This window comes from Pontixanthobacter luteolus (genome assembly GCF_947494915.1).
Taxonomy (GTDB): Bacteria; Pseudomonadota; Alphaproteobacteria; order Sphingomonadales; family Sphingomonadaceae; genus Pontixanthobacter; species Pontixanthobacter luteolus.
Genome location: NZ_CANLWR010000002.1, coordinates 170,704 through 621,998 on the forward strand (window position 1 = coordinate 170,704; position 451,295 = coordinate 621,998).

Annotated in this window: 447 protein-coding genes and 5 tRNA genes (2 of these 452 only partly in view); 216 read left to right on the forward strand and 236 right to left on the reverse strand. The window is 59.7% G+C overall.

The genetic code is table 11. From position 1 onward, the window contains the following. From PO778_RS09680 to PO778_RS09710, 7 genes are all read right to left on the reverse strand, one after another. Positions 1–1,765: the 5' portion of a type I restriction endonuclease subunit R gene (locus PO778_RS09680; RefSeq protein WP_271439483.1), read on the reverse strand. It extends 1,394 nt beyond the left edge of the window; only the first 1,765 of its 3,159 coding nucleotides appear in the window; it begins with the start codon at positions 1,763–1,765; its stop codon lies beyond the left edge, outside the window. Next, positions 1,765–2,367, reverse strand: coding sequence for a hypothetical protein (locus PO778_RS09685; RefSeq protein WP_271439484.1), 603 nt, complete (start codon positions 2,365–2,367; stop codon positions 1,765–1,767). Before PO778_RS09685 ends, PO778_RS09680 begins: the two co-directional genes overlap by 1 nt. Continuing rightward, a complete protein-coding gene (locus tag PO778_RS09690) occupies positions 2,367–3,626 on the reverse strand; it encodes a restriction endonuclease subunit S (protein ID WP_271439485.1) in 1,260 nt (419 codons plus the stop codon). The genes PO778_RS09685 and PO778_RS09690 overlap by 1 nt, the downstream gene beginning before the upstream one ends. Continuing rightward, a complete protein-coding gene (locus PO778_RS09695; protein ID WP_271439486.1) occupies positions 3,623–5,182 on the reverse strand; it encodes a type I restriction-modification system subunit M in 1,560 nt (519 codons plus the stop codon). The genes PO778_RS09690 and PO778_RS09695 overlap by 4 nt, the downstream gene beginning before the upstream one ends. A gap of 397 nt (positions 5,183–5,579) precedes the next feature. Further along, positions 5,580–6,269, reverse strand: a complete 690-nt coding sequence (locus tag PO778_RS09700; RefSeq protein ID WP_271439487.1) for a tyrosine-type recombinase/integrase — start codon at positions 6,267–6,269, stop codon at positions 5,580–5,582. Further along, positions 6,262–7,008: a DUF6538 domain-containing protein gene (locus PO778_RS09705; protein ID WP_271439488.1), complete on the reverse strand. Its 747-nt coding sequence runs from the start codon at positions 7,006–7,008 to the stop codon at positions 6,262–6,264. The genes PO778_RS09700 and PO778_RS09705 overlap by 8 nt, the downstream gene beginning before the upstream one ends. 91 nt (positions 7,009–7,099) lie before the next feature. Then, positions 7,100–7,186 (reverse strand) — tRNA-Leu (locus tag PO778_RS09710). Positions 7,187–7,354: 168 nt separating this feature from the next. Between PO778_RS09710 and PO778_RS09715 the strand changes: the two genes are divergently transcribed. Then, a complete protein-coding gene (locus PO778_RS09715) occupies positions 7,355–8,344 on the forward strand; it encodes a complex I NDUFA9 subunit family protein (RefSeq protein ID WP_271439489.1) in 990 nt (329 codons plus the stop codon). 1 nt (position 8,345) lies between these two features. Here PO778_RS09715 and PO778_RS09720 read toward each other — a convergent pair whose 3' ends face one another. Together PO778_RS09720 and PO778_RS09725 are read right to left on the reverse strand one after the other, a co-directional pair. Continuing rightward, the gene (locus tag PO778_RS09720; RefSeq protein WP_271439490.1) at positions 8,346–8,837 is read right to left on the reverse strand and encodes an NfeD family protein; all 492 of its coding nucleotides are present in this window, start codon (positions 8,835–8,837) and stop codon (positions 8,346–8,348) included. Then, positions 8,837–9,841, reverse strand: coding sequence for an SPFH domain-containing protein (locus PO778_RS09725; protein ID WP_271439491.1), 1,005 nt, complete (start codon positions 9,839–9,841; stop codon positions 8,837–8,839). Before PO778_RS09725 ends, PO778_RS09720 begins: the two co-directional genes overlap by 1 nt. Positions 9,842–9,961: 120 nt before the next feature. On the opposite strand from PO778_RS09725, the gene PO778_RS09730 reads away from it, so the two are divergent. Further along, a complete protein-coding gene (locus tag PO778_RS09730; RefSeq protein ID WP_271439492.1) occupies positions 9,962–11,794 on the forward strand; it encodes a sensor domain-containing diguanylate cyclase in 1,833 nt (610 codons plus the stop codon). A gap of 51 nt (positions 11,795–11,845) precedes the next feature. On the opposite strand, the gene PO778_RS09735 is transcribed toward PO778_RS09730, so the two are convergent. Then, entirely contained in the window at positions 11,846–12,775 is a 930-nt protein-coding gene (locus PO778_RS09735) for a dienelactone hydrolase family protein (RefSeq protein WP_271439493.1), read from the reverse strand. Between the two features lie 139 nt (positions 12,776–12,914). On the opposite strand from PO778_RS09735, the gene PO778_RS09740 reads away from it, so the two are divergent. From PO778_RS09740 to PO778_RS09750, 3 genes are all read left to right on the forward strand, one after another. Further along, entirely contained in the window at positions 12,915–15,056 is a 2,142-nt protein-coding gene (locus PO778_RS09740; protein ID WP_438944393.1) for a PQQ-dependent dehydrogenase, methanol/ethanol family, read from the forward strand. A gap of 106 nt (positions 15,057–15,162) precedes the next feature. Beyond that, positions 15,163–16,587: an aldehyde dehydrogenase family protein gene (locus PO778_RS09745; protein ID WP_160731403.1), complete on the forward strand. Its 1,425-nt coding sequence runs from the start codon at positions 15,163–15,165 to the stop codon at positions 16,585–16,587. Beyond that, positions 16,574–16,855, forward strand: a complete 282-nt coding sequence (locus PO778_RS09750) for a hypothetical protein (RefSeq protein WP_160731402.1) — start codon at positions 16,574–16,576, stop codon at positions 16,853–16,855. Before PO778_RS09745 ends, PO778_RS09750 begins: the two co-directional genes overlap by 14 nt. 10 nt (positions 16,856–16,865) lie before the next feature. Here PO778_RS09750 and PO778_RS09755 read toward each other — a convergent pair whose 3' ends face one another. The 3 genes from PO778_RS09755 to PO778_RS09765 are packed head-to-tail and all read right to left on the reverse strand — an operon-like array spanning position 16,866 to position 19,526. After that, positions 16,866–17,654: an SDR family NAD(P)-dependent oxidoreductase gene (locus PO778_RS09755; RefSeq protein ID WP_160731401.1), complete on the reverse strand. Its 789-nt coding sequence runs from the start codon at positions 17,652–17,654 to the stop codon at positions 16,866–16,868. Positions 17,655–17,659: 5 nt separating this feature from the next. Next, a complete protein-coding gene (gene purU, locus PO778_RS09760) occupies positions 17,660–18,514 on the reverse strand; it encodes a formyltetrahydrofolate deformylase (protein WP_271439494.1) in 855 nt (284 codons plus the stop codon). 1 nt (position 18,515) lies between these two features. Continuing rightward, a complete protein-coding gene (locus tag PO778_RS09765; RefSeq protein ID WP_271439495.1) occupies positions 18,516–19,526 on the reverse strand; it encodes an NAD(P)H-dependent flavin oxidoreductase in 1,011 nt (336 codons plus the stop codon). A gap of 255 nt (positions 19,527–19,781) precedes the next feature. Between PO778_RS09765 and katG the strand changes: the two genes are divergently transcribed. Next, complete coding sequence (katG, locus tag PO778_RS09770) at positions 19,782–21,971, forward strand: catalase/peroxidase HPI (protein WP_160731398.1); 2,190 nt, start codon at positions 19,782–19,784, stop codon at positions 21,969–21,971. A gap of 87 nt (positions 21,972–22,058) precedes the next feature. Here katG and PO778_RS09775 read toward each other — a convergent pair whose 3' ends face one another. Further along, entirely contained in the window at positions 22,059–22,847 is a 789-nt protein-coding gene (locus PO778_RS09775) for a LytTR family DNA-binding domain-containing protein (RefSeq protein WP_271439496.1), read from the reverse strand. A gap of 191 nt (positions 22,848–23,038) precedes the next feature. Here PO778_RS09775 and PO778_RS09780 point away from each other — a divergent pair, with 191 nt between their 5' ends. Continuing rightward, on the forward strand, positions 23,039–23,572 hold the full coding sequence (locus PO778_RS09780) for a DUF2306 domain-containing protein (protein WP_271439497.1): 534 nt from the start codon (positions 23,039–23,041) through the stop codon (positions 23,570–23,572). A gap of 17 nt (positions 23,573–23,589) precedes the next feature. Here PO778_RS09780 and purT read toward each other — a convergent pair whose 3' ends face one another. From purT to PO778_RS09800, 4 genes are all read right to left on the reverse strand, one after another. Next, positions 23,590–24,762 carry a formate-dependent phosphoribosylglycinamide formyltransferase gene (gene purT, locus PO778_RS09785; protein WP_271439498.1) on the reverse strand — a complete coding sequence of 391 codons (1,173 nt, stop codon included), beginning with the start codon at positions 24,760–24,762 and terminating at the stop codon, positions 23,590–23,592. A gap of 54 nt (positions 24,763–24,816) precedes the next feature. Next, the gene (locus tag PO778_RS09790) at positions 24,817–25,707 is read right to left on the reverse strand and encodes a sensor domain-containing diguanylate cyclase (RefSeq protein WP_271439499.1); all 891 of its coding nucleotides are present in this window, start codon (positions 25,705–25,707) and stop codon (positions 24,817–24,819) included. A 195-nt stretch (positions 25,708–25,902) separates the two neighbouring features. Beyond that, the gene (locus PO778_RS09795) at positions 25,903–26,574 is read right to left on the reverse strand and encodes a helix-turn-helix domain-containing protein (RefSeq protein ID WP_271439500.1); all 672 of its coding nucleotides are present in this window, start codon (positions 26,572–26,574) and stop codon (positions 25,903–25,905) included. A gap of 111 nt (positions 26,575–26,685) precedes the next feature. Then, positions 26,686–27,966 (reverse strand): aspartate kinase, encoded by a 1,281-nt coding sequence (locus PO778_RS09800; RefSeq protein ID WP_160731393.1) that lies wholly within the window; start codon positions 27,964–27,966, stop codon positions 26,686–26,688. Positions 27,967–28,021: 55 nt separating this feature from the next. Between PO778_RS09800 and ubiG the strand changes: the two genes are divergently transcribed. After that, a complete protein-coding gene (gene ubiG / locus PO778_RS09805) occupies positions 28,022–28,810 on the forward strand; it encodes a bifunctional 2-polyprenyl-6-hydroxyphenol methylase/3-demethylubiquinol 3-O-methyltransferase UbiG (protein WP_271439501.1) in 789 nt (262 codons plus the stop codon). On the opposite strand, the gene PO778_RS09810 is transcribed toward ubiG, so the two are convergent. Next, complete coding sequence (locus tag PO778_RS09810; protein ID WP_271439502.1) at positions 28,807–29,226, reverse strand: thiol-disulfide oxidoreductase DCC family protein; 420 nt, start codon at positions 29,224–29,226, stop codon at positions 28,807–28,809. The two genes, ubiG and PO778_RS09810, sit on opposite strands and share 4 nt — an antisense overlap. 66 nt (positions 29,227–29,292) lie before the next feature. Next, entirely contained in the window at positions 29,293–29,655 is a 363-nt protein-coding gene (locus PO778_RS09815; protein WP_271439503.1) for an ArsC family reductase, read from the reverse strand. Positions 29,656–29,880: 225 nt separating this feature from the next. On the opposite strand from PO778_RS09815, the gene PO778_RS09820 reads away from it, so the two are divergent. Further along, the gene (locus PO778_RS09820; protein ID WP_271439504.1) at positions 29,881–30,279 is read left to right on the forward strand and encodes a VOC family protein; all 399 of its coding nucleotides are present in this window, start codon (positions 29,881–29,883) and stop codon (positions 30,277–30,279) included. 350 nt (positions 30,280–30,629) lie between these two features. Here PO778_RS09820 and ruvC read toward each other — a convergent pair whose 3' ends face one another. After that, positions 30,630–31,100 carry a crossover junction endodeoxyribonuclease RuvC gene (ruvC, locus tag PO778_RS09825; RefSeq protein ID WP_271439505.1) on the reverse strand — a complete coding sequence of 157 codons (471 nt, stop codon included), beginning with the start codon at positions 31,098–31,100 and terminating at the stop codon, positions 30,630–30,632. A 17-nt stretch (positions 31,101–31,117) separates the two neighbouring features. After that, positions 31,118–31,867, reverse strand: a complete 750-nt coding sequence (locus PO778_RS09830) for a YebC/PmpR family DNA-binding transcriptional regulator (protein ID WP_271439506.1) — start codon at positions 31,865–31,867, stop codon at positions 31,118–31,120. 47 nt (positions 31,868–31,914) lie between these two features. Between PO778_RS09830 and PO778_RS09835 the strand changes: the two genes are divergently transcribed. Beyond that, the gene (locus PO778_RS09835; protein WP_271439507.1) at positions 31,915–32,652 is read left to right on the forward strand and encodes a CPBP family glutamic-type intramembrane protease; all 738 of its coding nucleotides are present in this window, start codon (positions 31,915–31,917) and stop codon (positions 32,650–32,652) included. 23 nt (positions 32,653–32,675) lie between these two features. Here the strand turns inward: PO778_RS09835 and PO778_RS09840 are convergent, their stop codons facing one another. From PO778_RS09840 to PO778_RS09850, 3 genes are all read right to left on the reverse strand, one after another. Continuing rightward, complete coding sequence (locus PO778_RS09840; protein ID WP_271439508.1) at positions 32,676–33,023, reverse strand: heavy metal-binding domain-containing protein; 348 nt, start codon at positions 33,021–33,023, stop codon at positions 32,676–32,678. Positions 33,024–33,077: 54 nt separating this feature from the next. After that, the gene (locus PO778_RS09845) at positions 33,078–33,314 is read right to left on the reverse strand and encodes a DUF2312 domain-containing protein (protein WP_160731386.1); all 237 of its coding nucleotides are present in this window, start codon (positions 33,312–33,314) and stop codon (positions 33,078–33,080) included. A gap of 99 nt (positions 33,315–33,413) precedes the next feature. After that, positions 33,414–33,737: a DUF1244 domain-containing protein gene (locus tag PO778_RS09850; RefSeq protein ID WP_271439509.1), complete on the reverse strand. Its 324-nt coding sequence runs from the start codon at positions 33,735–33,737 to the stop codon at positions 33,414–33,416. A 60-nt stretch (positions 33,738–33,797) separates the two neighbouring features. On the opposite strand from PO778_RS09850, the gene pyk reads away from it, so the two are divergent. Both pyk and PO778_RS09860 read left to right on the forward strand, forming a co-directional pair. After that, complete coding sequence (gene pyk, locus PO778_RS09855; protein WP_271439510.1) at positions 33,798–35,267, forward strand: pyruvate kinase; 1,470 nt, start codon at positions 33,798–33,800, stop codon at positions 35,265–35,267. A 173-nt stretch (positions 35,268–35,440) separates the two neighbouring features. Further along, on the forward strand, positions 35,441–36,730 hold the full coding sequence (locus tag PO778_RS09860) for an APC family permease (RefSeq protein ID WP_500048871.1): 1,290 nt from the start codon (positions 35,441–35,443) through the stop codon (positions 36,728–36,730). Here the strand turns inward: PO778_RS09860 and PO778_RS09865 are convergent. Together PO778_RS09865 and gltX are read right to left on the reverse strand one after the other, a co-directional pair. Continuing rightward, positions 36,717–37,097, reverse strand: a complete 381-nt coding sequence (locus tag PO778_RS09865; protein WP_271439511.1) for a nuclear transport factor 2 family protein — start codon at positions 37,095–37,097, stop codon at positions 36,717–36,719. The two genes, PO778_RS09860 and PO778_RS09865, sit on opposite strands and share 14 nt — an antisense overlap. Beyond that, complete coding sequence (gltX, locus tag PO778_RS09870; RefSeq protein ID WP_271439512.1) at positions 37,094–38,461, reverse strand: glutamate--tRNA ligase; 1,368 nt, start codon at positions 38,459–38,461, stop codon at positions 37,094–37,096. The genes PO778_RS09865 and gltX overlap by 4 nt, the downstream gene beginning before the upstream one ends. An 83-nt stretch (positions 38,462–38,544) precedes the next feature. Between gltX and PO778_RS09875 the strand changes: the two genes are divergently transcribed. Then, positions 38,545–39,681 carry a serine hydrolase domain-containing protein gene (locus tag PO778_RS09875; RefSeq protein WP_271439513.1) on the forward strand — a complete coding sequence of 379 codons (1,137 nt, stop codon included), beginning with the start codon at positions 38,545–38,547 and terminating at the stop codon, positions 39,679–39,681. A gap of 34 nt (positions 39,682–39,715) precedes the next feature. On the opposite strand, the gene PO778_RS09880 is transcribed toward PO778_RS09875, so the two are convergent. The 3 genes from PO778_RS09880 to rpoB form a co-directional block, all read right to left on the reverse strand. Next, positions 39,716–40,201 (reverse strand): DUF2165 family protein, encoded by a 486-nt coding sequence (locus PO778_RS09880; protein ID WP_271439514.1) that lies wholly within the window; start codon positions 40,199–40,201, stop codon positions 39,716–39,718. 171 nt (positions 40,202–40,372) lie between these two features. Further along, entirely contained in the window at positions 40,373–44,698 is a 4,326-nt protein-coding gene (gene rpoC, locus PO778_RS09885; protein WP_160731378.1) for a DNA-directed RNA polymerase subunit beta', read from the reverse strand. Positions 44,699–44,751: 53 nt separating this feature from the next. After that, on the reverse strand, positions 44,752–48,972 hold the full coding sequence (gene rpoB / locus PO778_RS09890; RefSeq protein WP_160731377.1) for a DNA-directed RNA polymerase subunit beta: 4,221 nt from the start codon (positions 48,970–48,972) through the stop codon (positions 44,752–44,754). Between the two features lie 423 nt (positions 48,973–49,395). Here rpoB and PO778_RS09895 point away from each other — a divergent pair, with 423 nt between their 5' ends. The 12 genes from PO778_RS09895 to groL all read left to right on the forward strand — a co-directional run bounded on the left by PO778_RS09895 (position 49,396) and on the right by groL (position 59,896). Continuing rightward, positions 49,396–50,451: a 50S ribosomal protein L11 methyltransferase gene (locus PO778_RS09895; RefSeq protein ID WP_271439515.1), complete on the forward strand. Its 1,056-nt coding sequence runs from the start codon at positions 49,396–49,398 to the stop codon at positions 50,449–50,451. A gap of 116 nt (positions 50,452–50,567) precedes the next feature. Then, positions 50,568–50,696: a hypothetical protein gene (locus PO778_RS09900; protein ID WP_271439516.1), complete on the forward strand. Its 129-nt coding sequence runs from the start codon at positions 50,568–50,570 to the stop codon at positions 50,694–50,696. A 22-nt stretch (positions 50,697–50,718) separates the two neighbouring features. After that, entirely contained in the window at positions 50,719–51,249 is a 531-nt protein-coding gene (locus PO778_RS09905) for a DUF2975 domain-containing protein (protein WP_160731375.1), read from the forward strand. Beyond that, positions 51,249–51,503, forward strand: a complete 255-nt coding sequence (locus PO778_RS09910) for a helix-turn-helix domain-containing protein (protein WP_271439517.1) — start codon at positions 51,249–51,251, stop codon at positions 51,501–51,503. Before PO778_RS09905 ends, PO778_RS09910 begins: the two co-directional genes overlap by 1 nt. Positions 51,504–51,775: 272 nt before the next feature. Further along, complete coding sequence (locus PO778_RS09915) at positions 51,776–52,021, forward strand: hypothetical protein (protein WP_160731373.1); 246 nt, start codon at positions 51,776–51,778, stop codon at positions 52,019–52,021. Positions 52,022–52,171: 150 nt separating this feature from the next. After that, positions 52,172–52,414: a hypothetical protein gene (locus tag PO778_RS09920; protein ID WP_160731372.1), complete on the forward strand. Its 243-nt coding sequence runs from the start codon at positions 52,172–52,174 to the stop codon at positions 52,412–52,414. A 411-nt stretch (positions 52,415–52,825) separates the two neighbouring features. After that, complete coding sequence (gene rplJ / locus PO778_RS09925) at positions 52,826–53,341, forward strand: 50S ribosomal protein L10 (RefSeq protein WP_160731371.1); 516 nt, start codon at positions 52,826–52,828, stop codon at positions 53,339–53,341. 71 nt (positions 53,342–53,412) lie between these two features. Continuing rightward, the gene (gene rplL / locus PO778_RS09930; protein ID WP_160731370.1) at positions 53,413–53,787 is read left to right on the forward strand and encodes a 50S ribosomal protein L7/L12; all 375 of its coding nucleotides are present in this window, start codon (positions 53,413–53,415) and stop codon (positions 53,785–53,787) included. Positions 53,788–53,952: 165 nt separating this feature from the next. Beyond that, complete coding sequence (locus tag PO778_RS09935; RefSeq protein WP_271439518.1) at positions 53,953–56,190, forward strand: DUF305 domain-containing protein; 2,238 nt, start codon at positions 53,953–53,955, stop codon at positions 56,188–56,190. A 111-nt stretch (positions 56,191–56,301) separates the two neighbouring features. Then, positions 56,302–57,708, forward strand: coding sequence for an MATE family efflux transporter (locus PO778_RS09940; RefSeq protein ID WP_160731368.1), 1,407 nt, complete (start codon positions 56,302–56,304; stop codon positions 57,706–57,708). Between the two features lie 194 nt (positions 57,709–57,902). Then, positions 57,903–58,190 carry a co-chaperone GroES gene (groES, locus tag PO778_RS09945; RefSeq protein ID WP_160731734.1) on the forward strand — a complete coding sequence of 96 codons (288 nt, stop codon included), beginning with the start codon at positions 57,903–57,905 and terminating at the stop codon, positions 58,188–58,190. Positions 58,191–58,243: 53 nt separating this feature from the next. Beyond that, complete coding sequence (gene groL, locus PO778_RS09950) at positions 58,244–59,896, forward strand: chaperonin GroEL (RefSeq protein ID WP_160731367.1); 1,653 nt, start codon at positions 58,244–58,246, stop codon at positions 59,894–59,896. Positions 59,897–59,979: 83 nt separating this feature from the next. On the opposite strand, the gene PO778_RS09955 is transcribed toward groL, so the two are convergent. Continuing rightward, positions 59,980–60,261 (reverse strand): metal-sensitive transcriptional regulator, encoded by a 282-nt coding sequence (locus PO778_RS09955; protein ID WP_271439519.1) that lies wholly within the window; start codon positions 60,259–60,261, stop codon positions 59,980–59,982. Between the two features lie 48 nt (positions 60,262–60,309). On the opposite strand from PO778_RS09955, the gene PO778_RS09960 reads away from it, so the two are divergent. The 6 genes from PO778_RS09960 to PO778_RS09985 all read left to right on the forward strand — a co-directional run bounded on the left by PO778_RS09960 (position 60,310) and on the right by PO778_RS09985 (position 69,136). After that, the gene (locus PO778_RS09960; RefSeq protein WP_271439520.1) at positions 60,310–62,040 is read left to right on the forward strand and encodes a copper resistance system multicopper oxidase; all 1,731 of its coding nucleotides are present in this window, start codon (positions 60,310–60,312) and stop codon (positions 62,038–62,040) included. Continuing rightward, a complete protein-coding gene (locus PO778_RS09965) occupies positions 62,037–63,149 on the forward strand; it encodes a copper resistance protein B (RefSeq protein WP_271439521.1) in 1,113 nt (370 codons plus the stop codon). The genes PO778_RS09960 and PO778_RS09965 overlap by 4 nt, the downstream gene beginning before the upstream one ends. A gap of 97 nt (positions 63,150–63,246) precedes the next feature. Continuing rightward, positions 63,247–65,085: a DUF885 domain-containing protein gene (locus PO778_RS09970; protein ID WP_271439522.1), complete on the forward strand. Its 1,839-nt coding sequence runs from the start codon at positions 63,247–63,249 to the stop codon at positions 65,083–65,085. Between the two features lie 92 nt (positions 65,086–65,177). Continuing rightward, a complete protein-coding gene (locus PO778_RS09975) occupies positions 65,178–65,771 on the forward strand; it encodes a biliverdin-producing heme oxygenase (RefSeq protein ID WP_271439523.1) in 594 nt (197 codons plus the stop codon). After that, on the forward strand, positions 65,768–68,308 hold the full coding sequence (locus PO778_RS09980; RefSeq protein WP_271439524.1) for an HWE histidine kinase domain-containing protein: 2,541 nt from the start codon (positions 65,768–65,770) through the stop codon (positions 68,306–68,308). The genes PO778_RS09975 and PO778_RS09980 overlap by 4 nt, the downstream gene beginning before the upstream one ends. Before the next feature lie 63 nt (positions 68,309–68,371). Continuing rightward, positions 68,372–69,136: an aspartyl/asparaginyl beta-hydroxylase domain-containing protein gene (locus PO778_RS09985; RefSeq protein ID WP_271439525.1), complete on the forward strand. Its 765-nt coding sequence runs from the start codon at positions 68,372–68,374 to the stop codon at positions 69,134–69,136. 3 nt (positions 69,137–69,139) lie between these two features. On the opposite strand, the gene PO778_RS09990 is transcribed toward PO778_RS09985, so the two are convergent. Continuing rightward, the gene (locus PO778_RS09990) at positions 69,140–69,928 is read right to left on the reverse strand and encodes a sterol desaturase family protein (RefSeq protein WP_271439526.1); all 789 of its coding nucleotides are present in this window, start codon (positions 69,926–69,928) and stop codon (positions 69,140–69,142) included. Between the two features lie 53 nt (positions 69,929–69,981). Here PO778_RS09990 and PO778_RS09995 point away from each other — a divergent pair, with 53 nt between their 5' ends. Next, a complete protein-coding gene (locus tag PO778_RS09995; protein WP_160731358.1) occupies positions 69,982–70,572 on the forward strand; it encodes a TIGR04282 family arsenosugar biosynthesis glycosyltransferase in 591 nt (196 codons plus the stop codon). After that, on the forward strand, positions 70,569–71,306 hold the full coding sequence (locus PO778_RS10000) for a glycosyltransferase (RefSeq protein ID WP_271439527.1): 738 nt from the start codon (positions 70,569–70,571) through the stop codon (positions 71,304–71,306). Before PO778_RS09995 ends, PO778_RS10000 begins: the two co-directional genes overlap by 4 nt. Positions 71,307–71,309: 3 nt before the next feature. Here PO778_RS10000 and PO778_RS10005 read toward each other — a convergent pair whose 3' ends face one another. Both PO778_RS10005 and PO778_RS10010 read right to left on the reverse strand, forming a co-directional pair. After that, positions 71,310–72,341, reverse strand: coding sequence for an SDR family oxidoreductase (locus tag PO778_RS10005; protein WP_271439528.1), 1,032 nt, complete (start codon positions 72,339–72,341; stop codon positions 71,310–71,312). Further along, the gene (locus PO778_RS10010; RefSeq protein WP_271439529.1) at positions 72,338–73,393 is read right to left on the reverse strand and encodes a methyltransferase domain-containing protein; all 1,056 of its coding nucleotides are present in this window, start codon (positions 73,391–73,393) and stop codon (positions 72,338–72,340) included. Before PO778_RS10010 ends, PO778_RS10005 begins: the two co-directional genes overlap by 4 nt. A gap of 103 nt (positions 73,394–73,496) precedes the next feature. On the opposite strand from PO778_RS10010, the gene PO778_RS10015 reads away from it, so the two are divergent. Next, positions 73,497–74,915 carry a dihydrolipoyl dehydrogenase family protein gene (locus PO778_RS10015; RefSeq protein WP_271439530.1) on the forward strand — a complete coding sequence of 473 codons (1,419 nt, stop codon included), beginning with the start codon at positions 73,497–73,499 and terminating at the stop codon, positions 74,913–74,915. Then, complete coding sequence (locus PO778_RS10020) at positions 74,912–75,925, forward strand: radical SAM protein (protein WP_271439531.1); 1,014 nt, start codon at positions 74,912–74,914, stop codon at positions 75,923–75,925. Before PO778_RS10015 ends, PO778_RS10020 begins: the two co-directional genes overlap by 4 nt. Before the next feature lie 33 nt (positions 75,926–75,958). Here PO778_RS10020 and PO778_RS10025 read toward each other — a convergent pair whose 3' ends face one another. The 5 genes from PO778_RS10025 to PO778_RS10045 all read right to left on the reverse strand — a co-directional run bounded on the left by PO778_RS10025 (position 75,959) and on the right by PO778_RS10045 (position 80,604). Further along, positions 75,959–76,228 (reverse strand): hypothetical protein, encoded by a 270-nt coding sequence (locus PO778_RS10025; RefSeq protein ID WP_160731354.1) that lies wholly within the window; start codon positions 76,226–76,228, stop codon positions 75,959–75,961. Between the two features lie 67 nt (positions 76,229–76,295). Then, positions 76,296–77,159 (reverse strand): S-methyl-5'-thioadenosine phosphorylase, encoded by an 864-nt coding sequence (gene mtnP, locus PO778_RS10030; RefSeq protein WP_271439532.1) that lies wholly within the window; start codon positions 77,157–77,159, stop codon positions 76,296–76,298. 279 nt (positions 77,160–77,438) lie between these two features. After that, positions 77,439–77,873 (reverse strand): hypothetical protein, encoded by a 435-nt coding sequence (locus tag PO778_RS10035; RefSeq protein ID WP_271439533.1) that lies wholly within the window; start codon positions 77,871–77,873, stop codon positions 77,439–77,441. Between the two features lie 83 nt (positions 77,874–77,956). Beyond that, complete coding sequence (locus PO778_RS10040) at positions 77,957–79,243, reverse strand: acyl-CoA dehydrogenase family protein (protein WP_271439534.1); 1,287 nt, start codon at positions 79,241–79,243, stop codon at positions 77,957–77,959. Between the two features lie 2 nt (positions 79,244–79,245). Next, a complete protein-coding gene (locus PO778_RS10045; RefSeq protein ID WP_271439535.1) occupies positions 79,246–80,604 on the reverse strand; it encodes a phosphotransferase family protein in 1,359 nt (452 codons plus the stop codon). A gap of 92 nt (positions 80,605–80,696) precedes the next feature. Between PO778_RS10045 and PO778_RS10050 the strand changes: the two genes are divergently transcribed. Together PO778_RS10050 and PO778_RS10055 are read left to right on the forward strand one after the other, a co-directional pair. Next, positions 80,697–81,104: a baeRF12 domain-containing protein gene (locus PO778_RS10050; protein WP_271439536.1), complete on the forward strand. Its 408-nt coding sequence runs from the start codon at positions 80,697–80,699 to the stop codon at positions 81,102–81,104. 129 nt (positions 81,105–81,233) lie between these two features. Continuing rightward, the gene (locus PO778_RS10055; protein WP_271439537.1) at positions 81,234–82,292 is read left to right on the forward strand and encodes a serine hydrolase; all 1,059 of its coding nucleotides are present in this window, start codon (positions 81,234–81,236) and stop codon (positions 82,290–82,292) included. Positions 82,293–82,438: 146 nt separating this feature from the next. Here the strand turns inward: PO778_RS10055 and PO778_RS10060 are convergent, their stop codons facing one another. Beyond that, the gene (locus PO778_RS10060; RefSeq protein WP_160731348.1) at positions 82,439–82,690 is read right to left on the reverse strand and encodes a hypothetical protein; all 252 of its coding nucleotides are present in this window, start codon (positions 82,688–82,690) and stop codon (positions 82,439–82,441) included. Positions 82,691–82,953: 263 nt separating this feature from the next. On the opposite strand from PO778_RS10060, the gene polA reads away from it, so the two are divergent. Both polA and PO778_RS10070 read left to right on the forward strand, forming a co-directional pair. Next, on the forward strand, positions 82,954–85,794 hold the full coding sequence (polA, locus tag PO778_RS10065; protein WP_271439538.1) for a DNA polymerase I: 2,841 nt from the start codon (positions 82,954–82,956) through the stop codon (positions 85,792–85,794). 60 nt (positions 85,795–85,854) lie between these two features. After that, on the forward strand, positions 85,855–86,934 hold the full coding sequence (locus tag PO778_RS10070) for a mechanosensitive ion channel family protein (protein ID WP_271439539.1): 1,080 nt from the start codon (positions 85,855–85,857) through the stop codon (positions 86,932–86,934). A gap of 25 nt (positions 86,935–86,959) precedes the next feature. Here PO778_RS10070 and PO778_RS10075 read toward each other — a convergent pair whose 3' ends face one another. Both PO778_RS10075 and PO778_RS10080 read right to left on the reverse strand, forming a co-directional pair. Continuing rightward, positions 86,960–89,281, reverse strand: a complete 2,322-nt coding sequence (locus PO778_RS10075; RefSeq protein WP_160731345.1) for a CDC48 family AAA ATPase — start codon at positions 89,279–89,281, stop codon at positions 86,960–86,962. Positions 89,282–89,564: 283 nt separating this feature from the next. Continuing rightward, on the reverse strand, positions 89,565–90,314 hold the full coding sequence (locus tag PO778_RS10080; protein WP_271439540.1) for a class I SAM-dependent methyltransferase: 750 nt from the start codon (positions 90,312–90,314) through the stop codon (positions 89,565–89,567). A 210-nt stretch (positions 90,315–90,524) separates the two neighbouring features. On the opposite strand from PO778_RS10080, the gene PO778_RS10085 reads away from it, so the two are divergent. From PO778_RS10085 to PO778_RS10100, 4 genes are read left to right on the forward strand one after another with little or no spacing between them, the layout of a single operon-like run. Next, positions 90,525–91,232 carry a CoA transferase subunit A gene (locus PO778_RS10085; protein ID WP_271439541.1) on the forward strand — a complete coding sequence of 236 codons (708 nt, stop codon included), beginning with the start codon at positions 90,525–90,527 and terminating at the stop codon, positions 91,230–91,232. Between the two features lie 16 nt (positions 91,233–91,248). Beyond that, entirely contained in the window at positions 91,249–92,334 is a 1,086-nt protein-coding gene (locus tag PO778_RS10090; protein WP_271439542.1) for an HAD family hydrolase, read from the forward strand. A gap of 4 nt (positions 92,335–92,338) precedes the next feature. Then, on the forward strand, positions 92,339–92,974 hold the full coding sequence (locus tag PO778_RS10095) for a CoA transferase subunit B (RefSeq protein ID WP_271439543.1): 636 nt from the start codon (positions 92,339–92,341) through the stop codon (positions 92,972–92,974). 7 nt (positions 92,975–92,981) lie between these two features. Further along, positions 92,982–94,127 carry a CaiB/BaiF CoA transferase family protein gene (locus PO778_RS10100; protein ID WP_271439544.1) on the forward strand — a complete coding sequence of 382 codons (1,146 nt, stop codon included), beginning with the start codon at positions 92,982–92,984 and terminating at the stop codon, positions 94,125–94,127. A gap of 51 nt (positions 94,128–94,178) precedes the next feature. Here the strand turns inward: PO778_RS10100 and metK are convergent, their stop codons facing one another. From metK to hisS, 6 genes are all read right to left on the reverse strand, one after another. Next, positions 94,179–95,396 carry a methionine adenosyltransferase gene (metK, locus tag PO778_RS10105; protein ID WP_271439545.1) on the reverse strand — a complete coding sequence of 406 codons (1,218 nt, stop codon included), beginning with the start codon at positions 95,394–95,396 and terminating at the stop codon, positions 94,179–94,181. Between the two features lie 40 nt (positions 95,397–95,436). Then, entirely contained in the window at positions 95,437–97,011 is a 1,575-nt protein-coding gene (gene lnt / locus PO778_RS10110) for an apolipoprotein N-acyltransferase (RefSeq protein ID WP_271439546.1), read from the reverse strand. Between the two features lie 46 nt (positions 97,012–97,057). Continuing rightward, a complete protein-coding gene (locus PO778_RS10115) occupies positions 97,058–97,765 on the reverse strand; it encodes a DUF4167 domain-containing protein (RefSeq protein ID WP_160731337.1) in 708 nt (235 codons plus the stop codon). Between the two features lie 248 nt (positions 97,766–98,013). Continuing rightward, the gene (gene prmC, locus PO778_RS10120) at positions 98,014–98,838 is read right to left on the reverse strand and encodes a peptide chain release factor N(5)-glutamine methyltransferase (protein ID WP_271439547.1); all 825 of its coding nucleotides are present in this window, start codon (positions 98,836–98,838) and stop codon (positions 98,014–98,016) included. 10 nt (positions 98,839–98,848) lie between these two features. Next, positions 98,849–99,916: a peptide chain release factor 1 gene (prfA, locus tag PO778_RS10125; RefSeq protein WP_160731335.1), complete on the reverse strand. Its 1,068-nt coding sequence runs from the start codon at positions 99,914–99,916 to the stop codon at positions 98,849–98,851. Continuing rightward, positions 99,913–101,154, reverse strand: a complete 1,242-nt coding sequence (gene hisS, locus PO778_RS10130; RefSeq protein WP_271439548.1) for a histidine--tRNA ligase — start codon at positions 101,152–101,154, stop codon at positions 99,913–99,915. Before hisS ends, prfA begins: the two co-directional genes overlap by 4 nt. 145 nt (positions 101,155–101,299) lie before the next feature. Between hisS and ppa the strand changes: the two genes are divergently transcribed. Next, positions 101,300–101,827, forward strand: coding sequence for an inorganic diphosphatase (gene ppa, locus PO778_RS10135; RefSeq protein ID WP_160731333.1), 528 nt, complete (start codon positions 101,300–101,302; stop codon positions 101,825–101,827). Between the two features lie 2 nt (positions 101,828–101,829). On the opposite strand, the gene PO778_RS10140 is transcribed toward ppa, so the two are convergent. The 3 genes from PO778_RS10140 to PO778_RS10150 are packed head-to-tail and all read right to left on the reverse strand — an operon-like array spanning position 101,830 to position 104,987. Then, positions 101,830–103,209, reverse strand: a complete 1,380-nt coding sequence (locus tag PO778_RS10140; RefSeq protein ID WP_271440023.1) for a mechanosensitive ion channel family protein — start codon at positions 103,207–103,209, stop codon at positions 101,830–101,832. A gap of 5 nt (positions 103,210–103,214) precedes the next feature. Further along, a complete protein-coding gene (locus PO778_RS10145) occupies positions 103,215–104,561 on the reverse strand; it encodes a TldD/PmbA family protein (protein WP_271439549.1) in 1,347 nt (448 codons plus the stop codon). A gap of 48 nt (positions 104,562–104,609) precedes the next feature. Then, entirely contained in the window at positions 104,610–104,987 is a 378-nt protein-coding gene (locus PO778_RS10150; RefSeq protein WP_271439550.1) for a hypothetical protein, read from the reverse strand. 184 nt (positions 104,988–105,171) lie between these two features. On the opposite strand from PO778_RS10150, the gene lptB reads away from it, so the two are divergent. From lptB to ctrA, 3 genes are all read left to right on the forward strand, one after another. Continuing rightward, complete coding sequence (gene lptB, locus PO778_RS10155) at positions 105,172–105,954, forward strand: LPS export ABC transporter ATP-binding protein (protein WP_160731729.1); 783 nt, start codon at positions 105,172–105,174, stop codon at positions 105,952–105,954. A 27-nt stretch (positions 105,955–105,981) separates the two neighbouring features. After that, the gene (rpoN, locus tag PO778_RS10160; RefSeq protein ID WP_271439551.1) at positions 105,982–107,457 is read left to right on the forward strand and encodes an RNA polymerase factor sigma-54; all 1,476 of its coding nucleotides are present in this window, start codon (positions 105,982–105,984) and stop codon (positions 107,455–107,457) included. Positions 107,458–107,667: 210 nt separating this feature from the next. Continuing rightward, a complete protein-coding gene (ctrA, locus tag PO778_RS10165; RefSeq protein ID WP_160731329.1) occupies positions 107,668–108,363 on the forward strand; it encodes a response regulator transcription factor CtrA in 696 nt (231 codons plus the stop codon). 75 nt (positions 108,364–108,438) lie between these two features. On the opposite strand, the gene PO778_RS10170 is transcribed toward ctrA, so the two are convergent. Beyond that, positions 108,439–108,768, reverse strand: a complete 330-nt coding sequence (locus PO778_RS10170; protein ID WP_271439552.1) for a hypothetical protein — start codon at positions 108,766–108,768, stop codon at positions 108,439–108,441. Between the two features lie 38 nt (positions 108,769–108,806). Between PO778_RS10170 and trmB the strand changes: the two genes are divergently transcribed. Beyond that, positions 108,807–109,511, forward strand: a complete 705-nt coding sequence (trmB, locus tag PO778_RS10175; protein WP_271439553.1) for a tRNA (guanine(46)-N(7))-methyltransferase TrmB — start codon at positions 108,807–108,809, stop codon at positions 109,509–109,511. A gap of 99 nt (positions 109,512–109,610) precedes the next feature. Continuing rightward, positions 109,611–110,402 carry a sulfite exporter TauE/SafE family protein gene (locus PO778_RS10180; protein ID WP_271439554.1) on the forward strand — a complete coding sequence of 264 codons (792 nt, stop codon included), beginning with the start codon at positions 109,611–109,613 and terminating at the stop codon, positions 110,400–110,402. Here the strand turns inward: PO778_RS10180 and PO778_RS10185 are convergent. Continuing rightward, positions 110,399–112,660, reverse strand: a complete 2,262-nt coding sequence (locus PO778_RS10185; protein WP_160731325.1) for an NADP-dependent malic enzyme — start codon at positions 112,658–112,660, stop codon at positions 110,399–110,401. The two genes, PO778_RS10180 and PO778_RS10185, sit on opposite strands and share 4 nt — an antisense overlap. Before the next feature lie 159 nt (positions 112,661–112,819). Here PO778_RS10185 and mutS point away from each other — a divergent pair, with 159 nt between their 5' ends. Genes mutS through PO778_RS10200 form a run of 3 tightly spaced genes read left to right on the forward strand, consistent with a single transcriptional unit; the run spans position 112,820 to position 116,269 of the window. Continuing rightward, entirely contained in the window at positions 112,820–115,438 is a 2,619-nt protein-coding gene (mutS, locus tag PO778_RS10190) for a DNA mismatch repair protein MutS (RefSeq protein WP_271439555.1), read from the forward strand. Positions 115,439–115,470: 32 nt separating this feature from the next. Further along, positions 115,471–115,905: a hypothetical protein gene (locus PO778_RS10195; protein WP_271439556.1), complete on the forward strand. Its 435-nt coding sequence runs from the start codon at positions 115,471–115,473 to the stop codon at positions 115,903–115,905. After that, the gene (locus PO778_RS10200) at positions 115,880–116,269 is read left to right on the forward strand and encodes a YidH family protein (protein ID WP_271439557.1); all 390 of its coding nucleotides are present in this window, start codon (positions 115,880–115,882) and stop codon (positions 116,267–116,269) included. Before PO778_RS10195 ends, PO778_RS10200 begins: the two co-directional genes overlap by 26 nt. 36 nt (positions 116,270–116,305) lie before the next feature. Here the strand turns inward: PO778_RS10200 and PO778_RS10205 are convergent, their stop codons facing one another. The 5 genes from PO778_RS10205 to gluQRS all read right to left on the reverse strand — a co-directional run bounded on the left by PO778_RS10205 (position 116,306) and on the right by gluQRS (position 119,350). Beyond that, entirely contained in the window at positions 116,306–116,650 is a 345-nt protein-coding gene (locus tag PO778_RS10205; protein ID WP_160731321.1) for a hypothetical protein, read from the reverse strand. Between the two features lie 88 nt (positions 116,651–116,738). Next, entirely contained in the window at positions 116,739–117,608 is an 870-nt protein-coding gene (locus PO778_RS10210) for a 3-hydroxyacyl-CoA dehydrogenase NAD-binding domain-containing protein (protein ID WP_271439558.1), read from the reverse strand. A gap of 58 nt (positions 117,609–117,666) precedes the next feature. After that, positions 117,667–118,263, reverse strand: coding sequence for a cob(I)yrinic acid a,c-diamide adenosyltransferase (locus PO778_RS10215; protein ID WP_160731319.1), 597 nt, complete (start codon positions 118,261–118,263; stop codon positions 117,667–117,669). Next, a complete protein-coding gene (locus PO778_RS10220) occupies positions 118,264–118,500 on the reverse strand; it encodes an HIG1 domain-containing protein (protein WP_160731318.1) in 237 nt (78 codons plus the stop codon). Positions 118,501–118,513: 13 nt separating this feature from the next. Beyond that, entirely contained in the window at positions 118,514–119,350 is an 837-nt protein-coding gene (gluQRS, locus tag PO778_RS10225; protein ID WP_271439559.1) for a tRNA glutamyl-Q(34) synthetase GluQRS, read from the reverse strand. Between the two features lie 142 nt (positions 119,351–119,492). On the opposite strand from gluQRS, the gene PO778_RS10230 reads away from it, so the two are divergent. Continuing rightward, complete coding sequence (locus PO778_RS10230) at positions 119,493–120,083, forward strand: HNH endonuclease (protein ID WP_235903797.1); 591 nt, start codon at positions 119,493–119,495, stop codon at positions 120,081–120,083. Positions 120,084–120,179: 96 nt separating this feature from the next. On the opposite strand, the gene kynU is transcribed toward PO778_RS10230, so the two are convergent. The 7 genes from kynU to dksA all read right to left on the reverse strand — a co-directional run bounded on the left by kynU (position 120,180) and on the right by dksA (position 125,816). Then, positions 120,180–121,391 (reverse strand): kynureninase, encoded by a 1,212-nt coding sequence (gene kynU / locus PO778_RS10235; RefSeq protein WP_438944394.1) that lies wholly within the window; start codon positions 121,389–121,391, stop codon positions 120,180–120,182. Then, on the reverse strand, positions 121,388–122,014 hold the full coding sequence (kynB, locus tag PO778_RS10240; protein WP_271439560.1) for an arylformamidase: 627 nt from the start codon (positions 122,012–122,014) through the stop codon (positions 121,388–121,390). The genes kynU and kynB overlap by 4 nt, the downstream gene beginning before the upstream one ends. Further along, positions 122,011–122,802 carry a tryptophan 2,3-dioxygenase gene (locus PO778_RS10245; protein ID WP_271439561.1) on the reverse strand — a complete coding sequence of 264 codons (792 nt, stop codon included), beginning with the start codon at positions 122,800–122,802 and terminating at the stop codon, positions 122,011–122,013. Before PO778_RS10245 ends, kynB begins: the two co-directional genes overlap by 4 nt. A gap of 61 nt (positions 122,803–122,863) precedes the next feature. After that, complete coding sequence (locus PO778_RS10250; protein ID WP_160731727.1) at positions 122,864–123,253, reverse strand: DUF4112 domain-containing protein; 390 nt, start codon at positions 123,251–123,253, stop codon at positions 122,864–122,866. A gap of 89 nt (positions 123,254–123,342) precedes the next feature. Then, the gene (locus tag PO778_RS10255; RefSeq protein WP_271439562.1) at positions 123,343–124,800 is read right to left on the reverse strand and encodes an ABC transporter substrate-binding protein; all 1,458 of its coding nucleotides are present in this window, start codon (positions 124,798–124,800) and stop codon (positions 123,343–123,345) included. Between the two features lie 63 nt (positions 124,801–124,863). Continuing rightward, entirely contained in the window at positions 124,864–125,241 is a 378-nt protein-coding gene (locus tag PO778_RS10260; RefSeq protein WP_160731311.1) for a PilZ domain-containing protein, read from the reverse strand. A 116-nt stretch (positions 125,242–125,357) separates the two neighbouring features. Then, positions 125,358–125,816 (reverse strand): RNA polymerase-binding protein DksA, encoded by a 459-nt coding sequence (gene dksA / locus PO778_RS10265; protein WP_160731726.1) that lies wholly within the window; start codon positions 125,814–125,816, stop codon positions 125,358–125,360. 289 nt (positions 125,817–126,105) lie between these two features. Here dksA and PO778_RS10270 point away from each other — a divergent pair, with 289 nt between their 5' ends. Beyond that, positions 126,106–126,435: an SEL1-like repeat protein gene (locus PO778_RS10270; RefSeq protein WP_271439563.1), complete on the forward strand. Its 330-nt coding sequence runs from the start codon at positions 126,106–126,108 to the stop codon at positions 126,433–126,435. A gap of 10 nt (positions 126,436–126,445) precedes the next feature. On the opposite strand, the gene PO778_RS10275 is transcribed toward PO778_RS10270, so the two are convergent. Genes PO778_RS10275 through PO778_RS10295 form a run of 5 tightly spaced genes read right to left on the reverse strand, consistent with a single transcriptional unit; the run spans position 126,446 to position 129,732 of the window. Then, positions 126,446–127,582, reverse strand: coding sequence for a GNAT family N-acetyltransferase (locus PO778_RS10275; RefSeq protein WP_271439564.1), 1,137 nt, complete (start codon positions 127,580–127,582; stop codon positions 126,446–126,448). Beyond that, positions 127,579–128,352, reverse strand: coding sequence for a glycerophosphodiester phosphodiesterase family protein (locus tag PO778_RS10280; protein ID WP_271439565.1), 774 nt, complete (start codon positions 128,350–128,352; stop codon positions 127,579–127,581). The genes PO778_RS10275 and PO778_RS10280 overlap by 4 nt, the downstream gene beginning before the upstream one ends. Continuing rightward, on the reverse strand, positions 128,324–128,785 hold the full coding sequence (locus tag PO778_RS10285) for a RidA family protein (protein ID WP_271439566.1): 462 nt from the start codon (positions 128,783–128,785) through the stop codon (positions 128,324–128,326). The genes PO778_RS10280 and PO778_RS10285 overlap by 29 nt, the downstream gene beginning before the upstream one ends. Before the next feature lie 30 nt (positions 128,786–128,815). Then, a complete protein-coding gene (locus tag PO778_RS10290) occupies positions 128,816–129,445 on the reverse strand; it encodes an HAD family hydrolase (protein WP_271439567.1) in 630 nt (209 codons plus the stop codon). Beyond that, a complete protein-coding gene (locus tag PO778_RS10295; RefSeq protein ID WP_333908201.1) occupies positions 129,442–129,732 on the reverse strand; it encodes a DUF3572 domain-containing protein in 291 nt (96 codons plus the stop codon). Before PO778_RS10295 ends, PO778_RS10290 begins: the two co-directional genes overlap by 4 nt. A gap of 76 nt (positions 129,733–129,808) precedes the next feature. On the opposite strand from PO778_RS10295, the gene PO778_RS10300 reads away from it, so the two are divergent. Continuing rightward, positions 129,809–130,177, forward strand: a complete 369-nt coding sequence (locus tag PO778_RS10300) for a response regulator (RefSeq protein WP_160731305.1) — start codon at positions 129,809–129,811, stop codon at positions 130,175–130,177. Here PO778_RS10300 and PO778_RS10305 read toward each other — a convergent pair. After that, positions 130,174–130,842, reverse strand: a complete 669-nt coding sequence (locus PO778_RS10305) for a Pycsar system effector family protein (protein WP_271439568.1) — start codon at positions 130,840–130,842, stop codon at positions 130,174–130,176. The two genes, PO778_RS10300 and PO778_RS10305, sit on opposite strands and share 4 nt — an antisense overlap. 62 nt (positions 130,843–130,904) lie before the next feature. On the opposite strand from PO778_RS10305, the gene PO778_RS10310 reads away from it, so the two are divergent. Continuing rightward, the gene (locus tag PO778_RS10310) at positions 130,905–131,144 is read left to right on the forward strand and encodes an acyl carrier protein (RefSeq protein ID WP_160731304.1); all 240 of its coding nucleotides are present in this window, start codon (positions 130,905–130,907) and stop codon (positions 131,142–131,144) included. A gap of 2 nt (positions 131,145–131,146) precedes the next feature. Beyond that, complete coding sequence (gene spt, locus PO778_RS10315) at positions 131,147–132,427, forward strand: serine palmitoyltransferase (protein WP_271439569.1); 1,281 nt, start codon at positions 131,147–131,149, stop codon at positions 132,425–132,427. A gap of 177 nt (positions 132,428–132,604) precedes the next feature. Here spt and PO778_RS10320 read toward each other — a convergent pair whose 3' ends face one another. Then, the gene (locus PO778_RS10320) at positions 132,605–133,450 is read right to left on the reverse strand and encodes a sterol desaturase family protein (RefSeq protein WP_271439570.1); all 846 of its coding nucleotides are present in this window, start codon (positions 133,448–133,450) and stop codon (positions 132,605–132,607) included. 53 nt (positions 133,451–133,503) lie between these two features. Between PO778_RS10320 and PO778_RS10325 the strand changes: the two genes are divergently transcribed. Then, positions 133,504–134,196 carry a Crp/Fnr family transcriptional regulator gene (locus PO778_RS10325; RefSeq protein ID WP_271439571.1) on the forward strand — a complete coding sequence of 231 codons (693 nt, stop codon included), beginning with the start codon at positions 133,504–133,506 and terminating at the stop codon, positions 134,194–134,196. Between the two features lie 3 nt (positions 134,197–134,199). On the opposite strand, the gene PO778_RS10330 is transcribed toward PO778_RS10325, so the two are convergent. Then, a complete protein-coding gene (locus tag PO778_RS10330) occupies positions 134,200–134,847 on the reverse strand; it encodes a YqaA family protein (protein ID WP_438944395.1) in 648 nt (215 codons plus the stop codon). Between the two features lie 219 nt (positions 134,848–135,066). Here PO778_RS10330 and PO778_RS10335 point away from each other — a divergent pair, with 219 nt between their 5' ends. The 18 genes from PO778_RS10335 (at position 135,067) to PO778_RS10420 (ending at position 150,710) form a co-directional block, all read left to right on the forward strand. After that, complete coding sequence (locus PO778_RS10335; RefSeq protein ID WP_160731300.1) at positions 135,067–135,534, forward strand: hypothetical protein; 468 nt, start codon at positions 135,067–135,069, stop codon at positions 135,532–135,534. Positions 135,535–135,617: 83 nt separating this feature from the next. Further along, positions 135,618–136,880, forward strand: coding sequence for a DNA-packaging protein (locus PO778_RS10340; protein WP_271440027.1), 1,263 nt, complete (start codon positions 135,618–135,620; stop codon positions 136,878–136,880). Positions 136,881–136,894: 14 nt separating this feature from the next. Beyond that, positions 136,895–138,052, forward strand: a complete 1,158-nt coding sequence (locus PO778_RS10345) for a phage portal protein (RefSeq protein ID WP_271439572.1) — start codon at positions 136,895–136,897, stop codon at positions 138,050–138,052. Next, a complete protein-coding gene (locus PO778_RS10350) occupies positions 138,049–138,357 on the forward strand; it encodes a DUF6127 family protein (RefSeq protein WP_160731298.1) in 309 nt (102 codons plus the stop codon). Before PO778_RS10345 ends, PO778_RS10350 begins: the two co-directional genes overlap by 4 nt. Continuing rightward, the gene (locus tag PO778_RS10355) at positions 138,354–138,743 is read left to right on the forward strand and encodes an HK97 family phage prohead protease (RefSeq protein WP_271439573.1); all 390 of its coding nucleotides are present in this window, start codon (positions 138,354–138,356) and stop codon (positions 138,741–138,743) included. Before PO778_RS10350 ends, PO778_RS10355 begins: the two co-directional genes overlap by 4 nt. Positions 138,744–138,882: 139 nt before the next feature. Continuing rightward, entirely contained in the window at positions 138,883–140,025 is a 1,143-nt protein-coding gene (locus PO778_RS10360; RefSeq protein WP_271439574.1) for a phage major capsid protein, read from the forward strand. A 129-nt stretch (positions 140,026–140,154) separates the two neighbouring features. Next, positions 140,155–140,970 (forward strand): head-tail connector protein, encoded by an 816-nt coding sequence (locus PO778_RS10365; RefSeq protein ID WP_271439575.1) that lies wholly within the window; start codon positions 140,155–140,157, stop codon positions 140,968–140,970. Positions 140,971–140,976: 6 nt separating this feature from the next. Continuing rightward, positions 140,977–141,384 (forward strand): phage major tail protein, TP901-1 family, encoded by a 408-nt coding sequence (locus tag PO778_RS10370; RefSeq protein WP_160731292.1) that lies wholly within the window; start codon positions 140,977–140,979, stop codon positions 141,382–141,384. Continuing rightward, positions 141,381–141,695 (forward strand): gene transfer agent family protein, encoded by a 315-nt coding sequence (locus tag PO778_RS10375; protein WP_271439576.1) that lies wholly within the window; start codon positions 141,381–141,383, stop codon positions 141,693–141,695. The genes PO778_RS10370 and PO778_RS10375 overlap by 4 nt, the downstream gene beginning before the upstream one ends. After that, a complete protein-coding gene (locus PO778_RS10380; RefSeq protein WP_333908190.1) occupies positions 141,692–141,943 on the forward strand; it encodes a phage tail assembly chaperone in 252 nt (83 codons plus the stop codon). Before PO778_RS10375 ends, PO778_RS10380 begins: the two co-directional genes overlap by 4 nt. Next, positions 141,936–142,523, forward strand: a complete 588-nt coding sequence (locus tag PO778_RS10385; RefSeq protein WP_271439577.1) for a tail tape measure protein — start codon at positions 141,936–141,938, stop codon at positions 142,521–142,523. The genes PO778_RS10380 and PO778_RS10385 overlap by 8 nt, the downstream gene beginning before the upstream one ends. Positions 142,524–142,533: 10 nt before the next feature. Beyond that, positions 142,534–144,855, forward strand: coding sequence for a DUF2460 domain-containing protein (locus tag PO778_RS10390; protein ID WP_271439578.1), 2,322 nt, complete (start codon positions 142,534–142,536; stop codon positions 144,853–144,855). Then, entirely contained in the window at positions 144,852–145,667 is an 816-nt protein-coding gene (locus PO778_RS10395) for a phage/gene transfer agent baseplate hub protein (RefSeq protein WP_271439579.1), read from the forward strand. Before PO778_RS10390 ends, PO778_RS10395 begins: the two co-directional genes overlap by 4 nt. After that, positions 145,664–146,077, forward strand: a complete 414-nt coding sequence (locus tag PO778_RS10400; RefSeq protein WP_271439580.1) for an NlpC/P60 family protein — start codon at positions 145,664–145,666, stop codon at positions 146,075–146,077. The genes PO778_RS10395 and PO778_RS10400 overlap by 4 nt, the downstream gene beginning before the upstream one ends. 3 nt (positions 146,078–146,080) lie before the next feature. Then, positions 146,081–148,240, forward strand: a complete 2,160-nt coding sequence (locus PO778_RS10405) for a GTA baseplate fiber-binding domain-containing protein (RefSeq protein WP_271439581.1) — start codon at positions 146,081–146,083, stop codon at positions 148,238–148,240. Between the two features lie 44 nt (positions 148,241–148,284). Then, positions 148,285–148,743 (forward strand): DUF2793 domain-containing protein, encoded by a 459-nt coding sequence (locus tag PO778_RS10410; RefSeq protein WP_271439582.1) that lies wholly within the window; start codon positions 148,285–148,287, stop codon positions 148,741–148,743. Positions 148,744–148,936: 193 nt separating this feature from the next. After that, positions 148,937–150,061 (forward strand): OmpA family protein, encoded by a 1,125-nt coding sequence (locus PO778_RS10415; RefSeq protein ID WP_271439583.1) that lies wholly within the window; start codon positions 148,937–148,939, stop codon positions 150,059–150,061. 91 nt (positions 150,062–150,152) lie between these two features. Then, complete coding sequence (locus PO778_RS10420; RefSeq protein ID WP_271439584.1) at positions 150,153–150,710, forward strand: superoxide dismutase family protein; 558 nt, start codon at positions 150,153–150,155, stop codon at positions 150,708–150,710. Between the two features lie 21 nt (positions 150,711–150,731). Here the strand turns inward: PO778_RS10420 and PO778_RS10425 are convergent, their stop codons facing one another. From PO778_RS10425 to PO778_RS10450, 6 genes are read right to left on the reverse strand one after another with little or no spacing between them, the layout of a single operon-like run. Further along, on the reverse strand, positions 150,732–152,318 hold the full coding sequence (locus PO778_RS10425) for a spinster family MFS transporter (RefSeq protein ID WP_271439585.1): 1,587 nt from the start codon (positions 152,316–152,318) through the stop codon (positions 150,732–150,734). Further along, a complete protein-coding gene (gene queC, locus PO778_RS10430) occupies positions 152,311–153,003 on the reverse strand; it encodes a 7-cyano-7-deazaguanine synthase QueC (protein WP_160731281.1) in 693 nt (230 codons plus the stop codon). Before queC ends, PO778_RS10425 begins: the two co-directional genes overlap by 8 nt. 59 nt (positions 153,004–153,062) lie before the next feature. Further along, positions 153,063–153,503 carry a DUF3617 domain-containing protein gene (locus tag PO778_RS10435; RefSeq protein ID WP_235903741.1) on the reverse strand — a complete coding sequence of 147 codons (441 nt, stop codon included), beginning with the start codon at positions 153,501–153,503 and terminating at the stop codon, positions 153,063–153,065. Positions 153,504–153,561: 58 nt separating this feature from the next. Beyond that, the gene (hslO, locus tag PO778_RS10440; protein ID WP_160731280.1) at positions 153,562–154,455 is read right to left on the reverse strand and encodes an Hsp33 family molecular chaperone HslO; all 894 of its coding nucleotides are present in this window, start codon (positions 154,453–154,455) and stop codon (positions 153,562–153,564) included. A gap of 46 nt (positions 154,456–154,501) precedes the next feature. Beyond that, entirely contained in the window at positions 154,502–155,434 is a 933-nt protein-coding gene (gene argF / locus PO778_RS10445; RefSeq protein WP_160731279.1) for an ornithine carbamoyltransferase, read from the reverse strand. Between the two features lie 8 nt (positions 155,435–155,442). Then, positions 155,443–156,633 carry an aspartate aminotransferase family protein gene (locus tag PO778_RS10450; RefSeq protein WP_271439586.1) on the reverse strand — a complete coding sequence of 397 codons (1,191 nt, stop codon included), beginning with the start codon at positions 156,631–156,633 and terminating at the stop codon, positions 155,443–155,445. Here PO778_RS10450 and PO778_RS10455 point away from each other — a divergent pair. After that, complete coding sequence (locus tag PO778_RS10455; protein ID WP_160731277.1) at positions 156,626–156,784, forward strand: hypothetical protein; 159 nt, start codon at positions 156,626–156,628, stop codon at positions 156,782–156,784. The genes PO778_RS10450 and PO778_RS10455 overlap by 8 nt on opposite strands. A gap of 10 nt (positions 156,785–156,794) precedes the next feature. On the opposite strand, the gene PO778_RS10460 is transcribed toward PO778_RS10455, so the two are convergent. Further along, positions 156,795–157,598, reverse strand: coding sequence for a cold-shock protein (locus tag PO778_RS10460; RefSeq protein WP_160731276.1), 804 nt, complete (start codon positions 157,596–157,598; stop codon positions 156,795–156,797). Between the two features lie 260 nt (positions 157,599–157,858). Between PO778_RS10460 and PO778_RS10465 the strand changes: the two genes are divergently transcribed. After that, positions 157,859–158,299: a protein tyrosine phosphatase family protein gene (locus PO778_RS10465; RefSeq protein WP_271439587.1), complete on the forward strand. Its 441-nt coding sequence runs from the start codon at positions 157,859–157,861 to the stop codon at positions 158,297–158,299. Positions 158,300–158,307: 8 nt separating this feature from the next. On the opposite strand, the gene PO778_RS10470 is transcribed toward PO778_RS10465, so the two are convergent. After that, positions 158,308–159,741: an amidohydrolase gene (locus tag PO778_RS10470; RefSeq protein WP_271439588.1), complete on the reverse strand. Its 1,434-nt coding sequence runs from the start codon at positions 159,739–159,741 to the stop codon at positions 158,308–158,310. An 86-nt stretch (positions 159,742–159,827) separates the two neighbouring features. Here PO778_RS10470 and PO778_RS10475 point away from each other — a divergent pair, with 86 nt between their 5' ends. From PO778_RS10475 to PO778_RS10485, 3 genes are read left to right on the forward strand one after another with little or no spacing between them, the layout of a single operon-like run. Then, a complete protein-coding gene (locus PO778_RS10475) occupies positions 159,828–160,229 on the forward strand; it encodes a hypothetical protein (protein ID WP_271439589.1) in 402 nt (133 codons plus the stop codon). Between the two features lies 1 nt (position 160,230). Further along, positions 160,231–161,196 (forward strand): sterol desaturase family protein, encoded by a 966-nt coding sequence (locus tag PO778_RS10480; RefSeq protein WP_160731272.1) that lies wholly within the window; start codon positions 160,231–160,233, stop codon positions 161,194–161,196. Positions 161,197–161,217: 21 nt separating this feature from the next. Further along, positions 161,218–162,801, forward strand: coding sequence for a GMC family oxidoreductase (locus tag PO778_RS10485; protein ID WP_160731271.1), 1,584 nt, complete (start codon positions 161,218–161,220; stop codon positions 162,799–162,801). 182 nt (positions 162,802–162,983) lie between these two features. On the opposite strand, the gene PO778_RS10490 is transcribed toward PO778_RS10485, so the two are convergent. The 12 genes from PO778_RS10490 to PO778_RS10545 form a co-directional block, all read right to left on the reverse strand. Beyond that, a complete protein-coding gene (locus tag PO778_RS10490; protein ID WP_271440029.1) occupies positions 162,984–164,321 on the reverse strand; it encodes an ammonium transporter in 1,338 nt (445 codons plus the stop codon). Positions 164,322–164,350: 29 nt separating this feature from the next. After that, a complete protein-coding gene (locus PO778_RS10495) occupies positions 164,351–164,689 on the reverse strand; it encodes a P-II family nitrogen regulator (RefSeq protein WP_160731718.1) in 339 nt (112 codons plus the stop codon). A gap of 150 nt (positions 164,690–164,839) precedes the next feature. After that, positions 164,840–165,541, reverse strand: a complete 702-nt coding sequence (locus PO778_RS10500) for an endonuclease/exonuclease/phosphatase family protein (RefSeq protein ID WP_160731270.1) — start codon at positions 165,539–165,541, stop codon at positions 164,840–164,842. A 9-nt stretch (positions 165,542–165,550) separates the two neighbouring features. Continuing rightward, positions 165,551–166,117: a pyridoxamine 5'-phosphate oxidase family protein gene (locus PO778_RS10505; protein WP_271439590.1), complete on the reverse strand. Its 567-nt coding sequence runs from the start codon at positions 166,115–166,117 to the stop codon at positions 165,551–165,553. A gap of 31 nt (positions 166,118–166,148) precedes the next feature. Beyond that, positions 166,149–167,672 (reverse strand): peptide chain release factor 3, encoded by a 1,524-nt coding sequence (locus tag PO778_RS10510; RefSeq protein ID WP_160731268.1) that lies wholly within the window; start codon positions 167,670–167,672, stop codon positions 166,149–166,151. A 2-nt stretch (positions 167,673–167,674) separates the two neighbouring features. Then, complete coding sequence (pheT, locus tag PO778_RS10515; protein ID WP_271439591.1) at positions 167,675–170,074, reverse strand: phenylalanine--tRNA ligase subunit beta; 2,400 nt, start codon at positions 170,072–170,074, stop codon at positions 167,675–167,677. Further along, a complete protein-coding gene (gene pheS / locus PO778_RS10520) occupies positions 170,071–171,171 on the reverse strand; it encodes a phenylalanine--tRNA ligase subunit alpha (protein WP_271439592.1) in 1,101 nt (366 codons plus the stop codon). The genes pheT and pheS overlap by 4 nt, the downstream gene beginning before the upstream one ends. Positions 171,172–171,238: 67 nt before the next feature. Next, complete coding sequence (locus tag PO778_RS10525) at positions 171,239–172,123, reverse strand: AraC family transcriptional regulator (RefSeq protein WP_271439593.1); 885 nt, start codon at positions 172,121–172,123, stop codon at positions 171,239–171,241. Positions 172,124–172,333: 210 nt separating this feature from the next. Next, a complete protein-coding gene (gene rplT / locus PO778_RS10530) occupies positions 172,334–172,693 on the reverse strand; it encodes a 50S ribosomal protein L20 (RefSeq protein WP_160604960.1) in 360 nt (119 codons plus the stop codon). 30 nt (positions 172,694–172,723) lie between these two features. After that, entirely contained in the window at positions 172,724–172,927 is a 204-nt protein-coding gene (gene rpmI / locus PO778_RS10535; protein ID WP_160731264.1) for a 50S ribosomal protein L35, read from the reverse strand. A gap of 159 nt (positions 172,928–173,086) precedes the next feature. After that, entirely contained in the window at positions 173,087–173,860 is a 774-nt protein-coding gene (locus PO778_RS10540; RefSeq protein WP_271439594.1) for an SDR family NAD(P)-dependent oxidoreductase, read from the reverse strand. 47 nt (positions 173,861–173,907) lie between these two features. Next, positions 173,908–174,693, reverse strand: coding sequence for an inositol monophosphatase family protein (locus tag PO778_RS10545; RefSeq protein WP_160731262.1), 786 nt, complete (start codon positions 174,691–174,693; stop codon positions 173,908–173,910). A gap of 187 nt (positions 174,694–174,880) precedes the next feature. On the opposite strand from PO778_RS10545, the gene PO778_RS10550 reads away from it, so the two are divergent. Next, a complete protein-coding gene (locus PO778_RS10550) occupies positions 174,881–175,888 on the forward strand; it encodes a helix-turn-helix domain-containing protein (protein ID WP_271439595.1) in 1,008 nt (335 codons plus the stop codon). On the opposite strand, the gene PO778_RS10555 is transcribed toward PO778_RS10550, so the two are convergent. After that, positions 175,869–176,804, reverse strand: a complete 936-nt coding sequence (locus tag PO778_RS10555) for a ribose-phosphate pyrophosphokinase (RefSeq protein WP_160731261.1) — start codon at positions 176,802–176,804, stop codon at positions 175,869–175,871. The two genes, PO778_RS10550 and PO778_RS10555, sit on opposite strands and share 20 nt — an antisense overlap. Before the next feature lie 147 nt (positions 176,805–176,951). Further along, the gene (gene glpX, locus PO778_RS10560) at positions 176,952–177,935 is read right to left on the reverse strand and encodes a class II fructose-bisphosphatase (RefSeq protein WP_160731260.1); all 984 of its coding nucleotides are present in this window, start codon (positions 177,933–177,935) and stop codon (positions 176,952–176,954) included. 124 nt (positions 177,936–178,059) lie between these two features. On the opposite strand from glpX, the gene PO778_RS10565 reads away from it, so the two are divergent. After that, the gene (locus tag PO778_RS10565) at positions 178,060–178,620 is read left to right on the forward strand and encodes a hypothetical protein (RefSeq protein ID WP_271439596.1); all 561 of its coding nucleotides are present in this window, start codon (positions 178,060–178,062) and stop codon (positions 178,618–178,620) included. A gap of 38 nt (positions 178,621–178,658) precedes the next feature. On the opposite strand, the gene PO778_RS10570 is transcribed toward PO778_RS10565, so the two are convergent. Genes PO778_RS10570 through PO778_RS10580 form a run of 3 tightly spaced genes read right to left on the reverse strand, consistent with a single transcriptional unit; the run spans position 178,659 to position 181,322 of the window. Further along, positions 178,659–179,984, reverse strand: a complete 1,326-nt coding sequence (locus PO778_RS10570; protein WP_271439597.1) for a homoserine dehydrogenase — start codon at positions 179,982–179,984, stop codon at positions 178,659–178,661. 2 nt (positions 179,985–179,986) lie between these two features. Then, positions 179,987–180,451, reverse strand: a complete 465-nt coding sequence (locus PO778_RS10575) for an acyl-CoA thioesterase (protein WP_271439598.1) — start codon at positions 180,449–180,451, stop codon at positions 179,987–179,989. 37 nt (positions 180,452–180,488) lie between these two features. Next, a complete protein-coding gene (locus PO778_RS10580; RefSeq protein WP_271439599.1) occupies positions 180,489–181,322 on the reverse strand; it encodes a hypothetical protein in 834 nt (277 codons plus the stop codon). Positions 181,323–181,669: 347 nt separating this feature from the next. Between PO778_RS10580 and PO778_RS10585 the strand changes: the two genes are divergently transcribed. The 5 genes from PO778_RS10585 (at position 181,670) to PO778_RS10605 (ending at position 184,971) form a co-directional block, all read left to right on the forward strand. Continuing rightward, positions 181,670–182,335, forward strand: coding sequence for an energy transducer TonB (locus PO778_RS10585; protein ID WP_160731255.1), 666 nt, complete (start codon positions 181,670–181,672; stop codon positions 182,333–182,335). A 79-nt stretch (positions 182,336–182,414) separates the two neighbouring features. After that, the gene (locus PO778_RS10590; protein ID WP_160731254.1) at positions 182,415–183,200 is read left to right on the forward strand and encodes a MotA/TolQ/ExbB proton channel family protein; all 786 of its coding nucleotides are present in this window, start codon (positions 182,415–182,417) and stop codon (positions 183,198–183,200) included. Between the two features lie 78 nt (positions 183,201–183,278). Continuing rightward, a complete protein-coding gene (locus PO778_RS10595) occupies positions 183,279–183,812 on the forward strand; it encodes an ExbD/TolR family protein (protein WP_202391708.1) in 534 nt (177 codons plus the stop codon). Positions 183,813–183,850: 38 nt separating this feature from the next. Further along, the gene (locus PO778_RS10600) at positions 183,851–184,294 is read left to right on the forward strand and encodes an ExbD/TolR family protein (protein ID WP_160731253.1); all 444 of its coding nucleotides are present in this window, start codon (positions 183,851–183,853) and stop codon (positions 184,292–184,294) included. Between the two features lie 248 nt (positions 184,295–184,542). Further along, on the forward strand, positions 184,543–184,971 hold the full coding sequence (locus PO778_RS10605; protein WP_271439600.1) for an ExbD/TolR family protein: 429 nt from the start codon (positions 184,543–184,545) through the stop codon (positions 184,969–184,971). A gap of 3 nt (positions 184,972–184,974) precedes the next feature. On the opposite strand, the gene PO778_RS10610 is transcribed toward PO778_RS10605, so the two are convergent. The 5 genes from PO778_RS10610 to PO778_RS10630 all read right to left on the reverse strand — a co-directional run bounded on the left by PO778_RS10610 (position 184,975) and on the right by PO778_RS10630 (position 190,908). Beyond that, positions 184,975–187,425: a ligase-associated DNA damage response DEXH box helicase gene (locus PO778_RS10610; protein ID WP_438944404.1), complete on the reverse strand. Its 2,451-nt coding sequence runs from the start codon at positions 187,423–187,425 to the stop codon at positions 184,975–184,977. Between the two features lie 111 nt (positions 187,426–187,536). Then, a complete protein-coding gene (locus PO778_RS10615) occupies positions 187,537–188,361 on the reverse strand; it encodes a DUF2059 domain-containing protein (protein ID WP_271439601.1) in 825 nt (274 codons plus the stop codon). Positions 188,362–188,392: 31 nt separating this feature from the next. Then, positions 188,393–189,796: a phosphoglucomutase/phosphomannomutase PgmG gene (gene pgmG / locus PO778_RS10620; RefSeq protein ID WP_271439602.1), complete on the reverse strand. Its 1,404-nt coding sequence runs from the start codon at positions 189,794–189,796 to the stop codon at positions 188,393–188,395. Next, the gene (locus PO778_RS10625) at positions 189,796–190,026 is read right to left on the reverse strand and encodes a J domain-containing protein (protein ID WP_333908192.1); all 231 of its coding nucleotides are present in this window, start codon (positions 190,024–190,026) and stop codon (positions 189,796–189,798) included. Before PO778_RS10625 ends, pgmG begins: the two co-directional genes overlap by 1 nt. 81 nt (positions 190,027–190,107) lie before the next feature. After that, complete coding sequence (locus PO778_RS10630) at positions 190,108–190,908, reverse strand: division plane positioning ATPase MipZ (RefSeq protein ID WP_271439604.1); 801 nt, start codon at positions 190,906–190,908, stop codon at positions 190,108–190,110. Between the two features lie 85 nt (positions 190,909–190,993). On the opposite strand from PO778_RS10630, the gene panC reads away from it, so the two are divergent. Then, positions 190,994–191,854, forward strand: a complete 861-nt coding sequence (gene panC, locus PO778_RS10635; RefSeq protein WP_271439605.1) for a pantoate--beta-alanine ligase — start codon at positions 190,994–190,996, stop codon at positions 191,852–191,854. Between the two features lie 3 nt (positions 191,855–191,857). Here the strand turns inward: panC and PO778_RS10640 are convergent, their stop codons facing one another. From PO778_RS10640 to PO778_RS10660, 5 genes are all read right to left on the reverse strand, one after another. After that, positions 191,858–193,723 (reverse strand): DEAD/DEAH box helicase, encoded by a 1,866-nt coding sequence (locus PO778_RS10640; protein ID WP_271439606.1) that lies wholly within the window; start codon positions 193,721–193,723, stop codon positions 191,858–191,860. A gap of 207 nt (positions 193,724–193,930) precedes the next feature. Then, the gene (locus PO778_RS10645; protein WP_271439607.1) at positions 193,931–195,316 is read right to left on the reverse strand and encodes a nicotinate phosphoribosyltransferase; all 1,386 of its coding nucleotides are present in this window, start codon (positions 195,314–195,316) and stop codon (positions 193,931–193,933) included. 53 nt (positions 195,317–195,369) lie between these two features. After that, the gene (locus PO778_RS10650; RefSeq protein WP_271439608.1) at positions 195,370–196,434 is read right to left on the reverse strand and encodes a bifunctional nicotinamide-nucleotide adenylyltransferase/Nudix hydroxylase; all 1,065 of its coding nucleotides are present in this window, start codon (positions 196,432–196,434) and stop codon (positions 195,370–195,372) included. A 161-nt stretch (positions 196,435–196,595) separates the two neighbouring features. Continuing rightward, a complete protein-coding gene (locus PO778_RS10655) occupies positions 196,596–197,972 on the reverse strand; it encodes an NAD-dependent succinate-semialdehyde dehydrogenase (RefSeq protein WP_271439609.1) in 1,377 nt (458 codons plus the stop codon). Between the two features lie 101 nt (positions 197,973–198,073). After that, positions 198,074–198,147, reverse strand: a tRNA-Gly gene (locus PO778_RS10660). Positions 198,148–198,342: 195 nt separating this feature from the next. Between PO778_RS10660 and cysD the strand changes: the two genes are divergently transcribed. Genes cysD through PO778_RS10675 form a run of 3 tightly spaced genes read left to right on the forward strand, consistent with a single transcriptional unit; the run spans position 198,343 to position 201,952 of the window. Then, complete coding sequence (cysD, locus tag PO778_RS10665; RefSeq protein WP_271439610.1) at positions 198,343–199,254, forward strand: sulfate adenylyltransferase subunit CysD; 912 nt, start codon at positions 198,343–198,345, stop codon at positions 199,252–199,254. Then, positions 199,254–201,179, forward strand: coding sequence for a sulfate adenylyltransferase subunit CysN (gene cysN, locus PO778_RS10670; protein WP_271439611.1), 1,926 nt, complete (start codon positions 199,254–199,256; stop codon positions 201,177–201,179). The genes cysD and cysN overlap by 1 nt, the downstream gene beginning before the upstream one ends. Continuing rightward, positions 201,176–201,952, forward strand: a complete 777-nt coding sequence (locus PO778_RS10675) for a 3'(2'),5'-bisphosphate nucleotidase CysQ (protein WP_271439612.1) — start codon at positions 201,176–201,178, stop codon at positions 201,950–201,952. Before cysN ends, PO778_RS10675 begins: the two co-directional genes overlap by 4 nt. Here PO778_RS10675 and PO778_RS10680 read toward each other — a convergent pair. The 8 genes from PO778_RS10680 to pepN all read right to left on the reverse strand — a co-directional run bounded on the left by PO778_RS10680 (position 201,949) and on the right by pepN (position 211,670). Next, complete coding sequence (locus PO778_RS10680) at positions 201,949–202,563, reverse strand: OmpA family protein (RefSeq protein WP_271439613.1); 615 nt, start codon at positions 202,561–202,563, stop codon at positions 201,949–201,951. The two genes, PO778_RS10675 and PO778_RS10680, sit on opposite strands and share 4 nt — an antisense overlap. Further along, on the reverse strand, positions 202,560–204,434 hold the full coding sequence (locus PO778_RS10685) for a cation:proton antiporter (protein ID WP_160731239.1): 1,875 nt from the start codon (positions 204,432–204,434) through the stop codon (positions 202,560–202,562). The genes PO778_RS10680 and PO778_RS10685 overlap by 4 nt, the downstream gene beginning before the upstream one ends. Positions 204,435–204,544: 110 nt before the next feature. After that, positions 204,545–205,081, reverse strand: a complete 537-nt coding sequence (locus PO778_RS10690; RefSeq protein WP_271439614.1) for an adenine phosphoribosyltransferase — start codon at positions 205,079–205,081, stop codon at positions 204,545–204,547. Positions 205,082–205,225: 144 nt separating this feature from the next. Beyond that, positions 205,226–206,074, reverse strand: a complete 849-nt coding sequence (locus PO778_RS10695) for a cytochrome c1 (protein WP_271439615.1) — start codon at positions 206,072–206,074, stop codon at positions 205,226–205,228. Between the two features lie 21 nt (positions 206,075–206,095). Next, positions 206,096–207,388: a cytochrome b gene (locus tag PO778_RS10700; protein ID WP_160731236.1), complete on the reverse strand. Its 1,293-nt coding sequence runs from the start codon at positions 207,386–207,388 to the stop codon at positions 206,096–206,098. A 17-nt stretch (positions 207,389–207,405) separates the two neighbouring features. Beyond that, a complete protein-coding gene (gene petA / locus PO778_RS10705; protein WP_160731235.1) occupies positions 207,406–207,981 on the reverse strand; it encodes a ubiquinol-cytochrome c reductase iron-sulfur subunit in 576 nt (191 codons plus the stop codon). Between the two features lie 285 nt (positions 207,982–208,266). Then, a complete protein-coding gene (pgeF, locus tag PO778_RS10710; RefSeq protein WP_271439616.1) occupies positions 208,267–209,031 on the reverse strand; it encodes a peptidoglycan editing factor PgeF in 765 nt (254 codons plus the stop codon). Positions 209,032–209,036: 5 nt separating this feature from the next. After that, entirely contained in the window at positions 209,037–211,670 is a 2,634-nt protein-coding gene (gene pepN / locus PO778_RS10715; RefSeq protein ID WP_271439617.1) for an aminopeptidase N, read from the reverse strand. Positions 211,671–211,723: 53 nt separating this feature from the next. On the opposite strand from pepN, the gene PO778_RS10720 reads away from it, so the two are divergent. Next, a complete protein-coding gene (locus tag PO778_RS10720) occupies positions 211,724–212,503 on the forward strand; it encodes a Rossmann-fold NAD(P)-binding domain-containing protein (protein ID WP_271439618.1) in 780 nt (259 codons plus the stop codon). Positions 212,504–212,507: 4 nt separating this feature from the next. On the opposite strand, the gene PO778_RS10725 is transcribed toward PO778_RS10720, so the two are convergent. Further along, positions 212,508–213,449, reverse strand: a complete 942-nt coding sequence (locus PO778_RS10725; RefSeq protein ID WP_271439619.1) for a DMT family transporter — start codon at positions 213,447–213,449, stop codon at positions 212,508–212,510. Next, entirely contained in the window at positions 213,446–214,453 is a 1,008-nt protein-coding gene (locus PO778_RS10730) for a threonine aldolase family protein (protein WP_271439620.1), read from the reverse strand. The genes PO778_RS10725 and PO778_RS10730 overlap by 4 nt, the downstream gene beginning before the upstream one ends. 50 nt (positions 214,454–214,503) lie before the next feature. On the opposite strand from PO778_RS10730, the gene PO778_RS10735 reads away from it, so the two are divergent. Continuing rightward, the gene (locus PO778_RS10735; RefSeq protein WP_271439621.1) at positions 214,504–214,809 is read left to right on the forward strand and encodes a GNAT family N-acetyltransferase; all 306 of its coding nucleotides are present in this window, start codon (positions 214,504–214,506) and stop codon (positions 214,807–214,809) included. On the opposite strand, the gene PO778_RS10740 is transcribed toward PO778_RS10735, so the two are convergent. The 3 genes from PO778_RS10740 to PO778_RS10750 all read right to left on the reverse strand — a co-directional run bounded on the left by PO778_RS10740 (position 214,806) and on the right by PO778_RS10750 (position 218,076). Next, the gene (locus PO778_RS10740) at positions 214,806–216,368 is read right to left on the reverse strand and encodes a PH domain-containing protein (RefSeq protein WP_271439622.1); all 1,563 of its coding nucleotides are present in this window, start codon (positions 216,366–216,368) and stop codon (positions 214,806–214,808) included. The two genes, PO778_RS10735 and PO778_RS10740, sit on opposite strands and share 4 nt — an antisense overlap. A gap of 2 nt (positions 216,369–216,370) precedes the next feature. After that, positions 216,371–216,841: a PH domain-containing protein gene (locus tag PO778_RS10745; protein ID WP_160731228.1), complete on the reverse strand. Its 471-nt coding sequence runs from the start codon at positions 216,839–216,841 to the stop codon at positions 216,371–216,373. A 62-nt stretch (positions 216,842–216,903) separates the two neighbouring features. Then, positions 216,904–218,076 (reverse strand): acyl-CoA dehydrogenase family protein, encoded by a 1,173-nt coding sequence (locus PO778_RS10750; protein WP_271439623.1) that lies wholly within the window; start codon positions 218,074–218,076, stop codon positions 216,904–216,906. Between PO778_RS10750 and PO778_RS10755 the strand changes: the two genes are divergently transcribed. Next, positions 218,075–219,886 carry a solute:sodium symporter family transporter gene (locus tag PO778_RS10755; RefSeq protein ID WP_271439624.1) on the forward strand — a complete coding sequence of 604 codons (1,812 nt, stop codon included), beginning with the start codon at positions 218,075–218,077 and terminating at the stop codon, positions 219,884–219,886. The genes PO778_RS10750 and PO778_RS10755 overlap by 2 nt on opposite strands. A gap of 240 nt (positions 219,887–220,126) precedes the next feature. Next, entirely contained in the window at positions 220,127–221,863 is a 1,737-nt protein-coding gene (locus PO778_RS10760; protein ID WP_271439625.1) for an amidohydrolase, read from the forward strand. 97 nt (positions 221,864–221,960) lie between these two features. Here PO778_RS10760 and PO778_RS10765 read toward each other — a convergent pair whose 3' ends face one another. The 3 genes from PO778_RS10765 to PO778_RS10775 all read right to left on the reverse strand — a co-directional run bounded on the left by PO778_RS10765 (position 221,961) and on the right by PO778_RS10775 (position 225,717). Next, complete coding sequence (locus PO778_RS10765; protein WP_271439626.1) at positions 221,961–223,253, reverse strand: SulP family inorganic anion transporter; 1,293 nt, start codon at positions 223,251–223,253, stop codon at positions 221,961–221,963. Positions 223,254–223,439: 186 nt separating this feature from the next. Next, positions 223,440–224,012, reverse strand: coding sequence for a hypothetical protein (locus tag PO778_RS10770; RefSeq protein ID WP_271439627.1), 573 nt, complete (start codon positions 224,010–224,012; stop codon positions 223,440–223,442). A gap of 193 nt (positions 224,013–224,205) precedes the next feature. Next, positions 224,206–225,717, reverse strand: a complete 1,512-nt coding sequence (locus tag PO778_RS10775; protein ID WP_271439628.1) for a hypothetical protein — start codon at positions 225,715–225,717, stop codon at positions 224,206–224,208. 718 nt (positions 225,718–226,435) lie between these two features. Between PO778_RS10775 and PO778_RS10780 the strand changes: the two genes are divergently transcribed. Together PO778_RS10780 and PO778_RS10785 are read left to right on the forward strand one after the other, a co-directional pair. Next, positions 226,436–228,205 (forward strand): DUF262 domain-containing protein, encoded by a 1,770-nt coding sequence (locus PO778_RS10780; RefSeq protein WP_271439629.1) that lies wholly within the window; start codon positions 226,436–226,438, stop codon positions 228,203–228,205. Between the two features lie 61 nt (positions 228,206–228,266). Then, entirely contained in the window at positions 228,267–228,773 is a 507-nt protein-coding gene (locus PO778_RS10785) for a hypothetical protein (RefSeq protein ID WP_271439630.1), read from the forward strand. 281 nt (positions 228,774–229,054) lie between these two features. Here the strand turns inward: PO778_RS10785 and PO778_RS10790 are convergent, their stop codons facing one another. From PO778_RS10790 to PO778_RS10800, 3 genes are all read right to left on the reverse strand, one after another. Continuing rightward, entirely contained in the window at positions 229,055–229,405 is a 351-nt protein-coding gene (locus tag PO778_RS10790; protein WP_271439631.1) for a hypothetical protein, read from the reverse strand. 56 nt (positions 229,406–229,461) lie between these two features. Beyond that, a complete protein-coding gene (locus PO778_RS10795; RefSeq protein WP_271439632.1) occupies positions 229,462–232,092 on the reverse strand; it encodes a zinc dependent phospholipase C family protein in 2,631 nt (876 codons plus the stop codon). 499 nt (positions 232,093–232,591) lie between these two features. Then, positions 232,592–232,666: transfer RNA gene (locus tag PO778_RS10800), tRNA-Thr, on the reverse strand. A 104-nt stretch (positions 232,667–232,770) separates the two neighbouring features. Here PO778_RS10800 and PO778_RS10805 point away from each other — a divergent pair. The 11 genes from PO778_RS10805 to PO778_RS10855 are packed head-to-tail and all read left to right on the forward strand — an operon-like array spanning position 232,771 to position 242,795. Beyond that, positions 232,771–232,926 carry a hypothetical protein gene (locus tag PO778_RS10805; protein ID WP_202391707.1) on the forward strand — a complete coding sequence of 52 codons (156 nt, stop codon included), beginning with the start codon at positions 232,771–232,773 and terminating at the stop codon, positions 232,924–232,926. A gap of 37 nt (positions 232,927–232,963) precedes the next feature. Further along, complete coding sequence (gpmA, locus tag PO778_RS10810) at positions 232,964–233,650, forward strand: 2,3-diphosphoglycerate-dependent phosphoglycerate mutase (protein WP_160731221.1); 687 nt, start codon at positions 232,964–232,966, stop codon at positions 233,648–233,650. 5 nt (positions 233,651–233,655) lie between these two features. Then, positions 233,656–234,156 (forward strand): 5-(carboxyamino)imidazole ribonucleotide mutase, encoded by a 501-nt coding sequence (purE, locus tag PO778_RS10815; protein WP_271439633.1) that lies wholly within the window; start codon positions 233,656–233,658, stop codon positions 234,154–234,156. Continuing rightward, positions 234,156–235,211, forward strand: a complete 1,056-nt coding sequence (locus tag PO778_RS10820; RefSeq protein WP_271439634.1) for a 5-(carboxyamino)imidazole ribonucleotide synthase — start codon at positions 234,156–234,158, stop codon at positions 235,209–235,211. Before purE ends, PO778_RS10820 begins: the two co-directional genes overlap by 1 nt. Beyond that, positions 235,211–235,717, forward strand: coding sequence for a dihydrofolate reductase (locus tag PO778_RS10825; protein WP_160731218.1), 507 nt, complete (start codon positions 235,211–235,213; stop codon positions 235,715–235,717). Before PO778_RS10820 ends, PO778_RS10825 begins: the two co-directional genes overlap by 1 nt. Continuing rightward, the gene (locus tag PO778_RS10830; protein ID WP_271439635.1) at positions 235,714–236,895 is read left to right on the forward strand and encodes a dipeptidase; all 1,182 of its coding nucleotides are present in this window, start codon (positions 235,714–235,716) and stop codon (positions 236,893–236,895) included. The genes PO778_RS10825 and PO778_RS10830 overlap by 4 nt, the downstream gene beginning before the upstream one ends. After that, on the forward strand, positions 236,892–237,818 hold the full coding sequence (locus PO778_RS10835) for a bifunctional riboflavin kinase/FAD synthetase (RefSeq protein ID WP_271439636.1): 927 nt from the start codon (positions 236,892–236,894) through the stop codon (positions 237,816–237,818). The genes PO778_RS10830 and PO778_RS10835 overlap by 4 nt, the downstream gene beginning before the upstream one ends. Then, positions 237,815–238,870 carry a glycerophosphodiester phosphodiesterase family protein gene (locus PO778_RS10840; RefSeq protein WP_271439637.1) on the forward strand — a complete coding sequence of 352 codons (1,056 nt, stop codon included), beginning with the start codon at positions 237,815–237,817 and terminating at the stop codon, positions 238,868–238,870. Before PO778_RS10835 ends, PO778_RS10840 begins: the two co-directional genes overlap by 4 nt. Positions 238,871–238,924: 54 nt before the next feature. Beyond that, complete coding sequence (gene ileS / locus PO778_RS10845; RefSeq protein WP_271439638.1) at positions 238,925–241,846, forward strand: isoleucine--tRNA ligase; 2,922 nt, start codon at positions 238,925–238,927, stop codon at positions 241,844–241,846. Beyond that, entirely contained in the window at positions 241,843–242,376 is a 534-nt protein-coding gene (gene lspA, locus PO778_RS10850; RefSeq protein ID WP_271439639.1) for a signal peptidase II, read from the forward strand. Before ileS ends, lspA begins: the two co-directional genes overlap by 4 nt. 5 nt (positions 242,377–242,381) lie before the next feature. Further along, positions 242,382–242,795: a DUF3035 domain-containing protein gene (locus tag PO778_RS10855; protein WP_160731213.1), complete on the forward strand. Its 414-nt coding sequence runs from the start codon at positions 242,382–242,384 to the stop codon at positions 242,793–242,795. A 31-nt stretch (positions 242,796–242,826) separates the two neighbouring features. On the opposite strand, the gene PO778_RS10860 is transcribed toward PO778_RS10855, so the two are convergent. Then, the gene (locus PO778_RS10860) at positions 242,827–244,152 is read right to left on the reverse strand and encodes a hemolysin family protein (RefSeq protein ID WP_160731212.1); all 1,326 of its coding nucleotides are present in this window, start codon (positions 244,150–244,152) and stop codon (positions 242,827–242,829) included. Between the two features lie 190 nt (positions 244,153–244,342). On the opposite strand from PO778_RS10860, the gene PO778_RS10865 reads away from it, so the two are divergent. Continuing rightward, positions 244,343–245,041 (forward strand): YiaD family glycine zipper/OmpA-like lipoprotein, encoded by a 699-nt coding sequence (locus tag PO778_RS10865; RefSeq protein WP_160731211.1) that lies wholly within the window; start codon positions 244,343–244,345, stop codon positions 245,039–245,041. An 87-nt stretch (positions 245,042–245,128) separates the two neighbouring features. On the opposite strand, the gene PO778_RS10870 is transcribed toward PO778_RS10865, so the two are convergent. Continuing rightward, a complete protein-coding gene (locus PO778_RS10870) occupies positions 245,129–245,911 on the reverse strand; it encodes a 3'(2'),5'-bisphosphate nucleotidase CysQ (RefSeq protein ID WP_271439640.1) in 783 nt (260 codons plus the stop codon). A 101-nt stretch (positions 245,912–246,012) separates the two neighbouring features. Here PO778_RS10870 and sucC point away from each other — a divergent pair, with 101 nt between their 5' ends. Then, on the forward strand, positions 246,013–247,212 hold the full coding sequence (gene sucC, locus PO778_RS10875; RefSeq protein ID WP_271439641.1) for an ADP-forming succinate--CoA ligase subunit beta: 1,200 nt from the start codon (positions 246,013–246,015) through the stop codon (positions 247,210–247,212). A 78-nt stretch (positions 247,213–247,290) separates the two neighbouring features. On the opposite strand, the gene PO778_RS10880 is transcribed toward sucC, so the two are convergent. After that, positions 247,291–248,205: a DUF6265 family protein gene (locus PO778_RS10880; RefSeq protein ID WP_271439642.1), complete on the reverse strand. Its 915-nt coding sequence runs from the start codon at positions 248,203–248,205 to the stop codon at positions 247,291–247,293. A gap of 247 nt (positions 248,206–248,452) precedes the next feature. Here PO778_RS10880 and PO778_RS10885 point away from each other — a divergent pair, with 247 nt between their 5' ends. The 3 genes from PO778_RS10885 to PO778_RS10895 all read left to right on the forward strand — a co-directional run bounded on the left by PO778_RS10885 (position 248,453) and on the right by PO778_RS10895 (position 251,119). Then, entirely contained in the window at positions 248,453–249,199 is a 747-nt protein-coding gene (locus PO778_RS10885; RefSeq protein ID WP_271439643.1) for an electron transfer flavoprotein subunit beta/FixA family protein, read from the forward strand. After that, on the forward strand, positions 249,199–250,128 hold the full coding sequence (locus PO778_RS10890) for an electron transfer flavoprotein subunit alpha/FixB family protein (RefSeq protein ID WP_160731206.1): 930 nt from the start codon (positions 249,199–249,201) through the stop codon (positions 250,126–250,128). Before PO778_RS10885 ends, PO778_RS10890 begins: the two co-directional genes overlap by 1 nt. Positions 250,129–250,237: 109 nt before the next feature. Next, positions 250,238–251,119 carry an energy transducer TonB gene (locus PO778_RS10895; RefSeq protein ID WP_271439644.1) on the forward strand — a complete coding sequence of 294 codons (882 nt, stop codon included), beginning with the start codon at positions 250,238–250,240 and terminating at the stop codon, positions 251,117–251,119. A gap of 30 nt (positions 251,120–251,149) precedes the next feature. Here PO778_RS10895 and PO778_RS10900 read toward each other — a convergent pair whose 3' ends face one another. The 6 genes from PO778_RS10900 to PO778_RS10925 form a co-directional block, all read right to left on the reverse strand. Further along, on the reverse strand, positions 251,150–252,358 hold the full coding sequence (locus tag PO778_RS10900) for a DUF445 domain-containing protein (protein ID WP_271440031.1): 1,209 nt from the start codon (positions 252,356–252,358) through the stop codon (positions 251,150–251,152). A 65-nt stretch (positions 252,359–252,423) separates the two neighbouring features. Then, complete coding sequence (locus PO778_RS10905; protein WP_271439645.1) at positions 252,424–255,900, reverse strand: efflux RND transporter permease subunit; 3,477 nt, start codon at positions 255,898–255,900, stop codon at positions 252,424–252,426. 5 nt (positions 255,901–255,905) lie between these two features. Continuing rightward, positions 255,906–257,096 carry an efflux RND transporter periplasmic adaptor subunit gene (locus PO778_RS10910; protein ID WP_160731203.1) on the reverse strand — a complete coding sequence of 397 codons (1,191 nt, stop codon included), beginning with the start codon at positions 257,094–257,096 and terminating at the stop codon, positions 255,906–255,908. Positions 257,097–257,342: 246 nt separating this feature from the next. Further along, entirely contained in the window at positions 257,343–257,603 is a 261-nt protein-coding gene (locus PO778_RS10915; RefSeq protein ID WP_160731202.1) for a GlsB/YeaQ/YmgE family stress response membrane protein, read from the reverse strand. A gap of 153 nt (positions 257,604–257,756) precedes the next feature. Further along, the gene (sciP, locus tag PO778_RS10920; protein WP_160731201.1) at positions 257,757–258,056 is read right to left on the reverse strand and encodes a CtrA inhibitor SciP; all 300 of its coding nucleotides are present in this window, start codon (positions 258,054–258,056) and stop codon (positions 257,757–257,759) included. Further along, entirely contained in the window at positions 258,056–258,358 is a 303-nt protein-coding gene (locus PO778_RS10925) for a hypothetical protein (RefSeq protein WP_160731200.1), read from the reverse strand. The genes sciP and PO778_RS10925 overlap by 1 nt, the downstream gene beginning before the upstream one ends. A 127-nt stretch (positions 258,359–258,485) precedes the next feature. Between PO778_RS10925 and mnmA the strand changes: the two genes are divergently transcribed. Beyond that, positions 258,486–259,634, forward strand: a complete 1,149-nt coding sequence (gene mnmA, locus PO778_RS10930; RefSeq protein ID WP_271439646.1) for a tRNA 2-thiouridine(34) synthase MnmA — start codon at positions 258,486–258,488, stop codon at positions 259,632–259,634. Positions 259,635–259,650: 16 nt separating this feature from the next. Here mnmA and PO778_RS10935 read toward each other — a convergent pair whose 3' ends face one another. Beyond that, entirely contained in the window at positions 259,651–260,025 is a 375-nt protein-coding gene (locus PO778_RS10935) for a hypothetical protein (protein WP_271440032.1), read from the reverse strand. 35 nt (positions 260,026–260,060) lie between these two features. On the opposite strand from PO778_RS10935, the gene PO778_RS10940 reads away from it, so the two are divergent. Beyond that, complete coding sequence (locus PO778_RS10940) at positions 260,061–261,185, forward strand: serine hydrolase domain-containing protein (protein WP_271439647.1); 1,125 nt, start codon at positions 260,061–260,063, stop codon at positions 261,183–261,185. Between the two features lie 11 nt (positions 261,186–261,196). On the opposite strand, the gene PO778_RS10945 is transcribed toward PO778_RS10940, so the two are convergent. Genes PO778_RS10945 through pdxH form a run of 3 tightly spaced genes read right to left on the reverse strand, consistent with a single transcriptional unit; the run spans position 261,197 to position 263,600 of the window. Further along, positions 261,197–262,045, reverse strand: coding sequence for a PhzF family phenazine biosynthesis protein (locus PO778_RS10945; RefSeq protein ID WP_271439648.1), 849 nt, complete (start codon positions 262,043–262,045; stop codon positions 261,197–261,199). Next, positions 262,042–262,986, reverse strand: coding sequence for a cation diffusion facilitator family transporter (locus PO778_RS10950; protein WP_271439649.1), 945 nt, complete (start codon positions 262,984–262,986; stop codon positions 262,042–262,044). The genes PO778_RS10945 and PO778_RS10950 overlap by 4 nt, the downstream gene beginning before the upstream one ends. Continuing rightward, on the reverse strand, positions 262,983–263,600 hold the full coding sequence (gene pdxH, locus PO778_RS10955; protein WP_271439650.1) for a pyridoxamine 5'-phosphate oxidase: 618 nt from the start codon (positions 263,598–263,600) through the stop codon (positions 262,983–262,985). Before pdxH ends, PO778_RS10950 begins: the two co-directional genes overlap by 4 nt. Positions 263,601–263,815: 215 nt before the next feature. On the opposite strand from pdxH, the gene PO778_RS10960 reads away from it, so the two are divergent. From PO778_RS10960 to fabI, 3 genes are read left to right on the forward strand one after another with little or no spacing between them, the layout of a single operon-like run. Beyond that, on the forward strand, positions 263,816–264,793 hold the full coding sequence (locus tag PO778_RS10960) for a DnaJ C-terminal domain-containing protein (protein WP_271439651.1): 978 nt from the start codon (positions 263,816–263,818) through the stop codon (positions 264,791–264,793). 12 nt (positions 264,794–264,805) lie between these two features. Beyond that, a complete protein-coding gene (locus PO778_RS10965) occupies positions 264,806–265,816 on the forward strand; it encodes a YihY/virulence factor BrkB family protein (RefSeq protein WP_202391705.1) in 1,011 nt (336 codons plus the stop codon). Positions 265,817–265,821: 5 nt separating this feature from the next. Next, positions 265,822–266,625, forward strand: coding sequence for an enoyl-ACP reductase FabI (gene fabI, locus PO778_RS10970; protein ID WP_160731194.1), 804 nt, complete (start codon positions 265,822–265,824; stop codon positions 266,623–266,625). 46 nt (positions 266,626–266,671) lie between these two features. Here fabI and PO778_RS10975 read toward each other — a convergent pair whose 3' ends face one another. The 4 genes from PO778_RS10975 to PO778_RS10990 all read right to left on the reverse strand — a co-directional run bounded on the left by PO778_RS10975 (position 266,672) and on the right by PO778_RS10990 (position 272,230). Next, the gene (locus PO778_RS10975) at positions 266,672–267,832 is read right to left on the reverse strand and encodes a hypothetical protein (protein WP_271439652.1); all 1,161 of its coding nucleotides are present in this window, start codon (positions 267,830–267,832) and stop codon (positions 266,672–266,674) included. 13 nt (positions 267,833–267,845) lie between these two features. After that, positions 267,846–270,011: a GumC family protein gene (locus PO778_RS10980; RefSeq protein WP_271439653.1), complete on the reverse strand. Its 2,166-nt coding sequence runs from the start codon at positions 270,009–270,011 to the stop codon at positions 267,846–267,848. Between the two features lie 12 nt (positions 270,012–270,023). Beyond that, positions 270,024–270,734 (reverse strand): polysaccharide biosynthesis/export family protein, encoded by a 711-nt coding sequence (locus PO778_RS10985; RefSeq protein WP_160731191.1) that lies wholly within the window; start codon positions 270,732–270,734, stop codon positions 270,024–270,026. Between the two features lie 95 nt (positions 270,735–270,829). Further along, positions 270,830–272,230 carry an O-antigen ligase family protein gene (locus PO778_RS10990; protein WP_271439654.1) on the reverse strand — a complete coding sequence of 467 codons (1,401 nt, stop codon included), beginning with the start codon at positions 272,228–272,230 and terminating at the stop codon, positions 270,830–270,832. 183 nt (positions 272,231–272,413) lie between these two features. Here PO778_RS10990 and PO778_RS10995 point away from each other — a divergent pair, with 183 nt between their 5' ends. From PO778_RS10995 to PO778_RS11005, 3 genes are read left to right on the forward strand one after another with little or no spacing between them, the layout of a single operon-like run. Next, entirely contained in the window at positions 272,414–273,691 is a 1,278-nt protein-coding gene (locus tag PO778_RS10995) for a nucleotide sugar dehydrogenase (RefSeq protein WP_271439655.1), read from the forward strand. 23 nt (positions 273,692–273,714) lie between these two features. Continuing rightward, positions 273,715–274,731, forward strand: a complete 1,017-nt coding sequence (locus tag PO778_RS11000; RefSeq protein WP_271439656.1) for a polysaccharide pyruvyl transferase family protein — start codon at positions 273,715–273,717, stop codon at positions 274,729–274,731. Positions 274,732–274,779: 48 nt separating this feature from the next. After that, entirely contained in the window at positions 274,780–276,177 is a 1,398-nt protein-coding gene (locus PO778_RS11005) for a hypothetical protein (protein ID WP_271439657.1), read from the forward strand. Here PO778_RS11005 and PO778_RS11010 read toward each other — a convergent pair. After that, on the reverse strand, positions 276,174–277,256 hold the full coding sequence (locus PO778_RS11010; protein ID WP_271439658.1) for an acyltransferase family protein: 1,083 nt from the start codon (positions 277,254–277,256) through the stop codon (positions 276,174–276,176). The two genes, PO778_RS11005 and PO778_RS11010, sit on opposite strands and share 4 nt — an antisense overlap. Before the next feature lie 84 nt (positions 277,257–277,340). Then, entirely contained in the window at positions 277,341–278,345 is a 1,005-nt protein-coding gene (locus PO778_RS11015) for an EpsG family protein (RefSeq protein ID WP_271439659.1), read from the reverse strand. Positions 278,346–278,574: 229 nt separating this feature from the next. Between PO778_RS11015 and PO778_RS11020 the strand changes: the two genes are divergently transcribed. The 12 genes from PO778_RS11020 to PO778_RS11075 all read left to right on the forward strand — a co-directional run bounded on the left by PO778_RS11020 (position 278,575) and on the right by PO778_RS11075 (position 292,086). Next, a complete protein-coding gene (locus PO778_RS11020) occupies positions 278,575–279,303 on the forward strand; it encodes an acyltransferase (protein WP_271439660.1) in 729 nt (242 codons plus the stop codon). Between the two features lie 6 nt (positions 279,304–279,309). Continuing rightward, the gene (locus PO778_RS11025; RefSeq protein WP_271439661.1) at positions 279,310–280,440 is read left to right on the forward strand and encodes a glycosyltransferase; all 1,131 of its coding nucleotides are present in this window, start codon (positions 279,310–279,312) and stop codon (positions 280,438–280,440) included. 124 nt (positions 280,441–280,564) lie between these two features. Beyond that, entirely contained in the window at positions 280,565–282,547 is a 1,983-nt protein-coding gene (asnB, locus tag PO778_RS11030; protein ID WP_271439662.1) for an asparagine synthase (glutamine-hydrolyzing), read from the forward strand. Next, the gene (locus tag PO778_RS11035; protein ID WP_271439663.1) at positions 282,547–283,869 is read left to right on the forward strand and encodes an oligosaccharide flippase family protein; all 1,323 of its coding nucleotides are present in this window, start codon (positions 282,547–282,549) and stop codon (positions 283,867–283,869) included. Before asnB ends, PO778_RS11035 begins: the two co-directional genes overlap by 1 nt. Next, positions 283,862–284,611 carry a hypothetical protein gene (locus PO778_RS11040; RefSeq protein ID WP_271439664.1) on the forward strand — a complete coding sequence of 250 codons (750 nt, stop codon included), beginning with the start codon at positions 283,862–283,864 and terminating at the stop codon, positions 284,609–284,611. Before PO778_RS11035 ends, PO778_RS11040 begins: the two co-directional genes overlap by 8 nt. 124 nt (positions 284,612–284,735) lie before the next feature. Beyond that, the gene (locus PO778_RS11045) at positions 284,736–285,641 is read left to right on the forward strand and encodes an FkbM family methyltransferase (RefSeq protein ID WP_271439665.1); all 906 of its coding nucleotides are present in this window, start codon (positions 284,736–284,738) and stop codon (positions 285,639–285,641) included. Between the two features lie 45 nt (positions 285,642–285,686). Next, complete coding sequence (locus tag PO778_RS11050) at positions 285,687–286,661, forward strand: KpsF/GutQ family sugar-phosphate isomerase (protein ID WP_271439666.1); 975 nt, start codon at positions 285,687–285,689, stop codon at positions 286,659–286,661. 18 nt (positions 286,662–286,679) lie between these two features. Beyond that, on the forward strand, positions 286,680–287,795 hold the full coding sequence (locus tag PO778_RS11055) for a glycosyltransferase family 4 protein (RefSeq protein WP_271439667.1): 1,116 nt from the start codon (positions 286,680–286,682) through the stop codon (positions 287,793–287,795). A gap of 47 nt (positions 287,796–287,842) precedes the next feature. Next, positions 287,843–288,649, forward strand: coding sequence for a 3-deoxy-manno-octulosonate cytidylyltransferase (locus PO778_RS11060; RefSeq protein WP_271439668.1), 807 nt, complete (start codon positions 287,843–287,845; stop codon positions 288,647–288,649). A 159-nt stretch (positions 288,650–288,808) separates the two neighbouring features. Next, positions 288,809–289,672, forward strand: a complete 864-nt coding sequence (kdsA, locus tag PO778_RS11065) for a 3-deoxy-8-phosphooctulonate synthase (RefSeq protein ID WP_271439669.1) — start codon at positions 288,809–288,811, stop codon at positions 289,670–289,672. Positions 289,673–289,745: 73 nt separating this feature from the next. Beyond that, positions 289,746–291,047 (forward strand): sugar transferase, encoded by a 1,302-nt coding sequence (locus PO778_RS11070; protein WP_271439670.1) that lies wholly within the window; start codon positions 289,746–289,748, stop codon positions 291,045–291,047. After that, a complete protein-coding gene (locus PO778_RS11075; RefSeq protein WP_333908193.1) occupies positions 291,037–292,086 on the forward strand; it encodes a GDP-mannose 4,6-dehydratase in 1,050 nt (349 codons plus the stop codon). Before PO778_RS11070 ends, PO778_RS11075 begins: the two co-directional genes overlap by 11 nt. Before the next feature lie 33 nt (positions 292,087–292,119). On the opposite strand, the gene wecC is transcribed toward PO778_RS11075, so the two are convergent. The 10 genes from wecC to PO778_RS11125 all read right to left on the reverse strand — a co-directional run bounded on the left by wecC (position 292,120) and on the right by PO778_RS11125 (position 300,784). Continuing rightward, positions 292,120–293,424, reverse strand: a complete 1,305-nt coding sequence (gene wecC / locus PO778_RS11080; RefSeq protein ID WP_271439671.1) for a UDP-N-acetyl-D-mannosamine dehydrogenase — start codon at positions 293,422–293,424, stop codon at positions 292,120–292,122. A gap of 80 nt (positions 293,425–293,504) precedes the next feature. After that, positions 293,505–294,629 (reverse strand): non-hydrolyzing UDP-N-acetylglucosamine 2-epimerase, encoded by a 1,125-nt coding sequence (wecB, locus tag PO778_RS11085; protein ID WP_160731171.1) that lies wholly within the window; start codon positions 294,627–294,629, stop codon positions 293,505–293,507. A 61-nt stretch (positions 294,630–294,690) separates the two neighbouring features. Beyond that, the gene (locus PO778_RS11090; RefSeq protein WP_271439672.1) at positions 294,691–295,257 is read right to left on the reverse strand and encodes a hypothetical protein; all 567 of its coding nucleotides are present in this window, start codon (positions 295,255–295,257) and stop codon (positions 294,691–294,693) included. Positions 295,258–295,368: 111 nt separating this feature from the next. Further along, on the reverse strand, positions 295,369–295,920 hold the full coding sequence (locus tag PO778_RS11095; RefSeq protein ID WP_160731169.1) for a demethoxyubiquinone hydroxylase family protein: 552 nt from the start codon (positions 295,918–295,920) through the stop codon (positions 295,369–295,371). 31 nt (positions 295,921–295,951) lie between these two features. Beyond that, the gene (locus PO778_RS11100) at positions 295,952–296,422 is read right to left on the reverse strand and encodes a disulfide bond formation protein B (protein WP_160731168.1); all 471 of its coding nucleotides are present in this window, start codon (positions 296,420–296,422) and stop codon (positions 295,952–295,954) included. Positions 296,423–296,467: 45 nt separating this feature from the next. Then, positions 296,468–297,805 carry a S41 family peptidase gene (locus PO778_RS11105; protein ID WP_160731167.1) on the reverse strand — a complete coding sequence of 446 codons (1,338 nt, stop codon included), beginning with the start codon at positions 297,803–297,805 and terminating at the stop codon, positions 296,468–296,470. 91 nt (positions 297,806–297,896) lie between these two features. Then, complete coding sequence (locus PO778_RS11110; RefSeq protein ID WP_271439673.1) at positions 297,897–299,114, reverse strand: murein hydrolase activator EnvC family protein; 1,218 nt, start codon at positions 299,112–299,114, stop codon at positions 297,897–297,899. Between the two features lie 5 nt (positions 299,115–299,119). After that, positions 299,120–299,542, reverse strand: a complete 423-nt coding sequence (locus PO778_RS11115; RefSeq protein WP_271439674.1) for a 23S rRNA (pseudouridine(1915)-N(3))-methyltransferase RlmH — start codon at positions 299,540–299,542, stop codon at positions 299,120–299,122. Between the two features lie 72 nt (positions 299,543–299,614). After that, on the reverse strand, positions 299,615–299,983 hold the full coding sequence (gene rsfS, locus PO778_RS11120) for a ribosome silencing factor (RefSeq protein WP_235903735.1): 369 nt from the start codon (positions 299,981–299,983) through the stop codon (positions 299,615–299,617). A 120-nt stretch (positions 299,984–300,103) separates the two neighbouring features. Beyond that, positions 300,104–300,784: a nicotinate-nucleotide adenylyltransferase gene (locus PO778_RS11125; protein WP_271439675.1), complete on the reverse strand. Its 681-nt coding sequence runs from the start codon at positions 300,782–300,784 to the stop codon at positions 300,104–300,106. 321 nt (positions 300,785–301,105) lie between these two features. Here PO778_RS11125 and PO778_RS11130 point away from each other — a divergent pair, with 321 nt between their 5' ends. Both PO778_RS11130 and PO778_RS11135 read left to right on the forward strand, forming a co-directional pair. Then, complete coding sequence (locus PO778_RS11130; protein ID WP_271439676.1) at positions 301,106–302,242, forward strand: M23 family metallopeptidase; 1,137 nt, start codon at positions 301,106–301,108, stop codon at positions 302,240–302,242. Positions 302,243–302,246: 4 nt separating this feature from the next. Beyond that, positions 302,247–302,663, forward strand: a complete 417-nt coding sequence (locus tag PO778_RS11135; RefSeq protein WP_202391703.1) for a bactofilin family protein — start codon at positions 302,247–302,249, stop codon at positions 302,661–302,663. 83 nt (positions 302,664–302,746) lie between these two features. Here the strand turns inward: PO778_RS11135 and PO778_RS11140 are convergent, their stop codons facing one another. The 4 genes from PO778_RS11140 to PO778_RS11155 form a co-directional block, all read right to left on the reverse strand. Beyond that, entirely contained in the window at positions 302,747–304,468 is a 1,722-nt protein-coding gene (locus PO778_RS11140) for a long-chain-fatty-acid--CoA ligase (protein ID WP_271439677.1), read from the reverse strand. A gap of 147 nt (positions 304,469–304,615) precedes the next feature. Beyond that, complete coding sequence (locus tag PO778_RS11145) at positions 304,616–305,353, reverse strand: DUF1013 domain-containing protein (protein WP_160731160.1); 738 nt, start codon at positions 305,351–305,353, stop codon at positions 304,616–304,618. A gap of 548 nt (positions 305,354–305,901) precedes the next feature. Continuing rightward, positions 305,902–306,519 carry a glutathione S-transferase family protein gene (locus tag PO778_RS11150; protein WP_271439678.1) on the reverse strand — a complete coding sequence of 206 codons (618 nt, stop codon included), beginning with the start codon at positions 306,517–306,519 and terminating at the stop codon, positions 305,902–305,904. After that, complete coding sequence (locus PO778_RS11155; RefSeq protein ID WP_438944405.1) at positions 306,512–307,489, reverse strand: NAD(P)H-quinone oxidoreductase; 978 nt, start codon at positions 307,487–307,489, stop codon at positions 306,512–306,514. Before PO778_RS11155 ends, PO778_RS11150 begins: the two co-directional genes overlap by 8 nt. Before the next feature lie 163 nt (positions 307,490–307,652). On the opposite strand from PO778_RS11155, the gene PO778_RS11160 reads away from it, so the two are divergent. The 5 genes from PO778_RS11160 to PO778_RS11180 all read left to right on the forward strand — a co-directional run bounded on the left by PO778_RS11160 (position 307,653) and on the right by PO778_RS11180 (position 313,610). Next, positions 307,653–307,856, forward strand: a complete 204-nt coding sequence (locus PO778_RS11160; RefSeq protein ID WP_160731157.1) for a DUF1192 domain-containing protein — start codon at positions 307,653–307,655, stop codon at positions 307,854–307,856. A gap of 110 nt (positions 307,857–307,966) precedes the next feature. Next, positions 307,967–310,366 (forward strand): ATP-dependent Clp protease ATP-binding subunit ClpA, encoded by a 2,400-nt coding sequence (gene clpA, locus PO778_RS11165; protein ID WP_271439680.1) that lies wholly within the window; start codon positions 307,967–307,969, stop codon positions 310,364–310,366. Positions 310,367–310,440: 74 nt separating this feature from the next. Next, complete coding sequence (locus PO778_RS11170) at positions 310,441–311,445, forward strand: ligase-associated DNA damage response exonuclease (RefSeq protein ID WP_271439681.1); 1,005 nt, start codon at positions 310,441–310,443, stop codon at positions 311,443–311,445. 1 nt (position 311,446) lies between these two features. Then, entirely contained in the window at positions 311,447–313,042 is a 1,596-nt protein-coding gene (locus tag PO778_RS11175; protein ID WP_271439682.1) for a cisplatin damage response ATP-dependent DNA ligase, read from the forward strand. 52 nt (positions 313,043–313,094) lie between these two features. Then, a complete protein-coding gene (locus PO778_RS11180; RefSeq protein WP_271439683.1) occupies positions 313,095–313,610 on the forward strand; it encodes a DUF1993 domain-containing protein in 516 nt (171 codons plus the stop codon). Between the two features lie 9 nt (positions 313,611–313,619). Here the strand turns inward: PO778_RS11180 and PO778_RS11185 are convergent, their stop codons facing one another. From PO778_RS11185 to PO778_RS11210, 6 genes are all read right to left on the reverse strand, one after another. Continuing rightward, positions 313,620–313,904, reverse strand: coding sequence for a DUF167 domain-containing protein (locus PO778_RS11185; protein WP_271439684.1), 285 nt, complete (start codon positions 313,902–313,904; stop codon positions 313,620–313,622). Then, positions 313,891–314,481: a gamma carbonic anhydrase family protein gene (locus PO778_RS11190; RefSeq protein WP_160731151.1), complete on the reverse strand. Its 591-nt coding sequence runs from the start codon at positions 314,479–314,481 to the stop codon at positions 313,891–313,893. Before PO778_RS11190 ends, PO778_RS11185 begins: the two co-directional genes overlap by 14 nt. Then, on the reverse strand, positions 314,478–315,038 hold the full coding sequence (locus PO778_RS11195; RefSeq protein ID WP_271439685.1) for a GNAT family N-acetyltransferase: 561 nt from the start codon (positions 315,036–315,038) through the stop codon (positions 314,478–314,480). The genes PO778_RS11190 and PO778_RS11195 overlap by 4 nt, the downstream gene beginning before the upstream one ends. Continuing rightward, complete coding sequence (locus PO778_RS11200) at positions 315,031–315,588, reverse strand: GNAT family N-acetyltransferase (protein WP_271439686.1); 558 nt, start codon at positions 315,586–315,588, stop codon at positions 315,031–315,033. Before PO778_RS11200 ends, PO778_RS11195 begins: the two co-directional genes overlap by 8 nt. After that, positions 315,581–316,576, reverse strand: coding sequence for a porphobilinogen synthase (hemB, locus tag PO778_RS11205; RefSeq protein ID WP_271439687.1), 996 nt, complete (start codon positions 316,574–316,576; stop codon positions 315,581–315,583). The genes PO778_RS11200 and hemB overlap by 8 nt, the downstream gene beginning before the upstream one ends. A 97-nt stretch (positions 316,577–316,673) precedes the next feature. After that, positions 316,674–318,311, reverse strand: a complete 1,638-nt coding sequence (locus PO778_RS11210) for a M23 family metallopeptidase (RefSeq protein WP_271439688.1) — start codon at positions 318,309–318,311, stop codon at positions 316,674–316,676. Between the two features lie 277 nt (positions 318,312–318,588). On the opposite strand from PO778_RS11210, the gene PO778_RS11215 reads away from it, so the two are divergent. The 6 genes from PO778_RS11215 to PO778_RS11240 all read left to right on the forward strand — a co-directional run bounded on the left by PO778_RS11215 (position 318,589) and on the right by PO778_RS11240 (position 323,783). Beyond that, a complete protein-coding gene (locus PO778_RS11215) occupies positions 318,589–321,033 on the forward strand; it encodes a helicase-related protein (RefSeq protein WP_271440033.1) in 2,445 nt (814 codons plus the stop codon). A gap of 45 nt (positions 321,034–321,078) precedes the next feature. After that, on the forward strand, positions 321,079–321,300 hold the full coding sequence (locus PO778_RS11220) for a S4 domain-containing protein (protein WP_420850002.1): 222 nt from the start codon (positions 321,079–321,081) through the stop codon (positions 321,298–321,300). Positions 321,301–321,349: 49 nt separating this feature from the next. Continuing rightward, the gene (fdxA, locus tag PO778_RS11225; RefSeq protein WP_160731146.1) at positions 321,350–321,688 is read left to right on the forward strand and encodes a ferredoxin FdxA; all 339 of its coding nucleotides are present in this window, start codon (positions 321,350–321,352) and stop codon (positions 321,686–321,688) included. Between the two features lie 268 nt (positions 321,689–321,956). Further along, positions 321,957–322,493 carry a CarD family transcriptional regulator gene (locus PO778_RS11230; RefSeq protein ID WP_160731145.1) on the forward strand — a complete coding sequence of 179 codons (537 nt, stop codon included), beginning with the start codon at positions 321,957–321,959 and terminating at the stop codon, positions 322,491–322,493. 120 nt (positions 322,494–322,613) lie between these two features. Further along, positions 322,614–323,369: a head GIN domain-containing protein gene (locus PO778_RS11235; protein ID WP_235903732.1), complete on the forward strand. Its 756-nt coding sequence runs from the start codon at positions 322,614–322,616 to the stop codon at positions 323,367–323,369. Between the two features lie 66 nt (positions 323,370–323,435). Continuing rightward, positions 323,436–323,783 (forward strand): hypothetical protein, encoded by a 348-nt coding sequence (locus PO778_RS11240; RefSeq protein ID WP_438944397.1) that lies wholly within the window; start codon positions 323,436–323,438, stop codon positions 323,781–323,783. 22 nt (positions 323,784–323,805) lie between these two features. Here PO778_RS11240 and PO778_RS11245 read toward each other — a convergent pair whose 3' ends face one another. Beyond that, positions 323,806–324,762, reverse strand: coding sequence for an L-threonylcarbamoyladenylate synthase (locus tag PO778_RS11245; protein ID WP_271439689.1), 957 nt, complete (start codon positions 324,760–324,762; stop codon positions 323,806–323,808). A gap of 75 nt (positions 324,763–324,837) precedes the next feature. On the opposite strand from PO778_RS11245, the gene PO778_RS11250 reads away from it, so the two are divergent. Together PO778_RS11250 and PO778_RS11255 are read left to right on the forward strand one after the other, a co-directional pair. After that, the gene (locus tag PO778_RS11250; RefSeq protein WP_271439690.1) at positions 324,838–326,580 is read left to right on the forward strand and encodes an acyl-CoA dehydrogenase family protein; all 1,743 of its coding nucleotides are present in this window, start codon (positions 324,838–324,840) and stop codon (positions 326,578–326,580) included. A gap of 5 nt (positions 326,581–326,585) precedes the next feature. Further along, complete coding sequence (locus tag PO778_RS11255; RefSeq protein WP_271439691.1) at positions 326,586–327,422, forward strand: ATP-binding protein; 837 nt, start codon at positions 326,586–326,588, stop codon at positions 327,420–327,422. A gap of 12 nt (positions 327,423–327,434) precedes the next feature. On the opposite strand, the gene PO778_RS11260 is transcribed toward PO778_RS11255, so the two are convergent. After that, entirely contained in the window at positions 327,435–328,898 is a 1,464-nt protein-coding gene (locus PO778_RS11260) for a PQQ-dependent sugar dehydrogenase (protein ID WP_160731142.1), read from the reverse strand. A gap of 62 nt (positions 328,899–328,960) precedes the next feature. On the opposite strand from PO778_RS11260, the gene PO778_RS11265 reads away from it, so the two are divergent. Then, positions 328,961–329,455, forward strand: coding sequence for a free L-methionine (R)-S-oxide reductase MsrC (locus tag PO778_RS11265; protein WP_271439692.1), 495 nt, complete (start codon positions 328,961–328,963; stop codon positions 329,453–329,455). 145 nt (positions 329,456–329,600) lie between these two features. After that, complete coding sequence (locus PO778_RS11270) at positions 329,601–330,521, forward strand: glycine zipper 2TM domain-containing protein (RefSeq protein ID WP_271439693.1); 921 nt, start codon at positions 329,601–329,603, stop codon at positions 330,519–330,521. 192 nt (positions 330,522–330,713) lie between these two features. Here the strand turns inward: PO778_RS11270 and PO778_RS11275 are convergent, their stop codons facing one another. The 6 genes from PO778_RS11275 to PO778_RS11300 form a co-directional block, all read right to left on the reverse strand. Next, positions 330,714–331,706 carry a ParB/RepB/Spo0J family partition protein gene (locus PO778_RS11275; RefSeq protein WP_271439694.1) on the reverse strand — a complete coding sequence of 331 codons (993 nt, stop codon included), beginning with the start codon at positions 331,704–331,706 and terminating at the stop codon, positions 330,714–330,716. Continuing rightward, positions 331,703–332,479, reverse strand: a complete 777-nt coding sequence (locus PO778_RS11280) for a ParA family protein (RefSeq protein WP_160731139.1) — start codon at positions 332,477–332,479, stop codon at positions 331,703–331,705. Before PO778_RS11280 ends, PO778_RS11275 begins: the two co-directional genes overlap by 4 nt. Continuing rightward, a complete protein-coding gene (rsmG, locus tag PO778_RS11285) occupies positions 332,476–333,111 on the reverse strand; it encodes a 16S rRNA (guanine(527)-N(7))-methyltransferase RsmG (protein WP_271439695.1) in 636 nt (211 codons plus the stop codon). Before rsmG ends, PO778_RS11280 begins: the two co-directional genes overlap by 4 nt. Further along, positions 333,108–334,964, reverse strand: coding sequence for a tRNA uridine-5-carboxymethylaminomethyl(34) synthesis enzyme MnmG (gene mnmG / locus PO778_RS11290; RefSeq protein WP_271439696.1), 1,857 nt, complete (start codon positions 334,962–334,964; stop codon positions 333,108–333,110). Before mnmG ends, rsmG begins: the two co-directional genes overlap by 4 nt. A 118-nt stretch (positions 334,965–335,082) precedes the next feature. Beyond that, a complete protein-coding gene (gene mnmE, locus PO778_RS11295; RefSeq protein ID WP_271439697.1) occupies positions 335,083–336,357 on the reverse strand; it encodes a tRNA uridine-5-carboxymethylaminomethyl(34) synthesis GTPase MnmE in 1,275 nt (424 codons plus the stop codon). 22 nt (positions 336,358–336,379) lie between these two features. Continuing rightward, positions 336,380–336,640, reverse strand: coding sequence for a DUF6489 family protein (locus tag PO778_RS11300; RefSeq protein ID WP_160731135.1), 261 nt, complete (start codon positions 336,638–336,640; stop codon positions 336,380–336,382). Positions 336,641–336,753: 113 nt separating this feature from the next. Here PO778_RS11300 and PO778_RS11305 point away from each other — a divergent pair, with 113 nt between their 5' ends. Genes PO778_RS11305 through PO778_RS11315 form a run of 3 tightly spaced genes read left to right on the forward strand, consistent with a single transcriptional unit; the run spans position 336,754 to position 339,446 of the window. After that, positions 336,754–337,452, forward strand: coding sequence for a dienelactone hydrolase family protein (locus PO778_RS11305; protein WP_271439698.1), 699 nt, complete (start codon positions 336,754–336,756; stop codon positions 337,450–337,452). A 9-nt stretch (positions 337,453–337,461) separates the two neighbouring features. Next, positions 337,462–339,051, forward strand: coding sequence for an FMN-binding glutamate synthase family protein (locus tag PO778_RS11310; protein ID WP_160731133.1), 1,590 nt, complete (start codon positions 337,462–337,464; stop codon positions 339,049–339,051). Then, positions 339,048–339,446: a nuclear transport factor 2 family protein gene (locus tag PO778_RS11315; RefSeq protein ID WP_271439699.1), complete on the forward strand. Its 399-nt coding sequence runs from the start codon at positions 339,048–339,050 to the stop codon at positions 339,444–339,446. Before PO778_RS11310 ends, PO778_RS11315 begins: the two co-directional genes overlap by 4 nt. Here the strand turns inward: PO778_RS11315 and PO778_RS11320 are convergent. From PO778_RS11320 to hemE, 4 genes are all read right to left on the reverse strand, one after another. Continuing rightward, complete coding sequence (locus tag PO778_RS11320) at positions 339,443–339,832, reverse strand: BLUF domain-containing protein (protein ID WP_160731131.1); 390 nt, start codon at positions 339,830–339,832, stop codon at positions 339,443–339,445. The genes PO778_RS11315 and PO778_RS11320 overlap by 4 nt on opposite strands. Positions 339,833–339,984: 152 nt before the next feature. Next, positions 339,985–341,250 (reverse strand): transcription termination factor Rho, encoded by a 1,266-nt coding sequence (gene rho / locus PO778_RS11325; protein WP_160731698.1) that lies wholly within the window; start codon positions 341,248–341,250, stop codon positions 339,985–339,987. 184 nt (positions 341,251–341,434) lie between these two features. Beyond that, on the reverse strand, positions 341,435–341,878 hold the full coding sequence (locus PO778_RS11330; protein WP_160731130.1) for a CopD family protein: 444 nt from the start codon (positions 341,876–341,878) through the stop codon (positions 341,435–341,437). A gap of 31 nt (positions 341,879–341,909) precedes the next feature. After that, positions 341,910–342,935, reverse strand: coding sequence for a uroporphyrinogen decarboxylase (gene hemE, locus PO778_RS11335; RefSeq protein WP_271439700.1), 1,026 nt, complete (start codon positions 342,933–342,935; stop codon positions 341,910–341,912). Positions 342,936–343,260: 325 nt separating this feature from the next. Between hemE and PO778_RS11340 the strand changes: the two genes are divergently transcribed. The 10 genes from PO778_RS11340 (at position 343,261) to PO778_RS11385 (ending at position 349,758) form a co-directional block, all read left to right on the forward strand. Further along, positions 343,261–344,106, forward strand: coding sequence for a pyruvate, water dikinase regulatory protein (locus PO778_RS11340; RefSeq protein ID WP_160731128.1), 846 nt, complete (start codon positions 343,261–343,263; stop codon positions 344,104–344,106). Next, on the forward strand, positions 344,103–344,687 hold the full coding sequence (locus PO778_RS11345) for a Maf family protein (protein ID WP_271439701.1): 585 nt from the start codon (positions 344,103–344,105) through the stop codon (positions 344,685–344,687). Before PO778_RS11340 ends, PO778_RS11345 begins: the two co-directional genes overlap by 4 nt. Continuing rightward, on the forward strand, positions 344,684–345,547 hold the full coding sequence (locus tag PO778_RS11350; protein ID WP_271439702.1) for a shikimate dehydrogenase family protein: 864 nt from the start codon (positions 344,684–344,686) through the stop codon (positions 345,545–345,547). Before PO778_RS11345 ends, PO778_RS11350 begins: the two co-directional genes overlap by 4 nt. Beyond that, entirely contained in the window at positions 345,544–346,143 is a 600-nt protein-coding gene (gene coaE, locus PO778_RS11355) for a dephospho-CoA kinase (RefSeq protein WP_271439703.1), read from the forward strand. Before PO778_RS11350 ends, coaE begins: the two co-directional genes overlap by 4 nt. Positions 346,144–346,198: 55 nt before the next feature. Then, positions 346,199–346,885, forward strand: a complete 687-nt coding sequence (dnaQ, locus tag PO778_RS11360; RefSeq protein ID WP_438944398.1) for a DNA polymerase III subunit epsilon — start codon at positions 346,199–346,201, stop codon at positions 346,883–346,885. A 49-nt stretch (positions 346,886–346,934) separates the two neighbouring features. Continuing rightward, positions 346,935–347,510, forward strand: a complete 576-nt coding sequence (hpf, locus tag PO778_RS11365; protein WP_160731123.1) for a ribosome hibernation-promoting factor, HPF/YfiA family — start codon at positions 346,935–346,937, stop codon at positions 347,508–347,510. A 129-nt stretch (positions 347,511–347,639) separates the two neighbouring features. Next, the gene (locus PO778_RS11370; RefSeq protein WP_160731122.1) at positions 347,640–348,101 is read left to right on the forward strand and encodes a PTS sugar transporter subunit IIA; all 462 of its coding nucleotides are present in this window, start codon (positions 347,640–347,642) and stop codon (positions 348,099–348,101) included. Next, positions 348,091–348,555: a PaaI family thioesterase gene (locus PO778_RS11375; RefSeq protein WP_160731121.1), complete on the forward strand. Its 465-nt coding sequence runs from the start codon at positions 348,091–348,093 to the stop codon at positions 348,553–348,555. Before PO778_RS11370 ends, PO778_RS11375 begins: the two co-directional genes overlap by 11 nt. Positions 348,556–348,563: 8 nt before the next feature. Then, positions 348,564–348,899: a DUF1491 family protein gene (locus tag PO778_RS11380; protein ID WP_160731120.1), complete on the forward strand. Its 336-nt coding sequence runs from the start codon at positions 348,564–348,566 to the stop codon at positions 348,897–348,899. A 199-nt stretch (positions 348,900–349,098) separates the two neighbouring features. After that, positions 349,099–349,758, forward strand: coding sequence for a cell wall hydrolase (locus PO778_RS11385; protein WP_271439705.1), 660 nt, complete (start codon positions 349,099–349,101; stop codon positions 349,756–349,758). Between the two features lie 91 nt (positions 349,759–349,849). On the opposite strand, the gene xth is transcribed toward PO778_RS11385, so the two are convergent. From xth to PO778_RS11400, 3 genes are read right to left on the reverse strand one after another with little or no spacing between them, the layout of a single operon-like run. Continuing rightward, complete coding sequence (xth, locus tag PO778_RS11390; RefSeq protein ID WP_271439706.1) at positions 349,850–350,626, reverse strand: exodeoxyribonuclease III; 777 nt, start codon at positions 350,624–350,626, stop codon at positions 349,850–349,852. Between the two features lie 10 nt (positions 350,627–350,636). Then, entirely contained in the window at positions 350,637–350,966 is a 330-nt protein-coding gene (gene erpA / locus PO778_RS11395; protein WP_271439707.1) for an iron-sulfur cluster insertion protein ErpA, read from the reverse strand. Positions 350,967–351,010: 44 nt separating this feature from the next. Then, positions 351,011–351,442, reverse strand: a complete 432-nt coding sequence (locus PO778_RS11400) for a CBS domain-containing protein (RefSeq protein ID WP_271439708.1) — start codon at positions 351,440–351,442, stop codon at positions 351,011–351,013. Between the two features lie 110 nt (positions 351,443–351,552). On the opposite strand from PO778_RS11400, the gene PO778_RS11405 reads away from it, so the two are divergent. Beyond that, entirely contained in the window at positions 351,553–351,855 is a 303-nt protein-coding gene (locus PO778_RS11405; protein ID WP_160731115.1) for a hypothetical protein, read from the forward strand. Between the two features lie 3 nt (positions 351,856–351,858). On the opposite strand, the gene PO778_RS11410 is transcribed toward PO778_RS11405, so the two are convergent. Genes PO778_RS11410 through PO778_RS11430 form a run of 5 tightly spaced genes read right to left on the reverse strand, consistent with a single transcriptional unit; the run spans position 351,859 to position 357,148 of the window. Beyond that, a complete protein-coding gene (locus tag PO778_RS11410) occupies positions 351,859–352,257 on the reverse strand; it encodes a (2Fe-2S) ferredoxin domain-containing protein (RefSeq protein WP_271439709.1) in 399 nt (132 codons plus the stop codon). After that, entirely contained in the window at positions 352,257–354,467 is a 2,211-nt protein-coding gene (locus tag PO778_RS11415) for a dipeptidyl-peptidase 5 (RefSeq protein ID WP_271439710.1), read from the reverse strand. Before PO778_RS11415 ends, PO778_RS11410 begins: the two co-directional genes overlap by 1 nt. Positions 354,468–354,521: 54 nt before the next feature. After that, positions 354,522–355,031: a DUF2497 domain-containing protein gene (locus PO778_RS11420; RefSeq protein ID WP_271439711.1), complete on the reverse strand. Its 510-nt coding sequence runs from the start codon at positions 355,029–355,031 to the stop codon at positions 354,522–354,524. A gap of 27 nt (positions 355,032–355,058) precedes the next feature. Next, entirely contained in the window at positions 355,059–356,537 is a 1,479-nt protein-coding gene (locus PO778_RS11425; RefSeq protein ID WP_235903729.1) for a TolC family outer membrane protein, read from the reverse strand. A gap of 2 nt (positions 356,538–356,539) precedes the next feature. Beyond that, the gene (locus PO778_RS11430; protein WP_271439712.1) at positions 356,540–357,148 is read right to left on the reverse strand and encodes a protein-L-isoaspartate O-methyltransferase family protein; all 609 of its coding nucleotides are present in this window, start codon (positions 357,146–357,148) and stop codon (positions 356,540–356,542) included. 186 nt (positions 357,149–357,334) lie between these two features. Here PO778_RS11430 and PO778_RS11435 point away from each other — a divergent pair, with 186 nt between their 5' ends. The 3 genes from PO778_RS11435 to PO778_RS11445 all read left to right on the forward strand — a co-directional run bounded on the left by PO778_RS11435 (position 357,335) and on the right by PO778_RS11445 (position 360,926). After that, positions 357,335–358,855: a fumarate hydratase gene (locus tag PO778_RS11435; RefSeq protein ID WP_271439713.1), complete on the forward strand. Its 1,521-nt coding sequence runs from the start codon at positions 357,335–357,337 to the stop codon at positions 358,853–358,855. A 113-nt stretch (positions 358,856–358,968) separates the two neighbouring features. Further along, complete coding sequence (locus tag PO778_RS11440) at positions 358,969–360,189, forward strand: sensor histidine kinase (RefSeq protein WP_271439714.1); 1,221 nt, start codon at positions 358,969–358,971, stop codon at positions 360,187–360,189. Then, entirely contained in the window at positions 360,186–360,926 is a 741-nt protein-coding gene (locus PO778_RS11445; protein ID WP_271439715.1) for a LytR/AlgR family response regulator transcription factor, read from the forward strand. Before PO778_RS11440 ends, PO778_RS11445 begins: the two co-directional genes overlap by 4 nt. A 206-nt stretch (positions 360,927–361,132) precedes the next feature. Here PO778_RS11445 and PO778_RS11450 read toward each other — a convergent pair whose 3' ends face one another. Further along, positions 361,133–361,426 (reverse strand): UrcA family protein, encoded by a 294-nt coding sequence (locus PO778_RS11450; RefSeq protein WP_160731109.1) that lies wholly within the window; start codon positions 361,424–361,426, stop codon positions 361,133–361,135. Between the two features lie 207 nt (positions 361,427–361,633). Here PO778_RS11450 and PO778_RS11455 point away from each other — a divergent pair, with 207 nt between their 5' ends. Then, positions 361,634–361,900 (forward strand): hypothetical protein, encoded by a 267-nt coding sequence (locus PO778_RS11455; protein ID WP_160731108.1) that lies wholly within the window; start codon positions 361,634–361,636, stop codon positions 361,898–361,900. A gap of 53 nt (positions 361,901–361,953) precedes the next feature. Continuing rightward, positions 361,954–362,703 (forward strand): metallophosphoesterase family protein, encoded by a 750-nt coding sequence (locus PO778_RS11460; protein ID WP_271439716.1) that lies wholly within the window; start codon positions 361,954–361,956, stop codon positions 362,701–362,703. 129 nt (positions 362,704–362,832) lie between these two features. On the opposite strand, the gene rpsI is transcribed toward PO778_RS11460, so the two are convergent. From rpsI to PO778_RS11480, 4 genes are all read right to left on the reverse strand, one after another. Then, positions 362,833–363,357, reverse strand: coding sequence for a 30S ribosomal protein S9 (rpsI, locus tag PO778_RS11465; protein WP_160731106.1), 525 nt, complete (start codon positions 363,355–363,357; stop codon positions 362,833–362,835). Continuing rightward, entirely contained in the window at positions 363,357–363,836 is a 480-nt protein-coding gene (rplM, locus tag PO778_RS11470) for a 50S ribosomal protein L13 (protein WP_160731105.1), read from the reverse strand. Before rplM ends, rpsI begins: the two co-directional genes overlap by 1 nt. 204 nt (positions 363,837–364,040) lie before the next feature. Then, positions 364,041–364,358 carry a divalent cation tolerance protein CutA gene (cutA, locus tag PO778_RS11475; protein ID WP_271439717.1) on the reverse strand — a complete coding sequence of 106 codons (318 nt, stop codon included), beginning with the start codon at positions 364,356–364,358 and terminating at the stop codon, positions 364,041–364,043. A gap of 9 nt (positions 364,359–364,367) precedes the next feature. Then, positions 364,368–365,429 (reverse strand): COX15/CtaA family protein, encoded by a 1,062-nt coding sequence (locus PO778_RS11480; RefSeq protein ID WP_271439718.1) that lies wholly within the window; start codon positions 365,427–365,429, stop codon positions 364,368–364,370. A gap of 116 nt (positions 365,430–365,545) precedes the next feature. Here PO778_RS11480 and PO778_RS11485 point away from each other — a divergent pair, with 116 nt between their 5' ends. The 4 genes from PO778_RS11485 to PO778_RS11500 all read left to right on the forward strand — a co-directional run bounded on the left by PO778_RS11485 (position 365,546) and on the right by PO778_RS11500 (position 368,037). Beyond that, on the forward strand, positions 365,546–365,917 hold the full coding sequence (locus tag PO778_RS11485; protein WP_271439719.1) for a MerC domain-containing protein: 372 nt from the start codon (positions 365,546–365,548) through the stop codon (positions 365,915–365,917). Between the two features lie 16 nt (positions 365,918–365,933). Beyond that, positions 365,934–366,926 (forward strand): sulfur carrier protein ThiS, encoded by a 993-nt coding sequence (thiS, locus tag PO778_RS11490; protein ID WP_271439720.1) that lies wholly within the window; start codon positions 365,934–365,936, stop codon positions 366,924–366,926. A gap of 96 nt (positions 366,927–367,022) precedes the next feature. Next, a complete protein-coding gene (locus PO778_RS11495) occupies positions 367,023–367,550 on the forward strand; it encodes a hypothetical protein (protein WP_271439721.1) in 528 nt (175 codons plus the stop codon). 10 nt (positions 367,551–367,560) lie between these two features. Continuing rightward, positions 367,561–368,037, forward strand: a complete 477-nt coding sequence (locus PO778_RS11500; protein WP_160731099.1) for a hypothetical protein — start codon at positions 367,561–367,563, stop codon at positions 368,035–368,037. Here the strand turns inward: PO778_RS11500 and PO778_RS11505 are convergent. From PO778_RS11505 to PO778_RS11515, 3 genes are all read right to left on the reverse strand, one after another. After that, positions 368,034–369,839 (reverse strand): AMP-dependent synthetase/ligase, encoded by a 1,806-nt coding sequence (locus PO778_RS11505; protein ID WP_271439722.1) that lies wholly within the window; start codon positions 369,837–369,839, stop codon positions 368,034–368,036. The genes PO778_RS11500 and PO778_RS11505 overlap by 4 nt on opposite strands. Before the next feature lie 99 nt (positions 369,840–369,938). Beyond that, positions 369,939–371,690 (reverse strand): gamma-glutamyltransferase, encoded by a 1,752-nt coding sequence (ggt, locus tag PO778_RS11510; protein WP_271439723.1) that lies wholly within the window; start codon positions 371,688–371,690, stop codon positions 369,939–369,941. Positions 371,691–371,700: 10 nt separating this feature from the next. Then, positions 371,701–372,744, reverse strand: coding sequence for a quinone-dependent dihydroorotate dehydrogenase (locus tag PO778_RS11515; RefSeq protein ID WP_271439724.1), 1,044 nt, complete (start codon positions 372,742–372,744; stop codon positions 371,701–371,703). 345 nt (positions 372,745–373,089) lie between these two features. On the opposite strand from PO778_RS11515, the gene PO778_RS11520 reads away from it, so the two are divergent. The 12 genes from PO778_RS11520 to PO778_RS11575 all read left to right on the forward strand — a co-directional run bounded on the left by PO778_RS11520 (position 373,090) and on the right by PO778_RS11575 (position 383,457). Further along, the gene (locus PO778_RS11520; RefSeq protein ID WP_271439725.1) at positions 373,090–374,904 is read left to right on the forward strand and encodes a DUF885 domain-containing protein; all 1,815 of its coding nucleotides are present in this window, start codon (positions 373,090–373,092) and stop codon (positions 374,902–374,904) included. Further along, positions 374,901–375,833 (forward strand): helix-turn-helix domain-containing protein, encoded by a 933-nt coding sequence (locus PO778_RS11525; RefSeq protein ID WP_271439726.1) that lies wholly within the window; start codon positions 374,901–374,903, stop codon positions 375,831–375,833. The genes PO778_RS11520 and PO778_RS11525 overlap by 4 nt, the downstream gene beginning before the upstream one ends. Positions 375,834–376,062: 229 nt before the next feature. Then, positions 376,063–376,932: an AraC family transcriptional regulator gene (locus tag PO778_RS11530; RefSeq protein ID WP_271439727.1), complete on the forward strand. Its 870-nt coding sequence runs from the start codon at positions 376,063–376,065 to the stop codon at positions 376,930–376,932. A 108-nt stretch (positions 376,933–377,040) separates the two neighbouring features. Continuing rightward, entirely contained in the window at positions 377,041–377,466 is a 426-nt protein-coding gene (locus PO778_RS11535; protein ID WP_160731093.1) for an SUF system Fe-S cluster assembly regulator, read from the forward strand. Beyond that, a complete protein-coding gene (sufB, locus tag PO778_RS11540) occupies positions 377,463–379,004 on the forward strand; it encodes a Fe-S cluster assembly protein SufB (protein WP_271439728.1) in 1,542 nt (513 codons plus the stop codon). Before PO778_RS11535 ends, sufB begins: the two co-directional genes overlap by 4 nt. Beyond that, the gene (locus PO778_RS11545) at positions 379,004–379,354 is read left to right on the forward strand and encodes a hypothetical protein (protein ID WP_271439729.1); all 351 of its coding nucleotides are present in this window, start codon (positions 379,004–379,006) and stop codon (positions 379,352–379,354) included. The genes sufB and PO778_RS11545 overlap by 1 nt, the downstream gene beginning before the upstream one ends. Before the next feature lie 3 nt (positions 379,355–379,357). Next, the gene (locus PO778_RS11550) at positions 379,358–379,843 is read left to right on the forward strand and encodes an endonuclease domain-containing protein (RefSeq protein ID WP_271439730.1); all 486 of its coding nucleotides are present in this window, start codon (positions 379,358–379,360) and stop codon (positions 379,841–379,843) included. Positions 379,844–379,879: 36 nt separating this feature from the next. Beyond that, positions 379,880–380,623 (forward strand): Fe-S cluster assembly ATPase SufC, encoded by a 744-nt coding sequence (sufC, locus tag PO778_RS11555; RefSeq protein WP_271439731.1) that lies wholly within the window; start codon positions 379,880–379,882, stop codon positions 380,621–380,623. Continuing rightward, on the forward strand, positions 380,623–381,390 hold the full coding sequence (locus PO778_RS11560; protein WP_160731088.1) for a SufD family Fe-S cluster assembly protein: 768 nt from the start codon (positions 380,623–380,625) through the stop codon (positions 381,388–381,390). The genes sufC and PO778_RS11560 overlap by 1 nt, the downstream gene beginning before the upstream one ends. 41 nt (positions 381,391–381,431) lie before the next feature. Beyond that, a complete protein-coding gene (locus PO778_RS11565) occupies positions 381,432–382,604 on the forward strand; it encodes a cysteine desulfurase (protein WP_271440035.1) in 1,173 nt (390 codons plus the stop codon). Further along, entirely contained in the window at positions 382,604–383,101 is a 498-nt protein-coding gene (locus tag PO778_RS11570) for an SUF system Fe-S cluster assembly protein (RefSeq protein ID WP_271439732.1), read from the forward strand. The genes PO778_RS11565 and PO778_RS11570 overlap by 1 nt, the downstream gene beginning before the upstream one ends. After that, entirely contained in the window at positions 383,098–383,457 is a 360-nt protein-coding gene (locus tag PO778_RS11575) for a HesB/IscA family protein (RefSeq protein WP_271439733.1), read from the forward strand. Before PO778_RS11570 ends, PO778_RS11575 begins: the two co-directional genes overlap by 4 nt. A 27-nt stretch (positions 383,458–383,484) precedes the next feature. Here the strand turns inward: PO778_RS11575 and PO778_RS11580 are convergent, their stop codons facing one another. The 3 genes from PO778_RS11580 to PO778_RS11590 all read right to left on the reverse strand — a co-directional run bounded on the left by PO778_RS11580 (position 383,485) and on the right by PO778_RS11590 (position 385,644). After that, positions 383,485–384,426, reverse strand: a complete 942-nt coding sequence (locus tag PO778_RS11580) for a hypothetical protein (RefSeq protein WP_271439734.1) — start codon at positions 384,424–384,426, stop codon at positions 383,485–383,487. Between the two features lie 74 nt (positions 384,427–384,500). Beyond that, positions 384,501–384,947 carry a hypothetical protein gene (locus tag PO778_RS11585; RefSeq protein ID WP_271439735.1) on the reverse strand — a complete coding sequence of 149 codons (447 nt, stop codon included), beginning with the start codon at positions 384,945–384,947 and terminating at the stop codon, positions 384,501–384,503. After that, a complete protein-coding gene (locus PO778_RS11590) occupies positions 384,937–385,644 on the reverse strand; it encodes an EI24 domain-containing protein (RefSeq protein WP_271439736.1) in 708 nt (235 codons plus the stop codon). The genes PO778_RS11585 and PO778_RS11590 overlap by 11 nt, the downstream gene beginning before the upstream one ends. A gap of 129 nt (positions 385,645–385,773) precedes the next feature. Between PO778_RS11590 and PO778_RS11595 the strand changes: the two genes are divergently transcribed. Continuing rightward, entirely contained in the window at positions 385,774–386,781 is a 1,008-nt protein-coding gene (locus PO778_RS11595) for an adenosine kinase (protein WP_160731081.1), read from the forward strand. Here the strand turns inward: PO778_RS11595 and PO778_RS11600 are convergent, their stop codons facing one another. Together PO778_RS11600 and purD are read right to left on the reverse strand one after the other, a co-directional pair. Further along, positions 386,782–387,093 carry a PilZ domain-containing protein gene (locus PO778_RS11600; RefSeq protein ID WP_160731080.1) on the reverse strand — a complete coding sequence of 104 codons (312 nt, stop codon included), beginning with the start codon at positions 387,091–387,093 and terminating at the stop codon, positions 386,782–386,784. An 81-nt stretch (positions 387,094–387,174) separates the two neighbouring features. Then, positions 387,175–388,461, reverse strand: coding sequence for a phosphoribosylamine--glycine ligase (gene purD / locus PO778_RS11605; RefSeq protein WP_271439737.1), 1,287 nt, complete (start codon positions 388,459–388,461; stop codon positions 387,175–387,177). Here purD and xseA point away from each other — a divergent pair. The 4 genes from xseA to PO778_RS11625 are packed head-to-tail and all read left to right on the forward strand — an operon-like array spanning position 388,460 to position 392,132. After that, a complete protein-coding gene (xseA, locus tag PO778_RS11610) occupies positions 388,460–389,920 on the forward strand; it encodes an exodeoxyribonuclease VII large subunit (protein ID WP_271439738.1) in 1,461 nt (486 codons plus the stop codon). The two genes, purD and xseA, sit on opposite strands and share 2 nt — an antisense overlap. 23 nt (positions 389,921–389,943) lie before the next feature. Further along, positions 389,944–390,147, forward strand: coding sequence for a DUF2093 domain-containing protein (locus PO778_RS11615; protein WP_160731077.1), 204 nt, complete (start codon positions 389,944–389,946; stop codon positions 390,145–390,147). Further along, positions 390,144–391,100, forward strand: a complete 957-nt coding sequence (locus tag PO778_RS11620; protein WP_438944399.1) for a M23 family metallopeptidase — start codon at positions 390,144–390,146, stop codon at positions 391,098–391,100. Before PO778_RS11615 ends, PO778_RS11620 begins: the two co-directional genes overlap by 4 nt. Before the next feature lie 21 nt (positions 391,101–391,121). Then, positions 391,122–392,132, forward strand: coding sequence for an esterase-like activity of phytase family protein (locus tag PO778_RS11625; RefSeq protein WP_271439739.1), 1,011 nt, complete (start codon positions 391,122–391,124; stop codon positions 392,130–392,132). Between the two features lie 103 nt (positions 392,133–392,235). Here PO778_RS11625 and rpmB read toward each other — a convergent pair whose 3' ends face one another. Then, positions 392,236–392,532: a 50S ribosomal protein L28 gene (rpmB, locus tag PO778_RS11630; RefSeq protein WP_160731075.1), complete on the reverse strand. Its 297-nt coding sequence runs from the start codon at positions 392,530–392,532 to the stop codon at positions 392,236–392,238. Positions 392,533–392,694: 162 nt separating this feature from the next. On the opposite strand from rpmB, the gene PO778_RS11635 reads away from it, so the two are divergent. Further along, positions 392,695–393,150 carry a nucleoside deaminase gene (locus PO778_RS11635; protein WP_271439740.1) on the forward strand — a complete coding sequence of 152 codons (456 nt, stop codon included), beginning with the start codon at positions 392,695–392,697 and terminating at the stop codon, positions 393,148–393,150. On the opposite strand, the gene PO778_RS11640 is transcribed toward PO778_RS11635, so the two are convergent. From PO778_RS11640 to PO778_RS11660, 5 genes are all read right to left on the reverse strand, one after another. Then, positions 393,147–393,860: a ribonuclease T2 family protein gene (locus tag PO778_RS11640; RefSeq protein WP_271439741.1), complete on the reverse strand. Its 714-nt coding sequence runs from the start codon at positions 393,858–393,860 to the stop codon at positions 393,147–393,149. The two genes, PO778_RS11635 and PO778_RS11640, sit on opposite strands and share 4 nt — an antisense overlap. Next, positions 393,841–394,197 (reverse strand): hypothetical protein, encoded by a 357-nt coding sequence (locus PO778_RS11645; RefSeq protein ID WP_271439742.1) that lies wholly within the window; start codon positions 394,195–394,197, stop codon positions 393,841–393,843. The genes PO778_RS11640 and PO778_RS11645 overlap by 20 nt, the downstream gene beginning before the upstream one ends. 83 nt (positions 394,198–394,280) lie before the next feature. Next, positions 394,281–395,144: a carboxylating nicotinate-nucleotide diphosphorylase gene (nadC, locus tag PO778_RS11650; protein ID WP_271439743.1), complete on the reverse strand. Its 864-nt coding sequence runs from the start codon at positions 395,142–395,144 to the stop codon at positions 394,281–394,283. A 12-nt stretch (positions 395,145–395,156) separates the two neighbouring features. Continuing rightward, positions 395,157–395,954, reverse strand: a complete 798-nt coding sequence (locus tag PO778_RS11655; protein ID WP_160731070.1) for a LytR/AlgR family response regulator transcription factor — start codon at positions 395,952–395,954, stop codon at positions 395,157–395,159. Next, positions 395,951–397,180 carry a sensor histidine kinase gene (locus PO778_RS11660; RefSeq protein ID WP_271439744.1) on the reverse strand — a complete coding sequence of 410 codons (1,230 nt, stop codon included), beginning with the start codon at positions 397,178–397,180 and terminating at the stop codon, positions 395,951–395,953. The genes PO778_RS11655 and PO778_RS11660 overlap by 4 nt, the downstream gene beginning before the upstream one ends. Positions 397,181–397,329: 149 nt before the next feature. Here PO778_RS11660 and PO778_RS11665 point away from each other — a divergent pair, with 149 nt between their 5' ends. After that, positions 397,330–397,932 carry an HD domain-containing protein gene (locus PO778_RS11665; RefSeq protein WP_235903727.1) on the forward strand — a complete coding sequence of 201 codons (603 nt, stop codon included), beginning with the start codon at positions 397,330–397,332 and terminating at the stop codon, positions 397,930–397,932. Here PO778_RS11665 and PO778_RS11670 read toward each other — a convergent pair. The 11 genes from PO778_RS11670 to PO778_RS11720 all read right to left on the reverse strand — a co-directional run bounded on the left by PO778_RS11670 (position 397,929) and on the right by PO778_RS11720 (position 408,407). Beyond that, positions 397,929–398,885, reverse strand: a complete 957-nt coding sequence (locus PO778_RS11670) for a hypothetical protein (protein ID WP_271439745.1) — start codon at positions 398,883–398,885, stop codon at positions 397,929–397,931. The two genes, PO778_RS11665 and PO778_RS11670, sit on opposite strands and share 4 nt — an antisense overlap. A 2-nt stretch (positions 398,886–398,887) precedes the next feature. Beyond that, positions 398,888–399,595, reverse strand: coding sequence for a DsbA family protein (locus PO778_RS11675; protein ID WP_271439746.1), 708 nt, complete (start codon positions 399,593–399,595; stop codon positions 398,888–398,890). A 10-nt stretch (positions 399,596–399,605) separates the two neighbouring features. Next, entirely contained in the window at positions 399,606–400,961 is a 1,356-nt protein-coding gene (locus tag PO778_RS11680; RefSeq protein WP_271439747.1) for a M48 family metalloprotease, read from the reverse strand. Between the two features lie 10 nt (positions 400,962–400,971). Next, on the reverse strand, positions 400,972–401,946 hold the full coding sequence (locus PO778_RS11685; RefSeq protein ID WP_271439748.1) for an alpha/beta hydrolase: 975 nt from the start codon (positions 401,944–401,946) through the stop codon (positions 400,972–400,974). Further along, positions 401,947–403,026 carry an App1 family protein phosphatidate phosphatase gene (locus PO778_RS11690; protein WP_271439749.1) on the reverse strand — a complete coding sequence of 360 codons (1,080 nt, stop codon included), beginning with the start codon at positions 403,024–403,026 and terminating at the stop codon, positions 401,947–401,949. Between the two features lie 50 nt (positions 403,027–403,076). Next, the gene (locus PO778_RS13690) at positions 403,077–405,029 is read right to left on the reverse strand and encodes a PAS domain-containing protein (protein ID WP_438944400.1); all 1,953 of its coding nucleotides are present in this window, start codon (positions 405,027–405,029) and stop codon (positions 403,077–403,079) included. Positions 405,030–405,156: 127 nt separating this feature from the next. Then, entirely contained in the window at positions 405,157–405,594 is a 438-nt protein-coding gene (locus PO778_RS11700; RefSeq protein WP_271439750.1) for a DUF2141 domain-containing protein, read from the reverse strand. Then, on the reverse strand, positions 405,594–406,316 hold the full coding sequence (locus tag PO778_RS11705) for a sterol desaturase family protein (RefSeq protein WP_271440037.1): 723 nt from the start codon (positions 406,314–406,316) through the stop codon (positions 405,594–405,596). Before PO778_RS11705 ends, PO778_RS11700 begins: the two co-directional genes overlap by 1 nt. A 65-nt stretch (positions 406,317–406,381) precedes the next feature. After that, positions 406,382–406,933 (reverse strand): MmcB family DNA repair protein, encoded by a 552-nt coding sequence (locus PO778_RS11710; RefSeq protein ID WP_271439751.1) that lies wholly within the window; start codon positions 406,931–406,933, stop codon positions 406,382–406,384. 63 nt (positions 406,934–406,996) lie between these two features. Further along, positions 406,997–407,398, reverse strand: coding sequence for a hypothetical protein (locus PO778_RS11715; protein ID WP_271439752.1), 402 nt, complete (start codon positions 407,396–407,398; stop codon positions 406,997–406,999). Between the two features lie 37 nt (positions 407,399–407,435). Further along, a complete protein-coding gene (locus PO778_RS11720) occupies positions 407,436–408,407 on the reverse strand; it encodes a hypothetical protein (RefSeq protein WP_271439753.1) in 972 nt (323 codons plus the stop codon). Positions 408,408–408,504: 97 nt separating this feature from the next. On the opposite strand from PO778_RS11720, the gene PO778_RS11725 reads away from it, so the two are divergent. Both PO778_RS11725 and PO778_RS11730 read left to right on the forward strand, forming a co-directional pair. Continuing rightward, positions 408,505–408,581 (forward strand) — tRNA-Arg (locus tag PO778_RS11725). 153 nt (positions 408,582–408,734) lie between these two features. Further along, the gene (locus PO778_RS11730; protein WP_271439754.1) at positions 408,735–409,673 is read left to right on the forward strand and encodes a GAF domain-containing protein; all 939 of its coding nucleotides are present in this window, start codon (positions 408,735–408,737) and stop codon (positions 409,671–409,673) included. A 368-nt stretch (positions 409,674–410,041) separates the two neighbouring features. Here the strand turns inward: PO778_RS11730 and PO778_RS11735 are convergent, their stop codons facing one another. The 8 genes from PO778_RS11735 to PO778_RS11770 form a co-directional block, all read right to left on the reverse strand. After that, positions 410,042–410,854 carry a rolling circle replication-associated protein gene (locus PO778_RS11735; RefSeq protein WP_271439755.1) on the reverse strand — a complete coding sequence of 271 codons (813 nt, stop codon included), beginning with the start codon at positions 410,852–410,854 and terminating at the stop codon, positions 410,042–410,044. After that, positions 410,851–411,174: a hypothetical protein gene (locus tag PO778_RS11740; protein WP_271439756.1), complete on the reverse strand. Its 324-nt coding sequence runs from the start codon at positions 411,172–411,174 to the stop codon at positions 410,851–410,853. The genes PO778_RS11735 and PO778_RS11740 overlap by 4 nt, the downstream gene beginning before the upstream one ends. Beyond that, the gene (locus PO778_RS11745; RefSeq protein ID WP_271439757.1) at positions 411,171–411,374 is read right to left on the reverse strand and encodes a hypothetical protein; all 204 of its coding nucleotides are present in this window, start codon (positions 411,372–411,374) and stop codon (positions 411,171–411,173) included. The genes PO778_RS11740 and PO778_RS11745 overlap by 4 nt, the downstream gene beginning before the upstream one ends. A gap of 186 nt (positions 411,375–411,560) precedes the next feature. Then, entirely contained in the window at positions 411,561–411,755 is a 195-nt protein-coding gene (locus PO778_RS11750; RefSeq protein WP_271439758.1) for a helix-turn-helix domain-containing protein, read from the reverse strand. A gap of 105 nt (positions 411,756–411,860) precedes the next feature. Next, the gene (locus PO778_RS11755) at positions 411,861–412,694 is read right to left on the reverse strand and encodes a hypothetical protein (protein WP_271439759.1); all 834 of its coding nucleotides are present in this window, start codon (positions 412,692–412,694) and stop codon (positions 411,861–411,863) included. Between the two features lie 2 nt (positions 412,695–412,696). Beyond that, on the reverse strand, positions 412,697–413,857 hold the full coding sequence (locus PO778_RS11760; RefSeq protein WP_271439760.1) for a tyrosine-type recombinase/integrase: 1,161 nt from the start codon (positions 413,855–413,857) through the stop codon (positions 412,697–412,699). A gap of 315 nt (positions 413,858–414,172) precedes the next feature. Then, positions 414,173–415,537, reverse strand: a complete 1,365-nt coding sequence (locus tag PO778_RS11765; RefSeq protein ID WP_271439761.1) for a sensor histidine kinase — start codon at positions 415,535–415,537, stop codon at positions 414,173–414,175. Continuing rightward, positions 415,534–416,190 carry a response regulator gene (locus PO778_RS11770; RefSeq protein ID WP_271439762.1) on the reverse strand — a complete coding sequence of 219 codons (657 nt, stop codon included), beginning with the start codon at positions 416,188–416,190 and terminating at the stop codon, positions 415,534–415,536. Before PO778_RS11770 ends, PO778_RS11765 begins: the two co-directional genes overlap by 4 nt. Before the next feature lie 105 nt (positions 416,191–416,295). Here PO778_RS11770 and PO778_RS11775 point away from each other — a divergent pair, with 105 nt between their 5' ends. The 3 genes from PO778_RS11775 to PO778_RS11785 are packed head-to-tail and all read left to right on the forward strand — an operon-like array spanning position 416,296 to position 421,726. Then, positions 416,296–417,378: an efflux RND transporter periplasmic adaptor subunit gene (locus PO778_RS11775; protein WP_271439763.1), complete on the forward strand. Its 1,083-nt coding sequence runs from the start codon at positions 416,296–416,298 to the stop codon at positions 417,376–417,378. 6 nt (positions 417,379–417,384) lie between these two features. After that, on the forward strand, positions 417,385–420,501 hold the full coding sequence (locus tag PO778_RS11780) for an efflux RND transporter permease subunit (protein ID WP_271439764.1): 3,117 nt from the start codon (positions 417,385–417,387) through the stop codon (positions 420,499–420,501). A 1-nt stretch (position 420,502) separates the two neighbouring features. Next, positions 420,503–421,726 (forward strand): TolC family protein, encoded by a 1,224-nt coding sequence (locus tag PO778_RS11785; protein WP_271439765.1) that lies wholly within the window; start codon positions 420,503–420,505, stop codon positions 421,724–421,726. A 78-nt stretch (positions 421,727–421,804) separates the two neighbouring features. On the opposite strand, the gene PO778_RS11790 is transcribed toward PO778_RS11785, so the two are convergent. Both PO778_RS11790 and PO778_RS11795 read right to left on the reverse strand, forming a co-directional pair. Further along, positions 421,805–423,361 carry a long-chain-fatty-acid--CoA ligase gene (locus tag PO778_RS11790; RefSeq protein WP_271439766.1) on the reverse strand — a complete coding sequence of 519 codons (1,557 nt, stop codon included), beginning with the start codon at positions 423,359–423,361 and terminating at the stop codon, positions 421,805–421,807. Between the two features lie 88 nt (positions 423,362–423,449). Then, entirely contained in the window at positions 423,450–424,670 is a 1,221-nt protein-coding gene (locus PO778_RS11795) for a M20 metallopeptidase family protein (RefSeq protein ID WP_271439767.1), read from the reverse strand. A 148-nt stretch (positions 424,671–424,818) separates the two neighbouring features. Here PO778_RS11795 and PO778_RS11800 point away from each other — a divergent pair, with 148 nt between their 5' ends. Continuing rightward, positions 424,819–425,829, forward strand: coding sequence for a diacylglycerol kinase family protein (locus PO778_RS11800; protein ID WP_271439768.1), 1,011 nt, complete (start codon positions 424,819–424,821; stop codon positions 425,827–425,829). Further along, positions 425,829–426,722, forward strand: coding sequence for a hypothetical protein (locus tag PO778_RS11805; RefSeq protein ID WP_271439769.1), 894 nt, complete (start codon positions 425,829–425,831; stop codon positions 426,720–426,722). The genes PO778_RS11800 and PO778_RS11805 overlap by 1 nt, the downstream gene beginning before the upstream one ends. 15 nt (positions 426,723–426,737) lie before the next feature. On the opposite strand, the gene PO778_RS11810 is transcribed toward PO778_RS11805, so the two are convergent. The 3 genes from PO778_RS11810 to PO778_RS11820 all read right to left on the reverse strand — a co-directional run bounded on the left by PO778_RS11810 (position 426,738) and on the right by PO778_RS11820 (position 429,794). Further along, positions 426,738–427,235 (reverse strand): DUF2141 domain-containing protein, encoded by a 498-nt coding sequence (locus PO778_RS11810; protein WP_271439770.1) that lies wholly within the window; start codon positions 427,233–427,235, stop codon positions 426,738–426,740. Between the two features lie 181 nt (positions 427,236–427,416). After that, positions 427,417–429,054, reverse strand: coding sequence for an asparagine synthetase B family protein (locus tag PO778_RS11815; protein ID WP_271439771.1), 1,638 nt, complete (start codon positions 429,052–429,054; stop codon positions 427,417–427,419). Positions 429,055–429,533: 479 nt separating this feature from the next. Next, entirely contained in the window at positions 429,534–429,794 is a 261-nt protein-coding gene (locus tag PO778_RS11820) for a PqqD family protein (protein ID WP_271439772.1), read from the reverse strand. 137 nt (positions 429,795–429,931) lie between these two features. Here PO778_RS11820 and rpe point away from each other — a divergent pair, with 137 nt between their 5' ends. The 9 genes from rpe (at position 429,932) to PO778_RS11865 (ending at position 438,692) form a co-directional block, all read left to right on the forward strand. Next, a complete protein-coding gene (rpe, locus tag PO778_RS11825; RefSeq protein ID WP_271439773.1) occupies positions 429,932–430,594 on the forward strand; it encodes a ribulose-phosphate 3-epimerase in 663 nt (220 codons plus the stop codon). Beyond that, entirely contained in the window at positions 430,594–432,501 is a 1,908-nt protein-coding gene (locus PO778_RS11830) for a heparinase II/III family protein (RefSeq protein ID WP_271439774.1), read from the forward strand. Before rpe ends, PO778_RS11830 begins: the two co-directional genes overlap by 1 nt. Positions 432,502–432,510: 9 nt before the next feature. Continuing rightward, positions 432,511–434,100: a bifunctional phosphoribosylaminoimidazolecarboxamide formyltransferase/IMP cyclohydrolase gene (gene purH, locus PO778_RS11835; protein ID WP_160731046.1), complete on the forward strand. Its 1,590-nt coding sequence runs from the start codon at positions 432,511–432,513 to the stop codon at positions 434,098–434,100. A gap of 217 nt (positions 434,101–434,317) precedes the next feature. Further along, positions 434,318–434,455 (forward strand): hypothetical protein, encoded by a 138-nt coding sequence (locus PO778_RS11840; protein ID WP_271439775.1) that lies wholly within the window; start codon positions 434,318–434,320, stop codon positions 434,453–434,455. Next, entirely contained in the window at positions 434,452–435,138 is a 687-nt protein-coding gene (gene msrA, locus PO778_RS11845; RefSeq protein ID WP_271439776.1) for a peptide-methionine (S)-S-oxide reductase MsrA, read from the forward strand. Before PO778_RS11840 ends, msrA begins: the two co-directional genes overlap by 4 nt. A gap of 57 nt (positions 435,139–435,195) precedes the next feature. Beyond that, the gene (locus PO778_RS11850; RefSeq protein ID WP_271439777.1) at positions 435,196–435,660 is read left to right on the forward strand and encodes a Fur family transcriptional regulator; all 465 of its coding nucleotides are present in this window, start codon (positions 435,196–435,198) and stop codon (positions 435,658–435,660) included. 76 nt (positions 435,661–435,736) lie between these two features. Further along, on the forward strand, positions 435,737–437,659 hold the full coding sequence (gene dxs / locus PO778_RS11855; protein WP_271439778.1) for a 1-deoxy-D-xylulose-5-phosphate synthase: 1,923 nt from the start codon (positions 435,737–435,739) through the stop codon (positions 437,657–437,659). Further along, positions 437,565–437,885 carry an HTH-like domain-containing protein gene (locus PO778_RS13695; protein ID WP_438944401.1) on the forward strand — a complete coding sequence of 107 codons (321 nt, stop codon included), beginning with the start codon at positions 437,565–437,567 and terminating at the stop codon, positions 437,883–437,885. Before dxs ends, PO778_RS13695 begins: the two co-directional genes overlap by 95 nt. 9 nt (positions 437,886–437,894) lie before the next feature. Further along, positions 437,895–438,692, forward strand: coding sequence for a crotonase/enoyl-CoA hydratase family protein (locus PO778_RS11865; protein WP_271439780.1), 798 nt, complete (start codon positions 437,895–437,897; stop codon positions 438,690–438,692). A 196-nt stretch (positions 438,693–438,888) separates the two neighbouring features. Here PO778_RS11865 and PO778_RS11870 read toward each other — a convergent pair whose 3' ends face one another. The 5 genes from PO778_RS11870 to PO778_RS11890 form a co-directional block, all read right to left on the reverse strand. Further along, positions 438,889–439,572 carry an NnrU family protein gene (locus PO778_RS11870; RefSeq protein ID WP_271439781.1) on the reverse strand — a complete coding sequence of 228 codons (684 nt, stop codon included), beginning with the start codon at positions 439,570–439,572 and terminating at the stop codon, positions 438,889–438,891. A gap of 73 nt (positions 439,573–439,645) precedes the next feature. After that, positions 439,646–440,143, reverse strand: coding sequence for an FKBP-type peptidyl-prolyl cis-trans isomerase (locus tag PO778_RS11875; RefSeq protein WP_271439782.1), 498 nt, complete (start codon positions 440,141–440,143; stop codon positions 439,646–439,648). A 9-nt stretch (positions 440,144–440,152) separates the two neighbouring features. Further along, the gene (locus tag PO778_RS11880) at positions 440,153–441,460 is read right to left on the reverse strand and encodes an amidohydrolase family protein (protein ID WP_271439783.1); all 1,308 of its coding nucleotides are present in this window, start codon (positions 441,458–441,460) and stop codon (positions 440,153–440,155) included. Further along, entirely contained in the window at positions 441,457–442,833 is a 1,377-nt protein-coding gene (locus PO778_RS11885) for an amidohydrolase (protein ID WP_271439784.1), read from the reverse strand. The genes PO778_RS11880 and PO778_RS11885 overlap by 4 nt, the downstream gene beginning before the upstream one ends. Positions 442,834–442,861: 28 nt before the next feature. Continuing rightward, positions 442,862–444,517 carry a peptide MFS transporter gene (locus tag PO778_RS11890; protein ID WP_271439785.1) on the reverse strand — a complete coding sequence of 552 codons (1,656 nt, stop codon included), beginning with the start codon at positions 444,515–444,517 and terminating at the stop codon, positions 442,862–442,864. A gap of 202 nt (positions 444,518–444,719) precedes the next feature. Here PO778_RS11890 and PO778_RS11895 point away from each other — a divergent pair, with 202 nt between their 5' ends. The 7 genes from PO778_RS11895 (at position 444,720) to PO778_RS11925 (ending at position 450,494) form a co-directional block, all read left to right on the forward strand. Next, a complete protein-coding gene (locus tag PO778_RS11895; RefSeq protein WP_160731034.1) occupies positions 444,720–445,061 on the forward strand; it encodes a GntR family transcriptional regulator in 342 nt (113 codons plus the stop codon). A 180-nt stretch (positions 445,062–445,241) separates the two neighbouring features. Continuing rightward, positions 445,242–445,523, forward strand: coding sequence for an integration host factor subunit beta (locus PO778_RS11900; protein ID WP_160731033.1), 282 nt, complete (start codon positions 445,242–445,244; stop codon positions 445,521–445,523). Between the two features lie 119 nt (positions 445,524–445,642). Continuing rightward, positions 445,643–445,727 (forward strand) — tRNA-Leu (locus PO778_RS11905). 169 nt (positions 445,728–445,896) lie between these two features. Next, a complete protein-coding gene (locus PO778_RS11910) occupies positions 445,897–446,589 on the forward strand; it encodes a PilZ domain-containing protein (RefSeq protein WP_271439786.1) in 693 nt (230 codons plus the stop codon). Between the two features lie 56 nt (positions 446,590–446,645). Next, complete coding sequence (locus tag PO778_RS11915; protein ID WP_271439787.1) at positions 446,646–448,244, forward strand: NAD(P)/FAD-dependent oxidoreductase; 1,599 nt, start codon at positions 446,646–446,648, stop codon at positions 448,242–448,244. Positions 448,245–448,254: 10 nt separating this feature from the next. Continuing rightward, positions 448,255–448,704, forward strand: a complete 450-nt coding sequence (locus tag PO778_RS11920) for a GtrA family protein (RefSeq protein ID WP_271439788.1) — start codon at positions 448,255–448,257, stop codon at positions 448,702–448,704. Positions 448,705–448,709: 5 nt separating this feature from the next. Then, positions 448,710–450,494 carry a hypothetical protein gene (locus tag PO778_RS11925; RefSeq protein WP_271439789.1) on the forward strand — a complete coding sequence of 595 codons (1,785 nt, stop codon included), beginning with the start codon at positions 448,710–448,712 and terminating at the stop codon, positions 450,492–450,494. Positions 450,495–450,511: 17 nt separating this feature from the next. Here the strand turns inward: PO778_RS11925 and msrB are convergent, their stop codons facing one another. Beyond that, entirely contained in the window at positions 450,512–451,009 is a 498-nt protein-coding gene (msrB, locus tag PO778_RS11930; RefSeq protein WP_271439790.1) for a peptide-methionine (R)-S-oxide reductase MsrB, read from the reverse strand. 102 nt (positions 451,010–451,111) lie between these two features. Beyond that, positions 451,112–451,295, reverse strand: the final stretch of a protein-coding gene (locus PO778_RS11935; protein WP_271439791.1) for a cytochrome P450. It continues 1,133 nt past the right edge of the window; the window shows 184 of its 1,317 coding nt (coding positions 1,134–1,317); its start codon lies beyond the right edge, outside the window; its stop codon occupies positions 451,112–451,114.

Consider the following 451,295-nt stretch of genomic DNA (forward strand, 5'->3'; position numbering starts at 1 on the left):
CAGCAATAGCCGCTCCTTCTGCTTCGTGCGCACTCTTCAACCTGAGTTCGTCTTGCTCAATCAAGCGCGCAACCGCAGCCTTGACCCTATCGTACATTGCGACCGCCGTGGCCTTGTCGATGGCCACGAACATTGCCTTGCCGCGATAGCCTCGCTGGGCAAAGTGGAGGGCCAAGTCCTCGGCCACCTTGTCGAGGCGGTCGGGGTTGGTGATGAGAGTGTACTGCCGCCCAAACTGCTGGCTGAGCTTCTTCTCCTGTTCCTCGTCCAAGGCGGCCTCGTCGAGAAGCCCATCGAGTTCCTCCTGAAGCTCATGGGAATTGAGCTGCAGCTCCGGCTTGCGGCCTTCGTAGTACAGCGGGACCGTCGCCCCATCCTTCACCGATTGGGCGAAGTCGTAGACCGAGACGTAATCGCCGAAGACTTCCTTGGTCCGGCTCTCCTCGCCTTGGATCAACGGGGTGCCGGTGAAGCCGATGAAGGCTGCATTGGGCAGTGCCTTGCGCATGTTGGCCGCAAGTTGAGCGTACTGGCTCCGATGGGCCTCATCGGTCATCACGATGATGTCCGAACGCTCTGACAGAACCGGCATTGGCTCCTGGTCATCGGTCGAGAACTTCTGGATCAGCGTGAAGACGTAGCGTTCGTTACCGGCGAGCAAGTCCCGTAGATGCACCCTGCTTCCCGCCTGGGCTTGATGGGTATCCTTAGTGAGCGCCCCAGCCGTTGCAAACTGGCCTGCAATCTGGTCGTCCAGCTCGGTCCGGTCGGTCACGATCACGAAGGTATAGTTGCCCCCCATGCGCCGCAGGACCTTCTCTGCGAACATCACCATCGACAAGCTCTTGCCTGAGCCTTGGGTGTGCCAGAACACGCCGAGGCGTCCCTCGTTCTCCTCTACGTGCCGCACCGCCTCGATAGCGCGATTGACCCCTAGCACCTGGTGGTAGCGTCCGATGATCTTCGCGAGGCCGCCCTTGCCCTCGTCGAACAAGACGAAACTCTCGATCATGTCGAGGAGGCGGCTAGGCTCGCAGGTCGCCCTCAGCATAGTCTCCAGGCTCGGGTCCTCGGGTCCTCCCTCCTCCAGCTTCTTCCATGGCGAAAAGAACTGGTAGGGGGCATGGCTCCCGCCCATGCGGGTCTCCAGCCCGTTGGACAGGATCACGAAGCCATTGGCATGGAAGAGCTGAGGTATCGCGTCTTTGTAGTCGCGAAGGTTCTTCTCGTAGGCCTCAGAGAACGGAGTGGTCGGCGCTTTCCACTCGGCAAAGAGCAGCGGCAATCCGTTGACGTAACCGATGGTATCGGGTCGCCTTGTATGCAGCACGCCCTCGATCCAAACTTGATTGGCTGCGAGGAAGTCGTTGTTGGCCGGGTTCTTCCAGTCGATCACCCGAACTAGCACGTCTTCGAACTTGCCCTGGTCGTTTTTCACCTCGACCCTGACGCCTTCGCGCAGGAGCCTGAGAATCTCGCGATTGGCCGCAACGGGTAAAACTGCCTTGCGGTCCCGTGTCAGCTCTTCCTCAGCCAGCTTCAGGGCTTCCTGGGGAAGGCCTGGGTTGAGTTTGGCGAGAGCCATGCGCAGCCTAGCGGGTAGGTGCGGTTCCTTCAGGCTTGTGCGGCCATAGATGTTCTCAGGTCCGACCTTGTCATCATAAAGGTTCACACACTCCCAGCCTAGCTCCTCCAGCAGCGCGAGTGCAGGCCGTTCGATAATGCCATCTTCGGAGGCGACGAGACCGGAGAGGGAGGGAGCCACTAAGCGGCGTCCTCGATCATGGCGGCAGCGCGAGCTTCAAGTTCGCCACTCTGATCCGCAGCCTTGATTGCAGCGCAATACCGGGAAGCGAGAGAGCACCCAATCCGCTGCATGTCTGCTCGCAGAAGAACAATCCGCCCCTGCCAGTCGACTTTCCGCTTCTTTAGTTCCGAGCAATTGAACGTGAAGCCCACCAAGATTTCCCCATGGTTGAAGGGCTGCACCTTTCGAGCATCACCATGAGCCATCGCGTCACGCAGATTCCGAAGCAGGCGAGCTGCACTATGATTTTCGAACCCTTCAGGTGGCGGGACGGTCAAGCCGCGTCCTTCGACAGGCCCTGCTGGTTCCGAACAAACGCACCAAGGCTCAATGTTGACCTGCTCATTCTCAAGTTCCGCCATTAGCGCACTAGCAGCTCCATCGCCGTCGGTGAGCTGGTAGTCCGCGTGGATGCGCATGTGCTGCATTGCCCAGCACAGGATGCTGGAGAACAGGGCGTAGGATTGAGAAGCGAGATATGCTCCCTCAGGGGCTTCGAGCATCTGACGTAACCGATCAACGACTGCCCACTCCGCTTGCTCTGGCGCGATTTGCCCCATCAGGCGGCGTCCTCCAGTTGGCGTTCGGCAGTCTGGACGGAGAGTTGGCCGGAGATGAGGCGAGGGAGCAGGAGGTCTCTTTGCCGTTGAAGTACCTCGGTGCTTCGATGCCCTGTCACGATGCTATCAAGGATTGGATTGACCACCTTCTCGAAGTGTTCGGCCACCGAAGCTGGTGGAATGGGCAGCGTGAGACCAACGGTCTGCACTGGGCTGAGATTTTGCTGAGCAGCCCCATTCGCAATATTCTGGAGCCGCTTGAGGGTATTCGAAGATCGGAACCAGCAATAGGCGAAGGATCGATACCGCTCGGCTGCAGGATCAACTTTGGCCACGCGCTGGTTGAGCAAAAGCTCTTCTCCCCATGCCAAACACGTCCGTCCCACGTTCCCCGTAAGAGACACCAAGATGTCTCCTTGCTTGATTTTGCAGTGGGCAGGCATCTTGGGCGGCAGCTCGTTGATCTTACTCAAAAATGGGGGCTTCAGAAGTCCATCATGGACATGCTTGATGGTAACGATGGAATACTGACCTTCATCAACGAAAGTCGTACTTTTGAAGGCAAAGCCAGACCCTAGCGCCAAGACGTCCCTTAGATGCCCATAAGCCCACCCCTCAGGCAGCGGGCCATCGGGGGTGTCGACGATGGGTAGATCCTCGTGGCCAGGGAAGCGGAAGCGGACGAACCACTCCTCGAACAGCCCCCGCGCCATCTCCTCCAGCACCGCCACCCGCCGCCGGTTGACCTCGATCAGGTCATCATAGGCCCCAAGGATCGCCGCGATGCGCTGCTGGGTCTCTAATGAAGCCGGGACATCGACTTGATGTTTTCTGAGAGAGCCAAGCGAGATAAACTGCTGGGCCGAACCTGACTTTGCAGCAAGTATCTCCCCTTTAACTTTGTCCGACCGAACAAGATAGAACAGATAGAGCGGGTCAATCTGTGACGGATCAGGCTTCAGAAGCGCAACGTTCTTAATGCTGAACTCAACATCGGTGTTGACGTACGCCGCATCTCCAACTGACCCTATATTGGAAAAAAGTGTGTCGCCGCGTTCTGGTTTCGATCTTGCAATGACTTCGAGGTGATCTTCGTAGGAAATAAAATCGCAAGTATCGAAGTCAATTCGTCCGCTGGAAATGTGTTTGCCCTTGATGAATGGTACGCCATCTTCTCGAAGCTTCGGACTATCGTGCGTACCATCTGTAACCAGAGCACATAAATCTTGCAGTGCTGCTCGGCGTATTTCAAAGGTCATCCTTGAAGCACCTCTGCCACGTTCTGCGCGATGGTCTCCTGCAGGCGCGCAGCCTCAGCGTTCAGCACCTCCAGCTCTTCCTGCAGTCCCTCCAGCCGCTCCTTGAAGTCGACATCGTCGATCTGCTCACCTGCCGCAACACCGACGTAACGCCCTGGGTTGAGGCTCCAGTCCTGCGCCTCGATGTCCGACCGGCTGGCGACCTTGCAGAGGCCTGCGATGTCCTTGAAGCCATCCTCACCGAAGGTCTCTGCCATCATCTCGGCACTGCCCTGGACGGTCTCCATGTCCTCACCGCGCCACATCCTCACGATGTTGCCGACGAACTCGATCTGCTCTGGCATGTACTCGCGGTGCGCCCGGGTCACCTGTTTGAAGATGTGCCGTGCGTCGATGAACAGCACCTCGTCTGCCCGCTCGCCTTTCGCCTTGGCCTTGTCGAGGAACCACAGGGTCACCGGCAGGGTCACCGTGAAGAACATGTTGGGCGAGGTGGAGATGATGACGTCGACCGATCCCGACTGCACCAGCTTCTTGCGCAGCTCGCGCTCCGATCCTCCGGCATCAGAGGCCGAGTTGGCCATGACGAAGCCTGCACGGCCCGTATCGTTCAGCGCCGCATGGAAAAGGCCGACCCACAGGTAGTTCGCGTTGTTGACGGTGGGGATGCCCAGCGAGAACCGAGCGTCCACATGGCCCGCCTCGTTGACCAGCCTTTCGGTATCCACCTGGGACTGGTTGAACGGAGGGTTCGCCATAACGAAGTCGAACTTGCCGACCATCTGGTGCGGGTCTTCATAGTAGCTGTTGGCCACCACGATGTCCCCCGACATCCCATGGACCGCGAGGTTCAGGCGGCACAGCTTCTGCGTGTCCTCCATCTTCTCGATCCCGTAGACGCTCAGTTCGCGGCTGGGGGTCTTGTGATGGCGCATGACGAAGTCGGCAGAGTGGACGAACATCCCGCCCGATCCGCAGGCAGGGTCGAAGATTTTCCCGTGGTAGGGCTCGATCACCTCGACGATCAGCTTCACGATGGACGAAGGCGTGAAATACTCCCCGCCCTTTTGCATGTAGGCCGAGGCGAACTCGCCCATGAAGTATTCGAAGATCGCACCATACGCGTCGCCATCCACGTTGAGGGGCTGGAGTATGCGTAGGAGCTCCCTGAGGACCTTGTCAGGCAGCGAACCGTATCCTTGGGGCATGACACCTGCCAAGTCTGGATTGTGCTCTGTGATGCCCTTCATGGCCTCGTTCAGCGCTTCTGCCAGGTTCTCGGTCTCTGGCAGCGTCAGCAGGTAGGACAAGCGGGCCGTATCGGGCAGGTAAACCGCGCCGTGCCCATGGTAATCCTGAGGGGTAGGCGTGAGCCGCCCGGTGAAGGTCTTGGAAAGCTCAGCGTGCACCTGGTCAAACTTCGCCTCCATCTGCCGCAATGCAATCAGCGCAAGGACAGGCTGGGCATATTGATCAGGCCGCAGCGCCGTATTGGTCCAGAGCTGGTTCGCAGCTTGGAACAGGCGCTTGGAAAGGTCTTGAAGATCAACAGCCACAGATTTCCCCTAGGGTATATCCCAGATATTTCTGGGGTTTCTCCTTTGATGCCAAAATGATGCGTAAAGGGGAAGCACTCAATCGGTCTTGGACAAATACGCAGTCATAGCAACCAGAATTGAATTGATACCGTCTCGAACAATGGTTTCGTGACTTGTCCAAGTGACAACTAAGGAAAACCTATGGTTACCCATAGAGTTAACCCTGGATACCCCCCGTGGGGCCCGCCGGTATGATATTTAAGATTGATGCATGGATTGATGAGATAGAAGATAGACAACCCTTTGCGTCCTTATCCGGCTGGACCATCTGTCACGTTTTAAGCTCCTCTAAGGACCCGAAGTGACCCGAAGCGCTGGCATTGCCGACTGCGCCCCAAAGGACCGTTGCGGGCCATCAAAGCGCAACCTCAAAACGGGGCAGCTTGCCGATTTCCTCAGCTTTTCGAGATAACGGCACCGAACCATAGCTTTGGTTCACCTGGCCGGATGAATGACCCATAATTGCCATTGTGATCCGATGGTCAAGTCTGTGCTGGCCCGACAAGGTATTAAACAGGTGCCGCCACGCATGATTAGGCATTACCCCCTCAATACCTAGCGATCTTACCCACTCGGCGAGCTTAGTGCCTAGTCGATTGGCTTGCCTATTTATCGCATTGTCACTCCGGCGGCGCGAAGGGTCGAAGAATAGGGGACCATCTCCCCTACCCCTAACAAAAGCTAAGAAGCCCTGCTCCACGAGGTGAGGGTGTATCGGCACCGTGCGCGCTTCCTTAGCCTTGATTGAGCCCGCTTCGGGAGTAAGGATTATGGCAAAGACACCGTCCTCTTCGACAATGTCTTTTTTGCGTAGTTGGGTAATCTCATTTACCCGCGCACCAGTGTAAGCCATCAGCCATGGACACCAACGTTTGGCATCGCGCCACTCCTGCCTAGCAGCCCCTTCGACAGGAAGCATTGAGGCCGATAAGATCGTGCGAGCTTCTATTGATCTGAACTCCTTGCCCCTGAGCCTTAGCACCTTTGGAGCTTTGACCTTCTGTACGCCAATCATCGGGTTGCTCTCAATCAAACCGTCATCCATCGCCCAAGCAAGTACTGTGCTTAGCGCGCCGAGATAACTCCCATTGATCGTTTTTGGAGCCAGCCGCTTTCCCCGGATAGGTAACTTTATCTCGAAGGTGCTTGCGCCAATCAGTTAGTTGATTGCTGGTGATGTTGTGTGCGTTGTCGTCACCCAGAAAATCAGTGAGCTTCTTAAAGTACGGTCGCCACTGGGCGATGGTCTTGGGGCTTCGGCCAGGGATTGCAGCGTAGCCCTCAAAGAGGTCAATAAGAGAAACATGTCGCTCAGCCTTGGCCAGTGCCAAAAGCTCCCTGTCTTCTCTCTTCTCCTGCAATCGACGAAGCTCCAAACCCTGCTCTGCTCGGATTTCTAACTCCCGCGTAATGGCAGGATCATTTGCGGCCCGCACTTCTTCGATGGAAAACTCGCGCTCAAAGAACTCTGCAGCCTCGCAGCTTTGGCGCTGCATCTCGTCTGCGACGTTCTGCGAGGCAATATTCTGCGCCGCTGTTGGTCTAGCCGGTTTTTCGTCCTTTGCTTCAGCAAGGGCAGCACGAGCACGAGTTATCAAGCCATCGGTCTTTATCACGCAGGCAGGGATCAGTAGCTTTGCCTGCGCTCGATCCTTTAGCCGTAAAGACCAACGCCAAACTGTGCGCGGCTTGCCCGAAGCCGTTAGGAAAAGATGTTGAATATCTTTCGGCACACCGCGTCGAAAATAATAGCCACCTTGGTGAGGCTGTAGATAGGTACACATAGTGGTACTCCTGTTACGTTTGTAACAGTCACCCGTAATAAAGCCATTAGATTTCAAGGTTTTCTTTTACTTTCAATTGCTTGAAAGAGACTGGTGCCCAGAAGAGGACTCGAACCTCCACATCCTTGCGAATACTAGCACCTGAAGCTAGCGCGTCTACCAATTCCGCCATCTGGGCCCACTTGCGAGTCGGTCATCGGATGCCGTCTCGCCGTAGGAGCGGGCCGATAGCGGGCGTGCCTGCGGTCTGTCAACGAAAATGGATCATCTGCAGGAGATTAGCTGTGAATGGATGTTCGCAGCGTCATCCGCACAGGAACAGTTGCGGCCAGGGGCGCGTTGAGGCATGGCGCGGTGCAATTCGAACGACACACTTCTAAGGGCCTTCTCCATGGCGAAATCCGATCCACTCAATGGCAAGCTAGTCGTCCTGATGGGCGGAACCGGCTTCCTCGGCAATTACGTTGCTCAGGCCTTGCTGGAGCGGGGCGCGCGTTTGCGGGTTGCCGGGCGTCACCCCGAAAAGGCAATGAACCTGAAGCCGCTCGCAAACCTTGGTCAGATCCAGTTTGTCCGCTGCGATGTTCTGAAAGAGGCCAGTGTCGCTGCGGTCGTCGAAGGCGCCGATGCAGTCGTAAACCTGGTCGGTTCGTTCGATGGCAATTTGATGGAATTGATGGGCGAGGCGTCAGGCCGCATTGCCCGGCTGGCCAAAGAAACCGGGGCGCAGGCATTCGTTCAGATCAGCGCCATCGGTGCGGACGGCGGCAGTGAAACCGAATACGCGCAGGCCAAGGCCCTCGGCGAACAGCTGGTGAAAGACCATTTCCCGAAAGCGACAATCCTGCGGCCCTCAATCGTGTTCGGCAAGGATGACAATTTCATCAACATGTTTGCCGGGCTCATTCAGGCACTGCCGATATTGCCGGTGTTTGCGCCGGAATCGAAACTGCAGCTTGTTTACGTGGATGATGTTGCGGAAGCGGCCGTCGTCGCACTGTCCGATCCGGCAAAACACGGCGGAAAGACATATGAGCTGGGCGGACCCGAACAGCTGACCATGATGGAAATCAATGAGCGGATTGCTGCCGCGCAGCAGCGTTCACGCACTTTCCTGCCCATGCCGGACGCAATATCGGGCATTTTTGCAGCGCTACCGCTGACCCCGATGGACAGCGATCAATGGACGCTGCTGAAAAAGGGCAGCGTCGTATCGAAAGGCGCGGCAGGGTTTTCCAAGCTGGGGATCGAGCCAAAACCCCTGAGCCTGTATCTCGACCGGTGGATGACACCCTATCGTAAGCATGGGCGGTTCACCATTCCGTCGAAAGGCTGATTTACGTTTCGGTCAGCGTTCCGGAAGACGCATCTGAATTCGCGCCTGCCGCGATCGGTTCGACCGCAAGGATCGGTCCCTTGGCGGCAGTAATTCGCACTCGGGTGCCAGCGCCACAGTCGGGACCGCGCGCGATCCATTCGCTGTCGCCGAACTTCACGCGCCCCTCCCCGCCATCGATCGGCGCCACGACAACTGCTGTTTCGCCGACCATCCTGCCCCCGCGATTGTTCAGCAACGGGTCGGAGCTTTCGATTGGACGGTCGCGAAGCCAACGCTTCGCCGAATAGACCATGATCAAGGCCAGAAAGACGAAATTGATCACCTGGAACAAAACGCCGAGGTCCAAGACAAAGGCGAGTGCGCCGGTGATGATGGCGGCGCCTGCGAGCCAGATCAGGTAGACCCCGGGGACCACCATTTCGAGCGCGGCAAGCGCAAGGCCGGCTGCCAGCCAGATCCAAACCGGGTCGAAATTCTCGAACAAATCCATCAGCTTTTGCCCGAACTGCGCGGAACACTTGTGCGCACCGGTCGCTTGCCTGTGTTTTGTGGAACGGTGTCGCGGGTGATCGGAGCGCCGCTGCCCTCACCCCCAACGACATCTTTCATCAATTCGCCGATACCGCCGAGCGACCCGATCAACTGCGTGGCTTCGATCGGGAACAGGATGGTCTTGGCATTCGGGCTATCCGCGAACTTGCCGACCGCCTTGGTGTATTCCTGCGCCACAAAATAATTGATCGCCTGGCTGCCGGAGCTGGCGATGGCATCCGACACCATCTGGGTTGCCCTCGCCTCTGCTTCTGCCGCACGTTCGCGCGCCTCTGCGTCGCGGAAGGCGGCCTCGCGCTGGCCTTCGGCTTTCAGTATGGCGGATTGCTTGCTTCCTTCAGCACGCAGGATCGCGCTGCTCTTGTCGCCTTCGGCTTCGAGGATTTCAGCACGTTTGAGGCGCTCTGCCTTCATTTGCCGGGCCATCGCCTCCGAAATGTCGATCGGAGGGCGGATGTCCTTGATCTCGACCCGGGTAATCTTGATTCCCCATGGAGACGTTGCATGATCGACTACGCTCAGCAGGCGGGCGTTGATCTCGTCACGCTTGGAAAGTGTTTCGTCCAGATCCATGCTGCCCATCACAGTCCGCAGATTTGTGGTGGTGAGCGCCATGATCGCGCCATAAAGATTGCTGACTTCGTAAGCCGCCTTGCCCGCCTCGAGGACCTGGAAGAAGACCACCGCATCAACGCCGACCATGGCGTTATCCTTGGTGATGATTTCCTGGCCGGGGATGTCCAGCACCTGTTCCATCATGTTTATCTTGTGACCAATGCGGTCGACGAACGGGATAAGGATATGCAGCCCCGGATCAGCAGGTTTGGTGAATTTACCCAGCCTTTCAATCGTATAGACAAATCCCTGTTTCACGACACGAACGGTTGAGAACAAAACAGCGACGATCAGCAACAACAGCAATATCAGGATAAGAATATCCATGGGCTTCCTCCCAAGTAACGTGGTCAGACACTAGACCAACCGGACGCGGGTGGAAAGCAGGCAGCAAAACAGGCAACACGGTTATCAAGTCCTTTACCAGCCCCGGTCATAAGGCTGCGGATGGATGCGCTTCGCACATTCTACGCGCGACTTCCGATCGCAGCGATTACCGCCGGCCTTGCGTATTACGCACTGGCGGCCCTTTCGCTGTACCTGACAGAAGGCGTAAGCGGCCTGGCGACAATCTGGCCCTCAAGCGGAGTGTTCGTGGCCGCTTTGCTGCTATCTTCAAAACCGCAGCGCCCGGCCATTGTGATCTGCATCGCACTCGCCAGCTTTGTTGCCAATGGCCAGGCGAACGCCACATGGTCCGATGCAGCCCTGTTCACGATCGCCAACGTTTGCGAGGCGCTGATGATCACATGGCTTTGCCTCTACGGCCGGGCCAGCGGGCAGGTCGGCAATTTTTCCAACCTCAGCAGCGTTGGCCGGTTTTGCGGCAGCGCCATTATCGGCACGCTCTCTGCTGCATTGATTGCCGGCTTCCTGAGCGGGAAGCTGTCAGTACCATTCGTCGAATCCTGGGCCACGACCACTTTGCTGGGGACGCTGATCGTCACCCCGCTGATCGTCACCGTTGTCCGGATAATTACCTCTGACAAGGTTCGTGTAACGACGGAAAATCTGGTTGAATCGTTCGGAATTGCAGTCATTCTCATCGCGCTGAGTGCCGGCGTATTCGGCCAGACTGCGTATCCGCTGCTGTTCCTGCCGCTGATCGGGGTTCTAATTGCGACCTACCGCCTGGGCGGCGTGGGTACGGCGGTAGGCGTGTTCAGTGTTGCGATGGCAGGTACCCTCACGCTTGCCGGCGGCGCAGGCGCAGTCCCGCTGATCGAGGGCGGCCGGAATGCAGGCACGCTCTTTTTCCAATTCTATCTTCTTAGCCTGTTGATCGCGGCCTGGCCGCTTTCCGCCCTGTTGGAGCAAAAGCGGCGCCTGATCGCAAACTATGCAGAATCGAACTACTTTCTTGAGCTTGCCGAAAGCTCTGCCAAACTTGGCCATTGGCATGTGGGTAGCGACGGCGCAGAGCTTGGCTGGTCGAACGAAGTCTATCAGATTCACGGGCTGGATGCGGATCATTTCAGGCCGGAAAAAACCGGCGCGATCAAGCAGGGCACCTCGCTGGACCTTTACCATGAAGACGACCGCGAGAATGTGCGCACGACCTTGCTTCAGGCGCTCCAACAGCAAGATGGATTTACCTACAACGCCCGGGTCGTTCGGCCAGATGGCGAGGTTCGGTTCATCACCAGCATCGGTGAAGCGCGATTTGACGACCGCGGCAATTTCGCCGGCTTGTTCGGAACCCTGCAGGACATAACCGCGCAGACCGAAATACTCGAAGAACTGCGTCAGGCCCGCGAAAGCGCTTTGCGCGAAGCCGAAAATTCAATGCGCTTGGCGGAAACCGACCAGCTTACCGGTATCGCCAATCGCCGGAAGGCGATGATGGTGCTCGCCGATGCGATCAAGGTGGCAGAGGCTGAAGGTTTGCAACTGGCCGTCGGAATTCTGGATGTCGACCACTTCAAATCGATCAATGACCGGTTTGGGCACGCAGTCGGCGACCATGTTCTGCAACAGGTTGCCTCACTGTGCTCCAGCGCCCTGCGCGAGGAAGATTTCGTTGGCCGCCTTGGCGGGGAAGAATTCCTGATTGTCATGCCCGGCGCCGCACCTGAAATTGCAAAGCTGATCTGCGAACGTGTCCGTATCGCAATCCAGTTGGCCGACTGGACGGGCGAGGAACTGGATCTTGTCACTGTCAGTATCGGCATCGCGTCCCACCGCGACGGTGCAGACGACACGTGGCTTATGCAGGCCGCCGATGCGGCGCTTTACCAAGCCAAGAGCGATGGCCGGAACCTGCTACGCCTGGCGAGCTGACGGACCAGTTAGACAGCACCTCCCGCGCGGCCCGCGCCCGGAACCCAGTGGCTATAAACCCGCGAACAGCGCCAGCATCCGCGCCTTGGCCCGCTCTGCCTCCAACTCGTCATAAACCGGCGAATCGATGGTGCACCAACCGTGGTCGGCGTTGTAGACCTCGATCTCTGCGGGGCGACCCGAGCTTTCCGATGCCGCCCTCAACGCTGTCTTGTCACCGGGCGCTTTTGCATCGTCGTTCTGGGCAATGGCGAACAGGTAGCTCGCCTGTGTTTTCTGCATCAACTTGTGAGGGCTTTCAGCATCGTCACGCACCAATCCGCCGCCATGGAAACTGGCAGCAGCCTTGACCCGCCCCGGGACCGCCGCGGTGCTGTAAACGGTGAACGGCCCGCCCATGCAATAGCCGCATGATCCGATACCGCGCGACGTATCGACTGCGTCCTGCGCGTCAAGAAACTCGACAGCAGCCTGCGCATCTCGGCGAATTGCAAAACTGTCGAGATTATCAATCATCGGACGCAGCTTCGCGCGGCCCGCGTCAGTCCGCCATTCCATGAAGCTCCCCAACACGGGCGCTTTGGCATTGCGGTAGTACTGGTTCATCGCAAGCACTGCGTAACCCTGCTCTGCAAGCCGAGTGGCCATGATCTGATAGGCTTCGCGCAGGCCAGCGATGTCGGGCCACATGATGACTGCGGGGCTTTTCTTGCGCGTTGTGCCCGGGTGCGGGTGGACGAAATACGCGTCCATGGTGCCGTCCGGGGTCGCGAAAGAGACTTCGCTCGCCTTGGTCAGCAGCAGGGGTTCGCGCGAAGAGGATGTACCTGGACCCGGGTCCGATCCTGAAACCGCATCAACTTCGTTCGGCGCGCAGGCAGCGATCGCCGCAATACCGGAGAGCGCGGCAAACTGGCGGCGGCTCAGCTTCATCCGCCGGATTGCTTCGTCTTCCTGCTCTTTGGTGAAATCGTCACACATCCTGCATCTCCGTTTTCATTCTGCTGCCCGACCCTTGCCGATCATGCAGGCAATGGACTCGCGCTGCAAGATACGGCAGAACAGTTGCAAAGGACGACTGAATACAGGGTCTGCAAAATCCTTGGGAGAGGGAAACCAAATGAGGAAGATCGCGTTCGCTGCGTTTGCAGCGCTTGCCGTTACAGGGGCACTTGCCGGTTGCGGCGAGAAAATGAGCGAGGCCGGCATCAGTGCAGAACGCCTGCTGGGCGCACAGGCAGATGATGCCAACTGGATCACCTACGGCCGCAATTACGAAGAGCAGCGGTTCTCTCCTCTCGATAAGATCAACACCGAGAATGTCGGCGAACTTGGCCTCGCATGGTCGGCCGATATGGACACCGCGCGCGGTCAGGAATCGACACCGCTGGTGATCGACGGCGTGATGTATTTCACCACCGCATGGAGCAAGGTGAAAGCCTACAACGCTGCAACGGGTGAAGAGATCTGGACCTACGATCCCGAAGTACCCGGCGAAACCGGGGTCAAGGCATGCTGCGATGTCGTGAACCGCGGGCTTGCAGCATGGGGCGATGCGCTGTTTCTCGGCACGCTCGACGGCAGGCTGGTCAAGCTGGACCGTGAAACCGGCAAGGTCGAATGGGAAAAGGTAACCGTCGACCAGACTAAGAGCTACACAATCACCGGCGCGCCCAGGGTTATCGATGGCAAGGTGCTAATCGGCAGCGGGGGCGCTGAATTCGGCGTGCGCGGCTATTTCGGCGCGTATGACGCAGATAGCGGAGAGGAATTATGGCGGTTCTACACCGTCCCGGGCGGCGATGAAGATGAGAATTCGCCCGAATATCTGCGCAAGGCGGCGGAAACCTGGTCGGGCGATGTGTTGGGCAGCGATAGCGGCATCGGCGGCGGCGGCACGGTGTGGGATGCAATGGCCTACGATCCGGAGCTGGACCTGCTCTATGTCGGGGTTGGCAATGGCAGCCCGTGGAACCGCGCTTATCGTTCGCCCGGTGAAGACGGCACTGGCGAAGGCGACAACCTCTATCTTTCCAGCATCGTCGCAGTTCGGCCTGAGACAGGCGAATATGTCTGGCACTACCAGACGACACCGGGCGAGACATGGGATTACACGGCCACGCAGCACATCATGCTGGCCGATCTCGAGATTGAGGGTGAGCAGCGAAAGGTGCTGATGCAGGCGCCGAAAAACGGTTTCTTCTACGTGCTCGACCGCGAAACAGGCGAATTCATTTCCGGCGATCCCTACGTCACTCTCAACTGGGCCACCGGCATCGACGAAAACGGCAGACCGATAGAGAACCCGGAAACCCGTATCGACAAGACCGGCAAGCCTGCGATGGTGACACCCGGCGCACTGGGCGGCCATAACTGGCACCCAATGGCGTTTCACCCGGGCGAAGGTCTGGTCTACATTCCAGCTTTCGAAGCGGCGATGTTGTATGCGCCTGAAGCGGATTGGAAACCCGATGTAAACCGCGGCTTCAATGTCGGCTTTGATCTGGCCGCAGGAGACCTTCCGCCTGATGAGGGTTTCCGCCGCGAAGTCGCAGGGACGCTGCGCGGAATGCTGGTCGCCTGGGACCCTGTAAAGGGTGAGCCGCGCTGGACCGTCGAACATCCGGGCCCGTGGAACGGCGGCCTGCTGGCGACTGCTGGCGGCCTTGTGTTTCAGGGTACGGCTGGCAGCGAATTCAACGCCTACAATGCCGCAACCGGCGACAAGCTGTGGAGCTTCCCTGCGCAAACCGGCGTGGTCGCACCGCCCATCACCTACACCGTTGACGGCGAGCAATATGTTGCTGTGCTAGCTGGCTGGGGCGGTGCCTACGCATTGTCAGTCGACGGTGAATTGATGAAACGCAAGGCACCTGTGCGCAACGTCAGCCGAATGCTGGTTTTCAAACTGGGCGGCACATCTGCGCTACCGGAAGCGCAGGATATGGCCACCGCACCGCTTGATCCGCCCCCCAGCCGCGCCTCGGCAGACATTATCGCAGCTGGCGGCAAGAGTTATGCCCGCTACTGCGCGGTATGCCATGCGCCAGGCGCAGTCGGTTCGACCGTGCTGCCCGATCTTCGGCGCAGCGGCACGCTGGAAAACAAGGCAGCCTGGCTCAGCATCGTACATGACGGCGCACTGCAGGATAACGGAATGGCCAGCTTCAAAGGCTCGCTGTCGAAGGAGCAGATCGACGCGATCCGCGAGTGGATCATATTCCGCGCCAATCAAGATAAGGTGATGTCCACCGAACAATAGGTTCGCGCCAATTCACTTAGGTTTCAGCCTGCCGCGTGTTAGGTTTGCGGCATAGCGAATCAACGCCGCGTAGCCGCGCGGCCAGACGGATTATTGGGAGATTACGATGACCAAGACTTACCAGAACCTGATCGGCGGCGAGCTCGTCAGCACAGCAGACACGATGGAAGTTCTTAATCCAGCGAATGAAGAGGTTATTGGCCTGGTCCCGTCCTGCGGGAAGGACGAACTTGACCGTGCTGTCGCCGCCGCGCGCACCGCGTTCAAGACTTGGTCAAAGACCCCGATCGACGATCGCCGCGCAGTGATCCAGGCCATGGCCGGCGCAATCAAGGAAAACGCCGACGAGCTTTTCCGCCTTCTGACGAGTGAGCAGGGGAAGCCTCACGATCAAGCCAAGGGCGAAATTTACGGCGCTGCTGGCATGATGTCTGCGCAGTCCACGCTCAGCCTCGATGACGAAATCAACGAAGACAGCGACCAGCGCCTCAGCCGTACTCGCCGCGTACCGGTTGGTGTTGTCGGCGGAATCGTGCCGTGGAACTTCCCGGTTATGATGGCGATGCAGAAAATCGCCCCCGCCCTGCTGTCGGGCTGCACCATCGTGCTGAAACCTTCGCCGTTCACCCCGCTGGCTACGCTGCGGATTGCCGAACTGATCAAGGACATCGCGCCAGCAGGTGTCGTCAACATCATCACTGGCGAAGATACGCTTGGCCCGCTGATCACCGAGCATCCGGATATCGACAAGATCACCTTCACCGGCTCCACCGCGACCGGCAAGAAGATCATGGAAGGCGCATCGAAGGACCTTAAGCGTATCACGCTGGAACTGGGCGGAAACGACGCGTCGATCGTTCTTCCCGATGCCGATGTGCAGAAGGTTGCCGAACAGCTGTTCTGGTCCAGCTTCAGCAATGCAGGGCAGATCTGCGTCGCTGCAAAACGCATTTACATCCACGAAGACATCTATGACGAGCTGAGCGCTGCAATTGCTGAAGTCGCCAAGAATGTTGTTGTCGGCGATGGCGCGCAGCAGGGAACTGGTGTCGGTCCGATCCAGAACAAGAAGCAGTTCGACCGCGTTTGCGAACTGATTCAGGATGCCAAAGACAATGGCTACAAATTCCTGACAGGCGGCAATGTCGACCCGTCTGGTACAGGCTATTACGTGCCGATCACGATCATGGACAATCCGCCGGAAGATGCGCGGATCGTGGCAGAAGAACAATTCGGGCCGGTAATGCCGCTGATGAAATTCTCGACCACCGACGAAGTGATCGAGCGTGCCAACAATTCCGAATACGGGCTTGCCGGTGCTGTCTGGACCAAGGACACCGACAAGGGTGTCGAAATTGCGGAACAGCTTGAGACCGGCACAGTCTGGATCAACGAATTCCTCCACCTCTCGCCCTTCGCGCCATTTGGCGGACACAAGCAGTCCGGCTTCGGCGCTGAGTACGGCAAGGAAGGGCTGAGCGAATTTACCTATCCGCAGGTGATCACGATCAAGAAAGATGCCGCGGTCTGAAGATCCGATAACGACCCCATCCGACCGGCCGACCGAACAGATCGGCGTCTTGGTCGGATGGGATTCGTCTGAGATCGAGGGACGAATACATCTGAAGCTCGAATATTTCCCGCCCGGCAAGACGCCGCGCGGGCGCCCGCAAATCATGCGGCTGCTGCTCGACCGGAACGAGGCGAGCGTTCTTGGCAACTATCTTTACCAGATTACCGGGGAAGCAGGCCCTGCACGCAAACCGCGCAGATGGCCGTGGAGCAAATCGGCGGGTTAGCGCCCGTAGCTCAACCCATCCGCATCCGCGCGCTTTGCCCGTCATCAACCTTGATCACTGCGCCGGTCACGCATTCGCTGGCCGCGCTGCACAGATACAGCAGGGTAGAGTCCAGCTGGGCGGGCACAGGCACGCGCTTGCGGGCGACCCATTCGCGCGGGTCGCCAATTCTTTCGAACATGCCGTCGGTCATTTCGCTGACGAACATTCCCGGCGCGATCGCGTTGACGTTGATATTTGCATAGGCCCATTCGGTGCTGAGCGTTTCCGTCATCCGTGCAACAGCGGTCTTGCTGACCGAATAGAGCGCTGCCCCGCCGCCATCGTAACGGTAATGCGCGGTCGAGCTGATGTTGACGATGTTGCCGGGCTTCTTTGCCTCTATCAGGCGCCGTGCGACCTCGGTTGAAAGCAGCCACGGCGCGCGAACATTGATGCCCAGCACGCGGTCCACCAGATCGACCGACATCTTGTGAGCGCGCTGCGCGTCGGGGATGCCGGCATTGTTGATGAGAATGTCGACCGTGCCGAAAGCCGCCTCGGCCGCGTCCACCGCAGCGACTAGCGCATCGGCATCCATAGCGTCCATCTGGACCGCCACAGCCTTGCCGCCCGCTTCCGTAATCTCCCCTGCTAGCGATTCCAGCCGGTCTATACGGCGTGCACAAAGTGCGACTGATGCACCTTGCGAGGCCAGAACCCGGGCGAACCGTTCCCCGAGGCCGGATGATGCGCCGGTGACCAGCGCGACCCGTCCGGTCAGATCGTTAGAAACATTCGGCAATGGAAATTCGGACATTTAAACTACCCCTTGAACACCACAGTGCGCTGACCATTCAGCAGCACCCTCTCCTCGAGATGCAATCGCACCGCTTCTGCCAGCACGCGGTTTTCGATATCACGGCCCTTGCGTACCAGATCATCGGGACTGTCCGCATGGCTGATGCTTTCGGCATCCTGATGGATGATCGGCCCTTCGTCGAGGTCGGTGGTTACGTAATGCGCCGTCGCCCCGATCATCTTCACGCCGCGTGCGTGCGCCTGATGATACGGTTTCGCGCCTTTGAAGCCCGGCAGAAAGCTGTGATGGATGTTTATGCAGCGCCCCGAAAAATACGCAGCCTGCCGGTCCGACAAAATCTGCATATACCGCGCCAAAACGATCAGCTCCGCGTCTGTTTCATCTGCGATGGCGCGAACCTGCGCTTCCTGTTCATCCTTCGTATCTCGCGTGATTGGCAGATGATGGAACGGGACGTCGCCGATATCGGTATGGCTGATGGCTTCGCGGGGGTGATTGGAAACGATTGCCACAGGATCCATCGCCAGCTCCCCGATCCGCCAGCGGTAGAGCAGACTTGCAAGGCAATGGTCGAACTTGCTCACCATCAACATGACCCGGCGCGGGCGCGAACGGCTCGCGATTTTCCAGTCCATCTCTTGCCGCAAAGCGAAAGCGGCAAACCCCGCGCGCAAGGCATCTGCCGACGCACCTGCGGGATTGAAAGCGATACGCATGAAGAACGCGTCGCTTTCACGGTCGTTGAATTGCTGCGCCTCCAGAATGTTGCAGCCATGTTCGAACAAGAAGCCGGTGACATTGGCGGTAATGCCCGGCCGGTCCGGGCATGACAGGGTGAGGATCAGCGCATCGGACATTTTACCGCCGCGTCAGCGCCTCTTCACTTTGCGTCATCAGCTTTTGCATGATGTCGGCGACAGGCTCTTCAGCCTTGAGCATCCCGACGGACTGTCCGGCCATGATGGACCCGTTTTCGACATCGCCGTCGATCACCGCACGGCGCAGGGCGCCTGCCCAGTAATGTTCGATCTGCAGCTGCGCCTCGGCCATTTCGACCGTGCCTTCATCCAGCAATTTCGCGACTTCGATCTGTTTGGCGGTGAACTCTTCGGTTCCCTTGTTCTTCAGCGCACGCACCGGGATTACCGGCAGTCGCGGATCGACCTGCACACTGGTGATCGCGTCGCGGGCGTTTGCCCGGAAAAAGGCCTTCTTGAAGTTTTCATGCGCGATGCTTTCTGCCGCACAGGCGAACCGGGTGCCCAGCTGCACACCGACCGCGCCCATTTCGAGATAGCCCGCAATCGCCTGCCCTCGCCCGATACCTCCGGCGACAAATACGAGGTGGTCTTCCGACAGTTCGGGCAGAAATTCCTGCGCGAGCACGCTGGTTGAAACCGGCCCGATGTGGCCGCCAGCCTCCATCCCTTCGATAACCAACGCATCGCCGCCGCTACGAAGCAGCTTTTTCGCCAAAGCCAGGGTCGGCGCAAACACGATAACTTTCGCGCCGAACGCCTTGATCGCTTCGACGCTGCCTTTCGGAGGAATGCCGCCAGCCAGAACAACATGGCCAACACCGTGCTTGCCGCAAACTTCGATCAAATCGAATAGCTGGGGGTGCATGGTGATCAGGTTCACGCCGAAGGGCTTGCCGGTCAGCTTTTTCGTTTCGGCTATTTCAGTGTCGAGCAGGTCCGGCGTCATTGCGCCGCAGGCAATCACGCCAAACCCCCCTGCATTGCTGATCGCCGAAACGAGATTGCGCTCACTCACCCAGCTCATCGCGCCGCACATGATTGCGTATTCGCTGCCAAGGAAATCTGTGCCGCGCTTCATCAGGCGCATTGTCTTTGGAAAATCGCTCATCCGCCGCGCTTAGATGCCGCTGCGGCACCCGGCAAGAGGGGGATGCGCCGCAGTCGGCGCACGGACCGGCTTGTGTCGGCGGAACCTTGTCTCTCGCCCGCCATTGAGAAACCATAGAACAAAATAAAAGGCTGGGGTCGAAGCATGATCGCATGATCGCTTTTTACGATCATGGTGACAGGACTTAACAGCTTCCCTCGATTGAACAGGAAGCGTAGTCTGAAAGCATAAATGCCAGATAACGGAGGATGTACGATGGATATCAAGACTGGACAAATGAGCGGCGGCTGTCCCTTTACAGGCGACAACAGCGTTCGGAGCCTGCTTGGCCGCACCAACAAGGATTGGTGGCCAGATGCACTGCAGCTGGAGATTCTGGCGCAGGGCGGCAAATCTGCCGATCCGATGGGCGATGATTTCAATTACGCCGAAGCTTTCAACGCACTCGACTACAATGCGCTGAAAGCCGACCTGACTGCATTGATGACAGACAGCCAGGATTGGTGGCCGGCGGATTACGGCCACTACGGCCCTTTCTTTATCCGCATGGCGTGGCACGCAGCCGGCACATATCGCACAGGCGACGGCCGCGGTGGCTCCTCCAGCGGGCAGCAGCGTTTTGCCCCGCTGAACAGCTGGCCGGATAACGGGAACCTCGACAAGGCGCGCCGCCTGCTGTGGCCGGTCAAACAGAAATACGGCAAGCACATCAGCTGGGCCGACCTGTTCATTCTGACCGGCAACGTCGCGATTGAAAGCATGGGCGGACCGGTATTCGGTTTCGGCGGAGGCCGCGAAGACGTGTTCGAGCCGGAAACGGTCTACTGGGGCACCGAAGAACTGTGGGTCGATCAGGGCGCTGAAACACGCATCCTGCCCGATGAAGGCAAGGCGCTGGATAACCCGCTTGCCGCGATCCAGATGGGTCTGATCTACGTCAATCCAGAAGGTCCGGGCGGAAATCCGCACGATGCTGAGGGTATGGCGCGCGACATGCGCGAAACATTCTCTCGCATGGCGATGAATGATGAGGAAACCGTCGCGCTGACAGCGGGCGGCCACGCCTTCGGCAAATGCCACGGTGCTGTTCCGCCTGATCAGCTTTCCGGCAGCCCCGAAGGCGGCGCGCTGGAAATGCAGGGCTTCGGCTGGGCAACAGACAAGGCGCAGATCGCCGAAGGGCACATCACCACTTCGGGTATCGAAGGTGCATGGACACCCAACCCAACACAGTGGGGCGGCGATTATTTCCGCCTGCTGTTCAAGTATGATTACGAGCTGACCAAGAGCCCGGCGGGTGCCCATCAGTGGACCCCGATCAACCCAGAAGAAGCAGACATGGCACCTGATGCCCGCGACCCGAACAAAAAGGTCCCGACCATCATGACCACCGCCGATATGGCGCTGAAGCGCGATCCGGAATATCGCAAGATTTCCGAACGTTTCCTCAACGACCAGGCTGCTCTCGACGATGCGTTTGCCCGCGCATGGTTCAAGCTGTGTCACCGCGATATGGGGCCGAAAACCCGCTATCTCGGACCGGAAGTACCGGAGGAAACGCTGATCTGGCAGGACCCTGTACCGGCCGGTAGCAAGCCTGCGGACGCCGCAGTCTCAGACTTCCAGTCCGCCATACTGAACAGCGGCCTTTCGGTTAGCGAGCTCGTCAAAGCAGCATGGGCATCGGCATCGACATACCGCAATTCCGACCACCGCGGTGGATCGAATGGTGCGCGCGTCCGTCTGGCACCGCAAAACGGTTGGGCTGCAAACGATCCGGAAGAACTTTCCAAAGTTCTCTCGAAAATCGACGAGCTTCGCGGCGACCTTTCCATGGCTGACGCAATCGTCGCTGCAGGTAACGCAGCGGTCGAAAAAGCTGCCAAGGATGCCGGGTTCAACGTGAGCGTGCCGTTCACCGGCGGCCGTGGCGATGCGGGTGACGAGCACACCGATGCGGAAAGCTTCGAGCCGCTTGAACCGTTCGCCGATGGTTTCCGCAACTATCTGCGAACCAAAGCGACAGTGAAGACTGAGGATATGCTGGTAGACAAAGCAAATCTGCTGGGTCTGAGCATGCCGGAAATGACGGTTCTGCTTGGCGGTATGCGTGCTCTGGGTGCCAATAGCGGCAACACCAAGCACGGCGTTCTTACAGAGCGTGCCGGCCAGCTGACCAATGACTTCTTTGTCAATCTGCTCGACATGGCCACCGAATGGAAAGTGGTCGACACGAGCGGAGACGAAGAGTTCATCGGCAGCGATCGCAAATCGGGCGAAGAGAAATGGCGTGCAACCCGCACCGACCTGGTCTTCGGATCGAATTCGCAGTTGCGCGCCGTGGCTGAAGTCTACGCAGAAAACGGCAACGAGCAGAAGTTCGTCAACGACTTTGTCTCTGCATGGACGAAGATCATGAACAACGGGCTGTTCGGCATCGCCTGATCACGGCCCCCTCTGACCCCAGAGGGTCGCAAGGAGCCTCCCCTCACGATGTGCGGGGAGGCTTTTTTGTGCACTTGCGTGATAAAATCAAAACCAGCCGCCATCCTTGAGCGGAGCGACGTTCGCGCGGGACACCGGGGCTTCCAGTCCCCCGCGAAGAATCAGACGGACATTGCGCCCGTCCCGCTGCACATTTTCCACCGCACCGCGCGCCACCCACCAGCTTCTGTGGACCTGCTCGCCCTCCAGGCCATCCAGTTCGGAAACCGCGTCCCGCATCCGCATCAGAATCAGATCAGACCCCAGCGCAGTATGCGCGCGGACATAATGATCTTCCATTTCCAGAGCGATCAACTGAGTCCCCAGTTCTGGCGGCAACCGGTCCAGAAAGCGCGGGGCAGTGCCTTGCTCCAATGTATCGAAGCCATGTGCCGGAGAACCTGATTGCTGCGCAGAACCACGGGGCAATGTTTTTGCCGAATTGCGATTGCCGCGCTCGATCAGCTGAAACAGCACGGTAATTGCAGCACCGATGATCAGAACATTGAAATAGGCAGACAGCGCCTGTTCGCCGGTCGGGAAAGGCACGGGGTCGGGCCAGAAACCGATGCACCAGATAATCGCGGCCAGCGGGATCGTGGCGATCAGCGTTCCGGCGATCCACAATCCGGTCCGAGGCAATTGCAGCTTTCGCTCGAACACGTTCACGAACCATCCGATGGGCGCGTATGCGGCATAGCCGACATAGGCGAACAGCAACCAGCTGCCGAGACGAACCGCCAATGGTGCGCTGGCGCTGCCAAAGGGCCCGATCAGGGCCAGCACCACGCCGATCACGGTCATGATCGACAGGTCGATCAGCAATCTCCGCGTCATCCGCGCGCTCAAGCCAGGGTTCACTTGCGTCATCAATTGCAATTCCTAGCGTCCATTCGCGCTTCGTAAAGTGGCAAGCGCCGCTGCAAACGCACTGTTCACGAACAAACCGGCCCGGCCGCGCAGCATCGATTGCGGCCACCATGCATGCAGTCACAATGGCCTCCGAACTCATGAATACGGAGGATTAAATGACTACCGCAGCCGTTCCGCTATCCAAGCGCCCGCCCGCATCGGGTTTCGATATTGGGCCTGCTCTTCGCGCGTTTGTCCTGCTAGCCGGCGGGACGCTGAGCCTGCTTGCCATTATCGCTTTGGCCCGCAGCTTTTCCGGGGTCGCTCCGGACCATTCGCATATGCGGGATTTGGCGATCCTGATCCATGTGGGGAGCGTTGTGCCGGCGATACCTCTGGGCGCCTACCTGCTGCTCGCCCGCAAAGGCGGTGCGCGTCACAAACGGCTTGGCAAGATCTGGCTTGCACTGATGGTTACCACTGCATGCGCCGCGATATTCATCAAGACCAGCGGTAGCTTCAGCCCCATTCACATCTTCATTCCGATGACCCTGTTCGCGTCCTACAAGGTGATTTCCAGTGCCCGCAAAGGAGACTTCAGGTCACACCGAATCCACATTCTCTCGCTTTATCTCGGCGCGCTGACGATCCCCGGAATTGTGGCATTCGCGGTACCGGGCCGGATGATGAACGTGCTTCTGCTGTGGTGAGCGCTGCAAAACAGCAGTCAGTCACCGTAGTGGATCTGGACCTTGCTCGCTGCATCGCGTGCAATGCGGCGGGCATCGTCAGCCGACCCCGCGCACGCAAGCGCGACGCCCATCCTTCGGTAGGGGCGCGAAGTAGGCTTGCCGAACAATCGGATATCGCCGCCGCCCGCCATCGCTGCATCCAGCCCGCTATAGCTAATGCGGTCACTCTCTCGGTCCGCCAGAATAACCGCCGATGCCGATGGGCGCGCGCGGATCGTTTCCGGCACCGGCAGGCCCATGATTGCCCGTGCGTGCAGGTCGAATTCGGTCAGGTTCTGGCTAAGCAGTGTCACCATGCCGGTGTCGTGCGGGCGCGGTGACAGTTCGGAAAAGATGACCTCTTCCCCTTTGACGAAGAATTCGACGCCGAACAGGCCCCATCCCCTGCCCCCGCCAGCAAGATCCCCAACAACCTTGGAGGCCATTTCCTGCGCAGCGGCAATCGCAGCGTCAGACATTTCGGCAGGCTGCCAACTTTCCTGATAGTCGCCGCGTTCCTGACGGTGGCCAATCGGCGGGCAGAACGAAATGCCACCCTTGTGGCGCACGGTCAGCAAGGTGATTTCGTAGTCGAAATCGATGAATTGCTCCACGATAACGCGCTGACGATCGCCGCGCATATTGGCCACGGCATAGTCCCAGGCATCTGCCAGACCGGCTTCGCCATCGACTTTGCTCTGTCCTTTGCCTGATGACGACATCACCGGCTTGATTACGCATGGGAAACCCGTGATCGCAGCGGCCGCCTCCACCTCTTCGAAATTCTTGGCGTATCGATAGGTGCTGGTTTTGAGGCCCAGTTCCTGTGCTGCGACATCGCGGATTGCATCGCGGTTCATCGTCAGCTGGGTGGCCCGGGCAGAGGGCACGATATTGACCCCGTCCTCTTCCAGCCGGGCGAGCACTTCGGTGCGGATTGCCTCGATTTCCGGCACCACATAATCGGGCTGGTGTCTTTCGACAGCCTCGCCCAGCTTTTCACCGTCGAGCATGGAGAAGACCTCCCTTGCATCGGAAACCTGCATCGCCGGCGCGTTGTCATACGCGTCGCAGGCAATGACATAGGCGCCCAGCCGTTTTGCAGAGATTGCGAATTCGCGGCCGAGCTCGCCTGAGCCGAGAAGCATGATTTTGGCAGTGAAGGTCATGCAGATTGTCTAACCAAGATATTGCGCGACCGCGAGTCCCTTGAAGGCTCGGCTTTACCCCAATGCAAGCCCGAGCTGTACAGGATGCGGCGCCCGCGCCTTGGCCAGAAACAGCGCCAGTTCCGCTTCGCGTATGGTCGTATCGACGCATCCCCCGATACCGACAACGCCGGACCGCGCCGAAACGGGGAAACCGTGCCAATCTATTTCTTTCGACAGCCGCCCCAGCTGGTACTCGACATCCTCCGCTATCCGCTTTGCCCGTTCCTCCATGTCGTGCGGCATCAGAACCACGAAGGTGCCGCCGCCGCTTCGCGCCAGAATATGGTCTTGCCGCAAAACCTTCCGCAGGAATTTCGCGACGGCGGACAGCACGACATCTCCCGCTCGCTGGCCGTGGGTGATGTTGATCGACTTGAAGTGATCGATTGCCAGCATCGCCATCGAGCCACCCGATTGGCGTTGAACCAGATGTTGCAACATCGAAACGAATGCGCCGCGGTTCGCCAGGCCGGTCAACGGATCTGTCATCGATTTGACGAACAGGCGGTCCTCAAGCTCGCGCCGATCAGTGATGCAGCGAAGCACGCCAAGAGCGCCGTAGACCCATCCCGTCCGGTCGAAAGCGGGTGTCAGCTTGAGCGAGAACCACTGCCGCTCACCGAAATTATCGCGCAGGCGGAATTCAACCGGTTTGTCGGGCGTGATCCCGCCCAATGCGAGAGCGAGGCTGCGGCGAACCTCCTTCTCGTGGCGCGGCTCCACCAGATCGGTCAGATGCGGTCCGATGAGCATCGCCCCCGGATCAACCCCAACCCGCATCATCCCCGGCGAACAGTGAAGTATGAAACCATCGCCGTCTGTCTTGAAGAAAATATCCTGTGTTGAATGAGAAAGTAGATCATATAGCTGCGACCCCTCTTTGAGGGTGAAGTTACTTGCCATCGCCCGATTGCCCCCGAACAATAATTACGATGAAAGCTTTGATATGTCGTGTGCTTGATATCCGAAAATAAACAAACTCGCGACGATTTCGCAATTAGGAAAGTAAACTTTGTAAACTTACTAACTTTACTTACGAATCGCTTTCCAATTTGTTTACCATAATTTCAGGAATTGGGACTCGGAATCTCGAACCGGTCAAAGCTCGACCATTATCCGGACTTTGTCGGCACTGGTTCCGAAGGCTTCCGCAATCTCTTCGCGGCTTCGGGCCAAGATGTCCGGCAATCCAGAGCGATCCTTCTCGGCGCTCAATTTTTCAAGCGGCGCGTCGAACAGTTCAGCAAGCTGACCTATGCGCCGCCCCCGGGGACGCGCACGGCCATGCTCCCACGACCATATCGTGGCCTTGGTAACCTCAAGCTCTTTCGCGACCTGCTCCATGGTCAAACGGTTTTCCAGGCGCAGGCGCTTCAGACGCGCCCCGAAGGATTCGCCAACACTTTCGGGGGCTTCGTCTTCTGCGCGATCCGGTTCGCTACGGAGCTGCGCAGCGCTTAGCGCCGCTTCCGAAATGGGTTCCTTGAAGCGGCAGCCGTAGAACTGGTCACTTTCCCAGACGATTTCGGCCTGAACGGGCACGCCCTCCGGCAAGGCGACCGCGATTACTTCGCCGATTTCGAGCGCCGTTTCGCTCTCGATCAACAGCCCGGTGCGCGATGCATTGTGGATCGTAACGCTCGCATCCGCCCCATCCGATCGTTCACCGCCGGCCTGCAGGCGCAAGGTACGGCGCGGCTCGCCTCGTCTGCTCGCAACGCCGCGCTGGCCGCCGCGCTGTTCGTCGAAATGGGCAGCAATCGCCATCATGGTCCTTTCAGTTGAAAGAACCCGATCGTCCGTTGACGGTTAAGTTTCAGTTAGCGCGCAGGCCGCGCTTCGACGGGCCGTGCTGGTTTGCCGTCAGAAAGGGGCAGACCGTCAGGCGGCCTCGTCTTCTGCATCAAGGCCATAGGCCGTGTGCAGGACGCGAACCGCCAGCTCGGTTTCATCTTCATCGATCAGGACGCTGACCTTGATCTCCGATGTGGTGATCGCCTGGATATTGATGCCGCGGTCAGCCAGCGCCTTGAACATCGTGCTGGCGACGCCCGCGTGGCTTTTCATCCCTACGCCGACAACGCTGATCTTGGCGATGTGGTCGTCGGTGATGATGCGGTTGAAACCGATGTCGCTGCGCTTGTCCTCCAGCAGTGCCTGCGCCCTCGGGAGATCGGCTTGCGGCACGGTGAAGGTCACGTCGGTCTCTCCCTTGTCGCGGCCGACGTTCTGAATGATCATGTCGACATTGATCGATGCCTGCGCCAGCGGCTGGAAAATGTGCGCCACCGCACCGGGCTTGTCGGGCACGCGCGTCAGGATGATCTTCGCTTCATTCTTGTCATGTGCGATGCCGGTTACATGCTGGCGTTCCATATCGCTGTCCTTCAAGATTTCTTCCATCTCCTCGTCGGAGACTATCAATGTGCCGGGCAATTCGTCTGCCGGTGTCGCATCGTCATCGATAAAGCTGGAGAGCACCTGAACGCGCACGCCTTCTTTCATCGCCAGACCGACCGAGCGGGTCTGCAACACTTTCGCACCAACCGATGCGAGTTCTAGCATTTCCTCGTAGGTTACCGCCTTCTGCTTGCGTGCCTTGGCAACGATGCGCGGGTCGGTCGTGTAAACTCCGTCGACATCGGTGTAGATATCGCAGCGATCGGCCTTCAGCGCAGCGGCAACTGCTACTGCCGATGTATCGGACCCGCCTCTGCCGAGGGTGGTGATACGGCCATCTTCGGAAATACCCTGAAACCCGGGGATCACGGCGATTTCCCCGCGCTGCATGGACGCGACCACCTCTGGCGCATCAATGCAGTCGATTCGCGCCTTCGCATGCGCTTCGATCGTCTGGATCGGCATCTGCCAGCCAAGCCAGCTTCGCGCCTTGCAGCCAAGTGATTGCAGTGTCAGCGCCAGCAGACCCGACGTGACCTGTTCACCGCTGGCGACGACTACGTCATATTCCGCCGGATCATATAGCGGGTTGGCTTCGCGGCAGAAATTGACCAGCCGGTCAGTCTCGCCCGCCATCGCCGAAACCACCACCGCGACCTCGTGCCCGGCGGCCTGCTGGCGGCGCACGATATTGGCCACGCGGCGAATGCGTTCGGTGCCGGCCATCGAAGTGCCGCCGAATTTCATCACGATGCGTGCCAAGCGATTGGTCTCCCTGCTTCTGGCGCTAGCCTTTGCGCGCTGTTACGAAGGCTGCATGAGTGATGCAACAGCAACCGACCAAACGAAATCTTCAGCCGCCTCAAATTCGGGCGTAACCATCCGGCCGGAAGAAGCGGAACATTTCGGCAAGCTGGCGGAGGATTGGTGGAATCCGCATGGTTCGTCCGCGATGCTGCACAAGCTCAATCCCGTGCGGCTCAAATTCATTCGCGAGGCGATCGATGTGCATTGGGGCGGCGATATCGAAAGCGTGAAGCCGCTGGCTGGCAAGACCGCACTCGATGTCGGCTGCGGGGCTGGCCTTCTGTGCGAACCGCTGGCCCGCCTCGGCGCGCAAGTGACCGGCGTGGATGCCGCGCCGGAAAACGCGCTGGCAGCGGCTGCCCATGCCGACGGGGCGGGCCTCGACATCCGCTATATCGCCGGTGAAATCGGTGATCAGAATATCGGCCAGTTCGATCTGGTAACCTGCCTGGAAGTGATCGAACATGTCGCCGACAAGGCCGGCTTCCTTGCCCAGCTGAAATCCCGGCTGAAACCGGGCGGACTTATGATCCTGTCGACACCCAACCGCACGGCGGCATCGCGGATTCTCCTGGTGCAAGGGGCCGAAGCAATTGGCGCGGTCCCGCGCGGAACGCATCACTGGGGCGATTTCATCACACCGGAAGAACTTGGCAGCCTGCTTGAAGCGATCGGTCTGACGATGGGCGAACCGACCGGGATCGCCTTCAGCCCCGCGCACGGGCTCCACCTGTCGGGCGAGCTTGGCCTCAATTACATCGCCGCCGTTAATCATCGCCAGGTCGCTCACAGCGATTAGATGACGCGCTCTGCCTGATCGGCATCGGGTACCCAGCAAGCATCGCGTTTGCCGAACATGCGATACCGATTGCGTGCGACCATCCCGTACAGCCAGTCGCGGGCCATGCGCGGTATCAGCTTGCCGGTCATCGCGATCTTCCACGGCCATCCCAGCCGGCTCCAGATATGGATTACCGCATCGCTGTTCATCAGCATCCTCCCGCGATCGAACACTACGAAGCTGTCCGGGTCGGCCGGATCAAGGCCGGCACGCCGCATCAATGCAGCACCGGTTTCGCCCTGCATGGCTGCAAGGCGGAACACACCCTTCCGGTCATGCCTCAGCATGAACTGCGCATTGGCAGAGCACAGCACGCACACCCCGTCGAAAACGATCACCGGATGCCGCGCCAGCAATGCGTCGATATCGCTCATCGCTTCACCGCCGGGATTCCATCGCCGGCGGTTTCAGAAATGCCGTTTCAGCGCCAATCCGCGCGCTCAGGAAAAGACTGCTGACCATTCGTCTTCCTTGAAACCGACCAGCAGCCCGGCCCCGCCATTGGTGTCCGCATCATATTCGGCCACGGGGCGTTTGATCATGCTGGGATGCTCAGCCATCAGTTCGACAGCCTTGGTCAGGTCAATATCCTGTTTGTCTGCATCATCCAGCTTGCGAAAGGTGGTGCCGCGCTTGTTCAATAGCACTTCCCATCCGGCCTGATCGGCCCAGCGTGCCAGCCTGTCCGGATCGGCGCCCTCTTTCTTGTAGTCGTGAAACGCATAGTCGACATTATTCGCCTCCAGCCATTTGCGCGCTTTCTTGACGGTGTCGCAATTGGGGATGCCATAGATTTTTATCATAACTTTCTGGATTTCCTGGTTATTGCTATTTCGAGACGATTCATCGCGCAAGTCCGTATGCCGTAGAACTACGGCGGTTGTGCAAGCTAATTGAAAAAAAGACGGACGGACAGCTAACGACCCGATAGCGAACATCCGAGGGCCGGGGGTGACTGCGGGTTACGTGCCTGTTAGGTGAGACCGCTAATGACGATCGGAAGTCGATCGGCCTTCAGGAGAGTATGCATGCTTTTTCACACCATGGTCGGATCGAACGACATTGAGCGATCCAAGCGCTTCTACGACACGGTGCTCGGCACCTTGGGTGCAGGGGAAGGGACGCGGAACATCGCCGACAGCGGCCATACCCGCCTGATCTATAATAACGGCAACGGAACCAACTTCATCGTCAGCCAGCCGATCAACGACGAACCGGCAAGCATCGCCAACGGCAGCACAGTCGCCTTTTCCTGCGACTCGCCCGAGCAGGTGAAGCAGCTTCACGTTAGCGCCGTTGCCGCTGGCGGAACCTCGATCGAAGCTCCGCCCGGACCGCGCGAAACTGCCTCCATGGGCACCATCGAACTGGCCTATTTTCGTGATCCCGACGGCAACAAACTGTGCGGAATTCATTTTCCTGCCTGATCCGTCCGGCACGGGTCTGCTTCTAAAACCAGCGGACTTCGATCATGCGATCCCGCGAATGCCCGCTTTCCACCCGATAATCGGACATTCGCGGGTTCATAAAAGTTCGCCAAAAGCGGCTGTTTAGCGCGCTTCTCAGTCTATAGCCCCTGCTACTTGCTCGCAATTGGGGATGCCGTGGGGCTGGATGGTCACAGGAAAACTCCTACAGGATGGAACACATGGAACACGGTCCATGAGGGCTAAATAACGCCGCCTTTGAATAGCTTGATTGCGGCGCGCTTACAAAAATGCCGCGTCCGCCAGACCTCCTGCCAGACGCCTAGCCCGAACAGCAAATGTAGGACAGCCTATCGCGGCGCGAGATGTGCATCTGCAATCGCCACCGCGAGGGCATCGGCGGCATCGGCGCCTGCAATCTGCGCGCCGGGCAGCAGCACCCTGAGCATCGCCTGCACCTGCGACTTGTCTGCCGAGCCGGTGCCGACAACTGCCTTCTTCACCTTGCGCGCAGCGTGTTCGTTTACGCCCAGTCCGGCCGTGCCGCAGGATGCCAGTATCGCGCCGCGCGCCTGGGCCAGCTTGAGGGTCGATTGCGGGTTCTTGTTGACGAACACTTCTTCGGCGGCAGCGCGGTCGGGCGCGTATTCGGCAATCACCGCCGCGAGGCCGGAGTGCAAATCCGCCAGACGCTGCGCCATCGGCGTGTTGACGCCGGTCTTGATCTGGCCGTTTGCGATATGGCTGATGCGCGATCCCTCGGTCCGGATCACGCCCCAGCCGGTACAGCTGAGCGAGGGATCGAGACCGAGGATGATCATGCGCGGCAGACCCGGGATCAAGCCTGGTCGAGCTTCTCCATCACCTCGTCGGAGATTTCGTAATTGCCCCACACCGTCTGGACATCGTCATCATCATCCAGAGTGTCGATCAGCTTGAGCAGAGTGCTGGCACCTTGTTCGTCCATGTCGACGGTCAGGTTGGGTTTCCATGCCAGCTTCACTTCCTTCGCTTCGCCAAGCGACTTTTCAAGGCTCGCGGCTACTTCGTGGAGGTCTTCGGCGGCGGTCCAGATTTCATGCCCGTCTTCGGAGGACTGAATATCGTCTGCACCCGCTTCGAGCGCGGCTTCGAGCACCTTTTCCTCATCGCCGGCATCAGCCGCATATTCGATGTAACCAAGCCGTTCGAAACCATGCGCAACCGAACCTTCGGTGCCCAGATTTCCGCCATTCTTGGAAAATGCCGTGCGCACTGCGGTTGCGGTGCGGTTGCGATTGTCGGTCAGCGCCTCGACGATGATCGCGCTGCCGCCCGGGCCATAGCCTTCGTAGCGGACTTCTTCGTAATTATCGCCATCGCCGGCGGTCGCCTTGTCGATTGCGCGCTGGATATTGTCCTTCGGCATCGACTGCGCTTTGGCAGTGTTCACCGCCAGCCGCAGGCGCGGGTTCATGTCCGGATCGGGCGTGCCCATCTTGGCCGCAACCGTGATTTCACGGCTCAGCTTTGAAAACAGGTTGGACCGTTTCTTGTCCTGCGCACCTTTGCGGTGCATGATATTCTTGAATTTGGAATGGCCTGCCATGGGTACGCCTAAAAATTAATGGAATCTATGGCACGGGCATTAGCCGTATGAACAGCGAAACCACAAGCCTTGTTGAGGCAAAATCCGCGCGTGAGGAATGGACCGCCTACCTCGCATTCCTGAAGCGCCCGGCCCTTCCCGCCCGCGCTGCCGGATTTGGCCAATCTTCGCTGGCCGCGACCCTGCGGCTGCTTGCGCTCGACCTGTCGGTAATGGGCACGCTGATCCTGCTGGCGATCATGGCGATCAGCGGCGGATTTGTCCCTCCGTCAAATGCGCTGGCGGAACTCGACTGGAACATGCTGACCATCATCGGGGTGGTGGTGCTGGCGCCTGTGCTGGAGGAATTGGGGTTTCGCAGCTGGCTTTCCGGCAGGCCGGGCGCGCTTGTCAGCCTGCCGCTGGCAATTGCAGGGATCGCCGCCTTCCAGGCCTTGAACGGGCAATCGTCATTGCTGGCCGCCGGGCTTTTGATCGCGGCTGTGCTGGGCGCGGTGATAGCCGCCGTGCTGCTTCGCAAGAAACACGCTTATCGCTGGTTCGGCGCTCTGTTTCCGGCACTCTTCTGGCTGAGCACGGCAGCCTTCGCGCTGGTGCACCTGCTGAATTATACGGAAGGTTCGCTGGCCATGCTGCTGCCGCTGGTCATCCCGCAATTCATCAGCGGTTCGATATTCGGTTTTGCCCGCGTTCAATACGGCCTGTGGTCCAGCATCCTGCTGCATATGTTGCATAATGGCGCGCTGGTTCTGGTGGTGGTCACCGCAGGCAAGCTGGGTGGCTGACGGCAGACATCAGGCGGCAGGCGTCAGACCTTTACCGCAGTGCCGCTGGCACTGACCATCAGCATCGATCCGGTGTCGCCGATCACTTCGTAATCGAGGTCCACCCCGACCACGGCATTGCCGCCCAATGCGCCGCATTCGGCCTGCAATTCCTCGATCGCCTGCCTGCGCGCATCGCTGAGGATGCGTTCATAGCTGCCCGAACGGCCGCCCACGATATCGCGGATATTGGCAAACAGATCGCGAAACAGGTTCGCGCCGACGATAACCTCGCCGGTCACGATCCCGAGATATTGCTGGATCGGCTGCCCCTCCAGCGTCGGTGTGGTTGACACGGTTATTCCGCGCGCATCTTTCCAGGGGCCTGCCATTGCTGTTTCCTCTTTGCCTTTTCAGTGTGTTATATGCATAACACGCCAGAGGAATTATTCAAGGCCAAGCGCAGCCTTGTAGGTATCGAGGACCATTTCCATTTCGCTGCGATCATTGGGTTCCATTTTACGCAGGCGAACCACCTGGCGCATGATTTTCGGATCGTAACCGACAGCCTTCGCCTCGGCATAAACATCACGGATGTCGTCGGCGATGCCCTTCTTTTCTTCTTCGAGGCGCTCGATACGCTCAATCAGCAGGCGCAGGCGGTCGTCGGTGGCATCAGCCATAATCAAAACTCCAGTATGAAATGAGAATCAGTTGGCCATGCTGATAGCGGCGCGGCGCGCGGGGGTGAAGGCCGGGCGGGATCAATTCACGGCTTAATTTCAGATGCGGTTCTTCGCCACGCTCGCTTGCATGGCGGCGATCTGCTCATCGGTTGCAGGTGTCTGGTGCGCAGCCTTCCATTCGTCCATCGGCATACCGTGGATCAGCTCGCGCGCGGCAGACTTGTCCCCCTCGAAACCGGCATCCATGATCCAGTCGGCCAGGCAGTTGCGGCAAAATCCGGACAGGCCCATCAGGTCGATATTCTGCGCGTCGTGGCGGTGCTGCAGATGCTGCACCAGCCGCCGGAACGCCTGGGCCGCAACCGCGTCAGGCAATTGATCCAGTTTTGCAGATGCATCGGCGGGCGAATTCGTATCCATTGCGTGGTCCCTCACGTTTCGACCTTGAGTTGCAACACGGCTCTGGCATAGCCGTATGCCATGAACAAGATCGACCCGAAATGGCTCAACCCGCGAGGCCGCAAGGTCAAGATCCTGGCAACCGTCGGCCCCGCCAGCCGCGATCCGGAAATGCTGGAACGTCTGGTGCGCGCAGGGGTCGATGCCTTCCGCGTCAATATGAGCCACGGCGAACATGCCGACCACGGCGAGACAATCGACGAAATCCGCAAGCTTGAAAAACAGCTGGGCCGCCCGATTGCGATTTTCTGCGACCTGCAGGGGCCCAAGCTGCGCGTCGGCAAATTCAAGGACGGCAGGGCCGTGATCCGCCATTCGGGCCACTTCACGCTCGACCGGAACCCCGAGCCGGGCGATGAAACCCGCGTCCAGCTACCGCATCCCGAATTGTTCGGCCTGCTGGAAAAAGGCCAGCGGCTGCTGATCAATGACGGCAAGATCCGCCTGAGAGTCATCCGTGCCGACGAGGACGCGATCCTGTGTTCGGCAGAGGTCGGCGGGGTCATTTCCGATCGCAAGGGCGTGAATGTGCCCGATGCAGAAATTCCCATTCCCGCGCTGACCGAGAAAGACCGCAAGGATCTCGCCTTCGCAGTTCAGAAGGGGGCCGACTGGATCGGCCTGTCCTTCGTGCAGCGCCCGGAAGATCTGGCCGAAGCGCGCAAGCTGATGGGCGGATACGGCGCGCTGTGCGCCAAGATCGAAAAACCGATGGCCGTGCGCCGGCTCGATGAAATTATCGAAATGTCGGACGGGGTGATGGTCGCGCGCGGCGATCTGGGGGTCGAACTCAACCCCGAGGAAGTTCCCCCGCTGCAAAAGCAGATCGTCAACAAGACCCGCATCGCAGGCAAGCCGGTGATCGTGGCAACGCAGATGCTGGAAAGCATGATCGAAAGCCCCGCACCGACCCGCGCCGAAGTGTCCGACGTCGCCAATGCGGTTTACGACGGCGCCGATGCAGTCATGCTGAGCGCGGAAACCGCCGCCGGCGATTGGCCTGAAGAAGCGGTTGCGATCATGGATCGGATTTCCGCTCAGGTCGAACGCGATGAAGCCTATCTCGACCGGGTGCGCTTCCTCGACACGCCGCCCGATCGAACCACGGCTGACGCGCTCAGCCATGCCTGCATGACCATCGCAGACACAGTCAACATCGCCGCGATCACCGTGTTCACCGGCAGCGGCAGCACCGCACGCCGCGTTGCGCGCGAACGCCCCAGCGTGCCCATGCTGGTGCTGACCCCGTCGCAGCGCACCGCCCGCCGCCTCGCCCTGCTATGGGGCGCGCACGCGGTCGCGACGAAGGATATCGGCAGCTTTGAAGAAATGATCGCCAAGGGCAAACGGATGGCGCTGCGCCATGGTTTCGGCGAAGCGGGAAGCAAGCTGATCGCGCTCGCCGGGGTTCCCTTCGGCACACCGGGCAGCACCAATTTGCTGCACATCGTAACGCTGGCGGGTGACGAGCTGGACAAGCACCAAGGCTAGCAGAAAAGCGCCTCGGCAAGCGTCCACCGCGGGCCGCCCGTTACCCGCGGCCGCAACGGCCGATTGACTTAGCCCCAGGAAAGTCCACCATTGCGATCGGGGGCGCTATTGGGGGGCGGCCCATCGCATATGACAGGAAACCGCCGCGTGTAGTCGGCCTCGCCGGTGCACTTATCGTCAGCGTCAACGGCGTGATCGGATCGGGCATATTTGCGCTGCCTGCGCTCTTGTTTGCCAGCGCAGGTGCATTTTCACCTTTCGCAATCCTGATTTTCGCATGCCTTTACGGCAGCGTTCTGGCCGTGATCGCCAAGCTTTCGACCGTATTCCGGCAATCTGGCGGGCCGCAATTATACGCTGAACATGCCTTTGGTCAGATGATCGGCTTCCAGATCGGCTGGTTCAGCCTGGCGGCCAACATGGCCGGCGCAGCTGCGAACTTTCATGTGCTGGTATCCTATCTGGCAGCCATTTTTCCATTTTTTGAAGACCCTTCCGTGCGGCTGGCCACGATCGCAATGTTGGTCGGCTTCTTCACTGCCCTCAGCATCAGCGGAACTGCCCGATCGATTGGGGCGATCGCAGTCGGCACATTCCTCAAACTTGCTCCGATCATTCTTTTGACGGTTATCGGCTTTATCCAAAGCGGAGTTCCAACCGACGTAACCCTTCCGAGATTTTCCGAATTTGAATCCATTGCACTGCTGCTCGCATTTGCGTTCTCCGGTGCGGATGTCGCGGTCGCGGCGGCTGGAGAGGCCAAGGAACCGCGCAAAATGCTGATGCGCGCGCTGTTCATCAATCTGGCCGGCGTGGCGATATTCTATGCCCTGATCCAGATGGCATACAGCGCTGTCGCACCCGACCCCAATGCCATTGACAGCCCGCTTGCCGCGATGGGCGACAAATTGCTCGGCCCCTCGGGCAGTCTGATGATCAGCCTCGCGGCAATCTTTTCCGTCGCGACATACCAGTTGAACGTTTTCGTGGTTATCCCGCGCATCGCTTACGGCATGGCACGGCGCGGATTGCTGCCCCATGTCTTTGCCTATGTCTCGCCAAGGTTTCAGACTCCGGCTGCCGCGATTGGCGCATACGGAGCGATCATTGCGGTACTGGCACTGTCCGGAAGCTTCACCTTGCTCGCCGTGCTCGTGGTGAGTGTGGAGCAGCTCATCAATATCGCTGTTATCGGCGCTCTATTCGTGATGTGGAAACGCAATGATGCAGGCCTGAGAGAGGCCATGGACCTGCGATGGGCGATCATTGTCGCCGTCGCAATTGGATATATCGCCTGGCTGCTGTCGCTGTTGTCGCTGGAATCCGCGCTTCACATGATGGGCATGTTGGCGATTGGGCTTGGCCTCTATGCCCTGTCCCGGCGCGCCGGGGTGCGTCAGGACGGGATTGATCTGCCGGAAGGGCGTGCCTCGCGGCCAATGCGAGCCCTCAGCCCGGGTTGAGAGCGGCCCCCAACGCGGCAGCGGCGGCTGCGTCGAAATATTCGCGCAGCGCGGTAATCTTGCCGTCTTCAACATCGGCGACCACGCAGACCATCAGGTCAAGCTGTGCCCCGCCGCCGAATGTTGCCAAGACGCGGTGTTCTTCGACAAAGCCGGTTTCGGTTGCAGAGCGAACCGCATCTTCATAGCGGAAATCTGGCGCAGCATTTTTCACTGCCAGCGCGAAATGCAGGATCGCTTCCAAATCCATTTCCGGCCCACCATTCTGGCTGCCGGTCATATCTCCGGCGCAAAGCTGCCGTGCGGCCTCAGCATCACCTGCGGCGAAGGCTTCAAACAGGGCCTTTGCGATATCCGCGTTGTTCATCCCGCCGCCCGCTCCAGCCGGCGCCGGGCTACATCTTCGCCCAGAACCGGCAACAGCTCACCCATGTCAGGGCCGGAATTCTGCCCGGTCAGTGCCTGGCGCAAAGGCAGGAACAGTGCCTTGCCCTTGCGCCCGGTCTTTTCCTTCAGTGCGCCGGTCAGCGCGTGCCATGGATCATCGCCGGAAAAGTCGAGCACTTGCGCAGCCTGCGCCAGATATTCGCGATCTTCGTCTGAAAACTCTGGCAGATCAATCGGTCCGGTCACGATTTTCCAGTAATCCTGCGCCCCGCCGACAGTTTCCAGATTGGGGCGGATCGCATGCCATGCATCTTCGCCCATCCCTTCGGGAAGCCGGTCCTTCACTTCCGAATAATCCATCTGGTGAACCATTGCGGTGTTGATCCGATCCAGTTCGGCATCGTCGAATTTGGCCGGCGCGCGGCCAAAGGTTTCCAGGTCGAAGCTGTTGAGCAGTTCCTGCTGGTCGCGGATCGGTTCCACGGGCAGTGAGGTGCCGAGGCGGGCGAGCAGCGCGATGATCGCATCGGGTTCGATCCCGCGTTCGCGAAACGCATCGCATCCCAGCGAGCCGAGCCGTTTGGACAGCTTGCCTTCACGGCCCACCAGCAGCGCCTCGTGCGCGAAATGGGGGCACGCATCGTGAACCGGGCAGGTATCGTGATCCAGACCGACTGCGTGCAGGGCATCGAACATCTGCTTCTGAACCGCAGTGTTGGATACGTGATCTTCCCCGCGCAGAACATCTGTGATGCCCATTTCGATGTCATCCACCGCGCTGGGCAGCATATAAAGCCAGCTTCCGTCGGCGCGCCGGATCACCGGATCGGACAGCTGCGCCGCATCGAATTTCTGCGGCCCGCGAACGCCGTCTTCCCAATCGATGATCTCTTCATGGTCGAGTTTGAAGCGCCAATGGGGGCTGATCCCCTCTGCTTCCTTCGCAGCGCGGTCTTCATCCGTAAGCTTCAGCGCGGCTCGGTCGTAAATCGGCGGCTTGCCGCGCCCCAGCTGGATCTTGCGCTTCAGCTCGAGTTCTTGCGCTGTTTCATATGCCGGATAGACATGGCCGGCTGCTTTCAGTTTCTCGAACGCCGCCTCGTACCGGTCCAGCCGCAGCGACTGGCGCTCTTCGCCGTCCGGCTCGATACCCAGCCATGCCAGATCGGCGCGGATCGCATCGACATATTCTTCTTTCGATCGCTCCGCATCGGTATCATCGATCCGCAGCAGGAACTTGCCGAAATTCTTCCTCGCCAGCATCCAGTTATGCAGCGCGGTGCGGATGTTTCCGACGTGAAGGCGGCCCGTAGGCGAAGGGGCAAAGCGGGTGATCGTGGTCATGTAGGCGCGGTTAGCCTGTGCAGGTCATGGCGACAAGCATGACGCGCTTCCCAAGAACAGGATGCGCCGCTAGCTTCCCCGGCATGACAAACGAAGCACAGCTTACGCAAGCCATCGAAAACGCCGACCTGCCCGGCGCTACAGCCATGATCGTTGACCGAGAGGGTGTGCGGTTCAGCGGCGCATGGGGACATGCTGACGCAAAGGCCGGCACGCCGATGAAGCTGGACACGATCTGCCAGATTGCATCGATGACGAAGGCTCTGGTGTCGGTTGCCGCGATGCAATTGGTCGAACAGGGCAAGCTTAGCCTGGATGGCCCGATCGGCGATGTGCTGCCTGAACTGGCAGACCCGCAAGTGCTGGAAGGGTTCGATGATGATGGCGCGCCAATCCTGCGCCCGGCGGTTCGCCAGATCACCTTGCGCCATTTGCTGTCGCACACGTCGGGCCTCGGATACTTCTTCGTCCACCCGCAAATCCTGAAATATTTCTCGGCCACGGGCGCACCTGTGCCCGGTACAAAAGCGGCCATCACCATGCCGCTGATGTTCGATCCGGGCGACAAGTGGGAATACAGCGTTGCGACCGATTGGGTCGGACTGGCGGTAGAAGCCGTGACCGGCGGCGATCTGCAAAGCTATCTGACCGAGTATATCCTGAAGCCGCTGGGCATGACCCACACGGCATTCCGGCCTGAACCGGTAGAGGGCTCTGCCAAAGTGCATGTCCGCGGACCGGGCGGCGACTGGGCCTATTCCCCGATGTATCTTGGCGGCGGCGAGTTCCAGAGCGGCGGCGGCGGATTGTCTTCCACAGCGCCGGACTATGCCCGGTTCCTGCAAATGGTGCTGCGCGGCGGTGAGCTGGACGGCAAACGCATCCTCAGCGAAGAAAGCATCGCGGAAATGTCGCGCAACCAGATCGGCGATCTGCGCGCAGGCTATATGGGATCGGCCATGCCCGATCTGGCGCCGCCGTTTGACAATTTCCCCGACCAGCACACCGGCTGGGGTTTAGGCTTCCTGATCAACCCGGAACCTGTCGAGGGCGGCCGCAGCGCCAACAGCCTGGCATGGGCAGGCATTTTCAATTCCTATTACTGGATTGATCCGGCGGCGGGAATTGCTGGCGTGTTTATCAGCCAGCTTTCACCCTTCGGCGATCCCGGCGCCATGTCCGGGTTCCAGGCGCTGGAGCGGCTGGCGTACAGTTCCTGACGCGGATTTGGCCCGGCAGGCCAGGCCAATTCTGTCAGTCGTCCGTCAGACACACAAACAGCATCGTGACGGCTGATGCCATGGCATACATGAACGCGCCTTCCATCGATCCTGCGCCGACCTGCGTTTGCCACATCTGGAAAAATGCAGCACCAAAGCTCATGAAAAAGCCGAACCAGACCAGCAGTGCCACGCCTGCAGCGACAATGCCGTTGCGCTTTGCGGCATGGAATTCCTCTGTCGGCCCGCTTCGTGCCCTGAACAAATCCCATCCGCCCCGGATGCCGAAATAGGCCACGGCAAATTCACCGGCCAGGACCACCAGTAATGCAGCCCAGGCAAGCGCCGGATTGCTTGACTGCGGAAATGCGCTGGCAGCGTAAACCTCATGATCTGCGCCGCCCAAAACATACAGCAGCGCGCCATGTGCCGCCTCCAGATTCGCAATATTCTGCACCGCGTAAAATAGCGCGTGCAAGCCAATAATCGTCACCAATGCTGATTTGAGAAGTCTAACCATAATGTCACCCCCTGAAGCGGGTATAACTCAATCTGCGAAACTCAGCCAATTTGCCGAAAACTGTCAAACGCGCATCGGCCAGCGCAAGATTGCAGTGTCGGATCATCGCTCACAAAAAACCCCGCCGAAGCCGTAGCTCCAGCGGGGTCTTTTTATCCGGTTACCGGAAGCTTATTCGGCTTCTGGAGTTTCCGGTGTTTCGTCCGCGGCAGGCGCTGCACCGCCCATGGCAGCGGCCATTGCGGCCTCGTCCATAGGTGCATCGGCTGGCACTTCGGTTTCAGGCTCTTCGACGACCTGACCGGCAGCTTCTGCTGCGGCCAGCGCGTCTTGCTGCTTCTTCCACGAAGCGCGCAGAGCGGCGTCGCGGCTGGAAGCGGTGACGCGCATGCGGTTCATACCAGCGCCGGTACCGGCGGGGATGAGACGGCCCACGATCACGTTTTCCTTCAGACCGATCAGCGTGTCCTTCTTTCCTTCGACCGCCGCCTGCGTCAGCACGCGGGTGGTTTCCTGGAACGAAGCAGCCGAAATGAACGAACGGGTCTGCAGCGAAGCCTTGGTGATTCCGAGAAGGATGGGCGTGCCCTCTGCCTTCTTCTTCTTCTTGTCCAGCTTGGCATTGATCTCGTTCATTTCTTCGAGATCGACCTGCTCGCCCGGCAGCAGCGTGGTGTCGCCGCCATCGGTGATTTCGACTTTCTGCAGCATCTGGCGAACAATCGTTTCGATGTGCTTGTCGTTGATCTTCACGCCCTGCAACCGGTAAACCTCCTGAATCTCGTTGACGAGATATTCGGCCAGCGGCTCGATCCCCAGAACATCGAGGATGTCGTGCGGGTTCGGGCTACCGGAAATCAGGGTGTCGCCCTTCTTCACGAAGTCGCCTTCCTGAACGTCGAGGACTTTCGTCTTCGCGATCAGATACTCGACGCGATCACCCTCTTCCGGAACGATCGCGATCTTGCGCTTGGCCTTGTATTCACGAACGAATTCGATCTTGCCGGAAATCTTGGCGATGATCGCATTGTCTTTCGGGATACGGGCTTCGAACAGTTCGGCAACACGCGGCAGACCGCCGGTGATGTCGCGGGTCTTGGCAGCTTCACGCGAAGCACGGGCAAGAATGTCACCTGCCTGTACTTCCTGGCCGTCGTCGACCGACAGCGATGTACCCGGTGCCAGCATGTAGCGTGCGGCATCGGCTTCTTCGCCCTTGGCTGCTTCCGCATCGTTGAAGAGAGTCAGGCGCGGGCGCAGATCTTCCTTCTTCTTGCGGCCGGTAGCCCGGTTTTCGGTGACAACACGCTGAGCGATACCTGTGGCATCGTCGACGCGCTCTTCCATGGTGGTGCCGTCGATGAGGTCCTGGAACTTCACGACGCCCGAAGTCTCGGTGATGATCGGCAGGGTGAACGGATCCCATTCAGCCAGACGGTCGCCTTCCTTGATCTTCGCGCCATCCTTGTTGAGCAGCACGGTACCGTAAGGAACCTTGTGCATTTCGCGCTCACGGCCTTCCGCATCGATGACCACGATTTCACCGCTACGCGCCAGGGAGAGCGTGCGGCCCTTCTTGTCGGTAATGGTCGGCATGTCGCGGTAAACGACCTTGCCATCCGAAATCGCTTCGAGATGCGAGGTTTCGTTAACCTGCGCAGCACCGCCGATGTGGAAGGTACGCATGGTCAGCTGGGTGCCCGGCTCACCGATCGACTGCGCGGCGATAACGCCAACAGCTTCACCGATGTTAACCGGAGTACCGCGAGCAAGGTCACGGCCGTAGCACTTGCCGCAAACACCCTGCTGGGCTTCGCAAACTAGCGGGCTGCGGATCTTGGCGGACTGAACTTCAGCCGCTTCGATTTCCTTGACCATGGCTTCGTCGAGCAGCGTGCCCGACTTCACGATGACTTCTTCGGTCTTCGCGTTGACGAGGTCTTCTGCAGTCGTACGGCCCAGGATACGCTCACCGAGCGAGGCGATAACGCTACCGCCCTGAACGATAGCACGCATTTCCAGCGCGTTCGACGTCTTGCAGTCTTCCTCGACGATCACGCAGTCCTGCGAAACGTCGACCAGACGGCGGGTCAGATAACCCGAGTTTGCCGTCTTGAGCGCCGTATCCGCGAGGCCCTTACGAGCGCCGTGGGTGGAGTTGAAGTATTCAAGAACGGTCAGACCTTCCTTGAAGTTCGAGATGATCGGCGTCTCGATGATCTCGCCCGAAGGCTTGGCCATCAGACCGCGCATACCCGCCAGCTGCTTCATCTGCGCTGGCGAACCACGCGCACCGGAGTGTGCCATCATGTAGATCGAGTTGATCTGGGCCTGCTTGCCATCGTCGCCGATTGGCTGCGCCTTAATCTCGTCCATCATCGCGTCAGCAACAGTGTCACCGCAACGTGACCATGCGTCGATCACCTTGTTGTACTTTTCCTGCTGCGTGATCAGGCCGTCCTGATACTGCTGCTCGTAATCGGCAACCAGCGCCTTGGTCTGTTCGATCTGTGCATCCTTGGAATCAGGGATGATCATATCGTCCTTACCGAAGGAGATACCGGCCTTGAACGCGTGGCGGAAGCCAAGGCCCATGATCGCGTCAGCGAACAGAACCGTGTCCTTCTGGCCGGTGTGACGGTAAACCTGATCGATCACGTCGCCGATTTCCTTCTTGGTGAGAAGGCGGTTGATGATGTCGAAAGGAACCTTGTGGTTCTTCGGCAGGCATTCACCGATCAGCAGACGGCCCGGCGTGGTCGTGAAGCGCTTGAGAACAATGTTCCCGTCTTCATCGGCCTGCGGAACGCGGGTGATGACCTTAGAGTGATAGGTTACGGCGCCCACTTCGAGAGCCTGATGCACTTCGGCCATGTCGGCAAAGCGCGGCAGTTTCTCGATCTTCTCACCATTTTCCTCGACGTATTCAGGGGTCTTTTCCTGACGGTCCATCGACAGGTAATAGATCCCGAGAACCATGTCCTGCGAAGGAACGATGATCGGCTTGCCGTTTGCTGGCGAGAGGATGTTGTTGGTCGACATCATCAGCACGCGCGCTTCGAGCTGGGCTTCCAGCGAAAGCGGTACGTGGACCGCCATCTGGTCACCATCAAAGTCGGCGTTGAAGGCGGAACATACCAGCGGGTGAAGCTGGATTGCCTTGCCTTCGATCAGCACGGGCTCGAACGCCTGGATGCCAAGACGGTGAAGCGTCGGCGCACGGTTCAGCAGAACCGGGTGTTCGCGGATCACTTCGTCGAGGATGTCCCAGACTTCCTTGCGTTCTTTTTCGACCCACTTCTTCGCTTGCTTCAGGGTCATGGAGAGACCCTTTGCATCGAGGCGGGCGTAAATGAACGGCTTGAACAGTTCGAGCGCCATCTTCTTCGGCAGACCGCACTGGTGCAGTTTCAGTTCCGGACCGGTCACGATGACCGAACGGCCGGAATAGTCGACGCGCTTACCCAGAAGGTTCTGACGGAAGCGGCCCTGCTTGCCCTTGAGCATGTCGCTCAAAGATTTCAGCGGACGCTTGTTGGCACCGGTGATCACGCGGCCGCGGCGGCCGTTGTCGAACAGTGCGTCGACAGCTTCCTGCAGCATGCGCTTTTCGTTGCGGACGATGATGTCCGGCGCGCGCAGTTCGATCAGGCGCTTCAGGCGGTTGTTACGGTTGATGACGCGGCGGTACAGATCGTTGAGATCCGAAGTCGCGAAACGGCCGCCATCCAGCGGCACAAGCGGACGCAGTTCCGGCGGAATGACCGGAACGACTTCGAGGATCATCCATTCGGGGCGGTTGCCCGAATCGATGAAGCTTTCGACGACTTTCAGGCGCTTGATGATCTTGGCGGGCTTCAGCTTCGACTTGGTCGTCGCCAGCTCTTCCAGAAGATCGTCGCGTTCCTGCTCCAGATCGAGATCCATCAGCATGAACTTGACGGCTTCAGCGCCGATCCCGGCGGAAAACGCGTCTTCGCCGTATTCATCCTGCGCTTCGAGAAGCTCGTCTTCAGTCAGCAGCTGGAATTTCTCCATCGGAGTAAGGCCAGGCTCGGTGACGATGTAGCTTTCGAAATACAGCACGCGCTCAAGCTGCTTGAGCTGCATGTCCAGCAGCAAGCCGATGCGCGAAGGCAGCGACTTGAGGAACCAGATGTGTGCAACCGGCGCAGCAAGCTCGATGTGGCCCATCCGCTCGCGGCGGACCTTGGTCACGGTTACTTCAACGCCGCACTTCTCGCAGACGACGCCCTTGTACTTCATGCGCTTGTACTTGCCGCACAGGCATTCGTAGTCCTTTACCGGACCAAAGATGCGGGCACAGAACAGGCCGTCACGCTCAGGCTTGAACGTACGATAGTTGATGGTTTCCGGCTTCTTGATTTCGCCGAAGGACCAGCTGCGGATTCGCTCGGGCGATGCCAGACCGATCTGAATCTGGTCGAAGGTTTCCGGCTTGGCCAGCTGGTTGGTGAATTTTGTAAGGTCGTTCATAACTTCGCTCCATATCCCCCGCTAGAGGGGGTCAGGGTCAATTTCCTATCGGCTTATTCTGCGGCGATCTTCATGCCGTCGTCATCCTCGTCACCTTCGGTGAGCGAAGACAATTCGACATTGAGACCCAGGCTGCGCATTTCCTTGACGAGAACGTTGAAGCTCTCCGGAATACCCGCTTCGAAGGTGTCGTCACCCTTGACGATCGCTTCGTAAACCTTGGTCCGTCCGATCACGTCATCCGACTTGACGGTGAGCATTTCCTGCAGCGTGTAAGCCGCGCCGTAGGCCTGGAGTGCCCAGACCTCCATCTCACCGAAGCGCTGACCACCGAACTGCGCCTTACCGCCCAGCGGCTGCTGGGTAACAAGCGAGTACGGGCCGATCGAACGTGCGTGGATCTTGTCGTCAACAAGGTGGTGCAGTTTGAGCATGTAGATGTAGCCCACAGTCACCTTACGGTCGAACGCGTCACCGGTGCGGCCATCGAACAGCGTGACCTGACCCGAACCGGGCAGACCCGCTTTCTCAAGCATTGCGGTGACATCGGCTTCGCGCGCACCATCGAACACCGGCGTACCCATCGGAACGCCATTGGTCAGATTACCGGCGAGTTCGACGATTTCCGCGGTTGAGCGGGCTTCGATCTCGTCAGCGTAGTCTTCGCCGTAAGCTTCCTTCAGCCGCTCGACCACTGCGTCAGGCGGGGTCGCCTTGGCGTAGTCTTCTGCAGCGTTCGGGTTGGCCATCTTCCAATCTTCCAGAGCCCGCGTAACCTGCTGGCCAAGACCGCGTGCGGCCATGCCCAGGTGGGTTTCGAAGATCTGGCCGACGTTCATACGCGACGGCACGCCGAGCGGGTTGAGCACGAGGTCGACAGGGGTACCGTCTTCGAGGAACGGCATGTCTTCCTGCGGAAGGATCCGCGAAATAACACCCTTGTTCCCGTGGCGGCCTGCCATCTTGTCGCCCGGCTGAAGCTTGCGCTTCACGGCAACGAAGACCTTGACCATCTTGAGCACGCCCGGAGCGAGTTCGTCACCGCGCTCAAGCTTTTCCTTACGGTCATCGAACTTCTCTTCGATGCGCTTGATCGCTTCGTCGTATTGCGACTTGATTGCTTCGAGCTGCTGCTGACGGGTATCATCGGCCACCGCGAACTTGAACCATTCGTGGCGCTCGATCCCGTCGAGCATTTCGCCGGTGATCTCGCTGCCCTTCTTGACGCCTTTCGGCGCTGCGGACGCGGTGCCGCCAACCAGCATGTCGTGCAGACGGTTGTAGGTTGCCCGGTTGAGGATCGCGCGTTCGTCTTCGCTATCCTTGCGCAGACGCTCGATTTCCTCGTTCTGGATCGCACGCGTACGGTCATCGATTTCGATACCGTGGCGGTTGAACACGCGGACTTCGACAACAGTACCGGCAACACCAGGCGGCAGACGCAGCGAGGTATCGCGAACGTCAGAAGCCTTTTCACCGAAGATGGCGCGGAGGAGTTTTTCTTCCGGCGTCATCGGGCTTTCGCCCTTCGGCGTGATCTTGCCTGCAAGAATGTCACCCGGGTGCACTTCTGCACCGATGTAAACGATACCGGCTTCGTCGAGGTTGCGCAGGGCTTCCTCGCCGACATTCGGAATATCGCGGGTGATGTCTTCAGGGCCAAGCTTCGTATCACGGGCCATGACTTCGAATTCCTCGATATGGATCGAGGTGAACACGTCATCCTTCACGATACGTTCGCTGATCAGGATACTATCTTCGTAGTTGTAACCGTTCCACGGCATGAACGCGACGAGGCTGTTCTTGCCCAGCGCCAGCTCACCAATGTCGGTCGATGGACCGTCAGCGATAATGTCGCCGGCTTCGATCACTTCACCAACCTTAACCAGCGGACGCTGGTTGATGCAGGTGTTCTGGTTCGAGCGCTGGAATTTCTGCAGCGTGTAGATGTCGACGCCCGACTGGCCGGGTTCGACATCGCCGATTGCACGGATCACGATACGGGTCGCATCGACCTGGTCGACGATACCGCCGCGCGTTGCGGAAATCGCAGCGCCGGAATCGCGGGCCACGGTTTCTTCCATGCCGGTGCCGACGAAAGGCGCTTCGGCCTTCACCAGCGGCACAGCCTGACGCTGCATGTTCGATCCCATCAATGCGCGGTTGGCGTCATCGTTTTCCAGGAACGGGATGAGCGAGGCGGCAACCGAAACAAGCTGCTTGGGCGAAACGTCCATCAGCGTGATCTGGTCGTTCGGCAGCATCACGAATTCGCCAGCCTGACGGGCCGAAACGAGTTCTTCGACAAATGTACCGTCTTCGTTCAGTTCTGCCGAAGCCTGCGCAACCGCGTGCTTCTGCTCTTCCATGGCCGACAGGTAGTTTACTTCACCAGTAACCTTGCCGTCCTTGACCGCACGGTAAGGCGTTTCGATGAAGCCGTATTTGTTGACGCGGCTGAACGAGGCGAGGCTGTTGATCAGACCGATGTTCGGGCCTTCCGGCGTTTCAATCGGGCAGATACGGCCATAGTGCGTCGGGTGAACGTCGCGGACTTCGAAGCCTGCGCGCTCACGGGTAAGACCGCCCGGCCCAAGCGCCGACACACGGCGTTTGTGGGTGACTTCCGACAGCGGGTTGGTCTGGTCCATGAACTGCGACAGCTGCGAGGAGCCGAAGAATTCGCGTACCGCTGCAACAGCCGGCTTCGCGTTGATCAGGTCGTTCGGCATGACAGTCGACACATCGACGCTGCTCATGCGTTCCTTCACTGCGCGTTCCATGCGCAGCAGGCCGACGCGGTACTGGTTTTCCAGCAGCTCGCCAACCGAACGGACACGGCGGTTGCCGAGGTTATCGATATCATCGACCTCGCCCTTGCCGTCTTTCAGGTTCACCATCTCCTTGACCACGGCGAGGATGTCTTCCTTGCGCAGGGTGGTCACGGTGTCTTCCGCGTCCAGTTCAAGACGCATGTTGAGCTTTACGCGGCCAACGGCGGAAAGGTCGTAGCGTTCGCTGTCGAAGAACAGGCCTTCGAACAGGGCTTCTGCGGTTTCCTTGGTTGGCGGTTCGCCCGGACGCATGACCTTGTAGATCGCTTCCAGACCTTCGTCGCGGTTCTCGGCCTTGTCGACGGCGAGAGTGTTGCGGATCCACGGACCAGTATTGATCTCGTCGATGTCGAGCAGTTCGAGGCGGTCGATGCCAGCAGCGTCGAGCACTTCGAGGTTTTCTGCAGAAAATTCGTCGCCAGCCTCGATATAGATACGGCCGGTTTTCTCGTCGATCAGGTCACGTGCGGAATAGCGCGCGAAGACTTCTTCAGTCGGGATCAACAGTTCGGTCAGACCGTCCTTGGCAGCTTTGTTGGCTGCGCGCGGGCTGATCTTCTGGTTGGCTGCGAACACTTCTTCGCCGGTCTTTGCGTCGACCAGGGCGAAGGCAGGCTTCGCATTGCGCCACTGTTCCGGAACGAACGGCATTTTCCAGCCATCGCCCTTCTTGCCCGAGACGCGTTCCCAGGTGACGGTGTCGTAGAAGTGATCGAGGATACCTTCGCTGTCGAGGCCGAGTGCATAAAGCAGCGACGTGACAGGCAGCTTGCGCTTGCGGTCGATACGAACGTTGACGATGTCCTTGGCGTCGAATTCGAAATCGAGCCACGAACCGCGATATGGAATGACGCGGGCAGCAAACAGCAACTTGCCCGAAGAATGGGTCTTGCCGCGGTCATGGTCGAACAGAACACCCGGCGAACGGTGCATCTGCGACACGATAACGCGTTCGGTGCCATTGATGATGAACGTGCCGTTCCCGGTCATGAGCGGCATGTCGCCCATATACACGTCCTGCTCCTTGATATCGAGCACGGAGCGGGTTTCGGTTTCCTGGTCGACTTCGAATACGATCAGGCGCAGCGTGACCTTCATCGGGGCCGCATAAGTGATACCGCGCTGGCGGCATTCGGTTGTGTCGTATTTCGGCGGCTCAAGTTCGTAATGCACGAAATCAAGCTCGGCAGTGCCGGCAAAGTCACGGATCGGAAATACGCTGCGCAGGGTCTTCTCAAGACCCGAAACGTAATCGATCGAAGGATCGGAGCGGAGGAACTGTTCGTAGCTCTCACGCTGCACTTCGATCAGGTTCGGCATCTTCACGACTTCGTGAATGTCGCCGAAAATCTTGCGGATGCGCCGCTTTGCAGTGCCGGTGTTGGCACCTGTTTTCCTGAGCCGTTTTTTCGCTCCGGTGCTGCTTGCCTTGGTCGCCATGGAGGGTGCTTGCCTCTTATAAAATGATCCCGCCTACGCGTTGGCGGGTGATCTGTTTGTGTCTGCGCGGATGGACACTTCCAATCAGGACGCGGAAAAGCCGCAGCGAATCGTACCGTTCCCGGTACAGCTGCAGCTCAATAAAAGCGTCGCGAATATGGAATCGCCGCTTCCGTTCTTGGACTGGCCTCCGCGCAAAGGCCCGTCGCGCTCGAAGCGTGCGGTTGCCAGCCATATAGGAATGGCTCGCCGCACTGTCAAACCGAGTCTGGCCGACCGATTCCGGAAGACCGGGGCTGGCAAGCCGAATGGATCAGGCCGGGACCAGTTTATGGTGCGCACAGTCTGGCTGGTTTGCGGCAAAAACCATTAAAAACACCAGGACGGCTTGCAATCGCAGCCGGTTTTACCGGAAAAGGGGCAATGGACGGCAAGAAATCCGCACACCCGCTGCATGACCCGGCTGGCTATGTTGCGCTCGGTCAGAAACTGGCTTCGAGCGAACGGGGGGAACTGGCACTCTCCCTGATCGCAAGGGCCATGAACGCCGATCCGGGCGATTCGCGTGTTCGCGCGCTCTCCAGAATCATTAGCAGCCACAAAGTTGATGGCTTTCATCGCGGGATGCTGGCGGACGAACCGCGAAATGCAGCCTATCGTGCGGCTATCGAACGGCTCGCGCCCGGCAAGAATGTATTCGATGTCGGCACAGGGTCTGGATTGCTCGCAATGATGGCCGCCCGTGCGGGCGCGAAATCGGTGGTCGCCTGCGAAATGAACCCGATGCTGGCCGCAACCGCGCGCGAAATTGTCGCTGCGAACGGCTTATCCGATCAAATCACGATTATCGGTCGCAATTCGGCGGAACTCGACAAGGACGCTGATCTGGCAGGAGGCGCGGATCTGGTGATCTCGGAGATAGTGTCAGACGATCTGATCGGAGAAGGCATGCTTCCCGCACTGGAGGATGTCCGGACGCGGCTGTGCCGGCCCGGCGCGGTGTTCTTGCCGGAGGGCGCCGACATCAGGGTGTCTCTGTGCGAATTGACCGGCAAGCGCACACCGATAGGCGAAGTGGAGGGATTCGACCTGTCGCTGTTCAACCGGCATGTCGCACCAACACGCCCGGTGCATAACGCCCACCCGAAACTGAAACAGATTGGCGAGACGGCGAACCTGTTCACATTCGAATTTCACGCAGATGCCGAAATTCCCCAGACCGGCGAGGCGGCGCTTGCGCTAGCCAGCGGTGGCGAACAGGCAAACGGTATCGCGCAATGGATACACCTCAGGCTGACGGACGGGATATCGTACGAGAACGCGCCCGGCCCCGCCCGTGCGCTTCACTGGCCGGTGCGCTTCAGCCCGCTTGCCGGAACAGAGGATGGGCCGGAAATGGACAGGTCTGAGATAGAGGCAAAAATCGAAGTCGGGGGCTGGTTTGGCGGGCACCAATTGACGGTTTGGCACCGGAACTAGCGCCAGTCGCATATTGCAAAGCGGAACGGGGCATATTGTTTTTCGATATTATTGATTGACAATAAATCTCATCGCCCTTATTGATTTTCGATATCGAGCATATTGGAGATCGACAAATGACGCAATTCACTCAACATGCCACCGCCGCAATCGCTGCGCTGGTGATCGTCGCAATCACCTGGATACCGGTTATTTCCGTTCCCAGTGCACAGGCCGCCGCGCTGATGGCACCTGTACTCGCCTGACGTTCGAAGAAAGGAACCGCCCATGGCCGCCCGCCCGAATGACCCGCTGCTCGCAGCTGGCAAGATTGTCACCACCCTCGTCAGCGCGCTGCTGCTGCTTGTTGCGGTGGTGCTGGTACTTACGATTCCTGCATTCCTCTTCAGCTACAAACACGTGGCAGAAGCGCTGGATGGGAACGCCGCCAACCTGCCACTTGTCCTGGCCACCATCACCGGCCTTCTGACGCTCGGCGCAGCAGTAATGGCTGCCGCCTTCATGTTCTTCCGCTATCTCGGCAAGATCATCGACACGGTCGGCCAAGGCGACCCGTTCGTGGACGAAAACGCTGACCGGCTTGAGAAAATGGGCTGGATCGCCGCTGTATTCCAGGTGGCCGCAATTCCCATGATGATGGCCGTCGCCTATCTGCAGACACAGTTCCCGGAGCAAGAAATCCAGCTGGATATCGAACTGTCGGCAACCGGCGTCTTGCTGGCAATCGTCCTGTTCATCCTTGCACGGGTATTCCGTCAGGGCTCGGCCATGCGCGAAGAACTGGAAGGAACCGTCTGATGCCCCCCGCAAACAACCCAGCCGGCGAAGGCGGCATGATCTTGGTCAAACTGGATGACCTGCTCCACGAACGCCGCATGACGCTGACCGAACTGGCGGAGCGAGTCGGCCTGACCCTCGCAAACCTGTCGATCCTGAAAACCGGCAAGGCAAAAGCCATCCGTTTTTCCACGCTTGAGGCGATCTGCCGCGAATTGGGCTGCCAGCCGGGCGATCTGCTGGCTTATCAAGCCGGGGTTGAGCCAGCCGCCTGAGGTACTGGCCCGAGGTCTTGGCTCCACCGCCCCCTTAATTCAGGCACTAGCGAGCCATCTTGCCACATTTTCGCCAATCTTCTGGAACCGATGCGCTGGCGGGTGGTTGGTAGCCTGATCCGAAAGGAAAATGGACGGCGAATACTCAAGTCGTGCGGCCGTTTACCAATTGGCGCTTTGGATATTTTTCACTGGCCATTGACTCTCGGCCCGTTAACGGGATGTTGCGCCGACCGGTGAGTCAAATGACTGGGTTTTGAAGGGGAATTATTATGAAGAAACTTGCACTTGTCGCTATGCCATTGGCTTTCGCACTGACCGCTTGTGGCGGTACCGCTGAAGAAGAAGCAGAAGACGTAGCGGAAGCAAAAGTTGAAGCCGCTGGCGACGTAATCGACGAACAGGCTGAAGCTCTCGAAGCTCAGGCTGACGAGATGGAAGACGCTGGCGACGAAGCTGGTGCCGAAGCTGTTGAAGCTGAAGCTGAAGCTCTGGAAGACCAGGCTGACGAAATGTAATTGCATTGCCGGACTGGTTTGACCGGTCCGGCACAAAACTGCAGGCCTGCCGGGAAACCTGGCGGGCCTGTATGTTTCCAGATCACAAGGTTTTGGGCACTGTGGTTTCGATAGCCCGTGTCCCGAGTATTTCTATCGAGGGGAATAAACATGAAAAAGATTCTACTGGTTGCAGCTCCGCTTGCATTCGCCCTGACCGCTTGTGACGGCCCGGCTGAAGAAGTTGGCGAAGAAATGGACGATGTCGTTGAAGCTCAGGCTGAAGTCATCGACGAAAAAGCCGAAGCTCTCGAAGCTCAGGCTGAAGTGGCTGAAGACGCTGGCAACGCCGGCGAAGCTGCTGCTCTCGAAGCAGAAGCAGAAGCTCTCGAGGACAAAGCCGACGACATGTAATTGCGTCTGCATATCTTCTGAAAAGGCCTGCCGTGCGAACGGCGGGCCTTTTCTTTATGGGCCGGACTCTTTCTCGATAGGCCAGCCTCTTTCTACGCGCAATTCGGTTGACTCCTGATGCAACTGCGCTAGATGCCGGCCCGTTCGCTGGGCTGACGGGTCCAGTGAACATCCGTCCGAGACAGTTGGTGAAGGCAATCTGGCCTTCTTAATTTCCAGCCTAGACGGGGACAGAGAATTTTTATGTGGCCATGCGCCGCATTCGCGCCTCACTCCGATATTTGGATATTGGCGCACCCTCCTTCCCCATCAACGGACCTTTAACCCATGTCGGTTTGCGGCATGGGCAAATGTGAGCCGGTCGCTCGCGCGCTTTCGGGTGTACGTGCGGCCATAGTGAAGGAGTAAGGCATGGATCGTTCGCAGAAATCCGACGCGGTCGCCGAGCTGAATGCAGTTTTCAACGAGGTTGGCGTGGTTGTTGTAACCCGCAATCTCGGCCTGTCGGTGGCACAGTCCACTGATCTGCGCGGAAAAATGCGTGATGCAGGGGCGTCCTACAAGGTTGCGAAGAACCGTCTTGCCGCGCTTGCCCTGAAAGACACCCAGTACGAAGGCCTGGAGGAATTGCTCTCCGGTCCGACCGCTCTCGGATATTCCGAAGATCCGGTCGCGGCGGCCAAGGCTGCGGTGGAATTCGCCAAGTCGAACGACAAACTTGAAATTGTCGGCGGCTCGATGGGCGGACAAATGCTCGACGAAGCTGGAATCAAGGCGCTCGCCTCGATGCCAAGCCTCGACGAACTGCGTGGTACGATTATTGGTCTGGTTAACGCACCGGCGACGAAAATCGCTCAGGTTGTTAACGCACCGGCCAACAAGCTTGCTCGCGTCTTCGGTGCCTACGGCGCCAAAGAAGCAGCGTAAGCGGTTATTCAAGCGAAACAATTTTGGGGCGCTTTTTGCCCCGCCAAGTCATCTAATTGGAGTAAAGCATCATGGCCGATATCGCCAAGCTTGTTGAAGAACTTTCGAAACTGACTGTCCTCGAGGCAGCTGACCTCGCCAAGGCACTGGAAGAAGAGTGGGGCGTTAGCGCCGCTGCTGCAGTTGCTGTTGCTGGCCCGGCTGCTGGCGGCGACGCACCTGCTGCTGAAGAGAAAGACGAATTCGACGTCATTCTCACCGGCGACGGTGGCAAGAAAATCCAGGTCATCAAAGAAGTCCGCGCCATCACTGGCCTGGGCCTGACCGAAGCAAAGGGCCTCGTCGAAGGCGCGCCTAAGCCACTCAAGGAAGGCGTGAACAAGGCAGAAGCCGAAGAAATCAAGGGCAAGATCGAAGCAGCCGGCGGTACCGTCGAACTCAAGTAAGCCAACGCTTACGCTTCGATCCGCTCAGGATCACCGAGGAAGGGCGGTGCCGTACTGGCGCCGCCCTTTTTCTATGAGCAGCCTTCCTGTTGCTGCAAACTGCACTTGGCATGCCTGCTAATCTGGGCCAGCACTGCGAACAGTCAAATCAGGGGACTATCGCACATGCTCGCCAAATGCCGTTTCTACACTGCCGTCGCTGCCGCCGCCATGATTGCCGGGACCGCTGCCACCGCGCAGGATGCACCGATCGTGAAGCCGGGCGCGCCCGGCCAGCCGACCCAGCGCCTGACCGCGGAGCAGGCGACCGCCCTTGCCTCCACCGCATACGCCCCTGCCGACGTGATGTTCATGCAAGGCATGATCGTGCACCACCAGCAAGCCGTTGAAATGGCGGCGCTGATCGCAGAGCGCACCAGCAAGGAAAAAATTGTCGCACTGGGCGGGCGCATTGATGCCAGCCAGAAAGACGAAATGAAATTCATGACCGACTGGCTCGCTGAAAAGGGCGAACCGCTGCGTATGGAGGGCATGGGCCACGCCGCGCATATGGGCATGATGGGCATGGCGACGCCTGAACAGATGAAGCAACTGGCTGCATCCACCGGCACCAATTTCGATCGCCTGTTCCTCGAGCTGATGATTGCCCACCACAAGGGTGCGGTTGAAATGGTGGATGACCTGATCGAACAGCCGGGCACCGCGTCGGATCCGGTGTTCCTGGAATTCACCGATGATGTGAAGAACGACCAGAACACCGAGATCGAGCGGATGAACGCAATTCTCGCCAGCCTGTCCGATGATCCGCGTGCGACGCTGGCTGCAGGACTGACCGATGCTGGTGAGGCAATTCTGAACCTGCGGAAAGTGGCGACCCTGCCCAAACCCGTCGGCTTCTTCGACCCGGCCAATCCGGGCGAACTGCGTCCGGAAATCAAGAAGGACGAAACTGAGGGAGACGCAGACACCGAAGTTGCAGAGAGCGACGCAGAAGCGGCCTCTGCCGATCCGCGCGACAGTGAGGATGACAAACCGCAATTTGCGAAACGCGGGCCTCTGCTCGATTTTGCCAACACCGACATGGCGTTTAGCGGGGATCTGCTGGTTGCCGGCAGCTATCACGGGTTCAACATCTACAAGCTTGGCGAAGATGGAACGCCCGGCCTCGTCAGCTCGGTCGTCTGCCCGGGCGGGCAGGGTGACGTCTCCATTGTCGGCGATCTGTTGCTGATGAGTGTGCAGGACACCCGCGCCCGCGTTGATTGCGGGCTTCAGGGAGTTACCGAAAAGGTCAGCGAAGAACGCTTTCGCGGCCTGCGCGTGTTCGACATTTCTGACCTGACCAATCCGGTTCAGGTGGGCCAGGTCCAGACCTGCCGCGGATCGCACACCCATTCGGTCGTGTCGAAAACCGATGATGCGCTGATCGTCTACAATTCCGGCACCTCGCGTATTCGCGATGAGAAGGAACTGGCCGGCTGCATCGGCGATGTGCCCGGCGATGACCGGACCGCATTGTTCCGTATCGATGTGATCGAAATCCCGCTGGCCGATCCTTCTCGGTCACGCATCGTCGATAGTCCCGCCGTGTTCGCCGATCCGGAAACCGGCCGCCTCGCCGGACTGTGGCAGGGCGGCGATCACGGCGAAGACACGCAGGAAACCAATTCAACCAACCATTGCCACGACATCACCGTTTTCCCTTCGCTCAACCTCGCGGCGGGCGCGTGTTCGGGCAACGGCATCATTTTCGACATCACCGATCCGCGCGCGCCGAAGCGGATCGACGAAGTGACCGACAAGGGCTTTGCCTATTGGCATTCGGCCACGTTCAACAATGACGGGACAAAGGTGCTGTTCACCGATGAATGGGGCGGCGGCGGACGCCCGCGGTGCCAGGCAACCGACCCGCGCAACTGGGGCGCGAACGCGATTTACGAGATAGTCGACGGTCAGCTTGAATTCCGCAGCCTTTACAAGCTGCCGGCACCACAAGGGGACAAGGAAAACTGCGTCGCGCACAACGGTTCCATCATCCCGGTGCCGGGCCGCGATATCTTCGTACAGGCCTGGTATCAGGGCGGCATCAGCGTGATCGATTTCACCGATGCGCAAAATCCGTTTGAAATCGCCTATTTCGACCGCGGGCCGATCGACGAAGATCAGCTTGTGACCGGCGGATACTGGTCAGCCTATTGGTACAAGGGCCGCATTTACGGCACCGAGATCACCCGCGGGCTCGACGTCTTTGCGCTGGAGCCGAGCGAATTTCTCAGCGCAGAGGAAATCGCCGCCGCAGAAGCCGCCGATCAGGGTGAAACCTTCAACCCGCAAACACAGCTGCCGGTGACATGGCCGGATGATATCGTCCGAAGGATCGAAGACAGCCGCAAGGGCGGCTGACTGCCCGCCAATACTGCTGTTGCGTGATAGCCGCGCCGCTTGCTGAAAGCGGCGCGGCTTTTCGTATCAGCCTTTCAACTGCCACTCCCCGGGCCTATCCGGACCGGCTTTATGACGCAGGCCTACGTCCATTCCGCAGGGGCAACCCCTTGGCGTACAGAGCTGGCAGCCACCCTTCGGCTTAGCTGGCCGCTCGCGCTCGCCAATCTGCTTCAGATGCTAACCTACGCAATCGATGTGATCTTCATTGCCCGGCTCGGAGAAGCACCTTTGGCAGCTTCGGCGCTGGCGATTGCGCTGTTCGGTCTGGTCCTATGGGCACTATCCGGCCTGACGGGTGCGGTCGCCCCGGTCATCGCCGCCGATCTGGGCGAACGCGCCCCGGCCCTGCGCCCGGTGCGGCGTGCGACCCGCATGGCGCTGTGGCTGTCGGTGATAAGCGGCGCGGCGGGTATGATCATTTGCCTCGGCATTGGTCCGCTCTCCCGCATTACCGGCCAGCAGAGCGAGATTATCGCGATGTCGAGCGCCTATATGACCGTCATCATCTGGTCGATGATCCCGATGGTGCTGAACAATGTGCTGCGCAATTTTGTATCCGCGCTTGGCCGTCCGATCTTTGCGACGCTCATCACCGCTGGCGGCATCGGGGTGAACGCGCTGGCAAACTATGCCTTTATCTTCGGCAATTTCGGCGCGCCGGAAATGGGGCTGACGGGCGCTGCGGTGGCAACGATCATCACGTCGCTGGTGACGCTTGCCGCCTATGTCATCGCGATCCGCCTGGACCCGCTGATGCACCGGTATCATATCTTTGGCCGCTGGTGGGTGCCCGACTGGGAACGGTTCCGGGCGATTGTGAAAATCGGCACGCCGATTGCGCTGACGATCACGGCCGAGGCGGGAATCTTCGGAGCAGCGGCGTTTCTGATGGGCAATATCGGCACTGCGCAATTGGCAGCGCATACGGTCGCCTTGCAGATTGCGGCACTGGCGTTCCAGGTGCCGTTCGGTGTCGGGCAGGCGGCGACCATTCGGGTCGGCTATTTCTATGGCGCACGCGACCGCGAAGGCATGGGCCGCGCCGGATGGTCCGCGATTTTCGTCGGAACCGGTTTCATGGCGTTTTCGTGTTCTGCGATGATCTTCATGCCGCGCACGCTGCTGCATATCTATATCGATCCCGAAGCGGCCAAGAACGCGGTGCTGGTCGGGTTTGCGCTGCGATACCTGGTCATCGCCGCTGCTTTTCAGCTGGTGGACGGCCTGCAGGCGGTCGCCGCCGGGGCGTTGCGCGGATTGCAGGATACCCGCATCCCGATGTGGATCGCGATTTTTTCATACTGGGTGCCGGGGATCGGCGTGTCGCTATATCTCGGCTTCCTCACCCCGCTTGGCGGAACAGGGGTCTGGATCGGGCTTGCCACCGGCCTTGCAGTTGCTGCGCTGTTTCTGATCTGGCGCTGGCTGCTGCGCGACCGCATCGGTCTGACCACGCGCCCAGCAAAAGCCGAGTAAGCCAAGCAATCAGAACCGGGCGTGCTGCTACAGGCTGGCTGACACAGGCCACACCGCAGCGAAAAACGCGAAACTTTTTCATCGCCGGGCCTGTTGACTCTCCATAGGCGCATCCCCATTTGCACCTCGCTGGCACTCTCATGGTGAGAGTGCCAACCCAACTTTTCAACCACTCTAACGAAGAGGTCATCACTATGGCATTTCGTCCGCTACACGACCGCGTACTCGTACGCCGGATCGAAGCCGATCAGAAGACTGCAGGCGGGATCATCATCCCCGACAGCGCACAGGAAAAGCCCAGCGAAGGCGAAATCGTTGCCGTTGGCGACGGCGCGCGTGACGACGATGGCGATCGCATCGCACTCGACGTCAAGGCTGGCGACCGCGTGTTGTTCGGCAAATGGTCGGGCACCGAAGTCAAGGTCGACGGCGAAGATCTGATCATCATGAAAGAAAGCGACATCATGGGGATCATTTCCTGATCCGCCACTGCGCACGCTTGTTTTCAATTCACACCTAATCTGGAGAAACACCAATGGCAGCCAAGGACGTAAAGTTCGGCCGCGATGCCCGCGAAGGCATCCTCAAGGGCGTAGATACGCTCGCAAACGCCGTTAAAGTAACGCTCGGCCCGAAAGGCCGTAACGTTGTAATCGACAAGAGCTTCGGCGCACCCCGCATCACCAAGGACGGCGTCACCGTCGCCAAGGAAATCGAACTGAAAGACAAGTTCGAGAACATGGGCGCGCAGATGCTGAAGGAAGTTGCGTCGAAGACCAACGACCTCGCCGGTGACGGCACCACCACTGCAACAGTTCTGGGCCAGGCGATTATCCGCGAAGGCATGACCGCAGTTGCTGCGGGCATGAACCCGATGGATCTGAAGCGCGGCATCGACACCGCGGTAGCCCGCGTAACCGAAAGCCTTCAGAGCCGTTCGAAAGACGTTTCGGGCAGCGAAGAGATCGCTCAGGTTGGCGTCATTTCTGCCAACGGCGACCGTGAAGTCGGCGAGAAAATCGCTGAAGCCATGGAAAAGGTCGGCAAGGAAGGCGTAATCACCGTCGAAGAAGCCAAGGGCCTCGAGTTCGAACTCGACGTTGTCGAAGGCATGCAGTTCGACCGCGGTTACCTGTCGCCTTACTTCATCACCAACCCTGACAAGATGTCGGTTGAGCTCGAAAACCCTTACATTCTCATCCACGAGAAGAAGCTTTCGAGCCTCAAGGACATGCTGCCGGTTCTCGAAGCTGCAATGCAGTCGGGCCGTCCTCTGCTGATCATTGCAGAAGACATCGAAGGCGAAGCGCTGGCGACCCTCGTGGTCAACAAGCTGCGCGGCGGCCTGAAAGTTGCTGCGGTCAAGGCACCTGGTTTCGGCGATCGCCGGAAAGCCATGCTGCAGGACATCGCGATCCTGTCGAAGGGCGAAATGATCAGCGAAGATCTCGGCATCAAGCTCGAGAACGTCACGCTGGGCATGCTCGGTGAAGCCAAGCGCGTCACCATCGACAAGGATAACACCACCATCGTCGACGGCGCTGGTTCGGCTGAAGAGATTCAGGCCCGTGTCGGTGAAATCAAGGCGCAGATGGAAGCCACCACTTCCGACTACGACAAGGAAAAGCTGCAGGAACGTCTGGCGAAACTCGCTGGCGGTGTTGCCGTGATCAAGGTCGGCGGCGCTTCCGAAGTCGAAGTGAAGGAACGCAAGGATCGTGTCGATGACGCGCTCCACGCTACCCGCGCTGCTGTTGAAGAAGGCATCGTCCCGGGCGGCGGTACTGCACTGCTTTACGCGACCAAGGCGCTGGACGGCCTGAAAGGCGAAAACGACGACCAGACCCGCGGTATCGACATCATCCGCAAGGCGATCCTCGCACCGATCCGCCAGATCGCATCGAACGCGGGCCATGACGGCGCGGTTGTTTCGGGCAATCTGCTGCGCGAAAACGACGAGACGCAGGGCTTCAACGCTGCAACCGACACCTATGAAGACCTGGTGAAAGCCGGTGTTATCGACCCGACCAAGGTTGTCCGCACTGCGCTGCAGGATGCAGCTTCGGTTGCCGGCCTGCTGATCACCACCGAAGCGGCGATCACCGACGCTCCGGAAGACAAGGACGCCGGACCTGGCATGCCCGATATGGGCGGCATGGGCGGCATGGGCGGAATGGGCGGCTTCTAAGCCACCCAGGCCATCCGGTCTTAATCAAAAGAAAGGCCCGGCGGAGCGATCCGCCGGGCCTTTTCTGTTGCGGCAGCACCGGATCAGCGGCGCTTTTCGATCAGATCCACCAGCTCGGAAAATTTCTGGCGCTGCTCTTGCTCGTCACCGCTCGCGATTGCTTCAGCCACGCAGCAGGCAGCGTGCTGTTTCAGCACCCCGCTTTCGACCTTACCCAGCGCCGCCTTGACCGCTGCGATCTGGGTAAGCACGTCGATACAGTACCGATCATCTTCGATCATCCGGCCGATGCCCTTAACCTGGCCGGCAATGCGGTTTAGCCGGTTGACGTTCGATTTCGCGTCTGCGGACTGAGAATCTGGCATTGGATTTTGACCCTTTCAAATACCCTATAGGGGTATATATAGGCCCGCATGTCGCAAGTCTTCAAGCCTGCCAGCCCCCTGCTTTCGAGAAGAGGGCTGATCACCAGCACCGCCGCATTGGCCGCGGCTTCCGCGCTGCCCAGCCCGGTATGGGCAAAGGGCGGCTCCATACGCGAAGCCAGGAAAGGGTTCGGCACCTATTCGGGCGAGGATATCAACCTCTCGATCGGCAACGCGCATTTCGCCACCGGGGGTCGCAGCGGCCATGCGGTTGCCGTGGACGGGATGATCCCGGGCCCGCTGATCCGCCTTCGCGAAGGGCAGGATTTGCGCCTGCACGTGACCAACAATCTGGATGAAGACAGCTCGATCCACTGGCACGGCCTGCTGCTGCCGTTCCAGTTCGACGGCGTGCCCGGCGTCAGTTTCCCCGGGATCAAACCGGGCGAGACATTCACCTATGAATTCCCGATCCGTCAGGCCGGGACATACTGGTGGCACAGCCATTCCGGCCTGCAGGAACAGATGGGACATTACGGCCCGATCGTGATCGAGGCAAAGGACGGTTCCGACAGCGAATACGACCGCGACTATGTCGTCCTGCTCAGCGAATTCACCCCGATGCATCCGCATGAAATCATGCGCAAGCTGAAGGTCGGCGAACATTACTTCAACCGGTCGATGATGACCGCATCGGAAGGCGGCCTGTCTGGCGAGCAGCGCCGGATGTGGGGCAAGATGCGGATGAACCCGCGCGACATCGCGGACGTATCGGCATCGACCTACACCTATCTGATCAACGGCCACGGCCCGGCCGACAATCTGGAATATCTGTTCAAGCCGGGCGAAAAAGTCCGCCTGCGCATCATCAATGGCAGCGCGATGACGTTCTTCAATATGCGCATCCCCGGCGTCCCGATGACGGTCATTCAGGCCGATGGGCAGGACGTGGCCGATGTGATGGTCGATGAATTGCAGATCGGCGTTGCGGAAACTTACGATGTCGTGGTCACTCCGCCCGCCGGCAGCCATGCCATCGTGGCAGAATCGATGGACCGCAGCGGAATGGGCGTTGCCAGCCTGACTTCACATCCCGGCCACCGCGCCAGCCCCCCGCCGCTGCGCGAAGTGCCCACGCTGACCATGGCCGATATGGGCATGGGAATGGATATGGGCTCGATGGATCATTCGGGCATGGATCATGGCAGCATGAACCATTCGATGCGCGACAAGAGCCTAGTTCCAGAAGATGTAAAGGTCGGCCCGGGTGTCGACATGATCAGCCCGATGCCGGTGGACCGGATGGATTACCCCGGCCTCGGCCTCGACAATGTGCCGCACCGGGTGCTGCGCTACACCGATCTGAAGTCGAAGAAGATGAACCCGCACCGGATGCCGGAGCGTGAGATGGAAATCCATCTTACCGGCAATATGGAACGCTATATGTGGTCCTTCGACGGGAAGAAATTCACCTCGGTCACAGAGGACCCGATCCGTTTCGGTTATGACGAACGGGTGCGGGTGAAGCTGGTCAACGATACGATGATGGCGCATCCGATCCATCTCCACGGGCATTTCTTTGAACTGGTGAATGGCGGCGAGCACAACATGCACCAGCCGCGCAAACACACGGTGATCGTTCAGCCCGGCAGCAGCGCGACATTCGATCTGACCGCGGATGAGCCGGGCGACTGGGCGTTCCACTGCCACCTTTTATACCACATGCACGCGGGCATGATGCAGGTTGTCACCGTTCGCCCGTTCCCGGGGGACGCATGATGCGGATCGCCGCTGCCGCCATCCTGCTGAGCGGGGCCGCCCCGCTGACTGCGCAGGATCATCAAAGTCACGGCGCACATCAGAGCCATGGCGCTGCGCAACCATCGACCACGGACGAAGAAAACACGCCGGATCACGGTTCAATGGATCACGGCGCGATGGACCACAGTGCGATGGACCATGGTGCGATGGGCCCCAGTGCGATGGACCACGGGCAGATGGATCATGAACCCGCCGCGGATCAGAAACCCGTAGAAACCCACGGTGATATGCAACACGGCCATCCGGATGGTGCCGTGATGGATCAGAGCGGCGATCACAGCGGCATGAACCACGGGCAGATGAACCACGATGCCGCCCCCACACCGTCCGCGACGCCGCCTGCCCGCGCGCTCGACGGGCCGCGTCATGCGGCCGATGCGATCTGGGGCGATCAGGCGATGGCGTCTTCGCGCACGCAGCTGGCACGCGAAAATGGCGGGATGACCACCGGTGTGCTGATGGTCGAACGGCTGGAAGCCCGCATCGCCAGCGGCGAAGATGCAATGCTGTGGGATATCCAGGGCTGGTACGGCGGCGATCTGAACCGCGTTTTCATCAAGTCGGAAGGCGAAGGCGAGCTTGGCGGATCTGTCGAAGATGCCGAAATCCAGCTGCTTTACAGCCGGGCGATCGGCCCTTTCTTCGACCTTCAGACAGGCGCGAGGCTTGATCTGGAACCTGAAACCCGCAGCCATCTGGTGCTCGGCGTTCAGGGCCTTGCCCCTTATATGTGGCACGTCGATGCGGCGCTGTTCCTGTCCGACCGCGGCGATCTGACGGCGCGGATCGAAGGGGAATACGACCACAAAATAATCCAGCAGCTGATCCTGCAGCCGCGCGCCGAACTGGAACTGGCCGCGCAGGATATTGCCGAGCGCGATCTGGGCGCGGGACTGACGAAATTCGAAACCGGGCTGCGCCTGCGCTATGAAATCACGCGGGAATTCGCGCCCTATATCGGGGTGGGTTATGAAACGTCGCTGGGCGAAACCGCCGACATTGCCCGCGCTCAGGGCCGCGGCACGCACGGGCTGGCTTTCCTTGCCGGCATCCGCGCCTGGTTCTGATTTCGCGAAGCAGTCTGGCCGCCGCCTCTGTTCTTTTTAGCCCGGCTGCCCCATGCTGCTGCGGAGAGCGAATCCAATTCCCGAGAGGACCAAGCCGATGACCCGTATTCTAGCCGTATTGCTGGCATCCACCGCCGTTGTGAGCTGCGGGCAGCTGAACGCTGCGCCCGCGCCATTCGAATGTTCAGCCGCGAGCGAAACGGAATGCATCAACCTATGGTTCGACACTAAATTCGAGGAAGAACTTGCCTTCAGCCCGCTGCGCCAGACATCGCTTGGGCTGAAAACCGACTATGACAAGATCGACGATCTGAGCGTCGAGGCGGAACAGCGGCAGCTCGATTGGTGGCAAGACACCACCGCCGAAATGGAAGCGAATTTCGATTACGACGAACTGTCCGATGACGCGAAGCTTTCGTGGGATATGTGGCAATTCCGCAAGGATCAGGTCGAGCAGGCGGCAGATTTCCGCAATCAGGCCTACATTCTCCACCAGATGAACGGCGCGCATTCCGCCCTGCCCAGCTTCCTGATCAGCCAGCACCGGGTCGATAGCGAAGCCGACATGACCGCGTTCATTTCCCGGATTTCCGGTATCGGCACAGCGATCGACCAATTGCTGGTCAGGGCGCAAAGCAATGCCGCAGCAGGCACGCGCCCACCGCAATTCTCCTACGACGCGGTGATTGCCGAATCCCGCAAGATCACCAGCGGCGCGCCGTTTGGCGATGGCGAGGCATCCGCGCTCTGGACTGCCAGCGAAGGCCACCTCGCCAAGCTGGTCGAGGACGGTACCATCACCGAAACCCGCGCGGACGAACTGCGTGAACAGGCCCGCACTGCACTGACGCAGGACTTGCAGCCTGCCTATCAGCGGGTGATCGACTGGTTCACCGAAGACAAAGAGAACGCCGATGCAGAAGCGAAAGGCGTAAGCGAACTGGCAGACGGCGCGGAATTCTACAATTTCCGCCTGAACCAGATGACCACGACATCGCTGACTGCAGACGAGATTCACGAGATCGGCCTGTCGGAAGTAGCCCGCATTCGCGGCGAAATGGAAACGATCAAGAACGCGGTCGGCTTCGATGGGGACTTGCAGGCATTCTTCACATTCATGCGGGAAGACGACCAGTTCTATTTCTCCGACGATGACAAAGGCGCGCAGGATTACATCGACGCTGCTGAGGAACACCTTGCCTTCATCAAGACGCGGCTGCCCGATTATTTCGGCATTCTGCCTAAGGCACCGCTTGAGGTCCGGCGTGTGGAGCCGTTCCGCGAACAGGATGGTGCCGCCCAGCATTACCGCCCGGGCACACCAGATGGCTCGCGCCCCGGCATTTATTACGCGCACCTTTCAGATATGCGCGCCATGTCGATCCCCAGCCTCGAAGTGATCGCCTATCACGAAGGCAATCCCGGACATCACATGCAGCTTTCAATCGCACAGGAACTGACTGGCGTGCCGAAATTCCGTGCGCAGGGCGGGTATATTCCGGCCTTCGGAGAGGGCTGGGGTCTCTATTCGGAGAAACTGGCCAAGGAGATGGGCGCCTATAAGGACCCGTATTCTGACTTTGGCCGCCTGACGACGGAAATGTGGCGCGCGATCAGGCTGGTGGTGGACACCGGCATCCACTCCAAAGGTTGGAGCGAACAGCAGTCGGTCGATTATTTCCTGGCCAATTCGCCCATCCCGGAAGCGGCGGTGAAATCCGAAGTGCGCCGCTATATCGTCATGCCCGGACAGGCGACCGCCTATAAGATCGGCATGATCAAGATCCAGGAACTTCGCGCAGAGGCGGAACAGGCGCTGGGCGACAAATTCGACATTCGCGGTTTCCACGATACGGTTTTGGGCGGCGGCCCGGTGCCGCTGGACCTGCTGGAAAAGCGGGTCGACCAATGGGTTGCGAAAATGCAGGCGGGCTAAACCTGAATCCATCAGCCCGCGTCCATTAAACAGCAATATTTCAGGCACTAATACTGATCTGGAGCGTAGTGTTCTGACAGGGTCGAGGATTTGTGCGTATCGGGTTGCTAGCTGAGGTTGATGGTGGACCAAAGGTTGACGGAGAGAAATCTCTGTCGGCCCGCTTTGCCTTGCGCGAAGCAACTTCGGCCGAACATGAACTGACCGAACTGGCATTTGAGAAGTTCGATCTGGCCAACCCCGCCGATTACACAGCCTTCCTGACGGTCCACCGCGCCGCCCTGGCCGAGCTTGAACCAGGGCTTCAACATGCCGGATGGAGCGAGTGGAAGCCGCGCCTGCCGATGGCCGCAGACGATTTGCTCACCTTGTCAGGCGAAACCCATGTCTCGCCTTGCAGCGCTGATAGACAGTATGATGATGCCGCCGCATGGGGGGTCCAATATGTGCTGGAAGGGTCACGCTTGGGCGGCCAGATACTTTGTCAGCGCATACCCACAGGCTCGCCGCGTTCCTATCTTGCGTCAACTCCGGAAACAGGCAGAAACTGGCGCGCTTTCTGCGATGCGCTGGACGAACAGGCACAGCAGCATCCAACCGCATGGCTGGACCGGGCGCTGACGGGCGCCAAGTCTGCTTTCCGGACATTTCAAACTCTTGCTCACAAGTCGGAATCTTCTGAATGAATAATCTTTTACCCGCCGACGAGAAGATCGGACTTACAAATTGCGATCGTGAACCGATCCACACCCCGGGCGGCATTCAGCCAATCGGATTCCTGATCGCCACCAGCGCAGACTGGATTGTCCAGCGCGCAGCCAATACGCTGGATCATCTTGGGGTCGCAGCCGCTGACCTGCCAGGAAAACCGCTGAGCGGTCTCCTCCAGAAATCGGCAATCGACAAAATTCGTTCGCGCATTGCTCTGCTCCGTTCAAAAGACGCGGTTGAACGGATGTTCGACGTGCCGCTGGTGGACGGGGGCAACCCCTACGACATCGCCGTGCATTTTTCCGACAACGCAGTGATCGTCGAGTGCGAACCGGCGCAGGGTGATCAGGTCGAAGTGTCATCTCTGGTGCGCAGTTCGCTCACCCGGCTCGGCAGTTGCAAGGATGTTTCGGCACTGCTGAAAGAGGGCGCGCGCCAATTTCGTTCGCTGATGAGTTACGACCGCGTAATGATGTACCGCTTCGCAGAAGACGGCAGCGGCGAAGTGGTCTCGCAATCGCTTGCACCGGACATCGATAGTTATATCGGGCTCAATTTTCCCGCCACCGACATTCCGCAGCAGGCACGCGCTCTCTATCTGCGAAACACCTTCCGGATCATCGCCGATGTGCAGGGCGAAGCTGTGCCTATCGAACCCACGGGCGAAGGAAAACCGCTCGACCTGTCGCTCGCTTTGTTCAGGGCAGTGTCGCCGATCCACCTTGAATATTTGCGCAACATGGGGGTTGGTGCGTCGCTGTCTGTCTCAATCGTGGTCGATGGCAAATTATGGGGCATGATCGTGTGCCACCATGACAGCCCGAGGCTTCCCAGCTTTGCCGAACGCAGCGCGGCAGAACTGTTCGGGCAGATTTTCTCGCTTCAGATCGAAAGCAAGCTTCGCGAGCAGATCTCGGAAAGTGAACGCAGGGCGCGCCATGTGTCGAACCGGCTAATGAGTGCAGCAGCGCAGGACAAGGATCGGCTCGCAGATGCCGACTGGCTGAGCGAACTGTTGCCCCGGGCTATCGAATGCGATGGCGTAGGCGTCCATGTTGAAGGCACGACCGCGCTTAGCGGGCTGGCCCCGACCAAGGCGCAGTTCATGAAACTGGTCGATGCACTGAACCGCCGCGATGCCCAGACGATCCAGCACACCAGCCGGATTGCTGAATTCTCGCCCGAGCTCGCCAGTTCCAACTCGCCACTCGGCGGGATGCTGTCGATCCCCATTTCACGACGCCCACGCGATTATCTGATCCTGTTCCGCGAGGAAAAACTGCGTTCCGTGCGCTGGGCCGGCGATCAGGCCAAATCTGTCGAACAAGGCGAGGACGGCCCTCGCCTGACCCCGCGCAAGAGCTTCGAGGAATGGTCCGAACTGGTCCGCGGAACTTCGGAACCGTTCTCTCCATCTGACGTCCGCACAGCTGAATCGCTGCGTACAACGCTGCTCGAAGTGGTTCTGCATCTTAGTGAAGAAGCGAACGAAGACCGCAAGCGTGCGGCCGAGCAACAGCAATTGCTGATCGCGGAACTCAATCACCGGGTCCGCAATATCCTTGCGCTCATCCGGGCGCTTATGGCGCAAACGAAGCGCGAAGGCGGGACCATCGACGAAGTGGTCGATACACTGGAAAGCAGGGTCAAGGCTTTGGCCAACGCGCACGACCTGCTGACTGCAGAAAACTGGGTCCCCGCAAGCTTCAAAGAGATTCTGAAAGTCGAATTTTCGGCCTATCTATCCAAGGGTAGCGACCGCGTTCGGCTGTCGGGTCCGGCAGTTTCGATCAAGCCACAGGCCGTGCCTATCGTTGCGCTGGTTATCCATGAAATGGCTACCAATGCGGCCAAGTACGGCGCACTGAGCGACAGCGGATCGGTCAATATCGATTGGTCGGTGGACGCTGACGGGCATTTGCACTTCACATGGAAGGAAGCCGGCGGCCCGATGGTCGAACCTCCATCGCGCAAGGGGTTCGGAACTACCGTGATATCAAGCTCCATCCCGCACGAGCTGGGCGGAGAGGCCGATGTCAATTACAAGCCCTCCGGCTTGCAGGCACAATTCTGCATTCCCGAAAGGCATATTGTCGCGCAGGAACCGGTTGCCAGCGCTGCAATGCCGCAATCTCCCGCATCAGGCTCGGCAGATGTGCTCAAGGGCAAGACTGTCCTGCTGGTCGAAGATAGCATGATCATCGCACTCGATGCGGAAGACAAATTGCGCGAGCTGGGGGCAGACAATGTACTGCTGGCCGCGAGCATTGACCGGGCCGCCGAAATGATGCGATCCGAGAAAATCGATGTGGCCATGCTTGACTTCAACCTTGGGCAGGAAACCAGCCTGCCCATTGCCGAACAGCTCACGAAAACGAATGTGCCATTCTTTTTCGCTTCGGGTTATGGCGGCGACGATGTCGTACCGCCGGAATTTTCGGCGATACCGCTGGTAGTCAAACCCTACACACTCGAACAAATCGCAGTCGCAGCTGCCAACGCGCTCGCTTAGGCAATCGCTGGCGGCGTCGCGTTTTTCCAAGGCTGGCGCCTGCAAGCCTGATAGCATTGCGGCATGTACCAGCCGCCTCGCCAGAGGGGGGTCGCGCCCGATCCGCAACATGCGGAGCATTACGTTCGCCCTAGGCAAAAGCCGCTGGTCAGGATCGGAAAACGGCTTCGCGATCCGGTGAACCGGTTTCTGGCGGGACAATCCTTGATTGGCGACACCCCGGTGATCGACGCCCGGCTGATCCCCGGATTAAACGAAGTTGCCAGGGAATGGAGCGCGATGCGGGATGAGATCATCCCGCTGATGCGTGAAAGAGAGATAATCCCCCCGCTCGGCAAGATTTCGCCAGACCATAGGCGCATTGCGTCCTCGCCAGCATGGAAGAGCTTCTTTTTCCAGGGATACGGGTATCACGCTGCAGGCAATCAGGCGCGCTGCCCGCTGATTGCCGACGCGATCAGCCGGGTCCCCGGCGTCGTTGTCGCATTCCTATCGATCATGGAACCGGGGACGCATGTTCCCCGGCACCGTGGATTGACCAAATCATGGCTCAATTGCCACTTGCCCCTGATGTTGCCGAAAGATGGGAAACGCTGCGAAATCGCTGTCGATGGCACAACGCATCAATGGCGCGAAGGCGAATGGTTTGTGTTCGATGAAACCTATCCGCATGAGGTTTGGAACATGTCGGATGAACCCCGCGTCATGTTGCTGTTGCAGGTCCAGCGGGACATGAAGCTGCCCGGCAGAATTGCAACCCGGATGCTATACCACGCGATAAGGCGCTCCAGCTTTGTCGGCGATGTGAAGAATGCAGTTGGCGCTTAGAGATCAGCGCTGGCGCGGTACCTCGCGAAACGGTGCCCCAAGCGACTGATCAATCGGGACATCGTTACCTGAAAACTGTTCGTACACACCGATATCGATCTCGTCCTGCGGCGGCGAGCTGCGATAGGTCCCGTGCAGCCTGTCCCAGAAACTGAGCCCGCTGGTGTAATTGCTGTCCCGCTCTGCCTTGATGCTGGAATGGTGGATGCCGTGCATTTCCGGTGTGGTCAGCACCTTTGCCAGCGTCTCGTCCGTACGGCCGGGCAGTTTCATGTTCGAATGATGGAACAGAATCGAAAAGTTGAAGAAATTGCGCCACCAGCGCAGTGATTTGGGGGTTGCGCCCGATAGCCGCACCTGAACCAGCCGCCACGGAAGCGAAACCAGCATATCAAGCGGGTGAAAGCGGACCGCCGTGCTCGCGTCCATGTCCGGATCGATATGATGCACCCTGTGAAAGCGCCACAGGAACGGAACCTTGTGGGTGGCGACGTGCCACCAGTAAAATCCGTAATCCATCGCTGCGATCCCGCCGATAAGGCGCAAGGGGCGCGGCAGCTTCTGCGCGAAACCGCGCTTCCCGGCCAGATTGCCGCGCGCGATGGCTTGGGTCAGCGGTTCCTCAACTGCAGCCACGATCACCGCGCACCCGGCACCCAGCGCTGCGTTGCGCAGGTTCCGCGGAATGGCCGGCTTGTCCTGATGCCGTAGCGGACGCTTGCGCTCTGCCAGCAAAATTCCGCCAACTACTGCGCCTGCAGCAACCATAATCGCTAGCTTACCAGATTTCATGGTCCCACATTGCCTTATGGCGCGCCCGCAGTCGAGCAGTTAGAGAATGGGTCATGCTTAACCCCGAAGCGATGCCGCTAATCCGAATTTTCTGCCGCTGGCCTGAACCGGGCAAGGCCAAAACCCGCCTGATCCCCGGGTTCGGAGCGGCTGGTGCTGCGGCAATCTATACCAAACTGCTGGCGCATACAGTGGAAGTCGCAAGGGCGAGCGGCGTTCCGTTCGAACTGCGCGTCACCGGCGCTCCGATCGATCAGTTCAAGCGCGGCCTGGGCGAAGATTTGCGCGTGGTCGATCAAGGGGGCGGTGACCTGACCGACAAATTGGCCCGCGTGCCCGCGCCTGCGATCCTGATTGGCAGCGACTGCCCCGGCCTCACCCCCGCCGTGTTGCAGGCCGCCCGCGACACCTTGCAAAGCGAAGACATGGTAATCGGCCCGGCCAGCGACGGCGGATATTACCTGCTCGGCTACAATGAACCTGCAGAGTTCGCCTTCACCGACATGGCTTGGAGCACGCAAAGTGTCTTTGCCGATACGGTCAGCCGCTTTGTAAAGCAGGGGATCAGGCCCGCCGTTCTGCCCGAGCTGAGCGACATCGATACTGCAGCCGATCTTGAAAACTGGCCGGATTTCCTGCCGTGACAGCAGCAGACCAGCAAGTTGGCATCGTGCTTCCAGTGCTGAACGAGCAGCAGGCCCTCCCGGACATGTTCGATGTTCTGCGCGGCCTGAACCCCGCGCCTGCGGAAGTTCTGTTTGTCGATGGCGGCAGCACCGATGCCAGCTGCGACCTGATCCGCGAGGCGGGTTTTCGTGTGCTGGAAACCGCGACCGGGCGGGCGGTCCAGATAAATGCAGGGGTTGCCGCGGTGCAGGCAGAACTTGTCTGCATCCTGCACGCCGACACCGCCCCACCTGGCGACATGGTGCAGGTGATCCGCGACACCATGGCCGATCGCAGGATCGCTCTCGCCAGCTTTACCCCGCTAATCAAGGGGCCTGACAAGACCCGCTGGGTCACCACGTTCCACAACTGGATCAAGACATGGTACGCGCCGCTGATCACCCGGCCGCACCTGTTTATCCGCGGTGTCCGGCTGCTGTTCGGGGATCACGCGATGTTTTTTCGCCGCCGCCAGTTTCTGGAAATCGGTGGCTGCACCCCCAGCGATGCAGTGATGGAAGAGGCGGATTTGTGCGTGAAATTCGCCCGCCTCGGGAAGATCAGGATGGTGCGACGCTGGGTCCAGACATCTGACCGGCGGATCGCGGCATGGGGCCCGCTGAAAGCCAACTGGATTTATTTCAAGGTCGGCATCCTGTGGGCCGTTGGTGCACGCTCGCGCATGGCGAAAGATTACCCCGATATCCGCTAGGTGTTATTCGGCAGCGATTTCTGCCCCGGCAAGAAACCCCACATCCACGCAATATTGAATCAGCTGATGCAGATATTCCGGCCCGGTCGCAGGACAAACCAGACCGGTCATTTCCTGCGCGGCGCGGTCATCGAATTGCGGATTGCGCTGAAAATAGCTGGCGTAGAGACCCGCCACCCGCTTGTAGAGGCGCCGTTCGAGCGGCGGCAGAACTGACGGGTCGAAATTGTCCGGTTCGACCAATTGGGGCCGGTGAAACTGAGGGAAAGCCGCGATCCCGTCGGTAAAAGCCTGCACCGGGATCGGCGTGCCAGACACCAGGTGATAGGCCCCGCCCTGCGCCCGGCGCATATTGCCGGCCAGTGCGGTTATGCCCGCCGCGACATGATCGAGCGGCACGAAATCGAGCGTTGCGCCGCTGCGTGCAGGCATGTGACGCACGCGCCCTTCCGCGATCAGTTTGAAGGCCGCATAGGTGGTGTCGAATTGCCGAATGCGTCCTGTGCCGCTTTCACCCACTACGATGCTGGGCCGGGCAATCGCGAACGGCACACCGCTGGCGCGGACCAGTTTCTCGGCAGAGGCCTTGCTTGCCTCGTATCCATTGGCGAACCCGCGATCGGGCACACGGTCTTCTTCCAGAATGCGGCCATCGCGCGTGCCGCAGACATAGGCTGTGCTGACGTGCAGGATCGGCATTTCGCCCGATCGGGCAAATTCCAGCGCATTGGCAGCGCCGCCGGTGTTCACGGCACGGTATGTTTCTTCATCCAGATCGAACCTGACCGTGGCCGCGCAGTGGATCAGCAGATCGTGGCCGCCCGTCAGCCGGTCCCACTCGCTCTTGTCCCAGCCGAACAGAGGCTTTGACACATCGCCTGTGACGACCTCATCAGGCTGAACTTCACTGCCGTCATTGGCGCGAATGTCGCGGTTGCTGTGCACCATTGCGGTCACGCTGTGACCTTGGGCCAACAGGCGCGCAGCAACTTCGCCGCCGATCAGGCCGGCGGCTCCGGTCAGGAAAATTTTCAACAGCAGGCTGCCGGGGCTGCAGAACCGGCATCACCAGCGTCGGTGAACGGCATGGCGACTCCGCAATCGGGGAATACCCCGTAATGCTTGCTGAAATCGCCGATGAAGGTGAAGTGGTCTGCAAAACGCGTATCGGCGAGCATTTTCCAGCTGTTGCCGCAGATCGGGAAAATCCGCCCGGCTTCGATATGGTGATGATCGTCCAGCTCGAAAATGCGTTCCTGCCCCTTGACCGTGCCTTTGTAGATTACCGCCTGGCCGTAATCCTCGCACTGCATTTCAAGTTCGGGCAGTTTGAACAGCCGGAAGGTCGCGGAATGGAATTCGATACCGTTCAGTTTCGCCGCAACTTCGGCATCCCCGATGGCCAGCGGCCTGCTGAACACCAGCCGCGGATCGAGGAAACCGGCTTTCTTGGCGTGGTCGATGAAATCGCCCCAATACAGCGCGCCGGACAGGCATTCGCCGTGCAGCACGGGATCGTTCTGCAGGTCAGGCGGCACCCGGCGATCCGAATACACGTCTGAAAAATACAGCTCACCGCCCGGTTTCAGCAGGCGGTAGGCGGCAGAGAATACAGCCTGTTTGTCAGCCACCAGATTGATCACGCAGTTCGACACGATCACGTCATAATGGTTTTCCGGCAGGCCCAGTTCGTCGAGCTTCTCGATATCGCCTTCCACGAACATCACGTTGGATTTCTGGTACCCGAACCGGGCCCGGTGCCATTCGAGATGTTCGTTGGCCACGGCCAGTTGCTCTGGCGTGGTGTCGACGCCGGTTACCGTACCCTGTTCGCCGACAATCTGCGCGAGGATGTAGGCATCCTGTCCGCTGCCCGAGCCAAGGTCGAGGATATGCGCCCCGCCGATGGCCTGCGGGCTGACCAAGCCGCACCCGTAATACCGCGCGCGCACTTCATCATGCACATTGCGCATCGCGTCCATGACGGCTGGCGGCGGTGCTTCGGTGGTGCAGCAGGCATCGGTTTTGAGATCGTCCGACCCGCCAAGCACCTTGCCGTAATAATCACGGCTGTTTTCGATATTCATGTAACCAAGTTTCTCCGGACCACGAAGTGCAGGCCACTACCAATGCGGCCGCCGACACAAAAGGTTTCGTTTGCAGGCCATAGTTGGTTACGGAGAGGGCACAATGAAATTTACCCATGATGTGATCGTAATCGGCGGCGGTGCCGCCGGCCTTACCGCGGCTGGCGGATGTGCGCTGTTCGGACTGAAGGTCGCCTTGATCGAAGGCAACAAGATGGGCGGCGAATGCCTCAACAATGGCTGCGTGCCCAGCAAGGCGCTGATCACCGCAGCGAAGCGCGCGCAGGAAGCGCGGGAGGAAAAACGTTACGGCGTGCAGCTGGCCGCCCCGACCGTCCACTGGGCCGGGGTGCACAAGCACATCCATGATGCGATCGCGCATATCGAACCGCACGATTCAAAAGAAACGTTCGAGGAAATGGGCTGCGAGGTAATCCTGGGCCGGGCGATGATCACCGGCAGGCAATCTGTCGAGGTTGGCGGGCGCACGCTAACCGCCCCGCGCATTGTTATCGCCACCGGGTCCGAACCGTTCGTACCGCCGATAGAGGGGCTGGATAGCACACCCTATCTGACCAATGAAAACCTGTTCGACCTGACCGAGCAGCCGGGCCACCTGGTCATAATCGGCGGCGGAGTGATCGGCATGGAAATGGCGCAAAGTTTCCGCAGGCTGGGCAGCGAAGTTACCGTGATCGAACCGGGCGCGCCAATGGGCCGCGACGACAGGGAATCGGTCCAGGTGGTAATTGATACCATGACGGATGAAGGCGTCCTTTTCGTGAAGGGCAAGGCGCAGAGGGTCAGCGGCACTGCGGGGAACATCACCGTCAGCACCGACAGCGACGAGACAATTACGGGCACGCATCTGCTGATCGCGGTTGGCCGCAAGGCGCGCGTTTCAGGCTACGGACTGGAAGCGCTGGGCATGGAACTGGCGAAAAACGGGATCAAGGTCGATGACCGCCGCCGCACTTCGGTCAAAGGCATTTATGCCATTGGCGATTGCCGCGACGGGCCGCGCCTTACCCATGTTTCGGGCTATGAAGGGTCGAACGTGGCGCTGGAAATCGTCACCGGCCTGCCGACCAAGGTCGACTGGAAGGCACTGCCGTGGTGCACCTATACCGAGCCGGAGGTCGCCCAAATCGGCATGACCGAAAGCGACGCCCGCAAACAGTTCGGCGACAAGATCACCGTGGTGAAGGAAGCCTTTGCCGACAACGAACGCGCCATCGCCGAAGACGCGACGAAAGGGCATCTGAAAGTCGTGCTGAAAGGCAAGAAAGTGCTCGGCGCCAGCATCGTCGGCAAGAATGCCGGTGAATTGCTGCTGCCCTTCACGCAGACGATCACCGGCAAAAGCAGCACGTTTGCACTGGGCAGCGCGATCATCAGCTATCCCACCCGCAGCGAGATTTCCAAGGCCGCAGCCTTCGCCGCATGGGAACCGACCGTGTTCGGCAGCCTGCCCAAGAAATACGCGGCCTTCGTCGCGAAAATGCGCCGGATGTTCAATTGACCGAGACACGCACGCAAACGCGCGCCCAATCGCGCACGCAGTCTCGCAACGCGCCGCAAGGCCCGTCTCCATTCCGGGTTGAAGCAGAGGCGCTGCCGAGCGAGAAATTCTCCGACCCGCAATGGACCGCCAAGGGGGAGCGGCGCGCGTCGGTGCCGCTGAAAACGCTCGAAACGCTGTGGTTCAACACCGGCACGCTGTGCAATCTGGCCTGCGCGACCTGCTATATCGAAAGCAGCCCGACCAATGACGCGCTGATTTATATCGGCGCGGAAGATGTTTCGCGCTTCCTCGATGAAGCGCAGGATATGGGCACGCGCGAAATCGGTTTCACCGGCGGCGAGCCGTTCATGAACCCGCAGTTCCTGCCCATGCTGGAAGACACGCTGGCACGGGGTTTCGAGGCACTGGTGCTGAGCAATGCGATGAAACCGATGCGCCGGCATGAAGCGGCTCTGCTGGATCTTCGCGAACGTTACGGCGACAGGCTGACGATCCGCGTAAGCCTGGATCATCACACGCAATCCGGACACGAGGGCGAACGCGGCCCGCGCAGCTGGGAACCGGGCCTCGCGGGCCTGAAATGGCTGTCGGAAAATGGTTTCAGCATCGCAGTTGCGGGCCGGCTGCTGCCCGGCGAGGGCATGGGCGATGCCCGCGAAGGCTATGCCCGCCTGTTCGCCGCCGAGAACATCCGCGTGGACGCACACGACCCCATGCGTCTGGTGCTGTTCCCCGAGATGGACGAGACGAAGGACATCGCCGAAATCACCACCGACTGCTGGGGCATCCTCGGCAAATCACCGGCGGATATCATGTGCGCCACCAGCCGCATGGTCGTCCACCGCAAGGGCGAGCCCGCCCCCCGCGTGGCCGCCTGCACCCTGATCCCCTACGACAAGGGTTTCGACATGGGCGAGACGCTGGCCGAGGCAAGCAGCGAGGTCGCGCTCAACCACCCGCATTGCGCACGATTCTGCGTGCTGGGCGGGGCGAGCTGTTCGGCTTGAGAATTCTGCTTTTGGTTTGCAAGGCAAACGCTCTCACAAACGACTGAATGCGATGGTTTCGCTTTCAGCAAACGGCGGCTGGGAGACCGCCGCAAACCAGTCAGCCTGGAAGCTAGGCAGTCCTTGAAGATAGTCGATCAGCAAATCCCAGCCCTTAAGTTCCTCATGAAACGTCCAGACCCGATCGCCAACCACGACTTCGCAGCAAATTAGGTCAGTCGTAACTTCGTCGCGCTTATAGAATGTGACTTTGACCACATTCGCGAGCGGAAATTGAGAAAGAATATCTGCATCGATACCCATGTAAGCGGGTTTGCCATTCTTCCCATATGACCGCAATCGCATCGCCAGCAGACCTTCCCCGCCAGCCCTAAAGCACCCGCCCCGCCACCGCATCCAGCTTTGCCAGCATCGCGGGATCGCGTGCATCGGGAGCGGTGATCATCGCATGGTCGAGCACCGTGTCGAGCGGCGAGGCTTCGCGCGTTTCGGGCAGTGCGGCGATGAATTGTTCAACCGTTTTGCGCGCCAGATCGCCGTTCTTGTTCATCTGCGCGATCACTTCGCTGACCTCCACGAAAGCGGCGTTTTCGCGCCAGCAATCATAGTCGGTGACCATGCCGACCAGTGCATAGGGCATCTCCGCCTCGCGGCACAGTTTCGCCTCGGGCATGGCGGTCATACCGATTACGTCGGCGCCCCACTGGCGGTAGAGGTGGCTTTCGGCGCGGGTCGAGAATTGCGGGCCTTCCATCGCCAGATAGGTGCCGCCATGCGCGACAGCCCCGCCCGCACGGTCCACCGCCGCTGCGGCGAAGGCGCTGATCCGTTCGCACACAGGTTCCGCCATGCTGACATGTGCGACCATGCCGGTGCCGAAGAAACTGCCGGGGCGGCCTTTAGTCCGGTCGATGAACTGGTCGACGACCACGAATTGCCCCGGGTCCAGTTCTTCCTGCAGCGAACCGACCGACGAGATTGCCAGTATATCGGTGCAGCCGGCGCGTTTCAGCGCGTCGATATTGGCGCGGGCGTTAACCTCGCTGGGCGGGATCACGTGGCCGCGGCCATGGCGCGGCAGGAACCGGACCTGCACATCACCGATCCGGCCGCACAGGATCTCGTCAGACGCTTCGCCAAAAGGCGAATTGACTCTGATCCACTGCGCGTCTTCCAGCGCGTCGATCTGGTAGAGGCCGCTGCCTCCGATGATGCCGATAGTCCATTTGCTCATCTTGTCATGTCTAGCGGCTCAATCGCTAATCGAAAGCAAAAAACCCCCTGTCGCCTCGGCCTTTGCCTGGATGTCGATCGACTGATTGTCCGGCGCACAAAACGTTTTCCTACACAATCTGCAGTCCATCGGCTTCGTCCTGCTCTTTCCCATCGCGGGCCTGCTGAACATCACTAAAATTCAGATCGCGCGAAAGTGTGTCACTCTGATGGGCTTGCAAAAGGCCGGAAAACACAGGGTCTCGCGAAACGAAACCGGGTGACATCTGCCGCCTTGCTCCTACACATCGCCGTCAGGATCAGGGGTGCAGTCGTCCCGGAGAAACCAATGAACGCCGCGCGAATGCGAGATAATCGTGTCGAGCTGCCAGTACCGGTTCTCGAAGCGGGCTTCGACTTGCCGCGCACCTCTCTCCTCCCCCGGCAGTGCGAGGCCGAAGCTGCAATTCGCTTCGTTCTCCTCCGCACTGGTGAAACGGCATTGCAGGTCACTCACCAGGTACTCGGGCAGCGGTGGCGCACTGCGGATATAGCCGAGTTCGTCATAGGTTGGGTTGTAGGATGGATCGCGAACCTGGTCATGAATAGCACAGGCTTGCGCGATCGTTTCTGCCGTCGGGAGAGCGCAGGCCGGCGGGCGCTCACGGTCTATCGATTGATTGCGCAGACCTTCATGGACTGCAGACAGATCACACACTTTGGGAAGCTCAAACATGAAGTTCGATGGCAACTGCGAGTGCTCCGGCTGCGAATGGCAGCCTCCCAACAGCACGAAGGCTGCAGCAGTCGCCGTAGACCTCAATTATATTTGCCCTTTTTCGGGCCGAGATAGCCGAACAGATACGCACCGATCTTGCGCATCTGGATTTCTTCCGCGCCCTCTGTGATGCGGTAACGCCGGTGGTGGCGATAGATGTGTTCGAACGGCTTGTGTCGCGAGTAACCGATACCGCCATGCACCTGCATCGCACGGTCAGCGGCCTCGCATACCAGGCGGTTCGCCCAGTAATTGCACATGCTGACCTTGTCGGAGATCGTCCGCTCGATCTCCTTGTGCGGCATATTGTCCATTTCCCATGCGGTCTTGTAGATCAGCATCCGCAGCATTTCGCACTGCGTGGCCAGTTCGACCAGGGGGAACTGGATCGCCTGATTGCGCGCCAGTTCCTGTCCGAAAGGCTTGCGTTCGCGGGCATAGCGCACGCTTTCCTCGACACAGAAACTCGCCGCGCCGAGCGATGAAGCAGCTTGGCGAATGCGGTTCTGGTGAACGAAGCTCTGCGCCAGGGCGAGGCCCTTGCCCTCCTCGCCCAGCATCACGCTGTCGGGCACCCAGATGTCGGTCAGGCTGAGGCGCGGATGGTCGGTCGGCATGTTGAAGGTCCACATCCATTCCTCGATCTTCAGCCCCTCTGTCGGGTTCGGCACGAGGAAACAGGTGATGCCGCGCGCATCGCCATTGTCGCCGCTGGTGCGGGCGAACACCGCGCAATGCGTGGCGACATGCATCCCGGTGATCCACATCTTCTCGCCATTGATCAGCCAGCCATCGACGCCGTCACGCGTTTCGCGCACCGCACGGGTTTCCATGTGCGTCGCATCGCTGCCGTGATTGGCCTCCGTCAGGCCAAAGGCGACCCGCCGCGTCCCTTCGAACCCGCCGAGGATGAATTCCTGCTTCTGTTCCTCCGTCCCGAAATGCTCGAACATGGCGACGAACGGGAAATTGCCGACGAGGCTGTGTTCGTTCTGCAAATCATTGTGCAGCCCCAGCCCGCGCGCAGCGAACCGGTCGCGGATCACCGCCATCCACAGGTTCGAACCATCCTTGCCGCCATATTCCTTCGGTGCGGAAAAGCGCCAGTGCCCTGCCTTGTCGGCGGCCTTGCGCGCAGCGCGGAGCAGTTCCTCCCATTCATGGTTGGGCAGACCTTCGCGTTCCCAATCGGTCCGTGCATTCTCACGGCGATGGTCGAAGAAACGGATATTGTCGTCTGCGGCCACCAGCGGTTCGATCTCCGCATCGATGAATTTCTCCAGCTCGGCGTAATAATCTTCCAGTTCCTGCGGGATGGTAAAATCCATTGCTATTCCTCTCCGGTCCATTTCTTCCGCGCAGCAGCGAGCGCGGGGTATTTCGGTACATCGACGCTGAGCTTTTCCAGCGCACTGTGGCGCAGCCAGCCAAGCATCCCCGGTGTCTGCAAGCTGCGCTCACCGCTTGTGATTTCGCGGGCAACGGATTTCGATTCGAAGTGGCCGGGCAGCTCTGCCTCCTCACGGATCGCCATGCCCAGTGCATTGCGGGCGACGGCGAGCTGGAACTTGTCGTGCCCCTCGACCTTGCCCTTCATCGACCCCAGCCATTCGTTGATCGCTTGCAGCAACTCGGAAAGTGTCGCCTCGCCCTTGCCGTGATGAAATTCGCTTGGCTCGAAGCGCACCGGCTTGGCGCGCTCTTCCTCCGGCGCATCTTCTTCCAGCAGCATGAGCAGGTCGAGTTCCTGCTCGCTGGTCCGGCGCGAGATCACCACGCGTTCTAGCATCCGGTCTTCGCCCCGGCGCCAGAAGTCGGCCATACGGATACAGCCGAGCGCCCACCAAACCGTGCGATATACCGACCAGAAGCGGAAGCGCGCCGGGTCGACCTTGCGGCCGCTTTCCACCTCATAGGCCGCGAAATAATCCTCCAGGCTCCCCAGCCCCAGCGCGGGCCGGTCGTACCGGGCGAAGCGCCACACCGGCATGCAGCCGAACGCAAGGTCTTCATGCGGGTCACCGAAATGCGCCAGTTCCCAGTCCAGCACGCCGGTCAGGTGGCTGTCTTCGCACAGGATATTTCCCAGCCGGTAATCGCCGTGGTTGAGCACCGGCTCTATCGCTGCGGGCACATTGTCCGCCAGCCAGCGCAGCCCCAGTGCGATGATCGGACGGTCTCCGCCCGCTTCCTCGAATTGCAGGCGCAGACTCTCTACGCCCTCCGCATAATCCATGACAGGCACGTCCGCTGGCAGATCCGCCCGGCCGATCGAGTGGATCCGCGCCAGATCGCGGGCGACTTCGCCCAGAATGCGGTCGGGCTGCTCCATCGCAAGAATTGCGCGCGGGTCGGGTGTCCCGGGCAGCGCGCGCATGATGAAGCCGCTGCCTATGCCGTCCGCAGCCTCCAGCACTGTCAGCACTTCGGGTGCAGTTACACCGGCGGCGTGAGCGCTGCGGATGATCGCCGCTTCGCATTCATGGCCGAACGGCCGCCCATCCATGAAAGCCAGGCTTGGCGCGCGGCGCAGGACAAATGCCTCACCCTCGGCCTCGAACCGCCAACTCTCCATGGTGGCGCCGCCCGTCAGGCGCTTCAGATTGTCCGATTGACCGCGCCCGGTCCGGGCCAATGCCCGCTCGATCCCGGCTTTGAGCTCTTCTTGCGAGATTGTTTTATCGTTCACTTGGCTAACCTTGCAGGACTGATGCGATCAGACAACCGCAACGATTCCCGAAGTCAGACGTTGAGACAATAACAAACCAATCAGGAGAGCTTATGAAACTGGCCCACAAAGCACACGTCGCCGTCGTCGATGGAGAGAACTTCGTCATCATGCAGAACGAAGGACAAATCTTCGAACCGAAGCTCAAGACAGTGGCGCAGCCAGACCTGACCGCTTCCAATTTCAGCGCGGGCGTGAAGCATCAGGATGACGCCGGGCAGCGCACCGGAAGCACCCAGCTTGACGAACTTGCCCATGCGGCTGCTGCATCAGAATGGCTCAACAAGCAGGCTATCAGCGGCGAGATTGACGATCTGGTCGTCATTGCGGACCCCAAAACACTGGGCGAAATGCGCCGCCATTATCATTCCGAACTGGAAAAGCGCCTGAGCGGTGAAATCGCGAAAACCATGACGGGCGAAACAGGCGAGAAGATCGCAGCCGCCATTTCCAGCTCCTGATTTCGAAAGATAACCCGATTGCGTTAGTTTTGGTCGCTACAGCGACACTTTTCATCGCTATCTTGCTTGCCTAGCGGAATCTTCAGCCGTTAAGGATATGAAAAGCATACTAAGGGTAGCTAGATATACATGCGATCAGGACTCGGCATTTTTGGACGGTTTGGTTTTGCAGCAGCCCTCGGGCTGACAGCACTGGCATCAGCGCAGGCTCAAACGGCCAATTTCGAGTCTGCTTTCGACCGAACCTTCGGAACCGAACTGCGAGCGCCGCAGACTTTTGACGCTGTGTACGAATCCAGCTTTGAACGGCAGCTCGCAAAAGTTGCCGATGGCGATCAGGGCCGGATCGGGGTTTCCGCAATCGATCTTACTACCGGCTATCAGGTATCGGTCCTGGGGGATCAGCGCTTCCCGATGGCCAGCACCAGCAAGGTTGCGATTGCAGCAACGTTTCTTGCCGGTGTTGATCAGGGCCGCTGGAGCCTGACGAGCGAATTTCCGCTTCTGATCCCGGTCAAGTCGGGCAAATATTCCTCACCCCGCGCCCCGGTACGCGAAGGCACCTATTTGCCAGCCGAACAACTGCTGAACCTGATGATCAGCAAGAGCAGCAATGCATCAACCGATGCGCTGCTGCGCGTGGTCGGCGGGCCGCAGGCGGTCAACGCCTGGATGCGCCGTGCCGGCATTGATGATTTTGAACTGTCCCGGGATATTGCGACGCTGGTCAGGGATGATGGCGAGGTCGACCCCGCAACGCGGATCGATAACCGCGACAGCGCAACCCCCAATGCCATGGCAAAGCTGCTGGCAGGTTTGTATCAGGGCAAATGGCTCAGCCGCTCCAGCCGTGACGTTCTGATCGGCGCGATGGAGAACACGACGACGGGCAAGCGCCGGATACGTTCAGCACTGCCCATGAGCGCCAATGTCGCGCACAAAACCGGCACCTTGAACCGGATGGCAAGCGACATCGGGATATTTGAAACGCCCGATGGCCGTGCAATCGCAATCGCGATCTATGTGACCGGTCAAAGCCTGTCGAGCGATCACGAAGCGATGAACAAGCGCGAAGCCCGCCGCAAACGTGACGAGCGGATCGCGAATATTGCCCGCGCTCTGTATAACGGGTTTTCATCGCAGAGCGCCCGCAACTGGGTAAGCGCTGAATACAAGACCGGCGGCTGACGCCGCTCAGACAGCTTTGACGCCCACCCCCGCATCGATAGACATCGCCCCGGGCCAGTGACGGTCCCCGGTGATGTCAGCCAGACATAAGAAAAGGGCGGCACCTTCCGGTACCGCCCTTTCTTTTATCAGCTGAAAGCCGAAGATTAGTCAGCCTGAGCTTCTTCTTCGGTTTCGTTCTGCATAGCAGCTTCAGCGTCTGCAGCAGCTTCGTCAGCAGCAGCTTCAACTTCTGCGCCAGCTTCAGCAACAGCGTCGGTAGCAGCTTCAGCGTTAGCTTCAGCGTCTGCAGCCATCGAATCAGCGGTTTCCGAAGCAGCGTCTTCGGTTGCTTCCGAACAAGCAGCGAGGGTCAGGGCGGCGCCGGCAGCTGCGGCAGCAAGAACGATCTTACGCATGTATAAATTCCTTAAAACAGCGAGTGAATATCGCACGGCCCGATGGGGCCACACGCGAAATCTCCCCCCAAGGACAGACTTCGTGAGTGCTAAATAAAGGCCGAAATGTGGCAGCGCAAGCGGATTCACACGTTTCCTGCCTTTTTTTGGCCTTATTTGCCTCAAAATGGCCGAAATGCGCGGTTTTGCAGCCGAGAAAAATTACCGGCGATTGTTCGCCAAAGTAAGCTGACCGGGCCCGAATGCACTGCTAGATGCAAAACATGGCCGATAAGCAGCACCTCTATCTCGTCGATGGCTCCGCCTATATCTTCCGCGCCTATCACAGGCTACCCCCGCTGACCGATCCCGAAGGGACACCGGTCGGCGCGGTTTACGGTTACACCACCATGTTGTGGAAACTGGCAGAGGACCTCGACAAGGCGGAAGGCCCGACACATCTGGCTGTCATCCTCGACAAGTCGAGCCATTCATTCCGCAACGATATTTATCCCGAATACAAGGCGAACCGTCCGCCCCCGCCCGAAGACCTGGTGCCCCAATTTCCGCTGATCCGCGACGCCACGCGCGCGTTCAGCCTCGAATGCATCGAGGAAGAGGGGCTGGAAGCAGACGACCTGATCGCATCCTATGCGCGCGCCGCAGCGGCCAAGGGGTGGGATGTCACAATTGTATCGTCGGACAAGGATCTCATGCAGCTGATCGACAGCGGCAGCGATTCGAGCGGCCGCATCGACATGCTCGATACGATGAAGAACCAGCGCATCTCGATCCCCGAGGTCGAGGAAAAATTTGGCGTAACGCCCGACCTGGTCGGCGACGTGTTGGCGCTGATGGGCGATTCGGTCGATAACATCCCCGGCATCTTCGGCGTTGGTCCGAAGACCGCGACCAAGCTGATCCAGGAACATGGCAATCTGACCGCGGCGCTCGATGCAGCTGCCGACATGAAGAAATCGAAGCTGAAAGAGCGTCTGCTGGAACACCGCGAAGATGCGGAGATGAGCCGGATTCTGGTGACGCTGAAGGAAGATTGCGATCTGCCCGTTCCACTGGAAGACTTTGCGCTCGACGGTGTGCCGAGCGAACCGCTCGCCGATTTCCTTCACAAGCACGGCTTCACCAGCCTGCTGCGGCGATTGGATGCAGGAACCGGAAGTCCGGACCGGGCCAATGATCTGAACCCGGCCAAGGCTGAAACCGCCGGCGCCGCCGCATCTGCAAAGGGCAACAGCCAGCCCCTGCCTGATATGCCTGCCGTGGACCGCACCAGCTATGAATGTGTCCAGACACGCGATGCGCTGGACCGGTGGATCGAGAAATGCCTCGCCGCGCGCGTTATCGCCGTCGACACGGAAACCAGCGCGCTCGACGCTATGCAGGCTGATCTTGTCGGCATCAGTCTGGCAACCGGCCCTAACGAGGCCTGCTATATCCCGTTGCAGCATGGCGGCAGCGACATGTTCGACGAGAAGCCAGAGCAGATCGCTCTCGACGAAGCACTGGCAGCGCTGCGCCCGCTACTGGCGAGCGACGCGGTTCTTAAGATCGGACAGAACATAAAATACGATCTGAATGTGCTGGCCCGTTATGACGTCGAAGTCGCGCCGATTGACGACACCATGATCATCAGCTTTGCGCTGGATGCCGGGCGCGGCGAAAGCGGCATTGGCGGCGGTCACGGCATGGACGAACTCAGTTCCCGCCATCTCGGGCACCAGCCGCTATCGTTCAAGGAAGTGTGCGGGACCGGCAAGAAACAGATCCCGTTCGGCGAGGTCCCACTGGATCGGGCGACCGAATATGCGGCTGAAGATGCGGATGTCACCTGGCGCCTTCACAAGCACCTTAAACCCCGCCTCTCGATCGAAGGCGGGACCACAATTTATGAGCGCGTCGACCGGCCGCTGGTACCCGTGGTGGCAATGATGGAGCGGAACGGGATCAAGGTTGACCGCACGCAGCTGGCCCGTTTGTCCGAAGAATTCGCGACCGAAATGGGCAAGCTGGAAAAGCAGATCCACGAAGACGCAGGGCAGGAGTTCACCATTGGCAGCCCCAAGCAGCTGGGCGACATCCTGTTCGACAAGCTAGGATACAAGGGCGGACGCAAAGGCAAGAGCGGGCAGTATTCGACCGATCAGGCAATGCTGGAAAAACTGGCAGGCGAAGGCGCCGAAATTGCCAACAAGGTGCTGGAATGGCGCCAGCTGTCGAAACTGAAATCGACCTATACCGATGCGTTGCAGGCGGCGATCAATCCCAAGACCGGACGTGTCCACACCAGCTACAGCCTGGTCGGGGCGCAGACCGGGCGGCTTTCGTCGACCGATCCGAACTTGCAGAATATCCCGATCCGCACGGCTATCGGCCGTCAGATTCGTGAGGCATTCGTGGCTGAGCCCGGCAATGTTCTGCTGGCTGCCGACTATTCGCAGATCGAGCTGCGGCTTGCAGCACACATGGCCGACGTCCCCTCGCTGAAGGAAGCGTTCGAGCAGGGCGAGGATATTCACAACCGTACGGCCCGCGAAATGTACGGCGAAGTGAACCGCGATACGCGCGCGCAGGCCAAGACCATAAACTTTGCAATCCTGTACGGCATTTCGCGCTGGGGTCTGGCTGGCAGACTTGGGGTGGAAGCAGACGAAGCGCAGGCGATGATCGACCGCTACTTCGAACGTTTCCCGGGCATCCAGCGGTACATCGCAGAAACACTCGAGACCGTGCGCGAGCGTGGATATTCGGAAACGCTGTTCGGCCGCAAGACATGGTTCCCGCGGATCAATTCCAAGAACCAGGCAGAGAGGCAGGGCAGCGAACGCGCAGCCATCAACGCTCCGATCCAGGGTACGAGCGCAGATATCATCAAGCGCGCAATGGCGAGGATGATGCCAGCGCTGCACGATGCCGGGCTGGAAAAGGTCAGGATGCTGTTGCAGGTCCACGATGAACTCGTGTTCGAACTGCCCGAAGGCGACGTGGACAAGGCAAAACCGGTAATCGAAAAGATCATGGCCGAGGCTGCCCGTCCTGCGGTGCAGCTCGATGTTCCGCTTGGCATCGAGATCGGAACGGGAACCAGTTGGGACGAGGCGCACTGATAGGATGCGGATTGCCCCGTCGGGGTTGTAAGTGTTCCGCCTCATCCATAGGTGGCGCCCATGTTAGAACAGCTTAATCCGCAGAACTGGACCATTGCCTGGGGCGAGATTCTCCCCGCTGCACTGGGACTCCTTGCCGCGATTGTGGCCGCATATTTTGCCTACAGGGTCGTTTTCGCGATCTTGCGGCGGGTCACCGCAGCTTCTGAAAACACTTCCGATGACCTGATCATCGAAAGCATTCGGCGCCCCATCAAATGGTCGATGATCGCCATTGCCGTCACTCTGGTGGCGCAGGCCGATTCCACGCTGGCCTTTGTGTGGGAACCGGTGGCGCAATTCGTACGCCCTGCCCTGCTTGGCTGGATCGCATACACTCTGGTCAAAGCATTCACCGCGGCGATGGAAATCCGGCTGGAGGCATCGAAAGATCCCGTCGCCGTTCGCAGCCGCCGTACGCGGCTGTCCATTCTCTCGCGCACGGCAACCTTCGCGATCGTGTTCATAACTGTTGGCCTGATGCTGTTTGCCATTCCCAGCGTGCAGTCGATCGGGACGACATTGCTGGCATCCGCTGGTCTGGCCGCTCTGGCGGTCGGTGCTGCAGCACAGCCAGCGCTGAAATCGCTGATTGGCGGCATCCAGATGGCGCTAACCGAACCGCTTCGTATCGGCGACCTGGTCGTGATCGACGGCCATACGGGGCGTGTAGAGGAAATCCGCATGAGCTTCGTCACGGTACGGACGTGGGACGAACGGGCGATCGTCGTTCCGACTACCAGCATCCTCGACCACAGTTTCGAAAACTGGTCTCGCAAGAGTGAAAAACTGACCGGGCCGGTATACCTGCACCTTGACCCCGCAGCCGAAGTCGACCCCATCCGGGCTGAATTCGAACGCTTCGTCGAGCAGCACGAATTGTGGGACAAGCGCACAGTAGGCCTGCTGATGACCGAGGCGCATCCGGAGAGCATCGAATTGCGCCTGTCGATGAGCGCCAACACCATTGCCGACCTGTTCGCTCTGCGCTGCGCAGTGCGCGAACACATGATAGCCTGGCTGCGGCGCGAGATGCCCGACGCGCTGATCCGCCACCGTCTCGAAGTCGAGGCGGCGAACGAGCGCGTCAAAGGCAAATAAGCGGAAAACCGCGACCGGCTGGCAATCAGCCGGTCTCGTCTCCATGCTTCTTGTCCCGTACCGATTCGACCATCCCCTCGCTGAGGAAGCCGATTGACGGTTTCACTTCGGCTGCGCGCTTCTTCAGCTCGCCGCGCATCTTCTTGTATTCGTCTTCCATTTTGGATGTGACGGTCGCGCGCGAATCCTTCAGTGCTTCTGCAAAATCAGCGGCATTCACTTCCTTGACGTCGGCCCCTGCACGCCGCAGCGCATTGAGACCTGCGCGGCGGACGACATCCTCCAGATCGGCGCCGGTGAAGCGTTCCGTCTTTTTGGCGATCGACGCCATATCGACATCTTTCGCCAGCGGCATTGCCGCCGCGTGGATGCCCAATATCTGCTCGCGGCCCTTTTCATCGGGTGTGCCGACATAGACCAGTTCGTCGAACCGGCCCGGACGCAGCAAAGCGGGGTCGACCAGCGTTGGCCGGTTGGTCGCGCCAATCACGATTACGGATTGAAGTTCCTCGAGACCGTCCATCTCGGCGAGGATGGTGTTGACGACCCTGCCGGTGACCTGCGGTTCGCCCTGACCGCTTCCGCGAGCAGGCACTAGGCTGTCGATCTCGTCGATGAACACGACGCATGGCGCGACTGCGCGGGCGCGCTGGAACATACGGGCGATCTGCTGTTCGCTTTCGCCGTACCATTTGCTGAGCAGGTCGGAGCTCTTCATCGAAATGAAGTTTGCCTCGGCCTCCTTCGCGACCGCTTTTGCCAGCAACGTCTTGCCCGTTCCCGGGGGGCCATAGAGCAGGAAGCCCTTGGCAGCGCGAATGCCGAGACGGGCAAACGCCTCTTCATTTTTTAGCGGCAGTTCGATCCCTTCACGCAGGCTTTCGATGGCGTCATCGACCCCGCCGATGTCATCCCAGCCCACGTTAGGCATCTGGACCATCACTTCACGCATGGCGGATGGCTGGACGCGTTTGAGTGCCGAGAGGAAATCCTCTCGCGTTACACACAGTTCATCGAGGACGTCCTGCGGTACGGTCCGTTCATCCAGATCGAGCTTGGGCATGATCCGGCGCACCGCATCGATTGCAGCTTCGCGTGCAAGCGCAGCCAGATCGGCACCGACAAAACCATGCGTAGTCTTGGCGAGTTCAGTCAGGTTGACCTTTTCACCCAACGGCATCCCGCGTGTATGGATCGCCAGAATTTCGCGGCGCCCCTTCTCGTCAGGGACACCGATCACGATTTCGCGGTCGAAACGGCCCGGCCGGCGCAGCGCCTCGTCCAGAGCATCGGGCCGGTTTGTTGCGGCGATGACCACCAGATTGGAGCGCGCCTCAAGCCCGTCCATCAGGGTGAGCAATTGTGCGACCAGCCGTTTTTCGGTTTCGCCGTGAACCTGCGTCCGCTTGGGTGCAATGGAGTCGATCTCGTCGATAAAGATGATCGACGGGGAAACCCGCGAGGCTTCTTCAAACACTTCGCGCAGCTTCTTCTCGCTTTCGCCATACCCCGAGCCCATGATTTCCGGGCCGTTGATGGTGAAAAATTCAGCGTCGCTTTCGTTTGCGACTGCTTGCGCCAAACGGGTCTTGCCGGTTCCGGGAGGGCCATGGAGAAGCACTCCCTTGGGCGGATCGACGCCCAGGCGGGTAAACAATTCGGGATAGCGCAGCGGCAATTCGACCATCTCGCGCAATTGCTGGATGGTATCGCCAATACCGCCGACATCGTCGTAATTCACACCGGCACGGGGATCGCGCGGCTCTTCGAACTCGGCGCGAAGCTCAACTTCAGTATCCTCGTCGATATGGACGATGCCTTTTGGTGTCGTCGACACGACACTCAGACGGATCTGGGTAAGAGCATATGCCGGCGCATTGAACATCCGCTGCACCTGCGGCGGCATGTTCTGGACGGGTTGCTGGCCCGCGGTTGCGACCAGATCCCCTGCGACGATTGGCTTGCGAAAGAAATTGCGCTTCAGCGCCTGTGTCGGACCCTGCAGCCGCATTTCGCGCTGCGCCGGCGCAAACACCACTCGAGTCGCGGGCTGCGATTCGGCGCTCTTGATAACGACATGTTCGCCTGAACCGGCCTCGGCATTGCCCCGCTGCAGGCCGTCCAGCCGCACAACTTCCAAAGACTGGTCTTCATCATAGGCCGCCATAGCGATCGCAACGGTGGTGCGTTTGCCGCTGATTTCGACAACGTCGCCCTCGGTGATGCCGAGAGCCTGAAAGGCGGAGCGCGGCATTCGGGCAATGCCCTGTCCGCTTTCTTCCTGCCTGGCAGCCGCAACCTGCAACCGTACTGTTTGTTCTTTTACTGCCGTGTCGGTTTCGGCCATCTGGCACCTGCTTCCTGAAGTTTGTCCGCAATCTCTCTTGCCTAGCTAGGAAGAGGACCCTCAGGATGCAAATGAACGAAACCCAATTCGGTGCCGATCAGGAAAGTAACGCAGTTTCAAAGCCGCAAAGAAAAAAGGCCCAGTCGTTGCCGACCGGGCCTATGAAAGTTTGGGAGAGGATGCCTAAAAGGCCCCTCTCAAATGGGCCAGAGTGCTTTTTTGTGCAAGTGCGAAAAGGACATAGGGGGTTGAATTTTTTGCAACACTCGGCGCAAGCACCTGATTAACGGCGGAATTTCATCACGAAACGGTCGGTCTTACCGCGAATTTCGGGATCGAAAACGTTTTTTGCCCCATCGTCTTCGCTGCGCTGCAGCATATCGCTGCGTTTTTCGAGCGTGAAACCTGCCCGACTCATCGCAGCGATCACTGTCTCCGGGTCGATACGGTGCAGGCTCTGCGTTATTTCTCGCGGATCGCCTGCCGGCCCGACATGATCGACCACGATCACGCTCCCGCCAGGTTTGACCGCCGCAAACCAGTTCGCAAGGACAAAATCGACATCAAGCCGGGGGAACTTATACTGCTCTGATTCCCAGTACAGATCATGAAACACCAGATGCGTGAATATCGTGTCGACGCTGCCCGGCGCGATCAGCATGGCCTGCGGGGCGACCGGCATGACCCGGATGTTGGCATTGTCTCGCAGCACCGGCTCCCAGACCTTCGGGTCGTGAAATCCTGCCGGGTTCACCGCGTACACTCGGCCGTCCGGCCCGACCTGCCGGGCCAGCAGCGCCGTGTAATATCCGCCGCCAGCCATGAAATCGGCAACGACCGCGCCCTCTTCAATGCCTGAAAACGCGATGACCTCTGCCGGCATCCGGCTTTCATCCAGCGCCCTTTCAGCCTCGCTTCGCTCAGGGTTCGCCAAAGCCTCCTGGACGTCTGCGGTCCCTGCCTGCAACGGCGCAGCAAGCAATGCCCCGACGATTGCTGCTGCCGTGATGCCTGCTCTTGGGTATCCTATCATCTATCCCTCCCTTGATTTTCTCAGGGTTGAAGATGCGCCTTGCACCGCCCGGCGATCGAGCCTTGTTCGACAAAGCCGCGCGCAATCTCGACCAACCGCCCCATGCGGGCGCAGCTCAGATAGCTTGCCGGGCAATTCGACTGGCATGATGACAGCCGCGCCAGCAATCGCTATTCGCCCAAACTCAGCCGGCCCAGACCAAGGTACAATATGCAGAAACTCTTTCCCGATGCCGCTTCCGCTCTCGATGGAATCCTGACCGACAACATGCTGATCGCCTCTGGCGGGTTCGGCCTGTGCGGCATTCCTGAAAGGCTGCTCGACGCCATTCGCGACAGCGGTGTGACGGGGCTGACCTTCGCGAGCAACAATGCCGGTATCGATAACGAAGGTATTGGCAAGCTTCTGCGCACGAAGCAGGTCGCAAAGATGATCTCTTCCTATGTGGGGGAGAACAAAGAGTTTGAACGGCAATTCCTGTCCGGCGAACTGGAAGTCGAATTTTGCCCGCAGGGAACCCTCGCGGAACGGATGCGCGCTGGCGGAGCAGGCATTCCCGGCTTTTATACGAAGACGGGTGTCGGCACGCAGGTTGCCGAAGGCAAGGAAGTGAAATCCTTCGATGGAGAGGATTACATTCTCGAGCGCGGCATTTTCGCAGATCTTGCGATCGTGAAAGCGTGGAAAGCCGATGAAACCGGGAATCTCGTGTTCCGCAAAACGGCGCGCAATTTCAACATGCCTGCGGCAACCTGCGGCAAGGTTTGCGTGGTCGAGGTTGAAGAAATCGTGCCCAAGGGCTCGCTCGATCCTGACTGCATCCACCTGCCTGGCGTGTATGTGCAGCGGATGATCGTGGGCGCGCCGTACGACAAGAAGATCGAGTTCCGCACCGTGCGCGAGCGCGAAAGCGCCTGATCAGGAACACTCCGCTGTGACTCGTCCTCTTCGGTCCATTCTGCTTTTGGCCTCTGCGCTGCCGCTGCTGGGCGGCTGCGTGGCAGCTGCGATCCCGGTTGTCGCGGGCGGAGTGATGCTGGGAAAAGGCGACAAGGATAAAGAGGCACCGGCCCGCGAAGAAGTCGCGGTTTCCGAACCGCAGCCGATGCCTGATCCGATGCCCGAACCAGAACCGGACATGCTCGCTCCAGCCGACCCTGTGGTGACTGTCGGGCCGGTGGATGAACTGGAAGATGAAGAACCTGAGCCAGCCGATGAAACGGCGTCCGTCAGTTCGTGGACCGACGATTTCATGGAACAGCCTCCCGAACAGAGCAGCTCCGACAACGTAGCAGCCGAACTGCCAGCCAAATCGCCGGATATCGGCGATGAAAGTGACGCCGGCGAACCTGTAGTTGATCAGCCAGCTCCCGAGACAGAGCCAAATGGCGAAGTCCGGCCTGCAATGGAACGGCCTGCGATGGAACGGCCTGTGACGGCGCAACCTGACGCAATCGACTTCCGCGCCTATGATGTCTTTTACAGCTATGTCGAGCAGCAGGCACGGCGCGATCCGGTCGACGACGAACGGCAATCCGCGCTGCTCGCCTCGCCCGGCAATCTCAGCCCGCGCCGGACAGATTGCAGCATCCGTCCGCCTGCTGTGCTGCTGGATCTCGACCCGTCAGGCGGAACCTTCAGCCTGTCCGAGGCGCAGCGTCCCAACGATGCGCTGGCGCAGATCCTGCTCTCGCTCAGGATGCAGCAGATCGATGTTTTCTGGATTTCACAGCGTTCCGCCATCAATGCCGCCGCCATCCGCAAGGCTTTGAGCGAAAGCGGGCTGGACCCGCAGGGCCGCGATAGCTTGCTGCTGATGCGCCGCAAGGACGACCGCAAGCAGACCCGCCGCAGGGAAGTGGGCGAAACGCACTGCCTGCTCGCAATTGCTGGCGATGACCGCTCCGATTTTGACGAGCTGTATTCATATCTGAAAGACAAGTCAGCTGCGCAGCCACTTGAACAATTGATCGGGGTCGGATGGTTCCTTGCCCCTCTACCGCTTACCGAAGGACGATAGAACAATGCCCTGGACCCGTGACGAAATGGCCGCCCGCGCTGCTCAGGAATTGCAGGACGGTTACTATGTGAACCTCGGCATCGGGATACCGACGCTGGTCGCGAACCATATCCCCGATGGGATGCAGGTCACCTTGCAGTCTGAGAACGGGATGCTGGGTATCGGGCCTTTCCCCTATGAAGACGAAGTCGATGCCGACCTGATCAATGCTGGCAAGCAGACGATCAGCGAGCTGGAACATTCCGCCTATTTCGACAGCGCCGCCAGTTTCGCGATGATCCGCGGCGGACATATCGATCTGACAGTGCTTGGCGCGATGGAAGTCGCCGAAAACGGAGACATTGCCAACTGGATGATCCCCGGCAAAATGATCAAGGGCATGGGCGGCGCGATGGATCTGGTCGCCGGGGTCAAGAAAATCATCGTGGTGATGGAACATTGCAGCAAATCGGGCAGCCCGAAATTCATCCCCGAATGCACCCTGCCGCTGACCGGCCAGAATGTCGTGGACATGATCATCACCGACCTCGCTGTGTTTCGCCGCGATACACACGATACCCCCTTCAGGTTGATCGAGATGGCAGACGGGGTGACGGCCGAAGAAATCGCCGAGAAGACCACCGCTCATTACATCGCCTGATCGGCGGATGACGGATAAGGACACTCCGCTGGCCGGACTGCGCGTGGTTGAACTCGCGCGGGTTCTGGCCGGACCGTGGGTTGGGCAATTGCTGGCCGATCTCGGGGCCGACGTGATCAAGGTGGAAAGCCCCGAAGGCGACGGAACGCGGCAGTGGGGTCCGCCGTGGATAGAGCGTGCGGACGGCACCAGGGAAGCGGCCTATTACCACGCCTGCAATCGCGGGAAGCGTTCGATTGTCGCAGACTTTACCGACCGAGATGATCTCGTGCAGGTGGCCGATTTGTGCAGCCGCGCCGATGTGGTGATCGAGAACTTCAAGCCCGGAACGCTGGACCGCTTTGGGCTCGACTATGAAACCATCTCGCTCGGGAATGCGGGCGTCGTCTATTGCTCTGTCACCGGGTTTGGACAGGATGGTCCGCGCCGCAATGAACCGGGCTATGACTTCGTGATCCAGGCGATGAGCGGGATGATGTCAATCACCGGTGAACCGGAAGGCGAGCCGATGAAAATGGGCATCTCCATCTCCGATCTTACCTGTGGTCTTTATTCCACCATCGCCGTGCAATCCGCGCTGCTGATGCGGGAGCGGACCGGCCGCGGACAGCATATCGACATGGCCTTGCTCGATTGTTCCGTATCGCTGCTGGCCAATCAGGCGCTGAGCTTTTTTGCGACCAGTGAAAACCCCGCCCGCAAGGGCAATTCGCACGCGCAGGTCGTCCCATACGGCGTATTCGAAGTGGCTGATGGAGAGATTGTTTTGGCACCCGCCAACGACCGCCTGTTCCGGGCCCTGATGCGCGTGTTGCGCCGCGATGATCTGGCAGATGATCCGCGGCTCCAGGACAATGCCGGGCGCATCGCCAACCGCGACTGGATGGAGCGCGAGCTGGCCGATGAAGTGCGTAAATGGAAGCGCGTTACATTGCTGGCGCATTGCCGCGACGCGGGTGTCCCTGCCGGGCCGATCAATGCGATCGACCAGGTGTTCGAAGACCCGCAGGTGAAGGCCCGCGGAATGCGAATGGAATTGGACGGCGTGCCATCGCTGCGCAGCCCGTTCCGCTTTTCAGACGCCAATCTTGTGTTTGACAAGCCATCGCCCCGGCACGGCGAGCATGACGGGGAAATCGATTTCCTCGATTGAGCAGCGCTGATTCAACCAACCGGGCCGAACTGCTCCGTCCTGCCCATCAGTTCAGGCGAGTGCAGCCTTCAGCTTGTCCACCAGATCGGTCCGCTCCCACGGGAAGTATTCAGCTTCCGATGGACGGCCGAAGTGGCCGTAAGCGGCAGTCTTGCGGTAAATCGGCTTGTTCAGACCCAGATGCGTACGAATGCCCTGCGGCGTCAGACGGACCAGGGTCGGCAGAACGGCTTCGATCCGCCCTTCATCCACCGTGCCGGTCCCGTGCAGGTCGACATAGATCGACAGCGGCTCGGCCACCCCAATAGCATAGCTGAGCTGGATCGTGCAGCGGCGCGCAAGCCCCGCGGCGACGATATTCTTGGCGAGATAACGTGTGACATAGGCGGCCGAACGGTCGACTTTCGTCGGATCCTTGCCGCTGAATGCGCCGCCGCCATGCGGTGCAGCCCCGCCATAGGTGTCGACGATAATCTTGCGACCTGTGAGGCCCGCATCACCGTCGGGCCCGCCGATTTCGAACTTGCCGGTCGGATTGATGTGGTAAACCGTGTTTTCGGTCAGCAGTTCGGCGGGCAGCACGTCGGCCACCACGCCCTTCACATAATCGCGCAGTTCGGCGTATTTCGCTTCGTTGCCTTCGCCCTTGTGAAAATAATATCCCGGCGCGTGCTGGGTGGACACGACGATTGCCGTCGCTTCGACCGGCCGTTCATTGGCGTAACGCAGGGTAACCTGGCTCTTCGCATCAGGCTCAAGGAAAGGAGCCTTGCCCGATTTACGGTCGAGCGCCATCTGCTCAAGGATCTTGTGGCTGTAATCGAGAGTGGCAGGCATCAGATCAGGCGTTTCATCCGAGGCATAGCCGAACATGATGCCCTGATCGCCCGCGCCTTCGTCCTTGTCATCCGCCGCATCCACGCCTTGCGCGATGTCGACCGACTGGCCGTGAAGGTTGTTTTCGAAAGCCAGCGTCTCCCAGTGGAAACCGTCCTGCTCATATCCGATTTCGCGGACAGTCCGGCGCACGGTTTCTTCCACTTTTTCAGGAATGCCTTCAGCCCATTCGCCGTTTTCGTAAATTCCGCGACCGCGAATCTCGCCGGCAAGAATGACCAGCTGGGTCGTCGTCATGGTTTCGCAGGCGATGCGTGCTTCGGGATCAATCCCAAGGAAAAGGTCGACGATCGCATCGGAAATCTGGTCGGACACCTTGTCCGGATGGCCTTCGGAAACGCTTTCGGATGTGAAGATGTAGGAGTTACGCATGATGCCTCATATAAAGAAAGCTTTATGTCTTGTTTGAGTGTTAGCTTTCTCGCCAGCGCGTGGCAACCAGCGAAACAAGAATTGCCAAGATTGCCCAAGCCATTGCCAGCCAGTTACCCAGCGTTGAAAACAGTGTCGGCGCTTTTGCCGGGGGCACATGGCCATCGACCCGGGCTGCGCGCAGCATCCCGATCCGCTGTCTGACAACGCCATCCGCATCTATTACTGCGCTGATACCGGTTGTGGTCGATCGCAGAACCGGCAGCCCTTCCTCGATCGCGCGCATCCGCGCCTGCGCCAGATGCTGCGGCGGCCCCCATGCCCCGAACCAGCCATCGTTGGATGGATTGAAGATATAGTCGGGCCGGTTTTCCGGATCAGTCACCTGCCCCGAAAAGACGATCTCGTAACAAATCTGAATGCCAGCCTGCCCCCATTCGCCAAGGTCCAGCGTGCGCGGCCCGGGACCGGGAAGAAAGTCGATTGATCCGGCAACAAGCCGTGTCGCGCCGAGCGGTTCGAGCAACCAACGCAGCGCGAGGTACTCGCCATAAGGTACCAGGTGCGCCTTGTCGTAACCGGCAATAATCTCGCCATCGCTGTTAATCGCGGTCACCGCATTGCGCGCGCCGTATGCGCGGCCATCCTCGATCTCCAGATCAACCGCGCCGGTGAGCAGCAGGCTGCCCTCGCCAATCGCGCGGCCGATCCTGAACCGGGCAAAGGCGGGATCGCCGCCTGCGGTCATCTGGTTGTAGTAGCGCTGCGGATACCCATCCCGAAGATAATCTGGCACGCCCGATTCCGGCCACAGCACCAGGCGATTGTCCGCGCCTTGCAAATTGCGCGACAGCATCGCCGTGCGCATGAATTGCTCTTCAAAATTGCCAGGATCATCGAGTACGTCCTGCCTGACGTCAGGCTGGACCAGAGTGAAGGGTAAACTGCCTTCCGCGCGCTCTCCGGCAGGCCAATACATGCCGGCAGTGATAGCAATCAAAAGCGGCACCGCGATCACGGCGCGCCGCGCAGCTATCAGGCTGAAAAAACCAACCCCGATCAGCACGGCCAGACCTGACAGCGCATATGTGCCCAACCACGGCAGGACCACGGCGAGGCCGGGCCTGTCGGATGGACCAAGCAGGATCAGGCCAAGCGGGTCCCATGCGAAACCGGTGAACACCCAGCTCCTTAGCCATTCGGAAATGGTCCAGCAGCCAGCAAAAAGAAGCGCGAATTTTCCAATCGTGCTGCCCTCGCCGAGAACCCGCGCGAGAATCGCAGCAAGCGCCGGATACACAGCAAGATACACCGACAGCAGCGGAACTGCTGCCCAGCCAAGCGAGGCAGGCATTTCCGCCTGATAGGTGAACGCAGTGGCAATCCAGTTGTTGGCAAGGGTGAAGTGCGCCAGCCCGAACAACCAGCCGCGAATCCCCGCTTCACGCCAGCCCGGTGCGGTAAACACAAGCCAGCCGAGAATTCCGACGGCGACAAGCGCCGCCGGCCACAACGCTAGCGGCGGAAAGCCGGTTGCCGCCACAGCGCCGCAAACAAGCGCGAGCCAGCGCGGATGCGCACCAACCGTGCGAATAAATGTTCCTAAAGCTTCCATGACCCGCCCCTCACTTCACGGAAGTTACCGGATCAATACGCTTGCCTCAGCCTGCCGCGCTAGCGGCTTCGCCGTCATCGGCCACCTTGCGGCGGCGCGGTGCGCGCTTGGGTTTCTCCGGCTGCTCGGAAGCATCGCCAATTGCTGGCGGAAGCACGGCCATGTCGATCTCGCCGTTGTCCTTAGCGACTTTCGGAGCGCGCGGTTTGCGCGGACGTTTGGCTTCGCGGGAAAACGGATTGTCGCCCTGCTCGACTTCGGCGCCTTCGCTGCCCTCTTCGAACTGATCGTCATCACGCTTCGCGCGTTTCTTGCCGCGGCCGTTTTGGCTGCTTTTGCTGTCTTCGCGGTTATCGTCGCGAGTGTCGCGGTGGTCGCTGCGTCCATCGCTATCGTCCTGGTCGCTGCGGCGGCCACGCGAACGGCGGTTGCCGCGGCGATCATCGCCGTCATCTTCGTCTTCGTCGCTGCTATCGCCGCGCTCGTCCTGACGCTTGGCGCGCGCTTCGTCCTGACGCGCTTTGTTGTCGGCGATCACACGGAAATAGTGGTCGGCAAACTGAAGATAGTATTCAGCCTGCACGCGGTCACCATTGTGCTGCGCGTCCTGGGCAAGCTTCTTGTACTTGTCGAGCAATTGCGGCGCGTTTCCGCGCGCACGGCTATCGATGCGATTGGCCTGATTGCCTCCGCCCTGGCTGCGGTTCGGACTGCGGCCGCGACCACGACGATTATTGTTTCGATTGTTATTCAAGGAATTCTCTTCCTGTAGCGACCGGTGGCGGCATTCAAATGTACACGCCTGGCCAAATGACCCCTCGCCGCGATCGTCTCTTCACGATACGCGGTGCCCCATTTGCAGTTCGCCTGTTTGCTCTATGCACTAGCGCAAGCACGCAAGTGTTCTGCAAATGTTGGAGCTAGACCGGGATTTGAGCGTAAACGCCGTAAACCGCTGGTCTTGAGTTAGAGGTAATGTGTGTTTTGCCCTTTGCCAAGCCTTTATCGCAACAATAGTGCGCGAGGCCTGTGGGCAAGATCACGAAATAATTCTGCCGAGTACCCTGAAAGCCCGGCAATCTGAGACACTTGATCCGCCTGAGCGTATCCGATCTCCAGCAATATTATACCGATTGGCGTAAGCATATTGCTCAGCTGCGGAATCAATGAACGGTAATCATCAAGGCCATCGGCCCCCGCAAACAGAGCGCTCGCGGGTTCGAACTGGCGCACCGATGGGGCAAGCTCAGCCCCGGTTTCGACATATGGCGGATTGGCGATGATCAAATCGAACCGGCCGAGATTTTCCGACCAGCCTTCCGCATTCCAGTCTGCGTGCAGGATGTGCGCCCGGTCGGCAACGCCCAACCTAGCGGCATTGGCTGCTGCGACCGAAACCGCGCCGAGCGATGCGTCGATACCGGTGCCCGATGCCTTGGGCAATTCGGCAAGCAGGGTCAGCAGCAAAGCGCCCGATCCCGTGCCGAGATCCAGTATCCGGGCAGCGGGCGGACTGTTGCGCAGCGCTGCATCGACCAGCGTTTCGCTGTCCCCGCGCGGGATCAGAACTTGCGGATTGACCAGAAATTCACGCCCGTAAAATTCCTGCCGGCCGAGAATATAGGCGACCGGTTCGTGCTGCTTGCGGCGGTCCAGGAGCCGGGCAAATTCCGGCGGCACTCCCCTGTCGCGACCGGTCAGGAGCATCTCTGAACGCGACATTCCCAGCGCCTCTGCCATCAGCAATTCGGCATCGAGCCGGGCGGTATCGGATGCCCCTTCAAGCGCAGAGGCGGCCTCGCGCAGAGCAGCGGAGACCGTGGTCATCGGCGCAGCCTCATGAATCGAGCGCGGCGAGCCTTTTCGCCTCGTCTTCCGCGATCAAAGCGTCGATCATTTCTGTCAAACCGGTTCCCTCGAGAATCTCGGGCAATTTGTGCAACGTCAGGCCGATCCGGTGATCGGTGACGCGGCCCTGCGGGAAATTGTAGGTGCGGATACGCTCGCTGCGATCACCGCTGCCAACCATCGCTTTGCGCGCCTCCGCCTCGGCGCCGTGCGCTTCGGCCCGCTTCAGATCATACAGCCGGGTGCGTAGCACCTGCATCGCCTTGTCGCGGTTCTTGTGCTGGCTGCGCTGGTCCTGCTGGATCACGACAAGCCCGGTGGGCAAGTGGGTCAGGCGGACCGCGGAATCGGTTGTATTGACGTGCTGGCCGCCCGCACCCGATGCGCGGTAGATATCGATCTTAAGATCGCTGGGATCGATATGGACATCGACTTCGTCCGGTTCGGGCAGGACCGCGACGGTCGCGGCAGATGTATGGATGCGCCCGCCACTTTCCGTCACCGGTACACGCTGCACGCGGTGAACGCCGCTTTCGAACTTCATCTTGGCAAAAACGCCGGTTCCTTTGACGTTGGCGACGATCTCCTTGAAGCCGCCGACATCGGCCGCGTTCATGCTGACTGGTTCGACTTTCCAGCCTTGCTCGGCAGCGAATTTTTCATACATGCGGTACAGATCGCCTGCGAACAGCGCGGCTTCGTCACCACCGGTTCCGGCACGAATTTCGAGCATGGCGGGCCGGCTGTCGGCACTGTCGCGGGGCAGCATGGCAAGCGCCAACGCGCGCTCTTTCTCAGGCAGGCTGGCGCGCAGTTCGGCCAGCTCTTCCTCCGCCATTGCCTTCATTTCGGGGTCGGAGAGCATGGCTTCCAGCCCGGCGATTTCTTCCCGTATCGAGGAAACTTCGGCCACGATTTTCGCGACCGGCTCCAGCTCAGCGTAATCGCGGCTGGCCTGGACGAATTCCTCGCCCTCGAGCGTGCCGGACGCCATCCGCGCTTCCAGCTCGGCGAAGCGATGGGTAATCTGCTGGAGGCGTTCTGCGGGGATTTTCATCGCAGGAACGGCAGGGCTTCGAAGATTGCCGGATCGATATCTTCATCGCCGCTGATGCCGTGCCCGGTTTCGTGGAATGTGATGATCGAGGCGGCACCTTTCTTGACCGCCTTGTCACGGCGCTTGCGCGGGGACCCCGTCGCGATCATTTCAGCAGGCAGGTTGTGATTGCGCAGCGCCGTGAGCGCCTCCATGCCCTGGCGAAGTGCGGCCTGCGAATTATCTTCAACCACGATGATTGCGGCAGCGGCCGGTTCAGCCCGTTCGCCCACCAACATCGCCAGTCGTTCGATGCCCGCAGCCCAGCCGACCGCTGGCGTTGCCGGCCCGCCGAGGTTCTCGATCAGTCCGTCATAACGGCCGCCGCCCAATACGGTGCTCTGGCTGCCCAGCGCATCGGCAGACGCACTGCCTTCATCGGGAATGAATTCGAACGCGGTATGGCGGTAATAATCGAGCCCGCGAACCAGTGCATCCGCCCGTTTCCATTTCACGCCCGCTGCATCGAGGCCGCTGGTTACGGCAGCGAAAAATTCGCGTGCTTCGTCCGACAGGAAATCGTCGATCTTGGGTGCATCCGGAAGGAAAGGCTGGTCGCGGCGATCCTTGCTGTCGAGGATTCGCAGCGGGTTTTTTTCAAGTCGTTCCTGCGAATCTTCCGAAAGCTGGTCTTTTACAGCGCGAAAATACTCGACCAGCGCCGCGCGCCATGCCTCGCGGCTTTCCCCGTCGCCCAGCGTGTTGAGGTGCAGGGTCACATCGCGGATGCCCAGCTCTTTCAGCAGGTGATCGGCCATCGCCAGCAGTTCGACATCGGCTTGCGGCTCGGCAGCGCCGATGATTTCCGCGTCAATCTGGTGGAACTGGCGGTAGCGGCCCTTTTGCGGCCGTTCATAGCGAAACAGCGGGCCGTGCGTCGCCAGCTTCAGCGGCGCGTGCTGCTGCCAGCCATTGGTCAGGAAAGCGCGTGCGATACCGGCGGTGAATTCAGGCCGCAGCGTCAGCGATTCCCCTCCGCGATCGTCGAACGAATACATTTCCTTCGACACGACGTCGGTTGTCTCGCCGAGCGAGCGCGCGAACACTTCGGTCTTTTCGAATACCGGCATCTCTGCACGGCGAAAGCGATACAGTTTACGCACGCGTTCGAAGGTTTCGACCACGAAAGCGAAAGCTTCCGCCTCTGCGCCGAAAATATCCTGTGTGCCGCGAATGGCCTGTGGTGTCTTTTTACCCATGCGGCGCGCTTAGGCGAGAGCGGCCATGCGGGCAATATGGACCCGCCGAATCCGGCAGCTGTATTTCCGAATAAATCGCGCACCTTGCCGCATTGCAGCATTTTCTTGCTTGGCGTGACGCGTTGCCGGCCCTATTGGCCCGCGCATGGATATCAGCAAAATCAGCATCGGCGATAATCCGCCGGAAAGCCTCAACGTTATCATCGAAGTGCCCACAGGCGGCGAACCGGTGAAGTATGAATTCGACAAGGCCTCTGGCGCGTTGTTCGTCGACCGCATCCTGCATACCCCGATGCGCTATCCGGCGAATTACGGCTTTGTGCCGCACACGCTTTCGCCCGACGGCGATCCGCTGGATGCGCTGGTCATCGCTCGCAGCCCGTTCATTGCCGGCTGCGTTGTCCGCGCCCGCCCGATCGGCGTTCTGAATCTGGAAGACGAGCACGGCGGTGACGAGAAGCTGATCTGCGTCCCGGTCGACACGACATTCCCGTATTATTCCGACGTGGGCGAGACGAAGGACCTTCCCTCGATCATTTTCCAGCAGATCGAACACTTCTTCACCCACTACAAGGATCTGGAAGATGAAAAGTGGGTCCGGATCGGCAATTGGGGCGACGCCGCCGAAGCACGCCAGATCGTGCTGGAATCAATCGAGCGCGCGGGCAAGTAAGCCTATTCGGTAGGCCGGTCGGGATCGAGCAGATCGTTTTCGACCGGCTCCGCCGCCCGTTCGGCTTCTACCATTTTCGTGATCTCGTGTTCTGGTGAGACATCGTGGGCTTCGGCTGCCGGTTCGACTGCGGCAGGTGCCTTCTTCGGCTTGGCAAGCTGCGCCTTGCCCTCGATATTCTCGAACGGAAGCGGCATAGTCCGCTCGTCGAAACGCAAACGATAGATTGGTTCGGGAAGCCCGAATCCGGCTTTCTCGAGAGCGCTCTTCACCGCGGCGATTGATCGGCTTCTGGCCTTGTACCAATCCGCCTCTGTCTGATCGATCCAGCCAAGAAACCGGATGACGATGTTCGAATCGCCGACATTCGTCACCCGCGCTTCCGGTGCCGGATCGCTGAGCACATAGCCGAGCGATTTGAGCGTCTCGCGCCCCAGATGCCGTGCGGCATTGGGATCGTCATCCGCATCAATACCAAGCTCAAAATCGAACCGCCGGTGCGGGTTGGTCGTGTAATTGAGGATCACTGCCTTAAACACGGTCGAATTGGGAATTCGCAGGTGATTTCCATCCAGCGTCATCATGATGGTGGCGCGGCTGGTCAGGCGAATGATGCGGCCTTCCAGATCTCCGATCAGAACCAGGTCGTTCGCACGAAACGGCTGCCGCAGGCTGAGCATCAGCGATGCAACGTAATTCTCGATCGTGTCGCGCATCGCAAAACCCAGCGCGATGCCGATCACGCCTGCACCGCCCAGAACCGCGCCCAGCAGCGCCCCGGCCCCCAGCATGTCGAGCGCGATAACCAGACCGACCACGACGAACACGAACCGGATGGCGCTAGCCACCAGTTCGGCCAGGAACGGATTGGGGGTCACCTTTCGCCAGAACTTGCCGAAGCCGGCGATCAGGTAACCGATCGCGCCAATCGCCAGCGCGACCAGCAAAGCGACCCCGATCAGGGGCAACATCTTGGCAAAGCCAGCAAATCTTTCGCCCAGCGTTTCGATCGCGCCCACCGATGACCCTACCGACACATCCCGCTCGATGGTGTTTTCGACGGTTGCGATATCGAACCGGGCAGCAATGTTTTCCGCACGGGTAATCGCCGCCTCATCCGGGGCTGTGCCCGACAGTGTAACGACACTTTCCGCGACGTTTACCTCGACCGCAGAAAGAGAGGGGATTTCCGCGAAGATTTCTCGCAAGCGAGTGGCGATCCGGTCATCCGCGCCTGCATCACGTTCAGCTTCGAGCGGCTGCGCCGGTTCAGCGGTTGCCGGGGCGGTTTCCGGCGGGGCTGACGGCAGGATTGCCATGGCAGGGCTGGCGCTGGCCAATGCGAGCGCAAATATGCCCAATATTCTGCCAAGCGCCTGCATCCGTTTCACTCCCCTGCTATCGTCATTCCATCGACGCGTAGTGTGGGCACATTGATCGCCCGGTACATTTCCAAATCATCTGCTGGTATCAAAGCGGCGAACATATCGATCAGGTTCCCGGCAATCGTAAATTCGGATACCGGTTCGGCCAGTTTTCCGCCGCGTATCCTGAAGCCTGATGCACCCCGGCTGTAGTCGCCTGTGATACCGTTCACGCCCTGTCCGATCAGTTCGGTGACCAGCACGCCATCCTGTATATCGCCGATCAAATCGTCCCGGCTGCAGGTGCCGGCGCACATATGCACATTGCTGGCGGAAATTCCGGGCGACCCGCTGCCGGAACGGGCGGCATGGCCGGTGGGTGCAAGACCAAGATGGCGGGCCGACGCGCTGTTCAGCAGCCACCCGGTTACGCGCCCTACGGCAACGATATCGCGGGCGGACGTGGGAAGCCCCTCTGCGTCAAAAGGTTTGGAGCGCAAACCGCGCTGCCGGTGCGGTTCGTCGCAGATACGGATATTCTCGCCAAAGATGGCGTCTTCCAGCCGGCCAATCATGAAACTGGATTTCCGCGCCACCGCCGCGCCGCTGATCGCGCCCAGCAGATGACCGATCAACGATCCGCCGACACGCGGATCGAACACCACCGGCATCGTGCCGCTCGGCAAACCTGCCGGATTGAGCCGCGCAACGGCCCGTTCGCCCGCCGTCTGGCCGATGGTGCCCACCTGCGGCAAGTCCGCGGCATGCCGCGCTGTGCGGAAATCATAGTCGCGCTGCATCGTCTCGCCTTCACCCGCGATCAGGCTGGCGCTGAGCGAGCTATGGGTTGCTTCATAGCCGCCGGAAAAGCCGTGACTTGTGGCGAGCGCCACAACCGATCGGCCGAAGCTCGCACTGCCCCCGCCGCTATTGGTAACCCCGCTTACAGCGCGGCCTGCATCTTCCGTCACCAGCGCGAGATCCTTCAATTGGGACGGCGTTGGTTCGGATGCATCGGAAAGGTCGAGATCCGGCGCGGCGCCGGTAAGCAGGCGGTCCTGCGGCGCAAGTCCGGAATATTCGTCTTCAGGGGCGAGCCGTGCCATCGCGATCGCCCGTTCGGCCATTTCCTGAAGCGAGGCTTTGGAAAAATCGCTCGTGCTGACACTCGCAGATCGCTGGCCAACGAACAGGCGAAGGCCGATTTCCTCGCCTTCGGAACGCTCAACCTCTTCCAGCTTGCCCAGCCGGACAGAGACGTTTTCGGATGAGCTCGCAGACGCAACTGCATCAGCCGCATCGGCGCCAGCTTGTATGGCGAGGTCGATAATCTGGGCGCAGCGATCCTGCGCCTCTGAAGAAGTGATCATTGTGAGGGCGTAGTGCCCAGCCGTGCCGCGATCAATGCCGCAGCGCGATTATGCCATTGCGGCGATGCCTTTGAACAGCGCTGTCAGCGCGAATGGCAAGCCGATCGCGAGGATCCACAGGGCAATCTGGTCACGCCGGTATGCATCGGCGAATCGGGGAGATGCGGCCTCTTCGTCGGTCAGGTCGCGCCAGCGGCGTTCGAACCTGCGGCATGCGGGAATGATACCGGCGACGAGGACGACAAGCGCCAGCAGCGCCAGCGACTTCATGCCGGTTTCCTTCATCGCGCCGACCGTGGCAAAGATATGGAGGGCAGTATAGACAATCAGGGCCCAGGCCACATTGTCGCTCATGCCTTTGCGCCAGTCGCGGGTGCTTGCGCCCCGTTCCTTCGCAGCTGTCTTCTCGTGCAGCGCCTTGTTCACACTTGCTCTCCCATGTCCTCTTCCGACTCGGAGTATCTCAAAGAGAGGCAAGACAATCAAGCGCGGTAACCAAAGCGTCGTTTTCGCTGCATTTCGTCGGACGGTATGCACCCCATGCAGGAATCTTGCCAATCAGCGGCCAGCGGGGGTTTTCATGACGTTTGCGAGTGCTACAAGTCGCCATATGAGCACTCAGGACCTTATGGAAACGGCGCCCACTGTCGACGCCAACGCACCGCTCCCCGATGGCGGGCTGGAAGTCATTTCGATCGCGAAAAGTTATGACAAGCGGGCCGTCCTGACCGATATTTCACTCACCGTCGGCAAAGGGGAAGTGCTCGGCCTCCTGGGCCCCAACGGCGCTGGCAAGACAACCTGTTTCTATTCGATCATGGGCCTCGTTCGCCCGGACGCTGGCCGCATCCTGATGGACGGGGAAGATGTAACCAAGCTGCCCATGTACCGGCGTGCGATCCTGGGCCTCGGCTATTTACCGCAGGAAACCAGCATTTTTCGCGGCATGACGGTTGAGCAGAACATCAACTGTGTTCTCGAAATGGTCGAACCGGACGCGGAGACCCGCGAAGCGGAGCTGGAGCGGTTGCTGGAAGAGTTCGGCCTTAAGCGCCTGCGTGCTTCACCTGCCATGGCGCTGTCGGGCGGTGAACGCCGCCGCTGCGAGATTGCCCGCGCGCTGGCCGCGAAGCCCTCGATCATGCTGCTCGACGAACCCTTTGCCGGGATCGATCCGCTGTCGATCAGCGACATTCGCGATCTGGTGAAAGACCTGAAAACCCGGGGAATCGGCGTCTTGATCACCGATCACAATGTCCGCGAGACCTTGGAAATCGTCGACCGCGCCTGCATCATTTACGGCGGGCAAGTGCTGTTCGCTGGCACACCGCAAGCTTTGGTTGCCGACGAGAACGTGAAGCGGCTCTATTTGGGCGAAGGTTTCACCTTGTGATGAGACACTCGGCGGGACACTGAAACCATGGCCCTGGGCCCTCGCCTCGACTTAAGACAGTCTCAATCGCTGGTAATGACGCCGCAATTGCAGCAGGCGATCAAACTGCTGGCGCTGTCCAATCTCGAAATCGAGACTTTTATCGGCGACGCTCTGGAGGCCAACCCGCTGCTGGAAGCGGGCGAATTGCGCAGCGAGACCCCAGAAACCGAAAGCATCGAAGCCGTACCCGAACCGGCCGCCGATGCGCCCGCATCAGGTGACGGGGCGTTGGACATCGACAAGTCAGCGATCGACGTCGACCGCGACACTGGCGACGGCGAACGGGGCGACGGTGAATGGGGCGCCGCCGGTTCGGGTTCCGGTCAGGGTGCCGATGACTTGCCCGGCATAGAAGAGCGCAGTTCCGCAACCCTTTCGCTGGCGGATCACCTGGGCGAACAGGTAGGCGCGGCCGCAGGCGATGCCAGAGAAGAATTCACCGCACGCTACATAATAGGTCTGCTCGACGAGGCAGGTTATCTGCCCGAAGACATTCGCCGGATCGCCCTGGATCTCGACATCGGTACTGCAGAGGCAGAGCGCGCATTGTTCGTGGTTCAATCGCTGGAACCTACAGGTGTGGGCGCACGAAGCCTGAGTGAATGTCTGACCCTGCAAGCGAAAGAGGCGGACCGTTACGACCCCTGTATGGCGCGGTTGATCGACAATCTCGACCTGGTCGCCAAGGGAGATTTCGCCCGCCTGAAACGGATGTGCGATGTCGATGATGAAGATTTCGCCGACATGTTGGGGGAACTGCGCGAATACGATCCCAAGCCGGGCCTTGCCTATGGCAGCGAAGCCGAAATGGCAGTCGTTCCGGATATCCTGATCACCCCGGGCAGCGCGGATGGCTGGAACATCAAGCTGAACGAGGAAACTCTTCCCAAGCTGATCGTGAACCGGAGTTACTTCGTCGAACTGCGCGAAAGCTGCTCCGACAAGGAATCGCAGGGCTGGCTCAATGAAAAGCTCGCCGATGCGAACTGGCTGATCAAGGCGCTGGACCAGCGACAGAAGACGATTCTGAAAACGGCTGCGGAAATCGTGAAGAAGCAGGCAGGCTTCTTCCGCAAGGGCGTGTCGGAACTAAGGCCCCTGACGCTGCGCGAGGTCGCGGACGAAATTGACATGCATGAAAGCACGGTAAGCCGGGTGACGTCGAACAAGTACCTGCACTGCGACCGCGGGACGTTCGAACTCAAATACTTTTTCACCAGCGGAGTCGGCGGCGGTGCCGATGGTGAGGGTGGCGCGTCTTCGGAAGCGGTCAAATCGCGGATAAAGGCGCTGACCGATGCCGAGGACCCGAAGAAAATCCTGTCAGACGACAAACTTGTCGACCTGCTCAAAGCGGAGGGCTTCGATCTCGCCCGGCGGACAGTCGCAAAATATCGCGAGGCAATGGGAATCGGCAGCAGCGTACAGAGAAGACGAGCCAAAAAACTGGCGGGCATTTGATATGATCGCAGCCGGCCAAAGCAGACTGTAAGGATGAAAATCCCTGACCCGGCGGCAAATTAACTGTGACTCAAATACCGCGCGACTCGCGGAGTCAGCTGGGTTTACCGGTTATTAACCTTTTTTGTTCAGAAGTTTTGTGGTTAATCCGCGGCAACACCTCTTAGCGGAGTGTTACCAGATGAATTTGGGGCAAAGGGGGACCAACCCATGCGTGTACTGCTGATCGAAGACGAGCCGACAACAGCCAAGGCAATCGAGCTCATGCTCACGACCGAGGGCTTCAATGTCTACTCGACCGATTTGGGCGAGGAAGGGCTCGATCTGGGCAAGCTGTATGATTACGATATCATCCTGCTCGATCTCAACCTTCCTGACATGCACGGCTATGACGTGCTCAAGAAACTGCGTGTCGCCAAGGTGCAAACTCCTGTGCTCATCCTTTCGGGTATTGCCGAAATGGACAGCAAGATTCGCAGCTTTGGCTTCGGCGCTGACGATTACGTCACCAAGCCGTTCCACCGCGAAGAGCTGGTTGCCCGTATCCACGCAGTTGTGCGCCGTTCGAAAGGCCACAGCCAGTCGATCATCCGCACTGGCAAGCTGGCAGTAAACCTCGACGCCAAGACAGTGGAAGTCGATGGCGCACGTGTTCACCTGACCGGTAAAGAATACGCCATGCTGGAGCTGCTTTCGCTCCGCAAAGGCACTACGCTGACCAAGGAAATGTTCCTCAACCACCTGTATGGCGGGATGGACGAACCGGAACTCAAGATCATCGACGTGTTCATCTGCAAGCTGCGCAAGAAACTCAGCCATGCGTGCGGCGGTGAAAACTACATCGAGACAGTCTGGGGCCGCGGTTACGTGCTGCGCGATCCGGAAAGTGCCGCTGAAGCGGCCTGATCTTTCAGTCTTCAAGATAGCGAGTGGCACCCGGGATGGCAGCATCCCGGGTGTTCACGTTTGTCCGGTACGAATTCATCTCGCAAACCGGTGATGGAAAAGCCGGGTCACGGATTTCGCCGCTTCCGATTTCTCGGCGCTCGTCCCCTTCAATCCGATCGGTTTTGCAGCCCAGATGGTGGACGGGGCGATGGACATGGGGCTCACGCTGACTACCAATACATTGCTGGTCGGTCTGTTGGTCGTGCCCCCTGCTGCCGCGTCCCAGCGGATGCACGTGGTGTAATGCTTCACGACGGCCGCCTGGCGGATCAGCCACCTGATAAGCGGAAATATCGACAAGCCGCTGTTCTTCCGCCCGCTGATACCCGGCGCAATCGGCGGCGCAGCAAGCGCATATGGCATCTGGACCGCTTGGGGTTGATGCCGCTAATGCGCCCGGCATGACTGCACACAAAGAAGGCGATCCGACCACCCTCAACCGGCTATATGGCCGATCGATTGGCAAGCCCCTGCGCGCCTACCAGCAAGGCCTGGTGGACGATTTCCTGCCGCAAATCTCCGTGCCAACAGAAGGCCCGGTCACAGCCGAGCGCCTGTTTGGCAGCGAACGGCCACTACATTTCGAGATCGGATTCGGTTCCGGAGAACATCTGGCCGACCGCGCCAATATGCTGCCTGACCACGGCCTTATCGGTGCAGAGCCGTTCCTGAATGGTGTCGCAGGCGCGCTGGCTCACGCCAAGGAGCAGCGATTGGCAAACATCCGGCTGCATCATGGTGATGCGCTGGAGGTGCTATCCCGAATTCCCGACGCAAGCCTGAGCTTCATCTATCTCCTCCATCCCGACCCGTGGCCGAAAGCGCGCCATGCGAAGCGGCGCATGATGAATGACGGGCCGGTGCAGATGTTTGCCGACAAGTTGAAACCCGGCGGAGAGTTCCGCTTCGGTACGGATCACGACATCTATCTGCGTCACGCCTTGATGGTGATGCAGCGGCATACCGACAGTTTCGACTGGCTCGCAGAAGGGCCTGCCGATTGGCAAGACCGCCCTAGCGGCTGGTGCGAGACGCGGTACGAAAAGAAGGCCCGCGAGGTGTTTGGCCACGAGGTCTGGTATTTCCGCTATCGCCGCAAAGACTAACCGGCCAAGCGCCGCGCGGCTCAAATGGCCGCAGCGACTGCCGGTGCCAGCGTATAATTCCTGATACCAAGCTGTTTTTACGCGCCATACCGCAGGGCGATGGATGTTGCCGCTGCATTTGATCAGACGATATTTGGAATTCGCCTCGCCGATCTATGGCAATTCATCGCCATCGGCTTCGCGGCTCAGGTGGTCGATGGCGCATTGGGCATGGCATTCGGCGCAATCGCCAACACCTTGCTGATCGGCGTCGTGGGGATGCCGCCTGCCCAGGCTTCATACCGCGTGCATATCATCAAATGCTTCACTGCAGCTGCATCCGGGATCAGCCATTTTCTCAGCGGCAATGTCGACAAACGGATGTTCCTGCGACTGCTGCTGCCGGGCGTGATCGGCGGGGCGATCGGTGCCTATGGGCTTAGCAATGTCGACGCGGCTGTGATCAAACCACTCGCGCTCGGCTATCTTGCTCTGCTCGGCGTTATCCTTCTGCTGCGCGGTATGCGCGACACTTACGAGAAAGGCACCGCCCGCCATGTCGGACCGCTTGGCTTTCTTGGTGGCTTGCTGGACGCGATTGGAGGGGGCGGCTGGGGCCCGGTGGTCAGTTCCAGCCTCATGCTTCAGGGGACCGAGCCGAGAAAAGTAGTCGGCACCGTCAACAGCGCGGAGTTTTTCATTGCGGTCGTTATCGCCGGAACTTTTCTCGACCAGTTGGGGGGTGAGGCATTGCTCGCCCCGACCATTGGCCTGCTGGTGGGCGGTGTGGCTGCGGCCCCGTTCGGAGCCATGGCCGCAAAATACCTGCCCACCAATTTCATGCTCGTGCTGGTCGGCAGCGTGCTCAGCGCCTCCAGCACGATCGGCCTGTATATGCTGCTGGAAACTTAGCCGACGACCCCGGCTGCGGCCAGCACGGCCAGTGTCAGGACGTCGGGCGCGATGGCAGTCATCGGCGCGATCTGGACCGGTTTTTCCATCCCGATCAGCATCGGGCCGATTGTGTCATCGCCGCCCAGTTCGCGCAGGATCTTTGCCGAAAGGTTGGCCGATTGCAGCCCCGGCATGATCAGAACGTTGGCCGGGCCGGACAGCCGGCTGAACGGGTACTGCGCCATGACCTTGGGGTTGAGCGCGGCATCGGGCGCCATTTCGCCTTCATATTCAAAGCCGGGATCTTCCTGATCGAGGATCGAAACAGCCTCGCGGATATTTTCCAGCCATTTCCCGCTCGGATTGCCGAATGTGGAATAGGACAGGAATGCAACGCGCGGTTCATGGCCCATGCGGCGGGCGACGGCGGCAGTTTCACGGGCGATATGCGCCAATTCTTTCGAACTCGGGCGTTCGTTGATCGTGGTATCGGCAAGGAAAGTCGTGTGGTTCTTGCCGATCATCATGTGTATGCCGAAGGGCAGCGCGCCCTCTTTCGCATCCAGTACCAAATTCACTTCGCGGGCGGTCTGGGCAAACGTGCGGGTCAGACCCGAAATCATCGCGTCGCCGTGGCCGAGAGCAACCAGCAGCGCGGCGAACACATTGCGTTCCTGGTTCACCATCCGCTGCACGTCGCGCTGGGTGTAACCGCGGCGCTGCAGGCGCTTGTAGAGGAAATCCACCATCGCCGGCACGTATTCGCAATCAGCCGAGTTCTGGATTTCGAAATCACCCGGATTGTCGACCCCCAGCATATGCATCTTGTCGGCCACGGCTTTCGTCCGGCCAACCAGGACCGGCGTGCCATAACCGAAATCGCGGAACTGGATCGCGGCGCGCAGCACAACGTCTTCTTCCGCCTCTGCGAAGACCACACGCTTCGGATTGGCTTTCGCAATCTCATAAGTGTTTGTGAGGACCGAAGTCGTCGGGTTCAGGCGCGCTTTCAGCGACAGGGCATAGGCTTCAAAATCGGCGATCGGAGCCTTGGCCACGCCCGAATCCATTGCCGCCTTCGCCACTGCGGACGAAACGACTTCCATCAGGCGCGGGTCGAACGGGGCGGGAATGATGTAATCAGTGCCGAATTTGTGATTTCTGCCGTAAGCGGCAGCGACTTCTTCCGGCACCCGTTGGCGAGCGAGATCGGCGATTGCGTGAGCCGCCGCGACCTTCATTTCTTCATTGATTGCGGTTGCCTGAACATCCAGCGCACCGCGGAAGATGAACGGGAAGCCGAGCACATTGTTGACCTGGTTGGGGAAGTCCGACCGGCCGGTGGCGATTACGGCATCCGGGCGCACCTTCTTCGCTTCGTCAGGCATGATTTCAGGCGTCGGATTTGCCATCGCGAAAATGATCGGCTGGTCAGCCATCTTTTTCACCCATTCAGGCTTGAGCGCCCCTGCAGCGGACAGGCCAAGGAAGATATCCGCGCCTTCCAGCGCCTCTTCAAGGCTGCGCGCTTCTGTCGGTACAGCGTGCGCGCTTTTCCATTGATCGACATTTTCGCGGCCCGGATAAATCGGCCCGGTGCGGTCGCACACGATCACGTTTTCGTGCGGCACGCCGATCGCCTTGATCAGCGCGGTACAGGCCAGCGCAGAGGCACCGGCGCCGTTCACAACCATCTTCACATCGGCAAAATCACGTCCGGTCAGGTGACAGGCATTGATCAGACCGGCAGCGGCGATGATCGCGGTGCCGTGCTGGTCATCATGCATGACCGGGATATTCATCCGCTCGCGCAGTGCCTGCTCGATGATGAAACATTCAGGCGCGGCGATGTCTTCCAGATTGATCCCGCCGAAAGTCGGTTCCATCAGGGCCACGGCCTCGATGAACTTTTCCGGGTCTTCGGTGTCGAGTTCGATATCGATGGAATCAACATCGGCGAAACGTTTGAAGAGAACGGCCTTGCCTTCCATCACCGGTTTTGAAGCGAGCGCGCCCAGATTGCCGAGGCCCAGAATTGCAGTGCCGTTTGAAATCACCGCGACCAGATTGGAACGCGCAGTATATTTGGCGGCGTTTGCGGGATCTTTCGCAATCTCTTCAACCGGCACAGCCACGCCGGGGGAATAAGCGAGCGAGAGGTCGCGCTGCGTTGCCATCGGCTTGGAGGCGATGATCTCGATTTTCCCGGGACGGATCGTTTCATGGTAGAAAAGTGCCTCACGAGCGGTGAAACTGTTGGTCTTGTCTTCTGCCACGTTCGGATACCTCTGTTGCTTGCCCCTGGGTCTTGCCGCTGCCGCTTAGCCCACGGCAAAGCGATGCGATAGGGGAAAGACGACAGCCCTCAAGTGTATGGTGGATAGGGCCAGAGCATGCCCTTCCCGAATCGCAGGCGGCCCGAGTAGTCCGTGGCGATGTCGGGCAAAACCACCCCTATGATGGAACAGTACCATGCGCTGAAGCAGCAGGCCGAAGGATGCCTGTTGTTCTACCGCATGGGGGATTTCTTCGAATTGTTCTTCGACGATGCAAAACAGGCGGCATCGATCCTCGACATCGCGCTGACCGCACGAGGCAAGGATAGCGGGGATCCGGTCCCGATGTGCGGGGTGCCGGTCCACGCCGCCGAAGGCTATCTGGCCCGCCTGATCAAGGCCGGATGCCGGGTCGCCATCGCTGATCAGGTGGAAACACCGGAACAGGCGAAACAGCGCGCAAAACGGGAAGGCACTCCCTCATCGAAGGCGCTGGTGAAGCGCGACATCGTCCGCTTCGTCACGGCTGGCACCCTGACCGAGGAAGCCCTGCTGGAACCGCGCCGCGCAAATATGCTTGCGGCTGTGTGCGAGGTGCGCGGGTCCATCGGAATTGCCAGTTGCGATATCTCCACCGGGCGGATGGTGCTGGAAAGCTGCGATCCCGGCAATCTGCACGCTGCCCTCGCCCGCGTCGGTGCCAGCGAAATCATCACCCCCGATGACTGGGCCGGAAGGCTAGAAGATACGATCAGCCGGCCAAAATCAGATTTCGGCAGTGACGACGGCGAAAGGCGGCTGAAGACCCTGCACGAGGTCAAGACGCTGGATGGCTTCGGCGATTTCGACCGGGCAATGCTGGCTGCCGCAGGCGGACTGATCAGCTATCTTGAACATGTCGGCCGCGGCGATCTGCCACTGCTGCTGCCGCCCCGTGTGCGTGCAGGCGAAAGCCAGCTCTCCATGGACGAGGCGACACGGGCGAGCCTTGAGATACTGACTTCGCAGCAAGGGGGCCGCCAGGGCAGCCTGATCGCCGCCATCGACCGCTGCGTTACCGGAGCCGGCGCCCGCCAACTGGCTGACGACCTGTCCGCGCCCCTGTGCGACATGGCCGCAATTTCGGGCCGGCTCGCACTGGTTCACTACTTGCACCAGGACCCGCTGCTCCGCGCTGATTTGCGCGATGTCCTCCGCTCGCTGCCAGATATCGGCCGCGCGCTTGGACGTGTGGTGGCGGGCCGCGGCAGTCCGCGGGACCTGGGCCAAATTCGTGACGGGCTGGCAGAAGCCCGCAGGGTTCGTGATTTCCTGTCGCACAAGCCAGACCGCCCGGTGCTGCTCGAAAGCTTGCTGCCGCTGATGGGCGGGCATGGCGCGCTGGTCGACCTGATGCAGCGCGCACTGGTCGCAGCCCCGCCTACCGAACGGCAAAACGGCGGATTTATCGCCGAAGGTTATGACGCATCGCTGGACGAATTGCGCCAGGTTTCGGGCAATGCGCGCCGGGCAATCGCGGCTCTTGAAGCGCGCTATCGCGACGATACCGGCATCGCTTCGCTGAAGATCAAGCACAATGGTGTGCTCGGCTATTTCATAGAAGTCCCGGCGCGCCATGCCGACACGTTGATGGCACCTGACAGCGGCTTTACCCACCGGCAGACGATGAAAGGTGCAGTGCGATTCAACTCGCTGTCGCTGCATGAAGAAGCTGGCCGGATCAGCGAAGCGGGCGGGCACGCGCTGGCCGCTGAAGAGGAACACTTCGAAATGCTTGCCGCGCAGGTTGTGGCCGCGCGCCAAGAGATTGCAGCGACAGCAGATGCCTTGTCGCGGATCGATGTGAGCGCCGGGCAGGCTGAGCGCGCAGCCGAAGGCGATTGGTGCCGCCCGCAAATCAGCGAAGACACCGTTCTGGCCATCGTCGGCGGCAGGCATCCGGTGGTCGAAGCTGCTTTGGCGCAAGCGGGGGACCGGTTTGTCGCCAATGATTGCACATTGGTGCCGGAAGACCGGCTGTGGTTGATCGGCGGGCCAAACATGGGCGGTAAATCGACATTCCTGCGCCAGAATGCCCTGATCGTGTTGTTGGCGCAGGCTGGCGGCTATGTCCCTGCAGAGAGCGCACAGATCGGGCTGGTGGATCGGTTGTTCAGCCGGGTCGGCGCATCGGACAATCTTGCCCGCGGCCGCTCGACATTTATGGTCGAGATGGTCGAAACCGCCGCGATCCTTTCCCAAGCGACAGATCGCAGCTTCGTAATCCTCGATGAGGTAGGGCGCGGCACCTCGACATATGACGGGCTGGCACTGGCGTGGGCGGTGGTCGAAGCGGTGCACGAAAACAATCGATGCCGGTGCCTGTTCGCGACACATTACCACGAGCTGTCCCGCCTTGCAGACAGATGCGATGCACTGTCCTTGCATCACGTGCGCGCCCGCGAATGGAAGGGCGATCTGGTATTGCTGCACGAACTGGCAAACGGCCCCGCTGACCGCAGTTATGGACTGGCCGTCGCAAGGTTGGCGGGAATTTCGAAGCAAGTCGTAGCGCGCGCCAAGTCGGTGCTCGACAAGCTGGAGAGAGGCCGCGCAAAAACTGGTGGACTGGCGGCCGGACTGGGCGATTTGCCACTATTTGCTGCCGTTCAGGCCGACGATGATGAACCCGGCGACCCCGTGCGCGAAAAATTGTCGGAACTCGACATAGATGCTCTCTCTCCGCGCGAAGCCCTCGAAATCCTGTATGAAATCAAGCGCGCTGCGGAATCTACCTGACATTAAGAATTTGCCCTTATGTCAGGGACACTATGTCGCAAAATCTATCTCGATTTAAGTTCGGCACACTCGCCTTCGTAGGCGCGGTAGCCTTTGTCGCAGCCAATCTGGTCGGTACAGAAGACCAGGAAGGTGTCGTCGCTCAATTCGTCGACGAAGATGATAGCAGCAACAGAACGCGCGCTGCCGCCCCGCCCCCTCCCGTCGCCATGCAATCTGAAATTGCACCGCCGCGCGAGGAGTACCAACCGTCTGAATTCTATGCTGACGACGAACTGGTTGAAATGGCAGAGGGATTCGATCCTACGCCGGACGGCCTCGATGAAAATAATTTTCAAGAAGATAACGCTGCGACTCCGCGCGTTCAGGCACAGGTTCCGCGGCGCGCGGCAAACGACAGCACGGTTGCCGAACCCGAGGAAGGTGATATCGTCATGATCGATGGCAGAGCCGGACCCTTCTTCTAACGATCTCGCTGAACAGCGCACCGACTGGGCGGAGGACCGCACGGTCCAAGCGACCGAGCGGACATATGCCGGTTGGCTGCGGACGGCATTTGCAGCAATCGGCATCGGCCTAGCGTTTCGTGCCCTGTTTGGGGAATTGCAGCCGCCCTATCTGGCGAAATCGATTGCGACGATTTTCATCTTGATCGGCGGACTTGTTTCATGGTCGGCTCAGCGCAATGCATGTCGGACCCTGTCACGGCTGAATTCCCATGATATCGACGCCCCGCGCGCGTTACATATGCGCTGGCTCAGCTACATTGTTAGCGCGGGGGCGGTGATATTGGCCGTAGCCCTGTGGATGCTTAACGCAGACGATATGTAGTCAGTCCTGCATCCTGAAGGCGCGGCTAACCTGAAATCAGGTGCCGTCGCCGCGCAATCCGTCCAATTTCTTGTCCTTGCCGTATTTGTCGACATTGTCGTCGTGGTTCGGCTCGTTTGCGTAGGCATCCATGTCGATGCGGCCCGAACTTTCCATGTCGCGCATGTGATCGATCGTATCCTGTTCCGACGAACCGAGCGGCGTCTGCCCGCGCGCATCCTTCACGCTTTCGGTCGGACTCTCGGTTTCTTCGGTCAGGGCCTGCGCTTGCTGCGCCACTTCCTGAGCCTGGTTGCGATGATCGTCTTGCTCGTCATTGTGGGTTTCCGGCGCGAGGCCGGACTGGCGTTCTTCCTGCGAAAGTGTCTTGCGGTCAGTCATTGAGAAATCTCCTTTGCCTGACCAACGGTTGAGCACCGCGCTGTGTTCCGCCCATTGAACGGGGAAAGGCGGCGCATGCGGCGAACCGTCAGCGGGTTGGCACCGGTGCCTCGCCTGAATAATCGTAGAAACCACGGCCTGTCTTGCGGCCAAGCCAGCCTGCTTCGACATATTTTACCAGCAGCGGCGCCGGGCGGTATTTGCTGTCGCCGGTGGTATCGTAGAGGACTTTGATAATCTCGAAACAGGTATCCAGCCCGACAAAATCGGCAAGCTGAAGCGGACCCATCGGGTGGTTGAGTCCCAGGCGGCAGCCCTTGTCGATGTCTTCGATATTGGCCGTGCTCTGACCGAGTACGAAAATCGCTTCATTAATCATCGGAAGCAGGATGCGGTTCACGACGAAGCCGGGTTCGTCTTGCGACAGGACGACTTCCTTGCCCAGGCTTTCGGCAAATGCGGTGATCCGGTCGGTGGTGTTCTGGGCCGTGGCCAGGCCCGGGATGACTTCGATCAGGCCCATCACCGGCACCGGATTGAAGAAATGCAGCCCGATGAAGCGTTCGGGATCGGGCGCGTAATTGGCCATCCGCGTAATCGGGATCGAACTGGTGTTGCTGGCCATGATCGCATCAGCCGACAGAACCTTGCCGGCGGCTTCGAAGATCTTACGTTTGATCGCTTCCTGCTCGGTCGCCGCTTCGATGATCAAATCCGCATCGGCCATGGCTGCATTATCGGCGATCGGTGTAATCCGGGACAGAGCCGCTTCGGCATCTGTGACCTCGATCTTGCCGCGGCCAACCAGCTTGCCAAGCGCCTTCTCAATGCCGCCCTTGGCCGTTTCAGCCACTGCCAGCTCAATGTCGGAGAGCATCACATTGATGCCATTCTGGGCGACTGTCTGGGCAATGCCCGAGCCCATTTGACCAGCACCGATGATTGCGACTTTACGCATCTGAAATCCCTTCGCACATGCAGCAAAAGGGCCTGTTAGCGATTGATGGCTGGTCTGACTAGCGCTTAGCGCCTCTGCTCGCACCGGGCACCCATTTCACGTCGCGTGTGCCGTTATCGTTGAGCACACGGGCCAGAACAAACAGATAGTCCGACAGTCGGTTGATATAGGCAAGCGCCTGCGGATTTGTGGGTTCTTCCGCCGCCATGGCGGTCAGCGCGCGTTCTGCCCGGCGAACCGATGCACGGGCAATGTGGGTTCGCGCAGCAGCTTCTGATCCGCCTGGAAGAATGAAACTGGTCAACGGCTGCAAATCGGCATTCAGCGCATCGATTGCAGTCTCCAGCCAATCGACCTGCGGCGCGACGATCCGCAGCACCATTTCCGAGGGTTCAAAATCCGACCCGCCGAATTCGCCCAGCGGGGTGGCAATATCCGCGCCCAGATCAAACAGGTCGTTCTGTATTCGCTCGACATCGGGGGCATGGGCACCGCCTTGCAGCGACACGGCGGCAAGGCCCAGCGCACTGTTGGCCTCGTCTACAGCCCCGATGGCATCCATCCGCGCGGCATGCTTCGCAACGCGCGAACCATCTACGAGCCCCGTTGAACCATCGTCACCCGTGCGGGTGTATATCTTGTTGAGTTTGACCAATTAACCCGCGCGGCTGATGCCGAGGATGATCACCACGACAAGAATGGCCAGCCCCTGATACTTGATCCGGGCGAACATGGCCTTGTTTTGCCTCAGCTGCATTTCGGTTGCGTCTTGGCTTTCGCCAGTTTCAAGATCGATTTTCGTGCTTTGCAGGAAAGCCACGATGCCACGAACCAGCGACACGACCACCAGAATGCAGAGAATTGCGAGAACGATAATCAGAAATGTTGTCATGACACCTACCTAGTTACCGACCAAGCGAAATACCAGCGGGAAGGTTCCCGCTGCGCAGCGCTTTGGCCAGCGCGAGTCCGTCCTCGCCGGCCAACCGTCGATCCTTAAGCGATGCGGAATCGCGCCGCTTGGCCAATTTCTGCCCGCTCTCGTCCATCAGCAAATCGTGGTGATGCGATACCGGCACCGGCAGCCTGAGCAGTTCCTGAAGCAGCCGGTGGATATGGGTCGCCGCGAACAGGTCCGCCCCGCGCGTCACCAGCGTTATTCCGTCGCTCGCATCGTCGAGCGTGACCGCCAGATGATAACTTGCAGGAGCATCCTTGCGGATAAGCACGACATCGCCGAACAGATCGGGCCGTGCGGCTTGTTCCCCTACAAGGGCATCGCGCCAGATCAGCGGCCCCGCGATTTCCATCGCTTTTGCCATGTCGATGCGGAATGCGGCATCGGGCCGGTTCGGATCGATGCTGCGGCCTTTGCAGGTTCCTGGGTAAATCGGGCCGTCCGGGCCTGTCTGTGTCGCCGATGCGGCAATTTCCGCACGGGTGCAGGTGCAGGGATAAAGCACGCCGTGCTGGCCGATCAGTACGTCGCGCGCCGCTTGCTCGTACCGTACAAGGCGGGTGGACTGGGCCGGCACTTCCTCCCATTCAAGCCCCAGCCATTGCAGATCGCGGCGGAATGCTTCCGCCAGTTCGGGCTTGCTGCGCGGGCCGTCGATATCCTCGATCCGCAGCAGAAAACGGCCCCCACCCTCCCGCGCAAGATCATGCGCGACTATCGCGGAATAGGCGTGGCCCAGATGCAGCATCCCGTTGGGGCTTGGAGCAAAGCGGGTAACGATCATTCAGGCTTCCTGCTTTGACGAACACCGCACGGCCGGGCGAACAAGCTTGTGGATTGACACCTTGTAACAGGCTTGACGCTTTCTGGCGCAAATGATCTTCTTGTGTCCATCAGGAGGGAGCATTTGCGTGTTCAAAGCTGAACTGATCGAAACTGCGGCGCAATTCAGGCGCGCTGAAGAGGATGGAGGCCGCAATCTTTCGGCGTGCCCCGCGCTCGTCCTCAATGCGGACTACACGCCGCTGTCCTATTATCCACTGAGCTTGTGGCCGTGGCAAACCGCGATCAAGGCGGTGTTCCTTGACCGGGTCGACATTATCGAGAGTTATGACCGCGAGGTTCATTCGCCCAATCTCGACATGAAGATCCCCTCCGTCATCGCGCTGCGCCAATATGTTAAGCAGAGCGAATTTCCCGCCTTCACCCGTTTCAACCTGTTCCTGCGCGACAAGTTTACCTGCCAATATTGCGGCAGCGGCCAGGATCTGACGTTCGACCACGTGATTCCGCGCCGACTGGGCGGCAAGACCACGTGGGAAAACATCGCCAGCGCCTGCGCCCCCTGCAACATGAAAAAGGGCGGCCGCACACCCGAACAGGCGCATATGAAACCAGTCAATCCGATCCGGCCGACCAGCTGGCAATTGCAGCACATCGGCAAGGGGTTCCCGCCGAACCACCTGCACGAGACATGGCGGGACTGGCTGTACTGGGATATCGAGCTGGAAGGGTGATCGATTCCCAAGCAATATGGGATGACTTTTAGGATCGAGAAACCAGCCGCCTAATCCTGCGCTGAATTTTTCGCAGCCGATCGCCTGACCCGAGTGTTACGTGACAGCCGCGCGCTTTTTGAACTGCGGCGCGTCCCACTCGTCATTTTCCAGAATTTCCGCGAGCGCGTTGACCGCCTTCGCTGCATCCTCGTAGCTGACATAGGCCGGTGCGAAACCGAACCTCAGAATATCGGGATCGCGGAAGTCACCGATCACACCGCGCGCGATCAGCGCCTGGCACAGTGCATAGGCGTCCTTATGGCGGTAGGATAGCTGACTGCCGCGCATCGTTGCGTCCGCAGGGCTGACGCATTCCAGCTGCGGGCAATGTTCAGCCATCGCAGCACGGAAGAATTCGGAAAGCGCGCGTGATTTGGCAACCAGCGGTTCGATGCCGATTTCTGCCATCAGGTCGACCCCGCACTCCAATGCCGCCATCGCCAGCACCGGCGGCGTGCCGGCGAGCAGGCGGGAAACGCCGGCGGCTGGCTCGTATTCATCTGAAAAAGCGAAGGGCGCAGCGTGGCCCATCCAGCCGCTGATCGGATTATGCAGCGCATCGTGATGCCGCTCGGGCACAAAGGCATAGGCAGGCGCGCCGGGTCCGCCGTTCAGATATTTGTAGCCGCAGCCAACCGCCAAGTCGGCATTGCACGCATTTAGGTCCACCGGCACCGCGCCGCCGCTATGCGACAGATCCCATAGCACCAGCGCGCCCGCATCATGCGCCGCCTTGGTCAGCGCGGCCATATCGAACATCTCGCCGGTCTTGTAATGCACATGCGTCAGCATCAGCAGCGCAACATCATCATCCAGCGCATCGACAATTTTATCCCGCGCAGCCAGACGCTGAGCCGCCGGGCTGCCTTGCACCATGTAAAGATCAGTCGGGAAATTGCCGGGTTCGCTGAGCACCACATTTCGCCCGGGGCGCATTTGCAACGCGGCACCGATCAACTTGGACAGGTTCACCGAAACACTGTCGCAAGCGATCACTTCATGTGGCTGAGCGCCGATGAGCGGGGCGATCTTGGCGCCGATACGCTGCGGCATCCCGATCCAGTCTGCGCTGTTCCAGCTGCGGATCAGGTCGCGGCCCCATTCTGCATCGACAACCTGCGACACACGCTCTCGCGTGGCCCTGGGCAGCGCGCCGAGCGAGTTGCCGTCGAGATAGACCACGCCTTCGGGCAAGTCGAACCGGCCGCGAAATTCCGCCAGCGGATCACCGGCATCCAATGCCCGGGCTGTGTCTATCAGGCTCATGTCAGTTCCCTCAGGATCGCGCGGATCGGCGATGCGTCAGCGCCCGCCAAAGGCAGCGGCAGCGCAATCAGTTCATACCGCCCCTCCGGCACATCATCGAGGACGAGCCCCTCCAATATGCGCATATCTGCGGCGAGCACGGCCTTGTGCGCATCCATCGTCTTTGAGTCCTGCGGGTCTATCGACGGCGTATCGATACCCACCAACCTGACCCCCTGCAGCGCGAGCCATTTGATCGTTTCTGCGGCAATAGCGGTAAAGCCGGTTTCCCACGCTTCATGCGGGAAGGTTTCGTAAGTGCGAAACAGGATACGGTCTGCGGAATGCAAGTGCGGCAAATCGCCTACCTCGATCGCCGCACCGACGCCGCGCGCATCCACCACGAGGCATTCGCCGATATAGGGCTCTAGCGTGGAAGACGCGCTGTCGAGACCTGCCTCGTCATAGTGCAGCGGCGCATCGGCATGGGTCCCTGTATGGGTAGACATTGACAGGCGCGAGACATTGACCGGCGATCCATCCGCCATCTTCCAGGTCCGTTCATGGGCGAATTCGGTATCGCCCGGCCAGACCGGCAATCCGGGCCGCAGACGCTGCGAAATATCCCATATCCGTGCGCTCATATCGCGGTCCGCACCGACAGCAATTCAGGGAAGAATGTCTGCTTGAGCACCGCTTCCAGATAGGGGACCCCGGCGGTCCCGCCAGTGCCTTTCTTGAAGCCGATAATCCGTTCGACAGTCTTGAGATGTCCAAAACGCCAGCGCTGGAAATGATATTCGAGATCGACCAGTTTTTCGGCCAGTTCGTACAGGTCCCAGTGTTTGTTCGGGTGGCGGTAGATCTCCGCCCACGCTGCTTCGACAGCATCCGACGCAGACCATGGTGCCTGCGGGTCACGTTCCAGTACATCCTGCGGAATTTCGAACCCGCGCCGCGCAAGCAACCGGACAACTTCATCATACAGGCTCGCGCGGCGCAGTTCGTCTTTCAGCAGAAGCGCGATGTCGGGCGTTGCCTCGTGCATGGTGACCATATCGGGATTGCGGCCGCCCAGCAGGAATTCCATCAGACGGTACTGCGCCGACTGAAATCCTGAGCTCGTACCCAGATGCGGCCTGACCAGCGAATAGTCATGCGGGGTCATGGTCGACAGAACGTCCCAGCTGGAAATCAGCTGCCCCTGCGCGCGGGCGACGCGGGCAAGCATCTTGAATGCAGGGCGCAGAGTGTCGGCGGCAATGTGCTCTCGCGCCTCGGTCAGTTCATGCAGGCAAAGTTTGAGCCACAGCTCACTCGCCTGGTGAACGATGATGAACAGCATCTCGTCATGCGCATCGGATGCAGGGTGCTGGGCGGACAAAATCCGGTCCAGATCGAGATAGCTTGAATAGGTAACGCCCTTGGTCATGCAGGCGCTATAGAGGCAAACCGGTATAGTTTGAAACTATCTTCGCAGCGGCTTCGCCTGCTCAGCTATCGATCACACGGGATGACGGGTGATGCTTGTCGAGGTGCTTCTTCACGATCCGCAGATTGCGCGTGTTCGACCGGAACAGGAAATCGGCCGCGTCGCCAACCAGCGGGACAACACCCAGCACAGCGTCAAAACCGACATTGCCCATCATGCGCCATATCTTCCACCGCGGCAGGCCCAGATTGCGGGCCTCCCAAACGATATAAGCGCCCATGGCGGTGGTCACTATATCGCCCAGCACCGGAACCAGGCCGATCAGTGAATCCAGTCCGATAGGATAATTCACACCCGGAATTTTGAAGCTGCGTTCCAGCAGCATCTCCATGGCTTCGATACGTTTGCGGATCGAAACGGGATCTGTGCCGGTCGGCAATTCGAACCCCATGGGCCTCGCTCGGCCGCTTTCGCCAGGTTCCGAGGTATAAGGTTCCGGTTTGTAAGGTTCCAGCTGGACCATGAATACTCCTTTGGCTCCTAGATGGGGCGTCTGGCCATCGGGAACAAGGGATGGAGGCCCCACCGGTTTTCGGAGAAGCCGTCTACATTGCCGCGGATCAGCGACCAGCGGATGGGCGCGCCCAGCGGAATATAAACATTGGAATCCAGCAGGGCCTGTTCTGCGCTGCGCATCAATGCCGCGCGCTGGGCCGTGTCGGTTTCGGCGATTGCCCGGCCCACAAACGCATCGGCCTCTTTTGAACACAGGCCGCGCTTCAGGTCGCAATTGAACTGGTTGAGGAACCAGCGATCATCGGAGTACCGGGCCAACCGGTCCACCAGGCGCAGGTCAGGTCTCTGGTTTGGCTGAACCCGGACAAGCGTGATCCCTACTTCCGCAAGATTTGCAGCCAGGCTGGCAAACAGCGTGTCGGAACCCGGGCCTTCAGGAAGGGCCATGGTCAATTCAAGCGAGTCCCCTGACGCGAGCCTTGCTCTAGCAGCTGAACGCCGTTCCTCGATGGACATCTGCGTCCACCTTTCCTGCGGCTCGAAACTTCTGCCGGGAAGATTTGCAGGGGCAATCCGCGTCGAAGGAGTCCAGCCGCCGATATTGAAGGGTTGCAGCAACGCCGACCGGTCGATCGCCATTGCAATCGCTTCGCGGCGCGAAGGCTCCGCCAGCAAACCATTCGCGTTGGTGATTTGCAGCCCGAACAGTCCGAAAACCGCATCAAGGCGGACTGTCCCGCTCGACAACGGCCCGGTATCGGCCATCGGCAGGCTCGCTAACCGACCATTGAAGACCGCATCGGCATTTCCCTGTTCGAATGCTTCGGTCGCCTGCCGGGCGCTCATGCTTGAAACATCCACCACGCGGAACTGCTCGCGCCACTCGTCAATATCGGTGTCTTCTGGAAGATCAGGTGGCATAACCGTCAACCGGACGCCTTCATCGGTCGCCTCGGAAACCATGGGACCCGCGCCCGCTCCGCCGCGCCTCAGCCCGAGTTCCGGCTGTGCCATCAATTGCAGGAATTGCGGCATCTGGCTTTTCAGCCTGATTTCCACCACCCTGCCCGTCATCGCGCGGATTTCATCGATAATTGTCAGATCGATGCCCAGCGAGGTCCCCTTCAGATCGCGAATGTTCTGTCGCAGTGCAGCCTGCACGCTTTCGCCGGTCATCGCCGTGCCATCAGGCCAGTCAGTGTTCTGAAGCCGAAAAATATAGCTGAGGCCGTCTTCTGTAACGATCCAGCGTTCCGCCAGGGCAGGCACAACGTCGCCTTCGTCGTTGAGGGAAACGAGGCCTGCAGACGTCGCTGCCCGCAGGTGCTGTCCCGCCGGCGAGAGGCGCAACCCGTTTGCCTGCAAATCCGATGGTGAACCTATAAAGACGATCTTGGTGGTATCGTCGCCAGCACCAAGACCGCAACTGGCGAGGCCCAGCAGGCCAAGAATTGCCAGAATCGTTTGAGGTGCCCGCGCCATTGTAGGCGAGATAGCAGGAAGCCGGGCGATCGTCAGGTCGGAATTGCTCCGGCCCAAAATATCCTAGAGCTTGCGCAGCTTGCTCTTGTCCAGAATTGCTTCCGGCGGAAGCAATGAAGACGGGCGCGTAAAGCGAGGGGATTCGTAGTTCAGGCTTTCGACCGGCGCGCGGGCCAGCTTGGGGTCGATCTCTTCCGAGAAAGCTATCCCGAAGCGCGCATCCTGAACCCAGGCAACGATCCCGTCGATCCAGCCGATATTCCTGAGATTGATCGCCAGTTTCGCCCCTCGCGAAACAAGTGCGCCACCTTCGGCCATCATGCCACCGGGCGAAAGATTACGGACCTTGACACGCGAAACGGTATCGTCCCCTTCGGGACGAATTTCAGCCATAAGAAACAGGCTGTCACGGTGAATATCGCGAGTATCGACGCTGGACATTTTGCGCGCTGGCCCCTTTCGTTTACGTCGTTGGACTGCCTTGTTCAGGCCCCAGCGATATAGGGGTTCAGTGGCTAATGAAGCTTTAAATCCGGTGCAGAAAAAACTGTGTGAATTCAGTCGTCACGTGAAATTTTTTCACGTCTTTCATGCGCCTGTTGCGCTTCGACCGTCATCGTGGCGACGGGCCGGGCGATCAACCGTTTGAGACCGATCGGATCACCAGTGACTTCACAATATCCGTATTCACCCTCGTCGATGCGGCGCAGTGCGGAGTCGATTTTGGAGATGAGCTTGCGCTGCCGGTCACGGGTGCGCAGTTCGATGCTCCAATCAGTTTCGCTGGATGCGCGGTCGTTCAAATCCGCTTCTCGGATCGGGCCGTCCTGCAACGATTGCAGCGTCGCAGAAGAAGCATCATGGATGGATTTTTTCCACTCCAGCAACAGCATTCTGAAATAGTCCAGCTGCTTGCCACTCATGTAGGATTCGTCATCGCTCGGAACATAATCCGGCTCAAGCGAATGCTTCACCTTTTCAAGGATCTTGGTGTCGTCGGCAGACGCGCTAGGCATAAAGTCCTCGGCTCCCAAATCTGTCCTGTTGCCGCTCCAGAACCTTTCGGCCTCTCTCCCGGTCGGCAACTTCGAGTGATCGAATGGCCGCGCCTATAGGCGGGCGCATCTGAGCGCACAAGACGCAATCCACGAAGCGGCATCATCTGGCCCAAAATAAACCTCCGCAATGCTGTGCTTGGTGACTCTCCATTAATTTTATCGGCACCGCGTTAACCATTTGTTGACCATGTTCGGGCGAACCAGTGTTCACCGGCAGGGGGAATTGCCGGAAACAGGGGACTAAAAAATGAAACTGACCTCAATTGACGGCGGCAACGCTCAGAAACTGGACACCAAAGCCGCAGACCAACTGGTCGCAGAATGCCTCGCATCTGCAGCGCAGGGCGATGGGACCGCATATTTCGATCTGGGCGTGGCTTTTTCTACCGGCAGTCACAGCGCACCGTGCGATCTGGTGGAAGCGCACAAATGGTTCAACCTTGCTGCCGTCGAAGGCCACGAGGAAGCGGCCTGGTGCCGGGCTGATGTTTCAGATGAAATGACAGCGCGCGAAATTGCCGAGGCACAGCGCCGCGCCCGGGAATGGCTCCGCGCAAGTGACCGCAAAGTCGCCTGAACCCGGACGCTTACCCTTTCTTGAAGGGCGTTCGTTCGCCCAGATACATCTGATCAATCTGAATACCTTCGCGTTCCCCTTCGAGGAACTCGGCGACTGCAGCACGAAATCCGGGATCGGCGATCCAGTGGGCTGACCATGTCGTGACCGGTTCATACCCGCGGGCCAGTTTGTGGCCGCCTTGCGCGCCCGCCTCAACCCGGTTCAATCCGCGTTCGATGGCGGCATCGATTGCCTGATAGTAGCACAGCTCGAAATGGAGGAAGCGGCGGTCTTCGCTGCACCCCCAATAGCGGCCGTAAATCGCGTCGCCGCCAATGAAATTCAGTGCTCCGGCGATCGGCACGCCATTTTTCAGGGCAAGGATCATCAGGATTGCATCGCCCATGCGTTCACCCAGCAGCGTGAACGCCTCGCGCGTAAGATACGGCGTGCCCCATTTCCGCGCGCCGGTGTCCTGATAGAAATTCCAGAACGCGTCCCATTGGCTTTCGCCGATTTCTGCGCCGGTCAGGTGCAGGATTTCCAGCCCCTCTACAGCTGCCGCACGCTCTTTCCGCACGGCCTTGCGCTTGCGCGAAGCAAGCTGGTCCAGAAAATCGTCGAAGGTCGCATAGTCGCGGTTTTCCCAGTGGAACTGGATGTCGCTGCGCAGCATCCATCCGGCCTGTTCGAAGATCGGCAGTTGGCCCGGTTCGATGAAGGTTGCATGCGCCGACGAAAATCCGTTTCCCTGACAAAGCTGCTCCGCTGCCCGCAAAAGCGGCACCGCATATTCAGGGTTTTTGAACAGCAACCGCGGGCCCGTTGCGGGCGTGAAAGGCGCCGCAATCTGCAATTTTGGGTAATATTCGCCGCCGGCCCGCTGATACGCGTCCGCCCAGCCATGATCGAATACATATTCGCCCTGGCTATGCCCCTTCAGGAATGCAGACATCGCGGCCAGCAACTCTCCGCCTTCCCCTTCGATCACAATGGGCGCGCTTTGCCAGCCGGTGCCCGGCCCGATGCTGCCGGAATCTTCCAGCGCGGTCAGGAAATCATGGCGGACAAACGGGTTATCGCCGCCTGCCAATGCATCCCACTCAGACTTGGCAATCGCGCCGACAGAACCGGCGACTTTCGCGACCAGGGCATTGTCGCTCAAACCAGCCCCTCGCCTTCGGATATCAGCGCATCGACATTCTCCAAGGCCACCGTGCGCAGCTCTGCGGTTTTCACTGTCCAGCTGGCAACCGGAACGCCGCGCCCGCGCTGCGCAGCGATGAAGGCGCTTGGCAGATCGCGGACGTCGCAAGCGAGGAAATCTGGCCTGGCATGCCACATCGCCAGCCGCCGCTTGGCCGGGCCGAGAGGACCGCGAAAATCACGATCCTTCAGCACCAGCCCGCGAACCGTGCGCGGTGCATGGGCGGAGAACCACCGGGAAACGCGCGGATCGAAACTCATCACACCATATTTGCCCTGATATCCCTCAAGAGCGCGGTGGACCTCCATGCAGAGCGAGTTGATCCGCCGGTCATACGCCGATTTCAATTCGATCAGCACCGGCACCTGCCCGCCCACCTGATCGAGGAAACGCGGCAGGGACTGGATTGCATCATTGCTGCCCGACAGCCGGACTTCTTCCAGCTGCGCGGCATCCAGTTTTGCAACCGGGCCGGACAAGTCGGTCAGGCGGTCAAGGTCCCAGTCGTGAAACACCATCGCGCGGCCATCACGCGACCGCTGGATGTCGCATTCGATGCCCATCCCGCGGCGGATCGCATCGGCAAATGCACCGGATGAATTCTCCGGCACGCCCGGCGCATGCAGTCCGCGATGGGCGAATTCCCATTCTTTGATCCAGGCAATCTTACCTGCATCCGGCGCGGGTGCGCGCCAATTATCAAGCAGACGAAACAGCAATGATCGCATCCACCTCTACCGCCGCATTCAGCGGCAACACTGGCACCCCGACCGCACTGCGCGCGTGACGGCCAATGTCACCGAAAACTTCCGCCATCAGATCCGATGTGCCGTTGGCGACCTTCGGCTGATCGGTAAAATTGGGGACGGAGTTGACGAATGCACCAAGCTTCACGATCCGCTGCACCCGGTCGAGCGAGATTTGCGCTTCGACCAATTGCGCCAGGATCATCAGCCCGCAGGCCCGCGCTGCCGCGATGCCGCGATCGAGATTGACGTCTTCGCCCAACCGACCGGTCACCAGATTTCCGTCAACAAACGGCAATTGTCCAGACACGTAGGCTAGATCGCCGTACACCACGACCGGCATATAGCTTGCGACCGGCGCCGCCGCTTTCGGAAGTGTAATGCCCAGTTCGTTCAGTCTCGCATTGATGCTCATCGCGTGTCCCCTGCTCCTGCCTGTTCCTGCCTACTCACTGTCGCCATGCAGCTGGTCCAGCAACCATGGCAGCGCGTCATTCCAGTTGTCTATCCGGGCGTGCGCGTGTCCGGCCTCGAATGCACAGTCGATTTTCGACGCTAGCATCGGTTCACCGCAAAGATGCAGGCGCTTCACATGCGGAACATCGACAGACACCGATTCGTGATGCTGCGGCAGGTCATCAATGAAGATTGCCCTGCTCGGCTGGTATTCTTCCATGATCCTCGACAGGGCCGGCCCCTTCGGCCCCTGATTGGTGAACACTTTCGCGTGCAGATCGAACTTGGCCAGTTGCTCTGTCCGTTTTTGCTGCCGTTCGTCGTTGAGATTGGTCAGGATCACCACCTCGGCATTTTCAGCAATCGCGTTGATACCTTCGATGGCGCCTTCGATCGGGGTTTGCCGGTGCATCTCCGTGTCGAAAAATCCGCCAAGCAGCCGCCAGATATCCTTCTCGCCGACCAGCTCGCCGCTTTCCTTCCAGCGCATGGCGTTGGCGAAATTGTTTTCTTCCATACGAAATTCCACCCCTTCGCTTTCGGCCAGCCAGTCGCGAAACGGGGCGACCATATACAGCAGCACTTCGTCACAGTCGGATATCAATAGAGGGCGGTTCATCGGGTCAGGCTTTCATGCGCGGCGACGATATCCTGCGGTTTGACCTGCAGCGTATCGGCAGCCTCGATAAGATCGGGTTCGTGATTGATCAGGAATTCTAGCACTGCGGCCAGAACGCCCCGATCGGATAATCGGTCCCGCAGGATATCGGGCGTCAGCCCGGTAAGTGCAAGCAATCGCGCGGCGCGGTCATCATCGCTGAGCACCCAGCCCAGCGCTGCCAGGGCCAGGCTTTCGGCGCCAATCGCGCTCTGGTCGGGGGATTTGCTGCCGTGCAGAATTGTCAGACTCCCGCTTGAGTCATAAGGAATGGTTGAAGGTCCAGAAGGGCCATCGATCCAACGACCCCGGGTGAACCACGCAATGACAAAGAGAATCCTCGTTGTCGAGGATAACGACCTCAACAGGAAACTGTTCTGCGATGTACTGAAAGCCAATGGCTTTGAAGTGGAGCCTGTGGCCGACGGGGAACTTGCGCTGAATGCCGCACGCGCATTCGCACCGGACCTCGTGATCATGGACATCCAGCTGCCCAACATCTCCGGGCTCGACCTGATCGAGGCGTTCAGCAAAGACGCCACCATCAGCGATGTGCCGATCCTGGCCGTGACAGCCTATGCCGGGAAAGGTGATGAAGACCGTATTCGCGATGCAGGCGCCAAGGGGTATCTGTCAAAGCCGGTATCGATCGGCCCGTTCATGAATGCGGTTAAGGGCTTGCTACCAGCCTAAAGTGCGAATGATTCCACTGCGAACGCGATCAGCGTCAGGAACAGGCCGGAGATAAATATCCGGTATGCAAGGCCGAGAAAGCGGTATTTGCGCCGCGCCAGCACCTGCCCGTTCTGGTAGACATCATGCATCATCGCCCGGAACACCGTTTCGTCCGCCTGCATTTCCTGCAGGATCGAAGCAGTCCACTCCTCTTCGTCCAGCTCGGCAAAATGGCCGAAGAACAATTTGTTCGGCCGCGCCCCTGTTTCATTCGGCTTCCTCACCGATGGTAACACCGCCATCACCGCGCACAGTGAACTGAGAAACGAAAACAACGCCAGCAGCATCAGCGACACGGGGTTGTCACCGGCAAGGGTGCGGCTGATCGACAGTGAAAACACCAGGAACGTCGCCCCCATCAGGATCGACGCTTTCTGATCTGCCATTTGCGAAAGCGTGAGCGTGTTTATCTGCGCCGTTCGCATCATGTGGATGGCGTGCGCCGAATAGGCCGGCGTGGGCGGAGTGGTGTTGATCCTCGTCGCTTCGCTCGACACTGGCGTTTCGTGTTCCGTCTCAGCCATGTCGTTCCCCGCCCGGCGAATATGAATCCCTTGGCGACAAGGCTTGCCATTGGCGCTAGCGCTTGACAAGCAGACGTTCTGGCCGCTTTTCGGCCCCATTCACATGGCAAGCGCGCCAAGCAGCGCGAAAATGCGACCTTTTCTAGATAGGAATTACCCAAATGGACCGTGCCGAAGTCGACAGCAAGATCCGCACACTGATCGAACCCTTCAACAAAAAAGGGGTGGAGCTGAAAGACGAAACGACATTCGCGGGCGATCTTGAATTCGACAGCCTGACGGTGATGGATTTCGTCGCTGAGATCGAAGACGAATTCGACATCATCATCACGATGAACCAGCAGGCCGATATCGAGAATTACGGCCAGCTCGTCGATGCCGTAAACAAGCTGCAGGACTGAACATGACCGAAGGCATTTCGCAGCCGGACCAGCCGGAAACTCTCGAAGGCGGATCGAAAGATCTGTTCAGCAAATTCGACGACATCATCCAGATGCGCGAAGGATTGCTGGCCAGCGGAGTAGAAGACCCGTTCAACCTTGTGATGGAGAAAGTGCTCTCCCCCACCCGCGCAATTTGCAACGGACGCGACACGATCCTGCTCGGCACCTACAACTATATGGGCATGACGTTCGATCCCGATGTGATCGATGCGGGCAAGCAGGCATTGGCCGATTTCGGCACGGGTACGACCGGCAGCCGGGTTCTCAACGGGACCTATCAGGGCCACCGCGAATGCGAGGAAGCGCTGAAGGAATTTTACGCCATGGATCATGCCATGGTGTTTTCGACCGGCTATCTCGCCAATCTCGGGATCATCTCCACCATCGCCGGAAAGGGCGATTACATCATCCTCGACATCGATAGCCATGCCAGCATCTGGGATGGCTGCGCGATGGGCAATGCCGAAGTCGTTCCGTTCAAGCATAATGACGTGGAAGCGATGGAGAAACGCCTGCGCCGCCTGCCCGAGGATGCCGGCAAGCTGGTGATCCTCGAGGGCGTCTATTCGATGCTCGGCGATGTCGCTCCGCTCAAGGAAATGGTCGCGGTCGCCAAGAAATACGGCGCAATGGTCCTGGTCGACGAAGCGCACTCAATGGGCTTCATCGGTGAAAATGGCCGCGGCGTGGTGGAAGACGCGGGTGTAATCGACGAAGTTGACTTCATCATCGGCACGTTTTCCAAGAGCGTCGGGACCGTCGGCGGTTTCTGCGTTTCCAACCACCCGAAATTCGAGATCATGCGGCTGGTTTGCCGGCCCTATGTCTTCACCGCATCGCTGCCCCCCAGCGTGGTTGCCACCGCTGAAACAAGCATTCGCAAGCTGATGCACGGCCACAACAAGCGCGCGCATTTGTGGGAAAATTCGAAGCGCCTCCACAAGGGGCTTACCCAAATGGGCTTCGAATTGGGCACGAAAGAACCGCAAAGCGCAATCGTGGCCGTCATCATGCCCGACCTCGAAAAAGGTGCGATGATGTGGGAAGCGCTGCTGAAAGAAGGACTTTACGTCAATCTCGCCCGGCCGCCTGCAACACCAGCGAACATGACACTGCTCCGCTGTTCGCTGTGTGCAGAACACAGCGATGAAGAAGTTGGCACTATTCTGGGGATGTTCGAACGGGCGGGCAAATCAACCGGCATCCTGGGCCAAACCTCCGATCAGTCAGAAGGTTCGTAAGGCGAGAATCCCCGGTGCAGGGCCTTACCGCTCGTTAGACGCAGGCTGCTTGAAGTCCGCCGGGAAACCGAGCAGCCGCAGTCTTGCTGACAGCTGCCATCGCCTGAGCTTGTCTGGGCAAATACATGTTTGTTAGGCGGCCGGGAGCTTGCGCCCCCGGCCGCCACCCCGAAGGGTTCACGCAACCTTGTTGGCTGCGCCCTCTCCAACCGATGTTTCGATTTCGGTGCCTTCCCTGAACAGCGGCCAGGCCAATTGCTGGCCAAGCGTCGCCTTGGGCAGGTTTTCAACGCCGTAGCTTTCGGGATAGCTGCGGGTGATCTTTGCGGTGCCGAACAGCACATCCCAAAAGAACAGCAGGTTTCCGTAATTACCCTTGTAATGGGTGGCCTGATCGTCCGCATGGCGCCCGTGGTGTGCATGGTGCGTCGCCGGGGTCGAGATCGTGCGTTCAACCACCCACATCAGCGGGCTGAGCCATTTGATTGCATAAAGTGGCCTGTCCCATGCAACGTCGCTGTGGGCACCGGTGATAACCAGCAGTTTCACCACGATGTATCCGGCATAGACCCAGCCGAGCCCCATGTAGATCAATACGCCGCTCATCCAGATGCCCGGCATCATCGCGTAGTAAAACAGGTTGTTCCGGTACACGAGGCGGATGCTCATATACCGCGCATTATGATGCGCACGGTGCAGGTTATACAGCCAGCTGAAACTGTGGCTGGCGCGGTGCCACCAATACTGCGTCATATCGTCGAGAATGAGAAAGAGCGCGATCGCGGCAAACACGTTGATGCCTGCGAGCGCGCCCTCCCATTGCGGTGCGATGACCCCCATCAATGCACCAGCGGTAAACAGGACAGCCGGCTGGGTCAGACCCAGCAGGGTAAAGGTGGAGACTATTTCTACGATGCCATCATCGCGCGTCTGCTCTTCCTTGCGGAGCAGGTTGGAACGCCAGAGTTCCAGTATCGCATAGCCGAAATAGATAGCGAGAATGGCAATGGTCGATGATGGCATGACAGGCTCCTCCACTTGCGAGGCAGCCGGATAGAGCATAATGCCGCTGATGAATGTCAAATATTATACATTTTACCGAAGAACCGGCCATGCGGTCACTGGTTGCACCGACACTGTTCGGGGTGCTGGATACCAATCTGCGCACCGGCCTGCTGGCGAATGCGCCGGTGCTGAGGTTTTCGGACACTCAGATCATCCAGAACAAGGGTGACGAGCCGGACGGTTTCTGGGTTATCAAATCTGGAGCCGTCAAAGTCGGGCAGTTCAGGCCGGACGGTGAGTTCAGAGTGATCGCCATCCTGTCGGCCGGCGATTCCTACGGCGAACTCGCGATGTTCGCGGATTCGAGCCGGGCAGTCGATTCCGTCGCGGAAGGCGAAGTCACTTTGAACTGGATAGAACGTGCCGCGTTCGAACAGGCCATCATGAATGATAGCGCTGCGATGCGCAGCCTGATCGGCGCTCTCGCTGCGCAGCTGCAGGAAATGATCAACCTTGTCGCAGGGCTTGGAAACGGAACCAGCAGTGCGCGGGTCTCGGCAGTGCTCGCGAACCTCTCAGGCGGGGCGCAGGGCCAATCCACGATCCGTTTGGGGCAGCAGGATCTCGCGGAACTAACCGGGCTGACCCGTGCAACGGTCAACAAATGCCTGAGCAGCCTGGAGAGCCGCGGCGTTTTAACCCGCCATTACGGCAGGATCGTCATTCACAATCAGAAGGCACTGAGAAATCTGGCCTTCGGCTGACGCTCAGCGGCCCTGAATTTCGGTCGCCGCCTCACACTTGTCCTTCACCTCTTCATTGCCGCCGCTGAGATAGCTGATGGCGAAGAACCCGCCGACAACCAGCAACACGAATGCCGCCGTCACGGTGCCAAGATACTGGTCGATCACCCGCTTGATCGGGGCACCGAACAGACGGAAAAGAATGCCGACCGTCATGAAAATCATCGCCCGTGCGGCCAGACTGGCGAGAATGAACGGCACCAGCGCCATTTCGATGAAACCCGCTGTGATCGTCAGCAGTTTGAACGGCACCGGGGTCGCGCCTGCGATCAGGATCGCCTCGACATCGTATTCGCGCAGGTAACACGCCGCGACGGGGAAGCTCTTGCTCAGCCCCAGCAGGTCGATCAGTTGTTTCCCGACGGTATCGTACAACCCCCAACCGATCGCATATCCCAGTAGCGCACCGGCGACCGAGGCAAGCGTGGCAACCACCGCGAAACGGATCGCCTTCGACGGTTCGGCCAGGCACATCAGGCCGAGCAGCGGGTGCGGCGGGATCGGGAAAAAGCTGGCTTCCACGAAACAGAAGAACGCCAGCCAACCCACCGCATGGGGATGCGCCGCCTTTTCCATCGTCCAGTCGTAAAGACCGCGCAGCAATTTCATCATGTCGGAGTGCTATCCTGTAAGTTTGTCACCGTCTAAGCGAGGCGGCGAAGCAGAGCAACGAATAACAATTAACCTATATGGCACTTTCTTATTGACATCGTCACGCTCTTTGGTTAGGTGAGAAGAACATCGCGATAGACCGATTCGAAAACGGGCGGCCCACCACACCACGGCGGGACCGCCCGTTTTCGTGTCCGCACTGCGCAAGAGGACAGGTGCATGCCGAAACCCAAGAACACCAAGATCAAGCCGGAACTGAAAACCGGCGAGAAGGAGAAGCTCAACCGGCACTGGCGCGGTTTGTTTCTCGATTGTCTGGCGGAAACGTCCAATGTCACCAGGGCTGCGGAGATTGCCGGCATCAATCCCAGCCGGGCTTACAAGGTGCGGCGCGAGGAACAGGAATTTGCCCGCGCGTGGCACGCCGCGCTGGTCGAGGGATATGAACATCTGGAGCTGGAATTGCTTGCCCGGCTGCGCTCCGGCGAAGCGAAAGATGGCCCCCGGCATGACAATGGTGCCGCGCTGCGCCTGCTATCCCTGCACCGCGACACGATGGCGCAAGAACACGCTCGCCGCCGCAATATGGATGCGGCGCGGGCCCGCCAGATCATCGATGCGAAGCTGGAAGAATTGCGGCAGAAAATCATCACCCGGCGCGAAGCCGAAGGGCAGACGATACAGTGACCGGCAAGCAGTGCCCCGATCCTGAAGGATATGACTTCCTTGCCGAGGCCGACGCGGCCAAGCGTGCCGATGTTCTGTCTGTAATGAACGAACGCGATGCGCTGAATGCAGCCACCTATTTCGACCACTACTTCGCCCCCCATGCCCATCCCGGTCAGACACCGCCACCTGGCGACTGGCAGGTTTGGATGGTCATGGGCGGGCGCGGTTTCGGCAAGACGCGGGCCGGCGCGGAATATATCCGCAGCATCGCGGAAAGCGACGCCTATGCCCGGATTGCGCTGGTCGGCACATCGCTGGGTGAGGCGCGCAGCGTGATGGTGGAAGGTGAAAGCGGGCTGATCGCATGTTCCCCACCTTCGGACCGCCCGACTTTCGAACCCTCGCTCCACCGGCTGCGGTGGCCCAACGGCGCGCAGGCGTTTCTGTATTCGGCGGCAGAGCCGGAAAGCCTGCGCGGACCGCAGCACAGCCACGCCTGGTGTGATGAAATCGGCAAATGGCCGCAAGCCCATGACCGGGCTTCGCGTTGCTGGGAAAACCTGTTGCTCGGCTTGAGGCTGGGCAGGGATCAGCGGATCGTGGCCACGACCACGCCGCGCAACACCGCGTTGGTGCGGCGATTGTCCGCCAGCGAAGGCACAGTGGTAACCGGCGGCGCCACCAGCGCCAACGCTGCAAACCTGCCGCGAACCTTCATGATCGCGATGGAGCGGGAATTCGGGCAAACGCTGCTCGGCAGGCAGGAACTTGGCGGGGAATTGATCGACGACATTGAAGGCGCGCTGTGGAGCCGTGCGCTGATTGAAAAATGCCGTGCACGCAGCGATCCTGCCGAACATCTTCGGGTGGTCGTGGCAGTCGATCCGCCAGCTTCCGCCAATGGCGATGCCTGCGGGATCATTGCCGCCGCTGTGGCGCAGGACGGGAGTGCGCACGTGCTCGCCGATTGCTCGGTGGAAAATGCCAGCCCGGAACGCTGGGCACGCGCAGTTGCAGAAGCCGCCAGCATCTGGTCGGCTGACCGCGTTGTAGCCGAAGCCAATCAGGGCGGCGCGATGGTCGCCAGCGTGCTGCGCGCCGCCGATGTCTCGCTGCCGCTGAAACTGGTTCACGCCAGCCGCGGCAAGACCGCCCGGGCAGAACCCGTCGCTGCACTCTACGAGGCGGGGCGCGTGCGGCATTGCGGCCATTTCGCAGCGCTGGAAGACCAGATGTGCGGATTGATGGCCGGCGGCACTTACGAAGGTCCGGGCCGCAGCCCCGACCGCGCCGACGCGCTCGTCTGGGCGCTGACCGAATTGCTACTGGGGCGTCAAATGCGCCCGCGAATAACCAACATCTGAAACAGGAAAACTCTATGTCATTCTTTTCAAGTCTCGCCTCTGCCTTCAAGGGCGAGGGCGGTTCCCGCGTGCCTCTGGCCCGCGGCTTTGCATCCCCATGGGCCGCCACATTCGATGGCGGCAGCGCCCGGGCTCCGTTCGATTATGGCCGCGCGGTCAAAAACAGCTTCGTCGAAAATCCTGTCGCCCAGCGCGCCGTGCGGATCGTATCCGAAGGGGTCGGCAGCGCGCCACTGGCAGACACTGACAGTGCACTTGCCAGCCTTGTCGGAACCTCCAGCGCAGGTCAGTCGCTGATCGAAACGCTGGCGATGCACCTGCTGCTGCACGGCAACGGATTTGTTCAGATCATGAAAGATGGCGCTGGCCGCCCCGTCGAACTGTTTGCCCTGCGGCCCGAACGCATATCGGTTGTTCCGGGCGAAGACGGCTGGCCCGCTGCTTACCGTTACCGCCTGGCCGACCAGACCCTGACGATACCGCTGGATGACGATGCGGGATGGCCCAACATCATCCACCTGCGCAGCGTCCATCCCGGCGATGACCATTACGGCGCCGGCAGTCTGGCTGCGGCGGAACAGGCGGTCGCGATCCACAACGCAGCGAGCGAATGGAACCGTTCGCTGCTGGAAAATGCCGCCAGACCGTCTGGCGCGCTGGTGTTCGAAAGTGGCGATGCCGGCGGCCTGACGACTGAGCAGTTCGACCGATTGAAATCCGAACTGACCGCCGCCTATGCCGGGCAGGCGAATGCCGGGCGGCCGATGCTGCTAGAAGGCGGGCTGGACTGGAAATCGATGTCGATGAGCCCGGCGGATATGGATTTCGCGACCCTGAAAGCCGCCGCCGCCCGCGACATCGCGCTGGCATTCGGCGTCCCGCCCATGCTGCTTGGCCTGCCCGGCGACAATACCTATTCGAACTACCGCGAGGCCAACCGCGCGCTGTGGCGGCTGACCCTGTTGCCGCTGGCCAGCAAGATATTGGGCGGGTTGCAGCAGGGCCTTTCCGCATGGTTTGAAGATGCAGCGCTCGCCATCGATCTCGATCGCGTGCCCGCCCTTTCGGAGGATCGCGAACGCCTGTGGTCGCAGGTGTCCGCCGCAGACTTTCTGACCAATGCCGAAAAACGCTCCCTGCTCGGCCTTGCATCCGCAGGAGACGTATCGTGAACCGCCAGGATATGCTGGCTGGTCTGCTCGCACAGGCCGCCAGCGAAGGCGGCGAGCTGGTTACCCTGCGCGCCATTATCGAGGAAGCGAGCGAAATGGGCGCTGACCGGGCAATGCACCGGCTCGGCCTCAGCGATGACAACGCCCAGGACGATATCGACGAACTGCGTGAGCTTCTCCAGGCATGGCGGGACGCCAAGGCTAGCGCATCGAAAGCCGCCATCGCGTGGATTGTGCGCGGAATACTGGCCATGTTGCTGATCGGCATTGCAGTGCGGATCGGCGTTCCGGACATGCTGCGATGAAATTCGCCGGATATGCTGCGCTGTTCGATACAGCCGATGCGGCAGGCGACATCATCAGACGCGGCGCTTTCGCAGCGACGCTGAGCCGCCGAAACGGTCCGGTTCCGCTGTTCTGGCAGCACCGGACAGACCAGCGGATCGGCTGGGTCCGCGAAGCAAGAGAGGATCGCCGCGGCCTGCAGGTGATCGCACAGATCGACAATCCGCGGGGCCGTGCTGCCGCCATGCTTGCCGCGCGCACGGTAGACGGATTGAGCTTCGGCTACCGCGCGCGCCGCCATCACCGCAAGGGCAAGAACCGGCTGCTCGATGAAGTCGAACTGCTGGAAGTGAGCCTTGTTACGCACCCGCTTCAACATGGCGCGCGCGTGCACATGATCGCGTGACCGGAATAACCGGATAACGGCCCGATCCAGACGTGCGTTGGCTGCCTTCGGGCGGCTTTTTTTATGCCTCCGCACCAGCCTGAAACCGAAACACACCACCAACCACCCACCCCCCAGCAATGACAAGGTGAATACCCCTATGGAAAATTCCGCCCCTCAAACCACTCCGGATCAACTCGAAGCCAGTTTCGACATCGTCGCCCGCCAAGACAAGACGGAAGCCGATGTGTCGGCGCTGCGCAGCGATGTCGACGAGGTCAAGCAGCGCCTGGACAAGGTCGCCAAGGCAGCTGGCCGCCCCGCCCTTTCCGCCGCATCGGGCGGAGCCGAGGTCAAAGGCTTCGTTGATGGATATCTGCGCCGCGGCAGCGAGACTGAACTCAAATCGATCAGCAGTCAGGTGCCTGCCGATGGCGGTTTTGCGGTGCCGCGCGAAATCGATGCGGCAATCGCCCGCGAACTGACCGAAATCAGCCCGATCCGCGCCCTCGCCCAGGTCGTCCAGACCGGTAGCGCAGGCTACCGCAAGCTGGTGTCGACCGGCGGCACCGCCAGTGGCTGGGTCAGCGAAACCGCAGGCCGGCCCGCGACAGACACACCGCAATTTGCGGAAATCGCACCGCCGACCGGTGAGCTATACGCCAACCCTGCTGCCAGCCAGACGATGCTGGACGACGCCGGTTTCGACCTCGAAAGCTGGCTTGCCAGCGAGATCGCGATGGAGTTCGCCCGCGCAGAAGGAGCAGCTTTCGTCAGCGGTAACGGAATTGATCAGCCCGAAGGGTTCCTGTCTGCGCCGGTTTCCACCGCAGAAGACGGCGTCCGCGCTTTCGGCTCGCTGCAATATGTCGGCACCGGCGATGCTGCCGGTTTCGGCACCTCGCCGGAAGCACGCCTGATCGATCTGGTGCACACGATGAAGTCAGGCCACCGGCAGGGCGCAAGTTTCGTGATGAATTCCGCAACCCTGGCAGAAGTCCGCAAACTCAAGACAGCCGATGGCGCGTTCCTGTGGCAGCCGGGCCTGGTCGAGGGCCAGCCTGATCGCCTGCTCGGCTATCCGGTGGTCGAGGCGGAAGATATGCCCGATGTCGCAACCGGCACCTTCCCGATTGCATTCGGCAATTTCCGCCACGGCTATCTGATCGCCGAACGATCGGCCACGCAGATCCTGCGTGATCCGTTCACCAACAAGCCGTTCGTGCATTTCTACGCGACCAAGCGGGTTGGCGGGCAGGTGCTCGACAGCGCGGCGATCAAGCTCCTCAAAATCGAGGAATAACCCCCTCCCGGCGGGGTGAGTTTCCCCCTTTCTCACCCGCCGGTTTCCGCACCCGCGCCGCCGCACGCCCTCTCCCCCTGGTGCTGGCTGGCGCGGGTGCACCTTTTTTGAATTTGACCGGAGACCGCCATGAAACGGGCCATAATCGCCCCTGCCGAGTTTGGCGGGGCCGCATTGGACGAGCTGAAGCATTGGCTCGCAATCACCACAACGCAGGATGACGCCGCCCTCACCGCTCTGTTGTCTGCCAGCGCCGATATGTGCGAGGCATTTTGCGGCCTGATGCCGCTGGCCGCGACGTGCGAGGAAATCTGGCCTGCGCGCGGCGAACGGCAGCAACTGACCGTGCGCCCGGTTCATGCGATTACCGCGGTGGAAGGAATACCTGCGGAAGGGCCGCGTTTCATCATGCCCGCCGACGCGTTCGAGCTTGATCTGGGCGAAGGGCAAACCGGCAGCTTCCGCATCCTTCGCAAAGGTGCAGCCGGCAGGGTCGCTGTCCGCTTTGCCGCCGGATTTGCGCCGGGCTGGGGCTCTCTGCCCGAGGGTCTTCGCCAAGGGATCATCCGCTATGCCGGGCACCTTTACCGCGAACGTGACGCTGCACCCGGCGGTTCGCCGCCAGCGGCAGTAACTGCCCTGTGGCGCCCGTGGCGAGAGATGCGGATCGCGGCTAGCGCCTCGACCGACTGGAGCACCAAGGAACGTGCGGGGCGCGAAATCCGCGTCGCTCTGGAATTGCAGACACGCGGCGATGATCCGAGGGCCGATGCCGCACTGATCACTGCAATTGAACGCAGGGTTTCGGCCCTGCCTGCCGCGCATACCGGGTTCCAGCTTGCCAGCGTACAGTTCCTTCGGGCGCGCGCCGAACGGCGTGATCGCGGCCTGCGATCCTTCCTCCTCGAATACCGCTTTCGCATTCTCGAAAATCAATCGGAGTAAATCATCATGACAGCCCAGAAAGGCTCTGCCTTCCTTCTAAAGATCGGGGACGGCGCGCAGCCTCCTGCCTATCAGACCGTCGCCGGCCTCAGGACCACGCAGCTATCAATTAACGGCGACACAGTGGTCGTCACGCACAAGCAATCGGGCGGCTGGCGCGATCTGCTTTCAGGCGCCGGAGTGCGTTCGGTGTCCGTCAGCGCCAGCGGGATTTTCCTGGGCAGCAGCGCCGAGGCAGCCATCCGGGCTCACGCGCTGGCCGGCACCGTCGATGATTACGAGCTGTCGTTCGAAGACGGCGAAAAACTGCGCGGGCGGTTTCTGGTCCAGCGGCTCGACTATTCGGGCGATTTCAACGGAGAGCGCAACTACACGCTCCAGCTTGAAAGTTCAGGCGCGGTGCTGCCCGCATGACCGGACCAGCCAACCCCCTGCGCGGTGAAGCGGCAATTGTGATCGGCGGTGCGCCGCACGTCCTGCGGCCAAGCTTTGCTGCGCTTGTTGCTGCCGAAGAAGAACTGGGGCCGCTATTCGCCTTGGTCGAACGCGCGGGCGATGGACAACTGCGCCTGTCCGAATTGACGGCATTGTTCTGGCATTGCCTGCGCTGCCGCGAATCCGTTAGCCGAGAGGATGTGGAGCGCGCAGTGGTCGAAGCCGGACTGGCAGGATGCGCAAAGCCGCTACGCGCGCTGCTGGGCCAGATCCTGCAAGGCACCGGATGAACGGATCAGAGCCTGCACCTGTGCCTGCGCCTATGCCCGTGTCGGTGCCTGCGCAAACCGGCCTGTTTGGCCAAAGCGCGTCTGCGCTGGCGGGAATTGCGGCGCGGGCTCTGGGCTGGCGGCCGGATGAATTCTGGAACGCCACCCCGGCGGACCTCGTCCTCGCACTCAGCGACCCGCAATCCTCAAGCGAAACCATCACCCGCACCGAATTGAACCATTTGCTGGAGCAAGAACGCAATGGATGATCCAATAGACGAGATGCTGATCGAAGTGCGCGCCAGCACACAAGGTTTCTCCAATGATATTGCCGCGATGCGCGGCAGCGTGGACGGCGTGCTTGCGACCGGCTTCAGCAAGGCCGGAGATATCCTCGAAAAAGGGCTGCTGAGCGCGATCCGCAAAGGCAGCATCGGTTTCGAAGATCTCAAGCGAATGGCAATCCAGACGCTCGACCAGATCGCCGCGCAAGCGCTGCAGCTTGGCCTCGACAAGATACTTGGCGGTCTGGGCAGCAGTTCCGGCGGCGGCGGTATCGGGGGGATTTTGGGTGGCGGCATCGGCGCGATCCTCGGCCTGCCCGGGCGCGCGACAGGCGGTCCGGTTTCGCCGGGGCGCGGCTATCTGGTCGGTGAACGCGGCCCGGAACTTTTCGTGCCGACCAGCTCCGGCAGAGTGGAAGCCGGCGGGCAGGCGGGCGCAGCCTCTCGCGATGTGAGGGTCTCCATCCAGCTTAACCAGCCGCGCGGAGCAAGCGCGCCGGCCACGCTCCAGCGTTCGTCCCGCCAGATCGCCAGCGCCGTGCGCCGCGCGCTCGCTGCAAACTGAGGAATTCGGCATGGCATTTTGGCTCGCCCGTCAGCGGCACGGACAGGAAAGCGATTACATCCAGCGCTTCGATCCGAGCTTCTGGACCGTGAATTTTCCGCGCCCGATGATGGCCGCTGCCGTCGCTGAACAGGCTGGCACATTGCGGGTTGATTGCGAATTCCATCATCGCGGCGAATTGTGCGGACTGATCTGGGAAAGCGAGGACCGGCACGACCATCCCTTGCTCGCCTACAGCTGTGACTGCGACTATTCGCGAACTACCTTGCGATTTTCCTGGCGGTCGAGCGGGTTGATGCCGCTCGATCAACCGCACGGCCCGACCCTGATAATCGAGGGGCGGGATGAAAACGGCGATAATCGCGTATGGTATGTCCGCCTGTGGAATTACGCCCAGGGCACACCGGAAAATGCGGAGATCGTCTTGCCGTTCTCGCAGCTGGAAAGCGGCTATGGCTTACCCGGCGAACCGGTCCATCCCGCCGATGTCGATCGCATGTTCATTTCGCTGGTGCCTCCAGCTTACGAACCTGAAAGCGACGAACGCTTCAGCGGACCGGTCAATGGGTCCGTTACACTGTCCGACATTGCCTGCGAGGGTGATCGGCCCATGCTCGAAATCGGCGATGTCATGCTGCCTCCCCATGGTGAGCAGATGGCTACCGCCTACGATGATTCCTACAATTTGACACCCGAACGCATCCTGCGCAGCATTCGCGGCCTCGGCTATCGTGGACGGATCCTGCACTATGTCGGCATGAGCCATTTCTTCCGATTGGAGGATGATGGAGGCCGGCTCGTGGCGGCGGCGGACGGCATCCTCAACTTACCCGCGTTCCGCTGGCACCGGGCTTTTTTTCGGGCCTGTTCGGCCATGGATTATGCGCCGATCTGCTCGCTTTCCTACGAATTGCTAGCGGACCATTGCCCGGATGATTGGCAGCAAAGAACGTATAGCGGCGAAGCCGGGCGCACCGGGTGGGAACCGCCGTCGGCGCTGCTTTCGCCGGCGAACGAAACTGCGATGGGCTGGTTGCGATCGACCGCAGGGTATCTGGTGGGGCTGATGCGCGGAGCCGGCCTGCCGATCCTGTTCCAGATCGGCGAGCCGTGGTGGTGGGTGACAAGCAACGGGAAGCCCTGCCTGTACGATGCTGCCGCAGTCGCCGCGTTTGGCGGGAACCCGCCCATCATCACATCCATGCACGGCAATTTGCCGCCCGATCAGACCGCGCTGCTGGACGCAGCCGGGGCGCTGCTGGCCCAATCGACCCACGATTTGGCCGCCGCTGTCAGAACGGCTGCAAAAGGTCCGGCGGAAATATTGCTGCTCGCATTCACGCCCACGATCCTCGACCCGGAAATGCCTGAATTGAAACGGGCCAATGTGCCCTTGGGATGGGCCTATCCCGCATTCGACCGGCTTCAGCTGGAAGATTACGACTGGCTGACCGAAGGCGCGGATGCGCGCCGCCGGATGGCATATGCCGAATTCGATCGACGCCTGAACTATCCGGCAGAGCGCCAGGATTATCTTTCCGGTTTCGTTCTGGATGCCGCCGATGCGGAAGAATTCTGGACCCGGATCGATGCCGGGCTCGACGAAGCAGCAGCGCGCGGCATTCCCGAGCGGTTCGTCTGGGCATTCCCGCAGATCAACCGCGATGGCTACACCCGCCTCGCCCCAAATCAGGATAATCCCGTGCAGGCATTCGACGATATCATGTACCCGCTCCTCTTAGGCCGCGACACTCGGGTCAGCCCCGAATTCTCCACCACAGTGGCAGTCACCGCGTCCGGACATGAACGGCGCAATTCGCTGTGGTCTGATGCGCGGCTACGGTTCGATGTGGGGCCGGGCATACGTTCAGAGGCGGAGCTTGGCACGCTTATCTCGTTCTCTCGGGCGCGCCGCGGTGCCGCCCGCGGGTTCCGCCTGCAAGACCCGTTCGACTTCAGTTCAAACGGGATGACCGGCAATCTCCGCTCTGATGACCAGTTGCTGGGGATCGGCGACGGGGTCACATCCGGGTTCAAAATGGCCAAATTCTATGGCGACGGGGAAGAACCGCAGCGGCGGCGGATTACCCGGCCCCGCGCTGAAACGATCATGGTTAACGTTGGGAGCGCCCCGGCGCAGAACTGGTCGCTCCAGCCAGGCGGGATTTTGTCGTTTGATGAGGCGCCTCCGGAAGGTGCAGAGGTCCGTGCGGGCTTTCTATTCGATGTCCCAGTGCGCTTTGCAGAGGATCAGGTCGATATAAGCAGCGCCAGTTTTGCGGCAGGTGAGGCACCCTCCGTACCGATGGTCGAAATTCGCGAGGCCGTATGACACACGTTTTCTTCCGCGAGGAACTGGAAGGCGTGGCAACATTCTGGCGAATCTATCGTAAGGATGGCCGCGCGCTTGGTTTCACCAGTCACGACCGCAATCTGGTGTTTGGCGGGCTTACCCATCTGGCCGCGCCTGGCATGATCCCGAGTTCGATCCGCCGCACCTCCGACCTGTCTCCGGACAGCGCCGAGGTGCAGGGCGTATTGTCACACGACTCCATATCTGCGCCGGACCTTTCCAGCGGCCGCTTCGACGGTGCCGCAATCCAGGTGGGGGCGGTGGATTGGGAAACGCTGGATCACACCGTGCTCTATCACGGTTCGATCGGCGCGATCGCCGAACAGGGCGGCGAATTCACAGCGGAGCTTCGATCTGCCAAATTCCTGCTCGACGAAGATCCGGTGCCGCGCACCAGCCCGACCTGCCGCGCGGAATTCTGCGGTCCGGGCTGCAATCTCGCTGCACCGGCGTTCACTGTCGAAGCGGCGGTGGAGGAAGTGGATTTCGAAGCAAATTCGGCCATCTTCACCGGCATTGACCCGACACCCTACCTGTTCGGCTGGGCCCGCTGGATCGACGGAGCAGACTCAGGGATCCGGTCTTCAATCATCGCTTCTGACGGACCTGCTTTGGTGTTCGGCAGGGCATTGCCCGGCGGTTTGCAAGCAGGTGACCGGGCGCTTCTGCGCGAGGGATGCGATCATACCTTCGCCGCCTGCAACAGCCGGTTTTCCAACTCCGCAAACTTTCGCGGCGAGCCCTTTCTGCCCGGAAACGATCTGCTTGCCCGATATCCGCTGCCCGAATGACGGCAGATCAAGAACGGCTTGCCGCCGCCGCCGAAGGGCTGGTCGGCGTCCCGTTCCAGCTTCATGGCCGCGATATTCTCTACGGAGTGGACTGCGTTGGCCTTGTCCTGCTCGCGCTTTCGGCGGTCGGTCGAAAGGGTCCGTCCCTATCCGGCTACGGTCTGCGCAATGCTGACTACTCATTTGTTCCGGATATTGCTTCGTCGGCCGGCCTCGGCCCGGCTGCCGGGGTTATCGAGCGCGGCGATATCGTCGTTGTCCGCCCCGGTCCTGGCCAGCGGCATCTGCTGATCGCAGCTGGCCCGCTTCGATTCATCCATGCCCATGCCGGTCTGGGCCGCGTGGTTTCCGCAGCCGGCCCCTTGCAATGGCCGGTCATTAACAAATTCCGCCTCAATGAAAGACGCTAGATCATGGCAACACTGGTTCTCGGCGCCCTAGGCACTGTTTTCGGCGGCCCTATCGGCGGGGCCATCGGTGCGCTCGCTGGAAGGCAAATCGATGCAAAGATAATGGGCAGCGGCACACGCGAAGGACCGCGCCTGAAAGAGCTGGATGTCACGACCTCCAGTTATGGCAGCCCTTTGTCGCGCCACTTCGGGACGATGCGCGTTTCCGGTACGATAATCTGGGCCACCGATCTGGTGGAAAGCAAGGAAAAATCGGGCGGCGGGAAAGGCAGGCCAAAGACCACCAGCTACAGTTATTCAAGTTCCTTCGCAGTGGCTCTTTCCAGCCGCCCGATCAAGCGCATCGGCAGAATTTGGGCCGATGGAAACTTGCTCCGCGGAACGGCAGGCGATCTAAAAGCTGGCGGAACGCTTCGCATCTATACTGGTGCTGGAGATCAGCCATCCGATCCGCTCATGGCCGCGGCGGCTGGCGGTAACTGCCCCGCCTATCGTGGCTGCGCATATGTTGTCTTCGAAGACCTGCAATTGGCAGATTTCGGCAACCGCATTCCTGCCCTGACTTTCGAAGTGATCGCCGATGATGATGAAGTATCGAGCGAAGAATTCTTCCGCAGCGAAGAGAAAACTCTTGCCGCGCCGATGCGCTTTTCGGGCCTCACGGGTATCAGTCACGAGGGGGGATCCTATGCCGGCATACTGAGCACGCTAGATCTCCTCTACCCCATGCAGACCTCAATCGCCGACGGCAGTTTGATGGTCGAGGCGGAGAGCGAGGCCACCGGGCAAGCGCCTTTGCTGCCTGCCGCGTCAGCCTGGGAGGATGGCGAGTTCGGGAAGCGCACCGGTGTCGCACGCGAGAGGGCGAATGCTGAAAGCGCACTCCTCACCGGGCTCAGATATTATGACGTCTCCCGGGATAACCAGCGCGCTATCGGCCGTTCCAGACCCGCGCAGGATTCGGTTCTACAATTCCCCGGCGCATTGGAGCCAGCGAATGCCCGTAGCCTTATCAACCAAGCGGCGCAAAGGGCCGAGGATTCGCGTGAAATCATGCAATGGCGGCTCATCGAGCTCGATGAGAGATTTCGTCCCGGGACGACCGTCCGCGTGCCCGGCTCACCCGGTTTGTGGACCATCACCGGATGGGAATGGCGGGAAAAAGGCGTCGAGCTGGAGCTGAAACGTGCCGCGCGCCAGCAACGCCACAGTGTTCCCGCAGACGGCGGTACGGCACCCCCAGCTGCGGACTGGGTTCCATCTGAAACCTATCTCAGAGCGTTCGAACTGCCCGGCCAATTGGTCAGTTCAGGCGACCAACCGAAAATCTATGCTGCGGTCGGCTCATCCGATGCAAGCTGGCGCGGCGCGGCGCTCTACGCAAATGCTGGTGGAATCCTCGACCCTCTTGGTCCTTCGGGCCGCGGCCAGGCAACAATGGCAAAGCTTGTCGAACCCCTTCCTCCTTCACCATCGCTGCGATTCGAAGCCTTGAGCAGGATGGATGTGGAAACGGTTTCAGAGGACCATCTCTTCAGCGACTGCTCGACCGATGCCCTCGCCTCTGGTCGAAACAGATTGATCCTGAACGATGAGATCATTCAATTCACAACCGCAGATCGCCTTTCATCAACACGTTGGCAATTGAGCGGTCTACTCAGAGGGCGCGGGGGCACCGAGCATTTGGCGCAGACTGCGCATGCACCGGGCAGCGCGGTCACGGTGATCGATACGAATTTGATCGAGCTTGCACTGACGCGGTTTGGAGGAGGCAGTGTTTCGAGCATCGCTGCAATCGGTGCAGGCGATGATGACCCTGTGCTCAGCGAAATCTCGAACTTGGGCCGTGGGTCGTTGCCGCTCACACCGGTTCACCCACGCGTAACGCACCTGCCCAATGGCGATCTCCGATTGCAATGGACCCGCAGGGCGAGGGGAAGCTGGATTTGGAATTTCAGCACCGAAGTTCCTCTCGTCGAAGAAGCCGAGCTTTATCGCGTTGGCATCGGCAGCCCCGAGAACCAGGCAATGTGGGAAGTCGGGGAAACCCATGTGTACATCCCAGCCAGTGTCGCAAGCTCGTTCGCCGGACAGAGTGCTTGGGTACGGCAGGTCGGTCGATTCGGAGAATCGGAAGCACTTGAGCTGATTCTTCTGCAATAATTCCAACCAGAATTTCCGAAAAACACCTTCAAACGAGGTAAAATATGTCTGACCCCATTCAATTCACCGAAGCTTCGCCACGGTTCGCCCTTCCATTCCTGTTTGCAGCACAATCGCAAAAAGAATTCTTCGTGAACGAGGCTCTGGCCAGAACAGACATCCTCCTACACCCAGCAATCCAAGCAGAGATTCCCGTTCCGCCTGCCAATCCTGCCGATGGCCATTGCTGGCTGGTGGCCGACGGCGGCACCGGCGAATGGACAGGCCGCGACGGACTTATTGCCGGCTATTCGAGCGGGTCCTGGATCTTCGCGATACCGACTACGGGCATGAGGATTTACGACTTGTCGAAGGGCCAATACAGATTGTTCAGGGATGGCTGGATCAGCCCCGACGCTCCCGCTCAGCCAACCGGGGGCACAGCTCCCGACACAGAGCTCAGGGCGGCATTCGCCGACTTAATCGAAGCCCTTACAAACGCAGGAATATTTCCGGTAACATAATTGGAACACTTCCGGTCCAATGACGTTTCACTCCCACAGGGATAGGTAAACCGGTCATATTTCGGCTCTTGAGAGCCAAAGAGAGACATTCTTGCAACAGTTTGCTTCGATTGACCGCTTGCCTCTCCCATGAGGAAAAGTTAGAAAACCACAACTCGGTGGCTCAATTTCGCTAATAAAGGGGAAATACATAATGCGGAAACTCGTCATAGGAATGGCGATGGCCTCTACGGCCCTTGCATCGCCTGCCCTCGCCCGCGACGGACAATGGTACGTCGAGGTCGGAGGTGGTCCGATGATCGTTGAAGACGTCAATCTTGACCTGAACAATGGTACGGACAACATCAAAGTCGATACCGACACTGGTTACGACTTTGGCGGTATTGTCGGTTACGACTTCGGTGGTTTCCGTCTGGAGACTGAAGTAAGCTATCGCGAAGCTGACATTACCAACCTTTCGGTCGGTAGCGCCGGACTCCCGCGTATCAACGCTCCAAACGTAACACCTGGTGGCACCTATCCTGCCGGTGGCGACATCAACTCCCTCAGCTTCATGCTGAACGGTCTTTTCGACTTCGGTGATGATGACGGCATCCAAGGCTTCGCTGGTGCCGGTATCGGCGTCGCACGCACTGAACTGCAGGCAGCTACAAACCCACGTGCTGCGGACGTCTTTGACGATTCCGACAGCGGGCTCGCATGGCAGCTTCTCGCAGGCGTTCGTGCACCGCTAACAGATAACTGGGACGTTGGTCTGCGTTATCGCATGTTCAACGCAGAGAACGTTGGCATCGTCGATCGTTACGGCCGCAATCTCGAAGGCGACGTTCGTTCGCACTCGATTCTCGGCACGCTGACTTACAACTTCGGTGGTGAACCGGACGCTCCGCCTCCGCCACCACCGCCACCACCGCCACCGCCTCCTCCGCCGCCGCCACCGCCGCCGCCACCACCGGCACCGACGGTTTGCAACAAGGGCCCGTACATCGTATTCTTCGAATGGGATCAGTCGGACATCACGCCTGAAGCTGCAACCATCTTGGACAACGCGGTATCGCAGTACGCAAACTGCGGCATGGCATCGGTGATGCTTGCTGGACACGCGGATACTTCGGGTTCGAAGGTTTACAACGTCGGTCTTTCCGAGCGTCGTAACTCATCGGTCATGGATTATCTCACCGGTCGCGGAATTCCGGCTGGTCGGATCGCTAGCGAAGCATTTGGTGAAACCCAGCTTCGTGTACCGACGGCTGACGGAGTTCGCGAACTTCAGAACCGCCGCGTTGAAGTTACATACGGCCCGAACGCCGGCATGTAATTTCGCGCAAGCGAATAAAAATCGGGAAGGGGTCGGAGCAATCCGGCCCCTTTTTCGTTATAGTCTCTGACACACGTTAACGGAGGCTAGAATGCATTTTCTGAAACTGCCCGCTGCACTGACCGCAACGCTTGCTATTATGGGTTGCTCGGGCCCAGCCGATAGCGCATCTCATTCCGATACCGCGGCGAACGAGCCGCAATTGATTGGCACTGGTATCCTGCAGCTTGCTGACGGCGCATCAGCCGGCACCATTGAGCTCATTAGATCAGGAAACGCCATCACAGCACAAATCACCGCCAACGGCCTCAGTGAAGGCACGCACGGCTTCCATCTCCACACGACAGGGGCCTGCGACGCACCTGATTTCAAGTCCGCCGGCGGGCATTTGAATCCGGGCGGTGCCACACACGGAAAGTTTTCAGAAGGCGGCAGCCATCTTGGCGACCTCCCCAATCTGGAAGTCGCAGCAGATGGCACGGCTACTGCTAGAATCGCACTTGAAGGTGAGGCGGGCCAGATTATGCCATCGATCTTTGACGCCGATGGCACGGCAACCGTCATCCACGCAGGCCCGGACGACTACAAATCCGATCCTGCGGGGGACGCCGGCGCACGAGTTGCATGCGCCGTCATAAGCGCGTCCTGACCCTAGCCTAAACTAAAGCGGTCAGGCGGCGAAAACTTCGCCTGCATCCTTTGCGCGTTCGATTACCGTCTCCTCAGCTCGCGGAACGAGGCGATAGGCAGCGACCAAGAGGATCATGCCGATAGGTGCGGCAATCAGCAGCGAAAGCACGCCGGTCGAAAGACTTCCGGTGGCGGTCGAAACCTGGCCCGCCAGATAGGGGCCGAGCGCAAGGCCAACCAGCGTGGTCGCAAGGAAGAATGTTGCCGTAGCCGTGCCGCGCATCCTAGGCAGGACGAGGTCCTGCGATGTCGCTGCAGCGGCACCAAGCGCCGAGCTTGCGAACAGGCTGATCAGGAAATTCAGGAAGTAGAACAACAACGAGCTGGACGTCGTGAAGGCAACGATCAGCGGAATGACAGGAGCCACGACTCCGAACATGACCACCAGCAATCGTCCAGAGGGATGGCGCTCACGCAGGTAATCCGCGACACGGCCACCGGCGATGACGCCGAGAAATCCGCCAACTGCCCCCGGTCCGCCAATCCACCAGCCAACGATACTTGGCGATTCGCCCAAAACACGAATTGCATAGGGTGAAGCCCAGAAGGTCACAGCGTATGACGCAAAAGCGACCATGCCATAGCCAAGAATGGTGCAGAGAAACGCTGGCGATCCCCAAATCAGCGCGAAGGTCGGCGGATCACGGCGGCGCAGAGACGTTGCCCATGAAAACACCGCGTAATATCCCACGCCAAGCGCAATCCATTGCGGGATGTTGCCGGTGATCAAGATCAGGCCATAGGCGGTCCCTGCGATCACGGCTGCACCGACTACGTTCACCAGGAATGCCTTTGCGCCATGCTGGGCGGCCTGAATGAACGTAAATGGCGGGATCACGGCGAAAAGCTCGTTCAGGAACCCGCGGAATGGATCTCTAACGGGTTCTGAAATGATCCCATCAGCTTGGCCGCGCACCGGCTCCTTCAGGGTGATTACAAGCATCGCCAGAAGCAATCCGGGGAAACCAACCGCGAGAAACGCAGCCTGCCAGCCAGCCAGCCCCATCGGTCCGCCGCCGGGATAAATGCTGTTCCAGCGTTCGACGATAAGCCCGCCGATAAACAGCGATATACCGCCGCCGAGGTATAGACCCGAGGAATATATCGCCAACGCAGTCGCGCGCATCCGTTTGGGGAACCAGTCGGAAATTAGCGAATAAGCGGCCGGGCTGGCCGTCGCCTCACCGACACCAACACCGATCCGCGCGAAGCTGAGCGCAGTGAAACTTTTCGCGAAGCCGGACAGCGCAGTCATGGCAGACCATAGCGCCAGACCGATCGTCATAAGGCGGATGCGGTGCCAACTGTCGGCCAGCTTACCCAGCGGAATACCGAACAGAGCGTAAAATACACCGAAAGCGGTGCCGTAGAGGAAGCCGAGATCATCGTCCCCGATCCCGAGATCGGCTTTGATATCCTCCGCCAGGATCGACATTATGTTTCGGTCGACGAAGTTCAGGATGTAGATCACTACGAGAACGCCGAGAGCATACCAGCTGTATGCGGGCACCTTTTGCGTGTCGGTATCCGCCGGAGCTACGCCGGTATCCTGGTTTTCATTATTCATAGATGATCCCGTCCTGAAGGCCTGCTTCGGCAAAGCCCTTTTGCCGCAAACGACAGCTATCGCAAACCCCGCACGCCAATCCGTCATCAGTTGGATCGTAGCATGACCAGCTAAGGCCTGTATCGAGACCCAAACGGCTTGCTTCGCGTGCGATGTCTGCCTTGCTCATGTGTTGCAGCGGTGTGTGGATTTTGAATGGGTGCCCCTCTACCCCCGCCTTCGTTCCCAGCCGCGCCGTTTCGGTGAAACTGGCAATAAATTCAGGGCGACAATCGGGATAGCCCGAATAGTCGAGCGCATTCACTCCAATGAAGATATCACTCGCGCCAACCGCCTCTGCCCAAGCTGATGTGAGCGATAGAAAGACGAGATTGCGGGCTGGCACGTAGGTCACCGGGATATCGTCCCCGACCCCGTCTTTCGGCACATCGATATCGTCGGTCAAAGCGGATCCGCCGAACGCCCGCAGGTCGAGCGGCAAGATCACATGCCTGACGCAGCCTAGCTCTTTTGCGATCGACCGAGCCGATTCGATCTCGATCCTGTGACGCTGGCCATAATCGATGGTAAGAGCATTCAGCGCAAAACCGCTTTCGCGTGCAATCGCACCCGAGACCATGGAGTCGAGCCCGCCCGACAACAGAACCACAGCCTGTCTGCCTGAATTATCTTTCTGAGAAGTCATCCATTCGGGGCTAGTCCGAAATGGATAGTTCGGCAATCCCGCGATTCAATCGCCGGATATTACCTGCAGGCACCCGTGCGTCGTGCTTCTGCGGTGAATTCAAACGGCAGGCTTCCGTCGATGCCCTGCCCCTGAATTTGTACCAGAGACGCTGTTTCGCGCCTGATATTGGTCCGTCCGTACCCGTCACCCTTGCAAGTGTATTGAACCGTCACTTCGTTGGCGGAATCTTCCACTACAAAGCGGCTGCAATTGGGTTTTGCATGGCGGAGCTGGATCAATTCCCTACCGGTTCTGACGCAAATTTTGCGGCTGGCACTGCCATCACGAAAACGGATTTCCCACTGACCCTTGGTAAGACCATCAAGCATGGCGAGGGCTGGCGCCTGTGCAGCGGTAGGTGCGGCGGCCACGCCGAGCGCAAATGCGCCAAGTGCCAGACGCAGCGCGCCAGCGCGCAACACGGGCCCTTTGCCGATCTGATATTTTGCGATCTTCATATTCACCTCTTACCACAAGTGGCCGTTGGACCAAATCGTTCCAAAGTATGGAAAGTTCCTAAACCGAAATCGGAAATACCTTCGAACAGAAGGCGCAATCGACGAGGATCAAGCCATCGTCATTGCGCATTTCTGCCCTCTCGGCTTCCGGAAAGCGGCCCAGCACGTCTTGATAATGAGCCACCGTGCAGCGGCAGCCGCGCGTCAGGTGTGATCCTGTTTCGACCCGGATTTCGTCCTCTTCATGGAACAAGCGCCAGACGATACCTTCCATCGACAGCGAACGATCGAGCAATTCGTCGTGCTTGATGCTGCCAGCCAGAATCGAAACATGCTCCCATTCTGGATGATCGAGGCGGACATGAAGCCGTTCGCGCCCCTCTTCCCCATCGGGAAGGTGCTGTATCAACAGGCCAGATGCGAGTGCGCCTGACTGTTCGCCCTTGATCGCGACCCGTATCAGCGTCGGTATCTGTTCCGATTGCACGAAGTAGGTTTCACAGGCCTGCGCAAGCGAATCGCCCTCCAGGGGGACAATCCCCTGATAGCGACCTTCCTTGCCTGCACCGTCGATCGTGATTGCTAGATAACCCTTGCCGAACAGAGCGAACAGCGACGGGTTCGCCCCGAGGTCGGACAGCCGATCTGCATCGAAATCGACATACCCGCGCAGTTCCCCGCCGCGAAAATCACACACAAGCAGGTTTACAACGCCTTGCTCGGTCTGGGCCTGCATGGTCATCTGCCCGCCTGCATCTTTCTGCAGGCCGCCGATCAGCGCGGTCAACGTCAGCGCCTCTGCCAGCAAATGCGTGATTGCAGGAGGGTATTCATGCGCGGAAAGAACTTCATCCAGAACACCGTCAAGCCGCACGCTCCGCCCGCGGGCATTTTGCCCGGGCAGCGTGAATGACAGCAGCTGGTCGCTGAATGTTTCGATTTGTTTGGTCATTGCGTGAATATGGGTAGCAAGACCAGGAAAGCTAGGAGCGCCGGCGTCAGAGCTTGTTATGTGCCCACAGCAGGACCGATTTCTGGGCGTGGATGCGGTTCTCAGCCTCGTCAAAGACCACCGATTGCGGGCCCTCGAACACGCTTTCGTTCACCTCATCACCGACATGCGCGGGCAAGCAGTGCAAGAAGATGGCACCGGGTTTCGCCTTGGCCATCAGTGCATCGTTGACCTGGTACGGCGCCATCGCGGCGAGCTTCTCAGCTGCATTTTCCTGACCCATGGAAATCCAGGTATCGGTGACAAGCACATCCGCACCTTCGGCAGCAGCACCGGCATGCTGCGTCAGATCCACTCGCGAGCCGGCATTACGCGCCATCTGCACGAATTCCTCCTCGGGCTCGTATCCGGCCGGGGTTGCCACCCGAACATTGAATTTCATCAGGCTGGCCGCTTCGAGGATGGAATGCAGGACATTATTGCCATCACCAAGCCATGCGATCTCAAGACCCGGCAGCGCCTTGCCATGCTCAATTACAGTGAGCAGGTCGGCCACGATCTGGCATGGGTGCGAGCGATCAGTCAGGCCATTGATCACGGGGACTGTGGCGTATCTGGCCATCTCCTCGATCTTGGCGTGATCGTCTGTGCGCAGCATGATCGCATCTGCCATGCGGCTAAGTACCCGCGCAGTGTCGGCGATGCTTTCCCCGCGCCCGAGCTGGCTGGTTCCCGAATCAAGGACAAAGGCACTTCCGCCGAGTTGGCGCATAGCCATGTCGAAACTCACCCGTGTACGGGTCGAGTTCTTCTCGAAGATCATCGCCAGCACATGCCCATCAAGCGGGCGATCTGCATCTGCACGGCCTTTCGGCCAGTCTGCCCTCGCCGCCTTTCGCTCCTGCGCATCAGTAATCATGGCGGCAATGGCATCGCCGCCTGCATCGGAAAGGTCGAGAAAGTGCCGAGGGCTTTGCATGGTCAGTCCTAGCTTGCTTCGGGAATTACATAGTCGGCGGCGCCGGCCGACAGTTTGTCGAAGAATTCGTCAATCTCTTCATCTCCGATCACCAGCGGCGGAAGAAGCCGCAGGGTGTTGTCGCCGGCAGCAACCATCATCAACTGGTGGTTATCGCGCAGGTGAACGAAGAACGGGCGACTCTCCACCTTCATCTTCAACCCGAGCATCAGGCCCTTGCCGCGAACCAGTTCGAACAGATCCGGGTAATTGCCGATGAACTGTTCCAGACGGGTGCGGATGCGTTCGCCTTTGTCGCGCACGGAGGCGAGAAATTCCTCGTTGGCAACAGCTTCCATGACCGCAGTACCAGCAGCCATGGCCAGCGGGTTGCCGCCATAGGTGGAACCATGCGTGCCAAAGGTCATGCCGCGCGCGGCTTTTTCCGTTGCGAGGCAAGCGCCAAGAGGAAAACCGCCACCGATGCCCTTTGCAGTCGCGACGATGTCAGGGACGATCCCGTATTGTTCATAGGCATAGAGCGTGCCGGTACGAGCAACGCCGCACTGCACTTCGTCCAGAACCAGCATCAAATCGTGTTCGTCGGCAAGCGCGCGTAGGCCCTGCATGAATTCGTCGGATGCAGGGCGAATACCGCCTTCGCCCTGAATTGGTTCTACCAAAAAGCCGGCTGTCTTGGGGCCGATCAGCGATTTCGCCATCTCCAGATCATCGAATTCGCAATATTTGAACCCTTCGAGCAGGGGCATGAAGCCCTTGTGCATCTTCTCCTGATTGGAGGCACTGATGGTGGCCATGGTCCGGCCGTGGAAGGCATTGGTGAAGGTGATGAGTTCGTATCGATCTTCGTGGCCGTTGGACTGGTGATACGCGCGGGCCGTCTTGATCGCCGTTTCAACCGCCTCTGCGCCGGAATTGGTGAAGAACACGGTGTCGGCAAAAGTGTTGTCTACCAGCATTTGCGCCAGCTTCTCACCCTGCGGGCTGCCGTAAAGGTTGCTCACATGCATCAGCGTTTCCGCTTGTTTCTGGATCGCTCCGATCAGGCCGGGGTGCGAATGGCCGAGCAGGTTCACCGCGATGCCGCTGGCGAAATCGAGATAGCGCGTGCCGTCTTCGTCAATCAGGTGGCAGTGGTCACCGCGCACCGGACGGACTCCGCAGCGAGGGTAGACGGGCATGAGCGGGGTGATGGCCATTGCGAAAATTCCTGTTTCCAAAGCGTCAAATGCGAATGGCGACCCCATAGGAGCCGCCATTCAAAATATCTATTCACTTGAAACCAGTTTGGTCAATTGGTTGGCCGAATATTCGGTTGGCAACCAGACCCCGGATCAAGTGCAGCTGTGAACTGTTCGGCTTATTCGGCCGGAACGAGGTTCACCGCTGAATGTTTACCGCGTCGGTCCACTTCAAGGTCGAACTGATAGCGTTCGCCTTCGTTGAGAGCCGAGAGGCCCGAACGCTCGACCGCGCTGATATGCACGAATGCGTCTGGTTGACCATCGTCGCGTACGAGGAAGCCAAAACCCTTCATCGAATTGAAGAATTTGACGGTCCCGGTAGCTTTTTCACCGGTCAGTTCACGCTGCGGGGCTCCGCCGCGATCGCCGCCGCGATCAGCATTGCCGCCGCCGGCACTCTGTTCAACAGGAATGACATCGCCGACAATCTGGATGTCCTGCGCCGACACTTTGCCGCCGCGATCGACCAGATTGAATTCAAGACCCTGACCTTCGGCCAGACCTTCAAGGCCGGCGCGCTCAACAGCACTGATGTGAACGAAAACGTCTTCGCCGCCGCCCTCTTGCTGGATGAAGCCGAAGCCCTTCTGGCCGTTGAAGAATTTTACGACGCCCTTGCCGGTGCCGACAACCTGAGCGGGCATGCGGTTGAAACCGCCGCCACCACCGCCGCCGCCGCCGCCTTGGCCGCCGCGGAATCCTCCGCCGCCACCACCGGGACCACGACCGCCGCCGCCGCCGCCGAAGCGATCACCGCCACCGCCGCCGCCGAACCGGTCATTGCCGCCACCAAAACGGTCGCCGCCGCCATAGCTGTCACCGCCGAAATTGCTGCCGCCACCGAACGGATCGAAGCTCTCTTCACCGAAACCATCGCGCTTATCACGGCCCCGACCACGGCGCCCTTTATCATAACCCATAACTTAAAACGTACCTTCGTATCTCCGCCCGATATTCAATTTGCCGGCAACGCGAGCGGAAGCGCGCCAAACAGTTCAGGAGAAAAGACTCGCAGTCTGCAACCTCCCATCAATCTTTACACATAGCGCAGAATCGTCAGTTGCGCGAATGATTTAACTTTATGCCCCTGTCTGGCGCATGATTGTGACATTTTCGCATGGCGATATGGTTGCAGCGCGCCCACCCATCAGGCACATGGCGAGCGCAAACAGGAGACGACATGAGTGATTTCCGGCAGTTGAGTGAGCAGGTGATGGCCAGCCCGCAAATCAGCCCATCCGATATCCGGGATGCTGCGGCACTGGGCGTGACGCTGATCGTCAACAATCGGCCCGATGGCGAGGCACCTGACCAGACCCCCGGCTCGGAAATCGAACAAGCCGCGCGGGACGCGGGAATCGAATACGTGGCGATCCCTGTGTCATCGGCCGGCTTCAGCTTGCCCCAAGTTGATGCGATGCGCCAAGCACTGGACCAAACCGAGGGCAAGGTGCTTGCCTATTGCCGCTCTGGCACGCGTTCCACCTTCCTGTGGTCGCTCGCGCAAGCGGATGCAGGGGCGGACGTCAGCAAAATCGCCGAATCCGCACGTCAGGCAGGATATGACATCAGCCCGATTGGCCAGACCTTGCAAATGCTGGCCAGCAAATCCGGCGGCTGATTTTCCGCTTACTTGCGATAGTCGAGCGGTGGATCCCGGTCCCCAAGAAGCGATTCGTAGACATAGTCCGGCCCGCGTGACGCATCGAATTCTGCCCGCGCCGCTGCCCGCAGTTCAGGATTGAGATAGAGCTCAGCCGCCATCACGGCCATTGCCTTGGCTGCGAATTGCGCGCCCTTTGCGCCAATTGAATGGCCGCTGGCGGCGGCGGATTGCCAGCTGTGTGAACTGGTGCCCGGCACCCATGTCGCAGCACGCAGGCTGACAGTCGGAGTTGCCCAGGACACATCACCCACATCGGTCGAGCCGTAGCCCAGCGTGATGTCATAGGGCTGAATCTCGCCCACCTGATCCAGCGGCTTGGCCGAATCGCCAAGGCTGGCGCTGATCTCGCTGGCCCATTCCTTTTCCGCATCGGTGTACGTGAACCCGCCCAGTTCCCTCAGTTTGGTATCGAGCGCTTGTTGAAGCGTCTCGTTCACGAGCTTGGGATTGTTACCGTGAATGATTTCCCAATCCACGGTCGTACCGGTGCCCATCGCCGCGCCTCGGGCGGTGCTTTCCAGCCTTTCCCATAATGCACGAACCTCGTCCGCGTCCGAGTGGCGGACATAATAAAACACTTCCGCAAAATCGGGCACCACGTTGGGCGCGGCGCCGCCTTCGGTAATGACGTAGTGGATGCGGGTATCCATGCTGGTGTGCTCGCGCATCATGTTCACCATCATGTTCATCGCCTCCACCCCATCCAGCGCAGAACGGGCGCGCTCAGGCGCACCGGCGGCATGGGCCGAAACGCCGCGGAAACGGAATTTGGCCGAGCGATTGGCAAGCGTCGTGCGCGCTGCGGTCGAGTTTTCGTCATCAGGATGCCAATCGACCGTGAAGTCGACATCGTCGAACAGTCCGGCGCGGACCATGTAAACCTTGCCCGATCCGCCTTCTTCCGCCGGGGTGCCATACAGCCGGACTCGGCCAGGGGTGCCGGTTGCTTCGAGCCATTCCTTGATCGCGATTGCAGCCGTCAGCGAACCGGCACCAAACAGATTGTGCCCGCAAGCATGCGCTGCACCCTTGCCTTCGACAGGTTCGCGCACCGCGGCCGCCGACTGGTTTATGCCCGGCAAGGCATCGAATTCGGCGAGCAGCGCAATCACCGGCCCGCCTTCACCCCATTCCGCGATAAACGCCGTCGGGATGCCTGCGACGCCTTCGCGCAGTGCGAAACCTTCCGAACGCAATTCGCTGCGCAGTAGTCCGCTGGACCTGAGTTCGAGATAGCCCAGTTCTGCCCAGTCCCATATCTGCTGCGCCACACGCTCGGTCCGATCCTGTTGCGCCTCCACTGCGGCGACCGGGCTGGGCGTCTGGGCCGCCACCGGCAGGCTGTAGACTGCAGCGGCACACAGTGTCGCAGTGATTGCTTTGCGGATCGGTGTCATTTCATTCCCCTTTGCCCAGAGCCTAGTGCGTCGATCGGATCAGGCAAGTCTCGACGCAAACTGACATTTGTGTCAGTAACGACCACATGGACCAGCTTCTGCAGATAGGCGGATCTCTTCTGGCGATTCTTGCTCTCGCATGGCTTGCGGGAAAGATGCAGCTTGGCGGCGACCGGCGCATCCGGAGCGAGGCCGAAGCGCGCGAACTGGCTGACGAGATCATGACCGGCTTCGACCCGATTGAAATCGCTATCGACCGCGCCGGTTACGGCGCTCTGCTGCGCGACGGGGATGGCAGTGTCATGGTGCTGCGCCGGCACGGTGCGCACTTTGCTGGCCGTTTGCTTGATCGGCGGCCTACAGCGCGGCTGGACCAGAATCTTCTCACAATCGAGGCCGAGGATCGCCCGTTCGGCGCGGTGACTCTCGATCTGGGCCGCCAAGCACAAGTCTGGGCGGCGAGCTTGCGGCGGCTGGAGGCGCGCTGAAATGCCCGATTTCTCACCTACCGAATATGCCGTTCCCGGGTTTATCCTGCTGGTGATCATAGAGATGATCTGGGCCCGCAAGCACCGGCCGGAAGCGTATGAGCCGCGCGACACCCTGACCTCGCTCGCATTCGGCCTCGGCAGCACCGTCGCCGGGCTGCTGCTTGGCGGCATGGCGCTGTTTCTGTTCCTGCTCGCCTATGAATACCGGGTCATCGATTTTGGACCGGAATGGTGGTCGATCTGGTGGCTGTGGCCGGTTGTTTTCGTGCTCGATGATCTTGCCTATTACTGGATTCACCGGTTCGGGCACCGCGTCAGGTGGTTCTGGGCAAGCCATGTGAACCATCATTCCAGTCAGCACTACAATCTGAGCACGGCGCTGCGCCAGACATGGACCGGGGCATTCACGCTGGGATTTGCTTTCAAATTGCCGCTCGTCTTCCTTGGCGTTCATCCGGTGATGATCGCGGTCGCCGGCGGGTTCAACCTGATCTATCAATTCTGGATTCACACCGAGGCTATCGGTAAGATGCCGCGCTGGTTCGAAGCGGTTATGAACACGCCCAGCCACCACCGCGTGCACCATGCAACCAATCCGCTGTATCTCGACCGGAACTATGCCGGAGTCTTCATCATCTGGGACAAGCTGTTCGGCACGTTCCAGCCCGAGGTCGACAGCGAACGCATCCGCTACGGGATCGTGAAGCAATTGGGCAGTTTCAACCTGCTGTGGGCCGTCTTCCATGAATGGATCGGCATGCTGGCCGATATCTGGAAGGCACCGTGGAGGCACAAGCTCGCCTATCTGCTGCGCGAACCCGGCTGGACCCACGACGGCAGCCGAGAAACGTCCGACATGATCCGGGAACGCTGGCAAGCTCGCCAGGCGCAGCAGCCCGAAAATCAGGGCCAAAATCGCATTGCAGATAACAACGCAATTGCCCCGGGCGAGGAAGCCGCTTAACCTTTCCGTAAAGGAGAGGTCATGGATCAGTTCGACTACATCGTAATCGGCGGAGGCAGCGCGGGCAGCGCTGTTGCCGGCAGGCTCGCAGAATATGGCAAGCACAGCGTCTGCCTGCTCGAGGCAGGTGGGCGAAACGACAACATGCTGGTCAAAACGCCCGGCTTCATGCCGTTCCTCCTAAAGAACACCAATTACCGGTATGACACGGTCCCGCAAAAGGGGTTGAACGGCCGCATAGGCTATCAACCGAGGGGTAAAGGTCTGGGCGGATCATCGGCCATCAATGCGATGGTCTACATTCGCGGTAACAAGTGGGATTACGATAATTGGGCTGAACTCGGCTGCGATGGCTGGAGCTATGATGATGTCCTGCCGTTTTTCAAATACGCGGAAAGCAACGAACGCGGCGCGGACGATTTCCATGGCGGTGAAGGTCCGCTGTTCGTTTCCGACCAGAAATGGGTGAACCCGACCAGCAAGGCTTTTGTATCGAGTGCGGAGTCGCTCCAACTGCGGCTGAATGAGGATTTCAACGGCCAGCGTCAGGATGGCTTCGGTGTCTACCAGGTGACGCAGCGCAATGGTGAACGCTGGTCTGCCGCGCGTGCGTATATCGAACCGCTGCGGGATATGCCCAACCTCGAAATCCGCACGAAGACGCTGGTCGACAAGCTGATCATCGAAGGCGGCAAGGTTACGGGCGTCGCGATCAGGCAGGGCCGGCGGCGCAAGATCCTGACCGCGCGGGGCGGCGTGATCCTGTCTGCCGGTGCATTCAATTCACCTCAGATCATGATGGTTTCCGGCATCGGTCCGGCGGCCCACCTGAAGGAGCACGGGATTAACGTGGTTCGCGACGCGCCAGCAGTGGGCAGCGACCTGCAGGACCATATCGATTACGTGTCGAGCTGGGAAACCGAATCCAAGGACCCGATAGGCGACAGCGCCGCCGGGACCGCCCGCATGGCCAAGGCGATCATCGAACACCGGCGCAAACGCACCGGCATCATGACCACCCCCTATGCAGAGGCCGGCGGTTTCTGGAGCGTGATGCCCGATGCCCCCGCCCCCGACATCCAGTGGCATTTCGTTCCGGCGATGCTGGAAGATCACGGACGCGAAAAGGTAAAAGGGCACGGCTTTTCGCTCCACGCCTGCGTCCTTCGGCCCGAAAGCCGGGGGACAGTGCGCCTGAATTCGGCTGACACGAAAGATGCGCCGCGTATCGACCCCAATTTCCTCGATGATGAACGCGACATCGCGGTGCTGCGCGCAGGCGTGCGCTTGTCTCACCGGATTGCCGAGGCTTCGCCGCTGGCGGATTACGAACCGAAGGACCGCCACGAGATCAATCTGAACGACGACGATGCTCTCGATCAGCTGATCCGCAACCGTGCAGACACCGTCTATCACCCTGTCGGCACGTGCCGGATGGGGGCCGACGAGAACAGCGTTGTCGATACCAAGCTGAAGGCGCGCGGCGTTGACGGCCTGTGGATCGCCGATGCCAGCGTCATGCCCAAGATCGTCAGCGGCAACACCAATGCCCCGTCGATCATGATCGGCGAACGCTGCGCCGACTTCATCATGAACGGCGGCTAGGGCCGGAACCACACTGCTGCTTGGGGATATCCGGCCGAGGTTCTCGCCAGCACAAATGCGCCCACACAAAAAAGGGGCCGGAGCTTTGCAGCGCCGGCCCGTTGAGTGTTGTTCGCAGGAGGAACGTTGTGCGGCGGGAACGGGAGGGGAGAGGATCTCCCGGCCCCGCCGTACCTGGTGAATTAGTTGTAGGCGCGTTCGCCGTGTTCGCTGATGTCGAGGCCGTCGACTTCGGCTTCTTCCGAAACCCGGAGGCCGAGAAGTGCCTTGACGATAAGCCCAGCGATCAGAGTGCCGACACCGGCCCAGACGATCGTGACGAGAACGCCTTCGGTCTGGATCCACAGCTGTGCTGCCACGCCGGTCGAGCCATCGCCCGGTCCGCCGAGGAACGGCTGGTAGACAATGCCTGTACCGATCGCACCGACGATGCCGCCAATGCCGTGGATGCCGAACGCATCAAGGCTGTCATCATAGCCGAACTTGGCTTTGAGCTTGGCAACCGCGAAGTAGCATACTGCAGATGATACGATGCCGAGCAGGATCGCACCGAACGGACCGGAGTTGCCGGCAGCCGGGGTCACCGCAACCAGACCGGCGATAACACCGGAACAGAAGCCGAGGGCTGATCCCTTGTGACCAGCGAGACGTTCGATGACCATCCAGGACAGGGCACCGGCTGCTGTCGCAACGAAGGTGTTGATCATGGCAAGTCCGGCAGACCCGTCCGCTTCAAGAGCGGAACCGGCGTTGAACCCGAACCAACCGACCCACAGCAGGCCTGTGCCGACCATGGTCAGCGTCAGGCTGTGCGGAGGCATCGGCTCAGCCGGATAGCCGCGGCGTTTGCCGAGAAGGAATGCGAGGACCAGGCCCGAAACACCTGCGTTGATGTGCACCACGGTGCCGCCGGCGAAATCGAGCGCACCAGCTTCGAACAGAAGCCCGCCGCCTGCCCAGACCATGTGGGCAATCGGGAAATAGACGATGGTCAGCCAGATCGGCACGAATGCCATCACTGCGCTGAACTTCATCCGTTCAGCCGTCGCACCAAGGATCAGCGCTGCGGTAATCGCGGCGAAGGTCATCTGGAAGCTGACGAACACATATTCGCTGATGACTTCATCGGTGAATGTCGCAGCAGTCGTGCTGGCGTCCATGCCCGAGAGGAAATAGCTGCCCCCGCTGACAAACAGGCCGAGCGCGCCTTCATAGGTTTCCGAACCGAAGGCGAGGCTGAAGCCCCACATCACCCATACGAGCATCGCGAGCGACGCCGTCGCACCGATTTGGGTCATGGTCGACAGCATGTTTTTCGAGCGGGTGAGGCCGCCATAGAACAGCGTCAGGCCAGGAATGATCATCAGCAGGACCAGAATAGTCGCTGTCATCATCCAGGCGTTGTTGCCGGGATTGGCCACTGCAGGCGCAGCCTCGGCAGCATCCTGCGCCCATGCGGGTGCGGCGGCGGCAAACGACGCGCCAAGCGCGCCAGCCCCGCCAAGAATTTTGCGGATCATGGAAGTTTCCTTCATGTCTGGAAGTGCGGTCATAGCGCTGTGTCTCCGGTTTCGCCGGTGCGGATGCGCGTCGCGTCGGCGAGGTCGAAAACGAAGATTTTTCCGTCGCCGATCGACTCGGTGCTTGCGGTATCCTTGATGGTTTCAACCACCTGAGCGGCGATGTCGTCGCCAGCTGCAATTTCCAGCTTCACCTTGGGAAGCATGTTGGTGGAATATTCAGCGCCCCGATAAATCTCGGTTTGCCCTTTTTGACGTCCGAAGCCCTTGACCTCGGAAACGGTCATGCCCGCCACGCCAATGGCGCCGAGTGCTTCGCGCACCTCGTCGAGCTTGAATGGTTTGATTACGGCGATGATGAACTTCATCTCTGGCCCCTGCTTGTCCGCCGACCCGTCGTCGACTTCGCACATGCAGCAAAAGCCGTGCCAGTTTTGAAATATCCCGGATTCCGCAGGGGTTAGTGCGCAACAAACCTTCCCCACGAAGGAACAAATTGCCTGATTATTAGGCGATGCCTATAAATTAGGCAATTCTAGGTGGGCGACGATCGGCAAATGGTCCGATGCCTGTGCCGCCATGCCGCTGTGGTGAACGTGTTGTTCAAGGCAGCCCCACTCGGGCGAAGTCACAATTCTGTCGAGCCGGGCAATCGGCTGGCGCGAGGGGAAGCTGCGGCCTGTGTCGAGGATGTGCCAGCCCGCATTGAATTCCTGCATCGCCCCGGTCTGGTTACCCCATTGGTTGAAATCGCCCATCAGCACTGTCGGACAGGCTGGCCCGCAATCCTCGACATGACCCAGCACGGCCTTGATCTGATCGCGCCTGCGCAGACCGGACAGGTCGAGGTGCATTCCCACAACGCGGACCCTGATTCCGTCAATGTGGAGGTCCGCGCGCGCCGCTCCGCGCGGCTCAAGCGTCGGCAGATCGAGCGGTTCGGCGTTGATGATCTTGAATTTTCGCCGCACGAGCAGGGCATTGCCGTGCCAACCCAGGCTGCGCGGCCGCTTGGCCACATCCACCGGTTTCCACGGCGTGTCGTCCAGCGCGGCACGTTCCAGAACGCTGGCCCTCTGGCCGACCCGCAAATCCGCCTCCTGCAAGGCGATGATATCCGCATCCAGCTCGCGCAGGACCGTGATGATCCGGTCTGCATCGCGGCGCCCGTCGGTGCCCACGGCCTTGTGGATGTTATAGCTGGCGAATTTTAGCCTCACGAAAGGTGCCTATTCCTCTGGCTCGCCCGGAATGTACCGGTCGGTCGGCCGCGCAGGCAAACCGTCAATACTCGACAGCTGCATTCCGTATTTCGCCGCCCATTCGGACGGATTGGCGCGGGCATGGTGCTTAGTCAGTGTGTCCCGCTCACGCTCGAATTCCATGAATGGAACGCCGTAACCGCAGCTGGTCTGAACGCTTTCCACCTTGATGTCGAAGATCTGCCGCGTTCCTGGCAACAGGGTGAAATGCTGCGCCAATGCGTCCCACTGTGCATCCTTGGGCAGCACCGGAACGCCCTGACCATAAATTCTGAGGATCAGGGCTGGCTGTTCGAAGTTGCAGAACATGACCGTAATCCGGCCATTCGCCAACAGATGGGCGTGGGTTTCGTTGCCCGACCCGCCAAGGTCGAGATATGCAACCCGCCCCGGCTCCAGAACGCGGAATGCATCATAGCCTTTGGGGCTGAGATTGACGCGCGACCCCTCCGCCGCAGTGGCCACGAAGAACACCGGCTGCCTGCCAATCATCGCAATATGATCATCCTGCAGCGTGTCGAAAAATTCGGCCATTTCACAATGCTACGCTCGCAAGCGCGGCTTGTCACCGCTCCTTCGTAGCGGAAAATTTCAGATCCGGATTTTTCTCTTCCTGATAGCTTACATCCCACGGGGACTTGGCCAGAAACACAAGGTCGCCATCGCGGTCCTTGGCGAGATGAGGGCGATTGAATTCCTCGAAATCCTTCATCGCCTGACCTTCACCCTTTACCCAGCGGGCCGTCGCAAACGGGGCCGCCTCCAGCGCAGCTTCGACCTTGTATTCCGCCGACAACCGCGAGATCAGCACTTCCAGCTGCAACTGGCCGACTACGCCCACGATATGGTTCGCACCCAGTTCGGGATAAAATACCTGGATCACGCCCTCTTCGGAAAGGTCGTCCAGCGCCTTGCGCAGCTGCTTGGTCTTGGTCGGGTCTTTCAGCTGGACCCGGCGGAGAATCTCCGGCGCGAAGTTGGGCAGCCCGGTAAATCGCAGCTTGTTGTTTTCGCTCAGCGTGTCGCCAACCCGCAAAGTCCCGTGATTGGGGATGCCGATGATATCGCCCGCCTCAGCGGTGTCGGCAATTTCGCGGTCTTGCGCAAAGAACAGGATCGGAGAATGGATCGCGATCGGCTTGCCAAGACCCGACGGAATCAATTTCATCCCGCGTTTAAACGTGCCCGAAACCTGCCGCATGAAGGCGATCCGGTCGCGGTGGTTCGGGTCCATATTGGCCTGAACCTTGAAGATGAAACCGGTAACCTCGTCGTCATCGGGCTGCACCTGAGTTTCACCGGCCGGCTGCGGCCGGGGCGGCGGAGCATATTTGGCAATCGCATCGATCAACTCGGTAACGCCGAAATTCTTCAGCGCAGAACCGAAATAGACCGGCGTCAGATCGCCATTGCGATAGGCTTCCAGATCGAACTCGGGATAACCGATCTGCGCCAGTTCGGCATTTTCTGCGACTTCGTCAGGCAAAACCGGATCTGCGTCTCGCTTACCCAGAAACTCTTTCGACGGACCTTCAGGGCGCGCGACAGTGCCGCCTTCGAATTCCAGAATGCCTTCAAACTGGCCGCCCATTCCGACCGGAAACATTTGCGGGCTGACGTCGAGCGCCAGCATGTCGGCAATTTCATCGAGCAATTCGAAAACCGGGCGCCCTTCGCGGTCGACCTTGTTGACGAAGGTAATGATCGGCACGCTGCGCAGCCGGCAAACCTCGAACAGCTTGCGCGTCTGCGGCTCGATACCCTTGGCGGCATCGATCACCATGATCGCCGAATCGACCGCCGTTAGCGTGCGGTAGGTGTCTTCGGAGAAATCCTCGTGCCCCGGCGTGTCGAGCAGGTTGAAGGTAATCCCGTCCCGCTCGAACGTCATCACGCTGGATGTGACCGAAATTCCGCGCTGCTGTTCGATCTTCATCCAATCGGACCGAGCGCGCCGCGCCTGCCCGCGCGCCTTGACTTCGCCCGCAAGGTGGATCGCCCCGCCTTGCAGCAGCAGTTTTTCTGTCAGCGTGGTCTTACCAGCATCGGGATGCGAAATGATCGCAAATGTTCGCCTGTCGGATGTCATGATCAGCCGCGCAGTTCCGCGCCGAGTTTTGCCGCGGCGGCGACGACCTTGTCCGAAATCGCTTTCAGGTCTTCTTCCTGATAGCTCTTCTCAGCTGGTTGAAGCGTCACTTCGATCGCGACCGATTTCTTGCCCTCCGGCACGCCCTGACCGGCAAAGACATCGAAGATGCGCGCATCCACGATGTTCGCCTTGTCCGCACCCTTGACCATGCGCTGCAAGTCGCCTGCCGGCAGTTCAGCCGGAACGAGAAACGCGAAATCGCGCATGACCGATTGCAATGCGGGCGGCGAATAATTGCTTCTGGCGAAACTTGCAGCGCCCTTCTTGCCAGGGATCGCGTCGAGGAAAATCTCCACCGCAACGACCGGCACTTCAATGTCGAAAGCCTCGAGTGTCTTGGGATGCAGCGCGCCGAAGCGGGCCAGCACGTTCTTTGGTCCCAGACGCAAGGTGCCGGACTGACCAGGGTGGAATTGACCGCCGGCCTCGCCCATCACCTGCAACTTTTCAGCCGGGGCGCCGGCCTCTGCCAGCAGCGCCATGGCCTCTGCCTTGGCGTCGAAAGCATCGAAATGTACCGCCTTGCCCGATGCCCAACCGCGCGGGGTTTTCTCGCCCGCCAGCACCACACCGACAGTCGGCTTCTCGTTGCTGGACCCGTCATCATTGCGGAAATACCGCCGGCCGATCTCGAACAGCCGCAGCGCACCGGCGCCGCGATCGACATTGCGTTTGGCAGCCATCAGCAAGCCGGGAATCATGGACGGGCGCATCGCCTTCATGTCTTCGCTGATCGGGTTGTCGAGCACCCAGAGCTTGTGACCGTAGGCAAAATGTTCTGCCTCCGGCACTGGCAGGAATGACCAGGTAACCGCCTCGTTCAGCCCGCGGCCCGCAGCAGCACGGCGAACGCGCCGCTCCTGCTGCTGTTCGCTCGACGCGGTCGGCTCGGCAACACCCTCCGCACGCGGCAAAGCAACACTGGCGACATCGTCGATGCCGTAAATGCGCACGACTTCCTCGACCAGATCTGCCGGACCTTCCACATCGTGGCGGCGCAGAGGCGCGGTTACCGCCCACGGAACAGCCGATGCATCGACGGTGAAGCCAAGCGATTCGAGAATCCGCTGCTGCTCGTCAGAGGCAACATCCACCCCGCCCAACTTTTGCGTCAGAGCTGGATCGAAGGACACCTTCCGGGCCTCGGCAGGCGGGGTTCCGGCGCGGACTTTTTGTGTCGCTGCGCCCCCTGCGAGTTCGGCGATCAGACCGGTCAGCAGGTCCAGTCCATCATCGAGAAACGCGGGATCGACGCCGCGCTCGAACCGGGTCCGCGCGTCGGACGACAGGCTCAGCTTGCGGCCCGTCTGGCCAATCCGGTGAGGATCGAAATAGGCGATTTCGAGCAGCACGTCGGTGGTTGAATCCGAACAGCCCGAATTCTCGCCGCCCATAATACCGGCGATGTCGTGCACGCCGCTATCGTCCGCGATGACGGTCATCTCGCTATTGAGCGTATAGGTCTTTTCGTTAAGCGCCAGAACCTGTTCGCCATCCTTGGCGCGGCGGGCAGTGACGGCACCGTTCAGCGTCGCCAGATCGTAAGCGTGCGCCGGGCGGCCATAGGCCAGCATCAAGTAATTGGTCAGATCGACCAACAGCGAGATGGGCCGCTGCCCTGCACTTTGCAGGCGCTGCTGCAGCCAATCAGGCGACGGGCCATTGCGGACGCCGGTAATCACGCGGCCATAGAATGCTGGGCAACCTTCCGGATCATCCGTGCGGATTTCAACCGGACACGCGCCCGCTTCCTCGAAAGGCGGCATGGCAATCGGCTTCAGCGTCCCCATGCCAGCAGCCGCAAGGTCGCGCGCGATGCCGTGCACGCCCATGCAATCCGGGCGGTTGGGGGTAATCGCCACATCGAACACCGGCGAGGTGCCGTGATAGATGGCGAAGCTTTCGCCGACGGGCGCGTCATCGGGCAGCTCGATGATGCCGTCATGCTCGTCGCCCAGCTCCAGTTCGCGCACTGAGCACATCATGCCGCTCGATTCGACGCCGCGGATCGCGCTCTTGCGCAGCTCCATTCCGTTGGAAGGAACGACAGCGCCGGGCTGGCCCAGCACACCCTTCATCCCCGCGCGCGCATTGGGCGCCCCGCAAACCACCTGCAAGGGATCGCCCGCGCCGGTGTCCACGGTCAGCACCTGCAGCTTGTCGGCATCGGGGTGCTTGGCCGCAGTGAGGACTTTGGCCACGGTGAAACCGGCGAGCTTTTCCGCCGGGTCCTCGATACCTTCGACCTCCAGACCGATACGGTTCATCGCCGCCGCCAGTTCCGCAACACTCGCCTCGGTTTCGAGGTGATCCTTGAGCCAGGTCAGGGAGAACTTCATGCCGGTGCTCCTACGCCTGCGGAAAGGGTCGGCTGGTCATAGGGGCTGAACCCGTAATGCTGCAGCCAGCGAATGTCGCCGTCGAAGAAAGCGCGCAAATCGTCCATTCCGTATTTCAGCATCGCGAGGCGGTCCACGCCCACGCCGAAGGCAAAGCCCTGCCATTCGTCAGGATCGAGACCGGCGAATTCGATCACCCGGCGGTTGACCATGCCACTGCCCAGCAATTCCATCCACGCATGACCGGGGGCATCCCCCGATCCGCCCAGTACGCGGCGGCCCTTGACGATCTCGAAGCCGACATCGACCTCAACGCTCGGCTCGGTGAAGGGAAAGTAGGACGGGCGCAGGCGCAGGACGATATCGTCGCGCTCGAAAAATGCCTTGAGGAAGGTTTCCAGCGTCCATTTCAGATGGCCAAGGTGGATGTCCCGGTCGATCACCAGGCCTTCCACCTGATGGAACATCGGCGTGTGTGTGGCATCGCTGTCGCTGCGGTAAACGCGGCCCGGCGCGATAATCCGCACTGGCGCACCCTCGTTCACCATCGTGCGGATCTGCACAGGCGAGGTGTGCGTGCGCAGCAGCATCGCACGGTCTTCCTTGTCCCTGTCAGGGAAATAGAATGTGTCATGCATCGCGCGCGCCGGATGGTGCTCATCCATGTTGAGCGCGGTGAAATTGTGCCAGTCATCCTCGACTTCGGGACCGGTCTTCACCGCGAAACCGAGATCGGCGAAAATCTCTGCCAGTTCGTCCATCACCTGGCTGACCGGATGGACCGTTCCCCTCGCCTCGTCCGGAGCGGGCAGAGACAGGTCGAGCGTTTCGGTTGCCAGTCGTCGGTCAAGCTCGGCATTTTCCAGCGCGTCCTTGCGGGCGGCGATGGCATCGGCCACTTCGGCCCGCGCCTGCTGGATCGCTGGGGCTTTTTCCTGGCGTTCTTCCGGGGTCATCTTACCCAGGGTTTTGAGCAGCTGGCTGATCCAGCCCTGCTTGCCCAGCGCATCGACGCGCAGCGCCTCTACAGCGTCAAGCGAGCCTGCGGCTTCAATCGCCTCGAGGGCGGTGTTTTTCTGTGTCTGCAATTCTTCCATGGCGAAGGCGCGCTAGCGCCAATTTGCGCGCAAGGCAAAGGTGCAGATTGGCAGGCCGAATTTCGTTTCAGTCAGGTGCGCGTTCGGGCGGGTCCAAAGTCGGCACTGCCGAGCCGTAGGCACGCATCCTTTCCTTCAGAAATGCGCCCATTACCGGGTGATCCATTTCCGCATATTCGGTGGGCGTCATGCCGAGGAATTCCTTGCAGTCGCGCACGAAGTGGGACTGATCGAAATAGAGCGAGTCTATCGCGCCGATCCATCCGAGCGTCGGATCGAGCATGAACTGGGCAAGGCTGCGCATGAAGCGCTGCCGGCGCAGCAGGAGCTTGGGCGAGAACCCGAAATGCTTGCGGCACAGCCGCTCAAGGGTCCGCTGATTCAATCCGCACTGGTCGGCGAGATCGGAAACATGCGGCAGCTCTGGTTCGACCAGCTTTGTATGGATGGCCGTGATCCTTGGGTCTTCCTTGCCAAACCGCGGCGCGGCCTCGCGGAAATAATGCGTGATCCAGTCCAGTTGGCTGTGCTCTGCACCCTCACGCGACTGCAAGCCATCTGCGAGCTCTGCAAACTGGGTGAAAGCCGGCGAGATGCGCGCATCGTTGATCGTATTGGCAAAATCGTCTGCCGGCCTGCCCACAAATGTGGACCAGCCCAGCGGCATCAGGCCGATGCCCCAGATACTGGTCGCGCCCATGGTAAAGTTCAGCGGGCTACGGCTGGGCCCGGTTACGGTCACGTCGCAATCGTCGAGCACATTCCCGGCGATTTCGTTGTGAGGCCGCGCACCGGAGAAAACCCGAAAATTCGCCCATTCGGGATGCAGCGAATCGCTGACGGTTTCCGACGGGCCGGGATCGATGTCGACATGATAGAAGGTCGTAAAATATCGTTCGAGATCTGGAGGCGGCTCATGAAAGCTCACCGCGATCCGGCATTGTCCGGACATTTTGGCGTTCCCCGACTTGTCGTATTTCTACAAGCGGTATTCATACGCATGCGGCCCGGAAAGGAAAGGGTGCCGCGTTAATCAGCCTTGGGGCCGCCGAGCCTGAGGGTCTGGATCGTGGCAGCGAATCTATGTCAGACATAGAAAAGGGCGCGGAAGGTCATGCCATCCGCGCCCTTTCATGATCCGGTTCTGAAACCGGCGAAGTGCTTAAGCCGGAAGGGCTTTCTTCGCCTGTTCGATCACGCTCTTGAAGGCAGCGCCTTCGTTCATCGCGAGATCGGCCATTACCTTGCGGTCCAGTTCGATACCGGCGAGCTTAACGCCGTGCATGAACTGCGAATAGGTCAGGCCTTCTGCGCGGACGGCAGCGTTGATACGCTGGATCCACAGAGCGCGGAAATTGCGCTTCTTAACCTTACGGTCGCGATACGCGTACTGGCCTGCCTTTTCGACAGCCTGGCGCGCGACGCGGATGGTGTTCTTGCGGCGACCGCGATAGCCCTTGGCCTGGTCCAGTAACCGCTTATGCTTTTGGCGCGTGGTGACGCCGCGTTTAATGCGTGGCATTTTTCAAGTACTCCTAAATTCCGAACCGGCTCAATCGAGACCGTAAGGGGCCCATTTCTTGATTGTCTTGACGTTGTCGTCAGACAGTACGGACGTGCCGCGGTTGGTACGGATGTACTTGGCGTTGTGGTGCGTAAGACGGTGGCGCTTACCAGCGACGCCGTGCTTCACTTTGCCAGTTGCGGTGATCTTGAAGCGTTTCTTCACACCACTTTTGGTCTTCAGCTTGGGCATTTCTTGTCTCCTGAAAGGATGTCGGGTCAGAGACACGTCCAACCAGCCCTGGCAGCCCTAACGGCCAGACCGGCAGATGAATCACGTGTCGGTGAAGGGGGCGCATTTAGACGAACCACGCGCGAATGCAAGGGGATTCGCAGGCGCTGGACGGGCGCATCAACCGGCGTAAATCATCTTCCGCGTCATCCCGCCATCGACCACGATCTGCTGCCCGGTGACAAAGCCGGCTCCTTCGCCAACAAGCCATTCGACAGTGCGCGCAATATCGGACACTTCGCCGACACGCCCGACAGGATGCTGTTCCTTGTCAATTTCGCGGTGCTCAGGGAAGCTGCGATCCGCTTGTTTCTGCCACGGACCCGTCTCTATCCAGCCGGGCAGCACCGCGTTCACGCGAATATCCGGCCCCAGCGATACCGCCATCGAATGGGTCAGCGCGCTGACCCCGCCCTTGGATGCAGCATAGGCGAATGTATCTGGCTCCGATTGCAATGCGCGGGTGGATGACATGTTGATGATGCTGCCCTGCTTGCCGCGGCGCAGCAGGGGAATTGCCGCCCGGCTGCACAGGAAGGTTGATGTCAGGCTAGCGTCAATCCAGCCCTGCCACTTCTCCAGCGTGAGCTCTTCCATCGGGCCGCAGTAAGGATCAGCTATGGCGGCATTGTTGACCAGAACAGTCAGCGGCGACTGTCCAAGCCATTCCGAAATCTGCCCGAATGCCGCCGCAACGGCGTGCTCGTGCCCGACATCGCATTCGATCGCCAGCAGTTCATCGCCCGCAAATTGATCGCGCAGTTCAGCCAGAGCGTCATCATCCTTGTCGAGGGTGCACACCCGCCAGCCTAGGTCCAGAAAATGCACCGCCGTACCCCGGCCGATGCCGGCGCCGCCGCCGGTTATGACGATAGTGTTGTTTGTCGTGCTCATGGCGCGAAAACGATCCGCACGCGGATTGGTGCCTTGATCTTTGCCAATTAGCCCATCGCTTCGAGGACATCCTCGAGCCGCGCCGGATCGCCCAGTGCAAGCACATGGCCGTCACTGTTCGCGTCGAGCGGATTGCCTTGCCAGTCGGACATGGTGCCGCCCGCACCCTCCACCACCGGAACAAGCGCGGCATAATCATAAATCTCTAGGCCAGCCTCGCACACGATATCGAGGTGACCCGATGCCAGCAGTCCGTAATTGTAGCAGTCGCCGCCATAGACGATCATGCCCTGACGTTTGTTTCCGCCGACTGCCTGGGCCACTTTCATATAGGCATCCGCCTGTCCCGCATCGAAGTAGTGCGGACTGCTGGTTGCCAGCTTCGCTTCGGTCAGTTCGCGGCAGCCGGAGGTTTGAACGGGTTTGCCGTTGAAGGTCGTGCCGCCGCCGATCTGACCAACCCAGCGTTCGCCCGCTATCGGCTGGTCGATCACACCCAGCATCGGCCAGCCATCCTGCATCAGTGCGATCAATGTGCCGAAGATCGGACGCCCCGCCATGAAACTGATCGTCCCGTCGATCGGATCGAGGACCCACTGCCGCCCGGCCGATTCGCGGCTGGTGCCGTATTCCTCGCCGATAATGCCGTCATCGGGATATTCCGATTCGATCAAGCGGCGCATCTCTGCCTCGGCCGCTTTGTCGGCTTCTGTAACAGGGCTGCGGTCGGCTTTGCGCTCGTCGGAAAAGCTCGATCGGAAAAGCGGCCCGATTACCGAACCGGCGGCATCCGCCAAGCGGTTGGCGAAGGCGATATCTCTGGAATTGATCATGCACTGCACATCGTGGCAGAGCGCGATTTGGTCAAGGCATAGGCCTTGCGTAAGCTGCGGTTTTGCATAAGGGTCTTGGCATAGGGCTTGGCGCCGGAAGACAATTGTCCGCCCCGGTTGCCGCTCATAAAAAACCGGGCACGTTTCGGGTCCAGAATAATAAGAGCTGAGGTCAGACAGTCGGATAATGGGCGCTGGGAATTCCCACGAGGTTGAAAACGGCAAACAGGGCGGGAGCGATTCTGCCCGGCTGCAGCCGCGGACCGGCGCGACCAGAGACGGCGTGCCGCTTTCGTTCAACCGCCCTCCCGCTGCCGATCTTGAACCATGGCTTGGCCGGGTCATGGTCGCCGTGGCGCAGGCACCCGACGATTATGTGGTCAACGGTCTGTTGTGCAATGATGCCAGCTATATCCGCACCGCGATCGGCGTCGACTGGACCGTGGGAACGGCAGATGGTGAGCTGCGCATTCGCGACGAAACCTTTGTTTGCGGCCAGCATTCGAAAGCGATGCCGCTCGAATATGTAGGCGGGATCAAGGTCGCCGGAATGATGTTCCGCCCCGGTGCGTTCCGGGCGATATGGGGCAAGGACGACGGCCCGCTGATCGACCGGATCAAACCGACCGAATTCATTGGCGTACCCGACGCGGAACTCACCAGCCTCTACGACGCCGACAAGGACCCGCTCGACTGGCTGATCGCGATGGAAGACTGGCTGCGGCATTACATCGCGCGCCACGGCATCCAGCCGCCGGAAAGAGTTTCACAAAAATTCGAAGCTGCGGCGTTTGCCGACCCCAACCAGTCGATCAACGATTTCGCCGAGGATAACGGGGTTACTCCGCGAACCTTGCAGCGGATCATCAAACGTGATTACGGGATGACGCCGAAGCAGGTGATGCGCCGGGCAAGAACGCTCGACCTCGCGGCGCGCCTGTGCGGTGTGGCAGACGAGGAAGAAGAGGAGATCTATCTCCGCTTCTTCGATCAATCGCACCAGATACGGGAATTCACGACCTTCTTCAGCATGACGCCGAAGCAGTTCGTGTCAGAGCGGCAGGGCCTGCTCACGCTCAGCCTTGAAATCAGGCAGGCCCGCAGGCTGGAAGTTCTGCACCGGCTTGAGCCCGATTCGATACGCCCGTGGATGCGCGAACCGTTCGTGCCAGTGGTCAGTCAAACAGCGAGCTGACCGAGCTTTCATCGGCAATCCGGCGAACGGCTTCGCCGATCAGCGGCGCAATGGTGAGTATCCGGATACGGTCCGAATCCTTCGCAGCATCGGACGCCATGATGGTGTCGGAAATGACCAGTTCGGTCAGCGCCGAATCGTTGACCCGGGCCACCGCCCCGCCAGAAAGCACACCATGCGTGATATAGGCCGCGACGCTGCTCGCGCCCTGATCCAGCAGCGCCTGCGCTGCGTTGCACAGCGTGCCGCCCGAATCGACAATGTCATCGATCAGGATGCAGTGCCGCCCCTGAACATCGCCGATGATGTTCATGACTTCAGATTCGCCCGGACGGTCGCGGCGTTTGTCGACGATGGCAAGCGGGGCATTGTCGAGGCGTTTTGCCAATGCGCGGGCACGAACCACGCCGCCCACATCGGGCGAAACAACCATCAGTGACTGGTCGCCGTAACGCGCCTGTATATCCGCTGCCATGACCGGCGCGGCATACAGATTGTCGGTCGGGATATCGAAGAAGCCCTGTATCTGTCCGGCGTGAAGATCGACCGAGAGGACACGGTCCGCCCCGGCTTCGGTGATCAGATTGGCCACCAGCTTTGCCGAAATCGGCGTGCGCGGTCCGGGCTTTCTGTCCTGACGCGCATATCCGAAATAGGGGACCACGGCGGTGATCCTGCGGGCCGAGGCACGGCGCAGCGCGTCGATTCCGATCAGCAATTCCATCAGATTGTCATTCGCCGGAAAGCTGGTCGACTGAACGATGAAAACGTCTTCGCCGCGCACGTTCTCGTGGATCTCGATGAAAATTTCTTCATCCGCAAAGCGGCGCACGCTGGCGTCGGTCAGTGGAATTTCGAGATAGGCTGCAATGGCCCGCGCAAGCGGCAGGTTCGAATTGGCGGCCATGATTTTCATGCGATGTATCCCCGAAAGCGCAACGATTCGTGCTGGCGGAGGCTTAGCCGAGCGGCCCTGCATTGCAACAGAGCAGCACCCGGCTTTTCCCAATCCTGTGCCCCGGCATGTGAAGGTAATCTGCGGAGCATGTGCGCCCCGACGGGCTTACGAACTTCGGTGTTCGCCCCTGATCCAGCGGACGGTGCCGCTGCTGGCGCGCATGACGACGCTTTCAGTGGTCATCTTCCCGCCGCGCAGGCGTTTGACACCATCGAGCAGCGAACCGTCGGTGACGCCGGTTGCAGCAAAGATGCAGTCACCCTTGGCGAGGTCTTCCAGCTTATAGATGCGGTCGAGTTCCTCGATGCCCCATTTGCGGGCACGGGCGCGTTCGTCATCGTTGCGGAACACCAGCCGGCCATTGAACTGGCCGCCGACACAGCGAAGCGCAGCTGCCGCAAGCACGCCCTCTGGCGCGCCGCCCTGTCCCATATACATGTCGATGGTGGTTTCCGGATCGGTCGTCGCGATCACGCCGGCAACGTCACCGTCACCGATCAGCACCACGCCGCAGCCGAGGCCGCGCAGTTCCGCGATAATATCGGCGTGACGCGGACGGTCGAGGACACAGACGATGATCTCGTTCGGTTCCACACCCTTGGCTGCTGCAACAGCCTGGACATTTTCAGTGACGGTTTTTTCAAGACTGATGACGTCGTCAGGATAGCCCGGACCAACCGCGATCTTGTCCATATACGTATCGGGCGCGTTGAGCAGGCAGCCTTCTTCGGCAGCGGCGAGCACCGCGAGAGCGTTGGGACCGGCCTTTGCAGTAATAGTTGTGCCTTCCAGCGGGTCGAGGGCGATATCGATCTTGGGGCCTCTGCCCGGCGCACCGCCAACTTTTTCGCCGATGTAGAGCATGGGCGCTTCGTCGCGTTCGCCCTCACCGATCACCACTGTTCCATCCATGTACAGCTCGTCGAACGCCTTGCGCATTGCTTCGACTGCGGCGTGGTCCGCCGCCTTCTCGTCGCCGCGACCGATCAGCTTGGATGCAGCGATTGCCGCAGCCTCCGTCACGCGGACCATTTCAAGGACAAGAACCCGGTCGAGGACCTGGCTGGCGGCAAGCTTCTTGGTGTTCATGGTGAATTCAGTCCCTCTGGGCTGCTGTGGCATCCAGCATCTCGGCAATTGTTGCTTGGCCGCTTAGACAGGGAGTGTTGCATTGTCGAGAAGGCTTGGGTCCGCAACTGCCGGCCCGCAATGTATGAAGGCATTGTATCTGGCAGTGATGGCCCTGCTCGCCATCGGCTGGTCAGTATCCACTCAGCCGGCCGCCGCACAGGGGCGCACAGCATCCACGGCTGAAGACGTGTTCGCAAATGCGCAGTCAGCTTACGGCCCGCCCCCTCCGGAGCCGAAATGCGATCAGGGTAACGGGGATGAGATCGTTGTTTGCGCGGAGCAGCAGGAACAGTCTCAGTTCCGGGTCAAATCCACCAGCGAACTGGACCCGGAATCGGATGAGGCACTGGATGACGGGTTGCCCCGTGCACCCGATTTCGCCGAATCATGCAAAAAAAACCCGGAAAAGGGGACTTGCATCAGTTTCGGTTCGGTCCCGCCGCCAGCCTATCTGATCGATTTTTCCAAATTGCCTGAAACACCCAAAGGGTCGGATGCGGACAGGATTGCAAACGGGTTGGCCCCGCGCGGAAACGACACCGGGGCCCAGTCTCGCCTGCCCAATGAATTGCCGGGCGAAACGGCGCGTGAGCCCGCAAGCGAAGAAGGCCCGGCCCTTAACGAGACGGAACGCCAACCCTGACTCCGGCCCAGACTTCGGCTTAAGCTTCGGCCCGAAACCTAATCTTCGAGGATTTTCATGACCAGCGGCGGCGCAGTCAGACTCTCCGAATCGGCCAGCAATTGCAGCGCGTGGGTGACACAGCTTTCCGGGCCATCATGCGTCACCATCGCCACCAGAACTTCCCCGCCATCATTGGCGCGGCCCTGTTGGATCAGGCTTTCTATAGACACATCGGCGTCGCGCATCGCAGCGGTAATCTCTGCCAGGACACCCGGCCGGTCGGACACGGTAAAGCGCAGATAGGTCTGACCGATCCGTGCGCCCGATTCGGCGGGGGCCATCGCCTGCAATGCCGCTGCCGGCACGGAAAACGGCGCCCCGGCCTCGCCGCGCGCAATATCGATCAGGTCTGCAACAACCGCACTTGCCGTCGGCCCTTCACCGGCGCCGGCACCCTGAAACAGCAAGCGGCCCGAATAATTGCCCTCTGCCACGACGGCATTGGTGGGGCCTGTGACATGAGCCAGCGGATGCCCCTTGGGCACCAGGCATGGTTTGACCTGCTGCAACAGAACCGGCGCACCGGAACTGTCCGTTGAAATATCGGCCATTCCGATCAGGCGGATAACGTAACCCAAGGCGTCGGCCTGTGCGATATCGGCAGCACGGACCCGCGAAATCCCCTCGCAAGCGACGGCTTCGAAATCGACCCGCGCGCCGAAACTGATGGCCGCGAGAATGGCCAGTTTGTGGGCCGCGTCGATCCCTTCGATGTCGAAAGTCGGGTCAGCTTCGGCATAGCCCAGTTCCTGCGCATCCTTCAACGTGGTGGCGAAATCCGCGCCGGAGCTTTCCATGGTCGACAGGATATAGTTCGCGGTGCCGTTGAGGATGCCGTAAATATGCTCGATCGAATTGGCCGCTGCGCCTTCGCGAAGACCCTTCACAATCGGTATGCCGCCTGCAACCGCCGCCTCGAATTTAAGGGCGGTGCCTTGCGCTTCGGCCGATTCGGCCAATGCCAGTCCGTGATGCGCGATCATCGCCTTGTTGGCGGTGACCAGGCCCTTGCCCGCAGCGATAGTATCGCGCGCCAGCGTCAGCGCCGGACCGTCCGCCCCGCCGACCAGTTCAACAACCACATCGACATCGCCGCGCGATGCCATCTGTGTCATGTCGTCTTCCCAGGCGAAGCCAGACAAATCGACACCGCGATCACGGTTCCGGTCGCGCGCGCTGACTGCCACGATTTCCAGCGGGCGCCCGGCACGCGCGGTTACCAGATCAGCGTTCGCATCCAGCAGGCGGATAACCCCGGCGCCAACGGTGCCAAGGCCGGCCAATGCAATCCTGAGCGGCGCGGAAGATGTTGTGTCTGGCAATCTCAAGTCCTTTGTTCGGTTTCTTCGGCAAGCAAAGCGTCTCTTGCACTTTGCGGGATCGGCATGGATTTGCCGGTTTCCAGATCGACATGGACGTTCACCAGTTCGATCTCTGCGCGCAGATCATCTGCAGGCGCGCCGTCCCCGCGTACTTCATCATGCCCGTGCAATTCGATCCGAGTGGTCATGCTGCTCGATCCGATCCGGGCGGTCCACGCTCGTCCTTCGATGAACTCGTTTGCGCGGATCGGTTTGCGGAAATTCACTTCTGCCTTGGCCACGTGAAATTCCAGCGCGCCCTCGCCGCTCAGCCGCAATTCCCGCGCATCCCAGTATTCGGTGACGATCAGGTCGGCATATTCAAGATAACGCGCATTGAAAACGACCCCTTGAGGATCAAGTTCGGCGTAACGGACACGGAAGACGTGGCGGAATGGCTGTGACATGAGCGGCTCTGTAGCCGCCATGACTGCCGCATAGGAACCAGTATTTCTAAGCTGGCCGCTAGCTGCGGTTGCGCGGACAAGGGCCAAGCTGATTGCGGATGTAACCGTAATCTTCGGCTGCACGCTGCTGTGACACGCGGTCCTGCGACAGGATGACTGATCTGGGCAGTGCGTCAGGCAGGAAACACGCCAGCCTGTACCATGCCAGCGTCTCTGCTTGCGGCGGGCGGGCGGCCTGATCAACGATTTCGCTCCACGAAACGCCCCACATCGGGCGTTGCCCCGGCCTGCGAATGACTGTCAGCGATACCGGACCGTCCGTCTTGGTCGAAACGAAAATCTGCGTTTCCGATTCGCCAGCCAGATTGCCGGCAATCGACAATGCGTCGCGGATGCCGGAAATCGCAGGCGGCGCATCGGCCGCGAGCAATTCGGTCAGCACACCCCTTAGCCTCTGCTCCGTCTCCGGTGACCAGGCCAGCTGTGACGACGGAGCAACCAGCTGAATTTCACCGGGACGGCCGGCAACCGGCCTCGCAATCAGGATGACTTCCTGTTTCTTCAGCTTGGGCACCTTGCCCTTGGCTGTAAGCGGAACATCCACCAGGTATTTGAGGGATTCGCCCACCGGCGTGCTGCCTGAAAGCAGCGCAATTGTCCGCGCTTCAGTATAAAGTCTGACCATGCCGGGCGGGACATCCGGGGCACGTTCCGGCTTCAGCGCAATCTGCTTGCGAATCTCTGCCCGCAGGACCAGCGGCGTGCCATCTGCCAGGTCGGCAAGATCCGCATATGTCAGCTGCATCTGGGCAGGGCCGGTCTGCGCGGTTGCTGCTGAGCCCAATGCCGCAGTGCCGAGTGCCAAAGCCACGATTGCGAGTGATGTTTTCATGTTTGTCAATTTACCCAAGGGTTTATTTCGCTCCGTCATTAACCGACAAAGGCCAGTAACTTACCGGTGTCCTAGCATGGCTGTGAATTGGGCGTTAACCGATAAAGCGTTTGCGCGCCCCGTTCATGCCAGCTAAAGGGCGACGAGTGCGGAGATAAATATAATAGAACAGTCTCATGCAGGCCCACGCCTCTTTGCCGGGTTGAAAAGGGCCAAGTCCCAATTCGATCTGCCAGATCGGCGGGGGTAGACAAGCAGGATAACACTCTGGCAGGGCGGACAGCCCTTCCAATGGGATGAGTAGCCGGATTCGTCCGGCGTTAATGACGATGGAGTGATGCGACTGAATGGCCTACGCTGACCAAGAGATGAGCGGTAATCGCATTATCGCCCTTATCATCGTGGCGTTGATTCATATCGCTGTCGGATACGTTCTCGTGACCGGACTTGCCTATGAGGCAGTCAAGAAAGCGGTAGAGCGCGTTACCACGGTTGATATTGATGAGCCCGAACCCGAACCCGAGGAGCCACCACCACCGGAGGAAATCCCCGAATCGTCGCCGCCGCCTATCGTAGCGCCGCCGCCGCCGATTAACATTGCGCCGGCTCCGCCTCCTGTGCGGACTCAGCCAACAATTCCGCCACCAGCGCCGATTGCTGTCCGGGTGCCGCCACCGGCTCCGCCAGCACCGCCGCCACCGCCGCCTCCGGCTTTCCAGCCGAAGGATCCGACACCGCGCGGTAATCCTGGCAGCTGGGCAAGCCCTCGTGACTATCCTTCGCGTGCACTTCGCGAAGAACGCGAAGGTGTTACCCGCTTCCGGGTTACGGTGAACGCCGATGGCCGTGTGACGAACTGTCAGATCACGGGCTCTAGCGGGCATTCGGACCTCGACGAAACGACGTGTAAGCTGATTACCCGCCGTGGTCGTTTCCGTCCGGCAACCGATGGCAACGGACAGGAGACGACGGGAACGTGGTCGAACGCCGTTCGCTGGCAGATACCTGAATAAACGGGAGGGTCGCCGAAAGCGGCGGCCTAACCGGGACTAAGTTTTTTTAGATACGCTTCTTTCTGAGAGGAAACTCGCAATGATTACCCAAATTCTAGCAAACGCCGGTGGCGAAGAAATCAAGAACCAGTTCGGCTTCTGGGAAGCCATGAACCAGGGCGGTGTTATCGCCTGGTCGATTTTTGGCGTCCTTGTTATCATGTCCGTCGGTTCGTTCTACATTCTCATCACCAAGCTGCTCGAGCAGCGCAAGATCATGAATCAGTACAAGGAAGTTCGTTCGAACTTCTGGCGTGCAAACTCGCTCCGCGAAGGCGCAAACAAGCTCGACAAGAACAGCGCATGGCGCCAACTGGTCGACGATGGTCTTGCTGCTGAAGAAACCCACAGCAAGATGACTGACAGCCTCGAAGCGCATGACTGGCTTCACGGTTCGCTGGCCCGTTCGGAAGCTTCGATCAATGCGAAGCTTGCTGGCGGCCTGCCGTTCCTCGCAACCACGGGTGCGACTGCACCGTTCGTTGGTCTGCTCGGTACGGTTATCGGTATCTACCGCGCACTGATCAACATCGGCCTCGCCGGTTCGGCATCGATCGACAAGGTCGCTGGCCCGGTTGGTGAAGCATTGATCATGACCGCGATTGGTCTGCTCGTGGCTGTTCCGGCTGTTCTTGCCTACAACTGGCTGCAGAGCCGCAACAAGCGCATCGCCGAGCTGCTCAACGGCTTCTCGACCGATCTGCTTGCAAACATCAACTCCAAGGGCACCGTTAAGCCTGCAGTTGCAACCGCAGCAGCAGCACGCGGCGCAGCCAAGCCGGCTCCGAAGGCAGCCGCAGCACCAGCTGCAAAGCCGAAAGCCTGAACGGGTAACGGGGCGGGTGGCAGTGCCATCCCGCCCCTTTCCACCCGAAGTTAAACCAATTCAGGATAGGAATTAGCAATGGCTATTTCAGCGGGCGGCGGAGGCCAAGAGCGGCCGATGTCAGACATCAACACCACTCCCCTTGTGGACGTGATGCTGGTGCTTCTGATCATCTTCCTTATCGCGGTTCCGGTCGCCATCCAGACGATCGACAAGCTCGAAATTCCAATTATGGAATCGATCGAGTCGAAGGATAAGGTCGAGAACCTGCTCCTGACCGTCAGCACTTCCGACGCGGCAGGCCGCAGCGCGGGCGAGCCAGGCTTCGAAGGCGCAACACGCGACGGCGAATGCCGGATCTACTTCAACAACGTAGCCCCGGTCGACTCGCAAGAGCTTTATGACCAAGCGTTCGAACGTCTGGACAAAATCGTTCAGGCCGCAGGCGGACCGGATGCAATCATGCAGAACCCGGAACTGATCCCGCAGGTTCACATCCGTGGTGACGTAAACGCACCGTGGCGCTGTGTTGCCGGAACGATCTACAACGTCCAGGCAGCCGGCTATCCGACTGTCGGCTTCATCTCCAACCCGGTCGACCCTAACGGTTGATCGGCGCGGATCGAACGAGAATTCAGGAGTAACCCACTATGGCAATGTCAGGCGGCAAGGACGATGGTGAGCCGATGATGGAAATGAACACGACGCCGCTTATCGACGTCATGCTCGTTCTTCTCATCATGTTCATCATCACCATCCCAGTGGCAACACACTCGGTCGATATCGATCTCCCGGCGCCTAATAACGAGCCGCCGCCACCTGATCAGATCGACCCGATCAAGAACAAGATCGTTCTTACTCAGGCGAACGAGATCCTGTGGAACGGAACGCCTATCGACCAGGGTGAGCTTGTCCGGAACCTCGAAATCACCAAGGATATCGATCCGGAGCCGGAGCTTCAGTTCGAACCGGAAGCGTCGGCCAGCTATGATCTGTCGGCCCGCGTTCTGAACATCATCAAGATTTCGGGCGTTACCAAGTTCGGTTTCGTCGGAAACGAAAAATACCGGTCCTTCGGTACGCAAGCCGAGTAATCGGTTCTTACAGATGACCCTTTGAAAAGGGGCGGAGCAATCCGCCCCTTTTTCTTTGCCCGCAATCCTGTGGACAGCAGCGCCGTCATTCGCTGAATCTGTGTTGCGCGCTGCAATGTGCAGCCCCCGCCCCGCTTCCGCCCGCGCGCAAGGGAACACTCCGGAGCCTCTCATTCATCTCTCCATTCACCACTCTTGTCTTGCCGCAGCTTTATGTTATGTTATCACATCTAAAGAGGAGGAAGGTTATGCCATTCACTACCGCTCCATCGCACGACGGCCCGATGAAGGACCTCAACATCACACCGTTTATTGACGTGCTGCTGGTTCTTCTCGTCCTGCTGATCATGACCATCCCGATCATGACAAATGTGACCGAGGTCGAATTACCCAATGGTGATGGCGGCCTGGAACCCGACCCGGTTATCAATGTCGTCGGGCTGACCCCTGGCGACCAGATGCTCTGGAATGGAGAACCTGTCGACAAGCCTACTCTCGAATCGTCGATTGCCCGCGCATTGGCCTTGCCAACAGAACCTGTGCTGCGCTTCTCTCCCGACCCGGCAGCATCCTACAATGCGTCAGCGAAAACCATTCTCGTGATCAAGGATTCCGGTTCAAAGAAGTTCGCTTTTGACCGGCTTCACGAACACAAGACTTTCGCCCGCGCTGAGTAGCTCTCAGCCATCAGGCGCAGGCTCCACCCGCATCGCCGCATCGGCCAGGCTTTCCGCCTCGAGCAGCAACTCGTCGTCGATCTGCCCTTGCGGGACGCTCTCCCGCCCGATCATCACCATGACCGGCACCGCGAGCGGGCTGACCCGGTCAAGAGTGATATGGCGCAGCCTCTCGGCAGAACTTTCAAGCAGGTCCGCCAGGCGGCCGACGTCTGTCATCCGTTCCCGTGCGTCAGCCCAGGCCGCTTCCAGCAGAACATGATCGGGCTCGTGCTTGCGCAGCACATCATAAATCAGGTCGGTAGAGAACGTGACCTGTTTGCCGGTCTTCCGCTTCCCGGGATGCTGCCGTTCGACCAGCCCCGAGATAACCGCCACCTCGCGAAAGGCGCGCCGCAGGAGATGCGAATCCTGCACCCAGTCGACAAATTCTTCGGTCAGAATATCAGGCGAAAGCAGCGGGGCGGGATCTTCCACCGGTTTCAGACCCCAAACCGCCAACGAATAATCGTTCGCGACAAACCCGCCGGGCTGCAGCCCGCGGTCTTCCATCCGGCGCGTTATCAGCATTCCCAGCGACTGGTTCGCGTTCCACCCTTCGAACGTATAATAGACCGAGTAGTGCCGCTTCGCATGGGGGAAGCTTTCGACCAGCAATTGCCCCGGTGCGGGCATCTCGCTGCGCCAATCCTGCACCTCCAGCCATTCTCGGACATCGTCTGGGAACCGCGCCCATCCGGCGCGGTCATCCAGCATTGCCCGAACCCTGTCTGCCAGATGCGTGGTCAGCGGCATCCGCGCGCCGCCATAGGAGGGAATCATCGCCGCCTTTGACGAAGCACGCACGATCACGTCCATGTCCTTTACGCCCTCAACCTCAAGGCTGGTCCCGGCGAAGGCAAAAGTGTCTCCGGGCGAGAGCGCCGCAGCAAAGCGTTCCTCGACCTTGCCCAGCGAACGGCCGTTCTTGAACCGCACCGTCAACATCTCACCATCAATGATAATGCCAGCATTCAGCCGGTGCCGGGCGGCATGTTCAGGGTGAGTCAGCCGCCAGGTGCCGTCACGGTCACGCGTGATACGCTTGAATTTGTCATAGGCTCGCAGCGCATAACCGCCAGTCTCTACAAATCGCAAAACCCGGCCCCAGATTTCAGCATCGATCCACGCATAGGCGAGCGATGATCGCACTTCCGCCAGCAATTCGTCTTCACCAAATGGCCCCGCACACGCGCATGCCATTACATGCTGGGCCAGCACATCCAGACCGCCGCGCCGGAAGTCCTCACCATCACGCTGGCCTTCTTCCACCGCGTCCTTTGCCGCTGTTGCCTCGAGAAACTCAAAGCGGTTGCCAGGCACCAGCAGCGCGCGGCTGGACTGGTCGAGCCGGTGGTTCGCGCGCCCTACACGCTGCAAGAGGCGCGATGAGCCCTTTGGCGCGCCCATCTGCACCACGCAGTCAATGTCGCCCCAATCGACCCCCAGATCGAGACTGGCGGTCGCCACTAGCGCACGCAGTTCGCCGCGAGCCATGGCCCCTTCGACCTTGCGCCTGGCCTCGCGGCTAAGCGAACCGTGATGAATCCCGATCGGCAACCGATCTTCGTTCACGTCCCACAAGTTCTGGAATATGAATTCCGCCAGAAAACGCGTGTTGGTGAAGATCAGTGTGGTCTTGTTCGCCTTTATCTGTTCGTAAAGTTGCGGAATTGCCCATGTCGCCGCGTGGCCGCCCCACGGCACCCGTTCTTGCACCGGCAGCAGGATTTCAACCACTGGTTCCGCCCCCGGTTCGCCAATTATCAGTTCGACCTCGTCCAGATCTCCCCACGGCGCGAGCCATTCCCGGTACGATTCGGGATTGGCAACTGTGGCCGACAGGGCAGCACGCTGGAGCTGAGGGGCAATGGCCTGCAAACGCGACAGCGCAAGCGCCAGCAAGTCGCCTCGCTTGCCCGTCGCAAATGCATGAACCTCGTCGATGATGATCCGTTTCAGTCCGCGAAACATTTCGGAACTGTCGGGATAGGAAAGCAGCAGCGAAAGCGATTCCGGTGTCGTCAGCAGGATGTTGGGCGGTTTGCTCCGCTGCCGCCGCTTCCGGTCGGACGGGGTGTCACCGCTGCGCGTTTCGATCTTCAGCGGCAGTCCCATCTCCTCCACCGGAGTGACCAGATTGCGCTGCACGTCATGCGCGAGCGCCTTCAGCGGAGAAACATAGAGCGTGTGGAGCCCTTCAGGCGGTCCATCATCGCCAAACTTGCTGGGGCAGAAATCCGCCAGCGTGGGGAGGAAGCCGGCCAGCGTCTTGCCCGCGCCAGTATCGGCCACCAGCATGGTGTGGCGTCCCGCATGGGCAGCCGCGTACATGCCTTTCTGGTGGCTGCGGATGCGCCATTCGCGCCCGGCAAACCATGCCTCGATCTCTGGCGGGATCGCCGCAGCTTTCATGATCGGCCCCGCCCGCATATCTTGCATGAAGTCCGCGCTAAGCTGCGAAGGCAGGAAATCCCGGCGGTCAGAGCACCGGCAGGGTGCAATGCCCCGCCTGCGATCAGCAGATCAATAGCCGCCTTCTTCCGCATTGCCGGCCGTTTCCTCGATCGCGGGTTCTGCGGCAGCGAGTTTGTCCTGATCCATACCAAGAATGCCCGACAGTGCCGCCTTTTCTTCCTCCGTCAGCTCCGAATACTGGCGCGGAGCAGCCAGTTCAGCGGTTACTTCGCCGATGGCCTCGATCATCTGAGGCATCATCTCCATTACCGCAGGCATGACCTCGTTCATGGCCGACATCACTTGCGGATCGGCATAGATCAGCATCGATTCAGCTGCGTAGTGGCTGCCGGTCGGGGTGGTGAAAAACGCGTTCAGTTCTTTGAGTTCGGCCACACTGAAACGCACGGCATATGCACGGGCCAAACCGTCGCGATAGCCTGGTTCGATCTCGGTCATGACATCGGTAATCATCTTCACCGAAGTTTCCGCAATCCGCCTGGTCCGCTCCTGATAGGCAGGATCCATTATCGCCAACGCATCGCTGATCGCGGTTTCGCCCATGTTCTCCAGCTCACTGAACGGCAGCCCTGTCAGCTCCGCCAGCTCTCCGGTTGGCATCTGGACCATGGCACCCATGATGCTGTCCATCATAGGCTCCATCGTATCGCCCATCATCTTGGCATAGGTGCCTTCAGGAAAGATGCTGGCAACCACAAGCTGCGCCTCTGGCAGCCGAGCTTCCTGCTCGGCGGTCAGCGGCTGGGCCTTGCCGAACATTTCGCCCATCGCCTCCATCATGCGTGCATCGGTGGTGGTTTGTTCCTGCGCGGCGAGCGGTGAACCAATAGCAGAGCCGGCCAGTGCGAGAGCAAACAGGGAATTCTTCAGCATTTTCGGGCCTTTCGCATAATTCTTCGTATTGTCAGTGCCCTACACTCTCGCCGCGTTCAAGGCCCGACAGACGCAGCTGTTCGTCGATTTGCACCATCAGGCGGGCAAGCCCTTCTTCGCTATCGCTTTCGGCCCGCGCGACCAGCACATCCTGGGTGTTCGAAGCGCGCAGCAGCCACCAGCCGTCATCGGTGGTGACCCGGACCCCGTCGGTCCCGTCAACTTGCGCGGGGCTGTCCGCCAACCGCGCCTTCACTTCGTCTATCGCCGCGAACTTGCGACTTTCATCGACCTGGAAACGCATTTCAGGCGTGTTGATCATCGCGGGCATATCGCCGCGCAGCTGGGTCACGGATTTACCCAACCGGACAGAGGCGAGGATCAGGCGCACGCCGGCATAAAGCGCATCGTCGAAACCGTAATATTCGTCCGCAAAAAACACGTGACCACTCATTTCGCCAGCCAATGGCGAACCAGTTTCCTTCATTTTGGACTTAATCAGGCTGTGTCCGGTCTTCCACATCACCGGCTTTCCGCCGTGTTTTGCCACATGGTCGAACAATGCGCGGCTCGCCTTTACATCGGCGATAATCGTGGAGTTAGGTAGTCTGACGAGGAGGTCTTCAGCGTATATCATCAACAACTGATCCCCCCATATAACCCGGCCTTCGCCGTCGATCGCGCCGATCCGGTCGCCATCGCCGTCGAATGCAACTCCGAAGTCGAGTTTCTTCTCGGCGACGAGCGAGCGCAGGTCCTCCAGATTGGCCTCAACAGTGGGATCAGGATGATGATTGGGAAACGTACCGTCGACGTCAGTGTAAAGCGCGAAATGCGTGCCCGGCAGCCGATCAAGCAAGGCCTCGAGGACGGGGCCGGCTGCACCGTTACCATTGTCCCAGCCGACCCGCATGGCGGAGAGATCGGCCGGATCAAGCCCGTCCAGCGGCGCGAGGAGACGGTCGACATACTCATCCATGATTTCGCGGGTTTCGCTGGTGCCGACCCCGTCATCCCACTCGCCGGCAGCAGCCATTCGGCCGATGGTCTGGATGTCTTCCCCGAAAAACGGACGCCCCTGAAATACCATTTTGAAGCCATTGTAATTGGCGGGATTGTGGCTGCCAGTTATCTGAATGCCGCCATCTACATCTTCGGCTGACGCCTCTGCATAATACAGCATCGGCGTTGGCCCCATGCCCACCCGGACCACGTCGCAGCCGCTCGCATTGAGCCCTTCGACCAGCGCATGTTCCAGCATCGGCGAACTGGTGCGTCCGTCGTAACCAACCGCCACTCTCGAACCGCCTGCCCGCTTTAGCAGTGTCGCGAAACCGCGCCCGATCGCACGCGCATCATCCGGCCCCAATGTCTCTCCGATAATTCCGCGGATATCGTATTCGCGAAGGACGGTGGGGTCGAATGCATGGGTCATCAGGGGCCTCTGGTGTCTTTTGCCGTTGGATAGGGCAATTCATTTATCAGTATATCACGCGCAGCGTTCGCTTCATGCACCTGTTCATTGGTGCCGCCGCGGTCCGGATGAACCAAGGCCAGCAATTGCTTGTGCGCCTGCATTACCTCTTCGCGTGATGCGTTTTCACGAACACCCAGAAGCGTTCTTGCGCGGAACAGCGCCTGGCTGCGCGTGCTCTTCGTCTGCATGAACTGCCACGGCCATTTCCCGAACAGCATCTTGCAAGCAGCGCTTGCAAGAAAGGCGAAGAACAGCAGCTTCCACATCGGTCAGGCCAGTTCCAGCTGCGCTTGCGGTTTGGCGATTTCAGGGAGGTGCAAACCGGCCAGCAAGGCGCGCATTTCCTGCCGTGCGACAAGGTGGCTGGTGCCCAGTTCGCCCAGATGCCCCTTGTCGAGCAAGGTAAAGCCCGAGGGGAACAGCTCGCGGTAGATCACGCGTTCCGAAAGGCCTTTGACCACGCGGAAACCTGCGCGCTTCGACAGTTCGTTGAGCGCCTTTTCAATGCGCTGCATATTGCGCGCCTCGGTGTGGCCGCTGCGGTTGCGAACCACGACCCAGTCGATTTCCTTGCGCTGTTGCAGCGCGCGGGCCTTGCGGGTTTCCCAGATCAGTTCGGCATAGAATGACAGGCGGCGAACCTTGAAGGTTTCCGCATCAACTTGCCCGATCAGATCGAAATCGACGAAGCTGTCATTCATCGGCGTCACCAGCGTATCCGTCTCTGTCGCGGCGTGGCGGGCGAATTCATCATCGCGGCCGGGTGTGTCAACGATCAGGAAATCCGCGCCTTCGCCCATTTCTGCCGCCAGATCATCGAAATCGCCGACCGTTTCGCCGCGGAACACCTGACACCGCGCGGTTGGCAGATCGATTTCGCGGCGCTTTGCGGTCTCGGCCCGGTTTTCGAAATAGCGGTCCATCGTGCGCTGGCGCGGATCGAGGTCGATCGCCGCCACCCGGGCACCCTGATAGGCAAGCGCCACCGCGACATGAACCGCAGTCGTGGACTTGCCGGTTCCGCCCTTCTCATTCGCAAATGTGATCCGGTGGGGGGCGCTGTGGGACAAGGGGCAAATCCTGTATTGTGGTTGTTTTGGCCCTGCCTACGCGGCTAGGACCAGCAAGCTTACTTCTACCGGAGGCCCCGCAACCGTGCAAACTATCACCCAGCTGGAAATGTTGAGAAAAGCCGTGGCGCAATTGCGCGCGAAGGGCGGAACCGTGGCGCTGGTGCCGACGATGGGCGCGCTGCATGAAGGGCATCTGACGCTGGTGCGCGAAGCTGCGAGCCGCGCCGATCACGTTGTCGCCTCCATTTTCGTCAATCCGACCCAGTTCGGTCCGAATGAAGACCTCGACGCCTATCCCCGCCAGCTGCAGGAAGACGCGGAGATGCTGGAGCAGGAAGGGACAGCGCTGCTTTGGGCACCCTCTGTCGGCGAAATGTATCCCGACGGCTTCGCCAGCAGTATTTCCGTTAGCGGCGTGAGCAGCGGCTTTTGCGGTGCCGACCGGCCCGGTCATTTCGACGGCGTTGCCACGGTGGTGTGCAAGCTGTTCCATCAGGTGCTGCCCGATATCGCCTGTTTCGGTGAAAAGGATTGGCAGCAACTGGCGGTGATTCGCACGATGGCGCGCGATCTCGATCTGACACGTCCCTATGCCCGCGATATCATCGGCATTCCGACGGTACGCGAGGCAGACGGGCTCGCGATGAGCAGCCGCAACCGGTATCTGAACGAGCACGATCGGTCTGCCGCGGCAAGCCTGCCGCGTGAAATGCGCGAAGCCATCGCCCGCATCGAAGACGGACAACATGTCGGCCGTACGCTAGCCGCGCTGGAAGATGCGCTGCTGGGCGCAGGGTTCAGCTCGGTCGATTATGCCGACCTTGCCGATGCAGCGAGCCTGGAAGTCTTGCCCGAGCTAGGCGATCGGCCCGGACGCTTGCTGGTCGCCGCGCGAATCGGCGGGACCAGGCTCATCGACAATATGGCGGTTGGGAAGCCCTAGCCCTCAGTCAGCGGATTTCGGGGCACCTTTGCGGTGCTTGAACTTGCCCTTTTCAACCCGCGGTCCGCGCTGTTTTACCGGCTTGCGGCCTTCACCTGCGGGGCCGCCTTCTTTGTTGCGGTCCCATTTCCCAGGACGAACATTGCCGCCACTGCCGGATTTGTCCTGGCCGGATTTCGCCGCGTAGGGCTTGTTGCCATGCGGTTTCTTGCCGAATGGCTTGCGGCCCGGCTTGCGATTTTCACGGGCTTGCATCCGCGGGCCATCGGCGCTGCGTTCGATGAATACCGGACGATCCTGATCCTCCGATGCAGCTGTGCGCTGGATCGCATCCTCAACCTTCGCTGCGATGGCGGTGGGTATCTGGAAAAAGGTCTCGTCGCCGCCAATCCGGATCGCACCGATTTCGGTGCGGGTTACGTGACCGCGGCGGCAGATCAGCGGCAGTATCCAGCGCGGATCGGCATTGTGGCGGCGGCCAATATCCATGCGGAACCATGCCACGTCTTCGAAACCGGGACGGTGGCGGTCCTGCTGCGCAGCCTTGCGCGCCTCAGGCGTGTTTTCCATCAGCTCTTCGGGCTGCGGCATTTTGGATCGGTGCGCCTGAACCAGCATCGCAGCGATGTCTTCAGGAGATTTTTCAGCGATCAGCCGCTGGGCAAGGCTGCGGTCCTCGTCTTCGATCTCGACCGGTGCCAGAAGCGTTTCGAGCAAACGCTCGCGGTCTTGCTGGCGAATATCCTTGGGCGACGGGGCATCGACCCACTGCGCCTGGATCTTCGCCCCGCGGAGCATGGATTCGACCCGGCGGCGGCGCGGAAACGGTACCAGAATAACCGCGGTACCCTTCTTGCCGGCGCGGCCGGTGCGGCCGGAACGGTGCTGCAATGTCTCTGCATCGCGCGGCACCTCCACATGGATCACAAGGCTCAGCGACGGAAGGTCGATCCCGCGTGCGGCGACGTCGGTCGCGACGCACACACGGGCGCGGCGATCGCGAAGCGCCTGCATGGCCTGGTTGCGTTCCGACTGCGAGTGTTCGCCCGACAGTGCGACCACTGCGAACCCGCGTTCCTGCAGGGTTGCATGCAGCCGGCGCACTGCATCGCGCGTGGCGCAAAACAGGATGGCGGTCTCGGCCTCATGGAAACGCAGCAGATTGACCACCGCATTTTCGATTTCCGAGGGAGAGATGGTGACTGCCTGATAGGAGATATCGCCGTGCCCGCGATCGTCACCAACGGTCGAAATGCGAAGGGCGTTATCCTGATACCGCTTCGCCAAGGCCACGATCGGCTTGGGCATGGTGGCAGAAAACAGCAACGTGCGGCGGCCTTCCGGCGTCGCATCGAGAATTTCCTCAAGATCTTCGCGGAAGCCCATGTCTAGCATTTCGTCCGCTTCATCGAGCACTGCGACTTTCAGCGCGGAAAGGTCCAGCGCGCCGCGTTCCAGATGGTCGCGGAGGCGGCCGGGAGTGCCGACCACGATTTGCGCGCCGCCGCGAAGGCTGCGGCGTTCTTTCGATGCATCCATGCCGCCGACACAGGTGGCAATGCGCGCACCCGCCTTGCCATACAGCCAGATCAATTCGCGGCTGACCTGCAGTGCCAGTTCGCGGGTAGGCGCGATGATCAGCGCTAGCGGGGCGATGCCGTATGGCACCTTGCCATCTTCGCCCAGGAGCTGCTCAGCCATGGCGAGGCCGAAAGCGACAGTCTTGCCGGAGCCGGTCTGGGCGGAAACGACCAGATCACGGCCAATGGCTTCCGCTTCGATTACCGCCGACTGGACGGAGGTGGGTTGTTCATAGCCGCGTTCGGTCAATGCTTCGCCAAGGACTGGCGGCAGTTCGGAAAAATTCATGTGTCTCGCAATTTCTGAGACCTGCCATGTGGCAGGTGGGTCTGATGCCTGCCGGGTTGGCAGGGGGAAAATCTCGTGCACGCACGATCTATGCCGTCCGCATACACGAAAAGAGGCGCTTTGGCTTGTTCTTTTTTGTGCAGGTGCGAAGAGGGGCAGCTCTGGCCGGGTCAAATCCCGGCTGGCTGCCCCAGATATTGCGCCAAATCAGGCGTTTGCCGCACGTTCGCGAATGTCGGCGAAGTCGTGCCGGACCAGCAGTTCACCGTCTTTCCAAACGGGCATCAGCAAGTTTGCGTCATCACCGACCGCATCCAGCCGCTTTGCGACCATCCGGCCCTGTTCCAGCACAACCGCTTGCCGGCCCGCCTTGCTGGCCTTGGTCGGATCGGTCGCCGGTTTCTTGGACACATCGTGCCATTGGCCCGCATCATCCTGCATCGCGTTTGCCTTCATGGCAAAGCGCAATGTATCGCGGTTGACCGATTGCAGCAGGCCGCCGCCCATGCCGAACGCGATATTGTCGATCGCGAAGCCATCCTCAATCAGGCGGTCGATCAGCTTGCCGATACTGTTGATGTTCATTCCGTCGCCCTGGATCACGCGAACTTTGTCATCCAGCACACGGAAACCTTTCGAATTCACCGTGCCGCCGAAAATGTCCCACAATTTCGCCAGAGTGCGCGCGGGTGTTTCAACCGGATCGCCGCTGTCGGGACGCACCACCAGTGTGCCCTTGCGGGCCAGGACTTTCTCTTTCAGCGAACCGCCCCAGATGTTCTCGACCGCGTTGTCGAGATCCCAGCTGTCGGACACCACGGCAACCAATGCACCCTCCCCGTCGAATGCGTCGAGCATATTGGCATAGGCCGCTTCTTCGCCTGCCTTGCCCCAACTGGTCATGGTGCTGTGTTCCGCCGCAGGGATGGAAAAGCCCGGCATGTCCGTACCGTAGTAACGGCGCGCCGCCATGATCCCTTCCAGCGTGTCGGTTCCGCTGAAATTCACCAGATGAGCCATGCCGCCCAGCGCCGCGCTTTCGCCGGAACTGACCCCGCGGGCGCCAAAATCGTGCAGCTTGAAGGGTAACTGGCCGGCTGAATCGTCGGAGGTTTGCGCAAGGCCCGCGCCGATGATCTGGCGGCATTTCCAGCTCAGCGTGGCAACGGTTGTGGGATACCATACCGCCCGCAGCAAGGCGGTTTCGATGAAGGTGGTCAGCCACGGCATGCGCGGATCGGTGTTGCGCACCTGATACAGCGGCACGCCGCTGGGCACGATCGTCCCCTCGGGCAAGGCGCTGATTTCCAGCGGCAGATATCCGCCGTGATCGGTCAGGATCGCGTGCCAGCCGTCCCGATTGAAGGGAACACCGTGGGCGCCGCAAATCAGCGCGGCTTCATCGATATCCGCCTGCGAAATCGGGGTGCCGAGATAATCGATCAGGAAGGGCTGGAGCCCAAGGAACAGGATTTCATCGGAGAAATCGTTGTGCCGGCTTTCGCCATAGGCGCTGATCATACGCGCTTGAGGCGGGTATTGCAAAAAGTGGCTCTGTTTATAGCTGTCGGTAGCCAGGATGATATTGGTCATGATGTGAACTCCTCACATAGTATCTTGTATGCAGGGCTCCCCCGCATACGGGGTCAAAGATCGGCCATCTGTTCGATGATCGACCAGTGATCTTCAAAAAGCATTTCCGGTTTAAGCTCGCCAAGCCGGTACCAGCGGGCGTGTGCCGCATCGTCCCCGCCCTTCACCTTGAACAGCTTGCGCCGTTCGGGCAGCCGGAAAAGGAACGCGTGAGTGATGATCCGCCCGCGCAGCGAACGGCCGGGCGCATCGAAAATGCGGCTTCGGCTATCCTCAATGAAGCTGGCGAGCATTGCGGGCGGTATCTGCCCCTTGCTGTCGCCGATCTCGGTTTCTTCGCGCAACTCGCGGATTGCCGCGTCGCGGACACGTTCATCGCGGTTTACGAACCCGCCCGGCAGCGCGAGCAATCCCTTGCCCGGCAATCTGCCGCGTTCGACCAGCAGGATATGGCCGGACTGGATCACGACCGCATCGGCAGTGACGAACGGGCCTTCCCCCCATTCAGCGGGATACGCGTCGAGGTATTCGCGTTCCGCCAGCAGCGCCTTAAACGGTTCGCTCATCTTGAATGCGTGCAATTGTTCGGCAACGCCCTTCGACAGTATGGAATCCGGCACTTCCGGAATGCGGGCGAAGAACCGTTCGCGAATGTCGGCTGAACTGAAGGTGCCATACTGGCTGTCGATCTGGATGTTTCCCCATGCCGGGAACATCTTCAGATAATAGCTCGACTGGTCCTTGCCGAACCCGCTGAGCGAAATGGAAAAATCGTCCAACCCGTTCGCCTGAAAGCCGCTATTGCCCTCTGCCAGAACGATTTCATGCACTCTGCGCTGAACCTCTGCAGTCCAGGCATTGTCCGAATAAAGATGGTCGTCCAGCGGTTCCACCATCACTTGCCCCTGAGCCATTTCATAGGCGAAGGCGGAACGGATCATGTGCTCGCGTTCTTCGTAAGTGAACGGGTTGCGCGGATCGCGGGCGACATTCGCCGAACCGACCAGCACGATCAGCCGGTCGACCTGTTCCAGTGATTTGCGGATTACATATTCGTGGCCGATATGCAGCGGCTGAAAGCGTCCGATAAAGACGCCAAAAGAGGCTTTGTTTGCCATGATCGAGACTCCCTCGATTGATGTTAGCGGCAACGGACTCCCCGATGCCTGAGATCAAACTGGACCCGCAATGCTGCGTGGTCAAATGCGAATATCGCTGTGCTAGATTGCAAAAAAGTAAACAGGCCGGAGCGTCCAACCACGCCCCGGCCTGCTGCGTGTCAGTCGACCAGATAGATCGATTTCACGTTCACGAATTCCTTGATCCCAAAACCGCCATGTTCGCGGCCATATCCCGAATCTTTCACCCCGCCGAAGGGCATGTTGGGCTGGGCAATCTTGTATCCGTTGATCGAAATCATGCCGGTATCGAAATACTTGGTCGCCAGTTCGCGGGCTCGCTTTTCATCCTTGCAAAAGATACCGCCGCCCAGGCCGTATCGGCTGTCATTGGCGATGCGCATGGCGTCTTCGTCATCCTTCGCCCTTATCACCGATGCGGCAGGGCCGAACAGTTCATCGTCATAGGCTGGCTGGCCCGGGGCAACATCTACCAGCACTGTCGCGGGATAATAGGCACCAGTGCGATCGGGCACGGATCCGCCGCACGCAATCTGCGCGCCTTTTTCGACGCTTTCCTCGACCTGTTTTGCCAGTTTGTCGCGCAAATCATTGCGCGCCATCGGGCCAAGCCCGGTCGAACTTTCGTTAGGATCGCCCAGCTCAACCGCGCTCATCGCTTCGACGAAACGTTCGAGGAAGGCATCGTAATGTTTTTCCGTCACAACGAAACGCTTGGCCGCGACGCATGTCTGGCCGTTGTTATAGAGCCGCCCGGCGACGCTGCACTGCACCGCAGTTTCGAGATCGGCATCGTCCAGCACCATATACGCGTCATTCGAGCCCAGCTCGAGCACGGTTTTCTTCAGGTTTTCCGCTGCTTTCGCGCCGATCTTGCGCCCCGCACCGTCGCTGCCGGTCATGGTGACGCCGCGAACAAGTTTGTGTGCAATGATCTCGTCGGAAACATCATGACTGATCAGCAGAACGGAAAACAGGTTCTTGGGCAGCCCTGCGCGTTCCATCACATCACGCAGCATCAGTCCGCTGCCGGTGCAATTTTCCGCGTGTTTCAGCAGCACACCGTTGCCTGCCATCAGGTTCACGATGGAATAACGGACCGCCTGATAACAGGGGAAATTCCAAGGCTGAATGCCGTAGATCACGCCGATGGGCGAATAGGCGATGACACCCTTGCCGCCCTGAATCTCGCGCTCTTCGTCGGCGAGTTCGGCGGCACCGTTATCGGCCGTGTAATCGCAGATCGCTGCGCACAATTCTATTTCGTCGCGGCTATGGCCAATCAGTTTCCCGACTTCATCGGTCATCAACTGGGCGAATTCTTCTTTCGAGGCGCGCAGTTCCTTGCCGATGGCGCGGATGATTTCGGCGCGCTCTTCAACGGGCCGAAACCGCCAGTCGAGAAATGCCTCGTGGCAAGCCTCGACAACGGATTTCGCATCCCCTTCGCTCATGAGCGAATAGGTTTCGAGTTCTTCATTTGTGGCGGGGTTAATGGTGGTCAGTGTGTCGGGCATGGGGCCTCTTTGCGTTTGTTCGGGATATGACAACGCAACGGTCCGGCGCACGGCACAGTTCCGCGACAACACAAAAAGAGCGGAAAAATTAGGAGGAGCTCTGGAGCGGGTAAGGGGAATCGAACCCCTCTAGCTAGCTTGGAAGGCTAGAGCATTACCACTATGCTATACCCGCCCGCTTCCGAGAGAAGCGCGCTTGCCACCAAAGCCGGGGATTCGTCAACCAGCAGTTTCAATCGCCGCGCAAAAAGGCCGCTCCTGCCGCCCGCCTCAGCATCGCCTTACCTGCTAGAAGCAAATCTGGCCTTGCCAAGAAGGCTGTATGGGGTAGCGAGCGGCGATATCGCTCTGACCCAGTATCGAAAGAACTATGCGCCGCCTTACCCATCTCGAACGGCTCGAAGCCGAAAGCATCCACATAATGCGCGAAGTCGCCGCCGAGGCGGTGAAGCCGGTAATGCTGTATTCCATCGGCAAGGACAGCGCCGTCATGCTGCATCTGGCGAAGAAGGCGTTTTATCCATCGCCGCCGCCATTCCCGCTGATGCATGTCGATACGACCTGGAAATTCCAGGACATGTATAAGCTGCGCGAAAAATCGGCGCAGGATGCAGGGATGGAATTGCTGGTCTGGCAAAATCCCGAAGCGGAAGAGCGCGGTATCAATCCGTTCGATCACGGTGCGCTGCATACCGACATGTGGAAGACGCAGGGTCTGAAACAGGCGCTTGATCACTACGGGTTTGACGCCGCATTCGGCGGTGCGCGGCGTGATGAGGAAAAGAGCCGCGCGAAAGAACGCATTTTCAGCTTCCGCAGCGCCAACCACGGATGGGACCCGAAGAAGCAGCGACCGGAATTGTGGAACCTCTACAATGCCCGCAAGGCGAAGGGTGAAAGCATCCGCGTATTTCCGCTGAGCAATTGGACCGAGCTGGACATCTGGCAGTATATCATGGCGCAAAACATCGAGATCGTGCCGCTCTATTTCGCCGCCAAACGCCCGACCTTCGAATATGAGGGCGGGTTGTTCATGGCTGATGATATCGACCGGCTTGAGAAGGTGATGGGCAAGCGCCCTGAAATTACCGAGCGATCAGTGCGGTTCCGGACGCTGGGCTGTTTCCCGCTGACGGGCGCGGTTGAAAGCGAAGCTGCCACCCTGGCGGACGTGGTGCAGGAAATGCTCCTCACCACCACCAGCGAGCGCCAGGGCCGGGTCATCGACCAGGATGAGGGCGGTGCTGGAATGGAGAAGAAGAAGCAGGAGGGCTACTTCTGATGACCCATTCCGCAGACAACAATTCCGCCTACGAAACCGACGCGCTGATCGCCGAGGATATCGGTGCGTACCTCGATCAACATCAGAACAAGTCGCTGCTGCGGTTCATTACCTGTGGCAGCGTGGATGACGGCAAAAGCACGCTGATCGGGCGCTTGCTCTACGATTCCAAGATGATCTTCGAGGACCAGCTGGCCGCGCTGGAAGCTGACAGCAAGAAAGTCGGCACGCAGGGGCAGGAAATCGATTTCGCCCTGCTGGTGGACGGGCTGGCCGCAGAGCGCGAACAGGGCATCACGATTGATGTTGCATACCGCTTCTTCGCGACCGAAAAACGCAAATTCATCGTCGCCGACACACCCGGCCATGAACAATACACCCGCAACATGGTCACCGGCGCTTCTACTGCTGATCTGGCGGTGATTCTGGTCGATGCGCGCAAGGGCGTGCTGGTCCAGACGCGGCGGCATTCCTATCTCGCGCATCTTCTGGGGATCAAACATCTGGTTCTGGCGGTGAACAAGATGGATCTGGTCGATTATGACCAGCAGATTTTCGACGGCATCGTGGCCGAATATTCCGCCTTCGCCGAAGAGATTGGCATTGAAGCGTTCACCGCGATCCCGATCTCGGGTTTCAAGGGCGACAACATTACCAATGCCCCGTCCCCGCAGACCGAATGGTATGATGGGCCTGCGCTGATTGACCATCTTGAAAGCGTCGAGATTGCCAATATCGCGGCACAGGAACGCGCCTTCCGTATGCCGGTTCAATGGGTCAATCGTCCCAATCTGGACTTCCGCGGATTTTCCGGCCTGATCGGCAGCGGCACTGTCGCGCCGGGTGATGCGGTGCGGATTGTCCCATCGGGCAAGACCAGCACAGTCAAATCCATCGTCACCTATGATGGTGAGTTGAAAGAAGCGGTCGCAGGCCAGTCTGTAACGCTGACGCTCGAAGACGAAGTCGATTGCAGCCGCGGCGACGTGATCAGCACCGCTGATAACCCGCCAGAAGCCAGCGACCAGTTTGAAGCGACCATCGTGTGGTTGGACGAAGAGGCGCTGAAGCCCGGGCGCGGTTATTGGCTGAAACTCGCCAGCCAGATGGTCACCGCGACGATCGCGGAGCCGAAATACGAAATCAACGTCAACACGATGGATCATCTCGCTGCGAAGACGTTGCAGCTCAATTCCATCGGCGTTGCCGAAGTTCACACCGAACGGCCGATCACTTTCGAACCCTATACCGATAGCCGCTCGCTCGGCGGATTCATTCTGGTCGACAAGATCACCAATGCCACCGTGGGCGCAGGGATGCTGCACTTCAGCCTGCGGCGCGCGCAGAACGTCCACTGGCAGGCGACGACCATCACCCGCGATGATCATGCCGGGATGAAGAACCAGAAACCGCGCGTGCTGTGGTTCACCGGCCTGTCCGGTTCCGGCAAGTCGACCATTGCCAACGCGGTCGAACAGCGGCTGAACCTGATGAACCGGCACACGTTCCTGCTGGACGGCGACAATGTGCGGCACGGCCTCAACAAGGATCTGGGCTTTACCGAAGCCGACCGGATCGAGAATATCCGCCGCGTGGGCGAAGTAGCCAAACTGATGACGGATGCGGGGCTGATTGTGCTGACGGCATTTATCAGCCCGTTCCGTGCAGAGCGCGACATGGTCAGGTCGATGATGGACGAATGCGAGTTCATCGAAATCTTCGTCGACACCCCGCTCGAGGTGGCCGAGGAACGCGATGTGAAAGGCCTCTATAAAAAGGCGCGCAGCGGTGAACTGAAGAACTTCACGGGTATCGACAGCCCCTATGAAGCGCCTGCAGAACCGGAAATCAGGGTCAACACGGTCGAGATGACTGTGGATGAGGCTGCCGACCACATCGTCAGCCAGATCATGCCGCTTAAATGAGCGAGATTGCCGATATGACCGACGCCCAGCTTGCGGCCCATCTGGCGGAAACTGCCGGGCAAATCCTGCTACAGGTCCGGGATAGTGCGATGTTCACGGGCAAGGCTCTGGGCAAGGCAGGGGACGAGACAGCCAACCAGTTTCTCGTTCACGCCCTTCGTGCCCAAAGGCCGGAAGACGGCCTGCTTTCCGAAGAAAGCAAGGACACCAAGGAGCGGCTCGGCAAATCGCGGGTGTGGATCGTCGATCCGGTCGACGGAACACGCGAATACGGAGAAGAACGATCAGATTGGGCCGTCCATGTTGGGCTGGCGATCGACGGCCGGGCCAGTGTGGGCGCGGTCGCCCTGCCGGGTCTCGGAGACGGTGCCGTGCTGCGCACCGACCGGCCCGCAATCACTTCGGAATATAACGGCGCGCCGCGGCTGGTGGTCAGCCGCACCCGCCCGGCAAGGGAAGCACTCGCTGTCGCCAAGGCAATTGAAGGCGAGCTTGTCGAAATGGGATCAGCCGGCGCCAAGGCAATGGCCGTCGTGCGCGGAGATGCGGAAATCTATCTCCACTCTGGCGGACAGTACGAATGGGACAGCTGCGCCCCGGTGGCCGTCGCATTGGCGCACGGGCTTCATTGTTCGCGGATCGATGGTTCACCGCTTGTCTACAATCAAGAAGACACCTGGCTGCCGGACCTGCTGATCTGCAAGCCGGAATTTGCCGACGAAATCTTGCGCCTCGTGCGCGAGCTTGGACCGGACACGTCTGCCGAGAATTAGTCTGCCGTGACTTTCTCGACCAGCGTCGGTGTATCGGGGGTTTCTTCCACCACCAATTCTTCTGGCACGGCGATATGCACCATGACACGGCGGTTATAGGCCCGATTTTCTTCGTTCGGAATACCGTCCGGATTGGCGTTCGGACGTGCAGGATTTTGTTCTCCCAGCCCGACAACGGTGATGCGGTCTTCCGCCGTTCCATTTTCGACAAACCAGTCTTTCACGGCTTCCGCACGGCGTTCTGACGCGCGCAGATTGGCATTATCGTTACCGCCCGCGTCTGTATGACCGCGCAGGACAATGTCACCGCCTTCAGTGTATTGGCGCGTTTCGAGTACCGCCTTAAGCTCCGCAATCGCCGTATCGCTCAGCGAATAACCGCCCTCATCAAACGAAATGCGCGATTCCAATGGTTCGAGGGGCATGATCTCGCGTTCCATCTCAACGTCAGCGCGGATGATTGAGGTGCCTTCTCCCAACACCTGTTTCCCGCTCTCCTCCGGCTCGGGCGCCGGGGTGTCATCGGTTGGCGAATTGTTGCAAGCCGCCAGTGTCAGTGCAGCCGCGGCGGCGGCGCTCAGACGCAAATTCATCGTATTCCTCTTGATCATGTCGGTTGTGCCTTGGGGCCTTCGCGGCCAGCCTTCTTTGCCGCGACCTCTTCGGGGGTTTTCGCGCGCGGCGGTGAATAGGAAATCACCGTATCGCCGGGTCTGGGTTCGGGCCTGACGACATGGGTGAAGAAACGCATCGTGCCGCTTTTCCGGAGGATCAGCAGGAGATGCGCGGATTCGGGTAGTTTTTCTTGAGCGTCATCGAAGTCGAATTCTTCAGACAGGGTGGTCTTGCGGAAGACCCACCCCTGCTTTTGCCGCTCATTGACGTCGGTCACGCCGAAACCGCTTTCGAATAGCGCGCGCCCCCTGATGGAGGGCGGCAAAGCGTGACGATCATCTTCGCTGGTGGATTCGCCCAGCTGATAGACCGAGTCCCGGCCGATTTCGTGGGCGAATTCATTGCACACCAGTGCGTTGTACGCTTCGTTGCCGGTCGCGGCCACCAGCACCTGAAACGGAGCAAGGTCGAGATTATGCTCGGTCGCTTCGTTGAGGATTTCGCCGTGATAGAATGGAAGTCCGCTTTTCCGCGCCGCACCGAGTGCCTGCCAGCTGGAATCGACGACCATCACCGGAGTCCCGAGCTGCTTCATCTGTTCGGCAAGTGAAATGGTCCACGGTGTACTGCCCACTACCAGCAGGCCTGGACGGGTATCGCCCTTCACCTTGAGCCATTTGGCCACCGTGTTGACGGTGAAACCATGCGCAACAATAGTTGCCACGACCACTGCGAAACTCAGCCCGATGAGCAGGTTGCCATCGGCATAACCAAGTTCATTGAGCCGCAGCGCAAACAGGCCCGAGATCGCAACCAGAACAATACCGCGCGGTGCAATCCAGGCGAGGAACAGGCGTTCGTTCCAAGGCACGCTGCTGAACGCAAGGCTGATGAGAATGGTCGCCGGGCGAACCACGAACAAGAGCGCAAGCAAGAACAACACAAAGGCGAATCCGGTATCCGTCTGCGGGTTGAGATAGCGCATGTCGTCCACACTGAGCGAGGCAGACAAAAGGATGAATATCCCCGACACGAGCAGGACGGCGATATTCTGCTTGAAGGGATGGATGCTGCGCAAGCTGGACACGTGCATGTTCGCCAGCGCCACGCCCATCACCGTAACCGCGACAAGACCGGCCTCGTGTTCAATCTGGTTGGACAATACGAACACAGCAATGACTGTGGTCAGCAATACCGGCACCTTGAGGTATTCAGGAATTGCGCCGCGCGGAAATGCCCAGGCGATCGCTTTCGCCGCTGCATAGCCGATCAGACCGGCCACGAGTGCTGCGATGACCATTGGCGGCACGACCTGCCAGACGGTTGCGTCCGGGGACTCGCTCGAAATGCGGAAATATTCGTAGGCGATCACGGCGCAAAGTGCGCCCGTCGGATCGTTGACGATGGCTTCCCATTTCAGGATTGATGCGGGGCGTGTTTGCACAGAGCTTTGGCGCAGTAGCGGGATAACGACGGTAGGGCCCGTCACCACCAGAATACCGCCAAACAATACCGCAACCGGCCACGCCAGGTTGGCGATCTCGTGAGCGGCAAGTGCGCCCAGCGCCCAGCCCACGGCCACGCCTATCGTCGCCAGCCGCAGGACCGCAGAACCTGAGTGTCGCAGTTCGCGGAAGTCGAGACTGAGCCCGCCTTCGAACAGGATAATGGCCACGCCGATGGCGACCATCGGCTCCAACAGTTCACCAAAGGCGTGTTCGGGGTTGAAGACGCCGAGGATCGGACCGGCAAGGAAGCCTGCCGCGAGCATCAACACGATGGCCGGCCAACCGGTCCGCCAGGCAACCCATTGGGCGCCGATACCGAGCACGCCCACGAGCGCTATTACGAGTGCCTGTTCTTCCATGTCGTATGTTCTACGTGAGCTCCCTGTCGGACATACAATGCCCGAAGTTCCAATTCTTTCCCTGAAATCAAACTTCCTTGAGTTCAGATTTGATCGAAATCAGAATAGGGCTAGTCGCCTGCGAACTCCAGCAGCGATGATACGTTTACCTTGGACCCGCGCAAAAGCTCTGATCCGCCAAGGTCGGGCAGATCGATCACGAACAGCGCATCCTCCACCAAGGCACCCGCACTGCGTATCAGCTTGACCGCCGCTTCGGCCGTGCCGCCGGTCGCGATCAGATCATCGACGATTACCACGCGTTGGCCGTCGCTGACGGCCGCAGGGTCCATTTCCAGCCGGTCGGTTCCGTATTCCAGCGCGTAATCGACACCGATCGTTTCAATCGGCAGCTTGCCTGGCTTGCGGACCGGAATGAACGGCAGCCCGAGACGCACTGATACAGCAGCGCCAAAAATAAAGCCGCGCGCTTCCATACCGGCAACCGCCTCCGCCCCGGTGTCAGCGGCCCGTTGCGAAAGATGCTCGACAGTCGCGGCGAGCCCGGGCCCGTGGCCGATCAGGGTCGTGATATCGCGGAACTGGATCCCCGGCTTGGGAAAATCAGGCACGGTTCGGATCAGTTGCTTGATTTCGTCTGGCGTCATCGGTGGATCTCCCTGTCGGCAGTATCTGGATAGCGGAGTCGGCATGGCTGGCGAGAGAATTCGCCAGTCAGAAACGAAAGCGCCCCTCGCATCACAGGGATGGAGGGGCGCTTGAATTGGGCAAGAAAGCTAATCGCTGGTCGATCAGTCTTCTGTTTTTGGCTTCACCGACGACCAGACGTACTTCTTGGACATGAACGCCAGAATAGTCGCGAACAGAAGGAAGCCGAGAACCGGCCAGCCGGTCTGCTTGCGCTTCACCAGGGTCGGTTCCGCGGTCCAGGTCAGGAACGCAGAAACGTCCTTTGCCATCTGGTCGACAGTCGCCTCGGTCCCGTCGGCATAGGTCACCTGCCCTGCGCTTGTCAGCGGCGGTGCCATCGCGAGGTTGAGGTTCGGGAAGTACTGGTTGAAATACAGCCCGGTCGGGGTGGTGAATTCAGGGAATTCTTCCGATAGTTCTTCCGGGATCGGGCCATAGCCGGTCAGCAGCGAGTAGACATACTCGGTACCGTGGCCGCGAGCCTTCGTCATCAGCGAAAGATCTGGCGGGATCGCATTGTTGTTAGCCGCAGCGGCAGCAACCTTGTTAGGGTATGGCGACGGGAAGTAGTCGGTCGGGACGCCGGCGCGCATCGTGGCTTCACCAGTGTTCGGATCGATGCCCGGAACCTGAACCTCGGCTGCGAGAGCTTTGACCTCTTCTTCCGTGTAACCGATTTCCGCAAAGTCACGGAAAGCGACAAACTTCATCGAGTGACAGGCAGCGCAAACTTCCTTGTACACCTGATAGCCGCGCTGAACCTGCGCGAGATCCCAGGTGCCGAAGGCGCCTTCATGCTGGAAATCCACGTCTTTCGGCGAAAGGTAGAATTCGTGCTCGGCGGTTGCGGCAACATCTTCTGTCATGGCGCTGTATGCGCCGTTACCGAAGGCCCACAGGACTACGACGGTAAATCCAAGACCGATAAGGGCACCAAGAATACGGATCATGATCTTATCTTTCTCTCGTGCTCAGACAGCTGGCGTCGTGTTTTCGCCGAGAACGGCTTTCTTGTCGGAACCCAGCACAGCTTCGGTGATCGAATAGGGCAGCGGCTCTGGCTTCTCTAGCGAGGAGATGAGCGGCAGGATCACCAGGAAGTGCAGGAAGTAGTACGCAGTCGCGATCTGGCTGGCCATCACGTATGGCTCTTCAGCCGGTGCACCGCCGCAGATGAACAGAACGATCATTGCGGGGATCAGGCCGAACCAGAAGAACTTGCGGAACATCGGGCGGTAATGACCCGAACGAACCGGCGACTTGTCGAGCCATGGCAGGAAGAACCATACCAGGATCGATGCAAACATCGCGATAACGCCCCACAGCTTTGCCGACAGAATGAAGTCGGCAGTGAACGCACGCAGGATCGCGTAGAACGGCCAGAAGTACCATTCGGGCACGATGTGCGCAGGCGTGGCCAGCGGGTTGGCTTCGATGTAGTTGTCCGGGTGGCCCAAAGCGTTCGGAAGGAAGAACACCATCGCCATGAAGAACAGCAGCACGACGCCCAGTCCGAAACCGTCTTTCGCGGTGTAGTAAGGGTGGAACGGGAGCGTATCGCTCTCGCTCTTCACTTCGACACCGGTCGGGTTGGAAGAACCGGGGATGTGCAGCGCCCAGATGTGCAGGATAACAACGCCGGCAATCACGAATGGCAGCAGGAAGTGCAGGCTGAAGAAACGGTTCAGCGCGGCGTTATCCGGCGCAAATCCGCCAAGCAGCCATACCTGGAGCGGTTCACCCACCAGCGGGATTGCCCCGAACAGGCCGGTGATAACCTTGGCGCCCCAGAAGCTCATCTGGCCCCATGGCAGAACGTAACCCATGAAAGCGGTGGCCATCATCAACAGGAAGATGACAACGCCCAGAAGCCAGATCATTTCGCGCGGTGCCTTGTAGGAACTGTAGAACAGCCCGCGGAAGATGTGGATGTAGACGACAATGAAGAAGAAGCTGGCGCCGTTGGCGTGCGCATAACGCATCAGCCAGCCCCAGTTTACGTCGCGCATGATGTGCTCGGTCGTCGCGAACGCCACTTCGGCGTTTGCGGCGTAATGCATTGCCAGCACGATGCCGGTGACAATCTGCACGACCAGGAAGAACCCGGCGAGAACGCCGAAATTCCACATATAGCTGAGGTTGCGCGGGACCGGGTATCCGGCACCGACCGCGTTGTAGACGAGACGCGGAAGAGGCAGTTTCTCATCGAGAAACTTCGTCAGACCGGTCTTCGGCTCATATTCACGTGCCCAAGGGTAACTCATAACGCTTCTCTTCTCTCTTACCCGGCCTGAATGACGGTGTCGGAGGTGAATACATATTCCGGCACTTCAAGATTGGTCGGTGCAGGACCTTTGCGGATGCGGCCAGCGGTGTCGTAATGCGAACCGTGGCACGGGCAGAAGTAACCGCCGAACTCACCCTTAACTTCACCTTCGGCAGCACCCAGCGGCACGCAGCCGAGGTGGGTGCAAACACCCATGGTGACGAGGATATCGCGGTGACCTTCCTTGGTCCGCTCTTCCAGGGTCTGCGGATCACGAAGCGAACCTGCATTAACTGCACCCGCTTCGGCAATTTCCTTTTCCGTTAGGCGGCGCACGAACAGCGGCTGCTTGCGGAAAATCGCCTTGATCGCCTGTCCAGGCTCGATCGCGCTAATGTCAACTTCGGTGCTGCTCTCTGCGAGAACATCTTCCGAAGGCGCCATCTGGCTGATGAGCGGCAGCAAGACACTTGCCCCGCCGACGCCAGCAGCGCCAATTGCCGCGATGTTGATGAAGTCGCGCCGACGAACCCCGTCTTCGCCGTGCTCTACGGCCGCTTCGGGTGTCGCGGTGCCAGTCGTATCAGCCATTAGCCTGCCTTGCCCTGCAACTGCCCCGCAACAATCGCGAGGCTTAACAATACCAATCAACCTTTCCGTTCCACTGGACAATCCATTTGAAGAGCCCCGCGTCTCGGTTCAATGGCAGGTGCGCGCACGCATCCCGCCAATGCCGGTTTGGGCGCGCTGATAGACGCGATTGCCCGCGCTGCCAACCGCCTTTTTGGCACTATCGGTTCGGTTTGTTGCAAGGTTTGCACACATGCATGCGGTGCGAACCGTGCAAGCTGGGTCCGTGCGGGCCGGTATCCGGGGTCAACCCGTGGATGGCATTCCGATCAGGCTGAACTGCCTGCCGTAATTCGCCTCCCCACGATGTGTCGCCCTGCGAAAGGAGAAAAACCGGTCTGGTTCGGCATATGTGTCGAGGCCAACAGCTTCGATTTCACCGATGCCGGCCGACCGAAGCCTGCCGTGGACGTAGCCTGAAAGATCGAACTGCCAGCGCCCCGCCCTGCCTGCGGCGAAGAATTGCGAATCGCTGGGTTCGAATTGCTTGCGGAAATCGCCGTCCACTTCGTAGCTGGGCTGAGCGATGCAGGGGCCGATTGTCGCACGGATGCGCTTTCTGTCCCCGCCAATGCGCTCCATCGCTTCTACCGCCGCCTCTACCACGCCGCCATGCGCGCCGCGCCAACCGGCGTGAGCAGCGCCAATAACGCCGGCCTCGGTATCGGCAAACAGGACCGGTGCGCAGTCTGCAGTGACGATGCCGAGCAGCAGCCCGGCCCGGTCTGTGACCAGCGCATCCGCCTGCTGGCGCTGCGCAGAAGAAACCGGGCCATCGACGATCACAGCCTTGGCGGAATGAATTTGCTCCACCATGGCAAGATCAGCGCCCGGCAGAACCGCATCTATGGCGATCTGACGATTGCGCGCTGCAGCCTCCCCATCGTCCGGACCACCGAAGCCGACATCAAGCCCGGACGCCGTTCCTTCGGATACGCCCCCGCCGCGGCCGAGAAAACCGTGGGCGACACCGTTCAGGCACTTCGCGCTTATGACTTCGACGTCGGGCATGAGGTTCAGCCGAGCGAGCGAGACACTTGTTCGAACGTATCGCGCGACAGGCTCTTTGCCTCGGCAATGCGCTCCAGCTCTCCGCGCATCAATGCGGCGCGTCCGGGTTCAACCCGGCGCCAGCGACCCAGTGACGGGACAAACCGAGCCGCTGTCTGCGGGTTGATCGGGTCGAGCTTGAGAATCAGGTCGGCGATGATCCGGTAACCTTCGCCGCTCTCGACATGGAAGGCGTGCGGATTGCCCGCAAACGCCATGTAGAGCGAACGCACCCGGTTCGGGTTGCGGATATTGAAATCGGGATGATCCGCCAGCGCTTTCACATGTTCAATTGCAGAGGGGTGGAGCGAAGAGGCCTGCAGCGCGAACCACTTGTCGACCACCAGTTCATTGTCCGCATAACGGCGATGGAAATCGATCAGCCGATCTGTTCGAGCAGCCGTTCGCAGGCCGGTGAGGGCCATCAGCGCGCCCTGCCTGTCGGTCATGTTGTCCGCTGCATCATATTGCGTTGCAGCCATTTCCGAAGCGAGCTCGGGATTGCCGGCAGCCAGATAGACCAGCGCCTGCGTTTTCACCTTGCGTGCGCCGCGCGCTTCCTGCCCGAGATCGAAGGCGATTGCGGATGTGCGGCCATGCAATTGCACCAGCTCATTTTCGAAACGCTTGCCCAGCCACGCCTTCAGTCCTTCGCGTTCCTCGTGGATTCGCGACGGATCGGCGATAAGCTGCTGCTCCGCCAGATACGTCTGACTGGGCAGCATCACCAGTTCGCCGCGCATCGAATCGTCAAGCGCCTCATCGCGCAAGATGGCGCCAAACGCTGTCGCAATTGCCTCGCGCCCGCTCTCGCGATCTGCATCATCGAGGCCGCCACCCGATGCTGCGGTAAGGTGGCGTACGACCAGATCCTGCATCGCTTCGTAACGGGCGAAGGAATCGTCATCCTTGGCTGCAAGAAACACCAGTTCCCCGTCCTCGATGTCGCGTTCGATCGTGACCGGTGCGGAGAAACCGCGATTGATCGACAAAACCGGCTTGGAAGCGAACCCGCCGAACTCGAAACTTTGTTCCGCATGGCTGAAGATCACCAGCTGCTCGCCCGGATGGGTGCCGCTGTCGCGATCAAACAGAGCAATCTTCAGCGGTATCGGCATGGGTTTCTTGCCCGGCTGATCCGGGGTGGCCGGTGTATTCTGTTTCAATGTCAGCGTCGCCGTGTCCCCTGAATGGGACAGCGCGACGTCAACTTTCGGTGTGCCTGCCTGCGAATACCACAGACGGAACTGGGTCAGGTCCAGCCCAGCACCATCCTCCATCGCGGTGATGAAATCCTCGCACGTGGCGGCTTCACCATCATGCCGTTCGAAATACAGATCGGTCGCTTTTCGGAAAGCCTCTGGCCCGCACATGGTGCGCATCATCCGGATGACTTCGGCGCCCTTGTTATAGATGGTCGAGGTGTAGAAATTGGATATCTCGCGGAAGCTGTCCGGGCGGATCGGATGGGCAAGCGGACCGGAATCTTCCGGAAACTGCACGCTGCGCAAGATCCGTACGTCTTCGATCCGCTTCACCGCTTCGCCCTGCATGTCCTGGCTGAACAGCTGGTCGCGCAGCACGGTAAAACCTTCTTTCAGGCTGAGCTGGAACCAGTCACGGCACGTGATCCGGTTGCCCGACCAGTTGTGGAAGTATTCGTGCGCAATCACCCCTTCAACGCCGTCGAAATCGGCATCGGTTGCGGTGTCGGGATCGGCCAGAACGTATTTGGTGTTGAAGACGTTCAAGCCCTTGTTTTCCATCGCGCCCATGTTGAAGTCGCTGACCGCGACGATATTGAACACATCGAGATCGTATTCGCGGCCGAATGTCTCCTCGTCCCACCTCATCGATTTGATGAGCGAGCGCATTGCGTGACCGGTACGATCGAGATCGCCTTCGCGGACATAGATCGCCAATTCGACGTCGCGGCCGGACATGGTGGTGAAACTGTCGTGATTGGCGACAAGGTCGCCCGCCACAAGCGCGAACAGATAGGATGGTTTTGGCCATGGATCGTGCCATTCGGCCCAGTGCGTGCCATTTTCACCGCCGCCCTCTGCGACCTTGTTGCCGTTGGAAAGCAGCACCGGAAACGCAGCCTTCGAGCCAGTCATTCGCACCGTATAGGTCGAAAGGACATCGGGCCGGTCCGGGAAGAAAGTGATCCGGCGGAAACCCTCTGCCTCGCACTGGGTGCACAGCATCCCGCCGGATGCATAAAGCCCCATCAATTGCGAATTGGACGACGGATCAATTTCCGTCGCGATCTCGACCTCGTGCGCTTCACCCGAAAGCGGCAGCATCAAATCGTCGCCGTCCATGGACCAGTCGGTTACCGGCTGCCCGTCAACCTTGACCGACTGCAATTGCAGTCCGTCACCATTCAGCCGGATTGTCGGCGACGCGTCGGCACGGGCATTGCGGACAACCGTCAGCTTCGAAACAACCCGTGTCGCCGAAAGCCCCAGATCGAAATCAAGCGCGATTTCCGGAATGAGCCATGGAAACGGTTTGTAATCCTCCCGCCTGATTACCGGCGGTTCGTGCGGGGTCGGGGCGGCATCCGCCATCTCTGGGTTGGTTACAATGTCCATAATATGGGTATCTAGGTGCTTTCTTTTGAGGGTCCAATCCCTACAACGCCGCTATGGCGCAAATGTTCATATTCGGTCTTGGTTACACCGCCACCCGCATTGCCGACGCGTTGCGGCAACGCGGATGGACTGTCGATGCAACCGGCAGTGCGGGGAATATAGATTTCGCCGATGCAAACCTGGTGCGCGCGGGTCTTGCCCGCGCGACGCATGTCCTTTCCTCGGTTCCGCCATCAGAGGGTAGCGACCCGGTTCTCGATGCCTACGGCAAAGCGGTCGATGGGCGCTGGCTCGGCTATCTTTCCTCGACCGGGGTATACGGCGATGCACAGGGCGCGTGGGTCGATGAAAGCGCGCAGACAGGCACAGGCCGCCGGACGGCGCGCGCTGAATGCGACCAGCGCTGGCTCGAAATGGGCTCACGCGTATTCAGGCTGCCCGGCATTTACGGTCCCGGCAGAAGCGCATTCGACAGGGTGCGCGAGGGTAAGGCAAACCGCATCGACCTGCCCGGGCAGGTGTTCAGCCGCATCCATGTCGATGATATCGTCTCCGGCGTGATCGCAGGGCTTGATGCGCCAGCGGGGGCATACAATCTTTCTGACGACCTCCCCTGCGCACAGAATGCCGTGATAGAGGAGGCTTGCCGCTTGCTCGGTGCCCAGCTGCCGCCGCTTCAGACGCTTGACGAAGCCGGGCTGTCACAGATGGCGCGCGGATTTTACGCGGAAAACCGCCGGGTCGCGAATGGCAAGGCCAAGCGGGTGCTCGGCTGGAAACCGCGCCATGCGACCTACCGTCAGGGGCTGCGCGCAATTTTCGACGCGGAATGACTCGCTAGGGTTCTGACATCGGCTCCAGCGGAGGGGGCGGCGCACGCCGCGCCCTAAGCGCCAGCACCATCCCGCAGATTGCCAGCACCCCGCCCGATGCCGACAGCCATGACCATTGATAGCCCTCGACAAAGGTCGAGATCAGCATGGCGACGATGATAACGGCGATGCTGTTATACGCCGCGCGTCCTGCGCCTATCTGGCGGACGATGGTGTAATATAGCGGGAAGGTAACAACCGATCCGGCAAGGCCCAGCCATGCCACCCCGGCCCAGTATTCCCACCGCATCGGAATAACCGGCGGCCCGGCGGTTATCCATGCCAGCGCGAAGTCGATGACCGTGCCGTACAGCATCGACCATGCGAGCAAGGGGGGCATTGAAAGCTTTTGGCCTGTTTCATTCGCCTGAACTACGTTGGCGATGGATGCCGCCAGAATACCCCCGATGGCCAGCAGGATGCCGATGCCGACATTGCCGCCAAGCGGGGAAACACGCGCTTCATGCAGCAGCAGCATGGATATGCCCGCAATCGCGACGAGACTGCCCAGCAGGAATCGCAAGGTCACCGGCTGCCCCAGAATCGCCCTTCCAAAAAGCGCATTGGGCACCATCAGCAGGCCGAACATCACCGCCACCACGCCCGAGGTTAGATGCAGTTCCGCCCGGTAGACAAAATTGAAATTCAGACAAAACTGCGTGAGGCCGATGAACATGGCGAGCAGGTGTCCCGCGCGGCCGATGGCAAGGCTTTTCCGCATGATAACCGCAACCAGAAACATGGCCGGGGTTGCAAGGGCAAACCGCCACGCAATCGACCAGCTGGCCGGCACTTCGCCGATCTGGCCGGTAATGACATACCACGTGCTGCCCCAGATCAGCGCGACAAGCGCAAACGGAAGCGCGATCTGCGGTCTGAGCAGAGTGTGCGGATTGGCGTCGGTCATAGTCTGGCGATGGACTGCGCGAGCGCCAGCGCATCTTCCTGCGGGGTGTTCCAGGCCGTCACCAGCCGCGCGGCATCGGAGCCCCAATCGTAGAATTCAAACCCTTCTGCGCGAAGTGCCCCGCGTTCTTCGGCGGTGCAGCGCAGGAATATCTCGTTTGCTTCGACTGGATGCATCAACCGGTCTGCGGCAGCCTTGGCGATTTCCTGCGCCGCGGCGTTGGCACTGCGCGCATTGTCGAGCCAAAGATCGCCTTCCAGCATGGCGAGGATCTGCGCTGCAAGATAGCGGCCCTTGCTTTGCAGATGCCCGGCCCGCTTGCGGCGATAGCGGGCGACATCCGCCAGGCCGGCGTCAAAAAATACAATCGCCTCTGCGCTGAGGCCGCCATTCTTGACGAAGCCAAAGCTCAGCGCATCGACCGCGCCCGCTGCATCGGAAGCCGATCCGCCGAGGAATGCGCAAGCATTGCCGAACCGTGCCCCATCCATATGCAGCCCCAGGCCGCGCTTCTTGGCCAATTCCGCGATCGCAGCAATTTCGTCTGCGCGATAGGAACAGCCATATTCGCTCGCCTGCGTGATAGAGATCGCATGCGGCTGGACCTGGTGCACATCATCGCGGATCGGACCGATAACGTCGGTAATCGTGTCCGGCGTGATCTTCGCACTTTCCCCTTCAGCCAGCAGCAGCTTGGCGCCGTGCAGGTAAAAGCCCGGCGCGCCCCCTTCGTCCATTTCGATATGCGCTTCCCGGTGGCACACCACCCCGCCATGCGGCTGGACCATGCTGGCCAGCGCAAGGCAATTGGCCGCAGTGCCGGTGGCGACCCACAGCGCCGTACACTCGCGGCCGAACAGATCGGTGAACGCCTCATCCATCTGCTGTGAAACACTGTCACCATCATAGGGAGAATCAGGCCCGTCTGCGGCCTTCATCGCATCCCACAAGCGCGGGTGAACCGAGGCGGCATTGTCCGAAAGGAATTGCTTTGCGCGTGTCATCAGGAACGCCTGTAGTGAACCGGGCGTTGAGCGCAAGAAGGAGACATCATTTGAACAATGCAGCCGAATTGCAGGTTACCATCTCACGCCACGATGAAGGAACCGAGGGCGAGTATCACGCGCATGTCGACGGGCATGAGGAAATCGGGCGGCTGACGTGGATCGAACGCGGCGATGCACGGGTGGCGGAACACACGCTGGTTCCCAAACCGATTGGCGGCCGCGGGGTGGCCGCGCAACTGGTCGACGCACTCGTTTCAGACGCGCGCGAGCATGGCTTCAAGATCGATCCGCAATGTTCCTATGTCGCACGCAAATTCGATGAAAACCCGGCGTGGTCGGATTTGCGCGCCTAGCGGCCGAGTTCGGAGAAATCGGTTGCCCCGATACTGGTGACGATCGCGGTGCGCAGTTCTCGCGCGCGATCAATCGGCAGACCTTCCAGTTGCAGCGTCCCCCCGGCCAGGCCCAGCCTGAGCGTTGCATAACCGCGCCATTTCGCAATCGGTCCCCGGGCAATCTCGACCGATTGCAGCTTCACCCTGGATGCAACCTCCAGCTTTGGCGCAAGCCAACCGCGCTTGATGAAAAGGATGTTCGGGTCGAGCGCGTTGTAATCGAAACGCCACAGGAACATTTGCCTCGAGGCCAGCACCAATCCCAATGCAGCGATGATGAGAGCATAGAAGGGTGAGCCCTTGCCCGATATCGCAAGCGCTGTAGCGACAACCGCAGCGACCAGGCAGAGGAACAGCAACTCGATCACCGCACTGTCAAACCTGAATTTTCTGCTGCCCCTGTGCCAGTGGGTGCCATCTGCCGGGTGGATGGCAAAGCCTGCCGCTCGCGCGATCGGCGCGATTTCCACCGGTTTAGCGAAAGGCGCAACATCGTGGCTGGCAGAGCCGCTATCCTGCGCAAGACTGACGAATTTCAGGCCGTGCCAGCCAAAGCGGCGGCGAATGAAGCCCGTGGTCATGGTAATTGCCTGGACCCGCCGTTCCGGCATGACGACATCGGTTTTGGTCAGCAACCCCCGGCGGCGGCGGAAGCCCTTGGGTGTGCGCTCGAGGACAAAACCCCAATCCCTTAGAACTGTCCGTACCAGCCCGGTGGCAGAGCCGACGATCGCCAGCGTTACCAGTCCGCTTATCAGGCCCAGAATCTGCGCTGCTGGCCCGAGGGTCGACAGCCAACTTCCCGGTCCGGCGAGCCACGATTCCCAGAATTCAGGATCCCACAATTCAACCGAGGCGAAGGTTTCGGCATATTGGAACAAGCCGGCCAGTACCGCGAATACGGCCAGCGAAAATTCGAACAGCCCGAATGTAACCAGCCGTTTCTCATCCATCGAGAACAGGACTTCTGCGGGTTCGGGCGCAGCTCGCTCTGCCATCGCGTCTTGTATGTCCTGCCCGGCACCGGCGGGAACTACCGCGGCTTCGGCATCGTCCTTGCGCGCCTTGATGACTTCGCGCAGCCGTTCGCCTTCGCCTTCGGAAAGAAAACTCAGCGCGAGATCATCCTTACCGCCTGCCCCGGTTTCGAACTTGACCTGGACCAGCCCGAACATCCGCGGGATCAGACCTTGCTCAATGCTAACATCCTGGATTCGTTCATAGGGAACGGAGCGGGCGGCGCGTGACAATATGCCGCTTTCGACGCGGATATCCTCTGCACCGACCGTGTAGGTCAGCCGCCGCCAGCCGAGATAGCTCATCCCCGCAGACAGCAGTCCAATCAATGCGCCGATGCCCAGCGCGGCAAAAACGGCCCATGGCTGATCGCTCATGGAGAAATACGCAGCCGCCATCGGGACGATAGCGTTCTGCATACCCTGCACCGCCTTGACCGCGAAACCCAGCACATGGGTGTGCTGGGGCGTGCCGGATTGCATGGATGCGGCCTGATCCACGCTCAGATCGTTTCCCGCCGGATATGGGCCCGGATGGTCTCGCGCATCGCAGCAGCGTCTTCGTTCGCGAGGCCCGGGAGATGGACCGATGCGTTGTGCGTGCCCGCCGTGTGAACGGTCAGCGTCGCAAGCCCGTAAAACCGTTGCAGCGGCCCCTGGTCCACATCGATATGCTGGATCCGCCCGAACGGGACCACGGTATCTGAATGAAACAATATGCCGCGCACGACGCGCAGACGGTCCCCCCCCATGTCATACCCGCGTGCGTGATAACGCCTCAGCGGCACCCGGATCACGAGAAAGGCTGCGACCAGAACCACCGGCACCACAAAGAACCCGACGGGCAGCACACGCGACACTTCCAGCACCAGCGAAGCGATCACGAAAGGTACCGCGACCAACAACGCGATAACCCGCATGAGTTTTACATGATTTGGGTGCAGCGGGGTGAGCGTGTCTTCGGTGTCGTCCATAGTGCATTACATGGCTAATACGGCTGTCAAACACAAGAGACGATACCGGGCGGCCGCGGCGATCAGCTACGCTGGTTGAACCGCCTTCCGATCATGGCCGCCGTGATGTTGGTTTTCTGGACATCGGTGGTACCGCCGGCAATTCCCCAGGCGAACCCGTCACGCAGACGCTGTTCCATCGGGTACTCCTTGGAATAGCCGTATCCGCCCATCACCTGCACGCCCAGCTGCGTAACCTCGCGCACGATTTCGTTGCTGAAGCATTTGGCGAGGCTGCTTTCATACACGGTCGGAAGCCCGCCGTTTTCCTCGCTCATCGCATTGGCTGCAGCGCGCCATATCAGCAGGCGCGCGGCATCGACCTTCATCGCCATTTCAGCGAGCTTCATCTGCACCGCCTGAAAATCTACGATCGGTTTGCCGAAAGCTTTGCGTTCCTGCGTATAGGCGAGCGCATCTTCCAGCGAAGCCGCAGCCACGCCCAGCCCCATGGTCGCGTTGCCGCACCTCTCCAGCCCGAATGCACTCATCAGCTTGCCAAAGCCGCCCGCCCCGATGATCAGATTGCCCTCTGGCACGCGGACATGGTCGAGGAAAATATCGGCCGAGGGGATGCCGCGAAAACCCATCAATTCCTCGCGCTTGCCAAAGCTGACACCGGCGTCGTCCTTGTGACACAGCACAGCACCGATGCCCTTGGCGCCCTCGATCCCGTCGAACCGGCAATACGTGATGTAATAGTCCGAATGGCTGGCGCCCGAGCTCCAGCGTTTGCGGCCATTCAGCACAATCGTGTCCCCATCGATCCGGGCGGTGGTGGTCAGATCGGTCAGCGCGGTTCCGGCATCGGGTTCGGACATCGCAACGGCGACGATCTTTTCGCCGCGAATAACCTCGGGCAGGATTTTCGCCTTGAGATCGTCAGAGCCGAATTGTTCGATTGTTCTGACCGGGCCTGTCAGGGCTTCGAACACAGGAAACGCGACCGCGACGGAAACCTGCGCGAATTCTTCCAGCACCAGCAGCGCATCGAGATGGCCCAGCCCCAACCCGCCATATTGCTCAGGCAGGTTCACCCCGAGAAAGCCCAGCTCGCCGTACCGGAGGAGCATGTCATGCGGCACCGGTTTGTCTTCTTTCTCAAGCTCTCGCGCCAGATCGGGCAGTTCGGCGCGGGCGAATTTTCGCGCGGCCTCCTGCAATTCGCGTTGCTGGTCGCTGAGGGCAAAATCCATGGCATTCTCTCCAGTCGGGCAATTCTTTTGCCGTGCTATTGCCCGTGCGGCCAAAGCTGGCAAGGTCCGGCGGGGGAGAGGGCAACTGAACAACACCGACCTGATGCTGACGCTTTCAAGCTGCCTTGCGTTTATGGCGCTCGTGGCTTTCATATCATGGCGGATGACACGCGGCAGCGCTGGATCAAGCGAGGGTTATTTCCTCGCCGGGCGGGGCCTTGGCGGAGTTTTCATCGCCGGTTCGCTGCTGCTGACCAACCTGTCTGCCGAACAATTGATCGGCCTCAACGGGTCTGCCTATGGCTACAATATGTCGTCGATGGCGTGGGAAGTGACGGCCGCCGTTTCGACCATAATCATGGCGCTGATATTCCTGCCCCGGTACCTCGCTGGCGCGTTTACGACCCTGCCCGAATTTCTCAAAAGCCGTTTCGATACGCAGGTCCAGCAAATGTCGGCGGTGCTGTTCCTGCTTGGCTACGGACTGGTGACCATCCCCTCGGTGCTATATTCCGGATCGCTCGCGGTGATGAAGATTTTCGATGTGCCGGCATTGTTCGGGATCGGCGAATTTCCCGCGCTCGTGATCATGGTTCTGGTGATCGGGATCACCGGTGCCATCTATGCGGTGTTTGGCGGGCTGAAGGCCGTTGCGGTGTCGGACACGATCAACGGTATCGGCCTGCTCGTGGTTGGAACGCTCGTGCTGGCGCTGGGCATTTTTGCCATCGGCGGGGGCGCATTTGTTGACGGGCTGACCCGGCTTGCCAGCGACCATCCGGAGAAACTGAATGCCATTGGCGGCGCTGATGACCCGACGCCGTTCGGCACGATCTTCACCGGGATGATTATCGCCAATTTGTTCTACTGGTGCACCAACCAGTACGTGATCCAGCGGACGCTGGCTGCACGGTCGCTGGCCGAAGGGCAGAAAGGCGTGCTGCTGTCCGGCTTCTTCAAGGTGCTCGTGCCGTTCCTGATGATGATCCCCGGCATCATCGCCTATCACCTCTACGGGCCGGGCCTCGCCACCATCGACCTCGCCTATCCGCAACTGGTTCGCGACCTACTTCCGATCTGGCTGATGGGTCTGTTTCTGGCGGTCCTGCTTGGCGCGGTTTTCTCCTCCTTCAACTCGCTGGTGAACAGCGCCGCCACCCTGTTCTGCCTGGATATCCTTCCGGCCATGCGCGGCGGCAGGGCGCTGCCGGAAGAGGCAGTGGTGTCGGTCGCCAAATGGGCCAGCGTTGCGGTCGCGCTGTTCTCTTTTGCTGCGGCACCCATGCTGTATTTCGCGCCCGAGGGGCTGTGGCAGATCATCCGCATCTTTACCGGGTTCTACAACATTCCGATCATCGCAATCGTGCTGGCCGGGCTGTTCACTCGCCGCGTCCCCGCCATCGGCGCCAAGCTGGTGATTATATTCCACGTGACTGCTTACGGGCTGATCCGGTTCGCGCTGGATGACGTGATCACAATGCATTTCATCCATCTCTATGCCGTCTTGTTCGCGGCAGAGATCGCGATCATGTTCGTATGCAGCTGGATATGGCCGCGCAGCGCGCCTGCCAACGATCGGACGCCAAAGGCAAAGGTAGACCTGACACCGTGGACGGGGGCTGTGCCGACCGCAATTCTGCTGCTGTCTGCGGTGGCCGCTTGCTACCTGCTGTTTTCGCCGGTCGGACTTGCCGGCGGGCAGCTGGGCACGGTATTCTGGACCGCAATTGCCGCATTGGCTGCGATCAACATCGCCGCCGCCTTTTGGCATCATAGATTTTCAGGGATTGGTGCTGCCACAGAGAATTGAACTCTTGTCCCATCAGGTTTGGAGCAATCGACCTGCGTCATCCCTGCAGAAACGGCAGGCTGTAGCGAGCGGCTTTCATGGGACTAAGCCGGACAGGTGCATACCAGATGGTCCGCGAAAAGGCCGGTTCCTGCCGCCTTCAAGCGCCGTCAAATAGGGTGCAATCGCGGTGCCTGCGATCATCGCATATTTGCCCAGAAGCACGCGATCGACTAGCTAAGGCGTGAGAGGATTTGGGGCATGAGATATTGGTTTTTGGTCGTAATGGTCGCGTGTCTCGCGGCCGTCAGCCCGGTTCATGCGAAGAGTGAGCCAATCGCCTCAACCTATGACGACATCGTCGTTTACGAGGCCGCCAAAATCATCACGATGGAGCCCGGCTATCCGCAAGCCAAATATGTTGCTGTTTCCGATGGCATCGTCGTCGCGGTTGCACAGAACCTTGAAGAGCTCGCACCGTGGACCGATGGACGGCGCGTAACGGTCGACCGCCAATTTGCATCGCAAGTCCTCATGCCAGGCTTCGTCGAGCCTCATATCCATCCGATGCAGACGATCATGATGCTGCCGCTTCCATTTATCAGTCCGGAGGCGTGGGATTTGCCGGGGCGCCATTATCCCGGCGTTAAAGGCGAGGAGGAATACGATGCGCGGCTGCGTGAAGCGCTTGCCGAAAGCGAGGAAGAGCTGTTCATCACTTGGGGGCATCACCGCCTGTTTCATGGCGAGATGACCCGGCAGAAGCTTGATGCAATCGCGCCCGATCGTGCGGTTGTTATTTGGCAGCGCAGTTTCCATGAAATCATTGCCAACACCAAAGCGCTCGAATTGCTCGACATCGGGACGCAGAAGGCTTTCGTAGCCGAATTTGATCGCCCCGGCATCGACCCGTCGCATGCCGACTTTGCGACCGGCGTTATCCATGAAACAGCCTTGTTCAATGGTGTCGAGAAGTTGCGCCCTTACCTCTTCTCTCCGCAGAAAATGCAGCAGGGCCTGGTCGAGATGCGCCAGATGATGCTGGAGAACGGCGTCACAACAAGCGCCGATCTTGCTTTTGGCGGTTTCGGCGGGATCGAAGCGGAAGCGCCGCTGTTCAAGAGCTTTTATGACCAGGATGACACGCCTTCACGCATCCTCGCGATACCGGTTGCTCCATCGGTCGAAGGCGACCCGAATGACTGGCTAGCAAGAACGAGCGGTAAATATGGGAGCGAGAAATTCTTCTTCTCGGACCGCGTAAAGCTGTTCGCTGACGGGGCATTCTTTGCCCAGTTCATGCAGATGAACCCGCCCGGCTACAGCGATGGCCACGAAGGCAAATGGATTACCGAACCGGACGTTCTTGAGGAACAGGCAAAGCGTTTCTGGGACGCGGGCTGGAGCCTGCACACGCATGTCAACGGGGACAAAGGCGCTGATGTCTTGCTTGGCATTCTCGAACGCCTCCCGGAACGCGAAGCGCAGGACCGCGTGCTCGAACATCTGGGCTATTCAACCGAAGCGCAGAACCGGCGCATTGGCGAAATGGGATTGATGGTTTCCGCTCAGCCGAATTACATCCGCATCCTTGGTGATGCCTATGCGCGAAGCGGCCTTGGGCCTGATCGTGCGGCCCAGATGAACCGGCTCGGCTCCCTTGAGCGCAAAGGGGTGCCGCTTGGTCTTCACAGCGATTTCAATATGGCCCCGATTGACCCGCTCTATCTGGCGTGGGTCGCCAGCACCCGGATTACCCTTGAAGGCAATGAGAAGGCTCCTCAGGAGCGGCTTAGCCTGGAGAAGGCGCTTCGTGCGATAACGATCGAGGCGGCGCAGGTCATCGGGCTCGATGATCAGGTCGGCAGTATTGCTTCTGGGAAAAAAGCGGACTTTGTTGTGCTGGACCGCGACCCTTTTGCGAGCGGCGCAAAAGCGCTGAACGATGTGCAGATACACGGCGTTATATTTGAGGGCAGATGGTTCTCTGCGCAATGAAATCGCCGCCGCTCCAGACAAATGCAGGTCCAGCAAAGCTGAGCATCTGCTAGCGGCCGCATGTTACTGGACAACAGCTGACCCAAGCCCTGGCGGGTCAATCCTCCCGTTTGTCTCCGCCCCAGCGGAACGGGGTGTGCCAGCGCGGTGCCACTATCTCTCCACGCGAAAGCCTGAGGGCAAGTCCGATCATCGTCCCGACCGCAATGGCGACGGTGAGGTCTACCAGCACCGTCATTGCAGCGGTCCCTAGAAGCAAAGCCAGGTCAGCCTTGGGCAACCGCAATCGATCCGGCCAGCGGTGCGGTTCGCTCATCGTCCAGGCAGTAACGACCAGCAAGGCTGCGAGTGCAGGTAATGCGAGTGCGCCTGCAATTGGCGCTGCCAAGAGCAAGACAAGCAGAACGACAAGGGCATGGATCATCCCAGCAACTGGTGTGCGTCCGCCGGCATTCACATTGGTTGCCGTGCGGGCAATCGCGCCGGTCGCTGGCAGGCCTCCAAAGAGCGGCGAGGCAATGTTGGCGGCCCCTTGTGCGATCAGCTCCGCATTCGAACGGTGAGCGCCGCCGATCATCCGGTCTGCTACGATTGCGGAGAGGAGGGATTCTATCCCCGCAAGAAAAGCAATAGTGAGTGCTGACGGAAGCAGCGCTACCAGTTGGTCAGCACTGATTTTCGGAAGCGACGGCATCGGGAAGGTATCTGCCAGCGCGCCATATCTCGCGCTCACCGTCTCTACCGGAGCAAAGCCAAGCGCCGTCGCAACACTGGCGAGCACCACCACCAGCACCAGCCACGGTATTCGTGGTGCCAGACGGCGCAGGATCAAGATTGCCGCCACTGCGCCAACGCCCATTGCGATGCTTGCAGGATCGATGGACTGCCGCATCGCCCAGAGGACTTCAAGTTTTGGCACAAAGTCGGCAGGCAATGCGGGGCCGGTCATCCCAGCAAGATCCTTGAGCTGGCTGATCGCGATCACCACCGCGATGCCAATCGTAAATCCTTCGATGACCGCTTCGGGAACGTGGCGAATAAGGCGCCCCGCACGCAGGAGGCCCGCCAGCAAGAGGATCAGCCCTGCCATCACCGAGGCAATCAGCAAGCCGTCAAAGCCATGCTCGTGGATGATAGCGTAGACCACCACGATGAACGCTCCGGTCGGGCCGCCGATCTGCACCCGGCTGCCGCCAAGAGCCGAAATTAGAAACCCGGCCACAATCGCTGTTACCAAGCCGGCAGCAGGTGGCGCGCCTGACGCAATTGCGATGGCAATACTGAGCGGAAGTGCGACGAGCGCAACGGTCACACCGGCAAGAGCGTCGGCCCCGAACTGACTCCACGAGTAGTCACGTATGGTTGTGAGTATCTTGGGTTTCACACCCACTCAATACATGGTTGGCCGGAATATGGCATGCACCAACTCGGCCGCTACCCTCAAACGCAGTTCAGCAATAGACTGTCCGCAATCGGGTCGTTAGCTGCCCGTCCGCTCCCGGCGCGTCGCGAGCTCGGCAAATTAGTCTCGAACTGAGGGTGGGAGCGGACATAGGCCTAGCCGCTGAACCGTTGACTATTCGGGAGGCGAATTGATCATCACATGTGACCAGAGATCGCCGCTCGCCATGACATATGGCATCAACGCCTCATCCCCCGTGACAAGCCCCAGATCTTCCTCTGTGACAAATCCTAGATCTTCCGCCGTTGCATTGGGGATGTGTATTGACTGCCACCGCCACATCTCGTCGGTCCAGGCGGTACCGTCCTTCGTGAGCGCCGTGATTGGGCCTAGCATGCGATAACCGGCGGTCGGTCTCATGGTCATGTGGAACGTGCCCGCTTCCATCTCCTGCTCGATGCGTGCGTCGATGTCTGCCCGGGAAATGCCTTCAGCGGAAAGCCGCCTAACGCGATACAAATAGGGGATGAAGTCGCGATGGTAGCAGCGGACATCGAAAGTTACGTCGTCTGGCCGGTCAGCGATACAGACCATCTTGCCATCTCCGCTTCGCAGAGCGGTGACATTGCCTTCGCTGTCGAGCGAGACGATCGAGGCACTTTCGCGAAGCTCGGGTGGCAGCGGGAGAGTGGCGCTCGCGAACGGAGCCGAAGACGCAAGCGCGGCGATGAATGCAAGTGCCGACAAGGAAACCTCCTTTTGCAAGCCGAGATGCGACCGCCTGCCCGCCGTTTAGAACAGAGTTCGCCCATGTCCGCAAATCAAGGGGGGAAAGTGGAAGTCCTGACAGGCTCGATTTCCAACCGCCATTGGGCCGCTTCACGGATGACAGCCCCTGAGCCGAGAATTGCTTGATGCGACCCTGATAATTTATCCGGACCTACGAGCCGGGGGCAGCGGCCCTGCCGGCTGTTTCCAGACCTTGTCTTGCCAAGAGGCGACCAGGCGAAAATGCCAGCGCCTTCTCGAATGCCTGGCCAGCCTCTTTGTAACGACCGAGCGCGAGGAGTTCCTCGCCAAGCAATTCCCAACTTGGCTTCTCGATTGCAGGCGGCCCGAAGACAACGGGCAATTCGGCTTCCGCCTCGGCGGCAGCCCTAAGCAGGGCAAGACCCTGTTCGATGTCGCCGCCTTCCAGCGTCATGATGGCTTGCCCTTGCGCGATGGTACGTTCAGCCCAGGCCGGAAGGGTTTTCTCATCAGGCATCTCGCTTGGGAGAGCATCCATAAGAGAAGCGTATAGCCTTTCCATTTCGGATTGCGCTGCCACGACCGCGTCGGAATCTCCGCGTGACTTTAGCAACTCCGCATATGCCATGTTGAATTGCGCCTTAAGAAAATTATCGGGAGGCCAAGAAACAGGGGTAGGCCACTCTCCGCTGGCGATGCCCCAATGCAGCGCAATGTTAGCGTAGCTGCTGCTCGCTGATCTCCATCCTCCAGTTCGGCCGAATTCGTCTGCCCTGCCAAATTCGGCGACAGCTTCCGCGCGACAGCCCTCGACAATCGGGCTTGCATCCTTGCCTTGCTGCGCAAGAGAATAGGCGAGCCACTCGTTGTAATGACCGCAATCGGTTGGCTCCCTGCCCATAGCAATTCGCTGTCGATCCACCACTGCGTCGGCGTTGATGTTGGCCGTCTCGGATGCTTCCCAATTTCCCAAGGCGTGAAAGATATGACTGACCATGTGTTGTGCATGACCAGCGTCGGGTGCGATTGCGGCGTAGCGGGCGGCTGCACGCTCCCCTAGCGGCGCATGCACCGGGTCATCGTAGGAATGGATTAGGTAGTGAAGAATTCCTGGGTGAGACGGATGGGTCACGAACCCTTCCTCCAGTATCCCAGCGGCCTTCATGTAAAGTGGTATTTGCCGACCGCCATGCGATGATCCCAAGATTGCCAACGCGTAAAACGCCCGCGCGTCGATATCCGTCTTTTCGCTTGCGTACATGTCCCGCATCTTTTCCAGATAGGCGAGGTCGCGGTCTTGCTTGGATCCTTCTCCGTACAGCGCTTCAACGGCAGCAAGCCATTGTTGCTCCTTTGCCGAGCGAGCACTTTTCGCTCGATGCCCGGACGTGGACCCCAACTTTGACAGCGCCGCAAGCGCGGCATCGCGATCCTGTTGTTCCCACAGCGGATGATTATGCGTCATTGCCTCGCCCCAATAGGCCATGACGAATTGAGGGTCGGCCATTTGAGCCGCTTTGAAAGCGGAAGCCGCCCGAGCATATTCAAAATTATGCAGCAGCGCGAGGCCTTCGAGGAAATGAGCTTCGGCATTAGCCTCGGCTGTCGTCGTCATGACCATTTCCGCCGTGCCCACACCATCGTCCTCTTGGGCAAGGAGAGGCAATGGCAAAAGCATGAGACCTGGAGCGATCACACCCACTGCGAAATTTCTCATGAAGTGCCCCTATTTTTCAAAGATCATATCCGACGAGAACATAGACTCCACTCTTGTGCAAGCGTGGGCCTGTGGTCTTGGTCAGAAATGTCGCGGGCGGAAATGCGGGAGCCAACAGGCTGTCATGCGAAGGCCGAGGACGTCCGATACACAGGGTCCGCAATCGGGCCGTTAGCGGAAATTCGGCTTGCGCAAACTTCCTCAGCAAAGCGGACAATCTGCTAGCGACCCGTTAGAGGCTCCCCCCCATCCGAGTATGCGCTGATGCGGAATTGTCGCGGGAACAGGACCTGGTTGCGTCACAAGCATCACCCACCCGATACCGACACAGGCACCAAGCTTTACGCACTCCCCGTAGGGAACCGTTCTAACACTAAGCGGAAGTGATGGTGCTGCTAGAGAGAATTGAACTCTCGACCTCGTCATTACCAAAGCAAAGGGTGCTTTCGGTAAAGGTAAATATTGTCAATGGTGTCGACCTGATCCGGAGTGGCATTTTATCAATGGCCCACGCGGTTCCTAAACGGTGGTGAGTTCTGCAATTAGACTTTTTCTACTGAAACCACTTTGGCACACTAAAATTCACAAAAGTGACCTGCGCCATACCTGCATTGTGCATAGCTGAGCAGCACGGCTTTTTTGTTTGAAGCATTTGGATTTGTTTCGTAATTCGAAGCATTGCGAGCGAACGAGGGAAATAGAATTGGCATATCAAACACCGATAACGATCAAAGAAGCGATCGATCGTATCCGAAAGAAGCAATACGTTCTTCCCTCAATCCAGCGAGAGTTTGTATGGGATACTGATCAGATTGAGACGTTGTTCGACTCGCTTATGAGAGATTACCCGATCAGCACCTTTCTGTTCTGGCAGGTGGACAAGGGCAAGATCAAAGACTTCCAGTTTTATGAATTTCTGAATCACTACCATCAGAAGAAGAGAACGCACAACGAGAAGGCTGATTTAGGCAGCGATGAGTCGGTTATCGCTTTGCTCGATGGACAACAACGGCTCACTTCCTTGTACATCGCCCTGACTGGAAGCTACGCAAAGAAAGCACCATATTACAGCTGGGATAGCGAAAACGGTTTCCCTGTTAAGCGCCTCTATCTCAATCTATTAAAGCCATCCGACGAGCTCGAAGCAGAGTACGATTTTAAGTTTCTGACCGAAGAAGAATTTGACGAGAAAAAAGACGGTTCGTTTTGGTTTCGATGCGGTGATGTTTTAGCGTTCGACGAGCCGAGTAAAGTGTCTGACTATCTGGTTGACAATGATCTTTTGAATACAGCCATATATTCCAAAGAAGAGTCCAAATTTGCCAACAATACCCTTAATTTATTCGCCAATGTAGTCCATCAGAAGGGTACAATCAGCTACTATCTCGAAAAGGGTGAAGAGCTTGATAAAGTTCTCCAGATTTTCATCCGTATTAACAGCGGTGGGACCAAGCTCAGCTATTCCGACTTGCTGCTGTCGATCGCTACAGCGCAGTGGGAAGAGCGTGATGCCCGTGAGGTGATTCACGAGTTCGTTGATGAGATTAACGGGCTCGGTGACGGGTTCAATTTCAACAAGGATATCGTCCTCAAGGCTTGCCTCGTTCTTTCCGATTTCGACGTAAAATTCATGGTCGACAACTTTACCAAAGAAAACATGGCTGTGATTGAGCAGAACTGGGACAAAATCAGCAGCGCAATGCGCTCTGCCATCCAGCTCATTGCAAAATTTGGATACAGCCGAGACAACCTGCGCGCGACCAACACCGTCATTCCAATCGCTTACTACATCTACAAGAATGGGTTCGGAGACAAAATCCTGCATTCAGGAAGCCGTGAAGCTGACAGGCTTGCCATCAAAGAATGGCTGGCCAGGGTCTTGCTCAAGGGCACCTTCGGCGGGCAGCCCGACTCGATCTATCCGAAAATGCGCGATCTCATCAATGAGAACACTGGCGAATTCCCGCTTCGGCAGATTATAGAATACTATAAAGGCCGCCGTAAATCGATCGCATTTAGTGAGGACGATATCGACAACCTGCTCGACCAAAAATACGGTCACGCAATCACATTCAGTACGCTTTCACTGTTGTATCCCGGACTGAACAAGAGTTTCAAATATCATCAGGACCACATCCATCCGAAGTCACTGTTCAAAAAGAAACTTTTGAAAAAAGAAGGGATGAGCGATGAGAAAATTGATAAGTACCTCGCCCGCGTGAACGAACTCGCAAACCTTCAATTGATGCAGGAGACGCAAAACATCGAGAAAAGTGCAAAACCTTTCGCTGATTGGTTGAGCGATACATATCCGGGCAAAGCCGACCAAGATAGCTTCCTATTGCAAAACCACATTACGGCAGAGATGCCGCTTGATTTTGATCGCTTCAACAAGTTCTACAAGCTTCGGCGTGCGCTGTTGAGAAAGAAGCTAGCCAAACTTCTTAGAGCCGGAGGGAGCCAGCAGACTTGATCCTGAATCCAGTGACTGTCTGTAAATTTCTGAGACTCAATATCGTCGTTATGAGTGTAGAATGACATTCCTTCACCAAGGCAAACTCGATGGGTTTTGCGGGTTATATGCTACCACTCATTTGGCGACCGTACTTTCGGGCAGAGAGTATGAGTCAGCCACCGAAAAGCTGTTTTATCAACTTCTCAGAGCGATCGAAAAACATGGGCGTTTAACTGCCGCTAAGATTGCTGGACCTGATTGTGGCTATACAGACCTTATGATTGCAGAGGCTTTCAATGCACTGTCTTCTCGCCAGCGAGCAGGGCTCAGAGCGATAGCGTTCCGCAAACGAGCATTTCAAATTTCTGCTTACAGCCGGAACGCATGGCGCTGCTTCGATGCAAACGGAGGTTTGGTTATCCAAGAGGCAGCAGGGACGCATTGGCTTGCAACGAGCAGTTTAATGCGATCTGGTAGCTATTTATGTTTCGATCCATCGCTAGATGAACCAAAGTTATCGAGAGAGCGGATTGCATGGGATCAAGGTATTTTCTTGGCTCCAAGCCAAGTGATCAAGAAACTTTGAAAAAGTCCTCCAAAAAATAGAAAAGGGCCGGACCTAACCAAGTCCCCAATGAAGGGAACCCAGTCAGGTCCGGTTCTGTTGCCGCTAAGCCCCCTGCGACCAGTTCACGGCCAGCTTGGAAGCTCGTGCTTCCGCAGCCGCCATCAGTTGTTCGTCTGCCAGATGAGCGTAGCGCTCCCTCATTTTCACATTCAATTTTGGTCCGCTTCGCCAAGAAGACTCATTTTAGTTTTTCAGCCTCGAAATGGTGCTTTTGTAAAACCAATCAGTTCGACTGTATCTTAGGAATAAGCCACGTTGATGGTAACGGCACCAACATCTGACGGTAGGTGGGCCAAAATTTTCTTTATCTCAGCACCATCAATACAAATGCATCCTTCGCTCCAACTCTGCGATTTCCCTTTGTGAATAAAGATGCCGTTCTTGCCCGTCTGGCTATCCGGCAGATAGATGGCGGGCCACCCTTTGGAAGCCATCGTCGTCTTCGAACCCGTGTACTTTTTCGCTGGAATGAGGTTTCCCGCATGTTCCCACGATTTCGTACACAAAATTTCTGAGCCATCCCGCAAATAGGTCAACATCCCCTCACCAGACATGAGGTTATATCTCGTGATTCTAATTACGTGATCCATTACATTCCTCAAGTCCGCACGGCTGAGACGTTTGGTTTCGAAGAGCAAGTCCAGCTCTATCGGTCACTCGGGCCAAAGCCAAAAAAGCCAAGAATTTTTCTAAGCAACCGCTTTCGCTTAACACTCGCCGGGCGGGAAGTTGCATCACCAGTCTCGGCTTCCACGCAGAGATGGTCCGTCTCAGCAGCTGTTCCATCGCTTTCGAAGGCAACAGGGAACGGATTTCGAGCGCAGGCCGGAAAGTTGTAATTTGCCGCTTTAAGCTCCGGACGAGCCAGAATTTGTCCTGCCATAGGGTCAGGGAACAGCGACAAGAAGACCGAGCGGCGCAACCCTTCATCTATGAACAATGAGAGGCCTTTGCGGTCGCTATCAAGCGGCCCCCAACCAAAGTTACGCTCGGACGCCTTCACCGGCTCGGCATCACCAGAGGACCTCGGGTATGGCAATCCATATGGCTGCCATTGGTGATTTCCATCAATTGAACGCAAGGACTCGAGCAAAATCGATTGCCGCTTGCCGTTCTGAAAATTACCCAAATTGTTAGATGGTCCGCCCATTTTCCAGACGAATCTCTCCAAACCTGCTTGGCTTAAAAGTGAAAGTTGCGAGAATTTCACGGCATAATTCAATGCTTTAAACCGTTCTGGATTTAGTGCGTCGTTAGCTAAACCGATGTCTTTGTGTATCTCATCAGAAACATTTTCAAATTTAAGAAGCTTTTTCCCATCAGCGTCTGCTGCTGAGCGAAAAACCTCATTCAATTTGGATTTGGTCGCGTATTCCGGGCGCACTATCAGTTCTATGAAATCGCCAGTTGTTCCATCCGGCGACGCAAACTTTGCCAATTCTATTCCAGCAGTCTCAACTTCTCTGGTCAAATTTCCACGGAATTCCTCTTTCAGATCCGCAAAATCTTGCATGACTGATTTAATAGGCTCGGGATGCGAATTGATTACGAATGCATCGAAATCCTTTTGAATTTGCGCCAGACTGTCGCGTGCAAAGCAACTCGCTTCACCCAGTTGATGTGGGATGCCCATGAATGCAACACCGTGGCACCCGAACCATTCGACGTATTCACCAACCGCACCTTCTTCGCCAGTGGCCATTTTCTTAGCCACGACCAAGCTAGTGTCGATGAACGCTTCGCTCGCCTTATCAACGCCAGTCTCCCAATTTTTTAGAGGCCCTGAGATCAGATCGAGATGAGCGAGTAGCTTCTCCAAATCTCCTTTACCGAATTGAAGCTCAGCCAATTGCTCTTGTGCTACGGCTATAGCGACTTCAGCATCAGCGACAGCCTTTCTGGAATTTACCGTAAGATCGAGTTCAGCTTGATACTTGGTACTTGCCAAATCATACGCAGCACGCGCTGCCTTCCTTGAATCTTCGAAACCGACCTTCAGCGCTTCGGCCTCCGCTTGCTGTCTTGTTGCTTCGATCTTAATTGCTGTTTGCGCAGCGACGCGCGTAGCCTCGTTGTTAATATTATCTCTGGCCTCGCGAAGTTTTCTCTTCGCCCTATCCCGATCCCTCTTTAAATCCTTCAATCCCTCTCTGCATACTGGGCTAAGGCCACATAACGTATCTTCAATCTCACTTACTAGATCATCCACCTTATCTTTCAAACGACCTATTGAGCTTCTAGCTTGATCAGCCGAATTTCTTATTTGGCCTATTTTATTTTCGGCATTTATTACACTATTGCGATGGCTCTGTATATGGTTGGCATTGTGCTCCAAATCATCGATCGCACCATCTAGCGATTGCTTCGCGGCATCTAGCGCCTTCTTTTCTTCAGCCAGCTTTCCTTCTTGAAGCTTTAGCGCTTCCTTCAGAAAGCCGAGATCAACCTTCAAATCTCGAATATCTATTTCAAATTGCGCTTCAATAGGAATGAGTGCGGCAATAATTGGAGCTATGCTGTCTTCCAAATCGTCCACCGCATCGGCCATCTGGCCAACGGATTCTTTAACCGTATACATCGCCGGAATATGCAGTGCGATCCCGGAGCGGGCCGAATTGACAGCAGCGCTTTTGTTATAAATGAGATTGTCTCTCAAGAACTTTGTAGGAACCTTCAAATCTTCGACGTTGACCTCACTCTGCGGCAGCCGAGTATCGATATATTTTTCCAAAACGAAATGTCTGATCTCTACGCGCCGTTCGTCGGCCAAAACGAACTCGTCTCCAGCATAGTTATTCACGTAAGTATGCGCGAATGTATCGCTCGCGGCGTGCACTAGGTAGCCCGCCGCAAAAGCCAATTCCTTTCCTGAGCTTGCTTTCTGATAGAGATGGTTCAGCCAATCACTTGTTTTCCAACCGTTTTCGACTCCGGGATGGACAACAGTTTGGCCTGCGATAATATCAGGGAACCCATCCGGGCCAATCGCCCCTGCCAAAAAATGGTCAGGATAATCTCTGATGCTTTGACAAACGTCTTTAGGAAGTCTGGCTTTCTCGAGACCAATTTGCGTGCGACAGTTATCGTCTAAGTCGTCAATAATTTGCTGTGCTATCCAAAGATGGGTGTTCAAGCCGAAAGCCGCAGCCTGATTTGCTTGGGCGCTCCCAAGCAACACGGAGCCCAAAAGTATGCCTCTTATTTTCTTTGATTTAATCAAATTACCCCCCTCTTGATAATAAGCAAAACTATATTCAGCATTGTTAGGTCGCTGCAAGAAATATTAAAATTCTGACCACTGGTCTCGCAAGCCGTCAAATTGTACGCTCATGTTTTAGTATTTCACCGTCAACAACATTTGAGCAGATGATCGCAAATGCGTCATGTTCATCCCGCGTCAGTTGTTGAAGGAACGCCGAAGTACGTACCCAAAATTAAGGGGCCTATATAGATAGCTAGCCATTAGGGGCGGCTGCGAATAACGGTGGGGACTGAAGTGTTTTGCCGAACCCAGTCTTTTGTGTCGGGGCATATCCAGCTTATCATCTGCAAAATTGCCCCATATTTTAGCCTTGGTAATGCTTCCAATCCCTGCCCAATGGCGTTGACCAGCCGAACAGCCTTTAAACCATGAGCCGCGCAATTGCCTGTTTTAGGTGATGATGCGGTTAGACGAGCTGAACCTCTGACCAAAGCACCACCCACCCGATACCCACACAGGCACCAAGGTTTGCGCGCTCCCCGCAGGGAACCGGTCTGACACTAAGCGGAAGTGATGGTGCTGCTAGAGAGAATTGAACTCTCGACCTCGTCATTACCAATGACGCGCTCTACCACTGAGCTACAGCAGCGCTCCAATCAAGGCGCGCCCTATTGTCGCGCAGCCTCCTAAAGTCAACCCGCTTGATAGCGAAAAGCTTGAGCAGCCGCATCAATATTGGCAAGGGATGTCCAAATGTCTGACCAAACCGCCAAATCGACCGAGAATCTGTCCCGCGAGGAACGGCTCGCTGCAAAATTGCGCGAAAATTTGCGCCGCAGAAAGTCGCAGGCGCGGCAAATGGGCGAATCAGACCAAGAAATGCTTCCCAAAACGGACGCTGAAAGCTAACCGCAACTGCTCCCGAAACGCTTAGGAGCGCCGTCCCTTGCCTACCCTGATCCTAGTTCGCCATGGCCAGAGCCAATGGAACCTCGAGAACCGTTTCACCGGATGGTGGGATGTCGACCTGACGGAAAAGGGCGTGGAAGAGGCGATAGCCGCAGGAAAGCTCCTTGCCGACAAGGGCGTTTTCCCGACCGTTTCCTTCACATCGGTGCAGACCCGGGCGATCAAGACGCTGAATCTGGCGCTGGAGGCGGCAGATCGCCTGTGGATTCCCACAACCAAGGACTGGCGCCTGAACGAACGGCACTATGGCGGGCTAACCGGCCTCAACAAGCAGGAAACCCGTGACAAGCACGGCGATGAACAGGTCCATATCTGGCGCCGCAGCTTCGACGTGCCGCCCCCGCCGATGGAGCCGGGCAGCGAATACGATCTGACGCAGGACCCGCGATATGCCGGGATCGACATTCCCAACACCGAAAGCCTGAAACTAACGATCGAGCGCGTTCTGCCCTATTGGGAAAGTGCGATCCTGCCGGTGCTGACCAGCGGTGAGACAGTCATCATTTCGGCGCACGGAAATTCGCTGCGGGCTTTGGTCAAGCATCTGTCGAACATTTCCGATGACGAAATCACCGGGCTGGAAATCCCCACCGGGCAGCCGATCATTTACGAATTCGACGCCGACATGAAGCCAGGTGAGCGGCGCTATCTGAAGGATATGTGATGAGCATGGGGGAAACAGCATACGGGGCGGCCAAGGTTGCTATCGTCATGGGCAGTCAGTCAGACTGGCCGACGATGGAATGTGCAGCGAAAGTTCTGGGCGAACTGGGGGTGGAAAGCGACGTCCGTATCGTTTCCGCCCACCGCACTCCCGACCGGATGGTGGAATTTGCGAAAGGCGCATCGGCCGAAGGGATCCGCGTTATTATCGCTGGTGCCGGCGGTGCGGCGCATTTGCCGGGCATGATCGCGGCGATGACCCATCTTCCCGTGCTGGGCGTGCCAGTCCAGTCGAAAGCGCTGTCCGGCATGGATAGCCTGCTGTCGATCGTGCAGATGCCAGCGGGCGTGCCGACAGGCACTCTGGCAATTGGCGAAGCGGGCGCGACCAATGCCGGACTGCTCGCCGCATCGATACTCGCCACGAGCGATCCGGCGCTGACCAGCCGGCTTATCGCTTGGCGCGATGCGCGCAGCAATGCGGTCGCAGATCGGCCGGACCGATAATGGTACCGGCAGGGGGAACGATCGGGATCCTGGGCGGCGGCCAGCTTGGCCGCATGATGGCCATGTCCGCCGCGCAGCTAGGCTATCGCTGCATCACCTTCTCTCCGGAAAAGGACGGTGTCGCGGGTCAGGTTTCCAACGATTATTTTGCCAACAAATGGGCCGATGGCCCGGCGCTGGCCGCTTTTGCCCAGCAATGCGACGTGATCACGTGGGAATTCGAGAATGTCCCGGTCGAGCCTCTGAGGGCAATCGACGGGCAGCTGTTCCCGAACCTGCGGGCTCTTGAAACAGCGCAGGACCGGCTCAACGAAAAACGCTTCGTACAGGATCTGGGCGGACAGCCCGCGGCGTATTCGGTCATCGATTCGCACGCCGACCTCATGTCCGCCGTCGACCGTATCGGCGCACCCGGCATCCTGAAGACCCGCCGCGACGGGTATGACGGGAAAGGTCAGTGGCGCATCGATTCGGCGCGCGATGCAGAGGGTATCCGCCTGCCTGATACCGCGACGATCTATGAAGGTTTCGTGGAATTCTTCGCCGAGTTTTCCGTCATCCTTGTTCGCGGCCAAGACGGAGAAATCCGGTTCTGGGACAGCGCCGAGAATGTCCATAAGGACGGCATTCTCGCTACCTCCACCCTGCCCGCCAGCGACCGGGTTCGTGAACAGGTAGAAGGCGCGCGAACGCTCGCGTCCAATATCGCAGGCGCGCTTGGCTATGTAGGTGTCCTGACCTGCGAATTTTTCGCCACCAATGCAGGCCCGGTTTTCAACGAAATGGCCCCGCGGGTCCACAATTCGGGCCATTGGTCGATCGAAGGCGCAGTAACCAGCCAGTTCGAAAACCATATCCGCGCAGTGTGCGGCCTTCCGCTGGGCGGAACCGCAACGATTGCCCACGGCGTCGTTATGGAAAACCTGATCGGCAAGGATGCGAAGACCGCGCTGGACCGGCTGTCCGAAGCTGACACCCATGTGCATCTGTACGGCAAGGCAAAAGCGCGCGAAGGGCGCAAGATGGGCCATATTACGCGAATAGAGCGCACTTGATGGCGCAGGCCAAAGAGAACCCGGACCAGACCGTCGTGCTGATCTATGCGCGGGCGGAAAATGGCGCGATCGGCAAGGACGGGCAGCTCCCCTGGCACCTGCCCGCCGACCTCAAAAGGTTCAAGGCGCTGACCATGGGCACGCCGATGATCATGGGCCGCAAGACATTCGAGAGCCTGCCCGGCCTCCTTCCCGGGCGCCGCCACATCGTGCTGACGCGCCGCGAGCGGTGGGACAGTGAAGGCGCCGAAATCGCCCACTCTGTCGAAGAAGCGCTCTCGATGGCTGGCGAAGGCACCGTTTCGGTGATCGGCGGCGCTGCGATCTACGACGTGTTCCTGCCCCGTGCCGACCGCGTGGAACTGACGCAGTTACACGCGGAGTTCAGCGGCGACACATTCATGCCGCCGCTGGGGGCCACATGGGAAGTCACTGCGCGCGAAGATCATGCTGCCGAGAATGATCGCCCGGCCTATTCATTCCTGACGCTGGAGCGGTGCGCATGATCCGCAAGGTCATCAACGGACTGCTGGTGCTCGTCGGCATCTGCGCCGCGGCATTTTTCATCTTCGTGCCGGGCTATGTCGAACGCGATATGAACCGGATCGATGGCAAGCCATTGCCGGAAATTCGCGCCGACGCGCAGGCGCTGCACGGCACCCTGACCATCATCGACCTGCATTCCGACACGCTGATGTGGCAGCGCGATGTCCTGTCTGACCGCGTGCGCGGCCAGATGGACCTGCCCCGCCTTCAGGACGGGAATGTAGCGCTGCAAATATTCTCCAGCGTGACAAAGACCCCGACCGACCAGAATTACGATTCAAACAGCGCTGACGGCGATAACATCACTGCGCTGGTGATCGGGCAATTGCAGCCGGTTCGCACTTGGGGATCGCTGCTGGAACGGTCGCTGTATCACGCGGCAAAACTCGGCGCCGCAGTGCCGGAATCGAATGGCGCTCTGACCAGGATTTCCGCACCGGCCGAGCTTGAAAATCTGCTGACGACCCGCGGCATTGGCGATGCCAGGCCAGTCGGTGCGATGCTGAGCATCGAGGGGCTGCACAATCTTGAAGGCGATCCCGGCAATCTCGACCGGCTTTACGACGCCGGATTCCGCATGGCCGGCCTGACGCATTTCTTCGACAACGACCTCGCCGGATCGATGCATGGCGAACAAAAGGGCGGGCTGACCGTGATGGGCCGCGATGTTATCCGGCGCATGGAAGCGCGCGGCATGATCGTCGACATCGCCCATCTTAGCCATGACGGAGTCGCCGAATTGCTGCAATTCGCGCGGCGCCCGGTCGTCTCCAGCCACGGCGGAGTGCAGGCAACTTGCAAGGTGAATCGCAATCTGACCGACGATGAAATACGCGGCGTTGCGGCAACTGGCGGGATCATCGGCATCGGTTATTGGGAAGGCGCGGTTTGCGACACATCACCGCAGGCGATTGCCCGGGCGATGAAGCATGTTCGCGATCTGGTCGGCATCGAACATGTCGCGCTGGGCAGCGATTATGACGGGGCGGTGACCGTACGGTTCGACACCGCTGGCCTGGTGCATGTGACGCAGGCATTGATGGATGCGGGATTCACCGAAGACGAGATCCGCGCGGTAATGGGCGGCAATGCGCTGCGGGTCATTTCCGCAGGGCTGGAACCGGGCAGCCCGCAATGAGGTGGCTCGATCACCGCGAACCGGTGCCCGATTCGCTGCGCGGTGCGATCGTTGCACTGGGTAATTTCGACGGCTTTCACAAAGGCCACCAGGCAGTTGCCGGCGAAGCAATCCGGTGGGCGCGCGAAGAAGGCCGCCCGTCAATTGTCGCGACATTCGATCCGCATCCGGTCCGCTTCTTCAAGCCCGATGTAGAACCGTTTCGTCTGACGACGCTGGAACAGCGGCAGGAATTGTATCTTGCCGCCGGTGCCACAGCGATGCTGGTCTTCCACTTCGATGCCGAGCTAGCCGGAACCAGCGCAGAGGATTACATCGAAGACATTCTCGCGGACCGGATGGGTGCCGCCGGCGTGGTTACGGGCGAAGACTTCACCTTCGGCAAGGCGCGCGGCGGCAATGTCCAGGTGCTGGCCGATGTCGGAGCCGCGCATGGTATTAGCGCGCGCACTGTCGGGCCGGTTGGCGACAATGACGAGGTCATCTCGTCCAGCCGGATTCGCGAGGCGCTGCGCCGCGGTGATCCGCAGGAAGCCGCACGGCTGCTGACCCGGCCATTTGCCATTCGCGGGATCGTGGAGCACGGCGACAAGAGAGGCCGGGAAATCGGCTATCCCACCGCCAATCTTTCAATCGAAAACTACCTGCGCCCCAAATTCGGAATCTACGCCGTGACGGGCCGGATTCTTGCCACTGGCGAGGAGCTGAAAGGTGCCGCAAATATCGGCATCCGGCCCCAGTTCGAACCGCCGAAAGAATTGCTGGAGCCTTATTTCTTCGATTTCTCCGGCGATCTTTATGGTCAGGAAATCGAAGTCGCTTTCCATCATTTCCTCCGCCCCGAGGCGAAATTCGATTCGCTGGACGGGTTGATGGAACAGATGGAGCGTGACTGCGACAAGGCGCGGAGCCTGCTTGCATGAGACGCTGGCTGAAGCGCGTCGGCTTTGCGCTCGCACTGATGTTTGTCGGCCTGACGGTTTACAATGCCAGCTGGCTGGCCGCTGCGCCGCAGGGCGGGGTCAAGCTGGTCGCGCATCGCGGGGTGTATCAGGCGTATGACCAGTCCGATCTGGGCCGGGACGATTGCACCGCCACGCGCATTGAACAACCAGTGCATGAATTTTTGGAAAACACCGTCCCCTCTATCCGCGAGGCGGGCCGCACCGGTGCGGTGATGATCGAGGTGGACATTGCCCCGACTTCCGATGGCGAAATTGTCCTGTTCCATGACTGGGCGGCCGACTGCCGCACGAATGCCAGCGGCGATACGCGCGGCTTCACTCTCGCCGAGCTGAAGCAACTGGACGCAGGCCATGGCTACACCGCAGATGGCGGAAAGACATTTCCGTTTCGCGGCAAACATATCGGTGCAATCCCCACCTTGGCCGAAGGGATTGCCGCTGCGCCGCGCGGTCGGTTCATCTTCAACTTCAAGAGCAAGGACGCGGCCGAGGCAGACTTGCTCGCAGCCAAGCTCGAAGAAGCTGGCCGGCGGATCGATTACAACAAGGACGCATTTTACGGCGCTGACGCCCCTGTCCGCCGGATCAAGGAACTGTACCCCGATGCCTGGGCATTTTCCCAGCAGGGCGCGAAACAGTGTTCGAAGGATTACGCGCTCGTGGGCTGGTTCGGGGTCGTGCCCGACAGCTGCCGCGCCAGCGGGACCATCTTCGTCGCGCTCGATTATCAGTGGGTCATGCCCGGCTGGCCCAACCGGATGATCCAGCGGATGCAGGATGCCGGGGTCGAGATCATCATGCTCGGCCCGGTCGGATCAGACAAAGCGCCGCGCGGGATCGATCTGCCCGAACAATTGGGCGATGTTCCCAGCACCTTCAACGGCTGGCTGTGGGTGGATGATATGTATGCCGTCGGCCCCGCGCTGCGCCCCGATTTCAACACCCGGACCGAGCTGGAGGAAGAACAGCTGGCACAGGCGCTGGAACGCCGGCGGCAGGCACGCGACTGACCGCGCTCAATAGATGTTCCCTTAGGGGGCGCTTTCCGTTAACGGCACTGCCCTATGTCTGACGAACCTACGCAGCGCGATTATCGCCCCACGGTCTTCCTGCCGAAGACCGACTTCCCCATGAAAGCCGGCCTCCCGCAGAAGGAGCCGGGCATTCAGGCGAAATGGGAAGAAATTGGCCTGTATGAAAAACTGCGCGAGGCACGCAGTAGACGCGAGAAGTTCATCCTCCACGATGGCCCGCCTTACGCCAATGGCGATATGCATATCGGCCATGCGCTGAACCATGTGCTGAAAGACACAGTGGTGCGCACGCAGAGCCTGCTGGGCAAAGACGCGCCTTACGTTCCCGGCTGGGACTGCCACGGCCTCCCGATCGAATGGAAGGTGGAGGAACTCTACCGCAAGAAGAAGAAGAACAAGAAGGACGTTCCCGCCAAGGAATTCCGCGCCGAATGCCGCGAATACGCCCAGAAATGGGTCGATGTTCAGCGCGAACAGCTCAAACGGCTGGGCATCAATGGCCGGTGGGACAAACCCTATCTGACCATGCGCCCAAAAGCGGAAGGCGCGATTGTCGCCGAACTGCACAAATTCGCCGAGACCGGCCAGCTCTACCGCGGCGCAAAGCCGGTGATGTGGTCGCCGGTTGAGGAAACCGCACTGGCCGATGCCGAGGTCGAATATCAGGACCTGACCGACAGCCCGCAGATCGATGTGGCGTTCGAGATTGTCGAGAGCGCGATTCCCGAACTAGTTGGCGCGCATGCGGTGATCTGGACTACGACGCCTTGGACGATTCCGGTCAATCAGGCTTTGGCTTATGGGCCTGATGTCGAATATCACGCGTTAGATACCGGGGACAAAACACTCCTTTACGCAGTTGAGCGCGAATTTGATTTTCATTTTCGATTAAGTGCCAACGATAATCCAATATCTGGCAAAGTAGTTTGGAAGGGCAAAGGCTCCGACCTTGCCGGGACCATCGTCCGCCACCCTATGCACCATCTCGGCGGGTTCTACGCCAAGCCGCGGCCCATGCTTGCCGGCGATTTCGTCACAACCGACAGCGGCACCGGCATCGTCCATATGTCGCCCGATCACGGCGAGGACGATTTCGACCTGTGCAAGGCGAACGGCATCGATCCGGTCTTCGCTGTCATGGGCGACGGGCGTTACCGCGACGACTGGCTGTGGCTGGGCGCGAACGATCTGGATGCAGAGGGCAAGGAACGCCGCCGCAGCGTGATCAACAAGCCGTTCAATGCGCCAGAAGGGCCGATCTGTAGCGATCTGCGCGAAGCGGGTGCGTTGCTGTCCGCCAGCGCCGATTACCAGCACAGCTACCCTCATTCGTGGCGTTCAAAAGCCAAGGTCGTGTATCGTTGCACCCCGCAATGGTTCATCGCGATCGACGAGCATCTGGGCCACCTGCCCGCAATCTCCCCCGCGGAACAGCGTTGGGAAGGCGAAGGCGGCGATTCGACTATCGATGAAGAAGTCACGGCAGGGTCCCCCACGCTGCGAGAAATTGCGCTGGGCGAGATTGCCTCGACCCGCTTCGTGCCTGAAAAGGGCCGCAACCGCCTGCGCTCCATGGTCGAGGGCCGGCCCGACTGGCTGATCAGTCGCCAGCGCGCATGGGGCGTGCCTATCGCCCTTTTCGTACACCGGGAGAGCGGGGAATTGCTGGTCGATCCTGACGTCAACCGCCGCATCCAGACCGCCATCGCCAACGACACCGTCGACGCATGGGAGGAAAGCCGCGCTGCCGAATATCTCGGCCCTGATCGCAACCCCGACGATTACGAGATGATCGGCGACATTCTCGACGTCTGGTTTGACAGCGGCAGCACCCACGCCTTCGTTCTGGAATCGGACGAATGGCCGGAACTGCAATCGCCCGCTGATCTCTATCTGGAAGGCAGCGACCAGCATCGGGGCTGGTTCCAGTCGTCCTTGCTGGAAAGCTGCGGCACACGCGGCCGCGCGCCGTACAAGGCTGTGCTGACTCACGGTTTCACCATGGATCCCAAGGGCATGAAAATGTCCAAGAGCCTGGGCAACACGGTCGATCCGCTGAAGGTGATGGAACAATACGGCGCGGACATCATCCGCCTGTGGGCGCTTTCGGTCGATTACACCGAAGATCACCGCATTGGCGATGAAATCCTGAAAGGCGTCGGGGACACCTATCGCAAGCTGCGCAACACCTTCCGCTATCTGCTCGGCGCGCTCAGCGATTTCGATTACGAAAGCGAGGGTGTCGAAACCGCCCAAATGCCCGAGCTTGAGCGATATATGCTGCACCGGCTGGCGAAGCTCGACGCCAATCTGCGCACCGCAATCGATGATTTCGATTTCAACGAATACGTCCGTGCGCTGGCAGAGTTTACCAATGAAGACCTGTCGGCGTTCTTCTTCGATATCCGCAAGGACCGGCTGTATTGCGATGCCCCCGACGGGCTGGAGCGCCGCGCATACCGCACGATGCTCGACATCCTGTTCCAGGCGCTTATCCGCTACACCGCGCCGGTGCTGGTCTATACCGCCGAGGAAGTGTGGAGCACACGCTTCCCCGACCGCGCCAGCATCCATCTGGAAGAACTGCGCGAATTGCCCGCCGAATGGATCGACGGTGCACTCGCCGGACGTTTCGACGCGATGCGTGAATTGCGCGAAGACGTGATGGAAGCAATCGAACCGCTGCGCCGCGAGAAAACCATCCGGTCGGGTCTGGAGGCGGACGTTAGCGTGCCCTCCTCCGCCATACCCGATGGGTTCAGCGATGCTGATCTGGCAGAACTGTTCATCGCCGCGACAGTCGTGCGCGGCCAAGGCAGCACCGTGGAAGTTACGCGCACATCCGATAACAAATGCGGCCGCTGCTGGCGCCTGGTGCCTGACGTCGCCGAAGACGGCGCATTGTGCAGCCGGTGCGACGAGGTCGTGACTGAAATGGATGCAGCGGCATGAGCTTCCTGACCAAACCCCGCGCCATCGGCCTCGCCATCGCGCTGGCGATTTTCGCAATCGACCAATGGGTGAAACACCTGATGGTCGGCCCGCTTGACCTGCGCAACCAGCCGGGCGGCGTGATCGATTTGCTGCCGTTCTTCGACCTGCGCTGGACGCAGAATTTCGGCGTGTCGCTGGGCATGTTCGAGGCGACATCGCCGGAAATGCGCTGGGGCCTGGTGCTGGCGACCGCCGGTATCGCGCTGGTGGTGACCATCTGGATGATGCGCGAAAAGGCATTTGGCGACATTATCGGCCTGGCGATGATCTTGGGCGGTGCGCTGGGCAATATCCGTGACCGGTTCGAATACGGCTATGTCATCGACTATGCCGATCTCCATTTCGGGGATTTTCGCCCCTTCCTGATTTTCAACGTCGCCGATGCGGCTATCACCATCGGTGTGGTCATCATCCTTGCCCGATCCTTCTTCGTGCGCGATAAGGACGAAACAGATACGAACGAGACGGCACCTGCCGTGGAGAGCTAAGAATTATGCGTAAGACAGCCACCATCATCCTTCTCGGCGCAGCCAGCACCGTTCTTGCCGCATGCGGCAGCAGCGGCGGCATTCTGGGCCGTGAGCGTCCTGATGAGTTTGCCGTACAGCGTCAGGCTCCGCTCGTCGTTCCGCCAGATTTCAATCTGGTTCCGCCGGCACCGGGCGCCCCGCGTCCGTCGGAAGGCACTGCGAGCGAGCAAGCTCTCGAGGCTCTGTTCGGCGGCCCTGCCCCGCGTAGCGGCGTTGAAACCAGCGCGCTCGACCGTGCCGGCGTTGCCGCACCGGGCATCCGCTCATCGGTTGGTGATCCGCAGACCAATACGGTCGCGAAGGGCCGCGTTACCCGCGACATCATCGCTGCACCCGAAGGTGACGGTCAGAACAGCCAGGCAATCATTCCCGGCTAAGCGTCTTTCGTGCCCGCAGCGACGCGGGCACTCAGGCTTCCGCAGTATCGCTTGCGCCGGACTGATCTGCGCGGCTGATTATCAGCTTGTCGATCTTGCGGCCATCCATGTCGATGACCTCGAATTTCCAGCCTTGTTCAATGAAACTCTCGCCTTCCAGCGGGAGCTTCTTGATGATCGACAGGACATACCCTGCGGCGGTCGCAAATTCGCGCTCGTCGCCGTAATCAAGCCCGAGTCGGTCAGCCAGATCGTCGGCGGACAGGCTGCCTGACACGATCAGCGAACCGTCGGTCCGCTCCACGATGGAGGGCGTATCGCCTTCATCCTGATCGCTAACGAATTGGCCCACCAGCGCGGTCAGCAGATCGACAGGCGTCACGATCCCATCGAGGTGGCCGTATTCGTCATGCACCATCGCCATCGCGATTTCGGCCTGCTGCAAACTGCGCAGCGCGTCCATCGCGTCGAGCTGGTCAGGAACAATTTCGGCTTTTTTCATCAGCCGTTTGAGATTGATTTTCCGGCCCCGCACCATGAGCGCGAGGACTTCGCGCACCTTGATCACGCCCAGTATCTTGTCGGGTGAGCCATCGGCCACCGGCAGCAAGGAATGCGGGCTGTCGTCGATTGCCTTGCGGATCTGTTTTTCGTCCGCCGAAATGTCGATCCAGTCGATTTCCGTCCTGGGCGTCATCACCTCACGCACCGGACGTTCGGCCAGCCGTACAGCACCGGTCAGAATCTGCCGCTGATCGCTTTCGATCACGCCTGAGCGCGTTGCATCGGCGAAAATCATGTGCAGTTCTTCCGCGGTGACGGAGGACTGCCCGCCCGGGCGAATACCGAACAGACGAATCAAAAGCCCGGAAGACGTATCGAGCACCCACACAAGCGGTGCTGCGACCCTGGCGAGTATCGCCATCGGGCGCGCCATTACCAGCGAGATCGGCACTGCTGCGCGCAGGGCCAGCTGTTTCGGCACTAGTTCACCAACCACGAGGCTGAAATACGTTGTCAGGGCGATGACCAGCGCAAATCCAGCATCGTCAGCCATCTCGCCCGGCACGCCGAGCAGTTCCAGCCGTTCACCGACCGGGCGGCCCAAGCTGGCACCTGAATACGCACCGGCGATGATCCCGATCAGAGTAATGCCGATCTGGACCGTCGACAGGAATTTACCCGGATTGGCTGCCAGATTCATGGCAACATTGGCCGAATGGCTGCCCTTGTCCGCAGCGCTGCGCAACTGGCCCGTGCGCGCGGATACGATGGCGAGCTCGGACATGGCGAACACGCCATTGATCACAATGAGAGTGCCGATGATGAGCAGGTCTGGCCATGGAAAAGGTGTCACCCCTTTCCGCTAGCACAATTGTCTACGCGTGCCAGCATTCCTTAGCAGATCTTGCCGGTAAGCGCCCGAGCAGCTGCATTGTGCGTCCTGCGGGAACATGCGGCCCTGTTCAGAGTTTAGGTAATGCGGCGCAGGTGGGTGCGGCCCGCTCAGGACTGCCGAATACATTTTTACAGGAGGGGAAAACCCCATGGCCAAATCAAGAATTTTCATGTCGAGCCTCGCAGCTCTCTCGCTCGTTACAGTTTCGGGCTGCGTTACCGACCCGAACACCGGTGAGAAGAAAGTATCGCGCACTGCAATCGGCGGTGTCGGCGGTGCGGTTCTCGGCGGCCTTCTGGGCGGTGTAATCGGTGGCAAGACCGGACGCATCATCGGTGCGGGCGTTGGCGGCGTTGCTGGCGGCGTGGTCGGCTACAAAATGGATCAGCAGATCAAGGAACTGAAAGAACAGACCGCCGGTTCCGGCGTTGATGTTACTGAAGTCGATGGCGGCGAAGCCATCCTTGTGAACCTGCCCGATGGCGTGACTTTCGACGTTGGCAGCTACACCATCAAGCCGGCATTCCGTGACACGCTGGACACGGTTGCAGGCAGCCTGCAACAATATCCCGACAGCCTGATCGACGTTTACGGTCACACCGATTCAACCGGTTCCGATTCGTTCAACCAGCGCCTGTCCGAACAGCGCGCCCAGGCCGTTGCAAACTACCTGGCATCGCGCGGCGTCAGCGCTGCACGTATCCGTTCGCAGGGTTTCGGCGAGACTGCTCCGATTGCGACGAATGCAACCGAAGAAGGCCGCGCGCTCAACCGCCGGGTCGAAATCAAGATCATTCCGATCACGCAGGAAGACGTGGAAGCTGCCCAGCAATCGCAAGGTTACTAAGGCAGCCTGCGACAATATGAACAAAGGGGCGGCCGCAGGGCTGCCCCTTTTTTGTTGGGCTCTAACGTGCTGGCCACTTTCGCGGCTTCACTTGATCAGGAACTGGTTGGCCCGTTCCGCCAAATGATCCACCGCAGCGCTGTGAATGTCCGGCGCGCTCACCAGCATCCCGAAAGCCCGCGGATCACGTTTGTTGTATTCAAACGGGCGCCCGAAAGCATCGGTAACCGTCGCGCCGGCCTCCCTCGCGATCAAGGTTGCTGCGCCGATATCCCATTCGAATCCCCACCGCAGGGTCGCGACCAAATCAGCCTCGTCGGCGCCGACCATGGCGACCCGCAATGCGATCGAATTGGGCTGATCGACCATCGAAAGAATCTGATCGACCTTGGCCAGCGAGGTGGTGGGCACGCGTGCGCCATGCAATTCCGACCGGGTCGAGGCTTTCAACCTCTGGCCATTGCGCCACGCACCCTGCCCCGCGACGGCGATCCATTTTTCGCCTCGCGCCGGCGCATCCAGAATGCCCAGAAGCGGGCGGCCCTCGCTGATCAGCGCAACCGATATGCACCAACCGCTCCTTCCGCGGATGAAATCGCGGGTCCCGTCGATCGGATCAACCAGCCATATCAGGCCCTTGTCCAGCCGCTGCGGATCGTCTGCGGTTTCTTCCGACAGCCAGCCCGCCGATGGCAGCAATTCACCCAGATGCCGGCGAAGATAGCCGTCGACCTCGATATCACCTTCGCAAACCGGGCTTCCGGGCTCTTTCTCCCAGCTGTTTACTGCGTGCCCCGCACCGGGCCAGAAACCATGCGCAATACGGCCTGCTTCATCGACAATGGCTTCAAGGCGGGAACGATCAATCATGCTCATACGCTGTTGGATGGACACGCAGCACTTTTCAAGCGTGCTTATCCATGCTTAGGCGCGCAGCAGATTCTTTCGCATTTCACAAAGACGGACACTCCATGAACATTCACGAATACCAGGCCAAGGAACTCCTCGCGAAATACGGCATCGGCATTCCTGCGGGCCAAGCAGCGCTGACAGTCGAAGAAGCCGTTGAAGGCGCCAAAAAACTGCCCGGACCGCTCTATGTGGTCAAAGCGCAGATTCACGCTGGCGGACGCGGCAAGGGCAAGTTCAAGGAACTGGGTGCGGATGCGAAGGGCGGCGTGCGGCTGGCCAAGAGCATCGAGGATGTCGAAGCAGACGCCAAGGAAATGCTCGGCAACACGCTGGTCACGATCCAGACCGGTGACGAAGGCAAGCAGGTGAACCGCCTGTATGTGACCGACGGCGTCGATATCGAAAGCGAATATTACCTCGCCATGTTGGTCGACCGCGCAAGCGGCCAGGTCGCAATGGTCGCCTCGACCGAAGGCGGGATGGACATCGAAGACGTGGCGCACAACACGCCCGAATTGATCACCACGATCACGATCGATCCGGCGCAAGGCTTCATGCCGCATCATGGCCGCGCGGTTGCGTTCGCCCTGAAGCTGAGCGGTGACCTCAACAAGCAGTGCCAGAAGCTGGCTGCCAAGCTTTACGAAGCCTTCATGGACCTTGATTGCGAAATGCTTGAAATCAACCCGCTGGTTGAAACCAAGGACGGGCAGCTGCTGGTTCTCGACACCAAGATGAGCTTCGACGGCAATGCGCTCTATCGTCACAAGGACGTGGAAGCGATGCGCGACGAGACCGAGGAAGACCCGGCCGAAGTCGAAGCCAGCGAATACGATCTCGCCTACATCAAGCTGGACGGCAATATCGGTTGCATGGTCAACGGGGCCGGCCTCGCCATGGCAACGATGGACATCATCAAGTTGAACGGCGCCTTCCCGGCAAACTTCCTCGACGTGGGGGGCGGTGCCACCACGGAGAAAGTGACTGCTGCATTCAAGATCATCCTGAAGGACCCGGCTGTCGAAGGCATCCTCGTCAACATCTTCGGCGGGATCATGAAATGCGACGTGATCGCCGACGGTATCGTTCAGGCGGCAAAAGACGTGAACCTGTCGGTTCCGCTGGTCGTCCGCCTCGAAGGCACCAATGTTGAAGAGGGCAAGGCCATCCTCAACAACTCCGGCCTGCCGATCGTCAGTGCTGACGATCTCGGCGATGCCGCCAAGAAGATCGTGGCCGAGGTCAAGCAGGCGGCGTAATTCCTACTGCTGGCCCAATGCGGGCTTGAAAAATGAGAGGCGGGTAAAGCGGACAAGCGCTTTGCCCGCCTTTTCAGTTCAAGGCACCGGCTGCGGCTCTGGCAAAATTGACGGAATGACCTCCGTGCCGGCCAGCCAATTGCGCCAGATGATGTAGGTCCGATCCTCGGTCAGCCTGATCGCACAGGTGAGTGATTTTGACAGAGGCGTGGCCGCGCCTTTCACCTTCGCAAAAACCGCACCGCATTCTGCGTCGCGATAGGCCGTGAATGCTGCTTCGCTTGCGGCGATACTCTCAACCACCGAAAGGTCAGGCCGATCCAGCGGATCGGGTTCTTTGAGATAGCGCCGTTCGGCTATCGTGTTCGCGACCCAGGTTTGATTCTCGATAGCTGCAGCCAGATATCGGGCTTTCTGCGCGTCAGCCTGCCTCAGCACATCGGCATAGCACGCCTCTTGTCCGGAGATGTCCCACGGGTCGGCGCACTGCGCGGCCACAGCCATATCGGTGCGGCGCAAACGAAACCCGAGTTCATCCCCCTCTTTCATCTTTACCGTTATCATCAGACCAAGACCGGGGTTGTCCATGGCAATACAGCGGAAGGTCACTCCGCCAAATTTGGCCACGCACTGATCGATCCAGGAAAGCGGGAAGGTAAGCATTTCAGCCTTCTCTTCCCATCCGGTCAAATCGGAGTTGAAATGCTTGAGCTTGAGGACGAGGCTATCGTCCTGCTCGGTGATGTACATATGCTCGGTAAATGCGATGTCGCCGTCCGCAGTCTGCTGCACAAATGTGCCGACGAGAGTGCTATCTGAACCGCGCAACCAGTTTTCATGGGCAGGCGCGTCGCCAATGCCGGTGCCGCTCCATGTGCCGATCAGCCAGTTCATCTGCGCTATGGTTGCCGGGGGCGGCGGAGCCTCCCTCTCCGGCGCAGAGGTGCTCCTGAGAACGGGCGGTGCCGATGCGCCCAAAAACCCCGCAGCCATCAGCAATAGTATCGATCGTAGCATGGTTCAGCCCTCCACTTTTGACGCTAAGTGCGCCGCGCCCTGAGGTAAAGTTCAGGCTTGACCAAAGTTCCTCGGAACGCGAGGGCGGTGATGCTCGTTCTGTTGGCATTGCGGCGCGCGGGCCAACGAGCTGGACAGAGCAGTTTCAGGCTTGGCTCAACTTGACGTTTACGTAAACGCAAGCTAGGCCGCGTTCAGAGATTCTTGAGAGGAAAGGTATCCTATGAAAATCCTCGTACCCGTTAAACGGGTTATCGATTACAACGTGAAACCCCGCGTGAAAGCGGACGGTTCAGGCGTCGATCTTGCCAACGTCAAGATGAGCATGAACCCGTTCGATGAAATCGCCGTCGAAGAAGCCATCCGCCTGAAAGAAGCAGGCAAGGCTGAAGAAATCGTCGCCGTTTCGGTCGGCCCGGCAAAGGCGCAGGAAACGCTGCGTACCGCGCTTGCCATGGGCGCAGACCGCGCGATCCTGGTCGAAACCGACGAAGAAGTTGAGCCGCTTGCCGTTGCAAAAATTCTCAAGGCAATTGCCGCTGATGAGAACCCCGGCCTGATCATGCTCGGCAAACAGTCGATTTCCGACGACAGCAACCAGACCGGCCAGATGCTCGCCGCACTTATGGAACGCCCGCAGGGCACCTTCGCCAACACTGTCGAAGTCGATGGTGACAGCGTTGTCGTAAAGCGCGAAATCGATGGCGGTCTCGAAACCGTGAAGCTGACGCTTCCGGCCATCGTCACCACCGACCTTCGTCTGAACGAGCCGCGCTATGCCTCGCTTCCGAATATCATGAAGGCCAAGAAAAAGCCGCTCGATACCAAGACACCGGGCGATCTGGGTGTCGATATCGCGCCCCGCCTGACCACCACCAATGTCAGCGAGCCTCCGGTTCGCCAGGCCGGTGAAAAGGTCGCAGACGTGGATGCGCTGGTCGCCAAACTCAAAGCAATGGGAGTCGCCTGATGAAAACCCTCGTACTGGTCGAACACGACAACTCCTCAGTCAAAGACGCAACGCTTAGCGTCGTCACCGCTGCCGCGAAGCTGGGCGAAGTGCACCTGCTGGTTGCTGGCTCGGGCTGTGCCGCAGTTGCTGACGAAGCCGCCAAGATCGACGGCGTCGGCAAGGTCCACCTGGCAGATGACGCCGCTTACGAACATCAGCTGGCTGAAAACGTCGCGCCGCTCGTCGCTGCGCTGATGGCAGACCACGACGCGCTGCTCGCGCCTGCCACCACCACTGGCAAGAACATCGCCCCGCGCGTTGCTGCGCTGCTCGATGTCATGCAGATTTCGGACATCCTTTCGGTCGAAGGCGAAAAATCCTTCACCCGTCCGATCTATGCCGGCAACGCCATCGCAACCGTTGAATCATCCGACCCGAAGCTGGTGATCACCGTTCGCGGCACCGCTTTCGACAAGGCCTCGCCGGAAGGCGGCAGCGGTACGGTGGAAGCTGTTTCGGGCCCCGGCGACGCCGGCCTGTCCAGCTTTGTCAGTGCAGAAATCGCCAAGAGCGAGCGCCCTGAACTTACCAGCGCGAAAATCATCGTATCCGGCGGCCGTGCGCTGAAGGATGCGGAAACTTTCGAGCAGGTCATCACTCCGCTGGCAGACAAGCTCGGCGCCGGTATCGGCGCATCGCGCGCTGCAGTGGACGCAGGCTATGTGCCCAACGATTACCAGGTCGGCCAGACCGGTAAGATCGTGGCACCGGAAGTCTACATCGCCATCGGCATCTCGGGCGCAATCCAGCACCTTGCCGGGATGAAGGATTCCAAAACGATCATCGCGATCAACAAGGATGAAGACGCCCCGATCTTCCAGGTCGCGGATATCGGCCTGGTCGCTGACCTGTTCAAGGCAGTGCCGGAGCTGACCGAAAAGCTGTAAGCTCCTAAATTCTAACAAAAAACGGCGGCTTGGTTGATTGACCAGGCCGCCTTTTTTTGTTTAATTTGCGCGAAGCATCCTTTGACCGGTTTGAGTGGAGTTCACCCTAATGAGCCGTACCATCGTTTTGGCCGTATCGGCCCTTTCTGTTTCGACGCCTCTTCAGGCCGCCCCAATTGCGCTTGAACCCAGTTCCAAATGGAACCTGAGCTATGACAAGGAAGCATGCCGACTGGTCCGCATCTTCGGCGAAGGCGAAAATCAGGTGGCTACGCAGTTTGTCCGCTATGTTCCGGGACCTGGTTTCGACATGTACGTATCGGGCAAATCGTTGGATCCGCAAGGCAAGCAGTTCGAATACCGTTTTGCACCCGGTGACGAGCCCGGCGAAGCGTCGAATCTGCTGTATGGCCAGAACGACGAAGGCATGACGACATGGCAATTCAGCACGGGTCTGGTTCCGCACGCCGAATACAAGGCCTTGGAAATGGAAAAACCCGAAGACCGCAAAGCGGCAATCTTGCGCGAAAGTGAGCGGGCTCCAACCATTACAAGTTTCGAAATATCCAAAGGGGTCTCACAGCCGGTCGCGCTGCAGACAGGACCCCTGTCGAAGCCGCTTGAGGCGATGGGCGCTTGTATGGACGACCTCATGCGGAGCTGGGGGTTCGATCCGCAGGTTCAGCGAAATCTCATTTCTTCGCCAGAACCCAAATCCGGACCTGGTCGATGGGTCACACCGAGGGACTACCCCGCCGGAGCTCTAAGGAAAAACCTGTCCGGCTCAGTGCGTGTCCGGCTTGATATCGATGAGGCCGGCGAAGTTACGGATTGCACCATTCAACAGGCTTTCTCGGACCCGGCTTTCCGCCTGTCGGTCTGCAACCTGATCAAGAAACGCGGAAGATTTAGGCCTGCGATCAACGCAGGGGGGGACCCCGTCAAATCGTTCTGGGGCACATCGTTCGTTTTCATTACGTCTGGTTCGTAACAGGTCGCGGCGGCTTAGCCTGGGGCTTTGTCAAATCCACTGGTCCGCGAAATGGATAGTCATCCCGACCAGGCCGCCGACCACCGTCCCGTTTATACGAATGAATTGCAGGTCGCGGCCGACGGCGTTTTCAACCCGGTCAGTCAACGTCCGTGCGTCCCATCGGCGCACGGTTTCTGAAACCAGCCGGACGATCTGGTCGCCGTAACGCGTCGCCACGCCCACTGCCGTGCGGCGGGCGAAACGGTTGACCTGCGTCTGCAGGCGGGCATCATCGCGCAGTGCCTTGCCAAGTTCTGCCAGGCTGTCGCCGATCTGGCCGCCTAGCGTGGTTTCCGGATCGCGGGCCATGCGGATCATACCCGCACGCATCCGTTCCCACACGCCTTCCCACCAACGGGCCACGGCCTCGTTTTCGAGGACTTCGTTCTTCATCCGCTCGACCTTGGCCTGCATATCGGGATTGTTGACCAGATCGTCGGCGAGCTGCTCCAGCCCCTCCTGGATCTTGTCACGCAGCGGATGTTCGGGATCCACCAGAACCTCGGCAAGCAGCTTGTACAGGCCGTCGAGAACCGATTTGGACAGGCGTCCGTCGAGACCGGTCCAGCGGATGATCCCATTGGCCCGTTCGCTGATCATGTCGCGAACCAGATCCTCGTTATCTTCCAGCGTCAGCCCGGACCAACGAACCAGCGCATCGATCAGCGGCAGGTGCCGCTTGTCAGCCATGGCCGTCTGCAGCATTTGCCCAAGCAGCGGCGCGATCTCGATCTTGCGCGCCTGCGATTTCAGGCCCGCCTTGACCTGTCCGCCCAGCCGGTCGGGGTCGAGCGATTCAAGAATGCCCGCAATCAGTTCGGATGCGCCGGCACCGATGCGCGATTGGCTGCCCTTTGTCGGCTGGACCAGAAATTCGCCGGCGGCCTTGGCGATATTCATCGCCTGCATACGCCGCGCCACCACTGCAGGGGTCAGGAAATTGGTGCGCAGGAAATCCGCCATCGTGTCGGCGATACGATCCTTGTTTTCAGGAATGATCGCGGTGTGGGGAATCGGAATGCCAAGCGGATGACGGAACAGCGCGGTGACCGCAAACCAGTCTGCCAGCCCGCCGACCATCGCCGCTTCGGAAAACGCGTGCACATACCCCCATGCCGGATGCAGATCGAGCACCTGCTTGGTGCCGATAAACACACCGGCCATGATGACCAGCATTATGGTGGCGGTCCAGCGCATACGGCGCGCCGTATCAGGCGGCAGCGGTGCGCCGACGCTCAGTCTGTTTTGCTGTACGTCTGCAGTCACTCGGCCGGATAGCCGCCCGGCGCAGTGCCGGCAGCGCCGCCAGCGACCGGTTCATCCGCATCGCCAGGACGGTAGGTGAGGAACTTGTTCCGCATCCACGGACCCATACGCTTCTCGAGGCCGTCTGCAAGGCTGAAGCCCGCCGGAACAATCAGCAGCGTCAGCACAGTCGACAGGATCAGGCCGCCAATAACCACCGTGCCCATCGGCGCACGCCACGCACCGTCACCCGACAGCGACAGCGCCGTGGGCACCATGCCCGCGGTCATCGCAACGGTCGTCATCACGATTGGCTGTGCACGCTTGTGCCCTGCCTCGACGATTGCCTTCAGCTTGTTGGTACCGGTCTGCATTTCCTCGATCGCAAAATCGATCAGCAGGATGGAGTTTTTCGACACGATCCCCAGCAGCATCAGCACGCCAATCATCACCGGCATGGAAACCGGCTGCCCGACGAGGAACACCAGGAAGATACCGCCGAGAGGTGCCAGCGCCAGCGAACACATGTTCACCAGCGGCGACATCAGACGCTTATACAGCAGCACCAGAACAGCGAACACGAGCAGCACACCGGCGAACACCGCGATCACGAAGTTCTGCGCCAGTTCCTGCTGCCATTCTTCTTCGCCCACAACATCGCGGATAACGCCCTGAGGCAGATTCTGGAGGATCGGGAGCGCGTCGATTTGTTGCTGAGCCTCACCCTTCACAATGTTCTGCGCGAGGTCAGCCCCAACCAGTACGCGGCGGTTCTGGTTGTAGCGCTGGATTGTCGTTGGGCCAGAGCCGAAAGAAATTTCCGCAACCCGTTCCAATGGCACACTTCCGCCGCTTCCGGTCTGGACCGGGAGCTTCGCAATCGTACTCAAATCCTGACGGGACGCTTTGGGCAATTTCACCCGGATCGGAATCTGGCGATCTGACAGGGAGAATTTCGCAGCATTCTGCTCGATCTCGCCCATCGTCGCGATACGGATTGTCTGGCTGAGCGCGGCGGTGGTCACACCCAGTTCCGAAGCGATGTCGGCGCGCGGCTTGATGATCAGTTCGGGCCGGTTGATGTCGGCATTGACGCGCGGGGCGACCAGCGTGTCGAGGCCTTTCATCTGTTCGACCAGAGTGGCAGCGGTTTCTTCGAGCAGATCGGGATCCGATCCGGCAAGCATTACCGTCATGTCGCGGCCGGAACCGAACCCGCCCGATTGCGACTGGAAACGAACACGCGCATCGGGGATCTTGGCCAGCACCGGCGCGAGATCACGCTCGAATTCAATCGACGTTTTTTCTCGATCTTCTTTGAGCGAAATATAGAGCGTCGCATTGCCTTCACGCACACGTTCCAGCGCACGCTCAACCTCGGGCTGTTCGTAAAGCAGCGCGGCCACACGGTCGGCGACCCGTTCGGTGCCTTCAAGCGTGGTGCCCGGGACCATGTCGATCTGCACGCGGCTGTTGTCATCGTTGATGGTCGGCTGGAACTGAGCCGGCGTGTTCATGAACAGCAGGATTGTCAGCAGGAATGCGAAATATCCGATCCCGACCATCCACACACGGTGATCGAGAAAGCGCGATTCGAGCCAGAGGTAGGATTGGCGTATCCGCTTGCCGAACAGGTAAGAGATAGCGCCAAACAGCTTGATAACCAAGAAGACCGCTACGATGCCGAAGATCGTGGCAATGATCAGCTGGATTATCTTCAACGGCTTGTCGACGAGGTTCCACAGGAAGCTGCCCTGCTCGCTCGATGCGGCACTGGCCAAGGTGCCAGGAACGTCGATGCTGTCGATCAAACCGTAAACGGTGAAGACGATGAAACCGGGTACCGCGATCAGCGCAAGCAGCAAGACAATAGCTGTCGTTACATAGAGGAACCGGCTGCGCACACCTGGAAGGTTTTCACGCGCGGCCTTCATCTTCGAGCGGTCGAGCGACCAGTTGAGGATCCGCATATAGCGATCCATCCATGGGCCTTCGCCGTGCTCTGCATGGCCTTTCGACTGCAGGAAGTAGGCGGCAAGCATCGGGGTGATCATACGCGCAACCGCGAGGCTCATCAGAACCGAAATGACCACGGTAATGCCGAAATTCTTGAAGAACTGGCCCGAAATACCCGGCATCAGGCCGACCGGCAGGAACACCGCGACGATACAGAAAGACGTCGCCACAACAGCCAGGCCGATTTCATCGGCGGCATCGATCGACGCCTGATACGCCGTTTTGCCCATGCGCATATGGCGCACGATATTCTCGATCTCCACGATCGCATCATCGACCAGAACGCCCGCGACAAGTCCCAGCGCGAGCAATGACAGGAAGTTCAGATTGAACCCGAGCAGGTCCATGAACCAGAATGTCGGAATTGCCGATAGCGGGATGGCGATTGCCGAAATGACCGTCGCGCGCCAATCGCGCAGGAAGAAGAACACGACCACAACCGCCAGAATGGCGCCCTCGACCATGGCGTAGATCGAGCTTTCGTATTGGCTGATCGTGTATTTGACCGAGTTGGAAAGCTGGATGAACCGGATCCCGGGATTGTCCGCCTCGATTTTCTTGATTTCTTCCTGAGCCAGTTCGAACACCGTTACGTCGGATGCGCCCTTGGCTCGGCTCATCGCGAAGTTTACGACTTCCTTGTCGCGCACCTTGCTGATCGAGGTCCGCTCGCTGTAGCCATCGCGAACAGTCGCGACGTCGCTCAACCTGATGGTGCGGCCATTGCCCAGCCGGATCTGTTTCTGCGACAGGTCGAAAGCGGTTGCAGTGTTGCCGAGCACGCGGACCGACTGGCGCGTGCCGCCAACTTCCGCCATGCCGCCTGCAGCGTCGATATTATCGAACCTCAGGACCTGGTTGATCTGGCTGGCCGTAACGCCGAGCGCCTGCATCTTGCCCGGGTCGAGCGTTACCTCGATCTCGCGGTCCACACCGCCAAACCGGTCGACTTCGGCCATGCCTTCGATGGACAGCAGCCGTTTCGCAATCGAATCGTCGATGAACCAGCTCAACTGCTCGATCGTCATGTCGTCTGCTTCGACGGCATAGATACCGAGGAAGCCGCCACTGATTTCGATCTTGTTGATCCGCGGCTCGAGGATGCCGTCGGGCAAACTGCCGCGAACGGTGTCGACTGCGTTCTTCACCTCGGCCACGGCGTCATTCACGTCGGTGCCGATTTCAAATTCAACCGTGGTGTTCGAACTGCCTTCGCGTGCCGACGACGAAATCGAGCTGACGCCATTGATTGACCGGACGGCGGATTCCACCCGCTGGGTAATCTGGTTTTCAATCTCGGTCGGTGCGGCGCCGGGCTGTGAAATGCTGACATTAACCGCAGGAAATTCGACATCCGGATTGTTGACCACATCCATCCGGAAGAAGCTGAGCATCCCCGCAAGCAAGATCGCAGTGAAAAAGACCAGCGGTATGACCGGGTTTCTGATCGACCATGCAGATATGTTGCGGAAGTTCATGAGGCTTAGCCTTCGCTTGCGTTGATCGGCCGTGGATCGACTGTTTCACCGGGGGTCAGGAAGCCGCCTGCCCGCAGGACAACCTTTTCCGCCCCGTCGAGGCCATCGATAATCGCGATACCGTCATTCGTGACGAGGCCGGTCGTAACTGCGCGGCGTACGACCTTGTTGTCGCCGTCGACGATGTACACGTAATTGCCTTGGGCATCGGTAAGGATCGCGGATTCTGGAAGCATCGGTGCAACGATGGTTCCGCTGGCGATTGTCGCGGAAGCAAAGCCGCCCGGACGCAGTTCAGGTGCATAGGGCAGCGCAATCCGGGCTGTCCCCTGGCGATCCTGAGCATCGATAGTGGGCGAAACCTGCCAGATCTGGCCGGAGAATTTCTTTTCCGATCCCGTCGGGACGACAGTCGCGCTGACCCCGGTCGAAATCTTAGCAAGGTCCATTTCGCTGAGGCGGGCCATCATTTCCATTTCGCCGCCCTTGGCAATCCGGAACAACGCGCCCGAACCGGCGCTGACGACCTGTCCTGGCTCCACGCTGCGCTCGAGGACGAGACCCGAAGCCGGCGCGACGATGCTGAGGCGGGCGTTGCGGGCGCTAAGTTCGCGCGCCTGAGCCTGCGACACCTTGACCCGTGCAGCAGCGGCATCGCGGGTCGCAGTCAGCCGGTCGACATCTGCCTTGGAGATGAATCCGCGCTCAACCAGTTGCAGCGCACGGTCGAGATTGGCCTGCGCGAGATTGGCATCCGCCTGTGCTACGGCGATCGACGCCTGCGCACTGGCAACCTGCTGGTTCTGGACAGAACGATCGACCACGGCGAGCACCTGTCCGGCGCGCACCCAGTCACCGGCGTCAACCGGCACGGAAACCACACGGCCGCCCTCACCAGCAACGCCAACAGGCAATTCACGGCGAGCAGCCAAAGTACCATTGGCGACAATTTCGCCATCGATCGTTGCCTGGCCTGGGGAAATAACGGTGATCGCAGCCGCTTGCTCTTCCCGATCGTCGGCGCTTTCAGCACCGCTGGAAACCAGCATGTACGCAACGGCAATCGCAACAATGAGGCCGAGGAGCACGAGGCCGGCAATGATCCACTTGCGCTTGCTCTGCGTTTCGCCAGCTGTTTCGATTGAATCGCCGACGTATTCAGCCTGCTCCGATCGCACGGTTGTTTCGTAATTCATTGTCGTTCCCGATCATCCATCCCACCCGGATTGGGTCGTCTGATAGCGCAGGTGTATTACACGCATACATCACCAGATGCAATATGTGTCGTTGCACTTGTTCTCGCCTTAGGCTCGCGGCACACAGCAAGCAAACGTTCGCTCGACGGATGACGTTTCTGCCCGACGAACCGCCAGAAACCGGCTGCTCAAACAAAAAAGGCGGCAAAGCCGAAGCTCGCCGCCCTTTTTAAAGAAGTTCAGGTATTACCGAACCTTGCCGCGCTGAACGACATTTACAATGCCGAGCAGAACAACTGCGCCGATCACTGCGGTGATCAGATACATGATCCAGCCAGCATCGGTGCTGAGGAAGCCGGTGACGTTGCCAATGGCGCTGCCGATCAGGCCGCCGATTACGCCGACGACGATGTTCCAGAAAATACCCATCGATGCGTCGCGGTTCATGACCATGCTTGCAAGCCAGCCAGCGATACCGCCGAGAATAATTGTTGCAATCCAACCCATTTTATTTCCTCCTGTTTTTCCGATAGTTTCTGGCCCTTAAACGCTGGGCTAAAACAACGGTTCCCTGCGGTAATTCGCAGTGGCGAAAAAACATTACGAAAATTTTCGGGAAATGCCTAATCCGCTGACGCGGGGCGCGTCAGATCGGGCCAATCAATATTTCAGCTGACGTTCGTAAAGGTCACGATAATGCTGGATACGCGTTACGCGCAGACCCTGCATGCCCGAACGATCAACGGCACGCTGCCAGGAAGCGAACTCTTCCAGCGTAAGACTGTATCGCTCCAGCACTTCGTCAATGGTCAGCAAGCCTCCATTTACGGCCGCGACCACTTCAGCCTTGCGGCGAACCACCCACCGCTTGGTCGTCGGGGGCGGCAGGTCAGCAAGCGACAATGGCTCGCCGAGCGGGCCGATTACCTGTGCAGGACGGATTTTCTGGTTTTCAATCATCAAAGCTCTCTGTCGCCGGTTGTCACGTCGCTTGCGGTGTCCGGCATGATGGACCCATTGTCTTTATGTTCGCCTAAAGCATCAAGGTTAACAGACGGCCTGTTTTCGTTAAGACCTGCCGCTGTATCGCTGTGAAAGCTGGCGAAATTGCCGGCGGACTGGCCGCCGCGCGCCGAAAAAACCCGCCGCAAATCATGCGCAGCTGCGAAACGGGCGGAGAGCTCTGCCCAGGAAAGCGGGCGCAATCCGTCCGTCTCCAAGGCACTTTCAAAGCCGGTTTCAATGATGGTTTTTTCAAACATGACCCTTCCAATAGGGGCCGCATGTCAAGAACAGGTAAACCCGAGCTTTACTGCTGGTTAGGAAAGCCGAACGAGGAGTAAATCCCGGCACTGGAAGCAGGCGGCTGTCCCGTGTATGTGCGCGCCCATGACCACAGAAACGTTGTTCGATTCCTCGCTGGATACCGCCAGCCTGTTCGACCTTGCCCGCCCTGCGAGCGAGAGCCGCATCGTCGTGGCGATGTCAGGCGGGGTCGATTCGTCCGTCGTCGCCGCGCTGGCCGCATCAACCGGCGCTGAAGTGATCGGCATTACGCTGCAACTTTATGATTATGGCGCAGCCACCGGACGCAAAGGTGCATGCTGTGCCGGTGACGACATCAGCGATGCGCGAGCTGTGGCCGACAGGCTCGGCATCGCGCATTACGTGTTCGATCACGAGAGCGCGTTCCGCGAAGAAGTGGTCGAACAATTCGCCGACGATTACCTTTCAGGGCGCACCCCGGTGCCATGCATCCGCTGCAATATGGGTCCGAAATTCACCGATCTCCTGCGCATGGCAAAGGAGCTTGGCGCCGACTGTCTGGCAACGGGGCACTATGTCCGCCGGGTTCAAGGCCCGGCAGGGCCGGAATTGCACCGCGCGCTGGACCCGGCGCGCGACCAGTCATATTTCCTCTATGCGACAACCGAAGAACAGCTGGATTTCCTGCGTTACCCATTGGGCGGACTGCCGAAATCGCAGGTCCGCGAGCTGGCGGAGCAGGCCGGATTGCGCAACGCGGCCAAGCCCGACAGCCAGGATATCTGCTTCGTGCCTGATGGCGACTATGCAAAAATCGTCCGGTCGATCAGGCCGGAAGGCGGCCAGCCCGGCGCAATCGTTCATGCGCAAACCGGCGAAGAACTGGGCACACACAAGGGCGTGATCCATTACACTGTCGGGCAGCGCCGCGGGCTGGAAATCGGCGGGCTTGCCGAACCGCTCTATGTGGTCGGGATCGACGCCGCGAAAGCTCACGTATTGGTCGGCCCAAAACGGATGTTGGCGGTGAGCGCCGCGACGGTGATCGAAACCAATCGTATCGGCCCGCTTCCCGACGGCCCGCTGACTGCCAAGGTGCGATCGCTTTCGAAGCCTGTGCCTATCGTGCTGGACGGCCCCCTGGGCGGCGGCGCGACTACGACGATCCGCTTCGAACAACCTGAATTTGGCGTGGCCCCGGGACAGGCAGCTGTAATCTATGCCGGAGAGCGGGTGGTCGGCGGGGGCTGGATCGATTCGACGGAGACCTGACGGTCCGCCTTGCGCGTTAGTCTTCCCACTTCTGTAACACGCACCCGTATCCTTCGCGGTAGATGGCGGTTTCGGACGAGATCAAGGGGAAGCGTGCCGTCACGCTTTTTTCCTCGGCGTCTTCCTTCAGCGTGACAAATTCCATGCCAGCCAGTTTGTCTTTCCGGCAATCTTCCAGATCGCGGTTGCCAACGAAACGGCATGAGCAGGCCACACGGGCGCTATAGGCTGTTCCGGCACCGGCATACCCGGTGATCGGAGCCCGATAGAACCATAGCACCGCCGCTGTAGCGAGCAGGGCAAACAACAGCACCCATGGCCATTTCCGCGCTTTCTGCGGGCCTGATCCACCTGTGCTTCGTGTCGATGCGTTTGCCGCCGATTTTACCATTGCCAAGCCAATTCCCGTGCGCGAGTGAAGCGTTCATGACCGAACGCCGTTTGTCCCTTATCGCGAGCCTTGCGCTCCTGCCAGCCCTTGCAGCGTGTTCAAACACTGCTCCTGTAGATGCCCCTCTAACAGAGGCCGCACTGGATGCAGTGGAGGAAGACGCAGGTGCACCGCGCGACCAGCTTGCCCGCCAGATCGACGACCTTTTCACGCAGGAAGGTCTGGGCGAAACGCGCGCGCTGGTGGTCATGCATGGCGGCACGGTTGCGGCTGAAAGATACGCCGAGGGATATGACGCGGAAACCCGCTTTGTCAGCTGGTCGATGGCGAAAACAGTCACTGCCGTGATGATCGGCATGCTGGTTTCGGATGGGCGGCTGAGGCTGGATGAAAGCGTGCCGGAACCGCGCTGGAACAGGCCCGGCGACCCGCGCGGCGAAATCACCTTGCGCCAATTGCTGCAGATGCGGTCGGGGCTGCGGCATACGGAGGCCGGCAACCCGCCCTACGATTCGTCCGAAGTCCGTATGCTGTTTATGGACGGGCGCGACGATATGGCCGATTTTGCCACCGCCCAGCCGCTGGAGGCAGAGCCGGGGGCAAAGTTCGAATATTCCAGTAACACCACCGTTATCCTGGCGGATATCGCCGCGCGGGTGCTGACCGACAGCACGGACCCCGACACGCGGCGCAAGGCGGTGGATGATTACTTGCGGACCCGGTTGTTTGCGCCGCTGGCGATGGATTCGATGGTTGCGGAATATGATGCAAACGGAACGCTGATCGGCGGGAGCCTGATGCACGCAACCGCGCGCGACTGGGCCCGGTTCGGCGAATTTTTGCGCAACAAGGGTTCCTATCGCGGATCGCAGCTGATCCCGCGCAAATGGATCGAATTCATGACCTCGCCCAGCCCGCGCTCCGGATTTTACGGGGGCCAGACCTGGCTCAACCGCGATTCGGGCATCGACCGAGACGATACGCTGGCCGATCGCGGGCCGGAAACCATGTTCGCGGCAATCGGGCATATGGGGCAATACGTGCTGGTTTCCCCGGGCCAGCGCATCACCGTGGTCCGGCTGGGCCATTCCGATGGCGAGCAGCGGCCCAGAATGCTTCAGCAATTGCTCGACATCGTGGAACTGTATCCCGAAACCTAGGCTTCGGCATACTAGGCCTCGGCGTAAAAGGTCCCTTCGACCACGGTTACACAGGGGCCGCCAAGCCATGCCCGCGCATCGGCACCTTCGCCCTCCAACCGGCAAACCAGATCGCCACCGCGGGCCGAGGCCTGATGCGCGGTGAATTCGCGCCTCCCAAGCCGATCTGCCCAGAACGGCGCGAGTGCCGCATGGGCTGAGCCGGTTACGCTGTCTTCGTCAACGCCCCATGCCGGCACGAACACCCGGCTGACAACATCGGGGCCAGTACCTGCACCTTCGCCCACGCCATTCCCGGGCGCGGTGCAGATCGCCATCAGATCGATCTGGCCCAGCTTGCGCATATCCGGGTCGAGCGACCGCAGTGCAGCCTCGCTCTCTAGCAGAATGATCGCAGTCGCTTCAGCGCCGGAAACCGAATGGAACACTTCGCCTTCAGCGCTCAATGCACCAAGCAGCGCGGTATCCTCGAGAGGTTCCACCAATGTAACGGGAAGCGACAATTCATATCCGCCGCCTGCGCGTTTCACCTCGAGGATGCCGGCCTTGCGCGTGCGGAAAGTGACCCTTTTGCCTCCGTCACGCTCCAAGAGGGCATGGCCGCTGGCAAGCGTCGCATGGCCGCACATTGCGACCTCGTCTGTCGGTGTGAACCAGCGCAATTCATAATCCGCTTCGCCGGTTTCATCGGGAACAACAAAGGCAGTTTCGGCGAAATTGTTCTCTTCGCCGATAGCCTGCAGCACATTGTCGGGCAGCCATTCGTCCAGCGGCATGACTGCGGCCTGATTTCCGGCAAAGGGCCGGTCGGCAAAGGCATCGACATGCCAATACGGAATGGCGCGGCGTGTGCTGCTCATGTCCCTCTCTCCAGTTTATCGAACTCGTTTTCTTCCACCAGCGGATTGCCTGGTTCGTCCACATGCCCCTCCGGATCGATATGGATCAGAAGTTCCATATGCGGAAAATGGCTGCACAAATCGGCTTCGACCCGCTCGATAATGTCATGCGCCTGTTCGACCGTCATATCGGCAGGCATGTCGACATGGAACTGGACGAAATCGTGGGTACCGCTGGTGCGCGTGCGCAAATCATGGAGGTTGCTTAGCTCGGGATGCTTGGCCGCAATTTCGACGAACTGCTGGCGCTTCTCCTCAGGCCATTCGCGGTCCATCAGGTGATCGATCGCCTCTGACGCGGCGCGCCATGCGCCCCACATCAGCCAGGCCGCGATGCCAAGCCCGAAAATCGGGTCAGCTTGCGCAAAGCCTGCATATTGATCGAGCACCAGTGCCGCGATGACCGCAACATTGAGCAACAGATCCGACTGGTAGTGGACGTGATCGGCCGAAATCGCGACCGAACGGGTGCGGCGAATAACATAACGCTGCCAGGCAAGCAGTGCGATCGTCGCGGCGATTGCGATTACCGACACCGAGATACCTTCTACCGCCGCCTCAGTCCGGCCGCCTTCAATCAACTTGGCGACAGCGCGAAAGCCGATGCCAGCCGCTGAAAGTGCGATCAGCATCACCTGAAACATAGCCGAAAGCGATTCGGCCTTGCCGTGCCCAAACCTGTGATTGTCATCGGCCGGCTGCGCGGCAATCCACACACCGATCAGTGTCGCGATGCTGGCGATCAGGTCGAGTGCGCTATCGGCGAGGCTGCCCAGCATGGCCGTGGAACTGGTTTGTACGCTGGCCCAGAATTTCAGGACGACGAGGAAAACCGCCACTGCAATTGAGGCAATGGCAGCGCTTCGGGCCAGACCGGCGCGATGTTCAAACGGTTCGGTCACGGATAAAGCAGCCTGTCTTCCCAGTTCAGCGCATCGCCGGCACCGGCAAGCTCGAACCGGCGGCGATCATGCATCCGGCCCGGCCTGTCGAGCCAGAATTCCATCGCCCGGGGGCGCAGGCGAAACCCCGTCCAGTGCGCAGGGCGCGGAACGTTACTGCCTTCCGGATACTCTTCTTCCAGCTTGGCGACGCGGTCATAATATTCGCTGCGATCAGCCAGCGGCCGGGACTGGTCGGATGCCGCCGATGCGATTTGCGAGACATGCGGGCGTGAGTGGAAATAATCGTCGGCCATCGCCGCGCTGACTTCTTCCAGCGGCCCTTCGATCCGGATTTGCCGGCGCAGGCTTTTCCAGTGAAACAGCAGGGCGGCCTGCATATTGGCGCGTATTTCCTGACCTTTGCGGCTTTGTGCATTGGTATAGAACACATACCCGTCTGCCCCGTGGCCCTTGAGCAGGACCATCCGCACCGAAGGGGCACCGCCGGGCGTTGCCGTCGCCAAAGCCATTGCATTGGGATCGTTCGGCTCGCTTTCGCGCGCCTGCGCAAACCAATCTTCGAACAGTCCGAAAGGGTCCGACGAAGGGATGGCGCTTTGTTCAGCTTTCACGGCAATTTCCTGTCGAATGGAACGGGTGGAACACTGTCTTGCGGCTTATCGGCCTAACGTTCGAGGCCTGGCTTCAAACCTGCTTTGCCGCCTCCTGCACTGGTCATGAGCCAAAGCCGATTTTCTGCCTACCGCTTGCAGCCCTAGCCAAGCTGCAAGCGGTAGGGAAGTCTATCCGCTTGCAAGCAGCGACTGTAGCACCTAGCTAACACGCCATGGCCGACCCTTATTCCATCCTTGGCGTTGCACGCGGAGCTTCCGAGAGCGAGATCAAGAGCGCGTACCGTAAACTCGCCAAGGAACTCCACCCGGACCGAAACAAGGACAACCCGAAAGCTTCCGAGCGGTTCAGCGAAGCGACGCAGGCCTATGATCTGCTGTCCGACAAGGACAAACGCGCCCAGTTCGATCGCGGCGAAATCGACGCTGACGGCAATCCCACGCACCCTTTCGGTGCCGGATTCGGCGGCGGCATGGGATCGGGTATGGGCGGCGGTCGCCGCGGCGGACGGCAAGGCGGCTTCAGCGCACAGGATTTCGAGGGATTTTCTCAAGACGGCGTCGATCTCGGCGATATCTTCGAAGGGCTGTTTGGCGGCGGCGCACGAGGCGGCCCGAGGACCGGACCCGGCGGCCCGCAGGGCTTTGGGCGCCGCCCTCCTCCCCCTCCGCAAAAGGGCGCCGATATCCAGTATCGGCTGAAGGTTCCGTTTGTCGATGCAGCCAGCCTCAAGAAACAGCGCATCACTCTGTCTGACGGCAAAACCATTGATTTGAGCCTGCCGGTCGGGGTCGAAGATGGCACGCAAATGCGCCTCAAGGGCAAAGGCGAACAGGGGCCGGGTGGACCTGGCGACGGGCTCGTGACAATCGCGGTCCAGAGCCACCCCTTCTTTCGCCGTGACGGAAGCGAGGTCCGCATGGACTTGCCGATCACGCTGGACGAAGCGGTCAACGGCGCGAAGGTAAAAGTCCCAACGGTTGACGGGCCAGTGATGATGACGCTCAAACCGGGCACCAATGGCGGGACCGTGCTGCGCCTCAAAGGCAAGGGTTTTTCCAGGAAAAGCGGCGGACGCGGCGATCAGCTGGTGACGCTGGAGATTATCCTGCCGAAAGATTTGCCGGAACTGGCCAAGCGGCTCGACGGTTGGCAGGATGATGGCAATCCGCGAGCCGATATGGGGGTCTGACCCTTAGGCGCATTGAACAGGGGCAGACACATTTCCGAAATCCCCCATGCAAAGGACAGACCCGTTGCATCGCTTTCCCCGGAGGCACGGCGGCGCAAGCGGGACCGCCTGCGCGAAGGGCTCGGCAACCATGTCGGGCCGGGCAGCCGGGCATTCGAAGTGCTCAAACGCACTGCCTCGGGCACATATAATGACGGCTTCATCCATGCGGGCAACCTCGCCTACATGGCGATGCTGGCGCTGTTTCCGTTCTTCATCCTTGCCGCGGCAATCTTTTCTGCAATCGGCGAGGAAGCGGAACGCGCCGCGACTATCGACACCATTCTGTACGCCTTGCCGCCCGTGGTCGGCAATGTAATCGAGCCTGTGGCGCGCAACGTCATCGATGCTCGATCGGGCTGGCTGCTGTGGGTCGGTGCGGCGGTTGGACTGTGGACCGTTTCCAGCCTGATCGAAACCATTCGCGACATATTGCGCCGCGCCTATGGCACCGCGCCGACACTCGCGTTCTGGCGGTACCGTCTGCTTTCGATTGGCGTGATCGTCGCCGCGGTGATCCTGTTAATGTTGTCCTTGTTTGCGCAGGTGCTGATCGGTGCCGCGCAAGAAGTTATTTCCGCCTACCTGCCATGGCTGAATGATGCGCTGGCGGAATTGTCGCTGTCGCGCATTGTCCCGGCGGTGGGCTTGTTCGGATCGATCTTCATGCTGTTCGTGACGCTGACCCCGGAAACCTACCGCGGCAAAAGCTATCCGAAATGGCCCGGCGCCCTGCTGGTCACCGGTTGGTGGGTGGCGGTCACAATCGCGCTGCCACCGGTCCTCAAACGGTTTTTCTCATACGATCTCACCTATGGAAGCCTGGCCGGAATCATGATTGCACTTTTCTTTTTCTGGCTAGTCGGCTTAGGGATGGTCGCCGGAGCAGAATTGAACGCAGCCCTCGCCGAACCGCCGCTGGACGATCCAGAAAACGGCGCGGACGGAGACGGGGGTGCAGATAAAGAATTGCAGCAAGGATAAAGCTGATGACCGGATTGATGGCAGGTAAGCGCGGGCTGATTATGGGCCTTGCGAACGACAAATCGCTCGCTTGGGGTATTGCCAAGAAACTGAGCGAACACGGCGCGGAGCTGGCTTTTACCTATCAGGGTGATGCGCTGGCAAAGCGGGTAAAGCCCTTGGCTGAACAGCTTGGATCCGATTTCACTTTCGAATGCGACGTTTCCGAAATGTCTGCACTCGACCGGGCGTTTGAAACGCTCAAATCACGCTGGGAAACGATCGATTTCGTGGTTCACGCCATTGGTTTTTCGGACAAGAGCGAGCTGCGCGGCAAGTATGTCGACACCAGCCTCGACAACTTCCTCATGACGATGAATATTTCAGCCTACTCGCTGGTCGCGGTTGCCAAGCGCGCCTCTGAAATGATGCCCGATGGCGGTTCGATCATCACCCTGACCTATTACGGGGCGGAGAAAGTCATTCCGCACTACAACGTGATGGGCGTTGCCAAGGCGGCACTGGAATCCAGCGTAAAATATCTTGCCAATGATCTTGGTCCGCAGAACATCCGCGTCAACGCAATTTCGGCGGGTCCGGTCAAAACACTCGCCGCGAGCGGGATCGGCGATTTCCGTTACATCCTCAAATGGAACGAGCTCAATTCACCGATGCGCCGCAATATCACAATCGACGATGTTGGCGGGTCGGGGCTCTATTTCCTGTCCGACCTGTCGTCCGGCGTTACGGGCGAAACCCACCATGTCGACGGCGGCTATCACGTTGTCGGCATGAAACAGGAAGACGCGCCCGATATCGCGCTGGATTGATGCAGCAGCCCGTCTTTAAGGGCGGGTACCGCCGCAAACGCCCGGCCTAGTTACCAAGTATCTCGATCCGGTTGATGGTGCCGCGAATTGCGCTGCTGCCGGTCCATGCCCGCGCGCGGATCGCAATGGTGACAAAATCGCAGGCCGCCGGTTTTCGGCCAATCCGGTAATCGCGCGACCCAAGCCTGAGCGGCTCATCATAGAACGGCTGCTCCGCCCCCGGACAGCTCAGTTGCAGGCGCACGTCCTCAACCTGACCGGGCGGGGTCAGGTCGTGGTTGATCCGCAGGGCAATCGGCCCGTTCCGCAGCCGGATATTCCGGCTGGCGAGGAGGCCGCCCTTGCCGCCGCGGACGAACACTTCAAGCTGGTCCGGGGTAGCCGAGGGCTGCGCACGAAAGCCTGCTTCATCCGCCAGTTCCCAATCGAAGGGCGAAAAACGCGCACGCCAATCGATGATCATCCGGTTGCCAGATGGCGGCGCAGGCTCTTCGTTGGCCGCACGGTACACTTCGTACGCCTTGTCCAGCTGGCCCGCACTGGCGAGACCCGAGATCAGGCGCTGGTCAACATCTGGCGAAACCGACGCGCGCTGCAAGCGCAATTCGGCAAGGTTGGTCAAAACCTCAGGCTTGCGCACGGCAAACTTGAAGAAATCTTCCTGCCATTCGGACTCCTGATCAAGGATGCCCGACAGCGCCGGCAGCGCGTCTTTCTCTGACAATGCCTGAAGCAGGATTGGGAAGAAGTTTGCTTTTTGCTCGGGGTGAACGCTCAGGATCATGTCGAGCGTGGCAAGCGTCGCAGCGTAGTCTTTCTGCGCAACGCTTTCTTCCAGCACGAGGCCCTGCAGCAGCAAATCCCGCCGGTTGAGCTTGCTGGCTGCATCCAGCAGGGCACGCTTCCGCTCCGGATTCTGCTCAGCCACTGCGAGGACGGCATAGGATTTCGGGCTGAGGGGATCACGGGCAATGGCGCTCAGGGCCACAGGGGATGCTGCCTGCGCCGATGGCACGAGGTCATCGCGTTCCTTCACAGCCGACATGAATTGCCGCGTTGCCTGCTGTTCCAGCGCGAGGCCGTTCACAGAAAGGAGGCGCGACGAAAGTTCGGGCTGTTTCCGTGTCAGGACGCTACTGCCAGCCTGAACCGCGAGAAGCGCAGCAAGAACTACCGCTCCGGCGCTCGCAGCAAGTATCCTTGGCATGCGCCCGCCCATATCAGGCGCCGCGTTCTACCAATTCGCTGTCACGATCGCCGTAGCCATAGCCGTAGCCGTATCCATAGCCGTAACCATAAGCGGAATTGCGCTGGTCCAGCTTGGTCACGACCGCACCGAAGATGCGCGCATTGGCGGTCTTCAGGCGTGTGAGAGCATTTTCAATCGCACGGATATTCACGCCGTTGGATTCAACCACGTAGACCACGCCTTCAACCGCCTTGGAAACTTCCAGAGCGTCAGCCAAACCAAGAACCGGCGCACCATCGACGATCACCTGGTCATATTCTTCCAGCGCTGTGTCGATGACGTGTTTGAGGTTAGGTCCGGCCAGCAGTTCGACGGGATTGGGCGGCTTGTGGCCGGTTGGCAGCAGGTCGAAGCCGTGCGGTTCTACCGGGAACACGACACCAGCAAGTGGTCCGTTACCCGCCAGCATACCGCTGAGCCCTTTTCCGGCTTCCGCATTCACACCGATGAAATCGCTCAGACCGGAGTGACGCAAATCGGCGTCGATCAGAAGTACCTTCTTGCCCAGCTGCACGAAGCTGCGGGCAAGAGCGACCGACGAGATACTCTTGCCTTCGTTCGGGCGGGTCGAGGTGAGCATAATTGCACGCGGCGCACCGTTCGGCGTGAGGAACGCCATGTTGGTACGCGCAGCAGCATACGCCTCGCTGATTTCCGAACTCCGCCGCTCCAGCTCTTCCACGATATCGTCGGATTCGACGCGCGGGATGAGGCCAAGCGGCGACAGGCCGAGCTTGCGTGAGACATCCGAAGGATCGCGGATCGTCTGATCCATGGTTTCGCGGAGATAGACCAGCGCGGCAGCGACCAGCAGCGCAGCGATCAGGCCGATCAACAGGTTGCGGATCAGCGACGGCGCGTAGGGCGCGCCCGGAGGCGCAGCGGCGTCGATCAGGTTCATGTTGTTCTTGCCGGCACCCGCCGCTTCCAGTTCCTTGTAACGCTGCAAAAGCGCATCATAGAGCTGGCGGTTGGTATCAACTTCGCGTTTCAGGATACCGTACTGGATGCCGGTACCCTGCTGGCCAAGGAAAGAATTTTTGGTCTGCTGGAACTTCGCCCGCAGCTGCTGTTCTTGCAGCGATGCCTTGCGAAACGCTGCCTGCAAATCCTGGTTGTCGATGCTGCTTTCACCGGTCAGCGCCTGGCGAAGTGAAGCGATCTCTGCCTTCTTCGCCTGAATTTCCGGATAACCGGGGCCAAAGCGCGATTGCAGATCTGCCAGCTGCGCCTGCGCTTCTGCCAGTCGGCTGCGAAGCCCGGCTGCGGCAGCCGCGCCAGCTTCGTTGCGAGCCCCTGCGCGCAGGGCGCTTTCCGCCTGAATACGCTGGGTGGTTGCCTCTGCCAGCGCAGCATTCAGCGCAGCGAGTTCCGACCCGACCAGAGACTGGCCTGCGGAATCGGAGCCTTCGCCTGCCGCATCGGAATTCAGAATGATGATTTCATTCGCATTCGCATAATCGATAAGCTCGCGTTCGGACAAAGCGAGCCGTTCGCGCAGTTCCTCGATCTGGTCTTCAAGAAATTCGCGCGCCTCGATGTTGGCACCAAAACGCTTTTCATAGTTAGCTTGCAGGAATTCCTGCGCCCACAGATTGGCAATCCGCGCCGACACGTCGGCATTCTGGCTCGAGAAACGAATGTCCACCAGGCTCGAAGTCGGCACGGGATCAATCGTCACGTTGTTGCGCAGGACGCTTTCGAGACGCTTAGCCGAGATAGTGCCGGCATCGCGCAGATCGAACGCATTGAGGAATTCTTCGTCGCGCGTCAGATTACCCGCTTCGATCACGCGCTGGGCGAGGAATTTGGATTCCAGAAGCTCATACTGCGTCGTGTAGTACTGGAAATCACCGGACCGGCTCTGGATTTCGATTGGCTCGGCTGAAGTGATGTTCTGCTGGACCATCGAAATCTCGATCCGCGACGTCGCACGGTAAAGCTTCGGCGACAGCAAAGTAATTGCCAGACCGGCCAGCAGGCCGAGGGCAATGATGCCGAGCAGCCAGTATTTGAGATTAAGCGCCTGGATCCAGAACCGTTCAAGGTCGATCCGGAACGAATCCTCGGAGCCGCCCTCTTCCGAGGAAGCTGCGGCGCCGGGGTATTCGTTCGCGACTGATGGGGTGTTGGTCATCTTTACTCGCGATCAGTTGAAAGTGCGATCAATCAGGATCGCGCTTGTCGACAGCAGCGGAATAAACTGCAGAATGTTTTCCAGATTTCGGCGGCCGGGGGAATCGCCAACCATGACGATATCGCCGGGATAAAGCATCGGATCATCATAATTGCCGCGCTGGATCGCTTCGATATTGTAGACGCCGATATACTTCTGATCGGCAACTGTGCGCATAACGAGCACGTCGTCTTTCTTGGCATAATCGTCCAGCCCGCCGGCGTTGTTCACCGCGCGCAGCAACGTCCGCGATGTGCCAGCCGGATAGGTGCCCGGCTGGGTGACTTCGCCGCCAACTGAAATGGACGGTACCGTCATGTTCGTCGGGCGAACGCGGACCTGCGGGTTGACGATATATTCGCCGCGAAGCCGATCGGCGATCATGCGCGCGACCTGATTGGGCGTCTTGCCGGACACGAACAGGTCGCCGACCAGCGGAAACGCGATGTAGCCTTCAGCGTCTGTCAGGTAAGTACCACTGAGACGCTCTGCATCGGCGACGTTGATTTCAAGCTGTTCTTGGGCACCAACGGTGTAAATCTGTGATTTGGACGGAGCCGGAAGCTCCGCAAGTGAGGCAACCTCGACCGACGAGGCGAGCCCTACGGAGCGGTCTTTCGCACATCCAGCCAGCGTTAGGGCCATAGCGAAAACAGCAAGCGCCGGTTTGAAAATTCCTGTCATGACATCCTTCAGATCCCGAAGCCCGAGGCCTTAACCATGGCCAGAGCATAAGCAAAGTGGTTTTTGCCCGCAACCGTGGCCGCGGGCGCAATACACTAGCCTGAAATAGCGGGATTTCTGCGGTCGATGGCAAACAGCCCGACCAGCCATATCGCAGCCATCTGGAATAACGGCGTCCGCAGAGGATAATCTGCCAGGCTGGCAAACACGATTATCGCTGCAACGGTCAGCCAGAATACCGGACGGGCCAGGCTGCTGTTCCTCCGCCACATGGCCAGGATGCCGCGCCCCACCCAGACGGTGAAGATTGCCAGAATGGCCAATGCCGGTACCCCGCCTTCGATCAGCAGCTGGGCCCAGTCATTATGCGCCTGATTGACGTATGACGGAAGCATCAGTGAGGCCGGTTCGTGAATATGATAAACCTCCTCAAACGACCCGAAACCGGCACCTGTCAGCCAATAGGCAGCGATCATCTCACCCAGAATGGGCAGCAGGCTCCAACGCAGATCATCGAACGTTCCGCTTTCGGTAACCCGGTTGAGCGCCGGAATGCGGTCGAACATCAGGAAAATCGCGATCACGCCGGCAATCGAAGCCGCCAGAACCGCAAGGGCCCAGACCGGCTTGATCGAGGGTTGCCCCCCGCCCTGCCCGCGGCGGCGATGCCCCTTCGCCCAACCAATTCGGAACAGCAATGCACTGGCCCCCAAGGCGAGGACCGTCGTCAGCAGTCCGGCGCGGGACAGACCCACCAACGCTGCCAGCAAGACCAGCAGGAACAGCGCGGCGAGCAATGTCTTCTGCCACGCACGATCGAACCTGAATTCGGGTTGGGTGGCAAGAAACGCGATGATTACGAGCGTCAGCGACGAAAACACTGCGCTGTGATTGTGATTGGCGAAAAAACCCACCGCGGAGCCGAAATTGGTGATTTCGTAGAAGAAAAGCGCCTGCGAACTGCCGCCGATCACCTGCAATATTCCAAGCAGCGCATTGAGCGAGCCGAGTGCCGCCAAAACCATGAGGATGGCGCGGCGAGAGGCACCTGCTGCTGCCAGGACCAGCAATGCTGCGAGCGGGACAATCAGGCTGGCCGAAGCGTTCAGTGTGCGCGTTGGCACCAGCGAAATTGGCCGCCAGATATCGGCTAGGCCGATCTGCGCGCCTATTTCAGCGACGGGTTCACGGCCCGGCAACGCTTGCCACAGGCCCGCCGGCAGGGGGATCAGTTGCAACAACATCCACAGGCCCAGCGCCCCGATGAACATCAACGGTGCGCGGATTGCGGACAAATCCTGCCTGCCAAGAAAAATGAAGATCGGAATCAGATAAAGGGCCGCCATCGGGCGCAGCAAGACAATTTGCGCTGCATCGGGGCGCGAACTGCCTCCCAAAAGGGCAACGAAGGCAGCGAACAATCCCAGCAAAACCCAGCTGGATGGCGCAATAGAATTGTTCTGATCGCGGGTCATTTTCATTTCGGTTTTTGGCATCCAAACATTGGGTTGCTTATTGCAGGGTGCTCTTCAAGCCGAAAAGGTCGCTGTCAAGCCATTGCGGCCTTGACTGTGGGCGGCGCTTCCGCAACGCAGCGGCGCGAAACAGGCAGGCAGCCTTCCGCTGCGTCCGGAAGCCGCAAGCAGTAGGGCCGGGGCCGTGAACAGGATCGAAAATTGATGAATTTGTCGGACAAGAAAATCGCCGTGATCGGGCTCGGTTATGTCGGCCTTCCCGTGGCTGTGGAATTTGGCCGGACGCGACCCGTACTGGGTTTCGATATTCGCGCACGCCGCGTTGCCGAACTGCAGGATGGACATGACGAAACACTCGAAGTCGACGGCGACGAGCTTGCCGCAGCAAAGCATCTTGAATTCAGCTGCGAACCGGCTGATCTCGCTGATTGCGACGTGTTCATCATTACCGTTCCCACACCGATTGACGAGGCCAATCGCCCCGACTTGACGCCGCTGGAAAAATCCTCCGAAACCGTGGGCAAGGCGCTGAAGAAAGGCGCCGTGGTGGTGTACGAATCCACCGTCTATCCAGGCTGTACGCAGAATTTCTGCGTTCCGGTTCTGGAGCGTGTTTCCGGCCTGACCCACAATGTCGATTTCTTCACCGGATACAGTCCTGAACGGATCAATCCGGGCGACAAGGAACGCCGCCTTCCGCTGATCACCAAGATTACCAGCGGGTCGACGCCCGAAGTCGCCGATGCGGTGGACGCGCTGTACGCGGAAATAATCACCGCCGGTACGCACAAGGCGGCTTCGATCGAGGTTGCCGAAGCAGCCAAGGTTATCGAGAACACCCAGCGTGACGTGAACATCGCGCTGATCAACGAATTGGCGATCCTGTTTGAAAAACTGGGCCTGGACACGCGCGAAGTGCTGGCGGCGGCAGGCACCAAGTGGAATTTCCTCCCGTTCACACCGGGCCTGGTTGGCGGGCACTGTATCGGCGTTGATCCCTATTACCTGACCCACCGCGCGGCACAGGTTGGCTATCATCCGGAAATGATTTTGGCAGGCCGCCGGGTGAATGACGGGATGAGCGCCTATGTCGCGGACCGGGTTGTCCACCTGATGCTGGGCAACCGGGTGCCGGTGGTGGATGCAAAGGTTCTTGTTCTTGGCCTGACGTTCAAGGAGAACTGCCCGGATCTTCGGAACTCGAAAGTGGCCGGTGTCATCCAGCGCCTGCAAAGCTTCAACACCTCGGTCGACGTATATGATCCGTGGATCGATGCGGACGAAGCCGAGGAAGAATTCGGTATCCGCCCGCTTTCGCAGCAACCGGCCAAAGGTGCGTATGACGCGGTCATCCTCGCCGTGGGCCATCACCAGTTTGCCGATATGGGCGCCGCCGACATCCGCGCATTTGGCAAGGAAAATTCGGTATTCTTCGACGCGAAGGGTCTGTTCCCCAAGGAAGACAGCGACGGCCGCCTTTAAGGCGTCATGTCGCGAGAACCACGATGGTAAGGGCCGTTCTTCTCAACGATACCCGGATCGACAGGCACCATGGCTGCACCACGGTGGTCGAGACAATCGGCACGCTGAGCGCCAGGAACGGCATCCAAATTATCGCCAGCAGCCCGGCACATCACGACTGGCACGCCGACGCGGAAATCGCGGGCGCTATCAAGTCGGCCGACCTGGTGATCGTGAACGGTGAAGGGACCGTCCATCATGACCGCCCGGCAGGGCTGAAGCTGCTGGACGTTGGCCGGTTCGCGCGTGAGCACGGGACGAAAGCGGCGCTGATCAACTCGACCTGGCAGGCCAACGGCGCAGACGCGCTGCGTGCGCTGGAAGCATTCGACATCGTGACGGTGCGTGAAAGTGCGAGCGAGGCCGAACTGGCCGTGCACGGACACCAAGCGCGGCGCATTCCGGACCTCGCCCTCTACCATCAGCCGAAGGTATCTGAACCGCGCAGCGGCGTGGGTTACTGCGACAGTGTTCAGGGCCCGAAAGCATTGGCGCTGTATGAACAAATGTGGGCGATCGGCGCGCAGCCCCTGCCGCTGGTGCAGCTCGATATGCAGCCCATGACGGCGCTGCGCTGGCTGCTTCGTTTCGGCCCCACCAAAGCCGCGATCTTCAACCCCGCTCACGCGCTGAAAGCGCTGCGCGGAACGGTGCAGGATTACCGGGAACAGGAACCGAGCCGAGACGTGACCACCGGCAAGGTAAGCACGAAACAGCTGGTTGTGACCGGGCGGTTCCACATGATGATCTTTTGCCTCGGGGCGCACACTCCGATGCTCGCGCTCTCGTCGAACACCCACAAGATCGAGGCGACGCTGGCCGATGCCGGTCTGCAGCCGTGGCGTGTTGTGGCGAAGCCAGGCGACATCGATGCCGGCCTGATCGAACGGGCATCGCAGTGGCACGGTGACGAGAGCAGCAATCTGGAGAGATTCCGCAGCGAAGGCCGCGCCGCCATGAAAACCCTGTTCGCTGACTTGGCCGCATTGGCGGGCCGCTGAATGGCGGCGCCCCCTGCCAGTTTGGGTTCCAAAGGCCCCGTTGCAAACATGACTTCGCGAGTATCGGCAGCGGCAGCCCATATTTCGGACCCGATGTGGCAATTTGAACTGGCGGCGCTGGCAGCAGCAAATCCCCGGCAAATCGGGACTGTCCGGCCCGGAACGGCTAACTGGCTTCTCCAATGGGCGGCGAATGCCCTGGCGGCGCTGTCGGTCTTTGCTTTGTTGCTGCGATATGGGGGAACTGCCCCGGCGAAAGCTCGCCCTGTAATAGCTGGCTCCCCCTATCTGGCGGCATTGCATGCTGAAGACACGACCCGGACGCGGCATTTGCGCGGGGCGCTGGAAAAATATCGGGCCGCCTCGCCATCCGCGCAGCCAGCGATCCTGTTGCTGGGCAGGCCGGCGGGAACGGTTGCTTCGGCAGCTGAACAGCTGGATGTGCAGGAACTGCTTGATCGTTCGAAATTGCTGCGGCCACTTTCTCTTGGCAGCTTGTTCAAGGGATTGCCGCAGGCGTTTGTGAAGCTAGCAAGAGGTCCACAGGCAACTGGCGGCTTCCCGGCCCCGCTACCATTCCGCGAACGATTGGCGATTGCGTATCGCATGGTTCAGGGCGCGGCTCACGCAGCATGGTGGAACAGCGCTGCAAGTGGGCTTGCCCCGGCGAAAGCCCTGTTCGGCCACACCGGAACCGCCGACACTTCGCAGCTTGAGGCCGCGATGCAGGATCACGGCTGGCGCACAGTCCATGCGGTACACGGTACAAATATCGGCTGGCCATTCGCCGGCCTGTCAGATGTGGCTGTTTTCCAGACCGGCGCCGATGCCCGGTTGGGTGCCTCGCTGCCCGCCTATGGCAACTGCACGCACCTTCCCCTGACCAAGCCAGAAGTATCGCGAGGGAACGGCGACTGGGCACTCCTCACGTCATACACTCACTTGCTGCATCCCGATTTTGCCGAGCACGGCTCTGCGCTTGATCGGCGGCTAATCGGATGGGTCAGGGCAGCAGCAGAGCAGATGGGGCAGGATCCCGCGCGAATTTTCTGGCGCCCCCACCCGCAGATCGATCTGGTGGACCCGGCAGAAAAGCGGGCGCTGGAAAATGCAGTGGCCGATGCAGGTTTCTCCCGCTGGCCAGCCGCGCGCCCTTATGAATGGCTCGGGTCGGTTTCTGCCGCCATCACGACCCCTTCAACAGTGCTGACGGATGCCTTGCGGCTGGGCCAGCCAGCGATCGTGGCCAGCCTGTCCGAAATGCAACGCGACCTTTTGTATGGCGCCCATCCCTTATTAGTGCAGGATGAAGCATCGCTAAGCAACGCGCTACGTACTGTACTCGAACCGCAAAGCCGCGCATCTGCTTTCATGCAGGCGTGGGACGCTGTGCAACCCGGCGACAAGGCCAGCATCCCCTCTCTGCTCGACGCTGCAAGTGCTTAAGGCACCAGGGAGGGCTGTTGCCGCCCCTGCTGACCAGCGAAATCATTAAGTGGGCTTTCGAACCAGCGCCATGAAGCAAGCCCAGCGACATAGGTAAGCACCGATGCGGCGATAAATGCGGGCCAGAATCCCAACGACAGCGAAAACTGGGTGTCCACCACCAACAGCGCTTCGATGAAGAAGAGGTGGAAGAGATACATGAAGTAGGACACCAGCCCGACACTGGCTGCGCCCTTTACGAACCATCCGCTTTCCCCGGTGACCCGCGCTAATGCTGCCACCCACAAGGCCGCGGCAAGGCCAAAGATCAGATAACCGACAGTGCCGATAAATGGCGGATACCATGCAGCAAAACGGAACAGGATGATCGTGGCAATGGTTGCAGCGCCATAGACCAGCGCGGGCCGCCTGATCTGCAGCAGACGGTCGAAAGTCCCGATTGCGGCCAGCGCTCCAAGGGCAATCGCATCGAGCCGTGCGGGCGGAAACAGGCCGATCATGTGGTCTTCCCAACCGGCCACGAAAGCCAACCACATCCGCAAAGGCAGCGAAAGCACCACGATGGCGATCAGCGTGATCTTGAAACGATCCCATGATTTCCATGCCAGCAAGCCCAGCAGAATATAGGCTGTAACCTCCACTGACAGCGACCATGTGATGGTATAAGGAACCAGCGCCTCACCTTGAAAAGGCAGCATGTAACCTGTCAGAAACAGGAACGGTTTCCAGATGTTGGCAAGGTTTTCGCCTCCCGCGACAAGCCAGTCACCCAGACCGAATACCGCAACCGCGACGACAAAGATCGGCACGATGCGGAAGAACCGCTTGCGGAAAAACATCGCGATATCGCTGCGGTTCTTCTCTTTCGACAGGATCATCCCGACCAGAAAACCGCTGAGCGCGAAAAACAGGTCCACGCCCATCCAGCCGGTGACACGCAGGAAGCGCCCGACAATGTCGCTCTGAGGCGGCTCAAAACGGTAGGATGTGTGGTAGGCAATAACCAGCAGAACGCCGAGCGCTCGGATCGAGTCCAGTCGATTCAGGCGCTGAGCTGTCGAGAATTGGCTCGAGAGCATAGTTGATTTTCATTCGCAAAGTGTGGTGCGACCCCGAACGAAAATGGCGGAATTCAGCCGTTTAAGCAACCATTTCGGATGCAATTACGGCAAGATTCCAATCTCGAGCTCCCAAGCCTCTAAAAAGAGGGCATTTTGATATGGGATGTGTGCTTTCGAAGAGTTTGCGAATTCCAGCCAACCGGCCATCATGATCAACATCACAGCACTAATCGCCAGTCGCGCTGCACGGCGGAACCGCTGGTCGATCATCTGCGGAAAAGCAGCCCAGACATACATCGACACCGGGAACCAGTAGAGCGAAATGCGCCCGGCTGCCGCCGATGCGACCGCCGCCAGCGGCAGCGTCAGCAATGCAGCGAAAGCCATGTTTCGGATCAGTTCGTTCGGGAACAGCGCATCACGGTATCTTGGGAACAGGAAATAGAATGATGCCGGGACTGCGGTGATTGCGATGTGGAATATCGCGCCACCCGACTGCACCGCCTCTGTCTGTCCCGACCCGTATGCCTGGTCGTAATAGTCCGCAAATCCGGTTTGCTGCAGGTAATAGATCGCGGCCAGGCTGAATACGCCAATCCCAGCGATCTTTATCACGCGCGGCATTTTTATGTCGAACGCGACGAAGGCCAGCATCAGCACCGCGCTGGCGTGGAAGCCCGAGCACAGCAAGACGCACACAGTTCGCCCGACCACTCCGAAGCGGTACCAGTTCGCAATCAGCAACATCAGCAGTCCGGCGGCCAGCGCCTGCCGGTTCGCGCTCATCGATACGACCACGATGAAAAACGGCAGCGCCGCGATCAGCGCGAGCCATGGTTCTGGCGTTTTTCGTGCCAGAGCAAACAGCCCGGTCATCAAGGCCGCGGTGGCTATCAGATTGACCGCGTACATGCCCCATCCGGTCCAGGCGCCAAATGCCAGTAGCAGTGCGTAAAACGGTTCTGCCTGGACGAATATCCGACCAAACGAGCGAGCATTCTCGACTGAATAGATCATCCGCAGATAATTGTTCCAGTCCATCCCGACATGGTGCCTTAGCCCGACGAACAGCACCGTTATGACAAACAACACGGCCCACGGCAGCATGCCGGGGCGTTGCGGCCGCCCCAATGTGGCGGCAGCTGCGAAAAGACTGCCGAATACTAGGTATGGCCACATGGCCCATGTTCTCCGATGCGTGGTTGTGCAGATGCGCCAGATGCCGTATCGGCCCCGCTCCAGCAAGGGCGAATGTCCTTTCGGAAGAAAAGACGGCCGGTTGCCCCGGTTGTCGATGTGCAGACTGAACTAGGCAGGGACACAATCAAGGATGAAAATGCGCCTGATAATCGCGCTATTGCTCGTCCCGTTCCCCAGCTTCCTGAAAGTCTGGGCCTATCGCATCCTGTTCGGCTACAAGATCGGCAAGCAAGTCAAAATTGGACTCAGCGCCATTCTCGCCGACAAATGCACGATCGGCGACAGGTCACGGATCGGACATTTCAATCTGTTCTATCGTAATCAGGATTTGCGCATCGGCAGCGACGTAATCGTCGGCTTCGCCAACAGGATTTTTGGCGGCAAAGTCGTCGATATTGGCGACAAGTGTCACATCTTTCGTTTCAACGAGATCAATTCGATCCTCGACCCACTGGTGCTGGGTGATTTCGATCCAAGGCTAGAACTGGGCGAAGGGTCTGTGATCACAGTCAATCACAAGATCGATTTCACCGATAAGGTAACGTTCGGCCCGTCGGTCGTGTTTGCCGGGCGAAATTCCAACATCTGGACGCATAACCGGCAGAAAACCGCGCCTGTATCAATCGGGCGCAATTGCTATGTCGGCTCGAACGTGCAGTTCGTGGCCGGATCATCGATTGGCGAGTATTGCGTTCTGGCTCTGGGATCGGTGGTGACCAAGAAAATTGCCGGAGAATGGCAGATCGTTGCCGGAATGCCGGCCAAGGCGGTCAAGCCTCTGGACGAGGATTCCAAGGTGCTGGTGACATATCCTACCCGGCCCGACCTGGAGGGTTTAGACAACGCTCTCCCACCGGCCAGCTGACAGTCAATGCGGTTGCTGTTTGCCATCAAGGGTCTCGTCATTGCAGGCGGCGGGGCTGAGCGGGTATTTGTCGAAGTCGTAAATGCTCTGGCACAGCGCGGGCACGACGTTCATGTCGCAACCTTCGATCATCCGGGCCAGGACCTGTTCTACGATCTCGATCCGGCAATCCCCGTCCATTTGCTAGGCGCCGGCGAACCGGGCGTATCGACCCCGCGATCAAACATGCCCAAGATCATGCTTGGCGTCCGCAGGCTTGCCAAAGAGCTGCGGCCCGATGCGGCGATTGCCTTCATGCATTCAACCTATGTTCCGGTCGCGCTCGGTCTGCTTGGCACTGGCGTGCCGATGATCCTGAGCGAGCATACGGCAGGCGCGCATTTCGATGACCGGCCGCTGGAACGCGCTTTGACGCGCCTGGTGCAAAAGCTCTCCTATGCCAAAACGGTCGTGTCACCGGTCATTCGCGACGAACATCCCGCTGCATATCGCAGTAATCTGGTGGTTCTGCCCAACCCGGTCAGTATGGCTGCTTTCGAACTGGCAGCCGAGACCGATCCGGACAAGGTAATCCTTTGTGTAGGCGGCCTGAGGGTCGAAAAAGGTCAGGAAATACTGATCGATGCGTTCGACAGGATAGCTGCCGATCATCCGGGATGGCGCCTGCGTTTTGTCGGTGACGGCGTTACTCGCCCGCAGGTCGAGGCGCGGATCGCCGCATCCCCCTTTGCCAATCGCATCGAATTGCCCGGGGTTCTGCGCGATGTGCCTGCAGAATACGCGAATGCTTCGATAGTGGTGGTGCCGTCACGGTATGAATCGCTGTCGATGGTTGCGATCGAGGCGATGGCGAGCAGCCGGGCCGTGATCGGCTTTGCCGATTGCGCAGGGCCGCGGGCGCTGATCGAAGACGGAGTGAACGGGCTACTGGTCGAACCGGGCGATGACCGAGCGGGTGCGCTGGCACAAGCGATTGAGCGTCTGATCACCGACAGCAGCGCACGCGCCAGCATCGGTTCGGATTCTCCTGAAACCGTATCGGCCTATTCAGCCGAAAACGTTATAACCGAGTGGGAAAACCTGCTGATGGCGGCGGCCAAACGCGCGCCTTTACCAACGGCAAGAATCCCCCGGTGATCCGCCCAGTGAACATCCGGCCCGTATCCCAGGGGCCGACAGCAGAAATCACCTCACTTTCCTGCGCCGCCTTTTCGGCTATGCGGGCTGCGTTGAACATTTCGTCTGGAGTTAATTGACGCACATGTGCGGTTTGGCAGGAATATTTGGCCCGGTAGACGGCTTGGGCGGGCAAGCGATGGAGCCGCTTGTGCGTCTGATGACCGGCGCGATCACCCATCGCGGCCCGGATGCTGATGGCCTGTGGACCGACCCAGAGGCAGGCATTGGGCTTGGCCACCGGCGGCTGTCGATCCTCGACCTGTCGCCTGCAGGCGCACAGCCCATGCAATCGCAAGATGGCCGGTTTGCGATTGCCTATAACGGCGAGATCTACAATTTCCCGGCATTGCGGCAGCAATTGGAGCAGCGCCACGGCGCGATCGAATGGCGCGGCCATTCCGATACGGAAATCCTGGTCGAATGCTTTGCGCGCGAAGGCATTCAAGCGACGCTGGACAAGGTCGACGGGATGTTCGCCATCGCGCTGTTCGACCGCCAGAAACGCGAACTGACCCTGATCCGCGATGCATTCGGCGAGAAGCCAATGCACTACGGATTCTGGAAAGGCGCGCTGCTGTTCGGGTCCGAACTGCACAGTTTCGAGGCTATTCCCGGCTTCCGGCCTTCGATGAACCTCGATGCGCTGGGCAGTTTCTTCAAATATTCCTACATCCCCGGCCCCGCCTCTATCTGGCAGGGTGTCCTGAAGCTGCCGCCAGCGCACCTCGTGACATTTTCCCAGCAGGATATCGCCGCGCAGCAGATGCCCAAGCCGCAAGCATGGTGGGACATGACCGGCGATGCATTGCAATCAATCGGCCGGCAATTCGGCGGCTCGCTCGATCAGGCGGTGATTGAAGCGGAACGGCTGGTGCTCGCAGGCACTTCGCGGCGGATGGTATCCGATGTTCCGCTGGGCGCGTTTCTGTCGGGTGGGATCGACAGCTCACTGACCGTCGCAATGATGCAGGCCAGTACGGACAGGCCGGTACGGACTTTCTCGATCGGCATGGCAGAAGACGGGTTCGACGAATCTCCCGCCGCCGCTGCCGTGGCCCGGCATCTGGGGACGGATCATACCGAGCTGGTTCTGACCCCGGAGCAGGTTCAGGACGCCATACCCGGCATTTCGGGCGTACATGACGAACCCTTCGCAGATTCGAGCCAGGTGCCCACCTACCTCGTTTCGCAAATGGCCCGGCGGGATGTCACCGTGGCGCTTTCAGGCGATGGCGGTGACGAAATTTTCGGCGGCTATAACCGCTATTTCCAGGGCCCTCGGGTCTGGAATAGAGCCGCCAGCCTGCCCGCTCCGCTCCGCCGTGCGGTGGGCGCGGCGATCGGCAGTATCCCCGGTGGCTTGGTGAACGGCGTGGTTCGCACGCTTGGCCCATTGGCGCCCAAGGAACTGTCAGCGGGCCGTGCAGCTGAAAAATTGCAGAAGCTCGCCCGCGTCATGTCGATGCCCAACGAGGCTGCTTTTCACGATCGCTTGCTAGCGACTTCCGACCGCCCGGAAAGCATTTTATCATGCGGAACGGATATGGCCCGCCTGCCAGACAGGCTTGATCCGCGCGCCGCAGGGCTGACATTTGCCGAACGCGCCATGCTGGTCGATACCGCCAATTACATGCCGGACGATGTGCTGGTGAAAGTCGACCGGGCCGCGATGGCTGTTTCTCTCGAAACGCGCACACCTTATCTCGACCGAGACCTGTTCCGCTTTGCATGGAGCCTTCCGGCCGCGATGCGGGCCGGTAGCGGAGAGGGTAAGACCATCTTGCGCGAACTGCTCTATCGGCACGTGCCGCGCGAATTGGTTGATCGGCCCAAAGCAGGCTTTGCGATCCCCGTCGGGCGCTGGCTTCGGACCGGGCTGCGCGACTGGGCAGAAAGCGAACTGTCATCGGATGCGCTCGGCAATAGCGGCCTGCTGAACACCGCAGTCATTCGCGAACGATGGGAAGAACATCTCACGGGCAAGCGCGACCATGAAACCATGCTCTGGAACGTCCTGATGTTTCAGGCGTGGCACAGGCGGCAGACAGAGCGGGCGCCCGACTGATGCTGCGCACCTTGATCAAACAGGCGGCGTCCGTCGCAGGCATGCGGGTGTTCGGAACGGGACTGTCAGTGCTGGTGTCGGTCGCGATAGCGCGGCTCTATGGTGCAGATGCCTTGGGAGTTTACGCCTATTGCGTCACTCTGCTGGCAATTGCAGCGGTTCCGGTGTCAAACGGTTGGTCGACCATGTTGCTGCGCGCCGTCTCACGGGTGCATAAACTGGGCAGCGAAGCGCGTGCCATGGCGCGCCTTGGCGCCCGGCTTGCAATTGGCTTCGCCGCATTGGCCGCTGCAATTGCAACTGCGGCGGTTCATTTTGCCAGTTCGGAAATCGCCGCTGCGCTGGAGCCCGTGGCATTCACTGCTATCGGCTTGCTCTTCCTAACGCTTCTTTGCGATCAAATATCCGCCATGCGAATGGCATCGATGCGGGGGTTGGACCGGCCCGCCCTTGCGCAGCTTCCGGAAAGTCTTGTCCGTCCATCGCTGCTCCTGATGGGCGTGGCGATAGGCTGGTGGGCTTTTGGTTCTTCCACGCTATCATCCAACCTGCCGATCCTGTTTGCTTCCCTGGCAATTGCTGCGGTTGTTTCCGCAATCATCGGCCAGTTGATCATTACCCGCCTGACCGGCCGCGCCGAATCCCGCCGCCCGGATCCAGCCGAGCGCAAAGCCTGGTTCGCCAGTGCCGCAGCGCTTGCCGGTAGCGCGGGTCTGGTCCAGCTCAACGGATATGTCGATATGCTCATTCTGGGCAGCTATGTCGCGCCCGCCGAGGTTGGACTATACCGGGCAGCACTACAGATCGCGATGCTGGCCAGTTTCGGTTATATCGCCCTAAACATGCTGGCCGGGCAACGATTTGCGAAATTCACCGGAAGCGGCGATCACGAAAGCCTGTCTAGAACAGCGACGCATCTTGCGCGGCTCGCCCTGCTCACTGCCATTCCGCTGCCACTCATTCTGCTGATAGCCGGAGAAGACATATTCGCATTACTGTTCGGCGCAGCTTTCGAAGGTGCTGCGCTGCCGGCGCTGCTGATCGCCGCAGGTTTCACATTCAGCGCAGCAATCGGCATGGCGCGTACGTTACTCGTCATGCAAGGCAACGAGTTTCTCGTCATGCGTACGACCTTCGCCGCGCTTGTCCTGAACGTGGTGCTCTGCATCTTGCTGATCCCTCGATACGGTATTATCGGGGCCGCCATCGCAAACCTGTCCGCCAATATCGGGTGGAACATGCTGCTGTGGGTCTTGGCCCGCAGGAGTACAGGGGTCGATTCAAGTGTTTTCGGAGCGAATGCAGGGTTCAAGAATGGCTGAGGCAAAACAGCGGCTGTATCTTCATATCGGAACCCACAAGACCGGATCATCGTCGCTTCAGCATTATCTCGGTGCGCAGCGAAAGACGCTGGCCGGCCACGGGTTCTCCTATTTCACCGGCGCTTACGAACCGGACAATCATGTCGAATTCTTCGCAGTAGCCATGCGTGCAGAGCGCGAGGCATTCTCTCGGGCGAAATACGGCATCGAGCAGACGGACTACGCCCTGGCCGCAGCCGCAGCGAACTTCCAAGAGTTTCGGCAAGCTACTCAAAAACAAGCTCTGATCGTCTCGACCGAAGGGCTGTCCCTGCTTCGGCACGATGATGAAATGGAGCGACTAAAAACGATTTTGGACGCAGAAACGCTCGATATCGTCCCGATACTCGTCTTGCGCGACAAGGCGGCTTTTCTGGATTCGTTCCGCAAGCAAATACTGAAGCATGCGGATCGCGAACTATCGGATGATCCGGCAAGCATAAATTACGTTGGGCAAGACAGCTGGCTGGCTGATTTCGGCGCGATCAAATCATTGTGGCGCAAACACTTCGGTGAGGATGCTTTGCGTATCATCGACTACGATCAGGCAATGGAACGCGACGGAGATGTCCTTCCCGCTGCCTTGAAAGCGATGGACCTGCCGGAAAGCTTCATTCCCGTGGCCGGTTCGGTCAGAGTAAACACCGACACTTTCAAGACTCGTATCAAGAGATTTTTGCGTAAGATCGGATTCGGCAGCTAAAACAGGTGAGCAGCGTGACCCGATTTCTTCGACCGAATTGCCAGTCGGATGATGAGAAGATAGGGTCTGATTGTATTCGTTAGGGACACGGCCTCCCAGTCAATCAACAGAGTTAGCTTAAACCATGTCCATTACGAAGGCTCTCAAAAGCAGTTTGCGTTCGGTGCTGGTCAATCCCGTGATTGGTTCTGTTGCCCTGCCAGTTGCCAAGGCGTTGCCCGGAGAAGACTGGAAAAAGCGGCTTCCGGTGGCAAAGCCCCTTTCGAAGCTCAATCTGGACGGCGCCGGCGAAGTTGTCTTGGCGCGGCCTGACCGCTGCCATGTCGCACAGGAAGTTTACTGGGGCGGCGGGAAGCTGGACACTGGGCAAGACCGGCTCGCGCTTCATGCAGCGCTGGCTTTCGCGCGGCAGACATCTGTCTTTCTTGACATAGGTTCTTACACAGGCCTGTTCGCGCTCGCCGCAGCGCGTGCCAATCCGGAAATTCAGGCCTATGCCTATGAAATTGTGGGTGAAAACTACCTTCTTCTGTGGGAAAACGTACTTCACAACGATCTGGGCGCACGGGTTGAGCCGCGTCTTGTTGCTGTCGGCGGCGAAAATGGCGAGATTAGGATACCTTACGCCCAATCGTCCGGGCAGCTGGCATCTTCGGTGGACATCAGCTGGAGCACCGATCACGGTGTGACGGTTCCGATGCGCCGCCTGGACGACCTCCATCTGGATCACGAGGGCGAAGTATCGCTGAAAATCGATGTCGAAGGTTTCGAGATGGAAGTGTTCGACGGTGCGCAGCAATTCCTCGCGAAATACAAGCCCGATATGGTTTGCGAGGTGCTCCGCCGCGCCAAGCGCGTCCCGGAAATGATGGAAATGCTCAAGTCGCACGGATATCGATGGTTTCATATTCGGGAAGACGGATTTGCCCGCCGCGACATCATTACAGCCGACAAATTCCGACGCGACTGGATGTTCAGTTGCAAAAGCGATGAAGAGTTGGCCAAAATGGGCCTGACACTTATCGGCTGAAGCTGCTACCGGGCGCCGAAACTAAAGAACAAATTGGAAATTATCGTGTCTGAATTGAGTCAGAACTCAAACGCTGCCGCCGAACACGGTGCGCAGGTCATTCGCACTGAAGTGAACGCGCTCACCCAGATGGCAGACAGCCTTGGTGACGATTTCGCCCACGCGGCACGGCTGATGTGCGAGACCCAAGGCCGGGTCATCATCTCCGGCATGGGCAAGTCCGGTCATATCGGAAACAAGATTGCCGCGACGCTGGCATCGACCGGGACTCCGTCTTTCTTCGTCCACCCCAGCGAGGCCAGCCATGGCGATCTGGGAATGATCACCAAGGACGACGTGTGCATCGTGATTTCAAATTCGGGCGAAACAGCCGAATTGCACGGATTGCTCGCCTACCTGACGCGCTTCGCGATACCGTTCATCGCGATGACAAAGAACGCCGACAGCACACTTGCAAGACAAAGCACCGTGGCACTTTTGCTGCCCAACGCGCCTGAGGCTTGCAGCGTTGGCATGGCACCGACCACTTCCACCACCTGCACCCTCGCCATGGGCGATGCGCTGGCGGTTGCAGTGATGCGGATGAAAGGTTTCGCCAAGGAAGACTTTCACGTTTTCCATCCCGGCGGAAAACTGGGCGCTCAGTTCGTGCGGGTCCGTGACGTGATGCACACCGGCGATGAATTGCCTGCGGTTGCTGCGGATCTGGCCATGGGCGATGTGCTGGTCGAAATGAGCGCAAAGGGTTTTGGCGTTGCAGGCGTCGTCGACGGTCAGGGAAAGCTTTACGGCGTGATTACCGACGGTGACCTGCGCCGCAATCTGGACGGCTTGATGGACCGCAATGCCGGCCAGACTGCCACCACCTCCCCGCAAATTGCCGAACCGGACATGCTGTTGACCGAAGCCATGGCGATCATGAACAGCCGCAACATCAGCGCACTGCCCGTCCTTGATGATGCTGGCAGCTTTGTCGGGCTGATCCATATTCACGACTGCCTGCGCGCCGGCGCGGCCTGACATTTCAGGCTGCATGCCATGCATATCGTTCTGACCGTCAACGCCAGCTGGAACATCTGGAACTTCCGCAAGCCCCTGGTCGAGGCGCTGGTTGCAGATGGCCACGAGGTTACGATCCTGGCCCCGCGTGATGACACGGTGACCCGGCTTGAAAGCCTGGGTGTTAAACACGTCCCGCTGGAAATGGATGTGCGCGGCCTGGGCGTGCTGAACAACCTTGGTCTGGTCGGCCATTTCCGGCGGCACTTCGAGGCACTGCAGCCGGATATTGTCCTGAGCTATACGATCAAGAACAACATTTTCGGCGCGATGGCAGCACGCGGCTTGGGAATACCGTTCCTTCCGAACGTGACCGGGTTGGGTACGATTTTCCTCGGCTCCCGCCCGATGTTCATGGCTGGGAAGCTGCTGTACCGCCATGCAATGGGCCGGCTGCCCACCGTGTTCGTCCAGAACGAAGATGATCGCGACTTCCTGACGCAAAACAAGCTGCTCAAACCGGCCCAGCTTCGCCTGCTGCCCGGCTCCGGTATCGATCTGGACGGTTTCGCTGCCTCGCCCTTGCCTGCGGCGGACGGCAAGACGGTGTTCCTGATGATTTCGCGGCTGATCCGCGACAAGGGTGTGAGCGAATATCTGGAAGCGGCCAGGCGTGTCCGTCAGGAGAACCCCGACTGTATTTTCCAACTGCTTGGCCCGCTTGGATCGGAAAATCGCACGGCCATCTCACAAGACGAACTGACCCCATACACAGACGATCGATCGGTCGAATACCTTGGCGCGACGGATGACGTCCGGCCATATGTCGAGGCGGCGCACTGCGTGGTCCTGCCTTCCTACCGCGAAGGAGCGCCGCGTTCGCTGATCGAAGCGGCAGCCATGGGCCGCCCTGTTATCACAACCGATGTCCCCGGCTGCCGGGCAGTGGTCGACGATGGTGTGTCAGGGCTTCTGTGCGAGGTGCGTAGCGCCGCCAGTCTGGCTGGGGCCTGCACGGCGTTTGCAAGTCTGCCACAAGAACAGAAACAAGCGATGGGCGATGCTGGACGTGCGAAAATGGCCCGCGAGTACGACGTGTCGATCGTGATTGAGCGTTACAAGGCAGCAATGGCTGAACTTGTCGGCGCAGGGTGACGACCCTAAAGACGCCGCTGGATCATCAAATCACCGAAAGCATTGCAATGTCCCGCGACACCCTGATCGTAATTCCCGCCCGCTATGCGTCGCAGCGCTATCCGGGCAAACCGCTTGCCGAATTGCGCGGATCGACCGGAAAAGCGAAATCGCTGATCGAGCGCAGCTGGGAAGCGGCGAAACGCGTGCCATCAGGTGACCGAGTGGTGGTGGCATCGGACAGCGATGAAATTCTGGAGGCCGCGCGCGCGTTTGGTGCCGAGGCAATTTTCACCTCCAGCGAATGCCGCAACGGAACCGAGCGCTGCGCCGAATTGCTTGGCGCGCTGGACGAAGAACCGGAGATCGTGGTCAATTTGCAAGGCGACGCGCCGCTGATCCCGGAATATTTCGTCGAGAGCCTGATCGATGCCATGCGCGCAGACCCGTCGGTAGAGGTTGCGACGCCGGTCGTGCGCTGCACCCGCGCGCTGTATGACAAGCTGGTCGCGGACGAGAAAAAGAACATCGTGGGCGGTACGTTTGGAGCGATTTCATCGGCCGGAAACGCGCATTATTTCTCCAAACGGATCATTCCGCATTTCGATGCCAGCAAGGCGGATGACGACAATCTGCCGGTGCTGCTGCATATCGGGCTGTATGCGTATCGCCCGGCGGCGCTGCGCAAATATGTCGCTGGCGAGCCATCCCAGCTCGAGCAGCTGGAAGGGCTGGAGCAGCTGCGTTTCCTTGATCTGGATGTGCCGATCCGCACGATCGAGGTGAAATCGCCCGAATGGGAAATCTGGGAGCTCAACAATCCCAGCGACATCCCTCATATCGAGGCATCGCTGGAAATTATGGGTCTGGAATAACTCGGCAAATTCCCAGCAGCGGTAACCATTTTCTTTTTCGTGCGTTTCGCCTAGAGGGCCAAGCCAACATGACGCCAGTCACACGGCTTACATTTTAGAGCTTTAGCGGACCCTCTTCGCGCTGCGCACACCGACACATTCAATACTGGACACTGAAATATGAAACTCTGCGGCAAAGTTATCGGACTCGATCAGCCATTTTTCCTGATTGCCGGCCCGTGCGTCATCGAATCCGAAGATATGGCCATGCGCACATCCGAAGCGATCAAGAAGATTGCCGACGATCTGGGCATCCACTTCATCTACAAGAGCTCGTTCGACAAAGCGAACCGCACTTCCGGCACCAGCTTCCGCGGTCCAGGCCTCGATGAAGGGCTGGAAATCCTTGCCAAGGTGAAACGCGAGATCGGCGTTCCAGTGCTGACCGACGTGCATGAAAAAGAACAGGTTGCCCCGGTATCGCAAGTTGTCGACGTGATGCAGACCCCGGCGTTCCTTGCCCGGCAGACCGATTTCATCACCACCGTCGCTGCCGCCGGTATTCCGGTCAACATCAAGAAAGCGCAGTTCATGGCGCCCGGCGACATGGTCAATGTGGTCGAAAAAGCCGTCACCGCGTCCAAGGACGCAGGTCATGACGGGGACAACATCATGGTTTGCGAACGCGGCGCTTCCTTCGGATACCAGAACCTGGTTTCGGACATGCGCAGCCTTGCCATCATGCGCGAGACCGGCCGGCCAGTGGTGTTCGATGCAACACATTCTGTCCAGCTTCCGGGCGGACAAGGCAAAAGCTCCGGCGGACAGCGCGAATTCGTGCCGGTTCTGGCCCGTGCAGCGACCGCTGTGGGCATTTCCGGCCTGTTTATGGAAACGCACCCCGATCCCGCCAATGCAATGTCGGATGGCCCGAACGCAGTTCCGCTCGACTACCTCTCGCGCCTGCTCACTAGCCTGGTTGAAATCGACAAGGTGGTCAAAGGCAGCCCCTTCCTCGAAGACGAACTCGCCACTTACGGCTAACCGCCGCCAGGGCTTTCTTGTCTCGGTCACCCGTGCCGTTTAGGTAGGGATTTCGCCTGAAGGGGGGCATTCTATGTTGATGCAACATGCAGGACTGGATGCTGTACGGGAAAGCCATCCGCTTACCCGCCAGAGCGTGCAGCTGGCCTGCTATGTTCTGTTCGGGGTGATCGTGCCGCTGCTGATCTGGTTTGCCGCGCGCGCGCCAAGCCTGACCTCGCCAATTTTACAAAGCTCGGTCCCGGCGGTCATCATCGCCTGTATCGCAAGTTGGTACATTCTTGCGAAGCTGCGCCTATACGCCAAGGCGCGGCGGCTTTCCTACGTGTTGCCGGTGAACTTCCTGACTTTCACCATTGCCATGGCAGCCATTTTCGTCAGCCGGACACCCTATACGATCTCCCTGATCGGTTCGTGTTTCGTGGCGACGCTGGTGACCAGCTATGTCCTCACCGCTTTGACGCGGCTAGGCAGCAAGCCGCAATATGTTGTCGCCGGCGGCCGCGTGTCCGAACTGAAGCCACGGCCCGGCCGGCAATTGGTAGACAACGCTGAAACAGTCACGGCCATGATCGAACAGGGTGAACTGCATGGTTCGCTGGTTGGTGACCTGCATTACGATCACGAAGATCACTGGGAGCGCCTCTTTGCCAAGGCCGCGCTCTGCGGCATCCCGGTTTATCATTACCGGCAAATTCTCGAGCTGGAGACTGGTCAGGTGCGGATTGACCATCTCAGCGAGAACACGCTGGGCTCTCTGATCCCAAACCTGCCCTACATGGCGCTGAAACGCTCGGTCGATATCGTGTCGGTGCTGGTCCTCAGCCCGTTGCTGCTGGTTCTCATGCTGGCAATCGCCGCAGTCATCAGGCTGGATTCAAAGGGTTCGGTTCTGTTCATCCAGGAACGGATGGGCTTTCGCGGCGAAGTGTTCCGCATGGTGAAGTTCCGCACAATGCGCGAACGCAAGGTCGAAGAAGACGAGCTGGCGAAGCGGGAGGATTCCATGACCCGCGACGAAGACGACCGGATTACCCGGGTCGGCCGGTTCCTGCGCAAGGTGCGCCTGGATGAATTGCCGCAGGCATGGAATATCCTCAAAGGCGACATGAGCTGGATCGGCCCAAGGCCGGAAGCGATCAGCCTGTCCGAGTGGTATGAGAAAGAAATCCCGTTCTATTCCTATCGCCATATCGTTCGGCCAGGCCTGACTGGCTGGGCACAGGTTAATCAGGGCCACGTAACCGATCTTGGCGATGTGAATGCAAAGCTGCGCTACGATTTCTACTACGTGAAAAATATCTCGCACTGGCTGGATATGCTGATCGCACTGAAAACGATCCGCGTCGTGCTCGGCGGGCTCGGTGCCAAGTAACAAAGATCCAGAGGGTATCACTGCAATGCGCAAGGTCTTCATCACCGGCACCGCCGGCTTTATCGGTTTCCATCTCGCTCAGCTGCTGCTGAAAGAGGGGTTCAAGGTCGTCGGTTTCGACGGAATGACTGATTATTACGACGTTCGCATCAAGGAGCGCCGCCACCAGATGTTGCTCCAGAACGAGCATTTTTCCGCCCATATCGGGATGCTGGAAGATTTCGATGCCTTGCGCGAATTGATGCTGGCGGAACAGCCCGACGTGATCGTGCATCTCGCTGCGCAGGCGGGCGTACGCTACAGTCTGGAAAACCCGCGCGCCTATCTCGATGCCAATATCGTTGGCACTTTCAACGTAATGGAATGTGCACGCGAGCTGGGTGTCGACCATTTGCTGATGGCCAGCACCAGCAGCGTTTACGGCGCCAATGAAGACATGCCGTTTGACGAGCTGGAGCGGGTTGAAACCCCGATGACCTTTTATGCCGCGACGAAGAAAGCCAACGAATCGATGGCGCACAGCTATGCCCATCTGTGGAACCTGCCGACCACCATGTTCCGATTCTTCACCGTTTACGGGCCGTGGGGACGGCCGGACATGGCGCTGTTCAAGTTCACCAAGGGTATCCTCGAAGGCACACCGATCGATATCTACAATCACGGCGAGATGTACCGCGATTTCACCTTCGTCACCGATCTGGTGCGCGGTATCCGCCTGTTGATCGATGCCGTGCCTGAGCGGCCGGAAAGCAAGGACGACATTGCCGAGGGTGACAGCCTGTCACCGGTTGCACCGTTCCGCGTGGTCAACATTGGCAACAGCGACAAGGTCAAGCTGACCGACTTCATCGACGAAATCGAGAAGCAATGCGGCGTCGAAGCGAAGCGAAACTACATGGAAATGCAGAAGGGCGATGTTCCGGCAACTTGGGCCAATGCCGATTTGCTGAAATCACTGACCGGGTACCAGCCGCAGACTGATTACCGTGACGGAATCCGGCAATTCGTCAGCTGGTACCGCGAATATTACGGCGTATGACAGCCGGGCCAAACCGGCCCTGCCTCAAACGGTTCAGCTGGCCAGACGCAATCCCGGCTTCCCGCTCGGCTTGATCGAGGCATCGGGCCATATCCCGCGCGTGTCGTAAACCAGCGCGCTGCAGCGCTCCTCGGCCGGGATCACGCGGAAGATGTCATGATCCACCAGCACGATCAGAATGCCGCAGTTTTCGAGCGCAAAATCAATATCGACCAGCTCTGCCCCGGTCCCGCTGAATTCGAGCGGGAGCTCGGCTGCATAGGGCTCCACGATTTTAACCCTGTCGCCAAACTGGCGGGCAATATTTGCGGCCACGAACCGAGCAGGGCTCTCGCGGAAATCGTCGATATTGGCTTTGAACGCGAGACCGAGGCAGGCCACTGGGACGCCCGGATTCTCTTCCACCAGCCTGCTCGCTTGCTCGACAACGTGGTGCATCTTGGCGTCATTGACCTCGCGGCCAGTGCGGATGAGCGGTGACTGTTCCGGCGCGCCGTGAATGATGAAATAGGGATCCACCGCAATGCAGTGCCCGCCCACGCCCGGGCCAGGTTGCAGGATATTGACCCGTGGATGGCGGTTAGCCAGCTTGATCACTTCCCACACATCGAGGCCCATCTCGTCCGAGATCATCGACAGTTCATTGGCAAAGGCGATGTTCACGTCGCGATACGCGTTTTCGACCAGCTTGGTCATCTCTGCACTGCGCGCATCGGTGGTAACACAAGTGCCGCGAACGAACCGTTTGTAGAATGCCAGCGCCTTGCGCGCGCAGCGCGGCGTGATGCCTCCGATCGAACGGTCGTTATGCGTCAATTCTTCCAAAATCTTCCCGGGCAGAACGCGCTCGGGACAATAGGCGAGTGAAATGTCGGGAATTTCGTCCGTCAGGCCCGGCATTTTCAAGTCGGGGCGCAGCCCGGCAATCAGATCGCGCATTGCCTCTGTCGTTCCAACCGGCGAGGTCGATTCCAGAATGATGCAGTCGCCCTTCTTGAGCACTCCGGCCACCTCGGTGGCGGCTGACATGACATAGGAAACGTCAGGGGTGTGATTGCCATCCTTCTCGAACGGGGTTGGCACTGCGATCACGAATACATCGGCAGGGGCAATCTCAGTCGATGCCTTGAGCATTCCGCGCTGCACGACACCGCGAACCAGGCCGTCCAGATCGACTTCCTCGATATGGATTTCGCCGCGATTGATCGTTTCGACCACGTTTTCGGACACGTCGATGCCGATTACCGGGCAATTCGCCCGCGCTATGATCGCTGCCGTCGGCAGACCGATATATCCTAGACCGATGACACAGACTTGAGGTTTTTCTTCGCCGCGCATGATTATCCCGCTGCTGGTTTCATTTGCAGCGTCCCTACGCGAGTTGGGTAAACATACCGGTAACGATAGGAGCCCGGGTTTTAGCCTTTGGCGAGAGCTTCGACGATGCGGCCAACCGCCTGGCCATCGCCAAACGGGTTGTGCGCGCGCGACATCGCCGCATAGGCATCCGGATCGTCCAAAAGGCGATTAGCCTCGGCCACGATGCGATCGGCGTCGGTGCCGACCAACTGCGCCGTGCCAGCCTCGACCCCTTCGGGCCGTTCGGTGGTTTCACGCATTACCAGCACCGGTTTGCCAAGCGCGGGAGCCTCCTCCTGAACACCGCCGCTGTCGGTCAGCATCAGAGTGCAAATATCCAGCAACCGGGCAAAATGGGGATAGTCCAGCGGTTCAATCAGCGCGACATTGTCCAGCCCATCGAGCTGCGCATTCATGACTTTCCGGACATTGGGATTGAGGTGAACGGGAAAAATCATCGCGACGTCGCCGCGCTCTGCCAGCCGGCGCACAGCATCGGCGATCGCTTCCATACCGCCGCCAAAATTCTCGCGCCGGTGGCTGGTTACGCCGATGATCCGCTTCCCTGCGAAACGCCGCTCCAGATCGGCAAGGCCGGCGGCGAGTTCGGGCTTCTGTTCGATTTCGCCGGTAATCCAGTGCAGCGCGTCGATAACCGTGTTGCCGGTCACATGGATCGCCGCAGGATCGACAGCCTCACGCTTCAATGCCGATGCAGCCGTTTCGGTCGGCGCAAAATGAAGCGCGGCAAAACTGCCGACTATTTTGCGATTGACCTCTTCGGGCCAGGGATGATGGATGTTGCCGCTGCGCAAACCAGCCTCGACATGGGCGACGGGAATCTTGCGATAATACGCCGCCAGCGCGCCTGCCATGGCGGTTGCTGTATCGCCCTGGACAACAACCCAGTCGGGTTTTTCCTGATCGAGCACATGGCCGATGCCGGTCAGCAGATTTGCAGTCAGGCTATCCAACGTCTGGTCAGGCTGCATCAGGTCGAGATCGTGGTCGGGGGTGATCCCCGCGATTTGAAGCACCTGATCGAGCATTCCCCGGTGTTGTCCCGACACGCACACGCGTGAATCGAACCGCGAATCGGCATTCAACGCGTGAACCAGCGGAAAGAATTTTATCGCTTCAGGCCGGGTGCCGAAGACGGAGAGGATTTTGATGGGCGTGCTCATGCCGCGCGGCTTAACGCAGGAAGGTTAATTCTGCCTATGCGCCGGAAATCTCCGAGCCGAATTATTCCGGAGAGGGCAGCGGCTCAGCCTCTGCTTCTTCCTGTCCATCAGGCAGTTCGGCCGTGCGTTCACGCTCGAGCCGCTCCATATATTCACGCTCGATCGCCTCGACCCGCTCCTGTTCGGCGGCGGCGTCGGCATCAATTTCCGATAGCCGTTCAGCGCGGGCTTCTTCGATCAGCTGGCCAAACCGAATTCCGGCGTCTTCACTGCGTTCGCCATAGGCGGCATCGATCATTTTCTGAGTGCAGCCGGTAATCCCGCCTGCCCCTGCCGGGGAACAGGACAAAGTGCCGAAGCTGCCAACGGTTTCGAACTTCTCAACCCGCCGAGCCCAGGAGACGTTTTCACCGCTTTCGCTTTCACGCAGCGTTTCAGGAATACGAAAACGCTCGCTCTCTGCCTTGCGAGCGCAAACGGTGATTTCCTCCGCAGTGGAAGGGGGGCATTCATCATCCCCGTAAACGACAACCATGTTGACCTTGTCGCCTGCCTCATCCTGCGCGGAAGCGGGGGCTGCAAAAAGAGCAGCACTGGCGAAAAGGGCGGAGGCAAGAATGCGGTTCATCGTCATAATCCAGTTCTGGGCAAATTCATTCGCAGCATTAAATGCCGCGGGCAGTGAACAGTATATGAAGCGTGCCAGCGGGGGAAGTCGTTCCCGCAAGCCGGCGATGCCTCAGACCCGCTCAGCCAATTTGATGGCAACGCGGCATCCAAGGCGAATCGCGCCCGAAAGGAGCGGATAGGCCGGGGCCTTTTCTGCGCCGGCTGCCAAGGCGGCATCACGATGTTCGCGTTCATCCTCGCGGAATTCCTCGATCATCGCGGCAAGTTCAGGGTCGGTATTGTTCTCCTCCAGCTCGTCCAGCTGGTCAGAGTAATGCTTGTCGATCTCGGTCTCGACCGCAGCGGTACACGCCATTGCAGCTTCAGGCCCGATCAGGGCGGTTCCCGCGCCCAGCGCGTAACCGGCGGCGGACCAGAACGGGTGCAGGATTGTCGGTCGCACTCCGCGCCGCGCCATTAGTGCGTTGAACTTTTCATGATGGCCGTCTTCTTGCGCGGCCATCGCTGTTATTTCTGCAGAGAGAGGATGACGGTCGCCCATAACCGCGAGCTGCCCGGCATAGATACGGGTCGCGCCGAATTCACCTGCCTGATCGACGCGGATCATCCGTTCCGTATTCGCCTGTCCCTTGGCCGGAATGCCGGCCCTGTCTGCGCTCATCGCACTGATCCTTGCTTGGTTTCCTGTTTCATCAGGCCCGTTTCATCAACAATGCCAGAATTGTCAGTCCCGCGCCAACCGAAATCAGGAAATTCCAACCAGCCAAGCTGATGCCGAAAAGGTCCCACGGGGCGGTATCGCAGCGGATCATCGGTGCGTTCAGGATGGCATCGAGAGCGTCTGCACCGTCGGCCACGGCGGTTGTCGCGCAGCCTGTGATGCCTTCCCACCAGCCGTACTCGACCCCGGCATGAAATCCGCCGATCGCGCCCGAGGCGATGATCGCCAGCGCCGCAAGCGCGACCCACAGTTTCCGCGGTTCAATTACAGTCGACAAAAGGGCAAGGCCCAGCGCCGCAAAGTGCGGCCAACGCTGCCACCAGCACATCTCGCACGGATAAAGGTCAAAGCCGTATTGCGAGATATAGGCACCGCCCAGCAGCAGAGCAGGAATGGCCAGCGCCAATCCCTGGGCCAGACGGGCGCGAGGTGTATCAATCATGGCAGCAGGAAGTCCTTGATAAGTCAGCCTTGTTCGCGCCCCGCATTACTTGCGGCTGGCGACCGCATTGGGCGAAGTACGGCGAAGCGTTTGCAGCGCATAATGCAGCTGAAAATCCTCGACCCCCTGCGCTTCCAGTTCTGCCGCAGTCAGTTTGAAACGCGGATCATCCGCCTTGTCGGTTTCGAGGGCTTCATCCTCGAGTTCCAGTTCGTTGACCAGATGCCCGCGCAGATCCGATTCGCGCAGCTGGAATTTCGCGCGTTTTTCCAGGTCGGGATCGGACAGCTGCGGCACCTTGATATCTGGCGTGATACCGCCTTCCTGAACCGATTTGCCCGCAGGTGTGAAATAGCGCGCCGTTGTAAGCTTCAGGGCGGTATCCCGCGTCAACGGCAGCAGCGTTTGCACACTGCCTTTGCCGAAGCTGCGCTCTCCCATGATCACGGCGCGGCGATGATCCTGCAGCGCACCGGCCACAATTTCAGAGGCAGACGCTGATCCGGCGTCGATCAGAACGATCAGCGGGATGTCCCGCGCAATCTCGCCGCGAAACACGCTTTCCGCATCATACAGCAAAGTCTCACCACGGGCGCGGCCGCGCTGAGAGACAATCCGGCCCTTGTCGAGGAACAGGTCTGAAAGCGCCACGGCTTCGTCCAGCGAACCGCCGGGGTTGGAGCGCAAATCAAGCACTAGGCCGTTCATTCGGCCGGTCGCTTCCTTACGCAGACCTTGCCAGGCGGAGAACACGTCAGCGCCCACATCGCGGGAAAATTCGTTCACCGTGATCACGCCGATATTCCCGCTTTCCAGCTTGTGCGTAACAGGCTCAAGCTCAATCACGCCGCGGGTTACGGTCACGTCAAATGGTTCGTCGCGTCCTGCGCGGAACACAGTCAGGCGGATCGAAGTCCCCTCTGGCCCGCGCATACGGCTGACTGCTTCATCGAGATCGCCGCCATAGATCAGGTCGCCATCAAGATGAGTGATGTAATCGCCAGCCTTGATCCCGGCCTTTTCGGCAGGGCTGCCGCGAAATGGCGAAATGATCTTCACTGCGCCATCTTCCATGATCACCGACAGGCCGAGACCGGAATAATTGCCGTCGATCATGGTGGTGAGGCGCTCCAGATCAGACCCGTCGAGATAGGCCGAATGCGGATCAAGAGATGCCAGCATTCCGTCAATCGCACCGCGAATCAGCTTTTCGTCGTCGACATCCTCGACGTAATTGGCCTTGATTTGCTGATAGGTCGCGAAAAGTTTGGCGAACTCGGGCCCTGCGCGGCCATCAACCTGCGCCATTCCGGCAGTAGTCGCCGGGATCAGAGCGACGGCAGTCACCAGAGCGGCGGAACGAGCTAATGCGGCAAACTTCATGCAATCTGGCCTTTCGATTCAGTCGTAACTTATCGCGCAAGGTGCCTGAACACCAGATGAGGATTCTCCGCAGTCCCATCATGGGATGTTGTCAGCGCAAATATTCCAACGGGTTCACCGGCTTACCGCCGCGGCGAAGCTCCAATGTCACAACGGGAGAGCCGGTTCCTGCCACGCCCAGAGGTGATCCCGCCACCAGATCATCGCCAACCGCCACATCGGTCCGGGCGAGACCTGTGACCAGGCTGGTCCATCCGCCTTCATGTTCAAGGATCACGATCCGGTCATACCCGCGGTAAGGGCCGGCGAAAGCAACCCGCCCTTCTGCGGGAGCAACAATCTGGGCACCATCGCGGGGAGAAAGGGTGATGCCATTATTGCGCACGCCGCCTTCACCCGCTTCGCCGAATCCGGCAATGGTCCGTCCGGTAACCGGCAATTGAAAACCCGATCTGGGCCTGCTGGCGGTTGGCGTCGGGGATGGGTCAGCGACGACCGCCTGCGCACTGCCGGGCTGCGCAGGCCGCATGATCGGCCCGGATAGCGACGCCAGTTCTGCGCGCAGCGATCCCGCTTCGTCCAGCTGCTCGACCAGCGCATCAAGATCGCGCGCTTCCTCCGCCAAGGCCAAGGCGCGTTCGTTCTCGCGGTCCGCTTCGCCGCCGGTTTGCCGCGACACCAGCCGCTGCTGCGTCTCGACCGAGGCCAGCCGGGTTCGCCGCTGGGCCAGTTCCGATTCGCTTTGCTCCAAAACGACCAAGGCCTGCTGCGCTTCTTCTTCCAGGGCGCGACCGCGATCGATTTCTGCACGCAGGGCCGCCGTCCGCTGCCGGATCTGCGGGATCGTACTCTCAAGCATGGCGCGCAAATACACCGTCTCGCGCACGCTGCCCGGTTTGAGTGCAGAAAGCGCCAAGGGGCGGCGGGCAAGCTTTTGCAGAGCGCCGGTCAGGCGCACGAGTGGCTCCCGGCGGGCAGACAGCCGCCGGTTCAGTTGCTGGCGCTGTTCATCGATCAGCCCGATCCGTGCCTCTGCGGCGGCAATTCCGGCCTCGGCCTGCTGGATGCGGGCAGCAAGGGCAGCCGCCTCGCGGGCGGTCTTCTCTGCAGCTTCGGTTGCAAGCGCGGCCTCGGCCTCCAGCTTCTTGCCGCGCGCCTCCGCTTCACGGGCGTCCTGCAGCGCCTTGTTCAAGGCTGCACGGGTCGCGGCGGAATCGCCTGATATGTCGGCTCGCTGAGCAATCGCCGCTATGCCCGCCCCTATCGGCAGCAAGGCCAGCAGTAAAACGGGGATGCGGCTGCGGATCATGCCTGTCATCCTGCCCGATGATACGGGTGTCCGGCAAGGATCGCGGTTGCCCGATAGAGTTGTTCCAGCAGCATCGCCCGTGCCATCATATGCGGCCATGTTGCCTTGCCGAAAGCGAACAGCAGATCAGCATCGCGCCTCTCGTCTGCAGAATGGCCATCGGCCGCGCCGATAACAAACCGCGTTTCACGCACGCCTTCATCGCGCCACTTGCCCAGCAGCGCAGCAAATTCTTCAGATGAAAGCTGCTTCCCGCGCTCGTCCAGCAAGACGGTGCGGTACGGAGCTTGCGGATCGCCGACTTTACCGCCGGTTTCAGGCAGTTCGGTCAGCCTGATTGGCCAGTTGATGCGTTTTTCGTATCGCGAAACCAGTTCCGCCTCGGGTGAGCGCCCGATTTTACCGCGGGCGATGACATGAAGTTGCATCGCGATTGGCTCCCTTCCGGGGAAAGTTCAGTTGCAGCCAGCCGGTCAGGTCTGGCTGCTCAGAAAATCAGCTCAGGCGTTACCGGCGGCAACCGGCGGTGCGTCGCCAAACGCCCACATACGTTCCAGATTGTAGAAGCTGCGCACTTCCGGACGGAACAGATGGACGACAACGTCACCGGCATCGATCAGCACCCAGTCGGCCGCGGGCAGCCCTTCGAGCCGCACGGGACCATGTCCCTCGCGCTTGATACGTTCGGCCAGCTTTTGCGCCATCGACGCGACCTGGCGGGTCGACCGCCCGGAAGCGATCACCATGTGATCGGCGATGCTCGATTTGCCGGCAAGCGGGATAGTGACCAGATCCTGCGCCTGATCGTCATCGAGTTGTTCGAGTACGACAGCGAGCGCCGAACCGGGTTCAGCTTCGATTTCAGTCATTGCAGCTCCGGCATTGTTTGCGGATGGGCCATTTTCGGCCAAATGTGTGTGCGCCTGAGTCATAGGCGTAAGCGATACTCCTGAATTCTTGAATTTCCGACAGGCAAGCGGACCAGCTTTTCATGCTGTCTGCGCCGCCCCCGCATCGTGTTGCGGCTCGGTCGGATAAATGGGTCGGTGGGTCACCTGGTCACGAAGCGGTCCATCTGGCATTCGCGAAAACCATTCCGGGTCGGATCGACGGATTGACGTCGCCGATCGCGGGTCGGGATCAAATCGCAGTATAACCAGTGCTGGTGCGCTCCATCTGCCCCGTTTCGACAAGGTCGCCGGGGAAACACGATATTTCCCTAGCCAAGCCATCGCGGGGCTCGCGATAGCCTGCCTATCATAGCCCGGGCGGGCAATCACCGCAATCGGCATTGTTCGTGCGATTTTTCGCCACTGCCGCCAGCGGTGAAACTGGCCCAGATTGTCCGACCCCATCAGCCATACAAATTCGTTCTTGGAATATCGCCGCACGACTGCATCGAGGGTGTCGGCCGTGTATCTCGTGCCCAGCTGCTGTTCGATTGCAGTGACCTTTATCGGGGCGCGCCTGGCCTGCCCCATCGCAGAGCGCACCCTTGCGGTCAGCGGGGCCATCCCGCGCTTCGGTTTCAGCGGGTTGCCCGGCGATACCATCCACCAGACTTCATCAAGCCCGAGTGCCTTTGCAGCAAACAGGGAAATGCGCCGATGGCCGCCATGGGCCGGATTGAAACTGCCCCCGAGCAGACCGATTCTCCGGCCCTTGCTCATCGCACGCTTGCCCTGCGAATGACGCAGCGCGCCTGACTGCCCGGTTTCTCAATCATCAACTGTCGATTAGCATTCTTCGGGTATTGCGCCACCACAATGTTAGGCGCCAGCAAACCCGTGAATTATCGATTCGTTCCCGCGCGAAGTCGAAAATTTCACAATTCGCATTCAATTCATCGCGGGACTCGCTCAATTGATCCCTTCGGTGGGCACCCGGATTCGACCAGTTTGGATTCGCATGCTAGCGAGCCGCACAATAAAAAATCACGTATTGGGGTCGCTTTGGACAAGAACGTTACTGCCGACGGATGGAAATCCCGTTTGGCTGACTGGTTTCCGGATCGCGAATTTTTCATGCGATCGCAGGGGCAGGTCCGCTTCATCAAGATTTCGTCGCGCATGCAGAAAATCGCTGCTGCTGCGACCGTGTCCGCCTTGCTGGTGTGGGCCATCTCCATGGCAATCATGGCGTGGTCTCAATACCGCGCCGAGGCTGACCGCGTATCTCTGCTTGAACGCGAAGCGAAGGTTGCCACTGCGGAAGACCGGGTTGCAGAGTATGCCGACGATCTGACCAAGGTGACCAGCGATCTCGCTGCCCGTCAGGAATTTCTCGAAGCAGCCACTGCCGCCATTCCCAACGACGTAAAGTTGTCCGAAGGCGAAACGGTTACTGACTCCACCAGCGAAGCCAACGACACCGTATCGAAAGTCAGCGCGCTGATCCCGGAAGCCGGTGAACTGGCCAAAATCGAAGCCCGCCAGCTTGCTCTGGTGGAAAAGCTGACCCGATTCGCCGACCGCCGCGCAGCACGCGCAGCGCAGGCCATCCGCCAGCTGGGACTTGATCCCAAGACCATGCAGGCCCGGCTTGATACGTCGGCAATGGGTGGTCCGCTGGAATTGCTGTCTTCGGGTTCGAGCGGCGGTCTCGACCCGCGCTTCGAACGCCTCGGCCTCAGTCTTGCCCGGATGAACGCGCTTGAACGCGGCCTCGACAGCATTCCGCAGGTTGCGCCTGCGCACGTTAAAATGGTCACTTCCAGCTATGGCTATCGCCGCGATCCGTTCACCGGCGCCGCCGCGATGCACAGCGGGCTGGACTTCAAGGGCCCCCGCGGGGCTCCAATCTACGCCGCTGCGAAAGGGCGAGTCACCTATGTCGGCGGCAAATCCGGCTACGGCAAGACTGTAGAAATCAGCCACGGCAACGGGCTGATGACCCGCTACGCCCATATGTCGAACTACGCCGCTAAGGTGGGGCAAACCGTCGAAGCCGGCGATGTGATCGGCGCAATCGGCAGCACCGGTCGTTCGACCGGACCGCACCTCCACTTCGAAGTGCGCATCAACGAGCGCGCGGTTAACCCGCGACCTTTCCTGGAGAAAGCCCCCAATGTTCTCAAAGAAGCCCGATCAGGCACCCGAAGCACCCCGCAGCAGAAGAGCAACCGATAAGACAATGGCTGGCAACAACTCCACCTTTTCAGTGATCGGTTCCGACGTAAGAATCACCGGTGATGTATCCGCATCGACCGAACTGCATGTCGACGGGCGCATCGAAGGCGACATCACCTGTGCCTCCCTCGTACAGGGTGCTGACAGCGTCATCGACGGGGCAATCACCGCTGAAAGTGCACGCATGTCGGGAACGGTCAGTGGTTCGATCACAGCGCGTGAGCTCGTCATCTTGAAAAGCGCGCGGATCAAGGGTGATGTGCACTACAATGCGTTGACGATCGAACAGGGCGCGCAGGTTGAAGGCCGCTTCGCACCGCAGAATGCAGCGGGCGGCGGAATGATCTCTGCGATGGAAACCAAGAGCGGCGGCAAAGGCTCTGCCGGCGATGAAGAGCCGAAACTGACACTCGCAACCTAAGCTCTGTGGCAGGTCTAACCGCCTTTTGCCCGGGCTACGTAAATCCGGTCAGACCCTAATCACAGCAGGCTGCGGCTGATCTTTCAGCCCTCTGAAGCAATCTCGGCACGCAAGGCCTTGCGATCGAGTTTGCCGATCATGGTCTTGGGCAGCTCATCCCGAAATACCAGTTTCGTGACCCGCTCGTGCTTGCCGACGCGGGAGTTGAGCCAAGCAGAGAGGTCGCTTTCCGAAATTTCGTGGCCTTCATTGAGGGTCACGAAGGCATGCGGGGTCTCGCCAAGGTAATCGTCGGGCATTCCCAGAACGAGCGTTTCCTTCACAGCCGGATGTGCGACCAGCACGTTTTCGACCTGGCTCGGGAAAACCTTGAAACCGCCTACAGCGATCATGTCTTTACTGCGGTCGACAATCTTGATGAAGCCATCTTCATCCTGGACCGCAATGTCACCGGTCCGGAGCCAGCGGTCCCCATCCAGCTCGACAAATGCCGTTGCCGCTTCCTCTGGCCGGTTCCAGTAACCCTGCATGACTTGTGGCCCGTAGATGACGAGTTCGCCCGGCTCACCATCAGCCGCTGGTTTCGCCGCGTCTTCCTTGTCAACGAAGCGGACATGCGTACCGGGGACGACCTGGCCGATAGTGCCGGGTTTGCGGACCCCGTCATATGGGTTGACGGACACCACCCCGGAACTCTCCGTAAGTCCATAACCTTCGACTACCCGAACTCCGGTCTCCGCCTCGAACCGTTCGCGGACCGGCGCCGGCAGCGGGGCCCCGCCCGAGATGCAGACCTTGAGCGATGACATTTCGGTGCCTGCTAGCTTTGGGCTGTCGAGCAAGGCCTGAAACATCGTCGGCACACCGGGGAAACCTGTTGTCCGGTAGGTGCCGATGACATCCAGCACCTGCGCGGAGTCAAACCGCGGCACCATCGCGATCGACGCGCCGGTCACCACGGCATGGTTAAGCAACGCTGTGTTGGCGAACACATGGAACATCGGCAGCGCGCCCATGAAAACTTCGTTCTGGGCATTGCCAAATGGATTGATAGCCGCAACCTGCTGCGCGTTCATCGAAAGGTTGGCGTGGCTGAGCATGGCGCCCTTCGGTGCCCCGGTCGTGCCCCCCGTATATTGCAGCAAGGCCAGATCGGACGGGTCGGCTTGCGGAAGATCTTCGCATTTTGCGGCGCCGCTACTGCCGCTGCTACCGCTGCTACCGCACAGATCATGCCAGCGCAGGACCTCTTGCGAATAGGCAACCTTGGCAATTTTGCTTCGAGCGACCAGCCGCATGGCCAGCCCCTTCAGCTTCGGGATCATCGACGAAAGTTGCCCGACAACCAGTTTTTCCAGGCGAGAGCCATGCAGCACCCTTTCAGCGGTGCCATAAAGTTCAGGGACATCGACCGTAACCAGCATCCGGGTGCCGGAATCAGCGACCTGTTCAGCCAGCTCATCAACCGAATAGAGAGGGGAGAAATTGACCACCACTGCACCGGCCATCATCGCCCCGTAATAGGCGGCAACGTAGATGGGCACATTGGGCAGAAACAAACCGACACGGTCGCCCTGCTTGATTCCGCTATTGAGCAATGCCTGCGCGAAGCACTGCGCCTCATCATAGAGTTCGCGGTAAGAGAAGGTGCGCCCCATGAAGTGCACCAGTGGAGCATCGGGCGCCCGCTGCGTACTCGCGGCGAACATATCGGGCAAAGCCATCGGAGTTAGCGGCATGTCCCACGCCGATGGGTGGTGATAGGCGATGCTGGCAAACGGGCTGGGGGCACTACTTACATTCATGTAAGTTTGATGGCGCATGGAGCGGCAGCGGACAAGGGGAAATCCCCTTATCCTGCTGCAACCAGTCGAAATTATTCAAACATGCGGTACGTCAGCCAGCAACCGTGCACCGATGAGCAGACCAGCCGTATGGGCCGGTCCATGCAATCAGCCTTGGCCGGTTTCGCCGCCGTCTTCGGAATTCTCTTCCGCACGCTTGGCTTCCAGCCATGCAGCCGCTTCAGCTTCCTGAGCCGCTTCCGAAGCAGCTTTCTGCGCTTCGTCACGTTCGGCGCGCAGTTCCGCGATCAATTTCTCGCGGTCGCTCGGGCCCTTTTCCAAGATGATGTCTTCGGCTGCTTCTTCGCCTTCGACAGGCTTGATGTTCTTGGCCGCCTTGGCAACCACTGCATCGAGTTCGCGCTGCGAACACAGGCCCAGCGTAACCGGATCCTTGGGCTGGATGTTCTGGATGTTCCAGTGGCTCCGCTCGCGGATCGCGCCGATTGTATTGCGGGTCGTACCGATCAGTTTGGAGATCTGCGCATCGGAAACTTCGGGGTGATTGCGCAGGATCCAGGCGATGCCATCCGGCTTGTCCTGACGCTTCGACACCGGCGTATAACGCGGGCCTTTGGTCCGGGTCACTTCAACCGGGGCTTTCTGCATGACCAGGCTATAGGACGAATCGGCCTGGCCGCGTTCGATTTCTTCCTGCGTCAGTTCGCCGGAATGCACCGGGTCGCGGCCGGTATACTTGCTACCCGCAAGGTCATCGGCCATTGCCTGCACTTCAAGAATGTGCAGCCCGCAGAACTCGGCAATCTGCTCAAAACCAAGCGAAGTGTTATCGATCAGCCAGGTCGCAGTCGCATGCGGCATCAGCGGTTTTGGTTGGTCAGCCATGATGTTCTCCGCCCAATCGGGCTCTGGATTTTCCTGAATCAATACCAACAGGAAAAACGTCTAAAAATAGAAGGGCCGCCCCTTTCGGAGCGGCCGCTTGCCTGGTGATTTAGTGCATGGCCCCGCTTTGGGCAAGCACTTCCGCTGATTGGCCGGATTCGTGCGAAGAATTCGGTCACACGATCAAGGAATTGTGCGTGCGGATATTCCGCTCCCGGCTCCGCCCTCACCGGACCCTCGCCAACAATGATTACGCTGAAGAAGCGGGCGAGACAGTCAGGGAAAGCCCCAATGCCAGGCGCCTTTCGAGAAGGTCGGGCACGATAGGGAACTGAACTGTCGCAGGGAGACAACACGGACGTCATGGCGCCACTGGCGCAAAATCTCGCAGGTCGTCGTCAATATGTGGACCAATGCGTTTGTCTGCGGCGGCCATGTATCGATGACGTTCGCAATGGGCTGCGGAAAGGGTTGGCGCATGCGATCACCGGGAATGCCGCGCTCCGCTGCCGCGCGGCCGGTGCAAAGGAAGAGGAGCCGCCGGGCGCTCAGTCCATCGAAATAAACCCGGCGGTCATCTCGACCCGTTTGATCCAGCCGCAGATATTGCCAAAGTCTTCGAGTGCGAAGCCGCCAGCTTCGGCAACATGGGTGTAAGGATAGAGCACAATATCCGCGAGGCTGATCGCTCCGCCAGCCATCCACTGGCGCGATGCGAGGTGTTCATCCATCAATTGCAGCGCATCCTGCCCGGCAATCCGCTTCAACGTTATCTGTCCACGCTGCTGCTGGGTAAGGTTCGCCTCGCCGACATACTGGAACCAGAATCGCAGTGTCGCGATATTCGGTTCGTGGCTGTATTGTTCGAAGAACATCCAGCGCAGCATTTCAGCACGGGCAAAGCGGTCTTCGGGGACAAGGCGCGAGCCTTCGGCAAGATACCAGCACGCGGCGTTGCTTTCAGGCAGGAACCGTTCGCCCACCTGCAACACAGGGATACGGCCATGCGCATTGATGTGCGCGGTAAATTCCGGAGTGCGGGTTTCGCCCTTCAGAATATCGTATTGCCGTGTTTCCAGCGTCAGGCCGAGCAGAGCCGCAGTCAGCTTGATCTTGTAGCAATTCCCGCTTCGTGGGTCTTCATGCAGAATCAGTGCATCAGTCATGCGCCACTTTTAGCACGATTTTCCCGATGTGACCGCCAGCTTCCATATGCGCATGTGCATCCCCGGCCTGTTCAAGCGGAAAAGCCCGGTCCATCTCGGGACGCAGTTTGCCTTCTTCTACTGCCGGCCACACCGTCTGGGCGATCTCGTCGCACAGCAGTGCCTTGAACTCATCGGGCCGTGCGCGAAGCGTCGAACCGGTCAATGTCAGGCGGCGGGCCATAATTTGCGCCATGTTGAGCTCTGCCGTCATGCCGCCCAGCACCGCGATAGTTACATGGCGGCCATCTTCCGCCAAGCAGGCGAGGTTACGCGGCACGTAGTCGCCCGACACCATGTCGAGTACCAGTTCCACGCCGCTACCTTCGGTGATGCGTTTCACTTCCTCGACAAAATCGGATGTCTTGTAATTGATCGCATGATCAGCACCGATACGCAGCGCGGCGGCGCATTTTTCATCGCTTCCGCACGTGACGATCGTTGTCAGGCCAAACAATCCGGCCAGCTTGATAGCCATGGTGCCGATGCCGCTGGTACCGCCGTGAACAAGCAGGGCTTCCCCGTCACGGGCCCAGCCGCGTTCGAACACATTGTGCCAGACGGTGAACAGGGTTTCCGGTAGGGCAGCGGCCTCCGCCAGGTCCAGCCCCTCGGGGACAGTCAGACAATGATCGATCTTCGCGACGCAGTATTCGGCATAGCCACCGCCTGTCACCAAGGCGCAGACTTCCTGTCCGATCCGCTCTCCGGAAAGGTCCGGGCCGGCAGCGACCACCGTCCCGGAAATTTCCAGCCCGGGTATCGGCGATGCGCCGGGCGGCGGCGGATAATGGCCCTTGCGCTGGATAACATCGGGGCGATTGACCCCGGCATAAGCAATCTTGATCAGGACTTCGCCCGGCCCCGGCTGCGGAACTGGCAAGGTTTCGGGCCGAAAGACCTCCGGCCCGCCCGGCTCGTCAAAGCCCATGGCTTTCATACTTGTCGGTAATTTAGTCAATTCAGGAACTCCCCAATGCTCCTTTTCAGGGGTGAATTCCTGTTGCCGAGCGGCGACAGGCCCCTTGTTTGCACCGCAACTAGCCCTACCTTCTATTGACAGCAAGCACCGACACTTGCGAAGTTGGGATTTGATGGAAGACGATGATCGTCCCCGCCCGAAAGGCGACGCAGCGAGCAAGCTCTCAGCAGAAGATCTCGCACCCTATTCGCAAGATGAATTGACCGTACGTATTGCTTTGCTCGAGGCGGAAATCGCCCGTGTCGAGGCGCACCGGGACAAGGCGGCAGCACATATGGCCGCCGCAGATGCCCTGTTCGGGAAAAAAGGTAATTGATGCCACGGGAAAGCAATCCTGCGATCCCAAGCCGTTTATCCCCGGTTAACCAGGGACACTCATACTCCCTCGAAAGAGGATGTTCCTCAAATCCCTCGAAAGAGAGCTGAATGCCAAGTTTTGCCCAAAACCTCGAGAAAAGTCTCCACTCCGCCCTCGCCCATGCGTCAGACCGGCGGCACGAATATGCCACGCTGGAGCATCTGCTTCTCGCGCTGATCGACGATGAGGATGCCGCACAGGTAATGACATCTTGCGGGGTCAACCTGGCCGAGCTGACCGAGGTGGTGAAGACATATCTCGATCAGGAATACCAGTCGCTGAAGACCGATGAGGAATCGGACCCGCAGCCGACCGCCGGGTTCCAACGCGTGATCCAGCGTGCAATCCTGCATGTCCAGTCGAGCGGTAAAGACACGGTCACCGGCGCGAATGTGCTGGTCGCGCTGTTTTCTGAACGTGACAGCTACGCGGTCTATTTCCTGCAGCAGCAGGACATGAGCCGCCTCGATGCGGTAAGCTTTATCAGCCACGGCATCGGCAAAGGCGGAAAGCAGCTTGATGCCGGCCCGCCGCAAGGTGCGGACGATGCGCAGGAAGAAGAAAAATCTGCCGAAGGCGGCGGAAAGAAAGAGACTGCGCTCGATCAGTTTACGGTCAACCTCAACGCCAAGGCGGAAAGCGGCAAGATCGACCCGCTGATCGGCCGCGGGCCCGAAGTTGACCGGACCATCCAGATCCTGTGCCGGCGCAGCAAGAACAACCCGCTTTACGTCGGTGATCCCGGCGTAGGGAAGACCGCAATTGCAGAGGGTCTTGCGCGCAAGATCGTCGAAGGCGACGTGCCTGAAGTGCTGGCAGAAGCCGTCATCTATTCGCTCGATATGGGCGCATTGCTGGCTGGCACCCGGTACCGCGGTGATTTCGAAGAACGGCTGAAGCAAGTCGTGAACGAGCTGGAGCAGATGCCCAATGCGGTGCTATTCATCGACGAAATCCACACCGTTATCGGCGCAGGCGCGACCAGTGGCGGAGCGATGGATGCATCCAACCTCCTGAAGCCCGCGCTCAGCAACGGATCAATCCGCTGCGTGGGTTCGACCACGTACAAGGAATTCCGCAACCACTTCGAAAAGGATCGCGCGCTGCTGCGCCGGTTCCAGAAAATCGATGTGAACGAACCGACGATCGACGATACTGTGAAGATTCTGAAAGGGCTGCGCAGTGCGTTCGAGGAGCATCACAAGGTGAAATACACCCCCGATGCCCTGAAAACCGCCGTGGAACTGTCGGCGCGGTATATCAACGACCGCAAATTGCCGGACAAGGCGATCGACGTGATCGACGAAGTCGGCGCAATGCAGATGCTGGTTCCGCCCAGCCGCCGTAAAAAGAAAATCACCGCGCGCGAGATCGAAAAGGTCATCGCAACGATGGCCCGCATCCCGCCGAAATCGGTGTCCAAGGATGACAAGAAAGCGCTGGAAAACCTCAGCCGTGACCTGAAGCATGTCGTGTTTGGCCAGGACGAGGCGATCAACCGTCTGTCCACCGCCATGAAACTGAGCCGGGCCGGACTGCGCGACCCGGACAAGCCGATCGGCAGCTTCCTGTTCAGCGGCCCGACCGGTGTCGGCAAGACCGAAGTCGCGCGCCAGCTGGCCAGCATCATGGGCATCGAGCTGAAGCGGTTCGATATGTCCGAATATATGGAGCGGCACAGCGTATCGCGCCTGATCGGTGCCCCTCCGGGCTATGTCGGTTATGATCAGGGCGGCCTGCTGACCGATGCGATCGACCAGAATCCGCATTGTGTTTTGCTGCTCGACGAAATCGAAAAAGCGCATCCAGACCTGTTCAACATCCTGCTGCAGGTGATGGATAATGGCCGGCTGACCGACCATCACGGCAAGACGGTCGATTTCCGCAATGTCGTGCTGATCATGACGACCAACGCCGGCGCGTCCGACATGGCCCGTCAGGGCATCGGGTTTGGCGATGTGTCGAAGGCTGATGCCGGAAGCGAAGCGGTGAAGAAGATGTTCACTCCTGAGTTCCGCAACCGTCTCGATGCGATCGTGCCCTTCGCCTATCTCGGCAAGGAAACCGTCAGCCGTGTGGTCGACAAGTTCATTCTCCAGCTGGAATTGCAGCTTGCAGACCAGAACGTGCACATCCAGTTCGACAGTGATGCGCGCGATTGGCTGGCCGACAAGGGTTATGACAAGCTCTACGGGGCGCGGCCGATGAGCCGCCTGATCCAGGACAAGATCAAGCAGCCGCTGGCTGAAGAATTGCTGTTCGGCAAACTTACCGATGGCGGCGAAGTCCATGTCAGCGTGAAGGATGGTAAGCCCAGCTTCGAACTGACACCTGCCCCGCCCAAGGCAGCACCGAAGCGCAAGCCAAAGAAGAAACCGGCCGCGAAGAAGGCTGCTCCGGATAAGCCGGAGAGTAAAAAGCCAGATGCAGAGGCGGGTGACAACACCAGCGGCGACGACCAGGGCTGAGGCCCGAAACAGGCTTTAACTGAAAACGGGGCGCGGATCGGGAACGGTTCGCGCCCCGTTCTTGTTTCAGAGGCATGGCCGCAGACTTTTCCTGGATACAGCCCCACCCCCACGGCATCTATGTCGCGCCCGCAGACTGCTGGATCGACCCTTCTCGTGCGGTGGACAATGCGCTGGTCACACACGGCCATGCAGATCATGCGCGCGGCGGTCACGGCAAGACCGTCGCCACTCCTGAAACGCTGGCAATCATGAAGTTGCGCTACGCAACTGCTGATGGTGCAACCCCCGTTGCATATGGCGAGACGCTGAGTTTAATGGGCGGGGTAGATGCGACATACATTCCCGCAGGTCACGTGCTGGGCAGCGCGCAAATCTTGCTCGAACACGCAGGCGAGCGGGTGATAGTAACCGGCGATTACAAACGGCGGCCCGATCCAACCTGCCCGCCCTTCGAAGTAACCCCCTGTGACATCCTGATTACAGAGGCGACGTTCGGCCTGCCGGTGTTCAGCCACCCTCCGATCAGACAAGAGATTGCGAAGATCACCGACCGGCTTGCCGCCTACCCGGACGCATGTGTGCTGGTGGGCGCCTATGCGCTGGGCAAGGCGCAAAGGGTCATTGCGGAGATTCGCGCGGCCGGGCATCACGACCCGATCTATCTCCACGGCGCGATGGAGAAGATGTGCCGGCTCTATCAGGAACACGGCGTGGACCTGGGCGAGCTGAGGCTGGTTGCGGATCACGATAAAGACGCAATGCGCGGCTCGGTGGTGGTCTGCCCCCCATCCGCGCTGAATGACCGGTGGAGCCGCCGCCTGCCCGATCCGATAACCGCGATGGCCAGCGGCTGGATGCGTGTTCGGCAGCGGGCGCGGCAGCGCAATGTAGAATTGCCCCTGATCATTTCCGACCACGCCGACTGGGATGAATTGACGCAGACAATCCGCGAGGTTGATCCTTCGGAAAGCTGGATCACCCACGGCCGCGAAGAGGCGCTTCTTCGCTGGTGCCAGCTGAATCAGCGCCGTGCCCGGGCCCTTGCGCTTGTCGGACGCGAAGAAGAAGACGAATAGGGTGGAAGAATTTGCCGCCCTTATCGACGCGCTGGTCTACACCCGAAGCCGCAACGAGAAACTTCGCCTGATTGCGGAGTATTTGCGCACCGTGGCCGATCCCGACCGCGGCTGGGCCCTTGCCGCGCTGACCGACGGGCTGGATTTTCCGGCGGTCAAATCCTCCGCGATACGCAATGCGATGAAAGAACGGGTTGATCCTGTGCTGTGGGCCCTCAGCCGCGATTTCGTTGGCGATACTGCGGAAACCGCTAGCCTCCTGTGGCCGGAGCCGATCGGCGACGTCGAAACGCCACCCGGTGTTGCGGAGGCAGTCGATTTGCTTGGCACAATGACCCGTTCGTCGGTGGCGACAGAATTGCCCCGGCTGCTCGACCGGCTCGACAGTTCGGGCCGCTATGCCCTGCTGAAGCTTGCCACAGGTGCAATGCGGATTGGCATCTCGGCACGGTTGGGGAAGACAGCGTTTGCACAGGCGTTCGATGTGTCGGTCGACGATGTCGAGGAATATTGGCACGCACTAGCGCCGCCATACTCCGAACTCTTCGCCTGGGCAGCAGACGGCGCTGAGCCGCCAGACACCGAGAATGTCCCGCTGTTTCGCCCCTTCATGCTGGCCCATCCCTTGGAAGAAACAGTGGTCTCGATGGAGGACTATGCGGCAGAGTGGAAATGGGACGGCATCCGGGTGCAGCTGGTGCATGTTGCGGGCGAGACGCGTCTCTATTCCCGATCCGGCGATGATATTTCCGCCACGTTCCCCGAACTGCTTGATGCGTTGCAGATACCCGCCGTTCTCGACGGTGAACTGCTTGTTCGCGGCAACGTGCAAGGCGGCGAGGCAGGCGGCGCAGCCAGCTTTAACGCGCTGCAACAGCGGCTCGGCCGAAAGACCGTCAGCAAGAAGATGCTGGCAGAGGCGCCGGCATTCGTACGGCTATACGATTCTCTGCTGATCGAAGGGCAGGATTTGCGTGAGCTGGGATGGCAGGAACGCCGCGCACGGCTTGAGCAATTCGTGCCGCGTCTGCCAGAGAGCCATTTTGATATTTCGCAGATTGTCCATGCCGAAAGCTTTGAAGAATTGGCAGAGATTCGGGAAAGCGCGCGGGATGATGCGATCGAAGGCTTGATGCTCAAACGTCGCGATGCCCCGTACATTGCCGGGCGCAAGACCGGGCTATGGTACAAATGGAAACGCGACCCCCTGCTGGTGGACTGCGTAATAATGTATGCGCAGCGCGGCAGCGGAAAGCGTTCGAGCTTCTATTCGGACTACACGTTTGGCTGCTGGGACGGTGACCCCGACGCAGGGGCAGACCTCCTGCCAGTAGGCAAAGCCTATTCCGGATTCACCGATGCAGAGCTTAAGAAGCTCGACCGGTTTGTGCGGCAAAACACACTCAACCGGTTCGGCCCGGTGCGCGAAGTTGAACGTGCCATGGTTCTGGAAGTGGCTTTCGACAGTGTCCATCAGAGCAAGCGGCACAAGTCCGGACTGGCGATGCGGTTCCCCCGGATACACCGGATTCGCTGGGACAAACCCGCGCATGAGGCCGACCGTATCGAAACGTTGCGCAACCTCATCTCTAATTAAGTTGCCATAAGAAACCTAATTGGATATCTCCTCTGGCAAAGGAGAATTCGTGATGACCCTCTACCAACAATCGATCGAAGTGTACCGCCAGGGACTGACCATGCTTTCCGGTCTGTTGACCAAGGCCGAAGCGCATCCCAAGGGCAACGATCTGCTTGATGCAAAGTTGGCAGAGGACATGCACCCACTTGCTGTGCAGATCAGGTTTCTGTCCAACCAGCCCGGTGAGGCGGCAGAGAGACTGACAGGCCGCAAGTTCACCTCGCGCGACGAGGACGACGCATCGTTTGCCGATGCCAAGGCGGTGTTGGCAAATATGCAGGACTACCTTGGTTCCATCGACGAAAGCGAACTGGTCCCGGCGGAGGAGAGCCTGGTTATCGACCTACCCAACGGGATGGAGTTCACCATGACCGCCGAGCAATATGTACGCGACTGGTCGATGCCGAATTTCTATTTCCACCTGACCACGGCCTACGCGATCCTTCGGTCAGAAGGACTGGATATCGGCAAGGCGGATTTCTTGCCGCACATGTACAAATACGCGACCAAGATGCCCGGTAGCTGATCGCCGGCTTTACTCGTTCGGAATCCGGAGCAGCTTGTCTCTGCCAGTTGCGCCGCGCAACAAGTCCACTTCGGACGGCGCGCAGCCGATCGCTTTGGCGACGATCCTGATCAGAGCTGTGTTTGCAGCCCCATCCTGAGGTTTGGCCCGCAGTTTAACGGCCAGCACGCCTTCGCCGACTTCGATCTGCTCGGTCCGGGCGCCGGGCGTGACGCGCACCGGCAGCCTGCCCTGCGCGTCTGCCAGGGCTTTAATTGCGGCGCTGTCAGGTAAATTGGCCTTAGGCCTGGCCATCGACCGCGCCGGCCCCCATCGCGCCAATGGCAGAGCTGTGATCGCGCGCGTTCTGCGCATAATGCGCGACGCCGATGCGCATCCCGGCAATGGCCGCGTCGTTCAGTTCCTTCAGAAACTTTGCCGGACGACCGGCCCACAGCTGCCGCGGCTCCATCACTTTGCCTTCGGTCAGCATTGCCCCGGCGGCCAACATCGCGTCGGAGCCGATCCGCGCCTTGTTCATGGCAATCGCACCCAGGCCGACAAAGCCGCGATCCTCGATCGTGCAGCCGTGGACCATGGCCATGTGGCCGACCAGAACATCGTCACCAATCACTGTGGGAGATCCATCCGGGTCGCCGGGGCGCGGCGGATCGCAATGGACCACACTGCCATCCTGTATGTTCGACCTTTCGCCAATCACGATACGGCTGACATCGGCGCGCAGCACGCAATTGTACCAGACAGAACTGTCAGCACCGATCTCGACATCACCCACAATGACACAGCCAGGCGCAACGAAGGCGCTGTCGTGAATCTTCGGGGTTTTCCCGTGAATGGGAATAATCGTCACGCCGGGGCGGGTGGTGCTCATAATTTACATTCCTGCCATTGCTGTTTGGTCAGACTATACTGGATTACCAACTGGTCTTCGGGCGGATAGGACGGATCCTCGAAATCGAGATCCTCACGCCGGACCATGCCGAGCTTTTCCATCAGTTTCCAGCTTCCCACATTCGGTTTGCTGGTTAGCGCCACGACATAGGGCGCATCTACAGGTCCGAATGCCCAATTCAGTACGGCGCGCATTGCCTCTTCCGCATAGCCGCGCCGCCAGCGATCTTCGCGGACAAGCCAACCAATTTCATAGTCGCCGACATTATTTGCCAGCGGATTGTCGACGCGCTTGATCCCGCAATGACCGACCATTTCGCCGGTCTCCTTCTCGATCATGAAAAGAAAGCTGAATCGCTCGCGCGCATACAGCGCCATGCTCTTGGCATGCTTGGTCTCGATTTCGTGCAATTCCTTGACCCCGCCGAGCCGCGCCATAACGGTAGGCGTGTTAAGCAGACGGTCCTGCGTTTCTGCATCGCCTTCGTCGATCGTTCTGAGAATCAAGCGCTCGGTTTCCGCGATAATGTCAGGCACGCACGCCGCTCCATTCCTTGCGGTCGATGGAATAAACGATGATTGTTCCTGTCTCGGCATCGAAATCTGAATTCGCAAAATCCAGGTCGGCACGCCTGCGCATGCCCAGCCGCTTCATCAAGCCCCAGCTGGGCGCGTTACCTTCAACGGTCAGCGCGATAACTTCGTCAGCGCGGAAACGCTCGAACGCAAGATCCAGCGATGCATGTGCGGCCTCTCTGGCATAGCCTTTGCCCCATGCGTCTTCGCGCAGGCGCCAGCCGATCTCCATCATCCCGACGGGCCCGCCTTGCTGGTTACAGCGTTTCAGGCCGCAAAAGCCCATGATCGACCGATCGGATTTGCGCTCCACCACCCAGAACGTATGGCCGTGTTCCTTACGGTAGCTTTCCAGCCTATGCCGCGCCCCTGTCCGCTTCTCCGCATCGCATACGCCGCCGAGCCAGCGCATAACCGCCTGAGTGTTGGTCGCCTCCCAGAAAGGATCCCAATCCTCCTCGCGCCAGTCGCGCAGGACCAGCCGCTCCGTCTCGTGGCCGAAATCAGCCATTTAAAAGCCGCGCAGCGACAGGCGCATGATAAGTGAGCACGCCGCTACAGCCGGCCCGCTTGAAACTGGTCAGTGTCTCCATCACCAGCGCGTTGCGGTCGCCAGCGCCGGCGGCGACGGCGGCCTCGATCATCGCGTATTCGCCGCTCACCTGATAGGCAAACACAGGCACTTCGAACCGGTCTTTCACCCGGCGCACAATGTCCAGATACGGCAGACCCGGCTTGACCATGACACTGTCAGCCCCTTCGGAAAGGTCCAGCGCAACCTCGCGCAACGCCTCTTCCCCGTTGGCCGGATCCATCTGGTAACTTTTCTTGTCGCCCTTCAGCAATCCGCCGGACCCCACGGCGTCGCGAAACGGGCCGTAAAATGCCGATGCGTATTTGGCTGCATAGGACATGATCTGAACATTGACATGGCCGCCGCTTTCAAGAGCCTCGCGGATTGCCCCCACGCGCCCGTCCATCATGTCCGAAGGGGCGATAATGTCCGCGCCCGCCGCGGCCTGATTGATCGATTGGCCGACCAGCACATCCACGGTTGCGTCATTCGTAACATAGCCGCGGTCATCCAGCAGGCCATCCTGCCCATGCGCCGTATACGGGTCGAGCGCGACATCGGTCAGAATGCCGATATCGTCGCCGCAAGCGTCGCGAATGGCGCGGATCGCGCGGCACATCAAATTGTCGGGGTTTAGCGCCTCTGTCCCATCGTCCGACCGGCGATCGGCCTGGGTATTGGGGAACAGCGCAATGCAGGGGATGCCCAGCGCAATCGCCTCTTTCGCTCGCTGAGCTATGCCGTCGACGGACCAACGGGAAACCCCCGGCAACGACGTAATCGGCTCTTCGACCTCGGCACCCTCGGTCACGAAAAGGGGCCAGATAAGATCTGCTGGCGTGAGGACGATTTCACGGTGCAGTGCCCTGCTCCATCCAGAGGCTCGGGTGCGGCGCAGGCGTGTATCAGGGTAAAGTCCGGTCATAGCCAAACCATGTGCCGGATTTAATCGCTCGGTTCAATCTTCCGGTGTTATCGCCGGGTTCAGTCGCCGATTACTCGCCGCGGGTAGCGTTGCGGCTTCAGCTGATTTTCTTCGGCTGCGTCAGCTTGTCGATCTCGCGGACCGGCTCTTCCTCTACCGGCGTGTCTGCCTTCAGATCGGTCAGCGCGGCACCCGCTTCCACCGTCTTGAGCGCAGCCAGCGCTTCGCGGAACTTGCGCAGATCGGCACCCGACAGCTGTGCCCGCGTCACGAATTTGACCGATGCGGGGTTCACTGCGCGGCCATTGCGGTACATTTCGTAATGGAGGTGCGGACCAGTCGAGAGACCGGTTGAGCCGACATAACCAATCACCTGCCCGCGGCGCACAGATTGACCCGCGCGAACAGCCACGCGGCTCATATGGCAATAACGCGTCGACAGTCCGCCGCCGTGGTCGAGACGTACGGCATTGCCGCACCCGCCCATCCGGCCTGCGCCAGAAACGCGGGCATCGGTAACGGCCACGATCGGGGTTCCGCTGCCAGCACGGAAATCGAGTCCGGAATGCATGCGGCGATAACCAAGGATCGGATGGCGGCGCATGCCGAAACGCGAACTGATCGGGCCGGGCACAGGGGCAATCAGCCCGTTGCGCTGCTCGCCAACGCCCGATGCCTCGTAAAAACGTCCGTCATCGCCCCAGCGCATCAATTGTGTCTTGGCCTGACCCCCGCGGTCGACACCGGCATACAGCAGCTTGCCTGCCTGACGCTCGCCGGTCGCTGCTCGGCGGTGAGCAATGATGATGTCGAATGTGTCGGTCGAGCGGACTGAACGATCAAGGTCGATCTGGTCACCCAGTGCGGAAAGATATTGCTGAACCGCGCTTGCAGGCGCACCCGCAGCACGCGCCGAGCGGTACAGGCTGGCACCCACTTTGCCGCGAATACGCAGCGGGGTATCGTCGACCTGGATGGGGATGCGTTTCAGGGATAGGTTTCCGTCCACCCGGTCGATCTGCAGCGCAAGGTCGAAACGCGCGCGGAAATTGATGGCGTCAAGCGGCCTCGCCTCGCCCGGTGCGGGTCTGCGGCCCAACGTTATGTCTACCTGAGTGCCGGATTCGATATCACTGAGCGGGATGGAACGAGCGATCAATTCGCTGACGCGCTGCGCATCGGACGAACCGACGCCCGCGCGCTGCAGCATGCGGCCGAAACTGTCGCCCCGCGCCAGCGTCGCCACGAAGTCCAGACTTGGCCGTTCGGGTGCACTCGCCAGTTCCACCACGGCGGGGGTCGCACCCATATGGCGGCCAGAATCCGCGCCAAGCGCCAAGGGCATAATCATCTGGCTGCGGAATTCGTCGCGCACGGTCTCATCGATTTCCATTGCCGGTGCTGCTTCGAGCGGGGAGAAGTCGGGCCACATCGCCAGAGCCACTGCAGACAAGGCGATCATTGTCCCAAGTCCGCGGAACCAGCGGCCACTGCCAATCGATTCCGCAAGGTCAGGCGCAAGATCGAGTTTTTCGAGTTTTTCCGAAGCGGAGAAACGCCATTCGTCGAACCGTTCCGCAAGGCTACCCGCACGCTGGATTATTTGCGGCCGCTCGTCATCGACAATCTGCGCATGGGTAAGCGCGACGGTGCGCCACTGCCCATCGTCGAAACTTGCAGCGGCATCATCGCTGCCGGCCGCATCGGCCTGTCCATTTTTGCGCGGATTGAACAACGCGCTCTCCTGCTGCGGGCGCACGAAAATTCGAATACCCCGACCCGTGCACGCCTGATTGCCGATTTTCCTGCCAATTTAAAGTTAATACCGATTTAAGATACGGTAATCGGGCGTATCTTCGCGGCAGGCTGTTGATCCGGGCAGGTCGGTGGTTGTCGCAGAGGCGCTTGGGTGCCACATTCGGACGGTGAATTCCCGAAATCCTCGCCATTCCAATATCAAGGCCGTGCTCGGCCCGACCAACACGGGCAAAACGCATCTGGCGATTGAGCGTATGTGCGCGCACTCAAGCGGCGCTATGGGCTTCCCTCTGCGTCTGCTCGCGCGGGAAGTTTATGACCGGGTCGTCGCCATCAAAGGCGAAAAACAGGTTGCGCTAATCACCGGAGAGGAGCGGATCGAACCTCCAAATGCCCGGTATTTCCTGTGCACGGCGGAGGCCATGCCCAAGACACAGGGCGGGCCCAATGGCGAATTGGCATTTGTCGCGCTGGACGAGGCGCAATTGGCTGCGAACCGGGAGCGCGGACATATCTTTACCGACCATTTGCTCCACACCCGTGGTCGCGAGGAAACCATGCTGCTGGGCGCCGCAACGCTGGAGCCGCTGGTGCGGACCTTGCTGCCCGGTGCGGAAATCGTCGAGCGGCCGCGCTTTTCCACCCTGACGCATATCGGCCCGCGCAAATTGTCCCGCCTGCCCCCCAGAAGCGCCATTGTCGCCTTTTCTGCCGAGCAGGTTTACGCCGTCGCTGAAATGCTTCGCCGGTTTCGTGGGGGTTCGGCAGTCGTCATGGGAGCGCTCAGCCCGGAGACCCGCAACCGCCAGGTCGAACTGTTTCAGTCCGGAGAGGTCGATTACATCGTCGCCACCGATGCGATCGGAATGGGCCTTAACCTCGACATCAATCACGTTGCTTTCGCTTCGCTGCGCAAATTCGACGGAGTGCGGCAACGGCGACTGTTCCCCGCTGAAATGGCCCAGATTGCCGGGCGCGCAGGCCGGCATCAGCGCGACGGCACATTTGGCACGCTTTCGGGCACCGGCGGCACTCGAGATAAAGGCATCGAACCGGCAGAGTTCAGCGAGGAGGAGATCTACGCGATCGAGGAGCACCGCTTTGCTCCGCTAACCCATCTGCTGTGGCGCGATTCTCAGCCCCGGTTCGACACGTTGGGAACGCTGATCGCAGATCTGGAGCGCAACCCCCACGAACCAGAACTGAGGGCGATGCCGGAAACCATCGATCTCGCTGTTCTGAAGCGTCTGGCGGACGATGCCATCGGCAGGGACGTCAAGGGGCCAGCGCAAATCCGCAGATTTTGGGAAGTTTGTTCGCTGCCTGACTTCCGCCAGCAAGGTGCGGAGACGCATTCGCGTTTCGTGGCGCGCCTGTGGCAGGATTTGCGTGACGGGTATCTCGGCGCTGATTACGCAGCCGCGCGGATTGCGGAACTGGACAATATGCAGGGCGACATTCACACCCTGCAAGGCAGGATCGCAGCGATCCGAAGCTGGGCCTATATCTGCCAGAGGCCGGATTGGGTATTGGCACGCGATGAAATGGCTGCTCGCGCACGGGCGGTGGAAGCCAAGCTGTCCGATGCGCTACATGGCCGCCTGACCGAGAGATTTGTAAACAGAAGGACTGCATTGTTGATGAAAAGCCTGGGCCAGGATGCCTCGATCTTGCCGGTAACGCTGGCCGAAGACGGAAATCTGCTGGTGGAGGACGAATCCATCGGCACCGTCACCGGTTTTCGCTTCACGGTAGACCCTTCTGCTGATCACACTGACCGCAAGATGCTGCTGGCAGCTGGCGAAAAGGCCTTGCCGCGCATTCTTGGAGAGCGGGCACGCACACTGGCTGCGGGAACCATGGACGAACTCGTTCTCGAAAAAGGGGCGATCCGATGGCTGGGCCAGACCCTCGCCTCGATCGAATTTGGCGGAGGTGCCGCACGCCCGGTACTCACGCCAGCACGCGAACTCGCGATCCTGACCGATCCTGACAAGGGCGCGCTGATGGAGGCGCTGGAGCGGTGGCTGACGGCGAAGCTTGAGCCAATCGCCCCGCTGGCGAAAATGGAACAGGCGACGCGCGACGCCGGCGCAGGTTCCGAGGCCCGCGCTTTGTTGCTGACCCTGATTGCTGGGCATGGGTATGTTTCACGTGAAAAAGCCGGGCTTCAACATTTGCCGAAGGAAATGAGACCGTTCCTGCGCCGTCTTGGTGTCACGTTCGGCGCGCTCGACATTTTTGCGCCTGCACTGCTTAAACCCGCGCCGCGGCAATTGCTCAAGGCGGCAGGGCTTGATCGAAGGCCTCTGCAGCCGGCCATGATCCCCGTCATTGCGGGCGAAGGGAAGCTGCCTTCCGGATACCGCCCGGCGGGCAAACAATTCGTCCGGATCGATGTCGCCGAGAAAATTCTCAAGGCCGCGCATGAAGTACGCGCCAAATTCGGCAAGAAACGATTTGCGATTGATCCCTCGCTCGCAATCTCGACTGGCCTAACCGCCGACAGCTTCAAACGGCTGCTGGGCGCAGCAGGTTTTCGCATCCATCCGGCAAAGCAGCTTGGCGAAGGGCAGTTTGGCCCGCCCCGCCCCGATGGCTGGGAATGGCGCCCGTCGCGCAAGAAGGAACAGCGACAGCAGCCGCAGGCTCCTCGCGAAGGCAACGCCTTTGCAGAACTGGCCAAGCTGGTTCGGTAGCGGGCGCGAATGCGGATCGATCGGCTGCTTTGCTGTTTGCGTTTCGTGAAAACGCGCAGTCAGGCACACGCCTTGGTCGATCAGGGGCACATCCGGTGCAACAGCCGCCGCGTGACCCGGGCCAGCCATGCTGTTTCGGTTGGCGATGTCCTGACTTTGCCGATCGGAGACCGCATCGAGATCGCCGAAATTACCTGCCTGCCCACACGGCGAGGGCCACCCGCAGAGGCGCAAGCTTGCTATCACCTGCTTGACCCACGCGGCTAGCGTGCCATAGCAGGGCCAAAGCGTTACAGGATAGAAGGACCGCGCAGATATGACCTATGTCGTCACCGAAGCGTGCATCAAATGCAAATACACCGATTGTGTCGAAGTGTGTCCGGTGGACTGTTTCTACGAAGGTGAAAACATGCTGGTCATCAACCCCAGCGAATGCATCGATTGCGGTGTGTGCGAACCTGAATGCCCGGCCGAAGCGATCTTGCCCGATACCGAAGACGGCTTGGAAAAAACGCTCGAGCTTAACACAAAATATTCCGCTGAATGGCCAAACATCACCAGCCAGAAAGAACCGCCGGCCGACGCCGACGACTACAAGGGCATGGAAGGCAAGCTGGAGAAATTCTTCTCCCCCGAGCCAGGCGAAGGCGACTAGAACAGACCACCTAAACCCGCAAAGTTGCGCCTCGATCCCAGCCGGGTCGGGGCCGTTTGCGTTGCCAATCAATACCGACTCGCAATTTTGTTGCGATTGTGTTATATAATAGTGCAACCACCCCGGTTTGGTCCCGGCGGAAGGTGTGAATCTGGAAAGGCTTTCGACCACTTTTGACAGCGCAGCCCGGCACGGGTCGTATCATGCGATACGGCCGCAGGGAATTTTGACTGCCAGAAGTTACGAAGGCCGCAGGAAAGGACTTTTTATGGCAGCCAAGGCTCTCGCCTTCGATGTCGGCGATTATGTCGTCTACCCAAAGCACGGTGTCGGCCGTGTTACTGAAATTCAAAATGAAGAAATCGCCGGCATGGCGCTGGAACTGTATGTTCTGCGCTTCGAGAAAGAGCGGATGACTCTGCGCGTTCCGACCAACAAGGTCGAAGCGATCGGCATGCGCAAACTGTCCAGCGACAAAACGCTGAAAGAGGCGATGGAAACGCTCAAGGGCAAGCCCAAGGTCAAGCGCACCATGTGGAGCCGCCGTGCACAGGAATACGAAGCGAAGATCAATTCGGGCGACCTCGTGTCGATCGCCGAAGTGACACGCGACCTGTTCCGTCCGGAAGATCAGCCCGAGCAGAGCTATTCCGAGCGGCAGATTTTCGAAGCAGCCTCGAGCCGACTGGCCCGGGAACTCGCTGCCATGGAGAAGACCGACGAGCCGACCGCGCTCGAAAAAATTCTCGATGTCCTGCGCGAGCATGCGCCGCAATATTACGATAACGACGACGACGAAAGCTGATCGACCAGCGGTCAATCGCAATCGACAAGGGCCGTCCGAAAGGGCGGCCCTTTTGCGTTCCGGGCTTGCGACATGCCCTCTGCTGTATTATATCACCAACACAGATAAGAGGAGCGGAATATGCTGCAGAAATTGGTGAAGCGACTGGTGCCCGCAGTGGCAGTTGCGATGTCGGTCGGCCTTGCAGGGTGCGATGGCATGAATATTCAGATCAACGATGTCGACGGCGTGCCGTTGGCGGAACTCGACATGTCCGGCGATGCCCCGACCGAAATCGTTCTGGCTGGCCCGGATACCGTTATCATTAGCGAGGGCGACACGCTGGACATCGCGGTGGACGGCGCAGCCGATGCATCTGATGCACTTCGCTTCTCACTTGAAGACGGAACCCTGGGCATCGCACGCGAAAAAGACAGCTGGAAAGATGGCGGAACCGCGACCATCCGGGTGACCATGCCAGCCCCCGAGGCAATCGTCCTTGCCGGTTCGGGCACTCTCGAAGCAAATGCCTTGGCCAAGGATGCCGGCGTGACAATCGCGGGTAGCGGGAAGGCAAGCACAACCGGCATCGCAGCCGACACACTGGATGTAACAGTGGCCGGTTCTGGCACCTATACCGCCGCAGGTACGGTGGACCGTCTCGAAGTCACAATCGCCGGATCGGGCAGCGCCGCAATGTCCGAGTTGAAGGCCGGCCGCGCCGAGATAACGATCGCCGGATCAGGCGATGCAGACTTCGCATCTGACGGTGATGTCGAGGCAAAGATCGTCGGATCGGGCGATGTAACCGTAACCGGCAATGCGACCTGCACAGTCAGTTCAATGGGATCGGGCAAGGTTAAGTGCCAGACCGTGAACAAGGAAAACGAAAACTGATATTGCCGCCACCCGTCATCGACGGGACATGATCACGGGGCTATGCTGCCGGGGAAAGGACCTTCGATGTCTATGATCCCCAGCCGCATGGCCCCTTTTCTTTTGATCCTAGCAGGCACTGCGTTGTCCGGATGCGTGGCGAAGACTGCACTCGATGTGGTCACCGCGCCGGTCAAGGTCGCCGGAAAAGCGGTGGACCTTGCCACCACCAGCCAGTCTGAGGCCGACGAGAAGCGCGGGCGCGAGTTGCGAAAGCGGGAAGAGAGACTTGGTAAGCTGGAGCGGCGCTATGCAGACCAGATCGACGATTGCCGCGGCGGCGACGAAGATGCGTGCGAAAAAGCGCGCGAATCCTATGATGAAATGCAGGCGATAATCCCGACGATCCCTGCCGAGCCGGATCCCCGTACCTAATACATGAGATCACGCGGCCAGGTCAGGCCGAAGCGCGGCGCAGCCGGTCATTGATGGCTTTGCCGATCCCCTTTTCTGCTATCGGAGCGAAGGCAATGTGGGACTTGGCTGACGCAGCAGCCAGATGAAGCGCGGCATAAAGCCCTGCTGCCGCCTCCTCCAGATTACCCGAGGCCGATAAATTCACATCGCACGGCATTTCGCCAAGGCCGATCATGAATTCATCAGGCCGCGGCTGCGTGACATTCAGCCTGACAGGTTTACCCGGGGCGTAATGACTGGTCAGCTGGCCGGGTGCCTCGATCGACCCCTGTCCGGTCCCGCGCCGCATTTCTTCGCCAAACACATCATCATGCAATTGGGCAAGATCGATCGGCCCGGGGCGCAATTCATCCCAACTGCCATCGGGCCGGATAGCCAGAATGGTCGATTCCAGACCGTTCTCGCAAGGAATGCCGCCGTCGAGCACCAGATCGATCTTACCATCCAGCGATTCGAGCACATGCTGCGCGGTGGTCGGGCTGATAAATCCGCTGCGATTGGCGCTTGGCGCGGCGAGCGGGAAATCGAGCAGATCCAGCAATTGCCGCATAACCGGGTGCGCCGGAGCGCGCAGCGCAGCGGTTGGCAAGCCCGCCGTAACCGCAGGCGCAAGGTCGGCATCTTCGCGAAGCGGCAGAACAAGCGTCAAAGGGCCGGGCCAGGCTTTGTCGGCCACGCGGTGTGCAGCTTCCGAGAAATTGACATAGCGCGCCGCCTGTTCGGCATCCCGCACATGGACAATCAGCGGGTTGAAACCGGGTCGTCCCTTCGCCCGGTAAATGCGTTCCACTGCCTCCGCCGAATCCGCGCGCGCGGCAAGACCGTAAACCGTTTCGGTGGGAACTGCGACCAAGCCGCCTGCACGCAGAGTTTCAGCCGCCAAAGATATTCCCTCGGCGTCAGCGGTAATCAATTGTGTTGCGTTCTTGTCGCGCATCACCAGCCGCTATAGGTGAGGGCACCAATTTGCCAAGGGGATCGACTCCCCCGCCAAAGATCGAAGGACGCAAAAGTGACACCTTTTACACCGCCCACCCAGGACCAGCTGCTCGCGATCAAGGTCAATGCCGGTATCGGCGAGCTGTCGCAGAGCGAACGCTTCGCCGCTGCAGAGCCGGATATGGTTGAAGCGATCGTCGAAGGCGTGGGTGCTTTTGCCACAGGCGAATTCGCGCCCTTGAACCGCATTGGTGACCTTGAAGGCGCAAAACTGGAAAACGGCGTGGTCCGCCTGCCGGATGGGTTCGAGGCAGCCTATCAGCAATATGTCGAGCAAGGCTGGAATGCGATTGCCTCGCCCGAGGAATTCGGCGGTCAGGGCCTGCCCTTCACCCTCGCCTGCAACGTGATCGAAAATCTCGGCGCGGCGAACATGGCGTTTACGCTGCTCCCGATGTTGTCGGTCGGCGCAATCGAGGCGATCGAGCACCACGGCAGCGATGCCCAGAAATCCAAATACATGCCGAAACTGGTAAGCGGCGAATGGTCGGGTACGATGAACCTGACCGAACCGCAGGCTGGCAGCGATGTCGGCGCCCTTCGCGCCACCGCGACCCCGATCGAGGATGGCGAACACGCCGGGAAATATCTGATCCAGGGCCAGAAGATCTATATCACCTGGGGCGAACACGACCTGTCGAAGAACATCGTCCATCTGGTGCTGGCCCGCCTGCCCGGCGCCCCTGAGGGGAGCCGGGGAATTTCGCTGTTCCTCGTCCCGAAATACCATGTGGGCGAAGATGGCTCGCTCGGCGCGCGCAACGACGTTCGCTGTGTCAGCATTGAACACAAGCTGGGCATCAACGCGTCGCCAACCTGCGTGATGTCTTATGGCGACAATGGCCAATGCATCGGCGAATTGATCGGGGCGGAGAACCGCGGTCTGGCGGCAATGTTCACGATGATGAACAACGCCCGCATCAATGTCGGCAGCCAAGGCGTGCAAATCGCGGAACGAGCGTTGCAGCAAGCGCTGTATTACGCATCCGACCGGGTGCAATCGGCCCGCGCCGGAGCGCCTGACCGCACCCCTGTTGCCATTTCCGAGCACCCGGACGTGCGGCGGATGCTTCTGCGAATGAAATCGCTGACCGAAGCGATGCGGGCGCTGCTCTATTACACCACGGGACAGGTCGATCGCGGCACGCTGGGCGATACGGCTGCCGGTGCACGCGGCGATGTACTGGTCCCGATGATCAAGGCGTGGGGCACCGACACCGGGATCGACGTAACCAGCATCGGCATCCAGATTCACGGGGGAATGGGCTTTGTCGAAGAAACCGGCGCCGCCCAGCATTACCGCGACGCGCGCATTGCGCCGATTTACGAAGGCACAAACGGCATTCAGGCAGCCGATCTGGTGACCCGCAAGCTGGGTCTCGAAAACGGCGAAGTATATGCTGCGCTGATGGCCGACATCGCAAGAGATGCGGCGGAAGAGCCCGCTCTGTTCGCTCTTGCCGGGGATTGCGCAGCAATTGCGACCTGGATGCGAGACGAAGCATCGCTGGATGACAAGCTGGCTGGCAGCGTCCCTTTTTGCACAATGTCGGCCGTCGCAGTCGCCGGATGGCAGATGCTGCTGCAGAAACGCGCTGTTGAGGGCGGAGAAGCCCCCTCGCTCGCAGCCGTTAAACCGGTTACGACCCGCTATTTTCTCGATCATGTAGTGCCCGAGGCGGCAGGCTTGAAAGCGGCTGCAACCGCCGGTTCTGCGCTGCTCTATGAACTGACAGCAGAACAGCTGGCGGGGTAATCGCGGTGGACGGGGCCACGGAGGAGCTGAGGCGCATTGCCGATGCGCTTGCCCGGCTGGCAGGTTCCGCATCTGGCCCCCAAACGGACTGGATGGCCAGCCCGGCCTATGTCTGGGACGGTGCGGCTGCACTGGGTGTGGCCGCGATAGAGGCGCCGGCGCTGGCTTTGCTCAAAGGGATCGACCAGCAAAAGTCATCCGTGACCCGCAACGTCGAACGGCTCTCGCATGGGCATGCGGCGCACGACTTGCTGCTGTGGGGCGCAAGAGGTATGGGTAAATCCGCTCTGATCCGCTCCGCAGTGCGCGAGGCGCAGGCAGCCCGGCCTGGCTCGATTGCGCTGGTTCAGGTTTCCCCTGACGCGGTCGAACACCTGCCCGCTCTTTTCCGCCAATTGCGCACCGTTGAGCGCAATTTTCTGCTGTTCATCGATGATCTCGGCTTTGCTGAAGGGGACGCTGCCAGCCCGCGCCAAATACGCAGCTGGCTGGAAGGCGGCGTTGATGCCCGGCCCGGCAATGTCCGGCTGGCAGTCACATCCAATCACCGCGCAATCGTGCCGCGTAGCTCCAGTGAACAGAACGACCCGCTAAACCCGCGCGATGCCGTTGACGATACGTTGGCCCTTGCCGACCGGTTCGGGCTTTCGCTCGGCTTCCATAATTGCACGCAGGACGTCTATCTCGACATCGTTGGCGGATATGCCGACCGATTTGGATTGGCGTGGGACCGGGCCGAAGCGCTCGAATGGTCGAAACGCCGCGGCACTCGGTCAGGCCGCACCGCTTGGCAATTCATCACCGAACTTGCCGGACGGGCGGGCATACAACTGACCCGCTAGTCCGGCTTGCGGTCAGTTACCGGTCATCGGGACTTCGCGCGCGAAATCTTCCCTGAACGCCGCGCTGGGATCACCGCGCAATTCTCTTTGAGGGCGAAGCGAACCGGAATTGATCCGCTCGGGAGCAGCGCCCGCTTCCGCGCCTGGTGCAACAACCCGCCAAATGATCCCCGCAGTATCGTCGCTAACCAGCAGCGAACCATCCTGCGCCCATTCGACCCAGGTCGGCCGGCCGCGCGTTGTGCCTTCGCCTGTCAGGAAATTGGTCAGCACCGGAACCGGCTTGCCTTCGGGATTGCCGCGCGCATCGAACGCAACATAGACAACGTCGTAACCCGATGCAGGTTTGCGGTTCCAAGATCCGTGCCGAGCGATGAATGCACCCTGCCCGAAATCGCTGCCCATGCGGTGCCCTTCCTTGGTGAACACCATGCCGAGCGCGGCAACGTGCGGGCCAAGCGCATAGACTGGCCGGCGAGCATATTCCTGCAGGTAGGCAGGCATGGGCGCTTCGACACGATCGTCGAAATTGTCGCGGTAATAGATCCATGGCCAGCCATACTGCACGCCAACAGGCACGTTAGTCAGATAATCCGGGACGAGGTCGCTGCCGAGCATGTCGCGCTCATTCACTGTGGTCCACAGCTCTCCGCTCCACGGGTTCCAGTCGAGCCCATTGGGATTGCGCAGGCCCGAACCGAATATCCGCGCGCGTTCCTTGGTAAGATCATATTCCCAGATCGCCGCACGGCCTTCTTCGACCTCCATGCCTTTCTCGCCGATATTGGAAACCGAACCGACCGCGACGTAAATCCGTTTTCCATCGGGGCTCATCTCGATATTGCGCATCCAGTGGCCGCCGCCGGGCGGCAGATCCATCAGCTTTTTCGCCTGGCCGGTTACTGCGGTATCGCCGAGAGCATAGGGAAATGCGAGCAGCGCATTGTGATTGGCGATGTAAAGCGTGTCTTCTGCCCATGCGATGCCCGAAGGGGATTCGAGTGCGTCAGTCAGGACAATGCGTTCATCGGAAACACCGTCCGCGTTGTTATCCCGCAAGAGAACCAGCTCGTCGGCCGATTCGCCCGTCGCACCGGCGCGTGACATAAGCAGGTCAGCGATCCACGCTGTGATACCGCCACCATCGCCGTTCGAAGGCGCACGGGTCAAAGTGACCAGCACATCGCCATTGGGCAGAGTGTGCAGAACCCTCGGATGATCCAGACCTTCGGCAAAGCGTTTGACTTCAAGACCGCTGGCGGCGGCAGGTGTCTCTCCCTCTTTCCAGCCCACTGGCTTGGCAATGTTGACCGTGGGAATGGCCTCAGCCTCAGCCTCCTGAAGGGTAGGGTCGGTCCCGGCGACATCTTCTACCGAAAGGTCGGCCGTGTCGCCGCGTGTCAGCCAGAAAAGTAGCGCCGCAATCGCGGCCAATACGACGATGATCCAGATCAGGACTTTGCGCTTTGTGCTCATGGGATAGAGGAATAGTCCGACTTCCTCCTTGCGGCAATGGCGCATCGGCCTAGATGGGGGCGATGTTCGATTTCACTCCTGATCGCTCCGGCACTGAAACGCTGAGCAAGCCTGAACTTTACCGGCAACTGGCGAGCGCCGCCGACGCGCTGACCAGCGGCGAGCCTGATGGCGTGGCCAATATGGCCAATGTCGCCGCGCTGATGTGGGAATTCATCCCTACGCTCAACTGGGCGGGATTTTACCGGGTAATTGACGGCGAGTTGGTACTTGGCCCGTTTGTCGGGCGCCCGGCCTGCATCAGGATACCCTTTGGCCAAGGGGTCTGCGGCACCGCCGCCAGCACTGGCGAGACGCAGTTGGTGGAAGATGTTCATGCATTCCCCGGGCACATTGCGTGCGACGCAGCCAGCCAGTCCGAACTGGTGGTGCCGATATTGAAGGACGGCACCGTCGTTGCGGTGATCGATCTCGACAGCCCTGAGACCGGCCGCTTCGACGATGAGGATGCAACGGGAATTGAAGCGCTCGCAAAGCTGCTGTCCTGCGCAATCTAAGCTTTCTTTCCAGAACGGACTAATCGCCCCGAAACGGGACACGCACACGCCGGCCCATGGCTCCGGCGGCTTACGATGGTATATTTTCCCTTAATTTCTCGAGAATCAGCATATTCTCGAGCTACATTTTCCAAGGGGGAAAGCCATGACAACCCGTACCATCGTTTCACTCGGAGCCGCCACCAGCGCACTGTTCGCAGCCGCACCTTTGGCGGCGCAGGACATGACCTATGGCGGCGGGTATGAATATGCCCAGCCGGTACCCGCAGCCGCATCGGCACCCTCCCCTGTCCCGGCGCCTGAGGTGGTTTTTCGTCAGGAACCCGTAGTTCAGCCGATCCCCGTACCTGCCGCGCCGACAGGCTATGCAGAGGCAGATTACGGTGCCGACTACGAAGTGGAAGATATCGAGGTTGAATACAGCGCGCCTGCCATGGCCCCAGGCGGGTATCCGGTCCAATATGCAGGCCCACATCACGGCGGCCATCGCGCTATCGCGCACCCTGGTCCGCAACATCCGGGAGCATACCCACAGCACGCCCAATTCGATCACGCCGCCTGGCTGGAAGAATGCGAAGCGCGTTATGCAGATGCAAATGATGATGGCAACGGCGGGTTGATCGGCGGTATCCTTGGCGCCGCAGCAGGTGGACTGATCGGAAACCGCGTCGCCGATTCAGAACGACTCGCGGGCACTCTCATCGGTGCCGGGGTCGGCGGACTGGCCGGTCTGGCAATCGGATCCGCAATCAGCGCCGCCGGCAAGGACCGGAAGCGCGGCGATGCCGCCGAATATTGCGAAAACTGGCTGAACCGGCACCTCGGCGGTTATTATCCGCAGGGCTATTACCCGCATTATTACCAGCAACAATACATTCTGGTGCCCTACACTGTGGCTGTGCCGCAGCGGGCAGTCGTTCGCGAGTATGTGACAGAAGAATATGTCGACGTACCTGTCACGACGTATGAGCGCGTTCCGGCCAAGCGCCATATCAAGGCACGGCCTGCTCCAAAGCCGGTGAAGCAAGCACCGGTAAAGCGCGTCAAATCAATGAAGGGCAAGTAACCGCGCTTTCGCGCATCGATCAAATCAAAACGCCGCCGGCCCATACAGGCTTGGCGGCGTTTACTTTTGTACCGATCAAATTTATTGCGGATTTACACGTCCACCCTGACAAATTGCGCGGCGCAACTTTTCAGGCAATGCTCAATTCACGGGTAAAGCCAGAACCTCCGAATGGCTAAGTGCTTGAGATACTTAAATATCTCCGCCCGTTAGGCGCTGGCATATCAGATCGAGCTGATCCAGTGTTCTGTAGCGGATGGTGACCGTTCCAGAACGCGGATCGGTGTCGGTTTTGATCTTTACCGACAGGCCAAGGAATTCCTCAAGATGGCTTTGCACCGCAGCAATGTCGGCATCTTTCGCCGGGTCGCGCGACGGGCGCGCCTGCCTGCGGGCGGTTTCACTACCCTCGCCGCTATTTTTGGCGAGCTTTTCAACTTCGCGCACTGACAATTTTTTGGAAACGGCGCGCCTTGCCAGGTCGCCCGCGTGCTCATGGCCAATCAATGCCCTCGCATGACCCATTGAGAGGCTGCCTTCCTCCACCAGATCAAGCACATCGCCCGGCAAACCCAGCAAACGCTGAATGTTCGCAACGTGGCTGCGCGATTTGTCGACCAGCTTGGCGATTTCGGCCTGAGTCATGTCTTGGTGTTCGGCCAGTCGCTGGTAAGCCCGCGCCTCTTCAACAGGATTGAGATCTTCGCGTTGCAGGTTTTCGATCAACGCGATCGCCATAACGTCAGCTTCGTCCAGATCGCGGACAATTGCCGGAATTTCGTGCAATTGCGCCCTTTGGGCAGCCCTCCAGCGCCGTTCGCCGGCTACGAGACGGTATTTGTCGTTTCCTAGCGGAGTGACAATGATCGGCTGAATAACACCGCGCACCGCGATAGACGCGGCCAGTTCCGAAAGTGCGTTATCATCGAAACGCGTGCGAGGCTGGCCAGGCAGCGGCTCAATTGCCGCAACAGAGACTGAAGAGAGACCGGAAGCAGGGCTAGCTGCCATCGTCCCGCCTGCCTGCCCGTTATCAGAACTCTCAGTTTCGCCCTTGCGCGCAAGAGGCTCTTCACGGCGCGTTTCACCCATCAGCGCGCCTAGCCCGCGGCCGAGCTTCTTTTTCTTGTCCTGAGCGCTGCGAGGAGGAATTGTCAGGCGGATCGGGTCGTTCTCCTTGCTCATGCAGCTTTCCTCTTCTCCGGCAGACGTCCGATCAGTTCTCGCGCCAGCGCAATATAGGCGCGGCTTCCTGTGCAGGAATGGTCGTAGACCAACGCAGGCAAACCGTGGCTGGGCGCCTCAGACAGGCGGACATTGCGCGGAATTACCGATTCGAACACAAGATCGCCCAAGCAATCGCGAACATCGTCGGCAACCTGATCGGTCAGCTTGTTACGGCGGTCGAACATGGTGAGCACAATGCCGATAATGCCCAAGTCGGGATTAAACCGCTGCTGAACCCGCTCGACCGTCAAAAGCAGCTGGCTAAGCCCCTCCAGCGCAAAGAATTCGCATTGAAGCGGGACCATCAACGTGTCTGCGGCGCCGAGCGCGTTGAGGGTCAAAAGACCCAGCGAAGGCGGGCAATCGATGAAACAAATGTCGTGGTCGGTATGATTCTCAAGCGCTGCGCTCAAGCGTGCCGTCCTGTCTTCTACAGATACCAGTTCAACCTCTGCACCGCTGAGGTCGACCGTCGCGGGCACCACGTCCAACCCCGGGATATTGCTGGGCATTGTACATTCAGCAAGCGGTAGTTCGTCGACCAGCAGATCGTAGCTGGAACGCGGGCGATCACCGCTTTCGATGCCCATACCGGTAGAAGCATTACCCTGTGGGTCCAGATCGATCAGCAGCGTCTTCCAACCAGTTGCAGCCATTGCTGTGGCGATGTTGATTGCGGTTGTGGTTTTGCCCACCCCACCCTTCTGATTGGCAATGGCGATAGTGATCATATCTTGGTTCGCATCCCTTTCGCGAGTGAGCCGACAAGAATGCCGGCATCATCGTCGGTCAAAGACTGTTCCACGTGAAACAGTTTTCGCGCCTTTTTCGGCAGTGTTTGCAATTCTTGCGCCGCCGACCGCCCTTTGGGCAACACAAATGTGGTTTCGGCTGTGGAGAATCTCGCGGATAAGTCGATCAGCTTGGGCAGCGGAGCGAAGGCCCGGGCCGAGATGACAGATGCTGGGACGCTTTCGACAAGCTCCAGCCTTTTGCCCTCAATCGTGCATTTCGACAGCGCGAGATCCATCCGCATGCGCTCAAGCCAGTCGATCCGTTTGCGCCGCGACTCTACCAGCACCACTGGTCTCTTCGGACGCATGATAGCGATGATCAGGCCGGGCAACCCCGCTCCGGTCCCAAGGTCAAGCCAGATGCCTGTTTCACGTGAAACATGGCTGAGCAATTGAGCGCTGTCGGCGATATGCCGCTGCCACGCGGTCTCCAAGGTCGGCTTCGCAACCAGGTTCTGGGTCTCGTTCTCGAGCTTGAGTGCGGCCACGAACTGATCAAGCCGCTCCATCGCTTCTGCATCGCACAGATCGCTGACAAACTCGCGAGCTTCCGTTTCGGACGTGATCATGCCGCCAATTGCTCCAATCGGCGCGCCTGCACGAGCAATGCAGAAAGCGCTGCCGGAGTGATGCCGGGTACCCTGCCCGCATCGGCGAGAGACTCAGGCTGCGCCGTGGAAAGCCGTTCGATCATCTCATTGGATAAGCCGGGTACGCTTGAATATGGGAAATCACGCGGAAGGCGGACTCTATCACTCGCCCTCAGATCCCGCAGCTCAGCTTCCTGGCGGGCGAGATACGGGGCATAAGCGGCATCTTCAGCAAGCTCTCCAGCGAGCTCGCTCGCCGGATTAAACCCTTCAGGCAGCCAAGGCTCCAGCGACGAAAGGCCGATATCGTTGAACCGAAGCCATTCGGTGAGCGGTTTACGTCCCCCATCCCGCCTTACGGGGAGGTCAGCATCGTGAAGCTCGGTGGCCAGAACCTCACGCTCAAGGCCCGTCGCCCACTCCGCGCGCTGTTCTTCACGCCTCGTGAACCAATCGAGCCGTTCAGGCCCGACGCAACCAGCATCTGCCGCCAACCGGGTCAAACGCGTGGTTGCGTTGTTGGCCCTCAATCTCAGGCGGTACTCAGCTCGTGAGGTCAGCATCCTGTATGGCTCTGTCACGCCGTGCAGCGTCAGATCGTCCACCATCACGGCTATATAGGAGTTCGCGCGGTCCAGCGCCGGTGCTTCTCGGCCCAGAATGTGTGCCGCTGCGTGCATTCCGGCGACCAAACCCTGTGCCGCTGCTTCCTCATAACCTGTCGTGCCATTGATTTGGCCGGCGCAATACAGCCCCGGCATATCGCGCAATTCAAGGCCGCTATTGAGTGCCCGCGGGTCGATATGGTCATATTCCACCGCGTAACCGGGGACGACCATTTCCACGTGAAACAGTCCGTCCATCGCCCTGAGCATGTCGTGCTGCACATCGACGGGCAACGATGTGCTGATCCCGTTGGGATAGACAAGATGTGTGTCGAGACCTTCCGGCTCCAGAAATATCTGGTGGCCATCGCGGTCGCCAAACCGGTGAATCTTGTCTTCGATCGACGGGCAGTATCGCGGCCCTTGCGCATCAATCGCCCCCGAAAACAGCGGCGAGCGATCGAGGTTTGCGCGAATAATATCGTGGCTTTTCTCGTTTGTGCGAGTAATCGCGCAGAATATCTGCGGGTTAATCCGCGTGCCGGTCAGCGGCGACATCGTCCAATGGTCGGCATCTGACGCCTGCTCTGGCAGACCTGCCCAGTCGATCGTTCGGCCGTCCAGGCGGGGCGGCGTACCGGTTTTCAGCCGCGCCATGGGCAGATCCGCACCGCGCATCTGCTCTGCCAGTCGCTGTGCAGAACCCTCCCCGATGCGGCCGCCAGTTAGCCTTTCTTCCCCGCGAAACAACGTTCCGCCGAGGAATGTGCCCGTACAAAGGATAGCCGCCTGCGAATGAAGCTTCGTTCCATCGGCCATTTCAAGCCCCGAAACGCGCCCGCCGTCAAACAGAAGCCCTGCGGCCTCGCCTTCTATAAGGGATAGATCGCCTTGGTGTGTGATCAAGCGATGGACGCATGCCTTGAACAGCTTCCGATCGGCCTGAACTCGCGGGCCCCAGACAGCGCTGCCTTTTGACCGGTTGAGCATCCGGTAATGGATGGCCGCCGCGTCTGCGGCGCGCCCTATGATCCCGTCAAAAGCGTCAACTTCACGGACCAGATGACCCTTGCCGAGGCCGCCAATCGCGGGGTTGCAACTCATCGCACCAATTGCGTCCAAGTCGAAACTGACCAGCCCAACGCGCGCACCCATGCGTGCAGCCACGGCAGCCGCCTCGACCCCGGCGTGTCCGCCGCCGATCACCAGAATTTCGAAATTGTGCATATTCGCCAATTAAGCTGGCAGCTGCACATCGTCAAAGGCTTGTTTGTTTCACGTGGAACGTTGCGAGCGTTTTTAGCCCGAGTGTTTCACGTGGAACACCGTGAGTTCCCCGAAATGCCTATTTACCGATGCAGAACCGGCCAAATAGCGCGTCGAGCATATCTTCCGTCGAAGTTTGGCCAATCAAGCGGTCAAAAGATCGGCGTGCGAGCCGCAATTGTTCACCGATTAACAAAGGGTCGTTCAACCGTGTCGCATCATCGAGCGCGTCATGAGCCTCCGCAATCAGATCCGCTTGTCGCTGGTTGAGCGCAACCGAACCCGGTGCCGGCAAAGCCATCTTTGCATGTTCGACAAGTTTCCGGCGTAAATCGGCGATACCTTCACCGGTTTCGGCAGAAATTCGGAGTTTTGGTGCCTTTTTGCGTACTGATGTGTCGATATCTGCTTTCGCGTCGATTTCCCATGCGCCGTCTGGCCCCTCGCCCTCCGGTCCAAGCCAAAGCGTCAAATCAGCCAATTCTGTCTGGCGCCTGGCACGTTCGATACCGATCATCTCGATCGTATCGTCGCTCTTGAGACGAAGTCCGGCGGTATCGACAAACAGGAACGGTATCCCGGAAAGCGACACAGGTCTTTCGATCACATCCCGCGTAGTCCCTGCTGTCGGGGAAATAATCGCTGCATCGTCATCAAGCAGCGCGTTGAAGAGAGTTGATTTACCGGCATTCGGCGGACCGGCGAGCACAACACGAAACCCCTCGCGAAGCTTCTCGGCACGGGGCCTCTCCAGCCAGTCCGAGAGTTCTGTCACGAAGCCGCGCAGTTGCGCCCCGAATTGCTCGGGCAATTCCGAAACATCGTCTTCGTCGGAAAAATCAAGTGCGGCCTCAACCAGCGCCGACAGTTTGAGCACTGTGCCGCGCCATTCCTCCACCTGTCCCGACAAAGCGCCGCCGACCATCGCCATTGCCGATCGCCGCTGGAGCTCGGTTTCCGCGGCGAGCAGATCGGCAAGCCCTTCTGCCTCTGCCAGATCGATCTTTCCATTCGCAAACGCGCGCCGCGTGAATTCGCCCGGCTGTGCAGGGCGCAGTCCGTCCATTGCTGAAAGCGCGGTCTCCACCCCGGCAATGACCGCCCTGCCCCCGTGCAGATGCAGCTCTGCAATGTCCTCTCCGGTAACGGTGTGCGGGCCAGGAAGCCAAAGCACGAGCGCCTCGTCCAGCGGCAAACCCTTGGCGTCACGCAAAGTCCGGAAACTCGCCCGTCTTTTTTCTGGAAGCGCGCCGGCTAGCTGGACGAGCGCTTGCCCGGCCCCTGCCCCGCTCACCCGGATGACAGCGATACCTGCAGGCGGACTGCCGCTGGAAAGGGCGTAAATTGTCTCCATTTGCGCCCCGCGCCCGGTCAGATCAGTCTTTCTTTGACGGCTTGGATGATGCGCCACTGGCGGCGCTGGCACCTTCGACAAAGTTCTGGAACAGTTTGAAGCCGATCTGGCCCATCGGCGCGAGTTGCTTGGCAAATTGCTGGAGCTGTTCGGGGTTGCTGACACCCTTCATCGCCTTGGACATGGTGTCGACATAAATGTCGTTTGCCTTCGACACGTCGGGCAATCCCATGAAGGTCCGCGCTTCTTCTGGCGAACAATCGATTTCGATCTGGACCTTCATTGCATTTCCTCCGTTGTATGTGTGCCGCTTCCACTGCGGCTCTCTATTATCTGGGTTTGGCAAGCCACCGCGCAAGGGTTAAGCCCATTTCGAAAAATTCCAAGGAGTCATTCATGAGCGAGACCGTTTCAATTACCACCCTTTCGGGCGACGCCGACTTTTCGGCCTATTTGGCGAAGCCGGCCGGAAAACCGAAAGCAGCGATTCTCGTGATCCAGGAAATCTTCGGTGTGAACGCCGGCATCCGGCGCAAATGCGATAAATGGGCAGAAGAGGGCTACCTGGCGGTTGCACCTGATCTGTTTTTCCGCATGGAACCAAATCTGGAGCTCGACCCCGATATCGAGCCCGAATTCAACAAAGCACTGGAATTGTTCGGTAAATACGACGCAGAGGATGGTGTTCGCGACATTGAGGCGACCATCAAATGGATACGCAAGGAAGCGGGCGTAGAGAAGGTTGGCTGCGTGGGCTACTGCCTCGGCGGTAAACTCGCCTATATGACTGCAACTCGCACCGATGTGGACGCATCCGTTGGCTATTACGGTGTAATGATCGACCAGATGATCGGCGAAGCCAAGGCAATCGCCAATCCGTTGATGCTGCACATCCCGACAGAAGATCACTTTGTCGACAAGACCGCGCAAAAGGCCATGCATGACGGGCTGGACGGCCACGACAAGGTGACTTTGCACGATTACGAAGGGCTCGATCACGGTTTCGCAACCGAACACGGCAAACGGCGCGATGAAGAAGGGGCCCAGTTGGCCGATCGGCGCACTTGGGAATTTTTCGCACTGAATCTGGGATAAGCGCAGATTATGCGAATATTGGCCCCGCGCTATTCGGTACCGCTGATACTGGCAGCCTTGGCGGCCGCAGCATGGCTCGTCCAACCGGCGAGGATACTGCTGTGGCTGCTGGTGCCGCTCCTCTTGATCGCAATGTGGGACTTCTTCCAGAACAAGCACTCGCTGCGCCGGAATTACCCGCTGATCGCCCGTATCCGCTGGATCATGGAAGATTTGCGGCCCTTTGCGCAGGCCTATCTGGTTGAAAGCGACCTCGAAGGGCGCCCCTTTAGCCATCAGGCACGTGCGCTTGTTTATGCAAGGGCCAAGGGCGACCTTGATTCGCACCCTATGGGGACCGAACTCGACGTATATTCCGATGAATATGAATGGCTTAGCCACTCGGTTGTACCCAACGAAAACCAGCCGGAAAACTGGCGCGTTACAGTTGGCAGCCCGGAATGTGCCAACCCCTACTCCTCCTCTCTGCTCAATATTTCCGCGATGAGTTTCGGATCGCTTTCCGCAAGGGCGATTGAGGCGCTTAATCTGGGCGCCAAAATGGGCAATTTCGCGCACAACACCGGCGAAGGCAGTATCAGCCGGTACCACCGCGCGCCCGGCGGCGATCTGATCTGGGAAATCGGCAGCGGGTATTTCGGATGCCGGGCCAAGGATGGCAGCTTCGACCCGGCCCTGTTCGCAGAAAACGCCGCAAGCGATCAGGTGAAAATGATCGAAATCAAGCTCAGCCAGGGCGCAAAGCCAGGCCATGGCGGCGTCTTGCCCGGGCGCAAGGTGACCGAAGAAATAGCCGAGGCCAGAGGCATTCCCGTCGGTGAAGACTGCCTGTCGCCGGCTGCACATTCGACTTTTGAAACACCGATCGAGATGCTCGAATGGATCGCACGGCTGCGCGATCTGAGCGGCGGATTGCCAGTGGGGATCAAACTGTGCGTGGGCCAGCCGCACGAAGTTTTCGCCATTGCCAAGGCGATGCTTGAAACCGAAATCACACCTGACTTCATCACCGTGGACGGGGCCGAAGGCGGAACCGGCGCGGCTCCGCTGGAACTGTCCAATTCAGTCGGGATGCCGCTGCGCGAAGGACTTATTTTCGTTCGCAATGCGCTGGTCGGCACTTTGCAGAAAGACAAGGTGAAGATTGCCGCGTCGGGCAAGATCCACTCGGGCGCACAAATGGCAAAGGCATTTGCGCTGGGCGCTGATTGGTGCAACGCCGCACGTCCGTTCATGTTTTCACTCGGCTGCGTCCAGTCGATGGAATGTCATACGGGCAATTGCCCCACCGGTGTCGCAACCCAGAAAGCATGGCGGCAAAGCGGCCTGATTGTCGAAGACAAGGGGCCAAGGGTGGCCCGTTTCCAGAAACAGACGCTCCATTCACTGCGTGAAATCGTGATCGCTATGGGGCTGGAATCGCCTTGGGAAATCCAGCCCCGCGATATGCGCGAACGGCTCAACGGCGCGCGGTCGAACGCTATCGATGCCATCTACACCTTTGTTGAACCCGGCGAGCTAATCGCCGGTAGCGATAACGCACTGCTGACAGCGCACTGGAAAATGGCGCGGGCAGACAGCTTCAGGAGAGCATTATGAGCGCTGCAGAAAATCTCGATCGCTGGCACAAGATTGCCGAAAACGGCAGCAAGCCAGAGGAGCTCGCCAGCATTCTAGCGCCCGATGCGGTGTTCCATTCGCCGGTGGTCCACACACCGCAAGAAGGGCGCGACAAAGTTGTCGCATACCTCAGCGCTGCCGGACACACCTTTGCCAACACCGGTTTCGAATATGTCCGCGAGATAGCCGATGGCCCGCACGCGGTGCTGGAATTCACTGCCAATCTGGAGGGAATTCACCTCAACGGGATCGATATGATTACCTTCAACGACGATGGCTTGATCACCGATTTCAAGGTGATGGTCAGGCCGCTGAAAGCCGTGAACAAGATCTGGGAAATGATGGCCGCCCAGCTCGAGCGGCAGGGAAACTAGTTTAGCGCGGCAAAGTTCAGGATCGTGCGTCTGAGCTGCGGGTCAAGAGCATCCGGCAATTCTGCCTCCAACGTGCTTTGGCGCGCGTCAACATCATCGACCAAACGGATATGGCGCATTGTCCAGTCAGGGCAGGCGCGTTCTTCGGTGTAGATGTCTTCCAGCTTTGAAACACCGCTGTGCCGCGTGTCGCTGGCGATCCGCCGCATGACCCACATCAGGTCTTCCTGCTCGCCTTCCAGAAGCTGGAGAAAGTTGCGCCCATTATACAGGAGCATTCCGGTCACGCCGCGTTCGGCATTGTTGCGGGAGCATGATGCCAGGATCAAATCGATTTCAGACCGTGAGAGATCCGGTGCGGTACTGATGTAGATATACTGGCGCATGACCCCTCGCTAATCGCCTACCCGAAACAGATTGCGTAGAACCCACCAGTCAGCAATCCGGTGCCCCTATATTGCGCAAATCACCGCCGGGTCAATTGACGCCGGCGGCGATGCGTTCCGGGGCGGCCTGCCGCAGCAGTGTACCGCGCCGCTTACTGGTTCATCGTGTCGAAGAAGTCTTCGTTTGTCTTGGAATCCTTCATCTTGTCGAGCAGGAATTCCATCGCGTCGATCGTGCCCATCTGCATGAGAATACGGCGCAGGACCCACATCTTCGAAAGCTTGTCCTTCTCGACCAGCAGCTCTTCCTTGCGGGTACCGGATTTGCCGACATCCAGCGCCGGGAAGATACGCTTGTCGGCAACCTTACGGTCGAGCACGATTTCGCTGTTGCCGGTGCCCTTGAACTCTTCGAAGATAACTTCGTCCATGCGGCTGCCGGTATCGATCAGCGCGGTCGCGATGATAGACAGCGATCCGCCTTCCTCGATGTTACGTGCGGCGCCGAAGAAACGCTTCGGACGCTGCAATGCGTTGGCATCGACACCGCCGGTCAAGACCTTGCCAGAGCTTGGAACCACGGTGTTGTAAGCGCGGCCAAGACGGGTGATCGAATCCAGCAGGATCACGACATCGCGCTTGTGTTCGACCAGGCGTTTCGCCTTTTCGATAACCATTTCAGCCACTTGAACATGGCGGGTCGCGGGTTCGTCAAAGGTGGAGGAAATAACCTCGCCCTTCACGCTGCGCTGCATGTCGGTAACTTCTTCCGGGCGTTCATCGACCAGCAGCACCAGCAGGAAAACCTCCGGGTGATTGTCGGTGATGGCCTTGGCGATGTTTTGCAGCAGAACGGTCTTACCGGTCCGCGGCGGCGCCACGATCAGGGCGCGCTGGCCCTTGCCCTGCGGCGAGATGATGTCGATCACCCGCGCGGACTTGTCCTTGACCGTTGGGTCGAGAGTATCGAGCGACAGCTTCTCTTCCGGATAAAGCGGGGTGAGATTGTCGAAATTGGTCCGCATCCGAACCTGGTCGGGATCTTCGAAGTTCACGCTGGTCAGCTTGGTCAGCGCGAAATAGCGTTCGCCCTCTTTCGGCGCGCGGATTTCACCTTCTACCGTATCGCCGGTGCGCAGGCCCATCTTGCGGACCTGATTGGGCGATACGTAAATATCGTCCGGACCGGCGAGGTAATTGGCCTCGGGCGAGCGGAGGAAGCCGAAGCCATCCTGCAGCACTTCGATGGTGCCGATGCCCATGATCTTTTCTTCGTATTCTTCGTCTTCAGCCAGTTCGCGCAGGATGCAGAACATCAGGTCCTGCCGGCGCATGGTCGATGCGCCTTCTACGCCCAGCTCTTCGGCCATGCTGACGAGGTCGGCCGGTGCTTTGAGTTTCAAGTCTTTGAGATGCATTTGTAGTACTTTCATTGCCCGGAAACGGGCGATTTCAATGTGGCCGGCAGGTCAATCTGGGCTTGGAGAAAGCAGACCGGTTCGCTGTTCAGCGATCCTCAGCCGGAATTGAGTTTTCAGTTACGCCCGGTGCCGGACGCCGTCAAATGATTTGCAGCGTGCCGCGGCGCAGATGACCGCAAAATCAGAACGGTTTCACGACCACCAGGATCACGATAATTGCCGCAGCGATACCGGGCACTTCGTTAATCAGGCGCAGCGCCTTGCCTTGCAGCGGGCGTTCTCCGCGGGCGAGCTTCTTCGCATACGCCGACATCCAGCCGTGATAGCCCGACAGCAGCAACACGATCAGCAGTTTCGCGTGGAACCAGCCCTGGGTGTGGGCACCCACAGTGCTCATCAACGCCAGGCCAAGAACCCAGACCACGATGATCGAAGGCAGGAGAATAATCTTGAGCAGCTTTTGCTCACGGTCGATCCACTTCGCTTCCTCGGGCGAGCCGGGGTCTGCCTCTTGGTGATAAACGAAATAACGCGGCAGCATGAACAGCCCCGCCATCCAGAAGATCACGAAAATGATATGACCGGCCTTGAGCCACAGATAAATCATGGCGAGCGTTTCCTGCATGGTTGCGAATTGGGGACGAAGGGCGCGATTGTCACCCCTTCCAGCCTCTGACAGCCGAAATTAACTGCTCGACATGGGCGATTGGCGTGTGCTGGCCAATGCCGTGACCGAGGTTGAAAACATGCGGCCGGTCGCGAAAAGCCTCAAGCACGCGGTGGACTGCATGATCCAGCGCCTCGCCGCCGGAAAGCAGCAGCAAAGGATCAAGATTGCCCTGTACCGGCAGACCTTCGGGCAGGTTCTGCGCGGCCCACACTGGATCGACGGTTTCATCGATACCGGCTGCGGAAACTTTCGTCTCGCGCATGTAGGCGGGCAGTTTTTCGCCGGCACCCTTGGGAAAACCGATGATCGGCAAGTCGGGATAGCGCGCATGCATCGCAGAAACGATTGCGGCGTTCGGTGCAATGACCCAGCGTTCGAATTCAGCCGGAGCAAGGCTGCCCGACCAGCTGTCGAAAATCTGTACCGCTTCCGCCCCGGCAGCGACCTGCCCCGACAGATATTCGACGGTCAGATCGACGATTGCATCGATAATCGCACCGAATGCCGCCGGATCGCGGTAAGCCATGGCGCGCGTTTCATGCTGGTCGCGGCTGCCCTCTCCCGCCACCATGTACGTTGCCACGGTCCACGGAGATCCTGCAAAGCCCAGCAAGGTGGTTTCAGGGCCGAGTCCAGCCTTCACCCTGGACACGGTCTCATAAATCGGATCGAGGCGCTGTGGCACAGCTTCAAGGCTGCTGAGCGCATGATCGACGAGCTTTGGCGAGAGACGAGGTCCTTCGCCGGCAAGAAATTCCAGGTTCTGGCCCATGGCATAGGGAATGATCAGAATATCGGAAAACAGGATCGCACCGTCGAACCCGAACCGCTTGATCGGTTGCAGAGTCACTTCGGTCGCTGCCTCGGCATCATAGACCAGATCGAGGAAACCGCCCTTTTCCGCACGCAGTTCGCGATATTCAGGCAAGTATCTGCCAGCCTGCCGCATGAGCCACATGGGTACTTTGTCAGCGCGCTTTCCGCGCAGGGTTTCGAGGAGAAGACCAGGCATCGAGGGGTCCTAACTAAATAATATTATTTATATATAGAGGATGAAGGAGTCTGTTGGCCCTGTGGAAATCGGGGATAGCGTCTCTCTGCCCGATTTCTCCCGCTTTGAACACCCTTTGGGCCGATGCGAATCTGCAGACTCCCTTGGTCAAGCAAAGCTTATCCACGCTGTCCCCAGCCTGTCGACAAGCTAGCGGACCTGTCCATAAACGGACTCGGTAAGGACTCGCACTGGGCATGGAATCCGGGCCCGAACTTGTCGTCAGCTTTGTCCCGTGTTTTATGCTCAGCATTTTCCACAGACCAAACGGGCCTATTATTCTCTCATGAGCCGCCTCCATCTCCACCTCCTGTCAGACTCCACCGGCGAAACGCTGGAAATGGTTGCGAAGGCCGCGCTGGCCCAGTTCGAAGATGCTGACATCATACGCCATTTCTGGCCGATGGTCCGCTCGAAGCAGCATCTCGACCGGATTGTCCCCGACCTTGCGGCAAATCCCGGCCTGGTGCTGTTCACTCTGGTCAATCCGGAGACGCGCCAAAGACTGGAGGACCATTGCCGCCAACTCAGTCTGCCTGCGGTCCCGGCGCTAGATGCGGTAACCGCTGCGCTGGAAGACCAACTCGGGCAGGAGGCGCATGGACGGCCCGGCAGGCAGCACTTGATGGACGACGCGTATTTCAAACGGGTCGATGCAATCCATTATACGATTGCGCATGATGACGGGGTCGGGTGGGAAAACTGGGAGGAGGCGGATATTGTCCTAGCGGGCGTATCGCGCTCGTCCAAGACCCCGACCAGCATTTATCTCGCCAATCGCGGGTACAAGACAGCCAATATTCCGCTGGTGATCGAAAGCCCGCCGCCGGATGCGCTGTATGGCTTGAAGAGACCCCTTGTGGTGGGCCTGACCACCGCGCCCGAACGGCTGGTGCAGATCCGCCGCAACCGGCTGCTCTCGCTCAACGAACAGGCGGAGACATCCTATATCGATGACGAACGCGTGCGCGAGGAAGTGAAGTTCGCCCGTCGCATGTTCGCCGACAACGGCTGGCCGGTGATCGACGTCACCCGCCGATCGATCGAAGAAACGGCAGCGGCGGTTATCAACCTTGTCGGCGAAAGGGAGCGGCGCGAAATTGCACCTCGGGTCGGGACCAAGCCGATATGATCGTCCTCGCGTCGAAAAGTTTCTCTCGCAAGGCAATGCTGGACGCCGCCGGAGTTGACTATGAAAGCGTCCCGGCCTCGATAGACGAGCGAGCCGCAGAACAATCGATGGCCGGTGCATCACCCGCCGAAATTGCCGCCGGTCTTGCGGTCGCGAAGGCCGAGGCTGTCAGCCCCGCTCATCCGGGAGCCATCGTGCTTGGCAGCGATTCGCTGGTCGTTGCTGGCGGCCAGCGCTTCGACAAGCCATCAGACCGCGACGCGGCCGCCGATCATCTGCGCTTCTTTTCAGGCAAGGAAATGCAATTGCACAGCGGTGCAGCGCTGGTCCGCGATGGAGAAATCCTGTGGCAAGATGCCGCCACAGCGTCACTGCAAGTGCGCGAATTGTCAGCTCAATTTATCGAATCCTATCTCGATGCCGAATGGCCGGCTGTCGCTGGCTGTGTTGGTGTATTCCGGATCGAAGCGATGGGTGTGCAATTGTTCGAAAGCATCACGGGCGATCAGTTCACTGTGCTGGGCATGCCGCTGCTGCCAGTCCTGGGCGCGCTGCGCGATCTGGGCGAGCTGCCGAAGTGACCGCCCCGCGCCCCTATGCGGAGGTGGTCGGCGACCCGATCAAGCAGTCCAAGTCGCCCGCGATACATGGCTTCTGGATCGAGAAGCTTGGCCTCGATGCGGAATACCGCGCGGCACAAGTCACGCCCGAGGGGCTCGCGGATTACCTCGCGAATGCCCGGTCGGATGAAAACTGGGCAGGTTGCAACGTAACCATGCCGCATAAACAGGCGATAATACCTTTGCTGGATAGTCTGGACCCGCTGGCGGAAAAAGTCGGCGCGGTGAATACGGTAGTCCGGCAGCCCGACGGTACGCTCAGGGGTTTCAACACCGACGTCGGCGGATTTCTGGAACCGCTCGCCGGTCTGCTCGATCAGCCCCACCTGTTTCGAATGGCGCGCGTTTTGGGCACTGGCGGTGCCTCGCGCGCGGTCATCACTGCGCTTGATCGGCATAATATTGTATTGGTCCTTGCTGGCAGGAACACTGACAAGGCGGCCGAATTGATCGCGGAACTTACCGGGGCTAGCGATCACCATATCGCTCCGCTCGCGCATTTCGCGGAGCCCACCGATTTCGCCTTCGACGACCGCGAAGGGTGCCTCGATCTTATCGTCAACACCACGCCGCTGGGAATGCGCGGCCAGCCCCCCCTGCCCTTCGATTTCAGCCATGCTCCGCCCGGCAGCGTATGTTATGATATAGTCACCGACCCGCTGGAGACGGAGTTCCTGAAGAACGCCCGCGCGCAGGGTCTGGCAACCATAGATGGGCTTTCCATGCTGATCGGCCAGGCGGCGGAAGCGTTCGAATTGTTCTTCGGCAAAAAACCTCCACGCGGTGACGATGCACAATTGCGTGAAAGGCTGATGCAATGAGCAAACCCGTGATACTCGGCCTCACCGGCTCGATCGGGATGGGCAAATCGACCGTCGCTACGATGTTTGCAGAGGCAGGCGTTCCGGTTTTCGATGCCGATGCCGAAGTGCGAGCGATGCAGGGACCCGGCGGCGAACTGCTCCCGGCGATCGAGGCTGAATTTCCCGGTACGACCGGCGAACGGGGGCTGGACCGCGATGCAGTTGGCAAGCTCGTGTTTGCCCAGCCCGATGCGCTCGCTCGGCTGGAGGCCATCGTCCACCCTGCGGTTGCGCGAAAGCGCGAGGCATTCCTGATAGAACACGCCTCTGCGCCGATGGTGCTGTTCGACATCCCGCTACTGTTCGAAAAAGGGGGGCATACGGCGGTCGACATCATAATAGTGGTGTCTGCCCCGGCAGAAGCGCAGCGCGAACGTGTGCTCCGGCGGCCAGGTATGACCGAAGAAAAATTCGCTCATATCCTGCAATTGCAGGTGCCCGATGCTGAAAAACGCGAGCGCGCGGATCATGTGATCGACACCGGTTCAACGCTGGACGCAACGCGGGCGCAAGTGCTTGAGCTGATCGAGAAGCTCCGCGCCCGGCCCAGCTAAAAATCATCTGTCTGACCCCTTGCGCAATGCGGGGTTGAGGCGCACATTCCAATTAATGCGTGAAATCGTTTTCGACACTGAAACCACCGGCCTAGACCCCTCAACCGGGGACCGGATGGTTGAAATCGGCTGTGTCGAGATGGTCAACCGAGTTGAAACCGGGGCCAGCTATCACTGCTATTACAATCCGGAACGCGATATGCCCGCTGCAGCAGAGGCGGTTCACGGTCTTTCCAGTTCTTTCCTGTCCGACAAGCCGCTGTTCCGTGATGTGGCGCAGGATCTTCTCGACTTTCTGCAGGATTCGCCGCTGGTGGCGCACAATGCCGGGTTCGACTTTGGCTTTCTCAACAACGAGCTCTCGCTGATCGAGCGTGAACCGATCAGCATGGACCGCATGGTTGATACGGTGGCCATCGCTCGCAAGAAGCATCCGGGCGCAAAGAATTCCCTTGATGCGCTGTGTTCGCGTTACGGTGTCGACCGGAGCCACCGGGTGAAGCATGGCGCGCTTCTCGATGCGGAGCTGCTCGCCCAGGTTTATGTTGAACTGACGGGCGGCCGGCAGATCGGTCTGGAACTCGCCGCTGAAACCGTGATCGTCGAAACAACCGAGACGGCAAGTATCAGCGTTACGACCGGCCCGCGCCGCGAACCGCGCCCGCATAGCGCGACGGCTGAAGAACTGGCGCGTCATCAAGCGTTTATTGAGAATATTAAGTCACCCCTTTGGGGTAAGTAGGTCGGGAACCCTCTTCCCGTCGGGTCCAGTGAATAAGGAGAATAAGACCATGGATATTCGCGTCTCAGGCCATCAGGTGGAAACCGGATCAGCACTCCAGACTCACGTTGCGGACCGACTTAACGGGATCGTCGACAAATATTTCGGCAGTGCGATATCCTCGCACGTCACTTTCGGGAAGGCACCGGCTGGCGCATTTAGCTGCGACATCGTGACCCACGTGATGCACGGGCTGACGGTCAAAGGACATGCGGAGGCGCATGATGCGCATCAGGCGCTGGATCAGGCTGCACAGAAGATCGATAAGCAGGTGCGCCGTTACAAACGCCGGATCAAGGATCGCCACGAACAGGCTGCGCACGCTTCGAAGGAAGAAGAAGCCGCCTACACTATCTTTGCATCAGCACCTGAACCCGAAGAACAGGAAGAAGAAGCGGGCGGCGATTCGCCACTGGTTATCGCTGAAACCAAAGTAGACATTCCCGAAGCCAGCGTAGCCGACGCAGTCATGATGCTGGACCTGCGCGATACCAACGCGATGTTCTTCAAAAATGCTGGAACCGGGCGGCATAATATGGTTTATCGCCGCCGTGACGGGTCGATCGGTTGGGTCGAACCACATTAAGAAGTCCTCCTGACGTCTTTCGTCGAGGCTGGATTACCCGGGTTTTTCAGTAACTTGCGGCTTGTCAATTGCCGCTCAGTACGCATGAACCCAGCCTTCGGATCGTGTTAGACAGAATCAGTTTTGCCAATGGACGCCAATTTCAAACTTCTGCCCGAAGCCGTCGCGGCAATTCGCGCCGGCACCAAGGACGCTATTCTCGCCGCTGCAGCTGATCGCTTTGCTGCCGTGTACGGGGTCGACCGCGACACCGTGCTGGAATCGCTTGAGGAAAGAGAAGCTTTGGGAAGCACCGGGTTCGGGCGCGGCGTGGCGATCCCGCATGCGCGTATCGATACGATCAACCGTCCGGTTGCGGTCCTGCTGCGCCTCGAATCTCCGGTTGACTTCGGTGCGGCGGACGGAATGGATGTGGACCTGGTATTCGGCCTTCTGTCCCCCATCAATGCAGGCGTCAGTCATTTGCACGCGCTGGCGGCTATTTCCCGCATGGTCCGCGATGACGACATGCACCAGGCCCTGAGCGAGGCGCAGGATAGCGAGGCACTCTACGCCTTGCTCACCAACAGTTCGGACCGCGATGTCGCTTGACGGGCAGAACGAAGGCGCGGAGCTGCACCACCGCGCACTGGAACGGCTCTATGCGTCTGCGCCGGTAAACCATCTGTTCGATTCGGCACTGGAAATCACCGGCGAAGGTCGTTCGCGACTGGTGTTCAATGTTACCCCGCAATCCTATCACGCCGCAGGTGCCGCCCACGGGACGATCTATTTCAAGATGCTCGACGACGCGGCATTCTATGCGGCAAATACGCTCGTCACCGACCGTTTTCTCCTGACGACATCGTTCAACCTGCATTTCACCAAGCCTGTTCGAGAGGGCAAGGTCATCGCCGAAGGTCACTGGGTCAGCGGCAAGCGGCGGGTATTCGTGGCCGAATCGCGTCTGATCGATGAAGAAGGCGACGAGATCGGCCGCGGGACCGGCACCTTCATGCGTTCGCACATCTCCCTGTCGGGACTTCCCGGCTACCGGACCGATTGAGCCGGACGATGGATGCTCGTCTGCCTGCCCATCTGGAAGTTTCTGGGTTGATTCGTGCAGTGCAGGCAGCCGGCGGCTTTGCGACTGTCCTTTCCAAAGGCGAGCGGGACGCAGGGACAATCCTGATCGTGACGCTGGAGCGCGGCGGTCCGGCGCGTCTCTATGAGCGGATGCCGCATCTGGACGACACCCGCAGTTTCGAGCTTACCAGAGAGCAAGACCTCGAAAACCCGCATGCTTTCGATGAATATGTGCACCGCAGGGGTGAGCAGGACCCGGATTGCTGGATCGTTGAGCTGGATGTCGCACATCCGGAACGTTTTGCCGCACTGCAACATAAATAGGTTGACATAATTTCAGTTGAAACTATTTGGCACATCGAACTTCCGATGCGCAGGCGGCGGAATGGCATTCGGTCATTCGGTTAGCACGCAGACGGGGGGCGGCCGGCAGGCCCTTTTTCTGGACCCATCCCCTTTTTGATTAATTCTTTCAGGTCCCAGCCTGCGCCAGTGCTCGTCCACCGCACAATGTAGTGAAAACATGGCTCGCAAGACCCATTTTGCCGGTGTCGCAGCAATTGCTGCAACCATGACAGTTACTTTTGCAAGCGCCGAAATCTCCGGCGCGAATGCTCAACAGGGCATCGAATCCGAGATTGAAAATTCACAGTCTCTCGCGGTTACCGAAGAAACGGTGCCCGTGTTTGTAGCGGAAGAAGTGGTTCAGCCGCTGCCCGCCGAGACTGAGACGGAAGAGCAGGCAGACGCCGCCGCTCCATCAGCTTCGTCACTCAAAGAACTCGTCGCCGCAACCGCCACTCAGAGTGAATTGTCGCGCGAAATGCACTGCCTTGCCGGTGCGGTTTATTTCGAATCGCGCGGGGAGCCGCTCGCAGGCCAGTTGGCGGTTGCTCAGGTTATCATAAACCGCACCGATTCCGACGTCTTTCCGTCCAGCTATTGCAGTGTTGTGCACCAGCGTTCGCAGTTCAGCTTCGTCAAAAACGGCCGCATGCCGCGTGTTCGCGAAGGATCCGGCGCATGGAAGCGTGCGAAGGCAATCGCCCGCATCGCGCATGAAGGTTTGTGGGAAAGCGAAGCACGGGACTCGCTCTATTTCCACGCCAATTATGTTCGTCCCAAATGGAGCCGCCAGAAAACGGCACGCGCTACCATCAAGACGCACATTTTCTACCGTTAAGGCGAAACATATCGCCAGACTGCCCGCAGCCGTGAGGCTGGCCGGGTCGCAATCAAGCCCTCTTTCCTTCGGGAAAGGGGGCTTTTTCGTTCTATGCAGAGGTGATTTCGACCCAAACGGGCGTGTGGTCGCTGGCTTTCTCGCGCCCGCGATATTCCTTGTCCACGCCCACAGCGGTCAGCCGGTCGGCCAGCTCCGGGGTGAGCAAAAGGTGGTCGATACGGAACCCGTGATCGCGCTGCCATGCACCCGCCTGATAATCCCAATAGGTCCATACCCCGCCGCGCGGGTTGCGAGTGCCGATTGCATCGGTCCAGCCATCACCGAGAAGCCGATTATAGGCATCGCGCGATTCCGGCTGCATCAGGGCGTCCGATGCCATTGCTTTGGGTGACCAGACGTCCTTGTCTTCCGGGATGACGTTGTAATCGCCCACGACGGCGCAGGGTATCTCCAAATCCCACAGATGCTTCATCCGCGCCCGCAGCCGTTCCATCCACGCCAGTTTATAGTCGAATTTCGGCCCAGGCAGCGGGTTTCCATTGGGCAGATAAATGCAGGCGATACGGACACCGTCCACCTCTGCCTCCAGATACCGCGATTGCTCGTCCTCGGGGTCACCGGGCAGGCCGCGCTGTGTTTCGACCGGCGCGGTGCCGTCAGCGAGTATCGCGACACCGTTGAAGCTTTTCTGGCCGTGCCAGATGCCCTGGTATCCGATCTTCTCAAACTCGGCGATCGGGAAGCCTTCATCTTGGCTCTTGATTTCCTGCAGACACGCCACTTTGGGGCGGGTTTCGTCAAGCCATTCCAGGAGGCGGGGCAGGCGTGCCTTCACCCCGTTGATATTGTATGTTGCGATCCGCATGGCTGCCGCGTCAGATGCCGAAACTGGAACCACAGCCGCACCCGGCCGCCGCGTTGGGGTTTTCGACCCGGAATGCCGCACCGCCCAGCGATTCGACAAAATCAACGACGCTGCCGCTGACGAGATCGAGGCTGATCGGGTCGACTACCAGCTTCACGCCGTCCGTCTCGCTCACCGAATCTTCTCCCTCGGCTGCTTCGGCAAGGTCGAACTTGTACTGGAAGCCGGAACATCCGCCGCCTTCGACAGACAGACGAAGGATTGCCGGTTTGGACTGCTTTTCGGCGATCCATGCCACGCGCTTTGCAGCGGAGGTCGTGAGTTTGAGCGTATCAGCCATGGACCCTATGTAGGTATATTGGGGCAGTGCCTCAAGCGGCGCGGTCACACCGTCTGAATATAGTTGCGCATCGCCTCTGCCTCGTTCTCGACTTCATCGATGCGCGATTTGACCAGATCGCCGATGCTGATGAAGCCGCACATGGCGTTGCCGTCGACCACGGGTAAATGGCGGATGCGGCGGCGCGTCATCAGTGCCAGCGCTTCGATCACCTTGGCCGATTTGTCGACTGTAATGGCCGGCGCGGTCATCACCTCTCCTACCGTCTTGTCGAGACAGGCAGAGCCCTCGTCCGCCATCCGGTAAATCAGGTCCCTTTCGGAAAATATCCCTGCGATCTGGCCGCCCTGCATGACCGGCAGGGCGCCGATCCGCTTGCTCGCCAGCATTGCAACCACATCCTTCACGGGGGTTCCTGCATCGCATGTGATGATATCCGAACCAGCTCTGTCGGCGATAAGCTGTGAAATCTGCATCGGGGCACCTCCTCCTAGAAAGGCACATTGTGCCACGAAGCGGGGGTGATTGCCAAATGCTCCGCGAGCCACCGGTTGCAACACCGGCTTTTGGCGAGCATTAGGGCGTCATGATTCCCAAATCACCTCTCGACGACCCTGAAAACGCCGCCTTTGCATGGGCCCGTTTTCGCCGCCTGATGCGTTTTATGATGCTGGTGACCCTTGGTGTCGTGGGTATTGCCCTGGCGCTCCTGTATGACGGGGAAAGCCCGGCATCGGTGCATTTCTATATCGCAGCTGCACTCGGCATCGGATTCATGATGCTGCTTACATCTGCGCTGATGGGGCTGGTTTTCCTGTCGAGCGGTACCGGGCATGATGAAAGCGTGTCCGATCTGCTGGAAGATGAGGACAAGCGGGACAGGGACTGATCCCTAATCCGCGTCTGATGATGCACCTGTCAGGCGGAATTCCTCAACCACCTCTCCGCCGATCAAGTGCTGCTGGATGATCCGCTCCAGCACAGCCGCGTTGCACGAATGATACCAGACATTTTCCGGCCAGATTACAGCGATCGGCCCGGCAGCGCACACTTGAAGGCAATCGGCCTTGCTGCGCTGCACGCCGCCTGACCCGTCGCTCCGCCTGGGGCCGACCAGGCCGAGTTGCTTGAGGCGTTTCTTGAGATAGTCCCACGCCTCCTTTCCTTCCTTGCGATTGCAGCATTTCTGCTTGTCCGAAACCGAACAGAGGAAAATCTGCCGTTCGACAGATTCGCCGCCGATTTTGGCCAGGGCCTTCTGCGCTTTCTCCAGTTCCGACTTGCGGCTCATTATTCGGCGATCGGTTCGCCGGAAGGTTCGATACCGGCTTCGCCTAGCCACCGGTCCAGCCAGCTGAATACAGTGCCGTGCCACTGGAGCGAGTTCTTCGGCTTCAGCACCCAGTGGTTTTCGTCCGGGAAGACCAGCATCTGCGCCGGAACGCCCTGTTCCTGCAACGCAGTGAAGGACTGCAGACCCTGGGAATAGGGAACGCGGAAATCCTTTTCGCCGGTGATGACCAACATTGGTGTTTTCCAGTTCGCCACGTGGTTCACCGGGTTCCACTTCTCGTAGAGTTCTTTCTGCTCCTGATAGGTGCCGCCGAAATCCCACCGGGGGAACCACAATTCTTCCGTCGAATAGTAGAAGCTGCGCATGTCGAACAGGCCGTCATGTTGCACAAGGCAGTCGAACCGGTCGGGCCATTTGCCGGCGATCCAGTTCATCATGTACCCGCCATAGGATGCCCCCATCGCGCAGGTTTTCGTGCCGTCGATCTGGGCATCAAGTTGGAGCGCGGCGGCGAGACCTTTCTGAAGGTCTTCCAGCGGCTTGCCGCCCCAGTCCTGATTGATCGCATCGGTGAATTCCTGCCCGTATCCGGTGCTGCCGTGGAAATCGACCGAGATCACGGCATAACCCTGACTGGCGAGAACACGCGGGTTCCACCGGCTGGACCAGCCATCGTTGAACGATCCCTGCGGTCCGCCATGGACGTACAGAATGGCCGGGATCGGGCCTTGCTGACCCTCCAGCTTGGTAATCTGTCCCCAGACCGTGTCGCCGTCCGCGCCTTCGAAGTTGAACCGTGTGGTGACAACCGACGCGCGGTTGCCAAGGATGTTCATTCCAACCTTGGTCAGCGGGCGTGCCTGGCCCCAGCCTTCTGACAGAAACAATTCGCGCGGTCCGCCGATGGAATCGCGAGTGAAAAGCAGGCGATCGCCGTCAAGCGGAGTAACCGCGCCGATATGGGCCTCGTTTCCGGCCATCAGGTCGAGACGCTCCACGGTGCCTGTTTGCGGATCGATTTTGAACGCTGGTGTATCCAGCACGTCCTGAGCGGTGGAGACAATCCAGCGTGAATCGGGCGTCCAGGCGATCGAGCCGAATGAACGGTCAAATCCCTCTGTCAGAACGCGGGTGTCCCCGCTCTCCAGGTCACGAAGGTGGATCACGAGCCGGTCTGCCTCGTAGTCGACCCGTTCCATGGCGAGGTAGGCTAGCCATTTGCCGTCGGGCGATGGCACCGGCAGCGTATCCACCGCACGGTTGTTGGCGGTCCAGTTCTGCGGCGCTGCGCCGGTAAGGTCGGACCAGAAGATGTCAGTATTGGTCGTGGTGGGTTCCGCAGCATCCGCTTTCCGTGCAACGAACCAAACGCCGGAAGAATCGGCGGCCCAGGCAATTTCTTCACCGCCGCCGAATGGCTTCGTCGGGGTATCGCCGGTCAGGGCGCCATCATCGTCCCCGCCATCCAGAGCGACACCGTCGCCTACAGCCTCGCCGTTCTCCAATCCGAATACGAAGACGCGACTGTGGGTACCTGGTGTTTCCCACTGATCCCAGTGACGGAAGAAACCGTCTTCTGCATCGTAAAGCCGCCCGCTGCCCGGCCCGGTGAGGTGTGCCTCGCCATCGCCTTCGCAGCCGAATGCTTCGCAGTCACGCGCGATTTCCGCCCATACTGCGATCTTTTCGCCATCGGGAGAGAGGTGAAAACCGTCTATGCCGTTGTGCAGATCGGCCACCAGACTCGGCGCACTCACCTCTCCGCTGGCGGTCACCAGCAAGCGGTAGACCCGCGAATAGGCTTCGGCTTTGTCGGCGCCGCTGCTTTCTTCGCTGTCGCTGGCGAGAGCTCGATCGGACAGAAAATACAGGTTACCATCACTGCCGAACTGGAGATTGAACACGCTTTCGCCCAGATCGATTTCAACCGGATCGACTTGCGGTGCCGCCAGATCCTGGAGGAAATACCGGGTGCTGCGCTCGTAACTTTCAGGATCGGTTTCTGTGACCGAATACAGTCCGGTGCGCCCGTCGTTTGCCACCATTGGATCGCCAAGCCGCGGCATTACCACCAGGTCTTGTGCTGACATGGGCGGCCGCTCAGCGGCGGCTGGCTGGGAATGATGGTCTGCCAGCGCGGGCGCGGCAGCGACCATGGCGGCGAGAGAAACGGTGAAAGCAGCGATGCGCCCGGTTTTTGTAATCATGCGGGCGAGAAGTAAACGCTCGTCCGCGCGGTGCAAGTGCAATCGTCGAAGGGATCAGCCCTTCTTGCCGGCAATCCGTGAAATCTCGGCTTTGACCATTTTTTCGACCATGTCCGGCAGGTTGGCATCGAGCCATTCGGCGAGCATCGGGCGGAGCAGGTCGCGCACCATGCCTTCAAGCGAAGTTTCGCCTGTGCGCACTATTTGCGGAGGGACACCGGGCTTTGCCAGCATCGCCAGCGCAGCGAGATTTTCGCGCATGGTATCACGCGCAGTATCGGTCATCAGGGGCGATTCATCCGAATCGCAGTCTTCCGAATCATCTCCATCCAGATCATCGACGCCCGAATCGGCTGCGCTAAAGGTTTCAACCATGTGTTCGGTCGCAAGCTCGAGCACTTCGTCGGCTTCTTCGCGATCCGCTGGTTCCGGTGCCTCTTCTGCGACGCCGGCGGTTTCACGCTTCCGGCGCTCGATAACGGCGCTGGTGCGATTGTCGCGAGCGATGACTTTTTTGATCGATTCGAGGATTTCCTCGACCGATGCTTCGCCTTCCTGACGCATGAGAACTAGACCCCCGATTCGCCCAGCTTAGTTGCCAGGCTGTGATTCAACGGTCTGAATTTCTGCGTTGGACGCTGGAATGTCAACGGTTCTTGTAGAAACCGCGACTGGTTCTGGATCGCTGTCCCAGTCCCAGATACGGCCTTTCACCCGCTCGTAATTGAGCGTTGGGTCGTAAAGCAGCCCCTCATCCTCAAGGCCCAGGTCACGCGCTTCCGCCTTGCCCATAGCAGCCAGCAGAGTGAACCCTGCAACATAGGCGTTGCGCCGTGCAGTCACGAGCTGGACGCGGGCAGAGAGGAGTTCCTGTTCGGCATTCAGCACATCGAGGATCGTCCGGTTGCCGATCGAGTTTTCTGCCCGCACGCCCTCAAGGCTGAGTTCAGCGGCAGAAACTGCAGACAGCGATGATTCGATGATCGCATTGGCCGCTTGCCAGCTGGAATAGGAGGCGCGGACCTGCGCGATAACATCGCGCTCAGCTTCGATCACCTGTTCCAGTGCAGCGGTCGAACGGGCCTGAGCCTGCCGCTTCAGCGCCGCAGGACGGCCGCCCTGAAATATTGGAATGCTGATCTGCACACCGGCATTGGCTGTGGTTTCAGTCTGCGCGAACTGTGCCGAAGTGGGGCCGCCAAGTGTCCCGTAAAAATCCGAATAGTCACCGCCCGCGAACAGCGAAACGGTAGGCATACGGCTCGCTCCGGCGGCTTTCGCATCGAAACGTGCGGCGTCGGCGCGTTCCTTCGCTGCGATCAGATCAGGGTTGTTTTCCAGCGCGATATCGATGGCGGCTGCGACATTGTCGGGCAAGCCGGGGAGGGGCGGCGGGGGCTGGAGATTGTCGGGCGCTTCACCGACCAGCTGAATGTAATTTTCGCGCGCCAGTATCAGGTTGGCCTGCGCCGAACGCAGATCGCTTTGCGCAACGGCCAGGCGCGATTGTGACTGGGCGATATCGGTGCGCGTAAGGTCGCCGATTTCGAAACGGTCCTCGGTCGCCTGCAAATTGACCGAGAGTACCTCGACTTGGTTGGTCGACAGCCCGACAATGGCTTCATTGCGGATCACGTCCATATACGCGGCAACCACAAAGCTGAAAATCGCGGATTCGGTGCCGCGCAAATTGGCCTGACCAGCGGTGACCCGCTGTTTCGCAGCGCGGACCGCGTTTTTCACCGCCCCGCCCGAATAGATCGGAACTCCCAGATCGACGCCGACGCTCAGGTTTCTCTCAGGTGCGGTAAAGCTGTTGGCTGACCGCTTCAGGAATTCGATGTGCGTGGCTGTGGCGCTGACGCCGGGCAGGCCGCTGGCACGCTGGATCGGCACGTTTTCATCTGTGGCGCGCTGGTTCGCCCGCGCGGCCTGTAGAGTAGGATTCGTCTGGTAGGCACCGACCAGCGCTTCGCGCAGGGTATCCGCCTGCGCCGGCGACGCAATTGCAGCAGCCCCGGCAAGCATGGCGAGCCGGAACATCCGTTTTTGCGGCGCCCGTGATTGCATTGTCAGAAACTCCAGCTGGTCGGCTTGTCGAATTCGGAAAGGCGCGGAATGCCGATTTCGATCAGCGGCAACAGCGCAACTTCGCTGGTGGCCTTGCGGCCGACTGCAAGCCGCGTAACGCCATCCTTGGCAAGGCCGGTGACGATGCGGCCGTCATCCGCGATACGCTTGGCAAGTCCGGCGGGCACATGCTCGATCGCGCCATCGACCAGAACCAGCGAATATGTCTTGCGCGAACCGGTCTTGCTCGCTGCATCTTCCGGCGTGATCACTTCGGTCGAAGCGACGAGCGGGCGGATCAATTCGGGCAGATAACCGCTGCCGCTGTCGACCACCAGAACGGTGTCCGTGATTTTCGGCTGCGCTTCGGCCAGGACCATTCCGTAGAACAGCGGGGCAGCAATCTTGCGCCCGTTTTCGAGCGTGATCGCCCGATCAATATAGGCGGTACCGCGAGCGGATGCCGGAACAAATTGTTCGCGCGCAACCGAATTCATGCGTTCCAGCACGAACGGATCATTCACGCCGCTGGTGCGCAGCTGGCTGTCGATCATGGCCCGGCGGGCTGCAGTGAAGTCCATGCTGTCGCTGCGTGTCTTGGTCAGTGTCATATCGTCGTCTTTACTTTGAACCTTGCGGGGATCTCGATAGCTGTATTGCACTAATAACACAGCTGGTCAATTCAAGCTTTAGGCGTATCGCTGCCCCCGACCAAGTCCTTATTGGCTAACTGCTTTGACGCTAGATGGTGCGCGGGCCTATGGGAGCCGCAATCGACCGGCAGGAGTATCGAATCGATGAGTGACATGGTGACAATCCGCGAAGAAGACCTGATTGAAAGCGTCGCCGACGCCCTTCAGTACATTTCCTATTACCACCCGATGGACTACATCCGGGCGCTGGGGGATGCCTATAAAGCGGAACAGGGACCGGCCGCGAAAGACGCGATTGCCCAGATCCTCACCAACAGCCGAATGTGTGCAGAAGGGCACAGGCCGATCTGCCAGGACACCGGCATCGTCAACGTGTTCGTCAAATGGGGCCAGGAATGCCGACTCGATTCGACCCGCAGCCTGCAAGACGTGGTCGATGACGGGGTGCGCGAGGCCTATACCCATCCCGAAAACAAGCTGCGCGCCTCGATCCTTGCCGATCCTGCCTTCACCCGGCGCAACACGCGCGACAACACGCCATGCGTCCTTTCGGTGGAGATGGTACCCGGCAACACGGTGGAAATCGACGTCGCGGCCAAGGGCGGCGGCAGCGAAAACAAGTCCAAGTTCAAGATGATGAACCCGTCAGACAACATCGTCGATTGGGTCATCGAACAGATACCCAGCATGGGGGCAGGGTGGTGCCCGCCGGGGATGCTCGGCATCGGTATCGGGGGCACCGCCGAACACTGCATGAAGCTCGCCAAACAAAGCCTGATGGACCCGATCGACATGGCCCAGCTGAAACAGCGCGGCGCCAAGACCGATATCGAACAGCTGCGGATCGACATATATGATGCCGTCAACGCGCAAGGCGTGGGCGCGCAGGGCCTAGGCGGCCTGTCGACCGTGCTCGACGTGAAGATTTACGACGCGCCCTGCCATGCCGCTGGCAAGCCGGTGGCCATGATCCCCAATTGCGCAGCCACGCGCCATGCACATTTCACGCTGGACGGATCGGGTCCGACCTACCTCGAACAGCCGAAGCTGGATGAATGGCCGGACGTGAACTGGCAGCCGGATTCACAGGCAAAGCGCGTGAATCTGGACACGCTGACAGCGCAGGAAGTTGCCGGTTGGGAACATGGCGACCGGTTGCTGCTGTCGGGCAAGATGCTGACCGGCCGCGATGCCGCGCACAAACGGATTCAGGACATGCTGGCCAAGGGCGAGGAACTGCCGGTCGATTTCCGCGGGCGCGCGATCTATTATGTTGGTCCGGTCGATCCGGTGATGGGCGAAGCTGTTGGGCCAGCGGGCCCGACCACCGCGACACGGATGGACAAGTTTACCGAGATGATGCTCGATCAGGGTCTGCTCGCCATGATTGGCAAGGCTGAACGCGGCGCGGATGCCGTGGACGTGATCAGCCGGTTCAAGGTTGCCTACCTGATGGCGACAGGCGGCGCTGCTTATCTGGTCAGCCGCGCAATCAAGGAAGCCAAGGTCGTCGGCTTCGAAGACCTAGGCATGGAAGCCATCTACGAGTTCACAGTCGAGAACATGCCGGTCACGGTCGCTGTCGATAGTCAGGGCAACAATGTGCACACGCTTGCGCCGGCACGCTGGAAAGAGAAGATCGCCAAGGAAGGGCTGCTGACCTGACTTGAGTGGATGCGCACGCGCCGAACTGCAATGATCCTCGACGAAAGGCGCCCCTTTCTCGACGACGGCGCTGGCTCCTTTTGCCTGCGGCGCGCTAAAGCACAGTCATAGTCATGGCCACGTATTCAACCTCCAAGACGCCAGCGCGCGTCCCGTTCAAGACCGTCCTGATTTCGATGGTGGTCCTTTGGGCAGCCTATTTCCTGCTCACGACGCTGCGCGGCACAATCGTCGGGATAGACTTCCAGTATGAAACGCTGGGCCGCCGCGGGATCGTGACGATCGCGGGCCTGGGCATCACGTTTGTGCTGTGGCTGTTCCTGCGATTGTTCGACGCGCGCGCACTGTGGATGAAGATCACTGCGGCGCTGATCCTGTCGCTCCCCGCCTCGATCCTTATCGCGCAGGTGAACCAGTCCGCCTTCGCCCCGCTGCAGGAACAGATGGCCAAGAAAATGGCCGAGGAACGCGGGGTCGGGATACGCCGTGACGAGGCTGGCAATATCTTCATCGAAGTCCCTCAGGACCGCGATGCAGCCGATTCCATAGAAGAAAATTTGCCCGCGCAGGAGGTGCTGATAGCCAAAGCGCCGGTTGGATGGGAACGCTGGCGTATGATCGTCGACATCGCCATCGGGCGGTATTTCCTGCTGCTGGCATGGTCGTCGATCTATTTTGCGATGCTGGCCGTAGCCCAGACGAAAGTTGCCGAGCGGCGCGAGGCGGAATTCAGACGGCAGGCGAAAGAAGCGGAGCTGCGTTCGCTGCGCTACCAGGTGAACCCGCATTTCCTTTTCAACGCGCTAAATTCGCTCAGCGCGCTGGTCATGACCGGCAAGGCTGACCGGGCCGAGGAAATGATCCAGACCCTGTCGAATTTCTATCGCCACAGCCTGGCTGACGAGACCACGTCGGATGTCGATCTGGCTGACGAGTTCGCCTTGCAGCAGCATTACCTGGAGATCGAGGCTATTCGCTTCCCCGATCGCCTGATCACGCAAATCGACTTGCCCGATGAACTCACCAAGGCGCGCGTTCCAGGCATGATCCTGCAGCCGCTGATCGAAAACTCGGTCAAATATGCTGTCGCTCCGCTAACCCGTCCGGTGACCATTCGCGTCGCTGCGCGCGAAGATTTTGGCCGCTTGGCGATCACCGTCAGCGATGATGGTCCCGGCGCGAATGACATTGCGGAACAGGGCTTTGGCATCGGCCTCGCCAATGTTCGCGACCGTCTGAAGGCGCGGTTCGGCAATGAAGCGACCATAACCGCCGGGCCGACCGAAGATGGCTATTGTACTGAAATCCGCGTCCCCCTGAGGCTGAGCGCATGACCGACAAGCAGACCGACACCGCATTACGCACACTGATCGTTGATGACGAACCGCTGGCGGTCGAACGGATGCAGGTGATTTGCGCGAAGCTGAAGGATCTGGCGGTGGTCGGCACCGCAAATGACGGATCGGCTGCGCTTCGCCTGATCGAAGCGCTGAAGCCCGATCTGGTACTCCTCGACATGACGATGCCGGAGATAGACGGGCTGTCGGTTGCCCGGAAACTGGCTGAGCAGGACGCGCGGCCAGCGGTAATCTTTGTGACCGCACATGATCATTTTGCAGTCGAGGCGTTTGATCTTGATGCAGTCGATTACGTTCTCAAGCCCGTTGCGACTGATCGTCTCGAACGGGCTATCGACCGCGCGATGACACGCCGCGGCGAAAGCGACGCGAAAGGCAGCGAGTGGCTGGAGGAGTTGTGGGTTCCGCATCGCAGCGAATTGCTGCGTATCGAGGTGTCCCAGGTCAGCCAGATCGATGCAGAGCGGGACTATGTCCGGCTGCATGTGGGTGACCGCACCTACCTGTTACTGCAGACCATTGCCGGCCTGGAGAAAAGGTTGGATCCGGCAGAATTCATCCGGATTCACCGTTCCACGATCCTGCGCAAGGATGCCATTCGAGGGCTGCGCCATGACGGGCTGGGCGTGTGGTCGGTAGAGCTTGAAGATGGGGAGGCGCTGCGTATCGGAAGAACGTACCTGCCCAAGGTCAAGGCGATGGCTGGCCGCTGATCGGCCTCACCGAAGAACAGCTGTCCGGTTTCAAACCACCGCTTTCAGAGTAACAGCTTTCCCAAGAATCGTGTCCGCAGAAATGCGCCAGAACTTGGCTAATCCCTCGCATAAAAGAAGGCCCGAGCCGGGGGACTGGACCGGCCCGGGCCCGAGCCCCGCACCGTATCAGGGCTGTGCGGGGCTGGCTCAGCTGATGGGATAGTTCAGCCGCCGAGCCGCTTGTCATCGACGATTGCGGCGACCTGGCTGTTGGCGCCGGCCTTCGCCTTGGCGAGGCAGCTGCGCATGGACGGCGTTACGAACCGGCTGCCGGAGCGAAGTTCGTTATAGCCGCAGACGCGTTTGGCAGCGCGGTCGACACGGCGGTCGAGGGTCTGCTGGCCTTCGATTGTCGTCAGGTTGAGGTCATGGTGGTTGACCTGGATTTCTTCTGCAAACGCAGGGGCGGCTGCGGCCATGGTGGTGATTGCGGCAAGGGCAATAAGGGGGCGTTTCATAATATTTCCTCCGTTGCGGGCCTTCCGAAAAAGGGGGGTGAAAGGCACTTCGCAATTGTAGGAATAGGCCAGACTTTCGCCCGGTTCAGCAAAGGGTCGATAATGGCAGCCGAAACTTCGACGGAGGTAACGCCGTCCGGACCGATCGCGCGAAGTGGCTGACGAACAACTCTTGCGCGCCGACGAATGATTTCGCACAATTGCAATATGGCCGTTTTCGTCATCTTCGTTCTCGGCATCGGGAATTTCGCACTTCACAAGGCGACGATCGAGAGTCGCAATTCGCTGGTCCGCGAGGTTCCCTGGCTGCGGTCAAGGCGCGGACGGCAGGTTTCGCTAGCGATTGAGTTCATGGTCCTGCTTGCGGCCATGCTGCTGGCCGGCAATGGCTGGGGCAATATTGCTTGGGCCTATTTCCTGTATTCCGGCCTGAACGGTGTCTCTGCCTGGCTTATCCTGAGCGGGCGGGTCTAGGCGGCGATCAAATATCGCTTGCACCAGCTTCAAAACACTGTTTGCGACACCCCATGATTAAGCCGCACCGATTATTTCACGTCAGCGATCTCCATTTCGGTGTCGAGCACAAAGCCGCAATCCAGTGGTTCGCCGATGCGGTGGCTGAAGAAAAGCCCGATGCGGTGATCTGCACAGGCGATTTGACGCAGCGCGCCACCCACCGCCAGTTTGCAGAAGTTCGCAATTTCTTCCGTTCGCTAGGCACGCCGGTCGTCATCGAACCCGGCAACCACGACATGCCCTATTTCAATCTGTGGGAGCGCTTCACGCAGCCCTACAAACGATACGGCGCCTTGCGCGACGCGATTGGCGGCGTGCTGGAGCTGGAGCATCTGGTTCTGGTTTCGCTGAAGACCACCGTACGCGCGCAGCCGCGATGGCCGTGGTCCGACGGCTTCGTGACCAAGGATGCTTTGGCAGCCACCCTGGCGGAGCTCGAAAGACTGCGCGGCGATCCGCGGTTCAAAATCTTGACAGCGCATCATCCGCTGCTGCCAGGACCAGAGGACCGCAAAAATCCGACCATCGGCGGCGACGATGCCTTTGCCGCGCTTTCGCAGGCAGGTGTGAATGCGATCCTTACCGGTCACGTGCACGTGCCATTCGATATGGAGCGTGCTTCTGGAAATCATCCGGTGCGTATGATCGGTGCTGGTACCTTGTCGACCCGCCTGCGAGGCGCAGAGCCGGGCTATAATGTCATCAGTTTTGCCCCTGACACAGGTCTGGCAATAGAGCAGCGGGTCTACTCAGCCGATTGAAACGATTGAATGCTTGGTCGCACGCCAAGGCGGGCGTGGACCAAGGGCGCGGCACACAAAAAAGGCGGCCCGTTTCCAGGCCGCCTCTTGTGATTTGGTGCCGTAGTAGTTCGGCGAAGTGCGTAAGTTTTAGCGCTTCGAGAACTGGAAGCTACGACGGGCCTTGGCCTTACCGTATTTCTTACGTTCGACGACACGGCTGTCGCGGGTCAGGAAGCCAGCGGCCTTGACCGTGCTGCGCAGTGCCGGCTCGTAACGGGTCAGCGCCTGGCTGATACCGTGCTTAACCGCACCGGCCTGGCCCGAAAGCCCGCCGCCGCGAACGGTTGCGATGATGTCGTACTGGCCTTCACGCTCGGTGATGGTGAAAGGCTGGTTGATCACCAGGCGCAGGGTCGGACGTGCGAAATACACTTCCTGGTCCTTGCCGTTGACGGTGATCTTGCCGGTGCCGGGCTTCAGCCAGACACGAGCGGTCGCGTCTTTACGGCGGCCGGTTGCATAGGCGCGGCCCTGATCGTCGATTTCCTGCTCGCGAAGCGGCATGGTTTCGACAACCACGTTTTCAGCGGTGGAAGCGTCCGCAGCAGGTGCGTCAGCAGCGATGTCTTTCAGATCGGCGAGATCGGAGACGGTGTTCTTTTCGTCAGCCATTATGCGGAAGCCTTGTTCTTGCGGTTCATCGAAGCAACGTCGAGCACTTCAGGCTTCTGGCCGTCATGCGGGTGCTCGGTGCCGGCATAGAGGTGCAGGGCACGCATCTGGTCACGGCCAAGCGGGCCGCGCGGGATCATGCGCTGAATTGCCTTTTCAAGCACGCGCTCAGGGAAGCGGCCTTCCAGCACCTTGGCCGGGGTCGTTTCCTTGATTCCGCCGGGGTGGCCGGTGTGCTTGTAATAGATCTTGCCGGTCATCTTGTTGCCGGTGAACTTCACCTTGCCAGCGTTGATGATGATGACGTGGTCACCGCAATCGACGTGGGGCGTGTAGATGGGCTTGTGCTTGCCGCGCAGGAGGTTGGCGACGATGGCAGCAAGACGGCCAACGACCAGGCCGTCGGCGTCGATGATGTGCCATTTCTTTTCTACCTCGGCCGGTTTTACCGACCGGGTGACTTTGCTGAGAGCCTTCATGGGCTTTTCCGTTCCTAAATCTGTGAGCTGCAATTCGCAGCGCCTGCCCGCGAATCCACATGCGGGAGGTCGCGAAGAACGCGCGATTTGTTCGTTTACGTGCTAGAAGTCAAGCAAATCCGCGCCTCACAGCGGAGGTAAAATAATACCGCCATACTTTTGAGCCGGGTTATCACAGGGCCAGATTGCCGCAAAGATCGCACGCTATTTGCCTGGCTGGCCGATGGACCCGAGCCATGCCGCTGTCGCAGCTGCTGCGCTGTCGCATTTCCAGCCGGCGATGGCGGGCGTTTCATAGGGGTGGATTTCTTCCAGTCGGTGAACCGCCTGATCCAGCAGATCGGCGCTGGTCTTGAACAGCGCCCCGCATTCCTGCCCTTGTTCGATTTCACCTTCCCACTGGAACACGGAATCGATGGGCATCATGTTCGCGCAGCCGATCAGATTTTCCCGCAGCAAGGTGGTGGCCGCATCTCTGGCCTGTTCCTTGTTGGCGAAGGGAGACCAGATCAGCGCGCTCATGGTCCGGCCCTACGCCTTGCGCCCGATCAGATGCGCGCCCCAGGCTGTTGCCGCCACCAGCAAGGCGCCGACGCCCTGATGGGCAACCGCCACCCACAGGGCAACCCCGGTCCATACCGTTACGATGCCGAGGATAATCTGCGTGCCAAACGCAGAATGGATTGCGATCGATGCGCGCCGGTCGAACGCACGAACTCTGCGGGCAAGCACGATCAGCGCCGCGACCGCGATCCAGGCCCACCAGCGATGCAGGAAATGCAGCAAATAGGGATCGTGCGTCGCCGCCCAGAACAGCCCTTTGCTCTGGTCGAATTCCGGGATGATCCGGCCTTGCATCAGCGGCCAGCTATCCGATGCCAGCCCTGCATTCAGACCAGCGACCCATGCGCCCAGCAGCAGCTGGATAAACAGGATCAAGCTGACAATCAGGGCTAGCCCGGTGAACCGAGCCGGCCGTGCACCGGGTATCTGTGCCAGCCTGCGCAGGTCAAGCGCGGTCCAGATCAGCCCGGCCAAAGTAAACAAGGCAGTCAGTAGGTGAATAGAAAGCCAGAAATGGCTCACATCGGTCATCTCCGCCGACAGGCCGGAACGCACCATGTACCATCCGAATGTGCCCTGAAGCGCGCCCAGCGCCAGCAGCGCCAGCAATCGCGGCTTGTAACCAGCGGGAATTGCGCCGCGGACCCAGTACCAGGCAAGCGGCAGGGCGTAGATCAGCCCAATGAAGCGCCCCAGCAAACGGTGGAACCATTCCCAGAAATAGATGAACTTGTAATCGGCTAGCGTCATGCCCGCCGGGCCGCTGACCTGCTGGTATTCACCGATCTGCTTGTATGCGTCGAATTCGGCCTGCCACTGCGCCTCGTTCAAAGGCGGGATCGCACCGGTCACAGGCTTCCATTCGGTAATCGAAAGACCGGATTCGGTCAGCCGGGTGATGCCCCCGACGATCACCATCACGACGATCACTGCTGCAACCGCCAGCAGCCACCGCGCCAGCGCCGCCGGATTTCCGTGTGCAGGCCCGGCCGTTTCCGGTGAGGTTTGCGTGTCGATTTCTCGTTCCATGCTGCCCCAATGCTGTCGCACCGCCGGTTTCGCAAGTCGATTTCATGCAATCAATCTTGCGATTCGCAGCAATGCCCACTTGCAGAATGATACATCGTTACATAAGTAGGCTGCACATGACACGCGCACTTTCATCGATTCGCGCGCGACTTGATCGCGCCGGTGTGGTCCTTTCGGGACTGTGCGCGGCGCATTGTCTGCTCAGCATCCTGATCGTTTCCGCGCTTGGCATCGGCGGCGAATTTTTCTTCGCGCCGGTCATTCACCGGATCGGGCTGGCCATTGCGCTGGTCATCGCGGCGGTTGCCATCGGTTGGGGTGCGTTGCAGCATCGCCGTGCAGCGCCCTTTGTCATCGCCATGATGGGGCTGACATTCATGGGCGGCGCATTGGCCGTACCGCACGGCGTGCATGAAGTGGTGTTGACGATTATCGGCGTCACGCTGGTGTCGATTGGCCACATACTCAACTTGCGCGCCGCGCATTGAACGCTATCTGGCCCACATGAGCCAGACAAAATCCCTGACCGTAAACGGCGAGAGCCGGCAGACCACCGCATCGACAATCGCCGATCTCGTTCGCGAACTCGACCTTGACCCGGCAAAGGTCGCGGTGGAGCGCAACGGCGAGATAGCGCCCCGTTCCACTCTCGCCGATGTTGCACTGGCTGATGGCGACCAACTGGAAATCGTCCATTTCGTGGGCGGCGGCGATCACCTGGATGATGGCGATGATACGTGGGAAGTCGCTGGCCATACGTTCAAATCGCGGCTGATCGTTGGCACCGGCAAATACAAGGATTTCGAACAGAACGCCGCCGCGCTCAAGGCGTCGGGCGCAGAGATCGTGACCGTGGCCGTGCGCCGGGTGAATGTTTCGGACCCCAAGGCTCCAATGCTGACCGATTACATCGACCCGAAGGAAACCGTTTACCTGCCCAACACCGCTGGGTGCTTCACCGCCGAAGATGCGATCCGCACCTTGCGGTTGGCGCGCGAGGCCGGCGGCTGGGACCTTGTGAAGCTGGAAGTGCTCGGCGAGGCGCGCACACTTTACCCCGACATGCGTGAAACGCTCAAAGCCACCGAAGTGCTGGCCAATGAAGGTTTCAAGCCGATGGTTTACTGCGTCGACGATCCGATCGCGGCGAAGCAGCTGGAAGAAGCCGGCGCGGTTGCGGTCATGCCGCTAGGCGCACCCATCGGTTCCGGCCTTGGCATCCAGAACCGCGTCACGATCCGGCTGATCGTGGAAGGCGCAAGCGTGCCGGTGCTGGTCGACGCCGGGGTCGGCACGGCATCCGACGCAGCGGTTGCGATGGAACTGGGCTGCGACGGCGTGCTCATGAATACCGCGATTGCAGAGGCGAAGGATCCGATCCGGATGGCGCACGCGATGAAGCTGGCGGTGGAAGCCGGGCGTCACGCCTACCTTTCCGGCCGCATGGGAACCCGCAAATATGCCGATCCCAGCTCTCCGCTCGCAGGTCTGATCTGACCCGATCGTCCGCTGCGGCTGTGACCGCAATTCAGGCCTAACCATTAATTAACCATACTGGGTGATTGTGATCCTCGAACACAGAGGGGCACGATCATGGCAACCACCACTACTGCATCGCTCACCATCGCAGAAATGCGCGAATTTGCGGGCTTCGACGCGGCAGAGCAGCGCTATATACGGCGCAGCCTGGATATCGGGCTGGGCCGGCAGGATGCGTTCAAGCTGTGGGCGCGCGATGCGGTGGAAAATGCGGCCATCCGCAGCCAGTATGTCGCATATCAGGAACTCAAGATTTTGCGCGACACCGTCCCTTGCGAAACCGGTTTTGAAAGCATCGAAGGGTTCATTGGCAAGCTGACCCGCGTTGCCGCATTCGATCTGGCGCAGGAACGGCTGGGGTGCTTTTCCGCCTTCCGCTTTCTCTACGAACGCCTGCTGGGTGCAGAGGCGCGCCCTTGGCTGCCGTCAGCGTTCTGCGCCGCCGCTGCCCTGCCGCAGATCCGGCCAGAACGCCGCAAGATGTTGCTTCAATCCCTGAGCGAAGCCGCCGCGACCGCGCCCGGTTGGAGCGATGCACGCCCGAGCTTCTATCCGGAGTTTATCGAGAAAGAAGCGGCTTGATTGAGTTGTCATGACTACTGACAACCAGAAAAACATTGCAGAGGTGAACCATTGGCGAGGACAATGCCTCGACAATTTTGCACGGGTCGAGCGGGCCGTTATTTCAGCGATCGAGCACTTCTCCTCAATCAAGGGTGCCGATCAAATAAAGCTTACAGATACAGCCGGGAGCCGAACACGACACCTCAGAGATTGGTTGCGCAAATCCAACGATCCAAATTGCAAAAAGCTGGCAGCGCGCCTGGATCGTTGGTCTCTGCGAGAACGAGAACGTAATGAGTTCGTGCACGGATGTTTTACAATTCGCGCGGTCCCGGAGGGCGAATGGGTGCTGATCAATGAAGTTGTTCAAATAAAGAAAGGTGTCCGGGTTCAGGATTCCAGGCTTTATAGCAAGGCTCAGACTGAGGCATTCCTCCAAACTCTCCGCGCTGAACGGACGCCTTTAATCGAGGAGCTGGAGCTGTTGAAGAAGGCGGTAGCTTAGCCCCGATACAGCCCGTTCAGCTGTTCCTGGTACCGTTCGCGGATCTTGTGGCGGCGGATTTTCATGCTTGGGGTCATTTCTTCGTTCTCGATCGAGAACGCTTCGTCGGCAAAGGTGAACTGGCGCACTTTCTCCACCACGGACAAGTCCTTGTTCACCCGTGCAATCGCATCGCTAACGGCGCTGCGGAATGCCGGAAGCTGCTGCAACTGCACTAGATTGAACTTTTCGTCATTTGCCCGCGCCCATTCCAGCGCCCATTCGGCATCCGGCACGATCAGCCCGACGATATAGGGCCGCTTGTCACCGCTCACCATCGCCTGCGCAATCTCGGGCTGCAGTGTCAGCATTCCTTCGATCTTTTGCGGCGCGACATTGTCGCCCTTGTCGTTGACAATCATGTCTTTCTTGCGGTCGGTAATCTTGATCCGGCCCTTGTCATCCAGATGGCCGATATCGCCCGTGTGCAGCCAGCCATTCTGGATTGCCCGCGCGGTTTCGCCGTCGTTCTGCCAATAGCCGTGCATCACCAGTTCGCCGCGAACCAGAATCTCGCCGTCATCGGCAATCTTGACTTCCACGCCCTTCATCGGCGGGCCGACGGTGTCCATCGCGATCCCGGCGGCGGGACGGTTGCAGCTGATAACCGGGCCAGCCTCTGTCTGGCCGTAGCCCTGCAGCATGGTCAGCCCCATCGCTTCGAAGAAAATCCCGACATCGGGGTTCAGCGGCGCGCCGCCCGATACCATCGCTTTTACCCTGCCGCCGAATTTCTGGCGGATCTTGGGGCGTAGTGCTTTCTCGAGGACGAAATTCATCGGCCTGTCGCGCAGGCGCATTTTCCCGCTGGCCTTGTGTTCGCCAATGGAAAGGGCGCGGTCCATCATGAAATTGGCGGCTTTGCCCTGCTTTTCGATCTGCTTCATGATCCGCGTGCGCAGCACTTCGAACAGGCGCGGGACCACGACCATGATTGTCGGCCGGGTTTCCTCAATATTGCTGGCGAGTTTCTCCAGCCCTTCGGAATAATAAATCTGCGCGCCGACAGCGATCGGCAAATACTGCCCGCCGGTGTGCTCATAGGCATGGCTGAGGGGCAGGAAGCTGAGGAAGCGTTCTTCCTCGTCCAGGCCGAAATCGGTTGCGAGGATATCCGCCGCGCCCGCTGCATTGCACAAAATCGCACCGTGGTGCTGCAACACGCCGCGCGGTGCGCCGCCGGTGCCGCTGGTATAAATGATGCAGGCGGTCGTATCTCGCCTGATGCCTTCCAATCGTTTCTCGACTGCGGCGCGCGCTTCGGCGGGGTCGCCTTGCAGCATTGCATCCCAGTCGTGATAATCGAAGCTGCCCGACTGGTGGCGGTGCAGGTCCTCAATCCCGATAACGTGTTCGGCGACGCCCGACGCAAGCAGTGCAGGGTGCAGCGGCTTAAGCAGTTTTTCCGTCGAAACGAACACTGCCCGTGCGCCCGAATTGTCGAGGATATGAACATGGTCGCGTTCGGTATTGGTGGTGTAGGCAGGCACGGTGATGCATCCCGCGGCCATGATCGCCAGATCAGCGATGCACCATTCGGGGCGGTTCTCTGACACCAGCATGACCCGGTCGCCGTCCTTCATACCGATCCGGCGGAGGCTTTCGGCCAGCAGGCTGACCCGTTCAGCGGCTTCGCGCCAGCTTATCGTTCGCCATTCCCCGTCACGCTTCGCGCCGAGGAAAGGCAGCTCGCCTTTCTCGTCTGCGCGGCTGAAGAAAAGTTCGACCAGACTATTGGCCGTATCCACGTCGGCTAGCTGCAAAATGCGCTCCTCACCCAATAAAGTTTCCGCATTCTTGTGCGTTGAAACCGGTTTTTTCGATTTAGGCTGCCAATCGCATCGCGGCAACCCGCGCCGCATTCAAGGCGTGGTTTCCAGCATCCCGTTCAAACGCGGGTCGCGGGCCGAAACCCAGTTCCCATCGTTCCAAAGAATCCCGCCAGCCTTAAGCGGCGGCTTGCGCGCGCCGATCTTGGCGTGCCCCAGCGCCTTGAATTCGTCCACGCGGGTTTCAAACCAGGTGCCTTCCTCGATCAGAACATTGTCGCCGTAAGCCATCAGCAGCGGCAGGCCGAGTGCATCCTCCAGCTCCAGCCCGAAGTCGATGATGCCGATGATGGCGCGCGCGGTTTGCACCGGAATGGTCGATCCGCCGGCGGCACCGATTGCGGCCATTGGCCTACCCCGCGGGTCGTAAATCACACTTGGCGCCATTGAACTGCGCGGACGCTTGCCACCTTCGACGCGGTTGGCCACCGGCTTGCCGTCCACCATTGGCGAGCGGCTGAAATCGGTCAATTCGTTGTTGAGATAGTAACCGCCGTGGAACAGGCCCGAACCAAATGGCCCCTCTACCGTGGAGGTATAGCTGACCATGGTTCCGGCGCTGTCGATCACGGCGAGATGCGAGGTGCCGTTTTCGGTTGGTTCATCCCCATCGGCGCGGGCAGCTGTGAAGCCTGGCGGAGTTCCCGGCGCGGCGCTGTCCATCGCCTTATCGGCAGAGATCAGCGCGCTGCGCCCGGCAATATAGTCCGAATCCAGCAGCCCGTTCACGGGGACACTGACGAAATCGCTATCGGCGAGGTACAATTCGCGGTCAGCATAGGCGAGGCGCTGGGATTCGAGAAACAGGTGCCATGTCACTGCACTGTCCGGGCCGAGCGCAGAAAGGTCGAAGCGCTCCAGCTGGCCGAGGATCTGCAGCACGGCAACGCCGCCCGATGATGGCGGGCCCATTCCGCAGATCCGGTATTCACGGTACATTCCGCAGACTGCGGTGCGCGCCTTGCTTTCATAACCCATGACGTCGTCGCGGGTCATTGCGCCGGAGCGCGGTGTGTCTACCTTCACCGTCTGTACGAGCTTCTCTGCTGCGTCTGCACCATAGAACGCCTCCGGTCCTTCAGCCGCGATGGCCCGAAGGGTCTTTGCCATTTCGGGGTTTCTGATCAGCGTTCCGACCGGCTTCGGATTGCCCTGCGCATCGAAAAACAGCGCGCGAGCTTCCGGCGAGCGGCCGGCGCGTTCCAGCGAACCGTCGAGCGAGGCGTTGAGCCGGCGGTTCATGACGAAACCTTCACCGGCCAGTTTGATCGCCGGTTCGAACAGCGCGGACCATGCCAGCTTTCCGTGCTGGCCATGCGCCTTTGCAGCCATGGCAATATTGCCCGGCACGCCGATGCTCAGCCCGCTAAGCACAGACTCGCGGTAACTCAGCAGTCCACCGTTCTCGTCCATGAACCATTCCGGCACTGCGCCCGCCGGGGCGGTTTCGCGGCCGTCGAAACTCATGACCTCGCCATCGCTGGTACCGCGGATCATGAAACCGCCACCGCCAATGCCGGAACTTTGCGGTTCGACCACGCTGAGCGCCAGCATAGTGGCAATCGCGGCATCGGTCGCCGTTCCGCCCTGTGCCAGCATAGCTTCACCAGCGGCCTGCGCGCGCGGATCGGCTGCGCTCACGGCGCCCTGGGCTAGAATTTGAGGGGCAGCTGGGGCAGCACTTTCGACTGCGGTCTGGCCGGTTTGTACAGCGGTACAGGCGCTCAGCAGCGTACCGGTCAGGAACAGGGCCGCCATGCGCGATGCGTTCTTCAACGTTTTCATTCCAGCAGCGCTATTCTGTTCCGACAGCCTCGGCAATGGCCGAGAAGCCATCGCGTTTCATCAAACGCTCCAGCCCGCGGGTGATCTTCCTGGCGAGTCCCGGGCCTTCATAGACCATTGCGCTGTAGAACTGCACCAGACTGGCCCCGGCCCGGATACGTTCCCAAGCATCGTCAGCGCTGCCTATACCGCCGACCCCGACAAGCGGAACTGCACCGCCGGTCGCGGTCCGGAAATCGCGCACACGCTGGAGCGCCAAGGCGCGAAGCGGCGCACCCGAAAGCCCGCCTGTTTCCGCAGACTGATGCGATCGGAGCGAAGACGGGCGCGAAATCGTGGTGTTGGAAACGATCAGCGCACCAAGGTTCTTGTCGAGTGCGATCCGGGTGATTGCATCGACATCGGTGGGTGTGAGATCGGGTGCAACTTTCAGGAAGATTGGCGGGGCGTTTTCAGGGCATACGCCTGCGCGCGCCTCGATTACCGAATCCAGCAATTCGATCAGCGCCCCTTCATCCTGCAAGGCGCGCAGTCCCGGCGTATTGGGGCTGGAAATGTTCACCGCCAGATAGCTCGCCAGAGGAGCCATGATCCGCGTCATGTGCGCGTAATCGGCAATCCGGTCGGAAGAATCCTTGTTCGCACCGATATTGATGCCGACGATGCCGCCTTTCGCCCGGCGGCTTTTCAGCCGTTCGGCCGCGCTTTGGGCCCCGCCATTGTTGAATCCCATGCGATTGATGACCGCGCGGTCTTCCACCAGCCGGAAAAGCCGCGGCTTCAGGTTTCCTTCCTGCGGGCGCGGCGTGATTGAGCCAACTTCGGTAAATCCGAATCCGAGACCCAGCAGCGCATCTGGAACCTCCGCATCCTTGTCAAAACCGGCGGCCATTCCGACAGGGTTGGGGAATTCGATCCCGGCAACATTGACCGACAGCCGGCCTGGCACAGACTTTGGCCCGGCAGGCATGGCGCGCAGTCCGGCAACCGTCAGGCGGTGAGCCTTTTCCGGATCGAGGGTGAATATGGCGGGCTTGAGCAGGTGAAACAGCATTGCGAGTCGCTATGGCAAGAGAGCGTTCCCATGTCGATGCCGCACGAATTCTGTCAAATGTTGCAGTTGTATTACCGTTGAATTCGCTAGTTTTTTCGCTTGGGGGTCGATTCTGTCGCTTCCATACAATGCGAATCATGCAGCCATGCGTATTACCACTCCTGCGACCCGAAGGGCTCTGGCAGTAATGCATTTGAGTTCCTCGACTTTAGGGACGGTTTCCGGAAACGGGGCCGTCCCTTTTTTTTGTTCGTCCTTTCAGCGCGTCTGCAATGTCAACGAACCCTCTGGCCAAACCCGCCTTTTGGCCCCTAGGAGTGCGTCAAAAGCTTTGAGGAGAACATCATGTCGCGCAAATCAATCATCGCATTCGGTATCCTGCCAGCGTTCGCGCTGGCTGGCTGTTCGGCGGCCTATCAGGAACCGGTTTCGGCGCAGGCGGCACCGATGGAAGCTGCCGCGGCTGCCGAAGTCCAGGATCTCGGGACGCTGTTCGAAAACTATGATGCGCAGCAATTGGCGCTGTCGCCCTTGTCGAAAGCCTATCGCGGGATACGTGATGAGGATTATGACGATTGGGGTGATTTCAGCGATGCCTCGTCGGTCGCTGATCAGGAATTGCTGCAATCGACCGCTGCGGCCATGCGCGCCGAATACGACCTTTCCGCGCTCGATGCGCAGGATGCACTTTCTTACCGCCTGTTCGATGCGATGGCCCAGCGTAGCGCGGACCGGTTCGAATATCGCAAGAACGGCTACGTCTTTGACCAGATGAATGGCGCGCAAAGCCAGCTGCCGGCCTTTCTGATCAACATCCACAGGGTCACCGATGCTGGCGATGCAGCCGCATATGTGTCGCGCATCGAGAAGCTTGGCCCGGCACTGGACCAGCTGACAGCAGAATCTCGTGAACGCGCCGATGCGGGCGTGATGCCGCCTGATTGGGTCTATCCCTACGTGATTTCAGACATCGAGAACCTGCTCAATTCGGGCGACGCCAATCCAATCCTGGAAGACTTCTCCAAGAAAGTATCGGCAATTGAACTGACCGCTGCCGACGCAGGCGATTTCGAAGCGCAGGCACAGGCGGCATGGTCTGGTTCGGCGCAGCCTGCGTACGAGCGGCTTCTGGCTGAAATGAAGCGTCAGCAGGCCATCGCCCCGACAGATGACGGCATCTGGAGGTTTGCCGACGGTGCCGACTACTACAAGGCACTGCTCGCGAATTACACGACCACCGATCTCACAGCTGACGAAATCCATGACATCGGACTGCGCGAAGTGGACCGGATCCATGGCGAAATGCGCGGGATCATGAAGCAGGTCGGTTTCGAAGGAACGTTGCAGGAATTTTTCGAATACACCCGCAATGGCGACCAGTTCTTCTACGAAACGCGCGAAGAATATCTAGCGGACGCGCAGGCCGCGATCGCAAAAATGGAGAAAGCTCTGCCGCAATGGTTCGGCGTGCTCCCCACCGATCCGCTGGTGATCAAGCCGGTCGAGGCATTTCGTGAAAAGAGCGCGGGCAAGGCGTTTTACCAACGCCCCGCACCCGATGGATCGCGCCCGGGCACCTATTATGTGAACCTCTACAACCTGCGCGACATGTCGAAAAACGAGCTTGAAGCGCTGGCCTATCACGAAGGTTTGCCAGGGCATCACCTGCAATTGTCGATTCAGACCCAGCTCGGCGATGTGCCTCCGTTCCGGCGGTTCGGCGGCGTAACCGCCTATTCCGAAGGGTGGGGACTCTATTCGGAAGAGCTGGGCAAGGACATGGGCTTCTATACCGACCCCTATTCCGATTTCGGCCGCCTGGGGATGGAACTGTGGAGAGCCTGTCGACTGGTTGTGGATACCGGCATCCATCACAAACGCTGGAGCCGCGAAGAAGCGATTGCCTATCTGACCGAGAACACCCCCAATCCTGATGGTGACATCCGTAAGGCGATCGAGCGCTACGTGGTCTATCCTGGTCAGGCGACGGCATACATGATCGGCAAGCTGAAAATCATGGAACTGCGCGAACGGGCGCGGACCGAGCTTGGCGAGAAATTCGATATTCGCGGCTTCCACGATACGATCCTGAAGAGCGGCCCTGTGCCTCTCTCCATCATGGAAGAGAATGTCGAGAGCTGGATAGCTGCACAGCAGTGAACCGGGATGCTGAGCGAGGGACGGCTCGCAAACCGGAAAAATCCAGCTTCGATTTCTCGTTCTTGGCGGGGCCCGAATGTCTGGCAGGCCATTTGAACACGCTCTACTCGTTCGCCAGCGATGAGAGCGTGATCGAAGATATCATGCCTGCCTATTCGCCCCAATTGATGCTGGTGACGAAAGGCAGCGGGCAATTGCGCTTCGCCGATGGCCGCGTAGCGCAGTCATCGCCGGCGTTTTTTGTTACCCAGCTTGATCAGGCAGCCCCCTTTCGCATTGATGGCCCGATGGAATTGGTCGGCGCGTCACTCAAAATCCACGGTTGGGCCGCGCTGACCGGTTTGCCGATGGACGAGTGGGGCAACCGGGTTGTCCCCGCAAAGGATGCTCTGCCGCCGGATGTGGTGGCCCGGCTCGATGCGATTTCTTCCGGGCTTTCCGACGGCATGATGGACCCGGCGGCCGCTTGCGCAAAATTGGGCGAGGTGTTGGTATCGGCGCTGCGGCCGCTGCCCGCTGCCCACGCCGAATTCATTGATGTGATGCAGGCCTGGCTGACGGAGAACTTCGATCCTCAGCCTGCAGATTTCATGGTGCATACTTCGCTGTCGCAGCGCCAGGTCCAGCGGCTTACCAAGCAGTTCTTCGGCCGCCCTCTGTCGCGCCTCATCAGGCGGTACCGGGCGATACGGTCAGCCACGTTGATGACTCTACCGTCGCTGTCTCCTGAAATTGAAGCGGAGGTAATGGAAGGTTTCTATGATCAGGCGCATCTGATCAGGGAAATCCGTCACTTCACAGGCAAAACGCCGCGTTTGCTCAGCGATGCCGAAGGCACAGTCAGTGCGAAGACACTTGGGCCGGAGGGGTACAACAAAGCGCCGCTATTCGATGAAGTCGCCCGGTCGAATGAGATCTCGGTCGAATAAATTGAGGCCCTTTCATATCGGTTGAGGTTGTTCTCAAGAATAGACTGCTCGTACTGCTTGTGCGCCGCCATAGTGCGGGATAAGGGCTATCGATGTCGCTCTGGTACAATGGAGATGGGGCAAAGGTGTCTACGCATATTCCCAACAGACATGCGCGAGGAAACCTTCGGGTGTTCGCTGCGCCATGTTCGGGGCGGCATGACACTGGATGGGTCGCAATCATCTAGACATGCCGCTCCGTTTTTCTCTCGAATATGTTGATCCGCCCAAGGAATTGCAGCGCCATGTGCTGGCCCTGTTCCATTTCGCCTGTGACGAACCGGTCATCGTTGACAAACAACCTGGCGCATTGGGGCAATTGGCCTTGTTCGCGCGGGGCGAGGGGGGCATCGAATTTGACGGTGTAGAACACCCGGTAACTGGCGGTTCGCACATGCTCAGCGGATTTTCCGTGGCGGCTCCGTATACCGTCAATGGCCCCTGGCATGCGATTGGTGCGTCCCTGTCGCCGCTGGGCTGGGCGTCACTGACGGGCAAGCCCGCGAACGAATACATCGACCGCTTCTTTCCTCCGCAAGAAATCCTTGGGCCGGAATGGTCAGATTTCGCGGAGCAAACCAACGCCAGTTACAGAGCCGGAGATATCGATGGGCGGGAGGGCTGCGATAGACTGCTTCACTGGATAGCCCCGCGCCTCAGCCCAGTGCCCGGCCGGCACGAAGAGCTGATTGAGCAAACGCTGGGATGGCTGGGGAATTCTCTCAATCCGGAGGTCGACTGGCTCTTTGACTGCATTTCCTATTCGCGCCGCCAGACTGAACGGCTGGTTGAACGGTATTTCGGCTTGCCGCCTGCTGCACTGGCCCGGAAATACCGCGCTATTCGTGCGTCAGCGCTTCTCGCTCAGCCGGATCTAAGCGGCCATGCCGAAGCGATTATAGCAGAGGCATTTTTCGACCAGCCGCACATGGTGCGCGAAATTCGGCGATATTGCGGGCATACGCCCACGCGGCTGGGGGGTCCGACCGATCCGATCCTGCACACGATGTTGCAGATGAAGAACTTCAACCGGCTCAACCTGTTCGACGCTGTAAAATAGCCCTCGATTGCTAACGACTCGCAACAAGGGCTTTGCTCTTGAAGAACCGCTTTTGCGCCCCTAGCTGCAAATCGGAACGAATCAGTCCGAATTAGAGTTTTTGAGCAAATGCGCCTATCGAATCTTGCAGACTACGCCGTCGTCACGATGACGGCAGCCGCACGCCATTGCGGCGGCGGGCGCGTGTCGGCGGCCGAACTGGCGCAAGAAATCCAGCTGCCGGCCCCAACGGTGCAGAAAGTGGTCAGCAAGCTTACCGCAGCAGGACTGCTGCGCTCGGTTCGGGGTGCAAAGGGCGGGCTACAACTTGCCCGGCCCGCGGCGGCCATCACGCTCGCCGATATCGTGGAGGCAATCGAAGGCCCCATCGCTCTGACCGCATGCGTCGACAGCGGGGCGCATGATTGCGGATTGGAACAAAACTGCGCGGTGCGGCCACATTGGCCGATCGTGAACCAGGCTTTGCGCGGCGCGCTGGCGGATATCCGCCTGACGCAGCTTGCACAAACAGACAACCAGCGGGAACTCGCATGAACGAGCAATCGACACTTACCGGCGATCAGCGAAAAGATGGACGCATCGACACGGCTGACATTCAGGACGCGGAAATTCAGGATAAGGCCGCGCGCGATGCGGCTGCGAAAGCGGCCGATTACGAACACGGCTGGTCTAGCGACATCGAACAGGATTTCGCCCCCAAGGGACTGAATGAAGACACCGTCCGGTTCATCAGCGCCAAGAAGGAAGAGCCCGAGTGGATGCTCGACTGGCGGCTGAAGGCGTTCCGCCTGTGGCAGGACATGGAAGAACCGGACTGGGCAAAGCTCGGCTATCCCAAGATCGATTATCAGGATGCGTATTACTACGCCGAGCCGAAGCTGAAGCCGAAGCTGGAATCGCTCGACGAGCTCGATCCGGAGATCAAGCGCGTTTACGACAAGCTGGGCATTCCGTTGGCAGAGCAGGAAGTGCTCGCCGGGGTCCAAGGCGCGCGCAAGGTCGCGGTCGACGCAGTGTTCGACAGCGTCAGCGTCGCGACGACATTCCGCAAGGAGCTGGAAGCTGCCGGGGTCATTTTCCGCAGTATTTCAGAGGCAATTCGCGAATATCCCGATCTGGTGAGGAAATGGCTCGGCAAGGTCGTGCCGCAGCGCGACAATTACTTCGCCACGCTCAATTGCGCAGTCTTTTCGGATGGTACCTTTGTTTACATACCCGAGGGGGTGCGCTGCCCGATGGAGCTTTCCACCTATTTTCGCATCAACGCGGAGAATACCGGACAGTTCGAACGTACGCTGATCGTCGCCGAAAAAGGTAGCTACGTTTCCTATCTCGAAGGCTGCACCGCGCCAATGCGCGATGAAAACCAGCTTCACGCCGCCGTTGTCGAACTGGTCGCGATGGAAGACGCCGAAATCAAGTATTCGACCGTCCAGAACTGGTACCCTGGCGATGCAGAAGGCAAGGGCGGGATCTACAACTTTGTGACCAAGCGCGCTCTGTGTCAGGGTGCCCGCAGCAAGGTCAGTTGGACCCAGGTGGAAACCGGCAGCGCGGTGACGTGGAAATACCCCTCCTGCGTACTCAACGGTGAAGACAGCGTGGGTGAGTTCTACTCGGTCGCGGTGACCAACAATTACCAGCAGGCCGATACCGGCACCAAGATGATCCATAACGGCAAGGGCAGCCGCAGCACGATCATTTCCAAGGGTATCTCTGCGGGCAAATCGGACAACACCTATCGCGGGCTCGTCCGCGTGGGCGCCAATGCAGACAATGTCCGCAATTTCACCCAGTGCGACAGTTTGCTGCTGGGTGACAAATGCGGCGCGCACACGGTCCCCTATATCGAGGTCAAGAACCCGACCGCGCAGATCGAACACGAAGCCACCACCAGCAAGATCAGCGATGATCAGCTGTTCTACGCCATGCAGCGCGGCCTGGGCGAAGAAGAAGCCGTGGCGCTGATCGTCAACGGCTTTGCCAAGGAAGTGCTCAAGGAACTGCCGATGGAGTTTGCGGTCGAGGCGCAGAAGCTTCTGGCAATCTCGCTCGAAGGGAGCGTCGGGTGATGGTGCGTTACCTGATTGGCCTTGCGATGTGCATTGGCGTGCCGGTGCAGGCCGCCTCAGCGCAAGCCGCGCAGCCTGGCGCGATGGAGTTGGCGCAGGCGCATGACCGCTGCATGACGACTTTCGCGGTTCGCGAAACAAAGACCGATCTGCCCGACAATGAAATCTTCGCCAAGGCTTCTTCGGGCTGCGAAGCGCTCGACACCAGATTGAACGCAGCGATCCGCGCAGAATATCCCGCCGACAAGGCGGATGAGCTGATCGCCATGCTGGCGGCTCAGGCCAAACCGAACTTCCAGGCCATGCTTGGCAAAATCAGAAACGACCGGCAGCGCCGAGCGGGAAATTAATCGATGACCGAACGTAAAAAACTCTCCCTCGGCACGTCCGATGCAGCCAAGGCCGACAAGACCGCAAGCTGGAAAGTGTCCGAAGCGCGCAAGGACAAATTGCATGATCGTGCGCGGTTCAACAAACGTCACCCGAGCGAGGCGCACAAGCGTATGTGGAGCCTGCTCGACAAGAAAGGCGTCGGCAATTTCAGCTTCCAGCGCGAAGTGGTGATGGGATCGTCGGTGGTCGATTTCGCCTGCAAGACCCGCTGGCTGGTGGTCGAAATCTCCGGCGAGACGGAGGCGGAGAAAACCATCGAGGAATTGTCCGATCGCAAGCTGAAAGAAGTCGGCGTGCGCATCATACGCTTCACGGCGGAAGAAGTGATGGGCGATCTCGAACCGATCAAGGACGCAATCCTGGAAGAGCTGAACAAGCCCTTCGAGAAGCCCGGGCGCGCACCCAAACGCCGCGACGACGGCCTTCACCACCGCAGCCGGTATTGAGCGCGGCGAACCCCAGGAATTTACGAGAAAAAACTGATGCTGAAAATTGAAAACCTCCACGCCAATGTCGGCGATACCGAAATCCTCAAGGGCCTGACGCTAGAAGTCGGCGCGGGTGAAGTGCACGCGATCATGGGGCCCAACGGCGCCGGTAAATCGACGCTGTCGTATATCCTGGGCGGCCGTCCCGGGTATGAAGTGACCGCAGGTTCGGTCAGCTTCAACGGTGTCGATCTGCTGGACTTGGAACCACACGAACGCGCGGCGGCGGGCCTGTTTCTGGGTTTCCAGTATCCGGTCGAAATCCCCGGCGTTTCCAATGTTCAGTTCCTGCGCGAGGCGCTCAACGCGCAGCGCGCCGCGCGCGGTGAAGAGCCGTTGTCGGGTGGTGAGTTCCTGAAGCTGGCAAAAGAAAAAGCCGCGCTGCTCAAGCTCGATATGGAAATGCTCAAGCGGCAGGTGAATGTCGGCTTTTCTGGCGGCGAGAAGAAACGCGCCGAGATGGTCCAGATGGGCATTCTCGACCCGAAATTCGCGGTCCTCGACGAAACCGATAGCGGTCTCGATATCGATGCGCTGCGCACGGTTGGCGACGGGATCAATGCCATCATGCGCGCGCCCGACAAGGCTGTTCTCTTGATCACGCATTACCAGCGCCTGCTCGACTATGTGAAACCGGACAAGGTGCACGTTCTTGCCAATGGCCGCATCGTTAAAACTGGCGGCCCGGAACTGGCGCTGCAGCTTGAACACGAAGGTTACGAAGCGGTGGCGGCCTGATGGCGGAAGCAGCAACTCTCCCCACGACGCGCGACGAGGATTGGCGCTATTCGGATGGCGAGTATCTCCGCCATGCGGATGCGGCAGCGATCAATCACTGGCGCACGATCGACGTGCCCGCCGGCGAAACACGCAGCGAATACCAGATCCACAATTCCGGCGATGCCGCGCCAGGAATGGTCGACCGTTTGCGGGTGCACGTTGGTGAAGGCGGACGCTTCGAGGCGTTCCACATGATCGCGGGCGGGAAATTCCAGCGCGTCGAAGTGGAAGTGACGCTCGGCGAAGGCGCGCATTTTGAATTCGGCGGCGTAACCATAGGTGGCGGCGACAAAGTGCAGGAATTCGTCACCCGGACAATCCACGCACACCCCAACGCCACGTCCAATCAGGTGGTGCGTGCGGTGCAGTGGGGCCGGGCAACGGGTAATTTTCTGGGCCGGATCGAGGTTGCGCGTGATGCGCAGAAAACCGACGCGGCGCAGAATTTCCGTGCGATCCTGCTCGAAAAAGGGGCCTCGGCCAACACCAAGCCCGAACTCGAAATTTTTGCGGACGATGTTCTGTGCGCACACGGTGCAGCCATCGGCCAGCTCGATGAACAGGCCAGCTATTACATGGCGGCCCGGGGCATCCCGCCGCAAATTGCCCGCAAGCTGCTGATCCAGGCCTTTATCGGCGATGCATTCGAGAATATCGCCGATGACGATATTCGCCAGAAAATGCTCGACGATACGCTTGCAGAACTGGATGGAGATGCAGTGTGAGCGACGCGCAAACACTGACCCGCAAAGCTGATTTTCCCGGCATGATGACCGCGAACGGGAAGCCTTGGCATTATCTGGATACAGCGGCCACCGCGCAGAAACCGCAGGCGGTGATCGACGCGATGAGCAATGCGCTGGGCCGCGATTATGCGACGGTGCACCGCGGCGTGTACTCGCGCTCTGCCGAAATGACGCTGGCTTACGAAGCAGCCCGCCGCCGCACAGCAGGTTTCATCGGTGCGAGAAGCGAAAACGAAATCGTGTTCGTTCGCGGCGCAACCGAAGGCATCAATCTGGTCGCGCAAAGCTGGGGCGGGCAAAATCTTTCAGCCGGCGACCGCATCATGCTCAGCCAGCTGGAACATCATTCCAACATCGTGCCGTGGCAGATGGTCGCGCAGCGCACCGGCGCTGAAATCGATGTTTGCCCGCTGACCGAGGATGGTCTGATCGATCTGGATGCGATGGAGCAGATGCTTACACCGCAGCACAAGATCGTGGCCATCGCCCATGTCTCGAACGTGCTGGGTTCGATTCTGGCCGCGAAGCGCGCTGCTAGCCTGGCCCATGCGGTTGGGGCAAAGCTGCTGCTCGATGGCTGCCAGGCAGCGCCCCGAATGCGGCTGAATATGCAGGAATTGGGCTGCGATTTTTACGTTCTGTCGGCGCATAAGCTTTACGGACCCACGGGTATCGGCGTGCTGTGGGCGCGCGAGGAAATCCTCGACGCGATGCCCCCGTGGCAAGGCGGCGGCGCGATGATCGACCGCGTCACGTTTGAAAAGACAACCTATGCCCCCCCGCCGCAGCGGTTCGAGGCGGGAACCCCGATGATCACCGAGGCGGTCGCTTTGCACGCCGCGATCGATTACGTCGATGCACTGGGCATGGAAGACCTGTTCGCGCATGAAAGCGCGCTGGCGGCAAAGCTGCGGGCGGAACTGCGATCGATCAATTCGATCCGCCTGTTCGGCCCCGAAAAAACCGCCGGTATCGTCTCGTTCGAGATGGAGGGGGTTCACCCGCACGATCTCGGCACCATATTGGATGAAGAGAATGTCGCAATCCGCGCCGGCCATCACTGCGCGCAGCCGCTGATGGACCATCTGGGTGTTCCGGCCACAGCGCGGGCGAGTTTCGGATTGTATAGTGACGAAAGCGATATCGACGCACTGCTGCGCGGTATCGAGAGAACCAAGAGGATCTTCGGATAATGAACGAAGAGCGCAAGATAGAAGTCGAAGAAGTCGAAGCCGTGTCGGCTCCGCGCCGTGCGCGCGTGGAAGATGCGGTGCCTTCCGCCGATGCCGCCGATGAAAGCATGGGCGAAAAGCTGGAACGCAAGCGCGACTATCTCGAAGGCTTCCTGCAGAAAAAGCCGGAAAAAGTTGCGGCGGGCGAACCGGGCGGAGAGCTGCACGATGCGGTGATCGCGGCGCTGAAAGAAATCTATGACCCGGAAATTCCGGTGAACATTTACGATCTCGGCCTGATTTACGGCGTGGAAGTGGATGATGAATGCGACGTGGTCGTCAACATGACGCTGACCACCCCGAATTGTCCGGTTGCCGAATCCATGCCGGGCGAAGTGGAATTGCGCGCAGCATCGGTGCCCGGCGTGCGCGATGCAGAGGTCAATCTCGTGTGGGATCCGCCTTGGGACCCGCAGAAAATGAGTGACGAGGCGCGGCTCGAACTGGGGATGCTATGATGGCCGATACGAAAACTCGCCAAATTCCGGCAGCCGTGACCCTGACCAAAGGGGCAGAGGCACGGATCGCCGACCTGATGTCCAAAGCGCCCGCTGATGCTATCGGCGTCAAGCTTTCAACCCCGCGGCGCGGCTGTTCGGGACTTGCCTATTCTGTCGACTACGTGACCGAGGAGGCGAAATTCGATGAGAAGATCGAAACCCCTGGCGGCACATTCTACATTGATGGGGCCAGTGTGTTATATCTGGTCGGGTCCGTGATGGACTGGGTGGAAGACGACTTCACAGCTGGATTCACGTTCGAAAACCCGAATGTCAAGGGTGCCTGCGGCTGCGGCGAAAGCTTTATGGTCTGATCGGCCGAAAAGGCCCCCCAGGCGGGATCAGGCCTCGGCAGTGATCCGTGCCAGAAGCGCTCTTTCGAGATCGTCAACTTCGCCGTCGGCATCGATCATTTTTTCAAGCCATGAATTCTCGTTGTCGGTAACCAGATTGCCGGCAGCTTGCGCTTCGGCATAACGGGTTCCCGCAGCATTCTTGCCGAACACCTTCCCGAAATGGTTTCGTACCTGCGGGAGTTCACGTGCCATGGCGCCCATGAAGCGGCCTACGCTTGCCCTGTTGTCTGCGACGAACGCTTCAAGTTCCTTCATCCGCGCATGGTCAAGCTGGGCGTTTGATAGGTGGAACCCCTTGAGGTAATTTGCGACGCTGTCGATAAACAGCGCATCCCAAGCCGGATCGTTCGCTTCGGCCAACGTCTCGTCTTTGAGGCGGAACAGCATTTCTGCATCATGGCGGCTGACCGCCGCTGGCCCGTGCCCGCCGCTGGCGAAGACGATCCGGCGAATGATACTGCATTCGGCCGCCGAAATGTGCGTATCCGAGAGTTCGCCACCACAGCGAGTTGGCCCGGTACCGGTCAGGACAGCTTTCTCGACCTGAGCCAGCGCATAATGCTTGAGCCTGTCGGGTACATTTCCGGCACGCTCCATCACGTGAACCAGCAATTCCAGTTCCGCCATGGATTCCAGCCGCCCGTCCTGATCCAGCGCGCCGATCAGCCATTCGGCTTCGGCTTCATCGACATAGCCGCGCGGCTCGGTGCCATTGAGGACGAACTCGGCCAGCGCTTCGACGAAAAAGTCGGTCCATTCCGCGTTCGGATTTTCCATGACCTGATTGATCGCGAAAATTGCTTCTGCTTCGCCGCGGTGAATCTTCCCGTCGCCCCAGCCGAGCCGGCGCAGCGCGAGCAGTTCTTCCGGTGACACATGACCATCGGCGGATACATTTTTGGCCAGATCGGCGAATTGGACACTCATTGTTTTCGAAACCTCTGTTTTCGGTTCCGAATTGCCTGCCAGAATACCCTTAAATTCGCGTTAGCGAGCCAGTCTCAGCGCTTGAGGGCGGCGGCGCAGGCTGACCTGTCTACATCCAGCCCATCGCTTGCGCGCCTTGCATCGACATAGGTCGCGGTCGGCTCTGCACCGGGGCTGAGCGGATAGAGATAGACGTCGAGCACGCAAGCCTCGCCGCCGAATTGCAGCTTACGCACGTCGCCTTCTATGACGTTTAGGCGCGCTGGTCCGAACTGCCGCTCCAACCCCGCAGAGTTTGCACCGATCACGCTTTCCAAACCCCGGTTATTCATGACGCGGGGTGCGCGGAAGCTGCCGGTTGATGGGGCCGGTGCAACCTGCGGCGGCGGCGCACTGCGCACACCTGGCCGATTGGCTGAATTGCTGGAGCCCGAGGTTGCGGGCGGAATCGCGGTCGCGGCGCACGCCCCCAGCAGCGGGATGATAGCGATGGTGAGACAGGCACGGAAACTACGCGGCATTGTTGGCTCCTGGGGGCAGGGATGCGAGGCGGCTGTGAACTAGGTGGGCTGCACTTGCAGCGCCGATCACTGGCCCGAGAAAATTGACAAAGGGTATGGCCAGGATTGCTGTTACGATCCCTCCAAGCGCAAATCTTTCCATTTTGCCGAGCGGCGGTTTGTCAGATGGCGCATGGCGGTGACGCAGCCACACCATATCCTGCAATTCGCGGCCCAGCAGCCAGCCATTCGCGGCCCAGAACACGATCGCAGGCCCGATAGCGGTGAAGAACAGCGGTATCGCCACCACCAAAGACGCCAAATTGACTGCAATGGCACGGCCGATAGACCGGAGGCTGTTGCGCAGCTCCTCGCTCCACGCAAGGGTCCTTGCGCGGCCCACGTGCTCCGGGAAATGCTTTTGCTCCACCGCCAGCACGATCTCGTCGGCGAAAAACTGGAGAATTGCGAGTGCCACGATGCGGAACAGGATCCAGCCGCCGACCGCGGTCAGGACCACCGCCAGCAGCGCGCCCAGTTCCGGCCCGAAGCTGAGCTTTGCGGCGGCAAGAGATTGAGCGATGGCATACCACAAACCGGCACCGGCCAGCATGAATACGGCCAGGGTCAGCAACACGGTCTTGAGCAAGACCCGAAGAATCTTCGGATCGCCCAATTGTGAAATAGCTTTTGAAATGGCGCTTGGCACACTGGTCATCACCGCGCACTTGCCCGCATGGATGTGCGCTCGTCAATCGCACAAATCACCGGAAGGCCTTGGCGCGCCCTGTGTGAGCGGCTAGGCGCGCCAGCAACCAACCAAACTCTGTTCTGACTCAGGAAAATCATGCCCAATATCGACAATTCGCCCCGCTATGACGTGATCGCAATCGGCAACGCTGTGGTCGACGTGATTTCACCGTGCCAGGAAGAGCTGATTGAGGAGCTGTCCATGAACCGCGGCGGAATGACGCTGGTGGATGAACAGCGTTCGAGCGAACTTTACGACGCGATGGGACCAGCAACGGAAACATCGGGCGGTTCGGCTGCCAACACGCTGGCCGGGCTGGCCACGCTGGGGCTCCAGTGCGCCTTTATCGGCCAGGTTGCAGACGACCAGCTGGGCGACGTTTTCAAACATGACATTCGCGCAACCGGGATCGATTTCGATACTCCGGTACGCACCGGCGAACCATCGACCGGAAGGGTGCTGATTTTCGTCACGCCCGATGGCGAGCGGACGATGAACACATTTCTTGGCGCTGGGCAGTATCTGCCGGCAGCGGCGCTCGACGAAGAACTGATCGCCGATGCGGCAGTGCTGTATCTGGAAGGGTATCTGTGGGATCCGGAAGAGCCGCGCCGGGCCATGCGCCGCGCGATTCAGGTTGCCCGCGACGCTGGCCGCAAGATTGCCTTCACTGCATCGGAAAGCTTCGTGATTGATCGCCACGGCGACGATTTTCGCGATATGATTGAGGGTGGCGTGATCGACATCCTGTTCGTCAACGAGGCAGAACTTGCCACTCTGACCGGCGAAGACGACTTCGAAGCAGGGCTGGCAATGGTTGCCCCAAAGGTTCCGGTGCTGGTCGCGACACGCAGTGAAAAAGGTGCCGTGGCAATCGCCAATGGCGAACGTGCGGAAGTCGCTGCTGAGCCGATCAATAAGGTCGTAGATACGACCGGTGCCGGCGATCAGTTCGCAGCCGGTTTCCTGTCAGGCCATGTAAAAGGCGCTTCGCTGGCCGATTGTCTTCTGCGCGGAGCAGTGTGCGCAGCAGAGGTAATCTCGCACTACGGACCGCGTCCTATCGTTGATACGAAGGAACTGGTTGCAAAGCGGCTGGGATAATCAGGCTGGCGGGCGCCAGTTGGAATTGTCCAGCTGGGTCCGGATATGTTCGAAAACGGGGCCATAGATTGGCCGCGCGAACTGCACCCCGACGGTATCGCGCTCTATCCAGCGGACGGTCGCATCGAAGGGCCCAAGCGCGCCGATCCTGATGGTCAGCGCAGCATTCATCCGCAGCACAGTGCGGCGGTCGTGGAAGCGGCACCCGCTTTCCGACAGGTCGAGCATCGTGACCTCGCGCTTCAGGCCGCTTCCTGCGCGGTAGTGCCCGAGGATGGTCACGTCGTGTCGGTTGGATGAGCGATCTTGCATGCAGGCCCGATACATCACGGCGATTGCACAAATGCTAAATAGTCATCGTTAATTTGGTAATATATTGCTGCTTGCGGCTTGTTACCGTTCGCGCTCGACTTCTCTCCAGCCGATATCACGGCGGCAGAAGCCGGACGGGAAGTCGATCGCATCGACCGCTTTATAGGCCGCTGCCTGAGCCTCTGTGACGTTCTTGCCGGTGGCTGTGACGTTCAGCACCCGGCCGCCGCTGGCGACAATCGTGCCATCTTCCATTCGCCTGGTTCCGGCATGGAATACCTTGGCCCCACCTTCTTCCGCGCCATCAAGATCGATGGTGCCGCCCTTCTCGGGCGTATCCGGATAACCCTTGGCCGCCATCACTACGGTTAGGGCCACATCGTCGCTCATCTTAACCGGGTCGCATGCGGCAAGCTTGCTGTCGGCGCAGGCGAGCATCAATTCGCCAAGGTCGCTTTGCAGCCGTGTCATCAGCACCTGGCATTCGGGGTCGCCGAACCGGCAATTATATTCGATCAGCTTCGGCCCTTGATCGGTCAGCATCAGCCCTGCGAACAGGATACCTGAATAGGCCATGCCTTCATCGGCCAGCTTTTTGACCGTGGGGGCGATGATTTTTTCCAGAACTTCGCCGCGCAGCATCGGGGTCAGGACCGGGGCCGGGCTGTATGCGCCCATGCCGCCGGTATTGGGACCGGTGTCGCCTTCGCCAACCCGTTTATGGTCTTGCGCGCAGCCGAACGACAGAATGGTCGCGCCATCGGTCAGGGCAAAGAAGCTGGCTTCCTCGCCGCGCATGAATTCTTCGATCACCACTTCCGCGCCTGCTTCGCCGAACCGGCCGCTGAACATGTCAGTCAGCGCCTCTGTCGCCTCGGCCCGCGTCTCTGCAATGACCACGCCCTTGCCTGCGGCAAGGCCATCGGCCTTGAGCACATAGGGCGCATCGAACTTGTCCAGCGCGGCGGTCGCTTCGGCAAGCGACATTGTGCGGATATAGCCGGCGGTTGGGATTCCGGCCCGTTCGCACAGATCCTTGGTAAAGCCCTTGCTCCCTTCCAGCTGGGCGGCAGCCTTGCTCGGCCCGAATACGGAAATGCCGACCGCTCGCAAGCTGTCGCCAAGGCCGTCGACCAGCGGTGCTTCCGGTCCGATCACGACCAGTCCGATCTGTTTTTCCCCGCAGAATTCCAGAACCGAGGCATGATTGCCGGCATCAAGGTCGATACACATCGCATGATCGGCGATTCCCGGGTTGCCCGGTGCGGCGTAGAATGTATCGTCGTCCCGCTGTAACAGGCTGGATTGCGCCAGCTTCCATGCCAGCGCATGTTCGCGCCCGCCCGACCCCAGCAACAGGATATTCATGCCCGCTTCTTCCTTCGACAATGATGCATCTGGCGGTTTGGTAGCGCGGAGCGCGGAAGGCGACAACGCTGCGCCTCTATCGATCACCGAGATTTCGACCATGCTCAAGCGGGTTGTCGAAGATCGTTTCGGTTTCGTTCGCCTGCGCGGCGAGCTTTCAGGGGTTAAACGCGCTGCGTCAGGCCATCTTTACTGCGCGCTCAAGGATGAAAAAGCTGTCATCGACGGGGTGATGTGGCGCGGCAATGCCGGACGTCTGGGATTTCTGCCCGAGGACGGCATCGAAGTCGTCGCGACGGGTAAGCTGACCACATATGCCGGACGTTCGAAATACCAGATCGTCATCGACAGCATGGAAATTGCGGGCGAGGGCGCTCTGCTGGCGCTGCTGGAGAAAACGCGCCTCAGACTGGAAAAGGAAGGCCTGTTCGCGGGTGAACGGAAACGCGCCCTGCCGTTTCTGCCGCGCACGATCGCAGTTGTCACATCGCCGACCGGAGCGGTGATCCGTGATATCCTGCACCGTCTGGCAGACCGGTTTCCAAGTCATGTCCTGGTGTGGCCAGTATTGGTACAGGGCCAGGGATCGGCTGATCAGGTCGCCGCTGCGATCCGCGGTTTCTCCGACCTTCCGCAGCATATGCCGAGGCCCGATATCCTGATCGTCGCGCGCGGAGGCGGTTCGATAGAGGATCTGTGGGGCTTCAACGAGGAAGTCGTGGTCCGCGCGATTGCCGATTGCCCGATACCGGTAATCTCGGCGGTGGGGCACGAAACCGACACGACTCTGGCTGACTTTGCCGCCGACCGGCGTGCACCAACCCCGACTGCGGCGGCGGAAATGGCGGTTCCTGTGCGGGCGGAGCTTTCTGCCACGATTGAAGATCTCGCTTACCGCAAAAAGCGCGCGATTGGGCGCCCGGTGACGCTGGGCCGGGAGCGGCTGGATGTGCGGTTGCAGCGGCTGCCCAAACCGGAAGCATTGCTGCAGCCCCAGGTCCAGAAGCTTGATGATCTGACCGATCGCCTTCGCCGCGGCCTGAAGGATCACGCAGCGAAAGGCCGCGAACGGCTCGGTGCGCTGCGTATGCCAGTGTCTGTTCTGCAGCGCGGGCTTCGCGAAGCGGAAAGCAAACTCGCGGCCAGCCGTCTGACACAGGCGGTTATCGGGCAGCGCGCCGCACGCGATGCGGAACGGTTCGCCGCGCTTGAACGGCTCTACCAATCGCTCGATCCCAAGGCACCGCTTCAACGTGGATTCGTGCTGGTTAAGGATGCAGATGGCAATCTGGTCCGAACGCGCAAGGGTGCTGCAGACCTGCCGGGTTTCGGCATCGAATTCGTCGATGGTGTGCTGGATGTCGTTCCGGCTGCCGCGTCTTCAGCTTCTGTAAAACCGCGCAAGCGTAAGACAGCGGGCGATGAAACAAAAAACCGGCAAGATGATTTGTTCGGTTAGACGGTAATTGATAAGGCGCGACCATGTTGATGGATTCAGACACTGAGCCAGCCAAGCTGGCATTCGGACCCAATGGTTTCCGCGTGAAATCGCCGGGCAATCATGTGCTGTGCGCAGTCACGGGCGAGGCGATCTCGCTCGATGAACTGCGTTACTGGAGCGTGGATTTGCAGGAGGCATACGCCAGCGCCGAAATCGCCACCAAACGCCTGACCGAAACGGCATGAGCATGCGCCCCGGCCTGCGTCTGGCCAGTCTGACGGGTGTTTTGCTTTTGGCCGGATGTAACGGCGCCACTGTCGATGCGGGCGCAGCGGATGCGGGGCAGGCGGAAATAATCCAACCTATTGCGAGCGAGGCTGCTCGCCCTTCGGCGGCACCTTCACCGGCCCCAATGCCCGAACCGGAGCCAGTTGGCCCGTCGACTTTCCTGTATGATGGCGAACTGACGCAGGGCGGCTGGATCCGCGGACAGGCACCGGGCGGAACCGTGACCGCCACTCTGGGCAGTCAGCCGCTGACACTGGATAATGAAGGTCGCTTCTTTGCCGCATTCGACCGCGATGCAGGCCCCACCGCAACTCTGGTGGCGAAGCTGGCAAATGGCCGCACGATCGAAAGCCCCTTCGCGGTCTCACCCCGCAGCTGGAATATCGAACGCGTCAATGTTGCCCGCCGTGCTGGCGGTGCCAGCGAATCGTTCATGGCACGCCGCAGGCCCGAACTTGCGCAGATCAATGCCGCGCGCAAAGTCGGCGCGGATACTCCCGGATGGAGCCAGGATTTCATCTGGCCAGTCACAGGACGCATTTCAGGACGCTTCGGATCCCAGCGGGTCTATCGCGGCGAACCGGGTAGCTATCATTCGGGCATTGACATCACGACTGGCCAGAGCGGCACACCCTTTGTGGCCCCTGCGGACGGCGTGGTGACTCTGGCGACGCAGCAGCCTTTCTCGCTGGAGGGATATCTGCTGATCATCGATCACGGGCAGGGTTTGAACAGCGCATTCCTGCACAGTTCGAAGATTGCCGTGTCCGAAGGCGATGTAGTGAAACAGGGCCAGTATATCGGCAATATCGGGTCCAGCGGACGCGCCACCGGGCCGCATCTGCACTGGGGATTGAAGTGGCGCGATGCGAGGCTCGACCCGCTGCTGTTTACCGGGCCGATGCGCTGATCCAGATTGGCAGCTGAACCCATGCGTCGCTGGTTCCTGATTGCTTGCGTTGTGCTGGCATTGGCACCCGGCACATGGGTCCGGTCCCCTCCGCGCACAGACACGCGTTCGCAAGTCGTTACGGCCAACCCGCTCGAACTCGGCGCACGGCGATTCGGGCAATTGCAGCTTGCCGGGGCGTGGGAACTGACCAGCCCGAACAGCAATTTCGGCAGCTATTCCGCGCTTTTGGCGCTGGATGATGGGCGGCTGATGGCTGGAAGCGATACCGGCAAATTGCTCATAATGCCTGCGCCTGGCCAATCCGCTGCGAGGCACGATAGTGAACCTGGCACCGTGCGGATCGAGAATTTCGCGGGCAAGACCGCTTCCAAAAAGAAGCTGGTCGACATCGAATCTCTCACCCGCGATTCTACCACCGGACGTATCTGGGTGGGGTATGAAGGGATCAATTCGCTGGAACGGCTGGACGCCGACCTGACCGGCTCGAAGCTGATACGGCCCGCAGAGATGCGGCGCTGGCCGTCCAATTCCGGACCAGAGGCGATGGTGCGTCTGCGCGATGGTAGGTTTATTGTCTTGTCAGAGGGCAGGGCTGCCTGGTGGAGCGGCGATTTCCCCGCATTGCTCTATGGTTCCGACCCTGTCGAAGGGGCTGTGCCGGAGAAATTCGCATTCGCCGCGCCTGAGGGTTTCCGGCCGGTCGATATGGCCCAGCTACCCGATGGCCGCGTGCTGGTGCTGGTTCGCAAGTTGAATATCGGCTTGCCGCCCAGCTTCGATGTCAGCGTGATGCTGGCTGATCCGGCGGAAATCCGGGACGCGATTGCGCAAAGAAAACCGTGGAGCGGAGAGGTTCTGGGCACGATCTCGGGCTCTGATGTTCAGGACAATTACGAAGGTCTGGCAATCGTCCCCCGCGCTGATAGCCAGCGCAATGATAAGGGCGTGACCCTGTGGCTGATTTCGGATGACAACCGCAGCGGGTTTCAGCGCACGCTTCTGCTCGAACTTCACTGGGATCCGGCGTAGCGAGCCTGCCTGCGCCGCGGACAACAGAAAAGGCGCGCGAGAATCCCGCGCGCCCTTCTAAATCGTCAAACCGAACACCCCCCCTTGCGGAAGGTGTCAGCAATCAGGCAGCTTCAGCTTCCTTGACGGCTTTCTTCAGTTCGCGCTTTACCTTCTGCGCGTTCTTCGAAAGCTTTTCGTCCTTGGTTTTGAGCAGCCAGTTGTCGAGACCGCCATTGTGCTCGACAGAGCGCAGGCCGTGGGTCGATACGCGGAACTTGAAACCACGATCGAGCTTTTCGCTCAGCAGCGTTACGTTCTGCAGGTTGGGCAGGAAGACACGCTTGGTCTTGTTGTTGGCGTGGCTAACGTTGTTGCCGGTCAGGCGGCCCTTGCCGGTCAGTTCGCAAATGCGCGACATGATGTCTCTCGTTCGAATTTGGGGCCGCCAGCGAATGCCGAAGGCCAGTTAAATCTGTGGGAATATCCCGGAAAGGCGCGCGCTTAACTGCCCCTAGCCGAATCGTCAAGCATTTCACGGCCTGTATTGCAGCCCGCCCCGGCCCCGGCTAGCGCGGCAGGCATGACCCGCTGGCCGCTCCCCGAACCGATGCGACACGCGCTGGACCTCGCCAGACGCGCCGCGGATTCGGGCGAGGTCCCGATCGGCGCGGTGATCGTGAAGGATGGAGAGGTCATTGCCGGCGGCCATAACAGCCCCCGCGAGGACCATGATCCCACCGCCCACGCAGAAATTGCCGCGATTCGCGAAGCTGCGCGGATATTGGGCGGCGAGCGGCTGGAAGGGTGCGAGCTGTGGGTCACGCTGGAACCGTGCGCGATGTGCGCCGGCGCGATTGCCCATGCCCGGATTGCCAGGCTCTATTATGCTGCCCCCGATCCGAAAGGTGGCGCGGTGGAGCACGGGGCGAAGGTGTTCGAACACGAACAATGCCTCCACAAGCCTGAAATCTATTCGGGAATGGGAGAGGTGGAGGCGGCAGAACTGCTGCGCAGCTTTTTTAGAGAGCGGCGCTAAAGCCCGCGCCAGATTTTCAGCTTTGCCCGGTCGTTTGGTCCGTATTGCCGGGCGTTGCAGCGCCGAGGCATGAAATCCTTGCCGTAACAAAGCCGTAATTCGCGAAGCCAGCCGCGCGTATTGGCGCTGACCCCCACCGCTTCACGCGGCCAGTCGGGATTGATCCTGACAAAGGCATCGCGCAGCATCCCGGCTGTCAGCTCATCGTTGCGCGACAGCCGGTCGGCGTCCGGCCATGTGATGCTGTTCCATAAAATGCGGGTGACCTTGAAATAGGTTTCGGGCCGCCGCGTCATGCAGCTGCCGTGTTTTGTCCATTGGCTGGCAATCAGCGCGGTAGAGGGCATCATGCACATGTTTCGGCGCGCCTCGACCGGGGAAACCTTGCGCTGTGTGGAGCAATATTGCGGCCATGTGCCGCGCCCGTCGGGCCACAGGCCATGCGCGACAAAGCCGAAGCGGCCGCTGCGCCCGGAACATTGCGTACGGTGGCGTGATTGCATCTCACGTCCCTTGCAGAATTCGGGCGACCAGCTGACGGCAAGGGTATATCCGGTGACGGGCAATGGCCGCGGCCTGCCCGCAGGCGCAATTTCGGGCACGCTGACCGATCCGGGGATGCGGCATTGATAGGCCTGCGCGCTGGCGGCACTGGGGATTGAAAGCAAGAGGGCGAGGAGCGCGAGCGGGTTACTCAAATATCGCAGCATTCGTGCGTCCCTTATTGCTGAACCAGTCATTCGCCTTTGGCGTAAACAGCAGAGCTGCCGCAATGAAGGCAAGGGCCATCGATGTGGACTGGAGTGCGAACATGCTGCTGGAATATCCCAACATCGCAAACAATCCAGGAAGATTGATGAGTCTGCCGAATGCGAGCAGCGCGATCATCCACCGGGCGAACCTTGCGGCGAAAAACCATACTAATGCAATCGGGATGAGCGCAATCGACAGCCGCGCAGACACCACGACGATTGTAAGATCCCGTGACCAGACGATTTCCGGGATGGTCTGCGTCAGAAGCGCCTGATGGCCGGAAATATTGGCCATCGAATACCCGAACGAAATCACTGCCGCTGTAAAAAACGCGCCCGCGAACAGGCGAATGGCAATTGGCCTCGGGCCAGCGGCTCTCACAGCGGCGTGAAATCCAGCCCGATATCGGCTGCGGGCGCACTTTGCGTCAGGCGGCCGACTGACACGTAATCTACACCGGTCGCCGCCTTGGCTTTGATCGTTTGCAGATTGATCCCGCCGCTCGCCTCTGTCGGTACGCGTCCGGCAACCATCGCCACCGCTTCGCGCAGCGTGTCCGGCTCCATATTGTCGAGCAACAAACGGGTTGCGCCCGCTTCAAGCGCGGGCTCGATCTGGTCCAGCCGGTCGACCTCGCAAATGATGGTCGCAACGCCTGCCTCGCGGGCGCGGCGCACTGCCTCGCCAACATCACCGGCAACCAGCACGTGATTGTCCTTGATCATCGCCGCATCCCACAATCCCATGCGGTGATTATTCCCGCCGCCCATGCGCACGGCGTATTTTTCCAGATGCCGCAGGCCGGGAATGGTCTTGCGCGTATCCAGCAGGGTGCAATCCGGATTGTCCATCGTGTCGACATATTCGCGCACCATGGTCGCGATGCCGGACAGATGCTGCACGGTGTTGAGCGCGCTGCGTTCCGCGGTCAGCATGGCGCGGGCATTTCCCGACAGGCGCATCAGGTCCGAACCGGCGGGTACCAACTGGCCTTCTGCGACCAGAATTTCGATCTCCATGTCAGGATCGAGCGCGCGAAAGAACGCCTCCGCAATCGGCAACCCTGCAACGCTGATCGGATCGCGGCTGTCCATCACGCCGGAAAAGCGGGCATCGGCTGGAATGACGCTTTCCGAAGTTACGTCATGCCCGCCGCCCGGCAGGCCATTGCCCAGATCTTCCGCGAGCGTTTCGCGCACAAATGCGTCGAGGTCGAACCCCTCCAGCGACCACTGCGTCAAATCCCTGTCTCCTTAATGTACGAAACGCGCGACGACATCGCGGTAGCTGCGCGAAACCTTAACTTCCGCCCCGGAATCGAGCACGAGGAAGCATTCGCCGTTGGTGTGCGGTTTCACCTGCCGGACCTGGTCGAGATTGACGATGGTCGAGCGGTGCACCCGCTGGAACTTGCGCGGATCAAGGCGCCGCTCCAGATCTTTCATCGTCTCGCGCAGGATCAGCGAATTGTCGCCGGTGTAGATGCACATATAGTCACCCGCTGCCTCGATATGTTCGATCGATTCAACTTCGACGCGGAAGATTTGCCCGCGGTCTTTCACATTGATCAGTTTTTCGAACCGTTCGCTGCTTTCGCCGTCGCCTTCGGTGAATTCCTCGGCTGCGTCAGGTGCCACTTCTGCCAGCACGTTCATCAGCTTTTCCGCCTCTTCGGAAGATTTTTTCTCCGCCAGGCGCACGCGGATGCGTTCGATGGTGTCGGCCAGCTTGTCCTCGTCGACCGGTTTCATCAGGTAATTGACGGCATTGGCCTCGAACGCGCGGATTGCATGTTCCTGGAACGCGGTGACGAACACGATCAGTGGCGGTTCGATTTCCATCACGCCCTTGACCACGCTGAAGCCGTCGAATCCCGGCATCTGGATGTCGAGAAAGACGACGTCGGGTTTCTGGGTCTTGATCTTGCGGATGGCTTCGCGGCCATTGGCGCAGGTGTCGATCACCTCGACATCTTCGAACGCATCGAGGCGCAGCTGGAGGCCCTGAATGGCCAGTTTTTCGTCATCGACGATTATCGCGCGGATAGTCATGTTTGGGTTCCGATCTGTCGCGAAGTCAGCGCCGGTGCGGGCATTGCGGACTTGGGGGGTGCGACCTGGGGGTTGGTGCCGGACACAGCCCGGGGGGCGGCCTGCTCGGCGTCATCTTCTGCTTTCGTAAAGGGCAATTCGATTATCACGGTGAAGCCACCTGTCGGCGGCGTACGAATCTCGAACAGGTGATCATCGCCGTAAGCCTGTGCCAAACGGTCGCGAATATTTGCCAATCCGACGCCCGTTGAAACCGCACGACCCTCTCCTGTCAAAGCATCAGGGAGAATGTGGTGGCCGCCGTCGCTGGGCAAGCCCGGGCCGGTGTCCGAAACGGTGACGCGCAGCCTTTGTCCGACGAGTTGCGCCTCAAGGCTGATCTTCGCCCCTTCTTCCTGCGGCGAGACAGCGTATTTGATGGCATTTTCGACAAGCGGCTGCAGCAGCATAGCCGGCAGGCAGGCAAGGGCCGCATCCGGCTCGATGTTGAATTCGGTGCGCAGCCTTTCCTCAAACCGCATTCTTTCAATGCCGAGATAGAGTTTAAGCGTCTCGATTTCCTGTTCCAGCGTCACCGTTCCGCTGGCCTCGATCATCAGCGTGTGGCGCAGAAACGATGACAGCCGGGTCAGCATGGCGTTGGCTGGTGCGGTCTGTTTCAGCAGCACCAGCGTGCTGATCGAATTGAGCGTGTTGAACAGGAAATGCGGGTTCAGCTGATATCGCAGCATGGCCAGCTGGGCACTGGTCGCCTGCGCTTCCAGCCGTTCCAGCCGGTCGGCCTGTTCTTCCACCTGAAGGAAGAAATTGATCGCGTAATAGAGCGCCGACCACCCGCCAAGCAGGGTCAGCGGCCAGATCAGGAACCCGATGAACAGCGAAACGAAATTGCCGTCGAAACTGGCCCGCGTCAGGCTGATTACCCATGCGATGATGAAGGTGAACAGCCATACGGCAAAAGTCAGCACGACTGCGGTGCTGGCCCATGTGACGAGCGGTTTCTGCGTCATCAGACGCTGGTAGATTACCGACAGGACCAGGCTGATGGAAAAGCCTGTAATCGCCTCGATCGCGACAATTACGAGGAAGCTTGCATCCTGTCCGCCGACCAGGCCGGTGATCGCACGCAACAGGAATGCGCCGCCCCAGCCCGCGAATTGCAGGTTCCAGAACGCGCGGTTCTTGTTCTTGAAAAACGGTGTGGGTTGAAAGGGCAAGACAGCCATTCCCCCTCCTTAGCCGAAAAAGACAGAAAAGGTCACACCAGTTTTGCATCTGCGGTTTTGTATCGGCGCTGCGCACCCGCGCTGACTGGGAAGGTTTTACACATGGATCGGCTTGAGGTATTACTGAGCGCCAAGGAGAGGACTCACCAATGGATATCAAGACGGGCCAGATGCACGCAGTGGCGGAACACGCCAAATTTCGTGAGATGAAAGAGGGAACAGAGGCTGACTGGAAGATCATCCAGAAGCATTACCTCGAATTTGCTGCCGACCTGCCTGACCGGGTTCTGACCCACCTCAAGCTGCTCGAAGGCGATTTTGGCGGGTTCCCCGTGTGCCGGCTCCAGCATTCTCTGCAAACCGCGACCCGCGCGCACCGCGATGGGCGCGGCGAACGCTACGTGGTCATGGCGCTGTTGCACGATATCGGCGACACACTCGGTTCCTACAACCACCCCGATGTGGCCGCTGCCATCATCAAGCCGTTCGTGACCGAGGAAGAGCACTGGATCTGCCAGCACCACGGCGCGTTCCAGGGATATTACTTCTTCCACTTCCTGGGCATGGATCAGAATACACGCGACCAGTTTCGTGACAGCCCGTACTTCGATGCGTGCGCGGAATTCTGCGAGAAATACGACCAGGCTGCATTCGACCCGGATTACGACAGCGAGCCGCTGGAATTTTTCGAACCGATGGTGAAGCGCGTTTTTGCCCGCCCGCTGTCGTCGATGTACGTCTCGGACGATTAATCCAGGGCGATAATCCGCGCGAAATCCGCTTTCCAGTCAGCTGCACCGCGGCGGCTTTGCGACGCCAGTACGCGGGGGATTTCTGCCGCGACTGCTTCTGCCCGTTCGTCCCATCCTGAATGGGTGCGTTTGCGGAACAGGCCGCCGCCGTTTTTCGGCCCCCAGCGTTCGAGAAAGCGCACTGCTGCTGCAGGGTCGTATCCTGCATTGGCGAGTAGCCAAGGCATCAGCCGGTCGGCCTCGTCCTCCGTTTTGCGCACGTTGCGTCTGCCGCGCCCGTTGGTATCCAGCCAGCCAGCATGGCCGAGCAGATTATGCGCCAGTTCATGGGCCAGCGCGGCGGCGAATTCGTCTTCTGCATAGCCGAGGCCCACGAAGTCGCGCCCCACTGCGATCCGCGTGCCATTGGTGCTGACACTGGACCGGCCCGAAATCAGTTCAAACCGCGAAGCGCATGCGCGTTTGCCGGTGATTGTCGCCGGACCGGGTCTGCCTGCGATCGATAATTCAACCGTGCCATCCTCCGCCAGCGAAGCGGCGATCATCGCCATTATATCGAGTTGGCGTTGCCACAAGCGGTCTTCGTCCAGAGGAAGCGCCGCCAATTCCATGCCATCGATTGCAGTCAGTTCTTCAGGCGCATCGATACCGGCAAGCGCTGCCGGGCTGCGCGGAACAACCGCATGGATGAAAATATCGCCGCCAATACCGGTTTCGGCGCGCACTCTTGCCGGATCGCCATAACCGGCTGCATCCTGGATCAGCAGCCCTGTAGCGGGCTTTGTCTGGTCACAAAATGCGGCATTGCTGGTTACCAGCTTCCAGCCAATCGATTGCAGATAACTGTCTTGCTGCTGCAGGTAGCTGAAATCCTTGGAGAAATTATCCTGCGCTGTAAGGGGGGCTGAAAAACATGCGGCCGCAATGAATAATATTGCTGCCCGCCCGCGCATGATCAGGAATCCCGGGCGGCGTCGATTGCTTCCTGCAGCCGTTCTTCGCCCACCGCGCCTTCGATGATTTCGCTGCCAACGATCCAGCTAGGCGTCCCGGTGAAACCGAGATTGCGCGCCATGGTCATGTTTTGCGCCAGTTCGAAATCCGCTTCCTGAGAGGATACGAATTGCTGCGCCAGCGCCAGATCGATACCGGCGATTGCTGCCGCGCTCATGATATTATCTTCATTGGGCGGGCCGTTGTCGAACATCGCTTCGTGAAATTCGCGGAACTTGCCCTGTTTGGCGGCGGCCAGCGCCATCTTGGCCGCAGCATCGCTGCCTTGAAAAATGGGCCATTCGCGAATGACGACTTTTAGATCAGGATTGGCGGCGGTCAGTGCCTCCACGTTCTCGCGGCTCATCCGGCAGAACGTGCATCCATAGTCGGTGAATTCAACCAGCGTGACCGTGCCGTTGGGATTGCCAAGGATCGCGCCCGGAAACGGCTTTGTGACTTCACCGGCGACGTTGGCCAGTCGCTCGTTCGCTTGCTGTTTTTCCCAGTTTGCCACCAATTCAGGCAGGATTTTCGGGTTTTCGAGCAGGTAGTCCCGCGTCTGGCTGTGACCCAGGCCGGAAATCGACCACAAGGCCGCCCCTCCAAAGCCGAAAATCAGCGACACGAGGGCGACGAGCGCAATGCTGCGGGTGGACAGGTTCTGCATCTTTAGATGGCTAGCGGCGCTCTTGCTGACGTTCAAGCTCGGCGCGGGCTTGCAAGGCGATATCCTGCGCCCTGATCCAGTCGGGCGAGCCAGTGGGCAGGCCAGCTTCCGCGAACTGTGCGCTGCGGATAGCGAGGGCATACTGGCGGCTCATCACTTGCTGTTCCGCGCTAGCGAGCCGTGCCCGGGGCATGTCGCCGCGTGCGGCATAGACCACGCCCAGCTGGTACCAGGCAAACGGGTTCAACCGGTCGCGCCCCACCGCTGCGCGCAGCACCTGCTCCGCTTCCTCGAAATGGGTTTTGTCTTCGGTTGCGATCAATGCATGGCCGAACATGGATGCGATCAGCGGTTCGCTGCGGGTCAGCACCGTCGCCTTGCGCAGCGGTTCCAGCGCCTCCACCGGCCGGCCCGATTCTAGCAGGACCTGGCCCTTCAGTTCGAGAAAATACGGATCTTGCGGATCGAGCTGGAGCAAGCCTTCCGTTTCGGAGAGAGCTTTATCGACCAGCGCGCTCTTGTGATAGGCATAGGCGCGCGCATAGCGGGCGGGAATATCCTGCCGTGTTTCCGGATAATATTGCAGCGTCTTCTTGGGTTCGGCCTGAAATCCGTAAAGCTTGGCTTTTACCCGTTCGAAACGGCGCTGAATGTCCGTGTCGTCTGGAGCATCCCATGCCGGATCGATGACATAGGTTTCGCGCAGGGTGGAAATACGGTCACCTGAAAGCGGATGCGTGCGCGAGAATGTCGCGTCGTCATTCTGCTTGATGCCGTATCGAAATTCCAGGTTCTGCAGCTTCTTGAAGAATTCCAGCGAGCCGCGCCCGGAAATTCCGGCCTTGGACAGATACTCTGCCCCGGCAGCATCGGCGGACGATTCCTGAACCCGCGAAAACGCCAGGAATTTGCCCATCGCGGCCTGCTGTCCAGCGGCCATGATGCCCATTCCGGCCTCGCCTGCCCCCGCAGCAATTGCTGCGGCGGCGATTAGCAGTGACAGGATCGAGATATTAGAGGCAGAGCTCATGCCCTCGCTGATGCGATTGACGTGCCCGCCAGTAATATGGCCAAGCTCATGCGCGATTACGCCCTGAACCTCATTTGCCGTGTCCGCGGCGTTGATCAGCCCGCTGTGAATGTAGACCGTCTGCCCGCCAGCTACGAAAGCGTTGATCGATCCGTCATTGATCAGCACCACTTCGACATTGCCCGGCTCCAGCCCGGCAGCCTCGATCAGGGGATCGGCCATATCCTGCAGCAGCGCCTCAGTCTCTGCGTCGCGCAGGATCGACTGGGCTGCAACAGGCTGCGCAGCCATGGTCAGCGCCGCAAGAGCGGCCAGCAGGCGGGACAAGATGCGCATCGCCCGGATTTTAAGGCGCTCCGGCCTGAACGGGAACTGAAGTGCTGCCCTTTGCCTGCATTTCAGCGGCCTCAGCGGCAGTGATACGGTTCATGAAGCCGGTCATCCGCTCGATAATGGAATGGCTTCCGCGCCACGGGCTGGCGGTGGCCATGATAATCAGATTGTGGTCCATTTCATCAATGAAGTGCGTCTCGACCTGGCCGTTCAGCCCTTTCAAGGCCTCAGTCAGGGCCACCGTGTTGCGCGGCTTCACCACGGTATCGTCCTGGCCTGTCAGCAGCAGCATGGGCGGTGCATCACCGCGAACGAAATTGATCGGCTGGGTGGCTTCCGGATCGCTGGCGTCCCCGAAGGCCGCGCGCGTGGAATCGCTGTCGAAAGGATAAAAATCATACGGACCAGCAAGGCCGATCACGCCTTTGATGGTGCCCGGCTCCAACCCTTCGCGGCCCAGCCACTGCCGGTCGAGTCCGACCATCGCCACGTTGTATGCGCCCGCAGAATGTCCGGCGATGAATATCGCATCAGGGTCGCCGCCATGGCGGGAAATGTTCGCCTTCGTCCATGCAACCGCTCGCGCCGTGTCTTCCACCATCCCGGGAAATACACCGGCGTCGCCCAACCTGTATCCGGCCAGCACGACAACGAAACCTTCAGGCGCAAGACCGCGCGCAAAGAACCCGTAATCGTCAGGATTGCCGCTACGCCAGCTGCCGCCATGCACGAAAATCAGCACCGGTTTTTCGCCAGCAACTTGGCTGAAATCGCGATAGACGGCGACTTTCTGTGCCGGATCACTGCCCAGGACAACTTTCTCGGCCAGTTCCACGCCCCGGTCGCCGGCCGTGATCCGGTCTACAGTGTCGAGCACCGCGGGGCCGTTGCGGCCAATCGCGAATTGTAGCGCGGCTGCCGCTGCGAGCAGCAGCACAACGATGATCGCTGCAATCCAGATCATGCGCCGTTTTCCCTTGGTTGTCATTTAGCCTGCGGCCTCTGCTACCTGTTCCACCGTCTCGACAATTTCCGCAGCATCGCGGTCGGCCGATAGCCCCGCTTCGCGCAGAAATGCTTCTCCGGTCTGATAATCGCTGCCGAGCCAGAGCGGAACCCCTGCCTCTGCAATGGCTTGTTTGGCCTCGACTTCTTCGCCCGACAAGGCTTCACCTGCGGACCGGATGAATATCGCGGCAATACGGTTGGGGAAATCCGCGGCGATTGATGCGTAGGCGGTCAGGTCGCCCTGCGTGTCGTCGCCAATCAGGGCGAAGCGCATGTCTGGAAAGGCACCAAGGATGGTTTCGATCGAGGCCCGCTTGTGTTCGCCGTGCCCGCCGGAACCGAGCGTCTCGCGGCTCAGGCTCCAGTCGCGCAGCATCACGGGGCCGAGCGGCAGCCCGCGCGACTTCTTGAATGCGACAAGATAGCTGAACAGGTTCCAAGGGCTGGAGGAGACATAGAAGAACGGCCGGCGGGTTGCCGACAGGCGAGTTTCCGAAGCCTGCCCTGCACCTCCGCCGAGCGCTTGGTAAAATCCGTCCACCCCGGGCACATGCTCGCGCTGATGCGGCATTTGCGCCAGCACCCGCTTCCAGTTCCGGCGCACCGCCTTAAGGCTGCCGGTGATGCCGGTTTCAATGATTGTATCGTCGATGTCGGATATGACCGCCAGATCGGTATCGGCACCTGGGGCAAGGATATGACATTCGGCCTCTCCTGCGCCGCCTGTCCATTCCAGCTTGCCGACGTGCCACAGCGCGGTCGGCGGCAGCGGCCAGTCATCCACTTCTATCTCGAAATGGACGAAGCCTTCCTCATCTGTTTCCTGCGTGCGGGTTAATTCAGAGCCATCCTCGCGCGTGATGGTCAGCGAAACCTGAAGCCCGGCGACCTCATGCGAGATGAATTGCGACAGCATCGTGCGGACGGAACGCAGCATTCCCTCTGCATTGAAATCGGCGACATTCCCTCGCAGAGCGCGTGCGGAAATGGACAGGATTTCGCTGCTTCGGTAACCGAAGAAGGGCTGAACCCGGGGCGGAGCATTGGTGAAGAATGGCACCGCGCGACGCTAGACATCTTGCGGTGCAATTCAATAGCAGTTCCGGTGATTTATCCGGCGACCTTGCGGGCAACTTTCTCAAGCAGCGGAATATCGTCGGAAACTTCGGCAACGAACACGATTTCGCCGCTGTCCAGCCGGCGTATCAATACTGCACCGAATTCCGCGCCATCTGCCGAAATTTCGCTCAGCGGGCGGTGTTCCAATTCGCGCAGCTTTTCTGCCAGAGCCGGACGAATTTCATCAACCGGGTCGACTGTCTTTCCGCTCTCTTCCTTGCGGATGCGGCGTTCGGCCTGAACCACGGCCTTGAGCCCGCCTTCCGCTTCGGACAGGAAGCGAGCCAGCCCCCGGCGCTCGATCTCGAGGCGCTGCGCATGCTGCAGAACGGCAGCATATTCGGTTAGGCGTGTCTTGTCGTAATCGGCACCGAAAACCAGCTTGACCACTGGCGTCATTGGCGCACGTTCCTGCACCGTAAGGCCGTTTTCCTCGATCAGTTCTTCGAAATCTTCGGGCGATTCCTGCGCAGCCAAGCTCACATCATATGCGCGGCCCACTGCGTTATACAGTGCGGTGCGGGTGCGGTCTTCTGACGTGTTGGCGATCTGCGCCAGTTCGCGCGCTTCGGCCAGGCAATCATACAGATCGCCTTCCGCAGCGTCAGAAGCGCCAAGCAGTACGGTTTCCGCAGCCGGAACCTCTTCCTCGATCTCTGTTGCGGGGGCAGCAGGCTCTTCCTGCTCGTCAAACCCTGCGGGAGCATCGGCGAGGCCTGTGTCCGGGACGCCGCTGATGCGGAGATCATCATCTGTGTCGAAATCTTCCAGCTCTTCGATGTCTTCTTCATCGAGATCATCGTCGAAGTTGTTTTCCGAGGTTTCGAACATCGAACCGAGGCCGTGGCCAAGCGTCTTGGTCTTTTTCTTGAGCAAAGGTGACGCGCCGAGCGGGGCTACGCCGTCTTCGCTGCCGTCTTCGCCGCCATAATCCGCGCCGCCGGACAATTGATCTTCTGCGCGCATGGAGGCCAGGGGATCGTGGAATTGTTCGCCGTCGTCGGCGTCTTCCCAATCGTCCTCGTCGAAGCTTCCCGCTAGCGGGTTCTGCTTGCGCTCGCGCGGCTGGATCAGGGATGAAAGGCGTTGGACAGCCGCTTCATCTGCGTCTTCCAAATCATCGTTTGCAGTGATTTCTGCCGAATAGTCTGCGTTGTCCGCGCCGAATGCCGGGGCAGGGAAGCCCTCTTCCTCTTCCCCTTCGGGCTCGCTGTCTTCGAACTCGCCGAGGTCGAGCATACCGCTCGCATCGATGGTTCCGATCTCGTTTTCGAGGTCTAGCGGTGCGTCGATCGGATCGGCGATGCCATCGGCGTCTGCATCCGATCCCTCGGCTTCCAGCTCACCGCTATCCAGCGCCTGGTCAATTTCCAGCAGCAGTTCATCGGTTGTGATCTGGTCGGCCATTTCCTTCCAGTTGATCACTCCGTAAATGAAATCGATCGTGTCGCCGTCACTTGAGTAAGGCAGCAGGATGCCGCGGTACAGGATCGTCACGCCGCGCTGGTTTACGAATTCGGCTTCGAACCCGATCGGCGCTTGATTCGCGAGAATCTGCATGTAGTGATCGGTAATTCGGCTAAGCAGCGACCGGCTCGGCACGTCCGATAGGCGCTCGATTTCGTCATGCGTACCGCACTCGCCCGCAAGTTCGTTGCCAAGGTACTGGATTGCCGGATCTTCAATGCCCGAGGTGAAATCGAGCAGCACGCTGAAAGGCCCAAAATCGTTGATAGTTTCAGGCTCAAGGTCTTCGATTGATGGGAAGCTGCGGTCTTCCAGCAGGCTGGCCCAGTGGTTGTAGGCACGCACTTGCATACGGCGCTCGTCCGTACCGATTGCCGCAGGCGGCAATTCGCGTCCGGTTTCGTCTTCACCATCGTCGAAGTCGCGATCGTCGGCATCGTAATCAGCCGAGCTGAAATTTCCGCGAAACGTGTCCATGGCCCGAAAAGCCCCCTTGGTAAAAGTTCAAGGGACCTTTTGGCGGCGTGTAGTAAATATACTGTTAAGTGCGTTTCTTTGCGCCCGCGATGCAATGGCGTCTGGAAGGGTCATGAAAACCCTTGTGTTACAGCATGTAACGCATGCGGATCGGCTGCGATTGATCTGCTGCTGTGACGTCAAACGCAGCATCGCGGAATTTTGGCGGACCCATCCTGACCTTTGCATCGCGGGAGAAGCCGAAGCCTTCGGTAGGCATCATCATCAGTGCGCGATCAGCCTTTCCGTTGTCATTCTCGTCATGCAGCAGAGCGATTGCGTATCGTCCGGGCTTCACGTTGCGGAAGGTGAAAGACACCGTTTCCGCCGCAGGAACGACCACGCTGTAGGCGTTTGCGTCACCCCGGCATTTGGGAAACCGGTCTGCGTTGGTCGTCATACAGGCGCGGACCACGCCCTTGGCTGAACGGAGTTCCGTGGCTGTAACCTTGATAGAAGCGCCGACCGGTTCAGGCCGAACCGGGGCATTGCCCGCCAGCAGGGCTGCCGCCGGCGCGAATATCACTATTTTGCAAAAGCGTCCGAAATGCCGCGATCTGTCCCGCAGACCCTGTCCCAGAACCGGAAGTATAGGCCGAAATTGCATGTGTATGCCTCGTGATGACGCTGGTGGTGGCTGGCGGTTATCAGCCAGTTCCCCAACCTTGAATGAACAAGCGCGCGGGGGAACATTTCCCACCCCATGTGATTGGTGACGCCCATGATTGTCATGATTGCCAATACCAGTCCCAGAATGCCGATATGGACCGGGATCAGAAATACCAGCGCCGGGATGACAAAGGCCCCGCTGATGGCCTCGACCGGATGGAAACTCATCGCTGCCCAAGCGGTTGGCGGGCGGCTGGCGTGATGTACGGCATGGGCGATCTTGAACAGGCGGGGCTGATGCATCCAGCGATGCGTCCAGTAAAACCACGTATCGTGCAGGAACAGATATGCGAAAAGCGATACCGGCAGATACCATAGCGGAAACTCGGACAGGTCGGTGTAAATCCGGGTCCAGCCCAGGTTTTGCCAGCCCCACGCAACTACGCCGGCAGGGATACCGTAAATAGCGGCTGAGAGCAGCGACCAGCCGATTTCCGACCGGATCTGCCGCGACAGCTTGCCATACAGGCCTGGCCTAACGCGCTTGGTTGCCCAGGCAAACATTCCGCTGGTCAAAAGATAACGCACCGCGACAATCGCCGTCATGGCAATTGCAGACAGGAGGATCGCGGTCATCATCATTGCTGTATGCCGCAGGCGGGGCCGATGCGACAGGCCCTAATTGCTGAAACAGCCAGGCCGCTTCAGCCCTGTGTGCGGGCCCAAGCCGAGCATTCAGGGTCACTCGCAGTTACCTGCCGCCTCAACGAAGCCCGCGCCAATCGTTCTATTTCGACTTTACGGCGCGCGGCAGCCAGCGGGTGCGAAGGGGCAGGTCTGATGATTTCCGCATCGTAGGAATCCGCAACGATGATCCCGCAGCAATCCGGCTGGTATGCCTCTGTTTCCAGGGGGGAGCGGTCGAGGCCGGGCGGAACGCCCCAGTAAAAACGGTCGCAGAAATCAAGATAATCGGGCCACTTGTTGTCGCCCAGCAGATCCGCCCGGCTGACCTTTATTTCAACGATCACGATCCGGCCTTTGGGGTCCATGCCCATCAGGTCCGCCCGGCGCCCGTTGCGCAAGGGCATTTCGGGCAGGCACCAGATATCGTTACGGCCGAACAAGCGCAGGATACCGCGCGAGAGGGACTTGGCATCTAGCGGCGCAGCGACTTCAGAACCACGCCGCGCGCTGGCCGCGGCATTCGCGGCGGTGTTGGTCTGGTTCGGGTGAATCACTGATGTCTGAGCCATGCCTCTTGTTGGAACATAGCAAGAACTTGGTCAAGATGGTGCAGGCAAACTGGCCTTAAAAATTCATGCGGACCGGCGCGGCCCCATCGCGCCGCTTTCCGGTAGCAGTGCAAGCAAGGCATCGCGCGCCGCGACATATTCATGCCACAGAGTCAGTGCGGCGGACGTGCCGTTTTGTCCGCGTGCCTTGGTCGCAAGCAGGGCGGCGAGGCCCGGCTGCATCATCGCGGCCATGTCCGAAACCTGATTCCGCGCCAGATCCAGCTGCCAGCCATCGACATCCCTGATCAGCGCGGGAAAATTGCGCATTTTCTGCGAAGGTTTCTCAGCAGGCATTCCCGCCAGCATCGCCACCGCTGCTGCGGCATCCTGCACCGCAGCCCATTGGCGGCTCAAATTATTACTCGCGGCGACCTTGTGGTCGGCCCGGTCGGGCGTGAGGAATTTGGTTGGAGAGGCGTCCATAGGATTCGCCTTTTACGCCCGATCGCTTGCCAAATCGCTAACGCGGCTCCCCGGCGATATGCCAGCTCGCTTCACGATAACCGAGTTGCGCCGCGATTCCTCCGGTCAGTTCGCGAACCAGATCGCGGTCAGCCGCGCTCAATCGCATGCGCCATTTGTCCAGAACCGCCTCGCTGTCGCGCCGGATATAAGATGCAGAACCGGAGAAATCGGTGCCTGCTGATTGCAGGTTTTTGGCAAGGAAGGTCTTCACCGATGCACTCTGCCTCGCGCCGGCAAATGCAAACAGGGCATCGACCGTATCCCGCGTTTGGCTCACCAACCGATCTTGCGACAGCAGGAATGTGCGAGGATCAGGCAGGAGGAACTGCGCCGCGAAACCATAGACGATTCGCCACAGATGCGCTGCCTGTTCGGTGAGCGGCGGAGGGGCATTCGCCAACTCGCTTATCGTACCGGCTTCTCCTGGCAAGGCCTCAAGCAAGGCTGGCTGCATCAGATTGTTGAAGTCGAAAGCGCGTCCTGCCCTGACAAAGCTTTCCGCGAAAGCGCAAGGATGCCTGACCGTCAGCACGACTTTCAGACCATCCTCTGCCTGCAAAGTCCGCGCGGAAAACGCCATGAACGGGTCCTTGAGGATCGCCGGCCTGGGTGCAAGTCGCATCGGAAGTCTACGCTGTGCGTACCGCAACACTCGCATCGCATCACGCGGTGATCGTGCGCCTGAGGCTCTTGTTGCGATCTGCTCAGTCAGATCGCCGGCAGCCAGCGCTTGCTCGAGAAATCGGCGCAGCTCACTGTAACGGGCGGCATCGTAATATTCATACCACCGCTGCGGCTGGATCGAATCGTAACTGAGCGTCGGCTGCGGGTTGGTCGGTTCGTGCAGAAGGTGAAATTCATCTGCTGCAGCAAGCAACCGCCCTGCCAACGTCGTCATCGAATAGTGCGTACCCGTGACGACTATAGAAGAGCCGAGCAATCGACTGGATGGAACGCCGGCAGACATGCCCTTCCTTATGCAGCGGTGCCGTTTGCAGCAAGCTGCACGAATAACGCTGGCAAGCCGCAACCCGCTTTGCTAAGCGCCCTCCCCTGACTGATCGGCACCCGTAGCTCAGCTGGATAGAGCGCTGCCCTCCGAAGGCAGAGGCCAGAGGTTCGAATCCTCTCGGGTGCGCCAGTTTTTCAATGACTTAGATTGAGGCACTCTCGAGCGTACGTAACGGATACGGAAAACGGGGGGCGCAGAATTGAGTCAATGGTTCGAGCTTTGTCGTGCCAAATTGAATGCATGGGCTTGGCAAATGATTGGGAACAGGTGCAACGTGCCTGAATGCCCAACCAGAAAGAAAACGCTGAAGCCCTCATCTCGCCAATAGAGAGACAGTTTCGAGATGCAATTCGCTCGCAAAATCGGCTTGTGAATTTTTTGGCGATTCTTGGGGTACCAACAGGACTTGCAATATGGCTTGGTGCAATCGACGCAGATAAGGTTGGTGCCGTTTGGTTCTGGATAACGATAATTGTTTTGTTCGCCCTTCAGGTCACACTTTATTCTGTATCCAATAAACATGCAGAAACGGTGCCCGTCCTGCATTTGGCAAATGCAGAACTTCAGGCGACGCAAGACAGACTGAACGATTATATCGCAGACAATGAAGCCTTAAGCGATTGGCTCATCACGGCAAATCAGTTGGGAGCCTATTGGGCAACTTATCAGGCCCTAATTGCAACGACATGCCCGGATGATGATCAGAAAATCGGTGATTCATGTCGAATTGCCCTAACCCCTATGATGGAGGCCGCCGACGTCCTGTTTGGCTTCGAATTTGCAGATAGCTGGTCTGTAGCCGTTTATCGTTTCAATGAAACAACAAAGCGGCTTGAACCTGTCTGGTGGAATCGGAGCGACGACCATCCGTCATCAGGTACGCCGCGCGAATGGAGGTCAGGTGATGGTCACGTCGGATCGGCATTTATGCAAAATAGGGTCTTGTTCACGAACGATATTGTGCATGATGAAACGGCTATCTTGCTGAAGCCCAGTGCATCAAATTCTAAAGAATACGATGATGAGGTTTACCGGTCCTTTATCTCTGCGCCGATCATGTTGGATCTTGAGCCGACACCCCAGCAATTCGGCGTATTGGTGCTGACTAGCAATCAATCGGGGCGATTCAATGAGCAAAATAAATCCATAGTTGGGCATGCGTCTCAAGTCCTTGCACACCTTTTTGATTGGCGATCTCGCTTGCAGCCAAGTCCGAAATAACCTAGATTCATTTACATGGCAGGTAAGAAAGACATAAATTCGCGAGATGCGGCGGCTGCGGCCGTTACGGGCCTAAGAGTCGTAGCCAGCGAGCGGTCTTTCCCGAAATTTAGTGCGGCCTATGTTTTACGCGGCGGTACCGGAGAGGTTGCATATAACCTCACCAGAGCCATCGAGCGCCCTGCAAGAAAGCGCCTTTCAAAGATTCGTATGCTCGCAGGGGCCTCTTAAAAATAATTGGGCCTTGCTCTGATTGAGCGTCAGCCACACTGCTTGAGCGAACGTGCGAAGATGTTGTGCATGCCCCTCGCGCGCGGGCGAGAAACTGTATTCTCGATAAAGCTAATCGTTGGCCCCGATGTTCCCGCTCAATCACTGCAGCGATTGGACCCGCCCCTCCCCTCGGCTCGCGCTTTCTTGCCGATATTTTGAGAGGTGCTGCACCGCTTGCCCAGAATTAATCCTTGGGGCTTATCTCGGCTACCGCCCTTCAGAATGTACTCAAGCGCAGCCTCGCAATTTATCTGGTGCAAAGCGGGATTGGTCCGTTCCAATCCGATGCGTCCGCCAATCGGAGCGCTGCGAATGGTCTTCGCAGCATAGGGGCGGCCCGTTATCTGCCTGAGCCATCGCTTTTGCGCGGCTGGCAAACCTAACACGCAACCGGATGGAATGTAGATCAGCAAGTGGCAATGCCAACATTTGCCGCCTGCATTTTCGTGAACCCACACCCAAGCTGTCCGGGTTCCCCGGCGCCCCAGCCATTTGGTCAGCTTGTCAACAAATGCCCCGGTCGCCTCCGCCATGCTCTCAAGAGGCACGCCAGCGGCTTTCCAGTGAATTGTGATCATTCTGGTCAATGGGAGGCCAATCGCGCCGGAATGACGCTCAGCGGCCCGTAAATTGGCTTCCTGAGCCCTTGTCAGCGCGATTGATTGCCTGTCTGCACGGTTGCGAGCGCCGCCCCTCCCTTTTGCTGGTGCAGAATTGGCTGCCTCACTTTGGTTTAAGTATCTAATTGCATGATGCGTGCCATTGTCCGCAAGCGTCGCAATTCGGCGGTTTTCTGTAAGCGGGCGCGCGTTTGAAACTTCACCGAAAGTCGCCCCCCGGTGAAGTTTCAATGAAGCGCCATGCTTAGCGATGTTTGCGCTCTTTGAAGGCATGGCAAGGCCGATCACGCGGCGTTCTTAGTGATGGTGTCACCATCATTTGCGGCCACCCAAACAATGGCCGCTTTGCCGCTTGAGTTAAGCCGCCGCTTCCCGCTGTCCCGGATCAATCCTTTGTGCTTCAATTCGCTTGTGCGCGGTTGGATTGAATAACGGTCCATATCGAGCTTGGTGGCCAATTCATCCGCTGTAAGCCCGCGTTGCTTTGCTGCTTTGATCGCAGCTTGAGCGAGCCTTTGCAGTCGCCCTAATTTGGGGGCAATCGCATTGGCAGCGGCAACAGACGTATCGACATTGCGATGACCGGGTGCGTCGGGATAACCGCTCATTTTGCGCCTCCCTCGGCTAGAGGAGGCAGTTCGTGCTTCTCAAGCAGCTTTGAAAGCCAATCTGCCTGAGCCTCGCTCATAGGAGAAGGATCGACGGCAATCTGCCCCAGGAATTGCCCTGCCTTGCGCGTGAGACGGTACTCGCCATTGAGCAAGGCAAGAGCCGCTAAGCGGTGTTCACTGAAGGGGCGTTCAGTCATTTACGGCCTCCCCGAAACACAGTCTGGCAAGCTCTCGCGCCGTTGAAGGCGAGAGGCAAAAGCGAGAGGTTAGTATTTGCGCTTGGCGCTTTTGTGTTGTAACTGAAACTTGCAACCAGCCGCCAAGTTGATTGCGCGAGACCGGGGCGATGACAGCGCCCCGGTTTTGCTTTTTGGGAGGAATGCTCATGCGCTCTCTCCCGCACCATAAGTTGGAAGACTGGCGAGGTAGGCTTCCAATTCAGCAACTGGGATAAGTGTTCGCCGTCCCGCTTTAATCGCTCGCAATTCCTGCTTTCGTAGAGCTTCATAAATTCGGGATCGCGATAGGCCTGAAACCTGCACGGCTTCTGGGATCTGATAGTTCAATGGCGGTGCCATTATTCTTCATCCTTTGCACCGTCACACGAAGGCGTGATTGCCCGGACGTTGCAGGATTTGGTGTAAGCCAACCGCTGGATTCGCTCTGGGATGCAAACTTGTCCGCTATCGGACAAAACGCCAAAGCGGCACGCCGCTTACAAGATTTTGCCTCTCAATTGTCCTCGCCCATTCCTCTGCCTGCTCAAGAGCAGGTGCCACCCAAACAGGATCAAACACGATTGCTTCGAGATCTATTGGTTTGGAGGCATTTCTGCGCTCTTGACTTACGGCCTTAGAGAGCTTGTTCCATTCAGCAATTGCCGTTGAGTCATTAGCGGCACGTTCGCGGTTTTGTGAGATCGCCCGCATCTTTGCCTCTAGCCGCTTTTGTCTCTCGGTTGGCTGTTCGCGGTCAATTGCCGCCTGAGCAATCTCATTGGCTGCGGCCAAGGCCATGTGCACGATTGGCCGGCGCTTCCACCAAATGCTTTTCCTGATGTTTCCCGCATCGTCTTCTTCTGGGATTGTCTCCGTGAGTTCGCCACTCTGAAAACCGGCCTGCCTATTCGGCGCAGTGTTCCACTTGTTTGCCGCGAGCGACCGCAATGTGACATGGCTGAACCCTTGAAACCAACAATGCTGATCGCGAGCGCTGCTCAATATAATCGCTTGTAACCAGCGCGCTGCCTCGAATGCCTTCCAAAGGTCTTCTGAGAATGTTTTCAGCTTCGGTTCAATGCGGCTTCGCTGGAAGGATTTGGGGTGCAAAAAATCCAGTCCAGGAGTGGGCTCACCTCTAAATCTTTTTCTTGCAAAAAACCATGCTTGAAGCAGCTTCCCTCCGGCTTCCAACTTGCCTTGATTGTGTGGCCTCGCAATGCACGCCAGTATTTGCATAGCAGCTAGCAAATCATTCTCTGTCACGCGCACAATCGGACGATGATCACTGGTCAACATCGCTAAAGCGCCAGTTCACCAAGCGCCTTTACCGCCGCATCGCTGGCAAGGTGCCCGTAGTGCCGTTCGATCATCTCAGCACTTGTGCCTGAAATTTGCGCAATGGTGAGCAAAGGAAGGCCAGCGCTTACAAGGTCAGTTATCGTGCTGTGCCGCAATGTGTAGGCAGTCGCTCCGGCTGGCAGTTCCGCTGCCTTCACTGCCGCCGCTATGGGCTTTTTCCAGCTATTCTTATCCCAAGCCTTGCCGTTCCCTCGCATAAACATCGGCGCGGTGGGCAGTTTGTCTTTTGACTGCTCCACCATCAGCCCTGTCGCCTCGGCTGGCAATTGGATACGCCGGGGTTTCCCTGTCTTATCCTTGCCGATTGTTAGCTCACTGGTGCGTTTGTCAAAGTCACCAGCCGTAAGCGCTGCCAATGCGCCGGGGCGAAGCGGCAAGAGACACAGTGCCCGCACAAATGGTGCAATCTCACTGTCAATCGCGGCAAGCAGTTTCTTGCGCTGTACACGGTCAAGATAAAGGGTGCGCTGCCTGTCTGCATTCCGAATGGCTTGCAGCGCCTCTTGCCAAGCGGCCTCGCTATTCGGCGCACCGGGCGAAAGCACTTTGGTAAGTGCGGCACGCAGCACCGCCATATCGCGATTAACCGTTGAAGGGGCGCGACTGCGGGTGCGCGTCTCTCCGTCCTTGTTCCTGCTCACTAGGGAAGGGGTCTGCTCCAGCCGCTTTCGCCACTCGGCAACGTGCCGCCGCCTTAGCTTGTCCAGCTTCACCTTGCCCAAAGGATCGCTGTAAACGTAGCGCTTGAAGCGTGCCTCGGCCTCGGTTTTGCTCTTGGCGTAATCGCGGCAAGCATCTGAAACCGTTTCGAGCTTGGCGCGTATCTCCCCGCCTGCTTCAACCAATTCCGCCAGTTTCTCGGCTTCCTTTTTCGCGGCTGCAAAGCGCGCATTGCCTACCAGCTCCCCAAAGTCGCCAAGAGCCTTTAGCTGATACTTGCCGCTGTCCTCGTCATAGGCTCGCGCAATCCATGAGCCCGGTCCGCTTCGCTTTGATGGACGAAAGCCAAGAAAGCATCCGGCCCGCAATCGCTGCCAATGCGGCTCGCGCTGCTTCTTCAGCTTTTTCCGCTCGCCAACCTTGCTCAAATCCAGCGCCATTGCGCACCGCCCTTTCGTTCCGTACGTAATAAGTACGGAATACAACGCGGGACGGAATCGGACAAGAGGGAACACAAGGTACTGCGAAAACACGGTTTCTATTGTCCGACTTTATCCGGGCTTATAGCGAAACCCTGCCCTCCGAAGGCAGAGGCCAGAGGTTCGAATCCTCTCGGGTGCGCCATATTTCTATTTATGCGCGGTTTGCGCATTATGTGCAGAACCATTGGTCCAGCCATTCCGGAAAATATCAGACGCCAGGGGCCACGCGGCGATTGAGCGCGGCTGTGCAGCATTGCGCCCTATCTTCATCGTTCAGCGTTCGATTGAAGCTGGGTGAAAGCAAACGGTCGCCGCGAGGCCAGAAGGTGTATTGCTGAGATCGAGTGTCAGTCCCAGCGCATCCGCGAGATCCCGGGCAATTGCCAGGCCGAGGCCTGAACCGCTTTTTTGGCGGTCGAACCGCGAGCCGATCTCGAAGGCATGTGAGAGTTCTTTCTCCGTCATTCCGCAACCGTCGTCGATCACACGCGCGGTGAATGACTGGTTCGGCTCGCACGCGAATTGCAGCTTGACCTCGCGCGTCGCCCACTTCCCTGCATTGTCGAGCAGGATCGAGAGCAATTCGGAATAATCGACTTCATCCAGCGGCAGTTGCACGCCGTCGCAATTGCTGGTCTCCAGAACAAAGTGCTTGTCCGGATGCAGCCTTTTCATGGCTCGCAGTATCGGCTCTGCTACTTCCGGCAGGCGCACCCAACGCGCGCTATACGGTTGCCCGGTCGAAGAACGCGCGCGGGCGAGTTGGAAATCGATCTGCTGCTCCATCGCGTGTGCCTGGTCGAGCAACACTTTCGACGGTTCGCGCCCCCCGGCTGTCTCGCCCAGTCGTTCCGCCTCGTCGGTGATCACAGCGAGCGGGGTGCGCAGTGAATGAGCCAGGTTGCCTGCCTGCACCCGGCTCTTGGCAATCATCTCGGCATTCTGGTGCAGGTAAGCATTCAGGTCTGCGACCAGCGGCGCGATTTCCGCTGGATACCGACCTTCTAGATCCTGCGCTTCGCCTCGCCGCAATCGACCAATCGCAACCGACAGCCGGTCCAGCGGATGCAGACCGAAGCTGATGATCGCCATCCCGGTCGCCAGCAGAAATACACCAAGACCGACAAGCCACATCGAGAGGTCCCGGGTGAAACTGCCGATCAACCTGTCGAGTTCGCTCTGATCGGTGGCGATGACGAAGTGGATATCCTCGCCCGACGGCCCCTTGCTGGTGAAGCCATAGGTTATGGCGGGCCCGGAAGGGCCATTCTCTAGCGTGTGCAGGATCTCGGGCGAATGAGCGATATGTTCGTCCAGCGTCCCGCGGGTCATGGATTCCGATCGCAAGGCCTGCCGGTTCCGAGCAGTGATCTGCCAGTAGAAGCCAGACAATGGCTCCTCGTAGCGCGGGTCGGACAGGGGCCGTGTCAGTCGCAATTGTCCATCCGGCCCAACCTCGGCCAGCCGCCCCAACTCGCGGACATGGACCTCCAGTTCCTCGTGATAGGATTCCTCGACATGCTTGCTGAAGATGCCCACAGCCGAAAACCAGATCGCACCGATACCCAACACGACCCACAGCGTGATCGCCAGAAGGAATCGCAGCCGCAGGCTGCCGGGTACGGGACGGCTGCTCATTTCTCGAAACGATAGCCCATGCCGCGCAGGGTGACGATATGCTCGCGCCCAATCTTGCGGCGCAACCGGCCGACCAGCACTTCAACCGTGTTGAGCTCGCGATCGGCATCCAGCTCATACAGGTCATCGAGGATATCGGCCTGCGACATGACCTGTCCGGCACGGCGCATAAACAGGTGAAGCAAGCGAAATTCCTGTTTGCTAAGCGCCAGCGGGACGCCAGCGTGTTCGACCGTTCGGGCAATTGGATCAAGCGACAGGTCGCCAATCTCGAGCAAATTGTTACGTGTGCCTTGCTGACGCCGGAACAGCGCATTGAGCCGCGCCTGTAATTCTTCGAACCGCACCGGTTTGACCACAAAATCGTCTGCTCCGGCGTTGAGCCCTTCGACCTTGTCCTGCCAGCTGCCGCGTGCGGTCAAAATCAGGATCGGGGTTTCGACCCTGGCATTGCGCCAATGTCGCAAGAGATCGATCCCGTCGCCATCAGGCAGGCCGAGATCGAGGATGATCGCTGCCATTGCCCCGACATCGGGCCAACCTTCCGCTTCGCTGCGGCAGGTTGCCAGCTCCACGGCGAAATCTGCCGCGCGCAGGCGATCACTCAGCCGCCGGCCAAGTTCGGGATCGTCTTCTACCACCAGCAGGCGCATAGCCGGAGCCTTCCTCAACAATTGGCGGCACTATGGTACGTAAAACTGACAATATCCTGCCAAACTGACAAGTTGTTGTCAGCTTCATAAAGCAAAAGGGGCGGCATGAAGCCCCGTCTGTTCGCCTCAATCGCCCTGCTTGCCGCTCTCGCGGCGCTTCCGGCCTGTTCTGACACCGTCGAGACCGAAACCGCTCCCGATGCTGCCGCCGATCCGCTGGCAGGCCTGGCCATAGATGCAGTCAAAGTAAGCGAAGTTGGCGATCTCCCGCTCGGCACGGTGCTTGGAATGGTGACATTGCCGCCAGAGGCGCGGGTCGCAGTTACCACCCCTTTCCCCGGTGCCGCAGTGAGGGTCTATGTCATCGAAGGGCAAGCGGTTCGCCGCGGCCAGCCGCTGGCCTTGGTTCGTTCTGCGGAGCCTGTGCAGATTCGTGGCGACCTGTCGCGTGCCCGGTCTGAAGCCGGCTTGGCCGAAGCGCGTGCCAACCGGCTCACCCAGCTTGCCGAAGAGGGTGTCATCGCTCAAGCGCGCGCCGACGAAGCCAGGGCCGCATTGGCGCAAGCCCGCGCCACCGTCGCCGAACAGCAACGGCTTGCATCACTTGGCGGCGTTGGCCCCGACGGCATGATGACCCTGACCGCGCCGATCTCAGGCCGGGTTGCGCATGTCGGCCCGGAAACGGGCGGGCCAGTAGACGGGATGGAGGCCCCCTTCGTGATAGAGGCCGAGGGCGCCTATCAGGTCGAGCTGCAGCTGCCTGAACGGCTGGCCAAAGCCGTCAGACCCGGCATGCCGGTAGAGATCATGTTGTCTAATGAAGGCGATGAGCGGATCACTGTCGGTGGTCAGATCCTTGCTGTGTCGCCATCGATTGATCCGGCCACCCGTGCCGTGCTTGCGCGCGCCAGTATCGGCGCTGCACCTGGCATTGTTGCCGGACGCAATGTCAGCGTGACGATCAAGGGCAGCGCAGGGACAAAGGGCATGGCTGTTCCCGCCAATGCCGTGACGAAGATCGGCGGAGACGATCACGTTTTCGTGCGCGATGGCAAGGCATACAAACCGCGCAGGGTCACGGTGGTTGCAACCACTTCTGATCAGGCCGTGATTTCCGAAGGGCTGAAGGCGGGCGAGGTCGTCGCCGCGAGCAGCATTGCCGAACTCAAGGCCATGAGCGCGGAGTAGGGCGGCATGCTGCGCAACCTAGTCGAGAGGGCGCTTAACCTGCGTCTTGCGGTGATTGGCCTGGCGCTGGTGCTGGCAGGCATCGGTGCGTGGTCTTTTGCCAAGCTTCCCATTGATGCCTTCCCCGATATCAGCACCACACAGGTAAAGATCATTCTCAAAGCGCCGGGGATGACGCCGGAAGAGGTCGAAAGCCGGGTGGTCACCCCGATTGAAATGGAAATGCTCGGCATTCCCGAGCAGACGACGCTCCGCTCGGTTGCGAAATATGCGATTGCTGACATCACCATCGATTTCCAGGACAGCACTGACATCTATTGGGCGCGCCAGCAGGTCGCCGAACGGCTCGCTGCGGTCATGGGGGATTTGCCGGCGACGGTTGAGGGCGGGCTGGCTCCGATCTCCACCCCGCTGTCCGAAATGTTCATGTTCACGCTCGAAGGCCCGCAATCGCTTTCCGAAAAGCGCACGGTGCTGGATTGGACCGTGCGCCCTGCGCTGCGCACGGTGCACGGGGTTGCGGATGTCAACGCGCTGGGCGGCTATGTCGAGACTTTCGAAGTTGCGCCACGGGCTGCGTCTCTTGCTGCAGCGGGCCTCTCGACCGCAGATCTTGCTGAAGCCATCGAGATGAGCAACCGCAACGATGGCGCAGGCCGTCTGACCAGCGGTGAGGAATCCCTCATCGTCCGCTCCACCGGAGCAATCCGCACACTGGAAGACCTCGCCGCTGTGGTCGTCAAATCCGGCAATGGCGCTGTAGTGCGCGTCGGCGACGTCGCCAGTGTGCGCACCGGCAGCCTCACCCGCTATGGCGCGGTAACCAAAAATGGCGAGGGTGAAGCGGTGCAGGGGCTCGTCATTGCTCTGCGCGGGGCCGATGCCTCCCAAGTTGTCGAAGGGGTGAAGGAACGGCTGGAAGAGATACAGCCCAGCCTTCCCGAAGGCATGAGCATCAATGTTTTCTATGACCGTTCGGACCTTATTACGCGCGCCGTTGGAACGGTTGAATCCGCGCTGCTCGAAGCGACCGTGCTGGTCGTGATCCTGCTGCTTTTGTTTCTTGGCGATATCCGGGCCTCTGTGATCGTCGCGCTGGCCCTGCCAATGGCAGCGCTGCTGACGTTCATCTTCATGCGGTCAATCGGGCTCAGCGCCAATCTCATGAGTCTTGGCGGGCTTGCCATCGCGGTCGGCATTCTGGTCGATGGCGCGGTTGTTGTGGTCGAGAATGTGGTCGAGCGGCTCTCCGATCCCCAACACGCCAAGAGCAGCAAGTTGCACAATGTCTTTATCGCCTCGGCAGAGGTCGCGAAGCCAGTTGCCTCGGGCCTGGCAATTATCGCGCTGGTGTTCCTGCCGTTGCTCACGCTCGAAGGGCTGGAAGGCAAACTGTTCAGTCCCGTGGCGCTGACCATCGTTCTCGCGCTCGCCTCAGCGCTGGTGTTGTCGCTGACGCTGGTCCCGGTGCTGGCTTTCTACCTGCTCAAAGTGAAGCCCGCCCAAGATGAAAGCCATCGCGAACCATGGCTCATGCGCAAGATCTCGCCGCGCTATTCATCACTGCTGGCCGGGTCCTTCGCCCACAAAAGGCGCGTGTTTTCCATAGCGGGTATCGGTCTCGCACTAACCGTTGGCGCTTACAGCGTCACAGGCAAAACCTTCCTTCCGGTGATGGATGAAGGCTCGATCATCGTTCAGCTGACCAAGCTGCCCTCTATCTCCATCGAACACAGCGTCGAAGGGGATTTGAAGGTGCAGCGCGCGATCCTTGAGCAAGTGCCCGAGGTCGAAGCCGTAATCGCCCGCGTCGGCTCGGACGAGCTGGGCCTTGATCCAATGAGCCCCAATGAAACCGACAGCTTCCTTCAGCTCAAACCGCGCGAAGATTGGCGGGTGCAGGACAAGGACTGGCTGCTGGGCGAACTGCGCAAGGTACTGGAGCAGTTCCCCGGTATCGAGCCGACTTTCACCCAGCCGATCGACATGCGCACCTCCGAAATGCTTACCGGCGCGCGCGGTGATCTGGCGATCAAGCTGTTCGGTCCCGATCTCGATGAATTGTCGCGGCTTGCCGGGGAAATCCAAACCCGGTTGGAAACCATTGAAGGCACCAGCGAGGCCGCGACGGTGGCCAATGACCAGGTTGATTATCTGCTGGTCGATATAGACCGTGTTGCGGCGGGACGCGTTGGAATGCCGGTTGCTGACCTGCAGGATATGATGCGCGCCCAGGTCGAAGGCGTAAACGCCGGTATCGTCGCAGATGGTGTGCGCCGGGTGCCGATCATGATGCGGGGCGAAGGATCGGGAAAGCTAACGGCGCAGAGCTTTGCCGATCTGGCCTATCGCGCACCTTCGGGGCAACTTGTGCGCGCAAGCGACGTCGCGCAGGTCAGCCAGGTCGAAGGGCCGGTCAAGCTCGAACACGAAAATGGCTCGCGCTATGCCATGGTGCAGGCTTTCGTCTCGGGCCGTGATCTGGTCGGCTATGTCGATGATGCAAAGGCTGACATCGCTGCCAATGTCACTTTGCCACAAGGGTATCGGCTCGAATGGGGCGGGCAGTTCGAAAATCAGCAGCGTGCATCGGCAAGGCTGATGGTCGTCCTGCCGGTTTCGATCCTGCTGATCTTCGCCATCCTGTATTTCACCCTCGGTTCGGTGCGGGCCTCGTTGTTGATCCTTACCAATATCCCCTTTGCGGTGGTTGGCGGGATGATCGCGCTGGCTGTCTCGGGCGAATACCTCTCGGTTCCTGCCTCTGTCGGCTTCATTGCCTTGCTCGGCATCGCGGTTCTGAACGGGCTCGTTATGGTGACCTATTTCCGCCAGCTGCGGGAAGAGGGGATGCCGCTGCCCGAAGCAGTCAGACGAGGAGCCGAACGAAGGCTGCGTCCTGTTTTGATGACCGCTAGCATTGCGGCCTTTGGCCTTGTTCCTTTGTTGTTTGCGACGGGCCCGGGTTCAGAAATTCAGAAGCCGCTCGCCATCGTTGTCATCGGCGGACTTGTCTCCGCAACGCTGCTCACGCTGGTCCTTCTGCCGATCCTTTACGAACGTTTTGGCGAGAGTGCTGCTGAGCGCGAGGCCGGCGATATGCTGCACCCGGTGGAGGACTGATATGCGGTTTCTGACAATCCTGCTGCCCCTGCTTGGTCTTGCAAGCCCGCTCGCCGCCGAACAGGGCCTGCCTGAAGAGACATTGGTGTTGAAGGCGCTCGACGACCACCCCAGCGTCGCAGCTGCGCGTGCGCGGCTCGAAGCGGCGCGCGCGCGGGCGGAGGGGCTGAAAAAGGGCCCCTACGAATTCAGCGTTCAAGGCACGTACCAGCGCCGCAGCGTCAATGGCGGCGAGCAATTTGATGAGTACGATGCGCAATTGAGCCGTGCGTTTCGTTTGCCGGGCAAGGCTCGGCTCGACCGGGAGATCGGCAGGCACGGCTTCGACGTTGCGGAAAACCTTGCCGAAGATGCCCGTCACGAAGCGGCGCTTTTGCTCGCCTCGCATTGGTTTGATTGGCTGTCCGCCGGGGCGCAGGAGCGGGTCGATCGCTTGGCGGTCAGGAATTACGAAAGAGCACTTGCCGCTGTCGAGCGCCGGCGCGACCTGCGTGATGCTGCACAGCTGGAAGTCGATCAGGCACAGGCCGCACTTTCCGAAGCACGGCGTTTGCTCGAACAATCGAGAGGTCTGGCTTCGCTGGCTCGCTCGCGGCTCGAAGTGCAGTTTGCCGGGCTCCTGCTTCCAACCGAAGTGCCTGAAGTTCCGGTGCCGGAGATCGCAGATGCGCGTCTGTCTCAGCTTGGCGACCTTGTCGTGGTCAACAGCCATCTGATCACCGCTGCTGTAGCGCAAAGCGCGCGCATGGCAGCCGCAGCAGACCGGGCAGCGGCTGACCGAATGGCTGATCCGACTATCGGCCTCAGGGTTTTTTCCGAATTTGGCGGCCTTGAGCGCGGAGCCGGTGTGGTGGTTTCTGTGCCGCTGGGCGGCGGCCATCGCAAAGCTCTGGCCAGCGAGGCTGGGGCAAGCGCGTCAGCGGCGCGCGCTGAGGAGCAGCTCGCCCGGTACAACGTTCAGGAAACTGCCAGAGCTGATGTGGCCGAGGCGCGTTATCGCCTTGCTGCTTGGGAGCGATCGTCCGAGACGGTGGAGGCCCAGATGACAGCTTTGGCCAAGCTGCGCCGCGGGCACCAACTCGGCGAGATCGACCTGGCCGACCTGCTGCTGGGCGAGCGCATGGTCCACGATGCCTTTCGTATCGAAGCCGAAGCCCGAGCCGAAGCCATGCGCGCCATCACCAAGCTACGTATCGACAGCCACGAGCTGTGGCTCGGCGATTAAGTCAGGTGCCAAGTTGGCCTTGGTCACGGCGATGGCAAAGGCCACAGGTTCGAATCCTAACGGGTGCGCCAGCTTTCCCTAGTTTACCGCCCTCTCTTTGCCCTCCCAATAGGGTGCGCGCAGTTCGCGGCGGAGGATCTTGCCTGAGGGGTTGCGCGGCAGGGCGTCGATGAAGTCGACTGTCTTGGGGCATTTGAAGCCGGCGATCTGACTCTTGGCATAGGCGATCACGTCCTCCTCTGTCAGATTGCTGCCCGGTTTGGCGACAACCACGGCCTTTACCGCTTCGCCCCACTTGTCGTCGGGGACGCCGATTACCGCGATGTCGGCAATGTCGGGGTGGCCGTAAACGGCGCTTTCGACCTGTGCGGGGTAAACGTTTTCGCCGCCGGTGATGATCATGTCCTTGATCCGGTCCTGAATATAGAGATAGCCCTCTTCATCCAGCATGCCGGCGTCGCCGGTGCGGAACCAGCCATCGCCGATCATCGCCTTTTCGTTTTCTTCCGGTCGGTTCCAGTAACCGAGCATCACCGCATCGCTGCGGATTGCCACTTCGCCGGTCTGGCCCGCCGGCAGCGCGTTGAGGTCCTCATCCATGATCCGGACTTCGACACCCGGCATCGGTTTGCCGGCAGATTTCATCACGTGTTCGCGGCCTTGGATATTTTCCGGCTTGTGATCGTCAGGCGACAGGCTGATCACCGTGCCGAACGTTTCGGTCAGGCCGTATAGCTGGGCGAAATCGCATTTGAGCCGTTCCACCCCTTCTTTCAGCATGTCGAGAGGGATCGGGCTGGCGCCGTAGGTAAGCCCTTTGACAGAGGAGAAGTCGGCATTTTCCGCATCGGGATGGGCCAGCATGATCCCGAGCGCTGCCGGGACCAGAAACAGCCATTTCACCCGGTATTTCTCGACATCTGCGATCAGCTGTGCGGGGTCGAATTCGCGGTGGATGATCAATTCCTGCCCGCCGAGAACCGCGCCCAATGCTGTCCCGACACCGGCGATATGCCCGTAAGGCATCGCAAAGATCATCGTGTCGCCCGCATCGGCGCAATACCAATAGATGTTGTGCTGTTTCATCAACGGACGGAAATGGGTGCCGTTGTGATGGCTCAGTACCACGCCCTTGGGCAGGCCGGTGGTGCCCGAGGTGTACAGCTGGAGCAGACCGTCATGCGCATCGACTGCGGTGGTGACTGCTGCGTCCGACTGCGCGTCGCGCCACTCGTCGAAACTGTCATCGGTCAGGATTGTGTTGCCATCGAAAGGCAGCTGATCGGCAAATTCCGGCTCTACAAACAGCACACCCGCGCCCGAATCCTGCAGGATGAACTCCACTTCCTTGGGGGCAAGCCGCCAGATGATCGGGATGAAGACCATCCCGGCGCGGGCCGCACCCATGGCCAGCTCCACCGATCGGTCGCTGTTCTTTCCGAAATATGCCACCCGGTCGCCTTTCTTGAGGCCCATCGCGGCGAGACCGTTGGCGATCTGCGTCGCGTGCCGGTCATAGGTTTTGTAATCGGTAGTCCGTTCGCCATACCGCAGGGCCACCTGATCCGGTGTCTTGGCCGCCCAATCGGTCAGCGCAGCACCATAGGTTGGGTAATAGGGGTTGTCCTCGGACATTATCGGTCTCTCCAGCATCCTCTGGCCGAATCATTCGGCTCGTATGCTGGTAACCATGTAGCGAATGTTGCGCGGCGTAAATGGCCGATCAGTTCGCGGCCCCGCCGAAGCCCTGATCCAGAAAGCGCAGCGCGCACGCGGATAGCACTGCGGTGCCATGCGGCAGCGCCGCTTCATCGACATGCATACGCGAGGAATGGATGCCGCAGCATGAATGCCAGTCATCCCCCTCGGGCGCGACACCGAGGAAGAACATCGCCCCGGGCACCTTCTCCAGCAGATAGGCGAAATCTTCCGCCCCCATGATCGGGGCAGGCAGGTCGCTCCACGAGTGCTGGCCAAGAGTATCGAGCACCGCCTGCCGGCCAAGATCGACCGCGCGCGGATCGCAGATGGTGACGGGAAAGCCGGGTGTTATCTTTACTTCCGCCTCGACACCGTTTGCCTGGGCGATCCCCTGTGCGGTTTCGCGGATCAGGGTGTGCAATTGTTCCCTGTGCCTGGGTGAGAGCGAGCGCATCGTTCCTCTCAGTTCCGCGGTGTCGGGTATCACATTGTGGGTGGTTCCTGCGATCAACTGGGTAACGGTCACGATCACGGCATCCGCTGCGTTGAACCGGCGCGTCACCATGGTCTGAAGCGCTGTCACCAGCGCCGCCGCTGCCGGCACGGGGTCGTGTGTATCATGCGGCATGGACGCGTGGCCGCCTTTGCCGGTGATCCGGATATCGAACTGATCGGCGGCGGCCATCAGCGGGCCGGACTTGCCGGCAACCACCCCGAACGGGGCATTGGGCATGATGTGCAGTGCGAACGCCGCATCGGGCAGCGGGTCGATCAGCCCGTCCTCCAGCATGAAGCGCGCGCCGTGGTGCCCCTCCTCCCCCGGCTGGAACATGAATTGTATCTCGCCGGAAAATTCGCTGCGCCGCGCAGCCAGCAGCTCCGCCGCACCGGCCAGCATCGCCGTGTGCGTGTCATGGCCGCAGGCGTGCATGCGCCCCTCGATCGTGGAGGCAAATTCAAGCCCCGTTTGCTCGGGCATCGGCAGCGCATCCATGTCGCCGCGCAGCAATACGCGGCGCGTCTGGCCGCTCGCCGGGGCTGTGCCTTTCAGCGTGGCGACCATGCCGGTGGTGGCGCCGCCCTCGCGCCATTCCAGCGGCAGGCCCGTCAACGCTTGCCGAACCTTGGCACTGGTCATAGGCGTCTGAAGGCCCAGCTCGGGCTCTGCATGGATGGCGCGGCGCAGGGCCACAATGCGGTCTGACAGCCCGCGGGCGGCGTCGAAAAGTTCGGCAGTCTGCATTGCGCCGGATTAAAGCAATGCCGGGGCTGCGTCTCGCATATTTTAGACCGCCCTTGCATGTAAGGCGTGGCCGCCCCATTCAAGGGCGGTGAAATCATCCCTCATGGTCTGGCCGAACCGACCTCGCAGGGTTTAAGGCGAGCGAGTAATGACCGGCACAACCGACCAATCGAACTCAGCCTCGCCCGAAAGGCATGCCGATCCGGTTGTCGGTATTATCTACAACCCGCGCAGCCACCGCAATCAGGGGCAAGACCTTGATGTTGCAAGCCTGCCCAATGTGCATGTGCGGCAGCCCGCACAGCGAACGGACATACCCAAGGCGCTGGCCGAGCTTGCGGCTTTCGATATTGATTTCCTGATCATCAATGGCGGCGACGGCACCGTTCGCGACGTGCTGAGCTGCGGACAGGTCGTGTTCGGCGACAGCTGGCCCGATCTGGCGGTGTTGCCCAAGGGCAAGACAAATGCGCTGAACGTCGATCTGGGCGCACCTGCCGGGTGGACACTGGCCGAAGCGATTGCGGCCTATCCCGGCGGACGCAGGATCAGGCGCCGCCCGATCTCGATCACGCCCAAAAACGGGGGCAGCGAAACGATTTCTGGCTGCGGCCCTTCGATGCTCGGCTTCATCATGGGCGGCGGCGCTTTCACCACCGGCATCAGGGCGGGCCAGGACGCACACCGGATGGGCGCGTTCAACAGTCTGGCTGTCGGGGTGACCTCGGTATGGGGGGTGTTGCAGGGTCTGTTCGGCAGCGATTCCAATATCTGGCGCCGGGGCACGCCGATGCAGATCCATCTGGGCAGCGAACGCGCACCGATGCCGCATAGCGGGCACGGCGATCCTGCAACCCGCAGCATCTTCCTTGCTTCCACGCTTGAGAAATTTCCTGCGGGCATAAAGCTTTTCAGTACCGAACATAACGGGCTGCGGCTCGCGGTGCTCGACAAGCCGCGCCGCCGCACTCTGGCAAAACTGCCTTTGTATTTCTCCGGGATACTCGGTTCGCCATCCGGCAAGGGCGGCTTCCACCAGGTGGCCGCCGACGAATTCGAATTGCAGATCGGGGACCAGTATATCCTCGACGGGGAAGCCTATCCGCCGGGCACATATGTCGTGGCGCCCGGCCCGGAATTGAACTTCGTGGTGCCGTAATGGATGCGCTGGAACCGCGGATCAACCATGGCATCGACGTTCAGCCGCACCCTGCGGTCGCGGCATTCGCAGAAAAGCTGGCAGCCGAAGCGGGCGCAGACGCGGCGCTGTTCTATGGCTCCAACAGGCGGACGGGTGAGCTTGACGGAGTGCTCGATTTCTACCTGCTGAAACGGACCGGGCCCGATGACCGGATCTGGCCGCGGGTGAGCTATCACGAATGGGAATATGACGGTGTGCCGCTGCGGGCCAAGGTCGCGGCGATGCAGCTGGATGTGTTCACCAAGGCTGCGGCCGGCGAAACGCGCGATACGACGATCTGGGCGCGGTTTGTCCAGCCATGCTCGCTCGTCTGGCACAGGGATGATCAAGCGCGCTCGCAAGTGGTACAGGCACTGCGCGCCGCAGCTGTCACGGCAAGCCGTTTCGCCGCCGCGCTAGGTCCCGAACTGGGGGTTGAGGATGATTTCTGGCGCGCTCTGTTCCGAGAGACTTACAAGGCTGAATTCCGCGTCGAGAAGGCAGGGCGCGAGGATTCCATTCTCGCGTTGAACCGTGCGCATTTCAGCGGACTTTTGGTGGCTGCGCTGCAGGCATCGGGGATCAAGCATCAGGCCGCCGCCGAGGGATCCATACGGATCGAGGAAGGGGCGGACTGGAAAGCAGCGGTGCAGCGGAAATGGCGGCGCCAGCGTCGCTGGGGCAAGCCGCTGAATATCGTGCGCCTGTTCAAGGCCAGCACAACGTTCGAGGGTGCGGGCCGTTATGCGGCGTGGAAGGTGGAACGGCACACCGGCGTGCCGGTAAAGCTGACGCCGTGGCGCGAGAAACATCCGATCCTGGCGGCACCGGGCGTCTTGTTCAGGGTGTGGCGCGCCCGGCGAAAGGGCTGATGGCTCCGCCGCAGATCACATATATTTCATGTTGATGGTGATCGGCGTCACGCCGTCACCCACGGTGAAGCGCGTTTTCTTGTAACTCGGCTTACCCAGGTTGAAGATATTGATGCTGGGATTGTTCGACATTCCGCCGCCATCCTTGGTGATGTCGGTACTGCCATTGCCGTTCTTGTCGTGCCGCACGGCGATACCGTAAGTGCCCGGTCCGGGCATGGGCACGCAGAACACCATGGTTCCTGCGCTGGCCTGGGCCTCGATGCGGTTCAGCCATTTGCCTTTCTCCAGCCAGTCGGAGGAGATGCCCTTATAACTCTGAACGCGCATCTTGCCTGATGAGGATTCGATACCTTGCACCGTCACCTTGACTGCTGATCTGGAATTGGCGGAGCATTTCGACAAATCATTGCCGATCTTCTGGCGGTACTGACCCATCGCGGGCGCTGTCACGGCAAGCCCGCCAATTGCCAGCGCCATCGCACCGGTCCTGAAAGTGTTCTTGAGCGTCATCGTAAAGAGTTTCCGATTCTGCGCGGCACAGCGCGCTTCGATTCTGTTGTGGCCCCGGATCATGCCCGGAACGCCTGATTTAAACCGGGTTTTACGTCCGCAGCCCTGAATTGCGGCTGAACTGAAGCCTGCCCGTAATGAAAGCTTGTAACCGGATGTACCGTTCTGGCGGGACGGGCAATCACAGATCATTCCGCCCTTCGATCAGGCCGATGAACTGGGCCGCCAGTACTGCACGCGGGATCGCCAGCATTCTCGGCCAATCGGCATCGATATCGAGCGATGGCTGTTCCGGCCAATCGCGCAGCAGTGTCTCGATCCGGTCAAGATCAAGCGTGCGGGACAGGAACTCATGGTCCCGCATCGCAGCGATCCCTGTCAGCAAAGTGCCCCGGCGGCGGCCAATGCGCGTGTGCCAGTCGGCATTATGCTGGCCATAACGAGGGTTCAGGCGCTGCTCTTCCGGCATTCGCCCCTTTGCCATCTGTTTGGCCAGCTTGCGTTCGGCGCCGCCACAGGCGAAGCTTTCCGTCGGCAATCCGATGCAGAATTCGATCAGCGGGCGGTATGCTGTTACGTCTCTGCGCCGTACTCCGTAAAGCTGTTCGAATGCCAGATTGACGTCTTCACCGACGCTGTCGGCAGCGAGATAATCATGCCTTGCGGCCTGTTGCCGATTAAGGGGGAACGTCAGGTCCTCCCAATCGGACTGCGAACCGCGCAGAGCGGCGCGACTTCTCTGGTTTCCAAGTGCCTCAACACTTAACGGGGTCAGCAGCCGCACCATGTCGCGCCGCTGCGGGTGGACCAGCGCGCGCAGGCCGCGCCGCGCCGCAGCAGGCAGGTGCGGCAGGATCGACAGCGCCGCAATCTTGCGCAGGATCGGGCGATCATCGCCGGGGCGGTTTGCGAGCAACCTCAGCAACTCGCCCCATTTTCCCGCCCGTGCATATTCGGCATAGGCCCACCGTCCATCGGCGCTGAAACTCTGATTGGCCAGTTCAGCCGAAAACAACGTGTCGCAGCCGAGCTGCGATGCCTTTGCGTAAATCCCGTGGAATTTGCCGACATTGGCAAGCCCCGGGGCGAAGATCTGCATCGCTGCTGCCATCTCGCGTGTGCGGTGATCGAAATCGCCAATTGCCGGGTCTGCGACATGCACGGAGATGCGCGGATGCATCCTGGCGAATTCGCGGACCAGCGGGATTTCATTACCCATCGAATCCGGTGAAGAAGCGCCAGGCCATTCGGAATCTTGGCCGAAGGAGATGGTCTTTAGCTGCTGCGAAGCGGGCAAGGCTTCTATCAGGCAGCTCGCTGTGATTGACGAATCGAGGCCGCCCGATAGCGCCAATGCCGGACTGTCTGCGATGTTCAGCGCGTGCTCCGAGGCATCCCGCACCAATTCCAGCGCCCGTTCCGCAGCGCCGCGCGGATCGCTGCGGCAAATGTCGTCTACGCGATACCAGCAATCGGTCTGCGTGCTGCCGCACTTCAGGATGGTGACGCTGCCTTGGGGCACCTTGCTGACGCCACGATACCAGCAGGCATCGTCGCCATCGCGAAAGTCGTAAGCCAGCTGATCGATCACGTAATCATAGTCGAGATCGCGCGGCACGCCGGCGGCGAACAGCGCCCGCAGCAGCGGCGAGGCTACCGCTCTCTCGCAGTTATTTGCATAATAGAGTGGCGGCGCGTTCCAAGGGGAGCGGGCCAAGCGCAGCGAACCGTCGGGCATCGCGGAAATCGCGGCGTAATTGCCCACCAGCCTGCAATCTGCGGTCTCGCCCCATCTTGCAACGGCGGCTTGATAAATCACTGCCGGGTCGCAGCTGTGAATTCCAAGGGTTGCTGCAATTTCCCGGGAATTGTCGATCCAGCCGATTATTACGGTGCGGCAATCTGGCGCCAGGTTTTCAGTTTGGCGAACGGTGAAAAGACGGGTGTCGCCTGAAATGAACTGGCGGCACGATCCGCGATAGGCGGTCAACGCGTCGCTGATGGGTTTATCCGGGGGCGGGCGATGTCGCTCCCAGGAATGCCAGGCCGCGATCATAGCGTGGACCAATTAGTCTGGATCAGGACTTTCGATTCTGTGCGTCTTGGTCGACAGGCACCGGACGCCCGGCGACATCGGAAATGGTGCCAATTCGTTGGAGCACAGGCTTGACCCAATTGGTGGCTCCGGCCTTTTTTGGATTACTGGCGGTCATGTTTCACTTCCGTCTTTTTCTGCGACATTACTGAACTAGTTGTTCTTCGAACTTTTCGCAACGATGCAGGAAATCCGGATACGGTTCAGGCAAGTAATCCGGCGCGGGCGGCATCGGTCAGAAATGCATCGATATCGTTTGCAATTTCCGTCTCATCCACGCTGTATGCCGCAGACAGAGCGGTGATCAGTTGCCCCCGATCACGCGATCCGTCGATCAATTTCCAGATTGCCAGGCCGGTTCCCTTGACCGAGAAAAGCTCGCCGCTTGCCAGTGAGACGATGATCGTTTCGTCATCGACGTCGGTTTCGATAAATTCGCCACTGGCTTTCCGGATTGCGCTCATATTTGCAGCATATTGTGCCCTGCGGGCAATGCAATGCGCGAAACCTTGATGTCCAGTGTGGAAAAGCGGGCCTGATCCGCTTGTGGCGGCGAGTCGCGCCTTCTAGTCGGGAGACTGGCAACCTGAAAAGTGTACCCATGGCTCAGCCGCTTATTTCCCCGTCTATCCTTTCTGCCGATTTCGCCCGGCTCGGCGAAGAAGTGCGCGCAATCGACGAAGCTGGCTGCGACTGGATCCATGTTGACGTGATGGATGGGCATTACGTCCCCAATATCACTATTGGTCCGGCGGTGGTGAAAGCGCTTCGCCCGCACACGGACAAGCCATTCGATGTGCATCTGATGATCAGCCCTATCGACCAGTATCTGGAAGAATTCGCCGAAGCAGGCGCGGATATCATCACGGTTCATCCCGAGGGCGGGCCGCATATTCATCGCACGCTGCAGGCCATTCGCGCGCTGGGCAAGAAAGCCGGCGTTGTGCTGAACCCCGGCACACCGGTGGAATCGCTCGATTACCTGATCGATCTGGCTGATCTTGTTCTGGTGATGAGCGTGAACCCGGGGTTCGGCGGGCAAAGCTTCATCGACAGCCAACTGCGCAAGGTCGAGGCGATCCGCACGATGATCGATCAGACCGGCCGCGAAATTCACCTTGAGGTGGATGGCGGGGTCAACCCTGAAACCGCCCGCCTGTGCGTCGATGCCGGCGCGGATGTGCTGGTTGCCGGTTCTGCGACATTCAAAGGCGGACCGGGACAGTATGCAGCCAACATCGCTGCCCTGCGAGGTCAGGGCTGATGAACGAGGCGGCCGCCAAAACACGTGCCGCTCCATCCAAAGAGAGCGGGGCTGCGCCCGCTGAAGCGCAGCTGGCAATGCCGCTGGCGAAAGCGGATCGGAACACCATCGGCGATGGCCTGGTAACCCCCACCGCCGAAAGTCATTCGGCCAAGCGCGAAATGCTGCAGCCGGGCCGTTCGCTGGTCATTGCCGATTTTGCACCGCCTTCCACCAGCGCGGGAGAGCGGCTGATCCGGCTGGCGTACCGTCTCGGGGTGCCCGCATCCACGCTGACGTCACCGTTTTCGAAGCCGCCAAAGCCGCGCCTGCTGGGCACGGTGGAAAGCCCCTATGCTGGCGAGCGTGCCGCCGGTGTCGCACTGCGCGCGGGGCATTTTCTGGTGCACGGCGTCAAAGCGCCGATTGCGCAAATGGATTTTTCCGCGACTGCGCGGCTGACGCCGCCGTTCGAACGCACGGTGCATGGCTTCACATGGCTGCGGCACCTGTCTGCCTCTGCCACGCGCGAGCAATGCGTGCCGACGGCGGAGCGGGTGATGGGTGCCTGGCTCGATGCCAATGGCAAGCCGGGCAAGGGCACGCCGTGGAAGGTTGAGCATGCCGGGCACCGGCTGCTGAACTGGCTGGTCAACGCCCCGCTGATCCTGTCGAACGAAGATCCGGCAAAGCGCGGCCTGATCCTCGAAGTAATGGCCGAAACTGCCCGCTGGCTGGACCGCAACGTGACCAAGGCAGACGACCGGCAAGGCGAGGTTGCGGGCTGGTGCGCCATTGTGGCTGCCGGATTGCTGATGCCGGAAGGCAAGCCGCGCAAGTTGTTCGGCGAAGCCGGTCTGGTGCGCGCGCTGGGCGAATTGGTGGCCGATGATGGCGGCGTGCTGTCGCGCAGCCCGCTGGCGCAGATCGATGCAATTGCGCTGCTGGTGGACCTGCGGGCTTGCTATGCTGCGCGCGATCTCGACCCGCCCGAGGCGCTAGAGACCATGCTGAACCTGCTGGTTCCGCCGCTGCATACTGTGACCCATTCCGACGGCGCGCTGGGAAGCTGGCAAGGCGCCGGTGCAGTTCGCGCAGATCGTCTGGCTGCGCTGATCGATGCCAGCGGTGTTCGCGCGCGGCCGCTGAAAGACGTGCGGCAATGGGGCTATCAGCGTATCGCCGGTAACAAGACCACGCTGATTTTCGACGCCGCGCCGCCTGCGCTTTCGCGCAATGCCCGGTCCGGCTGCGCTTCCACTCTGGCGTTCGAACTGTGCGCCAAGGGGCAGCGCATTATCGTGAATTGCGGCGGTGCTGCCTTTGCCGGCGGACAGGTTCCCGCCCGCATCGAACAGGGATTGCGGGCAACTGCCGCGCATTCGACCCTGACGCTGGATGACGCCAATTCCACTGCGGTCCATATCAATGGCAAACTTGGCGCTGGCGTCAACGAAGTCGAAGTCGACCGCAAGACCATGCAGGTCAAGAACGGTCTGGCCACCCGGCTGGAGGCGAGCCATGACGGGTATTCGGGCCGTTTCGGCCTGAACCACCGCCGGATTCTGGTGATGCGTGACGATGGCAACGAACTGCGCGGCGAAGACTTGCTGGTGCCGGTCGGCAAGAAGGGCAAGCGCGGCAAGATCGGTTTCGCAATCCGTTTCCATATCGGACCGGGCATCGAGCTGGGCCTGTCGGACGACAAGAAGGGCGCCGGGCTCGCTTTGCCCGATGGCACCTATTGGCAGTTCCGTGTGGGATCGCTGGACGGCGGCCTGAAAGACGAAACAGCGCAGCTTTCGATCGAGGAAAGCATGTGGGTCGATGGCGGCGGGCGGCCGCATCCGATCCAGCAATTGGTAATTCAGGGCATGACATCGAGGAGCGGAGGGACTTTCTCCTGGCTCCTCAAAAAAATGGGATAGTTTCACGCAATGACCGACGTCACGATCAAACGGGCCCTGCTCTCGGTGTCCGACAAAAGCGGTTTGGCAGAATTGGGACAAGCGCTCTCGGCGCGCGGTGTCGAACTCGTTTCGACCGGCGGCACGGCAAAGGCGCTGCGCGATGCCGGGCTGGAAGTGAAGGATGTTTCCGATCTGACCGGCTTCCCCGAAATGATGGATGGCCGGGTCAAGACGCTGCATCCGATGGTCCATGGCGGACTGCTCGCCGTGCGCGACAACCCCGAACATTTCGCGGCAATGGAACAGCACGCGATCGGCGCGATCGATCTGGTGGTGGTGAACCTCTACCCCTTTGAAGCGACCGTCGCGAAAGGTGCCGAGCGCCCCGAAATCATCGAGAACATCGATATTGGCGGGCCGAGCATGGTCCGTTCAGCGGCAAAGAACCACGCTTTCGTCACCATCGTGACTGATCCTTCAGACTACGAGACATTGCTGGGCGAGCTTGAGCAAAGCGGCGGTGCGACGTCACTCGATTTCCGCCGAAGGATGGCAGCCAAGGCATTTGCCGCCACTGCCTCCTACGATTCCATGATCAGCCAATGGTTCGCCTTTGCCGATCAGGGCCAGATGTTCCCCGACATGCTGGCGATAAATGGCAAGGCACCGGTCGAGCTGCGCTATGGCGAAAACCCGCACCAGAAGGCAGCGCTTTACACGCCTGTCGGTCCGCACGCGAAGGGTATCGCGCAGGCAGAGCAGCTTCAGGGCAAGGAACTGAGCTACAACAATTACAACGATGCCGATGCCGCGCTGGAACTGTGCGCGGAATTTGCCGGCGGTGATCCGGCGGTGGTCATCGTCAAGCACGCCAACCCTTGCGGTGTGGCCCAGCGCGGCAGCCTGATCGAGGCATGGGAAGAAGCGCTGGCCTGTGACAGCGTTTCCGCATTTGGCGGCATCGTTGCGGTCAACACCGAACTCGACGGCCCCACGGCTGAGGCGATCTGCAAGATCTTCACCGAAGTGGTGATCGCGCCTTCCGTCACGGACGAGGCCCGCGAAGCTTTCGCCAGGAAGAAGAACCTGCGCCTACTGGTAACTGGCGATCTGCCTGATCCGCGCCGCGCCGGATTGGCGATCAAGCCGATAACCGGCGGCCTGCTGGTGCAATCACGCGACAACGGCGCAATTTCTGCTGCCGACCTGAAAGTCGTGACGGAACGTGAGCCGACGCAGCAGGAACTGAAGGATTGCCTGTTTGCGTGGACGGTCGCCCGCCATGTGAAATCGAACGCCATCGTCTATGCCAAGGACGGCGCGACGGCAGGCATCGGTGCGGGTCAGATGAACCGCCGGGATTCATCGCGGATTGCCGCCATGAAGGCGCAGGAAGCCGCTGAAAAATATGGCTGGGATGCCTCACGCGCGGTGGGCAGTGCAGTTGCCTCGGATGCGTTCTTCCCGTTCGCCGACGGCTTGCTGGCAGCGGCGGAAGCAGGCGCGACGGCAATTATCCAGCCAGGCGGTTCGATGCGCGACGACGAAGTGATCGCGGCGGCCAACGAAGCGGGCCTTGCCATGGTGTTCACCGGGATGCGTCACTTCCGCCACTAAGGCTTCATCCGGCCAGAGCTTGGTTTAGTAGAGCGCCTGCTCCGCGCGGATACTCGCACCCGCTTGGGGTGCAGGCCTCCGGTGCGAGCAAAATAGTTGCAACCTTTTGCTCGCCCGGCGCGAATATCCTTCAGACAACGCCGCGTTCACCGGTTGGCAAGCGATTGCCTCCTAAGGTCGCGCCTCAAGATTCGAACAAAGAACAAAGATAACCGCCATGAGTTTTTTCAAATCTGACCTAGCGCGCAATTTTGCCATCGGCTTTGCCGTGGGCGCGTTCATCGTTGCATTCCAGATCAGCCCCGATCTCGGCAGCCAGCTGATTCCCGATGCCGTGGCCGCGACGGTCCGATGAAGCGCCTCGGCCGCCTCATGATACCCATGGCCGCAGCGGCAATGACGCTGGCGGGATGCGGGATGCCTGTGCAGGCAGCAGAGAAAGCCGTTCTCGCGCCTGCACCCAAACAGTTTGCCAATGAAGGTATGGGCCTCAAGACCGCCGTCTTTGCAGGCGGCTGTTTCTGGGGAATCGAGGCGGTCTTCAGCCACGTCAAAGGCGTGAAGAGCGCGGTTTCCGGATATCACGGCGGCAACGCTGCCACGGCTACATACGAGCAGACCAACACCGGTGTGACCGGACACGCAGAGGCGGTCCGTGTTGTCTACGACCCCAAGGTCGTCCGGTATGACGAATTGCTGCGGATATTCTTTTCAGTGGGCGCCGATCCCACCCTGCACAACCGGCAGGGCCCTGATCGCGGCAGCCAATACCGCGCCGCGCTGGTCCCGATGAATGCCGAACAGCGCAAGGTCGCCGCAGCGTATCTGGGGCAGATGGAAGCATCCGGCGTCTGGAACAGCCCGATCGTCACCAAGATCGAAAAATACCGTAAGTTCTACAAAGCCGAGAAATACCACCAGGATTTCATGCTGAAGAACCCTCGCCACGGTTACATTCAGACATGGGACAAGCCAAAAATCGACGCGTTGAAACGGCTTTACCCGTCGCATTACCGGTCAAACTTCGTTCCCGGCTGACGGGGAAGGCCGCGCTGAAAGTGGCATAGCGCGAACTGTGTCGCTATATGGCATTGCATGGGCAATCATAATCACCACCATCACGAACATTCAGGCGAAAGCCTGATCGATGCAGCACGCGATTCTCTCGTCAGCTCGGGCGAGCAGTGGACCAGCATGCGCGCGGATATTTTCGAGGAACTGGCGCGGCACGAACGGCCCGCCTCGGCCTATGACATTGCCGACAACCTGTCAGCCAAACGCGGCAAGCGCGTTGCACCCAACAGCGTGTACCGGATTCTCGATCTGTTCGTGGCCAACAACCTCGCCCTGCGGGTGGAAAGCGCCAATGCTTTTCTCGCCAACAGCCACCCCGGCTGCGAGCACGATTGCATCTTCCTGGTGTGCGACGAATGCGGCGAAGCCACGCATATCGACAATGACGAGATTTCGGAGAAAGTTCGCGGTGTCGCAAAAGCTGCGGATTTCCGCGCCAGACGCCCGATAATCGAGATACGCGGGACCTGCGCAAGCTGCAGCTGAGCCATCCCGGCAAACTGCTGAAACAAACCGATAGTCAGAATCGACAAGGCATGGCCACACGGCTAGAACGCAGGGCATGACTTCAAGCCCCAAGACGCCGCTGCTCGACACGGTTGAATACCCTTCGGACCTTCGCCAGCTGAAAGCTGACCAGCTGCGGCAGGTTGCCGACGAATTGCGCGCCGAAATGATCGACGCGGTCAGCACCTCCGGCGGCCACCTAGGCTCGGGCCTTGGTGTGGTCGAACTGACCGTGGCTATCCATTACGTGTTCAACACCCCGGACGACAAACTGATCTGGGATGTCGGCCACCAGTGTTACCCGCACAAGATTCTCACCGGACGCCGCGACCGCATCCGCACGCTGCGCCAAGGCGGCGGCCTGTCGGGCTTCACCAAGCGTAGCGAGAGCGAATACGATCCGTTCGGCGCGGCGCACAGCTCCACCTCGATTTCGGCCGCGCTCGGTTTCGCGGTGGCGAATAAGCTGAATGGCAAGCCCGGCCGCGGCATCGCGGTAATCGGCGACGGCGCGATGAGCGCGGGCATGGCGTATGAGGCGATGAACAACGCCGAACAGGCCGGCAATCGGCTGGTCGTGATCCTGAACGATAACGACATGTCGATCGCCCCGCCGGTCGGCGGCCTCAGCGGCTATCTCGCGCGGATGGTGTCGAGCAGTGAATATCTCGGCCTGCGCAGTCTTGCGTCGAAAGCCGTGGCGAAAATCTCGCGCCGCGCGCACCGGGCAGTGGGCAAGGCGGAAGAATACACCCGCGGCATGGTCACCGGCGGGACATTGTTCGAAGAACTGGGCTTTTATTATGTCGGCCCTATCGACGGGCACAATCTCGATCACCTGATCCCGGTTCTGGAAAATGTTCGCGATGCAGAAGAAGGCCCGGTTCTGATCCATGTGGTCACCAAAAAGGGCAAGGGATACGAACCGGCTGAAAACAGCGCCGACAAATATCACGGCGTCGCCAAATTCGATGTCATCACCGGCGAACAGAAGAAAAGCTCTGGCGGGCCGCCCGCCTATCAGAACGTGTTCGGCGAAACTCTGGCCAAGCTGGCCGACAGCGATGACCGCATCTGCGCGATCACCGCTGCCATGCCTAGCGGCACCGGAGTGGACAAATTCGCAAAGGCGCACCCGGAACGCTCGTTCGATGTGGGCATCGCCGAGCAGCACGGCGTAACATTCGCAGCGGGCCTCGCGGCGCAGGGAATGCGCCCGTTCGCGGCCATCTATTCGACATTCCTGCAGCGCGCCTATGATCAGGTGGTGCATGATGTCGCGATCCAGAACCTGCCGGTTCGCTTCGCCATCGACCGTGCCGGACTTGTCGGTGCAGACGGCGCGACCCATGCCGGCGCGTTCGACATCACCTATCTGGCCACGTTGCCGAATTTCGTGGTCATGGCCGCCGCAGACGAAGCGGAACTGGCGCATATGACCTACACCGCAGCCGAATATGACGACGGGCCGATTGCGCTGCGTTATCCGCGCGGGGCAGGCACCGGGGTGGAAATTCCGGAGCAGCTGGAAAAGCTGGAAATCGGCAAGGGCCGGATCGTTCGCGAAGGGACCAAGGTTGCGCTGCTGTCGCTCGGCACGCGCCTGTCGGAAAGCCTGAAAGCGGCTGACGAGTTGGAGGCCAAGGGCCTGTCCACCACCGTTGCCGATCTGCGTTTTGCCAAGCCGCTCGACACCGATCTGATCGAAAAACTGATGCGCACGCATGAGGTTGTCATCACTGTGGAAGAAGGCGCGATCGGCGGCCTCGGCGCGCATGTGCTGACCTTTGCCAGCGACGGAGGTCTGACCGATGCGGGGCTGAAAATACGCACGATGCGCCTGCCCGACATGTTCCAGGATCAGGACGCCCCTGAAAAGCAGTATGACGAAGCAGGCCTCAACGCACCGCAGATCGTCGAGACTGTGCTCAAAGCACTGCGGCACAATTCAGCGGGCGTGGAAGAGGCGCGGGCTTAGGAGGTGGATTGTGCAAATTAGCCAATTGGCGAAGATACTTAGCGAGCGCGCCGCGAACGCCGGCAAAGGTGAGCGTGTGACACAGATTCACCTGTTCGGGATAGAGTTTGCTGACGAGATTGGCAGTGCAGCGAACCAAGTTGTCGAGGCTTCCGATATCGATAACAGCTATGCGGTTGAAGTGCGAAAGGGCATGCGGCTCGCCAAGTTTGTCCAACGGCGATAAACATCCCGCATGCCGCTCCTCCAGATCGAATCCGCCAATCACGTCACCATTCTCACGCTGAACCGGCCCGACACGATGAATCCGCTCGGCGCGGCGGGGGACGGCGATGCATTTGTTGAGGCGTGCGATGCTGTGAACGCCGATATGGATGTGCGCTGCGTGATCCTGACCGGGGCGGGACGCGCGTTTTCAGCGGGCGGCGACGTCAAGGCGATGAAGCAAAAGACCGGCAATTTTGGCGGCACCGCCCCTGCAATTGCCGATGGCTATCGCAACAACATCCACAAGATCCTGCGCGCGCTATACGGGCTGCGCGTCCCGCTGATCTCTGCTGTCAACGGCCCGGCGATCGGGCTGGGCTGCGACCTCGCCTGTCTGGGCGATATGCGCATCGCGAGCGAGAAGGCGAAGTTTGGCGTCACATTCCTGAAGCTGGGCATCATTCCCGGCGATGGCGGCACGTGGATCCTGCCGCGCATCATCGGGGAGGCGCGCGCGGCCGAGCTATTCTACACCGGCGATGTGATCGACGCCGCGACCGCGCTAGACTGGGGGCTGGTCAGCCGCGTAGCCCAAGGCGACACGCTGATGGACGAGGCGCAGGCGCTCGCGGCCAAAATTGCCGCCATGCCGCCGCACGCGCTCCGCCAGGCGAAGAACCTGATGCGGCAAGGGCGCCACACCAGTTATGACACCGCGCTGGAAATGGCCGCCAATGCGCAGGCGCTGATGCATTCCACAGCCGATCACATGGAAGGTGTCGACGCGCTGCTGGAAAAACGCGCGCCGGTTTTCAAAGGCGAATAGGCGCAGGGCCGCTGTCCTACAGGCGGGCGATGTTGCTAGGCCGGCGCTGCTCTTTCCCATCGTAGAAGCGTGCGTGACCGGCCCCTGGGGTGCGAAGATTTTCCGCTAAGGGACTGTGTTCCATGTGTTCCAGATTGTCAGGATTTGAGGACCGAAGTTGAACGGTACGCCGTCACAGATACCGTCAGCAGTACCGTCAAACCCAGCGCCAGATGCCCGCTTCCCATCCGCCCAGCGGAATGTGAATATAGGTCAGCGCCAGCCACAGTGCGGTTCCGCCGACCAGCGGGAATACGCCGACCTGCAAGATCCGCTCCCACCGCGGCCAATAGGTGGTCTTCACCTGCCACTGCGCCCACGCATCGCCCATCAGCACGCGTTTTTTGCGGTCCTGCATATAGGCACCGACCAGTGCGAGAAAGATGATCGCGCTCGCGACAATCAGAGTGCGCGCGGTGGGTGCGGCGATCATGTGCGATGCGCCCCACAGCGCAAAGCCCCACATCATCGGGTGCCGGGTCACCTTGAACACGCCGCTGACCTCGGCCCTCGCGGCGTCCTCAGCCCCCGGCGCGGGCAGGGCGGGGTTGCCGATCAACGAGCCTGCGAACAGGATCAGCGCGAGCAGGGTCAGGAAGCTTGCAGACATCCATGCAAAATCGCCGAACCCTGACCATAGCGGGGGCGTGCCTGCTCCGGCGGCGACGAAGGCGAAATACATCCACACCATGCAGGCTGCGCTGACGAGTGAATAGATGCCCATGAAGCCGCCGGGGCCAAGCGCCCGGACCAACGGCGCGCGAAGCGGGTGCGACATGGCGAAATGCGTGCCGACAAACGCCGTGCTCGCTGCAATCAGGGAAATGAGTGCCAGGTCCATCTGTTATCCTCCGACTCAGCGCAGAGAACCACATTGCACCCGAGATGACAATCGGCGCGGCTTCCGTTTTGCCTTAGCTTTCCGCGATGCCAAGCAATTCAATAGTGAACAGCAAGGTCGCGCCGCCGGGTATCGCCCCCTTGCCGAACGGGCCGTAGCCAAGATCTGAAGGCACCGCGATTTCGATTGTATCGCCGACGCCCATTTCGGGGATTGCCAACTGCCACGCCTTGATCAGCCGGCGCAGCGGGAAGGTAGCCGGTTGACCTCGGTCGAACGAACTGTCGAAACTGGTCCCGTCGGTGAAACTGCCTGCGTAATGCACGGTTACCGTATCGGCGACACGCGGCTTTGGGCCTTGACCCGTGCCCTTGATCCGCCGCCACAACAGGCCGCCGTCCAGATAAGACCAGCCATCCTTATAGCTGCGCATGGCAAGCGCAGCCTGCTGTTGATTATGCCAGGCGACATCTTCGGAACGGTCGGCGGGTTGCCCGTCCTGCGCAGCGGCGTGCGAAGACAATGCCGCTGCGCCTGCTGCGGCAAGCAGTGTCACGAATCTCATGCTCATCAGGTCCGTTTACCAGTCGTATGCTTTGGGAAGGTCGCTCTCGTCCAGATCGCGGTAACGATCACGAAGGCGCGTCTGGTGACTGGTGAGCGGTTGCTCGATTCCGTCAATGAAAACACGAACCGGTGCGCTCGATACTTCCAGCGGGTCACCATCCCACACCACCACGTCGCCTGCGGCACCGGGTTTCAGCACGCCAAACTGGCCCCCATATCCCGAAATCTCGGCCGGGATGGAAGTGATGCTGGCGAAGGCTTCGCCCCATGTCAGGCCGGAGGCACGGGGCACTTTCTGCAGAGCCACCAGATTGCCGGCAAATTGCGGCGCAGTGCGCGGCCCGGTGATCCCGCCGCTCAGTCCGCCAAGCGCAACCTTTACGCCAGCATCGACCATTCGGCCCACATTGCTCTGCGTGGCGCCCAGCTGTTCGAAGCTGGAAGGCAAGTCATCGAGCGGGTCGGCGATAACCGGTACGCCGGATGCGGCGATCTGGCGGGCCACAATCCAGCCTTCGCTGACCCCGACAAGCACCAGATCGAGCTTGGGATATGTGCGTTTGAGGCCCAGCACGGCGGTGATGTCGGCCGCACGTTCCACGTGCACATACAATTGCTGCTGGCCGCTGATAACCGCGCCAAGGGCAGCGGCATCTGCGCGGGTCAGCAAATTGTCTTCACCGCTCCAGTTGCCGTTCGCAAGGTCACGCGCCTCGCGCAAAGCATTGGCGAATTCGGCATAGGCGGCAATCCGGCTGCCGCCAGCAATCCGCGCGCCCATTTCGCCAAGCACCACGAGCTGGAATTTCTTGGCTTGCATCACTGCGTCAGGATCTGCGCCCAGATCGATGGCTGCACCCTGGCCTGCAAAGATCGAGTCCGCCGGTGCGGTTGTGATGGTCGCCCGTGTCACTCCGCCAGCGCGGCTGACTGCGATGTGCTGCGATGCGTAATTGACTGCAGTCGAGGCATCCAGCGCTGCGCCAAAACGGGCATCGCCGGCGCGCACGTCGTTGCTGTCGTTTACAGCGCCGACATCCCACAAACCGAGATCGGTCAGCGGCATGAAAATGCCCGGGGTGACCCAGCTGCCCTGGCCGTCATACACTTGCAGATCCCCTGGTGCGGCGACGCCGGCCCCGGCCGCGACGATCTTTCCGCCGCGTACAACGACGGTCGCGCCATTCACGGGTTCGCTGCCGTCACCGATTGCGACGGTTGCATTGGTGATGGCGAAATCCTGAGCAGCGGCAGAGCCGGCGAAACCCGCGCCTATGGCAAGGGCACTGACGGCGGCGGTGAACTTCATAACGCGGTTCATTTCACGTCTCCTTCACCGGGCTGGCCAAGCTCGAAATCGCTTACCGGGCGCCTTTTCGGATCGTTCGCATCGTACAGCAGCGCACCGTCGACCCACACTTTCTCGGGCCGCGAATAGACGCTCAGCGGATCGCCGTTCCACAGCACGACATCGGCCATTTTGCCGCTTGTCAGGCTGCCGGTCTGATCGCCGATACCCATCGCTTTTGCGGCGTTGAGAGTGATCCAGGAAATTACGTCGGCATCGGAAATTTCGATCCCCATGCGCTGCCCGGCGGCCTGCGCCTTGGCAGCTTCCTGATTCAGGCGCTGGATTCCGTTTTCATCGTCGGAATGGATGACCACACAGGCACCGGACTGATGGATCAGCGCAGCGTTTTCAGGAATGCCGTCATAGCTTTCCATCTTGAACCCGTACCAGTCGGCCCAAACTGCGGAGCAAACCTCGTTTTCCTTCAGCAGGTCGCCGATCTTGTAGCTTTCAACCGCATGATGGAACGTGCTCACCTTGTAGCCAAACTCCTTGGCCATATCCATCACCAGCGCCATTTCGTCTGCGCGGTAGCAGTGGTTGTGGATCAGGATTTCGCCGTCCAGCACACCGGCCAGCGTTTCCTTTGCCAGATTGCGTTTCTTGCGGTCGCCATCGGCATATTCCTGCGCATCGAGCCAGGTCTGGCGATTGACTGCGAAATTGCCCATCCGGGTGGATGGCTTGCGGCCACGGCTGCCATAGACGCGCTTGGGGTTTTCACCGCAGGCCATCTTCATGCCGTAGGGCGCATCAGGGAACTTCATCCCCTGCACCGTCCGGCTGGGCACGTTCTTAAGCGTAATCGTGCGCCCGCCCATCAGGTTGGCGGAACCGGGCAGGACTTGCAGCGCGGTTATGCCGCCATTGGCCATCGCCCGGCTGAAGCCGGGGTCCTGCGGCCAGACAGAATGTTCTGCCCATACATCGGGCGTGGTTGGATCGGTTGCTTCGTTGCCGTCGGAATGTGCCTGGACCGACGGGCTGGGATAATCGCCCAGATGACTATGAATGTCGATAATCCCCGGGGTAACGAATTTGCCGGAGCCATCAATCCGGGTGTAGCCAGCGGGGATTGCCATGTCCGCGCCTCCCGCACCGACGATTTCACCGTCAGCGAACAGGACCACGCCGTTTTCTATCTTGCCGCCGGTCCCGTCATAAATGGTCGCACCGACCAGCGCGGTGGGTGCGCCGGGATATGCGCTGTAGGTGGAGGCGTATGGGGTTTCGGCTGCGGCAGGTGCCTTGTCCGCGGCACTTGCCGGTCGGGATTCCCCGGCACCGGAACAAGCAGCGAGCGCTACCGCGCCCCCCAGAATGGTAAAGGCACGGTAGCGCATCGCTTTAGTCTCCAATTTATTCGAACTCTTATCCGCGGGTCGCAGGATGGATGCCGCCTTCTTGCGATTCAAGACCGGCAGCAGCCTGACCCTCGAGATCGTCACCGACGTTGTCATCCTGCAGCGTGTCGAGGTGCATCAGCTTCTTGATCAGCGGGCTGACGACCATCACGGCGACACCAATGCCGACGGCGTAAAGGCCAACGGTCTGATAAACGTCGAGCACGACCTGCTTGCCAGCCGTTTCGCCGACACCTTCGGCGCCGGTGGCTGCTGCGATCAGGCCGGCTGCGAAGTTACCGGTTGCCGATGCGAAGAACCATGTACCCATAATCAGCGAGGCCATGTGAGCCGGGCTGAGGCGGTTCATCGCGCTGAGGCCAACCGGGCTCAGGCAAAGCTCACCAGTGGTGTGCAGCAGGTAGATCAGGAAGATGAAGATCACCGGTGTCGGCACGTTTACGCCGGCCGATTCTGCACCCCAGACAAGGACGAGGAAGCCAAGACCCACCTGAATTACAGCAAGGCCGAATTTCATCGGGGTCGATGGTTCCGCACCCTTGCGGGCAAGGCCCTGCCACAGCATCGCGAACAGCGGTGCCAGCAGCACGATGTAAATCGCGTTGATCGACTGGAACATTGAGGCGTTGACGCCATCGGTGTCGACGTGGCGATCGGTGAACAGGTTAAGCGAGGAGCCAGCCTGTTCGAACAATGCCCAGAACACGATTGATGTCAGGATCAGGAACATTGCTGCGAAGATCCGGTCGCGTTCTTCCGGTGCCAGCTTCGTGACAGCAGTGAACAGAACGTACAGCACCAGCCCGCCGCCGAATGCGCCGAGGACGTAACCAACCAGTTCTTGATACTGGATTGCAGCCCAGCACAGTGCGACCATCGCAAGGCCGGCACCGTAAATGCCGAATTCCTTGCCGCCAGCCAGCTTGGCCGGGTCTTTCGGTTCGCCTTTGCCCAGGAGCAAGGGCTTGCCGAGGACGAAGAAGATCAGGCCGATCAGCATGCCGATACCGGCGAGGCCGAAGCCGTACTGCCAACCGTAAGTCTGGCCGAGGTAGCCGCAGATAATCGAAGCGGTCGCCGCACCAACGTTAATGCCCATGTAGAAAATCGTATAGGCAGGGTCGCGGCGAATGTCGGTGCGCGAATAGAGCTGGCCGACGATCACGGAAATGTTGGCCTTCAGGAAGCCCGATCCGACGATAATCAGAGCCAATGCTGCCCAGAACACGTTGATGGTGGGATCAGCCTGTCCGCCGCTGCCTTCGAAAGCCATGAAGAAGTGGCCGAAAGTCAGCAGAACCGCGCCGAACAGCACCGCTTTGCGCTGCCCCAGATAACGGTCGGCGAGATAGCCGCCTACGACAGGAGTGATGTAGACCAGCGCTGTGTACGCGCCGTAGATTATCGATGCTTCGGAATCCGAGAACATCCAGTGCTGAACGAGGTAGAAAATCAGCAGTGCGCGCATGCCGTAATAGGAAAAACGCTCCCACATTTCAGCCAGGAACAGCAGGAACAATCCCTTGGGATGGCCTGCAAATTCCGGTTGCGGACGCGTTACGATATACGTGCCGCCCAGCAGGAAAGCTGCCAGAGCGACCACTGCAGTCCAGAACGCCCACATTTCAAATGCGGAATCGAACGTAAAGATAAGCTCAGTCATGGGCGTGCGGCCCCCTCAATAGATTTTTGTCTACCCCTCTCCCACCGGAGGGTTGAAGCGACGCACACTAACGCCTGAATTTCTCATGTGAAGCGCTAGTTTCAATCGAAACCGCCTTTCCGTGCGGTTTCTAGCGGTTTCGGGGAACTTGACGCGGCGCAGTGTATTATGGCACTGATGCACCTTACCAGAGGACGATACCATGACCCAGCAAGCCCGACCCGTTTACCTGAAGCTGCGAGACCAGATCGCAGCGTCGATCATCGAGGGTGAATACGCGGAAGGGGAAATGCTGCCATCGGTGCGCGCCTTTGCAGCGGAGCAGGGCGCAAACCCGCTGACGGTGGCCAAGGCATATCAGCAATTCCAGTCTGACGGCCTGGTCGAGGTGCAGCGCGGTGTGGGCATGTATGTGGTGCCTGGTGCGGCAGAAAAATTGCGCCGCAGCGAGCGCGATCAGTTCATTCGCGATGAATGGCCCGAGATACGGCAGCGCATGCGCAGGCTTGGCATTCAGCCCGCCGAATTGCTCGAATCGGCCTGACCTGGCGGCTCTGGCGCCGAAAATTCGCGCATTTGCTTGATTTGATGTTCGTAATCATTGCGCCGCCACACGCATTCTGGCACCTTCGTTAACAGGGTCGTGATGCCGGTTTACGGCACTTTGCTTTGTTAAGGGGGCTCTTTGCCGGGCGTGTAGTTCGGGGGGAGCGAGGAGAGAATAATGATACGTTCAGAGCTATTGCAGGCACTCGCCAAGGATAATCCCGACCTCAAGGCGGACGAGATCGAACAGGTCGTCGACATTTTCTTTGACGAGATCGCGAAACGCCTTGCCGAAGGTGGCCGCGTGGAACTGCGCGGATTCGGGGCGTTCTCTACCCGCGAACGTGAAGCACGCATGGGCCGCAACCCTCGCACTGGTGAGGCTGTTCCTGTCGCTGCAAAGCGCGTGCCCTATTTCAAACCAGGCAAGGAAATGCGTGAGCGGCTGAACCCCAGCTGAGGGTTTTGCCGCATGGCTGTGTCGGGGCTGCAGGCCATGCCCGGCCAGCGGTGCTACGTGCATATCAAACGAATAGAATCTTGAGAGCGACCGGGGCACACCCTAAGGGATGCCAGCGTGCGGGTGTGGCGGAATGGTAGACGCCGGGGACTTAAAATCCCCTGATCTTTGATCGTGCTGGTTCGAGTCCAGTCACCCGTACCATCCTGCAATTAGTCGGACCGCCTTTGGCGAGGACTGGTCTCCCAAAATTGCGGCCTAGTAAAAGCCGGGAAAAACTACCGAATAGACTGATAGTATATTGTTAGCCAATTTGGCTTAGCTCCGGAATTGCGTCTGAAGACAGGACAGGCAGCAACGGGGACCGTATAGAATGCAAGGCATACAGGGACTGCCAATTGAGCCGGATCAGCCGGTCGAGCTGGAGGATCGCGCAGCGCCGCGTTTCACCTTGCTGATCCGCACGGCGAAGCTGGTGGTGGAAGACCGTCAGTATTTGTGCGTGGTGCGCGATATCTCGGCCAGCGGTGCGAGCATCCGAAGCTTTCACGAGCTGCCCGAAGGCAAGCGGATGGCAATCGAATTCCAGAACGGGGATATGCACCCGGTCGAACTGATCTGGCAAAAGCCGGGAGAGGCGGGATTCCAGTTCCTGGTGCCGATCGAAGTCGACACCATTGTTGCCGGCTCTGGCGAGTTTCCCAAACGCGATCTGCGCTTCGACATCCAGTTGCCGGTAACTCTCAACACGAACGGCCGCCAGATTCAGGCCCAGCTGGTGAATTTGTCGCGGCAGGGCGGAAGCATCGAGACAACGGACAGTCTGATGATCGATCAGCCCATTCGGATGGAAGCACGCGGAGTGCCCGAGATCGAGGCGCGGGTCCGCTGGCGCAAGGATGGATGTTACGGGCTGGTGTTCGATACGACGTTCTCGCTGGCGAACCTCGCGATACTGATCCGCAACCTCCACGGGCGCGGCGAACGCTGCGAGCAATCACCCACAGACCGCCGCGCAGAGCACTCTGCTGCCATTCCGCCGAGCGCGATTTCGCACTCGCGCTAACTTTCTCTTAACCAATTTCCTTCACCTCCGGATCATACAAAACACCGGGGGCAAGAATGAGCGCGAGCGCCAACAGGGAATTGAACGTAGACGTAGCCATCATCGGCGCAGGTCCCGCGGGCCTGACCGCCGGGTATCTGCTGACCAAGCAGGGCAAGACTGTCGCGATCATCGAAAAAGACGAAACCTATGTCGGCGGCATCAGCCGTACCGTGGAACATGAAGGTTATCGCTTCGACATTGGCGGCCACCGCTTCTTTTCGAAAAGCCAGCAAGTCGTGGACTTGTGGAACGAGATCCTGCCCGATGATTTCATCCAGCGTCCGCGGATGAGCCGCATCTATTATGAAGGCAAGTTCTACAGCTACCCATTGCGTGCATTCGAGGCGCTGGGAAATCTTGGCCTGTTGCGATCCACCGCGTGCATGGTCAGCTATCTGCGTTACAAACTGTTTCCGCTGAAAGACGTAAAGAGCTTTGAAGACTGGACCACGAACCAGTTCGGCAAGAAGCTCTATTCCATCTTCTTCAAGACCTATACCGAGAAGGTATGGGGCATGCCCTGCGATGAAATGAGCGCCGATTGGGCAGCTCAGCGGATCAAGGGCCTCAGCCTGTGGAGCGCGGTCGTGGACGGCCTCAAGCGCTCGCTCGGGCTCAACAAGAAACCCAATGACGGACAAGCTGCCAAGACTCTGCTGGAGACGTTCCGCTATCCGCGACTTGGCCCCGGAATGATGTGGGACGCCGCGCGCGACAAGATCCTTGCCACGGGCAAGGGACACATCGTGATGGGCCACGGCCTGGAACAGCTCGCTGCCGATGGCGAAGGCGGCTGGCGGATGACCGGACGGGACAAGGACGGCAACAAGGTCGTGGTGAAGGCCGGCGATGCGATCAGTTCGGCACCGATGCGGCAGCTGGCCGCGCGCCTGCACCCGCTGCCGGATACGACACTCAACGCATCCAATCTGAAATACCGCGACTTCCTTACGGTGGCGCTGAAAATCAAATCGGAAGACCTGTTCCCCGACAACTGGATCTATATCCATGACGAAAAGGTCCAGGTGGGCCGGGTTCAGAACTTCCGCAGCTGGTCGCCGGAAATGGTGCCGGATGAAGGTGTCGCTTGCGTCGGGCTGGAGTATTTCTGTTTCGAGAATGACGGATTGTGGTCGTCATCCGATGAGGATCTGATCGAACTGGCGAAGAAAGAGATGCAGATTCTGGGCCTGTGCGACCCGCAGGACGTGATCGGCGGCGCGGTTGTCCGGCAGGAAAAAGCCTATCCCGTCTATGACGAGGATTATGCAGCGAATGTCGAGGCGATGCGCTGCGAACTGGAAGATAAATATCCCACGCTGCACCTTGTTGGCCGCAACGGTATGCACCGTTACAACAACCAGGACCACGCGATGATGACCGCGATGCTCACGACCGAGAACATTCTCGCCGGCGAGCGTGTCTATGACACGTGGTGCGTCAACGAAGACGCTGAATACCATGAAGCCGGTAACGAGGGCGCCGAAAAAGCCATCCCGGCGCGCGAAACGGTTTCGGCTGATCAGGCAGCGGCACTTAATTCGCTGCGCGATGTCCCCGAACGCATCAAACCCGATTCTAACGGCGACCATGCAGGTCGCAAGGTCGCTTGAGGAATGCGGCATGAGCCTGCCTGTACAAACCTTGACCGGCGCCAGGCGAATGCACGCCGCCTTGGATAAGCTGCGCGATATCCGGTTGCTGCGCTACCTGTTGGCAAGCGTCGGGGCATTGGCGGTCGATGTCGGCTTGTTCCTTGTCCTGCTGTCTGCGGGTATGCTGGCGGCCATTGCCTCTGCTGCCGGTTACAGCGCGGGCATCCTTGCGCATTGGCTTCTATCCAGCCGCACTGTGTTTACGGACACCGTGGCCGAGCGCGGGCGCGAACGGACTAAGCAGAAGGCACTGTTCGTAATTTCCGCATTTGCCGGGCTGGCGGTAACCACCGCGATAGTCGGCGCGGCCGATTACATGGCCTTCGACCCGCGTCCGGCCAAGCTGGTCGCGATCGCCCTGAGTTTCAGCGTCACATGGCTGCTGCGAAGCCGCATAGTTTTCAGGCCTGCCGGGTAACACAGATGGACCTGGCGGGGGGAGACAGGCGGGATCGCCAGCACGAACGGCCCAACCGGCGTATCATGCTGGTTTGGGCGGCGTTGTCTGCGATCTTCATTGCCATCGGTCTGCCGCGGTTGTTGCAGGGTCAATTCCCCGATCCGGACGATGCGCTGCGATTGGTCCAGGTGCGTGACTTGATCGCCGGGCAGGGCTGGTTCGATATACACCAGTACCGGATCGACCCGCCGACTGGCACACAAATGCATTGGTCGCGGCTGGTCGACATCCCGCTGGCCTTGCTGATTTTCGTGCTCAGCCCGGTTTTGGGCCAATCGGGCGCGGAAACGGCAGCGCTGGTCATGGTCCCGCTGCTCACTTTGGGTGCAGTTCTGTTCTTGATCGGACGGCTCGCTTGGCGATTGTTCGATACGCAAGTCGCCGGCTTCGCGTGTCTCTGCATTGGCTTGCTCGCACCGCTTGTTTTCCAGCTGCAGCCCATGCGGGTCGATCACCATGGGTGGCAAATCGTCGCGGTTGCGGCCGCGCTGTGGGCGATGGCGCACCGATCGGCATTACAGGGTGGTGCGATCGCCGGGCTCGCAATGGCTGCCGGGCTGACGATTTCGATCGAAATCCTGCCGATGGTCGCCCTATTCGGGGCAGTACTGTTTATCCGCTGGTTCCGCGACCGGGCTGCCCGCTGGTGGCTTGTCGGATATATGCAGGCGCTGGCGCTTGGCCTTTCGGTCATCTTTTTCCTGACGCGCGGCACAGCCGACCTGGCTCAGTACTGCGACGCTGTTTCTCCCGCCCATCTGGGTTTCTTTATCATCACCGCCATCGGTACGGGCGCAATCGCGGCTGCACCTGCAATGCCGCGACCGGCGCTGGTCGCCGTTTTTGGTCTGACCGGGGCCGCGGGCCTTTCTTTCTTCGGGCTGGCCTCGCCGAAATGCCTGATAACGCCGTTCGCATCGCTTGATCCGCTGGTCCACGATTACTGGTATGTGCACATTCTGGAAGGGCGACCCTTTTGGGAACAGGACCTGAGCGAGGCCGTCCCAACGCTCCTGCAATTGCTGGTGGCGTTTTCGGCTACTCTCATTCTCTGGCAGAAGTCGCACGATTGGCTCCGTTCCTGGTGGGCCGAATACGCCTTCCTGATCGCGGGCAGCATCGTGATGTCGCTGCTGGTCTGGCGTTCTGCGGCGTTTGCTTGCGTCATCGCGGCGATCCCGCTTGGCTGGCTGGCCACCAGGCTATTCCGCATCCTCAGAATCGAAGATCGCTTGCTGGCAAAAGTCGGTGCGGTTGCGGCGACGATCCTGTTGTTGCTTCCGGCAACTCCGGTCAGGGTGTGGGATGCGGTAAGCGCACTGGACGAAGATACCGCCGAGACACCGGCGGGGATCGTTCGCAGCAGCGATTGCCAGTTGCAGCAATCTGCCAGGCAGCTGAAGCGGCTGGAAAATGGTACGATCTTTGCCCCGCTCGACATAGGCCCCGTTATCCTCCTGGACACCGATCACGCTGTGATCGCGACCAGCCATCACCGTGCAGAAATGGCCATGCGCGATGTGATCCTGGCATTTACCAGCGATCCGGTGACAGCACAGAGGATCATCGGCAAACGCGGAGCCGCCTATGTGGCGCTGTGCAGCGATCTGGCGGAGCCGAATCTGTATGCTCAGGCAAATCCCGGCGGATTGGCTGCGCAGCTAATCAGCGGTGAAAACCCGGAATGGCTGGAACCGGTTGAACTGGACACTCCAGACAGCTTCAGGGTCTGGCGCGTGCGCAACTAGGCCCAGGTTTGCGGCGGCTATGCCGCGATGAAATCCATCGCTGCGCCGTTCATGCAATAGCGTTTTCCGGTCGGCTTGGGCCCGTCATCGAACACATGACCCAGATGACCTCCGCAATCCGCGCACAGCACTTCTGTTCGCGGATAACCCAGCTTGTAATCGGTATCTGTCGCGATTGCGCCAGCGATCGGCTTCCAGAAACTGGGCCATCCTGTGCGGCTGTCATATTTGGTCGCAGAAGAATAAAGGCGGTTATTGCAACCTGCGCAGATGAAGGTCCCCTTGCGCTTTTCCTTGTCCAGCGGTGAGCTATAGGGGCGCTCAGTCCCGGCCTCGCGAAGGATGTAATATTCCTGCTTGGTCAATCTCTTGCGCCACTGCGCATCGCTTAGCTTGACCGGAAAATTACGCGCTTCTGCTGGCGCGCTGCCGCAAGCAGCCAATACCGGCAAGGCGGCGCCTGCTGATAGCCAGCCGATGAAGGAACGGCGGGTTGAAACTGCGTGTTCGGGCATGATCAATCCTTTCTGCTCACACCTATATACGGCGCGGGGAGCAGAAAGGTTTCACACGGATCATGCCCGAAAGCGCGGGACTGACCAGAATACCGGAACTGGTCAGAATTCGGTGATCTCGACTTCCAGTTTGCGGAAGCCGTGAACGAAATTCGCCCGGACCCGCTCGACGTCGCCTGCGACATGCACACGCATCCGCCGCTTGTGCATTTCTTCAAGCAGGATACGCAGCTGCAATTCGGCAAGCCGCGCACCGACACAGCGGTGAATGCCGTAGCCAAAGCTC

Excerpts from the sequence above, each read along its gene's own strand:
- PO778_RS11405 (WP_160731115.1), top strand. The coding sequence starts at position 351,553 with ATGATTCCCAAATCACCTCTCGACGACCCTGAAAACGCCGCCTTTGCA.
- PO778_RS11015 (WP_271439659.1), bottom strand. The coding sequence starts at position 278,345 with ATGCTGCCGTGGGCCGTGTTGTTTGTCATAACGGTGCTGTTCGTCGGG.
- hemB (WP_271439687.1), bottom strand. The coding sequence starts at position 316,576 with ATGACCGGACTTTACCCTGATACACGCCTGCGCCGCACCCGAGCCTCT.
- PO778_RS10270 (WP_271439563.1), top strand. The coding sequence starts at position 126,106 with ATGAAACTGACCTCAATTGACGGCGGCAACGCTCAGAAACTGGACACC.
- PO778_RS10555 (WP_160731261.1), bottom strand. The coding sequence starts at position 176,804 with ATGAAAATCATGGCCGCCAATTCGAACCTGCCGCTTGCGCGGGCCATT.
- PO778_RS10480 (WP_160731272.1), top strand. The coding sequence starts at position 160,231 with ATGCCCGATTTCTCACCTACCGAATATGCCGTTCCCGGGTTTATCCTG.
- PO778_RS10905 (WP_271439645.1), bottom strand. The coding sequence starts at position 255,900 with ATGAACTTCCGCAACATATCTGCATGGTCGATCAGAAACCCGGTCATA.
- PO778_RS11760 (WP_271439760.1), bottom strand. The coding sequence starts at position 413,857 with ATGGCGCTGGATTTGAGCAAGGTTGGCGAGCGGAAAAAGCTGAAGAAG.
- PO778_RS11455 (WP_160731108.1), top strand. The coding sequence starts at position 361,634 with ATGGCCGTTTTCGTCATCTTCGTTCTCGGCATCGGGAATTTCGCACTT.
- PO778_RS10910 (WP_160731203.1), bottom strand. The coding sequence starts at position 257,096 with ATGAATTACGAAACAACCGTGCGATCGGAGCAGGCTGAATACGTCGGC.
- PO778_RS11315 (WP_271439699.1), top strand. The coding sequence starts at position 339,048 with ATGAGCGCTGCAGAAAATCTCGATCGCTGGCACAAGATTGCCGAAAAC.
- PO778_RS11890 (WP_271439785.1), bottom strand. The coding sequence starts at position 444,517 with ATGACTGAGCTTATCTTTACGTTCGATTCCGCATTTGAAATGTGGGCG.
- mtnP (WP_271439532.1), bottom strand. The coding sequence starts at position 77,159 with ATGAGCAAATGGACTATCGGCATCATCGGAGGCAGCGGCCTCTACCAG.
- PO778_RS09840 (WP_271439508.1), bottom strand. The coding sequence starts at position 33,023 with ATGGCAGGCCCCTGGAAAGATGCGCGCGGAATAACCGTGTCAACCACA.
- PO778_RS11635 (WP_271439740.1), top strand. The coding sequence starts at position 392,695 with ATGACCCGCTGGCCGCTCCCCGAACCGATGCGACACGCGCTGGACCTC.
- ctrA (WP_160731329.1), top strand. The coding sequence starts at position 107,668 with ATGCGTGTACTGCTGATCGAAGACGAGCCGACAACAGCCAAGGCAATC.
- sciP (WP_160731201.1), bottom strand. The coding sequence starts at position 258,056 with ATGATTGAAAACCAGAAAATCCGTCCTGCACAGGTAATCGGCCCGCTC.
- PO778_RS11865 (WP_271439780.1), top strand. The coding sequence starts at position 437,895 with ATGCCGCTCCTCCAGATCGAATCCGCCAATCACGTCACCATTCTCACG.
- PO778_RS11180 (WP_271439683.1), top strand. The coding sequence starts at position 313,095 with ATGACCCTCTACCAACAATCGATCGAAGTGTACCGCCAGGGACTGACC.
- PO778_RS11385 (WP_271439705.1), top strand. The coding sequence starts at position 349,099 with ATGGCTCGCAAGACCCATTTTGCCGGTGTCGCAGCAATTGCTGCAACC.
- PO778_RS10050 (WP_271439536.1), top strand. The coding sequence starts at position 80,697 with ATGAAACTGGCCCACAAAGCACACGTCGCCGTCGTCGATGGAGAGAAC.
- hpf (WP_160731123.1), top strand. The coding sequence starts at position 346,935 with ATGGATATTCGCGTCTCAGGCCATCAGGTGGAAACCGGATCAGCACTC.
- PO778_RS11000 (WP_271439656.1), top strand. The coding sequence starts at position 273,715 with ATGGTAAGGGCCGTTCTTCTCAACGATACCCGGATCGACAGGCACCAT.
- PO778_RS11345 (WP_271439701.1), top strand. The coding sequence starts at position 344,103 with ATGATCGTCCTCGCGTCGAAAAGTTTCTCTCGCAAGGCAATGCTGGAC.
- PO778_RS11260 (WP_160731142.1), bottom strand. The coding sequence starts at position 328,898 with ATGAGCACAAAGCGCAAAGTCCTGATCTGGATCATCGTCGTATTGGCC.
- PO778_RS11160 (WP_160731157.1), top strand. The coding sequence starts at position 307,653 with ATGGAAGACGATGATCGTCCCCGCCCGAAAGGCGACGCAGCGAGCAAG.
- PO778_RS10400 (WP_271439580.1), top strand. The coding sequence starts at position 145,664 with ATGACGGCAGATCAAGAACGGCTTGCCGCCGCCGCCGAAGGGCTGGTC.
- PO778_RS10425 (WP_271439585.1), bottom strand. The coding sequence starts at position 152,318 with ATGAATAATGAAAACCAGGATACCGGCGTAGCTCCGGCGGATACCGAC.
- gluQRS (WP_271439559.1), bottom strand. The coding sequence starts at position 119,350 with ATGATCGTTACCCGCTTTGCTCCAAGCCCCAACGGGATGCTGCATCTG.
- lspA (WP_271439639.1), top strand. The coding sequence starts at position 241,843 with ATGAGCTTCCTGACCAAACCCCGCGCCATCGGCCTCGCCATCGCGCTG.
- PO778_RS10900 (WP_271440031.1), bottom strand. The coding sequence starts at position 252,358 with ATGCGCTGGACCGCCACCATAATGCTGGTCATCATGGCCGGTGTGTTT.
- PO778_RS10625 (WP_333908192.1), bottom strand. The coding sequence starts at position 190,026 with ATGCAGACGAAGAGCACGCGCAGCCAGGCGCTGTTCCGCGCAAGAACG.
- hisS (WP_271439548.1), bottom strand. The coding sequence starts at position 101,154 with ATGGGTAAAAAGACACCACAGGCCATTCGCGGCACACAGGATATTTTC.
- PO778_RS09895 (WP_271439515.1), top strand. The coding sequence starts at position 49,396 with ATGGACGGCAAGAAATCCGCACACCCGCTGCATGACCCGGCTGGCTAT.
- lptB (WP_160731729.1), top strand. The coding sequence starts at position 105,172 with ATGAGCACTCAGGACCTTATGGAAACGGCGCCCACTGTCGACGCCAAC.
- PO778_RS10475 (WP_271439589.1), top strand. The coding sequence starts at position 159,828 with ATGGACCAGCTTCTGCAGATAGGCGGATCTCTTCTGGCGATTCTTGCT.
- rplL (WP_160731370.1), top strand. The coding sequence starts at position 53,413 with ATGGCCGATATCGCCAAGCTTGTTGAAGAACTTTCGAAACTGACTGTC.
- PO778_RS10960 (WP_271439651.1), top strand. The coding sequence starts at position 263,816 with ATGGCCGACCCTTATTCCATCCTTGGCGTTGCACGCGGAGCTTCCGAG.
- PO778_RS10980 (WP_271439653.1), bottom strand. The coding sequence starts at position 270,011 with ATGACCAACACCCCATCAGTCGCGAACGAATACCCCGGCGCCGCAGCT.
- ubiG (WP_271439501.1), top strand. The coding sequence starts at position 28,022 with ATGAGTGATGCAACAGCAACCGACCAAACGAAATCTTCAGCCGCCTCA.
- petA (WP_160731235.1), bottom strand. The coding sequence starts at position 207,981 with ATGGCTGATACGACTGGCACCGCGACACCCGAAGCGGCCGTAGAGCAC.
- PO778_RS10100 (WP_271439544.1), top strand. The coding sequence starts at position 92,982 with ATGACGGATAAGGACACTCCGCTGGCCGGACTGCGCGTGGTTGAACTC.
- PO778_RS09900 (WP_271439516.1), top strand. The coding sequence starts at position 50,568 with ATGACGCAATTCACTCAACATGCCACCGCCGCAATCGCTGCGCTGGTG.
- PO778_RS11035 (WP_271439663.1), top strand. The coding sequence starts at position 282,547 with ATGCTGCGCACCTTGATCAAACAGGCGGCGTCCGTCGCAGGCATGCGG.
- PO778_RS13695 (WP_438944401.1), top strand. The coding sequence starts at position 437,565 with ATGACGAAGCAGGCCTCAACGCACCGCAGATCGTCGAGACTGTGCTCA.
- fdxA (WP_160731146.1), top strand. The coding sequence starts at position 321,350 with ATGACCTATGTCGTCACCGAAGCGTGCATCAAATGCAAATACACCGAT.
- cutA (WP_271439717.1), bottom strand. The coding sequence starts at position 364,358 with ATGAGCGCGCTGATCTGGTCTCCCTTCGCCAACAAGGAACAGGCCAGA.
- PO778_RS11115 (WP_271439674.1), bottom strand. The coding sequence starts at position 299,542 with ATGCAACTTCATGTCATCGCCCGCGGTAAAATCGGGCGCTCACCCGAG.
- ileS (WP_271439638.1), top strand. The coding sequence starts at position 238,925 with ATGTCTGACGAACCTACGCAGCGCGATTATCGCCCCACGGTCTTCCTG.
- PO778_RS11200 (WP_271439686.1), bottom strand. The coding sequence starts at position 315,588 with ATGGCTGATTTCGGCCACGAGACGGAGCGGCTGGTCCTGCGCGACTGG.
- PO778_RS09985 (WP_271439525.1), top strand. The coding sequence starts at position 68,372 with ATGTACCAGCCGCCTCGCCAGAGGGGGGTCGCGCCCGATCCGCAACAT.
- PO778_RS10330 (WP_438944395.1), bottom strand. The coding sequence starts at position 134,847 with ATGATGAAATTGCTGCGCGGTCTTTACGACTGGACGATGGAAAAGGCG.
- PO778_RS10060 (WP_160731348.1), bottom strand. The coding sequence starts at position 82,690 with ATGCGTAAGATCGTTCTTGCTGCCGCAGCTGCCGGCGCCGCCCTGACC.
- PO778_RS10590 (WP_160731254.1), top strand. The coding sequence starts at position 182,415 with ATGATTACCCAAATTCTAGCAAACGCCGGTGGCGAAGAAATCAAGAAC.
- purD (WP_271439737.1), bottom strand. The coding sequence starts at position 388,461 with ATGAATATCCTGTTGCTGGGGTCGGGCGGGCGCGAACATGCGCTGGCA.
- PO778_RS10565 (WP_271439596.1), top strand. The coding sequence starts at position 178,060 with ATGAAGGCATTGTATCTGGCAGTGATGGCCCTGCTCGCCATCGGCTGG.
- kdsA (WP_271439669.1), top strand. The coding sequence starts at position 288,809 with ATGAAACTCTGCGGCAAAGTTATCGGACTCGATCAGCCATTTTTCCTG.
- PO778_RS11370 (WP_160731122.1), top strand. The coding sequence starts at position 347,640 with ATGGACGCCAATTTCAAACTTCTGCCCGAAGCCGTCGCGGCAATTCGC.
- PO778_RS09830 (WP_271439506.1), bottom strand. The coding sequence starts at position 31,867 with ATGGCAGGCCATTCCAAATTCAAGAATATCATGCACCGCAAAGGTGCG.
- PO778_RS11655 (WP_160731070.1), bottom strand. The coding sequence starts at position 395,954 with ATGACTATCCGCGCGATAATCGTCGATGACGAAAAACTGGCCATTCAG.
- PO778_RS11145 (WP_160731160.1), bottom strand. The coding sequence starts at position 305,353 with ATGGCTGACCAACCAAAACCGCTGATGCCGCATGCGACTGCGACCTGG.
- lnt (WP_271439546.1), bottom strand. The coding sequence starts at position 97,011 with ATGGAAGCTTTAGGAACATTTATTCGCACGGTTGGTGCGCATCCGCGC.
- PO778_RS10595 (WP_202391708.1), top strand. The coding sequence starts at position 183,279 with ATGGCTATTTCAGCGGGCGGCGGAGGCCAAGAGCGGCCGATGTCAGAC.
- PO778_RS10220 (WP_160731318.1), bottom strand. The coding sequence starts at position 118,500 with ATGACAACATTTCTGATTATCGTTCTCGCAATTCTCTGCATTCTGGTG.
- PO778_RS10785 (WP_271439630.1), top strand. The coding sequence starts at position 228,267 with ATGACATTCCTTCACCAAGGCAAACTCGATGGGTTTTGCGGGTTATAT.
- PO778_RS10210 (WP_271439558.1), bottom strand. The coding sequence starts at position 117,608 with ATGCGTAAAGTCGCAATCATCGGTGCTGGTCAAATGGGCTCGGGCATT.
- PO778_RS11750 (WP_271439758.1), bottom strand. The coding sequence starts at position 411,755 with ATGGCACCGCCATTGAACTATCAGATCCCAGAAGCCGTGCAGGTTTCA.
- PO778_RS11590 (WP_271439736.1), bottom strand. The coding sequence starts at position 385,644 with ATGACCAGTGTGCCAAGCGCCATTTCAAAAGCTATTTCACAATTGGGC.
- PO778_RS09705 (WP_271439488.1), bottom strand. The coding sequence starts at position 7,008 with ATGTGTACCTATCTACAGCCTCACCAAGGTGGCTATTATTTTCGACGC.
- PO778_RS10485 (WP_160731271.1), top strand. The coding sequence starts at position 161,218 with ATGGATCAGTTCGACTACATCGTAATCGGCGGAGGCAGCGCGGGCAGC.
- PO778_RS10725 (WP_271439619.1), bottom strand. The coding sequence starts at position 213,449 with ATGACCGACGCCAATCCGCACACTCTGCTCAGACCGCAGATCGCGCTT.
- PO778_RS11375 (WP_160731121.1), top strand. The coding sequence starts at position 348,091 with ATGTCGCTTGACGGGCAGAACGAAGGCGCGGAGCTGCACCACCGCGCA.
- PO778_RS10675 (WP_271439612.1), top strand. The coding sequence starts at position 201,176 with ATGAGCGAGATTGCCGATATGACCGACGCCCAGCTTGCGGCCCATCTG.
- PO778_RS11875 (WP_271439782.1), bottom strand. The coding sequence starts at position 440,143 with ATGAGCATGAGATTCGTGACACTGCTTGCCGCAGCAGGCGCAGCGGCA.
- PO778_RS11090 (WP_271439672.1), bottom strand. The coding sequence starts at position 295,257 with ATGAACCGCATTCTTGCCTCCGCCCTTTTCGCCAGTGCTGCTCTTTTT.
- PO778_RS10720 (WP_271439618.1), top strand. The coding sequence starts at position 211,724 with ATGGCGCAAATGTTCATATTCGGTCTTGGTTACACCGCCACCCGCATT.
- PO778_RS10685 (WP_160731239.1), bottom strand. The coding sequence starts at position 204,434 with ATGGAAGAACAGGCACTCGTAATAGCGCTCGTGGGCGTGCTCGGTATC.
- ruvC (WP_271439505.1), bottom strand. The coding sequence starts at position 31,100 with ATGATCATCCTCGGTCTCGATCCCTCGCTCAGCTGTACCGGCTGGGGC.
- PO778_RS10840 (WP_271439637.1), top strand. The coding sequence starts at position 237,815 with ATGAGACGCTGGCTGAAGCGCGTCGGCTTTGCGCTCGCACTGATGTTT.
- PO778_RS10410 (WP_271439582.1), top strand. The coding sequence starts at position 148,285 with ATGTCTGACCCCATTCAATTCACCGAAGCTTCGCCACGGTTCGCCCTT.
- xth (WP_271439706.1), bottom strand. The coding sequence starts at position 350,626 with ATGCGGATCGCAACATACAATATCAACGGGGTGAAGGCACGCCTGCCC.
- rpmB (WP_160731075.1), bottom strand. The coding sequence starts at position 392,532 with ATGTCGCGCATTTGCGAACTGACCGGCAAGGGCCGCCTGACCGGCAAC.
- PO778_RS10855 (WP_160731213.1), top strand. The coding sequence starts at position 242,382 with ATGCGTAAGACAGCCACCATCATCCTTCTCGGCGCAGCCAGCACCGTT.
- PO778_RS11620 (WP_438944399.1), top strand. The coding sequence starts at position 390,144 with ATGAGCATGCGCCCCGGCCTGCGTCTGGCCAGTCTGACGGGTGTTTTG.
- kynB (WP_271439560.1), bottom strand. The coding sequence starts at position 122,014 with ATGAGCGCACGGATATGGGATATTTCGCAGCGTCTGCGGCCCGGATTG.
- PO778_RS10650 (WP_271439608.1), bottom strand. The coding sequence starts at position 196,434 with ATGGCAAACAAAGCCTCTTTTGGCGTCTTTATCGGACGCTTTCAGCCG.
- PO778_RS11895 (WP_160731034.1), top strand. The coding sequence starts at position 444,720 with ATGACCCAGCAAGCCCGACCCGTTTACCTGAAGCTGCGAGACCAGATC.
- PO778_RS09750 (WP_160731402.1), top strand. The coding sequence starts at position 16,574 with ATGCCGCGGTCTGAAGATCCGATAACGACCCCATCCGACCGGCCGACC.
- PO778_RS11500 (WP_160731099.1), top strand. The coding sequence starts at position 367,561 with ATGACTACTGACAACCAGAAAAACATTGCAGAGGTGAACCATTGGCGA.
- PO778_RS10180 (WP_271439554.1), top strand. The coding sequence starts at position 109,611 with ATGGATGTTGCCGCTGCATTTGATCAGACGATATTTGGAATTCGCCTC.
- PO778_RS10985 (WP_160731191.1), bottom strand. The coding sequence starts at position 270,734 with ATGACAGGAATTTTCAAACCGGCGCTTGCTGTTTTCGCTATGGCCCTA.
- PO778_RS10495 (WP_160731718.1), bottom strand. The coding sequence starts at position 164,689 with ATGAAGTTCATCATCGCCGTAATCAAACCATTCAAGCTCGACGAGGTG.
- sucC (WP_271439641.1), top strand. The coding sequence starts at position 246,013 with ATGAACATTCACGAATACCAGGCCAAGGAACTCCTCGCGAAATACGGC.
- PO778_RS10750 (WP_271439623.1), bottom strand. The coding sequence starts at position 218,076 with ATGGATTTTGCCCTCAGCGACCAGCAACGCGAATTGCAGGAGGCCGCG.
- PO778_RS10405 (WP_271439581.1), top strand. The coding sequence starts at position 146,081 with ATGGCAACACTGGTTCTCGGCGCCCTAGGCACTGTTTTCGGCGGCCCT.
- PO778_RS10550 (WP_271439595.1), top strand. The coding sequence starts at position 174,881 with ATGGGCGCTGGGAATTCCCACGAGGTTGAAAACGGCAAACAGGGCGGG.
- PO778_RS11765 (WP_271439761.1), bottom strand. The coding sequence starts at position 415,537 with ATGAGCAGCCGTCCCGTACCCGGCAGCCTGCGGCTGCGATTCCTTCTG.
- PO778_RS11100 (WP_160731168.1), bottom strand. The coding sequence starts at position 296,422 with ATGATTGATACACCTCGCGCCCGTCTGGCCCAGGGATTGGCGCTGGCC.
- PO778_RS10460 (WP_160731276.1), bottom strand. The coding sequence starts at position 157,598 with ATGGGTTATGATAAAGGGCGCCGTGGTCGGGGCCGTGATAAGCGCGAT.
- metK (WP_271439545.1), bottom strand. The coding sequence starts at position 95,396 with ATGCGTAACTCCTACATCTTCACATCCGAAAGCGTTTCCGAAGGCCAT.
- purH (WP_160731046.1), top strand. The coding sequence starts at position 432,511 with ATGACCGACGTCACGATCAAACGGGCCCTGCTCTCGGTGTCCGACAAA.
- PO778_RS10640 (WP_271439606.1), bottom strand. The coding sequence starts at position 193,723 with ATGAATTTTTCCGAACTGCCGCCAGTCCTTGGCGAAGCATTGACCGAA.
- PO778_RS10040 (WP_271439534.1), bottom strand. The coding sequence starts at position 79,243 with ATGGATTTTACCATCCCGCAGGAACTGGAAGATTATTACGCCGAGCTG.
- PO778_RS10835 (WP_271439636.1), top strand. The coding sequence starts at position 236,892 with ATGAGGTGGCTCGATCACCGCGAACCGGTGCCCGATTCGCTGCGCGGT.
- trmB (WP_271439553.1), top strand. The coding sequence starts at position 108,807 with ATGACTGCACACAAAGAAGGCGATCCGACCACCCTCAACCGGCTATAT.
- PO778_RS10645 (WP_271439607.1), bottom strand. The coding sequence starts at position 195,316 with ATGACCAATATCATCCTGGCTACCGACAGCTATAAACAGAGCCACTTT.
- PO778_RS11730 (WP_271439754.1), top strand. The coding sequence starts at position 408,735 with ATGCCCAACCAGAAAGAAAACGCTGAAGCCCTCATCTCGCCAATAGAG.
- PO778_RS10865 (WP_160731211.1), top strand. The coding sequence starts at position 244,343 with ATGGCCAAATCAAGAATTTTCATGTCGAGCCTCGCAGCTCTCTCGCTC.
- dxs (WP_271439778.1), top strand. The coding sequence starts at position 435,737 with ATGACTTCAAGCCCCAAGACGCCGCTGCTCGACACGGTTGAATACCCT.
- PO778_RS11565 (WP_271440035.1), top strand. The coding sequence starts at position 381,432 with ATGATGACCGCGAACGGGAAGCCTTGGCATTATCTGGATACAGCGGCC.
- PO778_RS10690 (WP_271439614.1), bottom strand. The coding sequence starts at position 205,081 with ATGACGCCAGACGAAATCAAGCAACTGATCCGAACCGTGCCTGATTTT.
- PO778_RS10605 (WP_271439600.1), top strand. The coding sequence starts at position 184,543 with ATGCCATTCACTACCGCTCCATCGCACGACGGCCCGATGAAGGACCTC.
- PO778_RS10010 (WP_271439529.1), bottom strand. The coding sequence starts at position 73,393 with ATGAATATCGAAAACAGCCGTGATTATTACGGCAAGGTGCTTGGCGGG.
- PO778_RS11055 (WP_271439667.1), top strand. The coding sequence starts at position 286,680 with ATGCATATCGTTCTGACCGTCAACGCCAGCTGGAACATCTGGAACTTC.
- PO778_RS11870 (WP_271439781.1), bottom strand. The coding sequence starts at position 439,572 with ATGGACCTGGCACTCATTTCCCTGATTGCAGCGAGCACGGCGTTTGTC.
- PO778_RS11720 (WP_271439753.1), bottom strand. The coding sequence starts at position 408,407 with ATGTCTGCCGGCGTTCCATCCAGTCGATTGCTCGGCTCTTCTATAGTC.
- PO778_RS10610 (WP_438944404.1), bottom strand. The coding sequence starts at position 187,425 with ATGAAAGCTGCGGCGATCCCGCCAGAGATCGAGGCATGGTTTGCCGGG.
- PO778_RS11245 (WP_271439689.1), bottom strand. The coding sequence starts at position 324,762 with ATGCGCGACAAGAACGCAACACAATTGATTACCGCTGACGCCGAGGGA.
- PO778_RS11240 (WP_438944397.1), top strand. The coding sequence starts at position 323,436 with ATGTCTATGATCCCCAGCCGCATGGCCCCTTTTCTTTTGATCCTAGCA.
- PO778_RS11840 (WP_271439775.1), top strand. The coding sequence starts at position 434,318 with ATGAGTTTTTTCAAATCTGACCTAGCGCGCAATTTTGCCATCGGCTTT.
- PO778_RS11550 (WP_271439730.1), top strand. The coding sequence starts at position 379,358 with ATGACCGAACGTAAAAAACTCTCCCTCGGCACGTCCGATGCAGCCAAG.
- PO778_RS11445 (WP_271439715.1), top strand. The coding sequence starts at position 360,186 with ATGACCGACAAGCAGACCGACACCGCATTACGCACACTGATCGTTGAT.
- PO778_RS11280 (WP_160731139.1), bottom strand. The coding sequence starts at position 332,479 with ATGATCACTATCGCCATTGCCAATCAGAAGGGTGGGGTGGGCAAAACC.
- PO778_RS10450 (WP_271439586.1), bottom strand. The coding sequence starts at position 156,633 with ATGGCCATCACCCCGCTCATGCCCGTCTACCCTCGCTGCGGAGTCCGT.
- PO778_RS11600 (WP_160731080.1), bottom strand. The coding sequence starts at position 387,093 with ATGCAAGATCGCTCATCCAACCGACACGACGTGACCATCCTCGGGCAC.
- spt (WP_271439569.1), top strand. The coding sequence starts at position 131,147 with ATGACCGAAGGCATTTCGCAGCCGGACCAGCCGGAAACTCTCGAAGGC.
- PO778_RS10455 (WP_160731277.1), top strand. The coding sequence starts at position 156,626 with ATGGCCATTGCGAAAATTCCTGTTTCCAAAGCGTCAAATGCGAATGGC.
- PO778_RS11140 (WP_271439677.1), bottom strand. The coding sequence starts at position 304,468 with ATGAATGTAAGTAGTGCCCCCAGCCCGTTTGCCAGCATCGCCTATCAC.
- PO778_RS11715 (WP_271439752.1), bottom strand. The coding sequence starts at position 407,398 with ATGGACGCCTCTCCAACCAAATTCCTCACGCCCGACCGGGCCGACCAC.
- PO778_RS11820 (WP_271439772.1), bottom strand. The coding sequence starts at position 429,794 with ATGAGCGCAATCCGGAAAGCCAGTGGCGAATTTATCGAAACCGACGTC.
- prmC (WP_271439547.1), bottom strand. The coding sequence starts at position 98,838 with ATGACCACGGTCTCCGCTGCTCTGCGCGAGGCCGCCTCTGCGCTTGAA.
- PO778_RS09810 (WP_271439502.1), bottom strand. The coding sequence starts at position 29,226 with ATGAGCGATATCGACGCATTGCTGGCGCGGCATCCGGTGATCGTTTTC.
- PO778_RS10820 (WP_271439634.1), top strand. The coding sequence starts at position 234,156 with ATGGTACCGGCAGGGGGAACGATCGGGATCCTGGGCGGCGGCCAGCTT.
- PO778_RS10345 (WP_271439572.1), top strand. The coding sequence starts at position 136,895 with ATGTCATTCTTTTCAAGTCTCGCCTCTGCCTTCAAGGGCGAGGGCGGT.
- PO778_RS11670 (WP_271439745.1), bottom strand. The coding sequence starts at position 398,885 with ATGCGCGGGCGGGCAGCAATATTATTCATTGCGGCCGCATGTTTTTCA.
- PO778_RS09755 (WP_160731401.1), bottom strand. The coding sequence starts at position 17,654 with ATGTCCGAATTTCCATTGCCGAATGTTTCTAACGATCTGACCGGACGG.
- PO778_RS11780 (WP_271439764.1), top strand. The coding sequence starts at position 417,385 with ATGCTGCGCAACCTAGTCGAGAGGGCGCTTAACCTGCGTCTTGCGGTG.
- PO778_RS10680 (WP_271439613.1), bottom strand. The coding sequence starts at position 202,563 with ATGATCAAGAGGAATACGATGAATTTGCGTCTGAGCGCCGCCGCCGCG.
- PO778_RS10655 (WP_271439609.1), bottom strand. The coding sequence starts at position 197,972 with ATGCCCGACACACTGACCACCATTAACCCCGCCACAAATGAAGAACTC.
- PO778_RS10310 (WP_160731304.1), top strand. The coding sequence starts at position 130,905 with ATGGACCGTGCCGAAGTCGACAGCAAGATCCGCACACTGATCGAACCC.
- PO778_RS09995 (WP_160731358.1), top strand. The coding sequence starts at position 69,982 with ATGCTTAACCCCGAAGCGATGCCGCTAATCCGAATTTTCTGCCGCTGG.
- PO778_RS11575 (WP_271439733.1), top strand. The coding sequence starts at position 383,098 with ATGATGGCCGATACGAAAACTCGCCAAATTCCGGCAGCCGTGACCCTG.
- PO778_RS10895 (WP_271439644.1), top strand. The coding sequence starts at position 250,238 with ATGAGCCGTACCATCGTTTTGGCCGTATCGGCCCTTTCTGTTTCGACG.
- fabI (WP_160731194.1), top strand. The coding sequence starts at position 265,822 with ATGACCGGATTGATGGCAGGTAAGCGCGGGCTGATTATGGGCCTTGCG.
- PO778_RS11585 (WP_271439735.1), bottom strand. The coding sequence starts at position 384,947 with ATGCCGCGTAGTTTCCGTGCCTGTCTCACCATCGCTATCATCCCGCTG.
- pepN (WP_271439617.1), bottom strand. The coding sequence starts at position 211,670 with ATGGACATTGTAACCAACCCAGAGATGGCGGATGCCGCCCCGACCCCG.
- ggt (WP_271439723.1), bottom strand. The coding sequence starts at position 371,690 with ATGAAAACGTTGAAGAACGCATCGCGCATGGCGGCCCTGTTCCTGACC.
- PO778_RS10695 (WP_271439615.1), bottom strand. The coding sequence starts at position 206,074 with ATGATCCGTATTCTTGGTGCCCTTATCGGTCTTGGATTTACCGTCGTA.
- PO778_RS11665 (WP_235903727.1), top strand. The coding sequence starts at position 397,330 with ATGGATATCAAGACGGGCCAGATGCACGCAGTGGCGGAACACGCCAAA.
- rpe (WP_271439773.1), top strand. The coding sequence starts at position 429,932 with ATGGCTCAGCCGCTTATTTCCCCGTCTATCCTTTCTGCCGATTTCGCC.
- PO778_RS11155 (WP_438944405.1), bottom strand. The coding sequence starts at position 307,489 with ATGGGCTTTGACGAGCCGGGCGGGCCGGAGGTCTTTCGGCCCGAAACC.
- rsfS (WP_235903735.1), bottom strand. The coding sequence starts at position 299,983 with ATGACTGAAATCGAAGCTGAACCCGGTTCGGCGCTCGCTGTCGTACTC.
- PO778_RS11305 (WP_271439698.1), top strand. The coding sequence starts at position 336,754 with ATGAGCGAGACCGTTTCAATTACCACCCTTTCGGGCGACGCCGACTTT.
- PO778_RS09920 (WP_160731372.1), top strand. The coding sequence starts at position 52,172 with ATGAAAAAGATTCTACTGGTTGCAGCTCCGCTTGCATTCGCCCTGACC.
- PO778_RS10290 (WP_271439567.1), bottom strand. The coding sequence starts at position 129,445 with ATGAACCGCCCTCTATTGATATCCGACTGTGACGAAGTGCTGCTGTAT.
- PO778_RS10375 (WP_271439576.1), top strand. The coding sequence starts at position 141,381 with ATGACCGGACCAGCCAACCCCCTGCGCGGTGAAGCGGCAATTGTGATC.
- queC (WP_160731281.1), bottom strand. The coding sequence starts at position 153,003 with ATGACTTCTCAGAAAGATAATTCAGGCAGACAGGCTGTGGTTCTGTTG.
- PO778_RS11095 (WP_160731169.1), bottom strand. The coding sequence starts at position 295,920 with ATGAGCGCAGACAGGGCCGGCATTCCGGCCAAGGGACAGGCGAATACG.
- rplM (WP_160731105.1), bottom strand. The coding sequence starts at position 363,836 with ATGAAGGCTCTCAGCAAAGTCACCCGGTCGGTAAAACCGGCCGAGGTA.
- PO778_RS11485 (WP_271439719.1), top strand. The coding sequence starts at position 365,546 with ATGACACGCGCACTTTCATCGATTCGCGCGCGACTTGATCGCGCCGGT.
- PO778_RS09935 (WP_271439518.1), top strand. The coding sequence starts at position 53,953 with ATGCTCGCCAAATGCCGTTTCTACACTGCCGTCGCTGCCGCCGCCATG.
- PO778_RS09980 (WP_271439524.1), top strand. The coding sequence starts at position 65,768 with ATGAATAATCTTTTACCCGCCGACGAGAAGATCGGACTTACAAATTGC.
- PO778_RS11770 (WP_271439762.1), bottom strand. The coding sequence starts at position 416,190 with ATGCGCCTGCTGGTGGTAGAAGACGATCCCGAACTTGGCCGGCGGCTG.
- msrB (WP_271439790.1), bottom strand. The coding sequence starts at position 451,009 with ATGCCCGAACACGCAGTTTCAACCCGCCGTTCCTTCATCGGCTGGCTA.
- gltX (WP_271439512.1), bottom strand. The coding sequence starts at position 38,461 with ATGACCACGATCACCCGCTTTGCCCCTTCGCCTACGGGCCGCCTTCAC.
- PO778_RS10925 (WP_160731200.1), bottom strand. The coding sequence starts at position 258,358 with ATGTTTGAAAAAACCATCATTGAAACCGGCTTTGAAAGTGCCTTGGAG.
- PO778_RS10940 (WP_271439647.1), top strand. The coding sequence starts at position 260,061 with ATGACCGAACGCCGTTTGTCCCTTATCGCGAGCCTTGCGCTCCTGCCA.
- rpoB (WP_160731377.1), bottom strand. The coding sequence starts at position 48,972 with ATGGCGACCAAGGCAAGCAGCACCGGAGCGAAAAAACGGCTCAGGAAA.
- asnB (WP_271439662.1), top strand. The coding sequence starts at position 280,565 with ATGTGCGGTTTGGCAGGAATATTTGGCCCGGTAGACGGCTTGGGCGGG.
- rpoN (WP_271439551.1), top strand. The coding sequence starts at position 105,982 with ATGGCCCTGGGCCCTCGCCTCGACTTAAGACAGTCTCAATCGCTGGTA.
- PO778_RS11425 (WP_235903729.1), bottom strand. The coding sequence starts at position 356,537 with ATGCAATCACGGGCGCCGCAAAAACGGATGTTCCGGCTCGCCATGCTT.
- PO778_RS11320 (WP_160731131.1), bottom strand. The coding sequence starts at position 339,832 with ATGCGCCAGTATATCTACATCAGTACCGCACCGGATCTCTCACGGTCT.
- PO778_RS10140 (WP_271440023.1), bottom strand. The coding sequence starts at position 103,209 with ATGCAGGCGCTTGGCAGAATATTGGGCATATTTGCGCTCGCATTGGCC.
- PO778_RS11800 (WP_271439768.1), top strand. The coding sequence starts at position 424,819 with ATGACCGGCACAACCGACCAATCGAACTCAGCCTCGCCCGAAAGGCAT.
- groL (WP_160731367.1), top strand. The coding sequence starts at position 58,244 with ATGGCAGCCAAGGACGTAAAGTTCGGCCGCGATGCCCGCGAAGGCATC.
- PO778_RS11810 (WP_271439770.1), bottom strand. The coding sequence starts at position 427,235 with ATGACGCTCAAGAACACTTTCAGGACCGGTGCGATGGCGCTGGCAATT.
- PO778_RS10070 (WP_271439539.1), top strand. The coding sequence starts at position 85,855 with ATGTTAGAACAGCTTAATCCGCAGAACTGGACCATTGCCTGGGGCGAG.
- PO778_RS10305 (WP_271439568.1), bottom strand. The coding sequence starts at position 130,842 with ATGGGGCCGAAAAGCGGCCAGAACGTCTGCTTGTCAAGCGCTAGCGCC.
- PO778_RS11060 (WP_271439668.1), top strand. The coding sequence starts at position 287,843 with ATGTCCCGCGACACCCTGATCGTAATTCCCGCCCGCTATGCGTCGCAG.
- PO778_RS10505 (WP_271439590.1), bottom strand. The coding sequence starts at position 166,117 with ATGGCCGAATTTTTCGACACGCTGCAGGATGATCATATTGCGATGATT.
- PO778_RS10370 (WP_160731292.1), top strand. The coding sequence starts at position 140,977 with ATGACAGCCCAGAAAGGCTCTGCCTTCCTTCTAAAGATCGGGGACGGC.
- PO778_RS11450 (WP_160731109.1), bottom strand. The coding sequence starts at position 361,426 with ATGAAACGCCCCCTTATTGCCCTTGCCGCAATCACCACCATGGCCGCA.
- PO778_RS11675 (WP_271439746.1), bottom strand. The coding sequence starts at position 399,595 with ATGCAGAACCTGTCCACCCGCAGCATTGCGCTCGTCGCCCTCGTGTCG.
- rsmG (WP_271439695.1), bottom strand. The coding sequence starts at position 333,111 with ATGATCACGTCCGAAACGGAAGCTCGCGAGTTTGTCAGCGATCTGTGC.
- PO778_RS09955 (WP_271439519.1), bottom strand. The coding sequence starts at position 60,261 with ATGCCAGATTCTCAGTCCGCAGACGCGAAATCGAACGTCAACCGGCTA.
- PO778_RS10260 (WP_160731311.1), bottom strand. The coding sequence starts at position 125,241 with ATGTCCAGCGTCGATACTCGCGATATTCACCGTGACAGCCTGTTTCTT.
- PO778_RS10575 (WP_271439598.1), bottom strand. The coding sequence starts at position 180,451 with ATGGCGGCTACAGAGCCGCTCATGTCACAGCCATTCCGCCACGTCTTC.
- PO778_RS10095 (WP_271439543.1), top strand. The coding sequence starts at position 92,339 with ATGCCCTGGACCCGTGACGAAATGGCCGCCCGCGCTGCTCAGGAATTG.
- PO778_RS10055 (WP_271439537.1), top strand. The coding sequence starts at position 81,234 with ATGCGATCAGGACTCGGCATTTTTGGACGGTTTGGTTTTGCAGCAGCC.
- PO778_RS11885 (WP_271439784.1), bottom strand. The coding sequence starts at position 442,833 with ATGCGCTACCGTGCCTTTACCATTCTGGGGGGCGCGGTAGCGCTCGCT.
- PO778_RS11645 (WP_271439742.1), bottom strand. The coding sequence starts at position 394,197 with ATGGCCAATATTTCCGGCCATCAGGCGCTTCTGACGCAGACCATCCCG.
- PO778_RS10325 (WP_271439571.1), top strand. The coding sequence starts at position 133,504 with ATGTCAAATATTATACATTTTACCGAAGAACCGGCCATGCGGTCACTG.
- PO778_RS10585 (WP_160731255.1), top strand. The coding sequence starts at position 181,670 with ATGGCCTACGCTGACCAAGAGATGAGCGGTAATCGCATTATCGCCCTT.
- PO778_RS11040 (WP_271439664.1), top strand. The coding sequence starts at position 283,862 with ATGGCTGAGGCAAAACAGCGGCTGTATCTTCATATCGGAACCCACAAG.
- dksA (WP_160731726.1), bottom strand. The coding sequence starts at position 125,816 with ATGCCTAGCGCGTCTGCCGACGACACCAAGATCCTTGAAAAGGTGAAG.
- PO778_RS10805 (WP_202391707.1), top strand. The coding sequence starts at position 232,771 with ATGTCTGACCAAACCGCCAAATCGACCGAGAATCTGTCCCGCGAGGAA.
- PO778_RS09965 (WP_271439521.1), top strand. The coding sequence starts at position 62,037 with ATGATGCGGATCGCCGCTGCCGCCATCCTGCTGAGCGGGGCCGCCCCG.
- PO778_RS10035 (WP_271439533.1), bottom strand. The coding sequence starts at position 77,873 with ATGTTTGAGCTTCCCAAAGTGTGTGATCTGTCTGCAGTCCATGAAGGT.
- PO778_RS11615 (WP_160731077.1), top strand. The coding sequence starts at position 389,944 with ATGTTGATGGATTCAGACACTGAGCCAGCCAAGCTGGCATTCGGACCC.
- PO778_RS11300 (WP_160731135.1), bottom strand. The coding sequence starts at position 336,640 with ATGAAGGTCCAGATCGAAATCGATTGTTCGCCAGAAGAAGCGCGGACC.
- PO778_RS11545 (WP_271439729.1), top strand. The coding sequence starts at position 379,004 with ATGGTGCGTTACCTGATTGGCCTTGCGATGTGCATTGGCGTGCCGGTG.
- PO778_RS11535 (WP_160731093.1), top strand. The coding sequence starts at position 377,041 with ATGCGCCTATCGAATCTTGCAGACTACGCCGTCGTCACGATGACGGCA.
- PO778_RS10945 (WP_271439648.1), bottom strand. The coding sequence starts at position 262,045 with ATGAGCAGCACACGCCGCGCCATTCCGTATTGGCATGTCGATGCCTTT.
- PO778_RS10200 (WP_271439557.1), top strand. The coding sequence starts at position 115,880 with ATGGCAGAGCCGGACCCTTCTTCTAACGATCTCGCTGAACAGCGCACC.
- PO778_RS10790 (WP_271439631.1), bottom strand. The coding sequence starts at position 229,405 with ATGGATCACGTAATTAGAATCACGAGATATAACCTCATGTCTGGTGAG.
- PO778_RS10615 (WP_271439601.1), bottom strand. The coding sequence starts at position 188,361 with ATGCTGAAGAATTCCCTGTTTGCTCTCGCACTGGCCGGCTCTGCTATT.
- PO778_RS11805 (WP_271439769.1), top strand. The coding sequence starts at position 425,829 with ATGGATGCGCTGGAACCGCGGATCAACCATGGCATCGACGTTCAGCCG.
- erpA (WP_271439707.1), bottom strand. The coding sequence starts at position 350,966 with ATGGCTGATACGCTCAAACTCACGACCTCCGCTGCAAAGCGCGTGGCA.
- PO778_RS11910 (WP_271439786.1), top strand. The coding sequence starts at position 445,897 with ATGCAAGGCATACAGGGACTGCCAATTGAGCCGGATCAGCCGGTCGAG.
- PO778_RS11010 (WP_271439658.1), bottom strand. The coding sequence starts at position 277,256 with ATGCTCTCGAGCCAATTCTCGACAGCTCAGCGCCTGAATCGACTGGAC.
- PO778_RS11775 (WP_271439763.1), top strand. The coding sequence starts at position 416,296 with ATGAAGCCCCGTCTGTTCGCCTCAATCGCCCTGCTTGCCGCTCTCGCG.
- mutS (WP_271439555.1), top strand. The coding sequence starts at position 112,820 with ATGTCGGGCAAAACCACCCCTATGATGGAACAGTACCATGCGCTGAAG.
- PO778_RS11275 (WP_271439694.1), bottom strand. The coding sequence starts at position 331,706 with ATGAGCAAGGAGAACGACCCGATCCGCCTGACAATTCCTCCTCGCAGC.
- PO778_RS11520 (WP_271439725.1), top strand. The coding sequence starts at position 373,090 with ATGTCGCGCAAATCAATCATCGCATTCGGTATCCTGCCAGCGTTCGCG.
- PO778_RS11900 (WP_160731033.1), top strand. The coding sequence starts at position 445,242 with ATGATACGTTCAGAGCTATTGCAGGCACTCGCCAAGGATAATCCCGAC.
- PO778_RS11415 (WP_271439710.1), bottom strand. The coding sequence starts at position 354,467 with ATGATTACAAAAACCGGGCGCATCGCTGCTTTCACCGTTTCTCTCGCC.
- PO778_RS09735 (WP_271439493.1), bottom strand. The coding sequence starts at position 12,775 with ATGTGTGACGATTTCACCAAAGAGCAGGAAGACGAAGCAATCCGGCGG.
- mnmA (WP_271439646.1), top strand. The coding sequence starts at position 258,486 with ATGACCACAGAAACGTTGTTCGATTCCTCGCTGGATACCGCCAGCCTG.
- PO778_RS09875 (WP_271439513.1), top strand. The coding sequence starts at position 38,545 with ATGACAAACGAAGCACAGCTTACGCAAGCCATCGAAAACGCCGACCTG.
- PO778_RS10170 (WP_271439552.1), bottom strand. The coding sequence starts at position 108,768 with ATGCCATATGCGCTTGCTGCGCCGCCGATTGCGCCGGGTATCAGCGGG.
- PO778_RS09815 (WP_271439503.1), bottom strand. The coding sequence starts at position 29,655 with ATGATAAAAATCTATGGCATCCCCAATTGCGACACCGTCAAGAAAGCG.
- rplJ (WP_160731371.1), top strand. The coding sequence starts at position 52,826 with ATGGATCGTTCGCAGAAATCCGACGCGGTCGCCGAGCTGAATGCAGTT.
- argF (WP_160731279.1), bottom strand. The coding sequence starts at position 155,434 with ATGCAAAGCCCTCGGCACTTTCTCGACCTTTCCGATGCAGGCGGCGAT.
- wecB (WP_160731171.1), bottom strand. The coding sequence starts at position 294,629 with ATGAGCACGCCCATCAAAATCCTCTCCGTCTTCGGCACCCGGCCTGAA.
- PO778_RS10885 (WP_271439643.1), top strand. The coding sequence starts at position 248,453 with ATGAAAATCCTCGTACCCGTTAAACGGGTTATCGATTACAACGTGAAA.
- PO778_RS10340 (WP_271440027.1), top strand. The coding sequence starts at position 135,618 with ATGAACGAACGCGATGCGCTGAATGCAGCCACCTATTTCGACCACTAC.
- PO778_RS10745 (WP_160731228.1), bottom strand. The coding sequence starts at position 216,841 with ATGGACGACACCGAAGACACGCTCACCCCGCTGCACCCAAATCATGTA.
- PO778_RS11265 (WP_271439692.1), top strand. The coding sequence starts at position 328,961 with ATGTTCGATTTCACTCCTGATCGCTCCGGCACTGAAACGCTGAGCAAG.
- PO778_RS11795 (WP_271439767.1), bottom strand. The coding sequence starts at position 424,670 with ATGCAGACTGCCGAACTTTTCGACGCCGCCCGCGGGCTGTCAGACCGC.
- PO778_RS11025 (WP_271439661.1), top strand. The coding sequence starts at position 279,310 with ATGCGGTTGCTGTTTGCCATCAAGGGTCTCGTCATTGCAGGCGGCGGG.
- hslO (WP_160731280.1), bottom strand. The coding sequence starts at position 154,455 with ATGACCAAACAAATCGAAACATTCAGCGACCAGCTGCTGTCATTCACG.
- PO778_RS11330 (WP_160731130.1), bottom strand. The coding sequence starts at position 341,878 with ATGCAGGAAACGCTCGCCATGATTTATCTGTGGCTCAAGGCCGGTCAT.
- PO778_RS10700 (WP_160731236.1), bottom strand. The coding sequence starts at position 207,388 with ATGAGTTACCCTTGGGCACGTGAATATGAGCCGAAGACCGGTCTGACG.
- PO778_RS11640 (WP_271439741.1), bottom strand. The coding sequence starts at position 393,860 with ATGCTGCGATATTTGAGTAACCCGCTCGCGCTCCTCGCCCTCTTGCTT.
- clpA (WP_271439680.1), top strand. The coding sequence starts at position 307,967 with ATGCCAAGTTTTGCCCAAAACCTCGAGAAAAGTCTCCACTCCGCCCTC.
- pgmG (WP_271439602.1), bottom strand. The coding sequence starts at position 189,796 with ATGACCCATGCATTCGACCCCACCGTCCTTCGCGAATACGATATCCGC.
- PO778_RS10280 (WP_271439565.1), bottom strand. The coding sequence starts at position 128,352 with ATGCGATCATTGCTGTTTCGTCTGCTTGATAATTGGCGCGCACCCGCG.
- rpoC (WP_160731378.1), bottom strand. The coding sequence starts at position 44,698 with ATGAACGACCTTACAAAATTCACCAACCAGCTGGCCAAGCCGGAAACC.
- PO778_RS10380 (WP_333908190.1), top strand. The coding sequence starts at position 141,692 with ATGAACGGATCAGAGCCTGCACCTGTGCCTGCGCCTATGCCCGTGTCG.
- PO778_RS10580 (WP_271439599.1), bottom strand. The coding sequence starts at position 181,322 with ATGAAAACATCACTCGCAATCGTGGCTTTGGCACTCGGCACTGCGGCA.
- PO778_RS10145 (WP_271439549.1), bottom strand. The coding sequence starts at position 104,561 with ATGATCACTTCTTCAGAGGCGCAGGATCGCTGCGCCCAGATTATCGAC.
- PO778_RS11920 (WP_271439788.1), top strand. The coding sequence starts at position 448,255 with ATGAGCCTGCCTGTACAAACCTTGACCGGCGCCAGGCGAATGCACGCC.
- wecC (WP_271439671.1), bottom strand. The coding sequence starts at position 293,424 with ATGCGCGGCGAAGAAAAACCTCAAGTCTGTGTCATCGGTCTAGGATAT.
- PO778_RS10300 (WP_160731305.1), top strand. The coding sequence starts at position 129,809 with ATGACAAAGAGAATCCTCGTTGTCGAGGATAACGACCTCAACAGGAAA.
- PO778_RS11185 (WP_271439684.1), bottom strand. The coding sequence starts at position 313,904 with ATGGCCAGGCCTAAGGCCAATTTACCTGACAGCGCCGCAATTAAAGCC.
- PO778_RS11660 (WP_271439744.1), bottom strand. The coding sequence starts at position 397,180 with ATGGCTGTCTTGCCCTTTCAACCCACACCGTTTTTCAAGAACAAGAAC.
- PO778_RS11880 (WP_271439783.1), bottom strand. The coding sequence starts at position 441,460 with ATGAACCGCGTTATGAAGTTCACCGCCGCCGTCAGTGCCCTTGCCATA.
- PO778_RS09740 (WP_438944393.1), top strand. The coding sequence starts at position 12,915 with ATGAGGAAGATCGCGTTCGCTGCGTTTGCAGCGCTTGCCGTTACAGGG.
- PO778_RS10730 (WP_271439620.1), bottom strand. The coding sequence starts at position 214,453 with ATGACACGCGCAAAGCAATTCCTTTCGGACAATGCCGCCTCGGTTCAC.
- glpX (WP_160731260.1), bottom strand. The coding sequence starts at position 177,935 with ATGAACACCAAGAAGCTTGCCGCCAGCCAGGTCCTCGACCGGGTTCTT.
- PO778_RS10025 (WP_160731354.1), bottom strand. The coding sequence starts at position 76,228 with ATGGGTATCGATGCAGATATTCTTTCTCAATTTCCGCTCGCGAATGTG.
- PO778_RS10320 (WP_271439570.1), bottom strand. The coding sequence starts at position 133,450 with ATGCCATCATCGACCATTGCCATTCTCGCTATCTATTTCGGCTATGCG.
- PO778_RS11400 (WP_271439708.1), bottom strand. The coding sequence starts at position 351,442 with ATGCAGATTTCACAGCTTATCGCCGACAGAGCTGGTTCGGATATCATC.
- PO778_RS11430 (WP_271439712.1), bottom strand. The coding sequence starts at position 357,148 with ATGACACTGACCAAGACACGCAGCGACAGCATGGACTTCACTGCAGCC.
- PO778_RS11340 (WP_160731128.1), top strand. The coding sequence starts at position 343,261 with ATGAGCCGCCTCCATCTCCACCTCCTGTCAGACTCCACCGGCGAAACG.
- PO778_RS11915 (WP_271439787.1), top strand. The coding sequence starts at position 446,646 with ATGAGCGCGAGCGCCAACAGGGAATTGAACGTAGACGTAGCCATCATC.
- PO778_RS11515 (WP_271439724.1), bottom strand. The coding sequence starts at position 372,744 with ATGCTGTTTCACCTGCTCAAGCCCGCCATATTCACCCTCGATCCGGAA.
- PO778_RS13690 (WP_438944400.1), bottom strand. The coding sequence starts at position 405,029 with ATGGACACGTTTCGCGGAAATTTCAGCTCGGCTGATTACGATGCCGAC.
- PO778_RS10465 (WP_271439587.1), top strand. The coding sequence starts at position 157,859 with ATGAGTGATTTCCGGCAGTTGAGTGAGCAGGTGATGGCCAGCCCGCAA.
- PO778_RS11495 (WP_271439721.1), top strand. The coding sequence starts at position 367,023 with ATGGCAACCACCACTACTGCATCGCTCACCATCGCAGAAATGCGCGAA.
- prfA (WP_160731335.1), bottom strand. The coding sequence starts at position 99,916 with ATGAAAATCCCCGCAGAACGCCTCCAGCAGATTACCCATCGCTTCGCC.
- dnaQ (WP_438944398.1), top strand. The coding sequence starts at position 346,199 with ATGCGTGAAATCGTTTTCGACACTGAAACCACCGGCCTAGACCCCTCA.
- PO778_RS09915 (WP_160731373.1), top strand. The coding sequence starts at position 51,776 with ATGAAGAAACTTGCACTTGTCGCTATGCCATTGGCTTTCGCACTGACC.
- PO778_RS10915 (WP_160731202.1), bottom strand. The coding sequence starts at position 257,603 with ATGGGTTGGATTGCAACAATTATTCTCGGCGGTATCGCTGGCTGGCTT.
- PO778_RS09690 (WP_271439485.1), bottom strand. The coding sequence starts at position 3,626 with ATGACCTTTGAAATACGCCGAGCAGCACTGCAAGATTTATGTGCTCTG.
- hemE (WP_271439700.1), bottom strand. The coding sequence starts at position 342,935 with ATGCCTGGTCTTCTCCTCGAAACCCTGCGCGGAAAGCGCGCTGACAAA.
- PO778_RS11740 (WP_271439756.1), bottom strand. The coding sequence starts at position 411,174 with ATGAGCGGTTATCCCGACGCACCCGGTCATCGCAATGTCGATACGTCT.
- PO778_RS10490 (WP_271440029.1), bottom strand. The coding sequence starts at position 164,321 with ATGATCCGCAAAATTCTTGGCGGGGCTGGCGCGCTTGGCGCGTCGTTT.
- PO778_RS09725 (WP_271439491.1), bottom strand. The coding sequence starts at position 9,841 with ATGGATATTCTTATCCTGATATTGCTGTTGTTGCTGATCGTCGCTGTT.
- PO778_RS10995 (WP_271439655.1), top strand. The coding sequence starts at position 272,414 with ATGAATTTGTCGGACAAGAAAATCGCCGTGATCGGGCTCGGTTATGTC.
- PO778_RS10355 (WP_271439573.1), top strand. The coding sequence starts at position 138,354 with ATGAAATTCGCCGGATATGCTGCGCTGTTCGATACAGCCGATGCGGCA.
- purU (WP_271439494.1), bottom strand. The coding sequence starts at position 18,514 with ATGTCCGATGCGCTGATCCTCACCCTGTCATGCCCGGACCGGCCGGGC.
- groES (WP_160731734.1), top strand. The coding sequence starts at position 57,903 with ATGGCATTTCGTCCGCTACACGACCGCGTACTCGTACGCCGGATCGAA.
- PO778_RS09845 (WP_160731386.1), bottom strand. The coding sequence starts at position 33,314 with ATGGCTGATGCCACCGACGACCGCCTGCGCCTGCTGATTGAGCGTATC.
- PO778_RS11595 (WP_160731081.1), top strand. The coding sequence starts at position 385,774 with ATGCCCAATATCGACAATTCGCCCCGCTATGACGTGATCGCAATCGGC.
- PO778_RS11755 (WP_271439759.1), bottom strand. The coding sequence starts at position 412,694 with ATGTTGACCAGTGATCATCGTCCGATTGTGCGCGTGACAGAGAATGAT.
- PO778_RS09775 (WP_271439496.1), bottom strand. The coding sequence starts at position 22,847 with ATGACGCGGAGATTGCTGATCGACCTGTCGATCATGACCGTGATCGGC.
- PO778_RS10250 (WP_160731727.1), bottom strand. The coding sequence starts at position 123,253 with ATGGGGTTCGAATTGCCGACCGGCACAGATCCCGTTTCGATCCGCAAA.
- PO778_RS11480 (WP_271439718.1), bottom strand. The coding sequence starts at position 365,429 with ATGGAACGAGAAATCGACACGCAAACCTCACCGGAAACGGCCGGGCCT.
- PO778_RS10470 (WP_271439588.1), bottom strand. The coding sequence starts at position 159,741 with ATGACACCGATCCGCAAAGCAATCACTGCGACACTGTGTGCCGCTGCA.
- PO778_RS09745 (WP_160731403.1), top strand. The coding sequence starts at position 15,163 with ATGACCAAGACTTACCAGAACCTGATCGGCGGCGAGCTCGTCAGCACA.
- thiS (WP_271439720.1), top strand. The coding sequence starts at position 365,934 with ATGAGCCAGACAAAATCCCTGACCGTAAACGGCGAGAGCCGGCAGACC.
- PO778_RS10755 (WP_271439624.1), top strand. The coding sequence starts at position 218,075 with ATGGCATTCTCTCCAGTCGGGCAATTCTTTTGCCGTGCTATTGCCCGT.
- PO778_RS11070 (WP_271439670.1), top strand. The coding sequence starts at position 289,746 with ATGTTGATGCAACATGCAGGACTGGATGCTGTACGGGAAAGCCATCCG.
- PO778_RS11215 (WP_271440033.1), top strand. The coding sequence starts at position 318,589 with ATGTGCGCGCACTCAAGCGGCGCTATGGGCTTCCCTCTGCGTCTGCTC.
- polA (WP_271439538.1), top strand. The coding sequence starts at position 82,954 with ATGGCCGATAAGCAGCACCTCTATCTCGTCGATGGCTCCGCCTATATC.
- PO778_RS10870 (WP_271439640.1), bottom strand. The coding sequence starts at position 245,911 with ATGATTGATCGTTCCCGCCTTGAAGCCATTGTCGATGAAGCAGGCCGT.
- cysN (WP_271439611.1), top strand. The coding sequence starts at position 199,254 with ATGACCCATTCCGCAGACAACAATTCCGCCTACGAAACCGACGCGCTG.
- PO778_RS10385 (WP_271439577.1), top strand. The coding sequence starts at position 141,936 with ATGGATGATCCAATAGACGAGATGCTGATCGAAGTGCGCGCCAGCACA.
- PO778_RS11830 (WP_271439774.1), top strand. The coding sequence starts at position 430,594 with ATGAACGAGGCGGCCGCCAAAACACGTGCCGCTCCATCCAAAGAGAGC.
- PO778_RS10435 (WP_235903741.1), bottom strand. The coding sequence starts at position 153,503 with ATGAAGATCGCAAAATATCAGATCGGCAAAGGGCCCGTGTTGCGCGCT.
- PO778_RS10080 (WP_271439540.1), bottom strand. The coding sequence starts at position 90,314 with ATGATAGGATACCCAAGAGCAGGCATCACGGCAGCAGCAATCGTCGGG.
- PO778_RS10015 (WP_271439530.1), top strand. The coding sequence starts at position 73,497 with ATGAAATTTACCCATGATGTGATCGTAATCGGCGGCGGTGCCGCCGGC.
- PO778_RS09960 (WP_271439520.1), top strand. The coding sequence starts at position 60,310 with ATGTCGCAAGTCTTCAAGCCTGCCAGCCCCCTGCTTTCGAGAAGAGGG.
- PO778_RS10760 (WP_271439625.1), top strand. The coding sequence starts at position 220,127 with ATGAGATATTGGTTTTTGGTCGTAATGGTCGCGTGTCTCGCGGCCGTC.
- mnmE (WP_271439697.1), bottom strand. The coding sequence starts at position 336,357 with ATGGAGACAATTTACGCCCTTTCCAGCGGCAGTCCGCCTGCAGGTATC.
- PO778_RS10935 (WP_271440032.1), bottom strand. The coding sequence starts at position 260,025 with ATGGTAAAATCGGCGGCAAACGCATCGACACGAAGCACAGGTGGATCA.
- PO778_RS09970 (WP_271439522.1), top strand. The coding sequence starts at position 63,247 with ATGACCCGTATTCTAGCCGTATTGCTGGCATCCACCGCCGTTGTGAGC.
- PO778_RS11235 (WP_235903732.1), top strand. The coding sequence starts at position 322,614 with ATGCTGCAGAAATTGGTGAAGCGACTGGTGCCCGCAGTGGCAGTTGCG.
- PO778_RS10830 (WP_271439635.1), top strand. The coding sequence starts at position 235,714 with ATGATCCGCAAGGTCATCAACGGACTGCTGGTGCTCGTCGGCATCTGC.
- PO778_RS11705 (WP_271440037.1), bottom strand. The coding sequence starts at position 406,316 with ATGATGACCGCGATCCTCCTGTCTGCAATTGCCATGACGGCGATTGTC.
- PO778_RS10890 (WP_160731206.1), top strand. The coding sequence starts at position 249,199 with ATGAAAACCCTCGTACTGGTCGAACACGACAACTCCTCAGTCAAAGAC.
- coaE (WP_271439703.1), top strand. The coding sequence starts at position 345,544 with ATGAGCAAACCCGTGATACTCGGCCTCACCGGCTCGATCGGGATGGGC.
- rho (WP_160731698.1), bottom strand. The coding sequence starts at position 341,250 with ATGCATCTCAAAGACTTGAAACTCAAAGCACCGGCCGACCTCGTCAGC.
- purE (WP_271439633.1), top strand. The coding sequence starts at position 233,656 with ATGGGGGAAACAGCATACGGGGCGGCCAAGGTTGCTATCGTCATGGGC.
- PO778_RS11570 (WP_271439732.1), top strand. The coding sequence starts at position 382,604 with ATGAACGAAGAGCGCAAGATAGAAGTCGAAGAAGTCGAAGCCGTGTCG.
- PO778_RS09685 (WP_271439484.1), bottom strand. The coding sequence starts at position 2,367 with ATGGGGCAAATCGCGCCAGAGCAAGCGGAGTGGGCAGTCGTTGATCGG.
- pheS (WP_271439592.1), bottom strand. The coding sequence starts at position 171,171 with ATGGAAGAATTGCAGACACAGAAAAACACCGCCCTCGAGGCGATTGAA.
- PO778_RS09790 (WP_271439499.1), bottom strand. The coding sequence starts at position 25,707 with ATGGCAAGTAACTTCACCCTCAAAGAGGGGTCGCAGCTATATGATCTA.
- PO778_RS09835 (WP_271439507.1), top strand. The coding sequence starts at position 31,915 with ATGAACAGCGAAACCACAAGCCTTGTTGAGGCAAAATCCGCGCGTGAG.
- PO778_RS10335 (WP_160731300.1), top strand. The coding sequence starts at position 135,067 with ATGCCGAAACCCAAGAACACCAAGATCAAGCCGGAACTGAAAACCGGC.
- PO778_RS11380 (WP_160731120.1), top strand. The coding sequence starts at position 348,564 with ATGGATGCTCGTCTGCCTGCCCATCTGGAAGTTTCTGGGTTGATTCGT.
- sufB (WP_271439728.1), top strand. The coding sequence starts at position 377,463 with ATGAACGAGCAATCGACACTTACCGGCGATCAGCGAAAAGATGGACGC.
- PO778_RS10600 (WP_160731253.1), top strand. The coding sequence starts at position 183,851 with ATGGCAATGTCAGGCGGCAAGGACGATGGTGAGCCGATGATGGAAATG.
- PO778_RS09865 (WP_271439511.1), bottom strand. The coding sequence starts at position 37,097 with ATGAACAACGCGGATATCGCAAAGGCCCTGTTTGAAGCCTTCGCCGCA.
- PO778_RS11785 (WP_271439765.1), top strand. The coding sequence starts at position 420,503 with ATGCGGTTTCTGACAATCCTGCTGCCCCTGCTTGGTCTTGCAAGCCCG.
- PO778_RS10990 (WP_271439654.1), bottom strand. The coding sequence starts at position 272,230 with ATGCCAAAAACCGAAATGAAAATGACCCGCGATCAGAACAATTCTATT.
- PO778_RS09880 (WP_271439514.1), bottom strand. The coding sequence starts at position 40,201 with ATGGTTAGACTTCTCAAATCAGCATTGGTGACGATTATTGGCTTGCAC.
- PO778_RS11710 (WP_271439751.1), bottom strand. The coding sequence starts at position 406,933 with ATGGCTCAGACATCAGTGATTCACCCGAACCAGACCAACACCGCCGCG.
- msrA (WP_271439776.1), top strand. The coding sequence starts at position 434,452 with ATGAAGCGCCTCGGCCGCCTCATGATACCCATGGCCGCAGCGGCAATG.
- PO778_RS11580 (WP_271439734.1), bottom strand. The coding sequence starts at position 384,426 with ATGAGTGTCCAATTCGCCGATCTGGCCAAAAATGTATCCGCCGATGGT.
- PO778_RS09910 (WP_271439517.1), top strand. The coding sequence starts at position 51,249 with ATGCCCCCCGCAAACAACCCAGCCGGCGAAGGCGGCATGATCTTGGTC.
- pgeF (WP_271439616.1), bottom strand. The coding sequence starts at position 209,031 with ATGCCCGACGTCGAAGTCATAAGCGCGAAGTGCCTGAACGGTGTCGCC.
- PO778_RS11460 (WP_271439716.1), top strand. The coding sequence starts at position 361,954 with ATGATTAAGCCGCACCGATTATTTCACGTCAGCGATCTCCATTTCGGT.
- PO778_RS09780 (WP_271439497.1), top strand. The coding sequence starts at position 23,039 with ATGACTACCGCAGCCGTTCCGCTATCCAAGCGCCCGCCCGCATCGGGT.
- cysD (WP_271439610.1), top strand. The coding sequence starts at position 198,343 with ATGCGCCGCCTTACCCATCTCGAACGGCTCGAAGCCGAAAGCATCCAC.
- PO778_RS09795 (WP_271439500.1), bottom strand. The coding sequence starts at position 26,574 with ATGATGGCGATTGCTGCCCATTTCGACGAACAGCGCGGCGGCCAGCGC.
- PO778_RS11745 (WP_271439757.1), bottom strand. The coding sequence starts at position 411,374 with ATGACTGAACGCCCCTTCAGTGAACACCGCTTAGCGGCTCTTGCCTTG.
- PO778_RS11150 (WP_271439678.1), bottom strand. The coding sequence starts at position 306,519 with ATGACTGATGCACTGATTCTGCATGAAGACCCACGAAGCGGGAATTGC.
- PO778_RS11135 (WP_202391703.1), top strand. The coding sequence starts at position 302,247 with ATGGCTGGCAACAACTCCACCTTTTCAGTGATCGGTTCCGACGTAAGA.
- PO778_RS10545 (WP_160731262.1), bottom strand. The coding sequence starts at position 174,693 with ATGATCAATTCCAGAGATATCGCCTTCGCCAACCGCTTGGCGGATGCC.
- PO778_RS10195 (WP_271439556.1), top strand. The coding sequence starts at position 115,471 with ATGTCGCAAAATCTATCTCGATTTAAGTTCGGCACACTCGCCTTCGTA.
- PO778_RS11530 (WP_271439727.1), top strand. The coding sequence starts at position 376,063 with ATGCCGCTCCGTTTTTCTCTCGAATATGTTGATCCGCCCAAGGAATTG.
- PO778_RS11440 (WP_271439714.1), top strand. The coding sequence starts at position 358,969 with ATGGCCACGTATTCAACCTCCAAGACGCCAGCGCGCGTCCCGTTCAAG.
- PO778_RS11125 (WP_271439675.1), bottom strand. The coding sequence starts at position 300,784 with ATGAGCAAGGGCCGGAGAATCGGTCTGCTCGGGGGCAGTTTCAATCCG.
- kynU (WP_438944394.1), bottom strand. The coding sequence starts at position 121,391 with ATGAGCCTGATAGACACAGCCCGGGCATTGGATGCCGGTGATCCGCTG.
- PO778_RS09720 (WP_271439490.1), bottom strand. The coding sequence starts at position 8,837 with ATGGATTTGTTCGAGAATTTCGACCCGGTTTGGATCTGGCTGGCAGCC.
- PO778_RS11170 (WP_271439681.1), top strand. The coding sequence starts at position 310,441 with ATGGCCGCAGACTTTTCCTGGATACAGCCCCACCCCCACGGCATCTAT.
- PO778_RS11680 (WP_271439747.1), bottom strand. The coding sequence starts at position 400,961 with ATGCGCATCTTGTCCCGCCTGCTGGCCGCTCTTGCGGCGCTGACCATG.
- PO778_RS11270 (WP_271439693.1), top strand. The coding sequence starts at position 329,601 with ATGACAACCCGTACCATCGTTTCACTCGGAGCCGCCACCAGCGCACTG.
- PO778_RS10245 (WP_271439561.1), bottom strand. The coding sequence starts at position 122,802 with ATGACCAAGGGCGTTACCTATTCAAGCTATCTCGATCTGGACCGGATT.
- PO778_RS09700 (WP_271439487.1), bottom strand. The coding sequence starts at position 6,269 with ATGGATGACGGTTTGATTGAGAGCAACCCGATGATTGGCGTACAGAAG.
- PO778_RS10085 (WP_271439541.1), top strand. The coding sequence starts at position 90,525 with ATGCAGAAACTCTTTCCCGATGCCGCTTCCGCTCTCGATGGAATCCTG.
- PO778_RS09940 (WP_160731368.1), top strand. The coding sequence starts at position 56,302 with ATGACGCAGGCCTACGTCCATTCCGCAGGGGCAACCCCTTGGCGTACA.
- pyk (WP_271439510.1), top strand. The coding sequence starts at position 33,798 with ATGAACAAGATCGACCCGAAATGGCTCAACCCGCGAGGCCGCAAGGTC.
- PO778_RS10880 (WP_271439642.1), bottom strand. The coding sequence starts at position 248,205 with ATGGCTGCGGGGTTTTTGGGCGCATCGGCACCGCCCGTTCTCAGGAGC.
- PO778_RS10365 (WP_271439575.1), top strand. The coding sequence starts at position 140,155 with ATGAAACGGGCCATAATCGCCCCTGCCGAGTTTGGCGGGGCCGCATTG.
- PO778_RS09820 (WP_271439504.1), top strand. The coding sequence starts at position 29,881 with ATGCTTTTTCACACCATGGTCGGATCGAACGACATTGAGCGATCCAAG.
- PO778_RS11790 (WP_271439766.1), bottom strand. The coding sequence starts at position 423,361 with ATGTCCGAGGACAACCCCTATTACCCAACCTATGGTGCTGCGCTGACC.
- PO778_RS10390 (WP_271439578.1), top strand. The coding sequence starts at position 142,534 with ATGGCATTTTGGCTCGCCCGTCAGCGGCACGGACAGGAAAGCGATTAC.
- sufC (WP_271439731.1), top strand. The coding sequence starts at position 379,880 with ATGCTGAAAATTGAAAACCTCCACGCCAATGTCGGCGATACCGAAATC.
- PO778_RS10360 (WP_271439574.1), top strand. The coding sequence starts at position 138,883 with ATGGAAAATTCCGCCCCTCAAACCACTCCGGATCAACTCGAAGCCAGT.
- PO778_RS09715 (WP_271439489.1), top strand. The coding sequence starts at position 7,355 with ATGGCGCGGTGCAATTCGAACGACACACTTCTAAGGGCCTTCTCCATG.
- PO778_RS10510 (WP_160731268.1), bottom strand. The coding sequence starts at position 167,672 with ATGACATCCGACAGGCGAACATTTGCGATCATTTCGCATCCCGATGCT.
- PO778_RS11110 (WP_271439673.1), bottom strand. The coding sequence starts at position 299,114 with ATGATCCGCAGCCGCATCCCCGTTTTACTGCTGGCCTTGCTGCCGATA.
- PO778_RS09905 (WP_160731375.1), top strand. The coding sequence starts at position 50,719 with ATGGCCGCCCGCCCGAATGACCCGCTGCTCGCAGCTGGCAAGATTGTC.
- PO778_RS10975 (WP_271439652.1), bottom strand. The coding sequence starts at position 267,832 with ATGCCAAGGATACTTGCTGCGAGCGCCGGAGCGGTAGTTCTTGCTGCG.
- PO778_RS09990 (WP_271439526.1), bottom strand. The coding sequence starts at position 69,928 with ATGAAATCTGGTAAGCTAGCGATTATGGTTGCTGCAGGCGCAGTAGTT.
- PO778_RS10825 (WP_160731218.1), top strand. The coding sequence starts at position 235,211 with ATGGCGCAGGCCAAAGAGAACCCGGACCAGACCGTCGTGCTGATCTAT.
- mnmG (WP_271439696.1), bottom strand. The coding sequence starts at position 334,964 with ATGCACAATTTCGAAATTCTGGTGATCGGCGGCGGACACGCCGGGGTC.
- PO778_RS11005 (WP_271439657.1), top strand. The coding sequence starts at position 274,780 with ATGACTTCGCGAGTATCGGCAGCGGCAGCCCATATTTCGGACCCGATG.
- PO778_RS11925 (WP_271439789.1), top strand. The coding sequence starts at position 448,710 with ATGGACCTGGCGGGGGGAGACAGGCGGGATCGCCAGCACGAACGGCCC.
- PO778_RS11020 (WP_271439660.1), top strand. The coding sequence starts at position 278,575 with ATGCGCCTGATAATCGCGCTATTGCTCGTCCCGTTCCCCAGCTTCCTG.
- rplT (WP_160604960.1), bottom strand. The coding sequence starts at position 172,693 with ATGCCACGCATTAAACGCGGCGTCACCACGCGCCAAAAGCATAAGCGG.
- PO778_RS10255 (WP_271439562.1), bottom strand. The coding sequence starts at position 124,800 with ATGGCGCGGGCACCTCAAACGATTCTGGCAATTCTTGGCCTGCTGGGC.
- PO778_RS09850 (WP_271439509.1), bottom strand. The coding sequence starts at position 33,737 with ATGGATACGAATTCGCCCGCCGATGCATCTGCAAAACTGGATCAATTG.
- ppa (WP_160731333.1), top strand. The coding sequence starts at position 101,300 with ATGGATATCAGCAAAATCAGCATCGGCGATAATCCGCCGGAAAGCCTC.
- PO778_RS10420 (WP_271439584.1), top strand. The coding sequence starts at position 150,153 with ATGCATTTTCTGAAACTGCCCGCTGCACTGACCGCAACGCTTGCTATT.
- PO778_RS11190 (WP_160731151.1), bottom strand. The coding sequence starts at position 314,481 with ATGAGCACCACCCGCCCCGGCGTGACGATTATTCCCATTCACGGGAAA.
- rpmI (WP_160731264.1), bottom strand. The coding sequence starts at position 172,927 with ATGCCCAAGCTGAAGACCAAAAGTGGTGTGAAGAAACGCTTCAAGATC.
- katG (WP_160731398.1), top strand. The coding sequence starts at position 19,782 with ATGGATATCAAGACTGGACAAATGAGCGGCGGCTGTCCCTTTACAGGC.
- PO778_RS11410 (WP_271439709.1), bottom strand. The coding sequence starts at position 352,257 with ATGAGCCGCAAGTCGGAACTGGAGAAAGCGCAGAAGGCCCTGGCCAAA.
- PO778_RS09730 (WP_271439492.1), top strand. The coding sequence starts at position 9,962 with ATGGATGCGCTTCGCACATTCTACGCGCGACTTCCGATCGCAGCGATT.
- rpsI (WP_160731106.1), bottom strand. The coding sequence starts at position 363,357 with ATGGCTGACGAAAAGAACACCGTCTCCGATCTCGCCGATCTGAAAGAC.
- PO778_RS11045 (WP_271439665.1), top strand. The coding sequence starts at position 284,736 with ATGTCCATTACGAAGGCTCTCAAAAGCAGTTTGCGTTCGGTGCTGGTC.
- PO778_RS10415 (WP_271439583.1), top strand. The coding sequence starts at position 148,937 with ATGCGGAAACTCGTCATAGGAATGGCGATGGCCTCTACGGCCCTTGCA.
- PO778_RS10205 (WP_160731321.1), bottom strand. The coding sequence starts at position 116,650 with ATGACTGACCGCAAGACACTTTCGCAGGAAGAACGCCAGTCCGGCCTC.
- PO778_RS10525 (WP_271439593.1), bottom strand. The coding sequence starts at position 172,123 with ATGTCCGGACAATGCCGGATCGCGGTGAGCTTTCATGAGCCGCCTCCA.
- PO778_RS11850 (WP_271439777.1), top strand. The coding sequence starts at position 435,196 with ATGGGCAATCATAATCACCACCATCACGAACATTCAGGCGAAAGCCTG.
- PO778_RS10075 (WP_160731345.1), bottom strand. The coding sequence starts at position 89,281 with ATGGCCGAAACCGACACGGCAGTAAAAGAACAAACAGTACGGTTGCAG.
- PO778_RS10395 (WP_271439579.1), top strand. The coding sequence starts at position 144,852 with ATGACACACGTTTTCTTCCGCGAGGAACTGGAAGGCGTGGCAACATTC.
- PO778_RS11105 (WP_160731167.1), bottom strand. The coding sequence starts at position 297,805 with ATGAAGTTTGCCGCATTAGCTCGTTCCGCCGCTCTGGTGACTGCCGTC.
- pheT (WP_271439591.1), bottom strand. The coding sequence starts at position 170,074 with ATGAAGTTCTCCCTGACCTGGCTCAAGGATCACCTCGAAACCGAGGCG.
- PO778_RS11435 (WP_271439713.1), top strand. The coding sequence starts at position 357,335 with ATGAGTGACATGGTGACAATCCGCGAAGAAGACCTGATTGAAAGCGTC.
- PO778_RS11230 (WP_160731145.1), top strand. The coding sequence starts at position 321,957 with ATGGCAGCCAAGGCTCTCGCCTTCGATGTCGGCGATTATGTCGTCTAC.
- PO778_RS11685 (WP_271439748.1), bottom strand. The coding sequence starts at position 401,946 with ATGACAACCAAGGGAAAACGGCGCATGATCTGGATTGCAGCGATCATC.
- PO778_RS09765 (WP_271439495.1), bottom strand. The coding sequence starts at position 19,526 with ATGAGCGATTTTCCAAAGACAATGCGCCTGATGAAGCGCGGCACAGAT.
- PO778_RS11625 (WP_271439739.1), top strand. The coding sequence starts at position 391,122 with ATGCGTCGCTGGTTCCTGATTGCTTGCGTTGTGCTGGCATTGGCACCC.
- PO778_RS11310 (WP_160731133.1), top strand. The coding sequence starts at position 337,462 with ATGCGAATATTGGCCCCGCGCTATTCGGTACCGCTGATACTGGCAGCC.
- PO778_RS11560 (WP_160731088.1), top strand. The coding sequence starts at position 380,623 with ATGGCGGAAGCAGCAACTCTCCCCACGACGCGCGACGAGGATTGGCGC.
- PO778_RS10285 (WP_271439566.1), bottom strand. The coding sequence starts at position 128,785 with ATGAGCATCAATGCGAGACTGAACGAACTGGGCATTACACTTCCGAAA.
- xseA (WP_271439738.1), top strand. The coding sequence starts at position 388,460 with ATGCCCGCTTCTTCCTTCGACAATGATGCATCTGGCGGTTTGGTAGCG.
- PO778_RS10540 (WP_271439594.1), bottom strand. The coding sequence starts at position 173,860 with ATGAGCACGACAAACAACACTATCGTCATAACCGGCGGCGGCGCCGGC.
- PO778_RS11420 (WP_271439711.1), bottom strand. The coding sequence starts at position 355,031 with ATGCGTCAGGAAGGCGAAGCATCGGTCGAGGAAATCCTCGAATCGATC.
- purT (WP_271439498.1), bottom strand. The coding sequence starts at position 24,762 with ATGACCTTCACTGCCAAAATCATGCTTCTCGGCTCAGGCGAGCTCGGC.